Below are 454,440 nucleotides of genomic sequence, written 5' to 3'. Positions count from 1 at the left end.
TGGCCCTTCCAGTGGATGACGAGCCGACCCGTGTCGGTGACCTCGCCGAGCACGCTCGTCTCGACATCCCACTTCGCCGTCACGGCGAGGAACGCCTCGAGCTTGTCGGGCGCCACGATCGCCATCATGCGCTCCTGGCTCTCCGACATGAGGATCTCCTCGGCCGTGAGCGTGGGGTCGCGCAGCAGGACGGCGTCGAGGTCGATGACCATGCCGCCGTCGCCGTTCGCCGCGAGCTCGCTCGTCGCGCACGAGATGCCGGCGGCGCCCAGATCCTGGATGCCCTCCACGAGCTCGCCACGGTACAGCTCGAGGCAGCACTCGATGAGCACCTTCTCGGCGAACGGGTCGCCCACCTGCACGGCGGGCCGCTTCGTCGGCCCGCCCTCGCTGAAGCTGTCGCTCGCGAGGATGCTCGCGCCGCCGATGCCGTCGCCGCCCGTGCGCGCGCCGAAGAGCACGACCTTGTTGCCGACGCCGCGCGCATTCGCGAGGTGCAGGTCCTCGTGCCGGAGCGCCCCGACGGCGAGCGCGTTGACGAGGGGGTTCGCCTGGTACACGGCGTCGAAGTACGTCTCGCCTCCGATGTTGGGCAGCCCGAGGCTGTTGCCGTAGTGGCTGATGCCGCTCACGACACCGGGCACGACGCGAGCCGTGTCAGCGTGGTCGATGGCGCCGAAGCGCAGAGCATCCATGACCGCGACCGGGCGGGCGCCCATCGAGATGATGTCGCGCACGATGCCGCCGACGCCCGTCGCCGCACCCTGGTACGGCTCGATGTAGCTCGGGTGGTTGTGGCTCTCGATCTTGAAGGTGACCGCCCAGCCCTCGCCGATGTCGACGACTCCCGCGTTCTCGCCCATGCCGACCATGAGGTGCTCGCGCATCTCGTCCGAGACCTTCTGGCCGAACTGACGGAGGTGCACCTTCGACGACTTGTAGGAGCAGTGCTCGCTCCACATGACGGAGTACATCGCGAGCTCGCCGCTCGTGGGGCGGCGACCGAGGAGGGCCTTGATCGCCTCGTACTCGTCGGGCTTGAGGCCGAGAGCCTCGAAAGGCTGGTGCTTCTCGGGCGTCGCGGCGGCGTTGTCGACCGTGTCGGGAGCGGGGATCGTCGCGGGGCTCGTCACGCGCTCAAGCCTATCGGCGGCCTAGGCTGGGAGACGCCGTTACCCGAGCCCCCGAGACGCTGAGTCCGGGGCCCCGAGCACCAGGAGAAGCATGAGCGCCAAGACCGTGTGGATGTACGTCATGATCGCCGTGCTCGTGTTCGTCGGCGCGATGTTCCTGGGGGCCGCGCTCAACCAGTAGCGGCGCGCGCTCCGCTCAGGCCTTGGGCACGGGCGGGCCGAGGATCAGCAGCACCGTGAAGAGCACCACGACGGCGAGCAGGATGAGTGCCGCCAGCAGGTACGGGTGGCCCAGCATCCACCGCACCAGGCGATCGAACCAGCGCGCGTCGCGGGGGTCGTCGGTCGCCTCGCGACGCCAGTCGCCCTCGAGCTTGCCCGCGCGGTGCGCCCAGATGTCGAAGGGGATCGTCGCGTAGGGGATGACGGCCGTGACGACGGCGAGCAGGCCGAGGCGCACGCTCCAGCGCTGGTTGATGGCGGTGAGGATCGCGGTCGCCCCGTAGGCGAGGAACACGAAACCGTGGATGCTGCCGCCGATCGTCACCGCGATCGCGAGGTCGCTCGTGGCGCGGAGGATGAGCCCCGTGATGAGGAGGGTCCACGTGATCGCCTCGGCGATCGCGACGATGCGGTACAGCTTCTTCGGGGTGAGGGTCGCGCGGGGGGCTGCGACGACGGGGGCGTCGTCGTGGGGAGTGGTCGTCATGGTGACCAGCACACCAGAGTTCACCCAGAAGTCGGTGGGAGCGCGCGGTCGACGGCCGCGTGAAGTGCGGTGCGGTCGGGATGCTCGCCCCGCAGCGCGGCCAGCATGCCGGTGCCCTCGACCAGGGCGATGAGGTCGAGTGCGAGGTGGTGGGCGCTGATCTTCGCACCGGTGAGGGGCTCAAGGGCGGCGGCGAGCTCGGCAGCACTCGCCGCGTGCGCCGCGCCGATCGCCTCGCTGGCCCGAGGCGCGACGGAGGTGAGGAACGCGTAGTACGCGGTCGGGGAGGCGTAGGGGGCGACGGCGTCGATCGCGTCGACGTAGTCGTCGACCATGCGGTGGGCGAGTGCTCGCGGCTCGCTCGGGCGCGGGGTCGCCGAAGGGTTCACGAGGGAGGTGAAGAACCGGTCGATGACGGCGTCGAGCAGGGCTTCCTTGTTGGCGAAGTGGTGATAGACGGCACCCTTCGAGTAGGGAACGGTGTCGAGGATGCGCGCGAGGCTCGTCGCCTCGTAGCCACGCTCGAGGAACAGGCGGAACGCCGCCTCGACGATCTCGTCGCGCGCTCGCGTCGTCATGCGGTGCTCTCCTCTCTCACCGGGTGCGTCATGACGTGCACGGTGACGGGGGTCTGGGGCACGGTGCTGACGCGCACGCTCGCCACGAGGGTGAAGCCCCACCGGCGGTACCGGTCGACATTCTCGCCGTTCTCGGTCTCGAGGCGCACGCCCCAGGAGTCGACGTGCGCGCGCGCCCGGTCCACGGTCGCCTCGACGAGGGCGCGGCCGATGCCGCGGCCGCGCGCCGCCGCGGTGACACCGACGGCGGTGAGCACATGGTGGGGGTCGCGCGGTGCGTGGCGGCGGGAGGCCCGATCGGCGTCGTTGAGGAGGGTGAGGCCGCGCCCGCCCAGGAGCGGGAGCATCCTCAGAAATCTGCCGCCAGCGCGCACGCGACCGGCGAGGGCGCGCAGTCGGCCACGAGCGGGGTCGAGGATGATGGCCGCACCGAGCAGGCTGCCCTCGTCGACGGCGACGAGCACGGTGCCGCCCTGGTCGAGCGTGGTGCTCAGGCTCGTGCGGAAGATCGTGGCACGCGCGGTGTCGGGGTCGGATGCTCGGGCCGTGGCCGCCCGGATGAGCGGGTCGTGCGTGAAGGCGTCGGCGAGCAGACGCGCCGCGGCCTCGTGCTCGTAGGCGGCTGCTGGCCGGATCGTCACGGCGGTCGCCGTCATGCCGGGGCCCCCGCGTGCGTCGGAGGGTTTGTGTCGCGCGGGTCTGTGTCGCGCGGGTCTGTGTCGCGCGGGTCTGTGTCGCGCGGGTCTGTGTCGCGCCTGGCGGTGTCGCGCGCCTCAGCGCGGTGGTCGACGGCGAACGCGTAGGCGACCTTCGTGGCGAAGAGCGCGCTCACGACGAGAAGGGCCGGGCTCTGGTCGGGCAGCAGGGGCAGGCCGCACAGGATCACCGCGAGCTGGAGACCCGCCACGACGCGCTGCTCGGGGTGGCGCACTAGCAGGTTCACGACGGTCGCGGCGACGATCGTCGCCGCCCAGGCGACGAGGGCCGGCGTGAGGGTCAGGTCGAGCAGGAGCGCGACGAGGGGGAGGTGCACGTGCACGGCGATGAAGACCCAGCGCAGGCGCGGGCGCGCCGCGTAGAAGTCGGTCGTGCCGCGCGTGAGGTTCGCGATCGCGCCCGCACCGATGTCGGCGACCAGCAGGGCGGCGAGGACCGCGCGCCACACGGGCACGTCGGCGAGGGCGGGAGCCACGGCGAGCACGGGCACGGCGGCGGCCGCAGCGATGAGGACGAGGGCGAGGCGGGACTGCTGCTCGCCGAGCACCTCGTGGAGGGCCGAGGGGATGCGGACAGAACTCATGCTGCAGAACATACCGACTGGTCGGTACTGCTGCAAGAGCGCGTGAGGCGGCCCCGCGCGACGAACCGGTGCCGACTCGGGTCAGGCGGAGGCGAGAGTGGCGGTGAGCACGCTCGTGAAGAACGTGAGCCCGTCGATGCCGGAGCGCATGGCGGCGGGGGTGTCCGGCCCGAAGCCCGGCTCGACCGCGTGCTCGGGGTGCGGCATGAGGCCGACGACGTTGCCGCGCTCGTTGCGCAGGCCCGCGATGTCGCGCAGCGAGCCGTTCGGGTTCACGTCGAGGTAGCGGAAGGCGACGAGGCCCTCGCCCTCGAGGCGGTCGAGCGTCTCCTCGTCGGCGATGAAGCCGCCCTCGCCGTTCTTGAGCGGGATCGTGATCTCCTGGCCCTGCTCGAAACCGCTCGTCCACGCCGAGTCGGTGCTCTCGACGCGCAGTCGCTGGTCGCGGCGGATGAAGTCGCCATGATCGTTGCGCACGAGCCCGCCCGGCAGCAGGTGGGTCTCCACGAGGATCTGGAAGCCGTTGCAGATGCCGAGCACGGGCATCCCGCTGTTCGCCGCATCGATCACCTCCGCCATGATCGGAGAGTTCGCCGCGATCGCGCCGCACCGCAAGTAGTCGCCGTAGCTGAAGCCGCCCGGCAGCACGATCGCGTCCACACCCATGAGGTCGTGCGTGCCGTGCCACAGCGCGACAGGCTCGGCGCCCGCCAGGCGGATCGCGCGCATCGCATCGCGGTCGTCGAGGGAGCCGGGGAAGGTGATGACCCCGACGCGCATCAGTGCGTCTCTCCTGCAGGGCTCTCGTCGAGGATCTCCACCGACAGCACGGTCTCGATGACCGAGTTCGACAGCATGTCGGCGGCGACCTTCTCGATGCCCTTCAGCAGCTCGTCGTCGACCGTGTCGACCGTGAGCTCGAAGCGCTTGCCGATGCGCACATCCGTCACGTGGTCGTGGCCGAGACGGTGCAGGGCACCCGCGACGGCCTTGCCAGCCGGGTCGAGAAGCTCGGGCTTGGGCATGACCTCGACGACGATCGTGGGCACAGAAGGCTCCCTGCATGAGGCGGGTGGGGTTGAGAGCGAGTCTACCGGCGTGGTTACCCTGGAAGGCACGACCACCCCGCCCGCCCCGAGCCGCTCGCGCTAGAGAAGAAGGAGTCGCCATGCCCGACTGGAACCTCGACATCGACTGGCCCGTTCTCGCCGACGTGGGTATCGCGCTGCTCGTCGCGCTCGTCGCCGTCATCCTCGTCGTCGGCCTCATCTCCCTCATCGTGCGGCTCATCGCCCGACGGTGGGCCGGGGTCTACGCGACGTTCGGGCCGTCGCGGCGGCGGTTCCGCATCCTGCTCCTCACCCTCGCCGTGTGGATCGCGCTCGCCATCGCGCTGCCCGCCGACTACTGGCTCGATGTCTACACGCGGGTCTTCGTCATCCTGACGATCGCCGCCGGCGCCTGGTTCATCTCCGCCGTCGTGCGACTCTTCTTCGACCGCATCCTCCTGCGCTACGAAGCCACCGGAGTCACCGGCCCCGACAACCGGGTAGCCCGTCGCATGCAGACGCAGATCACCATCCTGCGGCGCCTCGCCGCCGCCCTCATCGTCATCCTCGCCGTCGCCGCCATCCTCCTCACCTTCCCGGGTGCGCAGGCCGCCGGTGCGAGCCTGCTCGCCTCCGCCGGGCTCGTGAGCGTCGTCGCCGGCCTCGCCGCGCAGTCGAGCCTCGCCAACCTCTTCGCCGGCATGCAGCTCGCCTTCAGCGACGCGCTGCGCATCGACGACGTCGTCATCGCCGACGGGGAGTACGGCCGTGTCGAGGAGATCACCCTCACCTACGTCGTCGTCAACACGTGGGACCAGCGCCGACTCGTGCTGCCCTCCACGTACTTCACGACGACGCCGTTCCAGAACTGGACGCGCGAGAGCTCAGAGCTGCTCGGCACCGTCTACCTCGACGTCGACTGGACGGTGAGCCCCGCCGCGGTGCGCCAGGAGCTCGACCGCATCCTCGCGGAGACCGACATGTGGGACGGCCGTTCCTCAGGCGTCATCGTCACCGACGCGACCGGCGGCTTCGTGCAGATTCGTGCCCTCGTGAGCGCAGCCGACGCCGGCACCCTGTGGGATCTGCGCTGCCTCGTGCGCGAGAAGCTCGTGCAGTGGGTGCACGACCAGCGACCCGAGATCCTGCCCCGCAGCCGCGTCACCTCCCGCAACCAGAGCATCGAGCGCGCCGAGTCGCGACGAGCGCTCGCCGACGGCACGGAGCACGCCGACGAGGACGACGCGGCGTCGGCGCTCGCCGCCGGCGACGGCATCGGCACAGCCGACTCGTAGGGCGGCGGCGCTATGGTCCGTCAGGGGCTGAGCAGGTAGTCCGCTCGCTCGAGCGTCGCCGCGATCGCGGCCGCGTTGCGCTCATCGGGGCCGAGAGCCCAGGCGCGTGCAGCATCCGGAGCCTTGCCGAAGGCGATGTGGCGCGCGATGAGCCGCTCGCGGCGAATGGCGTCGTCGACGACGATGCCGACGGTGGCATGTAGCAGCGGTGCGATCGCCTCCCAGCCGCCGTCATCGAGCAGCAGGTAGTTGCCCTCCACGATGACGGTCGACAACTCAGGACGCAGGGCCACGGCGTCAGCCACCGGCTCCTCGATCTCGCGGTCGAATCCGGGGGCGAGCACGGTTCGTCCTGAGTTGTCGACCTCGCGCAAGGTCGCCAGCAGGGTCGTGAAGCCGGCCACGTCGAACGTGTCGGGTGCGCCCATGCGGTCGCGGCGGCCGAGGTCTCGCAAGCGGGACTGCGGAAGGTGGAAGCCGTCCATCGGCAGCACCGCGGTGCCCGGCAGCGCGGCGGCGATCGTGGCGGCAACCGTCGACTTGCCCGCGCCGGGAGCGCCGGCCAGGCCGACGAGCAGGCGACCTGAGGCGGGCGGGTGATGGTCGCGTAGCCGCGCAACGACGGCCGCGAGAGCCGGGATACCGGCGAGACGTTCGGGCCGCGCGCGGTCGTCGGCGGTGCCGCCGCGCGCGCGGGTCATGAGGGCAGGACGCGGGCGATGCCGTGCGACCACGCGTCGTCGAGGGCGAACTCGGCCCACTCCCGGTACCCCTGCGCGCTCGGGTGGAAGTCGTCGGTGGCGAAGAACCCCTCGCTGTACGGCGGCAGCTCGGGTGACATATGCGCTCGCGGGAATCTCTCAAGAGCGCGACGAGCGGCCACGTCGAGCGCGCGGGCGTGCAGCGAGAGCGTGCTGCGCAGCGGCTCCGGCAGAATCTCGAAGCGATGGAAGGCGGGCAGCGCCCCGATGAGCACGATCGCACCAGGGTGCGCGGCGAAGATGTCGTGCAGGATGCGCTTCACGTCGCGCCGAAACGCCCGGTCGCTTCGCACCTGCATGGCGTCGTTCGCGCCGATGCTCAGCACGATGAGGTCGGCAGGCTCGCTCAGAGCCTCGGCCAGGTGGTCGTCCATGACGTCGCGCGCGGTCGCCCCATTGCGCCCCCGGGCGCGCCATCGCACTGGATGCTCGGTCCGCTCCGTGAGCCCCGCCGCGAGGTGCCCGGCGAGACCCTCGGAAGCATCGTCGGCGCCCACGCCGACCGCCATCGAGTCGCCCAGCACGAGCAGCTGCAGCGGATCGGTGCCGCCACCGCCCTCCCACGGGCGCGGCGCCTCTGGCAGCTTCGGCACCGTGCGGCGCACCTTCACCGTCTGCGGCACGAGCACGGGGGCGAGCGCGAGAGCGATGGCCCGGCTCAGACGGCGGCCGCGCAGCGGTCGGGAAGACTGCGGGCCGGACGTCTGCGGGCGGGAGGTCGGGGGCACGGTCGCGAGTCTACGGGCGCGTCACGGCGACGAGCCGGGTCAGTGGTCGTCGAGCAGTCGCAGAAACCCGATGCTGTCGGCGTCGTCGACCGCGAAGGTGGCCCAGTCCTGGTAGCCGATCGCGCTCGGGTGAAAGTCGTCGCTCGCGAAGAAGCCGTCCGTGTACGGCGGGGGTGGCGGCGACATGTGGGCGCGGGGGTGGGCGTCGACGAGCGCGCGTGCCTCGCGCTCGAGGGCTTGCGAGTGCCGGTACAGGCTGCGCCGCAGCGGCTCGGGGAGCAGTCGGAACCGGAAGAAGGCCGGCAGGGACGACATGAGCAGTGCCGACTGGGGATGCTCGGCGAACGTTCTCTCGAGAATGCGTCGAATGTCGCGGCGGAAGGCGCGGGCCGAGCGCAGGGCGAGGGCGTCGTTGGCCCCGACCGTGAGGAAGACGAGGTCGTAGGGCCGCTCGAGGGCCGCGGCGAGGTACTGCCGCACGAGGTCGCGCGCGGTCGCCCCGTTGCGGCCCGCCGCCCACCACTGCACGGGTCGCCCGGTGCGGGCGGAGAGCGCTTCCGCCAGGCGACCGCCGAGCCCCAGCTCGGCGTGGTCGACGCCCACGCCGGCCGCGGTCGAGTCGCCGATGACCAGCAGGCGCAGCACTCGCTCGCTACCGCCACCCTCCCCGCCGGGGCCGTCGACCCTGCCCTCCCAGGGCAGGGGAGCGTCGGGCAGCCGCGGCGTCTCGCGGCGCAACCTGCGGCCCTGCCCGAGCAGCACGGGCGCTTGCGCGGCGGCGATCGCGCGGCTCAGCCGCAGCCGCCGCGGATGCCGGAAGTCATTCACGAGTGGCGAGTCTAGGCGCACCCACCCACCCGCCTCTGTGCCAGATCTGGCGCATATGGGCGCTCGAGCCCGAGGGTGAACGCCCTTTCGCGCCAGATCTGGCACAGGGGGTGCGGGTTACGCAGAGGCGAGGCGGATGCGCGTGCCCCATGGGTCGTCGAGCTCGAGGGTGCGGCCGTCGTCGCGCACGGCCACTCCGTGGTGCTGCAGACGCTCGGCGGTGGCGCCGAGCTCATCCGCGTTCGGCAGGGAGATGTCGACCTGGCCGAGCCCGAGCGCGGGCATCCGGCGGCCGGCACCGGCGCTGCGCCACACGTTCATCGCCATGTGGTGGTGGTAGCCGCCCGCGCTCACGAAGATCGCCTGCCCGCCGAACGAGGTCGTCAGGTCGAAGCCGAGCCGGTCGACGTAGAAGTCGCGTGCGGTCGCCGTGTCGCCGACGCTCAAGTGCACGTGGCCGACGACGCTCGGCGCGGTGCCGTGCGCGGCGAGCGCCTCCTCGGTGAGGTGCTCGCGCAGAAACGCGTTCGGGTCGAGGAACAGCGTGCTCATCTCGACCTGCCCGTGCACCCACGACCACTGAGTGCGGTCGCGATCCCAGTAGAGCTCGACGCCGTTGCCTTCGGGGTCGTCGAAGTAGAAGGCCTGGCTCACGAGGTGGTCGCTCGATCCGGTGAACCGCTGCGGATGCGCCGTCGCGACCGTGTACACCGCCGCGGCGAGCGCGGCTTGCGTCTCGAACAGGATCGCCGTGTGGAAGAGCCCGGCCTCGCGCGGCCCCGCATGCTTCAGGGTCGGGCTGTGCCGAAGAACGACGACGGGCACGGATGCTGCGCTCGCGTCGCCCACGCGCCCGAGCACGACGACCGGCCCGTCGGAGGTCAGCACGCTCAACCCCACCGCATCCCGGTAGTACGCCGTCATGGAATCGAGGTCGGCGACGTCGAGGGTGACGGCGCCCATGGCGGTGTCGGCGGCGAGCCGTGCGGAGTCGGTCATGCGTGCGTCAACGCGCGAGCATCCCGCCCCATTCCTCGGGCGCCGCGCCGCGGTGCCGCGCCCCCTGTGCCAGATCTGGCACGAACGGGCAGCAGCTCTCCCCGCGCGCGCCCTTTCGCGCCAGATCTGGCACGGGGGGCGCGGGACTACGGGGTGAGGCGGGCGAGGAGCTCGCGGTAGCGGGCCGCCGTGCGCGACACGATCTCGGGGGGCAGCGCGGGCGGGGTGCCGGTGCGGTCCCAGTGAGACGCGAGCCAGTTGCGCACGATCTGCTTGTCGAAACTGTCGAGCCGCGAGGGCCCGCCCGCCGCATACAGCTCGGCATCCCAGTACCGCGAGCTGTCCGAGGTCAGCACCTCGTCGGCGAGGGTCAGCTCGCCCGTGCCAGGGTCGGTGCCGAACTCGAACTTGGTGTCGGCGAGGATCACCCCGCGCTCGGCGGCGAGAGCGCTCGCGCGCGCGAAGATCGCGAGCGACGCATCCCGCAGCGCTGCGGCGACCGGCGCACCCACGAGCTCGACCGAGCGCTCGAAGGTGATGTTCTCGTCGTGCTCACCCATCGGCGCTTTCCACGCGGGCGTGTAGATCGGCTCGGGCAGCTGGTCGCCGTCGCGCAGACCTGCCGGCAGGGGGATGCCGCACACGCTCTGCGTGGCCTGGTACTCGACCCAGCCGGATCCACTGAGGTAGCCGCGCACGACGCACTCGACGGGGTGCATGTCGAGCCGCCGCACGAGCATCGCGCGGTCGGCGACCTCGGCGGGAACCTCGGGCAGGTGGTCGCCCACCGCGAGGTGGTTGGGCATGTCGAGCTGGTCGAACCACCAGCGGCTCAGCTCGGTCAGCAGCGCGCCCTTGCCCGGGATGCCCGGCTCGAGCACGTGGTCGAACGCACTGACCCGATCACTCGCGATGACGAGCATGAGCGCCGGGTGTTCGGCGTGCTCGTAGAGGTCGCGCACCTTGCCCGAGTAGGCGTGCTGCCAGCCGAGCTGAGGGAGGGCATCCACGGGCATCAGGCCACGCGCGCCGCGATGTCGGTGCGGTACTGGCCGCCTTCGAGCTCCAGCAGCCCGATCGCCTCGTAGGCGCGCGCGCGGGCCTGCGCGAAGTCGGCGCCGGTGGCGACGACGCTCAGCACGCGACCGCCGGTGGCGACGTAGCCGTCGTCGGTGCGGGCGGTGGCGGCGTGGCACAGGTGCACGCCCTCGACGGCCTCGGCCGCGTCGATCCCGGTGAGGGGGCGGCCGGTCTGAGGGGACTCGGGGTAGCCCTCGCTCGCGAGCACGACGGTCACGCAGGCGTCGTCGCGGAACTCGGGCCGGGGCATCCCGCTCAATTGTCCGGTGGCGGCGGCGTACAGAAGCTCGCTCAGGGGGGTGGCGAGGCGCGGCAGCACGACCTGCGTCTCGGGGTCCCCGAAGCGCGCATTGAATTCGATGACGCGGATGCCCTGCTCGGTGACGATGAGGCCGCAGTAGAGCAGGCCGATGAAGGGGGTGCCCTCGGCGTCGAGCTGGCGGACGGTGGGCTCGGCGACCGTGCGGATCACCTCGTCGACGAAGCCCTCGGGAGCCCACGGCAGGGGAGAGTAGGCGCCCATGCCGCCCGTGTTGGGGCCGGCGTCGCCGTCGAGCGCGCGCTTGTAGTCCTGCGCGGGGCTCAGCGGCAGCACCGTGTGGCCGTCGCTCACGAAGAAGAGGGAGACCTCCTGGCCGGCGAGGAACTCTTCGACGAGCACCCCGCCCTGCTGCAGGTAGTTCTCGGCGTGGGCGAGAGCGGCGGCGCGGTCGTCGGTGACGATGACGCCTTTGCCGGCGGCGAGCCCGTCGGCCTTGACGACGTGCGGGGCGCCGAGCTCGTCGAGCGCGGCCTCCACCTCGGCGAGGGTGCCGGCGCGCACGGCACGACCGGTGGGTACGCCCGCGGTGTCCATGATGCGCTTGGCGAACGCCTTCGAGCCTTCGAGCTGCGCGGCGGCGGCGCCGGGCCCGAATACGGCGATGCCGCGCTGGCGCACGGCGTCGGCGACTCCCGCGACGAGCGGGGCCTCGGGCCCGATGATGAGCAGCTCGATGTCGTTGTCGACGCAGTAGTCGGCGACGACGGCGCCCTTGGTGGCGTCGAGCGCGACGGTCGGCACGACGGCGGCGATGCCGGCGTTGCCGGGCGCGGCCGTGATTTCGTGCGGTGCCGCGCTGCCTTCGCTGAGCAGTGCGGTGATGATGGCGTGCTCGCGCGCGCCCGAGCCGAGGACGAGGATTCTCACCCGCCCAGCCTACTGACGCTGCGCGCCGCTGCTCGGCGTACTCTCGGGGCATGGCCAGGCCCCGCATCGACGACGCCGAGGGACGCGCTGCCGTGCGGGCGGTCACCGAGGCGAGCTCTCCGGCCGCGGGGGGCGATACGGATGCTCCGCCCCCGCGCGAGACGCTCGCACTCGCCGTGCGCTACACGCTGCAGCTGCTCGCCGAGACGGCGCCGGGCCGCTCGGTGGAGGTGCGGGTTCCCCCGTTCGGCGCCGTGCAGCTCGTCGAGGGCGTGCGGCACACGCGCGGCACGCCGCCCAACGTCGTGGAGCTCGACGCGCAGACCTTCCTCGACATCGCGACCGGCGGCCTCTCGTGGTCGCAGGCCTCGCAGGCCGGTCGCGTGCGTGCGTCAGGCAGTCGCTCCGACCTGTCGGCGCTGTTCCCGCTCGAGCTGCCCTGAGCCGGAGCCCAGTCGCCGTGCGCGAGAATGGGGGCGTGAGCGACCAGCCGACCCCCGCATCCGAGCCCGCATCTGATCGCGACCGCGTCACGGTGCGCCGCGCGCCGCGCATCAGCGCCTTCCTCGTCGTCGGCGGCTTCCTCGGGTTCCTGGCGACGCTCATCGTCACGAGCCTGTTCGAGGCCGACCCCGGGGTGGGCTTCGCGGCCTCGCTCGCCTACTTCTCGCTCTACGGCGTCTCGGCCGGCGTGCTGGTCGGTGCCGTGCTCGCGGTGCTCGCCGATCGGCGCTCCCGCCGTCGCGCTCGCACGATCGAGATGGAGCGCGAAGAGGTGCCCGCTGAGCCGGAGACTGCTGAGCCTGACACTGCCGAGCCGGAGACTGCTGAGCCTGAGTCGCCCGGCGACGAGAACTAGCTGTTCTGGTTGGCCTCGACCCACGCGAGGTACTCGGGGCTCACGGTGCCGGTGATGTAGTCGCCCGTGAAGCAGCTCATCTCGAGCTCGGTGATGTCGCTGCCCTCGAGAATCGCCGCCTGCATGTCCTCCACCTCCTGGTAGATGAGGTGGTCTGCACCCATCTCCTGAGCGATCTCGGGAATGCGGCGGCCGTGCGCGACGAGCTCGCGCGAGGTGGGCATGTTGATGCCGTAGACGTGCGGGTAGCGCACGGGCGGGGCCGCCGAGGTGAAGGTGACTTCATTGGCGCCGGCGGCGCGCGCCATCTCGACGATCTCGCGCGAGGTGGTGCCGCGCACGATCGAGTCGTCGACGATGAGGATGTTCTTGCCGGCGAACTCGCTCGACATGGCGTTGAGCTTCTGCTTGACGCTCTTCTTGCGCTCCGACTGCCCCGGCATGATGAACGTGCGGCCCACGTAGCGGTTCTTGTAGAAGCCTTCGCGGTACTCGATGCCGAGCTTCTGGGCGACCTGCATCGCGGCGGGCCTCGAGGAGTCGGGGATCGGCATGACGACGTCGATATTGCCCGTGGGGGCGTAGCGCTCGATCGAGGTCGCGAGCCGGTTGCCGAGCCGCAGGCGCGCCTCGTAGACGGAGATGCCGTTCATGACCGAGTCGGGCCGCGCGAGGTACACGTACTCGAACGAGCACGGCGCGAGGCGCGGGTTCGCGGCGCACTGGCGGGAGACCATCTCGCCGTTGGAGGCGATGAACACGGCCTCGCCGGGGGCGAGGTCGCGCACGATCTCGTAGTCGCCGGCTTCGAGCACGAGCGACTCGCTCGCGACGATCCATTCGTCGCCGGTGAGGCCCGTCGTGCGGCGCCCGAGCACGAGGGGGCGGATGCCGAACGGGTCGCGGAAGGCGAGTAGACCGTGGCCGGCGATGAGGGCGATGGCGGCGTAGGAGCCTTCGACGCGCTCGTGCAGGCGGCTGATGGCGGCGAACACTTGGTCGGGGTCGAGATCCTCACCACTCACCTGCTGCTGCAGCTCGTGGGCGAGCACGTTGACGAGCAGCTCGGTGTCGCTATTGGTGTTGAGGTGCCGGCGGTCGACCTCGAACAGCTCGCGCGTGAGCTCGCGCGTGTTCGTGAGGTTGCCGTTGTGGACGAGGATGATGCCGTACGGCGCGTTCACGTAGAACGGCTGCGCCTCCTCCTCCTTGGAGGCGGAGCCGCGCGTCGCGTACCGCACGTGGCCGAGCCCCATCGTGCCGAGGAGCGAGCGCATGTCGCGCGTGCGGTAGGCCTCGCGCACCTGACCCTTCGCCTTGACGAAGTGCAGCACGCGCCCTTCGGCGGTCGCGATGCCGGTCGAATCCTGGCCCCGATGCTGCAGGAGGGCGAGTGCGTCGTAGACCTGCTGATTGACGGGGCTCGACGAGACGATCCCCACGATGCCGCACATGCGGTGCCTGCTCCAGACCGTAGAGTGGTGACTGCTTGCGACCAGTCTGGCAGACCGCGGATGGGATGAACGAATGACGAACTCCTACGCCGCGGCAGGCGTCGACACGGCCGCGGGGGATCGCGCCGTCGAGCTCATGAAGGCCTCCGTCGCGGCCACGCACGGCCCCGAGATCGTCGGCGGCGTGGGCGGTTTCGCCGGGCTCTTCGACGCGAGCGCCCTGCTCGGCTACCGCCGCCCGCTCCTCGCCTCGAGCACCGACGGCGTCGGCACGAAGGTCGCGATCGCGCAGGCCCTCGACATTCACGACACGATCGGGCAGGACCTCGTGGCGATGGTCGTCGACGACATCGTCGTGGTCGGCGCGAAGCCCCTCGTCATGACCGACTACATCGCGTGCGGCAAGCTGCACCCCGAGCGCATCGCCGACATCGTGCGCGGCATCGCCGAGGCCTGCTCCGCGACGGGCACCGCCCTCGTCGGCGGTGAGACCGCTGAGCACCCCGGGCTCTTGGGGCCGGACGACTACGACGTCGCGGGCGCCGCGGTCGGCGTCGTCGAGGCCGATGAGCTGCTCGGCCCCGACCGCGTGCGCGACGGCGACGTGGTCGTCGGGATGGCGTCGAGCGGGCTGCACAGCAACGGCTTCTCGCTCGTGCGGCACATCTTGGCCGAGCGCGGCATCGGGTACCACGATGAGCTGGCCGAGTTCGGGGGCGTCGTGGGCGAGACGCTCCTGACTCCCACCGCGCTCTACACGGCGCCGTTGCTCGAGCTGCTCGCCGAGCATCCGGGAGCCGTTCACGCGCTCAGCCACGTGACCGGCGGCGGCCTCGCCGCGAACCTGGCGCGCGTGCTGCCCTTCGGCAGCTGGGTCGAGCTCGACCGCACGAGCTGGAGCCCGCCGAGCGTCTTCCGCGTGCTCGCCGACCTCGCCGGCGACAGCCTCGAGTCGACCGAGGGAACGTGGAACCTCGGTATCGGGATGCTCGCCGTCGTCGCGCAGGACCGTGCGGCCGACGTCGTCGCGGCTCTCGAGTCGCGCTCAGTGCCCGCATGGGTGGCGGGCAGCGTGTCGACTGCGGCGCGCGAATTCGACGGGTTCGAGCAGGGCGCCAAGGGCGTCACGGGGGGAGCCGCGCGGCTCGTCGGTTCCTACCGGGCCTGAGCGGAGCATCCGCTCGATCAGTGCGGCGCGAGCACCGCGACACCGTTCGCGCGGCACGCGTCGGCGAGGCGGTGGTCGTACGTGACGACGGCCTCCAGATCGTCCCCGAGGCCCAGCGCTGAAGCCAGGTGCAGAGCATCGAGAGCACGCAGTGTTCGAGGTTCGAGCCTCCCGGCCGCTTCACACACTTCGGTCGTCACCGGTACGAGTGTGAGCGCCTCGAGCACTTCACGTGCCGATACCAGGCGGTCTGGAGCACCGCGACGAACCGTGCGAAGGAGCTCGGTTCGCGTGAGGTCGCTGCTGACGGGTTCGACCGTCGATACGCGCGCGGCGTCTCGCAAGGCGGTCGTCTCAGGTTCTGCGACGACGAGCTTCACGAGTGCGGATGTGTCGAAGTACAGCGCCACGGATCAGTAGCGCTCGTCGTCGCGGATCTCGGCCAGGACGGGAGTCAGAGGCGGGGCCTCGGTTGGCGCGGGAAGCGAGGCGAGGTCGCGACGCGCACGGCGCGCCGTGCCGTTGGCCAGCATGCGCTGCAGTGGCGATGCCGCGATCGAGGTCAGCTGCGCCACCGGGCGACCACGATCAGTGATCGTGACCGTCTCGCCGGCAGCCGCGTCGGCCACCACCGCGGACGCGTTCTGCTTGAGCGCTCGAATTCCGACTTCTGCCATGTTCTTCATTGTAGAACAATGGCCGAGATCACGGTGCAGGGATCAGTCAGTGGCTCCGCTGGGGAGTGTTGCCGCTGATGGATCGTTGGGATGGAGGGATGGGTGCACCCGCCAGCGTCACGCAGTCTGCGCGTCGTCTTCCGTCTCGTCGTCGTCCTCAACGAGGTGCGCCCACTTGTCTTCGTAGTCGGGCTCGCTCGAGGGCACGCCGAGCTCACGCTCGAGCGCGCTGAGGTTGGTGTTCGGGCTGGAGTACTTCAGCTCGCGTGCCACCTTGGTGTGCTTTGCCTTCTGTCGGCCGCGCCCCATGCGTGACCCCCTCACAAGTGTGTCGACGGATGGCCCGGTGAAGGACCGAGAGCGCCGAGTCGGGATGGTAGAAAAACTGTGGCGAAGTTTATCACGCGAGCCCTGCTCGACCAGCCTCCCTGCGGTGCTCGCGGTCGAGTGCGCCCGGTAGCCTATTCCGGGTGAGCGCGCCCGATCTGACCACCTCCTGCGTGGTCATCGGTGCGGGCCAAGCAGGTCTCTCGGTCGCCTTCTATCTGCGCCGCCTCGGCCTCGAGCCGGGCGAGGAGTTCGTGGTGCTCGATCGCGGGCCGCGCACGGGCGGCGCGTGGCAGCACCGTTGGGAGGCGCTGCGGCTCGGTTCGGCGCACCGCGTCAACGACCTGCCGGGCATGGACGAGCTCGGCCTGAGCTTCGAGACGGCCGACCACCACGCGCCCGCGCGCGACGTCGTCGCCGACTACTACGCGCAGTACGAGGAGCACTACGGCCTGCAGGTCGTGCGGCCCGCGTCGGTCACGCGCGTGGAGGATCTCGGCGGGCCGCTACTCGTGCGCTTCGACACGGAGAACGGGCCGTTGGAGCTCGCCGGGTCGACGATCGTCAATGCGACCGGAACGTGGGGCTCGCCGTTCGTGCCGCATTATCCGGGCATCCGCGAATTCGAGGGCCGTCACGTGCACACGGCCGAGTACACGGATGCGACCGATTTCACGGATCAGGATGTCGTCGTCGTCGGGGCCGGTACGAGCGCTATCGGCTTCATTCTCGAGCTCGAGCCACACGCGCGCAGCATCACGTGGGCGACGCGGCGGCCGCCCCAGTTCCTCGACGAGGCCGTGCTCAACCTCGAGGCCGCCGAGAAGGCCGTCGCTGCGCAGGACGACGCGGCGCGCGCCGGTCGGGCGCTGCCGAGCATCGTGAGCGGCACGGGCGTGCCCCGCACGCGGCGCATCCAGGCGGCGGTCGATCGGGGCGTGCTCGAGTATCGGCCGATGTTCGACCGCATCGAGCCGGACGGTGTTCGCTGGGACGAGTTCGACGTCTTCCAGCCGGCGCAGGCGATCGTGTGGGCGACGGGCTTCCGCCCCGAGCTGCGGCACCTCGCCCCCCTCAAGCTGCGCGAGAAGGAGGGCGGCGTGACCGTCGCGAGCCACCACTCGGAGCGCGATCCGCGCGTCTTCTTCGCCGGCTACGGGCCCGCTGCCTCGACCATCGGCGCGAACCGGGCCGGGCGCAACATCGCGCGGCAGGTCGTCGCGACGCTCAGCAAGATGGGACGGTAGGCATGGACCTGATCACGATCGTGCTCATCGTGACGCCCATCGTGCTCGGGGTGATCCTGCTCGTCATCGGGGTGATCTTCTTCACCGTGGTGATACCGCCGACGCGGCAGAAGCTGGCGGAGCGGCGCGCTGCTGACGCTGCCGAGCGCGAGGCGAGTGAGAGCTCAGACGAGTAGCAACGCGGCGGTGAGCCCGAGGAGCGTGGCAGGAACGGCGAGGGCGAGGTTGAGGGCGACGCTCGCGGTTGCAGCGCGGTGCTTGCCCTCCGACACGAGCTGGATCGTCTCGACGGCGAACGTGCTGAAGGTCGTGAGGCCCCCGCACACGCCGCTCACGATGATCAGCTGCACGGTGGGGTCGAGGGGTGCGCCGAGGGCGACTCCGGCCACGAATGACCCGACGACGTTGACTACGAGCACGCCCCACGGGATGCGACCGCGGCCCGCGAGGCTCACCGACGTGAGCTGACGGAAGACGGCGCCGAAGGCTCCGCCCACGGCGACGGCGAGCAGCACGAGGGGGGTCACTCGTCGACCTCCACCATGGTGGGCGACCCTCCGTGCGCGAGCCGGGAACCGAGGACGAGGCCGAGCCAGGCGGCGAGCATCCCGAACCCGATGCTGAGCACGATCGACAGCACCGCGCCCACGACGTCGCCCGCCTGCGCGAGGGCGACGATCGAGACGGCGAACGCTGAGAACGTCGTGAACGACCCCAGGATGCCCGGCCCCAGCCCCACGCGCACCCAGCCCGGCACGCGAGGCCAGAGCGCCGCGACGAGCAGGCCGAGCACGAAGGCTCCGACGACGTTGACGAGCAGGGTGCTGAGGGCGAACTCCTCCAGGTCGTGCACGATCGCTAGGTCGAGGAGCACGCGCAGGGTCGTGCCGATGAGGCCGCCGACGAACACGGCGAGCAGGTCGCGTGGGGACGCGCCCGCCCTGCTGCGTACCGGTGCCGTCACCTGCGCGAGCCTAGCCCCGCCGGGCCCGATGCGCGGGACCAACGGCCCTGCCGACGCCGAGGTGCGCTCATTACACTGGCCGGGTGACTGACGCCGCGCCCTCAGCCGATCGGCCGCGGCGTCGGCGGCTCTGGCCGTGGATCGTCGGCGGCTTGCTCGCGATCGTGCTCGTGCTCGTCGCCCTCGTCGTCGTGCCCATCCTGCTCGCGACGCCGCAGGGCTCCTCCGGGCAGGCGCGCGTCGACGGGTATCCGACGAGCGTCACCGCCACCGGGGACGACGAGCGCACGCGCACCCTCACCGTCGCCACACCCGACGGGGATGCGCCCCAGCTCGACTCCGTCAGCGCGGGCGACCGCCTCGTGGTCACGGGCGACGGGTTCGACGGGTCGCGCGGCCTCTACGTGGCCGTGTGCGCGATACCCGAGCAGCTCGACGGCAAGCCCGGCCCGTGCCTCGGAGGCGTCGGCTCGCAGGAGGTCGAAGAGTTCGAGGAAGGCGTCGTGCAGTACGCCGCCTCCAACTGGATCAACGAAGCCTTCGCCTGGCGGCTCTTCGGCGCGCGCTCCTTCGACGACGGCGAGGCCGGCACCTTCACCGCCTACATCGAGCTGCCGCCCGCCGCTGACGAGAACGTCGACTGCCGCGAGGTCGAGTGCGGGCTGTACACGCGCAACGACCACACGGCGTCGGCCGACCGCGTGCAAGACCTCTACGTGCCGCTGCGCTGGGCTGAGTAACCGCGCCTAACGCACGAGCCCCAGCACGTCGGCGCGCAGGCGCGACAACCGCGACTCGAGCTCGTCGACTGCGCCCTCGAGCTCGTCTCCGCGCGCCGCCGCCGAGCGCAGCTCCGTGCGCACGTCCTGACGAAACTCGGCGAGCAGCACCTCGGCGCGCTGCACCTGAGCCCGAGCATCCGACCGCGACTCGTGCAGCGTCGAATGCAGCGACGTCGTCGCATCCCGCACCGCCTCGTGAGCCTCCCGTGCGGCGTCACGCGCGGCGCTCGACGCCGTCGCCGACGATGCGGCACCCGCCTCGCGACCCGCAGCAAGCTCGGCCCGCAGCGTCGTCATCGCCTCCGACACCGACGCGCGCACCTCGTCGGCCAGGCGCCGCACCGAATCGCCGATGCCGTTCTCGATGCCCTCCAGCTCGTCGCGCCGGTCGTTGAGCTCGGCCCGCCCCGCATCGGTGAGCGCGTAGACCGTCTTGCGGCCGTCCGACTCCTTCGTGACGAGCCCCTCCGTCTCGAGCTTCGCCAGGCGCGGATAGATCGTGCCCGCCGACGGCACGTAGGTGCCCCCGAAGCGGTCGCTCAGCGCCTGGATGATCTCGTAGCCGTGCATCGGCCGCTCGTCGAGCACGAACAGCAGGTACAGGCGCAAGTGACCGTGGCCGAAGACCGCGGGGCTCATGAGGCGGCCTCCGAAGCGGCAGGCTCGCCATCCGCAGCGGCATCACCGGATGCTGCGCGCACCGTGTGCACGACCGACACGTCACCCGACACCGAGTGGGCGCGCACCTCCGTGAACGACCCCGCCAACTCGCCGTAGCGACCCGTGTACTGGCCCTTCACCCCGCTGATCTGCGCGTCGTCCAGCTGCAGCCGACCGCTCAGGGTGCTGATCGAGTACTGGGCCGGGCGGCCCGCGTCGAGCCGCACCGTCAGGTCGCCCGACACCGTGCTGTTGCGCACCCGATCAGGCCCGCCGTGCAGGTCGGCGACGACGTGCGCCGAGACGCCGTCGCACGTGAACCGGCGAATCTCACCAGACGCGGTCACGTCACCGCTCACCGTCTGCACCGTCAGATCGCCGTGCAGCCCGCGCACCGACACCTCGCCGTTCACCGCGTGCACCGACACGTCGCCGACGACCCCGTCGAGCACCACGTCGCCGTTCACCGTGTTGACGGTCACCTCGGAGTGCAGCCCGCTGATGAGGCCCTCCGCCGACACGGCGTTGAACGAGAGCGTCGCCGTACGCGGCACCAGGATGCTCACCTCTGCCCGCGCCTTCACCCCGAACAGGCGGAAGTTCTCGAAGAAGGTCTCCCACTTCAGCTGCGGGTGGTCGATCACGAGTGTGTCGCCCTCGAGCGCCACCTTGAGGTCGCGACCCGACACCGAGTGCACTTCCACGCGCGCGCCCGGCTCGTCGTGGCCGACGATGTCGATCTGCCCGCCGATCAAGCCCACCTTCAGCCGCCGCACGATCTCCAGATCGATGACGGTCGGGTCGGTGACGATCCAGGTCTCCTGGGCCATAGACGTGCTCCTCGTTCGAGCCCCGGCGGGGCATCCATAACGCGATATATCGCGTGTTCGGAACTCACGATATATCGCGAGCGCGACCTGCGCAAGAGGGAGCCCCGGACTGGTCCGACCCAGGGCGCCACGCCGCGCCTAATCACGCCGAAAGTGACAAACCACGCGAAACATTCCACGTGGTTTGTCACTTTCGGCCACGCGAGCAGCCGAGTCGCGCACGTCACCGGGAGCTCGCGTCGCGAATGTCTTGACCTTGACGCAGCGTCAACCTCTAGCGTGGGGCTCCCACCCGACCGCCGGGTGTTGTGAGAGTCGAAGGAGAGCGCGATGCAGTGGTCGATCCAGGAGATCGCCCGACTCGCGGGCGTCACGAGCCGCACCCTGCGGCACTACGACGACGTCGGACTGCTGCCCCCGACGAGCATCGGCACCAACGGGTACCGGTACTACGACGAGGCGGCGCTCACGCGCCTGCAGCGCATCCTCATGCTGCGCGAGCTCGGGCTCGGCCTGCCCGCGATCGCCGAGGTGATCGCCGGTCAGGCCGACGACGCCCGCGCGCTCGTCACCCACCTGCGCTGGCTCGAGAACGAGCGGGCGCGGGTCGAGCGGCAGATCGCGAGCGTGACCACGACCATTCGGAAGACGGAAGGAGGTGAACAACTGATGGCAGAAGAGATGTTGGACGGATTCGACCACACCGTCTACAAGGACGAGGTGGTCGAGCGCTGGGGCGCCGACGCCTCCGCGCGCAGCGACCGCTGGTGGCGCGAGCTGGGGGCCGACGGCCAGGCGCGATTCCAGGCTGAAGCAACCGAGATTCAGCGCGGCTACGCGGGCGCGGCCGAAGCGGGAGAGCCCGCCGACGCCCCGAGCGTGCAAGCGCTCACCGCGCGGCACTACGCGTGGGTGCGCGCGGGCTGGGGCGGCACGGCGCCGAGCGCCGAGGCGTACCTCGGGCTCGGCGACATGTACGTGGCCGACCCGCGCTTCGCGCAGCACTACGGCGGCGCCGACGGTGCCGCGTACGTGCGCGAGGCGATGCGCGTCTACGCGCGGAACGAACTCGCGTAGTAGCCGTGGTGCGAGCGGACGGGTAGGGGCCCATACCCGTCCCTCGCGATCACCTCGACCGTCGCGACGATCGCCCACACCGCGAGGCCGGCGAGGGCCGTGGTGAGCGCGATCACGAGCCCACCACCACGATCGGAGCCGTCGGGTTCGTCGGGTCGTCAGGGTTCGGGCGGGGCGCACCCGGCTCGTGCGGACCGGCGACGGGCGTAGCCGCCGGCCCGCGGTCTGAGGGTGCCGCATCGGTGGGCGCTGCGGGTGCCGAGGGCACCACGGGCGCTGCCACCACGGCATCCGACGGCAACGGCACGCGCAGCCGCGGCAGCGTCACGTGCACCATGGGCCCGATGAGCAGCGCGAACGCGACCGTGCCGAGCCCGACGTTGCCGCCGAGCAGCCAGCCGATCGTTAGCACCGTGAACTCGATCGTGCCGCGCACCGCCCAGATCGGAAACCCGAAGCGCGCGTGCGCGCCCGTCATGAGGCCGTCGCGCGGCCCCGGGCCGAACCCCGCGCCCACGTAGAGACCGGTCGCCACGGCCAGCAGGGCGAGGCCGCCGCCGAAGATGAGGATGCGCGCCCACAGCTCCTCGGGAACCTCGAACGCCCACAGCCCCACCTCGAGGGCCGGCCCCACGAGCAGCACGTTGAGCACCGTGCCGATACCGGGCTTCTGCCGCAGCGGAATCCACAGCAGCAGCACGAGGGCGCCAATCAGCACCGTGACCAGTCCAATTCCCCACCCCGTCTGCAGGTCGGCGCCCTGGGCGAAGACCGTCCACGGGTCGAGCCCGACGGCCGCCTCGATCATGAGAGCCAGGGCGATTCCATAGAGGAAGAGCCCGATGAAGAGCTGCGTCCAGCGGCGCACGAGGAGACGAGGAGCAGGGTGCTGGAGCGACGACATGACCACAGTCCACCGCGTGAGTGGACCGTTGCGCAAGATGCCAATCCGGGTACTGTGGACCCGTGCCCTCCCTCACCCCCCGCCGATTGGCAGCCCAACTGGGCGACTGGCGGCCCAGCAACGGAGACCCGCTGTACGCGGCGCTCGCCGACCGCATCCGCCTGCTCATCCTCGACGGGCGCATCACCCTCGGCGCACGACTGCCCGCCGAGCGGCAGCTCGCCCAGCACGAAGACCTCAGCCGCACGACCGTCGCCGGCGCGTACGCCCGCCTGCGCGAGCTCGGGTTCCTCCAGAGCGTGCGCGGGTCAGGCAGCGTCGCCCGCCTGCCCGACGGGCCGGGCATTCCCGAACCGACCGCGACGACCGCGGGCCTCCTCGAATTCTCCAAGGCGACCCTCACGGCGATCCCCCTCGTCGCCGACGCCGCCCGCGACGCCGCCGCGATGCTGCCGCAGCACCTCGGTCTCGCCGGCTTCGACCTCTACGGCCTCACCGAGCTGCGGCAGGAGATCGCCGACCGCTACACGCGGCGCGGCCTGCCCACGACCGTCGACGAGGTCATGGTCACCCTCGGCGCCCAGCACGCCATCGCCCTCGTCGCGCGCGCCCTCGTCGCGCGCGGCGACCGCGTGCTCGTCGAATCGCCCAGCTACCCGCACGCACTCGAAGCCTTCCAGCAGGTCGGCGCCCGACTCGTGACCGTGCCCGTCACGACAGAGAGCGGCTGGGACGACGAGGCCCTCGAGCAGGTCTTCCCCCGCACAGCCCCCGCGCTCGCGTACCTCATGCCCGACTTCCACAACCCCACGACGCGCACGATGCCCGCGGCCCAGCGCGCGCGGGTCGTCGCCCTCGCCGAGCGCCATGGCACGACGATCGTCGCCGACGAGACCATGAGCGACCTCGGCTTCGACACCGATGCGCCCCCGCCGCTCGGCGTGCACGGCACCGTCATCACGATCGGCTCCGTCGGCAAGAGCGTGTGGGGCGGCATCCGCCTCGGCTGGATCCGCGCCGAGCGCTCCACCATCACGCGTCTCGCCCTCGCCCGCACGTCGAACGACCTCGGCAACCCCACCCTTGAGCAGCTCATGCTCCTGCGGCTCCTGCAGCAGTACGACCGGGTGCTCGACTCCCGCCGCGAGCAGCTGCGCGCCGGCCACGCACTGCTCACCGGCCTGCTGCGCGAGCGGTTCCCGACCTGGCGCGTGCCCGAGGTGGCCGGCGGCCTCACCCTGTGGGTCAACATCGGCACCCCGCTCGCCTCGCAGCTCGCCCTCGCCGCACGCACGCACGGCGTGCTCATCGGGGCGGGCCCGCGCTTCGGCCTCGACGGCGCCTTCGAGCGATACCTGCGCCTGCCGTTCTGCTACCCCGAACCCGATACGCGCGCCGCCATCGACGGGCTCGAGCGGGCGTGGCACGACATCGCCGCGCACGAGCCTTCCCGACCCGTCGACGATCTGCTCGATACCGTCGTGTAGCGCGGGCCGAGCATCCCGCGCTCTGATACGGCTGGAGCATACCTGCCGCATGGGGAATGCCCAGTAATGTCTGGGATGCTCACCCTTGCCCGCGCGTCCCCGCACGTGCGCCACCCCTGCCCCCACGCCGCATGACGGCACACACTGCATCGGAGACCCACGTGCACCTGCTCTCGGTGTTCAGCCTGCGCAACCGCGCGCTCATCGCCCTCGTCACGATCGTCGTCGGTGTGTTCGGCGGCATCGCGCTCACGAGCCTCAAGCAAGAGCTCATCCCCTCGGTGAGCTTCCCGCAGGTCATCGTCATCACGCAGTACCCCGGGGCGGCGCCCGAAGTCGTCGAGGAAGACGTCTCGACGCCCATCGAGACCGCCATCCAAGGCGTGCCCGGGCTCGAGAGCTCCAACGCCTCCTCGAGCACCGGGTTCTCGCTCGTCAGCGCGAGCTTCGAGTTCGGCACCGACATCACGCGCGCCGAGCAGCGGGTTCAGCTCGCCGTCAACCGGATGCAGCTGCCCGCCGACGTCGACCCGCGCGTGCTCACCGGATCCATCGACGACCTGCCCGTCATCCAGATCGCCGTCACGAGCGATCTCGAGCCCGGCGAGCTCGCGGAAGCGCTCGAGACGCAGGCCGTGCCCGACCTCACCCAGCTCGAGGGGGTGCGCGAAGTCTCCGTGACCGGCGCCATCGGCGACCGCGTCACCATCACCGCCGACGACGCGGCACTCGCCGCCGCCGGGCTCCTCCGCAGCGACATCGTCGACGCTCTCGACGAGTACGGCGTGCTGCTGCCCGCCGGCACGATTACCGAGGACGGCCAGACCCTCGCCGTGCTTACCGGCGACCGCGTCGAATCGCTCGACGAGCTCGCCTCGCTGCCGCTCCTCGACGCGACGACCGACGACGTCACGACGATCGACGACGTCGCCGACCTCGCCGTCGTCGGCGACCCCATCCAGGGCTACTCGCGCGTCAACGGCGAGCCCTCCCTCACGCTCGCCGTCACGAAGACGCCCGACGGCAACACCGTCGAGGTCTCGCAGCTCGTGCAAGACGCTCTGCCTGCCCTCGCGACCGCGATCGGCTCAGGCACCGCCTTCACGGTCGTCTTCGACCAGGCGCCGTTCATCGAGAGCTCGATCGAAGCGCTCGCGATCGAGGGCTCGCTCGGCCTCGTCTTCGCCGTCGTCATCATCCTGCTCTTCCTGCTGTCGGTGCGCTCGACTCTCGTCATCGCGATCTCGATCCCCACGTCGATCCTGCTCACCTTCATCGGCATGCAGGCCTCCGGTTACAGCCTCAACATCCTCACCCTCGGCGCCATCACAATCTCCATCGGGCGCGTCGTCGACGACTCGATCGTCGTCGTCGAGAACATCAAGCGGCACCTCGCCCTCGGCGAGGAGAAGATGCAGGCGATCCTGCTCGGCGTCAAGGAGGTCGCGACGGCAGTCACGGCCGCGACCGTGACGACGATCGCCGTGTTCCTGCCGCTCGCGCTCGTCGGCGACATCACGGGCGAGCTGTTTAGGCCGTTCGCGCTCACGACCGCGATCGCCCTCGGCGCCTCGCTCTTCGTCTCGCTCACGATCGTGCCCGTGCTCTGCTACTGGTTCCTGCGCCCGCCGCAGGTCGGCTCGCACGCCGCGGCGATGTCGTTTGAGGAGGAGTCGGCGAGCCCGACGCGCCTGCAGAAGAGCTACCTACCGATCCTGCGCTGGACCCTGCGTCGCCCCGTCGCGACGATCCTGCTGTCGCTCCTCATCCTCGGCGGCACGGCGGGGCTCGCGACGAACCTCAAGACCAACTTCATCGGCGAGTCCGGCCAGAACACCCTCACGGTCACCCAGACGCTCGAGAACGGCACGAGCCTTGAGCAGCTCGACCAGGCCGCGATGGTCGTCGAGGACGAACTCATCGACGTCGAGGGCATCGAGACCGTGCAGGTCGCGATCGGCTCGGGCGACGGTTCGGTGCTCTCCCTCTTCGGCGGCGGCGGCGACATCACCTACTCGATCACGACGGACGAGGACGCCGATCAGACGGCGATCCAGGAGCGGGTGCGCGACGCGATCGCCGACCTCGACGGCGTCGGCGAGATCGCCCTCCAAGCGGCGGGCGCAGGCTTCGCCTCCTCGACGATCGACGTCGACATCAGCGCCGCGAGCGAGAGCGACCTGCAGGAGGCCGCGACCGCGATCCTCGACGCCGTCACCGAGCTCGACGTCACGGCAGAGGCGAGCAGCAACCTCGCCGCCACGCAGCCGTACCTCGCGATCGAGGTCGACCGGGAGCGCGCAGCCGAGCTCGGGCTCAGCGAGGTCGCCGTGGGCGGCATCGTCGCGCAGGCGATGTTCCCCGCCTCCGTCGGCTCCGTCATCATCGACGAGAAGACGCTCTCGATCTACCTCCCCAACGAGAACGCCCCGACCACGGTCGAGGAGCTGCGCGACTTCGAGCTGCCCACCGCGCTCGGGCCGCAGCCGCTCAGCGAGCTCGCCTCCGTCGAGGAGTCGTTCGGCCCTGCGACGATCACGACCATCCGCGGCATCCGCAGCGCGACCGTGAGCATCACGCCCGCGATCGACGACATCGGCTCCGCTTCGATCGCGATCCAGGAGGCCGTCGACGGCACGACACTGCCCGACAGTGCCCGCGCCACGCTCGGCGGCGTGACCGCGCAGCAGGCCGACGCCTTCAGCCAGCTCGGCCTCGCCCTCCTCGCCGCGATCCTCATCGTCTACGTCGTCATGGTCGCCACGTTCAAGAGCCTGCGCCAGCCGCTGCTGCTGCTCGTGTCGATCCCCTTCGCCGCGACCGGCGCGATCGCCCTCCAGCTCATCGCCGACATCCCGCTCGGTGTGCCTTCGCTCATCGGCGTGCTCATGCTCATCGGCATCGTCGTGACGAACGCGATCGTGCTCATCGACCTCGTGAACCAGTTCCGCGAGCGTGGCATGAAGGTCGGCGAGGCCGTCATCGAGGGCTCGTCGCGACGCCTGCGCCCGATTCTCATGACGGCGGCGGCGACGATCTTCGCGCTCGTGCCGCTCGGCCTCGGCCTCACCGGCAGCGGCGGGTTCATCTCGCAGCCGCTCGCGATCGTCGTCATCGGCGGTCTCGTCTCCTCGACGATCCTCACCCTCGTCGTGCTGCCGGCGCTGTACTACCTCGTCGAAGGAGCCAAGGAGCGCCGCGAGGCGCGCGCGGCCGAGCTCGAGGGCCGCACCGCCTAGCGTCGAGGCTTCTCGACGAGGCGCGCAGGGCGTTCGGCAGCTCGACTGCAGGGGTGCGACCGCCTCCACCGGGTAGCGTGCCGGTACCCGACCCCACTGCGAGCACCCGAGGCCACCGCATGAACGCGTCCCGACTCAACCCTGCACGGTTCCTGCGCGGGCAGCCCGTCGAGCTCGCCCCGTACCGCATCGGCTGGCTCGCCCGCCTCATGTACGGCACCATCTTCGAGATCCTCGTGATCACGGTCATCATCGCCAACGCCGTGGCGCTCGCGATTCTGACCTTCGATGGCGCTCCGGAAGGCGTGCGGGAGGTCGCGCGCAGCTTCGACGGCATCGCCGTCGTCTTCTACGCCGTGGAAGTGCTCCTGCGCATCATCTCCTACGGCTCGAAGCCGTGGATGTTCTTCCGCTCCGGCTGGAACGTCTTCGACTTCCTCATCGTCGTCTCCGTGCCGCTCGTCGACGGCAATGCCGTCATCTTCCGCCTCATCCGGCTGTTCCGCCTCATCCGGCTGTTCCGCTTCCTGCCCGAAGTGCGCATCCTGAGCGTCTCGATCCTCAAGAGCGTCGCACCGCTCGTGAGCATCTCCGTCCTCATCGGGTTCCTACTCTTCCTCTACGCGATGGCGGGTGTCTACCTCTTCGGCGATGACGACCCGCAGCAGTGGGGCGACCTCGGCGCCGCGATGGTGACGCTCGTGGTGCTGCTCACGCTCGAGAACTTCCCCGACGCGTTCATGGGCGGCATCGGGGTGACACCATTCGCGCTCGTGTACTTCCTCACGTACATGTTCTTCATCGTGTTCACGGTGCTCAACGTCCTCATCGGCATCGTGCTCAACGCCATGGATCAAGCCCGCGAAGAGGAGGTCGCGCACCAGCGCGACGAAGCGCGCGCGCACGCGCGAGACAATCCGGACCCCGAGCTCGACCCGTTGCAGACCGAACTGGAGGAGCTCGAGTCCGTGCACGAGGCGCGCGCCGAGCGCATCGCCCGGCTCCGGGCGGAGCTCAGCGCCCTCCGACGCGAGCAGTAGTGCTGGCGCGTCACCCCAGGTCGCGCGCCATGCACACGCTCGTCGCGCTGCCCACGTACGGCCCGAACGCGGGAATGCGCTCGTACCCGCGCCGGGCATAGAACCGCAGGGCGGCATCGCTTAGGGTGCCGGTCTCCAGACGCAGGGTGCGGATGCTGCACTCGCGCGCGGCCTGCTCGAGGGCATCCAGTAGCAGGTCGGCGACGCCCCGACCGCGTGCCGCATCGTCCACGAACAGGCGCTTGAGCTCGCCCATGCCGGCTTCCTGCTCGACGAGCGCGACCATGCCGAGCGCGGCCCCGGAGTCGTCACGGGCGACGAGCACGGTCGTGCCCGGTGCCGCGAGATGCTCGACCGGCAGCAGGAAGCACTCCTCGGCGCTGTAGAGACCGCGCGCGAACGCCTCACCAGCGCGCAGCATCGCCTCGACCTCCGGCTGGCGGGGGTCCTCCGGGCGCACGGTCGTGGCGAGGGGCGCCGTGGTCATGGCGGGTTCAGGATCATGGTGCGCTCAGAATACCGACGCGCCGGTCTGCGGGGGTGTTCAGGGTCGTCCGGTACTGTGAGGGGTCGGCTTGAGACGGGCGAAGACCTTCGCCACAGAACGTGTGCGTCTCCAGGGCCGGTACATCCCCGCCGATCGGCGGTGCGATGACACCTCGAGTTGTGACGGCCCCAGTCGAAGACTGCCTGGGATAGCGGCGCGTGAGCGCGCCGACGATGCTTCTTGCACTATCCGAAAGACGAACAGCCATGCCTCAGAACAAGAAGGCGCGCCCCGGGCGCGCCAGCACCTCCGCCCGCGGCGCCTCGGGAGCCGGACGTTCCGGCGGCCGCGCCGCCGCCGCGAGCGGTTCGCGCAGCCCCGGTCACCGCGGCTACCGCCCCGAGGAGGCCGACGCGCCCGCGAAGAAGGCGCGCTGGAGCCGTGAGGAGCGCGTCGACCGCGGCCACGCGCCGGAGCGCTCGCGCGGCGACCGCGAGGTGCGCGGCGAGCGTGCGGCGCGCGGCGGCCGCGACGACGCCGGTCGTCCTGCTCGCGACGATCGCGGGCGCCCGGCTCGCGCATCGCGCGACGACGCTGGTCGGCCCGCTCGCGACGACCGCGGCCACCCCGGCCGCCCCGCACGCGATGACCGCGTCGGACGCCCGTCCCGCGGCCAGGACGTGTCGGTGCAGCGCACGGGCACGGGCCGCACGGCGCACCGCCCCGAGTGGCGCCCGCAGAAGGATGCTGCCAACGAGCGGCCCGCGCGCCGGTTCGGTCGCGACACGCGTCCGCAGGACCGACAGTTGGACGACCGCGGCGGCGAGTCGCGCGGCACGCGCCGCGACGGCGGCCGAGGTGTCGGCGCAGCGGACACCCGTCGTCGGGATGACCGCCCCGCCCGCGCACCCCGCACCGAGAACCGCGCGCCCCGCTCCGAGAACCGCGATGCGGGCTTCTACCCGAGCAAGCCCGCCGCCGGACCGGTCGACGACGTCGTGCTCGAGCGTCTCGCGGCCGACGCCGTGCAGGCTCGCGACGTCGAGGGCGTGACCTTCACCGATCTCGGCCTCGGCGGCAACATCACGCGCACGCTCGAGGACCTCGGGGCCGTGACGCCGTTCCCCATCCAGGCGGCGACGATTCCCGACGTGCTCGCGGGCAAGGATGTGCTCGGCCGCGGTCGCACCGGCAGCGGCAAGACGATCGCCTTCGGGGCGCCCCTCGTCGAGCGGCTCATGGAGAACGGCGGCGGCAAGAACCGCAAGGAGGGCCGCGCCCCGCGCGCCCTCATCCTCGCGCCGACGCGCGAGCTCGCCCTGCAAATCGACCGCACCGTGCAGCCCATCGCCCGCAGCGTGGGCCTCTTCACGACGCAGATCTACGGCGGCGTGCCCCAGGCTCGCCAGGTCGGCGCGCTGCGCCGAGGTGTCGACATCATCATCGGCACGCCCGGCCGCATCGAAGACCTCGTCGAGCAGGGGCGGCTCGACCTGAGCCGCATCGAGATCGTCGTCCTCGACGAGGCCGACCACATGTGCGAGCTGGGCTTCCTCGAACCCGTGCAGCGCATCATCCGCCGCACGCGCACCGGCAACCAGAAGCTCCTGTTCTCGGCGACCCTCGACTCGGGCGTCGCGAGCCTCGTCACGGAGTTCCTGTCGAGCCCGAGCGTCTACGAGGTCGCGGGGGAGGACCAGGAGTCGTCGACGATCGACCACCGCGTGCTGCTCGTCGAGCAGCGCGAGAAGCGCGCCGTCATCGAGCAGCTCTCCGCCGGCCCGGGCAAGACGCTCGTCTTCGCGCGCACCCGAGCCTTCGCCGAGGAGCTCGCCGATCAGCTCGACGACGCGGGGATCCCCGCCGTGAGCCTGCACGGTGATCTCAACCAGGCGAGGCGCAGCCGCAACCTCGAGAAGCTCACGAGCGGCCGGGTGAGCGTGCTCGTGGCCACGGATGTCGCGGCCCGGGGCATCCACGTCGATGACATCTCGCTCGTCATCCAGGCCGACGCGCCCGACGAGTACAAGGCGTACCTGCACCGCTCGGGCCGCACGGGCCGCGCGGGCAAGGTCGGCACGGTCGTGACGCTCGTCACGCGCCAGCGCCGTCGTCGGCTCGACGAGCTGCTGGGACGCGCCGAGATCGACGCCGTCGTGCACGAGGTGCGCGCCGGCGACGCCCTGCTCGACGAGCTCGCCGCGCTGTAGCCGCGCTCACACCGCGCTCGGCACGGTGCCCGGGTCACGGTCGGTGGGGTGCAGCGTCAACGAGTGTGCTCGGTAATGGCAACTGTGCGCGTGCGCCCGAGCACAGTTGCCACTCAACGGCACAGTCGCGCTGGGGCGCGGGGGCACAGTTGCGGGGGCACAGCCGCGCGGGCGCGGGACGCGGTGCGGGATGCTCGGCTCAGGAGAGTGAGAGCATCGCGCTCGCCGCGAGCGCCAGCACGAGCCCGACCCACTGCAGCCGCGCGATGCGCTCACGCAGCACGACCGCGGCGAGCAGGATCGTACCGGCCGGGTAGAGCGCGGTGAGCACCGAGACGACGGTGAGATCGCCGAGCCGCAGCCCGATGAGCACGATCGCATTGGCGGCGGCGTCGAGCACTCCGCACCCGACGGCGAGCCAGAACCCGGCGCGCCACCCGCCGCGCAGGGCCGCCGCACTCGCGCGCAGCAGAGTGGTGGCGGGTGGCGTGGTGCCGGGCGACGGTGCCGGTCGAGCCTCAGCGGGCCCGGCACCGACCGGCTCGCCGAGGGCGTGCGGGGCGCCGTGGGTTCCTTCGAGGATCGCGAGCGGAGCATCCCGAGCGGAGACGTGGCGCCGCCCCGCGATGACGGCCAGCACAACGATGACCGTGATCATGAGGGTCGCGTTGACGACGCGGTTGGCGACGAGCGGCACGAGCCCCGAGTCGTCGGGGGTCTGGTCGATGAGGATGTAGAAGGCGCCGATGAGGGCCCCCGACCCGGTCGCCATGAGCAGGCCGCGCAGGCTCGGCCGCACCGCGCCCTTCTCCGGGACGAAGCCGACGAGCACGACGGCGATGAGGGCGAGGCCGAGTGCGGGATAGGCGATCGCGCCGAGCCGTTCGCCGGTGACGAGGCCCCACGTCATGGGCACGATCGCCGAGATCACGGCGGTGAGGGGCGAGAGAATGCTCATGGGCCCGATCGCGAGGCACGCGTACAGCAGGGCGATCGCCCCTGCACCGGTCACGCCCGAGAGTGCGCCCCAGAACAGAGCCTCGCGGCTCCACTCCCCACCGACGACGACCGCGGCGACGGCGAGCAGCACGACGCCGGAGAGCGCCGCGAGGGCGGTGACGCGCAGTGCCGAGATGCGCCGGGAGGCGAGACCGCCGAGGAAGTCGGCGGCGCCGTAGACGAGCGCCCCGGCGAGACCGAGTACCACTGTGAGCACGCGTGCACCTCCCGCAGTCGTCCGGCCCGTCGACGATTCTCGCACCCCGGGGGGAATGCCTCGGTGCACGCGCCTGTTGAGGCGTGAGGGGCGAACGTCATATTCGCGCGCGAGACGTGCGACTCTCGTAGCCTTGAGCTGCGCGGGTATGCGGCCTGTGCAGCGCGCAGCCTCCGCCCCCTACAGACTTCCACCGCCGACCCACCGAGGAGAGACCATCATGGCTCGCATCTACCAGGACATCACCGAGGCGTTCGGCAACACGCCCCTCGTCGCCCTCAACGCCGTCACCGACGGTGCGGAGGCGACCGTGCTCGCCAAGCTCGAGTTCTACAACCCCTCGGCGAGCGTCAAAGACCGCCTGGGCGTCGCGATCGTCGAGGCCGCCGAGAAGAGCGGAGAGCTCACGAAGGGCGGCACGATCGTCGAGGGCACGAGCGGCAACACGGGCATCGCCCTCGCGATGATCGGCGCGGCGCGCGGCTACCACGTCATCCTCACGATGCCCGAGACGATGAGCGAGGAGCGCAAGATGCTGCTCAAGGCGTACGGCGCCGAACTCGTCCTCACCCCCGGCTCGGAGGGCATGAAGGGTGCCGTATCGAAGGCGGCCGAGATCGTCGCCAACACCCCAGGGGCCGTGCTCGCGAAGCAGTTCGAGAACGAGGCGAACGCCGAGGTGCACCGCCGCACCACCGGCCCCGAGGTGTGGAACGACACCGACGGCGCGGTCGACATCTTCGTCTCCGGCATCGGCACGGGCGGCACGCTCACGGGCACCGGCCAGTTCCTCAAGGAGAACAAGCCCGCCGTGAAGATCGTCGGCGTCGAGCCGGAGGAGAGCCCCATCCTCAATGGCGGCGACCCCGGCCCGCACAAGATCGCCGGCATCGGCGCCAACTTCATCCCCGCGGTTCTCGACCGCGAGATCTACGACGAGATCATCGACGTCAACATCGGCCAGTCGGTGAGCATGGCGCGTCGCCTCGCCGCGGAGGAGGGCATTCTCGGCGGCATCTCGTCCGGTGCGACCGCGCACGCCGCGATCGAGCTCGCGAAGCGGCCCGAGAACGCCGGCAAGACGATCGTGGTGATTCTCGCGAGCTACGGCGAGCGGTACCTCTCGAGCGTCCTCTACGAGGACCTGCGCTCCTAGATGCCACTACGGGAAGACATCGCGACCGCACGCCTGCGCGATCCGGCCGCGCGGTCCGGGCTCGAGGTGTTCCTCACCTCGGCGGGACTGCACGCCATCTGGTGGCACCGCCTCGCCCACCGGCTGTGGCGCTGGCGTCTGCGGCTGCTCGCGCGCATGATCGCGCAGTCCGCGCGAGCCTGGACGGGCGTGGAGATCCACCCGGGCGCGCGGATCGGGCGCCGCTTCTTCATCGACCACGGCATGGGGGTCGTCATCGGGGAGACGGCCGAGATCGGCGACGACGTCATGCTGTACCACGGCGTGACGCTCGGCGGCCGGACGCTCGCGAAGGTCAAGCGGCACCCCACGGTCGAAGACGGCGTTCTCATCGGGGCGAACGCGACGGTGCTCGGCCCGGTGACGATCGGCGCGCGCTCGCAGGTCGGCGCACTCGCGCTCGTGACGAAGGACGTGCCGCCCGACTCGGTCGCGACGGGCATTCCCGCGACCTCGCGACCGCTCGACCGTGGCGCGGGCTCGGGCACGCAGTCCGACGGCTTCTACATCGACCCCGCCATCCACATCTAGGCGAGCGGGGCGCGGAGCCGTCGGCGGCCGCGACTACCCTGGGGCGGGTGAGCATCGCGACCCGAACCCCCCAGCAGGTGCTCGAGACGGTGTTCGGCTACCCGGCCTTCCGCGGCGACCAGCAGGCCATCATCGACCACGTCGTGGGCGGCGGCGATGCGCTCGTGCTCATGCCCACGGGCGGCGGCAAGAGCCTCTGCTACCAGATTCCGGCTCTCGTGCGCGAGGGCGTCGGCGTCGTCATCTCGCCGCTCATCGCGCTGATGAAGGACCAGGTGGATGCTCTCGCCGCCGTCGGCGCCCGCGCCGAGTTCCTCAACTCGACGCAATCCCCTGACGAGCGGCGCCGCGTCGAGCAGGCCCTGCTCGCGGGCGAGGTGGATCTGCTCTACCTCGCGCCCGAGCGCATCACCGTGCCGGCGACCGGGCAGCTGCTCGACCGCCTGAACGTCGCCCTCTTCGCGATCGACGAGGCGCACTGCGTGTCGCAGTGGGGGCACGACTTCCGGCCCGACTACCTTGCACTGTCGATGCTGCACGAACGCTGGCCGAGCATCCCGCGCATCGCCCTCACCGCGACAGCGACGCAAGCGACGGCCGACGAGATCGTCGCCCGGCTGGATCTCGGCGCGGCGCGACGGTTCACGGCGAGCTTCGACCGGCCGAACATCCAATACCGCATCGAGGGCAAGAACCAGCCCGTGCAGCAGCTGCTGCAGCTGATCCGCTCGGAGCACCCGGGCGACGCGGGCATCGTGTACTGCCTGTCGCGCGCGAGTGTGGAGAAGACGGCGACGGCGCTCGCTGAGCAGGGCATCCCGGCGCTGCCGTACCACGCGGGCCTCGACGCGCGCGTGCGGGCCGACCACCAGTCGCGGTTTCTGCGCGAGGAGGGCATCGTCATGGTCGCGACGATCGCCTTCGGCATGGGCATCGACAAGCCCGACGTGCGGTTCGTCGCCCACCTCGACCTGCCGAAGAGCGTCGAGGGGTACTACCAGGAGACGGGGCGTGCCGGGCGCGATGGTCTGCCGTCGACGGCGTGGCTCGCCTACGGCCTGCAGGATGTCGTGCAGCAGCGCCAGATGATCGACCGCAACGAGGGTGACGCCGCGCACAAGCGCCGCCAATCGCAACTGCTCGACGCGATGCTTGCGCTGTGCGAAACGGTGGAGTGCCGGCGGGTGCAGCTGCTCGCCTACTTCGGGCAGTCACTGGGGGGCTCGTCAGGTGCGGTGGAGCGCTGCGGCAATTGCGACACGTGCCTCGCGCCTCCGGAGAGCTGGGATGGCACCGTTCCGGCGCAGAAGCTGCTCTCGACGGTGGTGCGGCTCGATCGCGAGCGTCGGCAGCGCTACGGCGCGGGGCAGCTCATCGACATCCTCACCGGCAAGCGCACGCCGCGCGTCGAGCAGCTCGGGCACGACTCGCTCGCGACGTTCGGCATCGGCGACGACCTGAGCGACCAGGAGTGGCGCGGCGTCGTGCGGCAATTGCTGGCCCAGGGGTTGCTCGCGGTGCACGGCGACGGCTACGGCACGCTCGTCATCACCGAGGCGAGCGCCGCCGTACTGAAGGGCGAACGGGAGGTGCGGCTGCGCCGCGAGCCGAAGCGCGCGCCCCGCTCGTCGCGCCGTTCGGCGCCCGCCGATCTGCCGAGCGAAGCGACGCCGCTGTTCGAGCGACTGCGTGCGTGGCGCGCGGCGACGGCGCGCGAGTTGGGCGCGCCCGCGTACATCGTGTTCGGCGATGCGACCCTGCGCGGCATCGCGCTCACCGAGCCGAGCTCGCTCGGCGAGCTGGGCGAGATCAGCGGTGTCGGGTCGAAGAAGCTCGCGCAGTACGGCGAGGCGGTGCTCGCGATCGTCCGCGGCGAGGAGCCGCCACCCGCCGCCGCGGCTCCAGCCGGTGACGCCGCGGGCGCATCGCGCGGGCCCGTCAGTACGGCAGAGCCTGAGCCGGGCATCCCGTTCTTCGATGAGCCCCCGCCCGACGACGAGCCTCCGCCCCCGGAGTTCGACTAGAGGCGGGCCCTACGACTCCGCGGCGCCCTGCTGCGCCTGCTGCTCGGCGAGCTGCTTGCGCACGTCGTCCATGTCGAGGTCTTTCACCGCGGTGATGACCTGCTCGAGCGCCGGCGCGGGCAGCGCCCCGGGCTGCGCGAAGACGAGCACGCCGTCGCGGAAGGCCATGAGGGTCGGGATCGACCGGATGTTCGCGGCCGACGCGATCGCCTGCTCGGCCTCCGTGTCAACCTTGCCGAACGTCACATCGGGGTGCGTTTCGCTCGCCTTCTCATAGACGGGCGCGAACTGGCGGCAGGGCCCGCACCACTCGGCCCAGAAGTCGACGAGGGTGATGCCCTCGGCGGTGACGGTCTTCTCGAAGTCGGCAGTGGTCAGGTCTACGGTAGGCATCACCCCATTCTGCCAGAGGAGCGCCATACCCCCTAGGGTATTCGCGCAGAGCGAAGCGGCGCCGATTCGAGAGGTTCCGCACAGGGCGAACGCTCAGCAATGTGCGGAAGTCCACAACGAAGGGCGGGATGCTCCGGGCCGGGTTCGTCGCCTGCTCACCATGAACTGCCGCCCGCGCGTCGGCCGCTTTACCGTCGAATCATGGCCACTCGTGAATCTTCTGTTCGTGAACCGCGCACCGGCGACGCTCCCGTCGCCGAGCACACCGAACCCGCTCAGCCCGCCCCCGCCGCTCCCGTTGCCGAGCAACGAGTCGAGGCGCAGAAGGCGGAGGAGTCAGCACTGCAGCTCGACGTCGCTGCCCTCGGCGAGCAGCTCATGGGCCGGTGGGCGGAGAGCCGCCGCGCGTCGCGCGAGCTCATGCGCCGCGAGGAGTTCCACCGCATCCCGACCGACGACATGGACGCACAGCGTGAGCGCGTGCTCGGCCAGCTCGGCCTGCTCGTCGAGCACGGCTCGGTGCACCGCGCGTTCCCGAAGGAGTTCGGCGGCGAGGACGACCACGGCGGGTTCATCGCGAGCTTCGAAGAGCTGCTGCTCGGTGACCCGAGCATGCAGATCAAGTCGGGCGTGCAGTGGGGCCTCTACGCTTCCGCCATCCTGCACCTCGGCACCCATCCGCACCACGCGGCCTGGCTGCCCGACGCCCTCGACCTCACCACCCCCGGCGCGTTCGCCATGACGGAGACCGGGCACGGCAGCGACGTCTCGGCTGTCGGCACGACGGCGACCTACGACGAGGCGAGCGATGAGTGGGTCATCCACACCCCGTTCCGCGCTGCGTGGAAGGACTACCTCGGCAACGCGGCTCTGCACGGCCGCGCCGCCGTCGTCTTCGCGCAGCTCATCACGCGCGGCGTCAACCACGGCGTGCACGCTTTCTACGTGCCGCTGCGCGACGAGAACGGTGACTTCTTGGCCGGCATCGGCGGCGAGGACGACGGCCTCAAGGGCGGCCTCAACGGCATCGACAACGGGCGCCTGCACTTCACGCAGGTGCGCGTGCCCCGCACGAACTTGCTCAACCGCTATGGCTCCGTCGACGAGAACGGCGTGTACACCTCGCCGATCACGAGCCCGGGGCGCCGCTTCTTCACGATGCTCGGCACGCTCGTGCAGGGGCGCGTGTCGCTCGACGGCGCGTGCGTCGTTGCGAGCAAGCTCGCCACGACGATCGCGGTGCGCTACGGCTCGGAGCGTCGCCAGTTCGACGACGGCGATGACAACGAGGTCGTGCTGCTCGACTACCAGCGGCACCAGCGCCGCCTGCTGCCGCGCCTCGCGCAGACGTACGCGATGTCGTTCGCGCACGAGGTGTTCCTCGAGAAGTTCGACGGCGTGTTCTCGGGTCGCACCGACACCGACAGCGACCGGGAGGACCTCGAGACGCTCGCGGCGGCGCTCAAGCCGCTGAGCACGTGGGCGGCGCTCGACATCATCCAGGAGGCGCGTGAGGCCTGCGGCGGCCAGGGGTTTCTCGCCGCCAACCGCCTCACGCAGCTGCGCGCCGACCTCGACATCTACGCGACCTTCGAGGGCGACAACAATGTGCTGCTGCAGCTCGTGGCCAAGCGCCTGCTGACCGACTACTCGCGCACCTTCGCGAAGGCCGACGCCGGCGTCATGGCGCACTACGTCGCCGACCAGGTCAACGAGGCCGTCGTGCACCGCTCGGGGCTGCGTCGCCTCGTGCAGTCGGTGGCCGACTTCGGCTCGACGGCTCGATCGGTGGGCTACGTGCGCGACACGGCGTCGCAGCGGCAGCTGCTGACCGACCGGGTCGAGACGATGGTGGCTGAGCTCGCGGGCAAGCTGCGCAGTGCATCCAAGCTGCCGAAGAAGGACGCCGCGGCGCTCTTCAACCGCCACCAGAACGCGCTCATCGAGACGGCGAAGGCGCACGGTGAGCTGCTGCAGTGGGAGGCGTTCACGGAGGCGCTCGCCCGCGTCGAGCACGAGGGCAACCGCCAAGTGCTCACGTGGCTGCGCGACCTCTTCGGCCTGGGGCTCATCGAGAAGAACCTCGCCTGGTACGTCATCCACGGCCGGTTGAGCGACCACCGCGCGCAAGCGATCACCGACTACATCGACGACCGGCTGCTGCCGCGCCTGCGCCCGCACGCTCTCGAGCTGACGGATGCGTTCGAGCTGCGCGACGAGCACATTCGCGCCGACATCGCGACGGGCGAGGAGCGGGCGCGGCAGGAGGAGGCGCGCGAGTACTATGCCTCACTGCGGGCGCGCGGTCTCGCGCCGATCGACGAGAAAGATCTGCTCGCTGCGCAGAAGAAGCGCGCCGGCTAGTGTCGCGGCACTAGTGCCGTGCAGCCGTAGCGGCTCGCGACTCTAGCGCTTCGCGGCCTTCGAGACGGCGTCAGAGCTCTCCATGCGGTTGCTCGCGGCCTTCTTGTCGGCCTTGGTGACGCGCTTCTCCTTGAGCGTCTTCGATGCTGCGGTCTTGGCGGTGTTCTTGCGTGCGGACTTCTCGCCCATGTGCTCGCTCGTCTCGTGTCGGGAGCCTCGATGACTCCGTCGTGCTGAGCGTACGCCCTCGCGCGATGCACGAGTGGCGGAGTAGCCTGCGCGCATGACTCCCGCTGCGCGATCGACCGCCGCCTGGACACTCGTGGCGATCCAGTTCGCCCTGCTCGCGGTGCTCGTGGTCGTGCCGCCCGGGTCGCTGTGGGTGCGGGACGGCGTGACGTTCCTCGTGGGCGGGGCGCTCGTCGTCGTCGGCCTCGTGATCGCGGTCATCGCCGGCGTCGGCCTGGGCGGCGCGCTCACCCCGAGCCCGGTGCCGCGCGCCGAGGCCGAGCTCGTCACAACGGGCATCTTCGCGCTCACCCGGCACCCCATCTACTCGGGGCTGCTCGTGCTCGGCGCGGGTCTCGCCGTCATCGGGGCGTCACCGTGGCACCTCGGCGCGTGGGCCGCGCTGCTCGTCACGCTCATGGTGAAGTCGCGGTTCGAGGAGCGCCTGCTGCTCGAGCGCTACGAGGCGTACGCGCAGTACGCCGCGCGCGTGGGGCGTTTGGTGCCGGGCGTGGGGCGCATCCGGTAGAAGGGATGCGCGCCGCACGCCCGAGCGACGAGGCTGCGGCGGTCTAGAGGGCGCCCAGGGCGGCGAGCTTGTCGCGCACGGCGGCGTCGCTCGGCTCCACCTGGTGGCTGCCGTCGGGGAAGACCACGACCGGGATGTTCATGCGGCCGCTGATCGCCTGCGCTTGCGCGGCAGCCTCGGCGGAGGCTTCGACGTCGACCTTCGTCCACTCGACTCCGAGGTCGTTGAGCAGGGTCTCGGTGCGGCGGCAGTCGCGGCACCAGTCGGCGCCGTACATGGTCACGCGGTCGGGAGCAGTCGTGTCAGTCATGTGCGGGTCAACAGCGTCGCGCTCCGTTCTGTTCCCGCCACGCGTGCGCGCCTTCGCGCCAACCCCGGTCGCGCGGGCCCTGCCGGCTCTAGCCTGGCGGCATGAGCATGAGTGCAGACCTCGCCGCGGGCATCCCGGGTTCTTCCCTGCTGGGGCCGTACGCCGAGCCGTCGGCGACCGCCGCGCACTTCGCGGCGCGCCTCGCCTTCGAGACTGACCCGAGCGACGTCGCGGCGGCGATCGAGGCGGGTGAGCGGGTGCAGCTCGTGGATGTTCGGGGCCACGCCGCGTGGAACCAGGGTCATGCCGCGAGCGCCGTGCACATTCCCCGCGCCGAGCTGCTCGACAGGCTCGACGAGCTCGACCCGGCCCTGCCGACCGTCGTCATGTGCTGGGGGCCGGCCTGCAATGGCGGCGCGAAAGCCGCCCACGCACTCGCGAGTGCGGGCTGGCCGGTCAAGGAGCTGCTGGGCGGCTTCGAGTACTGGGCGCGCGAAGGACTGCCCGTCGAGTCGGCGGAGGGTCACGTGCACCGCGAGGTCGACCCGCTCACCGCGCCGACGCCGGCCACTGGGGCGGCGGTGGAGGGGATCCGCTGCGACTGCTGAACCGCCTCTGCTGAGCGCGTGGCCGCGCGGGCTACAGTGCCGTCATGAGCCTCACCGACGTCGCGATCCCGCAGCCGGGCGACCCGCGCGCGGGTGAGCTGCGCGGGGTGCTCGGTGTTCCCGACGGCGAGGGCCCGTTCGTGCCGCTCGTCGTGCTGCACGAGGCCTTCGGCGTCGACGACGCGATGCGCGACCACCTCGAGCGGCTCACGCGCCTCGGCTACATGGTGCTCATGCCCGACCTGTACAGCCGCGGCGGTGCCCGGCGGTGCCTGGTCGCCACGTTTCGAGCGCTGAGACGCGGCACGGGCGCAGCGTTCGACGACATCGAGTCGGCCCGGGCGATGCTGCGGGCGCGCGCCGACACGACCGAGCACGTGGGGGTGGTGGGGTTCTGCATGGGCGGAGGCTTCGCCCTGCTGCTCGCGGGTCGCGGGGGCTTCGGCGCAGCATCCGTGAATTATGGGATGCTCCCCGCCGACCTCGACGACGCGCTCGACGGTGCGTGCCCCATCGTCGGCAGCTACGGCGCGCGCGATCGCAGTCTGCGCGGCGCGGCCCCGAGACTGGATGCCGCCCTCGCCGCCCGCGGCATCGAGCACGACGTGGTCGAGTACCCGGATGCCGGGCACGCGTTCCTCAACGAGCGCCCGTCGGGCCCGGCGCTCCTGCGCGTCATGATGCGACCCGTTATGGGGCCCGGCCGCCGCCCGGTCGAGGCGGAGGACGCGTGGCAGCGCATCGACGCGTTCTTCCGGCGCACGCTCGCGTGATTGGCCATACCCACTACGCCCGGCTCAGACGGTGCAAGGGCGTTGAGCTATCGCCGCGCTCTACTCGCCCCAGGCTGCGCTGATCGCCTCAGTGAACGGCATGTCGTCGGTCTGGGTCGCGGCTGACGCGACGACCGCTGATTGACGGCGGGCTTCCGCAGCGAAGCTCTCCGAACGCACGTCGGGCACCCAGACCCGCAAGGGTCGAAGGCCGTGGGCGCGCGGACGACCGCTCTCGGCGGAGTCGCTTGCTCGAGACGTCATGCCGAGATGCTACGACGAACGCTCGCGACTGACGTGGGCTCTTCGCAGGTGGGTTCAGCCAATGGCGCGTTGCACGAGTTCGGTGATCGCCTTCTGCTCGGCCGGGCCGAGCGACGTGACCGCGAACGATGCCGGCCACATGGCGCCGTCGTCGAACTGGGCCGTGTCGTTGAAGCCGAGCGTCGTGTAGCGGGTGTCGAACTTGCTCGCCGGCTGCACGAACACGAGCACCTTGCCGTCGAGCGCGTAGGCGGGCATGCCGTACCAGGTCTTCGGGGCGAGCTGCGGGGCCGCCTCGGTGATGACGACGTGCAGGCGCTCGGCGAGGGCGCGGTCGGCGTCGTCGGGCAGCTTCGCGATCGCGTCGAGCACGTCCTGCAGCTCGGCGGCTGCCTTCGCGGCGCCCTTCGTGCGGCCCTTCTGCGCACGCAGCTCTTCGGCGCGCTCCTTCATGGCGGCGCGCTCCTCGACGGTGAAGCCGTCGGTCTCGCCTGCGCGGTTCTTCTTTTCGGTCATGCGCACAGCGTGCCAGTGAAGCTCTGCTTCTGTCGAGATGTGACGTCGCACGTAATCCTACGAAGGGAGTGATGCAGTGGTGGCTGCGACGGGCGTTGATCCCGTGACCTCACGATCTTCATTCGTGGCGCGCCGCCCGCAGGGCGCAGTCCGTTCCGGCCGCCCGATTCCCGACCTCCGCCGGACCGGTCCGGACGGCGCAACGCTGTTCCGCTGTTCCGCTGTTCCGCGGTCCACTGCCTCGCTTGCGTCGGCCAGGGCGGTCTGGCATGCTCTCGCGGCGGGCGGCGCCGAGCTAGCCGACAATCGCGGTCAAGGTCGCGCGACACGTCGACGCCGCTCGGATCTGTTTCCCTGCTGGCACTACGCTGGTGCGGAAAGGCCCAATCGGGTGCCTGCGTAGCTGAAGGAGCGCCCGATGGTCCTGCCCCGTATCGTGAGTCTCTTCTCGGGTGCCGGCGGACTTGATCTTGGTTTCCATCAAGAGGGCTACGAGATCGCCTTCGCGGTCGATCGGATGGCGGCTGCGATCCAGACGCACAAGCGCAACTTCCCGACGACGATGTCAGTCGCGGCGGACATCACGGCCCGGAGCGAGCAGTCCGGAAGGCTTGTCGTCCTGGATGAAATCGCGAAAGCCTTGAAAGACGGCGAGGCAATCGGCATCATCGGCGGCCCGCCCTGCCAGGGGTTCTCCCGCGCGAACCCCAACTCTCGCGCTGACGACCCTCGCAACCAGATGCCGACTTTCTACCTCGAAATTGTGGAGGCTTTGCAAGCGCGCTACGACGTGCAGTTCGTCCTCTTCGAGAACGTTATGGGCATCCGCGACGCGAAGCACTCGGTGACCTTCAGCGGTATTCTCGCGCGGTTCAAGGAGCTGAAACTCACGGCAGGTGTCGCCCACCACTCGGCTCTCGACTACGGCGTGCCCCAGACGCGGAACCGAGTGATCATCTCGGGGTTCAAGTGCGAGGCAGCGGCCAGAGCCTTCAAGCCGAAGACCATCCCTCGCGAGGAAGTCGACTTGACCGTGCGCGGCGCGATCGGTTTTCTCCCGCAGCCAGCTTTCTTCTCGCGGAATCTCTCAGTCGACGAGATCCGACCTCATCCGAACCACTGGACGATGACTCCCCGATCCAAGCGATTCAAGGGCGAGACCGATGGCCCCGCGCCCACCAGGAGCTTCCGACGCCTCTCGTGGGACAAGCCGAGCCCGACCGTGGCCTATGGCCACCGTGAGATTCACGTGCATCCAGACGGAACTCGCCGACTGAGCATTTACGAGGCGATGCTCCTTCAGGGCTTCCCGGAGACCTTCGTCCTCCTGGGCACTCTCTCGCAGCAGGTAGAGCAGGTCTCGAACGCGGTCCCGCCGCCAGTGGCGAGTTCCCTTGCTGCGGCTACTTGCGTTGCGCTGACCGCGGCGTCGACCATCGGCCAGGAGGCCGCCGCGTAGTTGGCGTGGTTGTCGTCGCCGCTGAATATCAGTCATCATCATTACAGTTGAGTGACGACGAGCGGGAGAAGGCGATGAGCGAGGCGGGGAATCGCCCTGGGCCGAATGTGCTCCTAAGCCTTGCTGTAAATCCTGAGTCCGCGCCGGTGCGGTCAGCCTGGATCGGTCCGATCCTCGCGCTTGGGACACGACTTGCACGCAAGTCGGACACCTTTGCTGACCGTCAGCTAATCGTCGCGGTGTCGGTTCCAAGCCGCGAGTACGCCGCGGTGCTGATCGGGGCCGGATGGACTCTCGGAAGGCCGCCCGCTCAGGTAGCGACTGATCCACTGTCGGTGCTTCGAGGAGCTCTGCCGCGAGGCAACTATCGTGCGTTGAACGCTACACACGTGATCTCGGGGCCCTTTCAGGGACTCGATGAGAGTCGCGCGTCGGCGCGGGTCGCTTTGGCGGGCCACTGGGCCGTTGATCGGCTGGAAGCCGTTGCGGCCGTGGCAGAGACTGACCCGGCCGCGAAAATGCCTCGTCCGCAAATCGGAAGTATCGGTCGCATGACCGGAGTCGATCGAGATTGGGCGCGGCGTCTCGTTGCACCCGCGGCCGATCTTGCAATCGTGGGTACGAAGAGCTGGATCAATGACGACCTCGAAGCCGTCCTGGCTCGGGGGGGCGATCCCGATGGAGACTCCCTGGCAACGTTGCTTCTCCCAAGGACCCAGAAGTCGGCGACCTGGTTCTCGCGCATCTACTCGTCTTCGGGGTTTGCTGACCAGCTCCCGCTTCCAGCCGACGTATCCCTCACGATTCTGGACGGCCAGGGCGCGATCAAGTACCTCAAGGATGTTCTGAGTCCGGTTGTCGTGTGTGTTTTCGATCGATCGGTTGCTGACGAGAGTGCAGCAGAACAAGCGATGCAGCTCAGGAACTCACGCGGGGAGCCAATTGCGCTTTCGTCTCAGCTGGGCTGGACTCCGCCTGCCGGAATCGAGGCACTCGCATTCACGGTGGCACTATGACGTCCCGGATCATCGGACTCGATCAGCGATACGCGGCCTCGGCTTCGTTGGCCCGACATGGAGTCGAGATCATCGCTGTTCGGGACAAACTCGGCGCGAGATTCGATTCGGCCACCCGCGGCCTGTTCCGACTGATCCAGCGGGATGGGCCCGGCGTCTGGGACGACGTCGCCGGTGCCGCGAAAGTACTGCGCTGGCGCCTCATCACCGACCCGATGCCGATAGAGTGCAATGCTCAGCTCACGGCCGCCGCGGACGAGGTGGGTCGTCAGGCTCGGCGGCTGGTCGGCGCCGTCGACGAAGATGCGCTGCTGCGAGAGATCGCTGACGCGGCGGCTGCCCTCTGCACCCGCGACCCACTCGTGGGCGCCGTGTTGGTTGAGTCGCTGACTGAGGTCGGAGCGGACTCGGCAGTTGTCGTGGCTGCGAGCAGTCGATCGCGAGAAGCCCTGGGCGAATGGCTCGGCTCACTTGGGGCACGAGTTCTCACGCTCGGCGAGCTTGAGCGCGTCGAAGTTTCCGAGGACATCGCCTACTTCGTGGGTCCGCCGCGATTCTTCAGGTCGGCGGCGGTCACCGCGCCCCGAACACTTGAGGTGACGTTCATACTCCCAGCGTGGTTCGGCGATCGAACCGTCCCAAGGTCGGTAATCGCGCAGTACGCCGAGGGCGGTATCCAAGTCGCCGCGCGCATCGTCGAGGTTGGCGATGCATCGCCTCCTTCGCCGGAGCCTGCTGTATCGGACACCGAGCCGATCCCGGAGGAAGATCTCCTTCCGCAGCCGGTCTGGGGGAACAGGGTGAGTGAGGACCGTGCGCCGAGCGCGGACGAGGTGGAGGCGCGCAAGGTTCTCCTTTCAGGGAATCGCGCGATCTGGCTTGACGACGATGGTGAGCGCATTCGTGCGCTTGATCCGACACAGCCGCCTGGCGAGCGCGTTGGCTATTCCGAGGTGTCCGCAGTCGCTCCGGGCACCTACTTGCTCCTGCGTGAAGGTGAGGCCGAGCGCGAGTCCCTCCGTGCGCGAGCATTTGCGCGAATCGGCCCTCGCGCGTCGGCAATCCAGGCGTCGCAGGCGTCCTGGAAGTCTGCATTGATTGAGCGACTCAGGGCGAGGGGTATCCGAGACTCTGAACGGGCCTTGCGTGCACACGGGGTTCGCGCGGCTGGCCAGGTCCGCGCATGGGCATCGCCTCATGTGATACGTCCGCAGAGTGATGGTGACTTCGAGAGGCTCCTTGAGTGGCTGGGGCTACCGGTACTTCCGCACTTCGGGCACGCCTCTTTGCTGAGACATGAGGTGCATCGAGTCACTCGGGAGCTGCGCGACAGGCTGGAAGCAGCGGCGGATGTCGCGGACCTTCACGAGCTCGAGCGTGCTGGACATATGACGCTCGACCTTGCCGAGTCGGGCTTTCGGGGCATGTTCGTTACCCGCGTCCTTGCGATCGCGCCATTTACGGAACTGGTAGCCCGCCACGACGCCCGCGTGCCCTTTGCTGACGAGGGGGCTCAATGGCTCGAATGATTCCAGCCTATTGCGCCGAGTCCGCGCCTCCGGGGGAGAAAGCCGTCTTCGCGGTGCTGCGAGATGTAGCTGGGACTGAGCACTGGACCGTGCTGCACTCACTGGGGATCGCGCAGCATGAGCGACAAGTCGAAGGCGAGGCGGACTTCGTCATCGTCGCGCCCAACGCTGGGCTGCTGGTGATCGAGGTGAAGTCGCATCTGTCCGTCGCGCGTAGCTCCGATGGCACCTGGCGCCTCGGTCAGGATCCTCCGACAGCGCGAGGACCCTTTCAGCAGGCAAAGGAGGCGATGCACAGCATCCGGGGCTATCTGCTGAGCAAACGGGTCGAGCTGCGGGATGTCCCGATCTTGCACGCCGTGTGGTTCACGGGAGTGCGTGCGCGAGCGACGCTGCCCGACTCACCGGAGTGGCACTCGTGGCAGGTGCTCGATTCGAGCGATCTTCCGAGCCCAGCTCAAGCGGTTGAACGAGTCATTAGAGAGGGAGCGCAGCACCTCGCCTCCACGATCAAGCACTTCGGTTTTGGGGGATTCGGCCCGGGTCAGGCCACCGCTGAACGGATCGTTGCCACGCTTCGACCGCGGTTCGAGGTTGTGATGACTGCCGGGGACCGCCGACAAGCGCGAGAGGGTCAGCTCGCACAGTTCATCGAGGAGCAATACCGCGCACTGGACTCAGCCGCCGACAACAGAGCCGTCTTGTTTACGGGTCCTGCCGGAACGGGCAAGACTTTCCTCGCCGCCGAGTCGGCTCAGCGGGAGGTCGCCCAGGGACGAACGGGGCGGCTTCTATGCTTCAACCGAATGCTTGGGCACGGTCTCCGTGAGAAACTCTCGGACGCCGCGGGGCTCCGCGTGGGCACATTGCACCAAGAGATGCTGCGACTCGCCGGGATGAGCGGCCCGCCGACAGACGCCGATAGCGACTTTTGGGAGCGCGTACTGCCTGAGCTGGCTCTTGAGGGTCTTGCGGAGTCCAGTGCGGACGAGGTCGGAGATTTCCTCATCGTCGATGAGATTCAGGACATCTCGACCGACACATACCTCGACTTCCTCGATCTGCTTGTCAAGGGCGGGCTACGCGACGGTCGTGTGCTCATGTTCGGTGACTTTGAACGACAGGCGATCTATGGCAGAGAGGGCGCACGCGAGGTGCTTCGTTCGCGAGCGCCGCATCTGGCGTCGTTCCGACTGTCAGAGAACTGCCGGAACCTCCCCCGCATCGGGTATCAGGTGAATCTCTTCGGTCATCTCGCTCCCGGGTTCAAGGACTTTCGCCGATCCGACGACGGCATCGATCCGACGATTATCAAGTACGCCCGAGGCGACGTCCAGGCCGCCTTGCTGCGGAAGGCAGTTAGCGACCTGCGCGACGACGGCTTCGATTTGACCGAGATCGTCGTGCTCAGCCCGCTCGGCAGCGACTCTGTCGCCGCGAGCACGTCCGAGCCTTGGCTTCGCCAAGTGTTGATTCCGGCTGACGGATCGAAACCGACCAAGGGGCGGCTGCGGTACTGCACCATTCACTCGTTCAAGGGAGTGGATGCGCCGGCCGTCATCGTTACCGACCTCGACGACTCAGGTGGGCCGAACTTTGATGCGCTCATCTACGTCGGGCTGACTCGTGGGACGGATCGTCTGATCGCCCTGGTAGAAACGAAGACACTGCGACGCATGATGGGAGGTGACGTGTGAGTGGTCTAGAGGCTCGTGACACGGTCGAGGCAGCGCTGCGGCGCGAACTCTTCGGCCCGGTAGATGGTGACCCGCTGCGTGGACAGCCGCTGACGATCAATTCAGGGGTCGTGCACTTCGAGACGACGGAAGCCTCTCGCGGCCAGTTCCACGATGCAGAAACCGGCGAAGAGATTCTTACGAGCGGCACCCCACTCAAGCGCTACGGCGTCGGAGTCTTGTTCGCGGGCGCCACTGTCGGTGGGTCGCCGGTCGAGCGCGCCGAAGACGGCAGCGCTGAAGACCTTGATGGGGTCACCGGTATTGCAGTATCCGAGGATGACTTGATCGGGCCGCCCGTCGAGATTCAGGGCTACGTCCGTCACGATGTCGCCGACTCGGACGACTTTGATCTCACCGATGCCAATACGTTCAAGCCGTCAGCGATGGCTGTCTCGCTTGAGGCCCGCATGGCGGAGACGGGTTCCCTCATAGTTGAGGTAGTCGGCGCGAGATACGAGAAGTTGACGGTGCACATCCCGGGTGTCGCTAAGCCGGTTGAGTGGTGGGCAAGGCGTCCCTTCCGGGCTGTCGGCAACGTTTCGGGTCGAACCGTTCTCCAGGAGACGAGTCGGCTCAAGATTATTGACGTCGTGCCTCCGACCGGCGAAGGTTCGATCCCGCTGGCGGTGCGAGTGTTTAGTCGACCGGTCCCTGGCACTGACGACCCCGCCCTCAGGATTATCACCGTTGCAGTCGTCAATGATGCTCCCGGCTCGGGCCCTTCAGCGGCCGTCTTCCAGGTCGGCTTCAAGGTGTCAACGGCAGCTGGAGCTGAGATCGTCCCGTACCCGGAGGTTGAGCTCCCCGACCGAGACGAGGAGGGGCAATCCCTCGACCTCCTCTATCGGAACCAGCGCACCTTTGCGATCGGACATGGCTGTGCGGCTGAGTGGGGAGCGGTCGGCGCCGATGGGGGCGTGCCATTCGTACAGGCCACAGCGCTGCCGGCATATGAAGTGGTCAGTCTGTCCCCGAACGTGTACCTGACTGATGACCGCGGGACTCCGATCGTCGATGCCGAGGGTCGGCGACAGCCGGTTGCCGTCAGCATGGATGCTTTGGCGCGCGGCGGCGACGACGGCGCCGCTCAGGTTGAGCTTGTCCTCAGTCAGTACGAGAAGTGGATCGATCGGCGCGAGGCCGAGATCCCCGAGTTGCTATTGCGGTACCAGGAAGCTGCGAGGGAGCATATGCGTCGGGCTCGATCGGCGCTGGCGAGAATGCGAACTGGCTGGAGCCTAGTCGCAACGAGCGACTTGGCTGCACGAGCATTTCGCTGGGCAAACGAGGCGATGCTGCTCCAGCAGGTTCGATCGAGTTTTGACCTGCGCGAGGTCAAGCAAAGCCGTGATGGACGTTGGCGAGTTGAGGGGGCGCACCCCACGTCCGATGTCCCGGCTGGCCGCGGATATTGGCGCCCATTCCAAATTGCTTTCCTACTTGCAGTCCTGCCAGAGCTGGTTGAACCAGCACGTCAGACTCGTGGCGACGTCGATCTAATCTTCTTCCCCACCGGCGGCGGCAAGACCGAGGCATATCTCGGTGCTGCTGCGGTCAGCCTGCTCGCCCGGCGGCTTCGTGACCCCGGCGACGCCGGGACAGACACGCTCATGCGATACACCCTGCGTCTCCTCACCGCGCAGCAGTTCCTCCGCGCGGCCTCGCTGGTCTGCGTCCTCGAAGACATCAGGGAACAGAACTCAGATGCCTTGGGTGCTGCTCCCTTTGGGATCGGGATTTGGCTCGGGGGCAGCTCGACGCCAAATACCTGGGACGCGGCGCTCAAGAACCTTCGGGCACTGCGCCGACGGCCGCACGAGCAGAACCTCTTCCTCCTGCTACGGTGCCCCTGGTGCGGTGCACAGATGGGCCCTCAGCCGAAGAAGGGCGGTGGACAGGAGCCGATCGGCTATGAGGAAGCAGCGGGTAAGGTCGTGCTCCGTTGCCTCGACGACCAGTGCAAGTACTCTCGTCGTGCCGGCCTGCCGGTCCATGTCGTCGACGACGACATCTACGAAGTGCGACCGTCGATCGTCATCGGGACCGTCGACAAGTTCGCGATGATGGCGTGGCGACCGCGGGCGCGGAATCTCTTTGGTCTGGATGCAAGCGGCGCGCGGGAAGTGTCTCCACCCAGCCTGATCATTCAGGACGAGCTGCACCTCATCTCCGGCCCGCTTGGCTCGATGGTCGGTCTCTACGAGCCAGTGATCGACGAACTCTGCACTGATCGTCGCGGCGCAAGCCCTGTGCTACCCAAGATCATCGCCTCCACCGCGACGGTCAGGCGTTACGAGGACCAGATCAAAGGACTGTTCGGCAGGGAGACCGTCGCGCTCTTCCCACCGCACGGCCTTGAGGAAGGCCGCTCCTTCTTTGCCGAGCCAGCGACTTCCGTTGATGGCACCCCGGAGCCAGGGCGCCGCTATATCGGGGTGATGAGCGCATCGCTTGGCTCCACCCAGACCGTTCAGGTCCGTGTCGCTGCCGCAACCCTCCAGGCCGCAGTCGACATCCCGGAGGAGGACCGGGACGGCTACTGGACGAACGTCAACTTCCTCAACTCGCTTCGAGAGCTCGGAAACACAGTCTCGCTCGTTCAGTCCGACATCCCGGACTATCTCACCGGACTCCGGCGGCGAGACGGGATTGAGCCCCGCTGGCCGCATCGGACGATGGAGCTCACATCGCGGCGTCGTTCAGACGAGATTCCAAAGGCGATCGAGCAGCTTCAGGTGAAGTACGCCGTTGGCAAGGAGCGCCAGGAGGCGTTCGACATCTGCCTGGCGTCGAACATCATCGAGGTAGGTGTGGACATCGATCGACTCGCCCTGATGACGATCGTCGGCCAGCCGAAGACCACGGCCCAGTACATCCAGGTGAGCGGTCGAGTCGGCCGGAAACCGGAAGTCAGCCCTGGACTGGTTGTCACCATCTACGGGGCTGCAAAGCCGCGCGATCGCAGCCACTACGAGCGTTTCCGCACCTACCATCAGCAGCTTTACGCGCAGGTGGAGCCGACTTCCGTCACCCCATTCGCCATGCCCGTTCTTCGCCGGGCTCTCCACGCGGCGGCGGTCGCCTATGTTCGGCAGACCTCGCCGGAGACGCTTCGACCTGACCCGTTCCCTTCGTCTGCCTTCGACGAGGCCATTCGGTTGCTGCGGGAGCGAGCAGAGATCGCGGAGCCGGACGAGGTTCCGGTCCTCGATCGCTTGGCGCGCGATCGCGCCCGGCAGTGGGGAGGGTGGGAGCGAACCGAGTGGGATGCGAACCCTGCTCCCTTCGGTGACCCGTTGCAAGGACTCATGCGGTTCGCAGGAACACTCCCTGATCTTGACCGCCGCGCGACGATCTGGGACGTGCCGACAAGTATGCGGAACGTCGATGCCGAATGCCGTCTTGAGATCAGTCAGGCGTACCTGTTCGAGGACACGGCAGCGGAGGAACCCGCATGAGTACCGGGGCGATGCGCCGAGCGCAACTGGTGACACCGTTCGGTGTTGGTGCCATGAGCGTGCTCGTAAACGGCACCTCCGTCATTACCGCGGGCCTTGACCACTGGTATGAAGTCGCCGATCAGAGCGCTTTAGCGATGGAGGAATACCAGGAGCACGATTGGCGGCTTGAGTCCCGGCTCAAGGTGTCCGAATTTCGGCTCCCCCCGGACTACAGGCCCTCGGCCCAGGGCAGTGACCTCCGGAACGTTCGGCTCACGGTTCCTGTGCTTCGCTTCCCGCGATGGTCGTTCTGTATCTACTGCAAGCGTCTGGACCTCAGCAAACTCACGATGAAGTCGCTCGTGGAGTGCCAGGACAAGGAGCATGCTGACAAGAAGTACAAGCCGAAGATGTCGCAGGTTCCGTTCGTGGCAATCTGCACCCGTGGGCACCTGGATGACTTTCCCTTCGACAAGTGGGTGCATCGGTCGGCCAACCCGTCATGCACAGGCACCCTGCGCCTCGTATCTCGCGGAGGCGGTGGACTCGAGGGACAGGTTGTCACCTGCGACATCTGCAAGAAGGAGCGCTCACTTCGTGGGGTCACGGAGGCGCGGCTAAAGAAGAACGGTGAAGAGCACACGAACTTGAGCGACCAACTCGTGTCGCCGGACGAGCCCTATTTGTGCGGTGGCGCTCGACCCTGGCTCGCGCAGCTCGATGGCGTGTGTGATCAGCCGATTCGTGGTGCCTTGCGCGCGGCAGGGAATGTCTACTTTCCTAAGGTGGAGTCCTCGATCTATCTCCCTCGGCGCGAAGGCGCTGTGAGTGAGGAGGTCCATCAGTTGCTTCGGCATCCTGCTGTGAGCACCACTTTCAACAACGTGTTCCAGTTGGGGCTTGATGAGGTGTCCGGCGGGCAGCTGCGGAGACTGCTGGAGCGGAACGTCCCACCCGAGCTCTTTGCTCCCATCTCTGACGAAGAGCTACTGGCGGCGTATCAGGATCAGTTCGGTATAGGCGAAAACAGCGGGGAGGAGCCAGCAGAGACTCCAGTCGACGCGGAGAGTCTTACGAGCGACGACATCTGGCGTCACCCCGAGTATGGGAAGATCCGCGAGACGCCGAAGGACGATTTCCTCGCGGCATCCGACCCGGGACTTCACGCCGATCTGGCAAGTTACCTCTCGCGGGTGAGGTCTGTGGACGTCCTTCGAGAGACGCGCGCGCTGCGCGGGTTCACTCGAGTGCGTGACGGAGAGCTGAAACTGACCGAGGGTAAGGCGATGCTAAGGCGAACCAGCCTGCCGCCTGCACAGGACTGGCTCCCGGCGTACGTCGTGAAGGGAGAAGGAATCTATATCGAGCTCGACGGCGCGAGGCTGGCGGCCTGGGAGGGGCGCGCGGAGGTTCAAGCCCGCGCCCAGCGAATCACCGACCACTACGGATCGGTCGCGAGCCAGCGCGGGCTACTGGGGCGCACAATCAGCCCGCGGTTCGTGCTGTTGCACACGGTGTCTCATCTGCTCATCAACGAGCTCATCTTTGCGTGTGGCTACAGCTCCGCATCGCTCCGAGAGCGCCTCTACGTATCCGAGTCGATCGACCGGCACATGTTCGGGGCGTTGATTTACACCGCTGCAGGTGACTCGGAAGGGACGATGGGCGGGCTCGTTCGTATGGCCCGCCCGGACAACCTGCGCCAAGTCTTTGCGTCTGCCCTGGCGGACGCCCACTGGTGCTCGACGGACCCGGTGTGCATGGACGCAGGAAAAAACGGTCAGGGGCCGGACTCGTGCAATCTCGCCGCGTGTCACGCCTGCGGCTTGCTCCCGGAGACGAGCTGCGAGGAGTTCAATCGGTTCTTGGACAGAGGGCTTGTGGTCGGCACACTCGACGACCCGAACCTCGGCTATTTCTCTGACGCGTTCACCGGCTGATACCGCTTCCGAAGGGTGCAACCGTGGCACCAGAATGGAACCGAACGCGGACGACGTGACCCTCCGAGAGACCCAGAAATACCGGCCAAAACGCATTTCGTGGGACCTGTGCGCGCGAGAGGCTGATCAAGTTCAAGTCCCTCCTCGTTGGCTACCCGGCCCGCCCGCGCCGTCCCGGTGGCAGTAGCCCGCGGTCGCGGACTTTGGTGACCCGCCTTGTGCCGTGGATAGCGCGACGCCGTTGATCTGCGCCATCGTCGCGCTCGGGTTGCGGTCGCCCTCCCTGGTGAGGCGGCCGTGCTGGAGGGCCACTAGCTCGAAGAAGTCGGGCGTCTTCTTCGGGTCGTCGAGCGGCTTGAGAAGGTCGCGCTCGCCGACTTTGTGGCCAGAGGGAAGGAAGATCTTGCCGCCGACGATTGTCTCTGTGCGCTTCATGGCGAACAGGCGCTAGTTGATCGCGGCCTCGATGCGGGCGGTCGGCAGCTCGCGCAGGAGCTGGCTCGTGATGGGGTTGCCGGGTCGCCACGGCAGGTAGATGACGCCGGTGATGCGCACCTCGTCGGGGATGGCGAACATCTGCCGCTGGAGCCGGATCATGACTCGGGTGTGCGTCTCGGTGTGCTCGATGTAGCGCCAGCGGCCGTCGACAGTCTCGTTCTCGTCGGACGCTGCCTGCGACTGGCGCTGCTCATCGGTGACGAGCGTGTCGTCGTAGCCGAGGAGCCCGCTCGTGGCAAGAAGCCGGACGATGTCCTCCTGTCGGGGCCGGACGGTGGGCGGCTCACCAATCACAACGCGCGCCGCGCCGCCTACTGGGATGTGCTGCGGCCCGCGATCGGCCGGCCCGACCTGCGAATGCACGACCTCCGGCGCACCTTCGCCACGATCCTGTTCGACGCTGGGGCAAGCGCCCCGGACGTGCGGGCGACCCTCGGGCACTCCAGCCTCCAGGCCATCGAGCGCTACTCCCGAGCTAGAGAAGGTGTCGCGCTTCGCCCAGGTGCCGTGCTCGACCAGGCCCCGGTGGCGTCGGCAAAGGCGTCGGGCCGGGGCGCAAGGGGGAGCCCGGCCGTGGAAATGGTCCAATAATGGCCCGACTTCAGCGGAACTGGCGGAGGGGCGAGGCTTCAGGCCGCAAAGGGCCTGATCCGTCAAGCCTTTAGGTGGTGGCTCCGACGGGCGCCGATCCCGTGACCTCACGAGTTTCAGGCGAGGGCGTAATGCCGCGTTTCGCGCATGGCGACGCCGGAGGACACCCCTACTCAAGCCGATTCCACGCCTTCGGGCTGCATCCGTCCGTACCTGACGAAGTCGGGTCTGACGGTGCGTTGTCAGTCTCGCGTGCGGAGTCAGTGCGCCTCGTGCGCGGAGCTGTATCGCGGTGACTGGGCCGCGATTGCTCGCTCCGGTGTCTTCGATGGCCCGGTGCAGAACTATCGGTTCTACCTGTTGACGCTCACGGCTCCCTCGTTCGGTCGGGTGCATCGTGTGACGAAGGCTGAGGGAGCCAAAGTGCCTCGCTGCGGGTGCGGAGCGCGCCACTCGGTCACGGATGCGGACCTTCGGGGCGTACCGCTCGATGAATCCTCCTACGACTACGCGGGCCTCGTCGCGTGGAACCGGGACTCGGGGCTGCTCTGGGATCGCACACGGCGGCGGCTGCGGGACTACTGGCCTTCGGTCGAGTTCTTCGTCGTGCGGGAGTGGCAGGATCGTGGCGCGCTGCACCTTCACACGCTCGTTCGGATCGCACGCAGTGAGGCGCCGCGTCCTGGCCTGCTGGGTGAGTCTGCTCGCACGGCTACGGCATTCTCGAAGGTCGATGGGGCTTTCGTGGCGTGGGGCGAGCAGGGCGACTGTCAGGCGTTTCGAGCTGACGGCGACGGGGCAAAGACGATCTGGTATCTCTCGAAGGCGCTGAACTATGTGCTGAAGGATGCCGTCCGTGCGTCCGGTGGCGGCTCCCGGTCGTGGGGCCACCTTGCGCGGCTGTCGACTGCGGCGCGCGTGATGCGGTGCTCGCGGAGCTGTGTGCCTCGCGACTGTCCGAGCCATACGCACACACGGTACGGAGCGCGAGGGCATGTTGTGAGTGCGTCACGGCGCACGAAGAATCGAACGGGGTCAAGTCCCTGGAAGTGGTGTAACGGCTGATCCTTCGCTTTATGCGCTGAGAGCGATGAAGGTGTCGGCGACCACCTCGTCTCCGTTGTTGGGCAGCACCCGCATGCGGGAGCGTGCCAGGACCTCCAGGCCCAAGTAGCGGCGCCCCTCTGCCCACTCATCGGTCTGCTCGGCCAGAACGCCGCCGACCAGGCGGATGACGCTGTCGCGGTTGGGGAAGATGCCCACGGAGTCGGTGCGGCGGCGGATCTCGCGGTTGAGGCGCTCGTTGGGATTGTTCGACCAGATCTGCGACCAGACATCTTTGGGGAACTCGGTGAAGGCGAGAATGTCGGCCCGAGCGGTATCGAGGTGCTCGGCGACCGCGGGGAGCTTCTCGGCGACGTAATCCAGGGTCCGATCGAACTGGGCGTGGACGTCGGAGGCGGTGGGCTGGTCATAGACGGAGTGCAGCATCGCCTTCACCGCCGGCCACATGCTCTTCGGGGTCACGCTCATCAGGTTCGCCGCGTAGTGGGTGCGGCAGCGTTGCCAGGTGGCGCCGGGCAGGTTCGCTGCGATCGCGTCCTTTAAGCCGGCGTGCGCGTCACTGGTGACGAGCTGCACGCCGGTGAGGCCGCGGGCGACGAGGTCGGCGAAGAACGCATTCCACGCCGACCCGGTCTCGCTCGTGGCCGTCTGCAGGCCGAGGACTTCCCGGCGGCCGTCGCCGTTGACCCCGGTGGCGATCAGCACGACCGTGTTCACCACCCGGCCGCCCTCGCGAACCTTCATCGTGAGAGCGTCGGCAGCCACGAACGTGAACGGGCCCGCCTCAGCCAACGACCGATGTCGGAACTGGTTCACGTGCTCGTCGAGCTCGGCCGCCATCCGCGAGACCTGCGACTTCGATAGAGCGTGAATGCCGAGAGTCTTCACCAGCTTGTCCATCCGCCGGGTGCTCACCCCGGCGAGGTAGCAGTCGGCAATCACGGTGATCAGAGCCGCCTCGGAGCGCTTGCGACGCTCCAGCAGCCACTCCGGAAAGTAGGTGCCCGATCGTAGTTTCGGGATCGCGACATCGATCGTGCCGATGCGAGTGTCGAGGTCACGGTGCCGGTAGCCGTTGCGGTGCGTCACCCGATCAGGGCTGGGCTTGCCCCATTCGGCGCCGACCACAGCGTCGGCGTCAGCGGACAGCAGGGCGTTGATCATGGTCTGCAGCAGATGCCTCATCAAATCCGGCGAAGCCTCCGAGAGGGCTTCACCCAGAACGGTCGCAGGGTCGACAATGTGTGGAGCGGTCATCGTGTTGATGCCTTTCGAGTGGAGGTAAGAGACTTCTCGAAGCATCACACGGTGACCGCGTCCACGTCAGCAACGACGTGCGCGACCACCGTGCGTTACACCACTATGCGGGACTCCACTTCGAACGGGCTGGTCGTTCACGGGAATGACGCGCAAGCGCCAACGAGAGCTGCGGTCAGAGTGGGTAGCGGCTAGAGCTGCGCGGTCGGAGTCGGCGCCTGCAGAGTGGGCGGTCGCCGTCCTCGAGGCCGGTGCTGTGAGAACTGTTCGAGAGCTACGTTCTCGGGTCGATGTGATCCCGTAGCGTGCTCGGCACCTGGACGGGGTGGCTTCGTCGGGCGTGCGTCTTGCGCTGGCTCATGGAGTGGCTCGCGGATGCCTCCGACCGGAGGAGCCCCGCCAGGGGCCCGACGGCGGAGGCGCCGCGAGCTGGCTGAACGGCGTGAGTGGGTCACGGCGGGGTTCAGCGGTTAGTGGCGGTGGCTCCTGGGGCGGGTGCATCCGGCACGGGTGCGCTCGCGGCGCTGGGAGAGCCGGAGGCTCGGCGCGCGAGCGCTATCGAAGGTGCTCGAGTTGATCGGCCAAAAGTTCTAGACGATTGAACGTTGTTGGCTGCTGACCCAGAGCAACTTCAAGCTGCGCCAGCTCTGTCCCAGTCTGTTTTTCCGCGACAACATAATCTGCGTACGCTGCAGCCGCCGAAAGAAACATGAGGTCTGTCAGGTCGTTCGGCTTCCACCTGGTTGTCGCGCTGATGTGTCTTTGCGCCATCAACCGCGAGAAGCGGTTGACCATTGGTGTGGAACCGAGGATCTCCCGAATGGCCCCAATCGAGATGCCCGCGAGTCGTTCCGGCGTTTCGTCAAGTGCTTGAAGCGCCTCATTGATCGGTTGCAGATTGTCGATCCAAGTGAATACGAGCGCGTTTTGCTTCTTGACCTGATTGTTCTTTGGGCTCTGTGCCAGCGCGCTGGACAGGTCGCGTTGCCTTGCGACCCAGCCTTCGGGCTCGATTCGGTCCATTGCTTTTGGCTCGAGTAGCAGTTCGAGAGTGGCACTTGGCGAGGTCATTGCGAGGAGGAATAATCTCGGATCGTCTATGTCCATCGCGTGCGCATTCGTGTTGTCATCCAGTAGGGCGTTTGGCTCAAGCGTGACAACAGGGAGACTTGTTTCGATTGGGGCCTGTATGCCCAAGTACTTGGCAATTGATTGAGCCAACTCGTTGCGCCATATCTCGAGAGGGTGCCGAAACTGCCAGCCGCCCGCCAGCGAAGCCATGGCGACGCCTAGTTCATAGCGACGTTCGCCAGACAATGCACCCGTTTCGCGAAGATGGGCTGCCGATAGAGGCGTGATGATCTTTCCATCGTGAGCGAGTCGAGCGATTAATCGGGCGGCGGCGCGGAGTGATTCTGAGCGGATTCGCTCTGGGGCGGCGAACGCAGTAGCAATCGTGCTCCAGTGGTTCTGGTCGAGGTAAACAATAGGTCGCCCTCGGATCGGGTCTTCGGTGATTGGACTGTAGGCCTCGGCCACCAGTACGTGGCCGCGAACGGTGGTGTTGATGATCCACCACCTATCCCAGTCGAATACCGACGTGGCGATCTGGCTCGAAAGTGCGGCAAACTCCTCGCCGAGCGGGAGCTCACTTGAACTTCCGTCTTGAAGAACGACCCTGACAATCCCCGAGCTGCGATCGACGATGAAGTATCGAATCCACTCGCTTGATAGTGAAGGCCTGGTCATCCCAACCTCACAATCCTGGGGCAGGTAATGCCCACGAGTAGTGGAGTCCCGCATAGTGGTGTAACGCACGGTGGTCGCGCACGTCGTTGCTGACGTGGACGCGGTCACCGTGTGATGCTTCGAGAAGTCTCTTACCTCCACTCGAAAGGCATCAACACGATGACCGCTCCACACATTGTCGACCCTGCGACCGTTCTGGGTGAAGCCCTCTCGGAGGCTTCGCCGGATTTGATGAGGCATCTGCTGCAGACCATGATCAACGCCCTGCTGTCCGCTGACGCCGACGCTGTGGTCGGCGCCGAATGGGGCAAGCCCAGCCCTGATCGGGTGACGCACCGCAACGGCTACCGGCACCGTGACCTCGACACTCGCATCGGCACGATCGATGTCGCGATCCCGAAACTACGATCGGGCACCTACTTTCCGGAGTGGCTGCTGGAGCGTCGCAAGCGCTCCGAGGCGGCTCTGATCACCGTGATTGCCGACTGCTACCTCGCCGGGGTGAGCACCCGGCGGATGGACAAGCTGGTGAAGACTCTCGGCATTCACGCTCTATCGAAGTCGCAGGTCTCGCGGATGGCGGCCGAGCTCGACGAGCACGTGAACCAGTTCCGACATCGGTCGTTGGCTGAGGCGGGCCCGTTCACGTTCGTGGCTGCCGACGCTCTCACGATGAAGGTTCGCGAGGGCGGCCGGGTGGTGAACACGGTCGTGCTGATCGCCACCGGGGTCAACGGCGACGGCCGCCGGGAAGTCCTCGGCCTGCAGACGGCCACGAGCGAGACCGGGTCGGCGTGGAATGCGTTCTTCGCCGACCTCGTCGCCCGCGGCCTCACCGGCGTGCAGCTCGTCACCAGTGACGCGCACGCCGGCTTAAAGGACGCGATCGCAGCGAACCTGCCCGGCGCCACCTGGCAACGCTGCCGCACCCACTACGCGGCGAACCTGATGAGCGTGACCCCGAAGAGCATGTGGCCGGCGGTGAAGGCGATGCTGCACTCCGTCTATGACCAGCCCACCGCCTCCGACGTCCACGCCCAGTTCGATCGGACCCTGGATTACGTCGCCGAGAAGCTCCCCGCGGTCGCCGAGCACCTCGATACCGCTCGGGCCGACATTCTCGCCTTCACCGAGTTCCCCAAAGATGTCTGGTCGCAGATCTGGTCGAACAATCCCAACGAGCGCCTCAACCGCGAGATCCGCCGCCGCACCGACTCCGTGGGCATCTTCCCCAACCGCGACAGCGTCATCCGCCTGGTCGGCGGCGTTCTGGCCGAGCAGACCGATGAGTGGGCAGAGGGGCGCCGCTACTTGGGCCTGGAGGTCCTGGCACGCTCCCGCATGCGGGTGCTGCCCAACAACGGAGACGAGGTGGTCGCCGACACCTTCATCGCTCTCAGCGCATAAAGCGAAGGATCAGCCGTTACACCACTTCCAGGGACTTGACCCCACGAGTTTAGGCGAGTCGTGAAGCAAGCTCGTACACTGACCCCGTGAAGCCTGACGGAGTAGACCGATTCGCCCGGAACGCGCGCTGGGGAGCCTGGACCGTCCTTGGACTCGCAATCCTCCTGCTGGGGTTGGTCGTGGCATTCTGGGTGCTCGAAGAGTCTCGTTTCCAACAAGCGCAGTCAGATGCGGAAACGCTGACTGAGCTAGCGACTGCGGCAGACGAGGATGTCGAATTCGCGCAGGGTGAAGTGGACGCGCGAACGAACGCGCTTGCGAGCGCACGCAGCACGAGTACGGAGCTTGACGCAGTCATTCGGCTACAGGAAAACCTCGCTGAAGCTGAGACCGAGCTAGCTCAAGCGGAGGCGGTTCTCGCCACACTTTCTGCTTCCAGGCTGAGCGCGGAAGCCGAGGCCAACGGAATCCGATCTTCCGCGCCATTTAGGCTAGTCGCCAGCGTCAGCGCACTGCTCGCAGCTGGAATCATCTCCTTGGGATTCTGGTTGGTTGCATGGTTCGCGACTGCGATGAGAGAGCTTCCACGGCGCAGCGAATAGCGCCGAGCTGCCGTCTTGATCTTGTGGGGGAAATTTCGGGAGCTAGTAGCCGATGAGCAAAACGCCCTCAAAAGGCAAGTGCAATCGGTCTGAGGCGTATATCGCGGTCAACAGATCACGAGTCCGTGCGTAGGCATCTGTCTGGGTCTGGGCGTAGCGATAGGTGATCGGCAGCATGAGCACCATGAACCGCGCGTCCAGTAGAAGCGATGTGCGCACTATGTCGCGGTATTCCGCGTTTCCCATCGCGCCTCGACCCGCTTCGACCTCCACCGCGATTCCCAAATCGTCGTGGAACGCGTCGATCTCGTAATTCACGGAGGCCACGCCGTTCTCGCCGAAGAGAACCGGACGCCGAATCTTCTGGTCGGCCTTCTTCCCGCCCTCGACCGTGTAGCCAATCGCTTCAAGTGGTTCCCGAATGTATGCGAGAACCGTGTCACTCGTAAGTCGCTCAGCGTCCTCTGCTCTGACGGGCGCGGTTTCAATGCTCGGGCGAGCTGATGCCACCACTTCGACGAACTGATTGGCCCACTCGGGAGGGCGAGTGTTCCTAGGGAAGTAGCTCCAGCTCGGGAAGTTCATTCGGCGTTCCTGTAGTCCTCGATTTTCAGCGGGTGCTGTGCCCATCGGTTGATGGTGCTGGCGGCAACGCCGAGCTCTTGAGCCGCTTCTCGTTGTGAGTAGCCCATGCGTGTGAGTGCGAACTCGGCGGTCAGACGCTCCCAGCGGTCGTACTCGCGACGGAAGGTTCGCAACGCTCGCAGCACACTTCGGAATTGGCTACGCGTCTGAGCGTTGCTGTCCGAGATCTCGGAGGGTGTCATTTCCTCGTGCTCGTTCTTCATGTATTCGCCGGAAGGGTCGAGCAGGAATCGGGTGCTGATCCGAGCACCAGCCGCGTTAAGCCGGTCGGAGAGTTCGATCAGGCTCTCGCCGATCGCACGCAGGTCAACTTCATCGATCTGATTGACGGGGAGTCCCGACACTTCTTCTTCGCTGCTGCTCGACATAGGGCGAGGGTACCGATTCGCAGTGACGTTCGCGAACGCGAACACGAGTGCTAGCGTTCGCGTTCGCTAACACTGTGGTATCGTGATGGCGGTAGCGAACGCTAACGACCTCACCTAGGGAGTCTTGTTGCCATCCGTCGGGACGCTGTGGGATCGCTACCGCGTCGTGGTCTTCTCGAAGATTGCGCCGGGCACTCAGCGCGCTTACGCATACGCCTGGCGAATCCGCGTTGCCCCCTGGTTCGCGGATCGTGCGATCGACTCGATAACGACGCTCGACGTCGAAGAGGCCTTTGCCTCCTGGTCGGGTTCTGAGTCCACCCGCGCGGACGCGCTCGGCGCGTTGTCGGCGCTCTGCCGGGTAGCAGTGAAGGGCGGGCTGATTGCATCGAACCCTTGCATCGGGATCGACCCACGTCGCGGTCAGGCTCCCGACGTTGCGGCGCGCGCGCTGACACTGTTCGAGTATGAACGGCTGCTCGATGTGCTCCCGGCCTCGGGCCCATATCGCCGGTTCGTGCTCGCGATGGTCTACACGGGCTGTCGGCTCGGCGAGGTCGCGGGCCTCCGGGTCGGTGACATCGATTGGTCTGAGCGCACGATCAAGGTCAGCCGCACGGCCTCGCCGGGGTTCCAGGGTGAACTCGTGGTCGGCCCGACAAAGGGGCGCCGTACTCGGAGCGTTCCAGTCGTGGATCAGCTCGTGCCGATTCTTCGCGAGGCGGCGGAGAACAAGACCGAGCACGACTACCTGTTCACGGGGCCGCGCGGCGGCTTCATCAGCTCGAAGAATCTGAGTCGCGCGCTCGGCTGGCAGGCGATCCGCGATGAGGTCAAGACGTTCGGGCCGGGTGAGCCTGCGCTGCATTGGCATGATCTGCGGCATACGGCGGCAGTGTTCTTCTTCGAGGCGGGGCTACCGGCTCCCGATGTGCAGGCGATCCTCGGACACTCGTCGCTGCTGGTGACGCAGCTGTACGCGGATACGCGGCGGCTCGCCGCGAGACGGGCGGTGCCGGCGCTCTCGCAGTTCCTCGGCTCCCAGTCGAGAGGTCAACTTGGGGGAGGTGAGTCAGCGGCGAAAAGCGCCTCTGACCTGGAGATTTAGTGGTGGCTCCGACGGGCGTCGATCCCGTGACCTCACGATTTTCAGTCGTGCGCTCTACCAACTGAGCTACAGAGCCGTGCGGGTACATGACCCTAGCGAAAAAGCCCCACCTCGTACCGAGTGACTCGGTACTTCAGCGAGGCTCTCACCGCGACCCTGACCGGACTTGAACCGGCGACCTCCGCCGTGACAGGGCGGCGCGCTAACCAACTGCGCTACAGGGCCTTGCGTATTCAATTGTGTTCGGCTGCCGAGTGACCCCAACGGGATTCGAACCCGTGCTGCCGCCGTGAAAGGGCGGTGTCCTAGGCCGCTAAACGATGGGGCCGTGACCGGAAGGAACTCTGCAGCAACCGAGGCACAAGCATACGGGTCGACGGGCGCAAATGCCAAACGCCGACGTGCCTCACGAAGAATGCCCGCGAGTGGGTTCCCGTGCCTCAGATAAGAATGCCCGCGAATGGCGGGCATTATCCGAGGTATGGGAAGCAGGTTGTCGATGGCTGCGCGAGCAGAGATCACGGTGAAGTACGCCCGGGCGTATGCGAAGGCGTCGAAGAAGGACAAGGGCCGGCTGCTGGACGAGGTGGTCGCGGTCACCGGCTGGTCGCGGGATAACGCCCGTCGCAGGCTCGCGAAAGCCGCTCGACCCCGCCCTCGCACGGTGAGCAAGGCGCGGAAGCCTCGGGCTCGGAAGTACTCCTATGACGCGACGAAGACGCTGCAAAGGGTGTGGGCGTTCGCGGGATTCGAGTGCGGGAAGTACCTGGCCGCGGCGATGCCGGTCCTGCTGGACGCGTTGGAACGCCACGGCGAGCTCAGAGCCGGCCAGGCCCGCTACTCGCCCGAGGTGCGGGCCGAGCTGGAGGCGATGAGCCCGGCGACGATCGACCGCTACCTCGCCCCCGCGAGAGCGAAAGACCCACTCCGGGGCATCTCGACGACGAAGCCGTCGCCGCTGCTGCGCTCCTCGATCCAGGTCCGCAAAGCCGGCGACGAGGTCGAACAGTCCCCGGGGTTCTTCGAGGGCGACACCGTCGCGCACTGCGGTCCGACGCTGAAGGGCGAGTTCTGCCGGACGGTGAACCTCACCGACATGCGCACCGGGTGGGTGACGACCCGTTCCACCCGCAACAACGCGCACCTGAACGTGCTGGCCGCCCTCCAGCACGCCACCTCACAGGTTCCGTTCGAAGTCACCGGGCTCGACTTCGACAACGGCGGCGAGTTCATCAACCACGACGTCATCGGCTGGGCCGCCGAGCGGAAGATCTTCTTCACCCGCTCCCGCCCGTACAACAAGAACGACCAGGCCACCATCGAGTCCAAGAACAACCACCTCGTGCGCCGTTACGCGTTCTACTGGCGCTACGACACCCCGGAAGAACTGACCCTCCTGAACCAGCTCTGGCCGCTCGTGAACGACCGGCTGAACTTCTTCACCCCGACCAAGAAACCCACCGACTGGTCGACCGACGCCGCCGGACGCCGCAAGCGTCTCTACGACGCCCCGAAGACCCCGTTCGACCGTCTCCTGGCCGCCGGAGTCCTCTCCCCAGACCAAGCAGCCCAACTGCGCGACCGGCGCGACCGGATCAACCCCGCCGAACTCGCCCGCCGCATCCAATCCCTCCAAGACCGACTCACCGGCCTTGCCCGCGACCGCACCCTCGCACTCCAAGCCGAAGCCGCCACGCCTCTGCCCGACACCACCCGCGGCATCAAACTACGCCCCGCGAGCTGACCCCCGGCTTCGCGGGCATACTTAACTGGGGCACGGGAACCATTTCGCGGGCATTCCTACATGAGGCACCTCGAACGCGCGCGCGAGGCGTATTCGCCGCCGATCCGACCGGCCTCCCCGCCGCGCGGGGCAGCCCCGGTTAGCGTCGCACCAGGAACGCAGGGCGCGCCGGCGACGGAGCGCTCACCGCGCACGCCATCGCACCTCTAGTCGTGCGCGCAAACCGTTGGTAGTGTTGTCAATGGTGTTCGTGTGAAAGTTGTGACATAACGCACGAAGGCCGGAATGGGTTCGGGAACATGCGCGGTACACCACGGCACGGGGATGGCCACGGGAGTGCACGAAGCGAAGCAGCACGGGGCTCGGGGGGAGCAGGCATGACGACGTCGCACAGCACGACGCTGCCCGGCGCCCCGCAACCCAGCGCCGTGCGGCCCGCGACACCGCGGGGCAGTGCAACGCTGCCCGCAGCGCGCCCGCGCCGAGCATCCCTGCGTCGTCGCGTTCTCTCCACCGTCGGCGGTCTCGCCACCATCGTCATGCTCACCAGCGGCGTCGTCGCCGCGACCGAGCGCCCCGCCTACGCCGTCGACTACCCCTCGTGGGACGACGTGCTCGACGCGCGCCGCAGCGTCGCCGCCGCGCAGACGCAGGTCAAGCAGATTCGTGCCGCGATCGCCGCCATCACCGCCGAGGTCGAGCGCACGCAGGTCATCGCCGAAGAGGCCGGCGCCGCTTACTTCGAGGCTCAGACCGCATTCGACGAGGCCGCCTACACCGCCGACCAGCTGCAGGCCCAGGCCGACGAGGCCCAGGCGAGCGCCGAGGAGTCGCGCCTGCGCGCCGGGCAGTTCGTCGCCGAGCTCTCGCGCAGCGGCGGCGGCGACCTCTCCGCCTCCCTCCTCACCAATCCGGGGCAGGCGGATGCTCTGCTCTCGCGTCTCGGATTCGCCAGCAAGATCACGCAGCAGGCCGAAGGCATCTACGCCGCAGCCCTGCAGGACAAGAACGCCGCCCAGGCCCTCACCGACCAGGCGAACGTCGCCAAGGAGATTCGCGACGAACTGCGCCTCGAAGCCCAGGCCGCCTTCGAGACCGCGCAGGCCGCCGCGCAGGAGGCGCAGGACGCTCTCTTCGCGCAGCAGGAGAACCAGGCGCGCCTGGAAGCGCAGCTCGCCGTGCTCATCGAGAACCGCGAAGCCACCGAGGAGGACTACCAGGCCGGCATCGAGGCGCAGTACGGCGCGGGCGGCAGCCTCGACGCCGGTCAGATCGTCAACGGCTGGGCCAACCCTGTCAACGGGTGGATCACCTCCCACTACGGCTACCGCGTCCACCCCATCTACGGATACGTGCGCCTCCACACCGGCACCGACATCGCCGCAGGCTGCGGCACCAACATGTACGCGGCCTCGAGCGGCACCGTCACTTACGCGGGCCCCAACGGAACGTTCGGCAACTTCGTGCGCATCGACCACGGAGGCGGCCTCACGACCGCCTACGCGCACATTCAGAACGGCGGCATCCTCGTGCAGATGGGGCAGACCATCGTCGTCGGCCAGAACATCGCCAAGGTCGGCTCGACCGGCGCATCCACGGGGTGCCACACCCACATCGAAGTGCGCCGTAATGGAGTAACGGAGAACCCCGTGACGTTCTTCAGCAACATCGGGATTCAGCTTGGGTAGCGGCTGACGATGCGACGCCCCGGGCGCCGCGGTATCGCAGCCGTCACCCTCGTGACGGCTCTCACCGTTGCCCTCGGGGTGACCGCAGCCACCGCGGCGCCCGCCCCGCCCAGCTGGGACGACGTCGAGCAGGCGCGCGGCGACGTCCAGGCCACCCAGCTCGCCATCGCGCGCATCGAAGACGCCGCCCGAGCCGCCGAGCAGACGTACCTCGAGGCGGCGCGCAGCGCCGTGCTACTCGGCGAGGAGTACCACCTCGCCGAGCTCGCCCTCGAGCAGGCCGAAGCCGCCGCCGGCCGGCTCGAGCAGCGGCGCGACGCCGCCCTCGACCGAGCCGCCGAGTCGGGAGCGCGCGCTGCTCAGCTCGCGGCTCAGCTCGCACGATCCGGCAGTGGCGACCTCACCACGGCGCTGCTCACGGGCGACGCCGACGACGCCGACGACCTGCTCTACCGGCTCGGCGCGATGAGCTCCGTCGGCGCGCGCAGCCAGGCCGTCATGGCGCGAGCGATGCAGGACAAGAACACCGCAGAAGCGCTCACCGCCCAGGCCGAGCTCGCCCTCGCCGAGCGGGAGCGCCTCGCTGCGGAGGCGGCCGACTCACTCGCCGAGGCGATCACCGCCGCCGACCGCGCCGAGCAACGCCTCACCGCGCAGCAGACCATGATGGGCGAGCTCGCCGCGCAGCTCGCGAGCCTCACCGGCCGCAGCGAGCAGCTCGAGCGGGACTACCTCGCCGGCCTCGGCGGCGACGAGCCCGCGCCGGGCATCCCAGCGCCGGGCAGCCCTGCGCCCGGCGGCCCCGCCCCGAGCCCGAGCGCTCCGCCGAGCGGCCCCGCGCCGAGCCCGAGCAGCCCGCCGCCCGCGCCGGGGCCGAGCCCGAGCATCCCGCCCCCGTCACCCAGCCCGTCGCCGAGCACGCCGCCCGCACCGAACCCGCCCTCGGTGCCTTCCCCGAACGCGGGCGCCGTCGCGACCGCGATCTCGTTCGCGCGCGCGCAGGTCGGCGAGCCCTACCAATTCGGCGGCCGCGGCCCGAACGTGTGGGACTGCTCGGGCCTCACCATGCAGGCTTACGCGGCCGCGGGCGTCGCCATCGGCGGGCACTCCGCGACCCGGCAGTACTCCACGGCGGCGCAGCGCGACCGGCTCGTGCCCTACGCGCAGGCGCAGCCCGGCGACCTGATCTTCTACTCCACCGGCGGAGCGACATCAGGCTCGAAGTACCACGTGACCCTCTACATCGGCGGCGGCCAGATGATCGAGGCGCCGTACCCGGGCAAGACGGTGCGCATCGTCGCCGTGCGCAGCTACGACCGCGTGCCGTACGTCGCGCGGCCGACCCCGTAGGGCCGGCGTGCGGGGCGCCCGAGTGCCAGGTGCGGGCACAGGGCCGTGAGTGTGCCCGCTAGTGGCAACTGTGCTCGCCCGAGCGCGCGCACTTGCGACTGAAGGGCACAGTTGCGGCGCCGGGCGCCAGCGCGCGGCCTAGTGGTCGGCGGGCGGGACGTACGCCGCGATGCCGGCCTGGATGACGGCCTCGGCGTCGGCGGCAGAGCCCCAGCCCTCCGTCTTGACCCACTTGCCGGGCTCGAGCGCCTTGTAGTTCTCGAAGAAGAACTCGATCTCCTTGCGCGTGTGCTCGGGAACATCCTCGAGGTCCTGGATGTGCGCCCAACGAGGGTCCTTCGCGGGCACGCACACGACCTTCGCGTCGCTGCCGCCGTCATCGGTCATGTTGAAGACGCCCACGGGGCGCACGTCGAGGCCCACCCCCGGGTAGAGCGGGAACTCGAGCAGAACGAGAGCGTCCACCGGGTCGCCGTCGAGCCCGAGCGTGTGCTCGAAGAAGCCGTAGTCGGTCGGGTACACGAAGGGCGTGAAGAGCACGCGGTCGAGAAAGACGCGGCCCGTCTCGTGGTCGATCTCGTACTTGTTCCGGCTGCCGCGGGGAACTTCGATGACGACGGGGTAGGCGCCCATGGGTGCTCCTTGAAAGATGCGAAGAGAGTCGAGAAATCTGCTGGCGGTCGTGCTCCAGGCCGGCCTTAACCTTAGTGGATGCCCACCACACCGCCCGGGGCGCCCGAGCGTCGACCGCGCCTCACCCCGGCGGTCGCCGACGCGCGCCGTGCGGTGCGCGAGAGCCTCGCCGACGTGCCCGAGGGCTCGCTCGTGCTCGTGGCCCTCAGCGGGGGCCCCGACTCGCTCGCGCTCGCCGCGGCCGCAGCCTTCGAGGCGCCCCGCGCGGGGCTGCGCGCGGGTGCCGCGATCATCGACCACGGCCTGCAGGGCGACTCGGCCGCCGTCGCCGAACGGGCCGCCGACGCGGCGCGCGCCCTCGGCCTCGAGCCCGTCGTCGTGCGGCGGGTCGACGTCGGCGCGGCGGGCGGCCCTGAAGCCGCGGCGCGCACGGCGCGCTACGCCGCGCTCGACGCGATCGCCGACGAGCTGCAGGCCGCTGCCGTGCTGCTCGGCCACTCGCGCGACGACCAGGCCGAGACCGTGCTGCTCGGGCTCGCGCGCGGCAGCGGCACGGCGAGCCTCGCCGGCATGGCGGCCGTCGTCGGCCGCTACCGCCGACCCCTGCTCGGGCTGCGCCGCGCGACGCTCGCCGCAGCCTGCACCGACCAGGGCCTCGAGCCGTGGCACGACCCCCACAACAGCGACGTGGCGTTCGCGCGCGTGCGGGTGCGGTCGAGCATCCTGCCCCTGATGGAATCGCAGCTCGATGCGGGCGTCGTCGACGCGCTCGCCCGCACCGCCGAGATTGCGCGCGAAGACTCCGACGCGCTCGAGCACATGGTCGGCGAGATCGCCGAAGAGCTCGTCGACCTCGCTGAGGGGGGATGCTCGTTGCCCGTCGCCGCGCTGCTCGCCAACCCGCCCGCGCTGCGCCACCGACTCATCCGGCTCGTCGCCGACGCTGAGTTCGGGCTCGCCCTCAGCCGCGCGCAGACCCTCGAGATCGCGCGCCTCGCGACCGACTGGCACGGGCAGGGCGCCGTGCACCTGAGCGGCATTAGGGTGGAGCGCGAAGGTGGTCGCATCGTGTTGCGCGCCGTGCCCGCCGACGGCGCAGACTCGCCCGCAGACTGACCAGCACTGGCCCACCAGGACCGAGGAGAACTCTTGGACGTCGAAGACATTCGCTCCGACCTCACCGAGGTGCTCATCACCGAGGAAGAGATTCACGCCAAGCTCGCCGAGCTCGCGCGCCGGGTCGAAGCCGACTACCCCGATGAGCCGCCGCTGCTCGTCGGCGTGCTCAAGGGCGCCGTCATGGTCATGGCCGACTTCGCGCGCGAACTGCGCATCCACGTCGAGATGGACTGGATGGCGGTGAGCTCGTACGGCGCCAGCACGCAGTCGAGCGGCGTCGTGCGCATTCTCAAAGACCTCGACACCGAGATCGCCGGGCGCGACGTGCTCATCGTCGAAGACATCATCGACTCGGGCCTCACGCTCTCGTGGCTGCGGGGCAACCTCGAATCGCGCGGGGCGAAAACCGTCAAGATTCTCACCCTGCTGCGCAAGCCGGAGGCCGCCAAGGTGGAGGTCGAGGTCGAGTACGTGGGCTTCGAGATTCCGCCCGCCTTCGTCGTCGGCTACGGCCTCGACTACGCCGAGAAGTACCGCAACCTGCGCGCCATCGGAGTGCTCGCGCCGCACGTCTACCAGGGCGAGTAACGACCCCGCCGCCTCCCGGCGGGCGGTGCGCCCGAGGCGAACATCGGGGGGCTGCAAAGGTGCCGCGGGGTAGCCTGTGGGAACGTCTCACCGGCAGAAAGGCGCGGGCGCACGCCCACACCATGAACGTTAAGAAACTCCTCCGCGGGCCCTTCCTCTACATCATCGCCGGAGCGATCGTGCTCTGGATCGGCTTCACCCTGCTCGCGGGCCTCGGCGGCTTCCGCCCCATCAGCACGCAGGAGGGTCTCGAACTGCTCGAGAGCGGCCCCGTCGTGTCGGCGAAGATCGTCGACGGCGAGCAGCGCGTCGACCTCGTGCTCGAGGCCGAGACCGAGCAGGCCGAGGAGTTCGGCACGCAGGTGCAGTTCTATTACGTGACGCCGCGCGGCGACGAGGTCATCGCGGCGCTCAACGCCGCCGACCTCGAGTCGTTCGACGACGAGGTGCCCCAGACGAACTTCTTCGTGAGCATCCTCGGGCTCATCATTCCGTTCCTCATCATCGGCGTCATCTTCTACTTCATCCTCACGCGCCTGCAGGGCGGCGGCGGCCGGGTCATGCAGTTCGGCAAGTCGAAGGCGAAGCTCGTCAACAAGGAGGCCCCGCAGGTCACCTTCGACGACGTCGCCGGCGCCGAGGAGGCCATCGAAGAACTGCACGAGATCAAAGACTTCCTGCAAGACCCGACGAAGTTCCAGGCGGTCGGCGCGCGCATTCCCAAGGGCGTGCTGCTGTACGGCCCTCCCGGCACCGGCAAGACCCTCCTCGCGCGCTCCGTCGCCGGCGAGGCGGGCGTGCCGTTCTACTCCATCTCGGGCTCTGACTTCGTGGAGATGTTCGTCGGCGTCGGCGCAAGCCGCGTGCGCGACCTCTTCACGCAGGCCAAGGAGAACTCGCCGGCCATCATCTTCGTCGACGAGATCGACGCCGTCGGCCGCCACCGCGGCGCCGGTATGGGCGGCGGCCACGACGAGCGCGAGCAGACGCTCAACCAGATGCTCGTCGAGATGGACGGCTTCGACCCCAACACGAACGTCATCATGATCGCGGCGACCAACCGCCCCGACATTCTCGACCCCGCGCTGCTGCGCCCCGGCCGCTTCGACCGCCAGATTCAGGTGGATGCGCCCGACATGAAGGGTCGCGCGAAGATTCTCGAGGTGCACGCCAAGGGCAAGCCCATGGCCGAGGGGGTCGACTTCGAGGTGCTCGCGCGCAAGACGCCGGGCTTCACGGGCGCGGACCTCGCCAATGTGCTCAACGAGGCCGCGCTGCTCACCGCGCGTCAGGGCGGTGAGGAGCTCACCGATGTGACACTCGACGAGGCCGTCGACCGGGTCATGGCGGGCCCACAACGCCGGTCACGGGTCATGCGCGACCACGAGAAGCTCATCACGGCCTACCACGAGGGCGGTCACGCGCTCGCGGCCGCGGCCATGCGCAACACCGACCCCGTGACGAAGGTCACGATCCTGCCGCGCGGGCGCGCCCTCGGCTACACGATGGTGCTGCCCCTCGACGATCGGTACTCCGTCACACGCAACGAGCTGCTCGACCAGCTCACCTACGCGATGGGCGGTCGCGTGGCCGAAGAGATCGTCTTCCACGACCCCACGACGGGTGCCTCCAACGACATCGAGAAGGCCACGAGCATCGCCCGCCGCATGGTGACCGAGTACGGCATGAGCGCAACCGTCGGTGCCATCAAGCTCGGCCAGTCGAGCGGCGAGGTCTTCCTCGGCCGTGACATGGGCCACCAGCGCGACTACTCCGAGCGGCTCGCCGAGAAGGTCGACCAGGAGGTGCGCGCGCTCATCGAGCAGGCCCACGACGAGGCCTGGCGCGTGCTCAACGACAACCGCGACATCCTCGACCGACTGGCGACCGAGCTGCTCGAGAAGGAGACCCTCGACCACGTAGCACTCGCCGAGATCTTCGCCGACGTGGAGAAGCTGCCCGAGCGCCCGCAGTGGCTCTCGAGCGAGGATCGCCCGCTGCCCGACCTGCCGCCCGTGCCGATGCCCGCCAAGCCCGCGATCGAAGACCTCGACACAGGAGCCGGCGAGCCCGTCGGCGCCGGCGCCGGGTCGGCCCGCTCGCAGGCTCACGAGACCACAGCGCACGCCACGACAGCGCACGACACCACAGCGCGGCGGGGCGAGGGCTCCGCGTCGAGCGACCCCGAGCAGTCCCCGCGGCGCGAGTAGGCTCCCGCCGTGCCGCCCATCGACTCCCGCCGCATCGAGGCCGCGGTCGCCGAACTGCTCGTCGCGATCGGGGAGGACCCCGCGCGGCCGGGCCTCGCGACCACCCCGCAGCGCGTCGCCGAGTCGTACAGCGAGTTCTTCGCGGGCGTCGGCGTCGACCCTGCACCGCACCTGCACGACGACGTCGAGCTGCAGTCAGACCCCGGTGAGCGCGGCGAGATCGTGCTGCTGCGCGACATCGCCCTGCGCTCCATGTGCGAGCACCACCTACTGCCCTTCACGGGAGTCGCGCACGTCGCCTACCTGCCCGCCGAGCGGCTGACCGGCCTCGGCAGCATCGCGCGCGTCGTCGAGACGGTGGCCTCGCGGCCGCAGTTGCAGGAGCGTCTCGGCGAGGACGTTGCCGAGACACTCGACAGCGCCCTCGCGCCGCACGGCGTGCTCGTCGTCGTCGACGCGCAGCACGGCTGCGTGACCGCTCGAGGCACACGGCAGAGCGGCAGCACGACCGTCACCGTCGCCTCCCGTGGCGCCCTCGCCGACCCCGCGCGACGGGCCGAGGTGATGGCGCTCATCGGGCGGGGCACGACATGAGCGCGGCGACGGCGCACGACACGAGCGGTGTGCAGTCGGCGCCCGCGGCACCGGCGGTGTGGGGCATCCTCAACGTCACCCCCGACTCCTTCAGCGACGGCGGCGCCTACCTCGACCCGCAGCGCGCCCTCGACCGCGCCCGCATTCTCGCCGCCGACGGCGCCCACGTGATCGACGTCGGGGGCGAATCCACGCGCCCCGGGTCGCAGCCCGTGACGCCCGCCGTCGAGCAGTCACGCGTGCTGCCCGTCATCGCCGCGCTCGCCGCCGAGGGGCTGCGCGTCTCGATCGACACCATTCACGCCTCCACGGCGGCCGCGAGCGTCGAGGCCGGCGCCGCGATCGTCAACGACGTGAGCGGAGGCCTGACCGACCCAGCCATGCTCGAGACCGTCGCGGGGCTCGACGTCGACTACGTGGCCATGCACTGGCGCGGCCCCGCCGCCGTCTGGGATGCCGTGAGCGACTACCGCGACGTCGTCACCGAGGTGCGCGATGAGCTGCGATCGCGACTCGAGGCCGCCCTCGCGGCAGGCATCCCGGCCGAGCGGCTCTGGGTGGATCCGGGCCTCGGCTTCGCCAAGCGGCACGATGACTCGTGGGCGCTCCTGCGCTCCCTGCCCGCACTCGCAGACCTCGGGTGCCGCGTGCTCGTGGGCGCCTCGCGCAAGAGGTTCCTCGGCGAGCTGCTGCCGCCCGACCACGATGTCGAGGATCGTGACCTGCCGACCGCCGTCGTGAGCGTGCTCGCCGCCGAGGGCGGCGCCGCGGCCGTGCGCGTGCACGACGCCCACTCGACTGTGCTCGCGCTCGCGACGCGCTCCGCGTGGCGGGGTACGGGCGCGGCGGCGACGTCGGAGCGGGCGCGTCGCGAGGTGCCCGCATGACCGGCGGCTCGCGCGACACCATCACGCTCACGGGCCTGCGCGCTCGCGGACACCACGGCGTGCTCGCCGAGGAGCGCCGTGACGGGCAGGAGTTCGTCGTCGACGTGACGCTCGCCCTCGACCTCGCACCGGCTGCCGCGAGCGACGACGTCGCCGACACCGTGCACTACGGCGAGCTCGCCGAGGCCATCGTCGCCACGATCGAGCGCGACCCCGTCGACCTCATCGAGACGCTCGCCGAGCGCATCGCGGCGCTCGTGCTCGAGCACGCGGCGGTGCACGAAGTCGTCGTGACCGTCCACAAGCCGCAGGCGCCCATCCCCGTGCCATTTGGGGGCGTGGCGGTCACGATCACGCGGGGCCGGTCGTGACGGGCGACGAGGCCGGGCAGGTCGAGGCCGTTGTCGCGCTCGGCGCGAACCTCGGCAACCGCGCGGGCACACTCGACGCCGCCGTCGCCGAGCTCGACCAGTTGCCCGACACCGCGCTCGTCGTCGCGTCGCGCTGGCACGACTCGGTGGCCCTCACGCCCGAGGGCCTCGACCCCGACAAGCCTCCCTACCTCAACGGCGTCGCCGTGCTGCGCACGCGCCTGCAGGCGCACGCCCTGCTGAACGAGCTGCGCCGCATCGAGCTCGCGCACGGCCGCGACCGCTCGGCAGCAGCGCCGCGCTGGGGTGACCGCACGCTCGACCTCGACCTCATCGTGCACGGCGACGCCCGCTTCGAGACCCCCGAGCTCACCCTGCCCCACCCGCGCGCGCACGAGCGCGACTTCGTGCTGCGCCCGTGGCTCGAGGTGCGCCCCGACGCCGTTGTGCCGGGCCAGGGAGCGGTCGCCGAGCTCCTCGCGCGCGTGACCGCTGACCGCGGAGCAACGGGAGAGCCCGCGGCGGCGCCCGAAGTCGGGGGTCGCTCGTGACCCGCACGCGGCCTCGGCCGCTGATCCTGCTCGCCGCCCTCGGGCTCGTGCTCGGCTTCCTCCTCAACACCGTGCTCGCTACGCAGGGCTATGCCGTCCTCGTGCCGCCGCTCTCGCTGGCGCTGGCACTCGTGCTGATCGCCGCGGTGCTCCTCCTGCTCGCGTGGCCCGTGCGGGCCGCCGCCCGAGGCGAGAAGCGCATCGACCCCTTCTACGCCACCCGCGTGGTCGTGCTCGCGAAGGCGAGTGCGCTCTCCGCAGCACTGCTTGCGGGAGCCGCCGCGGGCATCCTCGCCTACCTGCTCAGCCGCGCGGTCGTGCCGTTAGGCTCGACGCTGGCCGCGGGGGCTACGCTCGTGGCGGCGGGGATCCTCGTGGTCGTCGCACTCGTGGCCGAGCATCTCTGCTCGCTGCCGCCGCAAGACGATGAGCTCGACGACGCCGCCGCGTCTACCACCTGAGCGCACCGTGGATCGAGAGGAGGCACGCGTGAGTGCTGAAGACCAGATCGACCGCACCGAGCCCGAGGTTCGGCGCCTCGAGCGCGCTGAGACCGAGTGGCAGCGGGTCTCACCCAAGTACATCGTCGTCGACGTCGTCGGCTACGTCATCTTCGGCGCCCTCATGACCGCGGCCGCGTTCGTGCCCCTCTGGGTGGGCTGGGAGTACGGCTGGATTCTCGGAGTCGGCATGGCCGTGCTCTTCCTGCTCGTCATCGCCTTCACGCCGCGTCGCGTTCGCTCCATCGGGTACCTCCTGCGCGAGGACGACCTGCTCTTCCGCCGCGGCATCATGTTCCAGCGCTTCGTCGCCGTTCCGTACGGCCGCATGCAGCTCGTCGACATCACCCGCGGCCCCGTCGCCCGCGCCCTCGGCCTCGCCGAGCTCAAGTTCGTGACCGCCGCCGCGTCGAGCGGCGTGCTCATCCCCGGCCTGCCGCTCGAGACGGCTGAGCACCTGCGCGACCACCTCGTCGCGGTCGCCGAGACCCGCCGAGCGGGCCTGTGAGCGAGCAGCGCGACGAGCCTCAGGGCCACGAGCCTCAGGCGCAGGAGCCTCAGCGCCAAGAGCCCGAGGGGCCCGAGCCCGAGCCCGCCTCTGAGTCGACTTCTCAGCCGGCCACCCAGCTCGGCGTCTCGACGAGCACCGACCTCGCCGACGGCGAGTGGCACCGGTTGCACCCCGCGACGCCGCTGTTCCGCGGCGGCATCGCCTTCATCGTCGTGCTCGGCATCGTCATCTCCAACTTCCGTGACCGAGCGATCGACTTCTTCTTCGGCGGCGACGGCGACTTCGACGGCGAGGGCGACCCGATCGACTTCATCGTCGAGCAAGAGCTCGTGCTCGTCGCCCTGCTCGCGCTCATCGGGGTGCTGCTGCTGTTCATCGCGGGCTTCTGGCTGTCGTGGCGCCTGCACACCTTCCGCATCACCGACGAGGTCGTGGAGGTGCGGTCGGGCATCCTGTTCCGCACCAATCGCAAGGGCCGCCTCGATCGCATCCAGGGCGTCAACGTGGGGCGCCCTTTCATCCCGCGGCTGTTCGGCGCGGCGAAGCTCGAAGTGTCGGTCGCCGGCAACGACGCCAACGTGCAGCTGTCGTACCTGCACTCGCGCACGGCGGACGCGCTGCGCGCCGACATCCTGCGCCTGGCCTCCGGCGCGCGCCGCGAAGCATCGGGCGGTGCGGGTACCGCTGCCGGTGCGGGCGCGGCGGGCGCGCACGATCTGGGCGGGATGCTCGACGAGCGCGTCTCGGAATTCCTCGCCCCCGAGCTCGACCCGGCACTCGCCGAACCGGAGGCCGTGCTGCGCATGAACCCTGGTCGGCTCATCGGCTCGACGGTGCTGAGCGAGACCACGATCGTCTTCGTGCTGCTCATCATCGGCCTCACGGTCGGCATCATCGTCAGCGGCGAGCTGTTCCTGCTCGTCGGCTTCCTGCCAGCGCTCCTCGGTCTCGGCGGCTACCTCGTCTCCCGCATCACGCGCTCGCTGCGCTACTCGATCGCCTCGACGCCCGACGGCGTGCGCGTCGGATTCGGTCTGCTCTCGACGACGAACGAGACCCTGCCTCCCGGGCGCATCCACTCGGTGCGCGTCAGCCAGCCCCTGCTGTGGCGGCCCTCCGGCTGGTGGCAGATCGCCGTCAACCGCGCCTCCCGCTCCTCGCAGAGCGGCGCGGCCGGCCAGCAGCAGACCACGATCCTGCCCGTCGGCAACCTCGACGACGTGCGCACCGTGCTGCGCCTTCTGCTGCCCGACGTCGCGACCGACGACGTGATGCCCGTGCTCGAGCGCGGCCTCACCTCGAGCGGCCGCACCGAACCGGGTGCAGTGCCCGATGGATACGTGAACTCGCCGCCGCGCGCGCGCATCCTGCGCTGGTTCTCGCAGCCCCGCAACGGGTTCGCGGTGAGCGACGGCGCCGTCATGCTGCGTCGCGGCGCGATCTGGCGCGACCTCACCATCGTGCCCTTCCCGCGCATGCAGTCGGTCTCGGTGCGCCAGGGCCCGCTCCTGCGCTCGCTGCGCCTCGCCGCGATCCAGGTGCACACGGTCGCCGGGCCCATCACCCCGAGCCTCGGAGCGCTCGACGTCACGCAGGCCATGGAGCTCTTCGACACCGTCGCGGGCGGCGCGATCAGCAGCGCGCAGACCGACCGCACGCACCGCTGGCGCTCAGGCTCGGGCGAGGCCTCAGGTTCGGGCGGGGCCGGGGAGTGACGCAGAAGGACGGCCGCCTCGGCATCGGCGTCATCGGGGCGGGTCGCGTCGGCCCCGTCCTCGCCGCCGCCCTCGCCGGTGCCGGTCACGCGATCGTGGGCATCTCCGCACACTCCGAGGATGCCCGCGACCGGGTCGATTCGATGCTGCCGGGCGTGCCCGTGCTCGAGGTGCCGCAGGTCGTCGAACGTAGCGAGCTCGTCATCATCGCCGTGCCCGACGACCAGCTGCCCGACCTCGTGAGCGGCCTCGCGGCCGTCGACGCGTGGCTGCCCGGCCAGCTCGTGCTGCACACCTCGGCGCGCTACGGCGTGCGCGTGCTCGACCCCGCGCGGCCCGCTGGCATCATTCCGCTCGCCGTGCATCCCGCTCTCACCTTCACGGGCACCTCACTCGACCTCGCCCGCCTGCGGGAGGCGTGGTGCGCCGTCACCGCTCCCGGGCCTGTGCTACCCATCGCGCAAGCGCTCGTCGTCGAGATGGGCGCCGAGCCCGTCGTCGTCGCCGAAGAGCACCGCGAGGCGTACGCCGACGCGATCGGCGCCGCGAGCGAGTTCTCCACCGCGATCGTCGGGCAGTCGATCGAGGCCCTGCGCGACATCGGCATCGACGAGCCGGGGCGCGTGCTGAGTGCCGTCGTGCGCTCCGCCGTCGACAACGCGCTGCGCGGTGCGGGCGCCGATAGCATCGACCTCGCAGGGCTCGACGACACGACGTCGGCCCCGCGCAAGGAGAACGGTGACTGACACGACGACCGTGCCCGACCTCGTCACGAGCATCGCGGGGCTGCGTGCGCGACTCGACGCCGCGCGCGCCGACGGCCGGGGCGTCGCCCTCGTGCCGACCATGGGCTCGCTGCACGACGGGCACCTCGCGCTCGTCGACCGGGCGAGGGAGCTCGCCGACGTCGTCGTGGTGTCGATCTTCGTCAACCCGCTGCAGTTCGGGCCGAGTGAAGACTTCGAGCAGTACCCGCGCACACTCGACGACGACCGCGCGGCGCTCGCCGGGCACGGTGTCGACGTCGTGTTCGCCCCCGCCGTCGACGAGATGTACCCGAGCGGAGCATCCGCGACGACCGTCACGGCGGGCGCGGTCGGCGGGCTCTTCGAAGGACGGTCGCGGCCCGGGCACTTCGACGGCGTGCTCACCGTCGTCGCCAAGCTGCTCGGCATCGCCCAGCCCCACCACGTGCTCTTCGGGCAGAAGGACGCCCAGCAGGTCTTCCTCGTGCAGCGGATGGTGCGCGACCTCGACATCCGCACGCGCGTCGAGGTCGTCGAGACCGTGCGCGACGACGACGGGCTGGCACTCTCGAGCCGCAACGTCTTCCTCGACGAGCGCAATCGTGAGGCTGCGCGTGCCCTGCCTCGTGCGCTCGAAGCCGCCCAGTCGGCCGCCGACCTCGGCATCGACGCGGTCGTCGCCGCCGCGCAGAGCGTGCTCTCGGGAGCCACCGGCGTCGAGCTCGACTACTTCGCGGTCGTCGACCCGAGCACCTTCGAGCCCGTGCCCGACGAGCACCACGGGCCAGCCCGCGCGCTCATCGCCGCGCGCCTGGGCGACACCCGGCTCATCGACACCGAGCTGCTCACCCTCGGGTAGCGCGCGCCGAGCATCCCGCCCGTGGTCTGCACCAGCAGACGAGCACCACCTGCGTTCGCTCATTCGGACGCACCGCCGTTTCACACGGCGCGTCGACCGGCGACACGCCGTTCCAGGGTCATGCGCCCGAATGAGCGAACAGGGCTCGCGCGGGGCGTGCTCGGGCCGCCGTTAGGCTTGAGCGGCCACACACGAGGAGACCAGCAGATGAGCGAGACCCCCGCTTCCGACAGCGCCGAGAGCGCCGAGCCGACGATCGAGGAGATCGCCGAGCAGAAGCAGGTGCGCCTCGACAAGCGGGCGAGGATGCTCGCGGCCGGCCTGGACCCGTACGCGATCGGTCTCGAGATCACCGATTCGATCCCGGCGGTGCGCGCGCGCCATGGCGAGCTCGACCCCGACATCGCCACGGGCGAGCATGTGGCCCTCGCGGGCCGCGTCGTGCTCTCCCGCAACACGGGGAAGCTGTGCTTCGCCACCCTGCAGTCTGGTGACGGGGAGCGGCTGCAGGTCATGCTGAGCCTCGCCGTCGTCGGCGAGGAGAGCCTCGACCGGTGGAAGGAGTTCGTCGACCTCGGTGACCACGTGCACGTCACGGGCGAGGTCATCACGAGTCGCCGCGGTGAGCTGAGCATCATGGTGTCGAGTTGGGCGATCGCCGCGAAGGCGATCCTTCCCCTGCCGACCCTGCACAAGGACCTCAACGAGGAGACGCGCGTGCGCCAGCGCTACCTCGACCTCATCGTGCGCGAGCAGGCGCGGCGCACGGTGCGCGCCCGCGCCGCCGCCGTCGCGAGCCTACGGGCGACCTTCGCTGAGCACGGCTACCTCGAGGTCGAGACACCCATGCTGCAGACGATGCATGGCGGAGCATCCGCTCGCCCGTTCATCACCCACTCGAACGCCTTCGACATGGAGCTGTTCCTGCGCATCGCGCCCGAGCTGTTCCTCAAGCGCGCCGTCGTCGGCGGCATCGAGCGCGTGTTCGAGATCAATAGGAACTTTCGCAACGAGGGCGCCGACTCGACCCACAGCCCCGAGTTCGCGATGCTCGAGGCGTACCAGGCGTACGGCGACTACCACCAGATGGCCGACCTCACGCAGGAGATGATCCAGAACGCGGCCGTCGCCGTCTCGGGGTCGCACGTCGTGACGTGGGCCGACGGCACCGAGTACGACCTCGGCGGCACGTGGGACCGCCTGAGCATGTACGACTCGCTCAGCGCCGCTATCGGCGTCGAGATCACGCCGCAGACACCCATGGCCGAGCTGAAGAAGCTCGCCGACGCCGTCGACATCGAGATCACGCACCCCCTGCCCGGCAAGTACGTCGAGGAGCTGTGGGAGCACCACGTCAAGGGCGACCTCGTGCGGCCGACCTTCGTCATGGACTTCCCGGTCGACACGAGCCCGCTCGTGCGCGAGCACCGCAGCCGGCCCGGCATGGTCGAGAAGTGGGACCTGTACGTGCGCGGCTTCGAGTTGGCCACCGCGTACTCCGAGCTCGTGGACCCTGTTGTGCAGCGCGAGCGCTTCGTCGAGCAGGCGAAGCTCGCCGCGGGCGGCGACCTCGAGGCGATGCGGCTCGACGAGGCGTTCCTCACGGCGCTCGAGCACGGCATGCCGCCGTCGGGCGGCATGGGCATGGGCATTGACCGCCTGCTCATGGCGCTCACCGGCCTCGGCATTCGCGAGACGATCCTCTTCCCGCTCGTGAAGTAGTGGGCACAGCGTGATGGGGCGCTCAGCCGGCTCCCGTAGTCTGAGCGCATGAAGAAGGACGACGAGGACCTCTCGCTGCCGGGCGACAAGAAGCCCGCGTACACGATGAACCGCCTCGCGCTGTGGATCGTCGTGGGCGCGTTCGGCGCGTACCTGCTGCTCTCCGGCATCTTCGGGATGCTCGCCCGGGCCTGAGCCGCCCTTCCCGTCACCCGGCACCACGGAGGGGATAGACGCCCCTTTCTATCCCCCCACACTGGGGACTGACGTGCCCTCACTCTCAGGCGTACTGTCGACAACAGTTCGAGGAGTCTGCGACCGGCCCACCCTGCCGGAAACCCGCGCCGACTGCGAGAACCGCTCCCGAACACGCACGTCACCCGATACCCGTACGACGTCGATCGAGCCCCGGCCCGGTCGCGCTTCGCCCAACCCGAATGGCGAACCCCCATGCTCAGCACCCGCCTGCGCCGCCTCCTCCCGGCCGTGCCCGTCGTCGCCCTGACGATCGCGCTCGCCGCCGCGGCGCCGAGCTTCGCCGCCGACTCGATGCGCATCCTCTCGCCGCTGTCGGGCGAGGTCGTGAGCGGCGAGCTGCTCATCGAAGGCTCGATCACGACGAGCGCGCCCACCGACCTCACCGTCGGCCTGGCCGAGCAGCGCCTGGGCGAGTGCGGCCCGCTCGTGATCGAGCGCAGCACGACGGTCGCCGCGTCGACGGCGTTCTCGTTCACGGTGCCGACCCAGCGCTTCTCCGACGGCGTCTACTGCGTCATCGCGCTCGCCGCCGACGGCGCCCTCTCGCACGTCGTGGGCGACGTGACCCTCGTCAACGGCATCGACGACTTTGGCGATCTGCAGCTGCCGACCCTGGGGGGCGACTCCGAGGAGACCCCCGCCGAAGAGGACGTCGTCGAGGCAGGTGGGCCCTTCGAGGGCATCAGCACACTCGCTCCGGTCGTATTCGCCGCGACGGTGGCACTCGGGATGCTCGTGCTCGTGTTCCTCTACGTCGCACGCCGCCGGCTCATCGAGTAGCAACCGTCTCATCGAGCAGCTCGACGGAGCGCACGAGCGCTCGCGGCGGCCTCGAAGGGTGAGGCGACGTATCATGGAGCCATGCCGGAAGAATTCTGGAGCAACGCGCTCTTCTCGGTCACGCCGACGATCGTGCTCGGCCTGATCTTCTGGCTCGTCATGCGCGCGATCATCCGCGCCGATCGCGCCGAGCGCAGCGCCTACTCGAAGGTCGAGGCCGAGGAGCGCGCCAGGCTCGAGAAGCTCACCGCCGACCCGCACGAGTAGCGCGGGGACGAGCATCCCGCCCCCGTCTCGTGGGGTCGCGAGGGTGACCTACTCGCGGGGCTTGAGCCGCACGCCCGGCAGGTCGGGCGCGGGCAGCGGCGCCCCGTCGTAGCCCTCGACGCGGCCGAACCGGCCGGTGGCCGTGCCGCCGTCGATGACGTCGCCCTGCCACTGCGCGCGGAATGCCTCGATCTCGTCGTGGCTGCGGCCGATGAAGTTCCACCACATGACGATCGGCTCGCCGAGGGGCACGCCGCCGAGCAGCAGCGCGCGCACGGGGTGCTCACCCGCCTCGACGCGCAGGGTCGTGCGGCCGGGGCCGCGGTAGCCGAGGTGCGCGAAGGGCACGTCATGGCCGTCGAGCGTGGCGGGGCCGGCGTCGACGAGCAGGCCGTGCTCGAACTCGGGGTCGACCGGCAGCTCGACGACGCCGCCGGCGGGCAGGTCGAACTGCGCGCCGAGCAGGGGGCTGAACAGGCGCAGGGGGCTCGCGGCGTCTTTGCCGAGCGCTCCCATGAACACCCGAACGGTCGCGTCGCCGATCGTGCGCGGCACGGCGGGCGCGTGCTCGAAGAACGGCGTCGTGTGGCGGTCGCTGTCGGGCAGGGCGACCCACAGCTGCGCGCCGTGCAGGCGGCGGGTCGTGGCCGTCGAGACCTCCGAATGCTGGATTCCCGAGCCCGCGGTCATGAGGTTCACCTCGCCCGGCCGCACCAAGGCGTGGGCGCCGCTCGAATCGCGGTGCTCCACCTCGCCCTCGAACAGCCAGCTGACGGTCTGCAGGCCCGTGTGCGGGTGCGGCGGCACGACCATGCCCGCCTCGCGGTCGGTCACGTCGTCGGGGCCGTAGTGGTCGACGAAGCACCACGCGCCGATGAGGCTGCGGGCCCGCTGCGGCAGGGTGCGACGTACGGTCATCGCGCGCGGGCCGCCGAGCGGCACCTCGCGGGGCTCGAGCAGCTCGAAGACGCCCGCGTCGTCGTCCTCGCGCGGGTCGGAGGGTCGTTCGTCGCACACGAGCTCGTCGGGCTCGGTCTCGAGGTTGCTCACGGTGACACCCTACGACGGTCGGGTCAGTCGGCGGGCGGGGCGACGACGAGGAGGTCGCCGACCTCGCAGTCGAGCGCCTCGCAGACCGCGCGCAGGGTCGAGAACCTGATCGCCCGCGCCCGGTCGTTCTTGAGCACCGAGAGGTTGACGAGGCTCACGCCGACGATCTCGCTCAACCGGGTGAGGGTCATGCCCCGTTCGGCCAGCAGCTCGTCGAGCCTGCAGTGGATGCCCGACTCCTCCTCGTCGGAGGCCGCCGGCGGCATCAGACCAGCCCCGCGGTGTCGCGCTGCAGGCGCTCGCCGCCTCGGATGAGCCCTGCCACCACGACGAGCACGAGCCCCACACCGATCGGCCAAACCTCGAAGGTCCAGGTGGGGGGCACGTACACGGCGCCGTCGACCGCACCGGGCCGGAGTGCGAACAACTGCTCATGGGCGCGCGTAGCCGCCGCCATCGCTGCGACCTGCGCAGCGGTCATCCCGATCGCGAGGGTTGCGCCGCCCACGACGAGCACGCGACTGAGGCGCGGCGAGAACGGTTCCGGCGACATCGACTGCTGCGCCAGCCGCGCGATCATGAGGAGCACGGTGACGACCACCGCCGTCGTGATGACCTGCTCCACCGCGACGAGCACACGTGTCGTCGCGTCGAGACCCGTCGCTGTGAGCACGGTCTCGGCCTGCTGCGTCGCTCCGCCCACGACTCGAGCGGCACTGTCGCGCAGTGCGGCGGGCGTCAGCTCGACGTTCGTGATGACGGGGATCACGAGGGTCAAGCGCTCACCGGAAAAGGTCGCGACCAGGGCAACGATTCCGCCGACGATCGTGAGGAGCGATCCCACGATGGCCGAGCCCGCGACGATGCGCGGCAGGAGCGGGCGTCTCGGCCCGTTCGGGGCGTGCTGACTGCCGATGCCGGCGATGAGGAGCACGACGAAGCCGAGCATGACGAGCAGGACGAGGGTGAAGGGATCCATCAGACGAGCCCTTCCGTGTCGCGCTGCAGGCGCTGCCCGAGCTCGAACGCCCCGGCGACGACGATGAGGGCCATGCCCCACGCGAAGGGCGCGAGGTCGAGGTTGAGGCCGAAGCCCACGAAGCCCTCGTAGCTCGGGTCGTCGGCGGTTCCGCCTGCCGTGATGTCGCGGCTGCCGAGGAAGTCCACCACTTCAGCGCGCGCGATCGCCGCCGCGGCCTGCTCGAGCAGTCCGCTGGCGGTGACGAGGATCGCCGAGCTGCCGAGCGCGATCGTCGCCGACCGCGCGAACGGGCGACCCGCGGCGAGACGCGTCGCGACCCAGGCGACGACGAGGCCGAGGCCGACGGTCAGCAAGGCGGCGGAGAGGTGCTCGGTCACGAGCCACGCGCGGGCCTCGCCGCCGAGTCCCGTGACCTCGATGCCCACGCTCTCGTACCGCGCCTCGACGATCGCGTCGCTCTTCTCGGTGAACTCCGGCGTCTCGGCGTTGCCGATGAGCATACCGGGCACGGCGACGCGCTCGTCGGTCGCGAGCGACACGGTGCCGAAGACGGCCCCGACGAGGGCGAGCGCGGCGACGAGCAGCGCGCCGCCCGCGATGATGCGCAGCACGACGCGCTCGGTGCGGGTGGGAGGGGTGGGTGACGAGGGCACGAGCATCCTTATCGTTGATCGTTATTATCGAACATCGTTAACATACGGATGCGCGCCGCCGAGCGCAACCCCGGTTGCGGCAGCGGCCCGCTGCAGAACTCAGGTCACGCCTAGGGCGAACAGGGGCAGTTAACCCAGGTGCCGCTGGTTACCCTCGTTGTACTGGTAGCGATTCGACCCGCTGTCGTGAGGAGAGTGCGAGATGTTCGAACGGTTCACCGACCGTGCCCGTCGTGTGGTGGTGCTGGCCCAGGAAGAGGCCAAGATGCTCAACCACAACTACATCGGCACAGAGCACATCCTGCTCGGCCTCATCCACGAGGGCGAAGGGGTCGCCGCGAAGGCGCTCGAGTCGCTCAACATCTCGCTCGACGCCGTGCGCGAGCAGGTGCAGGACATCATCGGCCAGGGGCAGCAGCAGCCGACCGGGCACATCCCGTTCACGCCGCGCGCCAAGAAGGTGCTCGAGCTCTCGCTGCGCGAGGCGCTCCAGCTCGGCCACAACTACATCGGTACAGAGCACATCCTGCTCGGCCTCATCCGCGAGGGCGAAGGGGTCGCCGCGCAGGTGCTCGTCAAGCTCGGCGCCGACCTCAACCGCGTGCGCCAGCAGGTCATCCAGCTGCTGAGCGGCTACCAGGGCAAGGAGGCCGTCGCCGTCGGCGGCGACAGCCCCAACCCCGACAAGGGCTCGCAGGTGCTGGACCAGTTCGGCCGCAACCTCACCGCCGCCGCGCGCGAGGGCAAGCTCGACCCCGTCATCGGGCGCGAGAAGGAGGCGGAGCGGGTCATGCAGATTCTCTCCCGCCGCTCCAAGAACAACCCCGTCCTCATCGGCGAGCCCGGCGTCGGCAAGACCGCCGTCGTCGAGGGCCTCGCACAGGCGATCGTCAAGGGCGAGGTGCCCGAGACGCTCAAGGACAAGCAGCTGTACTCGCTCGACCTCGGCTCGCTCATCGCCGGCAGCCGCTACCGCGGCGACTTCGAAGAGCGCCTCAAGAAGGTCACGAAAGAGATTCGCACTCGCGGCGACATCATCGTCTTCATCGACGAGATCCACACGCTCGTGGGGGCGGGAGCTGCCGAGGGCGCCATAGATGCCGCGAGCATCCTCAAGCCGCTGCTCGCTCGCGGCGAGCTGCAGACGATCGGTGCCACGACGCTCGACGAGTACCGCAAGCACTTCGAGAAGGATGCCGCGCTCGAGCGCCGTTTCCAGCCCGTCATGGTCAACGAGCCCTCGCTGCCGCACTCCATCAACATCCTGAAGGGGCTGCGCGACAAGTACGAGGCCTTCCACAAGGTGTCGATCACCGACGGTGCGATCGTCTCGGCCGTCAATCTCGCCGACCGCTACGTGCAGGACCGCTTCCTGCCCGACAAGGCGATCGACCTGATCGACGAGGCCGGCGCCCGCCTGCGCCTCTCGATCCTCTCGGCACCGCCCGAGTTGCGCGAGTTCGACGAGAAGATCGCCTCCGTGCGCGCCGACAAGGAGCTCGCGATCGAGAACCAGGACTTCGAGAAGGCCGCCTCTCTTCGAGATGACGAGAAGAAGCTGCTCGGGGAGCGTCTGCGCCTCGAGAAGCAGTGGCGCGCCGGCGAGGTCGCCGCGGGCGGCACCGTCGACGAGGGCGTCATCGCCGAAGTGCTCGCGCAGGCGACCGGCATCCCCGTCTTCAAGCTCACAGAAGAAGAATCCAGCCGACTCATTTTCATGGAGAAGGCCTTGCACGAGCGCGTCATCGGCCAGGAGGAGGCCATCAGCGTCCTCGCGAAGACGATCCGCCGCACGCGCGCCGGCCTCAAGGACCCGAAGCGGCCCTCCGGCTCGTTCATCTTCGCCGGACCGACCGGTGTGGGAAAGACCGAGCTCGCCAAGGCGCTCGCCGAATTCCTCTTCGACGACGAGGGTGCGCTCATCTCCCTCGACATGTCGGAGTACGGCGAGAAGCACACGGTCTCGCGCCTGTTCGGAGCCCCTCCCGGCTTCGTCGGCTTCGAGGAGGGCGGCCAGCTCACCGAGAAGGTGCGCCGCAAGCCGTTCAGCGTCGTGCTGTTCGACGAGATCGAGAAGGCCCACCCCGACATCTTCAACTCGCTCCTGCAGGTGCTCGAAGAGGGTCGCCTGACCGATGGTCAGGGTCGCGTGGTCGACTTCAAGAACACGGTCATCATCATGACGACCAACCTCGGCACGAAGGACATCACGGGCGGCCCGGTCGGCTTCACGATCGAAGGCGACTCCGCCGCGTCCTACACGGCCATGCGCTCGAAGGTCGTGGAAGAGCTCAAGAAGCACTTCAAGCCCGAGTTCCTCAACCGCGTGGACGAGACCATCGTCTTCCCGCAGCTGAGCCAGGAAGAGCTCATGCAGGTCGTGGCGCTCTTCATCAAGCGCCTGCGCGAGCGCCTGATGGATCAGGACATGACGCTCGAGGTGAGCGAGGCCGCGAAGGCGCAGCTCATCAAGATCGGCTGGGACCCGACGCTCGGCGCCAGGCCGCTGCGTCGCGCCGTGCAGCACGAGATCGAGGATGCGCTGAGCGAGCGCATCCTGCACGGAGAGCTCAACGGCGGCGACCACGTCGCGGTCGACTTCGTCGATGGCGAGTTCACCTTCACGACCACGCAGAAGGAGCTCGCCGCGGTCGACGCGGGCCCGGCACCGTCGGCCGGTGAGCTGCCCGCCGGCGAGTAGCAGCGCTCGAGCATCCCGCTCACGGCCGGGTCTGCCCTTCGGGGCGGGCCCGGCCTTTGTGCGTCTGGGCACCCTCTGCTGTTCCCGCCGTCACGACAAACTATTGACACTAGTCAAAAACTAGATAGTCTAGTTTTATGACCGAGACCCAGTATCTCCAGCGCCCCGAGGGACGCATCGCCTACGACGTGCGCGGCAGCGGGCCGCTCGTGATCGCCGCCCCTGGATGGGCGACACTCGCACCGTGTACACCGCCTTCGCCGACGACCTCGCCGCCGCAGGATTCACGGTCGCGCTCACCGACCTGCGCGGGCACGGCGAGAGCGACGCGACCTTCGCCGAGTACGGCTCGACCGCGACCGCCGACGACCTCGCCGCCCTCGCCGAGCACCTCGGCGCGACCGCAGACGCCCCCGTCGTGCTCGTGGGCAACTCGATGAGCGCGGGCTCCGCAGTGCTCGTCGCCGCTGAACGCCCTGGACTCGTGTCGGCGCTCGTGCTCGTCGGGCCGTTCGTGCGCGATGGCGAGGTTCCCGTGCTGCAGCGCTGGGCGTTCCGCCTGCTCATGCTGCCCCCGTGGTCGAGCGCGGCGTGGCTCGCCTACGTGCCGACGCTGTACGCCGGAGAGCGCCCTCCTGGCCTGAGCAAGCACCTCGCCGAGGTGCGCGAGTCGCTGCGGCGCCCGGGAGCGGCACGCGCGTTCCGTGCGACGACGCGCACGACCCACTCGCGCGCCGAGGCCGCACTGCCATCGGTGACCTCTGCGGCACTCGTCGTCATGGGTGATAGCGACCCCGACTTCTCCGACCCCGCGCGCGAGGCCGCGTGGATCGCCGAGAACCTCGGCCGTGATGCCGTCGCGCGTCCCGCGACCGAGGTCGCGATGATCGAGAAGGCCGGTCACTACCCACAAGCGCAGCACCCGGCGGCCGTGGCGAGCTTCGTGAGCGCTTTCCTGGCGCGGACCGCGACCGATGCCTAGGGCCGGTCTGACCCCGGCGCGCGTGGTGGACGCGGCCGAGTCGCTCGTCGACACCGAAGGGCTCGACGCTCTGAGCCTCGCGCGCCTCGCCGCGCAGCTCGGCGTGCGCCAGCCGAGCCTCTACAACCACCTCGCGAGCCTCGAATCGTTGCGGCGCGACATCGCCGTGCGAGCCAAGCGCGAGCTCGCGGCAGTTCTGCTGGACGCCGATTCCAGCGACGCGGATGCCCGCACTCGAGTCGTCGCGATCGCGCGAGCCCTGCGGCGCTGGGCACGCGAGCACCCCGGCCGCTACCTGCTGACGGTGCGAGCCCCATCGCCCGAGGACGCCGACGACGTCGCTGCGAGTGCTGAGCTACTCGCGCTCTTCGAGTCAGTGCTCGCCCCCGCACTCGACGAGACCGAGCGCGTGCACCTCATCCGCGCCCTGCGCGCGCAGCTGCACGGCATGCTCGACCTCGAGCGCCGGGGCGGCTTCGGCTTGCCCGTCGACACCGAGGTCAGCGCAGACCGTGCCGTGGAGGCCCTGCTGCACACCTGGCTGCCGGCGCGCGCCGTCACCGACTGAGGCTGTGCGGCGGGTCGGCCGCGAGCGACCACGGCACGAGCATCCCGCATGGACGAAGCGGCTCTAGGCTGACGCTCGTGACGAAACCGGGTTTCAGCGTGCGGCAGGCGCGCACCGCCGACGTGCGCGGCATTCACGCACTCGTCGAGCCGCTCGTGCAGGAGCGCATCCTGCTCGGCAAGGAGCTCGTCGTGTTCTTCGAGTCGGTGCAGGAATTCTCCGTCGCCGTCGACGACGACAGCGGCGACGTCATCGGCTGCGGCGCTCTGCACGTGCTGTGGGAGGACCTCGGTGAAGTGCGCACCCTCGCCGTGCAGGAGCGGTGGCGCGGCACCGGTGTCGGCCACGCGATCTACGAGCGGCTCGAGCAGCAGGCGCGGAAGCTCGGCCTGCGGCGACTGTTCTGCCTCACCTTCGAGACCGACTTCTTCGGCCGCCACGGCTTCGTCTCCATCGGGGAGGAGCTGCTCGTCGACCCCGAGGTGTACAGCGAGCTCGTGCGCTCACCCGACGAGGGTGTCGCCGAGTTTCTCGACCTCTCGCGCGTCAAGCCGAACACGCTCGGCAACAGCCGGCTGCTCAAAGAGCTGTAGGCGGCGCGCAGCCCCTCGACCGGCGCGGCCGGGCTGGGAGTTCTGCGCACACGCCGGGTGGCGACGCGCCCGGTGCCCACGACGGCCCTACTCTGAGCGCATGTCGACGCTGCGTCACCCCGTGGGCCCGCAGCCGCCGCAGGTGTACTGGCGGCGGCGCCTCGTCGTGGGTCTCGGCCTGCTCGCCGTCATCGTCATCATCATCCTCATCGTCGTGCGACCCGGCACGGGCGACCCGGCGACCGACCCCGGTGCGAGCGCCGACCCCGAGGTGAGCGAGACCGACGAGGCTGAGACCGATCCCGAGGCTGAGGGCACCGGTGGGGCCCCCGCCCCGTGCACGCCCGACCAGGTCGTCGTCACGCCCGTCACCGACTCGAACAGCTACGGGCCCGAGCAGGAGCCGCTGCTCTCCCTCACGCTCCTCAACACGGGGGCGGCGCCGTGCACGATGGAGGCGGGCAGCGACGTGCAGGAGTACGTCATCGTCTCCGGGCCCGACCGCATCTGGGCGTCGACCGACTGCCAAGACCCGGGCGTCGCGGCCCCGACCGTGCTCGAGCCCGGCGAAGAGAAGTCGACGACGCCGTTCCCGTGGAGTCGCACCCGGTCGAGCCCCGGCGACTGCGACGCCGACCGTGAGCCGGTGACCGCCGGCGGCGCCACGTACCGCTTGAGCGTGACCGTCGGCGAGTTCGCGAGCGAGGGCGACGTGCCGTTCCTGCTCAACTAGAGCGGAGCATCCGGATCGCAGCGCCAGCATCGCCTGCGTAGGCTGGGAGCGATGTCGAAGAAGAAGCGCCCCGCTCAGCCCGCCCTGCCGCCCTCGAGCCTGCCGCCCGAGCAGCAGCTCGCCGCCGCCCTCGAGAAGCAGGATGCCGCGGCCGTGGCCTTCGCGCTGCGCAACGACCACGTCATCGTGCCGCTGCTGCCCGTCGACGGGCCGCCGCAGGTGCGCGTCTTTCGGCGCGGGGAGAGCGACAAGTACATGCTGCTGCTGTTCTCGAGCCCCGAGACCTACGTGGCGATGGTGCCGCAGGAGAGCGACCACCGGGTGCTGCCCTACGACGCGGCGACGCTGCGGGAGTTCCTGGAGCAGAACCTCGGCGTGCTCGAGGCCGTGTGGTTCGATGTTGCTGGCCCGCACGCGATGCAGGCCGAGCCGCAGGATGTGCTCGACGCGCTGCGCGTCTGAGTTTGTCGACTGCTGAAAGCGGACTGAGCCGCGCGACTCAGAACTCGGGGATGCCCGCGGGCTCGTCGGCCGCGCTCGCGAACGCGAGCCGCACGGCCTCACGCAGGTGCACGGCACCGGCGTCGACGATGCTCGTGTAGCCGAGCCGCGCGCCTTCGGCTGCGCGCTGCGGTGCCCCGGCGACGGCGCGGATCTCGCCCGCGAGGCTGATCTCGCCGATCGCGGCGAGGTGCGGGTCGAGCGCCTTCTCGCGGCGGGCGCTCGCGATCGCGAGGGCGATCGCGAGGTCGGCACCGGGCTCGGTGAGGCGGATGCCGCCGACCGTGGAGACGTACACGTCGAAGCCGCTGAGCGGCATGCCGCAGCGACGCTCGAGCACGGCGAGCAGCATGGCCACGCGCGACGAGTCGACGCCGTTGACGACGCGGCGCGGCTGCGGGGCATTCGACGCCACGATGAGCGCCTGCACTTCCACCGGCAGGGCGCGGCGACCCTCCATCGCGATGGCGACGCACGTGCCGCTCACGGGAGTCGTCGAGCCGGAGCGGAACAGAATCGACGGGTCGGCGACCTCCGCGATGCCGTCGCCGGTCATCTCGAAGCAGCCCACCTCGTCCGTGGGGCCGTAGCGGTTCTTGAGCGCGCGCACGAAACGCAGCGCCGTCTGACGGTCGCCCTCGAACTGGCACACGACGTCGACGAGGTGCTCGAGCAACCTCGGGCCCGCGATCGTGCCGTCCTTCGTCACGTGGCCGACGAGCACGACGGGCAGGTCGCGATCCTTCGCGACCCTGATGAGTGTTGCCGCGACCTCCCGCACCTGCGAGACGCCGCCGGCGAGACCGTCGACGAGGGAGGAGGCCACCGTCTGCACCGAGTCGACGATGAGCAGCTCGGGCCGTACCTCGTCGAGCTGGCCGAGGATCGTGGCCAGGTCGGTCTCCGCCGCCAGGAACAGTTCAGCGTTGAGGGCGCCCGTGCGGCCCGCCCGCAAGCGCACCTGGGCCACCGACTCTTCCGCGCTCACGTAGAGCACCCGCTGGCCGCGCTTCGCCGCGCGCGCGGCGACCTCGAGCAGCAGCGTCGACTTGCCGACGCCGGGCTCACCGGAGAGCAGGATGGCGGCGCCCGGCACGATGCCGCCGCCGAGCACCCGGTCGAATTCGACGATGCCGGTCGGCGTGTGGCTCTCATCTCGAGGAGCGATGTCGGTGATGGGGCGGGCAGCCCGGCCCTCGGCGACCCGGGCCGGCGCGGTGTGCCGCGTCGGCGCATCCTTCTCGATCACGGTGCCCCACTGCTGGCACTCGCCGCAGCGCCCCGCCCACTTGAGGGTCGTCCAGCCGCACTCCGTGCACACGAAGTTCGCGGTCGGTCGGGCCATGGCACCAGAGTACGGCCGAGCGCCGACGTCGGCAGCTCAGACGAGGCTGAGCACGGTGAGTGACAGTGCACCAAACGCGACGATGAGCACGATGTCGGGCACGCGCGCGAGCTTGTGCACGAGGGGCACGACGAGGGCGAGCGCCACGCTGCCGAGGATCGCCGCGATCGCGGGAACACCGGCGCCCTCGGCGATGCCCGCCGAGGCCTGCAGCAGTGAGAGCGCTGTGGCGGCCAGCAGCCCGCAGATCACCGGCAGAATGTAGGCCGAGGTGTTGCGCACGAAGAGCGAGTTGCGCGCGCGGTCGTAGCCGGCGAGCACGAGGAGGGCGATCGCCGAGCAGCTGCCGACCGTGATGAAGAAGGCCGCGATCGCGAACACGACGCCCGTGAGCACCGACCCGGTGGCGGCTCCCACCCCGTAGGCCACTCCCGCCGCGATCTTGACGAGGATCGGCCCCGGCAGGGCATTGGCGACGGGAACGATCTGACCGTAGAACAGTGTCGAATCGACGAGCCCGGTGGCGACGAAGAACCCGTCAGCGACCCCCACGTATGCTTCGCCACCGCCGAACGACGACACGGTCGAGACGAGGATGAGACCCAAGAAGGAGAGCGTCGACGGTGCGGGCACGACGACGAAGGCGGCCACGAATCCCACGGCGGTGAGGATGCTCATGGCCAGGGCCGCCCGCAGAGTGCGACGAGTGCCGACGGGCACCGGTTCGCCTTCTTGCACGTCGGCGACGACGGCTCGACCTCCCCGCAGCAGTTGCCAGACCGAGACGATCGCGATGCCGGCGAGGGAGACGAGAACGAGGCCGAGCGCCGAGAGTTCAGGCAGGCTCACGGGCTGCTCGCCGCCGGCCGCATCCGCGATGAGCGTGACGGCCCGCCCCGCGCCCGAGAGCAGGAAGGCGATGACGGCGATCACCACGCCCGTCCACTGCACGCGACCCGCGGGGGCGAGCACCTTGAGGGTGTAGTGCCCGAGGAGGTACAGGATGAACGCCGAGATGCCGAGGGAGGCGAACTCGACGACGCTGATCGCCCCAGGGCCGAGGGCCGAGAACAGTGCGAGAAGTGCCACGGTCGCCAGCGCGCCGGGCAGAGCGACCGCGATGGCGCCGCCCGTCGCCGCCGCTGTGCCGCTCAACTGTGTTCCCGAGACAGTCGCGATCTTCACGGGGAGAGCCCCAGGGGTGACGTTGGCGATCACCGTGCTTTGCGTGAATTCGCGGGTCGTCAGCTTCTTCGGGTGGACGAGCTCGCGCTCCATGACGGGAATCAGAGCGCTGCCCCCGCCGAACCCAATGACGCCAACCTTCGCCATCGACAGCATGTGCGCCAACGGTGTGCGGCGGCGGGGGTTGGGTTCGGGTTCGGGGGTATCGTCGCCGTTCATCAAGTTCATCCTCTCGCATCGCGAGAGGGGTCGATGGCGGGCAGGTGGGCGGCCCGGCGGGTGACAGGCCCCGCGAACGCCGACTCCCACACGCGGTAGCCCCGCGCACTCGGGTGGAACTGGTCCCACGAGAAGTCGGGAACGCTGCCCCACCCCCGCCGGAACTCGGTGACCCGGTGCAGCGGCGCGAGCGCCAGTCGGTGGGCGCGCACCCGGTCGGCGATCATGCGGGAGGCGATGACGGCATCCAGTTCTCGGGGCCCGAAGTGGAAGCACGGCAGATCGGCGACGATCGCGTGCGGCGGCAGTGCGCCCAGCAGCAGCTCGAGGTCGACGCTGAACTCGCCGCGATCGAAGCGGCGCATGTCGTTCGCCCCCGCGGTGACGGTCAGCAGGTCGGGGGAGAGGTCGGCGAGCTGAGGCAGCTGCTCGTCGATGACGTCTTCCACGCGCGCACCGTAGCGGCTCAGGTTGACGACCCGCACGCTACGCCCGGTCTGGCGCTGCAGCCGCGCCTCGAGCAGGCCCACGTAGCTCGCGTCGAGGTCGCTCGTGCCCACGCCCTGCGCGGCCGAATCGCCGAGCCCCACGTACAGCAGCTCGCCGGGCTGCTGCGCGCGGCGCCGCCAGTCGGCACGGCGCGCTTCCAGCCACGGCGTGCGCAGAGAGGCGGTCACGACACGAATCGTATCCATCACCGGATGCTCGCCCGCACCCCGCGCTCAGTTCGACCCGCGCAGGCCCCTGTACTACACTCTCCCGCGGTGACGTGTCCGAGCGGCCGAAGGTGCAACTCTCGAAAAGTTGTGTAGGGTAACCCCCTACCGTGGGTTCAAATCCCACCGTCACCGCTCTTGAGAGCCCCGAGATTCCGCGGAATTCCGGGGCTCTTTCCCCTTTCTAGACCTGTTTCCCCCACAAATCCCCCACAACTGTCCGAGCGCGCAGCTCGTCGAGGGCATCCGAAACGGCGTCGAGGTCAGCGTCGAACAGGTCGGCGTAGGTGTCGAGAGTCATCGCGGCGGAGGCGTGCCCGAGCATCCTCTGCACCGCCTTGACGTGCGCGCCAGCGCTCACTGCGAGGCTCGCGGCCGTGTGACGGAGATCGTGCAAAGTGACCTTCGGGAAGTCCGCGTCGATCGCCTGGGCGCGACGCACGGAGGCGACGAACCACCCGTCACGCGAGTTCGGCGGATGCAGGTGGATGCGCCCGTCACCGAACACGAGCTGATCGCGGCCCTTGCCCTCACATGCGCGCGCCAGGTGCTCGAGCAGAAACCCCGGCACCGGCACCGACCGGCTCGCGTGAGACTTCGGCGTGCCCACCACGAGATCCCGGCCGACGCGCACAGCATTCTCGGTGACCTGCACGCGACGGCGCAGCAGGTCGGTCGACTCGACGCGCAGCGCGATCGCTTCCCCCCATCGGAGGCCGGTGTAGGAGAGGAACAGCACGAGCGGGCCGTAGGTGCCGCTCTCCCGCGCCAGCAGCTCGACCTGAGCCGCGGAGAGGTACGCGCGACGCTTTGGGCTCTTGCGGGGGAGGTTCACCCCGCGGGCGGGATTCGTCGACAGACGTCGGTCGCGCACGGCGTCGTCGAGGATGCCCGCGAGTATGCCGTGGGCGCGGAGGACGCTCGTAGCGGACAGTCCCGACGCTGTGAGAGCGGCTACCCACGCCTCGACGTCGGTGTGCTGCACGCGGCCTATTGCGTGATTGCCCCACGTCGGCTCGACGTGCTTCCGCCATGCGATCTCGACCGGGCGGAGGGAGGACGGTTTCAGGTGATTCTGTCGACCGAGCCATGCGGCACCGAGCTCGCCCACGGTCGTGCGCGCGGCCTTCGGGTCGACGTACTCGCCGCGGAGGATCTGCACGGTAACGCTCGCGAGGTGTTCCTCGGCGTCGACCTTCCGTGTGAAGCCGGCGACCTCGCGAGACTTCCGAGCATCGTCGCGATAGCGCACCCGATACCGGCGACCCTTAGCGGTCTCGTACGCCTCGACGCTACCCATGATCCGACTCAGCTATATAAGCACGAAGCTCCTCGATGAGCACGCGGGTGACAGCTCCGCGCTGCTGAGGGGAACTACCTGAGCCGGCACGAGCTCTCGCTTCTTCATCGAGCGTCCGAGACCAAATGGACCGACACCACGCCGCCAGGGCAAATGCACTGACGTCCAATTTTTCGGCCGCGCGACGCTCAGCCAAGGTGGGCTCCAAGTATGCGGCGGCCTCAAAATCGAGGTCAGACGGCAGATCGTCGTGAGGGCTGGACATCGATTGAGCTGTTCGCGCAATCTGCTCGCGAACGAAGTCCTTGCCGCCAACAAAGTCACTCGGCCTCGTGTCAATCGGCGCTCCCGATAGCACTCTCGCGTACCACTCCTTCGAAACGGGTAGTCGCGTTCCTTCGATGGGGAACTGGGGTTCTTCAAGTGCATCGACTCGACCCAACATGTCCGACAAGGTGATTGAGGCTCCGGAGAGCTTGTTGAGGGCTAGCCCGAGGTAGATCAAGGTCGAAATGCTGAGCGCTGATCGCCCCTCCTGAATATTGCGCACACTCGCGGGCCCCCACTTCGCACCGAATCGGCGAGCTTCGCGCGCGATCGCATCAAGGGTCAAACCGTGCTCCCCTCTGAAGTCGGAGAGGAACTCGCCGACTGCTTCAGAGAGAGAAACGCTGTGCACTCGATCACGTTACCAAAATCGACCACTTCCTGTTACAGTCATATCAAGTAATCAGTTCCGACAACTTGTGATTGTCGGGGAGAGGAACGCATGGACCGCAACATGACACCGCAGCAGGTCTGCGATGAGCTGCTCCCCGGCTTGACGCCGGCCGGGCTCGCTCAGATGCGCTTCCGCGGCGATGGGCCTCCGTTCAGGAAGCCGACGCCGCGGAAGGTGCTCTACGTCGAATCCGAGGTGCGCGAGTGGCTCGACACAAAGAAGCGCACTTCAACCGCAGACAAGGCGCTCGCAAGTTGAGCGCATCAACCCCACCGAAAGAGAAAGCCCCCAGCGTTGCAGCGCTGAGGGCCAGTGATTCCCAACCGAAAGGAACCGAAATGAACAACACCAGTATCGCATACGCCGCACCCGAGACCGCGGAGAAATCCGTCATGGACGAACTACTCACCGCCTTCGACAACCTCGAGCCGGGCCACTTCCTCACACTCGAGGAGAATCACCCGCTGTACGTCGCCCCGGTCGATTCGATCTGGCGCCCCGCGTCCGAACTGCGCATCTCCGGCAACACTGACAGCGTGACCGGCAGGCCCGCCTCATTCATCGACCTGTACACGCTCGACGGTCACCTCGTGCCCGTCGACGAGCGACCCGAAGAGTGGTTCGAGAGCGAGAAGGCGAACGAGCTGACTCGCAGTGAGGCGTCGGTGATGAACGCAGTCCACCGGCTCGGCGACCGCTACATCGTCATCGGCCGTGGATTCTGGACGGGCGGCCGGTCGAAGATCGACGGTGAGTTGTACTTCGAGTTCATCTCGGACGCGGAGGCGATGCGTCGCGACCGGGCCGAGCTCGCCGCGCACATGCCCCTCGTGCTCAAGAACAAGCCCGAGTGGGCTGAGGAGCCCAAGATCATGCACCTCGACATCGACCGCGCCAACACCGAGAGCGGCGTCGTGGAAATCGAGGCTCACTACTGGTCGCCAAACTTCCTCCCCGAGTCGTGCGAGTGGGATGCCGACCTGCAGATCAGCAGCTACGTCGTGATGGACGTTGACGGGAACGTCCTCAGGAGCGAGCCGCCGAAGCCGTACATCTACATCGCCGAGCAGCGCGAGATCGACAGCCCTCCGATGACCGCGGCCGACATCTACCGGATCGCGGAAGGCATGGCCGACCTGGCGACCAAGTTCCGCGAGGTGCAGGAGCCCACGGTCGGAAGTGAAGTCAAGTGACCGCGAAGTTCGATCCCAGCACAGTCATCGAACCATTCCCCGAGTTCGCGGACGCTACACCGCCGGCATGGGCGACGACCGCGGACGAAGCGGGAACCTCGCGCGACGGTCACCCGATGCGCAACTGGTGTCGCGAACTCAGTGACGACGAGGGAGTGGCCGGCGACATCAGCCGCGCGGACACCGCCCGCGACGGCGAGATCGTCGAGGGAGAAACGAAGCTTCATGTCTGGATTCCCGATGCGGCGGACTCACTGAAGTTCACGTCGTCGGAGCAGCTGCGGCGCGCGGGTAGGAGATTCCTCGCGATCGCCGACGAGTTCGACGCCGCTGTCGGTGGTGATGCTCAGTGACCGCGCAGCTGATCGAGTTCTACACCGCCGGCGGCGAGTTGATCACTGACGAGGACACCCTCAGCGAGATCGACCTGCTCGAGGCTCGGGTGAGTTTCGAGGGCGGCGAGCCGGTACCGGCGCATCTCATGCGCATCAGTGAGCTGCGCACCGTGTCGGCCTACTTCGCGTTCCTCGGTGCGAACAACGAGCGCCGAGCCGAGGCCGCGAATGCGGTCTTGAAGGAGCTGAAGGGCTATCCGAAGGGCACCACGTTGAGCGACGTGACAAACGGAACCGCGACAAAACTCACTGCTGTCGGCGGTGACGACTAAGTGACCGTCACAGCACGGGGTCTTAGGGGGTCGCGCTACGGCGTGGCCCCCTGGGGCGTGCCACCGCCGATGCCTGGGGGTGAGGAATGGGCGCCCAGCTAGTGAAGAAGGCATTCGGCGCGATCGCGAGGGATCGCAAGCCCCTGACGCCGAATGCCCGTCTGGTGCTCCTGTGGATGGCGCTGACCGCGCTCGACAACGACGCCAAGCCGGTGTACTTCGCCGTGCGTGAGTCGACCGCGATCGCGCTCGGCAGGATGCTCCACGACCCGGTCGATATCGACGACCCCCGCCATGCCGAGATCTCGAGAGAGCGTGACTCGGTGTTCCGAATGGTGCAGCGTGCGCTCTCCGAGCTCGTCGATCGGGGGTACATCAAGAGGCGCAAGCGGGGTCAGAAGTGGCAGCACGCCGAGTACGAATTGACGCTCCCGAGCGTGGTCGTGGACGAACAATCTGTTCACCCTGAAAACGAACAAGCAGTTCACCCTGAGGCGAACGAATCGTTCGCCCGAGCCGTACTAACAGTTCACCCCAAGGAACCAAGAGGAACCACAGAGGAACCACGAGGAGGAGAAACCGCACCTAGCGAGGCATCTCACGTGTCCCCTGTGGAAAACGCGAAGCACACCGAGGAGGCCGCATGACTACCCGAACGATCGAAGCCCGCTGCGCCGATCACATCGGTGAGCCCTTCGTGCGCCGCTGCTCCGACTGTGACGAAGCGCAACGTGACCTCGAGGAACAGCAGCGGACGGAGCGCGGAGTGCGACGCGTTGCAGATGCAACACCTGACGTGACGCCTGACGAGATGCGAGCCATGCGTGCCAGCGACGTACTTCGCGCTCTCCGCAATGAGAGCCGCGATCGGTTCATGCCCGAGTTCACAGCGGCCGACTGGGAGGCCGCAGCCCGGCATCTGATGGCCGAGCTCAACCAGCGACCCCAGCATCCCGCGCGGGACGAGACGAGAGTCGTGTGAGCCGCCTCCTGCCGGCGGGTGGGCTCGTGCTGTCTCAGTCAGACGCGCGCGTGCTGTACCAGGTCGCGAGTATCGGCAAGTTGCGCACGCACTACCGAATGGGCGACACGAGCGTGTACGCGCTCCTGACCGAGATCACCAGGTGCGCCTACACGGCCGCCGATGCCGACGGCGGCAATCCCCCGCGGCAATCGGCGGCATCGGAGGAACGTGATTTGTGGACAGTTCGACAGCTCGCAACCGCGACAGGACGGTCCCCCCGCACGGTCCGCCTGGATTGCGAGCGGGGTGCACTCCCGGCAACAAAGAGCGGCCCGCAGTGGGTCATCCAACGGGAGGAGGCAGAGACCTACGTGACCGCATACCGCTGAGGAGCCCCGAATGTCATACGCAACCCTGACGAGCAAGATCGACCGCTTGCGTGAGCGAGCCGAGGCGGCGCGGGCACGCTACGCCGGCATCGTGAATCAGCTCAACGCCGACCAGAACCTCTCCCTGCAGGGCCGCCGCGAGCAGGCCGACCCCGCGATGCAACAGGCCAAGGAGGAGATGACCGCTCTGCAGCGTGAGGAGGATCAGCTCATCGCGGCGGAGATCAAGGCTCTCACGCAGCAGCTCGCCGGGTCCGCCCGGGGCGATTCGTCGGACGTGATCAACTTCCGCGACGCGCAAGATCGAGCCGCGCGACTGGAAACCGAGCGCGAGGCGACCGACGCGATGGAGCGAGCCCTCGCCCTCGACGACCTAGTGCTCGCCCGCGCGATCCTGGATCACAGCTTCCGCTCCACGTTCCGCGAGCCGGTGGTCAACCTGTACCTCGCGCAGTTTCCCGACAAGCAGCAGGTGATCGAGGATCTCGCGCGGGTGCATCAGCTCACGTCGAACCTCAGCCAAGGCTTCCACCGCCACATGGCCTACGTCGTCCCCGAGGCGCGCATCGTCGCCCCGGCCGAGGGTCAGTACGGCAACGGGGCCATGAACCGCAGCAACCGCTGGGGCCGGTAATGGCCAAGGCGAAGCTCACCGACAGTCCGGTGGGCCTGAACATCGCCCTCGACCTCCTCGAGCCCAAAGCAACCCTGGCCGACTTCCAACGCACCGAGCGCCTCGTCGACGGGCTCACCGTCGAGCAGCAGGTCGAAGCCCTCGCGGAGGCAGCTGGGATTCTCGCCGCCGTCATCGCAAACACAGCCGCATCGTCGTCATTCGCCGCCGAGGTGATCGAGACCGAACGGCGCAACCTGTACCAGCAGCGCCGCGACGCGGTCGCTGAGATCGAAAGCCTGATGAAGTGAGCGCCACAGAAATCGCCGACGCCTACGTTGCCCTGTACGTGCGCATGCCGGGCGTTCAGAAAGACATCGAGCGTTCCCTCGGCGGGTCCGAGGTCGGACGGGCGACAGAGAAGTCCGGGCGCGGCATCGGCGCGAAGCTCACGAGCGCGATCGGCGGGGTCGTCAAGGGTGGCCTGATCACAGTCGGCGCAGTCGCGGCGGCGGGCATGGGCGCCGCGCTCGTGAAGGGCCTCGGCAGGCTCGGCGCACTCGACGAAGCCACAGCCAAGCTCACAGGCCTCGGGCACAACGCCGTCGCGGTCGACCAGATTATGACCAACGCCCTCGCCGCGGTGAAGGGCACTGCGTTTGGGATGGGTGAAGCGGCAACAACGGCCGCGGGTGCGGTCGCGGCGGGCATCAAGCCCGGGCAGGAACTTGAGGGCGTCCTCACGTCGGTGGCGAACTCCGCCGCCGCGGCGGGTGTCGGCATGGATGAGATGGGGTCGATCTATAACAAGGTCGCATCGCTCGGGAAGGCCGGCAACGATGTTCTGCAGCAGGTCGCAGATCGTGGCATTCCGATCTACCAGACCCTCGCAGATCAGCTCGGCGTGACGACCGAGGAAGTGTTCAAGATGGCCTCGGCGGGCCAAATCGGGTTCGAAGAGTTCGAGGAGGCCATGTCTTCCGCATCAGGCACCGTGGCGGAAGAGATGGGCACGACTCTGCCCGGCGCATCGTCGAACTTCCTCGCCTCTCTCGGTCGTATCGGTGCAGGGTTCCTCGGCGGCATCTACCCCCTCATCGCCCCGCTCATCACAGCCATCACCGGAGCCCTCGGCCCGGTGGAAGCGATCGCGGCGAGTGTGGGTGAGAAGTTCGGGGACTTCCTCGCCCCGATCATCGAGTCGATCATCGACATGCTCGAGGGCGGCTTCGACCTGTCCGGGTTCCTCGAAATGGCGGCAGCCCTCTCACCCCTAGGGCTCGCGTTCAAAGCCCTACAGCCCGTCATCCCCGTCGTCATGGACGCGTTCGCACAACTCGCACCCGTACTCGGCGGCGCACTCATGGGCGTACTCGACGCCATACTCCCCCTCATCAGCAAGCTCTCCGTGATCCTGGGCGAAACCCTCGCAGCGGTCTTGCCCTCCCTGATGCCTCTGTTCACCACCCTCGGCACGGTCATCGAGGGCCTCGTGCCAGTGTTCACCGTCCTCGCGGAGTACTGGGGCGACCTCGCAGAGATGCTCATGCCCCTACTCGCTGAGGTGATCGCCGCCCTCGTGCCGATCATCCTCACCCTCCTCGAGGCACTCATACCCCTCATCGACCCGATCCTCGCGATGATGATGCCCCTCATCGACCTGGTGAAGCTCATCCTGCCGCCCCTGATTGACCTCTTCGTGTGGCTCATCGAGTACGCGCTCCTGCCCCTACAGCTCGCCCTCGACGCTGTAATCCCGATCATCGTCGGCGTCGTCGAAGCACTGTCCTCCTACCTCGTGCCCATCATCGAAACCGTCACCGCCGTCATGGGAGGCCTCATCACCTTCCTCACCGGAGTATTCAGCGGCAACTGGGAGCAGGCATGGCAGGGCATCCAAGACGTGTTCTCGGGCATCTGGCAAGGCATCCAAGACATCGCCAAGGGTGCGGTGAACTTCATCATCGACCTGATCAATGGCGTCATCGGCGCGATCAACGGACTCGCCGGCGGGCTCTCTGATGCGACGGGCGGGGCGATCAACCTCTCCATCCCCACCATCCCTTGCCTGGCGGAGGGCGGCATCCTGAACGCTCGCCCAGGCGGTCACGTCGTGCGCATGGCGGAGGCAGGTCACGCCGAGGCCGCGCTGCCGCTCGGCGGGCCGAAATACGTGCAGTTCACCGACGACATCGCCGCCAAGCTCAACAGTCGCACCCCGGCGCATGACGACGGGCCCATCGAGCTCGGCGACAAGACGATCGAGAAGATCGCCCATGCAGGCGTCAAGTACCAGCGCATGCACGGATGGAGCGGAGGGGACGCCTAATGGTCACCAAAGGAGCACCCAGCAGTGACCCTCTGACCACTGTCCCCAGAGGCCTCCACGAAGCCCCTGCCCATACCCACGTCCGAGGTGCACCCCATGGTCACATCACGCACGGGACTGGCCACCCACATCAACTGGCGCAAGAGAGTCCTACACCGAGACCGCACAGCCGGGGTAACCCACTGCCCCTGCACGGAGCCATGCCGGCACCATCCCCTAGAACCATGCGGGGTGAAGCTCGACTACGACGTAAGCCGCCAACCACACAGCGCAGAACCAGACCACATCAAGCCCTTCGCCTACGGAGGCGAGAACACCCTCGAGAACGGGCGAACAATCTGCCGACGTTGCAACGCGGCACGAGGCAAAGGAACAAAGCCACCAACACCACGACCACCGATCACAGCCTCACCCATCTGGTGACCCCGGGCACCCACCCCTCCTCCCACCCCAGCGCTCGCACCTCTCGCATAGCGAAATCCCTCCCCGGCGCGGAAAAAAATAGGCCCTTGTCAGGGTCGGAAAGGCTGAATCATGGCCCGTAGAGCCCCCTCAGGCCTGTCTGGGGCGGGCAGGAAACTGTGGGATTCGGTGCTGTCTGAGTTCGATCTTGCTGAGCATGAGGCGGCGCAGCTTGAGGAAGCGTGCCGCGTTCGCGACACCATCAATGTGCTGCGCGCTCAGGTCGAGTCGGATGGCACGATGATCGGCTCAAGTCAGGGCGCGCGTTTGCACCCCGCGATCGCTGAGATTCGGGCGCAACAGTTGGCGATGGCGCGTCTGTTGGCGACGTTGCAGGTTCCCGCGCTCGAGGAGGACTCTCTGCCGCCAGCTCGAGGCGTGCGCGGCGTGTACCCGATCAGGAGGCCAGCGTGAGACGTCGGAAAGCACAGCAGATCTCGTCGGCCCCTCTGCCTCTGCAGCGGTACAAGCCTGCGCAGTGGGATTCGCCCGCTCAGTGGCAGCGTGCCCGCAATGCTTGGTACGCGGAGCACCCCGAGGCGTGGCCTCATGGATTGGCCGTGTTCGCAGGGTTCGCGAACGTTATGGCTCGCATCGCTGGGCGTCCCCCGGTGTTGCCCGGGTACGACGAGGGGGGACGGTCGTGAGGCGGCGGGCGCCGGATGGTGCGGAGCTGACGGCGCGAGGGCTTTCTGTTGACGCGTTGCGAGCGAAGCCTGTCGACGACCTCAGCCGCACTGTTGCCGAACGCGTACGAGTGTTCGATGCGTGGATGGTGGAGCGTGCCGCGTGGGTGTCTGCACGGCGTGAGCATGCCGAACTACACGGGTGGCCCGGGGGTGACCACGCTCGACAGGTGGAGGAGGATGAGGCGCACCCGATCGGTGACGCCCCGTTCGACCCCGACAGCATCTAGGGCACACCAGTCAGTCAGAAACGCGGCCGCCCGGGGCACTGGTGCGCGCGTGTGAAAACGTCTGTGGCCACAGAAAATTGCTCCGTGTGTGAAAAGGCACAATGCTGGAGGTGTGCCGTAGATGGGGGGCCCGGGGAGGGGTAGCCGGGGCGTATCACTCGGCTTTGCGCCCCCGATCCCGCACAGCGAACCACCGGTACGCGAGATCCTTGTACGCCTTTACTTCGTCGTCAGGCATGCCCCGCTCTTCGGCGCGTTTCCAGATGCGGTACCAGCCACGGCCGTGCGCGTCTGCGAGTTCAGGCTTTGCGTCTCCATCAGCTGGAGGAATCCGTGGGTGGTCGCCTGGCGGCTTCGTTGCGACTCGACCCTTGACTGGTAGCCCGGCGGCTTTGCGGGCCATTCTGAACCAGCTCAGCAGTTCGTCGTCCGCCTTCTTGGCTGCTGCGTTCATCTCGGCTTGTGTCACGATGCGCTCGACCGGTTTGAGCCCGCGTATGTCTTTCGTCTGCTCGACGTTCACGACGACGACGGGGGCGAGCTCCCAGTCGCCACCGCGCACGAGTAGCCGGTAGCCGACGCTGGGTCGCTGCTTGAGTGTCCACAGGTAGCGGTAGGTGCCGCGTGTGCCGTCGGGCGTGGGCGCGGTGAGAGCTCGAAAGGCGACGTCGACGACGGTGTGCTTCTTTCCGAATAGGCCCATCGTCAGACGCTAGCAAAGCTCACGCTCTAGGGACAGGCTCAGCCGACGATCGCCGCGATAGCCTCAGCCCGTGGAAATCGCCTCGATCTCACTGTCGTTGCTCGCGCTGATAGTGGCGGGCGCATCGTTCTACGTTGCGTGGCGCTCAAGTAAGCGGCAGGCGGAGGCTCACGACGTGCAGTGGCGGGTGAGCTTGGTCGGGCCGAACATCGTTCGATTGACGAATCTCGGCCTGCACACGGCCCACCATGTAGAGGCGCGTGTGCAGGCGTTCGGGAGCAACTATCTGGTCAAGGGGCCGTCAGTGGCGGGCGGGTCAACTCGTGACCATGAGGACGACCGGCTCACGTTGCACATGTTCGCCACATTGCCGAAGGGCGGCATAAGGGTGGCTCAACTGCCTGATCTGCAGTGGACCGTCGTTTGGAAGTCGAGCACCGGCATGGGGCACAAGCTGACGGGTAGTAGCCCGATCTTGTGACTCATCGACGCGGCGCTTGGTTGGGGTAGCCGGCGAAATCGCCCGGCCCGTGCTGTGCGAGGTAGCGGCGGTGTGAGGCTGCGCATGCTGCGCGGAGTGTCTGCCAGTATCCGACGAGTTGCCGATCCTCTGACCGTTCCGCCCAGGTCACGACTCGGTAGCCGCGTTCCCCGCCGAGCTCGAGCGCGCGCACGACGGCGTAGGGTTTCGCGCTGGGGTCGACCATGATCCACTCACCGGGCGCGTATTCGTGCGCGGCGAGGATGGGGTGCCAGGTGCCCATGGTGCTCCAGAGATCGGAGCGCACCGGCCCGCGCTGTCTCGACCCTAGTCGGGGGTGCCGACCCCTGACAGGATGAAACCATGACAACACCTCAGCCCCCCGTCATGTACGTTCAGCGCGCCCCGAGCAACGGTCTGGCAGTGGCGGGCCTCGTGCTCGGCATCGTCGGCCTCATCACTGCGCTCATTCCCTTCATCGGGTGGTTCCTCGCGTTTCTCCCCGCCCTGCTGGCGGTGATCTTCGGTCACATTGGATTCGGGACGGCGAAACGGACAGGGCTACGCAAGGGTGAGTCTGTCGCGTCATTCGTGCTCGGCTATCTGGCACTCGTGGGCACGCCGATTTTCACGGGCATCCTGTTGTTGTTCGGCACTGCCGTTTCGTCCACTACCGAGCAGGTCGAGTCGCAGCCCGAGGCATCCGAGTCGGTCGAGGTCGCCCCGCCAACGTATGAGTGCCTCGAGGTCACGGAAGCGACCGTGGCGGGCGTGCAGTGGGGAGTCGACGACCGACAAGACGGTCTCACGGTCGAGCGGGCGATCGCGATCGTGAACCCTGCCGAGGGCACTGACTCTTGGTTCGTCGCTGGCCTCATCACCGGGCCCGGTTTCGGTGAGGGTCAGGTAGGCGTGTGGAACACCCTGCAAGACCCAACCACGGCAGAGGGCGACTCAATCGCGTTCGTGTCGGTCGACGGTTTGGCCGCTGAGTTCAGTTCGTACGCGCAGCCCAACGGTTTCTCTGCCGCGATTGACGGTGTCACGGAAGTGCGCGACTGCCTCGACCAGTAGGCGCGCTCAACCTCAGAGGATCACGGCGACCTTGCAGTGATTGCACCTCCATGCGACTCCGTGTGGCTGACATCTTGTGCCGCAGCTCGGGCAGTCGGGGTCAGTCTCGAGGTCGTCTAGGTCGCCCATGCGCCCATCGTGCCGAGAATCACGACGGTGCGCCCGCCCGGGAGTTCCTGCCGCTGTTGCGGCTGTTCATCGAGACGATGAAAGACCCCGTCGCCCACCGAGACGAAGAGCAGTGAGGGCTCACCCCACCTACGTAGTGCGATGGGTAACCAGGAAATTCCCCCGTCTAGTGTCCGCTCACAGAACCCGATCTGGGGGTAGACCGCTCAGAATTGGCGTGTAGTCTCAAGGCCATGAGTGCTTTGGATGAGTTCCAGGCCCTGACGCAGTCGATCGGCGAGTATGCCGCTGATCTGATTGGGCGAGAGTCCCTCGCTGGACTTCGGGTTACCTTCGATCGCCGCAATCGCAGCGGACAAATCTCGATCGCCCTGAACGCGCCTAGTGGGGACGAACAGCTTCGGGTGATCTCATGCATGTTCGAGGTCGAGCAGGTCTTCAAGGACGAGGCGATTCTGTCCTACTCGTTCGTCGACGGCATCGGCGACGAGGTCGAGGCTCGGGAGACGATCCGGCAGTACAGCCTGGCATGACGCACAGCGGCCTTCGGACTGCGCAGCTGTGCCTCGAGCGCGCTGTAGCGATGAGGGAATCAGCCGAGCGGATCGAAGGTCACGACGATGAACTTGCCGCGGTCGCCTACTTCTACTCGGCCTATCACATGGTCAAGGCTGCCTTCATAGAGGATCCGATCTTCGACGAGCTCTCGCGACTTCAGGGCCTCAACCCCCACCTGATCCCCGACGATCGTTTCGTCACACACCATCGTGGGCGACTCGGTGGGAACGGCCCGCGCAAGCTCGGGGTGAACGACATCGTGCAGATTCTCTATCCCGCCGTCGCTCCCCGGTACATTCGCCTCCACATGGCGAGCATCGCAGTGCGCTATGAGTCCGGGTTGACGGCCTACAGCTTCGTCGACGTCAAGAGCGACTACGCAGAGATGTCGAGGGCGTATGTCTCCGGCGAACTCAAGGCACACTGAGCACCTCGCGCCGAGCAGCCAGCACTAGCCCCCACAAAAACCCCACAAGTTTCCACAATCAGGCACGCGCTGGGTAATCGAAACCGGCCCCAGAACCCCGGAAATCCGGGGGAGCGGAGCGCGAAGACAGCACCTAGGAGGGCAGGTATGGGGTTCAAATCCCACCGTCACCGCTCTTGCCCTCAGGGCAGTGGAGACCTTCGAACCTCGTAGGTTCGGGGGTTTTCTGCGTTCTCGCCCCGAGCGAGTGGCGCCGCGCACCCTAGCGCGCCCTGAGTGCTCTCGCCAGACCCTGGCGTTATGGGTGCGCGCATGTCTGACTGGATGGTGTGGGGCGCGCGAGCCACGGCAAGACTGTGCGCGCGCAGTGGGCGTGCTCCGATGAACACCGACACGACCCCGACAGGAATCGGAGCCGAGACTCATGCACGAGCATCCCGACAGCCGCGATATCGCGCCCGAACCCGATGACGAGCGCAAGCCGTCCTCGCCAGCCGATTTGCGACCGCGTACCGCCGCCTACGTCGTGAAGCGGGCCGGGCGTGAGTTCATCGTCCACCAGAGCTTCGACATCGCCGCGACGCTGACCTTCTTCTCGGTGCTCGCGCTGTTCCCCGCGCTCATCGCGGTGTTCTCGATTCTCGGGCTCGTCGGGCAGGGCACCCGGTCGGCCGACGCCGTGCTCGACATCGCGGGGGCTGTGGCCCCCGAGCAGATCATCGAGGTGCTGCGCGGGCCCATCGAGCAGTTCGCCACCTCGCCCGGTGCGGGCCTCGCCCTCGCGGTCGGGCTGCTGCTCGCGCTCTGGTCGGCCTCCGGGTACGTCTCCGCGTTCAGTCGGGCCATGAACCGCATCTACGGCATCGAGGAGGGGCGACCGATCTGGAAGCTCAAGCCGCTGCAGCTGCTCATCACGCTTCTCGGTCTCGCGATCCTCGTCGTCATGGTGGTCGGCCTCCTCGTCTCCGGGCCGCTCGCGCAGGCGATCGGCGATGCGCTGGGCATCGGCGCGACCGCGCAGACGGCGTGGAGCATCGCGCGCTGGCCCGTGCTCGCCGTGCTGCTCGTGCTCATGGTCGCGGTGCTCTACTACGCGACCCCCAACGCGCGGCAGCCGAAGTTTCGCTGGCTGAGCCCCGGGGCGGCGATCGCGATCGTGGCGCTCGTCATCGTGTCGCTCGGGTTTGGGTTCTACGTCTCCACCTTCGCCAACTACTCCGCGACGTACGGCGCTCTGGGGGGCGTCGTCGTGTTCTTGCTCTGGCTGTGGCTCGCGAACATGGCGCTGCTGTTCGGCGCCGAGGTCGATGCTGAGCTCGAGCGGGCGCGCGAGCTTCAGGCGGGTCTGCCGGCCGAGGAGGTCATCCAGCTGCCCCCGCGCGACGACACCATGATCGAGAAGCGCGCCGACGCCGAGCGTGAGGCCATCGAGGAAGGGCGCCGCATCCGCCAGCGCGCAGAGCACCAGACGCAAGACTGACGCGCGCACACGACTCGGCGCACGCAGGGTCGCCAGGGGCGACTCTCAGCGCGCTCATACCCCCGGGGGTATTATGGGAACTCTCCGGGAAGGAGCTCACCATGAGGTTCGAACGCACTGCACGCCCTGTCCGCTTCGCCGTCGGGACGGGTGCCGTCGGGCTCGGCCTGGTGGTCGCCCTCACCGTCGCCGGCTGCGCACCCGCTCCCGAGGCTGTGCCTGCCCGCGATGCGACGCTCACGCCGGCAGACTCGAGCACGAGTGCCCCCGAAGTCGACCCGGGCATCGCTGTACCCACGGCGCCCGCCGCGACGGCCCTGCCCGCCGACGTCGACCCCGACAGTGATGCTGCCCTCGCGTGGGACGCCCTGATGTCGCCCGTCGGGGAGTACGCCGCCGCAGCGTCGTACCTCGCCGTGCTCGACCGGTTCGGCGAGGTCGAGCCGTACGCGACGATCCTCGAGGGCGAGCTGCGGCACATCGACGCGCTGACCCGCCAGCTGGACCGCGCCGGCATCGAGGTTCACGAGAACCCCTACATCGGGCAGGTCGTCGCACCGACCGACCTGCAGGTGGCGGCCGAAGCGTGGGCGGAGGGCGAGATCAGCAACGTCGCACTCTACGACGGGCTGCTCGCCCAGGCCGATGATGCGCGACTCGTGACGGTGCTGGGAAACCTGCGCCGGGCATCCCTCGAATCGCACCTGCCGCTGTTCGAGGCGGCGGCAGCCGCCGGGGGAACGCTCGACGAGATGCCGGCGCACACTCCGTAGCCGCAGAGCGGGTGCACCGTGTGCGCTCAGCAAACGCTCCTATCGTCGGGGCATGACCTCCCTCACGGATGCTCCGCTCACGATGCTCGACGGCCGCGAGACGACCTTCGCCGAGTTCGCCGACCACGTCGTGCTCGTCGTCAACGTGGCCTCACGCTGCGGGCTCGCGCCGCAGTACGAGCAGCTCGAAGACCTGCAGAAGCGTTACGCCGACCGCGGCTTCACGGTGCTCGGTGTGCCCTCGAACCAGTTTCTGCAGGAGCTCTCGAGCGAGGAGAAGATCGCCGAGTACTGCAGCACCACGTGGGGCGTCACCTTCCCCATGACCGAGAAGGCGAAGGTCAACGGCTCGAAGCGGCACCCGCTCTACACGCAGCTGGTCGAGACGCCCGATGGCGGCGGCAGGGCCGGGCCGATCATGTGGAACTTCGAGAAGTTCCTCGTGCTGCCGAGCGGCGAGGTGCACCGCTTCCGGCCGACCGTGAAGCCCGACGCGCCGGAGATCGTGCAGCTCATCGAGGCGAATCTGCCTCGCTGACAGGAGCGCTGCCGCGATCTGCGTCCGATCGCGGTCGGGAAATGCGGGATCTTTGGCGCTGCCCAGGGGGGGCGTACTGCGCCACGATCGTCGTGCGCAGCGCCGTCACCAAACTGGATGCTCTCGCCATCGTCGCCCTCGCCGTCGACGCGCCCGTGCGGCAGCAGCGCACCACGCGGCCCTCCGTCGAGCTCGCCCCCACGATCGACGGCCGCGGCGCGTGGGTCGAGATCGAGATTCCCAAGTTCGGCGAACCGCCGCCCCTCGCGATCGACGTCTACTCGACCGTGAGCGACGACCACGCGCGACTGCAGGCGCTCACGCTCATGGCGACGCTCGAGGGCTACACCGGGTGGAGCATCCGCCCCGACTTCGAGGTTTGAACGGCACCGAGGTCTGAACCGCGCCGAGGTCTGAACCGCGCCGAGAACTAAGCCGCCCTACGGCAGCAGGCGCGTCGGCCCGCGGAACAGGTACGTCGTCTCGCGGATCGACCCGAGGCCGAGCATGAGCATGAGCACGCGCGCGAGGCCCATGCCGAAGCCGCCGTGCGGGGGCACGCCGTAGCGGAAGAAGTCGAGGTAGAACTCGAGCTCCTCAGGCTCGATGCCCTTCTCCTTCGCCTGCTCGATGAGCACGTCCACGCGGTGCTCGCGCTGCGCTCCCGTGGAGATCTCGGTGCCGTTGTAGAGCAGGTCGTAGCTGTTCGTGATCGACCTGTCGCCCTCGCGGCGCATGTGGTAGAACGGCCGGATGCCGGTCGCGTAGTCGGTCACGAAGACGAAGTCGTGGCCGTGGTTCGCCTTCACCCACGCGCTCAGGCGGCGCTCGCCCTCGGGGTCGAGGTCGCCGTCCGTGCGGGGAATCTCGTAGCCGCCGTCGGCGACGATCTGCCGCGCCTCGGCGAGCGGGATGCGGGGGAACGGCAGCGAGGGAACGCTCAGCGACACCTCGAACGCGGCCTCGATCGCGGCACCGTGCTTCTCGACGACGGCAGTGAACGCCGACACCAAGGCCTGCTCATGCATCTGCATGACGTCCTCGTGCGAGTCGATCCAGCTGATCTCGGCGTCGATCGACGTGAACTCGGTCGCGTGGCGCGACGTGAAGGAGGGGTCGGCGCGGAACGCCGGCGCGATCTCGAAGACTGCACCGAAGCCGGCGGGCTGCGCCATCTGCTTGAAGAACTGCGGGCTCTGGGCGAGGTACGCCTTCGTCTCGAAGTACTCCATCTCGAACAGCTCCGCGCGCGACTCCGAGGCGCTCGCCATGAGCTTGGGCGTGTGCACCTCGATGTAGTCGCGCTCGACCCACCACGAGCGCAGCGCGTGCTCGAAGGTCGTCTGCACGCGGAAGAGCAGGTTCGCCTCGGGGCGGCGCAGGTCGAGGAACCGCCAGTCGAGGCGCTTGTCGAGGCTCGAATCCTCGGCGATGGGGGTCTCCGCGATCGCCTCGCTCACGACCTCGAGCGTGCCGACCTTGACCTCGAGCCCGCCGAGCTTGACGCGCTCGTCGTGCTTGAGCTCGCCCGTCACGCGCACCATCGTGCCGTGCGCGAGCGCGCCGATCGTCTCGGTGAGCGCGGCGGCAGCCTGCTGCTCGGCCGTCGCGCCATCCTCCAGGTCGCGAGTCGCAGGGTTCACCAGCTGCACCGCACCCGTCTCATCGCGCAGGATGACGAACTGCACCTTCTTCTGGTCGCGGACCGTCTCGACCCAGCCGGCCACCGTCACGGGGCCGTCGGGGAGCGGGCTGAGCTGGGATACCACGGTGCGAGTCACGAGGCACGAGTCTACCGGCGGGCCTGAAATACACTGGACGGATGCCTGCCGACGTCCTCCACCTCGTGCGGCACGGCGAGGTCCACAACCCCACCCGCGTGCTCTACGGGCGGCTGCCGGGGTTCCGGCTCAGCGAGCTCGGCCAGCGCATGGCCGAATCGGCCGTGGGGGCCCTGGCCGGGCATCCCGTCACCGCGCTGTACGCGTCGCCGTTGCAGCGCGTGCAGGAGTCGGCGGCGCCGTGGGCGGAGGCGTTCGGCCTCCAGGTGCACACCGAGGAGCGCCTCATCGAGCCGACCAACCGCTTCGAGGGCAAGCGCATGAACCGCCGCACGCTCGCCGACCCGCGGCACTGGCACCTGCTGCGCAACCCCCGCACGCCCAGTTGGGGCGAGCCCTTCTCCTCGATAGCGACGCGGATGCTCGCCGCCATGACCGATGCCCACGAGAGAACCGACTCGGGCGAGGCCGTCATGGTGAGCCACCAGCTACCGATCTGGATGGTGCATCGCGCCGCCGCCGGCGAGCCGCTCGCGCACGACCCGCGCAAGCGGCGCTGCGCGCTCTCGAGCATCACCTCCTTCGCCTGGCAGGGCGGCGCCTTCACTGAGATCGGCTATCAGGAACCGGGCGCAGAATTGCTGGAGAATGCCACCGATCTAGGAGCCGTGTGAGTACCCCAACACCCGCAGTTCGCCGCCCTGCGGCGCCGACCCGTCTCGCGCGCTGGCGCCGTGTCAGCGCGGCGATGCTTGCCGCCGTAGCGCTCGCCGTCACGGCATGCTCGGCCGCCGACCCGCTCGCGGAACAGTACCGCTCAGGAAGCGGGCAGGGATACATCTCGGGCGACGGCTCATACACCGTGATCGCGCCCGACGAGCGCGGTCAACCGATCACGTTCTCAGGCCTCACGGAGACGGGCGAAACTGTCTCGAGCAATGACTACCGTGGCGACGTTCTCGTCGTCAACTTCTGGTACGCGGCTTGTCCACCGTGCCGTGCTGAAGCGGCTGACCTCGAGGCGATCTGGCAGCAGTTCCAGCCTGACGGCGTCGACTTCCTCGGCGTCAACATTTACGACCAGGCCCCCACGGCGCTCGCCTTCGCCGATGAGTTCGGGGTCACTTACCCCTCGATCCTCGATGCCAACGATGGCTCGACACGCCTCGCCTTCGCCAGCCAGGTCGCGCCCAATGCCGTGCCGACGACGCTCGTGCTCGACCGCGAGGGCCGTGTGGCCGCGCGCATCACGGGCCTGCTGAGCGAACCCTCGACTCTGCGCGCGATGATCGCCGACACCCTCGCAGAGTCGGAGTGAGCGTATGAGCGTCGGCGAACTGGTGTTCAGCGGCTCGCTCTTGGTTGCCCTGCCCATCGCGCTACTCGCGGGTGTCATCGCATTCGTGTCGCCGTGCGTGTTGCCGCTCGTGCCCGGCTATCTTGCGTACGTGACCGGCTTCTCCCGGGCCGACCAACTGTCGAGCGACCGGGGTCGCGTGGTGCTCGGTGCTTCGTTCTTCGTGCTCGGGTTCACGGTCGTATTCGTGGGGTTCTCTCTGCTTTTCGCGACCGCTGGGCTCGTGCTGCAGACGCAACTCGACCTCATTACCCGGCTTGCGGGCGCGCTCGTGATCGTCATGGGCTTCGTCTTCATCGGCCAGGTGACTTTCCTACAGCGCACGGTGCGGCCGCGCTGGCAGATCGCGACAGGGCTGGGCGGGGCGCCGTTGCTCGGCATCGTCTTCGGGCTCGGCTGGGCGCCGTGCATGGGCCCGACGCTTGCGGCCGTCTATTCTCTCGCACTCACCGAGGGCGGGCTTGGCCGAGCGGCGCTCATCGGATTCGTGTACTGCTTGGGCCTCGGCATTCCGTTCTTGCTCGTCGCTATGGGCTTCGGCTGGATGACGCGTGCCACAGCGTGGCTCAAGCGTCACATTCGTGTCATCAACGTCATCGGCGGCGGAATTCTCATCGTCATCGGTCTCGCCATGGTGACGGGCCTGTGGCAGGTATTCGTCTCGAACCTGGGGGTGGTGATCAATGGAACCGTCACGCCCCTCTGACCATTACGACAGTAGACCACCGAGCACGAGTGTCGCGCAGCCCGCGCTCGGGGTGCGCGGCTGGATGCGCTTCGCCTGGCGACAACTCACGAGCATGCGAACTGCGCTCCTCCTCCTGCTCATGCTCTCCGTCGCTGCGATCCCCGGATCGCTCGTTCCGCAGCGCTCTGCAGACCCGAACGGTGTCGTGCAATTCGAGAGATCCAACCCGGAAGCATTCGCGATTCTGGACGCGTTGCAAGTCTTTGACACCTATACCTCGGTGTGGTTCTCGGCGATCTATCTGCTGCTGTTCATCTCGTTGATCGGCTGCATCATCCCGCGGGCACGCCACCATTGGCGTGCCTTGCGTTCTCGACCGCCAGGGACGCCAGGACGGTTGAGCCGTATGGTTGGCTTCACCGAACGGGTGGCCCCGCGGTCCACGGTCGAGACCGAGCTCGAGTCAGCGCACGCTCTCCTGCGACGTCAGCGCTACAGAGTCGAGCGGTACGGGGACTCTCTCTCCGCCGAGCGTGGCTACTGGCGCGAGACCGGCAATCTCGTCTTCCATGCGGCGCTCGTCGGCGTTCTGGCGACGGTGGGGTTCGCGGGCGGATTCGGCTACAACGGTCAGAGGGTCATCGTCGAAGGCCAGGCGTTCACCAATCAGCTGACGAGCTTTGACTCGTTCTCGCCCGGACGCTTTTTTGACGAATCGAGCTTGGACCCCTACTCAATCCGCCTAGAGGAGTTCGTGCCCGAGTATCAGCCTGATCCCACGACAGGGTTTCCTCAGGCGCTGGACTTCACTGCCTATGTGACGGTCGTCGAGGATGGGGAGACGGACTCCCGGCAGATCAAGGTGAACGAGCCGATCGATATCGATGGGGCGACTGCATACTTGTTGGGCAACGGGTTCGCGCCGTGGATCACCGTCTACGCCCCGGACGGTTCTCCCGTCTTCAGTCAGCCGGTGCCGTTTCTTCCCCAAGACTCGAATCTCACGAGCCTGGGAATTGTCAAGGTGCCGGACGGACTCGACCAGCAGCTCGGTATGCGCGGATTCTTCTACCCGTCGGCAGTCCAGCTCGAGAGCGGCGCCTTGAGTTCCGTGTACCCGGAACCGGATCGACCAGTTCTCACCTTCAACGCCTACGTCGGCGATCTTGGTTTGAACGAAGGCGTTCCTCGAAATGTCTACGCGCTCAACACCGACGGCCTCACGCAGATCACGGGTGGGGACACCGATGCGCCTCCCATCGTACTGGGTCTGGGGCAGACTGCCGAGTTGCCGGACGAGCTCGGCAGCGTCGAATTCACGAGCCTGCCGCGATTCGCCAGCATTGAAGTCCACCACGACCCCACCCAAGTCGGAGTGCTCGTCTCCACCATTCTCGTTGTCCTCGGTTTGCTCGTGAGCTTGTTCGTCCCCCGCCGACGCTTGTGGGTGGTCGCGACGGCTGACGGCGACGCAGTGCGTCTTCAGTATGCGGGCCTCGCTCGGGGGGAGGACCCGCAGCTGGAGCGCGCCGTCGCCGAGTTCGCTCATGCGCATGGGGGTGAATCGGGAGTCGCGCGACGCGACCGACGAGGCGGTGGTGCGGGCCGCTCCTGACCGCAACCGGTCTTGCACGGTAGACGGCAGACCCGTGGTGACGAGGTGCTTCAGGGCGTAGAATTTCGGTATGCCGAAAACCTGGACACTGGTTCATGACGCCTCCGGCATTGCTCCGATGTCGCGACACACGGGTGAGCCGTGAGGAGCGCACGACGTCGCGGCAACCGGCCCCACAACCCGGTGCGCAGGCGGCCCGCGCAGAGGTTGGTATTTCTGATGGGGCCGGCGTTCGTGGCCGGAGTCGCCTACCTCGATCCTGGGAATGTCGCGAGCAACATGACGGCTGGTGCGCAGTACGGCTACCTGCTCGTGTGGGTGGTCGTGCTCGGGAACCTCATGGCCTGGCTCATCCAGTACCTCTCTGCGAAGCTCGGGATCGTGACGGGTCGAAGCCTTCCCGATGTACTGGGAAGGCGCATTCGCAATCGGTGGTCGCGCCGGGCGTACTGGGTGCAGGCCGAACTCGTTGCGATGGCGACCGATATCGCCGAAGTGATCGGGGGCGCGGTCGCGCTCAATCTGCTCTTCGGAATTCCGCTCCTCTGGGGAGGTCTCATCACCGGTGCAGTCTCGATCGTGCTCCTCATCCTGCAGTCTCGATGCGGCCCGCGCCCGTTCGAGTTCGTGATCGTGGGCTTGCTGGTGATCATTGCTGTGGGGTTCACTGCAGGAGTCGTGGTGGCGCCTCCGGACATCACCTCGGCTATCTCCGGTCTCGAGCCGCGTTTCGCGGACTCCAACTCCGTTCTGCTCGCCACATCGATACTGGGTGCGACGATCATGCCGCATGCCATCTATGCCCACTCCTCGCTGAGCCGGGATCGTTTTGTCTCGCAGCGGCGGGACCAGGACGGTGGGTTCTCGACCTGGACCGCGCGTGGTGCCGCAGGCAGTCGGCGTGAGATCGACGACACGGAACCGCTACCGGGTACGTCGACCTCGATTCCGGCGAATGTGCTCCTCAGGGCCACGAGATGGGATGTCTCCGCAGCGATGGTCATCGCCGGGGCGGTCAACCTGTGCATCATGCTTCTCGCCGCGGCCACGCTGCCCGGTGTTGCGGGCACAGACAGCCTCGAGGGCGCGCATGCCGCGCTCGGTGTCGCGCTCGGGCCGATCATCGCGACGCTCTTCGCTGTGGGACTGCTCGCATCAGGGCTAGCGTCGACTGCAGTGGGCGCCTATGCCGGTGCGGAGATCATGAGTGGACTGCTACACATACGCGTACCGCTCGTTCTCAGAAGAATCGTCACGCTGGCGCCGGCCATCGCCATATTGTGGCTGGGCTTCGACCCCACTCAGTCGCTCGTCCTGAGCCAGGTGGTGCTCTCGTTCGGCATTCCCTTTGCGCTCATCCCGCTTGTCGCCCTCACCGCCAATTCCGCTCTTCTCGGCCCCTGGCGGAACCACTGGCTCACGACTGCTGCGGGCATCGTGGCATCCGTGCTCCTCATCGCTCTGAACGGTGTGCTGCTATGGCTCGTGTTCACCGGGGTATGAGGTCGCAGATGCACGCGTACTCAGGTAATTTTCGGTTGAGGCGACGACGGCGTCGCTGACTGGACATTTCCCTACATCGCTCGACGCTGTCGGTGGAAAAGGGCCGGAACCTTCGGCACACTTTGGTGCATGAACGACTTCCTGCTGGTTCTCGGTCTCGCGGCGCTTCCTGCCGTGGGGAACATTGTGGGGGGCCTTGCCGCAGAGGTCGTCGGAGTCTCCGGCCGACGCTTGAGTCTCGCCTTGCACTTCGCCACGGGGATCGTGCTCGCGGTGGTGGGCCTGGAACTCATGCGGGAAGCGTTACGCGCGTCGGCTCCGTGGATTCCGATTGCCGCCTTCGCCCTGGGCGGCCTCGGCTTCCTGGCAATCGAGAGGAGCCTCGCTTACGTCAAGCGGCGGTTTGGCTCAGGCGACGGGGACACGGGTCCTTCTGCGATCTTCGCAGGAGTCTCGATCGATCTCTTTAGCGACGGAGTCATGATCGGCACCGGCACGGTCATCAACCCCGCCCTCGGTCTGCTTCTCGCTCTGGGTCAGGTTCCCGCCGACATCCCGGAAGGGTTCGCGGCTGTCGCCACGCTGCGACGCGCCGGAGTCAGGCGCCGCACCCGACTGACTCTCTCCTTCAGCTTCGCCATCCCCGTGCTCATCGGCGCCGCTATCGGATACCTCGCGCTGAGGAGCGCCCCCGAGATCGTCACACTGTCGGTGCTCGCATTAACGGGCGGCGTGCTCACAAGCATGGCGGTGGAGGAGATGACCACGCAGGCCCACGAAGAGAGATCCAGTCGGCTCGAACCCCTCTTTCTCACGGCGGGTTTCGCCCTCTTCGCATTCATCTCAGCCTACGTTGGCTGAGGCGAGCTGGCTCTCGTGTTATTCGCTGATGCTCACGAAGTTGCGCAGGCGCATGCTGTTCGCGACGACGAGCACTGACGAGAGCGCCATGGCGGCTGCGGCGATGAGTGGATTGAGAAGTCCAGTAGCGGCGAGGGGAATCGCCGCCATGTTGTAGCCGAAAGCCCAGAAGAGATTTGTCCGAATAGTACCCAGAGTACGACGGGCAAGCCGAACAGCATCGGCGACCACTCGGAGGTCCTCTCGAATGAGGACAATGTCGGCAGAACGAATCGCGATGTCGCTGCCGTCGGCGACTGCCAGACCGAGATGGGCTGTCGCGAGTGCTGGTGCGTCATTAATCCCGTCGCCCACCATGGCGACGTGACGACCTGCCCTCTTCAGAGCGTTGATCACCTCTGCTTTCGACTCGGGCATCACTCCGGCTCGCACGTCGTCGATGCCGACCGCGGCCGCAACCCGTCGAACCGTCGTCTCGTGGTCGCCGCTCAGGAGGATGGTTCTCAGTCCGAGATCGCGCAGGCTTGCGATGGCGGCAACGGCGGAGTCCTTGAGTTCGTCGCCCAGCGCGAGGAATGCGACTATCCGGTCGGCACGGCCGAGGACAATTGCCGTGTCCCCGCGTTCGCGGATCACTGCGATCGTGCGCCGGTCGTCCTCCGTGAAGGCGACGCCGAACTCCTCGGCAAGACGGGGGCTGCCGATCACCGTGGTTGCACCTTCGATGTGCCCGGCCACGCCGAGGCCCGGCCGGATCTGCTCGTCGTCCACGCGGGGCAATTGCGAGACTCTCGAGAGGACAAATTCGCATATCGCGCGGGCAGCGGGGTGTTCGGAGCGGGACTCCAGGGCGCCGGCCCAGCGGAGCACATCTTCGCGATCCACCGCTCGCTTGGTCTGAAACTCAGTCACCTGCATGCGACCGGTGGTCACCGTGCCCGTCTTGTCGAGAACGACGGTATCCACACGACCGGACGCCTCGAGTGCGCTGATGCCTTTGATCAGGATGCCCATGTGGGCACCACGGCCCACACCCATGAGGAGCGCCGTCGGTGTGGCGAGTCCAAGCGCACAGGGGCAGGCGATGATGAGCACAGCAATGCCGATTCCGACTGCCTGCGTCACTGTGGCCCCCGCGACGATCCAGACCAAAGTGACGAGTACGGCAAGGCCGATCGTCGATGGCACGAACCAGGTGACGACTCGGTCGACCAGCGGTTGAATTCGAGCTTTGCTCTCTTGCGCTCGCTCCGCGAGTGCTGACATTTGCGCAAGTCGGGTGTGCTCGCCCACAGCCTTCGCCTCAATGAGAAGGTATCCGTCGGCACTGACGGCCCCGCCCATGACGGTGTCGCCCACGACCGCTTCCCGCGGTAGCGGCTCACCAGTCAGGACGCTCTCGTCGACGGCCGCGCGCCCTTCCCTAATGACGCCGTCCGCGGCGATCGACTCGCCTGGATGCACGGCGAATGTGTCACCAACGCGCAAATCGGCGGCGGAGACGAGCTCTTCGTCGGTTCCGCGGATCCGTCGCACTGTCATGGGAACCAGGGCACCGAGCGCATCGACGACTTCCCCGGCTTTGCGGCGCGAGCGTGTTTCGAAGTATCGACCGGCAAGCTGGAAGGTCGTGAGGCCCGCCGCGACATCGAGATAGATCGAGTCGGCTCCCGGCGGAGTTGGACCGAACCCCACCCAGTAGCCGCCGCCGTCCGGGCCGAACATGATGGTCGCAACCGCCCAGCCGAACGAGACCACTATCCCGAGGGTGACGAGGGTGTCCATGCTCGTCGATCCATGACGGAGATTCCGCACCGTAGCTCGGTGGAATGGCCACGCCGCCCACGTCACGATCGGAACGGCGAGCAGGATGCACACCAGTTCCCAGAAAGGGAACCGCAGGTTCGGGACGAGTGCAAGCGTAATGCTCAGGTCCATGAGCGGCACGGTGAGCAACGCCGATACCGCAAGGCGGCGGCGCAACGACGTGAGACGCGCCAGTGTGCTTCGCCTGGTCCAGTCGTCGTCGGCTTCTGTGCGAAGGTGGGCCCGATACCCTGCCTTCGCCACCGCCTCTGTTGCGTCGGCGATCCGTGCCCGCTCGATCCCCGTGACGGTTGCTCGCTCAGTCGCATAGTTCACCGTGGCGACGGCTCCGTCGAGTCGCGAGAGCGCCCTCTCCACCCGACCTGCGCAGGCAGCACATGTCATCCCCTCGATGTTGAGGTGCACGATCGAGGTCTCCTGGTTGATCGGCGTCGTCATGTGTCCTCCCGGGAGTCGGCGGATGCACGTCGGTTCGCGAGGCGCCGGAGCATTGCGTTGTACTCCTCAAAGTCGTCGTCGAGGCCGGAATCGAAGTGCCGGTCTTTACGCACGGCCTCGCGCTGATCTTGACGTGCCCACTGGATACCGAGGGCGATGATGACGATCAGGAGAGGCAGTTCGCCGCCGGCCCAGGCCACACCGCCGCCGACATATTGCGAGGCACTGAGGTCGGCCCAGGGTGCCCCGACCTGCCGGTAGAAGTCTTCGGCGATGAGTGTGGTGCTGGTCATGAGAATGACGCCGAAGAAGGCGTGGAACGGCATCGCAGCGAGAACGAATCCCAACCGGCCGAGGTGAGGCAAGGGGCGCGGAGGCCGGTCGACGCCGATGATGAGGGAGTAATAGAGATATCCGACGATGAGGAAGTGCAGATTCATCGCTTGGTGGCCCCAGTGGAACCGCATCGTTTCCTCGAACAGACCGGTGAAATACAGCCCGTAGTACGACCCGATGAACAGAACGAAGATGAGCAGAGGGTTGTAGAGCACTCGCAAGACCCGCCACTTGAGAACCGCGGCAAGCCACTCGTGCGGGCCTGCGGCTCCATGAGTCCCGGCTGGCGTGGTTGCACGCAGGAAGAGGGTGACGACGCCGCCCATGACCAGCAAGAGCGGCGCCAGCATGTTGAGGGCCATGTGCACCGTCATGTGCACGCCGAAGTCGATGCCCGAATACTTGCCCAGGCCCGAACTGGTGGCGACGACGACGACCACCCACCCCAGCACCCAGGAGACGGTGCGACCAAGCGGCCAGGCATGCCCGCGAGACCGAACTCGCTTCAAGGCCGCGAGGTACAAGATGACGGCCGAGACGGCGATGACTGCGAACAGGATGTTGGGCCGCCAGCTCGTCGCGAGCACGGACAAGGTTGGGGCCTCATCAATTGTGAAGCCGAAGAAAACCTCCGCGATCGTCGTGGGCACGAAGTACTGGGGCGGCGGGATACGTGTCATCACGACACCTACCAGTAGATAGGTCAGCGAGAGCGTCGTCCCGACGCACGAGAGGAGCGTCAGTTGGTGCCGCGATATGCGCCCGCGGCGCTCACCGATGACGGTGAACACGAAGAGGCACGCGAGACCCACGAGCAGACCCAAGCGTGTGAGGATCAAGGTCGCGGTAGCTGTTTGCCACGGGTCGGGGCCGACAAGTTTGAACGCCGCGAGCACGATTTCCGATCCAAGGACGAGTGGCCAGGCGAACCATGCCATGCGCACGAATCTGTCAAGGGTGCTCGGTCGGATCGCGCGCCCGGTGCACAGCCGCAGAGTAAGGACAGTGCTTGCCCCGAAGAGCGCCGCGCTGACGGGAACTCCGATGATCGCCGCATCCGACCCGAAGTCATGCGCGGGCCCGACCAGAACCTGGCCGACCACGACGGGTGCGAGCACAGCCAACATCGAGGCGAGCAGGGCTGGCAGCAAGGTCGTCCATCGTGAACCCAAGGCGAGGAGGAAGTAGCTGGCGGAGGCCAGAATGAAGGCGACGATCCACGCTCCAGGCAGGTACGAGCCTTGCACCAGGTACGGCAAAGCTCCGGGCAAGAGCAGCGTTTCGATCGTCTGTCCATTGGCATCCGCCGCATCGACCGGGATCAGCAGGAGCGCTGAACCGGCCCACACCAGAGCGGATGCTCGACCGACACGAACCTCGAAGTCATGGTCGAGGAGGCGACGCGACTGTCCTGGCACGGCACGCAGGAAGAGAGCGCAGACGAGGGCCCCGACCGTGAGCCACGAGGCTCCTTCGGTAACGACGCGCAGGATCGCCGATAGCAAGGACGTGAAGATTCCGGGGTAGCTTCGCGCGAGTGCGTCATATCCCGAGCTGCCCATGAGGACGACGGCCAGCGCGGGAACGCCGAGAGCCTGCACCGAGACTGCGGCGACGAAACCGGCGAGTACGCCGCGGTGCGGGCGTGCCGGGTTGAGCGAAGGGTGGTTCACGGTGCCCGCGTTCTTATCTGATTCGGCCTGGGTTTCGTGCCTATCCGGTTTCCTGTCCGGCGGTCGCCGGCAGGGGTGATTCTTGGTCAGCGTAGTAGGCCTGAATCCCCCCGGCGTGTTCGGAGAGCGTATTGCTGGTGTCAGCCCGCTTGTTCGAGGGGCTCGGTCAGAGCATATTCGAGCTGCTCCAGTTCGATCGGGGTGAGGTCATCGATCGAACTGTGGATGCGTTCGGTGTTAAACCACTGCACCCAGTCCGCGGTCGCGGCCTCGACCTGATCGACGTTTCGCCAGGGCCCTTCGTGATGGATCAACTCGGTCTTATAGAGTCCGATCTGGGACTCCGCGAGGGAGTTGTCGTAGGCGTCGCCGACGGATCCAACCGAGGGGTCGATGCCTTCCTCGATCAGGCGGTCGGTGAAGGCAATGGACGTATAGACGCTGCCGGCATCGGTGTGATGCGTCAGTCCGGCGAAGTCGGCGACGCCCTCGCGGCGCCTGGTCCAGAACGCCATCTCCAGGCAGTCGAGCACCAGCGGCGTCGTCATTCTCGTCGCCGCCCGCCAGCCCAGGATGCGGCGGGAGTGAACATCGAACACGAACGCGACGTAAACCCATCCGGACCACGACCACACGTAGGTGAAGTCAGCGACCCAGAGTTGGTTCGTGCGGAACCTGGCGAAATGCCGATCGACAAGGTCGGCAGGTCTGGTCTCGCGCGGGTCAGCATCGACCGGATTGGTGCGTTTCCCACGTCGCACGCCAGCGATGCCGAGCTCGCGCATGAGGCGCTCCACCGTGCAACGGGCAATGTCGTGGCCCTCGCGGCGCAGACGCAACCAGAGCTTCCGAGCGCCCAGCACGCGCCGTTGCCGCTGCCAGCAGCCCAGCACGATCGGCTTCCACCGCTCATCGGACACCTGCCGCGCTGAGGGTCGACGCTTGCGGGCGTCATAGTAGGTCGATGGGGCGATCTTCACCTCATGCTGGGTGAGCACGGCGCAGATCGACTCGACACCCCATCGCAGGCCACCATCATTGCGGTCCTTGTGGTCGGTGATGAACGCGACTATCGCTTCGCTGGCCGGTCGAGTTCGGCCGCGAAGAAAGCCGAAGCCGCCTTCAATATCTCGTTCGCCCGCCGCAACTCGGCGTTCTCTCGTTTGAGCTTCTTGATCTCCGCCTGCGCCTCGGTGGTCACCCCCGGCCGTTGGCCGACATCGACCTGCTGCCGCCGAATCCAGGTTCGGACCGTTTCGGGCGAGCCGATGCCGAGCATGCCGGCGACCGCGGTGATCGCGGCGTGCTCGCTGGGATAGTCAGGCCGCACCTCGGCGACCATGCGGACTGCGCGCTCACGAAGCTCGCGCGGATACTTGTTGGGTCGTGCCATGAGACTGATCCTTCCAAGGAATCGAGTCTCCGAACACGCCGGGGGGATTCAGATCACGAAAACGCTCTGTGCAAAGAGCCACGTGACAAATATCCACGCCCCGAGAACACCGGCTGTGAATACTTGCCAGTACCAGGCGCTGAAGCGCGCTCCCGCGAGCAGGCCCGCGGCGACGACGATTGGCGCAACGAAGCCCGCGACACCCAGAATCGGGTTCGGGAAGCCCAGCAGAGATGCCTGCCAGCGGTCGAAAAGAGCGCCGCACGTTACGAACGGACTGACGTCGCAACTGAGCGATACGGTCGGGTTCTGCAGGCTACGGATCCGCTCCACCAGCAGGGCAGCAGAGGCAAACCATCCGATCAGCCCCGAGGCAAGCAGGACGATCGCGAGCGTGACCGGCGACCGGCTGGCTGCAGTATCCGCTCGTTCATGGGTCATGCTCGCCTTTCATGACATGCGAGTCTGCGGCTCGCAATGGGGGGGGTCTGGAGCCACGCTACCTGAGCGGACGGCGTACTCATGATGGTCGCGAACGCGACCCGAATCAACCTACCCTGAGCGATCCACCGGCGTCGGAGGGGGTTGTTTTGCTCGAGCTGACCCGTGGTCACGGCCCGCAGTCCCTCCTGAGTTGTCCAGGAGCGACGACGGAGGGAGCCCTTCTGCAGTAGCAAGTGGCATGCCGCGATGGCCGCGACGTCTCGGTGGCACCGACTCGGACGATCGGCCTGGCCGCTCGCTCGCGCCCTTGAGTGCGTGGGGCCTTCCCGTGTCGACACGGCAAACACCCGTGACTGCGACGCAAGCTCCTGGTGACGTAGCGTCCGCAACCGACACCGCGCCACGCGACAAGGCCGAGACTGGCTCGCGGAACGGCCAGCGCCCAGCTACACCCTCGCGCCAGCGCTCGCCTGAACTGCGCTACGGTCGCCACCCATCCAGGCGTGCGGGCTTGTCTGTCACAAGAATGTCTGACATCATGTTCATATGATCAAAAAAACCGGTAGTTCGGCCGCCTAGTGGGGTCCGGGCACTCTCACGCACCTCTGACGGCCGGCGGTAGACACCGTCGACCTCTGATTATCGCTTTCTCGTTGACGGCGAGCTACATGGTGGTCGAGTTCGTGGTCGGAATCGCCGTGAATTCACTCGCATTGATCTCTGATGCTGCGCACATGGCGACGGATGTGATCGGGCTCGGGATGGCTCTCGCGGCCATCACCCTGGCGAATCGCCCGGCCACCCTCCAGCGCACGTTTGGGCTCTACCGGCTGGAGGTGCTCGCGGCGCTCGCCAACGGTGTTCTGCTCTTCGGCGTAGCTGGATACGTCATCGTCGAAGCGATCCAACGTTTCAGCGAGCCGCCTGACGTGCCTGGAGTGCCGCTCTTGGTCGTGTCGACCATCGGGCTGCTCATCAATATCGTGAGTTTCCGTCTCCTGATGGCTGGGTCTCGGGAAAGCCTCAACATCCGGGGAGCATACCTCGAGATCTTGGCGGATCTGCTCGGATCGGTCGGGGTCATCGCCGCGGCCGTCGTGTTGCTCACCACCGGATGGGCCTATGCGGATCCGATTATCGGTGTCTCTATCGGGCTCTTCATCCTGCCGCGCACATGGAGGCTGAGCAGGCAAGCGCTCAGGATCCTTCTGGAAGTGGCGCCGCCACATATCGACCTTCGCGACTTGCGCGCGGCGATACTCTCCATAGACGGGGTGGTCGATGTCCACGATCTCCATGTCTGGACAGTGACATCAGGATTGGAAGCTGCGAGCGGACACATCGTTGTGTCCCCGGAGCACGACTACCACGGCGTCCTCGACGAGGTGCTGATTGTCTTGCGGGACGAGTACAGCATCGACCACCCGACTATTCAGTGCGAACCGATGGCGTTCGAGGAGCCCCCTCGGGCCGTGTGAGCGAAGGAGTGCGGGGTATCATCAGAACCATGGAGGACATCGGTTCGAGGCGGCACCGCGAGGTGCCGCCCGGATCCGATCATTCCGATCACGCTGAGCAGGTGCGGGCAAAGATGCCACACACGCCGCATGTTTCCGACTTGGCCGACATATTCCGCCTTCTCGGTGATCCCGGGCGGGTACGCATACTGATCGCCCTGTTGCCGGGCCCCATGGCCGTGCACGATATCGCTCGCGTCGTAGACGCGAGCGAATCCTCGGTGTCGCATGCCCTCCGCCTGCTCCGCGCCCACCGCGTGGTCGGAGTCAAGCGAGAGGGTCGCCACGCGTACTACGCCCTGGCCGATTCGCACGTACGCGTGCTCCTCGAGTTGGGGCTGGAGCACGTGGGACACCTAGTGCTCCTGCACCCCGAGGATGAGCACGACGACCAGCTCGGTGCGCGATCCGACGGCGCGCGTCGGACGATCGAGAGTGGTGACCTCTAGCATGACGCAGGTCTCGTGGCGCCGAGATTGCGGAGTCGACGCTGCGCCTCGGCATCACGCCACAACCGCGAAAGTAGGAATGGCGATCGTCACACTCCTCCTCATCGCCGCGGCGATCCTTGTCGCCCATCACTCGCAAGCGACTCATGGCCCTGTCGAGCGATCCTTGTCATCCGACAGTGGTCAGGCGCTGCTCTTGACCGAGCTCGGGGCGCATGTCGACACGGCCGACGCGTCTGACGAAAACGAAGCCGCGTATCTCGTGGCAGGTGGCATGACCGTGATTGTCGGTTGCCTGGCGGGCCTGTTCATCCTGGGCGTTCGCGCGTGGTTCGGACGAGTCGAACTGTGCTTATCATCGACCGGTGACAGGGCCCTTGGGCCCACCGCATCGTCCGCGCCTCGGAGGATCATCGGCTGGCTCCGACCCGAACTCGCGGCTCTGTGCGTGAATCGCACGTAGGATCCGGCCCCGTCTGAGCTTCAGCGGTCGCTGAGCCCGCGCCATCGCACTCTCATCTCATTGCCGCGACGGCAAATGCCGTGTGCGCCCGCACACGTGCTCCACCATCTTTAGAGGAGAACAAATATGAACTCAAACGTCAGAGTCGCCATCATCTCGGGGGGCGTGATCGTGATCGCGGTGGTCGCGTTCATTCTCGTGGCCATAGCGCAGAACCAGCAGCCAGGCCCTGTTGCGGCGCCGACCCCCGCCCCTGCGCTGTCTGAGGACAGCCACATCTTGCAAGACGCGGGAGAAGACGCGGTGACGGTAGTCGAGTTCCTCGACTTCGAGTGCGAGGCCTGTGGTGCCTTCTACCCGGTCGTGGAGGGCCTCCGCGCCGCATATGCCGGAGAGGTGACCTTCGGGATTCGGTATTTTCCGCTTCCCAGCCACTACAACTCGAGGAACGCTGCAGTCGCCGTGGAAGCCGCCGCACAACAGGGGCAGCTGGAGGCGATGTACAGCCGTCTGTTCCAGACTCAGTCGGAGTGGGGTGAGGCGCAGGAGTCACGTGCCCCGCTCTTCCGACAGTTTGCCGAGGAGATAGGACTCGATATGGCCGACTATGACGCGGCGATCGCCGACCCTGCCACCCTTCAACGAGTCAAGTCAGACTACGACGAGGGAGTTTCGCTGGGAGTCTCCTCGACCCCTACCTTTTTCGTCAATGACCAGATGGTTCAAATGGACTCCTTTGACGACCTCCAGAATGCCATCGAAGCGGAACTCAACGGATGAGAGCGTCTCTGACGAAACGTCGACCGCGCTACTGGAAACCCGAGGAAAACAAGCCGCGACGCTAGCCGCCGAACGCACGAGGAACATCAGACGTGACTGAAAACTGGGTGAACTTGCCCGATGCTCCGCCGAGCCTCGAGCAATTTCTGGCGTTCGATCCGCAGCCGCTACCGATTCTGCCGCTCGTCGGGCTGTCGCTCGCCGCACTCTACGTCGTCGGTGCTGCACGACTGTGGGCGACGGGGCGCCACTGGTCGGTGGGCAGGACTGTCGTCTTCTTGCTGGGGTGCCTGTCGATCGTCCTCGTCACCGGATTGGGAGTCGAAGGCTACGGCTATGTGATGTTCTCCGTGTTCATGTTCCAGCAGCTGACCCTCATGATGCTGATCCCGCCCCTGCTGGTGCTCGGCTCCCCGGGGACGCTCTTGCTTCGGGCGACGCCGCATCGTGGCTGGGGGCGCGGCGTCCTGCGCCTCGCATTGAGCGGTCTCCGAAGCCGACTCGGCAGATGGCTCCTGCACCCCGTCGTGACTGTGCCCCTCTTCCTCTTCTCCTTCTATGGGCTTTACCTCGCGGATTTCGCCGACCCGATTCTCTCGACTCCCGGGGGGCACGTCAGTCTCGAGCTCGGCTTCCTCGCCGCAGGCGTACTGTTTACGATTCCAATCCTGAGCAGCGACCCACTTCCCATTCGAATGTCCTACCCGGCCAGAGCTCTCGATCTAGCGGCCGAGGTGGCCCTGCATGCGTTCTTCGGAGTGTTCATCATGATGAGCCCATCGCTCATCGTTGACTACTTCTCCACCCCGCCACCCGCACTCGGCATCGATCCCTTGGCGGACCAGGGCGTCGCGGGTGGCCTGGCGTGGTCATACGGCGAGGCGCCCACCGTTCTCATCCTGCTCTACATCCTGCACCGTTGGCATCGCTATGACACCTCGCGAGCCGCCGCCGCCGACCTCAAGGCAGACCGGTACGGTGCGCCTGAACTCGAGGCCTACAACGCGTACCTCGATCGATTGCGACAGCGCGACGACCAGGCCCCGACGGCGAGGCAACGATCATCGAACAATGAGGAGAGCCCCACATGACCAGGCCGCGCACGCGAACCGATCATCCCGGTCCACGGGAGTTCCGGCGTCCGGCTCTCGCTCCTGGGGTTCTCGCCGCCGCCGTCGCGCTGGCAGGCCTGCCGCTCGTCGGCACCGAGACGTTCATGCCCATTCGGTACGTGCTGGCGGTCTTGGCGCTCATCATCGCGTGGTTCGCCGTCGAGGTTCGACACTGGTGGTGGTTGCCGATCCCGCTGGTCATCGCCGTGCTGTGGAACCCCGTCTTCCCATTCGCTTTCGACGGTCTCTGGGGGTTCGCCGCTCAGTATCTCGCGGCCCTCGGCTTTCTCATCGTCGCTGTTCTGCTCAAAGTCACCCCTCGGGCGGCGTCAGGGGAGGGTACCCGCGGCGCACCATGATGGGTGTCCATGACCGCGGCGAAGCGATTCCCTTGTGGCTCGCTCTTCCGCTTGCTGCAGGAGCTGGGCTCCTTCTGGATGCGGGCTTCCCGGATCGTGGTGTGTGGCCCCTACCATTCTTCGGGGTCGGGCTGCTGCTTGTTGCCCTCACCGGACGGAGCGCGGCTAGCGCGCTGCTCGTGGGCTTCGTGGCGGGCGCGTCCTTCTACCTCGCGTTGATTCAATGGGCATCGCTCTTCCTCGGCCCATTACCGATGGGGGCTCTCGTCGCCCTGCAGGCGGCACTGTTCGCGCTCGGGTGTCTACTGATCTCTCTCGCGTATAGATGGCTTCCGGCGTCTGGTGCGAACCGTCATGCGCGGTACCTGGTGCCTCCCACAATCGCCGGTTTGTGGGTTCTTCGCGAAATGGTCGCCAGCACGTGGCCGTATGGCGGTTTTTCTTGGGGACGGCTAGCCATGTCGCAGTCGGAGAGCCCGTTCAGCGATTTGCTCTCGTGGGTCGGGCTGTCGGGAGTGAGCTTCCTCATGGTGGCGCTCGTGGCGCTCGTCGTCGAGATGTTGAGCCCGTTCTCGCCTGCCCGCTGGGGTGACGCCGTGGTACCAGCGCTCCTGACTGCGGTGCTCGTCGCCATACCGACATGGCCGATGTCGTCCACCGGCAGCATGCGCGTCGCGGCGATTCAGGGGAACGGACCGGCGGGATACTTTGACGACCGCAACGACGGCGCGCTCTTGGCCGCGCAGTACGAGGCGACGCTTCCCGTGCTGGATCGCGATCTGGACGTGATCGTCTGGCCGGAAGGCTCGACGGACCGCAGCCCGCTTGACGATGCGCGAACCGCCGCCGTTTTCGACCGGGTATCGCGGCAAGCGGGCGCACCGCTGATCGGTTGGGCCGTCACCGAGCGCGGGGGACTCACCTACAACACGCAGATTCTGTGGCAGCAAGGCTCGGGAGCAGTCGACTTCTACGACAAGCGCCACCCCGTTCCATTCGGTGAGTACGTGCCGGATCGTGAATTCTGGCGACCGTTGGCCCCCGATCTTATCGACCTGGTAGCGCGGGACTACACGCCGGGGTCGGCCGATGCCATCTTCACTGTCGATGGAGTGCCCACGGGCATCAATATCTGTTTCGACATCGCCGACGACACCGTGCTCCGAGACTCGGTGCTGGAGGGTGCGCAGGTCATCTTCTCGGCCTCCAACAATGCCGACTTCGGTCGCACCGACCAGAGTGCGCAACAGTTGGCCATTGCTCGGGCTCGCGCTATCGAGCTGGGTCGCACGGTGGTCAATGTTTCGACCGTCGGCCTCACGGCCATCATTGGCCCTGACGGGCGCACACTGGCTCAACTTCCCTGGCACGAACCAGGGAGCATCGTCGCGGAGGTCGAGCTCTTCGAGGGCCTGACGCCTGCTGCTGCCGCCGGCGGATGGTTCGAGCTCGCCGCGGCCGGTCTCGGCGTCGGCGTCCTCCTCCTGGCATGGTCGAGGAACGGTGTTGTGCAGCGACGAGCCCGGACCGATGGCGATGCGCGAAGCGGCGTGAGCGATGTGTCAGGCGCGTCGCGATGACGCTTTTCGACCCGTTGCGCTCTACTGGAGCGCGGATTCGACAGCAGCACGCAGGTCGTCAAAAGAGTTGAGCTGAACGAGTTCGCCGTCGAGGAAAAAGCTTGGGGTGCCTGTTGCCCCGAGCGCGAAGGCGTCTGCCTGGTCGAGTGCAATTCGCTCTCGCGTCGCGGGGTCGTCGGCGACGCGGTCGTACTCGTCCATGTCAAGGCCGAGCTGTTCGGCCAGGTCACGGAACGTGTCGGACTGATCGCCGCGAGCCGAACTCCACTCCTGATGCGTCGCAAACAACTCCTTGTACATTGCCGCGAATTCCCCTTGTGCGGCAGCGGCCTCGGCGGCAACCGCAGCTTCCACAGCGTGCGGGTGAATACTCGTGAGCGGTAGATTGCGCACGACGACGGCGAGGCGGTCGCCGTACTCGTCGGCCACCTGCTGAACGATGGGGCTCGCCGTAGCGCAGGCGGGGCATTGGAAGTCGACGAACTCGACGAGCACAGCATCCGCGTCCTGCGGCGCCACGTCCGAGAGCAGGTGCGGGTTCTCCCGCAACAGTTCGCCTGCGTCGCTCGGCGCAACTGTCGGCAATGCTTGCGGCTCCGCCCGGTTGAGACTCGAAACGACGATCGCGACGATGATCGCGATGAAGGCGAGCGCCACGCCGACCGCGATGAGTTGTGCGGCGCGCGGCGACACGGGCGACTTCTTGCGGCGGGCGGACTTCACGGGCCGAGTTTTTCGGGGCATGCCCTCAGCATAGAGAGGGCAGCTAGGAGATGTATGGGCCGGAGGCCCCTGATCGAGGAGCAGCGGCGAGGCGGCGCCTCACAGCTGCACATCGTACGATGAGGTTGTGATGGACAATCTCGTTGCCTACTCCCTCGTCGCCGTGTATTCGGCCATGGGCGTCTACACGGTCGCCTTCATCCTCTTCACGCTCGATCTGGCCAAGAGGTCTGCCCAGCGCGCCGAGCCGGTAGCCGCGCGGGCGCAGCAGGCGGCTGTGAACTCCTCGAGCATGACCAGCGTCCTCGAACGTCCGGTTGCTCCGCTCCAGTCGGGCGGAGCAACCAGGTACGAGCGAGCGGGCCTCGCCCTCTCGATCCTCGGGTTCGTGCTGCACGCTGCCGCCGTCCTCACGCGCGGCTTCGCTGCGGAGCGCGTGCCGTGGACGAACATGTTCGAGTTTGGTCTCACCGCCACCGTCGTCATGATGGGTACTTTCGTCGCCGTGCAACTGTGGAAAGACCTCCGCTATCTTGGCGCCTACATCACGGGGTTCGTCGTGCTCTCGCTGGGGATCGTCACCGTCAACTTTTACGTGGATGTTGTCCCCACTCCGCCCGCACTGCAGTCGGCGTGGCTCGTCATCCATGTTCTCGTCGCTGCCCTGGCTACCGCATTCTTCGCGATCGGTGCCGGGCTCTCCATCATGCAGCTGATGCAGGCGCGGCGTGAGGCCCGCGAGAGTGCGGGCCTGCGTTTCCTCGACACGTTGCCCGGCGCATCCGTTCTCGAATCGCTCGCCTACCGGGTGACGGTCGTCGGCTTCGTGTTCTGGACATTCACGCTCATCGCCGGCGCCATCTGGGCCGAGCGCGCCTGGGGTCGGTACTGGGGCTGGGACACCAAGGAGGTCTGGACCTTCATCATCTGGACGCTCTTCGCCGGCTACATCCATGCGCGCGCGACGCGGGGCTGGCGGGGCAACCGCTCGGCGTGGCTCGCGATCGTCGGCTTCGGCGCCGTGCTCTTCAACTACTCGATCGTCAACCTGTACTTCAACGGGCTGCACTCGTACTCGGGGCTGTAGGCGCGCTATCTAGGGGCGCGCGGTCGGGTGGTCCGCCGCGCCGGCTCCACCCCGGTAAAAGTAGTGTCGGCGCGGCGGAGTCTGTGCCCCGCGGTAGTCCGGGCCCGTGCGGCCTGTAGTCGCCCCTCAGACTCGCGGGGTCGGGCTCAGCTCGCGGGCGTCAGCTCGCCGGTGTGAGCGCGACGGGCGTGCGGCCCGAGCCGGTCTCGAACTGCAGCACGGGCGTGCCGCTCGAGCAGTCGAACCGCGCATCGTTGATCGGGTCGGAGAGCAGCAGGCCGCCCGCCAGGTCAGAGCCGTCGATGGTCTGGCCCATCACCGTCACGATGACGGAGAGGTCGTTGTCGACGAGCGTCGTCGTGATGACGCCGTCCTCCGCCGTGTAGGTGCCGCCGAGGCCGCCCGTCGCGACGCCTTCACCCTCGCCGGCGCCGTCGATCGTGAGATCGAGCACGAAGTCGGAGGTGTAGCGGTACTCGTCTGCCGTGAACGAGAGCCCGACGCTCCCGTCGATGGCGAAGGAGACGCCGTCGAGGTCGGCGGCGAGCGCGTCGTAGAACGACTGCATCTGGTCTTCGGCGATACGCCAGTCGCCCACGAGGCACGCGGGATCTGTCGGGTCCATCGACTCCTCCTCCGGGGTGGCCGGCTCCTCGACCGCGGCGTCGTCCGCAGGGTCTGGCCCGGCATCGCCGGAGGGGGCGCCGCAACCCGCGACCGCGATCACTCCGGCGACGGCGACGGCGACTGCTGCTCGACGCATGGCGAACCTCCAGGGGTGTGAACCGATGTCGTGACACGAGAGTAGCGAGTGTTCCGCGTTCTCGGGGCCGGAATACTCGCCCTACCGCGGCGCGGTAGCGAGCACGGCGTGGCACCGCGTGAGGCGCTCGCGCCACCAGGCGGTGCGGTCGGCGGGCGCGGCAAGGCGAGTCAGAGCATCCTCGTCGAGGGATGCCCGGCCCACGCCGATCGCGCCGTCCACGGGCACGATGCGGGGGTCGGCGACGTCGTCGGCGAGCAGCGCCCCGGTGCCGAGGCCGCAGTCGAAGTCGAGACTCGGCAGTCGCGCAGCCAGGGCCGCACCCATCGCGAGGCCGACGCTCGTGTCGAGCGCGCTCGAGACGACGGCGGGCAGCCCGGCCTCCGCGACGATGCGCAGCGCGCGGTCGACGCCGCCGAGCGGGGCCGCCTTGATCACGAGCAGGTCTGCGGCGTCGGCTCGCGCCACGGCGAGCGGGTCGGCGGCCTTGCGCACGCTCTCGTCGGCGGCCACGAGAACGTCGATGCGGTGGATGCGCCGCCGCAGCTCGGCCAACTCGGGCACGCTCGCGCACGGCTGCTCGACGTACTCGAGGTCGAACTGCTCGAGCTCGCGCACGGCGTGCTCGGCCTCGTCGAGGTTCCACGCGCCGTTCGCGTCGAGGCGGATGTGCCCGGCCGCGCCGATGAGCCGCCGCGTCTCGCGCACGCGGGCGACGTCGTCGGCGAGGCTCTCGCCCGGTTCGGCGACCTTGATCTTCACGGTGCGGCAGTCGCCGAAGCTGCTCAGGACGCCCGCGATCTGATCGAGCGGCACGGCGGGCAGCGTCGCATTGATCGGGATGCTCTGCCGCAGCGCCGGCACGATCGACTCTCGCCAGCCGAAGTCGAGGGCCGCGGCGAGCCACGTGCTGGCTTCGGCATCCGTGTACTCGAGGAAGGGGCTGAACTCGCTCCAGCCGGCCGGGCCGTTGAGCAGCACGGCCTCACGGTGCTGCACGCCGCGGAACCGCGTCGTGAGCGGCACGCTCACCACGTGGGCGCGGCCCAGCACTTCGTCGAGCTCGGGCAGAGCATCCATCGCCCCAGTCTGGCACCGTGCGCGCGGGTATGCTCGCGGCATGGCCGAGCCGCACGTCTCTGAACTGTTCGACGCCGCACGATGGGTGGTCGCGCCGGGGTTCGACGACCTCACCGACGTTACCTACCACCACGACACGTCGGGGCGCGTAGCGCGCGTCGCCCTCGACCGGCCGGAGGTGCGCAACGCGTTCCGCCCGCACACGGTCGACGAGCTGTACCGGGCCCTCGACGACGCGCGGCAGAACCCTCGTGTCGGCGTCGTGCTGCTGACCGGCAACGGGCCGAGCGCGAAAGACGGTGGCTGGGCGTTCTGCTCAGGCGGCGACCAGCGCATTCGCGGGCGAGGCGGGTATCAGTATGCCGAGGGCGAGACTGCCGACACGGTCGACGGCGCGCGGGCGTCGAGGCTGCACATCTTGGAGGTGCAGCGCCTCATCCGCTTCATGCCGAAGGTCGTCATCGCCGTCGTGCCCGGGTGGGCCGCGGGTGGCGGGCACTCCCTGCACGTCGTGTGCGACCTGACCCTCGCGAGTGCCGAGCACGCGCGCTTCAAGCAGACCGACGCCGACGTCGGCTCGTTCGACGCCGGCTACGGCAGCGCGTACCTCGCGAAGCAGGTCGGCCAGAAGGTCGCGCGCGAGATCTTCTTCCTCGCGCGCGAGTACGATGCGCAGCGCGCCTACGAGATGGGAACGGTCAACGCCGTCGTGCCGCACGCCTCCCTCGAGGCGGAGGCGCTCGACTGGGCCGAGACGATCCTCACGAAGAGCCCGACAGCGATCCGCATGCTCAAGTACGCCATGAACCTCACCGACGACGGAATGGTCGGCCAGCAGCTCTTCGCGGGCGAGGCCACGCGGCTCGCCTACGGCACCGACGAGGCCGTCGAGGGCCGCGACGCCTTCCTCGAGAAGCGCGCTCCCGACTGGAGCCCCTACCCCTGGCAGTACTAGCCGCTCCGCTCTCCTGTGCCAGATCTGGCGCAGATGGGCGCTTGGCCACGTGGCGAGCGCCCTTTCGCGCCAGATCTGGCACACGTCGCGCGCGTGGCACACGCGGCGCACGGGCCGCGAGCGCCGCGTGCGCGGGGTAGCGTGGGCGCGTGACTCGTCCGCTCGCCGTCGTCGATACGGCTGACCCGCTGCAGTGCCGGGCCGCCCTGCGCGAGGCGCTGAGCGGCGACGGGCCTGCGGTGCTGTTCCGCGGCGGGGGCGTGAACCCCGTGCACACGGCTCCGCTCGAGGTCGAGCAGCGCATCGCCGTCGTCGTGGAGACGAGCGGCACGACGGGCCGGCCGAAGCGCGTCGCGCTGAGTGCCGACGCCGTGCTCGCGAGTGCGGCGGCAAGCCAGAGCGCACTCGGTGGCCCCGGCCAGTGGCTGCTCGCCCTGCCCGTGCAGTACATCGCGGGCATCAACGTGCTCGCTCGTTCCCTCGCTGCCGACATCGAGCCTGTGCCGGTGCCGCCGGGGCGCATGAGCGGCGCGCGCGTGCTGGCCGCAATCGAGCAGATGTCGCAGCCGACGCGCTTCACCGCGCTCGTGCCGGCCCAGCTCGCGAGGCTCGTCGACGACGCCGAGATGGATGCGCCCCTCCGCGAGGCGCTCGCCGGTTTCTCGCGCATCCTCGTCGGAGGCCAGGCGACGCCCGCGCCGCTCGTCGAGCGGGCGACGGCGCTCGGCTGGCGCATCACGCGCACCTATGGCTCGAGCGAGACGAGCGGCGGCTGCGTGTACGACGGCCGGCCCATCGGCCAGACCCACATGCGCGTCGTCGACGGCCGCGTCGAGCTCGGGGGCCCCACGATCGCCGAGTACTACCTGGGCGACCCGGCGCGCACGGAGAGCTGCTTCATCGAGGACGACGGGGAGCGCTGGTACCGCACCGACGACGCCGGTGAGCTGGCCGACGACGGCACCTTGCGGGTGCTGGGCCGCCTCGACGACACGATCGTGTCGGGCGGTCTGAAGGTGCGCCTGAGCGAGGTGGAGCGCGTCGTGCGCGAGCAGTCGGGTCTCGCCGACGCGGTCGTCGTGCCCGGCCACGACCCGGAGTGGGGCGAGGTGCCGGTCGTCGTCACGACGCAGTCGGCCGATCTCGCGGCGGTGCGGCGCGCGGTCGGTGCCGCCCTGGGCCCCGAGGCGCGCCCCGACCGCATCCGGGTGCTGGATGCTCTGCCGACGCTCCCGAGCGCCAAGCCCGACCGGCTCACGATCGCGCGCCTCGTCGACTGAGCCGCGACCGCGGCGAGGCGCCGCTCGGCGCGCGCCCGCGGCTACACTCGCATCCGTGGCCTCCCCGACGAAGAAGACGAAGAAGAAGTCCGCGAAGCGCGCCCCCTCGAAGCGCACGAGCCCCGCGCGCACGAATCCTGCGAAGGCGAGTGCGGCGTCCGGCAACCCGGCGAAGGTGCGTCCCGCGACGGCGCGCGACTGGATCGCCGGCGCCCGGCTGCGCACCCTGAGCCTCGCCGTCGCGCCCGTCGCCCTCGGCACGGCCGTCGCCTACAACACTCTCGGCTACAACCTCGCGATCGCGCTGCTGTGCCTCGCCGTCGCGGTCTTCCTGCAGGTCGGGGTGAACTTCGCCAACGACTACTCAGACGGTGTGCGCGGCACCGACCGCTACCGGGTCGGCCCGAGCCGGCTGACCGGATCGGGGGCTGCGAAGCCCCGCACGGTGCTCACCGTCGCGCTCGTATTCTTCAGCCTCGGTGCGGCAGCGGGCCTCGCCATCGTCGTCCTGACCGGCATCTGGTGGCTGCTCGCGGTCGGGGCGGTCGCACTCGTCGCCGCCTGGTTCTACACGGGCGGCAAGCGTCCGTACGGCTACGCGGGGCTCGGCGAGCTCGTCGCCTTCGTGTTCTTCGGCATCGTTGCCACGGCCGGCACGACGTACGTTCAGATCGAGACGGTGCCGTTCGAGACGTGGCTCGCCGGCACCATCGCGGGGCTCTTCGCCGCGGCGATCCTGCTCGTCAACAACATCCGCGATCGCGAGCAGGATGCCCTGGTCGCCAAGCGCACGCTCGCCGTGCGGCTGGGCGACCTGCCGGCCCGCATCCTCTTCTCGGTGCTGCTCGCGAGCGCCTACGGCGTGCTCGTGCCGTTCGCGCTGCTCTTCGAGTGGGCTCCGGCCGTGTACGGCACGCTCCTCATCAGTGCCCCCGTCATCCTCATCGTGCTGCTCGCGCGCACGGCTGGGGAGCTCGTGCTCGCGCTCAAGCTCACCTCGCTCGCCGCGCTGCTCACGGGGCTCGGGCTGGCCGCGGCGATCGCCTTCTGAGGTCGGCGCGGTTCAGGCGGTTCAGCGCTGAGCGCGCTGGGCCGCGCGTGGCTCAGGGGTGCGGCAGCAGCAGCGTGAACTCGGCGCCGGCGGTGCCGTCAGCGCCGCCCGTGGCATCTCGTTCTGCAGGCGCGGCGCTCGCACTGCCGCCGTGCGCTTCGAGGATCGCGCGGGTGATGGCGAGGCCGAGTCCGGCTCCGCCGGCGAGGCCCAGGCGGGGGGAGGTGCGCGCCGCGTCGGCGCGCCATCCGGCGTCGAAGACGTGGGGGAGGTCGTCCTCGGCGATACCGGGGCCCCGGTCGCGCACGCGCATGCGCCCGGCTCCCTCGTGCTCGTCGACGGCGACCGTCACGACGCCGCCGACCGGGGAGTGCTCGATCGCGTTGACGACCACGTTGATGAGAGCGCGACTGAGGGCCTGCGCGTCCACGACGGCCGTGACCGCGTCGGTCGCCGCGAGCTCGAGTGTCACGTCGTGCTGAGCCGCGAGGGGAGCGAAGTCGGCGACGACGTCGGAGGCGAGGTCGGTGAGAGACACCGTCTCCGGAGAGAGCGCGAGCGTTCCAGCGTCGATGCGCGAGAGCTCGAAGAGATCGCCGATGAGGGCGTGCAGGCGCGTCACGTGCGACCCGAGCTGGTGAGCGTGCCGCTCCGGCTCGGTCGAGAGGCCGTCCTCAAGGGTCTCGGCGATCGCGCGGATGCTCGCGAGAGGCGCGAGCAGGTCGTGCGCGATGCGGGCGACGAGGTCGCGCCGGGCCGCCTCCGCCCGCTCGGACGCGGTACGCGCCGCCGCGAGCCGATCGCTCGACTCCGCGAGCTCACCCTGCACGGCGTCGAGCTCCGCCGTCACACGGCGTGCCGGCTCGACGGTGTCGCCCGCCCCGAGCCGGCGGGCATCGCGGCCGAGGCCCCGGGCATCCCGCGAGAGCGCCAGGGTGAGGAGGAGCGCCATCGCGAGGGAGACGACGCCGCTCGCCGCCGTCACCGAGAGGGCGACCATCGTGTCGGAGTCGTTGATGTACATGCCGCCCGCGGTAAGGGCGATGCCGCCGGCGACGGCGCCGACGGCGGCAGCGACGATGACGATGACGTGCACGACGAGGGGCGCCCGGCGCGCGAGCCGCAACACGACGGCCGCGAGAAGCCCCGCGACGAGGGCGCTGCCCGCCGCGAAGCCCACAACCTGCACGTAGTCGGCGATCGTCATGGCGACTCAGCCCCCTCGGCGTCGGTCGGGGCAGGGTCGTGGCCCGCGGACTCGAGGTTGGCAGGATCGAGGTCGGCAGGATCGGGGCCAGCCGGATCGAGGCCAGCCGGGTCGAGCAGGTAGCCGACCCCCCACACGGTCGTGATGATGCGCGGGTGCGAAGGGTCCTGCTCGACCTTCTCGCGCAATCGCCGCACGTGCACAGTGATCGTTGACACGTCGCCGATCGTCCAGCCCCAGACCTCTTCGAGCAGCTCGTCGCGACGCAGTGTGCGGCCGGGGCGGCGCACGAGGTGCGCGAGCAGGTCGTGCTCGCGGGCGGTGAGGGCCAGCGGAGCGCCGTCGAGACTGATCGTGCGAGCAGCGGCGTCGAGGTGCAGGCGCCCCAGGGTCACGTCGCCGTCCACCTCCCGGTTCGCGGTCGAGCGGCGCAGGAGCGCCTCGGCGCGCAGCACCAGTTCGCGCGGCGAGAACGGCTTCGCGAGATAGTCGTCGACCCCGGCCTCGAGGCCCTCGATGCGGTGCTCGGCCTCGCCGAGAGCCGTGAGCATGATGATCGGCACGGTCGAGCGCTCCCGCAGTCGTCGCGCCACTTCGAGCCCGTCAACCCCCGGGATCATGCGGTCGAGCACGACGAGGTCGGGTTCCGACTCCTCCGCAGAGCGCAACGCGCGCACCGAATCGGGCGCCGTCGCCACCGTCGCGCCCGCCGCGCTCAAGTAGGTCGCGGCGATCTCGAGCAACGTCGGGTCGTCGTCGACCACGAGCACGCGTCGACCATCGAGCGGGCGGCTGAGCGCCGATGAGGCGGGGTCGCGACCCGACGACGCGACCCCGCCTGCGGAGCCCCCCGGCTCCGCCATCCCCCCTGCCTCAGGCGCCACGGTCACTCACCCCGCAGCACCCCTTCGAACTCGGCGATGGGGTTGTACCAGCCGAGGTCGAGGATGAGGGTCTGCAGAGCCTTGTCGGCCCCGACGATGACGACGACACCCACGATGATGAACAGCACCCCCATCGTGCGGCGGAACCAGCCGCGTGGGTCCGCGAGCCACCCCAGCCGGCGTGCGGCCCCCCGGCCGGCGAGCGAGATAAGCAGCAGCGGAATCGCGAGCCCGACCGCGTACAGGCTGACGTAGAGCACCCCCTCGGCGAACGAGACGGGCAGCACGGTCGCGACGATGAGCGCGTAGGTGGGGCTGCAGCTCGAGAACACGGGGCCGAGTGCGGCGCCCGTGAGGATGTCGCCGCCGACGCTCTGCCGCTGCACCGAGCCGTCGAGTGCGCGGTTGCTGCGATCACCGAGACCGAGGCGCGTCGACAGTCGCTCCCACAGGCTCGGCGCGAGCAGGTTGATGCCGAGCAGGATGACGATGATGCCCGAGATGATCTGCCACACCTGGGTGGGAATGCCGAGCAGCGCCGTCGTCGCCTTGAGCAGCAGGGTGAAGGCGATGACGCTCACCGCGAGCGAGCCCGCGATGACGTAGGGGCGCACTCGTGCACGGGTCGAGCCCGCGTCGTCGGTGACGATCGAGCCGCCGATGATGATCGGCAGCAGCGGCAGCACGCACGGCGCCGCGACGGTGAGGACGCCAGCGGCGAGGCTGACGAGAGCGAGCCCTTCCACGCCGCGAGCCTAGGGCGCCGCCGCCACGAGGGCGTCGAGCGTCGTGTCGGAGTAGAGCACCTCGGAGGCGAGAGCGGCACCGTCGTCGTCGACGAACACGATCGTCGTCTGGATCGTCACGCCGTACTGCTGGCGCAGGCTCGTCGCGGTGTCGAAGTCGACCTTGATGATGGTCAGGTCGTCAGGAATCTCCCCAGAGAGGATGCTCTCCTCGAGCGCACGGCACTGCGGGCACCACGGCGCGTGGAAGAACAGCGCCTTCGTGCCAGCGGTCTCCGCGATGATGTCGTCGCGGTACTCGACGTACGCGCCCGCCTGCGCGGCGTCCCCGCTCGAGCCGGCCCCAGCATCCGTCGCGTCGTCGTCCATCTCGTCGTCCATCGACTCGCTCGAGCCGGGCGCGGTCGAGACTTCGGCCGAGGGCTCGACCGCGGGGTCGCCCACCGGGGTGCAACCGGCGACCACGAGGGCCAGGACGGTCGCGAGGGTAGCCAGTCGCAGCAGGGGCACGGGAGAGGTCATGAGGAGAATCTAGGCGGCGCCCGGCCGCGCCGACAGCGTGCGAGCTTACGAAACCCTTACCGCGTGAGGCGCTGACCCTGCCGCACCCGTACCGCGCGCCGCGGTCAGCGATTCCCGAGCGCCGCGTCCTCGGCGTCGGCGTCGGGGTCCTCCGGCGTCTCGCGCGTGCGACGGGCGGCGAGGTCGGCGGCGACCGCGTGGCGCAGGCCGGGGAAGAAGATGTACGAGACCGTGAACGCGATGATCGTGGCGAGGATCGCCGCCCACCACCACTCGAGTTGTGCGAGCAGAAGGAGCGCCAGGACGCCGCCGAACAGTCCGAACCGCAGGAGGCTGTAGGCGATCCAGGGGCTCATGCTCCCAGTCTACGAGCGCGACCAGGGTGCAGGCTGCGCACGGGCCGCTCTCGGGCGCCGCCCAGTGCGGATGATTACAGTAGGGGCATGCCCAGAGTCATCGTCGTGCTCGTGGTGGTCGCCGTCGCCTTCACGGTCTACACGCTCGTTGACGTCCTGCTCACCGACCGTGGGCGCGTCCGAGCGATGCCGAAGGCGGCGTGGGCCGTGCTCGTGGTCGTCCTCCCCGTGCTCGGCGGCATCCTGTGGCTCATCGTCGGCAAGGCGCGGCGTGGCCCCGGCCGCACGAGCCGCACGGTCGCTCCCGACGACGACCCGGCGTTCCTCGGTACCCTCGGCCGCGACGAGGTGGCACGCCGTGCCGAGCAGGACGAGCGCCTGCGCCGTCTCGAGCAGGAGCTCGCCGATCTCGACGATGACAACCCTCCCCCCGCTGAGCGCTGACTCGCCGGCCTCGGCGTCCGCGGCGGCCCTGCTCGAGGGCCTCGTGGCGCACGGGGTCGCCGATGTGGTGCTGAGCCCCGGCTCGCGGTCGCAGGCCCTCGCCCTCGCCGCCGCCGCGTTCGCGCGCGCAGGGCACCTGCGCGTCACAGTGCGCATCGACGAGCGCGTCGCCGGATTCACCGCCCTCGGCCTCGCCGTGCAGACCGGCCGGCCGGTCGCGATCGTGTGCACGTCGGGCACCGCGGTCGCCAACCTGCATCCTGCCGTCCTCGAAGCCCACCACTCGGGCGTTCCGCTCATCGTGCTGACCGCCGACCGTCCCGCCGAGCTACGCGGCATCGGCAGCAATCAGACGACCGTCCAGCCGGGTATCTTCGGCGATCTGGTGCGCGCCGACTGGGATGCTCCCGCCCCGACGGGCGCGCCCGGTGAGCGCGAGGATGCTCGCACCCTTGCCGCCCTCGCGGTCAGGGCGAGCGCCGAGGGCCCTGTGCACCTCAACCTCGCGTACCGCGAACCGTTGAGCGGGAGCATCCTCGTGCCCGACCGCATCGATGCCCCAGCCGCTGCGGAGGACGCGCCGCCGACCGAGCCGGGGCTGACGCTCGACCTCGTGCCCGACGACGCGACCGTCGTCATCGCAGGCCACGGCGCCGGACCCGCCGCCGAGCAGCTCGCCGTCGATCTGGGTGCTCCGCTCATCGCGGAAGTATCGAGCGGCGCACGCTTCGGCCGCCACCTCGTCGTCGCCTACCGCGACGTGCTGCGCGGGCCGCACGGCGAGGCCGTCGGCCGGGCGATCGTTCTCGGCCACCCGACCCTCAGTCGCGAGGTGCCCGCCCTGCTGGAACGCGGCGACGTCGAGACGATCGTCGTGCGCACCCCCGGCGTCGAGGCGTACAACCCCGGCCATCGCGCGCGCATCGTGGACGGGGTGCGCGTGCAGGGCGCCCCCGATCGCGCGGTCGTGCGGCGCTGGGTCGGTGGCTGGGTGAGCATGTCGCGCGCCGTGCTCGAGTCGCAGGAGCCCGGCGACCCGGCTCCCGACCTCTCGCTCGCCGTCTCGAGCGACCGAGGCGTGCGCGCCGCCTTCGCCTCCGCCGAGCTGGCGGTGCTGCGCGCACCCGTCGACCGTCGGATGCTCGTGCGCGCCGTGTGGGCGGCCACCTGGCCGCACGATCGACTCGTGCTGGCGGCATCCCGGCTCATCCGCGTCGCCGACGCGATCGTGCCCGGCAAGGCGATTCCGGTGCACGCCAACCGCGGGCTCGCGGGCATCGACGGCACGGTGTCGACGGCGACGGGCATGGCGCTCGGCGCCGCCGACGTCGAGACGACGGCGACGCCCGGCACGACGCGCGTGCTCCTCGGCGACCTCGCCCTCCTCCACGACGCTGGCGCACTGCTCGCCCCCCTGCCCGACGATCTGCGGCTGCACGTCATCGTCGGCAACGACGGCGGCGGCACGATCTTCGACGAGCTCGAAGTGGCCGCGACCGCGCCCGCCGACGACTTCGAGCGGGTCATGCGCACGCCCCACGCCGTCGACCTCGCGGCGCTCGCCGCGGCCGGCGGGTGGGCCTACCGGAAGGTGACGACGCGCGCCGAGCTCGACGACGCCCTCACTGCGCCCGAGCCCCGCCTCCTCGTCGACGTGCCGCTGAGCGACTGACCGCCGAATGACGGGCGGGTAGCCTCGGGCCATGGACGAACTGCTGCGGGCCCCCGCCGACGTGCGACTGCGCGACATCGACACGCGCTCCACTCCCGGCTTCGACGGTGACAAGGCCGACGGTGAGAAGGCGCTCGCCGATGGTGTCGACGAGCTGAGCACCCTGCAGGAGCGGCTCCATGCCGCGAGCACCGCCGGTGAGACGCGCCGCGTGCTGCTCGTCATCCAGGCCATGGACACGGCGGGCAAGGGCGGCATCGTGCGCCACGTCATCGGCTCCGTCGACCCGCAGGGTGTTCAGCTGGCAGCGTTCAAGCGCCCCACTGAGGAGGAGCTCAGCCACCACTTCCTGTGGCGCGTCGAGAAGCAGCTGCCCGCCGTCGGCAAGATCGGCGTCTTCGACCGCTCCCACTACGAGGACGTGCTCATCGGGCGCGTGCGCGAGCTCGCTCCCGCCGACGAGATCGAGCAGCGCTACGACGACATCACTGAGTTCGAGCGCCGCGTCGCCGACAGCGGCACGAGCATCGTCAAGGTCATGCTGCACATCTCGAAGGATGAGCAGCAGGAGCGCCTCGCCGAGCGGCTGGACCGCCCCGACAAGCACTGGAAGTACAACCCGGGCGACATCGATGAGCGGATGCTCTGGGCCGAGTACGAGCGCGCCTACGAGCTCGCCATCCAGCGCACGGATGCCGACCACGCGCCCTGGTTCATCGTGCCCGCCGACCGCAAGTGGTATGCCCGGCTCGCGGTGCAGACCCTGCTGCTGTCCGCTCTGCGCGACCTCGACCCGCAGTGGCCGACGGCCGACTTCGACGTCGAGCTCGAGAAGCAGCGTCTCGCCGACTCGTAAGCCCTACCGCAGACTGTCGGCAATCGGCCGGAACTTCATGCGCGTCTCGGCGAGCTCGGCCTCGGGGTCGGAGTCGGCGACGATGCCGGCACCGGCATGCGCGGTGAGCAGCCCTTCGGCGTCGACGGTGGCGCAGCGCAGTGCGATGACCCACTCGCCGTCGCCGTCCTGGTCGATCCAACCGACGGGTGCCGCGTAGCGACCGCGGTCGAAGGGTTCGAGCGCGGCGATGAGGGCGAGGGCGTCGGCGGTCGGTGATCCCGCGACGGCCGCGGTGGGGTGCAGCGCGGCGACGAGGTCGAGCGCGCTGGACTGCTCGCCGAGCTCGATCGCGACGTCGGTGGCGAGGTGCCAGAGGTTGGGCAGCTTGAGGGTGAAGGGCAGTTCGCTCGCCGTGACGGCGCGCGCATGGGGGCGCAGCGACTGCAGCACGCTCTGCACGGCGAAGGCGTGCTCGTCGAGGTCTTTCGTGCTCGTCGCGAGCGTCGCGGCGGCGGCGGCGTCGTCGGCGGCGTTGGCTCCTCGCGCGGTGCTGCCCGCGAGCACGCGCGCGCTCGCTTCGCGGGCGTGCACGTTGACGAGGGTCTCGGGGCTCGCGCCGAAGAGGCCGTCGACGGCGAAGGTGAGGCAGTCGGGGTAGGCCTGGGCGAGCTCGTCGACGAGCGCGCGACGGTCACTGTCGGCAGGAATGCGGGCGGTCGCATCCCGGGCGATGACGACCTTCTCGAGCTCTCCGCCGCGGATGCGCGTGAGGGCGTCGGAGACGACGCCCATGAAGGCGTCGCGGCTGAGGCTCGAGGCGGCGAGCGTGGCGCGCGGGCGCTCGCCGATCGGCTGCGCCTGGGGAGTGGAGACGGGTTCGAGGCCGTCCTGCTCGACGCTCAGGCGCGTGACCCAGGAGACTCCCTCATGGCGGCCGACGATGAGCTCGGGCACGATGAGCGCGCTCGTGGCGCCCGAGTCGTCGGCGAAGGCGAAGGTGCCGAACGCGACGAGTCCCGTGCCGGGACGGCGCACCGGGTCGTCGACGTGAGCGAGGCCGCTCACTGCGCGCCACTGGGCGGCGGCGTCGGCAATCCTGTCGGGGCCCCGGTAGTCGAGCCGCAGCGCTTCTCCCACGCCGACGATGCCGTCGCCGCGACGCAGAGCGAGCAGAGGGCTGCCCGGTTCCGCGTAGGGCAGGAGCGGCCCGGGGTCGGGCACGATCTCGGTGACGACTCGCAGCACGGTGGCGGCAGGATGCGCCGCGGGCGCAGCGGGGGAGGGCACGGATCGAGCGTACTCTGCGCTTCCTGCGCTGCTGTTGCGCACTCGACGCCTGCCCAGGCGGCTCACGGTCAACCCCGGGCGACCGCTCACTAGACTCGGTGTGTGACGAGGGCAGACCTGACGAAGACGCCGCGCGAGGTCGCGGCGATGTTCGACGGCGTGGCGCGCCGATACGACCGCACGAATGCCGTGCTGTCGGTCGGCAACGCGGGCCTGTGGCGCGCGGCGACGGGCCGGGCGGTCGCCCCCCAGCCGGGGGAGCGCATCCTCGACATCGCGGCGGGCACGGGCACGAGCGCTGCGGCTCTCTCCAAGTCGGGTGCGAAGGTCATCGCCCTCGACTTCTCGCAGGGCATGGTCGAGGAGGGCCGACGACGTCACCCGGGCCTCGAGTTCGTGCAGGGCGATGCCGAGAAGCTGCCGTTCGGTGATGACGAGTTCGATGCGGTGACGATCAGCTTCGGCCTGCGCAACGTGCAGCGCCCGCAGGTGGCGCTCGCCGAGATGTACCGCGTGCTCAAGCCGGGCGGGCGTCTCGTGATCTGCGAGTTCTCGCGGCCCCCCGTCGGGGTCGTGCGCGCCGGGTACTTCGCCTACCTGCGCTACGTCATGCCTCTCGTGGCGGGTGCGGCAAGCTCGAACCCCGAGGCGTACCGCTATCTTTTCGACTCGATCAAGGACTGGCCAGACCAGACCCGGTTGAGCCAGTGGTTGCGCGGTGCGGGATTCACGCGAGTCGCGTACCGTAACCTCACGACGGGCGTCGTCGCCCTGCATCGTGGCCGCAAGCCGGCCAATGCGGCGATCCGCGCGTCCGTCGCTCAGCGCCGAGCGCGCTCGACCGAGTCGAGCACCTCGACCGATGCGGCCGCGTCCTCGTCCTTCACGGCGCTGTAGCCTCCTTCCTCTCGACAGATCGGCAGATCCGGTGACCCACGGCACTCCCCTCGCCCGCCGCAGCAAGACGCTCAGCGCGTCGCTCGGCCTCGGCGAGAAGCTCTTCGCCTCAAGCGAGGAGCGGCGCTTCGCCGACGCGATCGAGGAGGGCCTCGCGGAGGTCGAGGCGGGCCTGCTGCGCGAGGTGAGCTTCGCCGATGACATGGCGGATGTCGCCTCCCGCTACCTGCTCGAGGCGGGCGGCAAGCGCATCCGCCCCGTGCTGACGCTCCTCACCGCCCAGCTGGGCGAGGGCAACAACGCTGCGGTCATCACGGCGGCGCAGGCGATCGAGATCACCCACCTGGCGTCGCTCTACCACGACGACGTCATGGACGAGGCGGAGATGCGCCGCGGGGTTCCGAGCGCGCAGAGCGTGTGGGGCAACTCGGTGGCGATCCTCACGGGCGACCTGCTGTTCGCACGTGCGAGCAAGCTCGTTGCGAGCCTCGGCGAGGGCGCGATCAAGCTGCAGGCCGACACCTTCGAGCGCCTGTGCCTCGGCCAGCTTCACGAGACGGTGGGCCCGCGTCTCGAGGACGACCCGATCGATCACTACCTGCAGGTGCTCGCCGACAAGACCGGGTCGCTCATCTCCGCGGCGGCGCAGATGGGCGTCATCTTCTCGGGAGCACCGGAGGAGTACGCCGAGCCCGTCGTGGTCTTCGGCGAGAAGATCGGTGTCGCCTTCCAGCTCATCGACGACGTCATCGACCTGGCCGAGCCGGAGTCGGAGACGGGCAAGGCGCAGGGCACTGACCTGCGCAGCGGCGTCGCGACCTTGCCTCTGCTCTACTTGCGCCGTGCTGCGCAGAGCGATGCGAGTGCCGCCGACCTGCTGGACCGCATCGAGCGGCACGTCGTCGCTGGTGGCACCGAGGAGGAGCTCGCCGCGGCGATCGCCGAGCTGCGCGCCCACCCCGTGACGGAGGAGACGCTCGACGAGGCGCGCCGCTGGGCGGATGACGCCGTCGCCGCGCTCGAGCCCTTGCCGCCGAGCCCGGTCACGAAGGCCCTCACCAAGTTCGCGGAAGCCGTCGTCGACCGCAGCAAGTAGTCTCGATCATCGTGGCTCCGCCGCCTCCGCCGATCCAGAAAGCGCTCTACTTCACATGACCAAGCTCAGGCTCGCCATCGTGGGCGCCGGCCCCGCCGGCATCTACGCCGCCGACATCCTCCTCAAGCACGAGCGGGCGTTCGAGGTCTCGATCGACCTGTTCGAGCAGCTGCCCGCACCGTACGGGCTCGTGCGCTACGGGGTCGCCCCTGATCACCCGCGCATCAAGGGCATCGTCAATGCGCTGCGCGAGGTGCTGGATTCGGGTGACATCCGCGTCTTCGGCAACGTGCGGTACGGCGCCGACATCACGCTGGACGATCTGAAGAGGCACTACAACGCGGTCATCTTCTCGACGGGCGCGGTGCGGGATGCTCCGCTCGAGCTGCCCGGCATCGACGCGCACGGCAGCTACGGTGCCGCTGACTTCGTCAGCTGGTACGACGGGCATCCTGATGTTCCGCGCGAGTGGCCCCTCGAGGCGCAGTCGGTGGCCGTCATCGGCAACGGCAATGTGGCGCTCGACGTGGCGCGCATGCTCGCGAAGCACCCGGAGGACCTGCTGCCGACGGAGGTGCCCGACAACGTGTACGCGGGCCTGCAGGCATCTCCCGTGACGGATGTGCACGTGTTCGGGCGCCGCGGTCCGATGCAGGTGAAGTTCACGCCCCTGGAGCTGCGCGAGCTCGGCGAGCTGCGCGACGTGGACATGATCGTGCACGACGAGGACTTCGACTACGACCCGGCGTCGCGCGACGCGATCACGTCGAACAAGCAGCTCACGGTCATCGACCGCATCTTCACGCAGTGGCGCAGCCGGGAGACGGGCAGCGCGTCTCGACGCCTGCACCTGCACTTCTACGCGCGCCCGGTCGAGGTGCTGACGACGGATGGTGCGGTGAGCGGCTTCCGGTACGAGCGCACGGAGCCGGACGGCCAGGGTGGCGTGCGAGGCACAGGAGAGTTCCGCGAGGTCGAGGTGCAGGCGCTGTATCGCGCGGTGGGCTACTTCGGGTCGCCGCTCGACGGCATCCCGTTCGACGAGCGTCACGGCGTGATCCCGAACCACGAGGGTCAGGTGCTCGGCGACGACAACAACCAGTTGCCGGGCGTGTACGCGACGGGCTGGATCAAGCGCGGTCCGGTCGGGCTCATCGGTCACACGAAGAGCGACGCGATGGAGACGATCCAGCACCTCGTGAAGGATCAGAGCTCGTGGTGGACTCCCGCCGAGCCTGCTGAGCAGGCGGTGACCGATCTTCTCGACGGTCGCGGTGTGCTGTACACGAACCTCGATGGTTGGCACCGTCTCGATGCCCACGAGGTGGCGCTCGGCGAGAAGCAGGGCCGCGAGCGCATCAAGGTCGTGCCGCGCGACGAGATGATCCGCATCTCCCGAGACTGAGCATCCGCATCAGACGGCGGAGTCGGCGGTCGTCGTCCAGCCCAGGGCGACCAGCTCGCGCAGCACGTCCAGGTCGATGGCCGACAGTCGGGTGACGTAGACGCACGCGACGGAGGCGGTGTGCGGCCCGAGACGGTCGAGCAGCGCGGGCGAGTCGGGGTGCTCGGTGAGCCCGTAGAGGGAGAGCTTGGCCTTGCGGGGAGAGAAGCCCGTGCGCAGCCAGACGCCATCGTGCCCGCTCGCATAGCGATAGGTGTACTCACCGAATCCCACGATCGACGGGCCCCACATGACGGGCTCCGCGCCCGTGGCGGCGCGGTACACCTCCACGAGCTCAGCGCCCTCCGCGCTGCGTCGAGCGTCCAGGGTCGCGAAGAACTCCTCGACGGGCACATCGGTCGGCAGGGTCTTCTGCGTCATGGGGGCACCCTACGCGCCGGTCGGGCGCGTCGCTACTGCACGGTCGCCGTCACACGCGCGAGGTCGTCGAAGATGCGCATGTGGCGAGGCCGGCGCATCCAGTCGTCCAGCGTGAGCTCGCGAGAGTTGTCGCGATAGGACTGCTCGATCGCCCGCAGCTCGCTGATGATGCTCGCCCCGCGCACCATGACCGACACCTCGAGGTTGAGGCTGAACGAGCGCATGTCCATGTTGCTCGAGCCGATGACGGCCACCTGGTCGTCGATCGTGAAGTGCTTCGCGTGCAGCACCGTCGGCGCACGGTAGAGCCAGATGCGCACCCCCGCCCGCAGCAGCTCCTCGTAGTAGGAGCGCTGGGCGTGGAACACGAGCGGCTGATCGCCGATCTCGGAGACGAAGAGCTGCACGTCGAGCCCGCTCTGCGCGGCGGTCGTGATCGCGTACAGCATCGACTCGTCCGGCACGAAGTACGGCGAGCAGATCTGAATCTGCTCCTGCGCCGCGTACAGCAGCGAGTTGAACAGCCGCAGGTTGTTCTCACCCTCGAACGCCGGTCCGCTCGGCACCACCTGAGCGTCCAGAATTCGGGTCGGGTCGGCCTCCACGACCGCCGGCGTCTCGCGCAGCAGCAGCTCATCCGTCTCGCTGTACCAGTCCGTCGCGAAGAGCGCGTCGACACCGGCGACGATCGGCCCCTCGAACCGCACCATGAGCTCCTTCCACTCCAGGCGGCCCGACCAGTGGGGGCCGCGGTGGTAGGTGCGCTCGATGAGGTTTTGCGACCCCGTGAAGGCCACGCGCCCGTCGACGATGAGGAACTTGCGGTGGTTGCGCAGGTCGGGTCGCTGGTACTGGCCCCGCCACGGGCGCACGGGGAGCATCCGGTGCCACAGGGCGCCGATCGCGTCGAGGCGACGCAGCATGCTGCGGTACCCGCGCACGCGCAACGAGGCCACATGGTCGAACAGCACGCGCACCGTGACGCCGCGATCGACAGCGCGCCCGAGGGCGGCGAAGAACGGCTCGGTCTCCTCATCGACCGACATGATGTAGAACTCCACGTGCACCGACCGGGTTGCCGCGTCGATCTCCTCCGTCATCGACCGCAGCGACTCCGTGTAGTCGGCGATGAGCTCGGCAGAGTTGCCGCCCACGAGAGGCATCGAACCCAGGTTGCGGTTGAGCTGCGCGATCGGCATGAGCCACGGCGGCCAGGGCTCGTTCGTCGACACCTGGTCCATACCGACCGTCGTGTCGAGAATGTACTGGTTGATCTCCACCTGCTTCTCTCGGCGGCGCTTGGGCAGCCGCCGAGACCCGAGCGTGAGGAAGAGCAGGAAGCCGACGATCGGCAGGATGTAGATGAGCAGCAGCCAGGCGAGCGCGCTCTGCGGTCGACGATTGCGGGGCACGATCACGAGCGAGACGAGCGCGATCGTCACGATCGTGAGCAGCAGCAGCCCGGCGACGATCGCGACGATCACGGCTCCGGCGCCGCTCCCCGTGCCCTCGTCCACCATGCGCGCAGTCTACTGAGCGGCATCGGTCGCGGCCGGGGACTCCCGTGCGGCGATCGCCGCCGCGAGAGTGGCCGAGCCCGCGAGCGCCACGACGAGCGCCACCACCGCGGGCCAGTCGCCGACCACGAACAGCACGCCGCCGAGCCAGCCGGCGGCGCTCGACCCGGCGTAATAGCTGAGCGTGTAGATGCTCGCGGCCTGGGCCCGCCCCACCCTCGCGCGCGCTCCGATCCACCCGGAGGCCACGGCGTGGCCGGCGAAGAACCCGGCGGTGAGGGCGACGAGACCCACGATGACGACCGCGAGCACGGGCGCCAGGGTGAGCAGTGCGCCCACGAGCACGAGCGCGCCGGAGGCGAGAAGCACGCCTCGTCGGCCGACCCGGTCCACGAGGGCGCCCGCCATGCGCGAGGAGAGCGTGCCGGCGAGGTAGGCGGTGAAGAGCAGTGACGCGACCGCGGGCGGCAGCCCGAACGGCGCCTCCTCGAGGTGGAAGCCCAGGTAGTTGTACATCGTGACGAGCGCTCCCATGAGGAGCGCGCCCTGCAGCCACAGCGCCACGACGACGCGATCTCGTGAGAGCGTGCGCACGACCGAGACAATGTGACGCGCGCCCCGCACCGTGCCCGGCTGAAAGCCGCGAGCCCGCGGGGCGAGAAGAAGGAACACGACCGCCGCGACCGCGGCGACGGCTGCCGCGGCGGCGAGCCCTCCGCGCCAGTCGCTCAGCTCGGCGACCGGCGCCGCCACGAGCCGCCCCGTGAGGCCGCCGACGCTCGTTCCCGCCACGTAGGTCGCGGCGGCGACCGCCGCATGCCGCCGGTCGACCTCCTCGCTCAGGTAGGTGAGCGCGACAGCGGGGAGACCGCCGAGGGCGACACCCTCGACCATGCGCACTCCGACGAGCAGCTCGATGCTCGGCGCGAGCGGGGCGAGCAGCCCGAGGGCGCTCGCGCTGACGAGCGCGATGCGCATCGCGGCGAGGCGACCGATGCGATCGGCGACCCACGACCACGGCAGCACGGCGAGGGCGAGCCCCGCCGTCGTGCCCGACACGGTGAGTGCGGCGGTCGCGGGGCCGACCTCGAGGTCGCGCGCGATCTGCGGCAGCACGCCCTGCGCCGACCACAGTTGCGTGAAGGTCGCGATGCCCGCGATGAAGAGCGCGGCGAGCAGTCGCCCGTACTCCCGGCTGCCACGCGGGTGACCGCCGAAGTCACTCGTCACGACATGTCAGCGCATGTTGACGAACTGCAGCGCCACGTCGAGGTCTTTGCCCTTGAGCAGCGCGATGACCGACTGCAGGTCATCGCGGCTCTTCGACTGCACGCGCAGCTCGTCGCCCTGAATCTGGCTCTTGACGCTCTTGGGCCCCTCGTCGCGGATGATCTTGGCGATCTTCTTCGCGTCCTCGCTCGAGATGCCGTTCTTGAGCCCCACCTCGATGCGGAACTCCTTGCCGCTCGCGTAGGGCTCACCCTCGTCGAGGCTGCGGATACCGATACCGCGCCTGATCATCTTCGCCTCGAGCACTTCGAGCACGGCCTTTACGCGCTCCTCGGCACTCGCCTTGAGCCGCAGCTTCTCGCCGCTCCACTCGATCGACGCGCCCACGCCCTTGAAGTCGTAGCGCTGCGCGATCTCCTTCTGCGCCTGGTTGACGGCGTTCTCCGCCTCCATCTTGTCGACCTTGCTCACGATGTCGAATGAGGAATCAGCCATGCGCCCATGCTAGCCGCCACCCCGCGCCGCCGGTCGGCCTCGCGTCAGGTGCGCATGGTGGAATGGCGCATGCCCTCGCGCCGCGCCCTCGCCACCCTGATCGGCGGGCTGCTCGCGGGCGGTGTCGTGCTCGCGCTTCTCATCGCCCTCGTGCTCGCTCCGCGTGACGGCGGCGGGGATGCGGCCCCACCCGCCCCCACCGAGGCCGCGCCCGCACCGCGCTGGGCAGCGCCGGCCGAGGTGCCGCCCGGGGCCTCCGAGCCCACGCGCCCCGGGGTCGCGGGCCTCCCCGACCCCGAGTGGCTCGCCGCCGTCGCCACCGAGACGGGCATCCCCCCGCGGGCGCTCGCCGCCTACGCCGGCGCCGCGATCGCGAAGCGCGGCGATCGACCCGACTGCGACCTCGGCTGGAACACGCTCGCCGGCATCGGCTGGGTCGAGTCGCGGCACGGCAGCTATGGCGGAGCATCCATCGCCGATGACGGCACCGTGAGCCCGCCCATCATCGGCATCGCGCTCGACGGGTCGACGACCGCGCTCATCCCCGACACCGACGACGGCGCCATCGACGGCGACGCGGAGTTCGACCGCGCCGTCGGCCCGATGCAGTTCATCCCGGGCAGCTGGGCCAACTGGTACGTCGACGCGAGCGGCGACGGCGTCGCCGACCCGCACAACATCGACGACGCGTCGCTCGCCGCCGCCAACTACCTGTGCCGCGCGACGCCGACCCTCGGCGACGAGGAGTCGTGGCGCGCGGGCATCGCCGCCTACAACTCGGCGAGCAGCTACCTCGACGCCGTCGCGACGCGCTCGGCCTTCTACGCGCAGGCCGCCGCGGATGCGGTGCCGTGAGACCGCACCGCGATGGTCACGCGAGGCTCGTACCTCTTGTATCCTTGACTCGCGCTTCCGCTCGGTGACCACATCGGTCGGGCGCGCACCCGGCGAGTTACCCTAGCGGCCAAAGGGATCTGACTGTAAATCAGACGGCTCAGCCTTCGGGGGTTCGAATCCCTCACTCGCCACCCATGACTGATACCTCGCTCCTCGCCATCGCCCGCGGCATCGCCGTGGAGGCTGCCGAGCGGGTCGCCGAGGCGCGCCGCGGCATCGTCGAGGTCGCCGACGTGAAGTCCTCCTCGGTGGATGTCGTGACGCAGGTCGACCGCGACACCGAGTCGTTCATCCGCAGCCGACTTCTCGAGCTGCGGCCCGACGACGCGTTCCTCGGCGAGGAGTCGGGGGGCGGAGGCGGCACGAGCGGCCTCACCTGGGTCGTCGACCCGATCGACGGCACCGTCAACTTCCTCTACGGCATCCCGCACTACGCGGTGAGCATCGCCGTCGTCGAGGGCGAGCCCGACCCGCAGACCTGGACGGCCCTCGCTGGTGCGGTCATCAACCCGGCGACGGGCGAGCTGTTCACCGGTTCCGCCGGTGGGGGAGCGTTCCTCGGCGAGCAGCCGCTGCGCGTCGCCCAGCCCGACTCCCTCGAGCGCACTCTGCTCGCGACGGGCTTCGCCTACGACGCAGCTGTTCGCGCCGAGCAGGGCGCGGTCGTCGCCCGCCTGCTCTCGCGCGTGCGCGATATCCGCCGCATGGGCACCGCCTCGCTCGACCTGTGCGCCGTCGCGGCGGGTCGCGTCGACGGCTACTTCGAGCGCACCCTCAACCCGTGGGATCACGCGGCGGGCGCGCTCATCGCCGAGGAGGCTGGCGCGCGCGTCAGTGGCCTCGGGGTGCCGCGTCCCAGCACGGCGTTCCTGCTCGCGGCCCACCCTGAGTTGGCGGCCCTGCTCGAGCCGCTTCTCGTGGAGGTCGCGGCGGGCGGAGGGGCGCCGTCGTGAGGCCCGCCCGCGGCGCCTGCGAAGTTGATTCACGGACTGGTCGAATCGGCGTCGACCGGTTAGTCTTTACCAATCCGTGATAATCGCGGAGGTTGACCCTGTCTCTTTCCCGAGAAGGTCCACTACCCACGTTCGAGTTCCAGAACCCGACTAGAGATGTGATCAAGGCCTACCGATACCCGTGACAGACGAGCTGCAGCCGCGGAACAGCGCCCCCGAGACGGACGCCACCGCCCTCCCCGGAACCCTGCAATCCCTCGGCTTCACATTTGGTGAGGAATCCCCGGCAACTCAGCCCGTCGAGGTTCCGCTCGAGGCCGTCTCCACGACGCCCGCGCCCCTCAGCCGTCGTGCCTTGCGCGAGGCGGAGAAGTCGAGTTCGCGCCGCCGCGGTCGTGCCGGTGGGCGCAAGGACCGTCGCGCGAAGGCCGATGCACGCGCGACTCCTGCGGTTGCCTCGCCCGCCGCGCCTCCCGCTCCGATCGACCCCGCCGATGTGGCGACCGCACCGCTCGACGCGGTCGACGACACGGCGGCCGAGGCTTCCGCGCTGCAGGCCAGCCCGGCCTCGAGCGCGGCGGCCTCGGTCGCGACGGCACCGACCGCGTCAGCACCGAGCGCACCCGAGCCGTCCGCCGTGGTCGGCCCCGTGCATCCCGCCTCATCGCGCGGTCGCCGCAGCGTGGCGACGCGCACCCCGGCCAGCCGCCCGCCCGCCACCGCGTCAGCGCCCGCCCGCACCCGCCTCGGCAAGCGGGTCGCCCAGAAGACCTTCCCGCCCGTCGTCATGGCGGCGGCCGCTGCGCTTCTCATCGGCACCTCCGTGCACCCCAGCGCCCTCTTCGATCCGGATGCTCAGCCGGCGTCGGCCGCCTACGCCGCCATCCCGACCAACGAGCTCGAGTCGACCGAGGCCGCCGCCGCCGAGCCGGCGCCGGAGATGGTCGAGGACCAGGTGCTCGAGATCGCCCCGACCGAGAGCGTTGCCGCCCCGGTCGCGAGTCGCGACGACTGGTCGGTGACCTCGTACGCCGAGATGCTGCGGCTCAAGTACGGTACTCGCAACTTCTCGTATTCGACCAACGGCACGGGTGCTGTGCGGTGGCCGTTCCCGAATCCGGTGCCCATCAGCTCGGGCTTCGGCGACCGCGTTGCCCCTTGCTTCGGCTGCTCGTCCTACCACCGCGGCCTCGACATGCTTGGCGGAGGGGGCAATCCCATCTACGCGATCGCCGACGGCGTCGTCACCGGCGTCGGCGAGTACACGTCGTACGGCTACCGAGTCGAGATCTCGCACACGATCAACGGGCAGAGGGTCACAAGCCTGTATGCCCACATGGAGTGGGACAGCTCGCCACTCAAGGTCGGGCAGGAGATCCCGGTGGGGACTCTCGTCGGCACGGTTGGCAATTCGGGGCTCTCCACGGGGCCGCACCTGCACCTCGAGATCGCCATCGACGGCATCGAGATCGACCCCTTCGCCTGGCTCACGACGAACGCGAGCTAGGACGAACGCCCGGTAGTCGGGCGTAGCCTCAGGCGGCCACCCACACGGTCGTGTCACTCGGTACGGCGCCGGCCTCGAGCGGGTCGCTCGCGAGGATGACCTCGCCGGCCGGCAGCTCGACGGGAGCATCGCCGAGGTTCGCGATGACCGTGACGCCGCCGTTGCGGAAGGCGAGCACGTCGTCGGCGTACCCCTCGAGCCAGGTCAGCGTGCCGAGGCCGAAGCCGTGCTCGGCGCGCAGCGCGAGCGCGAGACGGTAGAGCTCGAGCGTCGAGCCCTCGACGCCGGCCTGCGCGGCGTGCGCGAACCGCGCGAACGTCTCCGGCTGCGGCAGCCAGCTCTCGCCGGTCGTGTTGAAGCCGAAGGCGGGAGCGTCGGGCTCCCACGGGATCGGCACGCGGCAGCCGTCGCGCCCGTACACTTCCCCGCCGGTGCGGTGGAACGACGGGTCCTGACGGTACTCGTCGTCGAGCTCGATGACCTCCGGCAGGCCGAGCTCTTCGCCCTGGTAGAGGTAGGCGCTGCCCGGCAGTGCGAGCATGAGCGCCGTGGCTGCGCGGGCGCGGTGCAGCCCGAGAGCGGCATCCGGCTTGTCAGAGGATGCCGGGCCGATGCCGGCGCCGGGGCCCGCCGCATGCGGGGCCAGGCCGAGGCGGCTCGCGTGGCGCACGACGTCGTGGTTGGAGAGCACCCACGTGCTCGGCGCGCCCACGCCCGTGAAGGCCTCGAGCGACTCGGTGATGACGTCGCGCAGGCGCGGCGCGAGCCACGGGGTCGCGAGGTAGGAGAAGTTGAAGGCCTGGTGCATCTCGTCGGGGCGCACCCACAGGGCGGCCTTCGCGAGCGGCTCGACCCAGGCCTCGGCGCACAGCACGCGGTCGCCCTCGTACTCGGCGAGCACGGCGTGCCAGTCGCGGTAGACGGCGTGCACGGTGTCCTGCCCCCAGTAGGGAACCTCGAGGGAGCCCATAAGGCCCTCGGCGAGCTCGCTGTCTTCCTCGGCGGCCTCCTCGATGTCGGGCAGGCCTTCGGCCTTCATGAGACCGTGGGCGACGTCGACGCGGAAGCCGTCTGCGCCACGGTCGAGCCAGAAGCGCAGGATCTGCCGAAACTGCTCCCACACCCACGGGTTCGTCCAGTCGAAGTCTGGCTGCGTGCTGTCGAACAGGTGCAGGTACCAGTCGCCGGGGGTGCCGTCAGCGTTGGTCGTGCGCGTCCACGCGGGGCCGCCGAACATCGAGTGCCAGTTGTTGGGGGGCAGCTCGCCGTTCTCACCCGTGCCGGGGCGGAAGATGAAGCGATCGCGCTCGGGTGAGCCGGGGCCGGCCGCCATGGCCTCCTGGAACCACTCGTGCTCGCTCGAGCAGTGGTTGGGCACGAGGTCGACGATGACGCGCAGGCCCAGCTCGTGCGCGCGGTCGCGCAGTGCGTCGAAGTCGTCGAGGGTGCCGAAGATGGGGTCGACGTCGCAGTAGTCGGAGACGTCGTAGCCGGCGTCCTTCTGCGGCGAGCGGAAGAAGGGGGAGAGCCAGACGGCGTCGACGCCGAGGTTCGCGAGCGACTCGAGCCGCTGCGTGATGCCGGCGAGGTCGCCGATGCCGTCGCCCGACGCGTCGGCGAACGACCGCGGGTAGATCTGGTAGATGACGGCGGAGCGCCACCACTCGGAGCCCGGGGCAGAAGCCAGCTCGCGGGGGTGCCCGGAGGGCAGGGTGGCAGTCGCGGTGTTCTCGTGAGGCATGACGACCACGATACGGCCACCGCGCCCCATGTGGAAACGGTTCCATCCTCGCTTCTCGCGCCACACGCGTGCGATCGGGCCGGGAGCGTAGTGCTAATCTGTTGCGGTGCCGTTTCGCCCTCCGGGCTCTACGGTCGCGCCCCGATAGCTCAGTGGTAGAGCACTTCCATGGTAAGGAAGGGGTCGTCAGTTCAATCCTGACTCGGGGCCCTGGCCCTCTCGCACACAATGCGGGAGGCCTACCCGGCGGGGTAGCTCAGGTGGTTAGAGCACACGGCTCATAATCGTGGTGTCGCGGGTTCGAGTCCCGCCCTCGCTACCAATGCGAAGAGCCCCGCCTCGGCGGGGCTCTTCGCATTGGTATCCAGGGTGTCGCCGAGAACCTTCCTGGGCCCCCACCGCGCAGTCCGCGGCGCCGCGCAGCGGCGTCGAGGCGGCACGGTAGGGATCGAGTCCCGCCCTCGCTACTCAGTACCCTGCGCCTCGCAGTAACCTGCGCCCGTCAGTACCCCTCGGGCAGATCTTTGAGCTGCTGCAGGGCGAGCTGCTCGCGCAGGTCCTCCTTGACGGCGTCCATGCTCGCGCGCCGCTCCTCCTCGGTCTGCTCGGCGCCGACGGGGATGAGCCGCGCCTGGGTGAGCTCGGCGAGGGTCTCCTCGCGCGCGACCGCGAGCAGGGCGTGCGTCTGGGCGGGGTCCTCCTCGATCTCGCGCAGGCGGTCGACCACGCCGCGCAGGATGCGGGCGCGCGTGCGCTGATGCTCGGCGTCCTGCCGCGCATTGGCGGCGGCGCGGCGGGAGAGCCCGAAAGCGCGGCGCGGCGCGGCGCTGGCCGCTTCGAGCCGCTCTGCGGTCTGCGTCAGCTCGGCCATGAGCGTCTCGATCTCCCGCCGCGCGAGCTCGATCATGACCTCGTCCCGCCACGGCTCCTCGTCGCGCAGCGTCAGCATGATGATGCGGTTCTTGATGGCCAGGCGCAATGCCGAGCGGGCCACGAGCACGCCCTCCTCGACGGGGCTCGCCGGCAGGTGCGGTCGCCCCGCACCCCGAGGGGACGGGCGGGAGGCATCGGGCGACGGCATGGTGTCCTTGCGTGAGGAGAGCGGTGCTCTCAGAGTACGGCGCTGGGCTGTCTGCGGCGCTGTGCGCGCATCTTGTCGCGACACGCCGAGACCACAACATCTAGGGGAATGACAACCGTGTCATTCCCTGTATATAGTGAGAGCCCTAGCCGCCGGGGGCGGAGAATTCATACCAAGAGGAGGTCCGCAATGGACAACGACAACGACACCGTGGGCGGCTACGACGTTCCCGTCGACCCCATGGACATGCTGCAGTGCGACAGCTGCCAGTAGGCATCGCACCCACGAGCTGATACACGGTTCTGCCGAGGCCCCGGTCCACCACGAGGTGACCGGGGTTTCGTGCTATCAGGAGACCGCGCGTAGCGCACCGTCGAGTACAGGAGGCCGGTCGTGAGCATCACCGTCGATGCCCTGACGCCCGAACTGGGGCGCTCCTCGACGCGCCTCGCCTCCGACGCCGAAGTGCTCGATCGCGTGCATCGCACCCTCGGCCCCGTCGACGTCGTCGCCGAGCACGACGGCGCTCACAAGGTCTCGCGCGTTCTGCAGGTCGTCACGCGCGGCGAGGAGCGCGCGGTCGTCAAATGGCATCGGGATGCTCTGCCGCACCGCCGCGAAGACACCGCCCTGCACCACCACACTCCCGCGCTGAGCGGCGACGCGCCGCGCCTCGTGCTGAGCGACCCGGCCCTGCGCCTCGTGGTCGTCTCGCACGTGCTCGGCGAGCAGGCCGCAGGCACGGAGCTCGAGCACGACGAGGCCGTGCACGCTCGCGCCGGCGAGCTGCTGCGCCGCCTGCACGACTCCGCCCCACCCGTGCGCCACGACCGCTTCGGCCCGATCATCGCCGCCGACTTCGAACGCTGGAGCACCCTCGCCGACGACCTGTGGGGCGAGCGGGGCGCCGAGGAGCGTCACGCCGCCCGGCAGCACGTCGCCGCGGCCCTCGACCTGGGCGCGCTCGACCACGTGCCCGCGCACCGTCAGCTGCATCCCCGCCACTGGGTCGTCGACCCGGGCGGCCGCGTGCGCTTCGTCGACTTCGCCGCCTTCGAGTTCGAACCGTGGTCGGCCGACCTGCTGTGGCTCGAGTACGGAGCGTGGCGCGACGCGCCCGCCCTGCGCGCGGCCTTCCTGCACGGTTACGGGCGCGTGCCGAGCGAACGGGACGAGCTCGTGCTCGGCGCCGTCGCGGCCGTGCGCGGGCTCGAGCTGCTCGTGCGCGGTGAGCGGCGCGGCCACGCGGCCGAGAGGATGCTCGGGCGGAGCATCCTCGACCGGCTCCTCGGCACCGCCCTCTTCTGAACCCGCTCGCCGGTCTGAGCCCGCCGCCTAGACTGGGCGGGTGCCCGTGAACCCTGATCTGACCGAGCGCGAGTTCGCTGCGACGCCTCCCTACCTTGTGGGGCGCGAGAAGGTGCGCGAGTTCGCGCGCGCCACTCTCGCGACCTCGCCCCTGCATCACGACCCGGCCGCAGCGCAGGCCGCCGGCTACGCGGACGTCGTCGCCCCGCCGACCTTTCCCATCGTCATCGCCGAGGCGACCCTGCAGCAGCTGCTCGCCGAGCCGGATGCCGGCATCGACTTCAGCCGCGTCGTGCACGGCGACCAGCGCTTCACCTACTCGCGCCCCATCGTCGCCGGCGACGAGCTCACCGCGACCCTGCGCGTGACGAGCATCAAGACGCTCGGCGGCAACAGCATGGTCGCGAGCGAGAGCACCATGGTCGACGCCGAGGGCGCGCACGTCGTCACGAGCGTGTCGACGCTCGTCGTGAGAGGAGACGACTCGTGAGCCTCGCCGACACGCTGAACCTCGAGGTCGGCCAGGTCGTCGCCGAGCAGACCTTCGCCCTCAGCCGCGACACCCTCGTGCGCTACGCGGGGGCGAGCGGCGACTTCAACCCCATCCACTACCGCGACGACGTCGCCGCGCAGGTGGGCCTGCCGGGCGTGCTCGCGCACGGCATGCTCACGATGGGCGTCGCCGTGCAGCCCGTCGTCGACTGGCTCGACGGCCGCGGCTGGGTGAGCGACTACCAGGTGCGCTTCACGCGCCCCGTCGTCGTCGACCCGGCCACCGGCGCCGAGGTGACGATCACGGCGACCGTCAGCGTGATCGACGACGCCGGCGCGCGCATCGATCTCACCGCCGTCTACGAGGGGCAGACCGTGCTCGGCAAGGCGCAGGTGCGCATCAGCGCGCACTAGCTCCTCGACCCTCATGAAGCTCAGCGACCTGACGACCCTGCGCATCGGCGGCGAGGCCGAGCGCTTCGTCGACGCGACCGAGACCGACGAGCTCGTCGAGACAGTGGTCGAGGCCGATCGCGTGGGCGAGCCGTGGCTCGTGCTCGGCGGCGGCTCGAACGTGCTCATCGGCGATGACGGCGTCGAGGGCGTCGTCGTGCGGGTCGCGACGCGCGGCATCGAGCGAATGCCGGATGCGCCCGGCTCGGCGCGCCCCATCCGATTGCGCGTGCAGGCCGGGGAGCCGTGGGAGGCGCTCGTCGAGCACACCGTGCGCCAGGGCTGGTCAGGCGTGGAGGCCCTGTCGGGCATCCCAGGCTCCTGCGGAGCCGCCCCCATCCAGAACATCGGCGCCTACGGGCAGGAGCTCGCCGAGAGCCTCGTCGCCGTCGAGGTGCTCGACCTCGACTCGGGGGAGCGCACGACGTGGCCCGCGCCCCTGCTCGAGCTCGGCTACCGCACGAGCAGCATCAAGCGGGGGCGTCGCGCGGTCGTGCTGAGCATCGACCTCGCCCTCGGCGCCGACGAGGATGCTCGCAGCCGACCCGTGCGCTACGCCCAGCTCGCCGACGCCCTCGGCGTCGAGATCGGCGAGACCGCGCCGCTGGTCGGTGTGCGCGCCGCGGTGCTCGCGCTGCGGGCCGCGAAGGGCATGGTGCTCGACCCCGACGACCCCGACTCGGTGAGCGCCGGATCGTTCTTCACCAACCCCATCGTGAGCGAGGCTTTCGCGCGCACTCTGCCGGGAGAGGCACCGCGCTGGGCGCAGCAGCCGGAGGCGCCGACGCGCGCGGTGCCCCTCGGCGCCGAGCCCGCGCCGCCGCCGCCCGTCGTCGAGGGCACCGTCAAGCTCAGCGCCGCCTGGCTCATCGAGCACTCCGGCATCGGCCGCGGCTTCGCGCTGCCCGGCTCCGGCGCCGCGGTGTCGAAGAAGCACACGCTCGCGCTCACGAACGCGAGTGGCACGGCGACCGCGCGCGAGGTCGCTCAGCTCGCCGGGTACATCCAGACGCGCGTCATGAGCGAGTTCGGGGTCGTGTTGCACCCCGAGCCGGTCTTCCTCGGCGTCGAGCTCTAGTCCCGGCCTACCCCACCCACTCGAGGCTGTCACCTCCACAATTCAGGAGTGAGGGCCGCCGCATGGCCCGCACGGGGGCGCCGTCGGCGTGTCACCAGGCACCCGCTGCAGAAACTCCTGAATTGTGGAGACGCCGCGCGGCGATCACGCCGTGGCCGCTGCGCTTTCGGCTAGAGGAGCCCGCGCTCCATCGCGAGGGTGACCGCGCGCGTGCGGTCGTTCACCCCGAGCTTCTCGAAGGTGCGCAGCAGGTGCGTCTTCACGGTCGCCTCGCCGAGGAAGAGGCGCTCGCCGATCTGGCGGTTGCTGAGCCCCTCGGCGACGAGCCGCAGCACCTCGGTCTCGCGCGGCGTGAGCGCTGCGGGCGCCGGCTCGCGCATGCGCGTCACGAGTTGCGCGGCGATCGACGGCGAGAGCGCGACCTCGCCCGCGGCGACCGACCGCACGCCCGCGACGAGCTCTTCCGCGGGGGCGGCCTTGAGCAGGTATCCGCTCGCTCCGGCCTCGATCGCGGCGAGGATGCTCGCATCCGACTCGTAGGTCGTGAGCACGAGCACGCGTACCTCGGGGGCCTGCTCGCGGATGCGCGCCGTCGCCTGGTCGCCCGTGAGCCCGGGCATCCGTACGTCCATGACGACGAGATCGGGGCGCAGCGCGAGGGCGCGACCCACGGCGTCCTCACCGTCGACCGCCTCGCCGACCACCTCGATGCCGTCCTCGCCCTCGAGGAGCGAGACGATGCCGGCGCGAACGACGGCGTGGTCGTCGGCCACGAGCACGCGGATCACAGCGCGAGCTCCTGCACGCGCACCTCGGCGGTGAGCCGCGTGCCCTCACCGGGGGCGCTCGTGACGGTGAGCGAGCCGCCCACGATGGCGAGGCGATCGCGCATGCCGGGCAGCCCGAACCCGTCTGGTGCGTCGGCCGGGTCGAAGCCGATGCCGTCGTCGGTCACGGTGACGCGCACGGCGCCGTCACCGGCGACGAGGCCCACCTCGATGCGGGATGCTCGAGCATGCTTGCGCGCATTCGCGAGCGCCTCCTGCGCACAGCGCAGCACGACCACCTCGAGGTCGCGCGGCAGCACGAGCCTCTCCGGCCCCTGCACGGTGACGGTGATGCCCGTCTCGCGCTGGAATCGCTCGGCGATGCGGCGCAGCGCACTGAGCACGTCGACCCGGGTCTCGCCCGTTTCGACGCTCGCCCCGGCGGCGACCAGTGCGCGCGTCTCGGCGAGCACGCCCCGCGCGTTCTCCTCGATGAGCGCGAGCGTCTCCACCGCGCCCGCGCCCTCCCGCCGGGCGCGCTGGGCGAGCATGACGAGCCCCGTGAGGTCTTGCGCGATCGTGTCGTGCAGCTCGCGGGCGAGGTGCTCGCGCTCGGCTGCGGCTCCGGCGTCGCGGTGCAGGGCGGCGATCTGCTCCTGCGCGCCCTGCAGCTCGGCGAGCAGCCGGCCCCGCTCCTCGCCGAGGGTCATGATGCGGGCGATCCAGAAGCCCATGGCCATGCTGAACGCGAGGGATAGGACCACCGTGATCGCAATCTGCCGCAGATCGTCTGGCGCGGTGCCGAGACTGACGAGGTAGCCCAGGGCGACGGCGAGAGCAAGCAGAAGGTTCGCAACGACACCACGACGGAACGTCGGCATGAACATCCAGGCGATCGGGTAAGCGAGAACCTGCATGAAGGCGAGAGTGGGGGTCACGGCGACACCCAGGCCGACCGTGACAATGGTCACGGCGACGAGCGGAAGGGATCCGCGAGGGTCGTCGGCCCGCCGAAGACCGAACACGAACCACCCGGTGACGAGGAGCCCGACCACCGCGAGCGCCAGCGCGAATCGCCACGGCGGCAACTCGCCGAGCACGAGCAGTATCGCGAGGAGCACGGCCGTCGCGATGACGGCCGTGCTCCATCCCCGTGCTGCGGTCATCTAGCTATCCTTGCGGATCCAGCGGAACGACAGGCGGGCCAGTACGATGCCGACGACGAGCCAGAGCCCGAGGACGAGCGCGACACCGGGAAGATCCCACGACTTGTTCTGCTCGAGCACGACGAGCTCGTCGGGCAGGAAGACGCTCCGCATGCCCTGCGCCATCCACTTGAGCGGGAACACGCTCGCGACGTTCTGCAGCCACTCCGGCAGGTTGCTGAACGCGAGGTACACGCCCGAGATGAACTGCAGAACCAGCGCGATGGGGATCACGACCGCTGCGGCACTCTTGCCGCTGCGGGGCACGGCGCTCAAGGCGATGCCGAGAATGGCCGAGGTCATCACGCCGAGCACGAACACCCACGCGAAGATGCCCCACTTCTCGGGCTCGTCGGGCAGCGGCACGCCGAAGACCGTGAAGCCGAGCGCCAGGAGCACGCCCGCTTGCAGGAGGCCCGTCACGAAGGACTGCCCGAGCTTGCCGATGAAGTAGCTCACGACGGGCAGAGGAGAGCCGGCGAGGCGCTTGAGCGTGCCGTCGCTCTTCTCGATGGCGATGTCGATCGCGAGGTTCTGCACGCCGCTCAGCAGCAGACCGGCCGCGAGCATCGCGGGCAGGTAGAACCATGCTGACGTGACCTCGGTGCCGTCGGCGGTCTGCCCGAAGCTCGCCTCGCTGAACGAGACCGCGAAGATCGTGAGGAGAACGACGGGGAAGAGGAACGTGAAGAAGACCGAGTCTCCCTGGCGGAAGTAGGCGCGGGTCTCGTAGGCGATGCGTCGCCCACCCAAACGGATCGTGCGGATCATGAGGCCACCTCCTGGCGCTCGGCGGCCTCGTGGCCGATGAGGTCGAGATAGACGTCTTCGAGGCTCGGGCGGATCACCTCGAGCGCCTCGGGTTCCGGCCCGAGCCGGTCGAGCAGGGCGGCGACGAGTGCGCCCGGTGCGTCGGTGCGCTGCTCACGCTGCTCACCAGACTCGCGCCAGCGCACGATCGGAATGCGAGCATCCGCACCGCCCAGCTCGCCGATCGGGGCGAGGTCGACCATGCGACCACCCGCGATGACTCCTGCGCGGTCGCCCAGCTGGGCGGCCTCGTCGAGGTAGTGGGTCGTGAGGAGGATCGTCGTGCCCTCGCTCTGCAGGGTGCGGATGAGGCCCCAGAAGCTGCGGCGCGCCTCGGGGTCGAAACCCGTCGTCGGCTCGTCCAAGAACAGCAGCTCGGGGCGGCCGATGATGCCGACCGCCACGTCGACGCGGCGACGCTGGCCCCCCGAGAGCTTGCGGATGAGCGTGCTGCGCTTCTCCTCCAGCCCGACGGCGGCGATCACCTCGTCGACATCCCGCGGGTTCGGGTAGAACGAGGCGAAGTGCCGCAGCTGCTCGACGACCGTGACGTTGCCGCTCTCGCCGGAGGACTGCAGCACGATGCCGAGCCGCGCCTTCCAGTCGAGGCCGCCGCGACCGGGGTCGACGCCGAGCACGCGGGCCTCGCCCGAGGTGCGGGCGCGGTAGCCCTCGAGGATCTCGATCGTCGTCGACTTTCCTGCGCCGTTCGGGCCGAGCAGGGCGAATGTCTCGCCCCGGTGAATATCGAAGTCAATACCGTCGACGGCGGCGAAATGGCCGTAATTCTTGCGCAATTCGCGCACCTCGACGACGTTCTCGTGTGTGGTCATGCGACTACTCTGCGCCTCGCAGCCCGGTCGCGACAACGGCCGTCAGGCCTAATCTGCCGTCCACCGACTGGTGGACCTTGGAACGGAAATGCGCACGAGTGGGATAATCCGTACACTGCGGTGCGCATACTCAGCGCACCAGCGCCATTGTTTATCGAGGGGGAATTCCATGAAGCGCATTACCACCGAACTCGTCGACGATATCGACGGCACGGTGATCGAGCCCGGCACGGGCGGCACGGTCTCGTTCGCACTCGACGGCACGAACTACGAGATCGACCTCGGTGACGACAACCAGGCGGCGCTGCGGGATGCTCTCGCGCCGTTCATCGCGAACGCGCGCTCGACGGGCCGCCGCGGAGGTGCCGCCCCGCGCAAGCGTTCGAGCGGCTCGAGCGACACGGCCGCCGTGCGCGAGTGGGCGCAGCGCAACGGTTTCACGGTGGGCGACCGCGGGCGCATCCCCGCCGAGATCCGCGAGGCGTACGCCGCCGCGCAGCGCTGACGCCGCGCCTGTCGACTACGCCGCGAAGAAGCGCTGCAGGCGCTGGATGCCTTCGAGCAGGTCAGCGTCGCCGAGCGCGTAGCTGAACCGCAGGTACCCGCTCGGGCCGAATGCCTCGCCGGGCACCGCCGCGACCTCGGCCTTCTCGAGGATCAGCTCGGCGAGCTCGAGCGAGGTCGTCGGCGTCACCCCGTGCCACTCGCGGCCGAGCAGCCCCGTGACGTCGGGGTAGACGTAGAAGGCTCCCGTGGGGGTGGGGGTGAGCATCCCGTCGATCGCATTGAGCTCGGCGACGGCGAGGCGCCGGCGGCGGTCGAAGGCCTCGCGCATCGTGGCGACGGCGTCCTGCGGGCCGGTGAGGGCGGCGAGGGCCGCGCGCTGCGAGACGTTCGCGACGTTGCTCGACAGGTGCGACTGCAGGTTCGAGGCCGCCGCGATGACGTCCTTCGGGCCGATCATCCACCCCACGCGCCAGCCGGTCATCGCGTAGGTCTTGGCGACGCCGTTGACGAGGATGCACTGCTCGGCCAGCTCGGGAACAGCCTCGACGATCGACATCGCGCGCGCGCCGTCGTAGGTGAGGGACTGGTAGATCTCGTCGGTGATCACCCAGATGCCGTGCTGCAGGGCCCACTCGCCGATGGCCCGCGTCTGCTCGGGGCTGTAGACCGATCCGGTCGGGTTGGAGGGGCTCACGAAGAGCAGCACCTTCGTGCGCGGCGTGCGCGCTGCCTCAAGCTGCTCGACCGTGACGAGGTAGTCCTGGTCGCTGCCGGCGAAGACCTCCACGGGGGTGCCGCCGGCGAGGGCGACGACCTCCGGGTAGGTGGTCCAGTAGGGGGCGGGCAGCAGCACCTCGTCGCCGTCGTCGACGATCGTCTGGAAGGCCTGGTAGACGGCCTGCTTGCCGCCGTTGGTGACGATGACCTGGCTCGCCGGCACCTCGAGGCCCGAGTCGCGCAGCGTCTTGACGGCGATCGCCTCCCGCAGCTCGGGCAGCCCGGCCGCCGGCGTATATCGGTGGTTCTTCGGGTCGCGCGCCGCCTCGACGGCCGCCTCGACGATGTGGTCGGGCGTCGCGAAGTCGGGCTCGCCCGCGGCGAAGCTGATGACGGGGCGGCCAGCGGCCTTGAGGGCCTTGGCCTCCGCGTCCACCTTGAGGGTGGCCGATTCGCTGATGGCGGCGATGCGGTGGGCGATGCGTCGAGAGTCGCTGGTCACGCCCGCAGTCTACCGACGTCGCGCAGACCGGCTTCGGGATGCTCGGCTCGCGCGCAGCGCATCCCGTCAGGTTGGCGGCCTCGCCCGCGTCGCCTACACTGGGGCACGGTGGTTGATCTCTGCCATGCTTTGGCATGCCCGCGGGTCAGCGCCGCACCGCAGAGGGCGGTGGCTCAATTGGTAGAGCAGCGGTCTCCAAAACCGCAGGTTGCAGGTTCGAGTCCTGTCCGCCCTGCACAGTCGCCGAGCTCGGCGCATCCGTTCGCGACGTGGGACGAGATGCGCCGAGTGTGGCGGTGAGCACCACCCCCAGTTCAGTACCCGAGCGACGAAGGTAGAGCATCACGTGAGCAATGTGATCGACGAGCCCGGCGGCGAGGATGTCGTCGCCAAGGCGAAGCGGGAGCGCGCCGAGAAGCGCGGACCGTTCGGTCGTTTCGCGCTGTTCATCCGTCAGGTGCTCAACGAGCTCAGCAAGGTCGTCACGCCGACGCGCCGCGAGCTCATCACCTACACGCTCGTCGTGCTCGTCTTCGTGATCATCATGATGGCGATCGTGTCGGGCCTCGACATCGTGTTCGGGTCTCTCGTGAACTTCCTGTTCGGTACGGGAAACCTGGGCGCCGGCGGCTGAGTCCGCCTCCACGAGCACGTCCGACAGCCGTGCACGTTCGACAGCACAAGGAAAGAAGAAGCAGTGTCTGAGAAATTGCCGCGCGACATCGATCTCGCGACCGCCGCCGAGCAGTCCTCTGAGGAGGACGAGGCGCAGGAGGGCAACGTGCTCGACTCTCAGCAGCACTCCTCCGACCCGGCTGAGCACAACGCGATGCACGTCGTCGACGACGAGAACCGCGAGCCCGACCTCGACGGCCTGCTCGACGCCCTCGACATGGCGGCCGACCCGGAGGCGGACGCCGTCGTCGAGGACGCCCTCGACATCGACTCCGCCCAGGAGGCGGACGCCGCGGCCGAGGCGACCCACGACGAGTCCGACGAGGACGAGGACGCCGCTGCTGCCGCCGACGAGGCCGACGCCGAGGCTGAGGAGGCCGAGGTCGACCCCTACGAGGAGTTCAAGCTCGAGCTGCGCATGAAGCCGGGCAAGTGGTATGTCGTGCACTCGTACGCCGGCTTCGAGAAGCGGGTCAAGCAGAACATCGAGAACCGCAAGATCTCGATGAACATGGAGGAGAGCATCTACGAGGTGCAGGTCCCCATGGAGGACGTCGTCGAGATCAAGAACGGGCAGCGCAAGCTCGTCAACCGCGTGCGCATCCCCAGCTACGTGCTCGTGCGCATGGACCTCAACGAGGACAGCTGGTCGGTCGTGCGTCACACGCCCGGCGTGACCGGGTTCGTCGGCAACGCCCACAACCCCACCCCGTTGCGCTTCGACGAGGCGTTCCAGATGCTCAAGTCGACCGTGCAGGTCGTCGAGGCGCCCGCCAAGACCGGCGGCGCGAAGGGCGGCGGCGTCGCGGCACGCGTCATCCCCGCCGAGATCGACTTCGAGGTCGGCGAGACCATCACGATCAAGGAGGGCTCGTTCGCGGGCCTTCCCGGCACGATCAACGAGATCAAGCCCGAGAGCGGCAAGCTCACGGTGCTCGTCTCGCTCTTCGAGCGCGAGACCCCGGTCGAGCTGTCGTTCGACCAGGTCACCAAGCTCTGACCCTGTACCCCGAGTCGAGCGGCACGCTCTAGACTCATCAGTTGACCGCGGCGCGCACAGGGCGCGCAGGCGGGAGCGCGGCACTCTCACCGGGTGCCGCACGACACGAAGGAAGAAAATATGGCACCGAAGAAGAAGGTCTCGGGTCTGATCAAGCTGCAGATCCAGGCCGGCGCCGCCAACCCCGCCCCGCCCATCGGGCCGGCGCTGGGTCAGCACGGCGTCAACATCATGGAGTTCTGCAAGGCCTACAACGCGGCCACCGAGTCGCAGCGCGGCAACGTCATCCCGGTGGAGATCACCGTGTACGAGGACCGTTCGTTCACGTTCATCCTCAAGACCCCGCCGGCCGCAGAGCTCATCAAGAAGGCCGCCGGCGTGCAGAAGGGTTCAGGAACCCCGCACACGGTCAAGGTCGCCTCGATCACGCGCGAGCAGGTTCGCGCGATCGCCGAGCAGAAGCAGTCCGACCTCAACGCCAACGACCTCGACGCGGCGGAGAAGATCATCGCCGGCACCGCGCGCAGCATGGGCATCACGGTCGACAAGTAAGCGACCTCACACACCTTCATTCAGCGGGAGAGCCTGCCAGGCTCGTCAACCGCGTTCTTCCCCACTAGGAGACACAACATGGCACAGAAGTCCAAGGCCTACCGGGCCGCGGCCGAGAAGATCGAGCCGGGCAAGTTCTACACCCCTGACGAGGCCGTCGCGGTCGCCCGCGAGACGGGCTCCAAGAAGATGGACTCGACCGTCGAGGTCGCGCTCAAGCTCGGCGTCGACCCGCGCAAGGCCGACCAGATGGTGCGCGGCACCGTCAACCTGCCGCACGGCACGGGCAAGACCGCCCGCGTCATCGTGTTCGCGACCGGCCCCGCGGCCGAGGCCGCGATCGCGGCGGGAGCCGACGAGGTCGGCGGCGCTGAGCTCATCGAGAAGGTCGCCGGCGGCTACACCTCGTTCGACTCCGCGGTCTCGACCCCGGAGCTCATGGGCCAGGTCGGTCGACTCGGCAAGGTGCTGGGCCCGCGCGGCCTCATGCCCAACCCGAAGACCGGCACCGTGACGCCCGACCCCGCGAAGGCCGTGACCGACATCAAGGGCGGCAAGATCGAGTTCCGCGTCGACAAGCACGCGAACGTGCACTTCATCGTCGGCAAGACCGGCTTCACGCAGGAGCAGCTCTCGGAGAACATCCACGCCGCGCTCGACGAGGTCGTGCGGCTCAAGCCGTCGAGCTCGAAGGGCCGCTACGTGCAGAAGGCCACCGTCTCGACGACCTTCGGCCCGGGCATCCCGCTCGACGTCAACGTCTTCTAGGCGCGTCGTCTTCTCGGCGCACCGCGCACCGCATCACCACGATGGCCCCGCTTCGGCGGGGCCATCGTGGTCTGCGCACGGGGCCAGCACGGGATGCTCGTGGCCGGGCGGCAGAATAGGGGCATGACTGCGCGCATCCGGCCCGCGAGCGCGACGGAGGCCTCGGCTCTGCACGAGCTCGCCGCCCTCACGTTCCCGCTCGCCTGCCCGCCCTCGACGACCGAGGCCTCGAAGGCGGCGTTCATCGCCGAGCACTTGAGCGCGGCGGCGTTCGACCGCTACCTGGCCGATCCCGCACGCGAGGTGGTCGTCGCCGACGATGCCGGGCAGCTTGTCGGCTATGCGATGCTCGTGCACGGCGAACCGGCCGACCCTGATGTCGCGCAGGCGGTGCGCTCGCGGCCGACGGCCGAGCTCAGCAAGCTCTACGTGCACCCCCTGCACCACGGGGGTGGGGTCGCGTCGGCGCTCGTCGCCGCGGTCGTCGATGCCGCGTCGCGGCACCATGCCGCGAGCGTGTGGCTCGGGGTCAACCAGCACAACGCCCGCGCGAACCGCTTCTACGCCAAGAGCGGGTTCGAGACGGTGGGCAGCAAGAGGTTCCTCGTCGGCGACACCTATGAGGACGACTGGGTGCGCGAGCGGGCGCTCTGACCGGCGCCTCCCGCGCAGCGCTCACTGCGCAGTCGCCTACTGCGCAGCGCTCACTGATCAGCCGAGACTTCGAGCACGATCTTGCCGCGAGTGTGACCCTCCTCCAGCAGCCGGTGGGCCTCCGCGGCCTCGCTCAGCGGCAGCACGTGATCGAGGTTCACCCGAAGGTCGCCCGACTCGAACAGCCGTGAGAGCACCGCGAGGGTCGCCCCGCTCGGCGAGACCTTGTAGCCGGTCGCCCGCACGCCGGCCTCGAGCGCGTCCTCGCGCATGGTCGGCCAGCTGCCGCTGGGCGCGTTGACGAGGAGCCCGCCTGGTCGCAGGACGCTGAGCGAGCGCGTGCCCGTGTCGTCGTGCACATTGCCGATGAGGTCGATGACGACGTCCGCGTCGTGGACATGGTCCTCGAAGCGCGCCGAGGTGTAGTCGATCACTTGCGAGGCGCCGAGCTCGCGCAGCCAGCCCTGGTTGCGGGCAGAGCCCGTGGTGGTGACATGGGCCCCGAAGTACGCGGCGAGCTGCACGGCGAAGTGCCCGACGCCTCCGGCGCCGGCGTGGATGAGCATCCGCTGCCCCTCGTGAGCGCGCGCCACATCGACGACCATGCCCCATGCGGTGAGCGCTGCGAGCGGCACGCCGGCAGCCTCGGTGAAGCTCAGCGAGGCGGGCTTGGGGCACACGGAGGCCTCCGGCAGTACCGCGTACTCGGCGTAGGTGCCGTCGAAGCGCGGCACCATCGACATGCCGTAGACCTCGCGGCCCACGGCGAGCGGGTGCGCCTCGTACGGCGACTCGACGACGACGCCTGCGACGTCGTAGCCGAGGATCACGGGGAAGGATCGCACGGCGCCTGCGACCCCGCGGCCTGCGCGGGTCTTCGCGTCGATCGGGTTCACGCCCGCCGCCATGACCTTCACGAGCACCTCGGCGTTCGCCCGCACGGGCGTCGCCACCTCGGCGGGGGAGAGCACCTCGGGGCCGCCCCATTCCGTGGCCACCATGGCCGTCATCGTCGTCATCGTCGGTCCCCTCCCGCAACGAGCATCAGTCAACCGCGCTTTCGGGTCGCGGATGTTTCCAGAGTGTCACGCGAGGGCAAACTCTCCCGGAATCGCGGGCCAGGAGGGCGAACAGGGTACAGAAAGTGAGCACCGGAGTCCCCCTTTCTGGGGACCGAATCACCCCCGGAGGGGGGCCTGTGCTCGATGTTCGTTTAGCGCACACTCGTAGAGAAGGGGGACACCCCCGGTCCCCCACAGGGAGGACACGAGCACCCGAAGCTCACCTCCCTGCGACACCCACCCGACTCGACCCGAGAGGAACATCATGATCACCCTCCCCCTCCTCATGATCTCCGCACTCGTGGGCTTCTTCGCCCTCATGGCCGGCATCGCCGGTACGGGCCGCAAGTCCCGTGGCGCGCACCGCGCCTGACGCACCGGCTCCCCGAGAGCTCCGCGTCTCCGCGCAGTACGACGAGCCCCGGCAGTCCCTTCCCCCAAGGACGGCCGGGGTTCTCGTCGTTGTCGGCGACAGCCCGCGAGCAGCACTGCGGGAGGAGCGGAGCGGCACCGCGCCGCGCACGCTTCAGGGCTGGCTCAGAGGAGGCTCATAGGTTCATGGGCAGTACTGGGAGCATGTCCTACGACGATCAGACCGAGTCGCCTCGTCTCACGCATCCCGACGGCTCACCCGTCCGGGCGCTCGTCGTCGACGACGAGCCCTCCCTCGCCGACCTCGTCTCGATGGCGCTGCGGTACGAAGGGTGGGAGGTGCGCACCGCCCTCACCGGGCAGGAGGCGCTCGCGCACGGCCGCGAGTTCCGCCCCGACATCGTCGTGCTCGACATCATGCTGCCCGACCTCGACGGCCTCGAGGTGCTGCGCCGGCTGCGGGCGGACGGCAGCAACGTTCCGGTGCTCTTCCTCACCGCGAAGGACGCCGTCGATGACCGCGTCGTCGGCCTCACCGCGGGCGGCGACGACTACGTCACGAAGCCGTTCAGCCTCGAGGAGCTCGTCGCGCGACTGCGCGGGCTCATCCGTCGCAGCGCGCTCGTGGTGAGCGAGCGGGCGGACCCCGAGATTCGCGTCGGCGACCTCGTGCTCAACGAGGAGAGCTACGAGGTGCGCCGGGGCGATACCGAGATCGAGCTCACCGCCACAGAATTCGAGCTGCTGCGCTACCTCATGCGCAATCCCCGCCGCGTGCTCAGCAAGGCGCAGATCCTCGACCGGGTCTGGAGCTACGACTTCGGCGGTCGCTCGAGCATCGTCGAGATCTACATCTCCTACCTGCGCAAGAAGATCGACACTCTCGGCCCGGCGATGATCCACACCGTGCGCGGCGTGGGCTACCTCATCAAGCCGGTCGCGTGAGGGCCGGTCGTGTGAGGGCGGGGCTCTGAGGATGCGCGGCTGGTCCCTGCAGCAGCGGCTCGTCGCGGGCATCCTGGCTCTGCTCGCGGTCGCCACCCTCGGCATCGGCGTCGTGAGCACCTTCGCTCTGCGCACGTCCCTCATCGGCCAGCTCGACGACGAGCTGCGCACGACGACGCAGCGCGTCGCCGTCACCCTCGACGCGGGACCGGGGGATCCGAGTCGCAGCCTGCTCGGCCCCGGGCTTCCGCTCGGCTCGCTCATCGCCGTCGTGTCGCCGCAGGGCCGTGTGACGGCCGCCTACCTCGATCTCGACGCCGAGGTGCGCGAGCTCTCTGCACTCCAGCAGCGCGTCCTCGCGGGGGCCTCGATCGAGCAGCCGCGCACGATCCGGTTCCCCGGCGGGCTCGGCGAGTACCGCGTGCTCGGTGCTCCCGTCGGTCAGGGCTCGGCCGTCGTGGTCGGGCTGTCCACTCGTGAGGCGACCGTGACGACCGCGCGCCTCGGCGCGACGATCACGGCCATCCTCATCGGCACCCTCATCATCGCGGCGGCGCTCGGGCGCAGCGTCGCCCGCGTCGCGCTGCGTCCCCTCACCCGCATTCGCGAGACGGCGACGCGCGTGACCGAGCTGCCGCTCGACCGCGGCGCCGTCGCCCTCTCTGACCGGCTCGAGACGATCGACACCGATACGCGCACCGAGGTCGGGCAGCTGGGCGCCGCCTTCACGCGCATGCTCGACCACGTGCAGTCGGCGCTGCTCGCCCGGGAGGCGAGCGAGGGCAAGGTGCGGCAGTTCGTGGCCGATGCGAGCCACGAGCTGCGCACGCCGCTCGCCGCCATCCGCGGCTACAGCGAGCTCACGCGGCGGGGCGGGCACGAGGTTCCGCCCGACGTTCGCCACGCGCTCGACCGCATCGAGTCGGAGTCGGTGCGCATGACCGAGCTCGTCGACGACCTCCTGCTGCTCGCGCGACTGGACGAGGGCCGCGCGCTGCGTGCCGACCCCGTCGACCTCGGTCGCGTGATCGCGGATGCTCTCGCCGATGCCCGTGCCACGAGCGACGACCACCGCTGGAGCGTGGAGGTGCCCGACGAGCCCGTCATCGTCACCGGTGACCAGGGGCGGCTGCACCAGGTCGTCGCGAACCTTCTCGCCAACGCCCGCGTGCACACGCCCGAGGGCACGTCGGTCGCGGCGTCGGTCGCCGCCGTCGAGGGCGAGGCGATCGTGCGCGTGGCCGACGACGGGCCGGGGATACCGGAGGAGGTGCAGCCGGTTCTCTTCGAGCGCTTCGCACGCGCCGACACCTCGCGCTCGCGGGCGACCGGCAGCACGGGGCTCGGGCTCGCGATCGTCGCGGCTGTCGTGGGCGCGCACGAGGGCAGCGTGTCGGTCGAGTCGCGCCCAGGCCGCACGGTCTTCACCGTGCGGCTGCCGCTCGCGCGCGACGAGTAGCCTCGAGGAGGGTCGTGACCGTCGGCCCGCAGAGGAGGTCGACCGTGATCATCGCCGTGACAGGATCCAGTGGCAAGCTCGGCGTCGGGGTCGTCGAGCACCTGCGCGAGCGCGGGCACACCGTCATCGGCATGGATGCCGTGGGCGCCCGCGGCGCGGACTTCGTGCAGGTCGACCTCGCCGACCACGGCCAGGTGGCGGATGCTCTCGCCGGGGTCGAGGGGCGCCACGACGGCGTGGACGCGCTCGTGCACCTCGCGGCGACACCCGCGCCGGGCATCCGGCCCGATACGGCACTGCTGCAGCAGAACATCACGATGACGATCGGCGTCGTGCAGGCGGCGCGACGCGTCGGGATCCGGCACATCGTGCACGCCTCGAGCGAGACCCTGCTCGGCCTGCCGCTCGAGGAGCCGCCGCCCGCCGCCCCGATCGACGAGTCCCAGACGGTGCGGCCGAACTACATGTACGCGGTCGGCAAGCACCTCGAGGAGGAGTTCGGGCGCGCGATCTGCCGGCTGGAGCCTGAGCTCGCCATGACCGGCCTGCGCTTCAGCAACGTCATGGCGCCCGAGGACTACGCCGAGTTCGAGACCTGGCAGGACGACCCGGCCGTGCGGCGCTGGAACCTGTGGGGCTACATCGACCGTCGCGACGGCGGTCACGCGGTCGAGCGCGCACTCCTCGCGCAGCAGCCCGGCTACAGCGCCTACATCATCGCCGCAGCAGACACCGTCATGCGGCGGGACAGCGCAGAGCTCATGGCGGCCGAGTTCCCCGACGTACCGGTGCACTCCGCCGTGAGCGGGCGCCAGACGCTCCTGTCGATCGACGCCGCCCGGCGCGACCTCGGCTACGCGCCGCAGCACAGCTGGCTCGACGGGGCCTAGGCGCCCCGTTCGTGCGAGGGCCCGGTCTGCGCCGTTTTGCGCGCGGGCCGTTCCGTGCCGTAGTCTGAGCCCTTGCCAGAGACCGCCGGTTGTCGACGGGCCCGTTCGCGGGCGAGTCGGCCGAAGGCTCGCAGTTCTTCCTCGTGAAGAGCGGCGGGGGCCCGCGCAGGTGTGAGGAAACTTTTGCCGTGCATCTCGTACCGGGATCGCGAAGAAGCCCCGAGCGCCCGCGCTACGGGGCTTTCGTCATGTGTGCCGGGTGTTCTCTGGAGTCCGAACGTCAATGACTAGAGGAGCACCATGGCGAACAAGGAAGCAACGGTCGCCGAGCTGACGGAACTGTTCCGCAGCTCGAACGCCGTCCTGCTGACCGAGTACCGCGGTCTCACGGTGGCCCAGCTCAAGCAGCTGCGTGCCGCACTCCGTGAGGACGCGACCTATGCCGTGGTGAAGAACACGCTGACCAAGATTGCGGCCAACAACGCCGGCATCGACTCGTTCGATGACCTGCTCGAGGGTCCTTCTGCCATCGCCTTCGTCCACGGTGACACCGTGAACGTGGCGAAGGCCATGCGCGACTTCGCCAAGGCGAACCCCCTCCTCGTGGTGAAGGGCGGGTACTTCGACGGTAACCCGCTCAGCGCCGCCGAGGTGACCAAGCTCGCCGATCTCGAGAGCCGTGAGGTGGTGCTGGCCAAGCTGGCCGGCGCCGTCAAGGCCTCGCTGTTCGGTGCCGCGTACATGTTCAACGCTCCGCTGGCCCAGGCCGCGCGGGCAGTGGACGCGCTGCGGCAGAAGCAGGAGTCCGCGAGCTGAATCCAGCTTCGCGGTAGATCAGACCAGTAGCAGCACGTAAGAAGGAGAAATCATGGCAAAGATGTCGACTGACGACCTCATCGAGGCGTTCAAGGAGCTGTCGCTCATCGAGCTCAGCGAGTTCGTGAAGAAGTTCGAAGAGGTCTTCGAGGTCACCGCCGCGGCGCCCGTCGCCGTGGCCGCGGCCGGCCCCGCCGGTGGCGGAGCCGCTGCCGAGGAGGTCGAGGAGAAGGACTCGTTCGACGTCGTTCTCGAGGCCGCCGGTGACAAGAAGATCCAGGTCATCAAGGAGGTGCGCGCCCTCACGAGCCTCGGTCTCGGCGAGGCGAAGGCGCTCGTCGACGGTGCTCCCGGTGTCGTGCTCGAGGGCGCGAACAAGGAGGCCGCCGAGAAGGCCAAGGCCCAGCTCGAAGAGGCCGGCGCCACCGTCACCCTGAAGTAGTCGCACTACCCGCAGCCTCGTGCTGCTCGCGAAGGCCCCGCCCGTCCGTCGACGGCGCGGGGCCTTCGTGCGTGGGGAGAGACTGTCGCGCTGCGGTGCTCGTGCGCTACGCCGGGCGCGCGGGGCCCGTGCTCGACCGCACCGTGAGGCCAGTGGGCAGCAGCAGGTGCTCATCGGGCGCGGGGGCGTCGTGGTGGTCGATCTGCTCGAGCAGAAGCTCGACCGCGCGGCCGCCCTGCGCGCCGGGGCGCTGGGCAAGCGTCGTGATGCCGAGAGTCTCGGCGAGGGGGTGGTCGTCGATGCCGATGATCGAGAGGTCGTGCGGCACGCCGATGCCGAGCTGGCGGGCGGCCATCATGATGCCGACCGCGATCTCGTCGCACCCGGCGAAGATGGCGGTGGGTCGCGTGCGCGGATCGCCGAGCACGGCGAGCCCCGCGGCGTAGCCGCCGGAGATGGAGAACTCCGCTTCGCGGAAGTCGTCCTCGTCGCCCAGCCCGGCCTCCTCCATCGCGCGTCGGAAGCCCGAGTAGCGCTGACTGTGCACGCGGAAGTCCATCTGCTCGTCCTGGTCGCCGCCGACGTGGATGATGCGCTCGTGGCCCAGGCTGATGAGGTGCTCCGTCGCGAGGCGCGAGGTCTCCACGTCGTCGATCGACAGCGACGGGATGCCCGCCACGCGCCCTCCGATGGCGACGAGCGGCTTGCCGAGCGCCTGCAGCATCTCGACCTCGTGCGGGCTCAGCGCGATCGTGACGGCGATCACGGCGTCGACGCGCTTGCGCACGAGGAAGTAGTCGAACACGCGGCGCCGCAGATCGCGGTCGGTGCTCAGACGATAGAGGGTGAGGTCGTACCCGGCACGGATGAGCGCGGACTCGATGCCCTCGAGCACCTCCGCGAAATACCAGCGGTTGATGTACGGGATGACGACCCCGACGTTGCGCGTGCGGCCGGTCACGAGGCTCGCCGCCGTGCTCGAGACGACGTAGCCGAGCTCGGAGGCCGCTGCCTCGACCTTCCGGCGCGTGTCGATCGAGACGTATCCGCGACCGCTCAGAGCGCGCGACGCGGTGGACTTGGAGACGCCCGCGATGCGGGCAACATCGGCCAGGATGCTCATGCCTCGTCGTCCTCCGTTGGACCGGTGCGGTGGTGACCGCGAAGTAAGGGGCGGCCTGCTGGGGTAGCCCGCTGAGGGGCCAGTGTAGCCCGATTCCCGGACTCTATGGAACCGGTGCCAGGAATCACCGCATGTTCGCTCGCTCGCGGCCGGATCTCGCACCTGGGAGCGGGCCTACAGTCGCGCAACGGATCGGTAACGAGCCGGAATCTCGCGCTTGCAGTGCGCGCGAACCTGACGTACCGTAGCGTCTGGAACCGGTTCCCGACGGAGTGCCTTCCGCGCCCCGATGACGGGTATCGAGTTTCGCTCTTGCACCACCAACACCACACCCGGCGCCTCGGGTCTCGATGCGCCGACCGACCTCAATGAGGAGGAAACACATGAGTTCCACTCTCCGGCGCAGGGTTCTTGCGCCAGCCGCAGCAGTCGGCGCCCTCAGCCTCGTTCTCGCAGGCTGCGCCGCCGACACCGACGAGCCCGGAGCGGGCGGCGACGTCGACTGCTCCGCGTACGAGCAGTACGGCACCTTCGACGGCGAGAGCGTCGAGGTCTACGCGACGATCGTCGAGGTCGAAGCCGATGACCTGGTGACCAGCTGGTCCGACTTCGAGGACTGCACGGGCATCACCATCGACTACGTGGGCACGCAGGAGGCGGAGACGCAGATCAACGTGCGCGCCGCCGCCGGTGACGCTCCCGACCTCATGATCATCCCGCAGCCCGGTCTGCTCCAGCGCCTCATCGCCGACGGCTACGTCGTCGCCGCTCCCTCGAGCGTCGAGGACAACGTCGACGAGTTCTGGAGCGAGTCCTGGAAGGGCTACGGCACGATCGACGGCACCTTCTACGCCGCGCCGCTCATGGCGAGCGTCAAGGGCTACATCTGGTACTCGCCGGCCGACTTCGAGGAGAACGGCTACGAGATTCCCACCACGTGGGACGAGATGATGGCGCTCACCGACCAGATGACCGAGCGCAACGAGGGCCCCTACCGCCCCTGGTGCGTCGGCTTCGGCTCCGGTGACGCGACCGGCTGGCCCGGCACCGACTGGGTCGAGGACGCCGTGCTGCGCTCGGCTGGCCCCGAGGCGTACGACGCCTGGGTCGCGGGAGAGCTCGAGTTCAGCTCGCCCGAGATCACCGAGGCCATCGAGATGGTCGGCGACATCCTCCTCAACCCGGAGTACGTCAACGGCGGCTTCGGCGGCGTCGAGTCGATCGTCTCGACGACCTTCAACGACGGCGGCCTGCCCATCCTCGATGGCAACTGCTCGATGCACCACCAGGCTTCGTTCTACGAGGCGCAGTGGGGCGACGGCGTGACGGTGGCTCCGGATGGCGACATCTGGGCCTTCATCACCCCGCCGATGAGCGCCGATGACGGCCCCGCCGTCACCGGTGGTGGCGAGTTCGTCGCCGCGTTCAACGACCGCGAGGCGACGGGTGCTGTGCAGACCTACCTCGCGAGCGACACGTGGGCGAACAACCGCATCGCGCTCGGCGGTGTCATCTCGGCCAACCAGGGCCTCGACGCGAGCCTCGCCGGCTCGCAGCTCGGCGTCCAGTCGATCGAGATCCTGCAGAACCCGGACACGGTGTTCCGCTTCGACGCCTCTGACCTCATGCCCGCCGAAGTCGGTACCAGCTCCTTCTGGACCGGCATGGTGGACTGGGTGAGCGGCACGGTCTCGACCGACGAGCTGACGTCGTTCATCGACAGCACCTTCCCCTGAGCAGTTCTCTCTCATGACTGAACTGCACTGAATGACAGCGGGCCCGCCGAGCACTCCTGTTCGGCGGGCCCGACTGTCGGGTAGCGTGGGTCGAGTCAGATAAACCAATGGAGGTTTCATCGCATGGCGGATTTCCTGTCCGACTTCGCTGAGAAGTTCGGACTCATGTTCCTCGGCCTCGCCGCGTTCGCCGCGGTGGTCGGCATCCTTCTCTTCTTGGCAGATCGGGCCCCCAAGCGGGGTCGAGACGTTCTGCAGCTCCTCATCTTCCTTCTCCCCGCGGGCATCCTGCTCACCGTGGGCCTCATCTACCCCGCGGTCAACACGACAGTGCTGTCGTTCTTCAACCGCAACTCGCAGGAATTCGTCGGCTTCGACAACTTCGTCTGGATGTTCACCCAGCCGTCGATTCAGATCACCCTCATCAACACCCTCATCTGGGTGGCGCTGGTGCCGACGCTCTCGACGATCTTCGGCCTCGCCTACGCGGTCTTCATCGACAAGTCGAAGGGTGAGAAGGTCCTCAAGTCGCTCGTCTTCATGCCCATGGCGATCTCGTTCGTCGGCGCCGGCATCATCTGGCGCTTCATGTACGAGTACCGCGCGGAAGGGTTCAGCGAGCAGATCGGTGTGCTCAACCAGATCATCGTCTGGGTCGGCGGCGAACCGCAGCAGTTCCTGCAGAACTCGCCATGGAACACCTTCTTCCTCATCATCGTCATGGTGTGGATCCAGACCGGTTTCGCCATGGTGCTGCTCTCGGCGGCGATCAAGGGAGTCCCGGTCGAGATCATCGAGGCATCCCGGCTCGACGGCGCCAACCCGTGGCAGACGTTCTGGAACGTCACGGTTCCCGGCATCCGCAGCACGCTCGTCGTCGTCGTCACCACCATCTCCATCGCCACGCTGAAGGTCTTCGACATCGTGCGAGCGATGACGGGCGGCAACTTCGACACCTCCGTCGTCGCCAACGAGATGTACACGCAGGCCTTCAACCGTGGTGAGTTCGGGCAGGGTTCGGCTCTCGCCCTCGTGCTCTTCGTGATGGTTCTGCCCATCGTCGTCTACAACGTGCGCATCATGCGCAAGCAGAAGGAGATCCGATGAGCACGAGCAGCGGAACCAACGCGGGCACGAGCACGGACAAGGTGCAGAAGGCCGAGACCAAGCTCGACAAGCCGCTCGGCCAGAGGAACAAGGCGACGGGGGGCGGCAAGGCGAAGCGGGTGAAGCAGCGCCTCACCTCGCGCTGGGCGACCTTCGCGGCCATCGTCATCGCCGTCGTGTGGACGATCCCGACCTTCGGGCTCCTCGTCTCCTCGATCCGAACGCCGGAGGAGATCCGCTCGACCGGCTGGTGGAACATCTTCGTGAGCCCGAGCTTCACGCTCGAGAACTACGCGGAAGTGCTCACCGTCTCCGGCGCATCCTCGGCGAACCTCGGGCAGTACTTCGTGAACTCGCTCGTCATCGCGATTCCCGCGGCGCTCTTCCCCATCGCCCTCGCGACGATGGCCGCGTACGCCTTCGCGTGGATCAAGTTCAAGGGTTCCGGAGCGCTGTTCGTGCTCGTGTTCGCCCTCCAGATCGTGCCGTTGCAGATGGCCCTCGTGCCGCTGCTGCAGATCTTCAGCGGTGTGCTCGGCATCAGCGGCACCTTCCCCGCGGTGTGGATCGCGCACACGATCTTCGGGCTCCCGTTGTGCATCTTCCTGCTGCACAACTTCATCTCCGAGATTCCCGGGGAGGTCGTCGAGGCGGCCCGCGTCGACGGTGCGAACCACACGCAGATCTTCTTCCGCGTGATCATCCCGCTGTCGCTCCCGGCTCTCGCGTCGATCGGCATCTTCCAGTTCCTGTGGGTCTGGAACGATCTGCTCGTCGCCCTCGTGTTCTCGGGCGGCACAGCAGACGTCGCGCCCCTGACGCAACGGCTGGCCGAGCTCGTCGGAAACTTCGGGCGCAACACCGAGCGTCTGCCGGCGGCGGCGTTCATCTCGTTGATCATTCCGCTCATCGTGTTCTTCAGCCTGCAGCGCTACTTCGTGCGCGGCCTGCTGGCGGGCTCGACGAAGGGCTGATCGGCCCACGCAGGATCCGAGGCCCCCGGTGCGCACGCCCGGGGGCCTCGTGCCGTGCGCAGCCTGCGCCGGCGCGCGCTCATGGCGAACACGGGGGTCGCTGGTCGAGGCGCGAGCCTAGGCTCATGAGGTGAGCATGGGAATGAGCGGGCGAGGCGCCCGAGGGGCCGGGCGAGTGTCGAGCTCTGATGTCGAGGCGCAGAGATCCGAGAACGCTGCGGCCCCGCGCATCCCGAACCTGCTGCCGCGCATCGCGCAGCTGTTCCGCCCGCATCGCGCGCGCCTGACGCTCACGATCGCTCTCGTCCTCGTGTCGGCGGGCCTCAGCGTGCTGCCGCCCCTCCTCACGCAGCAGGCCTTCGACCGCGGGCTCTTCCCGCCCGAGGGCGGCCCGAACATCCCGGTGCTGATTCAGCTCGTGAGCCTCATGCTGCTTCTCTGGATGCTCAGCGCGGGCCTCGGCATCGCGCAGACCTTCCTCACCGCCACCGTCGGCAACGCCGTCATGGCGCAGTTGCGCGTGCGGCTCTTCGCGCACCTGCAGAGCATGGAGCTCGGTTTCTTCACCCGCACCAAGACCGGCGCGATCCAGTCGCGCCTGCAGAACGACGTCGGGGGCGTCGCGGGCGTGCTCAACAACACCGTCTCGAGCGTCATCGGCAACACCGTCACGGTCATCGCGGCCTTCATCGCCATGCTCATCCTCAGCTGGCAGCTCACGGTCGTCGCGGTGATCCTGCTGCCCCTCCTCGTGATCGCCCAGCGACGCGTCGGCCAGGTGCGCGCGCGCATCGCCGGCAAGACCCAGGAGTCGTTGAGCGACATGTCGGCGATCACGCAGGAGTCGCTGAGCGTCTCGGGCATCATGCTCGCGAAGAGCTTCTTCGGCCAGGCGGGGGAGATCGAGCGCTACCGCAGTGAGAACGAGGTGCAGCGCCGTCTGCAGGTGCAGCTGCAGATGAGCGGCCAGTGGTTCTTCGCGATCGTCAACGTCTTCCTCTCCGTCATCCCCGCCGTCATCTACCTCGTCGCGGCGTACCTCATCGAGGCGGACGTCGCCGTGACGGCGGGCACGATCGTCGCCTTCACGACCGTGCAGGCCCGTCTGACCTTCCCCCTGCTCGGCCTCATGCGCGTCGCCCTCGACCTGCAGACCTCGGCCGCGCTGTTCGCCCGCATCTTCGAGTACCTCGACTTGAGGCCTGCCATCACCGAGGCGCCCGAGGGGCGGGACGTCGACACAGCGCGCGTGGGCTCGGTCGCCTTCCGCGACGTCGTCTTCCGCTATCCGGATGCCGGCGACGAGACGTCGCCGACGCTCGACGGCGTCTCGTTCTCGGTCGCGCCCGGGCAGTTCGTGGCCTTCGTCGGGCCGTCCGGCGCCGGCAAGACGACGATCTCCTACCTCGTGCCCCGGCTGCACGAGGCCTCGAGCGGTGTCGTCGAGTTCGCGGGCACCGACGTGCGGGAGCTGCGGCAGGAGTCGCTCATCGGCTCGGTCGGCATCGTGAGCCAGGAGACGTACCTCTTTCACGCGACGATCGCGGAGAACCTGCGGTACGCGAAACCGGAGGCGACGGCGGAGGAGCTCGAGGCAGCCTGCCGCGCGGCCAGCATCCACGAGACCATCGAGTCGTTCCCCGACGGCTACGCGACCGTCGTCGGCGAGCGCGGGTACCGCCTCTCCGGCGGGGAGAAGCAGCGCATCGCGATCGCACGCGTGCTGCTCAAGGACCCCCCGGTGCTCATCCTCGACGAGGCGACGAGCGCCCTCGACTCGGTCTCGGAGCGCGTCGTGCAGCGGGCGCTCGATTCGGCGACCCGCGGGCGCACAACGATCGCGATCGCGCACCGGTTGTCGACGGTGAGCACCGCCGACACGATCCACGTGGTCGACCACGGACGCATCGTCGAGAGCGGCACGCACGGCGAGCTCGTCGCGCGCGGGGGCGTCTACGCGCGGCTCGTCGCCGAGCAGTCGACCGAGTTCGTCGCCGACCAGGAGTGACGAGCCGAGCGAGGCGCTACTGGCGGGCCTCGAGCAGCTCGCGCATGTAGTCGATCTCCTTGTCCTGGATGGCGACCATGCCGGAGGCGAGGTTCGTCACGATGGGCATCTCCGTGCGGGCGAGCACAGCCTCCGCCATCTCGACGCCCCCGAGGTGGTGCACCATCATGAGCTCGAGGAACAGACGCTCGGCCTCGACGCCCTCGGCGTCCGCGAGTGCGGCCATCTGCTCGCTCGACGCGAGCCCGGGCATCCGCTCGCCGGGAACGTGGTCGTCGCTGTGCTCATCGTGGCCGCCGTCGAGAGCGGGCCGTGCCATCCACGCCATCGGCTCCTCGGTCGAGGTCTGCGGCACCCCCCAGCTCACGAGCCACGCGTACATCTGGCCCATCTGCTGGCTCTGCGCGGTGAGGATGTCGAGCGCGAGCAGGCGCACCTCAGGGTCGTCGGTCGCCTCGCGTACGAGGATCGCCATGTCGACGGCTTGAGAGTGGTGGGCCTGCATGTCGCGGGCGAAGCCGGCCTCGGCGCTCGTCGCGTTCGGAGACGTCTGCCCTCCGCCCGGGGCGGTCGCTCGGCCGAGAAGCACACCGGCGACCAGCGCGACGAGCACGAGGAGTGCGCCGACGAGGGCGAGCCGAGCGCGCCCGCCGGAGGTCGACACCGCGATGGACACGGGCTAGGAGATCTTTCCGGGACCGTCGACGGCCTGCGAGCACAGAGCGCCCGGCTCCGGCACCTCCGGAGACTGGCGGTACTTGACGATGAAGTCGTTCAGCCGCGGGTCGTCCACACCGTCGAGAGCGACCTGGAAGCCCCACGAGCTCGCATAGACGGGAGCATCGAGGCCCTCGTACGGGGAGAGGATCATGTAGGTGCTCGGCATGGCATTCCGCAACTGACTGACCTCGTCGTCGCTCAGCTGCGCGGGATCGTACGTGACCCACACGGCCCCGTGCTCGAGCGAGTGCACGGCGTTCTCATTGGGGACGGGCTCCTCGTAGATACCGCAGTTGAGCCAGGCCGGATTGTGCGGGCCACCGGCGGGAGGGGTCTGGTCGTACTCGACGACGGTCTCCACGTGGATGGGCTCGAGCCCCTCGATCTCCTGCACGCCCTCAACCTCGATCGTCGAGGGATCGACGGGCGGCGTGGCCGAGGTGATGACCACGGCGATGATGAGGCTCAGCACGCCCGCACCGGCGGCGATCGAGCCGAGAACGGTGATGCGGTTGCGGAGCTTCTCGGTCTGCTGCTTCTTCTTGAGCGCCGCGACCTTCTCGGCACGGCGCTTCTCGCGCTGCTGCTTGATCGTGAGGTTGTCGTCCTCGGAGGTGCCATCAGCCACGTCGGGGCTCCTGTCGTTCAGGGTAGGGGGCTCGAGATTGGCTTCCCGCGCAGGGCAGGCCTGTCTCAGCATGGCAGAGAACCCCTGGTGGTGCCTGACAGTGGGCCCCGCGCACGTGCGTGATCACCTCTCGCATTCGGGCGGTTCGGCGGGCTATTCTTCGAGCACGCAGTTCGCGCGAACCACTCTCTCGGACCCTGTCGTCCCTGGCGCTCCCCGAGGTAGCCATGTCACCGAGCGATGCCGCAGCGGGCGCCGACGGCGCACCCCTGGTTCCCCGGCGTGCCTCTCGGCGGGTCGGGCTGAGCATCCAGTCGACCGTGCTCATCATGCTGCTCGTCGTGAGCCTCACCTCGAACGTTCTCGTCGGCCTCATCGGCTACAACAACGCCGCAGACTCGCTGCGCGATGCCGCCTTCGATCGGCTCGTGGAAGTACGCGACTCGCGGGAGCGCGAGATCGAGCGGCTCTTCTCGACGCTCGAGAGCACGATCGTCGTGCACGCGAGCGGCCAGAGCGTCGTGGAGGCGACCCAGGCGTTCACGTCGGCGTTCGCCGAGCTCGACGGCGTCGCCCTCACGCCGCAGCAGCTCGAGCAGCTTGAGGGCTACTACGACCGTGTCGTGGGGCCCCGGCTCGCGACCTCGGGTGCCGAGGTCGACGCCTCGACCCTCCTGCCGCCGAGTGCGGCGGGGCGGTACCTGCAGGTGCAGTACACGGTGCCCGCCGACAGCTTCGACGAGGCACTCGCGGTCGACGACGCCGAGGACGGCTCCGCATGGTCCGCAGCGCACGCCGCGTACCACGATCACTTCCGCACCATGGCGACGCGCCTCGAGTACGAGGACGTTCTGCTGCTCGACCGCGACGGCACGATCGTGTACTCGGCCTACAAGGGCATCGATCTGGGCAGCAACGTCGTGGACGGGCCGCTGCGGTTCACGAACCTGGCCGCCGCGTACGCCTCGGCGATGACCACGAGCCTTCGTGGCGAAGTGGCTCTCACCGACTTCGGGGATTACCCGCCCTCGCTCGACCGGCAGGCGGGGTGGGCCGTCACCCCGGTGAGCGCCGACGGAGCCATCATCGGCGCGCTCGCCGTGGAGCTGCCGATCGAGCGCGTCAGTCGCGTCATGACCGCGGACGGCGACTGGACGCAGGGCGGGCTCGGGCGCACGGGCGAGGTCTACCTCGTCGGCGCCGACTCTCTCATGCGCTCGCCCTCCCGCGTGCTGCTCGAGGACCCGGAGAGCTTCGCCGCGGCGGTCACCGCGACAGGCATGGCGGAGCCCCTGGCCTCGGCGATCGTGGAGAACCGCACCACCGTGGGGCTGCAGCCGATCCGCACCCCGGCGGCGAGTGACGCGCTCAGCGGTCGCTCCGGCACGATCATCGCGCCCAACTACCTCGGCCGCGAGACTCTCGCCGCCTACGGGCCGGTCGACGTCGGCGACCTGGGATGGGTCGTCGTCGCAGAACTCGACACGAGCGAAGCCTTCGCGCCCGTCACCGACTTCACGCGCAACCTCGTGATCTCGTCGGCCGTGCTCGCCCTCATCGTCTCGGTACTCTCCCTGCTGCTCGCGCGCATCTTCGTACGGCCGCTGCGCGCTCTCGCGCGGGGAGCCCAGCGCATCGCGGCGGGCGAGACCGGCGTCGTGGTCGACGCCGGCGGCAGCGACGAGATGATGAGCGTCGCCACCGCGTTCAACGACATGAGTCGCAGCCTGCAGGTGAAGGCAGAGCTGCTCGACGAGCAGAGCGCCGAGAGCGAGAGGCTTCTGCGTGCGCTCATGCCCGAGCCGGTCATCCGGCGCTATCGCGATGGTGACCAGACGATCGCCGAAGACCATCACGATGTCACCGTGCTGTACGCCGACATCGTCGGCTTCGACGACCACAGCAGAGCACTCGACTCTGCCGCCCGACTCGACCTGCTCAACGAGCTCGTCAAGCAGTTCGACGAGGCCGCGGCGACGCTCGGCGTGGAGCACGTGCGCACGACCACCAAGGGCTACCTCGCCAGTTGCGGCATGACGGTGCCGCGGGTCGACAACGCTCGCCGCATCGTCGACTTCGCGCTCGAGATGCAGAGAATTCTCGAACGGTTCGGCGGGCAGTGGGGAGCCGAGCTGCATCTGCGCGCGGGCATCGACCTCGGGGAGGCGAGCAGCGGGCTCGTCGGCCGTGCGCACGTCGTCTACGACCTGTGGGGCGAGGCCGTGAACCTCGCCTTCCGCATTCAGAGCGAGCACCCGGAGACCGGCATCTTCGTCACCGAGCGCGTGTCGGCGCGACTGCCCTCGACCGTGGCGTTGAGCGATGCCGGCGTCGTCGTCGATGGTCGCGACGAGGTGCGCATCTGGCGTGTGGACGCGGCGGGCAGCGGGGTGCGCGATGCTTGATCCGGTGCGACCTGTAGGCGGGGCCCCGCGATGACCGAGGTGTGGAGCCAGAGCTGGTTCTGGCCCGCCGTGAGCGTCATCATCGGCCTGCCGATCGTGCTGCTCGTGCTCAGCGAGCTCTACGAGCACCTGAGGCGGATCGACCACCCCGCGGCACGCATCGTGCGCCTCCTGCGCACCGTCGTCGCCCCCGTCGCCGCCCTGCTCATCCTGCTCAGCCAGACGAGCGACGTCGACGTCGACGCGAACTGGACCCGCATCGTCGCGACCATTCTCGGCTTCCTGCTCATCGTCGTGCTCATCAACGGTCTCAACGTCGCCCTGTTCGTCTCGGCCCGCAAGGGCAGCTGGCGCGACCGCCTTCCCTCGATCTTCCTCGACGTCACGAGGTTCCTCCTCATCGTCGTCTCCCTCGCGCTGCTGTTCTCGTGGGTGTGGGGCGCCGATGTCGGAGGACTGTTCACGGCGCTCGGCATCGGATCGATCGTCATCGGCCTCGCCCTGCAGAACGCCGTGGGCTCGGTGCTCTCCGGTCTGCTGCTGCTGTTCGAGCAGCCGTTCCAGCTCGGCGACTGGCTCGACCACGGCGGCGTGCGCGGGCAGGTGGAGGAGGTCAACTGGCGCTCGGTGCACATCCGCACCATCCGAGGTGTGCAGGTGGTACCGAACGCCGAGCTCGCCGGCTCGTCCTTCACCAACCTCTCGCGCAAAGGGCGGCCGTACTCGGCCTGCGAGACCGTGACCTTCGCGACGGAGGACCCGCCGCACCGTGTGATCGCGGTCATGGAGACCGTCGCCGCCGACCTCCCCCACCTCTCCCCTGGCGCTGCGCCGAGCGCGACCGCTCTCGGGGCCGCCCAGTACGAGATCACCCTGCCGCTGTCCTCTCCAGGGCTGCACTACGACGCGGCCGTCGAGTTCCACCGCGTGCTCTGGTACGCGGCCAGGCGCGCGGGTCTGCATCTCGACCGCGACTACTTCGACGACTACAACACCGCTGCGCGCCGGCGCGAGCACCTGCTGCGCGCGTGCTCGGTGCTGCACTGCTCGGTCGAGCAGGTCGACGCCCTCGTCGACCGCGTGAGCGCCGAGCGCTACACGCAGGGGGAGAAGCTGCAGCATGTCGGGGAGGTGCCGGAGGGCATCCGGATCATCATGGCGGGGCTCGCGCGCATGATCGTCGAGACCGGTGACGGCGCCCGCCTGCCGGTCACCGACCTGCAGCGCGACGAGCTCGTGGGCCTCACCTCCCTGACCCGCCAGGGCATCAACGCCTCGGTGCAGGCCGTCACCGAGGTGGAGGCCCTGCTCGTGCCCGTCGCGGTGCTCGACGAGCTCGTCGCCGCGCGCCCCGAGCTCGCTCGCGACATCGGGCGCGAGATCGACAACAGGCGGCGCCTCGTCGTCGACGCCTTCACGGCCGCCGGTCTCGTGCTGCCGCTCAGCTCGCGCGCCATCGCCTACTGAGCTGCCTGCGCGCGCACCGGCGCTGATAGCGTGATCGCACCATGAAGTACGCGCAGACCGTGACCGATCTCATCGGCGACACGCCCCTCGTCAAGCTCAATCGGGTGACGGAGGGCATCAGTGCGACCGTGCTCGCCAAGGTCGAGTACCTCAACCCCGGCGGCTCGTCGAAAGACCGCATCGCCACGCGCATCATCGATGCAGCCGAGCGCGAGGGCCACCTGAAGCTCGGCGGCACGATCGTCGAGCCGACGAGCGGCAACACGGGCGTCGGCCTGGCCCTCGTGGCGCAGCAGCGCGGCTATCGGTGCGTGTTCGTGCTGCCCGACAAGGTCGGCGAGGACAAGCGCAATGTGCTCACCGCCTACGGCGCCGAGATCGTCGTGACGCCGACGGCCGTCGCTCCCGACGACCCCGAGTCGTACTACTCGGTGAGCGATCGGCTCGCCGCCGAGATTCCGGGTGCTTTCAAGCCCAACCAGTACGCGAACCCCAACGGCCCGCTCTCGCACTACGAGACGACGGGCCCCGAGATCTGGCGCGACACCGAGGGGCGCGTGACCCACTTCGTGGCGGGCGTGGGTACGGGCGGCACGATCACGGGCGCGGGTCGCTACCTGCGCGAGATCAGCGACGAGACTCCCCGGGGCCGCGTGCAGATCGTCGGCGCCGACCCGGTCGGCAGCGTCTACTCGGGCGGCGACGGTCGCCCCTACCTCGTGGAAGGTGTGGGCGAAGACTTCTGGCCGGGCGCCTACGACCCGAGCGTCGTCGACCGTGTCGTGGCCGTGAGCGACCAGGAGTCCTTCGACATGACGCTGCGTCTTGCGCGCGAGGAGGGCCTGCTCGTCGGCGGCTCGTGCGGCATGGCCGTCGTCGCGGCCCTCGAGGTGGCCCGCGAGCTCGGCCCCGACGACGTCGTCGTCGTCCTCCTCCCCGATGGCGGCCGCGGCTACCTGGGCAAGATCTTCAACGAGGGCTGGATGCGCCGCCACGGCTTCGCTCCGGCCACGGGCTCGCCGACCGTCGCCGACCTGCTCGGCGAGCAGCGCCGCCCGCTCGCGCACGTGCGTCGCGAGCACACCGTGGGCGAGGCGATCGCCGCGCTGGATTCGTCGGCGGGCGGGCTGCCCGTCGTCGCGGCGGAGCCGCCGCTCGTGCTCGGCGAGGTGCTCGGTGCGGTCTCCGCCTCCGGTCTGCTGAAGGCGCTCGCCTCGGGCGAGGTCACGGCGTCCGACCCGGTGACGGCCGCGATGGGGCCCGGCCTGCCCTTCGTAGGCGCGCACGAGTCCCTCGAGGCGGCGGCCGAGCGCTTTGCCGCGCGCGGCGCAGGCGGCCGCGTGCCCGACACCCTTCTCGTGCTCGAGGGCGGCAACCCCGTGGGGCTGCTCTCGCGCCACGACCTGCTCGCCGCGCTCGCCGGCTGAGCCGCGAGCATCCTCGCCCCTCTTCGCGCCCCACCGTCTGGAGAACCATGACCGACCACACCGACCACGGCTTCGCCACGCGCGCCATCCACGCGGGGCAGGACTTCGACCCGACGACGGGCGCGATCATTCCGCCCGTGTACTTCACGTCGACGTTCGTGCAGGAGGGCATCGGCCGACTGCGCGGCGGCTACGAGTACGCGCGCGGTGGCAACCCCACGCGGGATGCCCTGCAGGAGCAGCTCGCCGCGCTCGAGGGCGCCGCCCACGCCGTGAGCTTCGCCTCGGGCCTCGCCGCCGAGGACGCCCTGCTGCGCGCCGTGCTGCGCCCCGGTGATCACGTGCTCATGGGCAACGACGTGTACGGCGGCACGCACCGCCTCGTGCGGCGCATCTTCGGCGACTGGGGCATCGGCCTCACGACGATGGCGCTGTCGGACCCCGACGCGGTGCGGGCGGCGCTAGCCGACCTGAGCCCGCGGGTGCTCTGGCTCGAGACGCCGAGCAACCCCATGATGACGGTGACCGACATCGCCCAGCTCGCTGAGATCGGCCATGCTGCTGGAGCCCTCGTGGTCGTCGACAACACGTTCGCGACGCCGTACCTGCAGCAGCCTCTCGCGCTCGGAGCCGATGTCGTCGTGCACTCGACGACGAAGTACCTGGGCGGCCACTCGGACGTGCTCGGCGGCGCGATCGTGACCTCCGACCCCGAGCTCGCGCAGAAGGTGCAGTTCCAGCAGTTCGCGGCGGGCGCCGTCTCCGGCCCCATGGACGCGTGGCTCACCTCGCGCGGCATCAAGACCCTCGCGGTACGCATGGAGCGCCACAGCGCGAACGCGCAGGCCATCGCCGAGGCGATCGAGGGTCAAGCGGCGGTCGCGCGCGTGCACTACCCGGGCCTGCCCTCGCACCCCGACCACGCTCTCGCCGCGCGGCAGATGCGCCTGTTCGGCGGGATGCTCTCGCTCGAGCTCGCCGGTGGAGGAGCGGCCGCGCGCGCCTTCGCCGAAGGCACCCGGCTGTTCCAGTTGGCGGAGTCGCTCGGCGGCGTCGAGTCGCTCATGAACTACCCGAGCGAGATGACGCATGCGTCGGTGCGCGGTACCGAGCTCGAGGTGCCCGACTCGATCGTGCGCCTCTCGGTGGGCATCGAGGAGGCCGACGACCTCGTGGCCGACGTGCTGCAGGCCCTCGCGCGGCTGTAGCGGAGCATCCGGCGCCTCGTCCTGTCGGGTGGGCACGCGACGACCGGCATAATGGGGCCGAACGCGTGTGACCGTACACATCCCCCGCTCGAACGGACGCTGATGACCACCGAGACTGATCGGCCCGCGGAGCCGGAGCGCGTGCGCGCTCCGAACATCCGCGATGTGGCGCGGGTGGCGGGCGTCTCGTACCAGACCGTCTCCCGGGTGCTCAACGACAGCCCGAGCATCCGGCCCGAGACCCTGCAGCGCGTGCGCGCCGCGATCGCCGAGCTCGGGTACCGGCCCAATCAGGCTGCGCGCGCTCTCGTGACGAGCCGCTCGCGCACGATCGGGGTGCTGGGAGCCCAGACGGTGCACTACGGTCCGGCCACGAGCCTCCACGCGATCGAGACGGCGGCGCGCGAAGCCGGGTACCGTCTGTCGATCACCAACATCTCGTCGAGCGACTCCACGTCGATCAAGTCGGCGCTCGACTACCTCATGAGCCAATCGGTCGAGGCGCTCATCGTCATCGCCCCGCAGGTGCGCGTGTTCGAGGCGATCAACGATCTGCATGTGGACGTGCCGTACGTCACCCTCGAGGCGACCGGGCTCGGCACCTCGCACTCGCTCTGGGTCGACCAGATCACGGGCGCGCGTCGCGCGACCCGGCACCTCATCGATCTCGGCCACACCGAGATCATGCACATCTCCGGGCCGCAGGACTGGATCGAGGCGGAGGCGCGCATGCAGGGATTCCTGCGCGAGCTCTCCGATGCCGATCTGCGCACGCGCGCTCCGATCCTGGGGGACTGGACGGCGTCGTTCGGCTACTACGCGGGGCTCGAGCTGCTGAGGTTCCGCGACTTCTCCGCGGTCTTCGCGGGCAACGACCAGATGGCGCTCGGCCTCATGCACGCGTGCCGCGAGCTGGGGCTCGACGTGCCCGGCGACATCTCGGTCGTCGGCTTCGACGACATTCCGGAGGCGGCGCACTTCTCGCCGCCGCTCACGACCGTGCGGCAGAACTTCGCCGAGATCGGGCGGCGGGTGATCGAGCTGCTGCTCGGAGAGCTGCGCGGCGAGACCGGCCTGAGTCACGAGCCCGTGCAGCCCGAGCTCGTCATCCGGGAGTCCACGGCGCCGCACCCCTGACGCCCCCGCGCGACACGACGTGGGCCAGATCTGGCGCGATGTGGCGCTCACCGATGCGGGAACACACGTTTCGCGCCAGATCTGGCACAAGTGCGGGGGGCGGGGCGCTCCGCGGGGCCGCGGGGCCGCGTGCTGCGCGGGCTGCCGTTATGAAGTTGTGACCGTTTCGTCTGGTTCGCGCTTGACAGATGTGACCGTTTCGTCGCTAGAGTGCAGAGGCATCATGTGAACGGTCACACGCTGTTCGTCACCGAGCAGGTTCTTCCCGCACCCTGTCACCCGTTCCACCCCGGCGTCGGGCATCCGTCGCCGCAGCGACGATGGAGTCCCATGAGTACCGACGCCCTGAGCCCCGAGGTGCAGGTCGCCATCGCGCGCGTGCGCGATGACGTCGCGGCGCTCCACGCCGAGCTCGTGCGGTACAACCTCGTCGTGTGGACGGGCGGCAACGTGAGCGGGCGCGTTCCCGGTGCCGATCTCTTCGTCATCAAGCCGAGCGGCGTCTCCTACGACGACCTCGACCCCGCGAACATGATCCTGTGCACCCTCGACGGCGAGGTCGTGCCCGACACCCCCGGCAGCGACCGCAGCCCCTCGAGCGACACCGCCGCTCACGCCTGCGTCTACCGCTCCATGCCCGAGGTCGGCGGCGTCGTGCACACCCACTCGACCTACGCGACCGCGTGGGCCGCGCGCGGGGAAGCCATCCCCTGCGTCATCACGGCCATGGCCGACGAGTTCGGCGGCGAGATTCCCGTCGGCCCGTTCGCGATCATCGGCGACGACTCGATCGGGCGAGGCATCGTGGAGACCCTGCAGGGGCACCGCTCGCGCGGCGTGCTCATGCGCAACCACGGGCCGTTCACGATCGGCAAGGACGCTCGCGACGCCGTCAAGGCGGCCGTGATGCTCGAGGATGTTGCGCGCACGGTGCACATTGCTCGCCAGCTCGGCGACCCCCTGCCGATCGAGCCCGCCGCGGTCGACGCGCTCTTCGATCGCTACCAGAACGTCTACGGGCAGACCGGTGAGCCGAGAGGCACGAGCCGATGACCGCCGCCTCCGCGATCGCCGAGGGGCGCGCCGTGCTCGGCATCGAGCTCGGCTCGACCCGCATCAAGGCCTGCCTCGTCGGCGACGACCCGAATGCCGTGATCGCGACCGGATCGCACGAGTGGGAGAACCAGCTCGTCGACGGCGTGTGGACCTACTCGCTCGAGTCCGTCGAGTCCGGCCTGCAGAGCGCCTACGCCGCGCTCGTCGCCGATGCGCAGTCGCGTCACGGGGTCGCCCCGACCGCGTTCGCCGCCCTCGGCGTCTCGGCGATGATGCACGGCTACCTCGCCTTCGACGAGGCCGGCGAGCTGCTCGTCCCCTTCCGCACGTGGCGCAACACGAGCACAGGCGCCGCCGCCGCCGAGCTCACCGAGCTCTTCGGGGTGGCCATTCCGCAGCGCTGGTCGATCGCGCACCTCCACCAGGCGGTGCTGGATGGCGAGGCGCACGTCGGGCGCGTCCACCACCTCACGACGCTGGCCGGCTACGTACACGAGCGCCTCACGGGCGAGCGCGTGCTCGGCGTCGGTGACGCCTCTGGCATGTTCCCTCTCGACGCCGAGGGAGCCGGCTACGACCCCGAGCTCGTCGCGCGCTACGACGCGGCCGTGGCAGGGTCCGCTCTCGCGGGTTCGATCAGCGGGATGCTCCCGGCCGTGCTGCCCGCTGGCCACGAGGCCGGCCGCCTCACCGCGCAGGGGGCAGCCCTGCTCGACCCGACCGGCGCCCTGCAGCCGGGCGTCGCGCTGTGCCCGCCCGAGGGAGATGCCGGTACCGGCATGGTCGCGACGAACGCGGTCGCACCGCGCACGGGCAACGTGAGCGCCGGCACGAGCATCTTCGCGATGGTCGTCCTCGACCGACCCCTCGCCCGTGTGCACCCTGAGCTCGACATCGTGGCGACGCCCGCCGGTGCGCCGGTCGCGATGGTGCACTGCAACAACGGCGCGAGCGAGCTCGCCGCGTGGGTCGGCACCTACCGCCGCTTCGCCGAGATCGCCGGGGCCCCGATCAGCGCCGACGAGGCCTACAGCCTCCTATTCGCGGAGGCGCTCGACGGCGAGACCGACGCCGGCGGCATCCTCGCCTACAACCAGGTCGCGGGCGAGCCGGTCGCGCACCTGAGCGAGGGCCGCCCGCTCATCGTGCGCACCCCCGACAGCCGTGTGACGCTCGCGAACGTCATGCGCGCGCACCTCTACGGCGTCTTCGCGACGCTGAGCCTCGGCATGCGCGTGCTGCGCGACGAGGGCGTCGAGATCGACCGCATGTACGCCCACGGCGGCATGTTCCGCACGGCCGGCGTTGCCCAGCGCTTCCTCGCCGCCGCGCTCGACGCACCCGTCGGCGTCGCCGAGAGCGCCTCCGAGGGCGGCGCTTGGGGCGTCGCCGTGCTCGCCGCCTTCACCGCGCGCGGCGGTGGCGACCTCGCCGCGTTCCTCGACGACGAGGTCTTCGCCGCAGCCGACTCCCAGCCCGTCGCCGCCGACCAGGACGACGTCGCGGGCTTCGCCGCCTACCTGACGCACTACGAGGCCGGCCTCGACGTTCACCGGCGCGCCATCGAGGTGCTCTGACCCATGACAAGGACAACCGTGACTCGCAGCATCGTTCCCGACCTCAGCACGTACGAGGTCTGGTTCCTCACCGGCAGCCAGAACCTGTACGGCGACGAGACCCTGCGCCAGGTCGCCGAGCAGTCCCAGGCGGTCGTCGCCGGTCTGCAGTCGGCCACGAGCATCCCGGTGACCGTCGTCTGGAAGCCGACCCTCGTGGACTCCGCGAGCATCAAGAGCGTCATGCTCGAGGCGAACGCGGCCGACAACGTCATCGGCGTCATCGCCTGGATGCACACCTTCAGCCCGGCCAAGATGTGGATCGCCGGGCTCGACGCCCTGCGCAAGCCCCTCCTGCACCTGCACACTCAGGCCGACGCCGCGCTGCCCTACGCGACGATCGACATGGACTTCATGAACCTGAACCAGGCGGCGCACGGCGACCGCGAGTTCGGCTACATCCAGTCGCGTCTCGGTGTCGCGCGCACGACCGTCGTCGGCCACGTGTCGAACCCGGCCGTCACCGACCGCATCGGTGTGTGGGCGCGCGCGGCGGCAGGCTGGCACGCCACGCACGAGCTCAAGCTCGCTCGCTTCGGCGACAACATGCGATTCGTCGCCGTGACGGAGGGCGACAAGACCGAAGCCGAGCTGCGCTTCGGCGTGCAGGTCAACACGTGGGGCGTGACCGAGCTCGCCGATGCAGTGCACGCCGCGAGCGACGCCGACATCGACGCGCTCGTCGCCGAGTACCTCGACCTCTACGACGTGGCGCCCGACCTGCGCCCCGGAGGCAACCGGCACGACTCGCTGCGCTACGGCGCGGCGATCGAGGTCGGTCTGCGCGGGTTCCTCGAAGACGGAGGCTTCAGCGCCTTCACCACCTCCTTCGAGGACCTCGCCGACCTGCGCCAGCTGCCCGGCCTCGCCGTGCAGCGACTCATGGCCGACGGCTACGGCTTCGGCGCCGAGGGCGACTGGAAGACCGCCGTGCTCGTGCGGGCCGCCGCCGTGATGGGGGCGGGCCTCCCCGGCGGTGCGAGCCTCATGGAGGACTACACCTACGACCTCACTCCCGGCAATGAGCTCATCCTCGGCGCCCACATGCTCGAGGTGAGCCCCTCGCTCACCACCGAGCGCGCGCGACTCGAGGTACACCCGCTCGGCATCGGAGGCAAGGAGGACCCGGTTCGCCTCGTCTTCACGGCCGACGCCGGGCCCGCGGTCGTCGTGGCGCTCAGCGACATGCGCGATCGGTTCCGGCTCGTCGCGAACGTCGTCGAGAACGTCGCACTCCCGCAGCCGATGCCCCACCTGCCCGTCGGGCATGCCGTCTGGAAGCCGGCGCCCGACTTCGCCACCTCGGCAGCCTCCTGGCTGACGGCGGGGGCTGCCCACCACACGGTCATGACCACCCAGGTCGGCGTCGAGGTCTTCCGGGACTTCGCGCAGATGGCCGGCGTCGAGCTGCTCGTCATCGACGAGAGCACCACGCTCGAGGGGTTCCAGCGCGACGTGCGCTGGAACGCCGCCTACTACCGACTCGCGCAGGGACTCTGAGCCCCGTGCCCGTCACCCCTGAACATCCCGGGATCCGTTCCGGGAGACGATCCGGCCCTCGTCGCTGAGGCGCAGGATCACAGCACCACCACATCCCCTTATGAAAGGACACACAGTGAAGAAGAAAGCTCTTCTCTCCTTCGTGGCTGCAGGCGCCATGGTCGTCGGCCTCGCGGCATGCTCGGCTGACGCCGGCGACAGCGGAAACGGCGGCGACGGCGAAGGCGGCCTCATCGGCGTCGCGATGCCCACGCGCTCCTCGGAGCGCTGGATCGCGGACGGCGCGGCCGTGCAGGCCGAGCTCGAGGCGGCCGGCTTCGAGGTCGACCTCCAGTTCGCGGAGGACGACATCCCCACCCAGGTCTCGCAGATCGAGAACATGATCACGCGTGGCGCCGAGGCGCTCATCATCGCGTCGATCGACGGCACCACGCTCACCTCGGTTCTGCAGTCGGCCGCTGACAATGACATCCCCGTCATCGCCTACGACCGCCTCATCCGCGACTCGGAGAACGTCAACTACTACGCGACCTTCGACAACTTCCTCGTCGGTCAGCAGCAGGCGTGGACGGTGCTCAACGGTCTCGGCCTCACCGACCTCGAGGGCAACGCTCTCGACGACGCACCCGAGGGTCCGTTCAACATCGAGCTGTTCGCGGGCTCGCTCGACGACAACAACGCGTTCTTCTTCTTCAACGGCGCCATGGATGTTCTCCAGCCGCTGATCGATGACGGCACGCTCGTCGTCAAGTCGGGTCAGACCGACATCGAGCAGGCCGCCACGCTGCGCTGGGACGGCGAAGTCGCCCAGAGCCGCATGGAGGACCTCCTGACGGCGAACTACTCCGACGGCACGAAGGTCGACGCTGTCCTGTCTCCCTACGACGGTCTGAGCCGTGGCATCATCTCGGCCCTCACCGATGCCGGCTACGCCGTGGGTGTCGACTTCCCGGTCATCTCGGGTCAGGACGCTGAGATCGACTCCGTGCGTGCGATCCTCTCCGGCGAGCAGTACGCGACGATCTTCAAGGACACGCGTGAGCTCGCCAAGGTTGCGGCCGGCATGGCGCAGGCGCTCCTCGAGGGCGGCGAGCCGCAGATCAACGACACGGAGACCTACGACAACGGCGTCTTCGTCGTGCCGTCGTTCCTCCTGGGCCCCGTGCCCGTCGTGGCGGACAACGTCGAGTCGGCTCTCGTCGACACCGGCTACTGGACCGCTGAGGAGATCGGCCTCTAAGTCAGGCTGACACTCCAGCGACACAGCATCACCTCTGGTCGGTGGTGGGGAGCTCAACTAGGCTCCCCACCACCGGCCTCATCCACCAACGACGCAAGGAGGGGCACCGACGTGACCCAGAACATCCTCGAGATGCGCTCCATCACGAAGACATTCCCGGGCGTGAAGGCGCTCTCCGACGTGACCCTCGAGGTCGCCCCGGGTGAGGTCCACGCCATCTGCGGCGAGAACGGCGCCGGCAAGTCGACGCTCATGAAAGTGCTCTCGGGCGTGTACCCGCACGGCAGCTACGACGGTGAGATCGTGTTCGAGGGCCGCACGATGAAGTTCGGCGACATTCGCGAGAGTGAAGCCGAGGGCATCGTCATCATCCACCAGGAGCTCGCGCTCAGCCGCTACCTGTCGATCGCCGAGAACATCTTCCTCAACAACGAGATCAAGGGTCGTTTCGGTCTCATCGACTGGGACAAGACCACCGACGAAGCGAAGAAGCTTCTCGCCAGAGTGGGGCTCAATGACGACCCCGCCCAGAAGATCATGAACATCGGGGTGGGCAAGCAGCAACTCGTCGAAATCGCCAAGGCCCTTTCCAAAAGGGTCAAGCTGCTCATCCTCGACGAGCCCACCGCGGCGCTCAACGACGCCGACAGCGATCACCTTCTCGACCTCATCCTGCACCTCAAGGGGCAGGGCATCACGTCGATCATCATCAGCCACAAGCTCAACGAGATCAAGAAGATCGCCGACTCGGTGACCGTGATTCGCGACGGCAAGACGATCGAGACGATCCGCCGCGACGAGGTTTCCGAAGACCGCATTATCAAGGGCATGGTCGGGCGCGATCTGGAGCACCGCTACCCGGATCACACTCCGCACATCGGCGAGGAGATCCTGAGGGTCGAGGACTGGACGGCGCACCATCCCCAGGATCCGAGTCGCGTCATCGTCGACAAGGTGAGCATTACCGCTCGCGCGGGCGAGATCGTGGGCATCGCAGGCCTTATGGGGGCGGGGCGAACCGAGTTCGCCATGAGCCTCTTCGGTCACAGCTACGGCAGCCGCATCAGCGGAAAGGTCTTCAAGCGCGGGGCGGAGATCAAGACCCGCACGGTCTCGGAGGCGATCAAGAACGGCATCGCTTATGCGACAGAGGATCGCAAGACCTTCGGCCTCAACCTCATCGAAGACATCAAGCGCAACATCTCCATGGCGTCTCTCGACAAGCTCGTGTCTCTCGGGCTCGTGAACGACAACGAGGAGTACAAGGTCGCGAACGAGTACAAGGACTCGATGAACATCAAGGCGCCGAGCGTGCTGAACGCGACGGGCCAGCTCTCGGGCGGCAACCAGCAGAAGGTCGTGCTGTCGAAGTGGATCTACTCTGACCCCGAGGTGCTCATTCTCGATGAACCGACGCGCGGCATCGACGTCGGCGCCAAGTACGAGATCTACACGATCATCAATCGCCTCGCTGCCGAAGGCAAAGCGATCGTGGTGATCTCTTCCGAGCTGCCCGAGCTGCTCGGCATTTGCGATCGCATCTATGCACTGTCCGAAGGTCGGATCACGGGTGAGATGCCCGTGGCCGACGCCACCCCCGAAGCTCTGCTCAAGCTCATGACCCTGGAGAAGCAGCGATAATGACTGACACCGCCACCCAGAAGCCCACGACCCCTGAGGGCAGGGGCTCCAGCCGCCTCAGCAGCAATGCCAAGCACATCATCGCCGACCTCGGTAAGAACGGAATCTTTCTCGCTCTTATTGCGGTGGTCGTGCTGTTCTCCATCACGACCGACGGCATTCTGCTGCGTCCGCAGAACATCTCCAACCTCATCGTGCAGAACGGGTACATCCTGATCCTCGCGATCGGCATGGTGCTCGTCATCGTCGCCGGCCACATCGACCTCTCGGTGGGCTCCATTGCTGCCTTCATCGGCGCGATCTCGGGGGTGTTTGTCAGCGCCGATTTCCTCGGTCTGCCGTGGTGGCTCGCGATCATCCTCTCCCTCATGGTGGGAGCGCTCGTCGGCGCGTGGCAGGGTTTCTGGATCGCCTTCGTCGGCATACCTGCGTTCATCGTGACTCTCGCGGGCATGCTCATCTTCCGGGGGCTCGCGCTCATCACGCTCGGCAACTCGAACATCGGATCCTTCCCGGAGGAATACCGCGCGCTCGGCAACGGGTTCATCAACTTCCCGGTCGAGATCCTTGGCGAGACCGTTGATCCGTTGACGCTGGCAATCGGCCTCATCGCCATCATCGCGCTCATCGTGCAGCAGTTCCGCACGCGCAGCGGCCGCATCAAGTACGGGCAGACTGTCGAGCCGCTGCCGTGGTTCATCGGCAAGATCGCTCTCTTCTCGATCGGCATCGGCGCTTTCGCCTACGCGCTGAGCGTGTTCAAGGGCATCCCGATCACGCTCATCGTGCTGGCCCTGCTCGTCCTCACGTACGGTGTCATCGCTAACCGCACGACCTTTGGCCGCCACATCTACGCGATCGGCGGCAACCGCCGTGCGGCCGAGCTCTCGGGCATCAAGACGCGCTCGGTCGACTTCTGGCTGTTCGTCAACATGGGCCTGCTCGCCGCACTCGCTGGCCTCGTCTTCACGGCGCGCCTCAACCTCGCCGGGCCGAAGGCCGGCGACGGCTTCGAGCTCGAGGCCATCTCGGCGGCGTTCATCGGCGGTGCGGCCGTGCAGGGCGGTATCGGCACGGTCGGCGGCGCGATCATCGGTGGCTTCATCATCGGCGTGCTCAACAACGGCATGTCGATCATGGGCATCGGCATCGAGTGGCAGCAGGCCGTCAAGGGCCTCGTGCTGCTGCTCGCGGTCGCCTTTGACGTCTACAACAAGCGCCGCGCGGGAACCGCCGCCTCTCGCTGATTCGCGGCAAGCACCGCGACACCGCCTCTCGATTCGCTGCTGGTCGAGGGGCGGTGTCGCGTATGGGCTCAGCAAGCGAGAGCGCTCTCGTGCGCCGGTAGGCTGGCACGATGATTGACGGCTCCCCCGACTACCGCGACTTCGGCCTCGAGTTCCCCTCCGACTTCGTCTTCGGCTCGGCGACGGCGAGCTATCAGATCGAGGGCGCGGCGCACGAGGACGGCCGGGGGCCGTCGATTTGGGACACGTTCAGCCACACGGCCGGCAAGATCGTCAACGGCGACACGGGCGACTCTGCCTGCGACCACTATCACCGCGTCGAGAGCGATCTCGACCTCATGGCAGAGCTCGGCCTCGAGTCGTACCGCTTCTCCATCGCGTGGCCGCGCATCCAGGCCGAGGGCACGGGTGCGCCGAATGAGAAGGGGCTCGCGTTCTACGGCCGTCTCGTCGACGGGCTGCTCGAGCGGGGCATCCGGCCGATCGCGACGCTCTACCACTGGGACCTGCCTCAGGCGCTCGAAGATCGGGGTGGCTGGACGAACCGCGACACGGCCTACCGCTTCGCCGACTACGCCCATCACGTGGGGGAGGCGCTCGGCGACCGCGTCTCGATGTGGACGACGCTCAATGAGCCCTGGTGCAGCGCCTACCTCGGCTACGGCTCGGGTGCGCACGCGCCCGGGCGCATGAACGGCGCCGACGCCCTGACGGCCGTGCACCATCTCAACCTCGCGCACGGCCTCGGTCTCGTCGCGCTGCGCGACGTCGCGCGTAACGACCCTCAGTACTCGGCGACCCTCAACCTCCATGTCGTCCGCGGCGAGGAGGAGCCTCGCTCGGAGGAGTCGCGTGCGGAGGCGATCCGGCGCATCGACGCGCTCGCGAACCGCGCCTTCACGGGCCCCATGCTGCGGGGGGAGTACCCCGCCGACCTCATCGAGGACACCGCGGGCGTGACCGACTGGGCCTTCGTCCAGCCGGGAGACACGGCGCTCATCCAGCAGCCCATCGACGTGCTCGGCGTCAACTACTACTCGACCGTCACGGTGCGCATGTGGGACGGCGTGTCGCCGCGCGTGAATGCGGACGGCCACAAGGACATGGGCGGGTCGCCGTGGCCCGGAAGCGAGCACGTCGAGTTCCTGCCGCAGGCCGGCCCGTACACCGACATGGGCTGGAACATCGCTCCCGACGGTCTCGAAGATCTCCTCGTCGACCTCCACGAGCAGTTCCCGGGGCTCCCGCTCATGGTGACCGAGAACGGTGCTGCGTTCCCCGACGAGGTCGTCGACGGCCGCGTGCGCGACGTCGAGCGCATCGACTACCTGCGCCGCCACTTCACGGCCGCTCATCGCGCGATGCAGCGCGGCGTCGACCTGCGCGGCTACCAGGTCTGGTCGTTGCTCGACAACTTCGAGTGGGGCTACGGCTACACCAAGCGGTTCGGAATCGTGCACGTCGACTACGAGACTCAGCAGCGCACCCTCAAGGACAGCGCGCACTGGTACCGCGAGCTCATCAGCTCGCGCCGTATCCCGCAGTGACGACGGTCGTCCACCCGGGCGACTCGCTCAGCGGGCGCCAGCGGGCCGTGTACGTCCTCATCCTCGGCGCTCTGACCGCGCTCGGGCCGTTCACGATCGACCTGTACCTGCCGGCCTTCCCGCAGATCGAGGGCGACCTCGACGTGTCGACGGCTGCTGTGCAGCTGACCCTCACCGCGACGACGCTCGGCTTCGCGCTCGGCCAGCTGCTCGTGGGCCCGTGGAGCGACAAAGTGGGGCGGCGACTGCCGCTCATCCTCGCGACCTCCGTGCACGTGCTCGCGAGCATCGGCGTCGCCTTCTCGCCCGACATCTCCTGGCTGCTCGCGTTCCGCGTGCTGCAGGGCTTCGGGGCTGCCGCCGGCGGCGTCGTCGCGATGGCCACCGTGCGCGACCTCTTCGGGGGCTACCCTCTCGTGCGGATGCTCTCGCGTCTTGCTCTCGTCACGGGCATCGCGCCGATCGCTGCACCGGTGATCGGCTCGCAGCTGCTGCTCGTCATGCCCTGGCGCGGCATGTTCGGGGTGCTCGCCGCCTACGGCGTCATCATCATGGTGCTCGCCGCGCTCTTCATCGTCGAGACCCTGCCGCCCGCCCGGCGCGTGGAGAAGGGCCACTCCACTCTCGGAGAGCGCTACCGCTCGCTCTTCACCGACCGCATCTTCGTGGGTGTCGCGATCATCGGCGGCATGACCTTCGCCGGCCTCTTCGCCTACCTCTCGGCGTCGTCCTTCCTCTTCCAGGATGTCTACGGGCTCGACCCGCAGGGCTACGGCCTGCTCTTCGCCGCCAACTCCATCGGCGTTGTCATCGGAGTGCAGGTGAGCTCGCGCCTCGCGAAGTGTTTCGGTCCCGCGTGGATTCTCGCCGGGTCGACCGCGGTGCTGCTGGGCAGCGCCATCGCGATCGTCGTGCTCGAGCTCGCGGGGGCGGGTCTGCTCGGCACGGTCATCCCCCTCTGGCTCTTCATCACCGCCTGCGGATTCGGTTTCCCGTGCGTGCAGGTGCTGGCGCTCACCAACCACGGAAAGGAGGCGGGCACGGCGGCCTCGGTGCTCGGCGCCATGAACTTCGGGCTCGCCGGCATCATCTCGCCCATCGTCGGGCTCTTCGGCATCGCCGACGCCGTGCCGATGGGCACCGTCATGGCGATCACGGCCGCCGTCGCCATGGCAAGCCTGTGGTTCATCGTGCGACCGCGCACCGTGCCGGCACTCAGCCGCTGACGAACCTCTGAGTCGCGGACCCTTCTCTGAGGCGAGGTCAGCGCGACTCGGTAGCCTGCCCCCTATGTCTCTCGAGAACCGGCGCACGATCGCCGGCCACTGGCCGCTCATCAGCGGCGGTGTCGCGGTCGGCATCGCCGGGCTTCTGGGCATTCTCGTCGCTCTGCGCGAGAGCCCGATCGAACTCGATGCCGAGTGGATGGAGGAGCTGCTCGAGGGTCGCAGGCCGTGGTGGGATGTTCCCGCGCTCTTCATGGACTGGCTCGGCGGCGGCTTCGTCGCCGTGATCGTCGTTCCTCTCCTCATCGCGGGGGCGCTCGTGCTTGCGCGCAGGCCGCTCGGCGCCGCGGTCTTCCTGCTCGCCTCCGTGCTCAGCGCGGGGCTCGTGCAGGTGCTCAAGGCGGCGTTCGGTCGGGCGAGGCCCGAGCTCATGCTCGTGGTGAGCGACGAGGGCTCTTTTCCGTCCGGCCATGTCGCGAACGCGGCGACGATCGCGATCGCGCTCGGTCTCATCCTCGCGCTCGATCGCGGTCGTCGATGGGTCTGGATGCTCGGGGCCCTGTACATCGTCGCGATGGCACTGAGCCGCACCTACCTGGGGGTGCACTGGCTCACCGACACGATTGGCGGCGCGCTGCTCGGCGCGGGGGTCGCCGTCGTCGTGTGGGTGCCGTTCGCTCGCGCTCTCGCGCGGGAGCCGCGACCGCGCCGCGTCCGCTCGGGATGAGCAGGGCATCCGTCTAGCGCTGAATTGTCCACATGGATAACATGAGGTCATGAGAATCCTGCTTGTCGGCGCCGGAGGCGTCGGAGACGCGATCGCGAAGATCGCAGCCCGCCGCTCGTTCTTCGAGACCATGATCGTGAGCGACTACGACGTGACGCGCGCCGAGCGCACGATCGCCTGGATCGAGGCGAAGCACGGCCCGCAGGGCGACCGATTCGTCGCCGCGCAGATCGACGCATCCGACCCGGCCGTCGTCGAGAAGGTCGCGCGCGAGCAGGGTGCGACCCACGTCATGAACGCCGTCGAGCCGAAGTTCGTCATGCCGATCTTCGAGGGCGCGAAGGCCGCGGGCGCGGACTACATGGACATGGCGATGAGCCTGTCGCAGCCCCACCCCGAGGAGCCCTACGCGAAGACGGGCGTCAAGCTCGGTGACGAGCAGTTCGCGGTCGCCGAGGAGTGGGAGAGCGCCGGCCGTCTCGCCCTCGTCGGCATGGGCGTCGAGCCCGGGCTGAGCGACGTGTTCGCGCGCTACGCCGTCGACCACCTCTTCAGCGAGGTCGACGAGCTCGGCACGCGCGACGGTGCCAACCTCGTCGTGCGCGACGACGAGGGCAACGAGATCTTCGCCCCGTCGTTCTCCATCTGGACGACGATCGAGGAGTGCCTCAACCCGCCCGTCGTGTGGGAGAAGGAGCGCGGCTGGTACACGACGCCGCCCTTCAGCGAGCCCGAGGTCTTCAACTTCCCCGAGGGCATCGGCCCCGTCGAGTGCGTCAACGTCGAGCACGAAGAGGTGCTGCTCATGCCGCGCTGGCTCGACGCCCAGCGCGTGACCTTCAAGTACGCGCTCGGTGACGAGTTCATCGGCATCCTGAAGACCCTCAACCAGCTGGGGCTCGACAGGACCGCGCCGGTTCGCGTGCGCAGTGCATCCGGCCCGGTCGAGGTGAGCCCGCGCGACGTCGTCGCCGCCGGCCTGCCCGACCCCGCGACTCTCGGGCCGCGCATGACCGGCAAGACCTGCGCCGGCATGTGGGTCACGGGCACCGGCAAGGACGGCCAGCCGCGCGAGGTGTACCTCTACCACGTGAGCGACAACGATTGGACGATGGCCGAGTACGAGGCGCAGTGCGTCGTCTGGCAGACGGCCCTCAACCCCGTCGTCGCGCTCGAGCTGCTCGCCAGCGGGGCGTGGAGCGGCGCGGGCGTGCTCGGCCCCGAGGCCTTCGACGCGCAGCCCTTCCTCGACCTCATGGCCGCGCCCGAGAGCGAGGGCGGATACGGCCAGCCCTGGGGCCTCGAGGAGCGTCAGCCCGCGTAGGGTCGAGGGGTGAGCGCCCCTTCTGCCGCCGGTCGCAACTGGGCCGGCAACGTGATCTTCCGCGCGCCGCGATTCGCCGCACCGACGACGCTTGACGCGCTCATCGAGCTGGTGGGTGCGGCTCGCGCCGTGCGTGCCGTCGGCTCGCGCCACACGTTCTCGGCGCTCGCCGACAGCGACGACCTCCTGGTCTCCGTCGAGGCGATTCCCGGGGCCGTGACCGTGCACGCGGAGCGAGGCACGGCATCTGTTCCCGCGGGCTTGCGGTACGCCGAAGCCGCGCGCCAGCTAGACGCGGCCGGCTGGGCTCTCGGGGCCATGGCGTCGCTGCCGCACATCACCGTGGCCGGCGCGATCGCGACGGGAACGCACGGCTCGGGTGACGCCGCGGGGTCGCTCTCCGACGCCGTCGTGGCTCTCGACATCCTGCGTGCCGACGGCGAGCTCGTCACCGTGCACTGCGGGGACGACGACCTCGCTGGCGCGGTCGTCGCTCTCGGTGCGCTCGGGGTCGTCACGCGGGTGGAGCTCTCCGTCGAGCCGAGCTACCGCACGACCCAGGTCGTCGACCGGGGACTGGCCTGGGATGCTGCGCTCGACGACCTCGAGGCGGTCATGGGCTCCGCCGACAGCGTGAGCCTGTTCACCCGGTGGGCCGACCCCGAGCGCATCGACCAGGTGTGGCGCAAGACGCGGGGGGAGACCGCCCCGGCCCCGTTGTCCGGAGCGCACCGGGCGGGCGAGGCCGGGCATCCCCTCCCCGATGGTCCCGCCGAGAACTGCACAGACCAGACCGGCGCGGCCGGCCCGTGGTTCGAGCGCCTGCCGCACTTCCGCGCCGAGTTCACGCCCTCGCACGGCGAGGAGCTGCAGTCGGAGTTCTTCGTGCCGCGCGACCGCGCGGTGGAGGCGATCCAGGCGGTGCGCGCGCTCGTGCGGGTGATCGAGGCCGCGCTCGCACCGTTCGACGCCCGACCGCACTGGGGCAAAGTGTTCACCGCCGACCCGGCGGCGCTCGCCGGGCTGTACCCGCGCTGGGCCGACGTCGCCGAGCTACGCGAGCGCTGGGACCCGCGCGGGGTGTTCCGCAACGCGCAGCTCGCTGCCTGGGGTCTGTAGTGCGCGTCGTCGTCGCCCCCGACTCTTTCAAGGGCTCTGCCTCCGCGGCGGCCGTGGCGGCGGCGCTCGCCGAGGGCTGGAGCAGTGTGCGGCCCACCGACGACCTGGTTCTCGCACCCATGGCCGACGGCGGTGAGGGGACGCTCGACGCGGTCTCCGAGGCGACCCCGCGCTCGACGCGCATGCCGGTCACCGTCACGGGCCCGCACGGCCGGCGGGTGCCGGCCGAGTGGCTGCTGCTCGAGGCGCCCGACGGCACGAGCACGGGCCTTGTCGAGCTCGCGCTCTGCTCGGGAATCGAGTTGCTCGACGAGCTCGCGCCCGACACCGCGCACACTCTCGGCTTCGGGCAGGCGATCCGCGCCGCGCTCGACCACGGCGTCGACCGTCTGCTGCTCGCGCTCGGCGGCAGCTCCTCGAGCGACGGCGGCGCGGGGGCGCTCACGGCGCTCGGTGCTCGCCTGCTCGATGAACACGGGGCCGCCGTACCGCTCGGGAATGCGGGGCTCGCGCGCATCGCGGCAGTGGACTGGGCTTCCGTCGCTCCTCTGCCCGCCGGAGGGGCCCTCCTGCTGAGCGATGTCGACAATCCGCTCCTCGGCGATCGCGGCGCCGTCGCCGTCTTCGGCGCGCAGAAGGGGGTGACGGCCGACCGGGCCCGTGCGGCGGAGTCCGCACTGGCGCGCTTCGCGGACGCGCTCGCGGAGAATCCCGGTGGCGCCCGTGCCGACGCCCCTGGTGCGGGCGCCGCTGGCGGAACCGGCTTCGGGATGCTCGCCTGGGGCGCCACGATGAGCTCCGGCTCGCGGGCGATCGCGGAGACGATCGGCCTGCCCGCGTCGATCGCGAGCGCCGACCTCGTCATCACGGGCGAGGGTCGCTTCGACGGCCAGTCGGCGGGAGGCAAGGCTCCCGTCGAGGTGCTGCGGCTCGCACGGTCGAGCGGGGTGCGCCGCGCGCTCGTCGCCGGTCTCATCGACGTGCCTCCGGTCGGCTTCGACACCGCCGTCTCGCTCTCCGAGCTCGCCGGGTCGTCGGCCGCCTCCCTCGCCGATCCCCTGCGCTGGGCCCGTGAGGCGGGCAGGCGGCTCGCACTGGGGTGACGACCGGCAGCCGGTTTAGGCTGACCCCATGACGGATGCGCACGAGGCGGTCGCGGCCGCGAAGAAGGCTCTCGCCGAGGCCGAAGCGGCGCTCGCCGCCGCCACAGCCCAGGCCGAAGAGGCCGCCGAGGCGCAGACTGAAGCGACACCGGCGACACCTCCGGCAGCCGGCCCGCTCGACGAGAGCGAGGTCGACGTGATTCGCGCTGGGTACGTCGCCGAGGGAGCGGTGCTCGAGATGGGCGCACTCGTCAACGGCGAGGCGCGCGCGGACGTGCCCGTGCGCATCCCGATCGCGATGACGAACCGGCACGGTCTCGTCGCCGGCGCGACGGGCACCGGCAAGACGAAGACGCTGCAGGTGCTCGCCGAGCAGCTGAGCGCTGCGGGGGTGCCGGTCTTCGCGGCCGACATCAAGGGTGACCTGAGCGGCATCGCCGCGGCCGGCGAGCCGAGCGAGAAGCTGCTCGCGCGCACCGAGGGCATCGGGCAGGACTGGCGGCCGACGGGCCACCCGACCGAGTTCTACTGCCTCGGCGGCATCGGTCGCGGCGTGCCGATTCGTGCGACAGTCTCGAGCTTCGGGCCGCTCATGCTCGCCAAGGTGCTGGGCCTCAACGAGACGCAGGAGTCGAGCCTCGCCCTCGTCTTCCACTACGCGGACCAGGAGGGTCTGCCCCTCGTCGACCTCGCCGACCTTCGCGCCGTCATCCAGCACCTCACGAGCGACGAGGGCAAGGCCGAGCTCGCCGAGCTGGGTGGGCTCAACAAGGCGACCGCTGGGGTGATCCTGCGCGAGCTCATCACCTTCGCCGCCGACGGCGCCGACGTGTTCTTCGGCGAGCCCGAGTTCGACACCGCGCACTTCCTGCGCACGACCGCCGCGGGGCAGGGCATCATCAGCCTGCTCGAGGTGCCGGGCGTGCACGACAAGCCCGCGCTGTTCTCGACGTTCCTCATGTGGCTGCTCGCCGACCTGTTCAACGACCTGCCCGAGGTGGGCGACCTCGACAAGCCGAAGCTCGTGTTCTTCTTCGACGAGGCGCACTTGCTCTTCAAGGACGCCTCGAAAGACTTCCTCGCGGCCATCACGCAGACCGTGCGGCTCATCCGCTCGAAGGGCGTCGGCATCTTCTTCGTCACGCAGACCCCCAAAGACGTGCCGAGCGATGTGCTCGCGCAGCTCGGCTCTCGCGTGCAGCACCAGTTGCGCGCCCACACGCCCGATGCCGCCAAGGCCCTCAAGGCCACGATCTCGACCTATCCGACCTCGGGATACGACCTCGGCGAGGTGCTCACGACCCTCGGCATCGGTGAGGCCATCGTGACGGTCATGAACGAGAAGGGCGCCCCCTCGCCCGTGGCGTGGACGCGACTGCGAGCGCCGCAGGGCTCCATGGATCCCGCGCCGGATGCCCTCATCGAGTCGACGATCGCCGCATCGCCCCTGCTCGCGCAGTACGGCACGGCGGTCGACACCGAGTCGGCGCGCGAGATGCTCGCCGCGCGCATGAACGCCGCCGCCGACGCGGAGGCGGCTCGCGAGGCGGAGCGGCAGCGGCTCGAGCAGCAGGCCGAGGCCGCGAAGGCCCAGGATCGCGCGCAGGAGGAGTACGAGCGCGCCCTGCGCGACCTGCAGAAGAAGGGCCGCACGACGACGCGCACGACCACGCGCCGCTCGAGCTCTCGGCGCAGCGGAGGGAGCGCGGGCGGCATCGGCGACATTCTCGGCTCCCGCGCGGGTCAGACGATCGTGCGCGAGGTCGTGCGCGGCATCTTCGGAACCCTCGGGCGCCGCTGAGTCGAGCGCGCCCGCGCCGGCACCCTCACGCCAGATCGCGCAGCCGCGCGAGCGGCGTACCCCCTCCGCTGCCGCGTCGCTCCGAGCCGACAGCGATGACGAGCAGCACGAGGCCCACGACGGCGAGGGTGATCCACCACGGCATCGCCTCGATGCCGCGCCCGATCTGCACCGAGAAGGCGAGCACGTTCTCGAGGGGCAGCACGAGCATGCCGAGCACGAACGGCGCCGCGAGCCGCCACCGCACCCCCACGAGGATCATGACGAGTGCGATCGCCATGACGAGCACCGCCCGCCAGGTCTGCGGGTCGGTCGCCGTCGCGAGAATCGACGCGAGCACGAGCACGACGAGGCCCGGTGCGAGCAGCGGCCAGGAGCCCGCGCGCCCCAACGGCCAGTGGTGCACGGGGGCGGGACCGGCCCCGGAGGCGCGCCGCAGCGCGATCGCCCCGGCGGCGAGCAGCATGAGGCCGAGCGGCACGGAGAACGCCTCAACGCGCAGGAGCTCTCGCGGGCTCCACGCGACGATCGAGGTCGCGAGAGCGAGCGCGAAGAGCACCCCGGCGTGCGGCAGCACCGTCGTGCCGCGGGTGCTGCGCTCGACGGCGACGACCATGACGAGGAGAAGCGCCACCATGAGCGACCACTGGACGGCGACCGTCAGGGCGAACCACGGCGCCGAGACGTCGTACTCGACCGCCGTGCCCAGGGCGGTGGTGACGACCGTGAGGGCTGGCACGAGCGACCAGCGCCGCACCGCGGCCGGGCGACGCTGGGTGAGCAGGACGCCCGCGACGCCCATCGTGAGTGCGCCGGCGAGGGCCACGATCGCGACGACCGCGATGAGCGGCAGGGCAGTATCCACACCGTCGACGCGCAGCCCGAGCCGTGCCGCCTGGACGCCGCCGGCCGAGCTGGCGACGATCGCAGCGAGGAGCGTGGGGGCGGAGAGCGCGCGCAGGCGGCCGATCCCGGGCGCGCCGGTGCGGATGCTCACCGCGAGCCCGGTCAGCACGACGGAGGCGGCGAGGAGCCCGACGGCCCGCGCGGGCTGCGCCTCCGGGGAGGCGCCGAGGGCGACGAGCAGGGGAACAATCGCGGCGAGCAGCGCGCCCGCCAGCAGGGCGGGCCTCGGCATGCCGCGGGCGGTGAGCACGACGGCGACCGTGGCCGCGACGAGGGCGGGGGGCAGTACGTGCGCCTCGAGCGACGTGACTCCGAGCGCGAGCCAGAGCGACCACAGCGATGCCGTGGCGGCCGCGCCGAACATCCACCAGTAGGCGGGGAGGCGACGCACCGAGGCCGCGCCTGCAGCGCCCACCGCGATGATGGCCAGGACGATCGCGCCCGTGGGTGCGCCGGCCGCCTCGCGGGCGAAGCACAGCAGCACCGCGATTGTCGCCGTGAGCAGTGTCGTCGCCTCGATGGCCAGGCCGACGGCGCGCCCGTGCGCGTCTGGCAGACCTCGGTGCCGCAGCACCGCTGTGATGCGGGGCATCAGCGGCAGCGTGACGGCGACGACGACGGCGATCGCCGGCAGGACGACCGGAGAGCCGCTCATGACCAGGAGCGCCGCACCTGCATTGACGAGCACGACCGCGATCGAGGGCACGATGAGGGCGGCGGCGAGAACCCTGATCACGATGCCGAGGCCGGGTCGGCGCGTGAGGAGCAGACTCACCGCGAGCACGAGCATGGTCGTCGTGGAGAGGGCGACCCATCCGTTGCGCTCGACGACCACGAGCCCCACCGCGATCGCGAAGGGAACGGAGGCGACGAGGAGCACCGTGATCCAGCGCGCGGCATCGACGCGGCGAAGGAACGTCGCGGCGATGGCGCCGAGCAGCCCGACCGTGGCGGTGAGACTGAGTCGAGCAGGCCCCTCGACCGTCGCAAGCGACAGGGCTGACGAGACGAGCACGAGCCCGTAGCCGTAGCCGATGGCGAGGTGCGCCGAGCGCGCGCCGATCGGCACCGTGCGCGCGAGGGTGGCAAGGCTGATGAGCACTGCGGCGCCGAGGCCGACGGCGAGGGCGGTCGACTGCCACGACAGCGATGCCGCCAGGAGCACCGCGAGGTGCGCGGCGATCACGATGGGCAGTCGCTGAGCGATGGGGGCGCGGCGCGACCGCTCGGGGCCCGTCAGCACGACGGCGCTGAGCGTGGCGAGCACGAGAGCCCAGGCCGCGCGAGCACCCGGGTCGACGATCGTGAGCCCGAGCGCGCCGAGGCCGCCGAGCGAGAGTGCCCACCAGGCGAGGGCGCGCAGCACCTCCATGGCCCGCGGTGCGCGGCGCGCCCGACGGCGCAGAATCTCGGCCTGGGTCGCGAGGCCTGCGCTCAGGATGACGAGCGCCACGACGGCCGCGACGCTCCCGTGGGCGGAGACGGCATCGTCGCTCATGCGATCCGCCGCGAGGAGGGCGGAGAGCGTCCCACTCGCCGCGAGCAGAGCTGCGGGGGCGATCGAGGCAGCGACGACGCTCGTCGCGCCCGTCAGAGCCGCGGGGCGGTGCGCGCGGCCCCGAGCCGAGAGGGTCAGGGTCAGGGCCAGCAGCCCGATCACGGCGGCGAGAGGGAGGAGCGCGAGGCGCGCCGGGTCGCCGCCGAACGCGGTCAGGTCGAGGGCGAAGGATGCGAGGGCGAGACCGACGGGCACACTCGCGCCCCCGGCGAAGCTCCACAGACGGCGGAGGGTGTACGGGGCACTGCGGCCCGCGACCGCGCCAGCACCGAGGACGGCCGCGGCGGCGGCGAGCCATGCCGGCGTCGGGTCGACGATCGCGACGAGCGCGGCCGCGGCGAGCGCCACGAAGCCGAGCGTCTGCACGCCCACGAGCGCGACGCGCTCGACCAGCAGCACGGTCGAGCGCCGACGCTCGAGAGCCGCTCCGGCCTCCAGGAGGGCGAGCGCCGCCGCACTCGTGCCGAGCGGCCCCCAGAGGGTGGCGAGCGTGCCGCCGATCGCCGCGCTCGCGAGCAGGGGAACGAGGGTGAGCGCCGTGCTGCCGGCGAGCATCCAGACCCTCATGCGCGTGCGGACGCCGAGGGCGAGGGCGAGGGAGCCGCCGGCGAGGGCAGCGGCCGTCAGCACCGCCCAGGTGTCTGCACGGGCGGCCACGACCGGCAGCAGGACGGAGGCCGCGAGGCCCGCGAAGACCAGGGCGAGAGCGGCCACGGACTCGGCCGAGACCCGGAGGGCGCGCCGCATGAGCAGCGGTGCGCCGCCCCAGAACAGCAGGCTCGCGACGAGGAGGATGATGCCCCGGGCCACAGAGTCGGTGAGGTCGGGATTCAGCAGAGTGAAGATCACCGCGGCGAGCCCCACGAGCGCGGCACCCGCGATCGCGAGCACCGATTGCACCGTCGTGCTCGCACGAGCCGGCTGCTGCGGAGCGAGGGAAGGGGCGGGGGATGCGCCCACCCTGTCGACGGCTGCGGCTCGTCGCGCGGGCGGGCTCGCCTCGGGCGTCGGGCGGCGCGGCACGCGCGCGACCGAGTCCTGGAGCGTCGTGAGGGCCTCGGCCGCGGCTGACGCGCGCTGCCAGACCTCGACGCCGTCGTCGCCGCGAAGGTCGGCACCGCACGACGTGCAGACCCCCGCGGCGAGTCGACGCGTGCACACGGGGCACAGGGCCGTGTCGCGCAGTCGAGAGACCGTGCTCGAGGTCCAGTGAACGGGGCGGGCCCGCTGCGCGGTCACGTCGCTCACGAGGGGTCCTCCTCGCCGTCCGGAGTCCAGACGAGGATGTCGCCCGGCTGGCACTCGAGCACGCGGCAGATGGCGTCGAGGGTCGAGAAGCGCACGGCCTTCGCTCGACCGTTCTTGAGCACGGCCACGTTCGCCGGGGTGATGTCGATCGCGGCGGCGAAGTCGCCGACCGACATCTTCTTCTTCGCGAGCTGCACGTCGAGGTTGATGATGATCGGCATCAGACCACCTCGGCCAGGTCGCTCTCGAGCTGCGATGCCTGGCGCAGAAGGCCGCGCAGCACGACCACGAGGAGGGCGAGCATGCTGCCGACGATGATGCCGAGCACGCAGAGCAGCGCGATCGAGGGCGAGCCGGCCTGCGCGTTCGTGATGGTGATGAGCGAGCCGAGCACGATGATCGTCGCGAGGATGATCGACCCGAGGATCACGTCGACGTAGCGGAACGCGCGCGGATTGAAGATGATGCCCTCGCGCACGAGCGAGAGCATGCGCCACACGTACACGAGCGTCACCTGCAGGCACAGGACGAAGACGGCGGCGGCGATGACGCCCGGCCATTGCAGGTAGGCGAGCGGGGGCAGCATCGCGGCCATGTTCGCGGCGATCGTCGGCACGACCACGGTCTGGCAGATGAGCAGGAGCGCGAGCAGCACCGCGATGAGCGACTTGAGGGAAACGATCGTGAGACGGTGCATCGTGGTCCTATCGATAGTCAGTGGATAGCTATCGAAAAACGATACATCATGCGTCCCCTGCGTCACACACGGGCAGTCCTGGCTACCCGGCCGGCGACTCGCGGGGAGCGCCGATCGACGATCCCGCGATGAGCGGCCGGGGCGGGCAACGCCTCACTGACGGTCGCGAGGGGAGACGCGAGATATGGCGGAGGATAGGGGATTCGAACCCCTGAGAGCTTGCACTCAACACGCTTTCCAAGCGTGCGCCATAGGCCACTAGGCGAATCCTCCAGGCGCATTCCGCCGAGACGGAACAACGACAGCGATCCTACCGGTAAACTCGACGACGGCTCCCCGCGTGGCGCCATCCAGGCCAACTCCCCCAGGGCGGAAACGCAGCAAGGGTAACCGGGCTCTGGCGGGTGCGCGGGGGGTCCTTCGCGTTAACGCGATCCCCGTCGGCACCCCACCCCGCGCCTCAGCGCCGCGCCAGCGGACGCGTCGCCGGGCCCTCGAGCACCTCGCCCTCCGCCGAGAAGCGCGAGCCGTGCGCCGGGCAGTCCCACGACCGCTCGTGGTCGTTCCACGTGAGCGCAGCGCCGAGGTGCGTGCAGATGCCCGAGACGCGGCACTCGGCACCGTCGATGCGCGACGCGGCGCTGACGCGCCATCCGTCCCGACCGATCTCGCCCTCGCCCGCCGTCGGAGCATCGTCGTCCAGGCGGTGCACGAGCGCCCGCGCGTAGCCCTTGGCGTACCACCAGCCGACGGCCGCGTTGGCGCCGAGCCCCGCCGCGAGGGCCTGCGGCGTCGTGATGCGGCGGCCGAGCGTGCGGGCCCACGACGGCACCTCGTCGCCGGTGAGCGTCGCGGCGATCGTGAGGGCGCACTGCACGGCGTTCGTCATGCCCCACTTGTCGTAGCCCGTCGCGAGATACACGCGCCCAGCTCCCCGCGGCATCCAGCCGGAGAAGGGCACCCGGTGCGGCGTCTCGTAGTCCTGCGCGCTCCACGCGTGCGTGCGCTCGGCGCCCGGCCAGTGCTGCAGCGTCCACGCCGTGAGGTCGTCCACGCACGAGGCGGGCGAGTCATGCCGCCCCACTCCGTGGCCGTTGCCGCCGACGAGCAGCAGCTCCTCCTCGCCCGACCCGGCGGTGCGCAGCGAGCGCGTCGGTGCGTCCACGCTGAGGTACATGCCCTTCGGCGCGGCGCCGGGCACGCGGAACGACAGCACGTACGAGCGCTGCGGCTTCAGCTTCGCCCAGTACAGCCCGCGGTCGAGCACGGGCGACCCCGTGGCGATGACGACGCGATCGGCGAGAACTTCGCCGCGCGTCGTCGCGACCCGCACGGGCGCCGGTCGAGCCGCGAGACCGAGCACGCGCGACCCCTCCACGACGACGCCGCCGAGCGAGCGCAGCTCCGCCGCGAGAGCCGCGAGCACGACGAGCGGGTCGAGCTGCGCCTGATCGGGCAGCATCACCGCGCCGTAGGAGGGGTAGGGCAGCTCCTCGGGCGACACGAGTCGAGCATCCAGGCCGGCCTCGATCGCGGCCTCGTGCTCGGCGCGCACCGTAAGAATGCCGTCTGCGGTTCCCGCGTAGCTGTAGGCATTGCGCCGCTCCACGGCGCCCTCGAGCGGCGAGGCGTAGTCGAGCAGCCAGTCGAAGCCCGCGCGGTTCGCCTCGACGTACGCCCTCATCACGCGGCGACCGCTCGTGCTCCGGATGCGCTGCAGCTGCTGCCCCTGCAGCACGCTGAGCTTCCCGGTCGTGCGGCCCGTCGCGACCGCCCCCACCTCGCGCGCTTCCAGCACGGCGACGCGCTTGCCGGCCCGCGCGAGCAGCATCGCCGTCGTGAGCCCCGTCAGCCCGGCGCCCGCGATGACGACGTCGTAGTGGGCGCGCGGTTCGAACTCGTCGGTCGGAATGCCGGGTGCGGTCTCCTGCCAAAGCGATGTCACAGTGCGGTTCCTCCTCGTGGCTCGCCTCTCGCGCTCACGAGCGGCACGGCCCACGGTAGGCGGGCCGCTCGGCTCGGGGCCAGGGCTTGCGCGCGGGCACACCGGCGCGTTATGGCACTGGCAAAGGGCCCAAAGACCCGGGTCCCGCGCGGCCGGCGCGCCTAGGCTGGGGGCAATGTCGCGCAGCATCTACGTCACCTCCGCCGAGGGCAACTCGGGCAAGTCCACCGTCGCCCTCGGCCTCGTCGACACGCTCAGCCACCAGGTGCAGCGCGTCGGCGTGTTCCGCCCCGTGGCCCGCTCGCAGGACGAGCGCGACTACGTGCTCGAAGTGCTGCTCGGCCACAGCGGCGTCGACCTCGACTACGAGGACTGCATCGGCGTCGGCTACGACGAGGTGCACGCCGACCAGGAGGCGGCGCTCGCCGTCATCGTCGAGCGGTTCAAGGCCATCGAGCGGCGCAGCGACGCCGTCGTCATCGTCGGCAGCGACTACACGGATGTCGCGAGCCCCACCGAGCTGTCGTTCAACGCGCGCGTCGCCGCGAACCTGGGTGCGCCCGTCGTGCTCGTCCTCGGCGGCCGGCTCTCCGGCGCGTCCGGCGGGCGGGGTCTCGCCGAGAGCGGCCCGCGGTCGGCCGACGACGTGCGTCGCCTCGCCGAGGTCGCTGTCGCCGAGCTCGAGCACGAGCACGCGCAGCTGCTCTCGGTCATCATCAATCGGGCGGATGCTGCGCTCGCCGACCCGATCACCGCGGCCGTCCAGGCGGTCGCCTCCGACGCGCTCGTGAGCGTGATCCCCGAAGATCCGTACCTCATCGCCCCGACGGTCGCGAGTGTCATCGCGGCCTGCGACGGCGAATTCCTCCGCGGTGACGAGGCGCTCCTCGGCCGGGAGGTGCTCGGCGTCGTCGTCGCCGGCATGTCGATGGAGAACGTGCTGCCGCGCCTCACCGAGGGGGCCGTCGTGCTCGTACCAGGCGACCGGTCGGAGGTGCTGCTCGCCGTGCTCATGGCGCACGAGAGCGAGACCTTCCCGAGCGTCGCGGCGGTCATCCTGTACGGCGGTTTCGAGACACCCGCCTCCGTGCAGTCGCTCGTCGACGGGCTCGACCCTGCCCTGCCGATCATCCGCAGCGGGGCGGGCACCTACGACCTCGTGCTGCGCGTCATGGAGGCCCGAGGCCGCCTCGCCGCCGACTCGCAGCGCAAGTACGACACGGCCCTCGCCCTGTGGGAGGCGCACGTCGACCACGACGCGCTGCTCGCGCGGCTCGACGTCACGCGCTCGGAGGTCGTCACGCCGCTCATGTTCGAATTCGACCTGCTCGAGCGGGCGCGGGGCGACCGCAAGCACATCGTGCTGCCGGAGGGCGACGACGACCGCGTGCTGCGGGCCGCGAGCACGCTCCTGCGCCGGAGTGTCGTCGATCTCACGATCCTCGGCGAGGAGGCCGAGGTGCGGGCCCGCGCCGCCGAGCTGGGGCTCGACCTCTCGAGTGCGACGGTCACGAGCACGCGCGACGAGCAGCTGCGGCACCGCTTCGCCGAGGAGTACGTGCGGCTGCGCGCCCACAAGGGCGTCAGCTACGAGACCGCGCGCGACGTCGTGACCGATGTGAGCTACTTCGGCACGATGATGGTGCACCTGGGGCTCGCCGACGGCATGGTGAGCGGCGCCGCCCACACGACGGCGCACACGATCCGCCCGAGCTTCGAGATCATCAAGACCGACCCAGGGGTGAGCGTCGTCTCGAGCGTCTTCCTCATGTGCCTCGCCGACCGCGTGCTCGTCTACGGCGACTGCGCGGTCATCCCCGATCCGACGAGCGAGCAGCTCGCCGACATCGCCATCTCCTCCGCCGCGACGGCGCAGCAGTTCGCGATCGAGCCCCGCATCGCGATGCTCTCGTACTCGACGGGGGAGTCGGGCTCGGGAGACGACGTGGAGAAGGTGCGCGCGGCGACGAAGCTCGTGCGCGAGCGCCGCCCCGACCTGCTCGTCGAGGGGCCGATCCAGTACGACGCGGCGGCCGAGCCGAGCGTCGCGGCGACGAAGATGCCCGACTCGGAGGTCGCCGGCCGGGCGACGGTCTTCGTCTTCCCCGACCTCAACACGGGCAACAACACCTACAAGGCCGTGCAGCGATCGGCGGGCGCCGTCGCGATCGGGCCCGTGCTGCAGGGCCTGCGCAAGCCGGTCAACGATCTCAGCCGCGGCGCTCTCGTGAGCGACATCGTCAACACCGTGGCGATCACCGCGATCCAGGCGCAGCGCACGCCCCCGCCGCCGACGACGCCGATCTCGACGCTCGGCGGTACGGGCGATGTCACCACCGCCGACCGGGACGGCGCCGCCTGATGCGCGTGTTCGTCGTCAACTCCGGCTCGAGCTCGATCAAGTACCAGCTCATCGACGTCGACTCGGCCGAGGTCGTGCTCTCGGGCCTGCTGCAGCGCCTCGGCGAGGAGGGCGGCGACGCGGCCGATCATGTCCACGGGATGCGCGTCGTCCTCGACCGCCTGGGCGACGAGGCGGCGTCGATCGGCGCGGTGGGCCACCGCGTCGTGCACGGCGGCAGCGCCTTCACCGAGTCCGCCCTCCTGACCGAGGAGGTCGTCGCGGGCATCGAGGCGGTGAGCGGGCTCGCTCCTCTCCACAATCCCGCGAACCTCGCGGGTATTCGTGCCGCGCTCGCCGTGCTGCACGCGGTGCCGCACGTCGCCGTCTTCGACACGGCCTTCCACCAGTCGATGCCGGCGGAGGCCTTCACCTACGCGATCGACCGCGCGGTGGCCGAGCGGCACGGCGTGCGCAAGTACGGCTTCCACGGCACGAGCCACGAGTTCGTCGCGCGCGGGGCCGCCGAGCTGCTCGGGCGCCCGATCGACGAGCTGAAGCTCGTCGTGCTGCACCTCGGCAACGGAGCCTCGGCCGCCGCGATCGACGGCGGCCGCTCGGTCGACACCTCGATGGGGCTCACTCCGCTGCAGGGCCTCGTCATGGGCACGCGCTCGGGCGACCTCGACCCGGCGGTGCTCGTGCACCTGCACCGCGTGGCCGGCTTCAGCGTCGACGAGCTCGACACGCTGCTCAACAAGCGCTCGGGCATCCTCGGCCTCACCGGTCACGGCGACATGCGCGACGTGACCGACGCAGCGGCTGGCGGGGACGCTCTCGCCGAGGCCGGTCTCGCCGTCTGGGCTCACCGCATCCGGCACTACATCGGCGCCTACCTCGCCCAGCTGGGCGGCCTCGACGCGGTCGTGTTCACGGCGGGCGTCGGAGAGAACAGCCCCGCCCTGCGCGCACGCGTGATCGAGCGGCTCGGGCACCTCGGCCTGCACGTCGACGGTTTCCTCAACGAGCGCGTCGCGAAGGGCCCGCGCATCATCTCGCCCGCGGGCGAGGGGCCGGCCGTCCTCGTCGTGCCCACGAACGAGGAGCTCGCGATCGCGCGGGCGACGGCCGCCCTCGTCGCCTGACCAGCGCTGCCCTGAACCCCCGCACCTCGGCCACGCCGAAAGTGACACCTCACGCGAAACGTTCTGCGTGACTTGTCACTTTCGGCGTGTGGGGGTGCCGCGGAACGCTACAGGGGCAGCTCGGCGATGGGCGTCGGCCCGGAGACGACCTCGAACTGCTGGTGCACTCCGCGACCGCTGATGAGCAGGTCGGCGACGAGGTGGGCGACATCCGCACGCGGGATACTCCCCTCCACGTTCTCGCCGATCTCGACCTGGCCGGTGCCAGCGTCGTCGGTGAGACCGCCGGGCCGCACGATCGTCCAGTCGAGGTCGTCGTGGGCGCGCACGGCGGCGTCGGCCTCGGCCTTCGCCTTGAGGTAGATCTGGAAGATGTCGTCGGAGTCCGGGTCGAAGGAGTCGGCGCGGCGCGACGAGATGACGACCATGCGCGTCACGCCCGCCTGGACGGCGGCATCGGCGAGCAGGATGGCGCCGTCGCGGTCGACGGTGAGCTTGCGCTCAGGCGTGCTGCCCGGGCCGGAGCCCGCGGCGAACACGACCGCGTCGCAGCCCGTGAGCACTTCGGCGAGGCCGGCATCGTCGGTCTTCTCGAGGTCGATCACGACGGGTGTCGCGCCGTCGGCCTCGATGTCGGCGGCCTGCTCGGGCTTCCGGATGAGGGCGTGCGGCTCGTGGCCGGCCTCCACCAGTCGGCGGGCGAGCAGTCGGGCGATCTGGCCGTGTCCTCCGGCAATAGCAACACGCATGAGCTCCACTCGATCAGGTCTGGCTCCGTGCGGCCTGAGTGCGAGCATCCGCGACGGGGGTCGCGACTACGCTGGGTGCGTGGTCACCGCCCTCTACCGTCGCTATCGCCCCGAGACGTTCGCCGAGCTCATCGGGCAGTCGCACGTGACGGATCCGCTGCGGTCGGCGCTGCGCCACGATCGCGTCAACCACGCCTACCTGTTCAGCGGCCCGCGCGGCTGCGGCAAGACGACGTCGGCGCGCATCCTCGCGCGCTGCCTCAACTGCGCCGAGGGCCCCACCGATACTCCGTGCGGCACGTGCCCGAGCTGCGTCGAGCTGTCGCGTGAGGGCGGCGGCTCGCTCGACGTCGTCGAGATCGACGCCGCGAGCCACAACGGCGTCGACGACGCCCGAGACCTGCGAGAGCGCGCCGTGTTCGCCCCCGCGCGCGACCGCTACAAAATCTTCATCCTCGACGAGGCGCACATGGTGACGCCGCAGGGCTTCAACGCGCTCCTCAAGATCGTGGAGGAGCCGCCCGAGCACGTGAAGTTCATCTTCGCGACGACGGAGCCCGATAAGGTCATCGGCACGATCCGCTCGCGCACGCACCACTACCCGTTCCGGCTCGTGCCGCCCGCCCAGCTGCTCGACTATGTGGATGAGCTCGCGCGCAGTGAGAAGGTCGAGATCGAGCCGGGCGTGCTGCCCCTCGTCGTGCGTGCGGGCGGCGGCTCGGTGCGCGACACGCTCTCCCTGCTCGACCAGCTCATCGCGGGCGCCGACGAGAGCACGGTCACCTACGAGCGCGCGGTCGCGCTCCTCGGCTACACGCACGGCGCGCTCCTCGACGAGGTCGTCGATGCTTTGGCGAGCAAGGATGCCGCCGCCGCCTTCGGCGCCGTCGACCGGGTCATCCAGACCGGCCAAGACCCTCGCCGCTTCGTCGACGACCTGCTCGAGCGGCTGCGCGACCTCATCGTCGTGCAGGCCACGCCCGACCACGGCGCGGCCGTTCTGCGCGGCATCCCTCAGGACGACCTCGAGCGCATGGGCGCTCAGGCCCGGCACTTCGGCCCCGCCGAGCTGTCCCGCGCTGCCGACGTCGTCAACCGTGCCCTCACCGAGATGACGGGCGCGACGTCGCCGCGCCTGCACCTCGAGCTCATGACGGCGCGCCTGCTCGTGCCCGCCGCCGACGAGTCGACGCGAGGCGCCCTCGCGCGGGTCGAGCAGCTCGAGCGGCAGATCGCCGGCGGGGTTGCCGGGCCCGCTGCGCGCTCCGCGACCGAACGGCCTGCGACGTCGGCGGCCGTAGCGCCAGCACCTGATGTCGCGCGCCCGACACCTGAGCCGGTCGCGCCCGAGCCTGCAGCGCCCGAGCCTGCGGCCGCTGCGCCCGTCGACGCCGGGCCGATCACGCTCGAGCGAGTCGTCGCCGCGTGGCCGGGCATCCTGGGCCAGGTCGAGAAGATTCGCCGCAGCTCCTGGACCGTCGTCTACACGGCCACGCCCGTCGCCCTCGAGGGCGACGTGCTGACGCTCGCGTTCACGGCGGAGAGCGATGTCGCGAGCTTCAAGGAGCGCACCTCCCCGGCAGACAGCGTGAACGAGCACCTGCGCTCCGCGATTCAGCGCGAGCTCGGCATGCGGGTGAAGTTCCTGGTGCGGATGGACGCGCCCGCCCGCGCCTCCCGGCCCGAGCCTGCCGCACCGACCGACGCCCCGGCAGAGCCCTCTGCCGACCCCGATCCAGCGCCCGAGCCCCAGCCCGAGCCGAAGCCCGAGCCAGCGCCGGCGCCACCAGCGAGCTCGGCGCCGGTGACCGGCTGGTCGGTCGCACCGATCCCCGGCGCGAGCGAGAAGCCTGCGACCCCTGAGCCGGCGATCGAGAGCGAACCCGAGCCTGCGCGCGTTGAAGAGCAGCCCATCGCGCCCACTCCGCGGCCCGCGCCGGTCTCCGAGATCGGCGGCAAGCAGCGCTACGGCGAGTCGGTCGTGCGTGAGGTGCTTGGCGCGACGTTCCTCTCCGAAGAGGCGCTCGAGCCGGCAGTGTCGCTCGTCGGTGCTCCCGAGACAGGTGGTGCTCCTGACGCAGGCGGCGCTTCCGACGCAGGCGGGGTATCCGACTCGGCCGCGCCCTCCGCAGCACCGGCCGCGCCGTACGACCCCGACGCGCCCTCCGATGAGGATGCACCGCCCGAGTACTATCCCGACGACCCGGGCCCCGACGAACCCTGAGACGAGCAACCGTGTACGACGGCATCATCCAAGACTTGATCGACGAGTTCGGGCGCCTGCCCGGCATCGGCCCGAAGTCGGCGCAGCGCATCGCGTTCCACATCCTGCAGACCGAGTCGTTCGACGTCGCGAAGCTCGCGCAGCTGCTCGTCGACGTGCGCGAGAAGGTGCGGTTCTGCGAGATCTGCGGCAACGTCGCGGAGGAGGCGCAGTGCTCCATCTGCCGCGACGTGCGGCGCAACCCCGCCTCGATCTGCGTCGTCGAGGAGGCCAAGGACGTCGTCGCGATCGAGCGCACCCGCGAGTTCCGCGGCCTCTACCACGTGCTCGGCGGCGCGATCAGCCCCATCGACGGCATCGGCCCCGACGACCTGCGCATCGGCTCGCTGCTCACCCGGTTGCAGGACGGCACGGTCACGGAGGTCATCATCGCGACCGACCCGAACCTCGAGGGCGAGGCGACCGCGACCTACCTCACGCGCCTCCTCGTGCAGCCCGGCCTGCGCGTCTCGCGCCTCGCGAGCGGCCTGCCGGTCGGCGGCGACCTCGAGTACGCCGACGAAGTGACCCTGGGCCGAGCCTTCGAGGGGCGTCGCACGGTCGAGCGCTGAATTCGCGCCGAGTTCGAGCAGCACTGAGCGACCCTCGCGCATTCCGTCGCGCGCATGGGGCGGCGCTAGACTCGACACCCGGGTTCGTGTTGCGCCGCACGCTCTCCGATGCGCCCGAGCCGCGCATCCTCTCGCCCGCCGCCACCGCCTTCCAGGAGTTCGATTCGTGAGTCTCATCGTGCAGAAGTTCGGCGGCTCCTCGGTCGCGGACGCCGAGAGCATCAAGCGGGTCGCGAAGCGCATCGTCGAGACGCGCAAGGCGGGCAACGAGGTCGTCGTCGCGGTGAGCGCGATGGGCGACACGACCGACGAGCTCATCGACCTCGCGCACGAGGTCGCGCCGATTCCCGACCCGCGTGAGATGGACATGCTGCTCACGACCGGCGAGCGCATCTCGATGGCACTCCTCGCGATGGCGATCAAGAGCATGGGCTACGAGGCGCGCTCGTACACGGGCAGCCAGGCGGGCATGATCACGGATGCTCAGCACGGGCAGGCTCGCATCGTCGACGTCACCCCGGTGCGCGTGCGCGAGGCGCTCGACGACGGGGCGATCGCGATCGTCGCCGGGTTCCAGGGCTTCAACCGCGACAGCCGCGACATCACGACGCTCGGCCGCGGCGGCAGCGACACGACCGCCGTCGCGCTCGCTGCAGCACTCGACGCCGACGTGTGCGAGATCTACACCGACGTGGACGGCGTGTTCACTGCCGACCCGCGCATCGTGGCGCTCGCCCGCAAGGTCGACCGCGTCACGAGCGAAGAGATGCTCGAGCTCGCGGCCGCCGGCGCGAAGGTGCTGCACATCCGCGCCGTCGAGTACGCGCGGCGCCACGGCGTCATGCTGCACGTGCGATCGTCGTTCACGCCCGCCGAGGGCACGTACGTCATCACCCCGAAAAAGGGAGAGAAAGTGGAAGAGCCCATCATCACGGGAGTGGCCGGAGACCTCACCGAGGCGAAGATCACGGTCGTCGGGGTTCCCGACACCCCGGGCATGGCCGCCGACATCTTCACGACCGTCGCGAAGACGGGCGCCAACATCGACATGATCGTGCAGAACGTCTCGGCCGCCGCGACCGGGCGCACCGACATCAGCTTCACCCTGCCGAAGACGGACGGTGAGAAGGTACTCACGGCGCTGCGTGCCGAGCAGGAGGACTACGGCTTCGAGTCGCTGCAGTACGACGACCAGATCGGCAAGCTCTCCGTCGTCGGCGGCGGCATGCGCACGAGCGCGGGCGTCTCGGCCCAGCTGTTCACGGCGCTCAAGGATGCGGGCATCAACATGGAGATGATCAGCACCTCCGAGATCCGCATCTCCGTCGTCACGCGCGCCGACATCCTGCACCACGCCGTGCGCATCGTGCACACCGCCTTCGGCCTCGACGGCGACGCCGAGGCGATCGTGTACGCGGGCACCGGGCGCTGAGCAACGCAGTACGGCCATCCGCCCGCGCGAAGCCGCCACGCGGCCGAGCGACCCCCGCGCCCCGGCTACGCTTAACGCCATGAGCCCCACCCCCGTGAACCTCGGCGTCGTCGGCGCCACCGGACAGGTCGGCGCCGTCGTGCGCCAGCTTCTCGTCGACCGTGCTTTCCCGCTCGCGAGCATCCGCTTCTTCGCGAGCGCCCGCAGCGCCGGCACGACCATCGACTTCGACGGCACCCCGATCACGGTCGAAGATGCCGCGACGGCCGACCCGAGCGGGCTCGACATCGCGATCTTCAGCGCGGGTGCGACGACGAGCAAGTCGCAGGCTCCGCGTTTCGCGGCGGCCGGCGTCACCGTCATCGACAACTCGTCCGGCTGGCGCATGGACCCCGAGGTGCCCCTCGTCGTGAGCGAGGTCAACCCGCACGCCATCGATCAGGCGGTCAAGGGCATCATCGCGAACCCGAACTGCACGACGATGGCCGCGATGCCCGTGCTCAAGGTTCTCGACGCCGAGGCCGGGCTGCAGCGCCTCATCGTCAGCACCTACCAGGCCGTGTCCGGAGCGGGGCTGGCCGGCGGCGAGGAGCTGCTCGAGCAGGCGACCGCCGCGGTGGCCCAGGACGCGATCGAGCTCGTGCACGACGGGCGCGCCGTCGACTTCCCGGCCGGTCAGAAGTTCCCCACGACGATCGCCTTCAACGTCATCCCGCAGGCCGGCAGCTTCGTCGACGACGGTCTGGATGAGACGGACGAGGAGAAGAAGCTGCGCAACGAGAGCCGCAAGATCCTCGAGCTGCCCGAGCTTCTGGTCAGCGGCATCTGCGTGCGCGTGCCCGTGTTCACCGGCCACTCGCTCGCGATCAATGCCGAGTTCGCCCGTTCGCTGAGCCCTGAGCGCGCCCGGGAGCTGCTCGCGGAGGCGCCCGGTGTCCAGCTCGCCGACGTGCCGACCCCGCTCGACGCGGCGGGAGTCGACCCGAGCCTCGTGGGGCGCATCCGCGCCGATGAGGGGGCGCCCGGGGGGAGGGGCCTGGCCCTCTTCGTGAGCGGCGACAACCTGCGCAAGGGCGCCGCGCTCAACGCCGTGCAGATCGCCGAACTGGTCGCGGCGAAGCGCTAGTCGCTGTGCCATCGAGCGCGCCGCGCCGCGCGGAGGAATCGCCCATCGCGAGCTACGCGGCTATCGGCGACAGCTTCACGGAGGGCATGGGCGACGAGCGCCCCGACGGCACGCCTCGTGGCTGGGCCGACCTCGTCGCGGCGGCACTCGCGCATACTGCGGGCGATCCGATCGGCTACGCCAACCTCGCGATCCGCGGGCGACTGCTCGCCCCCATCCTCCACGACCAGCTGCCCGGCGCGATGGCTCTGCGCCCGCAGCTGCTGAGCATCAACGGCGGCGGCAACGACATCCTGCGCCCGCGCGTCTCGATCGCGGGCGTCGCCGACCGCATCGTCGAGGCGGCGGTTCGCTCACGGGACGCGGGGATCCGCACCGTCGTCGTGAGTGGCGGCAATCCCACGCGGCATCTGCCGCTCGGGGCGACGTTCGAGAAGCGGGGGGATGCCCTCACCGAGGCGGTGCGGGATAGCCTCGAGGGGACCGGCATCGCGTTCGTCGACAACTGGTTCGACGCGCGCCTGCCCGAGCTTCAGTACTGGTCGATCGACCGGTTGCACCTGAACGCGCGCGGCCACGCGATCGCGGCGAGCAACGTGCTCGCCGCCCTCGAGGTGCCGATCGCCGGGGCGGAGGCCGCGGGCGACCCTCCCGACGCGGGCGACGACCTCGAGCGCCCCCGCACGGCCGAGTACTGGCGGCGCTACGTGCTGCCGTGGATCGGGCGGCGCCTGACCGGGCGATCCTCAGGCGACTCGCGCGAACCGAAGCGCCCGCGGCTCGACCCGGTGGCCGCTGCAGACCTGTGAGGGCGTCGGAGCAGGCGAGCCGTGTCGCTCGCCCCCCCGGCGAACCTCCAGCGCGACCGCGTCGAATAGTCACCATGACCCCTCGTTCTCGAGCGCGCCCCGCCCTGCTCACCGCCGTCGCCGCCCTCGCTGCGACGGGTCTCGTCGCCTGCGCATCCCCGTCGCCCGCCCCGCACGCGAGCGGCGACGGCCCGGTCGTCGCGTTCTACGGCGACTCCTACACTCTCGGCACGGGGGCGAGCGACCTCAGCCTGCGCTGGTCGACGCGCATCAGTGAGAGCCGCGGCTGGACGGAGGTGAACCCGAGCGTCAACGGCCTCGGCTTCATCAACAACCGCCAGGTCTTCGGCGACGGCGATCTGCCGAGCATGATCATCGACGCCGACCCCGACATCGTGTTCGTCACCATGGGCCTCAACGACAACTTCAGCTACCCGTTCGCGGCCGACGCGATCGAGTCGCAGATCGACGCCGACCTGCGCCGCCTGACCGAAGCGCTGCCGGACGCGCGCTTCATCGTCGTCGAGCCCTTCTGGTACACGAGCGAGCGCCCGCCGTCGGTGCAGATCATCATCGACTGGGTGCGGGATGCGGCCGAGCGCTACGGCGCCGACTACATCCCCGGCGCCTCCACCTGGATCCAGGGTCGGGAGGGCGAGATGGCCGCCGACGGGCTGCACCCCAACAACGAGGGCTACGCGAGGATGACGCGGCTCATGGACGAGGCGCTTCTCGAGCTCGGACTCTAGCCCGTCGGCGCGTCGCCGGCGTCGTCATCGGGCTCGGGTGACTCGCCTCGCTCGCGCCTACCCGCGCGGATCGCGCGCACCGCGAGCTGCGCCGCGACGAGCACGAGCAGCGTGCCGAAGAGGATGCCCGAGAGCGCGGGCGGCACGATGAAGGCCAGCGCGACCCCGCCTTGGGACGCGAGCACGGCGGCGATACCCACGATGAGGGCGTGCCGCACGTTGACGAGTCGCGCGCGCACGTTTGGGGTCGTGCCCGAGATCGCGGCGGGGATCATCGCCGCGAGCGACGTGCCCTTCGCCGCGAGGTCGCCCATGCCGAAGACCGCGATGAGCAGGGGCACGGCGATGACGCCGCCGCCGATGCCGAACATGCCGGCGGCGACGCCCATGACGATGCCGAGCAGCAGCAGGCCGAGCGAGATGAGCACGCTCAGGTCGATGTCGCTGCCGCGCTCGGGCTCGACGAGGATCAGCCGGGATGCGGCGATGAGCATCCCGACGATGAAGGCCCAGCGCAGCCACGCGAGCGGCAGCGCCCGCAGCAGGTAGGCGCCGAGCGGCGCGCCCGCGAAGGCGCCGGCGCCGACGAGGGCAGCGGCGACGAGGTCGATCTCGCCCGCGATGCCGTACGTCGTCGCTCCCGCGACGGCGGTCGGCACGATCGCGACGAGCGACGTCGCGGCGGCCTGGCGCTGATCCATGCGCGCCCACAGCATGAGCAGCGGCACCATGATGATGCCGCCGCCGACCCCGAACATGCCGGCAAGAACCCCGCCCATTGCTCCGGTCGCAAGAAGGGGCAGAATCACGCCAGCCAGCCTAGCGGCGCGGTGGAGGGCGGCCCGACGGGCGCGAGTAAACTGGCGAGTGTGACTGACCACATCGACGTTGCCCTGATCGGCGGCGGCATCATGAGCGCCACTCTCGGCACCATGCTGCAGCAGCTCGAGCCTGACTGGGACATCCGTATCTACGAGCGCCTCGGCGATGTCGCGCGCGAGAGCTCGAACCCGTGGAACAACGCGGGCACCGGCCACGCCGCACTGTGCGAACTCAACTACACGCCGCAGCTGCCCGACGGCTCGATCGACATCTCGAAGGCCGTCGCCGTCAACGAGCAGTTCCAGGTCTCCCGCCAGTTCTGGTCGTACCTCGTCGCCGAGGGCCGCTTGCCCGACCCGAGCGCGTTTCTCGCGTCGACGCCCCACATGAGCATGGTGTGGGGCCGCGACAACGTCGACTACTTGCGCAAGCGCTTCGAGGCGCTCAAGGACCACCCGCTCTTTGCGGGGCTCGAGTACAGCGAAGACCCCGCGGTCATCCGCCGCTGGGCGCCGCTCACGATCCCCGGCCGGTCGAAGACCCAGCCGATCGCGGCGACGTGGATCGCGGCCGGCACCGACGTGGACTTCGGCGCCTTGACGCGGATGCTCATCGACGGTCTCGTCGACGGCGGCGCGCAGCTCAACCTCGAGCACCGCGTCACGTCGATCTCGCGTGCCGGCGAGCGGGGCTGGCGCCTCGGCCTGCGGCACGAGGTCGGGGGCACCCCCGTCGAGGTGACGGCCAAGTTCGTCTTCGTCGGCGCAGGCGGCCACGCGCTGCCGCTCCTGCAGAAGAGCGGCATCAAGGAGATCCGCGGGTTCGGCGGGTTCCCCGTGAGCGGTCAGTGGTTGCGCACCGACAAACCCGAGATCGTGGCCCAGCACCGCGCGAAGGTCTACGGCAAGGCCTCGGTCGGCGCGCCCCCCATGTCGGTGCCGCACCTCGACACGCGTGTCGTCGACGGTGAGACGAGCCTCCTGTTCGGGCCCTACGCGGGCTTCACCCCGAAGTTCCTCAAGACGGGCTCGTGGTTCGACCTCTTCGGCTCGATCCGCTGGCACAACCTCGTGCCCATGCTGCAGGTCGCGCTGCGCAACCTCGACCTGCTCAAGTACCTCATCGGCGAACTGCTCGCGAGCCGCTCCGACAAGGAGAAGGCGCTGCGCGACTTCTACCCGAACGCGCGCGGCGAGGACTGGTACGAGCTCACGGCCGGCCAGCGCGTGCAGATCATCAAGCAGGATCCCGTCAAGGGCGGCGTGCTGCAGTTCGGCACGGAGGTCGTCGCCTCGGCTGACGGCACGATCGCGGGCCTGCTCGGAGCCTCGCCGGGAGCGTCGACGGCCGCGCCCATCATGCTCGACGTGCTCGAGCGCTGCTTCCCGGATCGCATCGACGAGTGGCGTCCGCAGCTGCAGCGCATGGTGCCGTCCTACGGCACGACCGTCTCCTCCGACCCGGAGCTCGCGAAGCGCCTGCTCACGGAGACCGCCGCGTCGCTCGCGATCGCCCGCTAGTTGCGGGTCGCGCCGTCGGAGGCCGTGACGAGGAACGTGTCGGGCTGCTCGTAGCCGTGCTCTCCGAACGCGTTGTCGACGGCGACCTGCACGCGCGAGAGATCGTCGAGGCGCACGAGCGCGATCGCCGAGCCGCCGAATCCGCCGCCCGTCATGCGGGCACCGAGAGCCCCCGCGCCAACCGCGGTCTCGACCGCGAGGTCGAGCTCCGGTACGGAGATCTCGAAGTCGTCGCGCATGCTGCGGTGCGAAGCATCCAACAGGTCGCCGATGCCCGCCGCGCCCGCATCGCGCAGCACCGCGACCGTGTCGAGCACTCGCTGATTCTCGGTCACGACGTGCCGCACGCGGCGGTAGGTGACGTCGTCGAGCAGCTGCTGCGCGCGCGGCAGGTCGTCGACGGTGACGTCCCGCAGAGAGGATGCGCCCAACGCCGTCGCCCCGCGCTCGCACGCGGACCGGCGCTCGCCGTACCCGCCCGTGGCGTGCGCGTGCTTCACGCCAGTATCGATGACGAGAATCGCGAGCCCCGCCTCGGCGAGCCCGAGCGGCACGAGTTCGCTCAGGAGGCTGCGGCAGTCGAGGAACACCGCGTGATCGGCGGCGCCGAGCAGCGACGCCGACTGGTCCATGATGCCCGTCGGCGCGCCGACGGCAACGTTCTCGGCGCGCTGCCCGACGCGCGCGAGCTGCGCCCGATCACGGCCCAGCCGCCACACGTCGTTGAGGGCCAGGGCGACCGCGCACTCGATCGCCGCCGACGACGAGAGCCCCGCGCCCACCGGCACGTCGGAGTCGATGAAGAGGTCGAGCCCGGGCACAGCCGAGAGGTCGGCGCCCGACTCGCCGAGCGCCCACGCGACACCGAGCGGGTAGGCCGACCAGCCGCCGAGAGCACCCGGCGCCGGTGCCGCGCCATCCGCGCCCGCGAGCAGCTCGTCGAGCGGGATCTCGACTGCCTCGTCGGCGAACGTGCTCGCGACGCGCAGCATGCGGTCCTCCCGCACTCCGAGGGCGACGAGGGTGCGGCGGTCGATCGCGAAGGGCAGCACGAACCCCTCGTTGTAGTCGGTGTGCTCGCCGATGAGGTTGACGCGGCCGGGCGCCGACCACAGACCGTCGGGGGCGCGGCCGAAGACGGCCTCGAAGCCCTCGCGGGCCTCGTCGCGGATGTCAGTCATGCACCTTCTCGATTCCGGAGCGGAGGAACTCGGCCTGAGCCTCGGGCGCGACGTCGCCGATGAAGGCGCCCATCGCCGCCTCAGAGCCGGCCAGGTACTTCAGTTTGTCAGCGGAGCGGCGGGGGCTCGTCACCTGCAGCATGAGCCGCACGGTGTCGCGCCCGACGTGAACGGGCGCCTGGTGCCACGCCGCGATGTACGGGGTCGGGGTCGGGTAGAGCTCGTCGAGGCCGCGCAGCAGCCGACGGTAGAACGGCGCGAGCTCGTCCTTCTCGTCGGTCGTGAGAGCGGCGAAGTCGGGCACGTGCCGGTGAGGGAGCACGTGGATCTCGATGGGCCAGCGCGCCGCGAAGGGCACGAATGCCGTGAAGTGCTCGCCCTGCAGCAGCACGCGCGGCCCGCGCTGCTCTCTCTTGAGCAGTCGCGCGAAGAGGTCGTCGCCCTGGGCGTCGATCGCACGCAGCAGTGCGCTCGTGCGCGGGGTCACGAAGGGGTAGGCGTAGATCTGGCCGTGCGGGTGGGGGAGAGTCACCCCGATCTCCTGCCCGCGGTTCTCGAAGGGGAAGACTTGCTGCACTCCGGGCATCCCGCTCAGAGCCTCGGTGCGCTGCGCCCACGCTTCGATGACCGTGCGGGCGCGACTGACGCTGAGCGACCCGAAGGATCCCTCGTGCTCGGGTGAGAAGCACACGACCTCGCAGCGGCCCACGCTCGTGCGCGAGCGTTCGAGACCGATCTCGGCGAGGTCGGCGAGGTCGCGCGGCGCATCGGCGTCCTCGAGTGCCGGCCCGAAGCTCGGCGAGCGGTTCTCGAACACCGCGACGTCGTAACGCGCCGGCACCTCGCTCGGGTTCGCGGCGGTCTGGGGCGCGAGTGGGTCCTGATCGGCGGGCGGCAGGAACACTCGGTTCTGGCGGTTGCTCGCGATCGAGATCCACTCGCCCGTGAGAGGGTCCTGCCGCATGCTCGCGGTCGCCGGGCGCGGGTCGAGCATGCGCGCGTCGACCGAGCGCTCGGGCCCGAGCGTCGTGTCGGCGTCGTCGACGTAGATGAGTTCGCGGCCGTCGGCGAGAAGAGTGGAGCGGAAGGTGATGGGCACCCGCCGATGCTACGGCGTATGGCTTACGATTGCGCAAGATGGGCGCCTTCGATATCGGAGACTTCCGAAGGCGCCCACCCAGCTCTGACTCCGCCGCTGATGCAAACCCGACGACCGAACGCTGACAAGAGGATGCCCGTGGCCGACTCCGCCCCCGCCCGACGCGAGCGCATCGCCGCCGAGGTGTCGCGCCGCGGCTTCGCCCGCGTGACCGATCTGGCGCGGCGGACGCGTGTGAGCGAGGTGACCGTGCGCACCGACCTCGCGGCGCTCGAGGCCGAGGGCCGCATCACGCGGGTGCACGGCGGCGCCATGCCGCGCGGCCTCGTGACCGCGCGCGAGTCGAGCCTCGAGCAGTCGAGCGCTCGCGCGAGCCGACGCAAGCGGGCAATCGCCGTCGAGGCGGCCTCGCGCATCACCTCGGGGGAGAGCGTGCTGCTCGACGTCGGGTCGACGACGCTCGCCGTGGCGCACGCGCTCGTCGATCGACGTGATCTCGCCGAGCTCGTCGTCATCACGAACGGGCTCGCGATCGCCCTCGCGCTCGAGCCGGCCATCCCTCGCTTCACGGTCGTCGTGACGGGAGGTACCCTGCGCTCCCTGCAGCACTCGCTCGTGAACCCTCTCGCGACGACGCTGCTCGACGATGTGCGGGCCGACACCGCGATCCTCGGCGCGACGGGCGTGCACGCCCAGCACGGCGTCACGAACGTGAATCTGCCCGAGGCGGAGGTCAAGCGGCGCATGGTCGCGGCCTCCGCGCGGCGCATCCTCGTCGCCGACTCCTCGAAGATCGGCCAGGTGCACGTCGGGCGCGTCGCCACCACGGACGAGCTCGACGAGCTCATCACCGACGACGCCCTCGAGCCCGCGCGCCTCGCGGAGTTGCGCGAGGCCGGGTTCGCCGTCACCCCGACGGCGACGTCGTGAGTGGCGATCGGCCGCGCGCTCGTCGCTAGTCTGAACGGGTGACCACCCACGTACCCGCGCCTCCCACCGGCGAGCAGTTCACCCTCCACCTCGATGGCGCCCACGGCCCGGTCGACGCCGCGATCGTGCAGGTCGCGGCGGGGCTGCGGCACCTCACGGTCGACGGCCAGGACCTCGTGCAGGGCTACGGCGCAGACACGGTGCCGCCGTTCGCGACCGGCATCGTGCTCGTCCCTTGGCCGAACCGCGTGCGCGACGGAGTGTGGAGCCTCCACGGCAAGCAGCTGCAGCTCGACATCACCGAGCCGGACAAGAACAACGCCATCCACGGGCTGCTGCGCAATACGCCCTACCGCGTGGTGGAGCGCAGCGCTGAGGCCGTGACGCTCGCCGCGAGCGTCTTGCCGCAGCACGGCTACCCCTTCCACCTCGAGACGACGGTCACCTACCGGCTGACGGATGACGGCATCCGCGTCGAGCACGGCGTCACGAACGTCGGGGCCGAGGCTGCGCCCTACGCCGTCGGCACCCACCCCTTCCTCCGCGTGGGTGCCCACCCCGTCGACGAGCTGACGATCACGGCGCGCACGGTCGAGCACGTGGCCGTGGATGCTCGGCTCAACCCGACCGGCCTCGAACCTGCCGCGGGCGGCCCCTTCGACCTCTCGACGGGCCGGCTCGTGGCCGACCTCGAGCTCGACGACGCCTGGCGCGTGGAGCCTGACACGGACGGTGTCACGCGCACGCGCCTGAGCGCCACCGACGGCGCAGCGACCGTGCTGTGGCAGGAGGGCGAGTGGGAGTGGTTGCAGGTCTTCATAACCCGGACCTACCCCACGAACGCCGGCCCCGTGACGGCGATCGCCGTGGAGCCTATGACGGCTCCCGCCGATGCCCTCGTCTCCGGGCAGGGCCTCCGGTGGCTGGCACCGGGCGAGTCCTGGAGCGGCGCATGGGGTATCGCGCGCTCTGCGTGATGAGCTAGCGACCAACCCGCTGTCACGTGTCGAGTTTGGTAGAGAGTGATTTATCTGGTTTCGGTGAGTTGTAGCTGGAGCTGGGTGTAATGAATCTGGTTCTCAGGCTGTCACCGGCGGGACCGGCGCATGGTGCAAGACCTCCTGGACGCACGCGAGGAACGCGTTAAGCGCGGGCGTCTGCTTGGTCGCCAGGTAGGCGAGCCACAGATTAAAGCGCACGTCTTCATCCAAAACCGGGACCATCCGCACGCCCCGACGGTCGATCGAGGTGTTCATGTCGGATTGCAGCGAGATCACCCCGCCCGCGGCGACGAGGGTCAGGTGCGCCTCGAGCGTGTCGCCATACGCCTGAATGTTCGGTTCGAATCCGTGGGCGCGGCACACCTTGAGCACCGAGTCGTGGAACGAAGTCATCCGCTGGCGCTGCCAGAACACGAAATGCTCGTCCTTCAATTCCTCGAGCCAGACACCCGGCCGGTCGGCAAGCGGGTGCCCCTCCGGCAGGAAGGCCACGAGCTTCTCCTCGGTGAGTGGGATGGTCGCGATGACGCTGTGGTCCAGGAGCCCTCGGACGACGACGGCGTCGAGCTCCCAGGCGACCAGCGATCGCTCCTGCGACCTGCTGTCGCTGCCGTGCACCTCGATGATGCTTGTGGGCATCCTGACGCGGTACCGCTCCAGGATCGGCGCAAGTATCCCGTTCATACCGGCACTGAGGGAACCCAGCCGCAGTCGACCCGCCCTGCCCGCCTTGATGTCGGCGACTGAGTCGTAGGCGCGATTGGCGGCCGCCAGCGCTCCGAGCGCCGGTTCGAGGAACTCCGTGCCCGCCTCGGTCAGCGCGACCTCGCGGCTGGTGCGGACGAGCAACTGCACCTCCAGGACGGCCTCGAGCTTCTGCAGCTGCTGACTCAGGGCAGACTGCGTCAGGCCGAGGCGGTGGGCGGCGCGCCCGAAGTGCAGTTCTTCCGCAAGGACTACAAACGAACGAAGATGCTTGAGGTCCATTAGCGAACCTTATCAAAGCATCGGAGCGCTGCCGTTGCAGTTGAAGCGGGCCTGGCGTTCGATTGACGCGTGTCATCTCACTGTCGAAACGTCGTGTTCATCCTCGCCGACGACATGGGCTTCGGTGATTTCGGCGTCTTCAACGGCGGACAATCCAGTACTCCACAGTTGGACGACCTGAGTGGCATCTCGCGGCTCTACTCGCAGCACACCTCGGCGTCGCCCGTATGTGCCCCGGCCAGAGCGGCGCTGCTGACCGGGCGGTACCCGCAGCGCACCGGAGTGATCGACACGCTCGAGGCGCGAGGTACGGATCGACTGGCCCTCGACGAATTCACGATCGCCGACGCCTTCTCCCGGGCCGGAGCGGTGACCGGCCTGGTCGGCAAGTGGCACTGCGGGGCGATCGGTGAGCCGTACCATCCCCTCAAGCGTGGGTTCGACGAATTCATCGGGTTCCGCGGCGGCTGGCAGGACTACTGGGACTGGACGCTCGAGCGTAACCGCACCCCCGTGCAGGCGGATGGGCGATACCTGACCGACGTGCTCGGTGATGAGGCAGTGGGCTTCATCCGTCGTCACAAGCACGAGCGATTCTTTCTTCATGTCAGCTTCAACGCTCCGCACTTTCCCTACCAGGCCCCAGAAGAACTGATTGGCCAACATCGTCGGACAGGAAGAACCGAGCGGGTGGCGGTCATCTACGCGATGATCGCAGTGATGGATCGGGCGATCGGCCGGATCAGGCAGGCGATTTCCGACGCCGGGCTCGACGACGATACGCTCATCGTGGTCACCAGCGACAACGGTCCGGAATTGGGCGGGGACGGCGAGGAGTCCGCCGACCGTTGGAATGTCGGCCTGCGCGGCGCGAAACAGCACGTGTTCGAGGGCGGCATCCGGCTTCCACTCGTCCTCAGCCAGCCTGGGGTTGTAGCGGCCGGGGAGGACGACACGTTCATCCATCTGACCGACTGGTACCCGTCCCTGCTGACACATGCCGGCGTCACGCCAGTGGGGAGCAAGGTGCTCGATGGCCGCGATATCAGCGGCAGCTTCACCGGCGGCACGGTCGACGATGTGCCGCGCTGCTGGCAGTGGAGTCGGTACCACCCGATGCCCACCTCGAATGCGGCGATTCGCGATGGGCGGTGGAAGCTCGTGCATCCCGCTGCGGCGGGCACGCTCGGTCTCACCGACCGGGACGAGTGGATCGACCACGACATCAAGCGGCATCCCGAAAACTACGCCCAACCGATCGACGAAGAGTCACCGGGCTGGCCCGCCGTCGGAACCGAGCCCATGCTCTTCGACCTCGCCGCCGATCCTGAAGAGGCGCACGACCTCGCCGCAGTGCACCCGGACGTGCGAGCCCGCCTCGCGACCGCACTGCACGCATGGTACGAGGACGTCGAGTTGGACCGGGCCCGGCTGGTGTCGACATGAGCACCGGGCGACCGAACGTCGTCGTCGTGCTGGCGGACGATCTCGGCTGGGGTGACCTCGGTTGTTACGGTGCCACGGTCATCCCGACGCCGCACATCGACGATCTCGCGGGGGAGGGCGTACGAATCATGGATGCCCACGCGGCATCCTCCGTCTGCACCCCCAGCCGGTACTCGCTATTGACGGGGCGGTACCCGTGGCGCAGTCCACTGAAGCAGGGTGTGCTGATGGGTCACGCACCGGGGATCATCGAGCCTGATCGTCCGACGCTCGCTTCGGTCTTCAAGGATGCCGGGTACGAGACGGCCGCGATTGGCAAGTGGCACCTGGGACTCGGCTGGAGGCACACCGACGGGACGGTCTGGAGCGCCCAGCGGCCCGGCGACCCGCTCGAGTACCAACTCGGGGACCCCCTCGCCCGGCACGATTCACGCGACCTGGATGCCGGCGAGGACATCGATTACACCAGCCCCTTCGAGGGTGGGCCGCTCGAGCTCGGATTCGACCGCTTCTTCGGGATAGCTGGGTCGCTCAACATGCCCCCCTACACCTTCCTCGAAGGCGAACGTACCGTGGGGACGCCGCGCGAGTGGAAGACCCGATTCCTGCCCGGCCAGCGCCCCGGGCGCGAGTCGCCCGGCTGGGACGAGCACGAGGTCGACCTCACCTTCGTCGACCGCGCGACCTCGTTCATCACAGAGCGGGAGCACGACCGACCTTTCCTGCTCTACTTCGCCCCCTCCGCTCCGCACCGTCCGCAGGTCTCGCCCAAGTTTGTGCGGGGTGCCAGCGGCGGCGGAAGCCGCGGCGATTCGGTGGTTTTCGTTGACTGGATGGTCGGCCAGCTCGTCGGCGCGCTCGAAGAGACTGGCCAACTGGAGGACACGATCGTCGTAATTACCAGCGACAACGGCTCGCCGACGATTTTCGCGGACGAACTCAGTCCTGATCATCGCCCCAACGGGCCCTGGCGTGGGCAGAAGGGCGATGTCTGGGAGGGCGGACACCGTGAGCCGCTGATCGTGCGATGGCCGCAGCGGATCCCTCCCCGTGGCGAGCTGGACGAGTCGCTCGACCTGATCGACCTGTTCCGCACTCTCGCGACTCTGGTCGGGGTGCAGGTTCCCCCGCACGCCGCGCCCGACAGCACCGACCGCTCGGAGGTGCTGCTCGGGGTGGGCAGGCCTGGGCGCGAGCCGGGCATCCGGGTGCTTTCTAGCATGGGTGGTGCGCTCTGCGCGCTGCACGGACCGTGGAAAGCGATCTTCGCGAAAGGGTCAGGTGGCGGCCTGACGACCTACGACGGGGGTGCGGAAGAAGGGTCGGGCCAGTTGTACAACCTCGACGAGGATCCGGGTGAGTCACTCAATCGTTGGAGCACCGAGCCCGGCATAGTTGCGGAAATTCGTGCCCTGCTTGCCGCGATCGTGGGTTCGGATCTTTCTCCGCGCACTTCGGAGACGGACTTGATTAGCAATTCTGATTGCACTATCAGTTCTGAACCATAGAGCGCTGGACGTCTGCAGGCTTAGATCGACTGAAGGAAGCGGCACCGCTCACCTCACACAGCCAGACCGGTCTCGACCGGCGATTCGGTCCGAAGGAGAATCGAATGAGAAAGTCCATGCGTTTCGCTGCGGGAGTCTCTGCAGTAGTCCTCACAATCGGCGTGGCCGGCTGTACAGCTGGCGAGCCCGAGGACGGCGACGCGTCGAGCGTCACCGAACTCAACCTTCCCGCGGTGGAGGCACCCTGGCTCGGGGGATACCAGGCAATGGTCGACCTGTACGAGGAGGAGACGGGAATCACCGTCAACCTCACCGCCTTTCCATTTGATGGCTTGCGGACGCAGGAAGCCAACGCAGCCCAGAGCGGCTCCAACGCTTTTGACCTGCTCCTGATCAACGAGCAGTGGGTCGGACAGTTCTACGACAACGGCTGGGTCCAGCCCGTCGCCGACGTCAAGCCCGACTTCGAGTGGGACGAAGGCCTGATCCAGTTCGACGGCATCGGTCGTTGGGATCCGGATGCCCGCGCTACGACTCCCGACGGCGAGGTCTACTCGCTGCCGATCAATGGCAACATCCACGAGTTCATGTACCGCACTGACCTCTATGACCAGCTCGGCCTCGACGTGCCCGCCGACTGGGAGGGCGTCATCGACAACGCCGAGGCTGCCCGTTCCGCCGGTGCGGCGAGCAACGGCTATGTTGTCCGCGGCAAGACCCCTTCGTATGACTTCAGCGCCGTGTTGTACTCCTACGACGGAGCCTGGTTCGCCGACGAGAGCGGCGGCGACTACACCCCCACCATCGACACCGACGAGTTCCGTGAGGCGCTCGAGATGTTCAAGGCGCTCGCCGACGTCGGCCCTGCGGCACCGCAGACCATCGCGCAAGCCGAGGCCATCTCCCTCATGCAGGGCGGCGACACCCTTCAGGCCACGCTGGTGACCGCGAGCTCCGTTCCCCTCGAGGACCCGGCGGCCTCTCTCATTGCCGGCAAGGTGGGATACGCCGCTCTCCCCGGTGGCACGCCGGTGAGTGGTGTGTGGACGATGGGCGTACCGGTCGGGCTTCCGGCCGACCGCGCAGCTGCCGCGATGGACTTCCTTCAGTGGCTCACCTCACAGGAGACCATGCAGGCGTGGGCAGATGCTGGCGGCGTGACTACTCGCACCGATGTTTCGAGCGACCGGCCCGAACTTCAGGTGCTGATCGAGTCCGCGGACGCCATCCGAGGCGGACTGCGCTATCCGTTCACTCCCGCGATGCTGGAGGTGACTGACCCGGCACTCGGTCTGTACCTCTCCGGCGACGTCGACCTTGAGGCGACCATCACCGCAATACAGTCCGGACTCGACCGGGTGGTTGAGGAAGCGGGTTTCTCCCAGTGACTTCGGTGAGAACCGATCGCGGCGGCCGGTCTCGTACCGGCCGCCGTCGGCCGGCACCTCTCTTCAAGTACCTTTCCATCGCGCCGCTCATCGTCATCACGCTTGCGCTCGTCGCGGTGCCGGTGGGTCAGTTGGTCTGGATGAGCTTCGGTGACGTCAGGTTGGTGGCGGGCGACTTCCAGTGGCGACCGGTCGGCTTCGAAAACTTCATCCGGATGTTCGGAGACGAGACGTTCGCGATTTCGCTGCGGAACTCCTCGGTATTCATCTTCTGGACCGTCGCACTTACGATGGTGCTCGGCACGGTGCTCGCGCTGGCAACGGATCGCCTGGTCCGCTCCCAGCAGACCGTGCAGAATGTCCTGATCTGGCCAGCGATCGTCGCGCCAGTGGTTGTGAGCGTCGTGTGGTTGCTCATCCTGAGCCCGCAGATCGGCCTGCTCAACCGCATCCTCATCACGTTCGGGATCGAACCCCAGGCGTGGCTGGGCGAGAGCTTCGGTGCAATGGCGAGCATAATCGTGCTCGACGTCTGGCACTGGACGCCGATCGTCTTCCTCTTCGTCTACACCGCTGTGCGCGGCCTCGACCAGTCCGTCTTGGAAGCGGCCCGGGTCGACGGGGCCACCTACCTTCGGCAGGTGCGGGACATCATTCTCCCGTTGATCGCCCCCGCACTGGTCGGCGCCGCCGCGATTCGATTGATCATGGGCGTGAAGGCCTTCGACGAGATGTACCTACTTACTTTCGGCGGACCGGGAACGGCGACCACCGTTATCACGATCTACCTGAGGGCCGTCTTCTTCGACTCCTTCGACTACGGGTACGGCAGCGCCCTGAGCGTGACCGTGGTCCTCCTGGTCGCGTTTGTCCTCGTGCTCGCACTCGTCTACCGCTCCGTGCGGAGGAGGTTCTCCAATGACTAGCCTGACTTCGCACAGAAGGCGTCGCCGTCACCCCACCGCGGTACTTCCCGGACTGATTGTAGTCGGCGCGATCGTGACTATCGTTGTTCCGCTCCTCTGGATGGTGCTCATCGCCTTCCAGCAGCCGCGGGCGATCATCGCCCCCGGGTGGCGGTTTGAGTTTTCGCTTCACAACTTCGCCGAGGTCTTCAATCCGAACACCGTCTTCGGTTCGCAGGTTCTCAACAGCCTGATCATCGTGGTCGCTGCCACGGGTCTCACTCTCGTGATCGCCACGTTTGCCAGCTACAGCCTCAGCCAGCTTCAGTGGTCGCGACGGGTCGTGCTCGGTGTACTCAGCGGCGCGGCGCTGCTGCAGGTCATTCCGCCCATGACCCTCGTGCCCGGCCTGTACGCCACGCTCACCAACATCGGGCTGGTCAACACCCTCGGTGGGCTCATTCTGGTGAACACCGTGTTCAACCTGCCCTTTGCTCTGATCATGACGAAGTTCTCGTTCGACGCGTTGCCGGTCGAGCTCAAGGAGTCGGCATCCGTCGACGGCACCAGCGAGTTCGGCGTCTTCCGCCGGATCATGCTGCCGCTCGCGATGCCCGGCATCTCGGCGGTGGGCATCTTCACGGCCATCCAGGTCTGGAACGAGTTCCTCTTCGGCCTCGTCTTCACCTCGGGTGGACGCACGGCACCGATTACCGTCGGCATCGCCGCCCTGATCCAACCCCAGGAGATCAGGTTCGGCGGCATGGCCGCCATTGGGGTCGTGACGGCGATCCCGATCATCATCCTGGCCATCGCCGCGAACCGCCAGATCGTCTCCGGACTCGTCGGAGGGGCGGTTAAGGGATGACGGACAAGCCGGACCTCTATCTCATCCACTGCCACGACCTGGGTGACTGGCTGACCACCTACGGCTACCCCCAGATACCGAGCCCGAACCTCGACGCTTTCGCAGCCACCTCAGTGGTCTTTGACCGTGCCTTCGCCACGGCCCCGCTGTGCACGCCAGCAAGGTCGTCGATCTTCACCGGTCGACTGCCCCACGAGAATGGGCTCATGGGCCTCACCCACACGGGCTGGACGTACAGGCCCGACGTTCCGACGCTGCCGGAGGTGGTTCGCTCCGCGGGCTATCACAGTGCGCTCATCGGGCTGCAGCACGAGGATCTGGACGCGAGGGTGCTGGGGTTTGACGAGGTGCACGGGCTTGGGTTCATCCCCAGGGCTCTCGAAGTCGCGACCCTGACCGAGCGGTGGCTGGCTGAAAATCCCGACGGCGCGCCGTTCCTTCTCTCCATCGGTATGTGGGAGGTTCATCGTCCGTGGCCCGAGGAGGACTATGAGCCGGTCGACCCCGCGAGCGTGAGGGTGCCTGACTACTTGCCCGACAACGAGCACACTCGCCGGGACATCAGCCAGTTCTACGGCGCGATCCGCCAAATGGACGAGGCCTTCGGACGGATCGTCGCCGCGATCGACGCGCACCCACGGGGGCGCGACGCGGTCATCGTGTTCACCACCGACCATGGTGTTGCCTTCCCACGCGCAAAAAGCACTCTGTATGACTCGGGCGTGAAGGTCGCGCTCATGATGCGAGCGCCCGGAACGTGGGGCGTCGTCGCTGGCCGCAGCGACGGCATGGTTAGCCACCTAGATCTGCTGCCGACCCTCGCAGATTTCGCCGGGGCGAAGGCCCCTGACGGACTTAGCGGGTTGGTCCTGCTCGATAAGTCCGGCGTTGTCGACCCGGGGGATCGGCGGCTGTTCCTGGAAAAGACCTATCACGACAGGTACGACCCAATCCGGGCCGTGCGGACGTCGACGGCGAAGTACATCCGCAACTTTGTAGATGCGCCCGCCTTGCCGCTGCCCACCGACTTGGAACTCAGCCAGACCAGAGTTGGCATGGATGACGCACATTTGCGCCCACGCCCGCCTGAGGAGCTCTACCTGCTCACCGACGACCCCTCCGAGCTGAACAACAGGGTCGATGATCCCTCGCTATCGGCGCTGCGCGAGGGCCTCTCGCGTGAGCTCGATCGTCACTTGCGCTCGACACAGGATCCGGTGCTCGCGGGTGCGGTCGCCCCTCCGCCTGCACCGGTTCGGGGTCGACGGCAGTGAGCAGCTCGCGACGTGCAATTGTGGTGATGTTTGACAGCCTCAATCGGCTGTATCTGCCACGCTACGGCCAGCTCGACGACCTCGAGGCTCCGAACTTCGCGCGGCTCGCCGATCGTGCGGTTCGGTTCGACCGCAGCTACGCCGGCAGCCTGCCGTGCATGCCCGCACGCCGTGAATTACACACTGGCCGCTACAATTTTCTCCATCGCAGCTGGGGGCCTCTGGAGCCTTTCGATGACTCCGTGCCCGCGATGCTTGGCGCCGCAGGAGTCGCCACGCACCTGGCGACCGACCACATGCACTACTGGGAGGACGGGGGCGCGACCTATCACACCCGTTACGGCTCGTCGTCGTTGATCCGCGGACAGCAGGGTGACCCGTGGAAGGGCCAGGTCGACGATCCCGACGTCGGCGACAGCCTGCGCATCCAGCGCAACAGCACCTGGCGCCAGGATCGCATCAACCGCCAGTTCGTGCAGCGGCTTGAGGACTACCCCCAGACGCTGACATTCGACGCGGGAATCGACTTCATCGAGCGCAACGCACACACCGGACCGTGGATGGTGCAGATCGAAACATTCGATCCGCACGAACCGTTCGACAGCGCCGAGCAATTCCGTCAGAAGCATGGTGTCGACGATGTCCCAGACAACGACTGGCCCGATTATCAGCCAGTTCTCGAGCCGGAGAAGATCGCCGACAGTGTTCGCGGGCATTACCGCGCGCTGGTCGACCAGTGCGACCAGTCGCTTGGCCGAGTGCTCGACCTCATGGACGAGCACGACCTCTGGTCAACCACGATGCTGATCGTGTGCACCGACCACGGGCTCTTACTCGGGGAACAGGGATGGTGGGGCAAGTCGGTTCCGCCCTGGTACGAGCCCACAGTGCACACACCGCTGTTCATCTGGGACCCTGAGCAGCCACAAGCCGCTGGGAGTGCATCCTCGACGCTCGTGCAGACCATCGACCTCGGTCCGACGCTGCTCGACTTCTTCGGCATCGCCACAACGCCGCAGATGCAGGGGACCAGCCTTCGGCAAACCATCAGAGACAAGTCGCCGGTGCGCGAGTACGCGCTGTTTGGTGCGTTCGGCGGGCACGTCGGAATCACCGACGGTGCTAGCGTTTATCTCCGCGCCAGTGCCACACCGGCCAACCGACCATTGCACGAGCACACTCTAATGCCCACGCACATGCGGGGCTTCTTCACCGCCGAGGAACTCGCCACGGCAGAGCTTGTTGAAGGCTTCAGCTTCACGCGGGGCTCGCGAGTGCTGCGGATGGATGGATCAGTATTTGGCAATCCGTATCAGGCCGGGACGATGTTGTTCGACCTCACCGCAGACCCCGATCAGTTGGAGCCCACCGTCGATGACGAACTCGAATTGCGGATGGCGACAGCCCTGCGCGACCTGATGATCGCCACCGACGCACCCGCCGGACAGTACGAGCGCCTCGGTCTGCCGAGAGAGGGAGCGGTTGCAAGGAAGCATCTGCTCGTGGAACAGCAGCGCGAATTCGCTCAGGCTACTCGGGTGCTCCCGCCCCCGCCCGACCGCTTCCCTGTCGCCGAGTTCGGCGTGCAGTCGACACTCAGCGAACTGCTCGCGGATCCTTGCGCCGCAGCGGTCCTCCGACGCTCCGCGCGGCGCGTGGAGATCGCAGCCTTTGGCCAAGTCTCGGGCGGAACGACCCTATACCGCGCGGCCTACGTACTGTTCGGACCCTCACCTTGGTCCACGATGGATGACGTCACCAAGGAGCTGGCTCGACTTCGTCCTGTTGATGACGAGCCGAGTTGAGGCCGAAATTCAGCCAGGAGTAGGCGCAGACCCGGGACCGCGCCCGTTCGAACCAGGAGAGTGTGGATGCCGGTACACGATGGGCCGGTGGATCTGAACGGCCGCGGACGCCGACATCGCCAGTTGCCGTCGATGCTCAAGGTGGGCTGCATCGGTTTCGGTGGCGGCAGCGCGTTAATTCCGATCATGGAGCGAGAACTGGTCTCCCCTGACGGTGGCCTCACCGAGAAGGCTTTCGTGCAGGATGTCGTTATCGCAAATGTTACGCCGGGTGCCCTGCCGGTGAAGCTCGCGGCGCTCTCGGGCATCCAACTCGGCGGCGCTGCGCTGTCTGCCTTCTCGGCGCTCTTCGTGGCGCTACCAGGCACCATTGCGACAGTGGGACTGCTCGCACTCTTCTCAGCGCTCGGCCCCGTCGCAATCCGCAACCTGGAGTACGTCTCACTCGGCATTACCGCCTTCATCCTGTTCCTACTGGCGCATTATGTCGCGACGGTGATTGTCGATGGGGGACGCCGGCGCCGGGTCTACATGCTCATCGCTGGTACAACGTTCCTGCTCACAGGCGCTGAGAAGTCTCGCGCGCTTATTGCCCATGTGGCCGGTCTCGAAAACAGCTGGGTTCTGCCAGAACTCTCCGCGTTGGGCGTCGTCCTGGTCGCCATCGGCAGCATCGGTGCCTTCTCGGTCTACCAATGGTTCCGGTACCGCCCGCAGTTTGGCACGGCGCGACGGCGCGCTCAGGGTCTGCTGCGCCCCGTGCTGGTCGCGATCATCACGTTCGCTGTGGTCACGCTAGGCGGCATCGGGACGGCTCTGCTCATCGATCCGGTCGGCGGCGGCGCCCTCCTCGGACTCGTGTCGCTCTCCTCCCTCTCCTCGTTCGGGGGCGGGGAGGCCTACGTCGGCGTGGCGGACGGTTTTTTCGTCGCGTCGGGGATGGTCGATTCCGCGAGCTTCTATGGTCAGATCGTGCCGATTGCCAATGCGCTGCCCGGACCGATCCTGGTGAAGATCGCGACGGGCATCGCCTACTCCATTGGATTCGGGGGTGGCGGATTCGTGTTAGGAATCATCTTCGCGACTCTCGCCTTTCTGGTCAGCATCGGGGCGTGCTGCGTCGTCGCTCTCGGCGTGCTTGCCGCATACGATAAGGCGCAGCACTCACTCTTCGTGCAGAACGTCGCTGGCTTCATCCTGCCGGTGATCTGCGGCCTGCTCGCATCCACGTCGGTGTCGATGCTGCACTCGAACGCGCGGATCAGTGAACAGGCAGGTCTATCCGGCTGGATCGCGGTGCTGGGCTCCATCGCCCTCGCTGGCGGCGTCGCGCTGGTTCATCGGACGGCGAAGGTGCCGGACATCGTGCTCGTCCTCCTCTGCGGCGGTGCATCCTTCGCGCTGCTCATCACCCTGTGAGAGAAATACCATGGAACCCATGAAGCCATCGAACGGTCTGACCCGACATGTTCCGCCGGACCCGGCGAGCTCAGAAGCGTCGTGTTGCGCCCCTTCGCCAGACCGCGAGAGCCCCTCCCATTCGTTGCCGAGCCTGGGCAGCGGCGCCGGCATCGGCGTAGGCGTCGGCGAGCACAGTATCGAGCAGCGCGAGGTGCCCCCCGGCAACTTCCGCATGGGCGATTCGTATGGCGACGGAAATCCTCAAGATGGGGAGCGTCCGGTGCATGAGGTGTCGCTGACGGCGTTCCGCATCGACGCAACCAGCGTCACGAACGCCGACTTTGCGAAATTCGTCGACGCGACCGGGTACGCGACTGAGGCGGAGACGTTCGGATACTCCGCCGTATTCCACCTGGCGCTGAGCGCCAATCCAGCAGACGTGATCGCGCCCGCGGCGGGGACACCCTGGTGGTTAGGCGTGAGGGGGGCTGACTGGCGGCACCCGGGCGGATCGCTATCCGGTATCGACGGGCTTGAAGATCATCCGGTCGTTCACGTTAGTTGGAACGACGCAGTGGCATATTGCGACTGGTCTGGCCGCCGCCTGCCGACCGAGGCTGAGTGGGAATACGCCTCACGGGGAGGCCTTGACGGTGCTCGGTACCCGTGGGGCGACGACCTTCTCGATGATGGAGCTTGGCGAGCGAACATCTGGCAGGGTGACTTCCCTCGCATTAACACAGTCGAGGACGGCTTCCTGACGACGGCGCCTGTCCGTACGTTTGAGCCCAACGGTTATGGCCTGTGGCAGACCGTCGGCAACATTTGGGAGTGGTGCGCCGACTGGTCAGACCCTTCGTACTACCTCACGTCTCCAGTATCAGGCCCAAAAGGCCCCCCGGAGGGCATGTACAAGGTCCTCCGCGGAGGCTCCTACCTCTGCCACGACTCCTACTGCAATAGATACCGATGCGCCGCACGATCCTCGAACACTCCAGACTCCTCTATGGGTAACGCCGGGTTCCGTACCGTCGAAATCGACGGCACAATTTAACGGTTCCGGATTTCCTAGCAGGCCGGCTGGCTTAGCCGCAGATGCTCCCATCAGTAACCACGTTCAGAATCGGCTGCCGGCGTCGCGACCGCCCGCAAGGTGGGTGAGGTGTGGGAGGTGTCGACGGCGATTATTACCCGCGAGGCGCGAGCCGCGTCCGGGGAGGTGCAACATGATCGGATGCCGGCGCTCCTCACGCCGGAGGTAGACGACGAATGGCTGCAGCAGGGCAAAGCTCGACCACCGCCAGCTGCGCCAGCTCAAGGCACCGACCCCGCATCTGAGGATCGAGGTATTCGCCAAGCACGGACGCCAAGCCGAGGCGGTCGCGCTCATCGAAGAGGCTCTCGAGGATCCGAAGATTCTGATGCCAGCGAGCAATCGTGAGATCTCGGAGTTTCGGTTTGTCAGCATCTAGCAGCCTCAGCACACATAGGCCGCCTATCGCGCGTCGTCCTCGCCACCCTCGGCAGGCGACGGCTTTCCCTCCGCCGGGATGACGGTGTGATCGTCGTTCTCTGCCGGGTCGTCGCCCTCGGCTTGCGACGGGTTGTTGTCGCCCGTGAAGTCGTCGAGCTCGCCGTGATCGTCCGCTCGTGCCATGGTCGTTCCTTCCGTGCGATCGATGGATCGCTCACGGTAGGCGCGATGTCTGAGTGGGTATGGAGGAAGGCGGAAATCGAGTCGTAGGGTGGGCCCCGCAGGCGCGAGCGCAGGTTATGCGGTTGCGAACGAAGGACCTGTCAGGTGGGCCCCGTGGTGTGTGGTTTCAGTACATCGTGGACGCCTGTCTCGCGTCATCGTGGACAGCAGTGCCGGTGAGGCCGTGATGTCTCACGTCATCGTGGACACCTTGGCCGCGGCAGTGTCAGCGGGTGAGCAAAGCCGAAGTGTTGATCCTCGCCGTCACCGTTCAGGGTCTCTCCGTGCGGGAAGCGGCCCGCATTCATGGGGTCTCGAAGTCGCTGGTCCATAAGCTTCACCAGCGGTGGCTCACCGAGGGCGAGGCGGCCTTCGCACCGCGCTCGAGAGCGCCAGGATCCAGTCCTCGTCGAACCCCGGACGCCGTTCGGGCCCGGGTGCTGCAGTTGCGCGCCCAGCTCACCGCCGATGGGCTCGATGCTGGCGCCGACACGATCGCCTCCGCCCTGACCGCCGAGGGCACGCCGTTGTCACGATCGACGATCTGGCGGATCCTGCGCGGCGCGGCGGTGATCACCCCGCAACCCCAGAAGAGGCCCCGCTCTTCCTGGCAGCGGTTCACCGCTGAGCGACCCAACGAGCTCTGGCAGTCCGACACCACCCACTGGCAGCTGACAGGCGGAGGTGAGGTGGAGATCATCGCCTGGCTCGATGACCACTCCCGATACCTGACCCACCTCAGCGCCCACACCCGCGCCAACGGCCGCACCGTCACCGACACCTTCCAGCAAGCCGCCTCAGAGCACGGCTATCCGGCGGCGACGTTGACGGACAACGGGAACATCTTCACCACCCGCTTCGCCGGCGGCACCTTCGCCCGCACCGGCGGCAACGCCTTCGAGACGCTGCTGGCCCTGCACGGCATCACCCAGAAGAACGGCCGCCCCTACAAGCCCACCACCCAAGGCAAGATCGAGAGGTTCTGGCAGACGCTCAAGAAGCGCCTCACCGTCCGCCCCGCAGCGACCCTGGATGAGCTGCAGCACGAGCTGGATGAGTTCCGCACCCACTACAACCAGCACCGGCCGCACCGCTCGTTGAATCGGCGCACCCCCGCTTTCGCCTACACCCTGATCCCCAAAGCGGCGCCGACCCAGCCTGACGACCCGAACATTTGGCGGGTCCGCTACGACACCATCGACGCCGGCGGGAAAGTGTCCCTACGGTTCGCGAACCGCATGATGCACCTGGGCTACGGCCGAGCCCACGCCCGCACCGCGGTGATCGTCCTCATCCACGGACTCCACGCCACCACCATCACCCCCGACGGCGAAGTCATCGCTGAGCACATCATCAACCCCAACAAGGGCTACCAAGCTAGGGAATGAAAAACGGGCGAACCCCGGAAATGGGGGTTCGCCCGTCCACGATGTCGTGAGACATCACAAGGTGGGCCCCGTGGGGCTCGAACCCACGACCCGCGGATTAAAAGTCCGCTGCTCTGCCAACTGAGCTAGAGGCCCGCTACCCCTCCAATCTATCGCGCAACACGGCCCAGCGGGGCCGGGTAGCGTGGCCGCCATGAGCGAGAACGCGAGCAACAGGCCTGCCCGGCCGCACCGGCCGGTGCGGGTTCCGGCGACCGCGTTCGAGGGCATCGAGGGCGGCCTCGACCCGGCGGTCGAGCTGCGCATCGCCCACGACAGCGCGCGCGCTCTCGTGCACCGCGTGCGCGAGAGCGACGACCCCGACCTCGTGGAGCGCATGGTCGCGTACACCGACGAGCACGGGCTCGACACGCTCGCCGAGCTGTGGGCGCGCGCGAGCGCCCGATCCCTGCCGGGGGCGCTGTGGCGGCTGTCGCTCCTGCGCGCGCTCATCTGCCAAGACCCTCAGGGCACCTCGCTGCTGTTCCAGCGCGGGAGCGAGGTGCTCGCCACGGCCGACGTCGTCGTCGCGGGCGCCGAGTCGCCCACGGGGCCCGAGGAGATCCGCGTGCTCGCCGACCAGGTGCTGCGCGGCGCGTACGTGGGCGACTTCGCGATCGCCCTCGAGCGGGCGGCGTCGTTCTGCCGCACCGCGTCGGCGGGCGCGGCCGACCTCGCGGACGACGCCGACGCCGCGGTGGATGACGCTCGGGCGGCAGAGCTCACGAGCCGAGCATCCCGTCTCGCGACGAGCGCGGAGGATTTCACGGCCTGCGCGCGCCTCGAGCGCCGCGGCGCCCTCGACTAGCGACGGGCGACGGGCGACGGGCGACTGACGACCGGCGGCACCTGAGTACGAGCGGAATGCGCCGCGCAGACCCCTCGTTACACTGGACAAGCCGGGCCGCAGTAACCCCGGGCTCCACTATTCGCCGCTTCGAGCGGCCACGCGCCGAGAGGCGTTCTGCGGCCCGGTTTTTGTCTGCCCGCACGCAGCCCGTACGCAGCCCGCGCTCGGCCCGCGCGGGGCCGTCACGCTGCGAGGTCACGCGCCGAACCTGACAGTGACCTGAGCACTTCCCGCCCCGGCAAACCCCGCGGCCCCGGGTGCCGAACACCAGGCATGTCAACCACAGCACTGGAATCCCGCTCTCGCCTCACCGGCTTCGCCGCGGCGCTGGCGCTCCCGACCCTGCTGATCGCTCTGACCGGATGCGCGGGCTCCATGCCCCCCGCCGGCGACGAGCCCAGCGAGCCGAGCGCGTCCGCACCGATGGAGGAGCCGATGGAGCAGGGCCCCGACGAGGTCATCACGATCGGCCTGGCCTTCATGCCGGAGACGATCACGGTGCCCGTGGGCACGACGGTGACCTGGCGCAACGGCGAAACCATCGGGCACACCGTGACTTCGGGTGCCTGGGGTGACGTGAACGAGAGCACCGGGTTGCGGGGATCCCAGACGGCTGACGGCCTGTTCGATCACGCACTAGCGCCGATGGGACAGGAGGGGGACACCTTCTCGTTCACCTTCGACGAGGCCGGCGAGTATCCGTACTTCTGCCAGCCGCACCTGACCATGAACGCCATGGTCATCGTCGAGGAATAGCCGACCCCTGCACCGCATCACACCTGCACGATCAACTCACTGAAGGAGACACATCATGCGCAAGACCACCGCATTCGCCGGGCTCGGCCTCGCCGCCGCCCTCGTCCTCACCGGATGCTCTGCCACGGCCGAGGAGCCGATGGACGAGCCCACGGCCGAAGAGCCCGCCGCCGTCGACACCGTCAACAGCGATGGCGCCGCTCTGCGCGCTCAGCTGACGGCGCTGCTCGCCGACCACGTGTACCTCGCCGGTGCCGCGATCGATCAGGCGCTCGCCGATGGAGGCGACCTCGAGACTGCCGACGTGCAGGCCGCTGTCGCGACCGTCGACGAGAACTCGGTCGAGATCGCCGCGCTCGTCGGCTCGGTCTACCCCGACGCCGAGCAGCCGTTCCTCGACTCATGGCGCTCGCACATCCCGTTCTTCGTGAACTACACGCTGGGCGAGGCGACGGGCGATGCTGAGATGTCGGCGCAGGCTGTCGAAGACCTCAACGGCTACGCCGTGTCCTTCGGCCAGCTGATCAACTCGGTCGTCCCCGAGCTGCCCGCCGAGGCCGTTCAGGGCGAGCTCGAGATGCACGCCGTCTCGCTGCTCGCGGCGATCGACGCCAACATCGCCGGTGACCCCGAGTACTTCAGCCTCCTCAAGGAGGCCGCGGGCCACATGCCGATGACCGCCACGGCTCTCGCCGGTGGCATCGCGGCGAACGCCGGCATCGAGTAGCAACCGGGTTCCTCCGGGCCGGGGGTGAGGGGCACTGCGCCTCTCGCCCCCGGCCTTTCTCGTTTCGTCTCCGTCGACGCACCCCCCACCGAAAGGAGCAGAGCCATGCGAGTTCTGCGCATCGCCCTCTACGCCCTCACGGGCGCCGGTCTCATCGTCAACGCCGTCATCCACCTGCAGCTCGCGGCGACCTTCGACGCGGTCGCGGGCCCTCTGCTGAGCCAGGGCGACCTGTTCCGCATTCAGGCCGCGGCGGGCATCCTCGTCACCGTCGCCCTCGTGATCGCGCGCCGCCCCTGGACGGCCGCCATCGCCGTCATCATCGCGGTCGGCGGGCTCGGGATGCTCGTGCTCAGCACCCTCGTGCCCCTCGACCTCACCGCCCTCGGTCTGCCCGTGATCTTCGAGCCTGTGTGGTACTCCGACAAGGTGATCGCGGCTCTCGCGCAGGGGCTCGCGGCACTCGCCGCTGCGGCGCTCATCGTCGTCGAGCGTCGCCGTCGCGCTGCCGTGCCGCGCACTCCCTAGCCGCGGGCCGCACGCGCCCTCGCCGAGTGTCCTGACGGGACATTCAGTGCGCGGGGTGAAATGCTGGGGGAGTGTCCCCCGAAACCGAAGTCTCCGTGAGTGCGCCCAGCGCGCTCGACGCGGCGAACGACCTCTTGCAGCGCGTCGCCCAGGGCGACCAGCGCGCGTTCAGCGAGCTCTACGACCTCATCACGCCGCGCATGCTCGGCCTCGTGCGGCACGTGCTCAAGGATCACGCCCAGTCGGAGGAGGTGGTGCAGGAGGTGCTTCTGGAGATCTGGCAAACCGCACCGCGCTTCGATCCGAATAAGGGGAAAGCGGTGACCTGGATGCTGACCATGGCCCACCGGCGGGCGATCGACCGCGTGCGCAGCGCGCAGTCCTCGCGAGACCGGGACACCAAGATCGGCATTCGTGACCTGGGACGGGAGTACGACTCCGTCTCGGAGAACGTGGAGATCCGCATCGAACACGAGCGAGTGGAGAAGGCGCTGACGAAGCTCACCGAGCTGCAGAGACAGGCTGTGGAGCTCGCCTACTACGGCGGGTACACCCACAGCGAGGTCTCGATCATGCTCAGTGTGCCGATCGGCACCGTCAAGACTCGATTGCGCGACGGCATGATCCGTCTGCGCGAAGAATTGGGGGTGGCGTCATGAACCGTGATGCCGATGACGTGATGACCGATGAAGAGTTCGCCGACACGCGAGCCGCCCTCGGTCTCGCTGTGCCGCCGGTGACCCCGTCGGCGACCATGAAGGATGCCGTGATGGCCCGCATCGCCGAAACGCCGCAGGCGTCTCCCGAGGTCACGGCGCCGCAGGCGTCCCCTCGGCCCACAGTCGTGCCCGGTGGCGAGTCTGCCGCCACGCCTGCGGTTGCGAGCCTCGCCGAGCGTCGCGCGCAGACGCGGTGGTTCCACCGCCCTGGCTCGGTCGTGCTGGCCGCCGCCGCGGCGGTCGCCCTCTTCTTCGGGGGAGTGCTCGCCGCCGACCTCGTGAACCCTGCGGCCGGTGACGCCAAACAGCTTGTCGCTCTCGTCGCCGCGCCCGACGTGCAGACTGTCGCGTCCCCCGTCGAGGGCGGGGCGAGTGCCACGCTGGTCTCCTCCGAGAGTCTCGGCCTCTCCGCGATGGTGTTCGAGGGGCTGCCTCAGCTCACCGACGAGCAGGCCTACGCCCTCTGGTACATCACCGACGGCGAGCCGACCCCCGCTGGCCTGTTCTCGGTCGGCGAGGACGGCGCGGTCGTGCAGGTGCTCGAGGGCACCTTCGAGGCCGGCACGGTCGTCGGGGTGTCGGTCGAGCCGAGCTCGGGTAGCCCCGCGCCGACGACGACGCCCATCGTCGCGATCGCGACCGCGTAGGTTCGCGGGCGCTCAGGCGCTCACGCGGTAGCCGACGCCGCGCACCGTCTGGATGACGGCGTCGCCGTCGGCGGCGGTGCGCGCGAGCTTCGCGCGAATGCTGCCGATCGTCACGCGAACGGCGCGTGCCGCGGCGTCGGGGTCGGCGGTGGAGGAGAACTGCCGAGCGATGTCGCCGGCCGGCACGAGCCGCGGCGAACGGGTGGCGAGGAAGTGCAGTATCGAGAACTCGCGGTGCGTGAGGCCGATCTCGAGCTCGTCGAGCAGGGCTCGATGCGCGACGGCGTCGACCCGTAGCCGGCCCACCTGCACGGCCTGGGCACTCGCGTGCGCGGCGAAGCCGAGGCCGACGAGGGCGCGGCGCAGCTCCTCGGCGGTGACGGGCAGCGTCACGAGGGAGTTCGCGCCCGCATCGAGCGCGCGCTCGGCGTCGCCTCGCCCCTCGTCTCCCGCATGGATCCCGACCAGTACCGGGATGCTCGCCCAGCGGTGCACGACATCGATGACCTCGGCGAGAGCGCCGGAAGAGGCTTCCGCGGGCACGAGCACCGCGTCGGGGGCATCCTCGTGCAGGGCCACGAGCATCTCCGCGCAACTGGCGCGAGAGACGAGGTCGATGCCGTTGCGCACGAGGTCGCGGTCGGGGCTCGCGCAGACGTCGGCGAGAGCGCCGCACACGACCACGCGACGGAAGACCGCCGGATGCTGCGCTGCGGTCTCCTCGTGCGTCGAGCTCGTCATGGCCATCCCTCGGGGCCGCGCGGGCGCAGCGGCTCTGACTGCATGACATACGCCGCAGGGAAACGGCACATGAACGGCTCAGTGCGCGGGGGCGATTTCTGTCAGAAGTGCTTCCACCCGCCGCTTGATGTCGTCGCGGATGCCTCGCACGGTCTCGATGTCCTGGCCGGCCGGATCCTCGAGAACCCAGTCCTCGTAGCGCTTGCCGGGGTAGATCGGGCACGCGTCGCCGCACCCCATCGTCACGACCACGTCCGAGTCGACCACTGACTGCGTGGTGAGGATCTTCGGCACGTTGTTCGCAATGTCGATCCCCTCCTCGGCCATGGCCTCCACGGCGATGGGGTTGACCTTGTTCTTCGGTTCCGACCCTGCAGAGAGTACGGTGACGCGGTCGCCCGCGAGGTGCTGCAGGTAGCCGGCGGCCATCTGGGAGCGCCCGGCGTTGTGCACGCACACGAAGAGCACGGTGGGAAGGCCGGCCGTGTCGGCCTCCTTCTTCTTCTTGGATAGCGAGAATCTCATGATTGAAGTATAGACAAAAATCTATACGACGGGGAAGTCCCGACGAGCGAGCGTCAGGCAGTGAGCACGTCGAGCTCGGTCAAGAGTCCCCGAACGCGCGCGTCGATGTCGTCTCGGATGGCGCGAACGGCGTCCATCGGTCGATCTGCAGGATCGTCGACGGGCCAATCCAGGTAGCGCCGACCCGGGAACACCGGGCATGCATCGCCGCAGCCCATGGTCACGACGACATCTGCGGCGCGCACGACATCGTCGGTGAGGGGCTTCGGGAACTCGGCGCCCAAGGGCACCCCCAACTCCTCCAAGGCTGCGATGACGGAGGGGCGGACGGCGCCGGCGGGGGCGGAACCGGCCGTGCGAACTCGCACTCGATCACCACCGAGATGGCGCGCGATAGCCGCGGCGAGTTGCGATCGCCCCGCGTTCTGAACACACACGAAGAGCAATTCGACAGGAGACGCATCGATTCGCTCTCGTTCGCTCTCATGCGACGCTTCCAGTGCGGCGAGACGCTCAGCGCTGAACTGCGCGACTGCCGATGGGTAGGCATGGCCGCCTGAGCGCGCGGCGAGCAGACGCTCACTCTCGGTGATCACGTGCCGCACCGTTTCCGCCGAGACCGTGCCCGCAAACCGGGTCTCGAGGTCAGCGACCATGCGATCGAGAAGCGTCGTATCGATGGACTCCCGCGCAGCCTGTGGACGCCACTCATCGAGGCGAGACGCCACGTCGGCGGGCACGGAGTACCAGACCTCGCGACCACGGGGCTCGCGTGCGACGACGCCCGCGCCCAGGAGCACTTTGAGGTGGTGCGAGACGGTCGGTTGACGCAGGGCCAGGTGCTCAGTGAGCCGGCCCACTGTCGCGCTGCCGCCAGGCGAGTCGAGCAGGTATCGCACGATGTCTCCCCGCGTCGGGTCGCCCAGCGCGGCGATTCCCGGGGCGAGTGGAGCACGAGCATCCATAGATTAGAGTCTATGTCGTCCGCCCCGACTGCTTCGCCGGCGCAACCCCTCAGGCTGGCGACAAGCATTAACGTCTGTGTCGCTCGCGAGACACCCGGTGGTGTCAGACTGTCGTGATGCACGACGAGGGCACGAGCACGAGCGACTATCAGGTCGACGGTGGTGTGGGCGGAGACTTCTCCGACGACTACGACGAGACCACGAGCGTCGACGACGGCACGCTGCCCACCGACCGCTATCTCGACCGCGAACTGAGCTGGCTGCACTTCAACCAGCGCGTTCTCGAGCTCGCCGAGGATCCGACCGTTCCCCTGCTCGAGCGGGTGAACTTCCTCGCGATCTTCGCCTCGAATCTCGACGAGTTCTTCATGGTGCGCGTCGCCGGTCTCAAGCGGCGCATCGTGACCGGCCTCGCCGTGCCGACCAACACGGGGCGCGTGCCCGCAGACGTGCTCGCGAGCATCAACAGCTTCGCGCTCGAGCTGCAGCATCGGCACGCGCGCGCCTTCCACGACCTCGTCAAGCCGGCCCTCGACGAGGCGAGCATCCACGTGGAGACGTGGGCAGATCTCGACGACGCCGATCGCGCGCGCGTCGACGAGATCTTCACCGAGCAGATCTTCCCCGTGCTCATGCCGCTGGCCGTCGACCCTGCTCACCCCTTCCCCTACATCTCGGGCCTCTCGCTCAACCTGTCGGTGCGGGTGCGCAACCCGAAGACGGCGAAGATCGAGTTCGCCCGCCTCAAGGTGCCCACGGTGCTGCCGCGCTTCGTGCAGCTGGCCGACAGCTCCTCGGGCAATCTGCGCTTCCTCACCCTCGAAGACCTCATCTCGAACCATCTGCACGAGCTCTTCCCGGGCATGGAGATCCTCGAGCACCACGAGTTCCGCGTGACGCGCAACGAGGATGTCGAGATCGAGGAGGACGAGACCGAGAACCTTATCCAGGCCCTCGAGCGCGAGCTGCTGCGGCGCCGCTTCGGGCCTCCCATCCGTCTCGAGATCACTGACGACATGGACCCGGTGACGCTCGGGCTGCTCGTGCGCGAGCTGGGCATCACCGAGCAGGAGGTCTACCGCCTGCCGGCGCCGCTCGACCTCGGCGGGCTCTTCGAGCTCGCGAAGATCGACCGCCCCTCTCTCAAGTACCCGAAGCACGTGCCGGTCACGCCCGTGCAGCTGCAGCCGGGCGAGCCCAACACGGCGCCCGATGTCTTCGCGTCCATTCGTGAGGGCGACATCCTCGTGCACCACCCTTACGAGTCCTTCGCGACGAGCGTGCAGGCCTTCCTCGAGCAGGCGGCGAAAGACCCGAACGTGCTCGCGATCAAGCAGACGCTGTATCGCACGAGCGGCGACAGCCCCATCGTCGAAGCACTCATCGACGCCGCCGAGGCGGGCAAGGCCGTGCTCGCGCTCGTCGAGATCAAGGCCCGCTTCGACGAGCAGAACAACATCGACTGGGCGCGCAAGCTCGAGAAGGCCGGCGTGCACGTGGTCTACGGCCTCGTGGGGCTCAAGACCCACTGCAAGCTCGCGCTCGTCGTGCGCCAGGAGCCCGACGGCTCGCTGCGCTCGTACAGCCACGTGGGCACGGGCAACTACAACCCCAAGACGAGTCGCATCTACGAAGACCTCGGCCTGTTCACGGCCGACGAGCAGGTCGGCCGCGACCTCACGCGACTGTTCAACGAGCTCTCGGGCTACGCGATCGAGAAGAAGTACAAGAGGCTCCTCGTTGCTCCCCGGTATCTGCGCAAGGGCCTGCTCAAGCTCATCGCCACCGAGACGAAGTTTGCACGCGACGGCAAGCCCTCCGGCATCCGCCTGAAGCTCAACTCGATCGTCGACGAGGCCATCATCGACGCGCTCTACCAGGCCAGCATGGCGGGTGTGCCCATCGATCTCGTGGTGCGCGGCATCTGCGCCCTCGTACCCGGGCGCGAGGGGCTCAGCGAGACCATTCGCGTGCGCAGCGTGCTCGGGCGCTACCTCGAGCACTCGCGCATCTTCGCCTTCCACAACGACGGCGACCCGCAGGTGTACATCGGCAGCGCCGACATGATGCACCGCAATCTGGATCGTCGCATCGAGGCACTCATCCGGCTCAGCGACCCGGCGCACATCGCCCAGGTCGACGAGCTCTTCGAGCGCCATCTGCACGACGAGGCTGCCTCGTGGCACCTGCACTCGGACGGCACGTGGCAGCGACACCACCTCGATGGCGCCTCGGGCGATCTCGATGACGTGCAGAATGGCCTCATGAAGTCGATCGCCGACCGACGCCGCAGCCCGAAGAAGCGATGACCCCCGCGAGCAGCACCGCGACCGCCTCTGCGACCGTGCTCGCCGCGGGCGCCGTCGTCTGGAAGCTCGTGGACGGCAAAGCGCGCATCCTGCTCGTGCACCGCACTCAGCACAAGGATGTCTCGCTGCCGAAGGGCAAGGTCGACCCCGGCGAGACCCTGCCGCACACCGCCGTGCGCGAGATCGCCGAGGAGACGGGGTTCGACGTGGTGCTCGGCGCCCCGCTCGGCACCGTCGAGTACACGCTGCCCAACGGCAAGGACAAGGTCGTGCACTACTGGGCCGCCGAGGTCGACCCCGGCGCCGCCGAGCGGCACAGCTACGAGGCCAACGGAGAGATTCGCGCTCTCGAGTGGGTCGTCGCCTCGAAGGCCGCCAAGCGCCTCAGCTACGAGCACGACGCCGAGGTCGTCGACCGGTTCGCCGCTCTCTTCGAGGCGGGGCTCGCCCGCACGTTCGCGCTCATCGTGCTGCGTCACGGCAAGGCGATGCCCCACGACCAGTGGGACGGCCCGGACGCGACGCGACCGCTGCTGCACCGCGGGCTCGAGCAATCGTCCTCCGTCGCGGGAGGCGTCGCCGCTTTCGGTCCGACGACCCTTGTCTCGAGCACCGCCGCGCGCTGCCTGTCGACGATCGATCCGACGGCGACCCTGCTCGAGCTACCCGTCAAGACGTCGAAGTCGCTCAGCCAAGACGCGTACGCCGGTGACGGCGAGAAAGTGGCGAAGGTCGTCGGCAAGCGCCTCGCGCGCCGGGAGTCGAGCGTGCTGTGCAGCCACGGCCCGGTCATCCCGCAGATCATCGCCGCCGCTGCGGCGACAGGGGGCGCCACGATCGACGGGGCACTGCGCCAGAGTGCCGCGCTCTCCACCGGCGAGTACTCCGTTCTGCACTTCTCCGCCGAGACGGAGACGCCCCGCCTCGTCGCGGTCGAGACTCATTCTCCGGCCGCGGGCTGAACCCCTTCCACCGGCGGCGAGTTCCGCCCTCGTTCACCTCCCGTTCACCGAGAGCGCCGACTCTCGTCAACAAGGCTCCTTAGCGTCTGTGACGTGCCGGGTGATCCGCTCGGCCCACCACCCTGTCACCAATCCCCGAAGGGAACACAGTGAACATCACGCGTGCGGGCAGCTTCGCTGCCATCATCGCCGCCGGTGCCCTCGTGCTCAGCGCTTGCGCGAGCGGCGAGACCACCGACAACGGCTCCGAGGGCGAGACCTCGGCCCTCTCCGGCACCCTTGTGGGCGCCGGCGCTTCGTCGCAGCAGTCGGCCCAGGAGGCTTGGGTCGTCGGCTTCCAGGAGGCCAACCCCGAGACCACCGTCGAGTACGACCCGATCGGCTCCGGCGGAGGCCGCGAGACCTTCATCGGCGGCGGCTCGCAGTTCGCCGGTTCTGACCGTGCGTTCAACGACGAGGAGATCGCGGCGGACAACTTCGCCTCGTGCGTCCCCGGCACGGGCATCATCGAGATCCCTGCCTACATCTCCCCGATCGCCGTCATCTTCAACCTCGAGGGCATCGACTCGCTCAACATGGATGCGGCGACCATCGCCGGCATCTTCGCGGGCGAGATCACGAACTGGAGCGACCCGGCGATCGCCGCCACGAACGAGGGCGTCGAGCTTCCCGACCTGCCGATCACGGCCGTGCACCGCGCTGACGACTCGGGCACGACGGCGAACTTCACCGACTACCTCGCGGTTAACGCCCCCGATGTCTGGACCGTGGGCCAGATCGAGACGTGGCCGACCGAGTACGGCGGAGAGGCTGCACCGCAGACCTCCGGCGTCGTCGACGCTGTCACGAACGGCACCGGCACCATCGGCTACGCCGACGCGTCGCGCGCCGGTGACCTCGGCACCGTCGCGGTCGCCGTGGGTGGCGACTTCGTGCCCTTCTCTCCGGAGGCTGCTGCAGCCATCGTCGACGCGTCCCCTCGCGTTGAGGGCCGCGGCCCGGGTGACCTCGCGATCAACCTCGACCGTGCTTCGGAAGAGGTCGGCGTCTACCCGATCGTGCTCGTCTCGTACCTCATCGCGTGCAACGAGTACACCGAGGGCGCCCCGGTCGACCTGGTCAAGGCGTACCTCAGCTACGTGATCAGCGAAGAGGGCCAGGCCCTCGCCGCTGAGGCGGCTGGTTCGGCCCCGATCTCGGCCGACCTGCGTGCCGAGGCCCAGGGCTTCATCGACGCCATCCAGTAGCACCGAGCAGTTCGCGGTCCCGACGATCGATTCCTCGATCGTCGGGACCGCGACTCTCATCCCCCGATAGCATCGCCAGAAGACACCGAGCCCGACACCCACGACGACCGCGAATCCGCGCCGGAGCCGAGGAGACAGCCCCCATGACATCGCCTGAGATCATTCGCCCCAAGGCGAAGCAGCGGCCTGGCGACCGGGTCTTCTCCGCGAGCGCCCTCATCTCGGGCAGTCTCATCCTCGCGATCCTCGCCGCCGTAGCAGGCTTCCTCATGCTGCAGGGCATCCCGGGCATGTTCGCCGACCCGGAGTCGGTATCGATCTATACAGAGGGCGAGAACTTCGTCGAGTTCGTCGTTCCCCTCATCTTCGGAACCCTGTGGGCGGCGGCGCTCGCGCTCGTCATGGCTCTGCCGCTTGCCATCGGCATCGCACTGTTCATCTCGCACTACGCGCCTCGCCGCCTGGCCCAGAGCCTCGGCTACATCATCGATCTTCTGGCCGCCGTCCCCTCTGTGGTCTTCGGTCTCTGGGGCGCGAACGTGCTGGCAGGCGCGATTCAGCCGAGCTTCGTCTGGCTGGAGGAGAACCTCGGGTGGATCCCGCTGTTCGCCGGTCCCGTATCGGGGACCGGTCGCACGATGCTCACCGCGGCCATCGTGCTCGCCGTCATGATCCTGCCGATCATCACCGCGATCTCGCGGGAGGTGTTCCTGCAGACCCCTCCGCTCTACGAGGAGGCGGCCCTCGCGCTCGGTGCGACCCGTTGGGAGATGATCCGCACCGTTGTTCTTCCCTTCGGACGGCCCGGTGTCATCGCCGGTGCGATGCTCGGCCTCGGGCGAGCGCTCGGTGAGACGATGGCGGTGGCGATGGTGCTCTCGGGCAGCGGGGTCATCGTGTTCGACCTCATCGGGTCCGTCAACCCCCTGACGATCGCCGCGAACGTCGCTCTCAGATTCCCGGAGGCGTACGGCATCAACGTCAATGTGCTCATCGCCACCGGGCTCATCCTCTTCGCGATCACCCTCGTGGTGAACTCCATCGCGCGCTACATCGTCAACCGCCGCAAAGACTTCTCGGGAGCCAACTGATCATGGTCAGCACAGTCAGCCCGCCTCAGGCTGCGGTCAACCCCCTGACCGCTGGTCGGTTGCCCGCCGCCGCTCCCTGGGGCATCCTCGCGGGGAGCCTTCTCGCCTCTACTGCCGTGTTCGCCCTGCTCCAGGTCGGCTCAGGCGAAGAAGACTTCAACATCGTGGGTGCGGTGTTCTTCGGGGTCGTCGGCTACGTGCTTCTCGTCTATATCGTGTCGCGACTCATCGAAGGCTCGCGTCGCGCCAAGGATCGGTTCGTCACGGCCCTCGTCGGTCTGGCCTTCGTCGTGGCGATGCTGCCTCTCATCTCCCTCGTGTTCACGGTGGTCGCTCAAGGCAGCGGGCGCATTGACCTCGACTTCTTCACGCTGTCGTTGCGCAACGTGCTCGGCGAGGGCGGAGGAGCCGCGCACGCGATCATCGGCACGCTGCTCATGACCGGCGTGGCGACCCTGATCTCGGTGCCGATCGGTCTGCTCACCTCGATCTATCTCGTGGAGTACGGGCGCGGCCGCCTCGCCCAGGCAATCACGTTCCTCGTTGACGTCATGACGGGAATCCCCTCCATCGTCGCCGGCCTGTTCGCCTTCGCGCTCTTCGAGCTCATCCTGGGCCCTGGCACGCGAGTCGGGCTATCAGGCGCTGCCGCCCTGACGGTCCTCATGCTTCCCGTCGTCGTGCGGTCCAGTGAGGACATCCTGCGGCTCGTCCCCAACGAATTGCGTGAGGCGTCCTATGCGCTCGGCGTGCCGAAATGGCTCACGATCCTGAAGGTCGTCATCCCGACGGCGATCGCGGGCATCGCCACCGGGGTCATGCTCTCGATTGCCCGGGTCATCGGCGAGACTGCGCCCTTGCTCATCGCGGCCGGCTTCTCCAACAACTTCAACTTTGATCTCACCGAAGGGCGCATGCAGAGCCTTCCGGTGTACGTCTACTACTCGTACATCAGCCAGGGCACCGACTTCCAGCCCTACATCGACCGCGCGTGGGCGGGCGCCCTCACGCTCATCGCGATCGTCATGATCCTCAACCTGGCAGCGCGACTCGTCGCCCGCATCTTCGCCCCCAAGCTCGGCCGATAATCGTAAGGAACGCACCCACCGTGTCAAAGCGCATTGAAGTCAATGATCTCGACGTCTACTACAGCAAGTTCAAGGCCGTCGAAGGTGTCAACCTCGTCATCGAGCCGCGCAGCGTCACGGCGCTCATCGGCCCGTCGGGCTGCGGCAAGTCGACGTTCATCCGCACACTGAATCGCATGCACGAGGTCATCCCCGGCGCGTGGGTGGACGGAGAAGTGCTCGTCGACGGCAACAATCTCTACGGCCCCGGGGTCGACCCCGTGCGTGTGCGCCGTCAGGTCGGCATGGTCTTCCAGCGCCCGAACCCGTTCCCGACCATGTCGATCCGAGACAACGTTCTCGCGGGCGTGAAGCTCAACAACCAGCGCATCTCGAAGTCCGACGCCGACGAGCTCGTCGAGAAGTCGCTCAAGGGGGCCAACCTCTGGAACGAGGTCAAGGACCGCCTGGAGCGGCCCGGCAACGGCCTCTCGGGTGGCCAGCAGCAGCGTCTGTGCATCGCGCGGGCGATCGCCGTGGAGCCCGAGGTCATCCTCATGGACGAGCCCTGTTCGGCGCTCGACCCGATTTCGACCCTGGCGATCGAGGACCTCATCGAAGAGCTCAAGCAGGACTACACGATCGTCATCGTGACGCACAACATGCAGCAGGCCAGCCGCGTGAGCGACCGCACGGCATTCTTCAACATCGCCGGTACCGGCAAGCCGGGCAAGCTCATCGAGGTCGACGACACCGCGACGATCTTCTCGAACCCCAGCATCAAGGACACCGAGGACTACGTCTCCGGCAAGTTCGGATAGTCGCACTCCGTGCAAGCGTGTGGGCACGCTTGCACGAACGTCACCACGGTGACGATCAGGTGGATACCGTCTGCTGCTCGGTGTCGTCCTCGTGAACGGTGAAGCGGTAGCCGACGTTGCGCACCGTGCCGATGAGCGACTCCATGTCGCCGAGCTTGGCGCGCAAGCGCCGCACGTGCACGTCGACCGTGCGCGTGCCGCCGAAGTAGTCGTAGCCCCACACCTCGCTCAGCAGCTGCTCGCGCGTGAAGACGCGGCTCGGGTGGGTGGCGAAGAAGCGCAGCAGCTCGAACTCCTTGAACGTGAGGTCGAGCGTGCGGCCGTGCACCTTCGCCGAGTAGCTCGCCTCGTCGATTACGACGCCCGAGGCGCGGATCATGGACGTCTCGGGGCCGATCGCCTGGCGGCCAATGACGAGCCGGAGCCGGGCATCCACCTCGGCGGGCCCCGCCGTGTCGAGGATGACGTCGTCGACGCCCCACTCCGCATTGATCGCCGTGAGGCCACCCTCGGTGAGGACGACGATGAGGGGGGAGCCGGCACCCGTCGTCGTGAGGATCTTGCACAGCGACTTCGCCGCCGCCAGATCGGTGCGCGCGTCGACGATGACGGCGTCGGCGGCGGGCGCTCCGACGAGAGCGGCCGGCTCAGCGGGGATCTGGCGAACCCGGTGGCTGAGCAGACCGAGCGCGGGGAGAACGTCGGCGTTCACCTGCGAGGTCAGGATGAGCAGCTGCGCCATGTGTCCTCCACGGTGTCCCCGTCAGTCTACAAGCGGCCTACCATGGGGTCATGACCCGCACTCTGGCGACGGCGATCCCGGTGTGGATCGCGGTCGTCGTGGCGGTCGTGCTCGCCGCGACCCTGCTGCCGGACGACCGCTGGGGGGATGCCCTGCCCGCGATCGCCGGCGGCGCGCTGCTGGTCACCTTCGCGGTGCAGGTGAGCCTGCAGCTCAAGGAGGGCTTCGTCACCCGGCTGCTCGTCACGACGAGCGGTATCGTGCTGATCCTCGCCGCCGCCACGGGGCTTCTGCTCATCATCGCGGGCGTAGACTAGGGCCATGCTGCTCGCCCTCGAAATCTTCTTCCTCGGCCTCCTCGGGCTGGCGACCCTCGCGATCGGGTTCGTCTCTGTCGTCGTGCTCGTCAACCTGTACCGCGGCCAGCGCTGAGCGGCGCTGCGCGCCCTCCTCGACTGCGCCCACTCGACTGCATTCTCGTGACACCGTGATCTCACTCGACTCCGACCTTCCCGCCGAGCTCGCTCCCCTCGCCTGGCTCCTGGGCCTGTGGGAGGGCACGGGCGTCGTGCACTACGTCGACGGCGACCAGGTGCGCGAGCACGAGTTCGGGCAGCGCGTGAGCTTCAGCCACGACGGCCTGGGCTACCTCAACTACTCCTCGCAGACCTGGCTGCTCGATGAGGCGAACACGCCCCTCAACGCCGAGGCCGGCTACTGGCGGTTGCACCGGCCCGCGCAACCGGGCGACCCGGGGCCTGGCATGCTGCCTGGTGACGGCGCGCGGCCCTTCGCCACCGCGGACGAGGTCGAGGGTTTGCGCACGCCGGACGGCTTCTTCGACGTCGAGGTCGCGATCATCCACCCGGGCGGCGTGAGCGAGCTGTACCTGGGGCGCGCGCAGCCTGCCCGCATCGACCTGCAGACCGACGCCGTCATGCGCTCGGCCAGCGCGAAGGACTACAGCGCGGCGACGCGCCTCTACGGCCTCGTCGAGGGCCGCCTGCTGTGGGCGTGGGATATCGCCGCGCTCGGCAATGACCTGCGCACGCACGCCTCCGGCACGCTCAACCGTCAGGAATGACATGTCTTCCCCCCTCCTCACCCTTCCCGGCGCCGTCGCCGACGCGTCAGGGAGCGTCGCGGCCCACTACGGCGAGCCCGTCGCTGAGCAGCGGATGCTCGCCGCGGGCCGCGCGATCGTCGACCTCTCCGACCGCGGTGTCGTGACCGTCACGGGGGAGGACCGGCTGCGCTGGCTCGACTCCCTCACCTCGCAGTCGATCGCGCACCTCGCACCGGGGTCGAGCGCCGAGACCCTGCTGCTCGACCCGCAGGGCCGGCTCGAGCACAGCATGCGTCTCGTCGACGACGGCACCACGACGTGGCTGCTCGTCGACGGCGAGCAGGCCGCGCCCCTCGCCGCGTGGCTCGACCGCATGCGCTTCATGATGCAGGTCGAGGTCGCCGACGTCTCCGCCGAGTGGGCGACTCTCGGGCAGCTGAGCGGCGCTGACGTCGACGGTGCGGGCGGTGCTCTGCTCGTGAGCGCCGCCGCCCCGCACGACGTGCCCCTCGTGTGGCGCGACCCGTGGACGGCCGTGCAGGAGGGCGGGTGGCAGTACGCGGCGTCGGTGGAGCATCCGGGAGGAGCGTTCCCCGCCGCGGAGATTCTCGTCGCGCGCGACGCGCTCTCGGCGCTCGCCGACCGGGCTCGCGCCGGCGAGCTCGCTGTCGCCGGCGCCCTCGCGCTCGAGGCCCTGCGCATCGCCGCGTGGCGGCCGCGCCAGGCGACCGAAGCCGACGAGCGCACGATCCCGCACGAGCTCGACTGGATGCGCTCGGCCGTGCACCTCGCCAAGGGCTGCTACCGCGGGCAGGAGACCGTCGCGAAGGTGCACAACCTCGGGCATCCGCCGCGGCGCCTCGTGCTCCTGCACCTCGACGGGTCGGCCGGCGTGCTGCCGGGCGCAGGCTCGGTCGTGCTGCACGACGACAAGGAGGTGGGCACCGTGACCTCGAGTGCACGGCACCACGAGCTCGGGCCGATCGGCCTCGCCGTCGTCAAGCGCACGCTCGACACGCAGGCGCCGCTCGCCGTGCGCGTCGACGAGGAGGGCGAGTCGCCCGCCGAGCTCATCGCCGCCGCGCAGGAGGTCATCGTGCCCGTCGAGGCCGGTGCGACAGCGGGCGTGCCGCGCCTGCCGCGCCTCGGCGCCGTGCAGCGCTAGCAGCGACGCCGCCGACGATGGCCCGCATGCCCGACCCGCTGCGCCGGCTCGAGCGGCGCATCCGCCGCAGGCTGGTTCTCCGCGCTGCGGGGCAACGGGTCGTGCGGTCCCTGCCGGGCATCGCGCAGATCGTCGTCGCCGCGACGACCGCATACCTCATCGCGCGTTTCGGTCTCGGGCACGACGTGCCCGTCGTCGCCGTGACCGTCACGATCATCGCGCTTGGCCTCGCGCGCGACGCCCGGCCGCGTCGCGTCGTCGAAACGGTCATCGGCATCAACATCGGCATCATCGTCGCCGCCCTCATCGTCGCGGGAATCGGTCGGGGCATCGGGCAGCTCGCGCTCATCCTCGCCGCCACGCTCATCGTCGCGCGGGCGGTCTCGCCCTCCGCCCCGTTCGCGATCGCCGCCGCCGTGCAGTCGATGCTCGTCGCCCTGCTGCCCGACCCCGAGACGGGAGTGTTCGCCCGCAGTCTCGACGGGATCATCGGCGGGGCCATGGCGCTCGCCGCGACGGCGCTCATTCCCCGGCTCGACGTCGTGCGAGTTCGCGACGAGGCGCGGGCGCTGTTCTCCGTGCTCGACCAGTCCCTCGAGGGGCTCGTCGTCGCCCTGCGACACGGCGACGAGCCCGCTGCCGACCTCGCCCTCGCGAGATCCCGCCGCACCCAGCGGCTCATCGACGAGTGGGAGCGCAGCCTCGAGAGCGCCCGCGCGGTCGCCGACGTGAGCCCGTGGTTGCGCCGACACCGCGCGCGACTGCGCGACGAGGCGCAGCTGCTCGAGACCGCCGACCTCGTCACGCGGCATGTGCGGGCCCTCGCCCGGCGCATCGACGTGCTCGTGCGCGACCACGGGGAGCGTCGTGCGCTCGCCGACGTCCTCGAGCGCGCGGCCGAGGTCGTGCGCCTGCTCGGGCGCAGTCACCACGAGCCAGCCGCGCGCTACGCCCTGCGCGCGGTCGCCGCCGAGCTGGCGGGGCACCTCGCCCCCGACCGCATCGACGGCGCGAGCGTGGCCGACCAGGTGGTCATCGTGCTCCTGCGGCCCCTCGCCTTCGATGTGCTCCTCGCCGCAGGAATGCCCGCCGAGGAGGCGCGCGCGACCCTGCCGCCCCTCTGACCAGCCGCCTCGCGGCCCTACGGCAGAGGGGCGACGGCGGCCCAGTCGACGGTGAGCTCACCGAGGCGCCACCGCACCTCGGTGTCGCGCACGGGCCAGCCCGCCGCGCGGAGGCCTCGCACCGTCGCCACCCAGCGCTGGCGCGCCGAGAAGGCTCCCAGGGCGGCGTGGTGCGCCCAGTGCGCGTCGAGATCCCGCAGCAGGGCGTGCACGCTCTCGCCGGGCACGTTGCGGTGGATGAGCGCCTTCGGCAGTCGCTGCGCCACGATCGAGGGGCGCTCGAGGCTCGGGAGGTGCAGCGAGATCGTGAAGGTGCGCGGCCCCTCCGGGTCGAGGCCCACCCAGCTGGCGACGCGGCCGACCTCGTTGCTCGTGCCCTCCAGCAGCAGCCCGCCGGGCTGCAGGCGCTCGCGCATGAGCCGCCAGGCCCCCTCGACCTCGTGCTCGTCGTACTGACGCAGCACATTCGCCGCGCGGATGACGGCGGGCCGCCGCGCGCCGTCGAGCGGCACGTCGAACCCGCCGACGGCGAAGTCGAGCCCCTCGCGCACGTGCGGCGCAGCCAGCCGCACGCGTACCGGATCGATCTCGAGACCCGTCACCCGAGCATCCGGTCGCACCTCGCGCAGCCGCGAGAACAGCTCTATCGTCGTCCAGGCGGAGGCGCCGAAGCCGAGGTCGACGACGAGCGGGTCGGTCGTGCGGCGCAGCGCCGGATGCGCGGCGATCCAGCGATCCATGCGACGAAGTCGATTCGTGCCCGTCGTCCCGCGCGTCACGCGCCCCTGCACCATGCCCCCATTCAACCCGGTCTCGGTAGGCTGGAGGCATGACTCACACGCTCATCCTGCTGCGCCACGGCCACTCCGTCTGGAACGAGAAGAACATCTTCACCGGCTGGGTCGACGTCGAACTGACCGAGCAGGGCAGGCAGGAGGCACGGCGGGCGGGAGAGCTCATCAGGGAGTCGGGGCTCGCGCCGCGCATCCTCTACACGTCCCTGCTCAAGCGCGCCATCCACACCGCCAACATCGCCCTCGAGACCGCCGACCTCGACTGGCTGCCCGTCAAGCGCAGCTGGCGCCTCAACGAGCGCCACTACGGTGCGCTGCAGGGCCTCAACAAGGCCGAGACCCTCGAGAAGCACGGCGAGGAGCTCTTCATGACCTGGCGCCGCAGCTTCGACACCCCGCCGCCCGTGCTCGACGACGACGCCGAGTACAGCCAGGTGCACGACCCGCGCTACGTCGGCATCGACGGCGAGGTGCCGCGCACGGAGAGCCTCAAGCTCGTGATCGACCGCATGCTTCCCTACTGGCAGAGCGACATCACGCAGGATCTCGCCGCCGGTCGCACGGTGCTCGTCACGGCGCACGGCAACTCGCTGCGCGCGCTCGTGAAGCACCTCGATGGCATCAGCGATGACGAGATCGCGGGCCTCAACATTCCGACCGGTATTCCGCTCGTGTACGAGCTCGGCGACGACTTCATGCCGGTCAAGCCCGCGGAGTACCTCGACCCCGAAGCCGCCGCGGCCGGCGCCGCCGCCGTCGCGAGCCAGGGCAAGAAGTAGGCGTCGGGGAGACCGCGCCCATGTTGCGCTTCGCGGTCGTCGCCTTCCTCGACGAGGTCGCGCTCGAGGCCGAGTTCGCTTCTGACGCCCTGCCCCTGCACGTGAGCCTCTTCGGGGCGGCGAGCAGCGAGGCCGACCCCGAGCAGATCGTCGCCGCCGTCGAAGCCGCCTACGCCAGCTACGGGCCTTTCGAGGTGACCGGGGGCGACGACGAGGTCATCGGCGCCGAGCAGAACGAGGTCACGCTGCTCGACGACGCCGACGAGCTCCTGGAGGCGCATCTCACGCTCGTGCTCCTGCTGCGCGAGCTCGGAGTGCGCGTCGACGACCCGTCGACGGTGGCCGGTGCATATCAGCCGCATGTGCCCGTCACTGACGAGGAGCGCATCGACCGGGGCGAGCGACTCGAGTTGCGCGCGATCGCGGTGATCGATCTCGCGCCCGACGGCGATGACAGCCGTGTGAGTGTGCTCGACCAGTTCCCACTCATCTGATCGAGCGGGAACGCTAGTCCTCGGTTGGGATCCAGTCGCCGGTCGCGAGGTACTGCACCTTCTTGGCGATCGAGACGGCGTGGTCGGCGAAACGCTCGTGGTACCGGCTCGCGAGGGTCGCATCGACCGTGTCGACGGCCTCGCCCTTCCACTTCTCGCCGAGCACCTTGTCGAAGACGCTCAGGTGCAGGGCGTCGACCTTGTCGTCTTCGTTGCGGATCGCCTCAGCGATCGTGACATCCTCGGTCTGGAGCAGCTCCACGAGCTTCCGCGCCATGACGACGTCGAGTGCGCCCATGTCCTTGAAGGTGCCGCGCAGGCTCTTGGGCACGACCTTGTCGGGGAACCGGTACCGGGCGAGCTGGGCGATGTGCTCGGACATGTCACCCATGCGCTCAAGCGAGGCACTGATGCGGAGCGCGCTCACGACGATGCGCAGGTCGCGGGCGACGGGCTGCTGCCGGGCGAGGATGTTGATGGCGAGCTCGTCGAGCTCGGCGCAGGCCGCATCGATCTTGGCGTCGTCGGCGATGACCGTCTCGGCAAGGGAGACGTCCGATTCGTTGAAGGCGCGCGTCGCGTTGTCGATCGACTCCGCGACCAGGCCGGAGATCTCGACGAGGCGCTCCTGCACCTCTCGCAACTCCTGCTGGAACACTTCGCGCATGGGGCACACATCCTTACTTCTTCGAGTCGTACGGCCCAAGGGGCGGACCGACCTACAGTGTCGCCGTCGGATGAACGACCGGTGACGTCGGTGTGAACACTGCGGCGCCTGGCCTCACCGGGCCGCCCGATCGTGATCTCTGTACGATGACTGTCACTAATCTAGTCCTCATGGACTCGGCACCGCTCGTGCCCCTCGCCCTCGCCATCGGTGCGATCGTCGGGGGCGGGGCTGTCGCGATCGTCGTGAGCGCTGCCCGGCGCGGTCGCGTCGCGGCGGAGGTCACGTCCTCGTCGGTTCCGGATGGCGTCGATCAGGTGATCGACGCACTCGAATCGGCCGCCGTCGTCCTCGACCCGAGCAACAACGTCGTCACGGCCTCACCGGGGGCGTACGCCCTCGGTCTCGTGTGGCACCGCAGCCTCGCACAGCCGACGCTCGTGACCATCGTCGACGACGTGCGCCGCACGGGCGAGCCGGTCACCCAGGAGCTCGAGATCAGCAGAGGCCCTCTCGGCGACGTCTCGCTGCACCTCGTCGTGCGCGTCGCCCGGCTCGGCTCGCGCTTCATCCTGCTCATCGCCGACGACCGCACCGAGTCGTATCGTCTCGACGCCGTACGCCGCGACTTCGTGGCGAACATCTCCCACGAGCTCAAGACGCCCATCGGCGCCGTGGGTCTTCTCGCCGAGGCGCTCGAGCAGGCCTCCGACGACCCCGATCAGGTGCGAGCCTTCGCACAGCGCCTGACCACCGAGGCCAACCGTCTCGCGTCGATGACGCAGGAGATCATCGAGCTCTCGCGGCTGCAGGCGATCGACGTGCTCGACACGGCCGAGGAAGTGAAGGTCGATGATGTGGTGCAGGCCGCGATCGACAAGAACCGCGTCGCCGCTGACAGCCTCGGCATCACCCTCGTCGGCGGCGGTGAGAAGCGCTTGCGCGTCTGGGGAGATGAGGCGATGCTCGTGACCGCCGTCCACAACCTCATCGCCAACGCCATCCAGTACTCCGTGCCACCCTCCCGGGTCGGCATCGGGGTCAGCGGCACGGACGACACGATTGAGATCGCTGTGACCGATCAGGGCATCGGCATACCCGATGACGAGCTCGATCGCGTCTTCGAACGCTTCTTCCGCGTCGACCAGGCGCGATCGCGCTCCACCGGCGGCACGGGCCTGGGCCTCAGCATCGTCAAGCACGTCGTGCAGAATCACGGCGGCGAGATTCGCGTCTGGTCCCAGCCGGGCCGCGGCTCGACCTTCACCATCAGGCTGCCTCGCGTTCTCGAGGCGGCATCAACTCGATCGAAAGCGCGCACATGACCCGCATCCTCATCGTTGAAGACGAGCCCTCGCTGAGCGAGCCGCTCGCCTACCTCCTCGGCCGGGAGGGCTACGAGCCGACGGTCGTCGAGGACGGCCTCGCGGCGATCACCGAGTTCGATCGCGCGGGTGCCGACCTCGTACTGCTCGATCTCATGCTGCCCGGGCTCTCGGGCACCGAGGTGTGCCGCGAGCTGCGTCAGCGCTCGAGCGTGCCCATCATCATGCTCACCGCGAAGGACAGCGAGGTCGACATCGTCGTGGGTCTCGAGCTCGGCGCAGACGACTACGTGACCAAGCCGTACTCGACTCGGGAACTGCTGGCGCGCATCCGGGCCGTCCTGCGCCGCCAAGTCGACGACGACGGCCTCGCCGACAGTGCGCTCGAGGCCAACGGCGTGCGCATGGATGTCGATCGGCACCAGGTGACCGTCGACGGCCGCGAGATCGCGATGCCGCTCAAGGAGTTCGAGCTGCTCGAGCTGCTGCTGCGCAACGCGGGCCGCGTGCTCACGCGCGGGCAGCTCATCGACCGCGTCTGGGGCGCCGACTACTTCGGCGACACCAAGACGCTCGACGTGCACGTCAAGCGGATCCGCTCGAAGATCGAGAAGGACCCGTCCAACCCGCGGCTTCTCGTGACGGTGCGCGGCCTCGGGTACCGCTTCGAGGGCTAGCCGCAGCGCCCCGGAGGTGGCTACTCCTCGTCGGGCACGACGACGAACTCGGGAGCGTACTCGTCGTACTCCTCGAGGTCACCACGAAGGGTCGGCACGAGCAGCTCGCTCACCGACCCCGTGTTCGTACTGAAGTACAGCGGTACGAGCCCGCCGATGACGGTGTCGAGACCGGTGACGATGAGGGCGGGCTGGTCGGGCCCCCCGACCGAGGTGAGGCCTGAAGCCTCGGCGAAGACCGACTCCGTCATGCGCTCGCCGTCGACGAACCACTGCACCTCGACCCGCCGCACGCTGTCGGTCGGGTTGAACACCGTCATGACGAGGTTGAGCGCCTCCGGATCCTCGCCGATGAGCATCGCGTTGTACACGGAGAGCTCGCCGAACTCGGTGCTCACGCCGTCACTCGGGTCGTAGTCCTTCTGCGTGGCGATCTCGGCCGAGAACGTGCACCCGGTCGTGCCGAGGATCAATGCGGCGGCGAGTGCGGTAGCTGCTGCCCAGCGGTTCTTCACGTGCGTAGCCTCCCGTGGCCGTCGTCTCGGCGGTCGCTGCGCGGGCGGGAGTCGCCCGCGAGAGCGCGACCGACTTCCAGTCTAGCGAGGCCGGGAGCACCGCGGTGCCGCACGCGGGGAGAGCGTGAGCACGGCCGACCGGCCCGGGAATCTGAGAAATGCCTGTGGTAGAATCGATGTTCTGCGGAAGGACCACCACCCATGATTTTTCAGGTCGGCGAGACGGTCGTGTACCCCCACCACGGGGCGGCGACGATCATCGAAGTAAAGAACCGAACCATCAGGGGTGAAGAGAAGCTCTACCTCAAGCTCAACGTCACACAGGGTGACCTGACCATCGAGGTGCCGGCGGAGAACGTCGATCTCGTGGGCGTGCGCGACGTCATCGGTCAAGACGGCCTCGACAAGGTCTTCGAGGTGCTGCGGGCTCCCTTCACCGAGGAGCCGACCAACTGGTCGCGCCGCTACAAGGCCAATCTCGAGAAGCTCGCCTCGGGCGACGTCATCAAGGTTTCGGAAGTCGTACGCGACCTGTGGCGTCGCGACCAGGATCGCGGGCTGAGCGCCGGCGAGAAGCGCATGCTCGCGAAGGCGCGGCAGATCCTCATCTCCGAGCTCGCGCTCGCCGAGAAGACCGACGAGGAGAAGGCCTCCAGCACCCTCGACGAGGTCCTCGCCTCCTGATCAGCCGTTGCCGACGGTCGCCCCTGACTCGGCGGCGTTAGCATCGGTGTCGGATACGCTCGGTCGCATGAGCGCGCCCACCCTCGCCATCGTCGTCGTCGCCGCCGGCAGCGGCACCCGGCTCGGGCACGCCGAACCGAAGGCGTTCGTGCCGCTCGCCGGCCGCAACCTCCTCGAGCATGCCCTCGAGCGCATCTTCACGCTCGCCGAGCCCGCGCACGTCGTCGTCGTCGTCCCCCGCAGCCACCGTGACGAGGCCGATCGCATCGCCCGGCGCGTCGCCGGGCACGCGTCGGAGCACGTCACAATCGTCGTCGGCGGTGCCACTCGTCAGGAGTCCGTGGCCGCCGGCGTCGCAGCCGTGCCCGACGGCGTCGATGTCGTCCTCATCCACGACGCGGCCCGCGCGCTCACGCCGACCGACGTCTTCGAGCGCGTCGTCGACCGCGTGCGCGCCGACGGCGTCGGTGTGATCCCGGCGCTGCCCGTCATCGACACGATCGCGCGCACCACCCCCGACGGTCGCGTGCGCGACCAGGTCGACCGCTCCGAGCTCGCCACCATCCAGACGCCGCAGGGCTTCCCCCTCGAGGCCTACCGCGCCGCGGCGGCGGTCGCGAGCCCCGGGCACACCGACGACGCCTCCGTGTTCGCCGCGGCCGGGCATCCCGTCGTCACCGTCGCGGGAGACGACGCCGCCTTCAAAGTGACCACGCCGTGGGACCTGCGTCGGGCCGAGCTGCTGCTCGCGCGGGCCCGCCCCGCCATCCGCACCGGCATCGGCATCGACGTGCACGCCTACGACGACGCGCAGCCGCTGTGGCTCGGCGGCCTCTACTGGCCAGACGAGGCCGGCCTCGCCGGGCACAGCGACGGCGACGCGATCGCGCACGCCGTGTGCGACGCGCTGCTGTCCGCGGCCGGACTGGGCGACATCGGGTCGCGCTTCGGCGTCGACGACCCCCGGTTCGCGGATGCTCGCGGCGAGGTCTTCCTGACCGCCACCCTCGACCTCGTGCGCGACGCCGGGTTCGACATCGTCAACGTCGCCGTGCAGGTCATCGCCGCACGGCCCCGGTTCGCCGCGCGACGGCACGAGGTCGAAGCACTCCTCTCCCGCCTGCTCGGCGCCCCCGTGAGTGTTGCCGCGACCACCTCGGACGGGCTCGGCTTCACCGGCCGCCGCGAGGGCCTCACCGCCGTCGCCACCGCGCTGCTGCATTCCTGATCGCGCCGCCGCTCCTGCGGCGCGATGGGCTCCGCCCGCCGAGCGTGGTCGCCGGGCTGCGCGCTGCTCCTGACGCGCCGCCGCTCCTGCGGCGCGATGGGCTCCGCCCGCCGAGCGTGGTCGCCGGGCTGCGCCCTGCCTCGCCTCTGCGCCGAGCCTTGTGACGCGCCGTTAGGCTGGTGCGCGTGAGTATCCGCCTGTACGACAGCCTTCAGCAGGCCGTCGTCGACTTCGTGCCCCGGGTGCCCGGGCACGTCGGCATCTACGTGTGCGGGCCGACCGTCCAGTCGTCGCCGCACATCGGCCATGTGCGCAGCGCTCTCGTCTACGACCTCTGGCGGCGCTGGTTCACCTATCGCGGACTGCGGGTCACGTTCATCAGGAACGTCACCGATATCGACGACAAGATCCTCGACGCCTCGGATGGCGAGGAGTGGTACGCACTGGCCTACCGCGTCGAGCTCGAGTTCACGGCGGCCTATCAGGCCCTGGGGCTCCTCGCGCCGACCTACGAGCCGCGAGCCACGGCGAGCATCTCGCACATGCACGCCCTCATCGAGCGACTCATCGCTGCCGGCCACGCCTACCCGGCCGAGGATGGAAGCGGCGACGTGTACTTCGACGTGCGCAGCTGGCCGCGCTACGGCGAGCTCACCCGGCAGAAGCCCGACGACATGGAGCACGCCGAGGATGCGCCCGCACGCGCCAAGCGCGACCCCCGCGACTTCGCACTGTGGAAGGGCGCCAAGACCCACGAGCCCGCGAGCGCCCACTGGGAGTCGCCGTGGGGCGCCGGGCGCCCCGGGTGGCACATCGAGTGCTCGGCGATGGCCGCTCGCTACCTGGGCGAGGCGTTCGACATTCACGGCGGCGGGCTCGACCTGCGATTCCCCCATCACGAGAACGAGCTCGCGCAGTCCTCGGCGGCGGGGCACGAGTTCGCGCGCCACTGGGTGCACAACGGGCTCGTGACCATCGGTGGGCAGAAGATGTCCAAGTCGCTCGGCAACTCGGTGTTCGCGCGCGACCTGCTCGACACAGCGCGCCCCGCGGTGGTGCGCTACTGGCTCGGCTCGGCCCACTACCGCTCGACCATCGACTACCACGACGGCGCGCTCGTCGAGGCGGAGGCGGCTCTCGACCGCATCGAGTCCTTCCTCGCGCGCGCGGAGCGCCGGGTGGCGGGAACCCGATTCGCGGATGCTCCGCTCACGGTGCCGCACGACTTCGCCGCGGCGCTCGACGACGACCTCGCCATGCCGCAGGCGCTCGCCGTGCTGCACGAGACCGTGCGCACCGGCAACGCCGCGCTCGACGCGGACGACGTCGCGGCGGTCGCGACGGCGGCGGGAGCCGCGCGGGCGATGGTCGCCGTGCTCGGGCTCGATGCCCCCGGCGACCGCGTCGCCGACGATGCGGACCCTGCGCGACGTGCCCTGAGCATCCTCGTCGATCGCCTCATCGTGGAGCGGCGCTCGGCGCGCGAATCGCGCGACTGGGCGACCGCCGACCGTATTCGAGACGACCTCGCCGCGGCGGGGATCGTGCTCGAGGATTCACCGACGGCAACAGACTGGAGTATCGATGGCTAAGCCGCAGCGCCCCGGCGCACGCAAAGGCAAGAAGGGCGCGACCGTCGGGTCGGGCGGCCAAGGCCGTCAGGCCCTCGAAGGCCGTGGCCCGACCCCGAAGGCGGAGGACCGCTCGTGGCACCCGGCTGGCAAGCGGAAGGCCGCGCAGGAGCGCCTGGCCGCCGCGAAGTCGCGCACGGGCGGCGGCGGAGACGGGGGAGGGCAGCGGCAGAAGCGGCGCCCCGCCAAGGGAAGCGATGCGGCCGAGGTCGTGAGCGGTCGCAACTCGGTGCTCGAGGCCCTGCGCGCGAAGGTGCCCGCGACGGCCCTGTACATCGCCGCACGCGTCGAGATGGATGACCGCGTGAAGGAGTCGCTCTCGCTCGCGACCAAGCGCGGCATCGCCGTGCTCGAGATCATGCGCCCCGAGCTCGACCGCATGACGGGCGACAACTCCGTGAACCAGGGCATCGCGATCTCGGTGCCGGCGTACGAGTACGCGCACCCGCTCGATCTCGTCTCGCGCGCGACCGACCGCGGCGAGGTGCCGCTCATCGTCGCGCTCGACGGCGTGACCGACCCGCGCAACCTCGGTGCGATCATCCGCTCGACGGCAGCGTTCGGCGGCCACGGCGTCGTCGTTCCTCAGCGTCGCTCCGCGGGCGTGACGGCGGCGGTGTGGAAGACGTCGGCCGGTGCCGCCGCGCGCACGCCCGTCGCGATGGCGCCGAACCTCACCCAGACCCTCAAGTCGCTCAAGGCCGAGGGGCTCTTCATCCTCGGCCTCGACGGCGGAGGCGACATGTCGTTGCCGCAGCTCGCGCTTGCCGATCAGCCGATCGTGATCGTCGTCGGCAGCGAGGGCAAGGGGCTCTCGCGCATCGTGAGCGAGACGTGCGACGCGATCGTGTCGATTCCGATCTCCGCGGCGACCGAGTCGCTCAACGCGGGCATCGCCGCGAGCGTCACGCTGTACGAGGTGGCGCGGAGGCGCTCCGCCGGGTGACCCGCGATTCTCGACGGGCGGCTGTCACTCCCGTACTCTCGACAGTGTTCTGCGTCAAAGAACGCCGAGGAAGTACGCGATGGAGCTGGCACACCTGAAGATCGCCGTCGTGGGCACCGGGGCGGTGGGCGGTTCTGTCGCCGCTGATCTGGTGCGCGCCGGGCTCGACGTCACTCTCATCGACCCATGGCCCGCCCACGTTGAGGCCATGAACGGCGAGGGTCTCACGGTGCACCTGCCCACCGAGACCCAGGTGACTCCTGTGCGAGCCCTGCACCTGTGTCATGTCGCGGAGCTGCGGCAGCCCTTTGACATCGTGCTCACCGGCGTCAAGACCTACGACACCCGCTGGGTGGCTGAGCTCATGAGGCCCTTGATGGGGTAGGACTCGGTCTTCGTCGGCCTGCAGAACGGCATGACGATCGATGACTGCACCGACATCGTGGGGCCGAGCGCACGATCGGGTGCGTTCTCGGCATCGCGGCGAACATGCGCCAGCAGGCTGTCATCACGCGCCAGGTCGCCCCGGCCGACACGTGGTTCTCTGTCGGAACGATCGACGGCCAGCGCACCGAGCGCCTCGACCAGGTCGCTGCCGTGCTCGCGCACGCGGCGGTCACGGAGGTGACCGACGACATCCGCTCGGCCAAGTGGATGAAGCTCATCACCAACATTCCGGAGATGCTGCCCTCGGGCCTGCTGGGCGTGCCCCTTCTCGAGGCGGCGCACATGCCCGGCATCCGGCCGGTCATGGATGCGATGTCGCGGGAGGCCTACGCTCTCGCGATCGACCTCGGCATCACGATGCTGCCGAGCCTCGGCATCGCCGCGGAGGATGTTCCCGACTCGGACCAGTACTCCCTCGACCTGCTCGACCGGGTGCTCTCGCACTTCTCGAAGCCCGATACGCGCGTGGCGGTGCTGCAGGACTGGGAGAAGGGTCGCCGGGCAGAGCTCGACGCCTTCAGCGGGTACGTCGTCGCGACGAGCGCGGCCCGCGGTAAGCGAGCGCCGGTCAACGAGGCTATCCTGCGGCTCGCCGAGCGGGTGGAGCAGGGCGAGCTCGTGCCGTCGCCGGAGAACGCCCCGCAGCTCGTCGCCGCACTGTACGCGTAGCTCGCAGGCGCCGATCGTCGCAGCCCGGGCGCGTGCGGTCATCGAGCGCGGCGACCGCGCGTGATCTCGGCGACCGCAGACCAGTCGAGAGCGGCAAGGTCAGGATCTGCCATCGTGGCTTCGAACACTTCCCGCAGCACTGAGCTCATGGGCAGTTTCACGCCCTGTTCGGCCGCGGTCTGCTCTGCCAGCGTCAAATCCTTGAGCCCCAGGGCCATCGAGAAGCCGACTGGCTGGTAGCGCGACTCTGCGATCATCGGGCCGTAGCCCCGGTGCGCCGAGCCGCTGAACGCCGTGTCGGTCAAGATCTCCACGAAGGAGCTGGCACCGACGCCCGCTGACTCGACGAGCGAGACGGACTCGGCGATGGACTGCAGAGTATGAACGATCGAGTAGTTAACTCCGATCTTGACTACGGCGGGGTGCCGGGGGTCGGAACCCAGACTCCACACCTGTCGGCCCAGGAGAGTCAGGGACGGCATGGCGCTGGCGAGCGCCTCGGGTTCACCCGAGGCGACGACGAGCAGGTCGCCGCGAGCGATCACAGTCGACCGTCCCAAGACAGGAGCGGTGACGTATCCCACTCCGTGTCGTTGATGATGCTCCGCCAGTTCCGTCGCAGTGTCGGCGCTGACTGTCGCGTGTTGGATATGGGTGCGACCCGCGGGCACCCCCGAGAGCATCTCTTCGTCGAAGACTTCGAGGACGACCGAATCGTCGCTCAGCATGGGGTGCACAACCTGCTCCGCCATGAAGGCGGCCGCCACGGTCGGCACCACCGGGACTCCGTCTCGTTGTCCCAGTCGCGCAGCGGGACCGTGGCTTCGGTTCCATGCGGTGACGGTGAGGCCCCCATCGAGAAGTCGTCCCGCCATGGCACTGCCCATTTCGCCGAGACCCAGGAACCCCACTGATGGTTGCTTCACGTCGACCATGGCCGTCTCCCTCCTCTGCATCTTCTGCGCCGTTGAAAGCAACGTCACCGTCCACCAGGAGAGAACGTTCCTTACCTCGATCTTACGATCCGGGGCGTAGCTGATCGGGGCCAGCGCGCAGCGGATGTTCTCCTAAGGCGCACAGGGGCGCTCATCCGAATACACTGGGTATGCACATGCAGTGAGAGGACGGCATGAGTCAGGGCGACAACGACACCGAGTGGGCTGTCGTCGGCGAGCGCATCCGACTGGCTCGCGAAGGCAGCGGGATGAGCGTTCGCGAGCTTTCCCGCCGCGTGCAGGTGTCGGCGAGCCACGTCTCGCAGGTCGAGCGCGGCCTCGCCTCGTTCAGCGTGCGCGCCCTCTACAACGTCGTGAGCGAGCTCGGCATCTCGATGGACAGCCTCTTCGAGGAGACCCCGGCTCCCGGCGAGGATCCGCCTGAGCTGCCCGCGGACGACGTCGTCGCCACCTCGCCCGACACCTCACTCGAGGAGGCCGGAATCGTTCTGCGATCCTCCGACCGCCCCACCATCAGCATGAGCTCGGGCCCCCGCTGGGAACGCCTCACGGCGAAGCCCGAGACCAAGGCCGAGTTCATCGAGGTCATCTACGCCCCGGCGCCCGGCGCGGAGCCGCCCGCCGACTTCATCCGCCACGACGGACGCGAGTACGGCATCATCGTGCGCGGTCGACTCAACGTTCAGGTCGGCTTCGGGCGCTCGGTGCTCGAAGTGGGAGATTCGATCGCGTTCGACTCGAGCATCCCGCATCGATTCTGGAACAGCGAGGCGGCGGAGGTGCAGGGGGTCTGGTTCGTGCTCGACCGGCTCGACGACGGCACGCAGGAGGACTTCCCCTCCGCCGCCGGCACCGCGACGCACCTGCACGGCTTCTAGCCCCGGCAGGCGCACCGCGCGCCGTCCCTCCGTCAGGCCTTCCAGACCGTTTTGAGGTTGCAGAACTCGCGAATACCCGCCGCCGCGAGCTCGCGCCCGAAGCCCGAGTCCTTGATACCCCCGAAGGGCAGCTCGGGGTACGAGACGGTCATGCCATTGAGGAACACCGCGCCGGCGTCGAGCTCGGTCTGGAAGAACTCCTGCTCGTCCGGGTCGTTAGTCCACGCAGCCGAGCTGAGGCCGAACGTCGTCTGGTTGGCAATGGCCACCGCCTCCTTGGCGCTGGCCGCGCGGTACAGCGTCGCGACCGGGCCGAACGCCTCCTCCATGACGAGGCGCGCGTCAGACGGCAGATCGGCGAGCACCGTCGGCGGGTAGAACCAGCCCTCGCCCTCCGGCGCTGCGCCACCCGTGAGCACGGTGGCTCCGTGCGCGATCGCGTCCGCCACGAGCTCGGCGATCTCGTCGCGGCCCGAGCGCGTGGCGAGCGGGCCGACCTGCACCGACTCGTCCATCGGGTCGCCGACCGTGAGAGCCGCCATCGCCGCGGAGAAGCGCTCGGCGAAGGCGTCGTAGACGTCGGTGTGGATGATGAAGCGCTTGCCGGCGATGCAGGACTGCCCGTTGTTGTTGATGCGGGCCGTGACGGCCGTCGAGACGGCCTTGTCGAGATCGGCCGAGGGCATGACGATGAAGGGGTCGGAGCCGCCCAGCTCGAGCACGGCCTTCTTGACCTGGCCGCCGGCGCGGGCACCCACCGACCGGCCCGCGGGCTCGGAGCCCGTGAGCGTCACGGCGGTGATGCGGGGGTCGTCGATGACGGCATCCACGGCGGACGCCCCGATGAGGAGAGTCGTGAACGACCCTACGGGGAATCCGCCGCGCGTGAAGAGAGTGTCGAGGTACAGCGCCGACTCTGGCACGTTCGAGGCGTGCTTGAGCACACCGGAGTTGCCAGCCATGAGGGCGGGAGCAGCAAAGCGGATGACCTGCCAGAGCGGGTAGTTCCACGGCATCACGGCGAGCACGGCGCCGAGCGGCTCGTATCGAGCCCAGGCAGCGCTCGCCCCGACGCTCGACGGGTCGTCGAGAGGCTCGTCGGCGAGGAAGGCTTGAGCATTGTCGGCGTAGAAGCGCATGCTCTTCACGCACTTGTGCGCCTCGGCGCGTGACTGGGCGATGGGTTTGCCCATCTCGCGCGTGATCATGACCGCGACGTCCTCAGCCTCTGACTCGAGCACGTCGGCTGCAGCTCGCATCCACGCGGCGCGCTGCGCATAGGTCTCGCCGCGCAGGGCCTGTGCGGCGGCGTGGGCGGCTGCGACGCGCCGCTCGATCTCGTCGGCGTCGTGCGGCTCGAGGGTGCGCTCCGTCGCGCCGGTGGTCGGGTTGATCACTGCGATGGCCATGATGGCCCCTTCTGTCGAGGTGTGGTCGGTCGGTGTGTCGTGGTGTCGGCGAAGAGCTGCGGGTGCGCGGCGAGGCGACGGCGCGTGCGTCGGATGTGCCCCTCGAGGATCCTCTCGGCGCTGTCGATGTCAGCCTCACGCAGCGCAGTGACGAGCATGTGGTGCTCGTCGTGCACGATGCGCTGGCTGTGGGCGTCGATCATGAGCGTGTACGCGCGCCGGTACGGCTGGGTCGAGTTCCACAGCCGCTCGACGAGGTCGCTCAGCACGAGGGTGCGCGCGCCAGCGTACATCGTCAGGTGGAAGGCGCGGTCGAGCCGCAGGAACTCCTCGACGTCGTCGGTCGCCACCATCGCCTCGGCGAGCGAGTCCAGCTCGTCGAGCGTCTCGTCGGTGATGCTGGCGGCAGCGAGACGGAGGAGGAGCGGCTCGACGCGCTCGCGGGTCTGGTAGACCTCCTCGCACTCGGCGAGGGTGAGCTGCGAGACCCACGCACCGGCGTTGGCGACGAGCGTGATGAGGCCGTCCGCCTCGAGCACCTTGAGGGCCTCGCGCACGGGAACGCGGCTCGCCCCGAACCGCTCGGCGATCTCCTCCTGCCGCAGGCGGGAGCCGGGCGGGTATTCTCCGGCGACGATCGCCTCGCGCAGCCCGCGGGCGACGCGCAGGCTGGCGTTGCCATCGCGGGTCTGCGGGGCCGGGATGCTCGTGGCCGGCACGAAGGGCGCGACGGTGGATTCGCTCACGCTGCCGGGTCCTTCGGGTTCCACAGCAGCACGGGCGCATCCCGCTCGTACGCCTTGCCGTTCGGGTAGCTCACGAGCTCGAGCTGCATGCCCCACCGGCTGAGGAAGTACACCCAGCGCTGCCCTTCGCTCGCGTTGCTGCTGTCGGTCGGTTCGCCGAGGATGCGCACGCCGTGGTCGCGCAGATGCTGCAAACCCGCCTCGAAGTCGTCGACGTAGAAGGCGAGGTGGTGGCCACCGATGTCGCTGTTGCGGGGCTGGGGCGCCTGGCCGTCGGCGGCGTCGTACTGGAAGATCTCGAAGTTGGAGCCGTGGCCGCAGCGGTAGAAGCGCAGCTCCGGGATGGTCGTGCGGGGGTGGACGTTCAGGTTCGTCGCCATCCAGTCGTCGTCGCGCACGTAGGGGCCGAGCGAGTAGACGCGCTCGCACCCGATGACGTTGACGAAGAAGTCGTCGGCCTCCTCGAGGTCGGGAACGGTGAAGCCGATGTGCTCCATGCCCCGCAGTCCCGGTAGTCCCCGCATCGTCGTCCCTTCCTCGCGCACGCTCGTCGTGGATGCAATATACCCGCACAAGTGGCTTCCTGACCAGGATAGAGCCGGAGGAATCTTGTGATTGGATGCAATCCCGTCTACAGTGACGGCACCGACCGCCGTAGTTCGGCGGGTTCACGCTTCGACGAAGGAACGGCCATGGCGAGACAACGACGTTTGGAATCGACCGCACCGTGGGTCGAGCTGTCGACGACAGCGGCCGACTGGAAGAACGCCGACCCCGCCCTGCTCGCGACCATGCTCGGGCAGCTGCACCTCATCCGCGCCTTCGAGGAGCGCGTGCTCGAGCTCGCCGGCGAGGGCCTCGTGCACGGCCCCGCCCACTCGAGCATCGGGCAGGAGGGCGGCGCCGTCGGCTCGATCGTGGGTCTGCGCACGACCGACGCGGTCAACGGCTCGCACCGCGGCCACCACCAGTTCCTCGCCAAGGCGATCACGCACGTGAGCCAGGGGAAGCTCGATCTCACGAGCCTCGTCGACGACACCCTCCAGGGCGTCCTGCAGCGCACGCTCGCCGAGATCCTCGGCCTTGCGCAGGGATTCTGCGCGGGTCGCGGCGGCTCGATGCACCTGCAGTGGTTCGAGGCCAGCGCACTCGGCACCAACGCGATCGTCGGCGTCGGCGCCCCCATGGCGACCGGCAACGCCTACGCCCAGAAGCACTCGGGCACGACCGACCTCACGATCAACTACTTCGGTGACGGCGCCGCGCAGATCGGCTCGGTGCTCGAATCGATGAACCTCGCTGCGGCGTGGAAGCTGCCGGTGTGCTTCTTCGTCGAGAACAACTTCTACGCCGTCGCCACCCGCATCGAGGAGAGCACGGCCGACACGCGGCTGTCGGTGCGCGGCATGGGCTTCGGCATCCCCTCCTGGCGCGTCGACGGCATGGACCCTCTCGCCGTCCACCTCGCCATGGAGCAGGCCGCCGAGGTCATGCGCAGCGGTGGAGGACCGGCGGTCGTCGAGGCCGAGGTCTACCGCTTCTTCCACCACAACGGCCCGTACCCCGGCAGCGCCTTCGGCTACCGCACGAAGGAGGAGGAGGCCGAGTGGAAGAAGCGCGACCCGCTCGAGCGCGTCGCCCGCGAGATGATCAAGCTCGGCCACATCGATGAGGCAGGCGTGCAGGCCGTGCGCGATCAGGCCCTCGCAGCGATGGATGCGGCCACCGAGCCCCTGCTCGAGGCCGACCCCGAGAAGCAGGGCAAGCGGCGCATCCGCCCCGAGCTCTGGCCCGACCCGGACTTCGTCGACGTGGGTGTGCGCGGGGACGCGAGCGAGCTCGCGGAGCTCCGCGCGGTCGAGCCGCTCACCGACACTCGCGAGCGCGAGCAGGTGAAGTTCGTCGACGCCGTGGCGAGCGTCATGGAGCACCGCATGGGCTAGGACGAGCGCATCCTCGTTCTCGGCGAGGACGTGCATCGCCTCAAGGGCGGCACGAACGGCGCCACGAAGGGCCTCGCCACCGCCTTCCCCGAGCGCACCCTCGGCACGCCGATCAGCGAGAACGCTTTCGCGGGTCTCGGTGGCGGGCTCGCCCTCGACGGCCGCTTCGTGCCCGTCATCGAGTTCATGTACCCGGACTTCCTGTGGGTCGCCGCCGACCAGGTCTTCAATCAGATCGGCAAGGCCCGGCACATGTTCGGCGGTCAAGACCCCGTTCCTCTCGTGCTGCGCACGAAGGTCGCGATGGGCTCGGGCTACGGCTCGCAGCACCTCATGGACCCGGCTGGCATCTTCGCGACGAGTGCCGGCTGGCGCATCGTCGCCCCCTCGACGGCCGCCGACTACGTCGGCCTCATGAACGCGGCCCTCGCGCTCGGCGACCCGGTGCTCGTGATCGAGCACGTCGACCTCTACGGCGAGAAGGACGAGATCATCGCGGGCGACCTCGACTACATCATCCCTCCCGGGAACGCCGCGGTGCGCCGGGAGGGCAAGGACGTCACGGTCATCAGCTACCTTTCCATGGTCAAGCACAGCCTCGAGGCGATCGAGCAGACCGGCGTGGACGCCGAGCTCATCGACCTGCGCTGGCTCGACCGGGCCTCTCTCGACTGGGAGACGATCGAGGAGAGCGTCAAGAAGACCAACGCCGTGCTCATCGTCGAACAGGGAGCGGTCGGCACGTCCTACGGCGGCTGGCTCGCCGACGAGATTCAGAGGCGCCTGTTCGACTGGCTCGACCAGCCCGTGCAGCGCGTGACGGGTGCTGAGTCGTCTCCGTCGATCTCGCGAGTGCTCGAGCGTGCGGCGATCGCGCGCACGGAAGAGGTCGTCGCCGGTCTCGAGACCGTGCGCCGCCACGCGGGAGGGGCAGCCTGATGTCGACGACCATCCGCATGCCGGAGGTGCTCGCGAACGTCACCGAGGCGGCAGTGCAGAAGTGGCTCGTCGCCGCGGGTGACGAGATCGCCGTCGGTCAGCCCTTCGCCGAGATCGAGACCGAGAAGGCCGTCGTCGAGTACACCGCCGAGACGGCGGGCACGGTGCTCGAGCTGCTCGTCGCCGAGGGCGACTCGATCGATGTCGGTGCGCCGATCGCCGTCGTCGGGCAGGCCGGCGAGTCGGCAGAGAGCGCGCCAGCGGCACCCGCCGCGGAGCCTCAGCCCCAGACCGTCGCCGCATCGCCCTCCGCTACCGACCCCGAGTCGGCGGCGCCGGTCGCCGAGGCCGAGGTGGAGTCAGCGTCGGCTCCGACGCGGGCATCAGCCTCGATCACGGCGGATGCGCCCAGCGCCAGCAGCGCCCCTGCTCCGCGCGCGACCGACGAGTCCCCCTCGGGCCGACGGTTCATCAGCCCACTCGTGCGCCGTCTCGCGCGCGAGCACGGCCTCTCCCTCGACGACGTGCGGGGTTCCGGCCCCGACGGTCGCATCGTGCGCCGCGACATCGAGGCGCTGCTCGCCGAGTCCGGCAAGGCCTCGGCTCCTGCCTCGCCGGCCAGCGCACCGACCTCTAGCGCACCAGCGCAGACGGCGCCCGCTGCCGCGACGGCGGCGGGTGCCGAGCCGGAGCTCGTGCCGCACAGCCGCATGCGCAAGACCATTGCGCGTCGACTCACCGAGAGCAAGAACCAGGTGCCGCACTTCTATCTCACGGCCGACTGCCGCGTGGACGCGCTGCTCGCGATGCGCGCCGAGATCAACGCAGCGGGCACCGTGAAGGTGAGTGTCAACGACCTCGTCGTCAAGGCGGTCGCTGGAGCTTTCCGCGATGTGCCGGAGGCGAACCGCACCTGGAGCGATGACGGCATGCTCCAGCACGGCTCCGTCGACATCGGCATCGCGGTCTCGCTCGATGACGGGCTCGTCGTGCCCATTGTCCGCGGCGTCGAGGGGCTCAGCGTCTCGGCTCTCGGCGCGCAGATCGCCGACCTCGCCGAGCGCGGTCGCGGCGGCAAGCTGCGCCCCGATGAGATGGAGGGCGGAAGCTTCGCCGTCTCGAACCTCGGGATGTTCGGCACGCAGTCGTTCAGCGCGATCATCAACCCGCCGCAGGCGGGCATCCTCGCGGTCGGCGCGGCTCGGCAGATGCCGGTGGTCGTCGACGGCTCCCTCGAGGTCGGCTCGGTCATGTCGGTCACGCTGTCGGCCGATCACCGGGCGTGGGATGGCGCGCGCGCCGCGCGCTGGCTCGCCGCCTTCGTCGCGCGCATCGAGCACCCGCTCACGATCCTGGCGTGATCGCTGTCCGCCGCCGAGGGGGGCTGCGAGGCAGGCTTCCCTCGGCTGCGGCTCACACCTTGTCGCGCCAGGATCCGTCGACCACGTCGTCGTCGCTGAGCGGTATCGCAGCGGTGTCGAGCGCGGGCATCGAGATCGTCTCCGTCACGGGCGCGATCACCGTCGCTTCGTCGCGACGGTGGCGCAGCACCGTGTCGATGTATGAGCTGAGCGCCTCGGCGAGCGGAATGGCGCGCGAATCGTTCTGCGAGAGGTACCAGCGGTGCTCGAGCAGCTGGTGGAAGACTTCGGGCGCTTCGAGCTTGCCGCGGAGGTCTCTCGGAATAGCGCGCACGACGGGCTCGAAGACGCGCGCGAGCCACTCGTGCGCGACGACCTCGTCGTCCACCTTCCTGCCCGGATAGGTGGAGGCGGTGTACGCGTCGAGGTCGTTGAGAAGTCGCCTCGCCTGGTTCTCTCCCGCGTCGATACCGGTCAGCCGCAGCAGGCGCCTCGTGTGGTGACCAGCATCCACGACCTTGGGCTGGATGCGCACCTGCGTGCTCGCGCCGTCCGTCGTGATCGCGAGCTCCTCGATGTCGAAGCCGAGGTCGTTGAGCCGTTCGACCCGCTGGTTGATGCGCCAGCGCTCGGTCTTGTCGAACGACTCCCAGCCGGTCAACTCTTTCCACAGCGTGCGATACGACTCGATGATGCCGTTGCTGGTCTCGATCGCGTCGATGCTCTCGTCGAGTCGCCCACCGGCCTCCAGGTCGAGCAGCTCGCCGGCGATATTGACGCGAGCGATCTCGAGATCGTTCTCGCGCTGGCCGTTGGAGAGGCCTCCCGAGTAGAGCTGACCCGTCTCGGCGTCGACCAGGTAGGCGGCGAAGGAGCCGGCGTCGCGCCGGAAGAGCGTGTTGGAGAGGGAGACGTCTCCCCAGAAGAATCCGGCGATGTGGAGGCGCACGAGAAGCACGGCGAGAGCATCCACGAGGCGCGTCGCGGTATCGGTGCGCAGCGTCTGCGAGTACAGGGCGCGATAGGGGAGGGAGAACCGCAGGTGCCGGGTGACGAGCACGGGCATGAGCGGCTCACCCTTCTCGTCCAGGCGCCCCGTGATGACGGCCACGGGCTCGACGCAGGGGATGTCCATGCGCTGCAGCGTGCGCAGCACGTCGTACTCGCGCCGTGCCATCTCCTCCGTCGTCTCCTTGATCGCGACCACGTAGTCGCTCAAGTGCACGAAGCGCACGAGGTGGCGGGAGATGCCCTTGGGCAGAGTCGCGATCGCATCGTCGGGCCACACGTCCAGCGGCTCGTGCCACGGCAAGTCGAGCAGGCCAGGGTCGGTGACCGCGGAGGTGATGGTGAGGGATGCGCTCACAGGGGTCTCTCTCGTGGTGTCGTCGACGGGTCTGGGCGACGGGGGTGAAGGGCTGGGCGGAGCGAGAAAAGAGCGGAGGGCGGGGGTGTCGTGAGACACCGCCCGCCCTCGGACTCTGCGCGAGCCGTGCCGCCTAGTTGGCGCTGATCGGCTCCTTGTTCAGGCGCTTGCCCGACGCGGTGTCGAATACGTGCACGTGCTTCGGCTCCGGCGTGAGGTACACGGTCTCGCCGCTGTGCGGGTGCGAGCGGCCGTCGACGCGGGCGACGATGTCGACGCGCTGTCCTTCGACGTCGATGTGGCCGTAGAGGTAGCCGTCAGCGCCGAGCTCCTCGACGAGGTCGATCTCGACCGAGAGGCCCTCGCCCTTGGTGTTGATGATGAGGTCCTCGGGGCGGACGCCCACGGTGACCGTCTTCTCGCTCGTGGAGGAGAGCACATCGCGCGAGACGGGGGCGATTGCCGAGCCGAACTGAACACCGCCGTCGGCGACGGCAGCCGGGAAGAGGTTCATCGCGGGGGAGCCGATGAAGCCGGCGACGAAGACGTTGGTCGGCGTCTCGTAGAGGTCGCTGGGGCTTCCCACCTGCTGCAGCACGCCGTCCTTGAGCACGCAGATGCGGTCGCCCATCGTGAGCGCCTCGGTCTGGTCGTGCGTGACGTAGACGGTCGTGACGCCGAGGCGGCGCTGCAGTGACGCGATCTGGGTGCGGGTCTGCACGCGCAGCTTCGCGTCGAGGTTCGACAGCGGCTCGTCCATGAGGAACACCTGGGGCTGGCGCACGATGGCGCGACCCATGGCGACGCGCTGACGCTGACCGCCCGAGAGAGCCTTCGGCTTGCGGTCGAGGTAGGGCTCGAGGTCGAGCAGCTTCGCTGCCTCCAGCACACGGTTGGCGCGCTCATCCTTGTTGATGCCCGCGATCTTGAGGGCGAAGCCCATGTTCTCGGCCACCGTCATGTGCGGGTAGAGAGCGTAGTTCTGGAAGACCATCGCGATGTCTCGATCCTTCGGCGGGAGGTCGGTGACGTTGCGCTCCCCGATGAAGATGTTGCCGTCGTTGACCTCTTCGAGGCCGGCGAGCATGCGCAGCGATGTGGACTTTCCGCAGCCGGAAGGGCCGACGAGAACGAGGAACTCGCCGTCGGCGATGTCGAGGTCGAGCGAGTCGACTGCGGGAGTCTCCGAGCCCGGGTAGAGCCGTGTTGCCTTGTCATAGGTGACGGTTGCCATTGTGAACTTTCTCCTTCACCGGCAGGTACGTGCCGGACGATCCGTAGTGAATGGATGATGCCCGCGAGCGGTGGAACGCCCTCGGTCACCAAGGATCAGTATGGCACGACCCTCGCGTGGGGGGTGGGGGCCATCGGCGACGGGTACCATCGTGGGGGCGCCCGACGGCGCCGCCCAACGACGGACGGCGAAGCACGTCCCATCCCTGTGAGTGAGGTTGCATGAACGAGGCCCTCCCTCCCGCGCACACCCCGACCCGGGGCGAGCGGCGCGCCGAGGCCCGTGAGAAGGCGCGAGCGCTGCGCGAATCGCAGCGCAAGAAGGAGAGGCGCACTCTCTGGATCGTGCAGGGCAGCATCGCCGTGGTCGTGGTCGCGATCATCGCGGTCGTTGCGCTCGTGCTCACCAACTCGGTGCGGCCGGAGGGCGACGGGCCCCTCAACATGGCGAGCGACGGCATCAAGATCGGGCAGGGCTTCGAGGCCGTCGCGACGCCCGCCCGGCCCGCCGGGGCACGGCCGATCCCCTCCGAGCCGAATCCGGCCGGTGTCGTCGAGATTCAGATCTTCATCGACTACCTCTGCCCTCGCTGTGCGGAGTTCGACGACGAGAACGGCGAGCTCATCCGCACCCTCATCGAGTCGGGCGCGGCGACCGTCGAGTACCACCCCCTCTCGACCCTCACCAACCTCTCGGCGGGCACCCGCTACTCCCTGCGCTCAGCCAATGCCGCCGCCTGCGTGGCCAACTACGCCCCGAACCGGTTCCTCGACTTCCACGAGGCGCTCTTCGCCAACCAGCCGGAGGAGGGCACACCAGGGCTCACCGACGATGAACTCGTGGAGCTGGCGGCCAGGGCCGGTGTGGACGCGAGCACCGTGACCCTCAATGCTGTCGAGAAGTGCGTGCGGGATCTTCGCTTCCGTGACTGGGTGCAAGCGGCCACCGACCGTGCTCTCGAGGGGCCGCTGCCCATCGCCGACACGACTGAGGAGAGCATCGCGGGTACCCCCGCGGTGTTCGTCAACGGTGACCTCTTCGAGTTCCGGTACCCCTTCGAGCAATCCGAGTTCTCGCAGTTCGTTCTCGAAGCGGCCGGGGCCGAGTTCGCCACCAACCCCACGCCGACACCGACGCCGACACCCAGCCCGTAGCAGTACGGCGGTAGTCTTCACACGGCGTCGCTCCCCGTGAGCGCGCTCGCCGGCTTGGCGCAACTGGTAGCGCACCCGACTTGTAATCGGAAGGTTGCGGGTTCAAGTCCCGCAGCCGGCACCACTGTTTTCTGCCCTCGCGCTCGGCGCCGCGCAGGAGTCGCTCTCAGCGTGGAGCGGTGCTCCACGCCCGCAGCCGGCACCACTGTTTTCTGCCCTCGCGCTCGGCGCCGCGCAGGAGTCGCTCTCAGCGTGGAGCGGTGCTCCACGCCCGCAGCCGGCACCACGGACTTCCCCCCGCGTCAGCCGTCACCCTGTGCCTCATTCGGGGGGCGCCGGGGGTCTCTGACGCCCCCACTTCGCGGGTGATCTGTTCGTTTTTCGACCAGACGCACTTGTCGAGGAGCGACAGCGCACCATACCGTGGCACCAGCGGCCGGGGGGCCGTCTGTCCACAGGTTCGAGCCATCCGGCTCGGGGGGAGCCTCACATGTTTCGATCCGTGATCGCGGGAAGCGCTCTCACGACGGTCCTTCTCGTCATCGTGCCGATTTTCGGGGGTACGAGCGGCGAGGCAGCGAGCGTCGCGGGAGGCAGCGCCGGAGCCGCGAGCAGCTCGCCCGTGATCTCCGGGATCGGGGCCCGCGGGTCGCAGGACGAGTCGAGCATCCGGATCATCGAGATGGTCGAACGCTCCGGGAACGAGGCCGCCGACGACGATTCTCGCGACAGCGACACCGAGCACTCCGCGCAGAAGCCCGTCGCCGTCGGCACCTCCTCCGGATCGAACCGGTCGGGCAGCGATTCCTCCGGCAGCTCCGCAGGGGGCAGCGCATCCGGCGAGGGCTCGTCGTCGAGCGGCTCGTCGAGCGGCGGCTCAACGTCCGGTGGGTCATCAGGCGGTTCGGGCTCGAGCGAGCCCGCCCCCGCCCCGAAGCCTCCGCCCGCGCCGGAGCCCCCGGCCTGCCCGGCGGCGATCGGCGGCTCCACCGGCGGCGCGCCCGGCACGACATCTGCCGGCGGCGTCGCGGGCACGACCTCCTCCGATCTGGCGTCGTTCGCGACGCGGTACAACCAGATCCGGATGGCGAACTGTCTGCCGCCGGTGCCGTTCGGCAACATTCGGTACGACTCGTGCATGGAGCAGCGTCTGTTCTGGATGGCGGAGGATCCCAGTACGGATCCGATGAGTGCGTGGGGTCACATCGGGTCGCAGCGCAGTGATGGTGTGCCCAGTGTGGGGTGCGATGGGAACCTTGCTGGCGGGTCGGGCAACACGGGTGCGACGGTGGCGGATAAGTGGTGGGCTTCCAGTGGTCACCGGGCGTCGCTGTACAAGCCGGGCAACACCGGCAGCATGGCGGGTACGTGCATTCTGTTCGCGATGACGCACGGTGGTGTGCCGAACGAGCCGTACAGCTTCACGCGGGCCGCTGCGCGCTGGGTGAGCTGCTAACCGCACCTCAGTAGGCTTGCTACTCGCGGCCGGTGCCGATGCCGACCGCGAGAGAAGAGGTCTGCTTTGGCTCCGGGGCTGCGCTGGGGAATCCTTGCGACGGGTGGCATCGCCCGCGCCTTCACATCTGATCTGACGGCGAGCGGCTTCACGGTCACCGCCGCTGGCTCACGGTCGCAGTCATCGGCCGACGACTTCGCGGCGCGATTCGGCATTCCGCACGCGCACGGCAGCTATGAGGCGCTCGTCGCCGACGACACCGTCGACGCGGTGTACGTCGCGACGCCGCACCCGATGCACCACGAGTGCGCGCTGCTCGCCATCGAGGCGGGAAAGCACGTGCTCGTCGAGAAGTCTTTCACGGTCAACGCCGGGCAGGCCCGCGAGATCGCTGACCGCGCCGCAGAGCGCGGTGTCGTCGTCATGGAGGCGATGTGGACCCGCTTCCTGCCGCACATGGTGCGCATCCACGAGATTCTGGCCGCGGGAGCTCTCGGCGACGTGCGCACCGTGCTCGCCGATCACTCGCAGTCGATCTCGACCGATCCGAAGCACCGTCTGCAGAACCCTGATCTGGGGGGCGGCGCCCTGCTCGACCTCGGCATCTACCCGGTGTCGCTCGCGATCGACATCCTGGGCTTGCCGACGTCGATCACGGCCGCTGCGACGATGACGCCGACGGGTGTCGATCGTCAGACCGCGATGCAGTTCGTGCACGAGGACGGCCGGCAGGCGGTGCTGCACTCGGTGCTCGACACCAAGGGCCCCAACCGAGCGTCGATCCTCGGAACGCAGGGGTGGATCGACATCGATCCGGTCTGGTACACGGCGACCTCCTTCACTCACTACGGTGCCGACGGCTCTGTCGTGGAGCGCTTCGAGCACCCCCTGAGCACGCGCGGCATGGAGTTCCAGGCCTGGGAGCTCGAGCGGCGCGCGGCCGGGGAGGCTCCCGCCTCGCTGCCCCTCGAGGAGACCGTCGCCATCATGGGAGTGCTCGATGAGATCCGCGCGCAGATCGGGCTGCGGTATCCGGGAGAGTGACGTGACGCCTCGGGCGCCGCGGCCCGAGGGGTACCATGACCGCATGACGGAGCCGGATGCGACACCGGGCCGCCGACGCCCCCGCGCTCTCCTGACAACTGCCCTCACGGTCGCCTTCGTGCTCCTCGCCACGGGCTCTCTGTTCACGGGCGTCGCGGTGGGCTCGGACGAGCCGGTGGCTGCACCGACGCCGACTCCGACTCCGACGGCCACACCCGAGCCCGACCCTCGATCGGTGCCCGACGCGATCGTGGCGGCGCAGGGCATTCGCACGTGCTCGATCGACGCCCTCGCTCGGGATGGTCGCCTGCGTGACTTCTCCGGGTCGGTCATCAACGCGGATACGGGCGAGATCCTCTTCGAGCGCGCCGCTGACCGTCCCGTGCGCACCGCGAGCGTGCTCAAGGTGCTCACGGCCGCCGCTGCACTCGCGGTCCTCGGCCCCGACCACCGCCTGTCCACCCGAGTCGTCGACGGCGCGGAGCCGGGCACGGTCGTGCTCGTCGGCGGCGGCGATGCGACGCTCAGCAGGCTCCCCCCGGGGCAGGAGAGCTTCTACCGGGGGGCCCCGAAGCTCGCCGACCTCGCGGCGCAGACGGTCGCCGCCTACGCCGCCGCCCACCCCGACGCCCCCGCGATTCGCGAGGTCGTGCTCGACGCCACCTACTGGGACCCCGCCGACAAGTGGGACCCCTCGTGGGCGCGCAGCGAGCAGACGATCGGATACCAGTCCGAGGTGACCGCGCTCCAGGTCGACGCGGATCGTGCGAACCCCGTCGCGGGCACGAGCCCCCGCTCGACGGATCCGGTCGCCCGCGCTGGGCAGGCCTTCGCGCAAGCACTGGCCGCCGCGGGCAACCCCGGCGGCACGCCGATCACGAGCCTCGGCTCGGCGCCCGACACCGAGACGCTCGGGGTGGTGCGCTCGCAGCCGGTGAGCACGCTCATCCCTCAGATGCTCCTCACGAGCGACAACGCCCTCGGCGAGATGCTCGCGCGCGTCGTCTCGAAGAATCTGGGACTCGACGGCTCGGCGGCATCCCTCACCTCGGCCTTCCGCATCGCGCTCGACGAGTACGGAGTGCCCGTTACGGGCCTCACGATCCGCGACGGCTCCGGCCTCAGCCACCTCAACGCCGTGCCCCCCTCGTACGTGACCCGGCTCATGGTGCGCATCGCGAACGGCGAGGGCTCTCTGAACCACATCGCGCAAGGGTTGCCGGTCGCCGGCCAGTTCGGGTCTCTCTCGAGCCGTTTCACGGGTGCGAATGCGATCGCGCGCGGCGCCGTCGCCGCGAAGACCGGGTGGATCGACACGTCGTACTCCCTCGCGGGTATCGTGACCGCTCAGGACGGCACGCGCCTGACCTTCGGGTTCTTCGCGGTAGGCGAGGGCATTCAGGGCAACGCCCGGGCCGCCCTCGACACGTTGACCACGGGCGTGTACACCTGCGGCAACGCCCTCTCCACCACCTGACCGACCGATTCGACTTGGAGGCGACATGGCTCGCGCCCTGTTCATCATCGACGTGCAGAACGACTTCACCGAGGGTGGTGCTCTCGGCGTCGACGGCGGGGCGGCCGTCGCGGCGGCGATCACCGAGCACGTGCGGCGGCACCCCGACCTCTACGACGTCGTCATCGCCTCGCGTGACTGGCATGACGGCGATAACGACAACGGCGGGCACTTCGCGACGGATGCTGAACCCGACTTCGTGCTCACCTGGCCGGTGCACTGCGTGGCCGGCACCGACGGCGCCGAGTACCACGAGAGCATCGATACGGGCCTCATCGACATCCACGTGCGCAAGGGCCAGGGGGTTCCCGCCTACTCGATCTTCGAGGGGACGACCGACGACGGGCGCTCCGTTCCGCAGGCACTCGATGAGCTCGACGTGACCGAGATCGACGTCGTGGGGCTCGCGACCGACTACTGCGTGCGCGCCTCGGCCCTCGACGCCCTGCAGCACGGGCGAACCGTGCGGGTCCTGCGCAACCTGGTCGCCGGGGTCGCCGCCGAGTCGAGCGAGGAGGCGCTCTCCGAGATCGCCAAGGCCGGTGGCCATGTGGAGGTCAGCACCTCCTGAGCCACGGTGCGTGCCGGTCTACGTGAGCAGCTGGTGCTGCGCGAGCTCGCGATAGAGCGGCACGTCGCGCACGAGGTCCGCGTGCACGCCGGTGCCGATCACGCGCCCGTGCTCGAGCACGACGATCTGATCGCTGTCGACGACCGTCGAGAGCCGGTGCGCGATGACGATGAGCGTGCGATCGGCGGAGACGGCGTCGATCGCCTCGCGCATGAGCCGCTCGTTGACTCCGTCGAGCGACGACGTCGACTCGTCGAGCAGCAGGATCGGGGGAGCGGCGAGGAGTGCCCGAGCGATGGCGAGTCGCTGGCGCTCGCCGCCGGAGAGCATGACTCCGCTCTCGCCCACCTGCGCGTCGAGCCCCTCGTCGCTGCGCTGCAGCACCTCGAGCAGGTTGACGCGCTCGAGCACCGCGACGCAATCGTCGTCGCTCGCCGTCGGTGAGCCGAGCAGGAGGTTGTCGCGCAGGGTGCCGGCGAGGACCGGGGCGTCCTGCTCCACGTAGCCGATGCGGTTGCGCAGCTCGAGGCGATCGAGTGCGCGGATGTCGACCCCCTCCATGCGGATGACACCGCCGGTCGGGTCGTAGAAGCGCTCGATGAGCGACAGGATCGTCGACTTGCCCGCTCCGCTCGGCCCGACGAGCGCCGTGCGCGAGCCCTGGGGCACCGCGAACGTCACCCCGCGCAGAACAGTGGTGTCATTCCGGGTCTCCTCGCCGACCACTTCCGCGATGACCTTCTCCTGCTCGGTCTTGCGCGCGGCCTCCGGGTACCGGAAGTGCACGTCGTCGAACGCGATCGCGGCACGGTCGCCGGTCGCCGCGGCGGGCGCCACGTCAGCGTCGCCTTCCGCCTCGCTCGGCAGGGCGATGATCTCTTGGATGCGCCCGAGGGCTCCGAGCGCGCTGTTGACGCTCGTGATCGCCCCGAAGGCCTGCCCGAGCGGGCCGATGAGGAGGAAGAGGAACAGGATGAAGGCGACGAGCTCGGCGATCTCGATATCGCCGGCCGCGACGCGGTAGCCGCCCACGCCGAGCACCACGAGGAACGAGATCTGCAGCGCGATCGACGAGATCGGCACGACGAGCGCGGAGATCTTGGCGACCTTGATCCCTTGGAGCCACGCGCCTCGAGCATCCTCGTGGATGGTCGCGATCTCGCGCTCCGTCGCGTTCGCGGCGCGCACCGTGCGTACGGAGGAGATCGCCCGCTCGACCGCTGCGGCGAGGTCTCCCACCTTCTCCTGCGCCTTGCGGCTGGCGACGCGGATGCGCGCCGAGAGCAGCACGACGGTGACGACCGACACGGCGATCACGAGCACCGTGAGCAGCAGCAGCACGGGGTCGATGATGATCATCGCGACGAGGGCGCCGAGGAAGGTGAGGCTGCCACCGATCGCCTCGACGAGTCCCTGCGTGAGCACGGCGCGCAACAGGGTCGTGTCACTGCCCACGCGGCTCACGAGGTCGCCCGTGCGGCGCTGATCGAACTCGCTGATCGGCAGGTGCAGGAGTCGGCGCACGAGCGTGCGGCGGCTCGAGAGCACGACCCCCTCGCCCGTGCGCTGCAGCAGGTAGTGGCCGAAGCCGCTCAGGAGGCCCGCGAGCACGACGAGCCCGACGAGCAGCGCCACGAGAGCGCCGAGCTCGCCGCCCTCCTCGACCGTCGAGATCACCTGGGCGACGAGGAGAGGCTGCGCGAGGGAGGCGCCCGCGCCGAGCACGCTGATGACGATGACCCAGGAGAGCACCCCGCGGTGCTCGAGCAGGTAGGGCATGAGCTGGCTGAAGCTCGCGCGCGGGCCGTCGTCGACCGGCCTGCCGAGGAGGCTGCGTCGGGGGGTGGCGGGGGCCGGGTGTGCGCGCGAGCTCATGCCATGATCCTGCCCGACTCCGGCCATGAGCGAGCCGTGCGGCACTGTCAGCCGCCCGGGTCTAGGCTCTGATCTCGTGCCAGAGTCCGTCATCTCCGCGACCGCCCTCACCAAGACCTATGGTGGTGTCGCCGCCGTCGACAGCATCGATTTCGAGGTCGCGCCGGGGGAGGCGTTCGGGCTGCTCGGGCCGAACGGCGCCGGCAAGTCGACGACGATGCGCATGGTGGGTGCGGTGTCGACGCGTACGAGCGGCGACCTAACGATCCTGGGACTCGACCCCGAGCATCACGGGCCCGACATCCGCTCGCAGCTCGGCGTCGTGCCGCAGCAGGACAACCTCGACATGGATCTGCGCGTGCGCGACAACCTGCTCGTCTACGGTCGGTACTTCGGGCTGCCGCGGGCACTCGTCGCCGAGCGCGCCGACGCTCTGCTCGAGTTCGCCCAGCTCGCCGACCGGGCCAAGGCGAAGGTCGACGACCTCTCGGGCGGCATGAAGCGCCGCCTCACGATCGCGCGCGCGCTCATCAACGAGCCGCGCATCCTGCTGCTCGACGAGCCCACGACGGGCCTCGACCCGCAGGCACGGCACATCCTGTGGGACCGCCTCTTCCGTCTCAAGGAGCAGGGCACGACGCTCGTGCTCACGACGCACTACATGGACGAGGCCGAGCAGCTGTGCGACCGGCTCGTGGTCGTCGACAAGGGCCGCATCATGGCCGAGGGTTCGCCCGCTCAGCTGATTCGCGACCACTCGAGCCGCGAGGTGCTCGAGGTGCGCTTCGGCAGCGACCGCAACGCGCAGGTCGCCGAGCAGATCGTCGGCCTCGGGGAGCGCATCGAGGTGCTGCCCGACCGCCTGCTCATCTACAGCGCGAACGGCGAGGCTGACCTCGTCGCGCTCACCGAGCGGGGCCTGCATCCCATCACCTCGCTCGTGCGCCGCTCGAGCCTCGAAGACGTCTTCCTGCGCCTCACCGGCCGGAGTCTCATCGAATGACCACTGCAGACACGGCGAGCGTCGCCGATCGAGCGGATGCCCGGCGCGCGCTCGCCGCGGGCGTCGCGCCGCGCCGCTGGGGCAGCTGGTACGTCGCCGAGCACCGGCTTCTCGCCATGAAGGGCTACGTCGGCGAGGCGGTCTTCCAGAGCTTCGGCAACCCGCTCATCTACCTGTTCGCCCTCGGGGTGGGGCTCGCGAGCCTCGTGCCGCAGGGCGTCGCGGGGGTGAGCTACCTCGAGTTCGTCGCCCCCGCGCTCATGGCGACGGCGGCCATGACGATCGCGGCCAACGAGACGACGTACCCCGTGCTCATGGGGTTCAAGTGGAACCCCACCTTCTTCGGCATGAACGCTGCCCCGATCACTGGTGGGCAGATCGTCAACGGCATCATGCTCGCGATCCTGGCGCGCATGATCGTGACCGTCACGATCTACTTCGGCGTCATCCTCGCCTTCGGCGCCGTACCGTCCGCCTGGGGTGTGCTCGCGATCGGCTCTGCCGTGCTCACGGGCATGGCGATCGGGCTGGTGCTCTCGAGCTACACCTCGACCATCAAGGATGATCGCGGGCAGATGGCGATGATCCAGCGGTTCGGCATCATGCCGCTCTTCCTCTTCTCCGGCACGTTCTTCCCGCTCGAGCAGCTGCCGGTCTACCTGCAGCCGATCGGGTGGATCTCGCCGCTGTGGCACGGTGCCGAGCTCGGTCGGGTCGCCACCTATGGGCTCGAGGAGCCGCTGTGGCTCACCGTGACGCACGTGGGCTACCTGAGCGGCATCATCGTCGTGGGCCTGTGGGCGACGCGGCGGCATTTCGAGCGGCGGTTGAACCGATGACGGCCGTGCGCGCGCAGCGCGGCGCGCTGTACGCGGGCAACACGCGGGCGGTCATCCATCGTGGTCTTCTCGCGACCCGCAGCACCAACTACCTCGTCGTCTTCAGCGGGTTCTTCGAGCCGGTCTTCTACCTGCTCTCGCTCGGCATCGGCTTCGGCGCGCTCGTCGGCACCGTGCAGACGTCGGCGGGTGCTGAGGTGTCGTACGCCGCCTACATCGCTCCAGCCCTGCTCGCCGTGTCGGCGATGAACGGCGCCGTCTACGACTCGACGTGGAACGTCTTCTTCAAGCTCAACTACGCGAAGCTCTACCAGGGCATGCTCACCACCTCGCTGGGGCCGCTCGACGTCGCGCTCGGCGAGATCCTGCTCGCCCTGCTGCGGGGGGCCATGTACGCGGTCGGCTTCATGGTCGTCATGCAGATGCTGGGCCTGAACCTCGCGTGGACGGCGCTTCTGGCTCTGCCTGCCGTGCTCGTCATCGCCTTCGGCTTCGCGAGCGTCGGCATGGCCATCACGAGCTACTTCACGACCTTCCAGCAGGTCGAGTGGGTCACCTTCATCATGCTGCCGATGTTCCTCTTCTCGGCGACGTTCTACCCGATCTCGGTGTACCCGGAGGCGATCCAGTGGGTGATCCAGGCGCTGCCGCTGTGGCACGGCGTGGAGCTCATCCGCGGTGTCACGACGGGCGCACTCTCGCCCATGCTGTGGGTGCATCTCGGCTACTTCGGCGTCATGATCGCGGTCGGCATCGTCGTGGCGACGCGGCGGCTGCGCGCTCTCTTCCTGCGCTGACGCTCGCGGTCTCGCGGTCGCCCTCGGTGAGGCAATCCGACCCGACGGGCTCTCCGAACAGTCAGTACCCCCGACCGGGGGTCGCCAGTCCTCGGCCGTTACCCCAGTTCGCGGGTGATCCGGTCGTTTTTCGACTGCCCGCACTTGGTGCGCGGGCGGCCGCGGGCATAGCGTGGCATCAGCAGCCGGGGGGCTGCCGGCAGGACCAAGCTTCGGGGGGAGCACAGCGTGTTGCGTTCACTATTTTCGGGGGCCGCCATCGCGGCGGTCATCATCGTCGCGATTCCCGCGATCCCGGCGGCTGTCACGGCCGTGCCGTCGATGGAGCCCGGTGGCGCGCCAAGCGCGAGCCTCATCGAGGCCGTGGAACCCGCCTCCGTGCCGACCCCCACTCCGTCGCCGACCGTGATGGATGCTGATGCCACGGATGAGCCGGCTGCTGCACCGTCGACGGAGGATGTCGCGAAGGACGAGCCTCACGAGGACGCGACCGATGGCGCGGGCGCTGCGCCTGCGCCCGAGCCGGAGCGCACGTCCTCCGGCGGGGCGACGTCCGCCGCGAGCGCGCCGGCCCCGGCGAACCGCACGGTCACCGAGGAATCCGATGTGGTCTACCGCGCGCTTCCCGCGCCCCTGCCGACCGAGCTCGCCACCCCCGCGTGCCCCGCTCCGATCTCCGGCAGCACCGCGGGTGCGCCGAGTGCGACCTCGGAGCGGGGTGTCGCCGGCACCACGAGCGAGGATCTGGCGTCGTTCGCGACGCGGTACAACCAGATCCGGGTGGCGAACTGTCTGCCGCCGGTGCCGTTCGGCAACATTCGGTACGACTCGTGCATGGAGCAGCGTCTGTTCTGGATGGCGGAGGATCCCAGTACGGATCCGATGAGTGCGTGGGGTCACATCGGGTCGCAGCGCAGTGATGGTGTGCCCAGTGTGGGCTGCGATGGGAACCTTGCTGGTGGGTCGGGCAACACGGGTGCGACGGTCGCGGATAAGTGGTGGGCTTCCAGTGGTCACCGGGCGTCGCTGTACAAGCCGGGCAACACCGGCAGCATGGCGGGTACGTGCATTCTGTTCGCGATGACGCACGGTGGTGTGCCGAACGAGCCGTACAGCTTCACGCGGGCCGCTGCGCGCTGGGTGAGCTGCTAACCGCCCGAGCCCTCGCCTTTCAGCGCTAGGCGCCGAGGCGACGCGCGGCGCGCAGCGCGTGCACGGCCGCGATGGCGGCGTCGGCGGCTTCGGCGCCCTTGTCCTCCTTCGAGCCGGGCAGACCGGCGCGGTCGAGGCCCTGCTGCTCGTCGTCGAGGGTGAGCACGCCGAAGCCGACGGGCTTGCCGGTGTCGAGCGCGACGTGGGTCAGGCCGTCGGTCGCGGCGGCGCTCACGTACTCGAAGTGCGGCGTGCCGCCGCGGATGATGACGCCGAGGGCGACCACCGCATCCGCACCCGCCTCGAGCACGGCCTTGCTCACCACGGGAAGCTCGAACGAGCCGGGGACGGCGTACTCGACGACGGTGGCGCCCGCGGCCTCGAGGGCACGGCGGGCTCCAGCGCGCAGGCCGTCGGAGATCTCGGCGTGCCATTGCCCGGCGATGATCGCGATCGTGAGGCCGGTGCCGTCGGTGGTGAGGGTGGGGGCTCCTGCGCCGCTCATGGGGTGGTTCCTTCCAGGGTGGAGAGCATGGGTGCGCTCGTGATGGTCTCAGGCAGTCGGTGCCCCATGCGGTCGCGCTTCGCGCCGAGGTAGCCCTCGTTGTCGACCCCCACACCGACGAGGAGCGGCACGAGCTCGCTCACCTCGATGCCGTACTGCACGAGTTGGCGCTGCTTCTCGGGGTTGTTGGAGAGCAGGCGCACGCGGTGCACGCCGAGGTCGTGGAGGATGTCGCCGGCGGCTTCGTAGTCGCGGGAGTCGGCGGGCAGGCCGAGGGCGAGGTTGGCGTCGAGGGTGTCGTAGCCCTCCTCCTGGAGGCGGTAGGCGCGGAGCTTGTTGATGAGGCCGATGCCGCGGCCCTCGTGGCCGCGCAGGTAGAGCACCGCGCCGCCCTCGCGCTGAATGGTGTCGAGGGCGGCGTCGAGCTGGGGGCCGCACTCGCACTTGAGAGAGCCGAAGGCCTCCCCGGTGAGGCACTCGGAGTGGACGCGCACGATCATGTCGTCGCGGGGCATCCCGCTGATGATGGCGACGTGGTCTGCACCGGTCTTGCGGTCCCGGTAGGCGCGCATGGAGAACGGCCCGTGGCTGGTGGGAACGGTCGTCTCGACCTCGAAGGAGACGCTGCTGGGGCGCGTGCTGCGCGGCTCGGCCGAGGCCGGCACATAGGTCTCGCCGGAGTTCAGGAACGCGATGAGGTCGACGATCGTGATGACCACGAGCCCCTCCTCCTCGCCGAAGCGGATCAGCTCGGGCAGGCGCATCATGTCGCCGGTGTCGGCGATGACCTCCCCGATCGCGGCGACCGGGCGCAGGCCGGCGAGCACCATGAGGTCCACGGCGGCCTCGGTGTGCCCGGCGCGCTCGCGCACCCCGCCGGGTCGGGCCCGCAGGGGCACGATGTGGCCGGGGCGGTGCAGGCTCGCGGGGGTGGAGGCGGCGTCGGCGAGCACGCGCAGGGTGCGGGCGCGGTCGTTGGCGCTGATGCCCGTGGTGAGGCCCTCGGCGGCGTCGACGGTGACGGTGTAGGCGGTGTGGCGCGGGTCCTCGCTCTCCCTGTCCGGCACCATGAGGGGCAGGGCGAGGGAGTCGGCGATCTCGGCCGTCATCGGCGCGCACAGGAATCCGCTCGTGTGGCGGATGGACCACGCCACCCACTCGGCGGTCGCGAGCTCGGCGGAGATGATGACGTCGCCCTCGTTCTCGCGGTTCTCGTCATCCGCGACGAGCACGGGCCGGCCCTGCCGCAGTGCGTCCAGCGCCTCAGGAATGGTGCCGATGCTCATGAGATGCCTTCTCTGTCGTGCGCGCCGGCCCAGAAGTGGGCGAGGCGAGCGATGTGCCGGGCGAGGATGTCCGTCTCGAGGTTCGCCGCGTCGCCGACCACGAGGCTGCCAAGGGTGGTGGCGCTCAGCGTCTCCGGGATGAGCGATACCTCGAACCAGTCGTCGCCGACGGCGCTGACCGTGAGGCTCACGCCGTCGACGGCGATCGAGCCCTTGTCGACGACGAGCGGCGCGTGCGCGGCGTCGAGGGAGAAGCGCACGACGCGCCACTGGCCTGCCTCGCGCACCTCGAGCACGGTCGTCGTACCGTCGATGTGCCCTTGCACGATGTGACCGCCGAGGCGGTCGCCGACAGCGGCGGCGCGCTCGAGGTTCACGGCGGCCCCCGCCGTCCAGGAGCCGATCGTCGACATCGCGAGGGTCTGGCCCATGACGTCGGCCGTGAACCAGTCGGCGCCCTGCTCGACGACGGTGAGGCACACTCCCATCACGCTGATGGAGTCGCCATGGGTCGCGTCGCTCGTCGCGAGGGGTCCGCGCACGGTCAGGCGTGCGGCGTCGCCGTGGGGCGCGAGGGCGACGATCTCGCCGAGTTCTTCGATCAGTCCGGTGAACATGGTGCTACCTCTCCTCGAGGGTCGAGCGGTCGGCGGCGTGAGAGCCGGGCGCAGACTGGGGGCGGGCGGTCACGAGCAGGTCGGTGCCCAGGGACTCGACGGAGCGGATGTTCAGCCGCAGTCCCTCCGCGATGGTGCCGATGCCCAGGTCGTCGAGGGCGAGCCGCGGCCCGCCGAGCAGCAGGGGCGCCAGGTACACGAGCACCTCGTCGACGAGTCCAGCGCGCAGGAACGCGCTCGCGAGGGTCGGCCCACCCTCCACGTAGAGCCGGCGCACGCCGCGCTCGGTGAGAGCGCTCAGCGCAGACTCCAGGTCACGATGGCCCACCTCGATGAGGCCCGCCGGGTGTTCGCGCAGTCGCGCGGTGGCGGGTACGGGTGTCTCTCCGAAGACGACGGGGAGGGGCTGGTGAGGCAGCAGCTCGCCGCCGTCACCGCGAGCCGTGAGGGAGGGGTCGTCGGAGAGGACGGTGCCTGTGCCGACGGCGATCGCGTCGTGGGCGGCGCGCTGATCATGCACGCGCTGGCGCGACGCGGTGCCGGTGATCCACTGGCTCGAGCCGTCGGCCGCGGCAGTGCGACCGTCGAGGGTCGACGCCCACTTGACGGTGACCCACGGGCGGCCCAGCCGCACGCTCGTGAGCCACGGGGTGAGCAGGTCGGTCGCCTCCTCCGCGAGCACGCCGCCGATGACCGGGATGCCCGCTGCACGGAGGCGCTCTGCGCCGCCGCCCGCTCGCGCGTCGGGGTCGTCGATCGCGTACACGACCCGCGCAATGCCCGCGTCGATGAGGGCCTGGGCGCACGGGCCCGTGCGGCCGGTGTGGTTGCAGGGCTCGAGCGTCACGACGGCGGTGAGGCCCGCGGCGCGAGGGTCGGACGAGGCCAGCCCCTGGGCGGTCAGATCGCGAGCGTCGTCGAGCTGGGCGAGAGCATCCACTTCGGCGTGGGCGGTACCGGCGCCGCGATGCCAACCCTCCGCGACGATCTCGCCGTGCGCATCCAGTAGCACGCAGCCGACTTGGGGGTTCCCGCCCGTGATCGGGCCGTGCTGTGCGAGATTCAGCGCGTGACGCATGGCGGCCTCGACGCGCGCGTCGAATGCCGCGTCGTCGTGCGGTGCGTCTGTGCTGGTCATCCGCTGGTCTTCCCGGTTCCTCTGTGTCTGCGGAGTTTCCGCGTTCAGGAGTTTCCGGGGTCGCGTCGGCAGGCTGCCGCTCGCGTGTTCCTCCCCTCCGGACTCTCACCGTCGGTACCGGAATTCCACCGGTTCAACCGTTCGCGACTGCTCGTCGCTCGCGGGTCGCGGACTCTCACCGCCGGCTCGGACTTTCACCGACCCCGGAACACGTTCTTGTCTTCAGGGTAGTCAACATCGCTCGTGCTGGAGTATTCCCGCACGTGGGCTGGGAAGCGCCGGCACGGCGATGGCCCCCGCGCAGTGCTGCGCGGGGGCCATCGGGTGTGCTGGCGCTAGTAGGTGATGACCAGCGTGTTCGACACCGAGATGAGCACCACGACCGTGGCGTTCAAGAACCCGGCGATGTACGGGTTGGAGGTCGCGCGGTACAGCTTGCGCGACACGATCGCCGTCACCGCGAGGATCAGGATCACCGGGAACAGCCAGATGCTGAAGATGCCCCCGAAGCCCGGGATCAGGTTGCCCGTGATCGCGAACGTCGTGTACTGCGCGACGACGAGGATGATCGGGCCGAGCGAGTTCGCCAGGGCGAGGATCGCCGTGTTGACCCACTCACGTCCCGCGATCGTCACGCGGTTGAACGCGTTGATCGCGATCGAGTTCGCCACGAAGTAGATCAGGAACAGCGGCAGGACCACCAGGGCGTAGCCGAGCTTGTCGGGGGTGAACCACTTCACGCCGATCACCCAGAGTCGGAAGTCGGTCTTGAAGAGGTAGTCGACCAGGAACACGACCGCGTACATGAGGAACACGGTGGTGAGGGCCAGACCGATGCCGTGGAAGAAGTTCTTCCAGCCGGGCAGCACTCCCGAGCCGCGCAGGCTCATGCCCGACTTCCGCCCGAAGGCGAAGTAGGCGCCGATCATGATGATCGCGGCCGCGAGCCCGTTGATCGCCGCCCATGCCCCGATGAAGAACACGGAGCCCGTGGGGATGAACGACGGCACGGCGTTGAAGGTGATGCCGAGAATCTCGGGCGTCTGGCTCACGAGGACGTAGCTCCATGCGGAGATCACGACCGAGACGACGAGTCCCGCCCAGAACCAGATCTTCGGGATGCGCCCGGCGAGCGGCGCGATCTCGGTCGGCGCGACGGCGAGTCGACGGAAGGCCGACGTCGTCAGCAGCGCACGCGGGATCGCGACGAGCATGATGCCGAAGCCGACGAGCCCGAGTGCCGTGAAGAACTCCTTGAGCTGCCAGAGCTGGTTGCCCGCGTCGAGGGGCGCCGGCGCCGGGAGGGTCTCCTCGAAGTACTCGACGAGGTGCCCGACGGCGGTGCTCGAGGTGGTGCTCCACGGGTGGGTCTGCGCCAGGGAGTAGATCACGCGCACCGCTTCGGTGCCGTCGATGTTCTCGGTGTAGAACGTGCTGCCTTCGCGCTCCTCGGTGAGGTCGGCGGGGTCTGCGCCGAAGTTGAGGAACGACTGCGCGTTGGGCGTGCCGAGGTAGTCCCGCGGCGCGGTCAGCTGGTTGCCGTCGGCGTCGTAGCTGCGGAAGAAGAACTCGTCGTACTGCGCCTGGATCAGGCCGACGTCGCGCGAGCCGTAGACATTCGTGTAGAGGCCGTCGCCGTCCACGTACAGCGGGTCGTTGTCGACCAGCAGGATCGAGGAGATCAGCGGGTCGCCTGAGGCGTCGTCGATCGGCACCGAGAAGTTCGCGGCGCGGGCGCCGTTGGAGTGACCACTCACGCCGATGGCGTCACGGTCGACGTAGGGCAGGTCGGCCATGAGCAGCACCGCGTCGTACATGCCGGTGCCGCCGACGGCGAGCTCGTCCGCGGGGAGCGGGTCGGAGTTGCCGTGGCCGTACATGTCGATCGACATGACGACGTAGCCGCGGCGCGCGAGCTCGACGTAGTTGGGCGTCTGCATCTCGCGGTTGTTCCACCACCCGTGGCTGACGACGATGCCGGGCGCCGGGTTCTCAGCGGTGGCGTTCGCCGGCGTGAACAGAAGGGCGTTGAGGGTGCGGCCGGAGGCGGTCTCCCACTTCAGGTCGTCGACCTTGACGTTGCCGCCCGAGGTCTGGACGAGTGAGGCGCCGATGCCGGAGATCAGGGCGAAGATGAGCGCGAGGACGAGCCAGAAGCCGTTGCGCTTGAAGAGTGCTTGTCTCATGTCGAGTTCAAACTCCTTTGTTGTGAACTGTCACGCGCCTTACGGGGCAATGCGCTGCGGGAGCGCCGTGACCGGGGTGGACAGACGCTGAGGAAGCACGTCTGCACAGGAACACTAAGTCGGCGCCGCCGCGTGAGACGCACTGTGGAACGAATCTGCACAAACGTGCGATGGGCTGGGACGGGCGATGGCCCCTGACGTAGAGTGACCACCTGCATGTTCGACCATCGCACGTGCACGTTCGTTCAGGAGGTTCGGTCGCGATGCCCCACACTGGTCCGGAGGCGCTCAAGGCGGCGACTGCGCTCAAGGCGGCGAAGATGTACTACTTGCAGGACCTCACCATGGGGGCCATCGCCACGGAGCTGCGCACCTCGCGCTCGTCGGTGTCGAGACTGCTGAGCTTCGCGCGGGAGACCGGGCTCGTCGACATTCGCATCACCTCGCCGTTCGATCGAGGCTCTGCCTTGGAGGAGGCGATCCATGAGCGGTTCGGTGTGACCGCCCACGTCGTCCCCATGCCCGAGTCGATCAGCGACGTTGATCGTCTGGAGCGCGTCGCCATGACGGCGGGCAGGATTCTGGGGGGATTCGTCGACTCGAACATGGTCATCGGCGTCGCGTGGGGGTCGACGGTCGGGGCGATCAGCAGGCATCTCGTCGCCAAGCCGGTGCACAACACTGTCGTGGTGCAGCTCAACGGTGCCGGCAACACCCAGACGACGGGTATCGACTACGCGAGCGAGATCCTGCAACGCTTCAGCTTCGCGTACTCCGCGCAGATTCAGCAGTTCCCCGTCCCCGCATTCTTCGATGATCCGCGCACGAAGGAGGGGCTGTGGCGCGAGCGCAGCACCAAGCGCCTCCTCGACATCCAGGCTCGACTCGATCTCGCGCTGTTCGGCCTCGGCTCTCCGTTCGCCGAGATTCCGAGCCAGGTCTACATCGGCGGCTATCTCGATGCCGAGGACTACCGCAGTCTCAGCGAGGATGGTGCTGTGGGTGACGTGGCCACGGTCTTCTACCGCCCCGACGGCACGTCGAGCGACATCGCTCTGAACAGTCGTGCATCGGGCCCCAGTCTTGATCGCTTGCGCAAGGTCGCCCGTCGTGTCTGTGTCGTCTCTGGCGTGCAGAAGCTCGCGAGCCTGCGCGGTGCGCTCGCGGCGGGGCTCATCACCGATCTCGTGCTCGACGAGAGTCTGGCGAGTCGAGTGGTCGAGCGGGAGGGGCGTGCGTCGGAGTCGGTTCGGCGGGAGCTCACGGTCGACTGACTTTCTGCACGTCTGTGCAGTCGCTTTGGGTAGATGTGTCGAACTGACCAAGATGGGTTCGACCCCCGACCTCCTCGACCGATGGGCCTGCCGATCCGATGACCGCATCACCCGCGACACCCGCGCGTTCCGAACTGCTCGCCGACATCCGCGAGAAGGCCTCCGCGGTCGACGTCCTCGTAATCGGTGCTGGCATCAACGGCATCGCGACCTTCCGCGATCTCGCGCTCAACGGCGTGAGCGTGCTCCTGGTCGACCGCGGCGACTTCTGCTCGGGAGCATCCGCGGCCTCGTCGCACATGATCCACGGCGGTATCCGGTACCTCGAGAACGGTGAGTTCCGGCTGGTCAAGGAGTCCGTGCACGAGCGCAACGCGCTCCTGCGCCTCGCGCCCCACTACGTGCGCCCGCTGCCCACCACCATCCCGATCTTCTCGACGTTCTCGTCGATCATCCAGGCGCCCCTCAAGTTCCTCGGGCTGCGCCCGAAGAAGCGCCGGGAACGTGGCGCGCTCATCATCAAGGCCGGGCTCACGATCTACGACCTGTTCTCGCGCGACGGCGGCCGGGTGCCCCGCCACCAGTTCCGCGGCGCGCGAGCGTCGAAGCGGCTCCTGCCCGAGCTGCGCGATGACGTGCGGTGGACCGCGACCTACTACGACGCCTCCATGCACGACCCCGAGCGGCTCGCACTCGACGTGCTCACCGATGGGCTCGACGCGGGTGGGCACGCGCGAGCGCTCAACTACGTCGAGGCCGTCGGGATGGACGTCGACGGCATCGTGAGCCTGCACGACGTCATCGGCGGGGAGACCTGGGAGGTGCATCCCTCGGTCGTCGTCAACGCCTCGGGGCCGTGGACGGACCTCACCAACGCGGCCCTCGGCGACGCCTCTGACTACATGGGTGGCACGAAGGGCTCGCACATCGTGCTGGACCACCCCGAACTGCTCGCCGCGTGCGCGGGTCGGGAGATCTTCTTCGAGTTCACCGACGGCCGCATAGTGCTCATCTACCCCCTCAAGGGGCGCGTGCTCGTCGGCACCACCGACCTCCCGCACGACATGGCCGACCCCGTCGTGTGCACCGAGGAGGAGGTCGACTACTTCTTCGGGCTCATCCGCCACGTCTTCCCCGCGATCGAGGTCGATCGTCGGCAGATCGTGTTCCGCTTCTCGGGCGTGCGCCCGCTGCCCCGGCAGGACGCCGACTCGACCGGGCAGATCTCGCGCGACTACCGCGTCGAAACGCGCCGCGTCGCCACGACCACCGTGCTGAGCCTCATCGGCGGCAAATGGACGACCTTCCGCGCGCTCGGCGAGCAGCTGAGCGACCGCGTCCTCGCGCTGCTCGGCCGCGATCGTGCCGTGAGCACGGACGGCCGGCTCATCGGCGGGGCCGTCGGCTACCCCACGACGACGGATGCTCGGCTCGCGTGGAGCGAGCGGGTCGCCCCGGGCATCCCCCGAGACCGCGTCGAGACCCTCCTGGACCGCTACGGCACGAGTGCTGAGCAGATTCTGCGGCGCATCCAGACCGACGGTGATGCTCCCCTCGCCACCGCGCCCGGCTACTCCCGCACCGAGATCCTCCACCTGATCGAGTCGGAGCGAGTCGTGCGGTTGAGCGACATCGTGCTGCGGCGCACCTCGATGGCGTTCATCGGCGAGGTCGGGCACCCCGAGCTCGCCGAGCTCGCCGAGCTCGCCGCCGCGCCTCTCGGATGGGATGCTGGACGCATCGCGGAGGAGATCGCCGAGACAGCAGAGCTGCTGCGTGATAAGCACGGCGTCACCGGGATCGAGGCACCGTCGCCCGCCCCAGGAAGGAACCGAACGTGAGCCAGCACATCGTCGCCATCGACCAGGGCACCACGAGCACCCGCGCGATCATCATCGACCACGATGGAGCGATCGTCTCCGTCGGCCAGCTCGAGCACGAGCAGATCTTCCCGCACGCGGGCTGGGTCGAGCACGACGCGACCGAGATCTGGAACAACACGCGCGAGGCGATCGGCCAGGCCCTCTCCAAGGCCAACCTGACACGCCACGACGTCGCCGCGATCGGCATCACCAACCAGCGCGAGACCGCCGTCGTGTGGGACCGCGCGACCGGCACGCCCATCTACAACGCCATCGTGTGGCAGGACACGCGCACGCAGCACCTGGTCGACCGCATCGCCGATGGGGACGTGCGGCGCTTCGCCGAGACGACGGGCCTGCCGCTCGCCACCTACTTCAGCGCGAGCAAGATCGCGTGGATCCTCGAGAACGTCGAGGGGGCCCGCGAGCGCGCCGAGGCCGGCGAGCTGCTGTTCGGCACGACCGACACATGGGTGCTCTGGAACCTCACGGGCGGCACCGAGGGCGGCGTGCACGCGACCGACGTGACCAACGCGAGCCGCACACTGCTCATGGATCTGCGCACGCTCGACTGGGACGACACGCTGCTCGAGGCGTTCGGCGTGCCGCGCTCGATGCTGCCCGAGATCCGCTCATCGGCCGAGGTGTACGGCCATGCCTCGACGCACTCCCTACTGCGCGAGGTGCCCGTGGCGGGCATCCTCGGCGATCAGCAGGCGGCCACTTTCGGTCAGGTGGCCTTCGACGCGGGTGAGTCGAAGAACACCTACGGCACGGGCAACTTCCTCATCGTGAACACGGGGGAGGAGATCGTGCGCAGCGAGCACGGGCTCATCACAACCGTCGCGTACCGTCTCGGCGACGAGGCTCCGCGCTACGCGCTCGAAGGCTCGATCGCCGTGACCGGCTCGCTCGTGCAGTGGCTGCGTGACAACCTCGGGCTCATCTCCTCGGCGCCCGAGGTGGAGAGGCTCGCGCTCTCGGTCGACGACAACGGGGGCGCGTACATCGTGCCCGCGTTCTCCGGGCTCTTCGCGCCCTACTGGCGGCCCGATGCCCGCGGCGCGATCGTGGGCCTCACCCGCTACGTCACGAAGGCGCACCTCGCCCGGGCCGCACTCGAGTCGACGGCCTTCCAGTCGCGCGAGGTACTCGACGCAGCCGACGCCGGCACGGATGTTCCGATCGCCGAGCTCAAGGTCGATGGTGGGATGACTGCCAACGAGCTGCTCATGCAGTTCCAGGCCGACATCCTCGGCATCCCCGTCGTTCGGCCCGCTGTGGCCGAGACGACCGCACTGGGCGCCGCCTACGCTGCCGGGCTCGCCGTGGGCTTCTGGGAGTCGCGCGACGAGCTACGAGCGCTCTGGCGCGAGGACGCGCGCTGGGAGCCGCGCATGAGCGAGGAGGAGCGCGAGCGCCGCCTGCGCCTGTGGAAGAAGGCGGTCACCCGCACCTTCGACTGGGTCGACGACGACAGCGAGGCGTAGCCGGCACGTCGGCAGGCGAGCGCCGCGCTCGCCGCGCTCCGCTCCGCTCTGGCGCCGCGCGTGCTCGCAACTCAGGCCAGAGCAGCTTGGCCCCCGCTGAATGGGTGAGCCGCGCATCCCTGGCCTGATTTACGAACCGGATGCCCCGCCCCAGTTCGACCTGACCTTGCGTTCTCCACAGTTGTCGTGCGGCCGCGTAATGTGCGGCCGGCTGCCGCTTCACTGCAACGATGGATGCGCTCACCCCGTTCTCGAGACACGCGACAATCTGCCTCACGAGGCGCCAGCTCCTTGCGCACGGGCTCACGCCTCGACATCTCGCGGCGGCCGTTGCCCGGGGCACTCTCGTGCGCCCGCGCAGGGGACTGTACGTACCCGCGCACACCGCGCGCGGAGTCGTGGCGGCTCTGCATGTTGGTGGTCCGGCCGCGTGCGTTACGGCAGTGGAGACGTACGGCATCTGGACTCCCGACCGGCGGCTCGTGCACGTGTGGTTGAAGCCCAACGCCGCCCGCCTGAGGGCGCTCCGGTTGAGCGGGCGCACAGCCGTCGGTGAGGCGCATCACGAGTTGCGACGCCATTGGCGCCCGCTCCTCGAGTCAGACCAATGTGAGAGCTGGCGCGTGGGTGTGCTGGATGCCCTGATCCAGGTCGTTCGCTGCCAACCGAGGGCTATCGCGATCGCTGTGCTCGACAGCGCACTGCACCAGGGAGTGATCGAGCGGCAGAACCTCGAGCAGCTTGCTGTTCAGGTGACATCGCGACAGCGACGAGTCTTCGACCGTATCGATGCTCGTGCCGAGTCCGGGACGGAGTCGCTCGTGCATCTCGCCCTCGTCGACGCTGGACTGAGAGTTGTTCCGCAGGTGTTGTTCCCGGGGGTGGGGCGCGTCGATCTCCTCGTCGAGGGTCGCATTGTCGTCGAGGTCGATAGTGCGGCGTGGCACTCGACCGTCGACGCGGTAACTCGGGACTACGGCCGTGACCTGCAGCTCGTGCGCCGCCGTCGCTGGGTTGTCCGTGTGTCGTACGAGCAGGCGATGCACTCTCGGCGACAGGTGGTCGAGGCGGTGCGCGCGGCGCTGCGCGCGTCCCGCGCGACGTGACAGATGGAGCCACGCGTATGCGCTTCGGAGAGCGCGTGTTCGCAATTCAGGCCAGGGCTGCCTGCCTCGACCGCCTGCCGGGGGCTGAGCTGCTCTGGACTGAATTGCGAACACGCGGCGCAGGCGGTGCGCGGGGAGTTGGGACGGTGGGGTGGCAGATGAGGCGCGGTCAGGGGGCGAGCAGGGCGGGCAGCTCGCGCAGGCTCCGGATGCGCGGCACGCCCGCCGGCCGGTCGACGTGCGACTCAGAGGTTGTCTCGTTGCGATCGCGGCCGCGGTCGAGCCAGATGCCGAGCATCCCGGCCTCGTGCGCCCCGATCGCATCGGTGCGCACTCGATCGCCCAGGTAGGCGCACGCCGCGGCCGGTGCGTCGAAGGCGGCGGCCGCGGCCGCGAAGATGGCAGGGTCGGGCTTGGTGACGCCGAGGGCTCCGCTGGCGATCAGTTGGCCGTGGCCGGAGTGCAGCCCGAGCCGCTGCCACAGCGCGATGCGCTCCAGCTTGTCGGTCTGGAAGGCGAGGTCGCCGTTGGTGATGATGCCGAACCGCACCCCGTCGATGGCCGTCTCGAGCGCGTCGAGTGCTGGCAGCACGTCGTCGAAGAGAGTCCAGTTGTCGCGATAGCCGTGCAGGTACTCAGCGAACCACTGCAGCGCGGCCTCGTCGTCGAGGTGGATGCCGTACGGGGCATGCAGATCGCGCGCGCGGTGCACGCGCTGCCCCAGATAGTCGAGCTCGCCACTCAGGTAGCGCGCGTAGTGGTGCTCTTCGAGCTCGCGCCAGCGTGCCTGCACGACCGCGGGATCATCGGCACCGAAGTTGCCGCCGGCCACTAGCTGCGCCCGCGCGATCGCGAGGTCGACAGCGCGCGTGTGCGCCATGAGCGTGTCATCCAGGTCGAACAGCACGACCCGGGTGCCCGTAGTCGTGCTCACGTGAGCACCGGCCAGTCGGCCGCCGGCTGCACCGAGCCGAGATGCTCGTGCCGCAGAGTGGCATGCCATCCCCACGGGTGCTGCCCTTCCCAGTCGGTGACGACGCAGGGTCGCTCACCCGACCAGCGAAACCCGGCCCGCTGCGCCACGATGGCCGACCGGACGTTGCCCGCGTGGGCCTCCCACCGCACGATGTCGACCCCGTCCTGGCTCAGGATCCACTCACTGAGACTGCGTAGCGCCTCCGTCATGATCCCGGTGCCCCGATGACGAGAGTCGAGCCAGTAACCGACGAAGCCCCGTTCGCGTTGCCACGAGATGACCCCAATGAGCGGGGATGTGTCATCTGGCCGGATGCCGAACACGTACTCGGTGCCGTCGCGCCAGGCCTGGGGCGCGTACTTGGTCGCGAACTTTCGCGCCTCGTCGACCGTGTACGGCAGCGGAACCGTCGTGTACTGCTGCAGCTCGGGGTCCTGGCACGCGGCGTGGATCGCGTCGACGTCGGAGTCACGTGGGGCACTCAGCACGAACCGCGAGGTCTGCAGTGTGAGCGTGGTCGGCACCATCACGCGCGCGGTAGGAAGCCGACCGCGTCGTACACGCGGCGCAGGGTCGCGTCGGCGACGCTCTCGGCGCGCGCGGCATTGACGGCGAGCAGGCGGTCAAGCTCGGCAGGGTCGTCGAGCAGCTCGAGCGTGCGTTCGCGGATCGGTGCGAACGCGGCGACCACGGCGTCGGCGACGGCACCCTTCAGCGCGCCGTACTGCAGCCCGTCGAAGTCACCCTCGACGGACGCGACCGAACGCCCCGAGACGATCGCGAGGATCGATAGCAGGTTTGACACCCCCGGTTTGGACGCCGGGTCGAACCGCACGATCCCTTCCGAGTCGGTGACGGCCGACTTGATCTTCTTGGTGAGGGCTTTGTCGTCGTCGAGAAGCCACAGGATTCCGGCCGGGCTCTCACCCGACTTCGACATCTTTGCCCCCGGGTTCTGCAGGTCGTAGATCTTCGCGGTCTCCTTCAGAATGCGCACCTGGGGCACCCGCAGCGTCTCGCCGAACCGTGCATTGAAGCGCCCAGCCAGATCGCGCGTGAGCTCGATGTGCTGCCGCTGGTCTTCGCCCACAGGCACGACGTCGGTGTCGTAGAGCAGCACGTCGGCCGCCTGCAAAATCGGATAGGTGAACAGGCCGACCGACGAGGCATCGGCGCCGCCCTTCGCCGACTTGTCTTTGAATTGCGTCATGCGCGAGGCCTCGCCGTACCCCGTGATGGTGTTGAGCACCCAGGCCAGCTCGGCGTGTGCGCGCACGTGCGACTGCACGAACAGGGTCGAGTGCTCGGGGTCGATGCCCGCGGCAATGTACTGGGCGGCCGTGCGGCGCGTGCGCTCGCGCAGCTCGGCGGGGTCTTGCGGCACGGTGATGGCGTGCAGGTCGACGACGCAGAAGATCGCATCGTGGGTCGCCTGCAGGTCGCGCCACTGCAGCAGGGCTCCCGCGTAGTTGCCGAGGTGCAGGCTAGCGGCGGAGGGCTGCATGCCCGAGAACAGGCGGGGGAGGCTCATGCCCTCATTCTTCCAGGGATGCTCGAGCAGTACTTCACGGAAGCGCGTAGTCCACCACCACGGGCGCGTGGTCGCTCCACCGCGTGTCCCACGAGGCGGCACGGTCGACGGCGTACGACTGCACGGTCTCCGCGAGCGCCGGTGTCGCGACGTGGTAGTCGATCCGCCACCCGGTGTCGTTGTCGAAGGCCTGGCCGCGCTGCGACCACCAGGTGTACGGCCCGTCGACCTCGCCCGCCCAGCGGCGGCCGACGTCGACCCAGCCGAGCCCGGGGCCGGTCGAGCCGTCGACGCCTTCCACGGTCGAGCCTTCCGGCCCGAAGAAGCGGTCGAAGTAGGCGCGCTCGCGCGGCAGGAAGCCCGCATTCTTGCGGTTGCCGCGCCAGTTCCTGATGTCGAACTCGCGGTGGCCGACGTTGAGGTCGCCGACGACGAGTGCGTACCGGCTGTGCGCGGCGAGCTCGGGCAGTCGAGCCTCCATGGCGTCGAGGAAGCGGTACTTCTCGATCTGCTTGGGGGTGTCGACCTCGCCCGAGTGCACGTAGGTCGACACGACCGTGAGGGTCGTGCCGCCCACGTCGAGGTCGGCCTCGAGCCAGCGCCCGGCACTGTCGAAGTCGTCGTCGCCGAGCGCTACGCGGTGGGCGCCGAACTCGCGGCGGGCGGCGAGCGCGACGCCCGCGCGGCCCTTCGCCGTGGCGGCGTCGTGCAGCACGAACCAGTCGTCGCCCAGGAGGCCGGTGACGTCGTCGGTCGAGGCACGAACCTCTTGGAGAGCGAGGATGTCGACGCCCCGGGCATCCAGCCAGTCGCCCATGCCCTTGCGGTACGCGGCGCGCACTCCGTTGACGTTGACGCTCGCGATGCGCACCGGTGAAGTCATGCCTCCAGTCTACGAAGCACACCAGACGTGCGAGACCGGCCGACGGGCCCTCACGAGCGCGAGAAGCGGCCCTTCACGCGCTGCCAGAAGCCCGGCGGGTCCTCCGGCTGCGGGTCGTAGTACTCGAGCAGCTCGCGCGCCTGGTTCAGGCGGGTCTGCAGGTAGTCCTCGTCGAGCACGATGCGGTCGTCCTTGATGCCGACCGCGACCCACGCGGCCGCCGCGAGCACGACCTGGCACACCAGGTTGAACCAGATGAGAAGACCGATGAAGACCGCGAAGCTCGCGATGAGCGGGTTGTTGCTCGCGCCGCCCAGCAGGCTGTTACCCAGCACCTTGAGGCCGCCCAGGGCGACGGCGCCGATCAGGGCACCCTGCCGCAGCCTGCGCAGCGGGATACGCACGCCCGCGAGCACCCGGTACAGCGCGGCGAGCACGACCGCGTCGAGCAGGAACATGACGCCGAGGGTGATGATGCGGCCGACGACGGTGCTCGTCGTCGAGTCGCGGATGCCGATCCACTCGAGCACCGCATCGAGAGCCAGCGTGCTCACGACGGAGAGCACCGCCGAGAGCACCAGCAGGGCGCCGAAGGCGACCGCGAGACCCAGGTCCTTCACCTTGAGCAGCAGCACATTCTGGTCCAGGAGCGGCAGATCGAAGATCGAGCGCACGGCCTCTCGCGCCGAGGCGAGCCAGTTGAGTGCCGCGAGGAGCAGGACCACGGCCGCGATCGCGCCCTGCCAGCTGAAGGCGTCCACGCTCGCTGCGAGCAGATCCGCGGGGTCGACGATGCCGTCCTCGCCGTCGGTCGTGATGAGTCCCGGCACCGTCTGGGCGAGCACATCGATGAGCGAGTCGCGCAGGCCGATGTTCGTCGCGATCACGAGACCCGCGACGGCGAAGCCGATCCACAGTGCCGCGAAGACGGCGAAGATCGCCTGGAAGGCGAGCCCGGAGCCGAGGATGGGGCCGCGCTTCGCGGTGTAGTGCTGAACGACGCGCACCGGCCGGGACTGCAGGACGGTCGTCACGAGACCCATCGCGCGATCCTTCACCGACGGGGGATCCTCGTTCTCACGTTCGGGAGGTGTGGGGTTCCGCGGCATCGGCGAACTCTACGGGGTGCCCTTGAGGATCGCCTGCTTGACCTCGGCGATGGCCTTCGTGACCTCGATGCCGCGCGGGCAGGCCTCGGTGCAGTTGAAGGTCGTGCGGCAGCGCCAGACGCCCTCCTTGTCGTTGAGGATGTCGAGGCGCACCTGCGCGGCCTCGTCGCGGCTGTCGAAGATGAAGCGGTGGGCGTTCACGATCGCGGCGGGCCCGAAGTACTGCCCGTCGGTCCAGAACACCGGGCACGACGAGGTGCACGCCGCGCACAGGATGCACTTGGTCGTGTCGTCGAAGCGCGCGCGCTCCTCGATCGACTGCAGGCGCTCCTTCTCGGGCTTGGAGCCCGCGACGAGGAACGGCTGCACCTGGCGGTACGACTCGAAGAAAGGCTCCATGTCGACGATGAGGTCCTTCTCGAGCGGAAGGCCCTTGATCGCCTCGACGTAGATCGGCTTCGTGATGTCGAGATCTTTGATGAGGGTCTTGCACGCGAGACGGTTGCGGCCGTTGATGCGCATGGCGTCGGAGCCGCAGATGCCGTGGGCGCACGAGCGCCGGAAGGCGAGCGTGCCGTCCTGATCCCACTTGATCTTGTGGAGGGCGTCGAGCACGCGGTCGGTCGAATACATCTCGACGTCGAAGTCCTGCCAGTACGGCTCGGTGTCCTGCTCCGGGTTGAACCGGCGCACGATGAGCGTGACGGTGAAGGCCTGCACGGCGGCAGAGTCCGCTGCGGGAGCTTCGGGGGCGGCGGTCGCCATCAGTACTTCCTCTCCATGGGCTGGTAGTGCGTGATCGTGACGGGCTTCCAATCCAGTCTGATGTGGTCCTCAGCGACGCCCGAGCGGGGATCGCCCGTGAGGTACGCCATGGTGTGCTTCATGTACTCGACATCGTCCCGGTCGGGGAAGTCCTCGCGCATGTGGCCGCCGCGGCTCTCTTTGCGGTTGCGCGCCGAGTAGACCACGACCTCGGCGAGGTCGAGCAGGAACCCGAGTTCGATCGCCTCGAGCAAGTCGGTGTTGAACCGCTTGCCCCGGTCGTGGATGCCGATGTTCTGGTACTTGTCGCGCAGCTGCGCGATCGTCCGGGTTACCTCGCTCAGCGATTCGTCGGTGCGGAACACCTGGGCGTTGCGGTCCATTTCCTCTTGCAGCTCGCGGCGCAACGTTGCGATGCGCTCCGGGCCGTCGGCGTTGCGGATGCGCTCCACGAGCTCGCGCACCTCCTTCGCTGGGTCCTCGGGGAGGGGCGCGAAGTCGGCCTGGCCCGCGTACTCGACCGCGTTGGTGCCGGCGCGCTTGCCGAACACGTTGATGTCGAGCAGCGAGTTCGTACCGAGGCGGTTGGAGCCATGCACCGACACGCACGCGCACTCACCGGCGGCGTAGAGGCCGGGGACGACGGTGTTGTTGTCGGCGAGCACCTCAGCCCTGATGTTCGTCGGGATCCCGCCCATCGCGTAGTGCGCGGTCGGCATGACCGGCACGGGCTCGTGCACGGGGTCGACGCCGAGGTACGTGCGGGCGAACTCGGTGATATCGGGCAACTTCGTCTCGAGCACGTCGGCGCCGAGGTGCGTGCAGTCGAGCAGCACGTAGTCGTTGTTGGGCCCCGCGCCTCGACCCTCGGCGACCTCCTGCACCATGCACCGCGCGATGATGTCGCGCGGTGCGAGGTCTTTGATGGTGGGGGCGTAGCGCTCCATGAACCGCTCGCCGGAAGCGTTGCGCAGGATCGCGCCCTCGCCGCGGGCGCCCTCGGTGAGGAGGATGCCCAGGCCGGCGAGCCCGGTCGGATGGAACTGGAAGAACTCCATGTCCTCGAGCGGGATGCCCTTGCGCCAGATGATGCCCACGCCGTCGCCCGTGAGCGTGTGCGCGTTGGAGGTCGTCTTGTAGATCTTGCCGAAGCCGCCGGTGGCGAACACGACGCTCTTGGCATGGAAGACGTGCAGATCACCGGTCGCGAGCTCATAGGCGACCACGCCTGCCGCCCGGCCCTCGCTCATGATGAGGTCGAGCACGTAGAATTCGTTGTAGAACTCGATGCCGAGCTTGACGCAGTTCTGGAACAGCGTCTGCAGGATCATGTGGCCAGTACGGTCGGCCGCGTAGCACGCGCGGCGCACGGGCGCTTTGCCGTGATCGCGCGTGTGCCCGCCGAAGCGACGCTGGTCGATCTTGCCCTCCGGCGTGCGGTTGAACGGCAGACCCATGTTCTCGAGCTCGAAGACCGCGTCGATGGCCTCTTTCGCGAGGATCTCCGCCGCGTCCTGGTCGACGAGGTAGTCGCCGCCCTTGACCGTGTCGAAGGTGTGCCACTCCCAGCTGTCCTCCTCGACGTTCGCGAGAGCCGCGGCCATGCCGCCCTGCGCGGCCCCGGTGTGGGACCGCGTCGGGTACAGCTTTGAGATCACCGCGGTCTTGGCGTTCGGTCCGGCCTCGATGGCGGCGCGCATGCCCGCGCCTCCGGCGCCGACGATGACAACATCGAACTGGTGCTGGTGGACGGTGGTCGAGGCGGCGGGGGCGACGAACTCAGGGCTCACGAAAGGTCTCCACAGAAGGATGCGACGAGGGCGGGATCGGCACCTGCTGGGCAGGGGTCGAAGGTGTAGATGACGAGCGTGCCGAGGATGAGCAGCACGGCCGTGGAGGCTCCCAGTGCCCCGATGAGGATGCCGCGCACGCGCGGTGTCGAGACGTAATCGTTGATGATCGTGCGTATGCCGTTGGCGCCGTGCAGCAGCGCGAGCCACAGCAGGAGCGTGTCCCAGACGATCCAGAACGGGTCGCTGAGCTTGCCGGCGACGAAAGCGAAGTCGATCTGACTGACGCCTGTTCCGAGAACGAGGTTCACGAAGAGGTGGCCGAAGATGAGCACGACAAGCATGACGCCCGAGACGCGCATGTAGATCCAGCCCCACTTCTCAAGGTTGATGCCGCGCTTCGTCCGCGCGTAGGGGCTGCGGGGGGCGTCGATGGTGCTCGCGCCAGTGTTCGCCAGGTCAGGGGTCGTCATGATCAGCCTCCGAACACGTTGATGAGCTGGCGGGGGGTGAACGCGATCATGACCACGAGCCACAGGCCGAGGACGATGTAGAACATCGCCTTCTGGTGCCGCGTGCCGACCCCCCAGAAGTCGACCAGGATGATGCGCAGCCCGTTGAAGGCGTGGAACACGATCGCACCGACCAGCGCGAGCTCGCCGACGCCCATGATCGGCGTCTTGTAGGCGCCGATGACGGCGTTGTAGGCTTCGGGGCTCACGCGCACGAGCGCGGTGTCGAGGATGTGGACGAGCAGGAAGAAGTAGATGGCGACACCCGTGATGCGGTGCAGCACCCACGACCACATGCCCTCGTTGCCGCGGTAGAGCGTACCGCCGGGGATCACCGACGGTCGCGGTGCGGGAACGGTCATGGTCGCCGATGAGCTGCCTGCTGCGCCAGCCCCTTCTGTTGCGGGCATTGCCTTCGCTGGCACGAGAAACCCTCCTTGGGGAACGATGACGACGAGCGCGCTCCGCGTCAGAACGTGCTCGCGGGGTCCTTCGGACTCCGTTTTCTCGACTGGTGGCCGCCGATAAGGGTCAGTCTACGTCGACTTTTCTGAGTGCCCGTGTCAGCACCGGGCGTCGCGCGCCGACGCTCTCGTAGTGCGACAGCAGCTGGTCGCCGAGCGACTCCCACGTGCGCCCGAGCACCGATCGGCGCCCCGCCTCGCCGAGACGCGCGCGGCGGCCGGGGTCGGCGGTCAGGGCGGTCACCGCGCGGGCGAGGGTCCGGGGGTCGTCCGGGTCGGTGAGCAGGCCGCTCACGCCGTGCTCGATGAGGTCGATAGGCCCTCCGGAGCGAGGCGCGATCACGGGGGTGCCGCTCGCCTGCGCCTCTTGAATGGTCTGGCCGAACGTCTCCTCGGTGCCTGTGTGCGCGAAGACGTCGAAGGCGGCGTAGGCGCGCGCGAGCTCACTACCATGCAGCGGCCCGGTGAAGGTGACGGGCATGCGGGAGAGCGCCCGGCGCACGCTCGACTCCGAGGGGCCGCCGCCGACGATGACGATCCGGATGCCCGGCACCCCGCGCAGTGCCGAGAACGCTTCGACCTGCTTCTCGGGTGCGAGTCGCCCGACGTAGCCGACGATGGTCTCGCCGCCGGGCGCCCACGAGCGCCGCAGCTGCGCGACCTCGGGCTCGAGCCGCGTGCGCGGGTGATAGCCGTCGAGGTCGACGCCGCGACCCCACCGCGCGAGGCGCTGCACGCCGGCTGCCGCGAGGTCGCTCATGGCCGCGCTCGAGGGGGCGAGGGTGAGGTCGGCCTTGTCGTGCACGAGGTTGACGACGCGCCAGGCGAAGCCCTCGGCGGCGCCGAGCCGGTTGCGGCGCGCGTAGCCGGCGACGTCGGTCTGGAAGACGGCGACGCTCGGGATGCCCAGGCGCGAGGCCTCCCCGATGGCGTGGGCGCCGAGGAGGAAGGGGGAGGCGGCGTGCACGACGTCGGGGGCGAAGTCGGCGAGGGTGCGGTGCACGAGCGGGGTGGGGATGCCGACGGGGAAGCGGCGGTACAGCACGGCGGGCACCTCGTGCACGGGTGCGCCGGCGTACTCGCTGGGGGACCCGGCGGCGGGGGCGATGACGAGGGCCTCGTGGCCACGGCGCTGCAGGTGCTCGAGCACGCGGGCGACGGAGGTCGTGACCCCGTTCACGGTCGGCAGGAAGCTCTCGCTCACTACGGCTACACGCATGTCGGGCATCCCTTCACCGGCCTTCGCTGAGGCCATGCTCCGCGCGTCAGGTGGCCCTCTCGTGAACGGGGGTTGCCGATAGGGTGACGGGCATGCGAGCGACTACCACTGCGCTTCCGGACTTCCACGCCGTGATACCGGCCGGCGGCGTCGGCTCCCGTCTGTGGCCGCTCTCCCGCGCGGAGGCCCCCAAGTTTCTGCACGACCTGACAGGCAGCGGCCACACACTGCTGCGCGATACCTGGAATCGCGTGCTGCCGCTCACCGGCAGCGACGGCATCATGGTCGTCACGGGTCGGGCGCACCGCGCGGCCGTGGAGGCGCAGCTGCCGGAGCTGACGGACGCGAACATCGTGCTCGAGAGCGAGCCGAAGGACTCCTCGGCTGCGATCGGCCTCGCCGCGGCGATCCTCGTGCGGCGCAACCCCGAGGTCGTGATCGGCTCCTTCGCGGCCGATCACGTGATCGGCGATGCCGTCGCCTTCCGTCACGCGGTGAGCGAGGCGGTGGCCGTCGCGCGGGAGGGGTACGTCACGACGATCGGGATGACCCCCACGGAGCCCTCCGTCGGCTTCGGCTACATCTGCTGCGGCGAACCGCTCGCCATCGAGGGGGCCCCGCACGCGCAGCTCGTGACGCGCTTCGTCGAGAAGCCCGACCTCGCGACGGCGACCGAGTACGTCGCCTCGGGGGAGTACCTGTGGAACGGCGGCATGTTCATCGCGCGCGCCGACCGGCTGCTCGAGGAGCTCGCGCAGTCGCAGCCCGAGCTGCACACGGGCCTCGTGCGCATCGCGGCGGCGTGGGACACCCCCGAGCGCTCGCAGGTCGTCGACGCGGTCTGGCCGGGTCTGCTGAAGATCGCGATCGACTACTCCGTGGCCGAGCCCGCGGCGGCGGGAGGTCGGCTCGCGGTCGTGCGCGGCACCTTCCCGTGGGACGACGTCGGCGACTTTTCCTCGCTCGCCAAGCTGCTCTCGAACGGCCGCGTGGGCGATCTGGCGATCCTCGGTGAGGGCGCGCGCGTCCTCGCCGACTCCTCGAGCGGCGTCGTCGTCTCGCGCACCTCCCGCCTCATCTCGCTCATCGGCGTGCAGGACATCGTCGTGGTCGATACGTCGGATGCCCTGCTCGTGACCACGCGCGAGAACGCTCAGCGCGTCAAGTCGGTCGTCGACGCGATCAAGCAGTCCGGTCGCGACGACCTGCTCTAGCACGCGCTCCTCTAGCACGCGCGGTGCTGTCGCGGTCGGCGGGCGAGGCGTCGACGACCGTCGCGGCCTTGCTCATTCGAGCACGCGCGCACGCACGAGCGCACCGGGACCCCTGGAATCCCGCGGATTTCCGGCACATGACGGTCTCGTCGCGGATTCGTAACGCTTCGGTCACCTGGGCCCTTCGGCCCTGCTGAGCGGGCCTCCCGTTCGCTAACGTGGCCCCATGAGTCCCGCCATCGGTAGCGGGGCGGCAATTTTGGAGGACACAGTGATCAACACCACCCGTAAGCGCGCGTTCAGCGGGCTCGCCCTGCTCGGTGCGAGCGCGCTCGTGCTCGCCGGCTGCGCGGCAGCTCCGGAGGAGGAGGCTCCCGAGGAGACCGAGGCGCTCGACTTCTATCCCTGCATGGTGTCGGACGCCGGAGGCTTCGACGACCGCTCGTTCAACGAGGCGGCATTCAACGGTCTCGAGGAGGCCGCCGCCGAGCTCGGCGTGGAGTTCAACGCCGTCGAGTCGGCTGACGAGAACGCCTACGAGCCCAACGTCGAGGGCCTCGTCGCCGAGGGCTGCGACATCATCATCACGGTCGGCTTCCTGCTCGCCGAGGCCACGGCCAACGCGTCGGCCGCGAACCCCGACATCAACTTCGCCATCATCGACGAGTTCGTCGAGGGCGACAACGTCAAGCCCATCCAGTTCGACACCGTCCAGGCGGCGTTCCTCGCCGGCTACGCGGCGGCCAGCTACTCGGAGACCGGCGTCGTCGGCACCTTCGGCGGCATCCAGATCCCGCCGGTGACGATCTTCATGGACGGCTTCGTCCAGGGCGTCGAGTACCACAACGAGGTCAACGGCACCGACGTCCAGGCGCTCGGCTGGGACTTCGAGGCTCAGACCGGTGCCTTCACCGGTGGCTTCGCCCCCGGCACCGAGGCGCTCACGACGGCTCAGGGTCTCATCGACCAGAACGTCGACGTGCTCCTGCCCGTCGGTGGCCCGATCTACCAGAGCGCCGCTGAGGCGATCCGCGACTCCGGCCGCGACATCGCCCTGATCGGTGTCGACTCCGACGTCTACGTCTCCGACCCCTCGGTCGCCGACCTGCTGCTCACCTCGGTGCTCAAGAACATCGCTGTGGGTGTCTACGACGTCGTGATCGCTGCGGCGAACGGCGACTTCGAGAACAGCCCGTACGTGGGGACGCTCGAGAACGAGGGCGTCGGTCTCGCGTCGTTCCACGACTTCGAGTCGCTCGTCGACGCCGAGCTCTCGGGTCAGATCGATGAGGTCATCGCCGGCATCATCGACGGCTCGATCGAGGTCACCTCGCCCGCCACGCCGGGCCAGTAGTCGGCGAGGGGCTACGGCCCCTCAGTCGCGTCACATCGAGGGAGGTCAGCGCTGCTGGCCTCCCTCGATGCGTTGCCGGGCATCCCGGGATCACCGGAGCGCGAAGCGCTCACATGAGCACTGAATCGCTCAGATTCGTGTCGCCCTGCTCCCTTACAGTGGAATCTGACAGGCACACCGACGTCGCCCTGCGCGACGCCCGCGAGCCTCACCGGTTGCACAGCAGCGCCGCATCTCGACGGCGCAGGAAGGCCGAGAGATGAAACTCGAGCTGCGAGGCATCACCAAGCGCTTCGGCGCGCTCGTCGCCAACGACCACATCGACCTCACCGTCGAGCCCGGCGAGATCCACGCCCTGCTCGGGGAGAACGGCGCGGGCAAGTCGACCCTCATGAACGTGCTCTACGGCCTCTACCAGGCCGAGGAGGGGCAGATCCTCCTCGACGACGAGGTGCAGCACTTCTCGGGGCCGGGAGACGCCATGGCGGCCGGCATCGGCATGGTGCACCAGCACTTCATGCTCATCCCCGTCTTCACCGTCGCCGAGAACGTCATGCTCGGTCACGAGTCCACGCAGTTCGGCGGTCGGCTCGACCTCGAGGCGGCCCGCGCGACCGTGCGCGAGGTCTCGCAGCGCTTCGGCTTCGACATCGATCCGGATGCCCGCATCGAAGACCTCCCCGTGGGCGTGCAGCAGCGCGTCGAGATCATCAAGGCCCTCTCCCGCAACGCGAACGTGCTCGTCTTCGACGAGCCCACGGCCGTGCTCACGCCGCAGGAGACGGACGAGCTCATGGAGATCATGCGCCAGCTCAAGGACGAGGGCACCTCGATCGTCTTCATCACCCACAAGCTGCGCGAGGTGCGCGAGGTCGCCGACCGCATCACCGTCATCCGGCTGGGGAAGGTCGTCGGCGAGGCCGAGCCGACCGCGACCAACGCCGAGCTCGCCTCCCTCATGGTGGGCCGCGCCGTCGATCTCACCGTCGACAAGGCACCCGCGAAAGCCGGCGACGACGCTCTCATCGTGTCGGGCCTCACGGTCACCGACTCGATCGGCCAGATCCTCGTCAACGACGTCTCGTTCAAGATCCGGAAGGGCGAGATCCTCGCCATCGCCGGCGTGCAGGGCAATGGGCAGACCGAGCTCACCGAGGCGATCATGGGTCTGCAGTCGCACGTAAGCGGCTCGGTGACGCTCGATGGCACCGAGCTGCTGGAGCGCGGCACGCGGGGCGTGCTCGACGCCGGTGTCGGGTTCGTGCCGGAGGATCGCACCGAGGACGGCCTCGTGGGCACGTTCACGATCGCCGAGAACCTCATGCTCGATCGCTCGACCGGGGCGCCCTTCGTGAAGCGCGGCACGCTACAGCTCGCGCACCTCGCCCAGTTCGCGACCGAGCGCGTGGAAGAGTTCGACGTGCGCACGCAGGGCATCACCTCGCCCGCCGGCAGCCTCTCGGGCGGCAATCAGCAGAAGGTGGTGCTGGCGCGCGAGCTCAGCCGCGAGCTCAGCCTGCTCATCGCGGCCCAGCCCACGCGCGGGCTCGACGTCGGCTCGATCGAGTTCGTGCACAAGCGCATCGTCGCGACGCGCGATGAGGGCGTGCCCGTCATCGTCGTGTCGACCGAGCTCGACGAAGTGACGGCCCTCGCCGATCGCATCGCGGTCATGTACCGCGGTCGCATCATCGGCATCGTTCCCGGCGACACCCCGCGCGACGTGCTCGGGCTCATGATGGCCGGAGAGACCCCCGCGGAGGTGGCGGCGTGAGCAACACCAACGACCCGAAGGACGCGGCGCTCGGCGGCGCGGCGGCCTCCCCCTCGGCGAAGGGGCACCCGGCCGACACGGCCGGTGCCGAGCCCCTCACGCCGGAAACGACGGATGCCGCCGGCGCGCAGCACGGTGCGAGCGACGTGCCGCCGCCTCCGCGCAGCACGCAGATCCTCAAGGAGATCTTCGGCGGCAGCGCCGCGATCTCCGTCCTCGCCGTCCTGCTCGCGCTCATCTTTGGCGGCCTCCTCATCGTCATGACCGACGAGGGTGTGCAGGAGGCTGCCGGCTACTTCTTCTCCCGCCCCGCCGACACGTTGCGCGCCATCGCCGACGCGGTCGGTGGAGCCTACGCAGCGCTCTTCCGCGGCTCGATCTTCAACTACCTGCGCCCCGACGACCTCGTCGCGGCCTTCCGCCCCATCACCGAGACGCTCGCCAACGCCACGCCGCTCATCGCGGCCGGCCTCGGCGTCGCCCTCGCCTTCCGGGTCGGCCTGTTCAACATCGGTGGCCGTGGCCAGATGCTCATCGCGGCGGCTGCGGCGGGCTACGTCGGCGCGTACATCCCGATGCCGCCCGTGATCCACCTCATCGTGGCGCTCGTGGTCGGCATCATCGGCGGCGCTCTGTGGGGCGGGCTCGTCGGTCTGCTCAAGGCGCGCACGGGAGCGCATGAGGTGATCGTCACGATCATGCTCAACTACGTGGCGTTCTATCTCGTCTCCTACCTTCTGCGTACCGAGGGGGCGCTCCAGGCTCCCGGCCAGAACAACCCCAAGAGCGGCCCCATGCTCGAGACCGCGGTGTTCCCCGACCTCCTCGGGCCGCAGTACAACCTCAACCTGGGCTTCATCCTCGTCGTGCTCGCCACGATCTACGTCTGGTACCTGCTCAACCGCTCGGCGATGGGCTTCCAGTTTCGCGCCGTCGGCGAGAACCCCCACGCGGCGCGCGTCGCCGGCATCAACGTGGGCAGCGTCTACGTCAAGGTCATGCTCATCGCGGGAGCCCTCGTCGGCCTCGCGGGCGTCTACCAGGTGCTCGGCAACTTCACCGGCGGCTTCGCCGCCGGCCTCGACGCAGGCATCGGGTTCGACGCCATCACCGTCGCCCTGCTGGGCCGCTCGAAGCCCTGGGGAGTGTTCTTCGCGGGCATCCTCTTCGGTGCTCTGAAGGCCGGCAGCTACACGATGCAGGCGGCCGAGGGCATTCCCGTCGACATCGTCCTCGTCGTGCAGTCGTTCATCGTGCTCTTCATCGCCGCACCGCCCCTCGTGCGTGCGATCTTCCGATTGCCGACCCCGGATTCCTCGTTCCGCTGGCGAGTCCCGTCGATCTCCCGCACGAAGGAGGCGGCCCGATGAGCGCCGTGACCACGACCCCCGCCCCGTCGACCGCTGAGAGCACGTCCGTGACCGTGCGCAGCTGGAAGGCGCCCATCGCGTTCGCGATCTTCACCGTCATCGGGGCGGCGCTCTTCCTCGGCCTCGGCCGCGGCGGCGACACCACCTACCGCCTCAGCGATGGCCGCGACGCCATCCAGTTGCCCGCGCTCATCCTGCCCTCCTATGCGACCGGCATCGTCGCGGTGATCCTCATGGCGGCTGCGGCCGTCGGCGCGTTCCTGCTCGTGCGCGCGGCCCGCAAGGTACCGCTGTGGCTCACGACCGTGTTCGCGCTCGTCTTCCTGCTCGGGTTCCTCACGTGGGCCGCAGCAGGGGCGACCGTCCCCCTCGTCGGGCTCCTCGCTGGTGCGCTCACCGTGAGCACGCCGCTCATCTTCGGAGCGCTCGGCGGCGTGATCTCCGAGCGCGTCGGCGTCGTCAATATCGCGATCGAGGCGCAGCTGCTCGCGGGCGCGTTCGTCGCCGCGATGATCGGCACGCTCACGGGGCAGCCCATGCTCGGTCTGCTGGGAGCGATGATCGCCGGGGCGCTCGTGTCGGTCATCCTCGCCTCGTTCGCCATCAAGTACCTCGTCGACCAGGTGATCGTCGGCGTCGTGCTCAACGTTCTCGTCATCGGTCTGACGAGCTTCTTCTACTCGACGTACATGGTCGACAACCCGGAGCTCTTCAACTCACCAGACAAGTTCGAGAGGGTCGCGATCCCGCTGCTGAGCGACATCCCGGTGCTCGGGCCGATCCTGTTCAACCAGACGCTCATCGTCTACATCATGTTCGTGCTCGTGCCCACCGTGTGGTTCGCGCTGTTCAAGACCCGCTGGGGTCTGCGCCTGCGCTCCGTGGGCGAGCACCCGAAGGCCGCCGACACCGTCGGCATCAACGTCAAGGCCACGCGGTTCTGGAACGTCCTCCTCGCGGGTGCCATCGCCGGTGGTGGAGGTGCGTTCTTCACCCTCGCGGCCGTCGGCTCCTTCGCCAAGGAGATGACCAACGGTGCGGGCTTCATCGCCCTCGCGGCGGTCATCTTCGGTCGATGGGATCCGATTCGGGCGACGCTCGCGGCGCTGCTGTTCGGCTTCGCGACGAACCTGCAGTCGACGCTCTCGATCGTCGGGTCGCCGGTGCCGAGCGAGTTCATGCTCATGCTGCCGTACATCGTCACGATCTTCGCGGTCGCCGGGCTCGTGGGCATGTCCCGCCCGCCAGCGGCCTCCGGCAAGCCGTACATCAAATAGGGGGAGGCCACCATGGCTGACATCGACTGGGATGGCCTTCGCGAGGTCGCCCTCGACGCGATGACGAAGGCCTATGTGCCGTACTCGGAGTTCCCCGTCGGCGTGGCCGCGATCGTCGACGACGGCCGCGTGATCGCAGGGTGCAACGTCGAGAACGCCTCGTACGGCCTCACGCTGTGCGCCGAGTGCGCTCTCGTCTCCACCCTGCACATGACCGGCGGCGGTCGTCTCGTCGCCTTCACGTGCGTCGACGGTGACGGCGGTGCGCTCATGCCCTGCGGGCGCTGCCGCCAGCTGCTGTACGAGCACTCCGCCGAAGGCATGCTGCTGGAGACCGTCTCCGGCATCAAGACCATCGACGAGGTGCTGCCCGACGCCTTCGGCCCCCGCACCCTCGAGACCTATCGCTCAACCCACGACTAACAGGAGCACCACCCATGGCCCTTGAGCCGTTCGACGTCGTCGACCTCATCCGCACCAAGCGCGACCGCGGCACCCTGACGACGGCCCAGATCGACTGGATGGTCGACGCCTATACCCGTGGCTACATCGCCGACGAGCAGATGTCGGCCATGACGATGGCGATCTTCCTCAACGGCATGGAGCGCGAGGAGGTCAGCGCGCTCACCCTGGCGATGGTCGCCTCCGGCACGCGCCTCGACTTCTCGGGCCTCGACAAGAAGACCACAGACAAGCACTCGACCGGCGGGGTCGGCGACAAGATCACGCTGCCCCTCGCGCCGCTGGTCGCCTCGTTCGGCGTCGCCGTGCCGCAGCTCTCCGGCCGCGGGCTGGGCCACACCGGGGGCACGCTCGACAAGCTCGAGAGCATCCCGGGCTGGCGTGCCAGCATCACGGTCAATGAGATGATGCGGCAGCTCGACGATGTGGGCGCCGTCGTGTGCGCGGCCGGTTCGGGCCTCGCTCCCGCCGACGGCAAGCTCTACTCGTTGCGCGACATCACCGGCACTGTCGAGTGCATTCCGCTCATCGCCTCGTCGATCATGTCGAAGAAGATCGCCGAGGGCACCGCCGCGCTCGTGCTCGACGTGAAGTTCGGGTCTGGCGCGTTCCTGAAAGACATCGAGAAGTCGCGCGAGCTCGCCCAGGTCATGGTGCGGCTCGGCGAGGACGCCGGGGTGGCGACGCGCGCCGTGCTCACCAACATGAACGTGCCGCTCGGTCTCGCGATCGGCAACGCCAACGAGGTGCGTGAATCGGTCGAGGTGCTCGCGGGCGGCGGGCCTGCCGACGTGGTCGAGCTCACGGTCGAGCTCGCGCGGCACATGCTCGAGCTCGCGGGCGTCACCGATGCCGACGTCGAAGCGGCGTTGCAGGACGGCCGCGCGATGGATGCCTGGCGCGGCATGATCGCGGCGCAGGGCGGCGACCCGGATGCTCCGCTCCCCGTCGCCCCGGAGTCCCACACCGTGCACGCCGAGACCTCAGGGGTGCTCGTCGAGCAGGAGGCCCTGCCCTTCGGCATCGCCGCGTGGCGCCTCGGCGCCGGGCGTGCGCGCAAGGAGGACCCGGTCGACCACAGCGCAGGCATCGACCTGCACGCCAAGCCGGGCGACACGGTCGAGGCGGGGCAGCCGCTCTTCACGATGCTCACGAGCGACGAGGGCCGGTTCGCCCGCGCGCTCGAGGCGCTCGAGGGCGCCTACCGCATCGGCTCGGCCGACGACGAGGTGCGCACGGGCGGCCCGCTCATCGCGGGCGTCGTCGAGTAGCCCGAGCGGGGCATCCCGCCTCGCCTCGAAGAGAGCGGCGACTGTGCTGGCTAGTCGCAACTGTGCTCGTACGGCCGGCCACACCTGCCACCGGCGGGCACAATTGCCCGCCCTGGTGGGGGTGGAGTTAGAGAGCCGGGTCGCCGATGCGCTCGAGGGCGTCGATGACGAGGTTCCAGAAGCGGTCGGCGTCGAGGTCCATCGCGACCTGGGTGGGGCAGCTCTCCGGCGCCGGTGCCCGCAGGTCGGCCACCGTCATGCCGAGGGTGAGCGTGCCGGTGAGCTCGACGTCGAGCGGGGCCCGCACCGTGCGCACGATGCTCGGGTCGATGACGTAGGCCACGGCGCAGGGGTCGTGCACGGGAGGGTGGTCGAAGCCCTGGGCGTCCTGGTACGAGTGCGCGAAGAACTCCAGCAGCTCGCCCGTGAAGCGGGCCGGGCCGGTGCCGATCGCGGCGATGCGGGCCGCGACCTCGTCGGTCGCGAGTGCCTGGTGCGTGACGTCGAGCCCGACCATCGTCAGCGGCCAGCCCGCCGTGAACACGATGTGCGCGGCCTCCGGGTCGATGACGATGTTGAACTCGCTCGTGGCGCTCCAGTTGCCGATGTGCACGCCGCCGCCCATGAGCACGACCTGCTTGACCCGCTCGACGATGCGCGGCTCGCGCCGCACGGCGAGCGCGATGTTGGTGAGGGCGCCGGTCGGCACGAGCGTGACGGTGCCGGGCTCGTGCGCCATGACGGTGTCGATGATCAGGTCGACGGCGTGGCGGCCGTCGAGCTCGATGGCCGGTTCGGGCAGCACGGGCCCGTCGAGCCCCGACTCCCCGTGGATGTCGGGAGCCGTCTCGACCTCGCGCACGAGCGGACGCTCCGACCCGCGGGCGAACGGCACCGAGTCGAGGCCGATGACGCGGGCGACGGCGAGCGCGTTGCGCGTCACCTTCTCGATCGTCTGGTTGCCCATGACGGTCGTGACGGCGAGCAGCTCGATGTCGGGCGAGCCGTGGGCGAGCATGAGGGCGACCGCGTCGTCGTGGCCGGGGTCGCAGTCCAGGATGATCTTCTCAGGCATGGGCCCAGCCTAGCGACATTCTGCATATATGAAAGCGTCTTGCACCTGTGTAGAGTGCGCTCATGAGCACGGACAGCAGCACGAGCAGACCCGCCCGCATCAACCACGGCGCAGCGGAGGCGCCGGACTCGGCGGCGCTCGCCGCCCGCGGCGCTGCCCGCATCGACTGGATCCGCTCGCGCATGCCCCTGCTCGCCGAGGCGCGCGACGCCCTCGCGGCGAGCCGACCCTTCGACGGCCACCTCATCGGCATGAGCCTGCACCTCGAGCCCAAGACGGCGGTGCTGCTCGAGACCCTCCAGACCGGCGGCGCCGAGATCGTCGCGACCGGCAACCACGGCTCGACGCAGGACGACGTGGTCGCCTACCTGCGCACCCTCGGCATGACCGTGCACGGGCGGCGCGCCGACACCCTCGACGACCACCACGCGAACGTCGCCGCCGTCGATGCGGCGCGGCCGAGCATCCTGCTCGACAACGGGGCAGACCTCGCCGCGCTCGCCGCCGCTCGCGTCGACCCCGCGGCCGTCTCCGGGGGAGACCCGACGGGCGGCACCGGCATCATCGGCGGAACGGAGGAGACGACGAGCGGAGGGCTGCGGCTGCGCGCCGAGCTTGCGCAGAGCATCCCGTTCCCCATGCTCGTCATCAACGACTCGCGCCTCAAGGCGATCGGCGAGAACAAGCACTCCGTCGGCCAGTCCGTCGTCGAGAGCCTCATGCGCATCACCAACCTGCGCCTCGCCGGCCGACGCTTCCTCGTCGCCGGCTACGGCTGGTGCGGTCGCGGCATCGCGCAGTACCTGCGGGCGATGGGCGGCAAGGTCGCCGTCGCCGAGATCGACGAGCTCGTCGCCTTCGAGGCCGCGTGGGACGGCTACCGGGTCGGCCCGATCGAGGAGCTCGCCGAGTGGGCGGAGGTCGTCGTCACCGCGACCGGGCATCCCGACGTCGTCACACCCGCCGTGCTCGACCGGCTCGCCGACGGCACCGTGCTCGCCAACGCCGGTCACGTGCCCTGGGAGATCGACGTGGCCGCCCTGTACGCGCGGTCCACCGCGCGCACGGTGCTCGACGAGGCGATCGAGCGCGTGGACCTGCCAGGTGGGCGCCACGTGATCCTGCTCGCCGAGGGTCGCATGGTCAACCTCGCCGGGCGCGAGCCCAAGGGCAACTCGCTCGAGGCGATGGACCTCGGCTTCCTGCTGCAGGCGCTCTCCCTGGAGCGTGTCGCGACGAGCGCGGCATCGCTCGCTCCCGGCGCCCAGCCGGTGCCCGACGACATCGATCGCGATATCGCCAGACGGATGCTCGCCGTCATGGGCGCGGACCGGTGACGCAGCCCGGCTACGCGGTACCGGCGCTCGACAAGGCGCTCGACATTCTCGAGCTGCTCGCCGACGAGCCAGCGGGGCTCGCGCAGTCGGAGATCGCCGAGGCCACGGGGCGCAGTGTCGGTCAGATATTCCGCGTGCTCGTCTCCCTCGAGAGGCGCGGCTACCTCGTGCGCGAGCGTGGCGGTCGGTACCTGCTCGGCACGCGGCTGTTCGACCTCGCTCACCGGCATGCGCCCCTGCGGGGCCTGGAGGCCGTGGCGCTGCCGATCATGCGCGAGCTCGCCGACAGCGTGCGGCAGTCGTGCAACCTCGCCGTGCTCGAAGGCGACCGCGTACGGGTCGTCGCGCAGGTGGAGTCGCCCGCTGACTTCGGCTACCGGGTGCGGGTCGGCGCGCTGTTCGACGTCGCGGGCACCGCGACGGGGGAGGTGCTCGCGGGCGACCGCGACGAGCTCGTGCGGGCCGACGCTCTGCAGCCCGGCATCACCGACGTCGTGGCCGCCGTGCGCGGTGCTACCGGCGCGACGATCGCCGCGCTCACCGTGCCGTACGTGAGCACGAGCTTCAGCACCGTCGCGCACACCCAGGTCGTGCAACAGGCTCGCAGTGCCGCCCGAGACATCTCGCAGGCACTCGGGTGGATACCGGGGGTCACAGGGAGGTAACGACCGGTAGGTTGGGAGCATGACAACGGCGACGCAGAACCTCCTTCCCGGCACCGACCTCGCCCTGGAGGCGCTGCCGAAGGTGTCGCTGCACGACCACCTCGACGGCGGCCTGCGCCCCGCGACGATCGTCGAGCTCGCGGCCGAGATCGGCTACGAGCTTCCCGCGGGCGCCACCGACGCCGAGTCGCTCGGCGAGTGGTTCGCCACGCAGGCCAACTCGGGGTCGCTCGTGCAGTACCTCACGACGTTCGACGTCACGATCGCCGTCATGCAGACCCGCGACGCCCTCGTGCGCGTCGCCCGCGAGTTCGTCGAAGACCTGGCGGCGGATGGCGTCGTGTGGGGCGAGATCCGCTGGGCCCCCGAGCAGCACCTGCAGCAGGGCCTGAGCCTCGACGAGGCAGTCGAGGCCGTGCAGCAGGGCCTGGACGAGGGCGTCGAGGCGGCGCGCGGCGCCGGCACGAGCATCCGCGTCGGCCAGCTGGTCAGCGCCATGCGCCACGCCGATCGCGGCCTCGAGATCGCCCAGCTCGCGCTGCGTCACCGCGACACGGGCACGGTCGGCTTCGACATCGCGGGCGCCGAAGCAGGGTTCCCGCCCTCTCGTATGCGCGACGCGTTCGAGCTGCTCGCCGACGAGTTCTTCCCCGTCACGATCCACGCCGGCGAGGCGGACGGCATCGAGAGCATCCGCGGGGCGCTGCGCGACGGCCACGCCCTGCGCCTCGGCCACGGCGTGCGCCTGCTCGAAGACATCACGCTCGTCGACGAGGGCGAGATGACGCGCGCGAGCCTCGGCCGCATCGCCGAGTGGGTGAAAGACCGCGGCATCGCGCTCGAGACGAGCCCCAGCTCGAACCTGCAGACCGGCGCGATCGCCGCGTGGGGCGACGCGATGGAGGACCACCCGCTCGACCTGTTCACCCAGCTCGGGTTCCGCGTCACCGTCAACACCGACAACCGCCTCATGAGCGCCACGACCCTCAGCCGCGAGCTGCGCCTCGTCGCCGAGACCTTCGACTACGACCTCGACGACATCCTCGCCCTGCAGCTGAACGCCGCCCAGGCGGCCTTCCTCCCCGTCGAGGACCGCGAGGCGCTCATGGACACGATCATCGCCGGCTTCGAGGAGCACGCATGAGTCTGCCCTCCCTCGCCGACCGCGCCATCGTGCTGCAGGCGCACGCCGCCGACTGGCGCGCCGCCGTGCGCCTGGCCGGCGACGCACTCGTCGACAGCGGCTGCACGACCGCCGAGTACACGGAGGCGATGCTGCGCCTCGTGGAGACCCACGGCCCGTACATCGTCATCGCGCCCGGCCTCGCTCTGGCGCACGCGCGCCCCGGCCCCGAGGTGCGCCAGGACGGACTTTCGGTCGTCACGCTCGCCGAGCCGGTCGAGTTCGGTCACGCGCACAACGACCCGGTCTCCGTCGTCATCGGCCTCGCCGGGGTCGCCGCCGACGCCCACCTGAGCGCCGTCGCCGACCTCGCGAACGCTTTCAACGACTCGGCGGCCATCCAGGCCCTCGCCCGTGCGACGAATCGTGAGGATGCTCGCGCCATCCTCGAGGGGCGCCGGGTGTCATGACGCCGCGGGCGAGGGAGGTTCCGGCGTGAAGATCGTCGCGATCTGCGGTGCCGGTATCGGCTCGAGCGGCATCCTCAAGGTCAACACCGAGCGCGTGCTGCAGCGTCTCGGCGTCTCGGCGACCGTCGTCGCCGCCGACATCGACTCGGTCGCGCGCGTCGCCGCCGATGCTCAGGTGATCCTCACGAGCGAGGAGTTCGTCGAGGCGATCGGGCGCACGCACGCCGACGTCGTCGTCGTGCACAACTATTTCGACACCGATGAGCTCACGCAGAAGCTGACCGACGCGGTCGGGTAGCGGCCCCGCCCGGTTCGCACCGTCGCGCCCCTTCCACAACGTCGGAGTGGGGCGAACCCGGCTCATGTCACTCCGAAGTTGGGGAAGTCTGCCCGTCCTCGTCCTTCTTGCCGCGCTGCTCCCAGGGGTCCGGCGGCAGCGGCGGCTTGCGCAGTGACAGGGCGACCGCGAGGCCGAGAGCCGTCAAGGGCGCGACGTAGGGGGCGAACGCGAAGAGCGTGATGGCCACGAGGAGCCCGGCGCCCACGCCGATGACGAGGGAGCGCAGCGGGCTGCCCACCGGCTCGCCTTGAGCGTCGAGACTCGGTTGCAGGGCCACCGCGGCGAGCCCCGCGGCGACGCCCGTCGTGCCGAGCAGGGCGTAGAAGAACGCGAGGCCGCCGAAGACCGCGATCGGAGCGTTGACGATCTCGATCACGAGCACGACCGGTCGGATGAGCAGCACGAGGTAGGCGGCCAGGAGCAGCCAGCCGGGCCGTCCGGTCCGCGTCGTCGCGGCGTGCGCCGCGTGCAGGAGCGGCAGGAAGCCGAGCAGCGCGATCGCGTTGAGACCCAGGAAGATCTGCACGGCGGCGACCGGGTCGGTGCTCTCGTCGAGGAGCACGAGCTCGAGCGCGGGCACCAGGAGGAGCGCGACGGCCACGACGGCGGCGACGATGCCGGCCCGGCGGCCGGGCGCGCGCGAGAGCCGCTCGAGCAAGGTCGAGGGCTCGGGGGTCGCGGAGGAGGTGGTCATGGTCGTGCCTTTCTGCGCAGGGAGACGAGCACCGTCACGACGGCGACGAACGCCAGCAGGATTCCGCCCGTGCTCGCGATCCCGATCCACCACGCGATCGCCGCGGTCGTCGCGACCATCGCCGCCCCGGCCGGGCCGGAACCGCGCACGGCGTGGTGCAGCCACCCCACGGCGAGGGCGACCGCGACGGACTGCAGCGCGAGCGCGGAGAAGTACACGGCGTCGGCGGGGGAGACGAGGATGGCGATCGAAGCGACGCCGAGCATCCCGAGGGAGGCCCCCGTGACGAGGCGCGCCTGAGGCCAGCGGCGCAGCAGCAGCACCGACTGCGCGAGCAGGGCCGCGGCGCCCAGCGAGGCGACGGCGAAGCCCTGACCCTGGCGCAGCACCCCCTCCTCGGCGAGCAGGATGCCGACCGTCCACGCCACGACGACGAGGGTGAGCGCCGTGATGCCGAGGGTGATCGTCGCCCGGCGCTCGCGGCGCGACCACGGCCGCGTGTCGGCTGGGGCGGTCACGAACAGCGGCAGGCCGGGCAGGCCCGAGACGCCGATGTTGCGCCCCTGCGCCTGCCCGCGCTCGATCATCTCTCGCTCGATCTGCGCGCGGATCGCCAGCTCGCGGGCGACGCGCGCGTAGTGCGCGCGGTCGGCGATGCCGAGCCCCACCGCCGCCGCCATGACGAACGCGGGCGAGACCCCCGCGACCATGAGCGGCACACCCAGTCCCACCCCGCCGATGCCCGCCCAGATGTGCGCGGCGAACGCGTCGACGTAGGGGCGGATGAGCACCGAGGTGGATGCGGCGGCCGCGGCCGCCGTCACGGTCACCGTCGCCGCCGAGACCACGTCGAGTGCGCCGATGGGTCGATCGGGGCCGACGACGATGAGGGCGAGGAGCCCCATCGTGGCGAGCGCGCTCGCCGTCGAGATCACGATCGTCGCGAGCGCCGCCGTGCGATCCAGCCGGTCGGCGCCGCGGCGGTTGTAGAGGGTCGCGAGCCCGACCGCGCCGAGCGCTACCGCGACCGAGGTGAGGCTCGAGCCGCCGGGCAGCGAGAGTGCCGAGACTCCGAGGCCCGCCGACCACAGCAGCAGAGCCGCGAACCAGATTCCGGCAACGGCGGGCGGCAGCAGCGGGGCGCGGGTCACCCCTCCACCCTAGGCGGCGCGGGCCTCGCTCGCGCAGACTGACAACGGTGCCGGCTTGTGGCAGGTGTGCCCGCTCGTGTCGGCACACGTGCCGCTCGCGAGCACACTCGTGGGCTCGAGACCCTCACGCGACGAGGGCGCGCATGCCGGCTTCGAGCGCGGCGACCTCGGCCTGCGCGGCCGCCCGGCGCTCGCTCACCGAGCCCTGCTCGCTCGACGCGTCGATGTAGACCTTCACCTTGGGCTCGGTGCCGCTCGGCCGCACGATGACGCGGGCGCCGCCGTGCATCCAGAACCGCAGGATGTCGCCGGGCGGGTAGTCGCCGAAGCCGCCGATGAAGTCGTCGACGTCCCTCACTCGCACGCCGCCGATCTCGGCGGGCGCCTGCTCGCGCAGAGCCGACATGATCTCGCCGATGCGGCTCAGGTCGGTCACCCGCAGCGACACCTGGGCGCTCGCGAAGGCCCCGAACAGGGCGTCGAAGTCGTTCTGGCGGTCGGCGAGGGTGCGGCCGGCAGCGGCGAGCTCGCCCACCATGGTGAGGAACTCGACCGACGCCGAGATGCCGTCCTTGTCGCGCACCGTGCCCGGGTTCACAAGATAGCCGAGGGCCTCCTCGTAGCCGAAGCGCAGGCGGGGAGTGCGCGAGATCCACTTGAAGCCCGTGAGCGTGTCGCGGTAGTCGAGGCCGTAGTGGCGGGCGATCACTCCCAGTGCGGGGGAGGAGACGAGGGATGCTGCGAGCGCGCCGTCCTGCCCCTCGCGCTGCAGGCGCTCCGCGGCCCGCCACCCCAGCAGGGCGCCGACCTCGTTGCCGCTGAGACGACGCCATCCGGCGCTGTCCGCCGTCGCCGACTCGGGGCGCGGCACGGCGACCGCGAGACGGTCGGCGTCCGGGTCGTGCGCGATGATGAGCTCCGCGCCCGCGCGGTTCGCCGTCGCGATCGCGAGGTCGAGCGCGCCCGGCTCCTCCGGGTTGGGGAAGGACACGGTCGGGAAGCCGCCGTCGGGCTCCACCTGCTCGGCGACGACGGTCGGCTCGCCCAGGCCTGCAGCGGCGAAGACGCGCTGAGAGACCTCCCACCCGACGCCGTGCATCGGGGTGTACACGAAGGGCACGGCCGCGAAGGGAACAGGTGCTGTGCCGCCGCTGCCACCGCCCGCGATGGCCGCCGTGCGCTCGACGTATGCGTCGATCACGTCCTCGCCCGCCACCTCGAACGCGCTCGACCGCGGCAGGTCGCCCACGGCGACGCTGCGGGCCACCTCGAGGATCGCCTCGTGGATGAGCCCGTCGTTCGGCGGCACGATCTGGGCTCCGTCGTCGTCGTCGCCGAGATACACCTTGTAGCCGTTGTCACGAGGCGGGTTGTGGCTCGCCGTGACCATGACTCCGGCGCTCACATCGAGGTGGCGCACGGCGAAAGCCAGCACCGGGGTCGGCAGCATGCGCGGCAGCAGGGTGACTCGCACGCCCGCGCCCGCCATGATCTCGGCGCTGTCGCGCGCGAAAACGTCGCTGTTGGTGCGGCCGTCGAAGCCGATGACCACGCTCGGTGCACTGCCCTCGGGGCGCTCCGCCCGGTCGAGCAGGAACCGCGCGAGCCCCGCCGCCGCCTGCGCGACGAGCACGCGGTTCATGCGGTTCGGCCCAGCGCCGAGCTCGCCCCGCAGCCCGGCCGTGCCGAACGCGAGCCGTGAGCCGAAGCGGTCGCGCAGCGCCGCGATGGCGGTCGCCTCGCCGAGCTCGGCGCCGTCGATCAGGGCAGCGAGCTCCTCGCGCGTGACCGGGTCGGGGTCTTGCGCCAGCCAGTTCTTCGCGTCGTCGAGGTGCGTCATGTCGCCAGGCCCTACAGCTCGGCCACGATGCGCGCGAGGAGGGCGCTGATCACCGGTTCAGCATCCCGACCGGCCTCGATGACCTCCTCGTGACTGAGGGGGTTCGGCGAGATGCCCGCCGCGAGGTTGGTGATGAGCGAGAGACCCAGCACCTCCATGCCGGCCTGCCGCGCGGCGATCGCCTCGAGCGCCGTCGACATGCCCACGATGTGGCCGCCGAGCGTCTTCGCCATCTGCACCTCGGCGGGAGTCTCGTAGTGCGGCCCGCGGTTCTGCACGTACACTCCCTCGTCGAGGTCGGGGTCGACCGTGCGCGCGACCGCCCGCAGCCGCTGGGAGTACAGGTCGGTCAGGTCGATGAAGGTGGCGCCCTCGAGCGGCGAGTCGCCCGTGAGGTTGAGGTGGTCGCTGATGAGCACGGGCGTGCCGGGGGTCCAGTGCGGCTTGATGCCGCCCGCTCCGTTGGTGAGGATCATCGTGGATGCTCCCGCCGCGGCCGCGGTGCGCACCGAGTGCACCACGCGCCGCACGCCGTGGCCCTCGTAGTAGTGGGTGCGGGCGCCGATGACGAGGGCGCGCTTGCCGCTCGGCAGCAGGATCGAGCGCAGGGTGCCGACATGGCCCTCGAGGGCGGGCTTCGAGAAGCCCGCGATGTCGGGGGCGGCGATCGTGTGCGTCGTCTCGCCGATGAGATCGGCGGCCTTCGCCCAGCCGGAGCCGAGGGTGAGGGCGATGTCGTGACGCTCGACGCCGGTCGCGTCGGCGAGCTGCGCAGCAGCCTGGGCGGCGACCTCGAACGGGTCGGCGGCGGGGTCGTCGAGAGGGTTGCGGGGTGCGTGGTGGGACATGCCCTCATGGTAGTGATGCGCGGGTGAGCGGGGTTGTGCTCAGTCGCGCGCGTTCGCGCAGGCGGTGCCGAATGAGGGGCGCCGGATGCTCGGTGCAACAATGGAGCAATGGCTACTTCCTTCGACCGCACGCAGCGCATCGTCGTCCTGGGCGGAGGTCCCGGCGGCTATGAGGCGGCCCTCACGGGCGCGCAGCTCGGCGCCGACGTCACCCTCATCGAGCGCGTCGGCGTCGGAGGCGCCGCCGTGCTCACCGACGTCGTGCCCTCCAAGACCCTCATCGCCACGGCCGATGCCGCGACCGCGATCTCCGACGCGACCGACCTCGGTGTGCAGTTCTTCGCCCGCGGCGAGTCGGGTCGGGTGACCAAGCCCGAGGTGGCCGTCAACCTCACGCAGGTCAACCAGCGACTGCTGCGCCTCGCGCGCGACCAGTCCGACGACATGCGCGAGCAGCTGGAGGCCGCCGGGGTGCGCATCATCATCGGCGACGGCCGCCTCGAGGGCCCGCAGCGCGTCGTCGTCTCGGCCGGGAGTGGTACCAAGCGCAAAGACTTCGACCAGTGCGACGCCGACACGGTCGTCGTGGCCGTCGGGGCGTCGCCCCGCGAGCTGCCGACCGCGCAGCCGGATGGCGAGCGCATCCTCACCTGGACTCAGCTCTACGGGCTGCCCGACGTGCCCGAGCACCTCATCGTCGTCGGTTCGGGCGTGACGGGCGCCGAGTTCGCCTCGGCGTACACGGCGCTCGGCGCGAAGGTCACGCTCGTCTCGAGCCGCGACCAAGTCCTGCCGGGGGAGGACGCCGATGCGGCCGCCCTCATCGAGGCGGTGTTCCGCCGCAACGGCATGACGCTGCTCGCCAACTCGCGCGCCCAGTCGGTCGTCAACACGGGCGAGGGCGTCACCGTGACGCTCACCGACGGCGAGACGCTCGAGGCCTCGCACGTGCTCATGGCCGTCGGCTCGGTGCCCAACACGGCTGGCATCGGCCTGAAGGAGGCGGGCGTGCAACTCACCGACTCGGGGCACGTGAAGGTCAACCGGGTGGCGCGCACCTCCATGCCGAGCGTGTACGCGGTCGGCGACTGCTCCGACTCGCTGCCGCTCGCCTCGGTCGCGTCGATGCAGGGCCGCACGGCGGTGTACCACGCGATGGGTGACGCGGTCACGCCGATCAAGCTGCGGAACGTGACATCCAACATCTTCACGTCGCCCGAGATCGCGACCGTGGGGTTCTCGCAGAAGCAGATCGAGGACGGCGAGACGCGCGGCATCGTGCACAAGCTCATGCTCGAGACGAACCCGCGCGCGAAGATGCAGGGCGTCACCGACGGCTTCATCAAGCTGATCGCCGCGAAGACCTCGGGCACCGTCATCGGCGGGGTCGTGGTGGGCCCGCGGGCCTCCGAGCTCATCCTGCCGATCGCCCTCGCGGTCGAGCACCGGCTCACGGTGGACCAGCTCGCGCGCGCCTACAGCGTGTACCCCTCCCTCTCGGGCGGCATCACGGATGCTGCGCGCGCGATGCACGTCGCCCGCGAGTAGCGCGCCCCACGTCGGGCGCTGCCGCACCGCGCCGCGCCGCGCCCTCCCGCGCCGCGCCGTAGCCGCGCACGCCCACGACTGTGCTCGCTAGTGGCAACAGTGCTGGCGCGGAGGGTCACACACGCCACTGAGGGGCACAGTTTGTCGCGCATGGGGCTCTCGAACCATCGTGGAACTGTCGCGCAGCGCGAGCCCGGCACGTGCACACTCCTCCCCGGTGCCCGACTGCAGGCCGCGCGTACCCCGTTCGCGGAGTCGATGACGCTGGTTCCGCAGAGCACGCGATCATGCCGGGATGCTCGACCCACCTTCTCGGGAACACCTCGCGGCCGCGGCGCAATCGCTCGTCGTCGTCGCCGATCTCGCCGACGTCGGGGAGCGGAGCCGCGTGTTCCGCAGTCGGGCGCGCAACGAGCTGCAGACCCTGCGCCGGGGTCTTCACCTACCGTCCGATGTGTGGGCCGAGCTGTCTCGAGAGGACCGGCACCGGCTGCTGTGCCTCACCTCGGCAGAGGTGCTCGCGCAGGGGGAGGCGATCTCCCACCGTTCGGCCGCGCTGCTGCGTGGTCTGCCGCTTGTCGGTGGATGGCCGACCCGCGTCGAGACGACGGTGCGCGCAGCCAGCGGGCTGACGTCGACCACCGCGTTGCGGCGGCACCGACGAGCGGGGCATCCGATAGTCGAGCAGCTCCTCGGTCTCCCGGTCACGAGCGAGGCGCAGACCGTGGTCGATGTCGCAGCAACGTGCCCCTTCGCGAGTGCGGTCGTCGTGGCAGATGCCGCACTCTGGCGGGCAGAGCGCACGGGCGGTGAGGATGGGGTGGGCCTGCTGCGGGCCGACATCGCGGCGCTCACTCAGCACCTGGGTGCGGCTCGTGGGTCTGCTCGAGCCCGCAGGGTCATCGAGGTTGCCGACCACCGCGCCGATCGGCCGGGCGAGTCCCTCAGTCGCGTCGCGATGATCGAGCTCGGCGCCGAGCTGCCCGAGCTGCAGGTCGAGGTCGTCGGGCTCAGCGGTCGCCACTACTGGGTCGACTTCGGCTGGCCGGAGCTGGGCGTCGTAGCCGAGTTCGACGGCAAGGCGAAGTACACCGACCCTGAGTTCCTCCGCGGGCGCACAGCACAGCAGGCCGTCTATGACGAGAAGCTCCGGGAGGACGACATTCGCCCCATGGTGAACGGCTTCGGCCGGTGGGACTGGGAGACCGCGCGCTCTCTCGACCTCATGGCCGGTCGGCTGCACGCACTCGGGGTGCCGATGCGCTCTCGACGCGCGACTGTGCTCCGAAGTGGCATCTGAGCCGCACTGGGCGGGCACACTTGCCACCTTCGGGCACAGTTGCACCTCCGGGCGAGAGCGGGAGCGCGGGCTCGGGCGGGGGCCGGAGCGCGAGCCCGCGGCACGCGTGGCGTGGCGTGGGGTGGCTCGGCGCGGCGGCCTACGCGTCGGCGATGGTGAGCAGCACGTGCCCGCCCGCGACGGTCTCGCCGACCGAGACGCCGATCGAGCTGACCGTGCCGTCCTTGTGCGCGGTCATCGGCTGCTCCATCTTCATAGCCTCGAGCACGACCACGAGGTCGCCCGCCACCACGTGGTCCCCTTCCGTCACGGCGAGCTTCACGACGGTCGCCTGCATGGGGCTCGCGACGGCGTCGCCGCCGGCGGCCGCCGCCACGCCGACGCCCGTGCGGCGCTTGGGCGGTGCCGCGAGGGCGGTCGCGGTGCGGGATGCTCCGCTCGGCATGAGCGTCTCCGGCAGTGACACTTCCAGCCGCTTGCCGCCGACCTCGACGACCACGGTGTGCCGCGGTGCGGGCTCGGCGGTCGGCTCGGCGAGCGAGCCGCTCCAGGGCTCGAGCTGGTTGTCGAACTCCGTCTCGATCCAGCGCGTGAAGACGGTGAACGGGGCGCCGTCGGCGGGCGCGAAGGCCGGGTCGTCGACGATCGCGCGGTGGAAGGGCAGCACGGTGGGCAGGCCGGCCACCTCGAACTCGGCGAGGGCCCTGCGGGAGCGCTCGAGGGCATCCTCACGCGTCTTGCCGGTGACGATGAGCTTGGCGAGCAGCGAGTCGAACGCGCCCGAGATGACGTCGCCGGTCGTGACACCCGAGTCGACGCGCACTCCGGGGCCGCCGGGGAAGCGCAGGGCGTGCACGGGGCCCGGCATGGGCATGAAGTTCAGCCCGGGGTCCTCCCCGTTGATGCGGAACTCGATTGAGTGCCCGCGGGCGACGGGGTCGTCGTAGCCGATCTCCTCACCTTCGGCGAGGCGGAACTGCTCGCGCACGAGGTCGATGCCCGTGACCTCCTCCGAGACGGGGTGCTCCACCTGGAGGCGCGTGTTGACCTCGAGGAACGAGACGGTACCGTCGGAGCCGATGAGGAACTCGCACGTGCCGGCACCGAGGTAGCCGACCTCGCGCAGGATCGCCTTCGACGACGAGTACAGCAACGACGTCTGCTCCTCGGTGAGGAACGGCGCGGGCGCCTCCTCGACGAGCTTCTGGTGGCGGCGCTGCAGGGAGCAGTCGCGCGTGGAGATGACGACGACGTTCCCGTGCGCGTCGGCGAGGCACTGGGTCTCGACGTGGCGCGGCTTGTCGAGGTACTTCTCGACGAAGCACTCCCCGCGGCCGAAGGCTGCGACGGCCTCGCGGGTGGCCGAGTCGAACTGCTCGGCGACCTCCTCGCGCGTGCGGGCGACCTTGAGGCCGCGGCCGCCGCCTCCGAACGCGGCCTTGATGGCGACGGGCAGGCCGTGCTCGTCGACGAACGCGAGCACCTCATCGGCGCCGCTCACGGGGTTGAGCGTGCCGGGCGCCAGGGGCGCACCGACTTTCTCGGCGATGTGCCGCGCGCTCACCTTGTCGCCGAGCTTCTCGATCGCCTCGGGGCTGGGCCCGATCCAGATGAGCCCGGCGTCGATGACGGCGCGCGCGAAGTCGGCGTTCTCGGCGAGGAAGCCGTAGCCGGGGTGCACGGCGTCGGCGCCCGAGCGGCGGGCGACGCTGAGGATCTTGTCGACGACGAGGTACGTCTCGGCGCTCGTCGACCCGCCGAGGGCGTACGCCTCGTCGGCGAGGCGCACGTGCCGGGCATCCCGATCCTGGTCGGCGTAGACGGCGACCGTGCCGAGACCGGCGTCGCGGGCGGCGCGGATGACGCGGACGGCGATTTCGCCACGATTGGCGATGAGAACCTTGCTGATGCGGGCCATGATCCCTCAGCCTATTGCCGGGCGGGGCGCCGCGGTTTGGGCATGGTCCACAAAAGGATGCGCGAGCACTTGGCGACAACGCTGCGCGAGTCGACGGCTCAGCGGTTCCAGAGCTCCGTCCAGCGCCCGCCGAGCTCGTGCACGAGTCGGCGCAGCAGGGGGATCGACAGCCCGACCACCGTGTGCGGGTCGCCCTCGATGCGGTCGATGAATCCGGCCCCGCGCGCGTCGATCGTGAACGCTCCGGCGACTTTCAGCGGCTCGCCGGTAGCGATGTAGGCGTCGATCTCGTACGTCTCGATGTCGTCGGCGAAGTGCACGACGGCACGGGATGCTCGGCCCACCGCCGCACGCACCGCACCGCCGCGGTGGTCGATGAGCCAGTGGCCCGAGTGCAGCACCCCGCTGCGCCCGCGCTGCTGCAGCCACCGCTCGCGGGCGATGTGCGGCTCGTGGGGCTTGCCGTAGATGGTGCCGTCGAGCTCGAATGCCGAGTCGCCGCCGAAGAGGAAGCCGTCGAGGTCCGCCGGTTCGAGGCCGGCGGCCGCGAGCACCTCGGGGTCGAGGACGGCCTCGCACTTGAGCCGGGCGAGCAGCTGCACGAGCTCGGCGGGCTCGAGGGCGCGGCCCATGCGCGCCTCCGCCTCGGCCACGGCGGCCTCCTCGTCGACGCCCGGTGCGATCGCGACGGGCTCGATACCCGCACCGCGGAGGGTCGCGAGGCGGGCCGGGGAGGTGGAGGCGAGGTACAGGCGCACCCTGCCGATGCTACGCACCTGGGCGAACCCTCACACTCGAACGCCCCCGAGTTGCGCTGGCCTCGTAGGCTGGTGGGATTGGCTGAACAGCGTGGATCGAGAAGCGCAGCGTGGGTGAGGAGCACTGTGGGTGAGAATGCAGGCCGTGACGTCGAGCTGACGCTCGAGCGCATGGCGCACGGCGGTGTCGCCGTCGGGCGCCTCGATGGCCGCGTCGTGTTCGTGAGCGACGCGATCCCGGGCGAGACGGTTCGAGCGCGCATCAGCGACGACCGCAAGAAGAGCTTCTGGCGCGCCGACACGGTGGAGGTGCTCGAGCCGAGCGAGCATCGTCGACCCCACGTGTGGAGCGCGGCCGGCATCGAGAACCCGCCGGGTCGCCGTGCGGGCGGCGCCGAGTTCGGCCACATCGCACTCGCTCATCAGCGCGAGCTCAAGCGCGGCATCCTCGTCGAGGCCCTGCAGCGCATGGCCGGCCTCGAGGTCGATGTCGAGGTGGAGGCTCTGCCCGGGGACGACGATCGTGGCGGTCTCGGCTGGCGCACGCGCATCCGCCTGCACGTGGACGAGGAGGGCCGGTTGGGGCCCATGGCGGCGCGCTCGCACACGGTGATCCCGGTGACGGATGCTCCGCTCGCGACCGACGCGGTGCAGGCCGCGACGCCGTTCGAGGAGCGCTTCTCGGGGTTCGACACCGTCGATGTGCTCGTGCCGAACGGCTCGGACGCGCGGCTCGTCATCGGCGAGCAGAAGCCGACGGTCATCCACGAGCGCGTCGGTGACCGTTCCTTCGCGCTCGACGACACCGGGTTCTGGCAGGTGCACCGCGAGGCTCCGGCGACGCTCACGCGCGCCGTGCAGGACGCCGTGGACGTCGAGCTGTTCGACCCTCGGGCGGGGAACCTCGACCTGTACGGCGGGGTGGGTCTGCTCGCTGCGGCGGTCGCCGACCGTTTCGGCCCCTCGACGCGCATCACGAGCGTCGAGGCCGACCCGCGCGCGACCGATCACGCCTCGGAGAACCTCGCCGAGTGGCTGGGTGCCGGCGCCGAGTCGGGCCGCGTCGACCGCTGGCTGCGGGCGCTGCAGGAGCGCACCGCGGGAGACCGTTCGCCGCTCGACGGCGCGACCGTCGTGCTCGACCCGCCGCGGTCGGGTGCGGGTGTCGACGTCATGGCCGCTCTCGGTCGGCTGGCTCCCGCGCAACTCGTGTACGTGGCGTGCGATCCGGTGGCGCTCGCACGGGATGTCGCTCTCGCCGAGGCGCACGGCTACCGGCTGGCGCGCATCCGGGCCTTCGATCTGTTCCCGCACACGCACCACGTCGAGGCTGTCGCGACGCTCATTCGAGACTGATTCGGTTTCATCATTCTTGCGCGGTGTTCGCCCTTCGGGCGCGCCGTGCCCCGAGGGAGGCGGCCCCCTGCCGCTACGATGAAGGCAGCAGAGCACCCGATCGTCCCCCACCGGAGTGCGCTGAGCACTGATCCCGACAGAAGATGGGCAGATACGTGGTTGCCGAGACCGAGAGCGCAGTGCGCGTCGCCGTCGTCGACGACCACGAATCGGTGCGCCTCGGGCTGCAGGCGGCGTTCACGAATGCAGGCTTCGACTTCGTGCTCTCGGCGGCGACCGTTCCCGAGTTCGTCGAGAACCTCGACGGTCGCGAGGTCGACGTGGTCGTCCTCGACCTCTCCCTCGGCGACGGCTCGAGCGTGACCGACAATGTCAAGTCGGTGCAGGCCACCGGCTCGGCCGTGCTCGTGCACTCCATCGCCGATCGCGTCGCGAGCGTGCGCGAGGCGCTCGCCGCGGGTGCGGCCGGCGTGATCCCCAAGTCGTCGGCGACTCGCGCGGTCATCGCCGCTGCGGAGACGGTCGCGCGCGGCGAAGTGCTCAACAACCTCGAGTGGGCGAGCGCGATCGATGCCGACCGCGACTTCGCGAAGGCGCAGCTCGGGCGGCGCGAGCGCGAGATTCTGCACCTCTACGCCTCCGGGCTGCCGCTCAAGCTCGCCGCCCAGCAGCTCGGTATCGGCTACTCGACGGCTCGCGAGTACCTCGACCGCATCCGGGCGAAGTACGTCGAGGTCGGCCGTCCGGCGCCGACGAAGGTCGACCTGCTGCGCCGCGCGGTGGAGGACGGCATTCTGCCGGGCCTCGACCCGGACGGTGATGAGTCGGCCTGAGGTCGCTGCCCCGACCGCGCTGAGCGTGTCGAAGCAGCCGCGCAACCCGATCAGTCGCAAGCGCGTCGACACCGTCATCTCGCGATCGGTGGCCTGGTTCGGCATCGTGTTCGGCCTGCAGGCCGTGCCGACCCTGCTCGGCCAGTACTCGCTGGGCCAGCCCCTCTGGTCGGCGATCACGGTCTCCTTGCTGTTCGGCTCCCTCGTCTTCTCGCTCCTGTGCACGACCCTGAAGCGGTTCGTGGTCGGAGCGAACCGCATCGTCGCGGGCGTGTACGTCGTCGCCCTGCTCACCTGGCCCTTCTTCCTCGCCGACCCGGACGTCGCGCAGCGCGGCGATCACTGGCTGTATCAGTTGACAACGGTGGCAACCGCGGCGGCGGCGATCGGGTTCACGGTCCGCGGCGCCACGATCTACCTGTTCATCGTGCCGACGATCTACGGTGTGATCCGCGCGCTGCCGGAGGGCGGCGGCGGGCCGTGGCAGCTCGGGCTCTTCAACGCGGTCTACGCGATCATCCTCGGTGGGGCCGTGCTCGTGATCGTGACGATGCTGCGCGCGGCGGCGAGCTCGGTCGACGACGCGCAGGGCATGGCCCTCGACCGCTACTCGCGGGCCGTGCGCCAGAACGCGACGGAGGTGGAGCGCGTGCAGGTCGACTCGATCGTCCACGACAGCGTGCTCACGACCCTGCTCTCGGCGGCTCGGGCCGAGGGGCCGCAGGAGAAGAGGCTCGCGAGCGCCATGGCCTCCAACGCGATGCGCCACCTGCGCGAGGCCGCGCTCGTGACGCCCGACGACGGCAGCACGGTGCGATTCCGGTCGCTGTGCGATCGCATCGTCGAGGCTGCGCGCGGCATGCAGTCTCCGTTCTCGATCCGGATGCGCTCCATCGACACGCGCATCATCCCCGCTGCGCAGGCGGAGGCCCTGTACTCGGCTGCCGTGCAGGCGATGGTCAACAGCGTGCAGCACGCCGGCGGGCCGGAGGTGAAGCGCTGGGTGCGCATCAGCGGCGCAGAGGGCGGCATGATCGAGATCGAGATCGGCGACTCGGGTGCCGGGTTCGACCCCTCGGCGGTCGCGGAGGGTCGTCTGGGCGTGCAGCGCTCGATCCTGGCCCGCACGATCAACGCCGGCGGTCACGCGCAGTTGGAGTCCGCACCGGGCAAGGGCACCACGATCCTGCTGACCTGGCCGGTGCTCGTGCCGACCGAGGACGCGACGGCAGATCTCGAGGGCGATCTGCGCGAGGAGGTCGATCGATGAGAATCGGCGTGCCCCGGGCCCTCGTCGTCACGATGGCAGCGCTCTTCTCGGGCTACATCATCGTGCTGGGCCTCTACGCGATCGACATCCCCGCGAATCCGCTGCCGGTCATGATCGCGATGATCCTGTACGCGCTCATGTCGACGGTGAGCCTCCTGCCCTCGGGTCCCTCGCGCATGCCGCACTGGATGGCCGCGAGCAACGTCCTCGTCTGCATCCTCATGACGCTGCTCGTCACGCCGCAGCTCGACCCGGCTCGCGAGGGCGGGCTCGGCTACTCGACCTGGTACGTGGCGGCGATCGGCACGCTCATGACGATCACGTCGACGCGCCGCCGTCACAGCTACGCCTGGGCGGGCATCGTGGCGCTCGTCGTGCAGACGGTGATCTGGGGCGGCGGAATGGGGGGCGTCGTGCTCCTGCTCGGCACGGGCGCCATCGGCAGCGTGTCGTGGGTCGCCGTGTCGCACATCCTCTCGGTCGCGATGCTCAAGGCGTCGCGCGATGCTGCTCGGTTCGCACAGGCCGAGCGCGAGGCGACCGATTGGCAGGCGGCGCAGGAGGCCCACCTGTACGAGCGGCAGTTCCGGCTGGGCCAGACGGGCACGATGGCCGCGCCCATGCTGCGCATCATCGAGTCGACGGGTGGCGAGCTGACCGACGAGCAGCGACAGGAGTGCCTCAACCTCGAGGGCGCCATCCGTGACGAGATCCGCGGTCGCAGCCTGCTCAACGATGCGATGCGCCACGAGGTCATGGCGGCGCGGCGGCGCGGTGTGGCGGTCACGCTCTTCGATGAGGGCGGACTCGACGACCTCGACGAGCGGGCTCGGGATGCTGTGCTCAACACTCTCGCCGAAGCACTGCGCACGACCAGCGCTCAGCGGGTCATCGCGCGCACCGCTCCTGCCGAGTCCGACATCGCGGTGACGGTCGTCGGGTTGAGCCCGGTGCCCGAGCTCGCGGCGTCGGCCACGGCAGCGGCCGAGCGCCACGGCAGTCACGGCTACGACGACGCGGGCTCGGGGTACGACGACGATGAGGACGACGAGGAGGTCGCGCTGTGGCTCGAGATCCCGCGGGCGACCGTCTCGGCGCCGGCCTCAGCGCAGTAGCGCCCTGTCGCAGCTCGCGGGCCGGTTAACGATCGAAGGGCCGGAGTACCCAACTCCGGCCCTTCGCTACGTATCGAGTTAGACCGACAACCCGAATGTCAACCTAACTCGCCCCCCAATCTCCAGCCGCTTACCCGAGCGGCCTGTGATGGGCGGTGTGCTCAATGAGCGACACCTAGCAATAAGTACTCTGCCACTCCTGCTGTCGGAGGACAGTCGTCACTTTGGGGGACACCCAGGGGGACATTTTCACGAGAACGGGGGACAAGAACCGCGGAAAATGGGGGTAGTACGAGGGGTATGGTGAGGAGAACGGGGGACAAACCCCTCGTTCGGGGGGTCAGAGTCCGGGCGGTGGAGAAGACCGTCAGAGCGGTGGAGAAGGCGGTCAGAGGGGGTGCGAGGGCGCCCGTCAGCCGCGCATGCCGCGCGAGGCCGCCCACGCGCCGGGCCCGGGGGCGAGGGGCTGGCGCATCTGGCGCGCGCGCGAGGACCAGTGGTCGACGAGCGGGTCGACCCGCTCCACGCCGCGCTCGTGCTGCTCGGCGAGCACCGCGGCGATGACGGCGTGCGCGGCGGCGAGCTCGACCTCGGTCGGGCTGCCCGCGACCACGGTCACGCGGGGCGCCGTCTCGCTCTCGGCCGAGGCCGCTGTCGCGTCGCCGGTCACAGCGGGATGTTCCCGTGCTTCTTCGCTGGCAGGCTCGCGCGCTTCGTCTTGAGGGCGCGCAGCGCCTTGATGATCGACACGCGCGTGGCGGCGGGCTCGATGATGCCGTCCAACTCGCCGCGTTCGGCGGCGAGGAACGGGCTCGCCACGTCGTACGTGTACTCGTTCGCGAGCCGTGCGCGCACGGCCGCGACATCCTCACCCGCCGCTTCGGCCGCCTTGATCTCGTTGCGGTACAGGATGTTCACCGCACCCTGCCCGCCCATGACGGCGATCTCCGCGGTCGGCCAGGCGAGGTTCATGTCGGCACCGAGCTGCTTGGAGCCCATGACGATGTACGCGCCCCCGTAGGCCTTGCGCGTGATGACGGTGATGAGGGGCACGGTCGCCTCGGCGTAGGCGTAGAGGAGCTTCGCGCCGCGACGGATGACGCCCTGCCACTCCTGGTCGGTGCCGGGCAGGTAGCCGGGCACGTCGACGAGGGTCAGCACGGGAATCGAGAAGGCGTCGCAGAAGCGCACGAACCGGCTGGCCTTCTCACCAGCGTCGATGTTGAGGGTGCCGGCCATCGCGTTCGGCTGGTTGGCGATGACGCCGACGCTGCGGCCCTCCACGCGGGCGAAGCCGACGACGATGTTGGGGGCGAAGAGCGGCTGCACCTCGAGGAAGGAACCGTCGTCGACCACGTGGTCGATGATGTCGACGACGTCGTACGGCTGGTTGGGGCTGTCGGGCACCATCGTGTTGAGCCGACGGTCGGCGTCGGTGATCTCGAGCTCGGCCGAGGATTCGTACTGCGGCAGCTCGGCGAGGTTGTTGTCGGGCAGGTAGCTCAGCAGGGCCCGCGCGTAGTCGAAGGCATCGTGCTCGTCGCTCGCGAGGTAGTGCGAGACGCCGGAAGTGCGGTTGTGGGTGAGCGCGCCGCCGAGCTCCTCCATGCCGACGTCCTCACCCGTGACGGTCTTGATGACGTCGGGGCCGGTGACGAACATCTGGCTCGTCTTGTCGACCATGATGACGAAGTCGGTGAGGGCGGGGGAGTACACGGCACCGCCCGCAGCGGGACCGCAGATGATGGAGATCTGCGGGATCACGCCGCTCGCGGCCGTGTTGCGGCGGAAGATCTCGCCGTACTTGCCGAGCGCGACGACGCCCTCCTGAATGCGCGCGCCGCCCGAGTCGAGAATGCCGATGATGGGCACGCCCGTCTTGAGGGCGAGCTCCATGACCTTGATGATCTTCTCGCCGGCCACCTCGCCGAGCGAGCCGCCGAAGATCGTGAAGTCCTGGCTGTAGACGGCCACCTGGCGGCCGTGGATCGTGCCGGTGCCCGTGACGACCGCATCGCCGTACGGCCGCTTGGCGTCCATGCCGAAGGCGTGCGTGCGGTGCCGCACGAACTCGTCGAGCTCGACGAAGCTGCCGTGGTCGAGGAGCGTGTCGATGCGTTCGCGCGCCGTCATCTTGCCTTTGGCGTGCTGCTTCTCGATCGCGGCCTCGCCGCTCGCGGTCACGGCCTCGTGGTAGCGCACCTTCAGGTCGGCGATCTTGCCGGCCGTCGTCGACAGGTCGGGGGCGGGGGAGCTCGAAGTGTCGGTCACGTAGTCAGCCTATCGACCACGGACTGCGGGCAGGCGTTGGCGATTCTCCACAATTTCGGGCGGCGGGCTGTGTGCGCCGCTAGGCGGATGCCGCGATCGTCGAGACGCCGAGGAACACCATGACGACGCCGGCGATCTGGATGCGCAGCAGACGCTCCCCGAGCAGCCGCCAGCCGAGCAGCACCGTGACGACGGGGTACAGCGACGCGAGCACCGCGACGACGCTCAGCGCTCCGTCGAGGCTCGCGAGTGCGAAGGAGAGCTGGGCCGCGTAGCCGAGCACGCCGATCGCCGCCATGCCGACCCAGTCGCGCGCGCGGATCGGCACCGGCAGCAGGGCGGGGCTCGCCGTCTTCCCGGCGTGCAGGCGGGCCGCCGCACCGCGCAGGCGGATGTGCACCCAGATGGAGAACCCGACGAGGTAGAGGCCGAGCACGACGAGCATGTTGACGACGAGCGTCGTGCTGACACCCTGCACGCTGCCGTAGGCGACCGACACGTTGGCGAGGCCGAAGCCGAACGCCGAGAGCACGGCGAACACGACCGAGAGCAGGCGGTTGCGGCGGCCCTCCAGTGCTCCGGCCCGTATTTCCGGCCCCGAGGCGAGCACCGTGCCGACGACGGCGACGGCGAGGCCGATGCCGAGCAGCCACGACACCGGGTCCCCGCCGGCGAGACCCACGATGACCGGAACGGCCACGCTGAGCGACGTGATGGGCGCGACCACGCCCATCGTGCCGATCGCGAGGCCGCGGAACAGGCACGAGACGCCGACGGCGGTCGCGGCGCCGCCGATGACGCCCCACAGAATCGCGTCGGAGGCGCTCGGATCGAACGGCTCGACGATCAGGCGCGTGCTCAGTGCGATCGCGGCGACGACCTGCGAGACGAGCAGAACGACCATGAGCGGGATGCGCCGCGACAGCACGCCGCCGAGAAAGTCGCTCACGCCGAGGAAGCCGCTCGCGAGCAGGGCGAGCAAGGTGAGCCCGCTCATGCGCCCGACCCGGAGCCGCGCTGCTGAGCCAGCTGGTCGACGAAGGCGCGAGCATCCCGCGGCGTCCCGCTCCAGCCGAGCGCCCGCGCCACCCGCAGCAGCTGCGGGGGTTCGACGGCCGCGGCCTCGAGAGCCGCGACGTCGGCGAAGACCTCCTCGGCCGGGCCGTCGGCCCGCACCTCGCCCTGCGCCATGACGACGACGCGGTCGAAGTTCTCGATGCAGAAGTCCATGTCGTGCGTGATCGCGACGACCGTGCGGCCCTGCGCGATGAGGGAGTCGACGATGCCCGCGATGAGCTGCACGCCCGCGTCGTCCTGGCCGGTGGTCGGCTCGTCGAGCACGACGATGGGGGTCTGCATGGCGAGCACCGCGGCGATCGCGATGCGCTTGCGCTCGCTCAGCGACAGGTGGTGGGGGTGCACGTCGGCCTCGTGCGCGAGGCCCACGGCCTCGAGCGCGTCGGAGACAGCCTGCTGCGCGCGCACCTCGTCGAACCCGAGGTTCTTGGGCCCGAAGCCCACGTCGGTGGCGACCGTGCGGGCGAAGATCTGCTCGTCGGGGTTCTGGAAGACGTAGCCGACGCGGTGCGCGAGCTCGGCGATGGACTTCTCCGTCGTCGACCAGTCGCCGATGCGCACCTCGCCCTCCGTCGGCCGCACCATGCCGTTGAGGTGGCGTACGAGGGTCGTCTTGCCTGCGCCGTTCTGGCCGACGATCGCGACGCGCTCGCCGGGGGCGACATCGAGGTCGACTCCGTGCAGCGCCGTGACGCCGGAGGGGTACGTGTGCACGAGCCCGCGCACGCTGATCGCCGACTCGCTCACGACGCTGCTCCCTTCTGCGTCGAGAACGCTTCGACGGCATCGTGCACCCCGATCGGGAGGGCGCGCTCGACGGGCAGCAGCCCGCGCTCGCGCGCGAGTCGCGCCGCCGCGGTGACACGCGTCTCGCCCACTCCCCAGCTCGTGAGCCGGTCGTCGGCGAGCACCGCGCCGGGAGTGCTGTGGTGCACGATGAGCCCGCCGGCAAGCACGGCGATCGAGTCGCAGTGCTCGTGCAGCAGCTCGGTCTTGTGCTCGATGATGACGACGGTCGTGCCGCCGTCGCTGAGGGTGCTCAGCACGTCGTAGACGAGGCGCGTGCCGGCCGGGTCGAGCTGCGAGGTCGGCTCGTCCATGACGAGCACGGGCGGCTGCATGATGACCATCGAGGCGATCGCGACGAGCTGCATCTGCCCGCCGGAGAGAGCGTAGGGGGAGCGGTCGAGCAGCGGCGCCAGACGCAGGCGCGCAGCCACCTCGTCGACGCGGCGCTCCATCTCGTCGCGCGGCACCGAGCGGTTCTCGAGTCCGAACGCGAGCTCCTCGCGCACGGTGAAGCGCGCGCCCGAGATCTGGTTGAACGGGTTCTGCGTCACGAGCCCGACGGCCGCCGCCGCCTCGGAGAGCGTGCCGTCGGCGAGCACCCGGCCAGCGACGCTCGCGGTGCCGCGGTACGTGCCGCCCTCGTTGAGGGGGATGAACCCGGCGACCGTCTTCGCCAGTGTCGTCTTTCCCGCCCCCGAGGCGCCGACGATGCCCGTCACGGTTCCGGCATCGATGCGCAGGTCGAGGTTCGCGAGCGTGAAGCGCTCGGCATCCTCGTAGGCGAAGCCGACGCCCTCCAACGCGATCATGGGCGCGTTCGCGTTCGCCATCGTCGTCTCCTTCACGCGGTCGCGCTCGATCTCACGGTCGCTCTCCATCTCACGGTCGGGCTCGGTCACGCGATCACCCCCACGACGACGAGCACGACCACCGCGATCGCGCTGAGGAACATCAGCCAGCGCGCCACGCGCTCGCCGACCGGGTCAGGAACAACGATGAGGCTCGTCGGCTTGGGCGTCGCGCCGAACGCGCGCGCCTCCATCGCCGTCGACCGCTCGTCGACGTCGGTGATCATTCCGAGGATGAGGGGGCCCAGCAGGGGCAGCAGGGCGCGGGCGCGCTTGAGGGGGCTGCCGACGATCGCCAGGCCCCTGGCCTGCTGGGCGAGCAGGATGCTCTGCGCACGCGCCTGGAACGCCGGAATGATCTGCAGGCTCGCGCTGATGACGTAGGCGATCTTGGGGCTCATGCCCACCTGCGTCAGCGCGCTCATGAGTCGGGCCGGGTCGGTCGTGAGCACGAAGACGAGCGAGCCGAGCACGAGGGCGGTCAGGCGCGAGCCGATCGTGAGCGCGAACAGCAGCCCCTCGGTGGTGAGCTGGGCGAGGCCCCACTCCCACAGCACGGTCGAGCCGTCGGGGTAGAACAGGCCCTGGATGATGAACAGCACCACCAGGAGCGGCAGGAGAAGGATGAGGAACAGGCGCAGCAGCCTGCCGCCGACTCGACCGAGTACGGCGGCAGGCACGATGACGACGGCGACGATCCCCAGCGGGATCCACCAGTGCGGTACCGCGAAGACCGCGAGGATGATCGAGAGCAGTGCCACGAGCTTCGTCACAGGGTTCAGGCGGTGCAGCGCCGAGGTGCGCTCCAGGTAGAGGGTCGTCGTCGTCATCGTTTCGTGCTGTCCTGTCTGGGTTGCCCGAGTGGGGTCGAGTCCGCCGGTCGGCGGCTCAGGCCTTCGGTGCGGCCGGCTCGGCGGGGGCGACCGGAGTCACCTTGCCGAACACGTTGTACTGCCGCACGAACGGGAACCTGCTGCGGAGCCTGCCCGGCAGGGCGAACAGGATCAGCACGACGACCGTGAAGGTGATCGTCTTGTCGAGCGGGTCGCTCAGCAGGCCCTGCAGCGTCGTCGAGGCGAGCAGCGAGTTGCCGAACGCCTGGAACGCCGCCACGAGAGCGCCCGTGCCGCCGCTCGTCGCACCGCCGAAGATGAACGCCGCGATGGGGGCGGAGACGAGCGCCGCGACGATGCCCGTCACGAAGCCCGCGACCGGCGCGAGGTAGAACCGGCGGAACATGCCCAGCCGGGCTGCGTAGCCCGCGAGCACACCGATGACGACCGCGGTCACCGCGAAGGGCAGCGCGATCGGTCCGATCGTGAGACCCCAGATGACGTTCGTCAGCGCACCCGTGACCGCACCGGCGGCGGGGCCGGCGAGCACGCCCACGAGCACCGTGCCGATCGAGTCGAGGTACACCGGCAGGCCGAGCGTCGCCGCGAGCTGGCCGACCGCGATGTTGATGACGATCGCGATGGGGATCAGGCTCAGGGTCGCCGTCGGCAGCCGGTGGATCGCACCGACCGCGATGAGTGCGGCTCCGATGAGGTACCCGGCCAGCGCGATGAGCGCTGAGGTGCCGAGACCGCCCTCGGCCAGCTCGGTCGGCTGGGCGAGGATGAGGTAGAGGTACGTCGCCACGATGACGGCCGTACCCAACCCGACGAAAATACGGTTGCGCGTGCGGTTGGGGTCAACCGTCGCTGGGGTGGTGCTGCTCATGAATGCCTCCTTGCACTCGATGACGTGCGGCGATGTGCCGCTGGGGTGGAAAGGGTGGCGGGCGTCGGCCTCACGGCTGCCGCTCACCACCCTCCTCCGCCTCGCCGACGCGCGTCGCCAGGGCGGAGACGCGCTCGATGAGGTGGTCGAAGAACGCCGCGGGGTCGGTGTCGACCACGATCGCGGCATTGGGGTCGCGGCCCCACAGGCCCGCGAAGTCGGCGATGGTCTGGCCCCGCGCGAGCGTTCCGCCGAGCTCGACGTCGACGGTCGCTGCGCGCAGGGTCGCGAGCTCGGGGTGCAGCGCGACGGCCGCGGCGAACGGGTCGTGCATGTGGGCGAGCCAGCCCTGGTCATGGGTCACGTGGAATTCGAAGTAGAACCGCACCGCGTCGGTGAGGTGCCGCAGCACGGGGTTGAGGGCGCGAGATCGGGAACCGAAGGCGCTGTCGGGCGTGAGCGCGGCATCCTCATCACCGATCTGGTCGGCGATGCGACGCAGGTGCTCCGGCTTCATCTCGATGCGCTCGGTCACGTCGAGCGCGCACACGATGGGGCGGCGGTCGGCGGGCAGGCCGCTGAACGCGTCGAACACCATCTTGGCGCTCTCCGGGTCCACCGCGATGTTCCACTCGCTCACGGGCGTCGTGTTGCCGGAGTGGTGGAAGGCGCCGCCCATGATCACGAGGCGCTTGAGCAGGCGCGGCAGCTCCGGTTCGAGGCGCAGGGCGAGCGCGAGGTTCGTGAGCGGGCCGGTCACGAGGCCGACCACCTCACCGGGATGCGCCCTCGCCGACTCGATCCACACCTCGGTGGCGTGGCGCTCGCTGATCGTGCGCGTCGGCGCTGGAAGCTCGGCGTAGCCGATGCCCTGCGGGCCGTGGGTTTCCTCCGTCGTCATGAGCGGGGCGAGCACGGGCACTTCGCTGCCGAGAGCCACCTCGATGTCGTCGGCGCCGCACAGATCGAGCCACGCGAGGTTGTTGATCGCCACCTGCCGGGCGGGCACGTTGCCGGCGGTGCAGGTGATGCCGAGAATGTCGGCTTCGGGGCTCGCGAGCAGGTAGAGCAGGGCGAGCGAGTCGTCGATGCCCGTGTCGACGTCGACGAGCAGCGGCACGGTAGCGCTGGTCGGGAGGGAGGTGCTGGTCGGCACAGCGGGGGTGGTGCTCGGCACGGTGCGGGGAGGCACGGTGTGCGGTCCTTTCATCGTCGGTGACCGTCCCTGAGGGTCGCCGACGATGCTCGACGCGACCTGACGGTTCACCGTGCTGGCAAGCGGGCCGTGCCGGAGCCGTGAGGCTCGGGTGATGCGCCCGCTGAGGCGGTGAGGGGAGGGTCTCGGCGGCGCGCACCGGTGGTGTGTGTCGCGCGGCGTTGACCTATCCAGTCAAGGAAGCGGCTCCTGTTCGTCGATGAACTCGCGAGGCTCGCATGCGGTCGTCGGTGACGCGCGGGGCCCTCGTGCCGGTAACCATAGCGCCGCCCCGGGGTCGTGTCCAGCGTTCGCTCAGGGTGCGGCGCGCCTAGGCTCGCAGCATGCATCTTCCGATCAGTGCACGCGTGTGCGATGAGATCGGGGCCACGCTCATCTGGCGGGGGGCGAGCGCGTCCACGAACAGCGAGCTGGTCTCGCAGGCCGCGCACGCCGACCTCACCGTCATCGCGACAGACACCCAGACCGCGGGCCGTGGTCGTCTCGACCGCGCGTGGTCGACCCCGCCGGGCACGGCGCTCGCCGTGTCGGTCTTCCTCGCCCACGAGCCGGGCGGCGGTGACTCGGCCCCTAGGCCCGACCCGCGCCGTCTCGGCTGGGTGCCCCTGCTGGCGGGGGTCGCGATGGTGCGCGCGGTGCGCAGCCTGGGTGTGACCGGGGCCGGGCTGAAGTGGCCCAACGACGTGCTCGTCGACGGGCGCAAGCTGTGCGGCATCCTCACCGAGCTCACCCCGACCGGCGTCGTCGTCGGGGCGGGACTCAACGTGTCGATGACGGCGCAGCAGGTGCCGGTACCCTCGGCGACGTCTCTGGTCATCGAGGGTGTGCCCGAGCACGGCGAGCCGGTGGATGGCGAGGGTGCGTCCCTGCTCGACCGTGCCCTCGCGGCCTACCTGCGCGAGCTCATGCAGCTCGTGGCGCGCTGGCGCGAGGCTGAGCATCCCGCTGATCTGCGCCCGCTCGTCGAGCAGCACCTGCAGACCCTCGGGCTGGCCGTGCGCGTCGACCTGCCCGGTCAGCCGCCGCTGCGCGGAATGGCGGTCGGGCTCGACGAGGACGGGCGTCTGACGGTGAGCGGTGTCCCCGACCGGAGCGCGACCTCGGGCGTCGTCGCCGTGGCGGCCGGCGACGTGACGCACCTGCGATATGAATAGAGCATGACCGACCCGGGGCGTGAGCAGGGGCGCGAGCCCGAGCGCGTCGTGGCACGGTTTCGCCCGCACGCGCGGGTGCTCGTCCTGCCGTCGATCGTGCTCATCGGCTCGGTCGGTGCGGCCACCTACGGCGCTCTCGCGCTCGACGAGCTCTGGCAGCGGCTCGCGATCGCGGGGGCGGGTCTGCTCGCGATCGTGCTGCTGTGGATGCTGCCGCTCGTGCGCTGGCTGGGCACCCACTACGTCGTCACGACGCGCCGCATCGCCCTGCGCGGCGGGCTCGCGGTGCGCCTGCGGCAGGAGCTGCTGCACTCGCGGGGCTATGACGTCTCGGTGCGGCAGTCGGGACTGCAGCGCATGTTCCGCTCGGGGGATGTGCTCATCAACACGGGCCTCGAGCGCCCGGTGATCATGCGGGACGTCCCGCGCGCAGACCTGGTGCAGGATGCTCTGAGCGAGCTCATGGAGGCGAGCACTTCCTCGATCGCGACGGTGCGGCGCACGACGACGGCGCAGCCGGTGCTGCGGCGCTCCCGCGAGGGCCGCTGACGCGCCACGGCCTCCGGCTCCGCCACGGCCTCCGCCTCCGCCCCGCTTTCCCCTTCCGTCCGCCCCGCCCTTCCCTTCCCCTCCGCCGCCGCACGGTCGCCCGCGTGTCGCCCGGTGTTCGCCCGCGCGTCGGCAGCGACAGTAGAGTCGTCTGGTGCGAATTTCAGTCATCGGATGCGGATACTTGGGTGCGGTTCACGCCGCCTGCATGGCCGAGCTCGGTCACGACGTCGTCGGTATCGACGTCGATGCGAGCAAGATCGAGAACCTGTCGGCGGGGCGTGCGCCGTTCTTCGAGCCGGGGCTCGGCGACCTGCTGTCGCCCGACAACGCTCGCCTGCGGTTCACGACCGACATCGCGGCCGCTGAGCACGCGCGCGTGCACTTCATCGCCGTCGGCACGCCCCAGGTGGCCGGCGGCGTCGCAGCAGACCTGACCTACGTGAACGCGGCCGTCGAGGCACTGCTGCCGCACATCGGCCCCGGCCACCTCGTCGTCGGCAAGTCGACCGTGCCGGTCGGCACCGCTGCTCGGCTCGCGGAGCTCGTCGCGCCGACGGGGGCGAGCCTCGCCTGGAACCCCGAGTTCCTGCGGGAGGGCTTCGCGGTCTCCGACACGCTCTCGCCCGATCGTCTCGTCTACGGTGTCGACCACCGTGACGACCGCGCGGCCGAAGTGCTGGATGAGATCTACAAGCGCCCGCTCGAGGCGGGCACGCCGCGCATCGTCACCGACTACGCGACCGCCGAGCTCGTGAAGGTCTCAGCGAACGCGTTCCTCGCCACGAAGATCTCGTTCATCAACGCGATGGCGGAGATCGCCGAGGTCACGGGTGCGGATGTCACGACGCTCGCCGACGCGATCGGCTACGACGCCCGCATCGGTCGCCGCTTCCTCAACGCCGGCGTCGGTTTCGGCGGCGGGTGTCTGCCGAAGGACATCCGTGCGTTCCAGGCGCGCGCCGAGGAGCTCGGCGTCGGCCACTCGCTCGCCTTCCTCGCCGACGTCGATGACGTGAACCTGCGCCGCCGTCAGCGAGTCGTCGACCTCGTCACCGAGAACCTGGGCGGAGACCTCACGGGCAAGGCCGTCACCGTGCTGGGCTTGGCGTTCAAGCCCGAGTCGGACGACGTGCGCGACTCTCCCGCACTGGATGTCGCGCAGCGCCTGGCGGACGCGGGCGCGGTCGTGCGGGCCACGGATCCGGAGGCGATTGAGACGTCGCGCCGCATTCGCCCAGATCTCGATTATGTCGCGAGCATCCAGGAGGCGATCTCGGGCGCGGACGCGATCGTGGTCGTGACCGAGTGGTACCAGTTCCGTGAGCTCGACCCGGTCGAGGTGGCGAGCTGGGCTCGCGGGCGTGTCGTCGTGGACGGTCGCAACTGCCTCGACGCGTCCAAGTGGCGCTCGGCAGGCTGGACCTACGCCGGTCTCGGTCGCCCTTAGCCCGGTCGCCCTCAGCCCGGTCGCGCTTGGTCCGGCAGCCCCTAGCCCGGCCGCACCTGGCTCGGCACCGCGCGCCGCGGGTCGAACACCCACGTGCGGTAGAGCACGAAGCGGAAGGCGCTGCCGAGCGCGAGCCCGATGACGTTCGAGGCGATGTTATCGGCCAGCAGGCTCGTGTAGCCGAGCACGTAGCGCGAGACGACGAGACAGCCGACGGCGATGAGCAGCCCTCCGACGCTCACGAGGGCGAACTCGAGGCTCTCGCGCATCGCGGGTCGGCGCCGCTCGAGACGGAAGCTCCAGTACCGGCTGCCGATCCAGTTGACGGCGATCGCCACAGAGGTGGAGATGACTTTCGCGATGACGGGGCCTTCGGCGATGGCCTCGGGGCTGAGCACGGTGACGCGCAGCAGGTTGAACAGGGCGATGTCGACGATGAGCCCGACGATGCCGACCGCCCCGAATCGGGCGAGCTGGCCCACCAGTATCGGCATCCGGTCTCGTTTCGTCGTCGCCCTCGCTCGCGATCGGACAGAATGGGGGCGAGCGAATTCGCAGTCTAGAGGAGTCCCATGCCGGTCGTCGGTGTCATCGGTGGTGGTCAGCTCGCGCGCATGATGATCCCGCCCGCGGTCGCGCTCGGCGTCGAGGTGCGCGTGCTGGCGGAGGCGGCCGACTCGTCGGCCACGCTTGCCGCGACGGTCGTCGGTGATTACCGCGACCCCGAGACGGTGCTCGACTTCGCTCGAGGGTGCGACGCGATTACGTTCGACCATGAGCATGTTCCGCAGGAGGTGCTGCGCGCCCTCGTCGATGCTGGCGCGGCGGTGCGCCCGGGCCCGGATGCTCTGCTCTACGCGCAGGACAAGCTCGCCATGCGCGCTCGCCTCGCCGAGTTGGGCGTGCCGATGCCCGACTGGGCGCGGGTGTCGTCGGCGGCGGAGCTGGGGGCGTTTCTCGACGATCACGGCGGCCGCGCGGTCGTGAAGACGCCCCGCGGCGGCTACGACGGCAAGGGAGTGCGGGTCGTCGACGAGCCGGGTGCGGCGGACGACTGGCTCGCGTCGGGGCCGGTGCTCGTGGAGGAGCTCGTGCCGTTCCGACGCGAGCTCGCTCAGCTGGTCGCGCGTCGCCCGAGCGGCGAGGTGCGCCCCTGGCCGGTGGTGGAGACGGTGCAGCAGAACGGTGTGTGCGCGGAGGTCTTCGCTCCAGCGCCGCACACGACGGAGGCGGTCGAGCGCGCGGCGGCCGAGATCGCGACGACGGTCGCCCATGGGCTCGACGTGACGGGTGTGCTCGCGGTCGAGCTGTTCGAGACGACGAACGGGCGCGTGCTCGTCAACGAGCTGGCGATGCGCCCCCACAACAGCGGGCACTTCTCCATCGAAGGGTCGGTGACGAGTCAGTTCGAGCAGCATGTTCGCGCGGTGCTCGACTGGCCGCTCGGTGAGACCGAGATGCGCGCTCCGGCGACGGTCATGATCAACGTGTTCGGGGCCCTGCCCGAGCACCAGATCGTGGCCTCGCTCGCGCACCAGCCGAGCGTGAAGGTGCACGCCTACGGCAAGGGGCCGCGGGCAGGTCGCAAGGCGGGCCATGTGACGGCGCTCGGGGACGACCTCGACGAGACGGTGTACCGGGCGAGGGCGGCGGCCGCTCACTTCGAGTTCCGAGAGGCCTAGCCGCGAGTTCTCAGCCCGAGGCCCGAGCCCTCAGCCCTGAGCCCGTAGCTCTGAGCCCTGAGCCCTGAGCCCTGAGCCCGTAGCTCTGAGCCCTGAGCCCTGAGCTCTGAGCCCTGAGCCCTGAGCCCTGAGCCCTGAGCCCTGAGCCCTGAGCCCTGAGCCCTGAGCCCTGAGCTCTCAGCTCTCAGCCGTGAGCCCTCATCCCTCAGTTCCAGCCCCGAGTGCGCTGCACCACCGTCACCTGCGCGCCCCTTCCAGCGTGCTTGCGTCACGCGGCGCGTGCGGGCTTCGGGTGGAGTGCTCGGCGAAGCGGCTCGCTGCGGCTGGGCATGTCGAGCGGGGTCTGCTGAACTCCGTGGGAGGGCGGTGGTATCGCTTCGTACTGGTCGCCCGGTGGTTCATCGGGCCGCGCGGCACGACGTCGAATGCGCCACCCATTGTTGTGCACGAGCAGGTGATGGTGGCGACAGAGCAGGATTCCGTCGGCGACGTCGGTGCGACCGCCGTGCGTCGCCCACGGGTCGATGTGGTGCGCCTCCGTCCACGACGGCGGCCGCTCGCAGCCGACCCATCGACAGCCGCCGTCTCGCGCGGCGAGGGCCTTGCGCTGTCGGATCGTGAAGTGGCGTCGAGTGCGGCCGACGTCGAGCGGCTGGCCGGTGCCGGAGATCAGGATTGGAGTGTGCGTGCCCGTGCAGAGCATGCGCTCCACGGTGGGGAGCGAGAGCGGTGCCGTCTGCCCCTCGACGGTCGCGGTGCCCGAACCGTTGCGGAGGTCGTTGGCGGTGACGAGCACGCGCACGGACGGGGCGCCCGTGCCGAGCAGCTGCGAGGAGTCGGCGTCGGCGCCGGCGACGAGGAGGGCGAGGACCGCGTCGGAGGCGTACTGCTCGGGCGTGCGCTCGTCGTCGAGCATGCGTTGGGCGACGGCGGCGTCGCGCTCGCCCACGAAGGTGGGGCCGCCCCGGCGGGGCGAGGTGGCGCGGTCGAAGAGGTCTGCGACGACGGCTGCCGACTCCGGGTCGAGCAACCACGTGGCGCGGCTCATGCCATCGGGCAGCCGGTGCAGACGCAGCGAGCGCGCCGAGCGCCGTTCGGCCTCGCGCTCGGCGACGCCCTCGGCGTCGAGCTCGTCACGCAAGCCGCGCGCACGACGGTAGAGACGATCGGTGTCGAGGTCGGGAGCTTCGGCCAAGAGCGCTTCCACTGCGCCGCGCAGCACCTGGGTCGTGACGGTCGCGGTCGGCTCGCCGAGGCCTGACCGGATCGCCTGGAGAGCCCCGATCGACAGTGCGCCGCGCCGCACAGGCTCGACGAGCCTCTGCGCCCACTCGGGGACGGCGGGTAGCCCGGCGGGTAGCTCGAGCGCACCCGGGCTTTCCGCCGCCGACGCGCCACCTGCACCCGCCTCCGCGGCTTCCGCCCCGACGAGCATGACCCCGGCTTGCACGACGTCGCGTGCTTCGCGTCGACTACTGCCGGTCGCGACCCGCACGAGCTCGTCGGCGGTGCGGTGCCCGCGCCGCTGCGCGAGCCCGGAGTGTGCAAGCGACGGCGCCGAGCGCCTCGCGGCCTCGCCTGCGAGGAGGGAGAGTCGGGCATCCAGCAGGCGGCGCACGCCGGACGCCTCCGAGAGTGTCGTGAGGAGTTCCTCATCGGAGAGCGAGGTGAGTGGCGCGACCGAATCCGGCGTCGACTCCAGCGACGCACGGGCCGCGGCGAACGCGGCGGCGAGGGATGCGGTCATGGGGCTACTCTCCCACATTCGAACGTGTATTCGACAGGGGGTCGCGTCGATCTTGGGACAACTTCTCGGCCGCTGCGCCTGGGGAGGAGCGGTGCGATCGATCGCGCCTCGGCATGAGGCCCAACCCACGGCACAGCCCGTTACCCGACCGGCCGCGCCCGACCAGACCCGCCTCGCCGCGCACGCCACGCCGCCGCGCGCCACGCCTACCCGTGCCCGCCCCGCACCTACGATTGACCCGTGACCACGCCAGACCCCGCCACGCCCACCGCACGAGAGACCCCGCGCGTCGCCGTCGTCATGGGCTCCGACTCCGACTGGCCGGTCATGGAGCCCGCGGTGGAGGCCCTCGAGCAGTTCGGCATCGGCTTCGAGGTGCACGTGCTGAGCGCGCACCGCACCCCCGACGCGATGATCGCGTACGGGCGCGCGGCCGCCGGGAAGGGCATCCGGGTCATCATCGCGGGCGCGGGCGGCGCCGCCCACCTGCCGGGCATGATCGCGAGCGTGACGACGCTGCCGGTGATCGGCGTGCCCGTTCCTCTGAAGACCCTCGATGGCCTCGACAGCCTGCTGAGCATCGTGCAGATGCCGGCGGGCATCCCGGTGGCGACGGTGTCGATCGGCGGCGGCCGCAATGCGGGCATTCTGGCGGCCCGCATCATCGGATCCCACGACCCGCGCGTGGCGGAGGCGATCGCCGCGTTCGCCCGCGACCTCGAGAGCACGGTCGGCGCGAAGAACGAGGCGCTGAAGAGCACGGTAGCCAACCGCGCGCCCAGCACCCCCGCACCCAGCACCCTGGCCCCCTAGGCGCGCCCGCCCCGTGACGCTCACCTCCCCGCTCCGGCATCCAGACACCCGGGATGCTGCGCTCATGACCCGCCGCGCCTGGTGGCTGCTCGGCCTGAACCTGCTGATCCCGGGCACGGCCCAGCTGCTCGCGGGCAGCCGCCGCTGGGGTCGATTCGCGGTGGGGTCGACGTTCACGCTGTGGGCGGTGGCGCTCGCCGCGGGCATCCTGTTCGTCGCCGCCCGGCCGGTGGCGCTCACGATCGCGACGAACGTGATCGTGCTCTGGCTCGCGCAGGCGGCGCTCGTCTTCTACGCGCTGCTGTGGCTGGTGACGACTCTGAACGCGTTCACGCTGCTGCGTCTGGTACGCACGGCTCCGGCGGCGCGCGGCTGGCTGGCGGCGCTGACGGCGGTGACGATCGTGGTGGCGACGGGCGGGGCGGCCTACGCCGCGTATCTGACGGGCGTGGGTCGGGATGCTCTGGGCGCCGTCTTCGCGGGCGGCGGCATCGTCGAGCCGATCGACGGGCGGTACACGGTGCTGCTGCTCGGCGGCGATGCGGGCCCGGACCGTCTGGGCCTGCGGCCCGACAGCATCACGCTGGCGAGCATCGACGCGTCGAGCGGCGCTGTGTCGCTCATCGGTATTCCGCGCAACCTGTACAACGCGCCGGTTCCCCCGGAGTCGCCGCTGTACGAGGCGTGGCCGAACGGCTTCGACTGCGGCGACGACTGCTTGATCAGCTACCTGTACCCGTGGGCGGAGGAGCGCCCCGAGCTCTATCCGACGGCGGCGGCGACCGGGTCGAGCCCGGGTATCGAGGCGATGCGCGACGCCGTGGAGGGCGTCACGGGGCTGACCGTGCAGTTCACGGTGCTCATCGACATGGCGGGGTTCGAGGATCTCATCGATGCGCTCGGCGGCGTCGTCATCGACGTGGAGGAGCCGATCACGCTCGGCATCAACGGCGGCCCCGTGGTGGGGGAGATCGCGGCGGGCGAGCAGCGTATGGATGGCGAGACGGCGCTCTGGTACGCGCGCAGCCGTTACAACCTCACCGACTTCGACCGCATGGAGCATCAGCGCGACGTGCAGGAGGCGATGCTGCGCCAGCTGGACCCGGCGACGGTGCTCACGCGGTTCGAGTCGATCGCCGGTGCGAGCAGCGACCTGGTGCGCACCGATGTTCCGCAGTCGATGATCGGCGTGTTCACCGACCTCGCGGTGCGGGGGCGCGAGCTGCCGCTGCGTCGGCTCGAGCTCGTGCCGCCGACGATCGACAACGTGCAGCCCGACTACGCGCTCGCGCGCACCCTCGTGGCCGAGGCCGTGGCACCGCTGCCGACGCCGACCCCGACCCCGGATTCATGACTCTCGGGGACGCCCGCTGATTGGGGACCTCATCGAGACGGTACCGGCTCCGGTACGGCGAAGAGCGCGTCTGCCAGAATTCCGGTTCCCTCGACGAGGTGGTATTGGAGCATGCGGTACTCCTCGAGCACGGCCTGGGCCGCTATCGAGAGCTGTGAGGACTCAAGAACTCTGCCGTCGGGGTCCAGCAGGAATTCGGGGCTCGCAGCAGGGATGTGCTGTCGAAGTTCCAGAAGCATCGCGTCCATGGCGGTGAGCGGTGCACGCAGGGTCTCGCGCACTTGCGTCATGAGATGGTTCGGGCCCAGGACGGTCTTGTCGCCGACATCGATGCGGTCAACGTTTGACCACACCAGGTAGGGCGTCAAGTATCGGGCATACTCGACACCGCCGATGGTGAGATCGGGGGGAAGGATGCTCGGCAGGTGGTCCCCGAAGAGCAGCAGGACGGTCGGCTCGCCGGTGCTCTCGATGTCGGTGACAAGGTCCTCGAGGGCCTCATCACTGTAGGCGAGACCGCGCAGGTACTGCTCGACCTGCTCGACGCCCTCGAACCGCTCCCGGATGTCGATGGGGTCGGAGTACCTGTCCCAGTAGGGGGCATGGTTCTGCATGGTGAGGACTCCCACCACGACGGGTTCGTCGGTGCTCCGAAGCTCCCTGATCGCCCACTCGAACGCCTCGGTATCGGAGACGTACGAGTTGTTGTCGACGTACGTAGCACGGTCGGCGTCGATGAAGTCGTCGATGAAGAACGACTCGTCGAATCCCAGGATCGGGTAGACCCGAGACCGCTGATAGAACGCGGACTCATAGGGGTGGACCCCGATCATCGTGGCGTCCGGCCCCTCGTCGGCGTGACCTTCGGCGAAGGACGCGATGAGGGACGGGAACGTCGCACGGTGCGGCAGCACCGATTGGTAGGGCGTCCTCGCCTGGGATTCGAACTCGCGCACGCTCAGCCCAGTGAAGACCTCGAACTCGACGTTTGCCGTCCCGCCCCCGTACCCCGAGCTCAGCATGGTGCCCGATGTGTGCTCGTTCATGAGCTCACGCGTGAAGGGAATCGGATCCTCCGCCGGCGTGACGCCCTCCCACAGCGTAGGGTCAGCGAAGCTCTCGCTCAGGACGACGACGATGTTGGTGCCCGCGAGAGCTGCACCGTCGCGATCGAGGTTTGCGTCGGCGGCGAGAGCTTCGTAGCGAGCGACCACCTCTGCTACGCGCTGTTCGGAGTATCCCGGCGGCGGGGACATCGCCGGCCCCGGAAGATTGTTGAGCCAGCCGGCGACGAAGCCGTTCCGCTCGTAGTTGGTGTTCTGACTCCAAGAAACCCAGTGCGAACCCGCTGATTCGTAGGCGAGACGGATCGTCGGGTCCCCCGCCGAGTTGAACTGGGCGACCACCGTCAGATAGCCGACGCCGATGATCGCGCACGCGAGGCGCGACCTCCAGCCCGACGTCGACCAGAAGGAGCTGTTCCACCCGACGCTCGTCGGCAGGGCGCGCCTCATCAGCCGCCAAGCGACGGCCGCTCCCGCGAGCGCGAGCATGGCTGCGAGAACGAACACGGTGGACGACGGCCCGATGGATTCGATCAGGAAGTCCACCGACAGGAGGTACGACGTGTCGGCGGGGTAGAGCGGCTCGCCTCGCAATCGCATCTTCTCGGAGTTGGAGAAGGCGGCGAGGGATGCGATCGTGCCGACTCCGATGGAGGCGGCCACGAAGCTGTTGAAGAGGGCGTACAGCACGAGAGCGATGCACAGGAACAGCAGGACGTTGAGTGCGAGCACCCCGATGGGAAGCTCGGAGACGAATCCGCGCGCGCTTGGGAGCCCGGCCGAGCGCGCGTATACGAGCTCCACACCGAAGCTCGCGATCGAGGAGAAAAGCAGTAGCAGCACGAAACCGAGTGCGTGCGGCAACTTCCGTCTTGCAGCGCTGTCATCATGCGACGCAGTGCCACGCCGTGATGGGTCAGCATCTTCGCGCGCCCTCTCGCGGCGGTCGTTCAGTCGAGCATGATTCATCTATGTACACTACAGGTCCGCGTGCAGCTGCCAGGTCTTCTCGGCGGAGTCGCGCCAGTTGTAGGCACGGGCCCGGTCGCGCCCACGCACGCTGAGCTGGGTGGCGAGGGCGTCGTCGTCGAGCACGCTCTGGATGGCGTCGGCAAGCCGACGCGGGTACCCGGCGGCGTCGAGCCGCGGCACGATGAGCCCGGCGTCTGCGCACACTTCGAGCAGTGCGGGAGCGTCGGAGTGCACGACGGGCGCCCCGAGCCCCATGGCTTCGAGGGCGGGAAGCCCGAAGCCTTCTGAGATGCTCGGCACGACGACGACGGAGGCCCGCGCGTAGGCGACGGCGAGGTCGGCGTCGGGGAGCGTGCCGAGGGCGATGACGCGGCCGGCGTCGAGGTGCGCCTGGTGCTCGAGCTGCTCGATGTCGACGTCGCCGACCCCGACGAGCACGAGGGGCACGTCGGGCGCGTGCACGTCGCCCATCGCCCATAGCAGGTCGGGGATGCCTTTGCGCTTCTCGAGCGGCCCGACGGCGAGGACGTAGCGCTCCGGCAGTCCGAGAGCCTGAGCTCGAGCATCCACGTCGTGGGGAACCGTCAGTTCGCTGCTGACGGCTCCGGCGATGACCCGGATGCGCTCGCCGAAGTCGACCGCCTCCGCGAGCTCCTCGGCGACGGCGTGGGTGGGCACGACGACCGCGTCGGCGTAGCGCTGAGCGCGGCGAGCCATGGCCTTGTGCCAGGCGACGGCGCGCGGCGCGAGAGTCTCGGGATGGGTCCACGGTGTGGCTTCGTGCACGGTGACGACGAACTGCTCGCCGGGGTTGTTGAGCCGGTCGTGGTTGTAGAGGGGGGCGAGCAGGCTGGGGGCGTGCACCATGCCGTTGCCGGGCAGGCGCGTGAAGCCGTGCTGCCAGGCGGCGGCGAGCTGGCGGCGGTCGAGCGAGCTCTTGTGCAGGGAGGCGAGGCCGGGCAGCTCCTGCGCGATGCGCCGGTACTCCTCATCGGGGGAGGAGGCGACGATGCCGCTCACGCCGACGCCGCGCGGAGCGGTCTCGATGAGGGCGCGCGTGAGTTCGAGCGCGTAGCGGCCGATGCCGGAGGGCTGGGCTGACCCGACCTGGTCGAGCACGACCCGAAGCGTCGACATGCGGCGGGGCCCTCTCTTCTGCTGGCGGAACGGCGGTGATGTCACACCGGTGGCGGAACAACCGCGCCAGTCTACTGGTGCCCGCAGGTCAGGCGGCCGAGGTATCTCGTAGGGAGTCGCTCGCCATGGCCTCGTCAAGAGCGGAGCGCCACGGCCGCATCGGGGTAAGTCCGAACGGCCTCCACCCCTCATGCCTGAGCACCGAGTTGGCGGGCCGCGGGGCAGGGCGGGGGTACTCCGCGCTCGACACGGGCGCCACGTGGGCGGGGTCGCCGCCGAGGTTCTCGACGATGGCCTGAGCGAAGCCGTGCCACGTGGTCGCTCCGCTGCTCGTGCCGTGGAGCGTGGCGCTGCGCACTCCTGCGTCGAGCATGCGCACGGTCTGCTCGGCGAGATCCCGCGTCCAGGTCGGCTGCCCGTGCTGGTCGTCGACGACGGTGAGACGCCCGTGCTCGCGGTAGAGGCGCATCATGGTGCGCACGAAGCTGGGCCCGTGCTCGCCGTACAGCCAGGCCGTGCGCAGGATGATCGTGCCGTCGGGGTGCGCGGCCCGGGCGAGGCGCTCGCCGTCGGCCTTGGTGCGGCCGTAGGCGCTCACGGGTGCGAGCGGGGCATCCTCGGCATACGGCTCCGCCTGTGCGCCGTCGAAGACGTAGTCCGTGGAGTACTGCACGAGCACGGCGCCGGCATCTCGGGATGCTGCGGCCAGGTTCTCGGCGCCGATCGCGTTGACGAGGTGGGCAGCCTGCTCGTCCGTCTCCGCGGCATCGACGGCGGTGTACGCGGCGGCGTTGAGCACGACATCGTGCCCCTCGACGGCCGCCGTGCACGCAGCCGAGTCGGTGATGTCGAGCTCGGTGCGACCGAGGGCGGTGACGTCGCGCTCGCCGGGCGCGGCCGCGAGGGCGGCCTGCAGGTCGCGCCCGAGCATGCCGTGCGCCCCGGTGATGAGGTAGCGGGTCACGCGCTACTGCCCTTTGGCGCGGTACTGGGCCTCGGTCGCGTCCTTCTGCGGAGCCCACCAGGCTTCGTTTTCGCGATACCACTCGATCGTCGCGCGGAGGCCCCGTAGAAGTCGGAGCACGCGGGCTCTTGGCTGAGTTCGTCACGGAACTTGCTCAAGACAATCTCATACCGCGGGCGTTGAGCGGAGGCACTAGTGAGCTGTTCAAGTACGTCACAAGGAGTCTCCTGGCGAACAGGCATCCAGCAAATACTCGTCATGTGACCTGACCTTCTGCTTCACTTACTTGCACAAATCAGAGCCTAACGTTCAGCTGTATTGCGGAAACCAATGCTGTGCACTGGCTTGTAGCCGACAATTCGCTGTCGACAGCGCCGCTGTGACGGCCAGTTTGAGGGCGGGCTCAGCCCGTGGACAAACGGCGCGAGTGATGCGCCTCTACGCGTTCCGAAAAGCAGGTCCTCGTGACGCGGCCCCTGCTGAGGTCCATTGAAAGGCGACGGCCTAAAGTGGGGGTCGTGCGACTGACTCGTTTCAGAAACCGACCGACAACGCTGCGATCGCCGATGGGTGCACGAGAGAGGACCACGGAGAATGACTGTCTTGGTGACCGGCGGTTCAGGAATGCTGGCGCGCAATCTGCGAGACGTCTTGAATGCCCGCGGTCCTACAGAAGAGTACTTTTTCGCCAATCGCGATGACGCTGACTTGACCGACGCTCAGCAAACAAGATCTCTGATTAGCTATGTCAGGCCGAGACTCATTATTCACGCAGCTGCGCGTGTTGCAGGTTTCGCGGAGCGGCAAGCTCGGCCACTCGACTTTCTGCTGGACAACGTCGCGCTCGATGGAGCCGTGGTCCGAGCGGCCCTTGAGGGTGGAGTCGAGCAGTTTCTCTATGTCGGGAGCGCGCTCGCGTACCCGCCGACTTCAGCGGGCATCAGATCGACAGAGCGGGACTTTCTGCGCTCCGGTTTCAAATCTCTGTCGTCCAACTACGGCCTCGCCAAGGCCGTGGGTATGAGGCTTGTGGAGTCGGCGGCGGCGCAGCATCACGTGGCCTATCGGGTCGTCATCCCCAGCAATCTGTACGGGCCCCACGATCATTTTTCAGCGGATGGTGGGCACGTTGTTCCCGCCGCTCTAGTGAAAGCGCACCTGGCGTGCGGATCTGGTTCATCCGTTCGTATGTTGGGGGACGGGCGCGATGAAAGGCAGTTCACTTTCGCCCCGGATCTTGCCCAGTGGATGATTGAGGTGGCCAATGACGTTTCCCGATTGCCGGCCCTGCTCAATGTGGGCGGGGACGCGATCACGCCCATTGGCGAGGTCTACCGCGAGGCCGTCAAGCTTGCAGGATGCGGATCACCTATCGAACAGGACCTAAGCTTCTCTTCAGTAGCGACTTCGCAACTCATCGAATCCACTCTTGCGCACGACTACGGGTGGGCTCAAGCTACTTCGCTGTCGGCCGGGATGGCCCAGACCCACGGATGGTATCTCTCTAATGTCGCCTGAAAGCAACTCTCGAGTCGAACTCCCTCTTGCCACGTCTACGTGGGACGAAGCGGAGTACGCAGCTATCCAGGCAGTCATTGCAGGTGACCGTTTCACGATGGGTCCTGAAGTCGCGGCATATGAGCGAGAGTTCGCTCAGCACTTCGGTGCGAGGTTCGGTGTGATGGTCAACTCGGGGAGCAGTGCCAACCTGCTTGCCGTGGCGGCCTTGGTTGTTGATCCACGGTTTGCCCTGCAACGCGGAGACGAGGTGATTGTGCCAGCAGTCTCTTGGGCGACAACCTACTTCCCGCTCGCGCAGTACGGGCTCAAGCTTGTTTTCGTCGACGTCGATATCTCGACCCTCAATATCGATGTCGCGCAAGTGCGCGAGGCGATTACACCGCGTACAAGGGCCATCTTCGCGGTCAACTTGTTGGGTAACCCAGCGGAACTCACGGTACTCCGTTCGATCGCTGTGGAGCACGATCTCGTACTTCTTGAGGACAACTGCGAGTCCCTAGGAGCGATGCTTGACGGTAAGGCGGCGGGGACGTTCGGGCTCATGGGAACCTTTAGCTCGTTCTTCTCGCATCATATTTCCACTATGGAAGGGGGAATGATCCTGACAGACGATGAACAACTATCCCAGGAGCTCACATCCCTTCGAGCCCACGGTTGGACCCGCGAGCTACCCGACGACAACTTGGTGCACTCGAAGTCCGGGGATCCACTCGAGGATCTGTTCCGGTTCGTGCTCCCCGGGTACAACGTGCGGCCCCTCGAGATGTCTGGCGCCATAGGTCGGGAGCAAGTGCGCAAGGTTCCAAGCATCGTGCGAGGCCGTCGCCAGAATGCAGAGAGCTTCAAGGACGCCTTCGCGGACTGCGAGCACGTGCTGATTCAGGAGGAGAGAGGCGAGAGCAGCTGGTTCGGGTTCTCCATGGTCCTAAATGGGGCACTTGCAGGACGGCGCGCGGAGGTCGCAAACGCATTCCGTGAGGCGGGTGTCGATGTTCGCCCAATCGTCGGGGGCAACTTCACCAAGAATCCCGTCATGTCGTACCTCGATGCGATCGTTCCTAATGATCTTCCTGTCGCCGACCGGGTACATGAAGATGGCCTATTCATCGGAAACCACCACTTCCCCATCAACGAGCAGATTCGTGCTGTCCGGAAGATCGTTGATCGCGTGGCTGATGGCAACTGAAGATGGAGCGCGTGCCGCACAAGCAGACGTGCTCTACGCTGGAAAGAGGAATAGACAGCCATCAATCCTCCCCCAAATCGTCCGTGAGGAACAATGAAGCGAGCACTGGTCACCGGCGCAACTGGGCAAGACGGCATCTATTTGACACGGTTGTTGCTCGACAAGGGCTATGAGGTCTACGGTTTCGTGCGCGGACAGAGCAATCCGCGCATTCCAGCACTTCTCGACAATGCCCCGGGCGTCAAGATTCTCAAAGGGGACCTGACCGACCAGCCCAGCATCATTCGCGCCATCGAAGCATCACAGCCAGATGAGGTTTACAACCTTGGCGCAATCTCATATGTGGCGTACTCGTGGGAGACAGCACACCTCACGTCGGACGTGACGGGCAAAGGCGTGCTGAACGTGCTCGAGGCGATTCGCCTCGCCGAGGGCAAGGACTCGGGGCGGATCCGTTTCTACCAGGCTTCCAGTTCTGAAATGTTCGGCAAGGTTCAGCAGATTCCACAGACAGAGTCGACGCTGCTTTGGCCACGATCGCCCTACGGCGTCGCCAAAGCGTTCGGGCACCACATGACGATCAACTACCGCGAGTCGTATGGCATGCATGCTTCGTCCGGGATCCTGTTCAATCATGAGTCCCCTTTTCGGGGCCAAGAGTTCGTGACTCGCAAGATCACAAGCGCAGTCGCACGTATATCACTCGGTCTTCAGCACGAACTCCGTCTGGGCAACTTTGATGCGCAACGTGATTGGGGTTTCGCTGGCGACTACGTCCAGGCGATGTGGCTCATGCTCCAGCAGGATGAGCCGGACGACTACGTTGTGGCAACTGGTGAGATGCACTCTGTTCGGGATCTTCTCGACATCTCGTTTGCACGTGTGGGGATCGATAACTGGGACCGCTACGTCGTTCAGGACTCCTCCTTCCTGCGTCCGGCGGAAGTGGACCAACTCTTGGGCGACGCCTCCAAAGCCCAGTCGGTGCTCGGTTGGAAGCGCGAGACTGGGTTTCAGGAGCTTGTAGAGATGATGGTCGACTCCGACCTTCAGTTCTACTCTGTAAAGGGCTAGCCAGTGCCACGCGGGAAAGTCCGCCTTCTGGTCGGTTGGTCGTTCGGTATCGCAGTTGTGGCATTCGGATCGGCTTTCGTGGCCTCTCGCTGGGCCGAGCTGTCAGTGATTCTGCGTGGTATCGACTTCCCGCTGGTTATTGTCTCGGTGGCGCTCGCGATTCTCGCGAATGCTTGCGCTGTGTTTGCCTGGGGCCAGATTTGGCCAGGTTTCGGAATCCACTTCTCGCTCCGCGCGTCCATAAAGTACTTCTTTGTGAGCCAGGCAGGAAAGTACCTGCCAGGCTCCGTGTGGAGCATCGCGGCGCAGGCCCAATTGACGACGAGGTGGCGGATTCCCGTTCTCACCTCCGTGATAGTCGGGCTGTTAGCGCTCGCGGTATCCATGATGGTGGCATTGGTGATTGGTTCCGCAAGCGTTCTCTTTCTCGGCGATGCGATTCTGGGCGCTTATTGGTGGGTATCTTCGCTCGCATTGGCGGCGATTGTGGCTCTCTCGCCCCCGGTCATGACCAGGTTGATTCGGCTCGTCCTTCGTGTCTTGCGAAGGCCGGCATCCCTCGACGGACTCTCGTGGGCCAGAACAGCCCGCGTGACAGCCCTCAACGTGGGGTTTTGGGTCATTGTCGGGACACACTTCTGGGTCATTCTGGTGGCACTCGGCGCCGACCCGCTCGAATCACTCTTGCCGGCAATCGCAGGATTTGCCATCGCATTCGCGCTCGGGGTGCTCTTCGTTCCAGCTCCTGCTGGTGCGGGCGTGCGCGAAGCTGCACTCGTGTTTTTCCTTGCGGAGTCCGTCGGGCCGACTGATGCACTCGCGGCTGCGCTCGTGAGCCGCGTTGTCCTTGCCGCGGTTGACATAGGGCTAGCGGGTATTGGAGCCAGCCTCTCGGTCGAGGAAGGCGCAGTACAAGTGAACCTTCGCGCCCCGGATAAAGGGGAAGGTCCTCAGTTCCGATGAGTCGCAGGGATGAGCTCTTCGAGCGTATCTAGGTATGTGGACCAGTCGTCGTCGCTCGTGCCGAACGGCACAGCGGCGCGAATCGCTCGATAGTGATCTGGAGCGTCCAAACGTCGGAGTGCATCCGCGAAGGCCTCAGGGTCTTCCCGGGGTACAACGTAGCCGTCAACACCGGAGCGTATGTCGCGCGCGAATGTGCCTACATCTGTGGCTACGACGGGGATGCCAAACCGGTGAGCGAGCGCGACGTTGAAGGATGCGGACCCTCCGCGATACGGCAACGCAAGTACATCTGCGGATCCGAATAAGTCTGCCAAGTCATTGATAGACACGTAGCCATTTCGGATCGATACCCGTTCTTCGATGCCCAAGCGCCTAATTGTCTCGACGGTCTCCTCTTGTGACTCCCAGAACTCTCCCGCAATAATCAGCGTGACTCTTTCTACTCGGGCGACGGCGTCGAGCAGAACGTCGAGGCCCTTGTACTTGCGGACCATCCCAAAAAATAGAACGCGAAGCGGTCCGCCCCGACGCTCGCGCAATCGCATTGGGTCCGTTGGGCTGGTGGGTGCCCCTTCCAAATCCGGGAGTGGAAGAACGACGGACGCTACTTGAGCCGATGGGCGCGCTGACTTCTTGGCGATGGCCTGCTGCTGGGAACTGTGCGTGATCACTCCTCCAAGTCGACGGAAGAAGAGAGTATTCAAATATCGGTGCAGTCGGGTTCCGCCATCTTGGGGAAGAACGTTGTGTGCCACCACGGCTTGCGCGACGTTCTTACTCGCCCCCCACGACATCACGACAAAGGGAACCGCATGCAAGGGAGAGATTGACGAGTAAATGATAAGTGTGTGCTGGCGGAGCGCGCGTCCGGTAAAGAACCAGCCGAACGGGTTGTACCACGTCAATGGATAGCTCACCTTGCGCGCCGGTTCTACCTCTGGTGTGGACTCGTCCACCCGGATGTCTCCGTCGCGCAAGAACCTGGGATATTGTGCCTTCCACGACACGATCTCTGCATCGTGACCGCGCGACACGAGGCGGTTCACCATTGTCGTCGTGTGATGTGAGACTCCACCACTGAAGGGGTGCGTCGGTCCGACGATCGCTATGCGTGCGCTCTTCATGTGCCGGGTGTTTCTGAGCGGATGCCGTTTCCAAAGTGGTCGGCCTGCTCCCCGCACCGCGCCGTGTCCGTGAAGTCCAGCCAGGTGCGCCCGAGGGCGGCGACTATTCGGGTGCCGGGTGCGGCGGCCTTCGCGGCACGCACGTCGCGCCCACACATGCCGTTCGCACCGACGACAGAATATCGAATCATGGCGCTACTGTCCCTTGGTGCGGTACTGGGCTTCGGTGGCGTCCTTCTGCGGAGCCCACCAAGCCTCGTTCTCTCGGTACCACTCGATCGTCGCGGCGAGGCCGGCCTCGAAGTCCCCGAACTGCGGCTGCCAGCCGAGCTCAGTACGCAGCTTGCTCGAGTCGATCGCGTAGCGCAGGTCGTGCCCGGCCCGGTCGGTCACATGGTCGTAGGCCTCGGCAGGCTGGCCGAGGAGCGTCAGGATCAGCTCGACGACCTCCTTGTTGTTCTTCTCGCCATCGGCACCGATCAGGTACGTCTCGCCGATGCGGCCCTTCTCGAGGATGCTGAGCACGGCGGCGGAGTGGTCGTCGGCGTGGATCCAGTCGCGCACATTGAGACCCGCGCCGTACAGCTTGGGCCGCTCGCCTCGCAGCACATTGGTGATCTGCCGCGGTATGAACTTCTCGACGTGCTGGTAGGGCCCGTAGTTGTTCGAGCAGTTCGAGATCGTCGCCTGCACGCCGAAGGAGCGCACCCAGGCCCGCACGAGCAGGTCGCTGCCGGCCTTCGTCGACGAGTACGGGCTCGACGGGTTGTACGGGGTGGCCTCAGTGAAGCGCACGGGGTCATCGAGTTCGAGGTCTCCGTAGACCTCGTCGGTGGAGATGTGGTGGAATCTTGTGCCGTGGTGGCGGGCCGCTTCGAGCAACGTGTAGGTGCCTATGAGGTTGGTGTCGACGAAGGGCCGCGGGTCGTCGAGCGAGTTGTCGTTGTGGCTCTCGGCCGCGTAGTGCACGACCGCTTCTGCCTCGGAGGTGAGCCGGTCGACCAGAGCAGCATCGGTGATGTCGCCGTGTTCGAAGGAGAGGCGGCCGGGGGGCAGGCCCTCGAGGGAGGCGCGGTTGCCTGCGTAGGTGAGCTTGTCGAGCACGGTGACGTGGTGCTGGGTGTGCTCGATGACGTGGTGCACGAAATTGGAGCCGATGAATCCGGCGCCGCCGGTAACGAGAAGTCTCACGACGGTCGAGTCTACCGGCGCTCGCCTACAGGCGGAGAGCCGCGTCGTCGCGCGTGACTCCTCGCGTGTCGAAGAAGAGAGTGCTCGCTTCAGTCAGGGCGGCGATGTCGTATTCGTCGTGTGCCTGAAGCAGAACGCAAATGTCAGCCTCGCGCGCAGCGGAGATGGCCTCGGGCGCAGATTCCAGGGGCTCGCCCATGGTGTGATTCCAGACCCGCACGTAGGGGTCGTGGTAGGTCACGATTGCGCCCTTTGCTCGAAGGAGCGCGGCGATGCGAGTCGCAGGCGACTCGCGCTGGTCAGAGATATTCGCCTTGTAGGTCACCCCCAGGAGGAGCACCTGCGAGCCGCGCAGGGCTCGCTCGTTGTCGTTGAGAGCGTCCTGCACGCGCGTCACGACGTACGCGGGCATCGAGTTGTTGATCTCCTCGGCGAGCTCGACAAAGCGGAACGGGTGCCCGAGCTTGCGCTGCACCTCGTAGCTCAGGTAGTTGGGGTCGATCGGGATGCAGTGACCGCCCACACCGGGTCCCGGATAGAACGCCTGGAACCCGAACGGCTTAGTCGAGGCAGCCCGGATGACGTCCCAGATGTCAATGTCGAGCTCGTGGCAGAACCGGGCCATCTCGTTGACGAGGGCGATGTTGATATGACGGTAGGTGTTCTCGAGCAACTTCGCCGTCTCGGCCTCGCGCGTGCCCTTGGCGGTGACCACTGTGTCGACGAATCGCGAGTAGAAGGCTCGGGCGGCCTCCGTCGAGGCGGCATCGATGCCGCCAACGACCTTCGGCGTGTTGCGGATCCCGTAGACCGTGTTGCCGGGGTCGATGCGTTCGGGCGAGAACGCGAGGTGGAAGTCCGCGCTCGCGACCATGCCCCGCGACTCGAGGATGGGCAGCACGACGTCGTCGGTCGTTCCGGGGTACGTGGTCGACTCGAGGACGACGAGTGTGCCCGCTCGCATGTGCTCGCCGATCGCTTCGCTAGCCCCCCGCACCGCCCGCAGGTCGGGCTCTCCGGATTCGCCCAAAGGTGTCGGGACGCAAATGATCACGACGTCGGCCTCGGCGATCACCGCGGGGTCGCTCGAAGCTCGGTAGCCGCCGGCGATCATCGTCGCAACGTCTTCGGCGGCGATGTCGTCGATGTGGGAGTCGCCCGCGTTCAGGCGGCGCACGATCTCCTCGTTCATGTCGAGACCAATGACCGAGAGGCCTGCGTCGACCGCCGCTTGAGCGAGTGGCAGGCCGACATAGCCCTGGCCCACAATGACGGCGGTGACGGAGGGACTCATCATGCGCGTATACCTCCTGCGAGAGACTGTGAGATGCGGACGGTGTTGGGCCGCGCCGCACTGTAACTCTAGAGGGCTTGGACGACGTGGCGTTCGCGGTCGTCGAGACCGCCTCCCCCGATCGTCCGCCGTCCGACGCCGGTGGCGTCGGCTCATCATCTAACCTCTAAAGGGGTCAGTGAGAGTACAAATCCGAGCGCCCCTCACCGAGAGCGAGCATCATGAAGGTCTTCGTACAGATTCCGTGCCTCAACGAGGAGGAGACGCTTCATCTCGTCCTGTCGACCATTCCCCGGGAGATCGACGGCGTTGACGAGCTGCACATCCTCGTCGTGGATGACGGATCAACCGACCGCACGGTTGAGGTCGCGAAGGCCCATGGCGTCACGCACTTCGTCCACCACATCGGCAACCGCGGTCTCGCTCGCTCGTTCGCCGACGGCGCGAGCTACGCGTTGGCGCACGGCGCCGACATCCTCGTCAACACCGATGGCGATAATCAGTATCCGCAGGAGCGCATCCCCGACCTGATCGGACCGGTGTTGCGCGGCGAGGCGGACATCGTCGTGGGAGATCGTCAGACTGCGACGATCGAGCACTTTTCACCGCTCAAGAAGATGCTGCAACATGTGGGCAGCAGGGTCGTCAACATCGCTGCGGGGACGAATATCCCAGACGCCGCCAGCGGGTTCCGTGCGTACTCCCGCAACGCGTTGCTCAAGCTCAACATCGTCACCGATTTCAGCTACTGCATGGAGACGATCATCCAGGCTGGTCACAAGCGCCTGGCGATCACGAGCATCCCGATCACTACGAACCGCAAGACGAGGGAGTCGCGCCTATTCAGCTCGATGTGGCAGCACATCACCGAGTCGGGCCGCGCGATCGTCCGCAGCTATCTGATGTTCCGCCCGCTCGCCTTCTTCCTGCCACTCGGGGCCCTCCTCACACTTTTTTCGCTTGTCCCCTTCGTGCGCTACCTCGTGCTGTGGCTCGGCAACACGGCGGGCGACCACATCCAATCGCTCATCCTCGGCGCCGCGCTTCTCGTCGGCGGTCTGCTCAGCTTTGCTCTCGGGTTGCTCGCGGATCTCCTGCGCATCAACCGAGTCTTGTTGGAGGACTCGCTCGAACGAAGCAAGCGGCTGCAGTACGACCGCGAGGGCGCTTCTGCGGCCTGAGTCGGTCTCAGAATGGGTGCGATTTGTGCTTGCGATCGGCGATGTCGTCGGGCGAGGAGAGCGACAGCTTCATGGCTGACGTCGAGTATGTCGCCAATGATGGCGCTTCACACTGCGATGGCCGCCTCTGCGAGCAGCGCGAGCAGGGCAAGCACCTGCAGACGACAATTCGGCGACCCCGAAAGCTGGGCCATCGAGCCCTAAGAGGTCCAGCATCACTAGGTTCCTGAGGCCCCCACCCATCACAAGCCGTAGGCGCGGCCATCGAGTGGCTAGAAATCTTCGCGTGCAAGCGGCGAGTGACGGATCGCCTGGTCAGGCACGTGAAAAGCGATGCTTCTGGAGGGAGAGCGCTTCGTCAACGAACATAGGGCCCACGAGGTCCGGGAACGCAAATACGAACTCTCGCCACAGAGGTCGGTCACTGTCGTGCGTCTTCTCCGTGCTAACTCTTGTGCTGTGAGGTGGGAGTACTGGGCGATGTTTGGGGCTGCTAGCCAGCACACATTGACGTCGTTTTCGCCGCCGAGGCTCTCGGCTGCGGTTCCTTTCGGCGTATGCGGCTCGCGAAGCCGCCTGCGATGATGGATCGAGTGGTATCAAGCGTCAAGCCATGTAGAGCTTTCGTCGTAGTGATCGTCAATGGCACGGTTTGGGTACAGAGCAACGCCGATTTCACCGCCTCTCGATTCGGTCAAGCGTTTGGCGAGTGTCGCATTAGAATTCGTCTGTGAGACGACCGGACGGCCCAGACCCAAGAAATCTCTCCACGAGAAGGCCTTCGCGGCAGCGGCTCGTCCTCGTTGCGGCGGTGTTGCTCGTCCTCGCGGCGATCAACTCGGTGCAGTTCCTCCCGATCGAAAGCAGCAGGGATCCGGAGATGGACGCACTCAACCTCATGCCGGATCCGGACGGGGAACTGATCGACGTCGCCCTCGACCAGAGTTCCAACGTGCGACGGTGGTTCTCTTCGCACACGACGATCGGTGATAGAGCGCCTGGGGCGCAGATCGACTTGCCCGCGGGCGCACCGTTCTCGATCGCGAGAATAACGTCGAGCATGTACGCCTACGGCGAGGCGCGCGAGGTCCGGATCGTCGATCCTAAGCCCGTCATTTCGGACATCGAAGGGTTTCTCACTGCCGAGGGTGTCCGCATTCTCCGGTATCGTCCTGCCGGGCTCTACGCAACCGGCGCGGGCAGGACCGGATTCGAGGAGTGGGTCTTCATTAGCGCCGACACCGTCGCTGGGCCGGAGAAGCTCGTCGCCTACGAGTGGCTCGTTGATGGCGTCGTGACCATGCTGCTCGTGGACGAGCGACTGCTCAGTGAGCGCGAGCGGAGTCGAAGTGATTGAGTATGTGCTCGCGCTGGTCCTGCTCCTTCCAGGGTTCGCCGTGGCGCGCGCCGTCGGGGTCCGAGGTGTGCTTCTGGCCATTCTCTCCGTACCCGTCGGCGTGGGGGTCTTCGTGGCGCTCTCGCTCGTGCAGGTCGCTCTTCCCTTCGTGCCCGACTGGCCTCTACTCACGGTGGGTGCTGCAGCCGCGAGCGGTGCGATCGTGCTCATCGTCGACGCGCGTCGCAGCCCCGTCCTGCGCGACGGTCGATGGTTGCTGCTCGCCCTCGTCGCGATGCTCGTGGTTGCCATCGCCTATCGGCTTGTGCCGCTCACCAACTGGTCTACCGACAGTCTCTACTACCTGGAATTCGCCAGGCTGCTGAGCGACGATCAGCTCGGCGACGGCTTTCTCGGCGAATTAGAGAAGCGGCAGTTGGCCGTGCCCGCTGTGCACGCGCTCGCGATCCAGGCAGGGCAAGGAGATGTTTTCCGCATACTCGGGCCCCTGCTCGCGGTCAGCCTGGTCGCCCTGGTCTGGTGGTTCGTGAGCGTCCGACTGAGGGATGCGCTGGGAGTCCGCGCGCACGTCGTCGGTCTCGCGGCGGGGTTCGCGGTCATCACCTTCAACCGTGTCGTCTTTCACATCTTCTACGTCAACAGCCACCTCATGTTCGCGACTCTGCTTCTCGCGGTCGTCTGCTTGCTATGGGCGCGGACTGCAGGGTTCGATGCGGGCGCGAGTCCTCGTGCCACAATCGCGGTACCCGCGATCCTGGCGCCGACTCTGATCGTCGCGCGGCCAGAAGGGGCGCTCGTCGCCCTCATCGTGGCGGTGGCGCTGGTCTCCGTCGATCGGAGGCGGTGCTCCTCGTTCTTCCCGCTCGCCGTGGCGGTCTCGATCATTGTCTGGAACTCCCGGCTCGCTTGGGGTGCGCTGGACGACGGCATCACCCCGTCGTCTTCATCCGTGCTCATGCTCGCGCTCGGTGTCACTGTAGGAGCGATCGTCGGCTTCCTGCACCTGCTACCTCGGAGACTCGTCGCCATGGCTCCCTGGCTCTTGGAGGCGATCCTGTGGGTAGCGCTCTTGGTGCTCGCGGTGCGCGAGCCGGAAGTGCTGCTGCGGAGCGTTGCGGCGACCGGGGCAAACCTCGTCGCAGGAGAAGGCGGCTGGGGGTTATCCGGGCCATTCATGCTCGCCATTGTCGCGGGCGCTCTGCTAGTTTTCCGTCGCTCCGACGATCTCGTGTTGCGCATCACAATTACCTCGTTCGTGCCGCTGTCACTACTCCTCGCATACTTCCGCGATTCCGCCTACCGCGTGGGCGATGGGGATTCGCTGAACCGAATGTGGATGCACGTATTGGCGCTCTGCATCGTGCTCGTCGTAGAACGGGTTGCCCTCGGTGAGCTGCGTTGGACGGCCCGTCGATCAGAGAGCGCGTCTACGTCGGCTGCGAACGGAGCGCGCTAGCGTCGAACTCTGGCGATCATTCCGCCCAGTGCGCGCATCGGTCGGGTGATTCGCCAGCTCGTGCTAGCGAGCAGTGCGTCGCGCTCTTCCGTGAGGCTTGCGATCGCCCGGGCATCAGTCTGGGCCCGAGCTTCAATGCGGTCCAGTGCGCGACGCACCTTGGCATTTGCCTCCGCTCGGGCGCCGATCCGCCCGCCGACAGTCGAGTACCAGTCGCGAATCTCTGCGGGGTTCTGCGCGGCAGCTCGAAAGAAGCCCTCGAGCTCGGGACGCTGATGGTGGCCGACGGGCACGACCCCGAGTCCGAACCCGTGCTCGAAGCCGAACGCGGACGGGTACTCGCGGAGGATCTCCTCCCAGTACTGCCACACGCCGAACCCCGGTCGCCGGGCGGCGATGTCGTGCATGATGATCACGCCGCTGTCGCTGAGCTTCGGCAACCAGGTCGAGAAGTCGTGTCGCACGTCTTCGAACCCGTGACGTCCGTCGATGTGGAGCAGGTCGATTGAACCGTCCTCGAACTCATCGAGCGCGTCATCGAAGGTGCATCGAAGGAGCGAGCCGACGGTCGAGTAGTCCGTCTTGTTGATTTTCGCGACGGCGTTGTAGACCTCATCGCTGTAGAAGCCCGCATGGTCATCCCCCTGCCACGTGTCGATGCCGAAGACGCGTGTGTCGAGACCCAGTCGGCGTGCCGCCTCCGAGAACACGAAGTACGAGAACCCGTAGTGCGTGCCGAGCTCGGCGACGACCGCGGGACGGAGGGCGTTCATCAGCCAATACGCGAAGGGCGTGTGCTCGATCCACGCGGACGGGACGATGTGCGGTGGCTCCCAATACGAGGTGCAGTCGCGCCAATCGTTCGTCGTCGCGTCGTGCTGCATCGCACTCTCCCCTGTCGCCGCCGGTGATCGTGGAGCGCATATTGAAGGGCATCGCGCGCTCGCCACCGCCAGAGTAGACCAGGCGAGTGGCTCGGCGTTACGGTCGACCGCGACGGCGAGGGGTAGACCGGGCGGTAACATCAATCAGGTCGGGCCTCTGCGAAACGCGCCTACCCCGCACTCTGCACGTCCATGAAGACCGAACGGATTCTCACTCGATGCGACCTACACCGGACGGTGAGGGCGGCACGACCGCCGGCACCTCGCCCGAGCTGACGCGTGATGAGCTCGTCGAACTCGTCGAGCAGTACCGCAGTGCCGCCGAGTACCGTTCGCAGAGGCTCAGCGACCTCGAGCGCGCGGAGCGCCACGCGCGGCTGCGCGGCTGGGCGAGGGCAGTCCGCAGGCGAGGGCGCAACGTGCGGAAGAGAGTTCTGTCTCGCGTACGAGGGCTTCCCAGTGGTGCACGGAGGCGATTCACCGCGATGCGGGCGAGACTGGACCCGTCGGGTCGATCGATCGTCGTGAGGCTCGCGGCTCGCGTGATTCGCGCTCGACCGGGGCCCCCCGAGTCTGCACCGGTCCATGCCCGCTCGGGTAAGTTGCGCAGGCCTAAGGCGCTCAATCGAGATCACGCGTGGGCGCCGGTGAAGTCGACGCGGCAACGGCCTCGATTCGACGACGCGCCGGACTACGCGGGCATGCTGCACCTCCTGAAGGATCGCCGCAGTACCACAGTCGTCGTCCCGGTCTACAATGGCGGCTCGGTCGTGGCGGACTGCATTGATGCCCTCCTGCGGCACACTCCCCACGATGCTCGGCTGCTCGTACTCGACGACGCATCGACCGATGCGGAGACGATCGCCATGCTCGCCGGGCTCGATGAGCGTGTCGAGGTGATCAGAAACGAGTCGAATCTCGGCTACACCCGCAACGTCAACATGGGCATCCGCGAGGCCGGTGCCGACGATGTCGTGCTCCTCAACAGCGATACGGTCGTCGGGCCCCTGTGGCTGCAGCGCCTGCGCTGGGTCGCGTACTCGCGGTCGATGGTGGGCGCAGTCTCGGCGGTCTCAGACAACGCCGGGGCCTTCGCAATACCGACTGCCGGCGCTGCCAACAACTGGGAGAGCGTGTACGGCTGGTCCAACGTCGCGCGAACCTTGGGCAACGTCGTACGCAACTTCTCCATCACCGCCGCGACGGCGCACGGCTTCTGTGTGTTCCTCCGTCGCGAGGCACTCGACGACGTCGGTGTCTTTGACGAGGAGTCCTTCCCCCGCGGCTACGGGGAGGAGAACGATTGGTCGATGCGGGCCCGAGCTCGTCAGTGGACGTGCGTAGTCGCGCCGCACGTGATGGTCAAGCATCACAAAGGGGCAAGCTTTGGTGAGGAGCGCGTGGCCCTTATGGCGGACGCGGGCGCCGTCGTCGACGAGCTGCATCCGACCTATCGCAGCGACGTCAGGGCCTGGATGGCTGGCCGACCCATGCTGCAGCTGCGGGCGGACTCCGAGCGGTGGAGGGAAGTCGCCCGCGGCGTTCTCGCGCTGCCGCGGCGGCTGTATGTGCTGCACACGGCGGGAGGGGGCACCCCCGCGACCAATCGTGAGCTCATGGAAGCCTTAAAGGACGTGCAGTCCGCCCTCCTGATCTCTGTGAGCCCTACCAAGGTCGAGCTTTTCGAGCACTCCGCAAGCGGCCTCCACCTGGTCGAATACTGGGAGCCGAGCCCGCGCTTCCACCTCGCGGACGACTGGCGCGTGGACTTCGCGAGCTACGTCGCGCGCATCATTATCGAGTCCTCGATCGAGACGGTGCACGTGCGGCACCTCATCAACCAGCCGCTGGGAACGCTCACCGAGGTTGCCGTCCGCCTCGGCGTGCCACTCGTGCTCTCCACTCACGACTTCTACTACGTATGCCCTACCGTGAACCTCCTCGACGGCGAGAATCGCTACTGCGCGGGAGTCTGCACGCCGTCGACCACCCGTTGCGCGCTGCCGTCGACGTTCGTCGCGGAGGCGGTCAACCTCAAGCACGATGGCGTGCACCGGTGGCGCGAGAGAGCCGCGGAGTCGCTCTCGAAGGCCTCCGCGATTATCGCCACATCCGAGTCGGCGCGCGAGGTATATGCCGCCCACTTCCCGCAGCTCGTCGACCGGCTGGTCGTCATCGAGCACGGGCGGACCGACGCCGCGCAGGCGCAGCCCGTCGCGCGCCGCGACCAGCCGCGTCGACCCGGACCGCTGCGAATCTTCGCTCCCGCAAACTGGTCGGTCCAGAAGGGTGAAGGCCTCGTGCGCGACCTCATCGAGAGGACGAGCCCCCTGGTCGAGTGGCATCTCGCCGGAAGGAACTCGGAGAGGATCCATGATCGCGCGGTCTCGCACGGGGTCTACGCGCGGGATCGGCTCGAGAGCCTCATCGGCGAGATTGACCCCGACCTCGTCGGACTGTTCTCGATCGCACCCGAGACGTACTCGCACACCCTCTCGGAGGCGTGGTCCCTCGGCCTCCCCGTGCTCGCGACCGACCTGGGCGCCATCGGCGAGCGCGTACGGCGGCACGGTGGCGGACTCCTGCTCGACGTCGACGACCTCGACGACATCTCGACCGTACTCATGGCGAAGGGCCGCGCCGCGATCGAAGGGCGCGAGCTCGACCTCCCGCCGGTCTCACCCGATTCGGTGCGTCCGCTCGCCGCGATGGCGCAGGACTACCGCAAGCTCTATGACGAGGTGACGTCGGGGTCGCAGTCGATCGGGGCCATCGGCTACGTGCCCTCCAGAGGAGCCGGAAGCTCCTACATCCGCACGCGCAGCAGAGTCGATCGCCTGCAGGGTGACTCGCCCGGAGTGTTCAGCCCTGTGGACCTCGCCGCGTACGTCTCGGGCGACGATGGACGTCGCTTTGACGCGCTCCTGCTGCAGCGCGATGCTTTGGCGGGCGCGGACGCCGACGCTGTCGTGCAGCGGGCGCGACAGTCAGGTACGAGGATCGTCGCGGAGTTCGACGACGACCTCATCTCGCAGGACGCGGAGGGGCGGGTACCGCCCGCCATGATCGAGGCGTCTCGAGCGCTCATCGCGAACGCTGACGCTGTCGTCGTGAGCACTGAGCGCTTGCGCACGGTCCTCTCCGCGCACTCCGCGGCACCGATCCTCGTCTCGCCCAACCTCGTGGACGAAGCTGTGTGGGGGGATGTCGGCGACGACGCAAGCGACGGTCACGTCGACGGCGCGGAACCCGTCCGCTGGGTGTACTGGGGCACGAACACGCACACCTCGGATCTGCAGCTCGTGCGAGAAGCGTTCCCCGGTCGCACGCGCGACGGCCGCCGCATCGAGCTGGACGTCGTAGGGGTCACCGACCTGACGGAGCCGTGGTTTACGCGGCTTGACGTACCTAGGAATCACCAGGAGTACCGCGCCTTCGCCTCGTGGTTGACGTCGACCGCCCAGGCTCGACAGTGGGTCGGAGGGATCGCGCCTCTCGCCGATGAGCCCTTCAACGAGTCCAAGAGCGATCTCAAGGCCCTCGAGTACTCCGCCCTCGGCCTGCGTACGCTCGCGAGCGACGCGACCGCCTATCGCGGTCTCGCGCCGTTCGGGCTGGAACTCGTGAGTCACGAGCCCGGGGCGTGGGCCGCGGCGGTCAGCGCTGCGAGCAGCGAGCCCGCGACGAGTCCCAAGGGCAGGCTTCACGATCATGTGAGGGCCACGCGCACGCTTGCCAATCGCAGCGCGCTCACGGAGTGGGTGCAGTTCATCGTCCGGCCGCACTAGCGCCACCGATACACTCGAGGGGTGCAGGTAAGCGAACTAGGGATACCCGGATCATTCGTCGTCACACCCCGAACTTTCGAGGATGACCGCGGCGCGTTCTGGGAGTGGTACCGGTTCGATGAACTCGCGGAAGCCGTCGGTCATCCGCTCGAGTTGCGTCAGGCGAACGCGAGCGTGTCGCGGCGCGGAGTCGTGCGGGGCATCCACTACGCGGATGTCCCACCCGGCCAGGCCAAGTACGTCACCGTCATGACCGGAGCGGTCCTGGACTTCGTAGTCGACATCCGCGTCGGCTCCCCGACCTTCGGCACGTGGGACGCGGTCGAGCTGAACGCCGATTCCCGCAAGGCTGTCTACGTAGGCGAGGGCGTCGGCCATGCCTTCGTAGCGCTCGAGGACGACACGACCGTGTGCTACCTCGTGAGCGAGACCTTCGCGCCGCAGCGAGAGCGCGCCGTCTCCCCGCTGGACCCCGCTCTCGGCCTCGAGTTCGGCCTGCGTGATGATGAGCTCGTGCTCTCGGACAAGGACCGCGCAGCGCACAGTCTGGCCGAGGCGATGAGCGCCGGCCTGCTGCCCACCCTCGCGACGACCGACGACCACGTCGGCGCGCTCAACGCAGCCTGGAGCCCGCGATGAAGGGGATCATACTCGCGGGCGGTAGCGGCACCCGGCTATGGCCGATCACGAGGGGCGTCTCGAAGCAGCTCATGCCGATCTACGACAAGCCGATGATCTACTACCCGTTGTCGACGCTCATGATGGCGAATGTTCGGGACATTTTGATCATCACGACGCCCGAGTACCAAGCGCAGTTCGAGTCGCTCCTGGGGGACGGTACCTCGCTCGGCATCAGCATCACCTACGCCGTGCAGCCCGCTCCCGAGGGTCTCGCGCAGGCATTCCTCATCGGCGAGGATTTCATCGGGGACGACTCGGTCGCGCTCGTGCTGGGCGACAACATCTTCCACGGCTCGGGTCTCGGTTCCGCCCTGCGGGAGTTCCATGACCTCGAGGGAAGCGTGATCTTCGCATACCAGGTCGCCAATCCCGAGGCTTACGGCGTCGTCGAGTTCGACGACGACATGGTCGCGGTCTCGATCGAAGAGAAACCGACGACTCCGCGCAGCTCCTTCGCCGTGCCGGGCCTGTACTTCTACGACAACTCGGTGATCGAGGTCGCAAAAGGCATTACCCCGAGCGCGCGAGGCGAGCTAGAGATCTCGAGCGTCAACGAGCACTACCTCGATCGAGGGTCGCTGCAGGTCCGAGTGCTCGACAGAGGGACCGCGTGGCTGGATACGGGCACGTTCGAGTCGATGATGCAGGCCTCCGAGTACGTGCGCGTCATCGAGGATCGCCAAGGATTCAAGATCGGCTGTATCGAGGAGGTGGCCTGGCGCGCGGGCTGGATCTCCGATGACCAGCTCGCCCGACTCGCTGAGCCCCTGCGCAAGAGCGGCTACGGTACGTATCTGCTGCGCATACTCGCTTCCCGCTAGCGGGCCCGGTCAGTTGCGGCGGAGGGCGCGCTCGATCCGACGCCAGGCCCTGCGCGGATCTCGGATTGCCCTGACGCCGAGCGTCAACGCGCGGGTTGCACGTGAGCGCAGAGCCCACATGGCCGTGCGCCTTCGTGGGACGACGGGGGAGGCGAGCGCGCTCTCGATCCACGACTGCCAGTGCAGCGGCACGGATTGAGGATCGGCACCGACGGCCTCCTCCAAGAGTCGGATGGCGTGCGCGAGACCGAACTCCTCCGACGACAGGTAGGCGGCTCTTTCTCGAGCGGCGGCTTCCTGTCGCGACGCGCGCGCCGGATCCTCCACGTAACGCCGAATGGCGTTGACGAGCTCGTCGATGCGCGCGGCGCCGAACAGTTCGCCTGTCACGCCCGGTACGACGAGCTCCGCACCGGCTCCCTCCCGCGTCGTGATGACGGGCTTGCCGAGGGCGAGCGACTCGAGTGTGACGCGGCCGAACGCCTCGATGTCGGTGGGTACGATGCTGACATCCGCTGCGCGCAGGTAGGGGAACGGATTCGCCTGCTCGCCGGTGAAGACGACGGAGCCCCGCACCCCCAGCGAGCGTGCGCGCCGCAGGAGAGTCGTGTCGGCGCGCGGTTCAACGATCGTGCCCACGAAGCAGACATTGACGTCGACCTCACTCGATGCGAGCTCGCCGAGAGCCTCGATCACGCGCCATTGCCCCTTGCTCCGGGTTATGCGACCGACGACGGCGATCGACAGGCGTCCCGGTGTGAACCCCGTGCTCACGGCGGGCGCCGCGAAGCTCAGATTCTCGACCATGTCGATGTCGACGGGCGGGTAGACGACGGAAAGCTTGTCCTCATCGACAAAGCGCGCGAGCTCCTGCCGCAGCACGAATGAATTGGCGATGACGCGATGGGAGAGTCGGCCGGCGTCGGCAAAGGCCGCCTCTCGCCCTTTGGGAAACAATAGGCCCTGCTCGGCGAACGCGAACTCCCGCACGAACCACACGTGAGCTGTGCCCGTCACGGCGGCGGCGAGAGCCGCCCACGGGGCCACGATCGTGTTTGTCACGACGAGCTCCACCCGCTCGCGCCGGATGATGTCGATGAGCGCCTGCGTGGCGTTGGCGGCGGCGAGATCGCGAAGGTGTCGCTCGGGCGCTCCGCCGTCGATGCTCGCGACCGCCCAGCCCTCAAAAGGGATCAGCATGGTCGACCAGCCGCGCTCGCGGCATGCGGCGCTCATCGCGCCCTCCGGTTCGGGCGAGACGACGATCGGCTCGAGCGAGGAACGCCGCTGCGACCACTCCTCGATGATGCGGAGCATCGAGAGCTCCGCGCCCCCCAGGTGGTCGGTCGACTGGTGGCTGAGGAACAGTGCCTTCACGCTCCGCCTTCCCCGTGGCCGGTGCCCGCTTTGACGTTGGATTGCGGCAACCGCAAGTAGACTTGAAAGGTTAGTCCAACGAGAAAGGCTCCCCTTGACGTACGCGAAGGAGTTGCTGGCGACGAGGGAGTTGCTCAGCAACCTGGTAATGCGGGAGGTCAAGGGGCAGTATCGACGGACGGTTCTGGGCCAACTGTGGTCCCTGGTCAATCCGATCGCAACAATGCTCGTCTACACGGTCGTGTTTTCGTTCATCTTCCGCGCTCAACCTGACCAAGGAGACCCGAGCGGGCTCGACATCTATCCCTTATGGCTCATGTGCGGCCTGCTGCCGTGGATGTACTTCTCTCGCGTCGTCAATGGCGGGCTCAACTCGATGGTGAGCAACGCGAATCTCATCAAGAAGGTGTACTTCCCGCGTATGCATTTGCCGTTCTCTGTGATGTCATCGGTCGGCATCACCTGGGGCATCGAGATGAGCGTTCTCACCCTCGCGATCTGGATCTTTGGTGGCTTTCCAATCCCTTGGCTTCCGCTCGTGGTGCTCACCATGGGCTTGCTGGCGTTGTTCGCCGTCGGCGTCGCGATGATGCTCGCGATCCTCAATGTCCACTTTCGCGACACTCAGCACTTCACGACGATCGTGCTGCAGATGTGGATGTACTTGACGCCAATCATCTACCCCATCAGTCTCGTCGAGGAGGGCGCGCGCGAGATCGGCGACTGGGTATTGTTCGTCTACCGTCTGAACCCCATGGAGCACTTCGTCAACGTCTTCCGCAACCTTCTGTACGACAACCGATTGCCCGCGCTCGACGACACGCTGTGGATGTTCGGCTCTGCTGGGATCGTCTTCGCGCTGGGCTACCTGATCTTCTCGCGCAATGAGAAGCGATTGGCTGAGCTGCTGTGAGCCCATCCACCGCGAACACGCCCGCCGTCATCGTCGACAACGTGTCGAAGAAGTTCCGTCTCTACAAGGAGCGCAACCAGACCTTGAAGTCCGCGGTCATGCGCGGGCGCAAGACTGTCGCCGAGGACTTCTGGGCGGTGCGCGATGTCTCCTTCGAAGTGCCGCAGGGCCACACCTTCGGGCTCATCGGGCGCAACGGCTCCGGCAAGTCGACGCTGCTCAAGACGCTCGCGCGCATCTACTACCCCGACCAGGGCACCATTAAGCTCAACGGCACCGCCGCGTCGATGCTCGAAGTCGGCAGCGGGTTCCACCCCGAGCTGACGGGGCGCGAGAACATCTACCTCAACGGTTCGATCCTCGGCCTCAGCCGCAAGCAGGTGCGGGCGAAGTTCGACGAGATCGTCGAGTTCTCGGGCGTCGAGAAGTTCCTCGAGCAGCCCGTCAAGAACTACTCATCGGGAATGTACGTGCGTCTCGGCTTCTCGGTCGCGGTGCACACTGAGCCCGACATCCTGGTCGTCGACGAGGTGCTCGCCGTGGGCGACGGCGCATTCCGCGAGAAGTCGCGCCAGAAGTTCCTCGAGTTCACCGGCCAGGGCCGCACCGTCATCTTCGTCTCCCACGCGCTCAGCCAGGTCAAGGAGATGTGCGATCAGGTGGCATGGCTCGAGAAGGGCCGACTGCGCGAGGTGGGAGACGCCACAGAGGTCACCGAACGCTATGAGCAGGCGCTCAAGGACGAGAAGGAATAGCAGCTCAGCGCGTGCGGCGCACCACCCACGCCGCGCGCACCCGCAGTGCCGTGCTGAGCCCCGCCCGCACCGGCCACAGCCACCATCCGCGGTACTTGCTCAGCAGGAACCGCCGTGCGCTCTCGTGGTGCACGCGCACCATGCGCGCCGACTCGGTCGTCGTCGCGTGCGCTCCCGTGTGGATGACCGCCGCGCTCGGCGCGAACACGTTGCGGTACCCGGCGAGACCCGCGCGGTAGCCCAGATCGACGTCTTCGAAGTACATGAAGTAGCCGTCGTCGAACCCGCCGAGCTCGTCGAAGACGCTCCTCCGCACGAGAACGCACGCCCCCGAGAGCCAGCCGGCATCCCGCTGCTCGCCGCTCGGGGCGCGCTCGTCGCGGTACCGCGTCGTCCACGGGTTCGACTGCCACACCGTCATGAAGAGCGCGTGGCCGATGCCCGTGCGCAGCGACGGCACCGAGCGGGCGGAGGGGTAGAGAGTCTCGTCGGCGTTGCGGATTGCCGGGCCGACGATCGCGATGCGCTCATCGGCCGTCGCGACCGCGAGGAGCGCGTCGACGCTGCCCGGCAGGAGCACGACGTCGGGGTTGCACAGCAGCACCCACTCGACCGAGGTCGGCAGCGCGGCGACGCCCGCGTTCATACCGCCGCCGTAGCCGGGATTGTCGGGCAGGGGCACGTAGCGGCCGCCGTGCTGCTGCGCCAGTTCGCCCGCGAGCGAGCCCTCGCCCGGCAGGTTGTCGACGACGACGAGCTCGAGAGGCTGCTCGCTCGCCCGCTCGAGCGAGTCGAGCAGATCGGGCAGCACCGCGTTGGAGCGAAAGGCCACCGTGACGACACCCACCCGGGCGGTCTCGGAATCGTCGCGGCGGGTCATGGTGGTTCGAATCCTACCGGCGGGCCTCGGCGTGGTCGGCGGTCGTAGGCTGACGGGATGACCTCGCCCGCGCAGCCCGACCGGCTCACCGTCTCGGTCGCCCTGTGCACGCGCAACGGAGCGCAGTTCGTGGGCGAGCAGGTGCGCAGCATTCTCGCCCAGCGCCCCGCACCGCTCGAGCTCGTCGTCGGCGACGACGACTCGAGCGACGACACCGTCGCGATCGTCGAGGCCACCCTCGCCGAGGCGCGCGCCGCCGACCCTGCCGTGCAGACCGAGCTCGTCGTGCGACGCCACCGCCCGCCGCTCGGCGTCGTGGGCAACTTCGCCGATGCGATGGCGCAATGCCGGGGCGACCTCATCGCCCTGAGCGACCAGGACGACGTGTGGCGCCCTGACAAGCTCGACAGCCTCGTGCCCCTCTTCAGCGCGGATGCCCGGCTGCAGCTCGCGCACTCCGACGCGCGCCTCGTCGACGGCGAGGGCGAGCCCCTCGGCCTCACGCTTCTCGACGCGCTCGAGGCCACCGCCGCCGAGCGCAGCGGCCTCTCCGAGGGCGACGCCTTCGCGGTGCTCCTGCGCCGCAACCTCGTCACCGGCGCGACCGTCGTGCTGCGCCGCACCCTGCTCGAGCGCGCCGCTCCGCTGCCCGCCGAGTGGGTGCACGACGAGTGGCTCGCCGCGGTCGCGGCGGCGCACGGCCCGCACGCCCTGCGCCTCGTGCCAGAGCCGCTCATCGACTACCGGCAGCACGGCGCCAACGAGATCGGCGCGCGCAAGCCCACCATGGCCGATCGCTGGGCGAAGCTGCGCGAGCCCCGCGACGGCCGCGCGCCGCTGCTCGCCGAGCGCACGCGCCTGCTCGCCGAGCACCTCGCCACGCTCGGCGTCGCGCCCGACCGCGTCGCGCAGGCGCGCGCGAAGCACGCGCACGAAGCCCGCCGGCGCGACCTGCCGCGCTGGCAGCCCGCGCGCATCCCGGCCATCGTCGCCGGTGCCGTGAGCGGACGCTACGGCCGCTACAGCCGCGGCGCGATCGACGTGCTGCGCGACCTCGTGCAGCCCGCCGGCGGGCGCTCATAGGATGGAGCGGCCGCACAACCGGGAGGGACGACCATGACGCGCGTCGTGATCCTCACCGGCGACCCTGTCGGGGCCGCGATGGCGGGCCCCGCGATTCGCGCGTGGAACATGGCGCTCGAGCTGCAGCGCCACGGCCACGACGTGCGCATCGTCTCGACGAGCGACTCCACGGAGCCGTCCGCGCGCGACGGCGTCACCGTGGAGCGCGTGCGCGCGGGCGACGACCGCGCCTTCCGCGCTCACGAGCGCTGGGCCGAGGTCATCGTCTTCCAGGGCTACGGCCTCGGGCAGTTCGACAGCCTGCGCCGCACCGACCGGTTCCTCGTCGCCGACGTCTACGCCCCCATGCACCTGGAGGCGCTCGAGCAGGGGCGCGACTTGCCCGCCGCGACGTGGAGCCTGCGCGTCGCGACGGCACGCGACAGCCTCACCGACCAGCTGCGCCGCGCCGACCTCATGCTGTGCGCGAGCGAGCGGCAGCGCCAGCTCTACCTCGGCCACCTCGCGGCGATCGGTCGGGTGACTCCCGCGACGTACGCGGGCGACCCCGAGCTGCGCGGCCTGCTGGCCCTCGCGCCGTTCGGCCTGCCCACCGAGCCGCCCGCGCCCGGTCGTGCCCTGCGCGGCGTGCACCCCGCGATCGACGCCGACTCGCGCGTGCTGCTGTGGGGCGGCGGCGTCTACGACTGGTTCGACCCGCTCACCCTGATTCGGGCCGTCGCGCGGGTGAAGGAGTCGGTGCCGGGCATCCGTCTCGTGTTCCTCGGCACCCGCCACCCGAAGGTCGACGAGATGGGCATCGTGCGCCGCGCCGTCGACCTCGCCACCGAGCTGGGCGTGGAGGGCCGCGAGGTCGTCTTCAACGACACCTGGGTGCCGTATGCCGAGCGGGGCGCGTACCTGCTCGAGGCTGACGCGGGCGTGAGCACGCACCACGTGCACGTGGAGACCACGTTCGCCTTCCGCACGCGCATTCTCGACTACCTGTGGGCGGGCCTGCCGATGGTCGTCACCGAGGGCGACGGCTTCGCCGACCTCGTGCGCGAGGAAGGGCTCGGCGTGGTGGTGCCGGCGAACGATGAGGATGCCCTCGCCGACGCCCTGACCGCCGTGCTCACCGACACCGCCGCGGCCCAGCAGTACCGGGCGCACGTGGCCCGCGTGCGCGAGCAGTACACCTGGCCGGTCGTGCTCGAGCCGCTCGTGCGCTTCGTCGGCGCACCCCGCCACGCCGCCGACTACGTGCCGGGTCGGGCCGGCATGGGCGCAGGCTCCGGCCGTGCACGCCGCACCGCGGGCGTCGGCCACACCGCGCGCATGGCCTGGCACCACCTGCGGCACTCCGGGGTTCGCGGGCTCGCCGCGCGGGTGCGCTCACGGCTGGGAGGCCGCTCGTGAACGAGCGCGGCGCCGTGCAGGCGGCGTCGCAGTTCGTCGACCGGCGTCGGCCGCTGCTTCTGCTCGTGCTCGCCGCCCTCACCCTCATGGCGTGGGCCTTCGCCTCGCCGATCGGTTCGTCACCCGATGACGACTACCACCTGACGAGCTCGTGGTGCGCGGGGCCCGCCGCCGGCGAGCTGTGCGCGCCGGGGGAGGCCGCCGACGAGCGCGTCGTGCCGGAGGCGCTCGCCGGCATCGCCTGCTACGCCTACGACCCGCAAGAGAGCGCCGCCTGCCAGGGGGAGGAGTTCGACTGGGCGACGAGCGAGACCGTCGAGACCGGTCGGGGGAACTTCAGCGGCGAGTACCCGCCCGTCTACTACGCCGTCACCGGTCTCCTCGCCGGGGGAGACATCCAGGTGTCTGCACTGCTCATGCGCCTGCTGAGCGTGGCGCTCTTCCTCGGCCTCAGCGCCGCACTGTGGAGCCTGCTGCCCGAGCGCCGCACGACCCTCGTGTGGGCGTGGCTCGCGACGATGGTGCCCCTCGGCACGTTCCTTCTCGCCTCGAACAACCCCAGCGCGTGGGCGATCATCGGCGTCGGCAGCAGTTGGGTCGCCCTGCTCGGCTACGTCGAGTCGACGGGGCGTCGGCGCATCGGCCTGGGCGCGGTCTTCGTCGTCGCGACCCTCGCCGCGGCCGGCTCGCGCGGCGACGCCGCGCTCTACGCGGGGCTCGCGATCGCCGTCGTGTTCGTGCTCACCGTCACCCCGACGTGGCGCTATGCGAAGCTCGCCGTGCTGCCCGCGGTCATGGCCGTCGTCGCCCTCGCGCTCTTCCTCACCTCGCGCCAGGTCGGCAGCGGCCTGCAGGGGTTCGGGGCGGGCGGCTCGGGCTCCGGCACCGGTGGTGCAGACGACGGCGGTCTCGAGGCCGTCATCACGGGCCCCGCGCTGCTCGCCTACAACGTGCTCAACCTGCCGTCGCTGTGGGCGGGCCTGCTCACCGAGGGCGGCCTCGGCTGGCTCGACGTGCAGATGCCCTCCCTCGTGTCCTTCGCCGTCGTCGGCGTCTTCGTCGTGCTCGCCTTCGTCGGCTTCGCCCGCGTCGAGCGGCGCCGGGCGATCGCCCTGCTGCTCGTCGGCGCCGTGCTCGTGGCCCTGCCGCTCTACGTGCTGCAGGCCGGCGGTGACCGCGTGGGCCAGCAGGTGCAGCCGCGCTACCTCCTGCCGCTCATCGTGCTCTTCGCGGGCCTCCTGCTGCTGAGCCGCACGGGCGCACCGCTGCGCATCTCGCGACTGCAGGGCTGGCTCATCGGCGCAGCTCTTGCGGGGGCGCATTTCGTGGCCCTGCACCTCACGATGCGGCGCTACATCACGGGCATCGACGGCGCCGGGTTCGACCTCGGCGCGGGTGCCGAGTGGTGGTGGGCCGGGCCGGTCGGGCCCAACGCCGTGTGGCTGCTCGGCGCGCTCGCGTTCGCGCTGCTCGTCAGTCTCGCGGTGCCGCTGCTGACGCGGCCTGCGGCGACCGCTCTACGCGGTCAAGTGCCCGAGGGCGATGACGGCGACGCCGTCACGGCGACGCAGGCTCGTCGTACCAGCAGTGATCACCGCTAGACCCGCGAGCCTCTTGGCTCGTTCGACGCTGACCTGCGACGCCAGGCGCTGAAGGTTCGTCGCAGCCCGTTCGATTGCCGTGTCTCCGCCAAGCTTGATCTCGATCGCTGCCCATCGACCGTTCGGCAGTTCGATGATCGCGTCTACCTCGAGCCCGCGCTCGTCGCGATATCGACCCACTGTGCCGCCCATCGTCTCGGCGTAGACGCGAAGATCACGAATCGCCAGCGACTCGAACAAGAACCCGAGGGTTCTGGGGTCATCGAGCAGAGTGGTCGCCGATGCGTCGAGACCCACCGCGGCGAGCGACGGGTCGACGAAGTGCCAGGTCGGCCTCACCCGCAATCGAACTGCCGATCGCAAGTGCGGGCGCCAAGCGGGAAGCTCTTCCAGAACCCCGACTCGATCGAGCGCGTCCAGATACTTGCGCACGCTCTGGGCCGAGACCGAGCCGCCGTCGATCTCCGCCTCGGCGGCGAGCCTCGCGGCTGGAGCCTCGGTGGCGACGTTGCGAGCGATCGCACGCAAGAGCGCGCGCATCCGCAGCGGATCGACTCCCTCGCCGGAGAGCGGAATGTCCACCCGGGTGATGTCATCGAGGTAGGCGTCGAGATACTCGGTCGCAGATCGTTCGGTCTGCTCGACCAGGGCGGGCCACCCGCCACGAACGATCAACTGGGCGTAGTCGTCGACACTCGGGCCGCCGATTCCGGAAATCTCGCCATCGTCGAAGAGGGACCCGAGCGCGACGCACGCGAGAGACTCCCCGCTCTCGCTCAAGGTCATAGGGCGCAGCCGCAACCGGCGAAACCGTCCAGCACCACTGTGGCGTGTGACATCGTCAGCGGGTGTCTGGGAGCCGGTCAGGATGAACTGCCCAGACCGACCCCGAGCGTCGACGGCATGGCGAACGGCGTTCCACACTGCGGGCGCGAGCTGCCACTCGTCGATGAGTCGGGGGGTGTCGCCTCGGAGCACCGTCTCTGGGGCCGCTTCAGCCAGTTCGAGGAGATCCGGCGAAGAGTCGAGCCTCACAGAGCTGGCCGAGTGTCGCAGGGCGGTCGTCGTCTTGCCTACCGCGCGTGCGCCCTCGAGAATCACGGCGCCGAATGTGTGTAGTGCTCGCTCGACAGCAGCATCGATGATGCGAGTGCGATAGTCCACCATCAGCACAAGATATCACTTTTGCGTAGATTGAGATATCACTTTTGCGCGGATTGAGATATCACTTTTGCGTGTACTCAGACATCACTTTTGCGTTTTCGCCCGCATCACCCTCGAGACGCCGGTGCGGTCGATGTGCCGTCGGGATTCGGTCGCGTAGCGGCCCGACGCAGACGCAGACGCAGCGGCAGCAGAGCCGACGCCGCCGCGAGCCTCAGGGGAGCATCCCGACGCAGGGCGTCGCCCAGGCGACGCGTCAGGAGAGTCGACGGCCGCGTGAAGTGGCGGCGCTGCGCGAGCAGGTCGCGCACCCGCGGCAGGTCTGGCTGCGCGGCGAGCACCTGCTCGACCAGGCGCTCGTCGGTGCGCGAGAGGGAGCGCTCGAGACCGGGCGCGGCGTCGCGCGCGAGGTGCAGGAACGCGGCCGCGTGCGCGCACTCGTGCGCGGCCTTATCGTCCGTCACGTCGAGCGTGCGCAGAGCGAGGCCCGGCAGCAGGTGGATGCGCACCATCTTCGTCGCCACGAGCTGCCGATCGCGCAGCGCGAGAGAGCGGAACCACGGGCCGCGCAGCAGCTGCGCCGAGGCGGCGACTTCGGCGTCGAGCGGCTGCGGTGTGCGGGTCACCCGGCTCGGGGCGTCGTCGCCGAGCACGTAGGCGGGAGCACGGCTCGCGAAGCGCAGCGGGCGGCCCGAGAACCACAGGCCCAGGCTCACCGGCTGGTCGGAGCCGTTGGTGACACCTGTGCTGAAGCGCAGCCCCTCGTCGAGTATCGCCGCGCGCTCGAGCAGACCGCGCAGGGCGGTGCGGTACGGCAGGCGGTCGCGCCGGGGGTGCAGGGCGCCGGCGTGCAGCGGTCGCACGGGCGGATTGAGCACGGCTCGGCCCGAGGCGTGGCGCTCCGGCGCGATCACGGCGGCGAGGCCGTGGCGCTCGGCGAGCCGCAGCCAGTGGGCGAGAGCGCCCGGCTCGAACCAGTCATCCGAGTCGAGGAACGACACGTAGCGCGCGCGCGACCGCTCGAGCGCGAGAGTGCGCGGGCCCGCCGGGCTCGGCAGGCCGTCGTCGCACGGGAGCACCGTCACGACGGCCTCGGCGGGCAGATCCTCGAGCATGCCGTCCACGGCATCGACCGGCAGATTGTGGGCGACGACAGTCACGATGACCTGCTCCCCCCAGCTCAGACCAGACTCGGCGACCGACGCGACGGCGCGGGCGAGGGGCCGCGCGCGGTCGTGCACGGGCACGATCACCTCCACGGCGGGCCCACTATGGGGCACGGCTGCGGGCGCGTCCCTCACGCGACGACCTCCCGGTAGTGGGCGTCGAGCTGCGCGGCACTCGCCGCGAGGCTGCGCTCCGCGACGACCCACTCGCGGGCGCGCACGCCCATCGCGCGGTGCTCTGTCGACGGCAGGGTCAGCAGGGAGTGCAGGGCGTCGCCGAGCGCAGCCGTGTCCCGCTCGGGCACGACGAGCCCCGTCTCGCCCTCGCGCACCATCTCGGGCGCCCCGCCGCTCGCGTAGGTGATCGCGGGCACGCCGCAAGCCTGCGCTTCGAGCAGCACGAGCCCCGCGGCCTCCCGCCACCCGCGGTCGAGCTGGGTGGGCAGCACGAGCGCCCGCGCACCGCGCAGCGCTTGCCGCACCCCGGCGCGCGGCAGCGAGCCGAGCACCTCGATGTGGGGGTGCGCGGCGGCTGCGGAACGCACCGCACTCTCGAGCGGTCCGGCGCCCACGACGCGCAGCCGGTGCGGCGTGCGCCCCTGCAGTGCCACCGAAGCGTCGAGCAGCTCGTGCAGACCCTTGGCGCGCGACCAGCGGCCGACGAAGACGAGGGCGGGAGCATCCCGATCGTCGGTCGGCCCCTCACCGGGCGTGAACCAGTCGGTGTCGATGCCCTGGTAGTGCACCTGCACGCGCTCGCTCGGGAACCCTGCTGCGATCGCCCGGTCGGCCAGGTAGCGGCTCACCGGCAGCACGCGGTCGCTGCGCTCGATCGTGCGGCGGATGCTGCGTCGGTGGAACGCCGCGAGGGGCGTGCGCGCGCGGCTCTCCGCCGCGACGACGTCGTAGCCGTGCAGCGTCGTCACGAGCGGCGCGGCAGCGCTCACCGCGCCGTGCGACCAGGTCGCGAAATGCTGGTGCACGAGGTCGGGCCCCCACGACCGGATGCGCCTCGCGTGCTCCCGCCCCGCGAGAACCGCGAGCCGCATGCGCCACGGCCACGAGCCGGCACTCTCGGGAACGACCGAGTCGATCGCGATCCCCACGTCGGGGTCGCCCACGCGCGCCGCCCGCGCGAACACCGCGAAGTCGTGCACGGCCGCGAGCTCGAGCGCGTGCTGCACGACGAAGTACGTCGGCGGCACGGGCAGCAGCCCGGTCGTGACGGCGATCCTCATGCGGCGCCTACTCGGTGGCGCTGCGGCTGGCGTCGCGTCGACCGGAGTCGAGCCGCGCTTCGAGCTCGCTGATGCGGTCGTTCAGACGCGCTTCGGTGAGGGTGATCTCGCGCGCGAGGCGCGTGTTGAGGCGCGCGAGCCGCACCGACCGCTTGTACTCGTTGACCGTGTACAGCAGGCCGATGATGATCGCGACGTAGAAGAGAAGGTCGGCGCCGCGGCCGATGCCGACGAGCTGCGCGAGCACGGTGAGCAGGTCGGGCCAGATGATGACGACGATGCCGGCGAGGATGCCGACGAGCATGACGAGGCGGCGGATCGCCAGGTGGCGGGGGCTCGGCGTGGAGCGCAGCAGGTAGACGGCGATGCCGAGCAGGGCGAGAACGAGGATGATCTGGAACCACATGATGGCGGGCCCCTCTCAGTTGATGACGAGGTCGACGAGGATGTTGACCGAGTTGAGCAGCGACTGACCCTTCGCCTTCGAGTAGTCGGTGTAGACGACATGAACGGGATGCTCCGCCCACGGCAGGCGCGTGCGACCCAGTTGCACGACGATCTCGGTGGCGTGCGCCATGCGGTCCTGGTTCAGCTCGATGCCCTCCGCCGCGTCGCGGCGCAGCACGCGCAGGCCGTTGTGCGCGTCGGTGAGGGTGAGCCCCGTGCTCACGTTGGTGACGGCGACGGCCGTCTTGAGCACGATCGTCTTGAGGAACCCGGGGCGCGTGCGGTCGTCGAGGAAGCGCGAGCCGAACACGATCGCCAGATCCTCCTCGCGGGCGCGCTGCAGCATCGCGAGCGCGTCGACGAGGCGGTGCTGGCCGTCGGCGTCGAACGTCACGATGTACTCGGCGCTCGGGTGGGTGAGCGCGTAGCTGATGCCCGTCTGCAGGGCCGCGCCCTGACCGAGGTTGTGCGGGTGGCGGATGACGCGTGCCCCCGCCGCCTCGGCGACGGCCACCGAGTCGTCGCTCGAGCCGTCGTCGACGCACACGACGTGCGCGAATCGGGTGCGCAGCTCGTCGACCACGCCGCCGATCATCGTCGCCTCGTTGTAGAGCGGGATGACGACCCAGCAGGTCGAGTCGACGGCGTCGGGCATGAGTGTCATTGTGTCAGAGGCCGATAGCCTGAACGGGCCATGCGCATCCTCATCGCGTCACGCCTGTTCTTGCCGGAGCCCGCCGTGGCGGCGACCCGGCTGGGGGCGCTCGCGCGCGAACTGGCGGCGCGGGGCCACGAGGTCGAGGTGCTCACGAGCCGCCCGCCGCGCGGCTCGATCGTCGAGGACGAGCCGGGCGTGCGCGTGCGGCGCTGGCCCGCGCTGCGCAACCGTCAGGGCGCCGTGCGCGGCTACGTGCAGTACCTGAGCTTCGACGTGCCCCTCCTGGCGCGTCTGCTGCTGGCCCGCCGGGCCGACGTCGTCATCGTCGAGCCGCCGCCGACGACCGGCACGGTCGTGCGGTGGGCGAGCCGGCTGCGCCGCACCCCTTACGTGTACTACGCCGCCGACATCCTCTCTGACGCCGCCGCGCATGCCGGCACGTCGCGCACGGTCGTCGGCGTCGTGCGGCGGCTCGAGCGGGCGGCCGTTCGCGGTGCCGCGCGCGTGCTCTCCGTCTCGACCGACTTCACCGAGCGGCTGCTCGCGCTCGGCGCGCAGACCGACACCATCGCGGAGGTGGGCAACGGCGCCGACACGCGCATCTACACGCCGGACGGGCCCGCTGTGGACGCGGCCCCGTACGCGCTCTACGCGGGCACGGCCAGCGAGGTGCACGGCGCCGCCGTCTTCGTCGACGCCCTCGAGCACGTCGACGGGCTGCGGCTCGTCTACCTCGGCTCCGGCACAGATCATGCGGCACTGCAGGAGGCCGGCGAGCGTCGGGCGCCCGGCCGCGTCGACGTGCTGCCGACGGTCGCCCCCGCCGAGGCGGCCCGGTGGCTGCGCGGGGCGACGGTGGCGCTCGCGAGCGCGCGCCCAGCATCCGGTGATGCCGCCGCGTACCGCTTCTTCCCTGCCAAGCTGCACGCCGCTGCCGCGTGCGGCACGCCGGTTCTGTACGCGGGCGACGGCTCCGGCGCGGTCTTCGCCGAGGATGCCCCGCTCGGCACCGCCGTGCCCTACGACCCGCGCGCGGTCGGTGCCGCCCTGCAGCGCGCGCTCGACCACCCCGCCACGGGCGAGCAGCGTGCCGCCTTCGCCGCGTGGGCGCACGAGCGCGTGTCGCTCGCCGCCGTCGCGCGCCGCGCCGCCGACGCCGTTGAGGCGCTTCCCGCCGCGCTACCCTGGGGTCGTGCGCATCCACGAGTCCGCTGACGTCGACGCCTCGGCGTCGATCGCAGACGGGGCCACCATCTGGCATCTCGCGCAGGTGCGCGACGGCGCGACCATCGGAGCCGAGTGCGTGGTCGGGCGCGGCGCGTACATCGGCTCGGGCGTCAGCATCGGAGCGCGCTCCAAGGTGCAGAACTACGCGCTCGTCTACGAGCCGGCGGTCGTCGAGGAAGGCGTGTTCATCGGCCCCGGCGCGGTGCTCACGAACGACACGTACCCCCGCGCGATCTCGCCGCAGGGCGAGCTTCTCGGCGCGGACGACTGGCACGCGGTCGGCGTAGTCCTCCGCCGCGGCGCCTCCATCGGAGCCCGCGCTGTCTGCGTGGCGCCGGTCGAGGTCGGGGAGTGGGCCCTCGTGGCCGCCGGCAGCGTCGTCACGACCGACGTTCCGGCGCACGCTCTCGTCGCGGGATCGCCCGCCCGCATCGTCGGCTGGGTGGGCAAGGACGCCCGTCGACTGCACGAGGAGGGCGACGAGCTGGTGAGCGCCACGACGGGGGAGCGCTATCGTCTGCGCGGCGGAGCGCTCACGCCAGTGGACGGCGAGCAGTGAGCACCCGGCGACCGATCCCCATGGCCCAGCCGCTCATCCGGCGGGCTGAGCGCCGCGCGGTCGATCGCGTCCTGCGCTCCGGCATGCTCGCCCAGGGCCCCGAGGTGGCCGCTTTCGAGGAGGAGTTCTCGAGCGCGCTCGGACTTCCCGCGCAGAGCGTGGCGGTCAACAGCGGAACCTCCGCCCTTCATCTGGGCCTGCTCGCCGTGGGAATCGGCCCCGGCGACGAAGTGATCGTGCCGTCCTTCACCTTCGCGGCGACCGCCAACGCCGTCGCTCTCGCCGGTGCGGTGCCGGTCTTCGCCGACATCGATCTGCAGACCTACACGCTCGACCCCGCCTCGGTCGCGGAGGCGATCGGCCCGCGCACGCGCGCGATCATGCCCGTGCACCTGTACGGGCACCCGGCGCGGATGCCCGAGCTCGAGTCGCTCGCGGCCGAGCACGATCTGCTCCTCTTCGAGGATGCGGCGCAGGCTCACGGGGCGACGGTCGGCGGCCGACCGGTGGGAGCGTGGGGCGCGGGCGCGGCGTTCAGCTTCTACCCCACGAAGAACATGACGGCAGGGGAGGGGGGCATGATCACCCTCACCGACGACGCGACGGTCCGCGTCGCTCGACTTTTGCGCAACCAGGGCATGCTGCAGCAGTACCGCAACGAGATCGTCGGCTTCAACAACCGCATGACCGACATCCACGCGGCGATCGGCCGCGTGCAGCTGCGCTCGCTGGAACGCTGGACAGCGCGCCGCCGACAGATCGCAGCCGTGTACGACCGAGAGCTGCACGGGGTGGTCGTGCCGCAGGTGCGCGACGACGCAACGCACGTCTACCACCAGTACACGATCCGACTCGAGGGTGATCGTGACCGCGCGGTGACGGCGCTGCTCGACGAGCACGGTGTGCGCGCAGGCGTCTACTACCCCGTGCCCGTGCACCGGCTGCAGCCCTTCAGCTCTGCCGAGCCCCGCACGGCACTCGACAGCACGGAGGCCGCAGCGAGCAGCGTCGTCTCGATCCCCGTGCACCCGGCGCTCTCGTCGCGGCAGGTCGCGCGCGTCGTCGACGCGGTCAACGCGGTCGCCAGGGCGGGAGCCTCGTGAGCGGGCTGCGGGCGGGCCTGCTGGGCCTGGGGGCGATGGGGCGACACCACGCGCGGGTTCTGCGCGAGCTCGACGGCGTCGACCTCGTCGCCGTGGCGGACCCGGGGGGCGACCCGCACGGCGTCGCCCGCGAGCTGCCGGTTCTGCGCGGGGTCGACGAGCTGGTTCGCGCCGGCGTCGACCTCGCGGTGGTCGCGATTCCGATCAGCCTGCACGTGGAGACCGCCGAGATTCTCGCGCGAGCGGGCATCCACGTGCTCGTCGAGAAGCCTGTGAGCGCCGATTCCGCGTCGGCTCGTCGTCTCGCGGAGGTCGTCGATGCGTCGGGTGTGGTGGGTGCCGTCGGCCACATCGAGCGGTTCAACCCGGCGGTTCAGCAGCTGCGGCTGAAGCTCACCGAGGGAGCGCTCGGCGAGGTGCACCAGATCGCGACGCGACGGCAGGGGCCGTTCCCTGCCCGCATCGCCGACGTGGGTGTGGTCGCCGATCTCGCCTCTCACGACATCGACATCGTCTCGTGGATCACGGGGTCGAGCTACGAGCAGGTCGCGGCTCTCACCGCGCACCGCAGCGGCCGCGAGCACGAGGATCTCGTTGCGGTGACGGCTCGACTGCGGTCGAGCGTCGTCGTCAACCACCTCGTCAACTGGCTCAGCCCCATGAAGGAGCGCCTGGTGACCGTCACGGGGGAGAAGGGGGCGCTCGTCGCCGACACCCTGACCGGCGACCTGACGCTGTACAGCAACGGCAGCATCCCCCTCGAGTGGGATGCCGTCAGTGCATTCCGGGGGGTGAGCGAGGGCGACGTCACGCGCTTCGCCTTCCCCAAGCGCGAGCCCTTGCGCTCCGAGCTCGAGGCCTTCCGCGACGCTGTGCTGGGCAAGCCCTCGAGCGTCGTGACCGTGCGCGAGGGCGCGCAGATCGTCTCCGTCGTGGAGGCGATTCTCGAGTCGGCCGCGCGCGACGAGACCGTCAGGCTGTGAGGGGCGGGAGCGTTCGCCGCGCCGCGCCTCGCGCGAGCACGGGCGCCTGATCGTGGCGGTGCTGAAGCGCGTCCTCGGCTTCGTCCTCGCGCTCCTTCCGGATGCCGTCGTCGGCAGGGTGCTGCCCGGGACGTACCGCTTCCGGCCCCAGGAGGTCCCGGCGCCGCCCGCGCTTCCCCCTGAGGGCGGCGCCCTCGTGATCGCGCCGACGAACTACGCGGGCCAGGGCTTCCTCTGGGCGCGGGCCCTGCGCGAGCGCACGGGGGCTTCCGCCGTGTCGATCGCCGTCGCCATGCCGGGAGACTTCGCGCATGAGGTGGATAGTCGGGTGCCGCAGGGCGTCTACGCGGCGTCGACGGCGTGGAGCCGATCGTTGCGCGCGGCGCTCGCGGCCCGTGCGAGCCATGTGCTCGTCGAGGCGGGGCGTCGACCGTTCGGCTCGGTGCTCACCGAATCGCTCGACGACCAGGTGCGCTGGATGCTTGAGCGCGGGCTGACGGTCGGGTACCTCGCGCACGGGAGCGACCTGCGTCTGCCCAGCCGGCACGCTGCGCGCTTCGCCGATTCGCCGTTCCTGCACGGTCTCGCGGCGGAGCGCGAGCGATGGGAGCGCATCGTCAGCGACAATCTGGCCCTCATCGAGCGGCACGCGCTGCCCACGCTCGTGTCCACGCCCGATCTGCTCCTGGATGCGCCTGACGCTGCATGGCTCCCTGTCGTGGTCGACCCCGGAGCGTGGTCGACGGAGGAGCGGGTGCTCGAGCGTCGGGTGCCGGTCGTCGTGCACGCGCCGTCGCGCGGTGTGGTGAAGGGCTCCGAGCTCGTCGACGAGGCACTCGCGCCCATCATCGAGGAGGGGCTCATCGACTACCGGCGCATCAGCGGGGTGCCGCATCGGCAGATGCCGTCTCTGTACCGCGAGGCCGACATCGTGCTCGACCAGTTCCGCATCGGCGACTACGGGGTGGCAGCCTGCGAGGCTCTCGCGGGAGGGCGCCTCGTCATCAGTTCCGTCTCGCGCGAGTCGCGCGCGGCCGTCCGGGCGGCAACGGGCTCCGATCTGCCGATCGTGGAAGCACCGGCGGGCGAGCTCGAGAGGGTTCTGCGCGAGGTTCTGGCCGAGCGCGAGCGCTTCCGCTCGGTGGCGCAGGCCGGGCCGGCGTTCGTCGAGGCCCTGCACGACGGTCGTCGTTCCGTCGCCGTGCTGGAGCGGTTCCTGCAGACCTGAGAGTCGAACCCGGCGCGACCTCTGCCCTCGATCAGGAGAGCGTGCCTTTGTCGAGTCCGGCGAGGCGCACCTGCTCACCGAACTCGGGAACGCTCGCCGCGAGCTCGTCGAAGGTTCCGCTGCCGACGATGGCGCCACCGCTGAGGAAGAAGATCTGGTCGGCGTTCTGCACGGTCGACAGGCGGTGCGCGACCGACACGACGGTGGTCGATCCGCGCAGTTCGGCGATGGCCGCGGCGACTGCCGCCTCCGTCGTCGTGTCCAGGGCGCTCGTCGCCTCGTCGAGCACGAGCACGAGCGGCTCGGCGTAGAGCGCGCGGGCGATGCCGAGGCGCTGCCGCTGGCCCCCCGAGAGAGCCAGCCCCCGCTCGCCGATCGACGCGTCGAGACCGCCGGCGCGCTCGATGATCACGTCGAGCAGCTGGGCGCGCTCGAGAGCATCCCGCACGCGCTCGTGGTCGATCTCGTCCGTGTTCCACGTCAGTGCCACGTTCTGCGCGACCGTCGAGTCGAAGAGCGAGACCTCCTGCGGTACGTACGCCACGCGACTGCGCCACCAGCGCGTGACCTCGCTGAGGGCGATGCCATCCACTCGCACCTCGCCCTCGGTGGGCTCGAGGAGGCCGAGCATGAGGTCGACGAGGGTCGACTTGCCGGCACCGGATGCGCCCACGAGAGCCGCGACGGAGCCGAACGGCAGCGAGAGGGAGGCGTCGTGCAGTGCCGGCTCGGCGTCGGCGGAGTAGCGGAAGCTCACGCGCTCGAAGTCGAGCGAGCGAGGCGGATCCGGCGGGGTCGCCGTATCGACGGCGGTGATCGCGCGAGCGGCGGAGCGCTCGCTGCGGGCGATCTCCTCGATGACCCGCTCGGCGTGCGGCACGGCCATCTGCACCTGGTTGACGACGCCCTGGAACCTCACGATCGAGGGCGCGATGCGGAATCCTGCGATGCCGAACAGGGCGACCGCCGTGATGGCCCCGGTGATGCCGTCGGTGAGGAAGCCGGTCGCGCCGACGAGCAGGAACCCGCCGATGATGCTCGCTTCGAGGACGAAGCGGGGAACCTCCTTGAGGAACACGGCGTTGCCGCGCGCGCGGGCGATGTGGCGCCGGTTGTCGCGCACGACATCCCCGATCGCACCGAGGCGGTCTCGAAGGGTGATCTCCTTCAGGGCGCCCACCATCTCGGTGATCAGGCGCGACGTGCGCAGGGAGTACCGCAGCGCGACGGCGCCTGCCTCGCGAGAACGTCGAGTCACCCAGAGGTAGAGCAGCGCGCCGACGGCGCCCAGGTAGATCGTAGAGATGAGCGCCACGAGCGGTTGGGCGATCGCGAGAACTCCGAGCACGGCGATGAAGCTCAGAGCCTCGCCGAGCAGCGTGGCTCCCGGGAGGAGCATGCCGGCGATGATGATCGTCACACTGCCGTCGGTGAGCCGCACGAGGTCGGCGGAGTTGCGCTTGAGCCGCTCCGTCCACGAGGAGGCGACGTACGTCTCGAAGAGCCGCCCCCCGAGGGCGAGCTCGTAGCGCGCGAACCGGCGTGTGGCGAACCACAGCAGCACGACGGCGATGACCGACTTGGTGATGATGAGTCCGCACACGACCCCGAGGAGCAGCACGAGGCCCTCCTCCTCGACCACCCCGATCACGGGCAGATCGACGGGCCCTCCCGACAGGATCGGGCCGATGACGACGGCGAGGAGGGCGACGGCGGCTGCGTCGAGGACGGCCAGCAGTCCCAGCGTGATGGAGTAGATGAGCAGGAACGGCTTCGCGCCGCCCGGCAGGAGGTCGAGGATGCGCAGGGCCGTGCGCCACGCCGCGATCATGCTCGCGCCGCCTGCGTGTCGACGGCGTGCACGAAGCTGCGCTTCTCGATCTCCGAGTGCAGCTGGGGCGCTGCGGCGTGCGCCGCGGCCTTGAGCCTCTCGATCTCCTCGACGGTGAGCGAGTTCAGCAGCTCGGCGGTGGCCTGCGCCCCCCACGGCTCGACCACGACGCCGAATCCGTAGGGCGCGTGCTCGGCGATCATGACCTCGTTGCGGCCGGTGACGACCCCGAGGCGACCCTGCACGGCTTCGAAGAGCTTGTTGGGCAGCATGTAGCGCACGTTGGGCGAGACGGGGCGGTAGACCATCATCGCGAGGTCGTACTCGTTGAGCGCTGTGGAGACCTGCTTGAGCGGCACCGGCGGGCGCAGCACGATGCGGTCGCCGTGCGGGGCGGCGATGCGCCGCACCTCGTCGATCATGGCGTCGTCGCCGGTGAGCATGAGCGTGAGCTCGAAGCGGTCGTCGACGAGCGCCATCGTGTCGATGAGGTCGCGCAGACCCCGCTCCCAGTGGGCGAGGCCGTGGTAGATGAGGCGGATGCGCTGCGGGTCGACGGGGCGGGGCTCCTGCTCGACGTACTCGGGAATATTGCGCACGACTGCGGGCCGGGGCATCCCGCGATCATGCTCGTAGTAGTCGGCGAGGCGCTGCGAGACGGTCGAGCGCGTCGTGAACTGCGGGTCTGCGAGTCGGCGCGTGAGCCACCGCTGCCAGCTCCACGCGAGCAGCCCGAAGGGCGTGCGCTCGCGCATGCGCTGCGTGAAGTACTCGTGCATGTCGAGGTGGATGTGGGTGGCGGTGAGCCCGCCGAAGACGTCGCGGTCGCGGCTCCACGGTGCCAGCTCGCGATCGTTGAAGACGATGAGGTCGTAGGTGCCGGCGCGCACGGCATCGGCGGCCTCGCTCGGGATGCGCTGCTGGATGATGCGGCGAAACTTGGCGCTGTTCGTCATGAGGCCGTGCAGCACGAGCTGCCGCCACGGGCTCGACTCCCACACGGTCGGTGGCAGCAGCTCGAAGTGGGTGCGCACTAGAGGGCTGGGGTGCGGCCCGAAGCCGAGGGTGTCGACCACCCAGCCGGCATCGGTGAGCCAGTCGATCTCGCGGCGCACGCGCGGGTCGTTGAGAATCTCGCTGGGAACAGCCAGCAGGGCGACGCGCTCGGTCGGCATGGGCGGTGAGGTCTCCTGCGGTTCTCGGGTGCCCGAGCCGGTACGGCGGGCGCGTGCCAGCCTACCGTTCGCACCCCGAGCACTCGCGGGTGGGGTGGTGCCCGCTGGTAGCGTGAGCGGGTGCCGCGCCCCCCTCGACGCCCCGTGGAGCGGGGCAAGGATGCTCTGCGCAGCGTGCTGCGGGCGGCGCTCGCCGTGACACCCGGCGCGCTGGTGTCGCGCATGGTCGACCCGGCGCAGCGCTTCGACCCCGGGCATCCCTCACCGGCCATCGATCTGCCGCGCGATGCGCCCGTGCGTCTGCTGGTCGCGCCGACCAACTCGGCGGGTCAGGGCTGGGCGTGGGCCCGCGCCGCCGAGAGGCTCGACGGCGTCGTCGCCCGCGCCATGCAGATCGACATGAACAGGTTCGCGAGGTTCCCGGCCGACCAGAGCGTCACGCGCGGGGAGTACCGCTGGTCGCGGCGCTGGCAGCGGGCGCAGCGTCGCGCCGTGCTCGCGGGGGCGACGCACGTGCTGCTCGAATCGGCCTCGCCGCTCTTCGGCGACCCGCATCGGCGCGACGTGCGCGGCGAGCTGCGGCGGCTGCGGCGCGCGGGCGTCGAGGTGGCGCTGCTGTTCCACGGCAGCGATATCCGCTCGCCCTCGCGCCATCGGGCGCGCGCCGAGTGGTCGCCGTTCGGGCCGGAGGGCTGGGATCAGACCGCGGCGCTCGAGCGCGTCACCGCCGAGAACGCCGCCCTGGTGGAGGAGGTGGATCTGCCGGTGTTCGTCTCCACCCCCGACCTGCTCGTCGACCTGCCTGAAGCGCAATGGCTGCCCGTTGTCGTGGACCCCGACCGCTGGGCGACGACCCGCGCGCCGTTCGTCGACCGCGAGCGCCCCCTCATCGTGCACATTCCGAGCCGCACGATCGTGAAGGGCACCGACCTCATCGACCCCGTTCTGCACGGCCTCGCCGCAGAGGGCCTTATCGACTACCGCTCGATCACGGGCCTCAGCAATGACGAGATGGTGGCCGCCTACGGCGAGGCCGACATCGTCGTCGATCAGCTGCGCCTCGGCATCTACGGGGTCGCGGCGTGCGAGGCGATGGCGGCGGGCCGGGTCGTCGTCAGTCACGTCGACGAGCAGGTGCGGGGCGTCGTCGAGCGCGAGTGCGGGGAGGCGCTGCCGGTCATCGAGGCCACCGCGACGACGCTGGAGTCGGTCGTGCGCGACATCGTCGCCGACCCCGCTCGCGCTACCGAGCGGGCCTCCGCCGGGCCGGAGTTCGTGCGCGCCCACCACGACGGCGCTCGAAGCGCGGATGCCCTGCGATCGTTCCTCGGGTTCGTCTAACGAACGCCCCCGAGTGAGGGCCTCCCATTTCTGCCGGTATCGAGTTACTGTTGTGACTGCTGTGACTCGCGGCAGGGGGCTGCGAGTGGGGGGTTTCATCATGTCGCGGTCTAATACTGCTCTCGAGGCCAGCGCGCCGCAGGCGCGAAGGCGCTCGTTGCCTGCTGTCGCGGCGATCGGCGCTGCGGCCCTGCTCGGCAGCCTCGTCGTCGTCTCGACACCCGCCTACGCTCAGCCGATCGAGGAGCCCGTCGTCGTCGACGAGACGCCTGTTGACCGCGCAGTCGTGTCGAGCGGTACCTTCGAGTCGGCCGCGAGTCGTTCCGACTTCGACCCTGGCTACATCATCAGCGACGTGCAGTTCTACGACCGCGATGCGATGACCCAGTCGCAGATCCAGTCGTTCCTCGATCGCATGATCGGCAGCTGCCAGAACTCCAACTGCCTCAACGTCTACTCCCAGAGCACGACCTCGCGTGCGGCGACCGAGCGTTGCCGCTCGTACAGCGGTGCGAGCAACGAGTCCGCCGCGCGAATCATCTACAAGGTGCAGCAGGCGTGCGGCATCAGCGCCAAGGTGATCCTTGTCACCCTGCAGAAGGAGCAGAGCCTCGTCACGCGCACCGCTCCATCGTCTTCGACGCTGGAGCGCGCCATGGGCTACTACTGCCCGGACGACCCGTCGCGCCCCGGCTGGTGCCACCCCGACTTCGCGGGCTTCTACAACCAGGTGTACAACGCGTCCGCGCAATTCCAGCGCTACCGACTCAACCCCACCGGCTACAACTACCGCATCGGGTCGAACAGCATCCTCCACCACCCGAACACTTCCTGCGGCCGCAAGTCGGTCACGATCCGCAACGCGGCCACCGCAGGCCTCTACATCTACACCCCGTACACGCCCAACTCGGCCGCGATGAGCAACCTCTACGGCCTGGGCGACAGCTGCTCGAGCTACGGCAACCGCAACTTTTGGCGCCTCTACACCGACTGGTTCGGCAACCCCACCGGGCAGCTGTCGAGCACGGTCGCGAAGTCGCGTCTGGCAGGAGCCGACCGCTACTCCACTTCGGTGGCTCTCGCGGCGTCGGCCTACCCCGACCCCAGCTCGGTCTCGACCGTATACATCGCCGTCGGCACGGGCTTCGCCGATGGTCTTGCGGCAGCGCCGGCGGCCGCGGTGGCCGGTGGGCCGCTGCTGCTCACCGACCGCTCGACGTTGCCGGCCTCGGTTCGAGCCGAGATCGTGCGGCTCAGCCCCGAGAACATCGTCGTCGTCGGCGGCTCGAGCGTCATCCGAGGGTCCGTGGTCGATGCGCTGAAGTCGCTGGCTCCGACCGTCACCCGGGTTTCCGGCGACGACCGCTACGCGACGGCGCGCGCACTCGCGCTGCTGGCGTTCCCTGAGGGTGCCGACGAAGTGTTCGTCGCGAGCGGCGGAAACTTCCCCGACGCTCTTGCGGCGAGCGCTGCCGCGGGCTCTCGCGGGGTTCCCGTTCTGCTCGTGCCGCCGGGGTCGAACTCGGCTGACTCTGCTACGCGGAGCGTCATCGCCCAGCTGGGGGCAACCACGGTCGTCGCGGCCGGTGGCACGGCGGTCATCTCGTCGAACTACCTGAACTCGCTGAAGTCTGGCACCGACGTGACGTCCCTCGTGCGTCGTGGTGGCGCCGACCGCTACAAGACGGCGGCGAGCATCAACGACTACGCCTTCCCGGCGGCGATCATGGGGTACCTCGCGAGCGGGGTCAACTTCCCTGACGCGCTGGCGGCGGCTGCCGTCGCGGGTGCGCAGAATGCGCCGCTGCACCTCTCACCCGGTAGCTGCCTGCCCGCAGCGGCCGTCGGCCACTTGACGCTCTCGGGCGTCGAGAGCCTCACGTTCGTCGGGGGTACCTCGGTGCTCACCTCGAACGCGTACAACTACCGGCCGTGCTCCTAGCAGAAGGCAGATCGTCGATGCGTAGCCCCCGCACCGCCACCACCGGCGCGCTCCTCGCGCTCCTCGCGTTGCTGGCGTCCCCGGTCACGGCAGCGTCCGCAGCAGAGCCGGCGGCGGTGCCGGTTCGAGCGTTCGAGCGGCCGGTCACCCCGATCGGTGACGAGCCGGCGCGCATGGTCGACGTCGAACCGGGCGACTTCGCCGCGGAGGGCGCAGCACTGCCCGCCGATCTGCAGCAGGCGCTCGCGCGCGACGTGGGCCTCAGCGGGGCCGAGTGGCTCGCGCAGAGCGAGGCCGGCAACGCGGCGGCCGATGTGGTGGCCGACCTCACCAAGGTCATCGACGTGGTCGACGCTCGCCTGGAGGGCTACGACCTCGTCGTCACCGTCGAGAATGCGGCGGATGCCCGGCTCGCCCAGAGCGTCGGCGCCCGCGTCGAGTTCGGCTCAACGGCGGGCGTGCGCGGCACCGAGGTCATCGAGGGTCTCGAGCCGGCCGAGGATCTGCTCGGCGGTCTGCCCTACATATTCAACAATGCTGCCCGATGCTCGGTCGGCTTCGCCGGCATCAACACCACGTCAAACCAGTTGCAGATGCTTTCGGCCGGCCATTGCGAAGACGTGGTGGGGGACCAGAGGCGTTTGGCATCGATTGACCGGCCGACGATCTCGGGCGGTTCTCTCAGCACGCCTCTCACGACGATCGGCAACGGCGGTCTCCACGTGACCGATGAATACCCGAATCCTGGCTACGGCAACGACACCTTCTACGACCTGGGTCTGACCCCCGTCACAGGCAGCGGGTGGGTCGGGAAGCCGGAGGTCGTCACCTGGGAAAACTCAACGAGCGGTGCCCCACTGGCGTCGCCCCCTCTGGTGCTCCGTGATGCCGGGCCCGCAATGGCAGGCACCACGTTGTGCAAGTCGGGAGCGACGACGGGGTGGACGTGCGGGTTGATCACGGACGTCGACGAGCTTGTCTATGTCGGCAACGGGACCCCATCGTGTCCTGCCATCACCGCTGGCGACTACTGCGTTGGAGCTATCGAAGCCGCAATCTGCGTTCGTGGTGGAGACAGCGGTGGCCCTGCTGTCGTCGGGTCGCGAGCGGTCGGCATCTCTTCGGCCGCGACGAACTCGACTGCAGACTCCTGTGCGATCGCGGGAAACATTGGAGTGTTCGCCACTCTGTTCTCCGCATTTCCCGAGTTCGAGCAGGTCACCAAGGTGTATCCGAACTGGGAGCCGCTCATCGACGTGAGCACGCCTGCCGTGACGCGCACCGGGACAGACTTCTCGGGCACCCTCGCGGACGGCACTGTTCGTCACTCGGTCGACATCGAGTTCAGCAACGGTCGCACCGTGAGCGCTCCCGTCGGCAGTGACGGCACGTGGTCGATCGACGCGTCGAACGCCTACATCGCCACCGCCGACTACGAGGTCACCGCGCGGTGGGGCGAAGGCTCTCGCTCTGACGCCGTCGTCGGATCGATCAGTATTCCCACCGGCGCAGTCGGCGGTCGAGTGACGACGAACGATAGTTCGGGGGCGGCGATCTCGGGCGCAAACGTTCGATTCCACGACACCGAGGGCGTCTTCATCAGCCAGACGACGACCGACGCGAACGGTGACTTCCTGGCTCCCAGCCTGGCGGCGGGAGACTACCTGGTTCGCGTGGTCGATCCGAGCGGTAACTACACCTCCCGGTGGTTCCCGAACGCGACGTCGTCGGCGAGCGCGACTCCCGTGACCGTCACGTCGGAACAGACAACGAGCGGTATCGACGTCAGATTGACCGACGTGCCCGTATGGCCGCCCGCGGTGAGCCGCATTGCGGGATCGGACCGTTATGCCACGGCCGCCAAGATTGCGCAGCAGTACGTTCCCTTCGCCCCGGGCGAGGGCGTGGTGTACGTCGCGACGGGAACCGGGTTCGCCGACGCGCTCAGTGCCGCGGCTGCCGCGGCCTACCTGGATGCTCCCCTCCTCCTGACCGCGCCGACGAGCCTGCCCTCGGCGATTCGGACAGAGATCGTGAGGCTCAAACCCCACAAGATCGTCATCGTCGGCGGCACGAGCGTCGTGTCCGCGAGCGTCGAGCGCACGTTGCGCGGTCTCGCACCGACCGTCGTGCGGCAAGCAGGTTCAGATCGGTACTCCACCTCACGAGTTGTGACGAGCGGAGCTTTCGGGGCGGGCGGCGCCAGCACCGCCTTCGTTGCCACAGGGAGCGGCTTCGCTGATGCCCTCGCAGCCGCAGCCGCGGCGGGCAAGGTGGGAGCACCCGTGATCCTCGTCGACGGGTCTCGTTCCGGCGTGCCGTCGGCGACCCGCACGCTTCTCGCCAACCTGGGGGTCACCGACGTCTACGTCGTCGGGGGCACGGCTGTCGTCTCGAACGGCATCCTCTCCACGATCCGCGGCTACGGCTTCATCGACTCCGCCACGCGTCTCGCCGGCTCCGACCGCTACACCACGTCGATGGCGATCACGCAGAAGATCTTCCCGGGCTCGAACCCGGGCGGCTACTTCGCGGTGGGAACGGGGTACGCCGATGCGCTGGCAGGCGCCGCCCTGGCCGGAGGCAAGGGCGAGCCGCTCTACATCGTGCCGCCGAACTGCGTCCCGCGCACCGTGCTCACCCACATGGAGGCGACCGGTGTCGAACAGGTGCGTCTGCTGGGCGGCACGGCCGTGCTGAACTCGAGGGTCTTCGCCCTGAGCCACTGCTGACGCGCCCCGCCTAGACTGACCTGGTGCGCGTACTCGTCACCGGGGGCTCCGGCTACATCGGCTCGCACATCTGCCGTGTGCTAGCCGAACGCGGCGACACCCCCGTCATCGTCGACGACTTCGCGCACGGCCTGCGCCACCGCATCGACGGGATGCCCGCCCACGAGCTCGACCTCGCCGCGCCCGGCGCGGCCGACGTGCTCGCGCGGCTCGTCGCCGACGAGGGAGTCGAGGCGGTCATCCATCTGGCGGCCCGCAAGCAGGTCGGCGAATCGGTCACCAGACCGCTCTGGTACCACCGGCAGAACGTCGGCGCCCTCACCGCCGTGCTGCAGGCCATGGTCGCCACGGGCGTGCGCGACCTCGTCTTCTCCAGCTCCGCCGCCGTCTACGGCGACGCCGACGGGGTCGTGACCGAAGACGCGCCGACCGTGCCCGTCAACCCCTACGGCGAGACGAAGCTCGCGGGGGAGTGGCTCGCCGCCGCCGTCGCCCGCGCCGAAAGCCTGCGCGTCACGAGCCTGCGCTACTTCAACGTGGCCGGCGCCGGCTGGCCCGACCTGGCCGACACGGCCGTGCTCAACCTCGTGCCCATGGTGCTCGAGGCGATCGACGCCGGGCGCTCGCCGCAGATCTTCGGCGACGACTACCCGACCGCCGACGGCACGTGCGTGCGCGACTTCGTGCACGTGCGCGACCTCGCCGACGCGCACCTCGCCGTACTGGACGCCCTGCCCGGGCAGCCCGAGCCGCACCGCGCCTACAACGTGGGAACGGGAGTCGGGTCGAGCGTGCGCGACGTCGTGGAGGGCATCCGGCACCGCATCCCGGATGCTCCCGCCACCGTCACCCGCGACCGCCGGCCCGGCGACCCCGCCGCCGTCGTCGCCGACGTCAGCCGCATCGCCGACGCGCTCGGCTGGCGTGCACGGCACGACCTTGACGACATTCTCGACTCGGTGCTCGCCGCGCGCACTGCGTAGGCCCCTACGGAAGCGTCGGCGCTGAACCGGATCAGCTTCCGAATCCCCCGACGCGGTGCCGGACCTTCTCGACGATCGTCGCGAGCTCGGTCGGCACGGACGTCGCTTCGATGGAATCGAGCACACGCTGCGCCACGCCCTCGACGACGGTGTCGGCCTCCGCAGGCTTCATGCCCCATGAGACGGCCTCGTCGATGAGATGCTGCCGGGTGATGTAGCGCAGGTCGACCTGCCCCGCGACGGCGTGACCAGCGTGGGTGAACCGCCCCAAGAACATCACCGGTGCCGTGTCGTACAGCGGCGCCATGTCGACCAGCGCTGCAGAGTCGATGGTGAGCGAGTAGTTCTTCGAGTGGGCGTCTCCGTTGCCGATCATCGTGTTGAAGGCCACCGCCTCCAGCAGCCCGGCAGCGAACCGACTCGGGTAGTGGGACTGCGGTGCTGCCAGCTGCGCGATCGACTTCAGTCTCGCCGTACCTGACAACGTCGACTCGTACTTCGAGACAGAGGGCACGGAGAGCGCCTGCGTGAAATCCTCCTGGTGGGTCCGCTCCCCGCCCGCACGGTCGTAGCGCTCGACGACGATCGCCTGTCGACCATCGAAATCGACGAGCTCGGTGCGTGCTACGGGCAGGTCCGCGGCTGCGGCGACCCGCATCGCCCAGTCCTCCGCGGTGATCAGAAGAGGGGGGCTGGTCAGGTCGTTCGGTTGCGGCTTGATGATGTGGGTCGACATCGCTCCATCTGTCGGCCAGGCCCAGCCGCTCGCGGTGCGGGCCAGAAGCAGCTTCGCCTGGACGCCGCCCAGGGATGCACCGAGCGGCAGGTCGTCCGGGGGAGTAAGGGTCGGCAGATCCCTGACCAGAGACGCGGTCTCGTCCTCGCTGAGCGGGCGCAGACGTCCGGCGCCGGGCACCGTGTCATCGACAGTGAACTGCACCGCTCCAGCGCACTCCCGGCCGATGTGGCGCAGCAGGTCGACGGGGGTGCGTGCACCGTACCGACGATCGAGCTGCGCGCGCAGTGCGCCCTCGGGCAGGAGCCCGTCCAGGAACGTATCCAACCTGGAGCCCTCGACGCGCTGGGAAGTGAGCGGAAGCGACAAGCTCAGGGGTCGGCTGCCCCCTCCCCAACGGCGGAGGGCGTCGCCGGAGAACCGCAGTCGCGCACGACCGGAGCGCAGCTGCTCGACCTCGCCGAGATGCTCGCCGCGCAGCCAGAGCTGCAGTCTCGTCATCGCGTGCTCACGCTCACGTGCGCACCTCGGGGAACGATGATCGCTTCCAAGCCCAGTTCGGCCAGGGCCGACAACAGGGCATCGACGGAGACGTCGTCACCGCGCTCCAGTCGCTGCACGGTTGACCGCGATACTCCGGCGCGCTCAGCGAAATCGACCTGGTTCCTGCCGTCGAGCTTGCGAGCCTCGCGCACCGCAGAGCCGATGTCGTGACGGCTGCGTGCCCGGTACCACGGTGCCTGGTTCCTGTCCATGGAGCGCTCCGCTTCTGATCTGATGCATCTCGCTCTCGACGCGATATGCGTCAGATAAGAAGCATAACACGGTGACCAGGAGAATGCTTCACATATGAAGCGTCGCACGGCTGGGGGCGGGTGACGTTCTTCCTAGTCGAGCCGCCCGCGCCAGGAGCGGTTGCGCGCGGCCGCGAACGCCGATGTCACGAACAGCAGCAGCCCGCCCTCGTAGAGCAGGTAGCTCTCGGTCATGCTTGTCGTGGCGAGCAGCACGAGCGTGAGGGCGGGCCACACGTAGACGGTGCTGCGGCGCTCGGAGGCCACGAGCCAGGCCCGCACGAACGCGAGGCTCAGCGCCACGATGAGCATGAGCAGCCCGGCGAGGCCCAGCTGCAGCCACACGTCCATGTAGGCGTTGAGCGCGGAAGGCGGCTGCCGGCCGGTGCTATCGGCGACGACCGCGAAGGGGAAGACGTCGCTCGGCCACTTGCCCGCCCAGCCCCAGCCCTGCACGGGGTACTGGTCGATGAAGCCCGTGACCCGCGCCCACACGCTCGTGCGCACCTCCACATCGGTCGCGGCGTCGACGGCGTCGACGAGCGCGGTGCGGAAGAGCCACGCGAGCATGCCGAATACGGCGAGTGAGACGAGCAGCACGCTCTGTGTCGCGCGCCGCGCCACCGTCTTCTGGCGCCGCACGAGCACGAGGGCGAGCCCGGCGACGAGCACGGCTGCGAGCACGAGCAGCGACACTGGCGACCGGGCGAAGATGATCGTCGCCGCGGCGAGAGCCAGGGAGTAGACGCTCACGGCACGCGACACGGAACGCGTGCGCACCTCGATCCAGAAGCTCAGGATCGCGAGGGCGCCGAGGAAGGCGAAGGCATTGCGGGTACCGGCGAGCCCCTCGATGGGGCCGCCCTCGGCGAGCGAGCCCGAGATGCCGAGGAAGGTTAGGGGGGTGTCGATGAGGAGCCCGCTGAGGATCTCGAGCACGAACGACGTGGTGAGGATCACCCGCAGGGCGTTGCCGACCGCGCGCACGAGCTGGATGAGGTCGCGCACGAGCGCGATGTACAGGCCGAGCAGACCGAATCCGAGCGCGTAAGCGATGCCGCCGACCGTCACCCAGGTGTACTGGCTCCACACGACGCTCACCGTGAGCAGCCCGAAGAGCGCCAATATCGAGATCGGCAGAACGCCGCGCCACTCGATGCGATCCGGCTGCGCCCACAGGGAGGCCACCGCGAGCACGACGAGCCCGGCGAGCACGCCGAGAGCGCCGGGCCAACCCATGATCGCGCGCACGGCTCCCGTGATGAGGGCGAAGCCCACGATCGCCTCGGTGAGCGCCTGGCTGAAGCGCGCCGAGCCCACGAAGGCGCGGATTGCGGGCGTCATGGTGTCGCCTCCGCTCGCCGCCACCGCACCTCGTGCTGGCGCGAGGCGACGGCGATCCACACGAGCAGCAGCAGACCGGCTTCGATGAGCAGGCGCGACTCGGCGAGGCTGTGCACGAGCAGCATGGCCAGGAGCAGCACGGGCGCGAGGCGCAGGGCAGCGGGGTTGAGGGAATCGCCGCGCGGAGCATCCACGGCCCAAGCGAGCGTGCGTGCGACCGTCGACAGCACGAGGACGGAGAAGAGGACGAGACCCAGGATGCCCAGCTGCAGCCACACGTCGAGCCACGCGTTGTGCGCCTGCAGGTAGGTGACGCCGCGAATCACGACCAGATCGTCGAAGGGCTCCACCCACGGCGCCCAGTAGCTGACCCAGCCCCAGCCGAACCACGGCCGCTCCTGCGCGAGGCCGATGACCGCCGACCAGATGTCGAGCCTGCCGGTGAGGTCATCGCTCCGGCCCAGCAGATCCAGCAGTGTGTCGCGCAGCAGCACCGCCACGGTCGCGACAGCCGCCATGATGGCGACCGCGGCCCCGTAGATCGCGAGGCGGGCTCGACCAGTTCGGCGGCGGGCGAGCAGCACCACGCCGAGCACGACGACGACGCCGACGCCGGCGATGAGCACCGTGGCGGAGCGCGTGAGCACGAGGACGCCGACCGCGATCGCGATCCAGCCGAGCGCCGCCGGTCGGCGCAGGGACGCCTCGTGGTCGGGGTCGGTCTGCCGCAGCCTCCACTGCACGGCGAGCACGATCACGGCCACGAGGGCCACGAAGGCGAGCAGGTTGGCATTGCCGGTGATGCCCTGGATGCGCCCGCCCTCCAGCAGCGCATTGCGGGACCAGGTGAACGCTGCCGGGTACGGCTCCTCGTAGGAGGTCCAGAACGGCAGCACCGGTTGACGCACGAGCGTGGCCACGACGAGCTCGAAGAGCAGTGAGAGGCCGAGAATCCACCGCGTTGCCGCGCTCAGGGCGCGCACCAGGTCGCCGAGGGTCAGCACCTGCGTCATGACGACCGCGACGGCGCCCGTGATGAGGGTCACGAGCACGCCGATGGCGGAAGCGCCGGGATACGCCGACCAGGCGATCGAGAGGGTCAGATAGGCGGCAACCGCAGCGAGCGCCACGGGGACGCGGCGCAGGTCGACGCGCGCGCGCACCGCGACGACGAGCCACGCGATACCCAGCAGAGCCGTAAGCGCGCCCCAGCCGTACCAGCTGATGCTGTACCGCCAGGCGTCGCCCGCGAGGAGCGTGAAGAGGGTCAGGCCGGCAAGAGCCACTCGGCGCTCGCGGAGCCACGACATAGCCCTCAGCCTAGTGCGGCCGCGTCGGGCAGGGCATCAGACGAAGGCGCCCATGCCGGTAATCGCCCGACCGACGATGAGGCTGTTCATCTCGCGCGTGCCCTCGTAGCTGTAGAGCGCTTCGGCGTCGGCGTGGAAGCGCGCGACGTCGTAGTCGAGCACGATGCCGTTGCCACCGAGCGCCTCGCGGCACAGGCCGACCGTCTCGCGCATGGCCGTCGTCGCGAACGCCTTCGCGAGGGAGGCGTGCTCGTCGCGCTGCACGCCGTCGTCGAGCATCTGCGAGACCCGCGTGCACAGCGCGATGCTCGCGGTGATGTTCGCGAGGCTGCGGCTCAGCAGGTCTTGCACGAGCTGGTGGCGGGCGATGGGCTTGCCGAACTGCTCGCGCGTCGTCGCGTACTCGACCGCCGCCTCGTACGCACCGATCGCGGTGCCGACCGCCGCCCACGCGACCTCGGCGCGGGTCAGGCGCAGAACCGAGGCGGTGTCGCGGAACGAGTTCGCGTTCTGCAGGCGGTGCGACTCGGGTACGCGCACATCCGTCAGCTCGATGTCGGCGTTCTGCACGATGCGCAGCGACTGCTTGCGCTCGATCTTCGTCGCCGAGTAGCCGGGCGTGCTCGTGGGTACGATGAAGCCCTTCACCTGGCCGTCTTCCGTGCTCTTCGCCCAGATGATCGTGATGTCGCTCCACGTGGCGTTGCCGATCCACCGCTTCGAGCCGTTGAGCACCCACTCGTCTCCGTTCCGGGTGGCCGTCGTGCGGAGGCCTTGGGCCGAGTCGCTGCCGGAGAGCGGCTCGGTGAGCCCGAACGCGCCGACGACCTCGCCGGTCTTGAGCTTCGGCAGCCACTCGGTGCGCTGCTCGGGTGAGCCGGCGACGCCGATCGAGCCCATCGCAAGACCGTTCTGCACGCCGACGTAGGTGGCGACGCTCGCGTCGACGCGCGCCATCTCGAGCGCCGTCCAGCCGCCGTACACGGCGCTGTAGTCGCCCGCTTTGGTCTCCTCCCACAGGTTGCCGAACACTTGCTGCTCGTGGAGGCCGGGAAGGATCTGCCGGGGGAACTCGGCGCGCTCCCAGTAGTCGTTGACGACGGGCTTCACCTCCGCCTCGAGAAAGGTGCGCAGACGCACGAGGGCGTCGCGCTCGTGGTCGGCGAGCAGAGCTTCGAAGCCGTAGAAGTCGCTGGCGAGGGTGGGGAACGTCATGGGCCGAGGCTACGCCCTGCATCCTGGCCGGTGCCCGGCCGTTGTCGAGGCGCCCTACGGCCGGCGCGCGCCCGCCCGTGCCGCTTGTCGAGAGTGCACGAACCGGCGTGCACGAGTGGATGCCGCTGGCTTCGCTAGCGTGGAGTCGACGACCGGGAGGACCCACCGTGCTGCTGCGCATCGAGAACACTCCGCGCCCCTACGCGTGGGGGGCGACCACCGCGATCGCCGACCTGCTCGGCACCACCCCGAGCGGCGGGCCGGAAGCCGAGCTGTGGCTGGGCGACCACCCCGGCTCGCCCGCGCGCATCGTGGAGGGCGCGCCGGAGCCCGACCTCGCAGCCCACCTACGGGCCCGCGGCCAGAAGCTCTCCTTCCTGCTCAAGGTGCTCGCCGCCGCCGAACCCCTCTCGCTGCAGGCCCACCCGACGATCGAGCAGGCGCGCGATGGCTTCGCGCGCGAGAACGCGGCGGGCATCGCCCTCGACGACCCGAAGCGCAACTACAAGGACGAGCTGCACAAGCCCGAGCTCATCTACGCGCTCAGCGACCCCTTCATCGCGCTCGCCGGCTTCCGACCCGTCGACGACTCGGTTGCCGATCTGCGGTCGGCCGCGTCTGCCCAGCTGGAGCCGCTCGTCGCGAGACTCACGGGTGACGCGGCGCTCGCCGACGTCGTGCCGTGGCTGATCGCCGGCGGCGCTGAGATCGCGGTGATCGTGGATGCCCTCATCGACGCCGCGCGTCGACTCGAGCACGGCGCGCTCGACAGCGACAGTTGGGCGAGTGTGCGACGTCTGGCGAGCCACTATCCGGGTGATCCCGGTGTCGCGCTCTCGATGCTCATGCACACCGTCGTGCTGCGGCCCGGCGAGGCGCTCTACCTGCCCACCGGCAACATCCACTCCTACCAGCAGGGCCTCGCGATCGAGGTCATGGCGGCGAGCGACAACGTGCTGCGGGGCGGCCTCACCCCCAAGCACGTCGACGTGCCCGAGCTCATGGCCGTGCTCGACGCTCGGCCCGTGCCCGAACCCCGCATCGACCCTGTCGAGGTCGCCCCCGGCGTGCGGCGCTTCACCCCCGACGTCGTCGATTTCGCCCTCACCGTTGTCGAGGCGGGTGCCGCCGCCGACGGCGTGACACTGGATGCCCGGGGCCCGGCCATCGCGCTGTGCCTGGAAGGCAGCGCCACCCTGCAGGGGTCGCTCGTGCTCGAGCGCGGGCAGGCTGCGTACTGCGACGACGATGCGCTGAGCATCCGGGGCACGGGTCGCGTCGTCGTCGCGACCGGTCGCCATCCTGAGCACTGAGCCGCGCGGCACGCCGCATCAGCGCGCGTCAGTTACCCTGAAGGCGACGCACCGGGGGGTGAGCGGTCATGGGGGCTGTGAGAATTGCGGGAGTAGCGCTGCTTGTCGGTGTGCTCACCAGCGGTGCGCTCACGGGCGGATCGCTCGGCACGGCAGCGGTCGCGGTGACCGAACCCGAACCGACGCCGGTCGTGACGCAGGAGCCCGCGCCCACGTCGCCGCCGACCCCGGAACCTCCCTCGACACCTGAACCTCCGTCGACGCCCGCGCCCACGGCAGAGCCGGCGCCCGCACCGCTCGACGACGACGCCGTGCCCGATGGTTCCCCTCCGCTCGAGTCGACGGCGGCCAGCAGCGCCGACCGACTCGCCGGGGCTGACCGCTACGCCACCGCCGTCGCCGTCTCGAAGGTGACCTTCGAGCCCGGAGTGCCGATCGTGTTCCTCGCGAGCGGCGTCGACTATCCGGACGCTCTCTCGGCAGCGCCCCTCGCCGTCGCGCTCGGCGGGCCGCTGCTGCTCACCGGCTCGCGCTCGCTGCCGAACGTCGTCGCCGCAGAGCTGAGGCGCCTCGCGCCCGCCGAAGTCGTCATCGTCGGAGGCACGGCCGTCGTGACCTCTTCCGTCGTGACGCAGGTGAAGCGCCTCGGGCTCGACGTGCGCCGAGTGTCGGGTGCCGACCGGTACGCGACCTCCCGCGCTCTCGTCTCGACGTTCGCGCCACCCAGCGACACCGTGTACCTCGCGACCGGCCGCAACTATCCGGACGCGCTCGCTGCCGCCTCCGCCGCGGGAGCCGTCGGCGCGCCCGTGCTGCTCGTCAACGGCGCGTCATCCACGCTCGACTCGGCCACGAGGCAGCTCATCGCCTCGCGCAACGTGCAGAACGCCTACATCGCGGGAGGCGCGTCGGTCGTCTCGAGCGGCATCGAGCTCAGCCTTGCCGTCGACACGGTGCAGCGTCTCGCGGGGCCCGACCGCTACGCCACCGCGGTCGCGATCAACGGGCACGCCTTCACGACCGCCGAGCGCGCGTTCGTCGCCACCGGCGCTGGCTATGCCGACGCGCTCTCGGGCGCGGTGCTCGCCGGCATCGAGAACGCCCCGCTCTACCTCTCCGGGCCCACCTGCCTGCCCCGCGCGGCGCGCGAGGCGATGCTCACACGGCTCGATGTCGGCCGCGTCACGCTCTTCGGTGGCACCGCCGTGCTGTCATCGCGCGTGGCCTCGCTCGTGGCGTGCACCACCGTGTCCGATGATCGGGCGACGAGCAACGCCGAGTTGAAGGCTGCCCTCGAGCAGCGGCTGCGCACCCTGCCGGGCTCCTACTCGGTGAGCGTGCGCGAGATCGGCGGGCTCGAGACCGCGGTGAGCATCCGCGGTTCTCTCAGGCAAGAGCCTGTGAGCGTCATCAAGCTCTTCGTCGCCTACGCCGTACTCGACCGCGTGGACAACGGGCTGCTCTCTCTGAGCACCCCCACGCGGTCGGGCGTGAGCGTGCAGAATTGCCTGCGCGTGATGATCCACGTCTCCGACAACTACTGCCACTGGGATCTCGTCGACCTCGTCGGCAAGCAGAGCCTCAACAACCAGTTCTGGGCAGACGGCTACCGCCGCACCGTCTACGACGGCTACAGCGGCAGCGGCGTCTACTACCCCGCGAAGGTCTCCACGGCAGACGACCTCGCTCTTCTGCTGAGCCGCCTCGACCGGGGGGAGCTGCTGAGCCCCGAGAGCACCGACTTGTTCGTCGAGCTGCTCGAGACCCAGCTGTGGCGCTCGAAGCTGCCCGCGGGCGTCCAGGCGGGCACCCCCGTGGCCAACAAGACCGGCTCGGCGTGGTCGTCTGCCGGCTGGTTCCAGTCTGACGCGGGCATCGTCACCTCCCCGACGGGCTCCTATGCGATCGCCGTGCTCGGCAGCCAGGGCGCCACCGTCGAGGGGGTGCGCGAACTCGGCCGCATCACCTACGAGCACTTCACCGGCCCGATCAGCACCCGAGCCTCCTACGGCGACCTCAACGCGGTCACGACGGGCTCCACTCCCTACTACCGCTACGCGAGCACGAGCGACCAGCTCGGCACCCTCCCCTCCGGCCGGCGCATCGAGGTGGACGCGAGCGCCCGCACCTGGTACCAGGTGGTGCACAACGGCAGCTACGTGTGGGTGCGCTCCTCGTCGCTGCGCAACTACTACGACTACCCCCGGCGGTAGTCGAGACCTCCGCGACCGCTAGCGTGGACGCCATGACCTGGCTTGTCACCGGCGGCGCCGGCTACATCGGTGCGCACGTCGTGCGCGCCCTCCGCGACGCGGGTCTCGCGCCCGTCGTGCTCGACGATCTCTCCAGCGGGCACGCCGCCTTCGTGCCCGAGGGGGTGCCCTTCGTGCGCGCATCCCTTCTCGATGCTGCGGCGGTGGATGCTGCGCTCACCGACCACGACGTCACGGGCGTCATCCACGTGGCCGGGTTCAAGTACGCCGGCGTGAGCGTGCAACGGCCCTTGCACACCTACGAGCAGAACGTGACCGGCATGATCACGCTGCTCGAGGCGATGCAGCGCGCCGGGGTGCAGCAGTGCGTGTTCTCCTCCTCGGCAGCCGTCTACGGGGCCGTCGACGTCGACCTCGTGACCGAAGGCACCCCGAAGAACCCGACGTCGCCCTATGGCGAGTCGAAGCTCATCGGCGAGTGGCTGCTGCGCGACCAGGAGGTCGCCGCAGGGCTGCGGCACACGAGCCTGCGCTACTTCAACGTCGTCGGCTCGGGCGACCCGGCCGTGCGCGACACCAGCCCGCACAACCTCTTCCCCCTCGTGTTCGACGCGCTCGCCGAGGGGCGCCAGCCGCGCATCAACGGCACCGACTACCCGACGCCGGACGGCACGTGCGTGCGCGACTACATCCACGTCGCCGACCTCGCGCTCGCCCACGTCGCCGCGGCGCGCCGCCTCGAGGCGGGCGAGCCGCTCGAGCCCGCGTACAACCTCGGCTCCGGCGACGGCGTCTCGGTGCGCCAGATCATGGATGCCGTCGCGAGGGTCACCGGCATCGCCGTCGACCCCGAGCTCGCCGAGCGGCGCCCCGGCGACCCGCCGCGCATCGTGGCGAGCGGCGAGCTCGCCGCGCGCGACCTCGGCTGGGCGATGCGCCACACGCTCGCCGAGATGGTGGCGTCGGCGTGGGAGGCGCGGCGGGCATCCGCCTAGGGCGCTCCTGGCGCGGCGACCCCTGCAGGCGGTGGTGATCGCAGCTCGGGTGTCCCCAGAACGTGGGACACCCGAGCAAGACTCACGGCCACTAGAGTCGGAGAAATGCTCGAGAGCGCGCGTCGCTCCTCACTCCGAATGGACCGCCGTGCCCTCGTCACTCCTCGCCCGCGTGCTCGCTCCCGTCGCCGTGGCGGCCCTCCTCGTGCCCCTCGGCGCCCTGCCCGCCCAGGCGCGCGCAATCGAGCCGGCCCCGCCCGCCGGGTTCACCCCTGCGGCCGACCCGGGGGCGGGTAGCCGCGTGCCCTCGCCGACGCCGGGCCTCACCGCCGCCGCTGCCGGCGAGGTGACCGGGCGCATCCTCATCAGCGCGGCGGGCGGTGGGTCGACGCAGCCCGCGACGACCGGCAACACGCTCGTGCGGTTCTGGCGCGAAGACTCGGGTCAGTACTTCCTCGAAGACACCGTGAGCAGCTTCGACGGCGACGGGGACTTCAGCGTGCTCGGCCTGCCTGCGGGTGGATACCGGCTCGAAGTGCTCACGCTCGACACCGACGGGCCGGGCAAGGAGTACTGGAACGATCAGGAGTTCTGGTTCGAGGCGGACACGTTCGTACTGAACGAAGATGTCGCCAGCGAAGTCCCGACCATCACGGTCGCCCCCATCGAGCTGGCCGGCGGCCGCATCTCCGGCGACGACCGGTACGCGACCTCGGTCGCGATCTCCCAGGCCCTCACCGGCACCGGCGGCGCCGAGGTCGTCTACCTCGTGAACGGCCTCGGCTACGCCGATGCGCTCTCCGCTGGTCCGGCAGCGGCCGCGAACGGCGGCGTGCTGCTGCTGACGCGTCCCGATACCGTGCCGAGCATCGTGCGCTCCGAGCTGCGCCGCCTCGACCCGGGCCGCGTCGTCATCGTCGGCGGCACCGCCGCCATCCGCTCCAGCGTCGTGAGCACGGTGCGCGGCCTGCTGCCCGATGCCGAGGTCGACCGCATCGCCGGCGTCGACCGCTACGACACGTCTCGAGCGATCGTCGCCGACGCCTGGCCGGGCACGATCGAGAGCGTCGCCGTCGCGACGGGGCGCAACTTCCCCGACGCACTCTCGGCGGGTGCGGCGATCAGCTCCGTCGGCGGCGCGGTCGTGCTCGTCGATGGTCAGCGCTCCTCGCTCGACGTCGCGACCCGCACCTTCCTCGGCGGCATCGCGCCGCAGTACGTGGCCATCGCGGGCGGCACGAGCAGCGTCTCCAGCGGCATCGCATCGTCGCTGAACGCTCTGCCCAGCACGCCGGACGTCGACCGCTTCGGCGGCGCCGACCGCTACGAGACGGCGCTCATCATGAATCAGGCGTTCTTCCGCGAGAGCGCGCCAGACTACGCCTTCCTCGCCACGGGCGCTGGCTTCGCCGACGCCCTCGCCGGCGGCCCCCTCGCCGCCGCGCTCGGCGCGCCGATCTACCTCAGCACGCAGCGCTGCCTGAGCCTCGACAACTACATCGAGATCTCCGGCATGTACGTGCGAGAGATCTACGCGCTCGGTGGCACGGCCGTGCTGAGCGACCGCGTGCTCTACGGCAACCTCTGCTGAGCATCCCTCGCCGCTGTTGCACTTTTCCCGGCGCGTCGCAACCCTGAATACTCGGTCGAACCTTTTACTATCCCGCGACTTGACGCGAGCGAATGACACGAGTGTAATTAGGGCACACGCGGCACAGTCCGCCACGTGACGGGGGAGGGCAGCATCACATGAGCGAATACCGCAATACGGTACCCGGCGACTGGTTCGTCGACCCGGTTCGACTGGGAGTGCCCGGGGTGCGGCGCCAGCGCGACACCGACGACGACGACAGCGCCCTCGCCTGGCAGGCCGACGCCCTGTGCGCGCAGACCGACCCGGAGGCGTTCTTCCCCGAGAAGGGCGGCTCGACGCGCGACGCGAAGAAGATCTGCACGACGTGCGAGGTGCGCTCCGAGTGCCTTGAGTACGCCCTGCAGAACGACGAGCGGTTCGGCATCTGGGGCGGGCTCTCCGAGCGGGAGCGCCGCAAGCTTCGACGCCGCGCCTAAGGAATGCACCCGCGCGTCACCGCCGTTCTCATCGCCCGCCGAGGCGGCGAACCGCTGCAGCAGACACTGGATGCTCTCACCGAGCAGTCCCGCCACCCCGACCACCTCGTGGTCGTCGACGCCGCCGGCGACGACGACGTCACCGCCGCCCTCGCGTCGATCGCCCCGACCCAGTTCGTCACCGCGGGTGCGGCACTCGGATTCGGCGAGCTCGTCGACCGCGCCGTCGCCGCCCTCCCCGCCCCCGAGCAGACCTCCTCGCCGTACGGCGGCGTCGAGGAGTGGCTGTGGTTGCTGCGCCACGACACGACGCCAGACAGCCGCACGCTCGAGCGCCTGCTCGCCGCCGTCGAGATCGCCCCATCCGTCGCCGCCGCCGGCCCCAAGCAGATGGACGCCGCCCACCCGACGATGATCGCCGAGTTCGGCGAGACGATGACCGCGTACGGTGCGGGCATCGCGCTCGCCGAGCGCGAGCTCGACCAGGCGCAGCACGACCGCACGAGCGACGTGCTCGCGGTCGGCGAGGCCGGCATGCTCGTGCGGCGCTCCACGTGGCACGACGTGGAAGGCTTCGACCCGGCCCTGCCGCACGTCGATGCCTCGCTCGACCTCGGCGTGCGCATCCGTCTCGCCGGCCACCGCATCGTCGTCGTGCCGCACGCGCGCATCTTCGTGCACGAGAGCACGCCGCTGTTCGCCCGCAACGGCACCCCGCCCACTCTGCCGCCGCGCGTCGAGGCGCGCTGGCGCCGCCGTGCGCAGCTGCACCGCCGCCTCGTCTACGCGCCTCTGCCCGCGGTGCCGCTGCATTGGCTGAGCCTCCTGCCGCTGGCCCTGCTGCGCTCGATCCTGCACCTGCTGCGCAAACGGCCGACCCTCGTTCTCGGCGAGTTCGTCGCGGCCGTCGCCGTCGCGTTCTCGGGCACCGCGGTGTCGAGCGCGCGCTCGCGACTGGCGAGGAGCAGGAAGGTCGGCTGGGCGGCGATCGAGCCGCTGCGCATGCCGCGCGACGAGGTGCGCCGCCGCCGTGCCATCGCCCAGGACGCCCTGCTGAGCGCGCGGGAGGACGACCGGCCGCCGCGCCCCGACTTCCTGCCCGGTGGCGGCCTCATCGTGGCCGTGCTCGCCCTCATCGGCGCGATCGCGGCGTCGCCCCTGTTCGGTGCGCCCGCCCTCCTGGGCGGTGCGCTCGCACCCCTGGCGCCGGATCTCGCGACCCTGTGGGGCGGCCTCACCGCCACCGAGGATGCCGCTGCCGACCCCTTCGCGTTCGTGCTCGCCCTGCTCGGCACCCTCACCCCGTGGCAGCCCTCCCTCTCGCTCGTCGTGCTGTGGATCGCCGCCGTGCCCCTCGCCGGGCTCTCCGCGTGGTGGGCGGCCGCGAGCCTCGTGCGCCGCGCCGGCCCCGCCGCGGTCGCCGCATGGCTGTGGGCGCTCTCGCCGACGCTGCTCGTGAGCCTCGCCGAGGGTCGCGTCGCCGCCGTCGTGGCCCATCTCGCTCTGCCGTGGCTCGTCGCGAGCGCCGCCCGCGCCCCGCGCTCGTGGAGCGCCGCCGCCGTCGCGGGCCTCACCGCGGCGATCGTGACGGCCGCCGCGCCCACCCTCGTGCCCGCGCTGCTGCTCGCGTGGGTCGCGTGGATGGTGCTGCACCCGCGTCGCATCGGCCGCCTGCTGACGCTCATCGTGCCGGCTGCCGCGCTCTGGGCTCCCCTCCTCCTCGACCAGGTGCTGCGCGGCACCCCGCTCGGTCTCCTCGCCGACCCCGGCCTGCCGTCGACGACGGGCGAGCAGAGCCGCGTCGGGCTGCTGCTCGGCTGGCCCGACCTGCGTGTCGTGCTCGAGCCGGTCACGGCGCTCCTGCCCGTGGGCACGCCGCCGATCATCGCGCTCCTCATCGTCGCCGCGCTCGTGGCCGTGCTGCCCGTGCTCGCGCTGCTCGCCCTCGCCCTGCCCCGCGGACGGCGCGCACTCCTTCCCCTCGGCCTCGCCGCCGCGGGCCTGCTGACCGCGCTCACGGTGAGCGGCATGGCTCTCGTGACCGAGGGCGGCACCGCCGTCGGGCTCGACGTGGCCCCCGCGCTCGGCCTCTACTGGCTGGGGCTCACCCTCGCCGCGGTCGTCGGTCTCGATCGGCTGCGCCGCGGCGCCGCCTACCCGGGTCTCCTCGCCGTGCTCGGCGGCACCGCCGTCGTGCTGCCCGTGCTCGGGGCGCTGCTGCTCGGCACGGCCGCCGTCGCCCCGAGTCCCGACCGCACGCTGCCCGCGCTCGTCGCCGCCGAAGCCGCCGGCGATCCCGCGCAGGGCACCCTCGTGCTCACGCCCGTGAGCGGGACCGGTGACGCGGGGCAGACGGGCCTCGCCGCGCGCATCGACCGCGGCACCGGCGTCACTCTCATCGAGCAGCGCACGATGCTCACCACGAGGTCGCTGCTCGGCTCGGGCCTGCCCGGAACGAGCGGCGAGGGAGACCTCGGGGTCGTCGCCGGCTCGGGCGGCGCCGCGGAGGCGACGCTCGCGGCGATCGCCGAGCGCGAGCAGCTCGCCGAGCTCGTCGCCAACCTCGCCGCGCCCAGCGGGCGCGACGTGAGCGAGACCCTCGAAGCCCTCGCCGTGCGCTTCGTGCTGCTCGCGCCGCCCTCCGCGGCCTCCGATGACGCCGCCGGAGATCTCGCCGCCTCCTCGAGCGCCGCCCTCGACGCGACCGCGCAGCTCGAACCCGTCGGTGACACCTCGGTCGGGCGGCTGTGGCGGGTCGCCGCCGACGGCAGTGCTGCCGACGACAGTGCCGTCGATGACTCCCGTGGCGTGATCGCACCGGAGCGCCCGGGGGCCGGGGCGATCCTCAGCACCCAGCTCGGCATCCTCACCCTCACCCTGCTGCTGGCGATCCCGACGAGTCTGCGCCCGCGACGCCCGCGCTCCGACTCCGCCCTCGACGAGCCCGCCCCCACGTTCGACGCCGACGACGAGTTCGAGGGCGAGTTCGGCGCCGACTCCTCGAGCGCTCCGACGGGAGGGCGGTCATGACCGCGACCCAGCGCATCCTCGCCGCGACCGGGCGCGCGGGCCTCGCGCTCGCCGGCGCGGCGGCCGCGGTCGCCCTCGGCGCGGTGGTGCTGCTCGCTCCCGTGCCGGAGCTTGCTCCCGACACCTCGGGCCGTGAGGTCACCCCCGACCGGTCGGCGCAGACCGTCGTCTGCACGGGGGGAGTGCTCGGCCTCACGCGAGGCGACGACCCGCAGCTCACCGTCGTCCAGCAGCCGCAGCGCCGCAGCGTCGGCACCGGCCTCGTCGAGGCGACCGTGCCGGGCAGCGACGCGCTCGAGGGCGCGCCCGTCACCGTCACCCTGCCGGTCGACGCCCCCGACACGTCCGTCGCCGCCGCCGAGGCGACACGCGTCGCCACCGCCGACCTGCGCGGCCTCGCCGCCGCCGAGTGCGGGCGAGCCGACCGCACCGCGTGGCTCGTCGGCGGGTCGACCCAGGTCGGCCGCACCACGTGGATCGTGCTCACCAACCCCGGCGAGGTCGACGCGACCGTCGACCTGCGGGTGTGGGGCGAGCGCGGCCTGCTCGAGGCGCCCGGCACGAGCGGCATCATCGTCGCCGCGGGAACCCAGCGCATCCTGCCCCTCGCGGGTATCGCCGTCGACGAGGCCTCGCCCGTCATCGCCGTGGAGAGCAGCGGCGGGTCCATCGCCGCCCACCTGCAGCAGTCCGTCGTGCGCGGGCTCGACCCCTCCGGCATCGCCATCGTCGCCCCCCTCGAACGGCCTGCGACGCGCCACGTCATCCCCGCGCTGCCCGTCGTCGGCAGTCAGCTCGCGCTCGAGCAGGCCACGGGCGACGGCATCGGCGACGCCCTCACGACCCTCCGGATGCTCGTCCCCGGCGACACGGACTCCGACGTCACCGTCACCCTCCGCCCGGCCGACGGCGGCACAGGGCAGGTCATCACGACGACCGTCGGCGCGGGCGCCGTGCTCGACCTGCCCCTCACCGACCTGCCCGACGGCGACTGGGCCGTCGTCGTCGACGCCAGCGAGCCGCTCGTCGTGGCCGGCCGCACGACCATCGGCGGCGCGAGCGGACTCGACATCGCCTGGTGGGCTCCCACCGGCGCCCTCCAGGCGGGCCAGGAGGTGCTCACGAGCATCGCCCCCGTCCCGAGCGGTGTGCGCGCGCGCCTGCACCTCTCCGCACCGGAGGGGGACGTCACGGCAACCGTCGACGGGCGCGAGGTGCTCGTGCCCGCCGGGCAGAGCGTCGTGCTCGACACCGCCGCCAACGTGGGCGTGCGGCTCGCGGCCGACGGCGTTCTGCACGCGAGCGTGAGCTACCGCGGCGACGCGCTCATCGCGGGCACGCGCATCCTGCCCCCGCCGCTCGCGGCGCAGACGGTAACCGTCTACCCGTAGCCGGCCGCTCAGCCGACTGCGGGCCCCGGCCCGCCGCTACCAGTGCCGGAAGCGGTCGGGTGCGAGCTCCCACGGGTCCTTGCCGATGAGCTCGCCCACCGCGCGGAAGACGCAGCTCTCGACCATGAGGCGCCGGTGCCAGTCGTCGTCGCGGTGCAGGCGGCTCATGCGCTCGATGGGAATGCGGTAGAGCACCACGAGAGAGCGAGACGGCACCACCCGCCAGCGGGCCACGCCCTCCACCTGCGCGGGCTGATCGGGCATCGGCAGCACCTCGATCGTGAGCGTCGCGAGCTCGTGCGGCCACAGGTCGACCAGGTAGTCGGCGCTCGCGCGCACCGTCGACTCGAACAGGTCGCGGCGCGTGTTCACGAGCGGCAGATGCGGGCCCGTGAGGGCCGAACGGCCGGCGCGCCCGTGCCGAGTCCGAGCGCGCGCACTCGGGTACTGCCTGCTCGCTCGTGCCACGCGGTCAGCCTACCGCCGCGACGTCGCAGGCCCGGCCTATGCTGGCCTCATCATGAACGGTCGCCCGTGCAGCAAGGTCGCGTGCAGCGAGCCCGCCACGGGCACCCTCACGTACGTCTACGCCGACTCGATGGCCGTCCTCGGCCCGCTCAGCGCGCGAGCCGAGCCGCACAGCTACGACCTGTGCGAACGGCACTCGCAGCGCCTCTCGGCCCCCAACGGCTGGCAGATCGTTCGATACAGCGTCCTCGGCGAGACGGGTTAGGAAGACAGCACGCGCGAGGCGGCTCTCGACGGATACTCTGGTCGCGTGACCACCACCCCCGACCTCAGCGCGTTCATCAAGGCCTACGACGTGCGCGGGCTCGTCGGCACCCAGCTGACCGACGAGGTCGTCGAAGCGCTCGGCGCCGGCTTCGTCGACGAACTCGGCGTCGCCGGCCAGGAGGTCGTCGTCGGCCACGACATGCGCGACTCCTCCCCGGGCTTCGTCGCCGCCTTCGCCCGCGGGGCGACCGCCCGCGGAGCCTCCGTCGTGCACCTCGGGCTGTGCTCGACCGACGAGAGCTACTTCGCCTCCGGCCGCTACGGCGCAGCGGGGGCCATGTTCACGGCGAGCCACAACCCCGCCACCTACAACGGCATCAAGTTCTGCCGTGCCGGCGCGCAGGGCGTGAGCTTCGCCACCGGCCTGCGCGGCATCCGCGATCGCGCCCAGGCCTACCTCGAGGCGGGCGCCGTGCCCCCGGTCGAGTCGCCCGGCACCGAGTCGCACCGCGACGTGCTGCCCGACTACGCCGCCTACCTGCGCGAGCTCGTTGACCTCAGCGGCGTGCGCCCCCTGCGTGTCGTCGTCGATGCAGGCAACGGCATGGGCGGCATGACGGTGCCCGCCGTGCTCGGAACCGCCGCCGGCCTCCCGGCCCTTCCCCTCGAGATCATCCCGTTGTACTTCGAGCTCGACGGTACCTTCCCGAACCACGAGGCGAACCCGCTCGAGCCCGAGAACCTGCGCGACCTGCAGGCCGCCGTGCTCGAGCACGGCGCCGACCTCGGCCTCGCCTTCGACGGCGACGCCGACCGGTGCTTCGTCATCGACGAGCTCGGGCAGCCGGTGACGCCGAGCGCCGTCGCTGCGATCGTCGCGCTGCGCGAGATCCGGCGCGAGCAGGCGCGGCTCGAGGCGGCGGGGCAGTCGGGTGCGAGCATCCACGTCATCCACAACCTCATCACCTCGCGATCGGTGCCCGAGACGATCACCGCCGCCGGCGCGACCCCCGTGCGCACGCAGGTCGGGCACTCGCTCATCAAGGACCGCATGGCCGAGACGGGAGCGATCTTCGGCGGGGAGCACTCGGCGCACTACTACTTCCGCGACTTCTGGGGTGCCGACAACGGCATGCTCGCCGCGATGCACCTCATCGCGCAATACGGGCAGTACGACGGGCCCCTCTCGCAGCTCGCCGCCGAGTTCACGCCGTACACGGCGAGCGGCGAGATCAACTCCGTCGTCGACGACGTGCCGGCCGCGTACACGCGCATCGTCGACGCCTTCCACGCTCGTGCCGAAGTCGACGAGCTCGACGGCCTGACCTTCAGCGGGCACACCGAGGCCGGCTGGTACTGGTTCACCGTGCGTCCCTCCAACACCGAGCCGCTGCTGCGCCTCAACGCCGAAGCCGAGACGCCCGAGCTCATGGCCGCGATCCGCGACGAGGTTCTCGCCCTCATCCGCGCCTAGCCAGGCCGCGACGCGTCCCCACCCCGCCGCAACTGTGCTCGCCCGCGGCAACTGAGCCCGCTCCGCCGCGCACACATGCCACATGCGGGCACACTTGCGGGTTCGTGAGGCGATATTCGTACCGGATGCTCGGCTTCAGCCTGACAGAATGGCAGGTATGAGCATCCAGACCCCCGCGCGCCCCGAACTGACCGTCGAGAGCCGCGGGGGTGTTCCGCACCGCGTGCGCGACCTCGCGCTCGCCGAGTCGGGCCGCCACCAGATCCGCCTCGCCGAGCACGAGATGCCGGGCCTCATGAGCCTGCGCGACGAGTTCGGGCCGCACCAGCCCCTCGCCGGCGCCCGCATCGCCGGCAGCCTCCACATGACCGTGCAGACCGCCGTGCTCATCGAGACCCTCGTCGCGCTCGGCGCCGACGTGCGCTGGGCGAGCTGCAACATCTTCTCCACGCAGGATGAGGCCGCCGCCGCGACGGTGGTCGGCCCGACCGGCACACCCGAGCGCCCCGAGGGCACGCCGGTCTTCGCCTGGAAGGGCGAGACGCTCGAGGAGTACTGGTGGGCCACCCAGCAGATCTTCGACTTCGGCACCGATGACGCCGGCCAGCCGATCGGCCCGACCCTCATCCTCGACGACGGCGGCGATGCGACCCTCCTCGTCCACAAGGGCGTGCAGTTCGAGGCGGCCGGCGCCGTGCCCGACACCTCGCCGGGTGACAGCCACGAGTACGGCGTGATCCTCAGCGTGCTGCGCGACTCGATGCAGGCCGACCCGCAGCGCTGGACGCGCATCGCGACGGGCATCCAGGGCGTCACCGAGGAGACCACGACGGGCGTGCACCGCCTCTACGAGCTGCACCGCGAGGGCCAGCTGCTGTTCCCGGCGATCAACGTCAACGACTCGGTCACGAAGAGCAAGTTCGACAACAAGTACGGCATCCGCCACTCGCTGCCCGACGGCCTCAACCGCGCCACCGACGTGCTCATGGGCGGCAAGACCGTCTTCGTGTGCGGGTACGGCGACGTCGGCAAGGGCAGCGCGGATGCTCTGCGCGGGCAGGGCGCCCGCGTCATCGTGAGCGAGATCGACCCGATCAACGCCCTGCAGGCGGCCATGGACGGCTACCAGGTCGCGCGGCTCGACGACCACCTCGGCGACATCGACATCCTCGTCACCGCGACCGGCAACGAGAACGTCGTCACCGTCGAGCAGCTGCAGCGCCTCAAGCACCTCGCCATCGTCGCCAACGTGGGGCACTTCGACAACGAGATCGACATGGCCGGGCTCGAGAGCCTGCCGGGCGCCGAGCGCATCGAGATCAAGCCGCAAGTGCACGAGTGGCGCCTGCCGACCGGCACGAGCATCCTCGTCCTCAGCGAGGGCCGCCTCATGAACCTCGGCAACGCGACCGGCCACCCCAGCTTCGTCATGAGCGCCTCGTTCACCAACCAGGTGCTCGCCCAGCTCGAGCTGCACACGCGCCTCGACCAGTACCCGACGGGCGTGTACGTGCTGCCCAAGCTGCTCGACGAGAAGGTCGCGCGTCTGCACCTCGACGCTCTCGGGGCGCGCCTCACGACGCTCACACCGCGACAGGCCCAGTACATCGGAGTGCCATCCGAGGGTCCGTACAAGGTCGATCACTACCGCTACTGACGTCGACGACGCCAGCCGGATACCGAGGGAACGATGGTCATCGACATGCAGCGTGAGACGCGCGGGGCCTCGTCCCGGCTCAGGTTCGGCCACGACGTCATGCTCGCGGCGAGCCGCATCAAGTGGGCCGAGCCCGAGCTGCGCGGGCTCGCCGCGCTCGTCAAGGAGGGCGACCGCGTCATCGACGTGGGTGCTGCGCACGGCATGTACACGATCCCGCTCGCGCACATCGTGGGTTCGGCGGGCCGCGTCGACTCCTTCGACCCGCATCCGCGGCAGCAGAGCACCCTGCGTCGCTGGCGGCGCATCCTCGGCGCACCGCACGTGAGCGTGAACCCCTCGGCCGTCGGGCGCGAGGAGGGCCAGCTCACCATGCGGCTGCCGCTGTTCTTCGGCCTGCCGATCTACGGACGCGCGCACCTCACCGAGGGGGCGGCGCCGCTCGGCGCTCGCGAGATGGTGCGCCACTGGCTCACGCCGATCGCGGCGCTCGACGACTGGGTGGAGGCTCAGCGCATCGGGCCGATCTCGTTCATCAAGGTCGATGTGGAGGGCTTCGAGCCGCAGGTCATCGAGGGTGCGGCGAAGATGATCAGCCGCGACCTGCCGAGCCTGCTGCTCGAGATCGAGGATCGCCACCTCGCGCGGTACGGCCGCGACGCCGCCGGCTTCGTCGGCTCGATTCACGAGCGCTGGCCCGAGTACGGGCTCTACACGTGGCGCCGCGGTCGCTGGGAGGCGATCGAGGCCGTCGAGCTCGGTACGCGCAACTACCTCTTCGCGACGGACGAGGCACTCGCCCGCGCCTGACCCGGCGCGCGGGCGCAGTGCACGGGCGCCGCTTTCCGGACCGGATGCGGGATGCTCTAGCCGCGGTCGGGGAAACCGTGCGGCAGCGCGGCCAGCGTGGGCTGCAGCTCGGCGAGGCGCGCCTGCTCGAGACGCAGTCCTGTCGCCTCGCGCTCGCGACGCAGCGCTGCGACGGCCGCGAGGAACAGCTCGGGGCTGAGCTGCTCCGGGCTGGAATGCGTGACGTCGACGTTCGGCATCGGCGAGACGTACAGCGCGGCCTCGGCCGCGAGGCTCGACGCCAGTCGCTCGCGGGTCGGCCCGGTGTGCCCGGACGCCTGCCGCAGGAACTGGGCGATGCGGCGGGACAGTGCGTCGGGCATCCTGGCCACGTCCGCTGTTGCCGCCCAGTCGGTGAGCTGCACGGGCACGCCGTACACGACCGTGCTCTCGGCGGCGACGCGCTCGTACTGGCTGTAGGTGCCGGCGAGCAGATCGCCGAGCCGCTTCGCGCGCGGGTTGAGCAGCGCCACGACGACGGCCGCCCCGCCGAAGGTCAGCACGATCTCGAAGAACCCGACGAAGGCGCGGATGAAGGCGTGCCGGAACGCGATCGCCCCGCCGTCGTCGCGCACGATGCGGTCGCCGAGCGCGAGGCGGCCGAGCGACTTGCCCTGCGTCGCCGCCTCGACGACGGCGGGTGCCAGCACGACGCCGAGGAACACGCACGCGATGCTCACGGTGGCGAACAGCGCCTCCGGCAGTCCGATCGCCCCCGCGGCGGAGAGCATGAGCCACAGCAGCAGGCCCGTCGCGATGATGTAGGTGAGGTAGTCGATGATGCCGCCGGCCATGCGGGCGATGACGCTCGCCGGGCGCAGCTCGAGGGCGACGGCCTCGCCGGTGAGAAGCTCGCTCTCCGAGTCGTACGCCCCCCGGGTGGCCTGCGCGCTCGCGAGGTGCTGCGCACTCGCGGTGCTCTGTGCAGACGGCATGGCATCATCTAAACAGATGGATCTCGACGCCTACTCCGCCGCGCACGACGCCGAATGGCGCCGCCTGCGCGAGCTGTCGCGCCAGCGGCGCTTCGCCGGGCGGGATGCTGACGAGCTCATCGAGCACTACCAGGCGGGCACGACGCAGCTCTCCGCCATCACGACGAGCGCCGGGCAGGTCTCGCAGGCCGCGCGGCTGAGCGTTCAGCTGTCGCGGGCGCGCCTGCGCTTCACAGGCGCTGGGGCCGAGCCGTGGTCGCAGCTGGCCCGCGTCGCGACGCGCGAGGTGCCGGCGGCGCTGTACCGCATCCGGTACCTGACGATCGCGATCGCGGTCGCCTTCACGGCTGTCGCCTCCTTGTACGCCGTGTGGGTCGCGACGAACCCCGACGTGGTCGCGGCGCTCGGGCCGTACGAAGAGCTGCGGCGCTACGCCGAGGAGGACTTCGTCGGCTACTACTCGGAGTCGAGCGAGGCCGTCTTCGGCCTGCAGGTGTTCAGCAACAACGCGTGGATCGCCGCGCAGTGCGTCGCCTTCGGCATCGTCGGGTTCTGGGTGCCGGTCGTGCTGTTCCAGAATGCGCAGGGCATCGGCTCGAGCGCGGGCATCATGGCCGAGTTCGACCGCCTCGACGTCTTCTTCCTCAGCATCGCCCCGCACGGTCAGCTCGAGATCTACGCCATCTTCGTCGCGGGTGCCGCGGGCCTCATGATCTTCTGGTCGTGGGTGGCGCCCGGCTCGCGCACGCGCACGCAGGCGCTCGCCGAAGACGGTCGGGCGTTCTTCGCCGCGATCGGCGGGCTGGTGGCGGCCCTGCTCGTGAGCGGCATCATCGAGGGCTACGTGACGCGGCAGGAGTGGCCGGAGGTCGTGCGCATCGGCATCGGCACGGTCGCGCTCGCGGCCTTCCTCGCCTACCAGTGGATGCTCGGCCGACGCGCCTTCCGCGACGGCGAGACGGGCGACCTCGACCCGTTGAGCCGCGGCGCGCGCGTCGTCGTCGCCGACTGAGCCGCGCCTGGCCGACGTGCTCCCTGCATCTGTGTCCGTTGGTGGCACCTGTGCCCGCTCGTGTCGGCACGGTTGCCACTGACGAGCACAGTCGTGCTCGCGTGGCGCGCCCCCCGCGCCATTTGTCTTGAGTCGTTCACGATAAGGGGCTAGGGTGGGGGCGATGCCCCACGACTCGAGCGACCTGCTGCGCAGCGCAGGACTCCGCGTCACCGGTGGGCGCCTCGCAGTGCTGGACGCCCTCGAGCGCATGCCGCACTCCGACGCCGAGACCGTGCGCCAGGCACTCACCGACTCGCCGGCGCGGCTCAGCCTGCAGGCCGTCCACAACGTCCTCGGCGATCTCGCGGAGGCCGGGGTTCTGCGGCGCATCCAGCCGGCCCGCTCGGCCGCACGCTACGAGCTGCGCGTCGGCGACAACCACCATCACGCCGTGTGCTCGAGCTGCGGCGCCGTGACCGACGTCGACTGCGTCGTCGGCCACGCTCCGTGCCTGACCCCCTCGGCGACCGGCGGGTTCGCGATCGCGGCCGCCGAGGTCACCTTCTGGGGTGTGTGCGCAGACTGCACCGCGGGATCCGACTCGTCGACCTCAGCGCGGGCAGCCGACACCCCCACGACCGACCTGACCGACCAGGCGGGGCCCTTCGGGCCCGCCGCATCCACCCCCACTGAAGGAGCACCACGATGACCGAGCCCACGAAACCCACCACGACGACGAGCGGAGCCCCCGTCGCGAGCGACCAGCACTCGCAGAGCGTCGGCAACGACGGCTCGATCGTGCTCACCGACCACTACCTGGTCGAGAAGCTCGCGCAGTTCAACCGGGAGCGCGTGCCGGAGCGCGTCGTGCACGCCAAGGGCGGCGGGGCGTTCGGCGTGTTCGAGGCGACCGAGGATGTCAGCCAGTACACGCGCGCTGCCGTGTTCCAGAAGGGCACGACGACCGAGACGCTGCTGCGCTTCAGCTCCGTCGCGGGCGAGCAGGGCAGCCCCGACACGTGGCGCGACCCTCGTGGCTTCGCGCTCAAGTTCTACACGTCGGAGGGCAACTACGACCTCGTCGGCAACAACACGCCCGTGTTCTTCATCAAGGACGGCATCAAGTTCCCCGACTTCATCCGCTCGCAGAAGCGCCTGCCCGGCTCGGGCCTGCGCGACCACAACATGCAGTGGGATTTCTGGACCCTCCAGCCCGAGAGCGCCCACCAGGTGACGTGGCTCATGGGCGACCGCGGCGTGCCCTCCTCGTGGCGCCACATGGACGGCTTCGGCTCGCACACCTACCAGTGGATCAACGCCGCGGGCGAGCGCTTCTGGGTCAAGTACCACTTCCGCACCAACCAGGGCCACGAGACGCTCACGCAGGCGCAGGCCGACCAGATCGCCGGTGAGGACGCCGACTTCCACCGCCGCGACCTGTTCGACGCGATCGAGAAGGGCGACCACCCCAGCTGGGACCTCTCGGTGCAGATCATGCCCTACGACGACGCGAAGGACTACCGCTTCAACCCCTTCGACCTCACGAAGGTGTGGCCGAAGGGCGACTACCCGCTCATCCCCGTCGGGCGTCTGACGCTCAACCGCAACCCGGAGAACTTCTTCGCGCAGATCGAGCAGGCCGCCTTCGCGCCCTCGAACTTCGTGCCCGGCATCGCGGCGAGCCCGGACAAGATGCTGCAGGCGCGCATCTTCAGCTACGCGGACGCCCACCGCTACCGCGTCGGCACCAACCACAACCAGCTGCCGGTCAACGCGCCCAAGAGCGAGGCGCACCACTACTCGAAGGAGGGCGCGATGACCTACAGCTTCCCGCCCGCCTCGCAGCCGGTGTACGCGCCCAACTCGTTCGGCGGCCCGCACGCCGACCCGGCGGCGCACGGCGACGACCGCGGCTGGGAGAGCGACGGCGAGCTCGTGCGCGCCGCCGCGACCCTGCACGCGGACGACGACGACTTCGTGCAGCCCCGCACGCTCGTCAACGAGGTCATGGATGACGCGGCGCGCGAGCGGCTCGTGAGCAACATCGTCGGCCACGTGTCGGCGGTCACGATCCCCGAGCTGCGCGAGCGGGTCATCCAGTACTGGACGAACGTCGACGCGACGCTCGGCCAGCGCGTCGCCGACGGCCTCGAGCCCATCGAGTCGCCGACCGACACGCTCGTGCCGGAGCCGACCGCGGCCAAGTAGCACGAGTCGCACGTGAGGGGTCGGGCCTGCGGGCCCGGCCCCTTCTGCGTGCGCGGACAACCCCGGGCCGCCTCCACAACTCAGGAGATTCTGCGTCGCCTGCTGGGCGACACGCCGTCGAGAGGCCCTTCCGCGGCCGAGAGGCTCCCCGACTCCTGAATTGTGGAGACGGCGCGCCGGAGACGGGCGGCCGGGGTCGGCGGGGCGGATGCGGCTACAGGCGGCCGGCGGCCTTGTACGCGAGGTAGCGGTCGGCGAGGGCCGGCGGCAGGTCGAGCGGCGCGGCCGCGACGACGTCGCCGCCGAGTCGGCGCACGGCGGCTCCCACGCGCTCCGCGTCGAGCAGCGCCCGCTCGGCCGCCGCGGCGCGGTACACGGATGCTCGATCCGAACGATCCGCGGCCGCCTCGAGCAGCGCGGGGTCGGTGACGGAGGCCACGACGACGAGGTGCTTCGCGGTCAGCTGGGGCAGCATCGCGAGCAGCGAGCGGGTAGCCCCGGGCGACTCGAGGGGCGTGGCGAGCACGACGAGAGCGCGCTGCGAGGTCATCGAGCGCACGAGCGAGGGCACCGCCGACCAGTCGGTCTCGAGCAGCTCGGGGTCGATGGGCGCCATGGTCTCGACGAGCCGCGTGAGCAGCTCGGCTCCACGGGCGCCCTGCACGCGCCCGCGCACGCGCCGGTCGAAGACGGCGACGTCGACGCGGTCGCCCGCCCGGTCGGCGAGGGCCGAGAGCAGCAGGGTTGATTCGAAGGCCGTGTCGATGCGCGTCTCGTCGGCGATGCGCGCGGCGGAGGTGCGGCCGCTGTCGACGATGACGACGACGTGTCGGTCGCGCTCGGGTCGCCAGGTGCGCACCATGAGGGTCTGCGCGGGCCCGCCGCTGGGCCCCGGCCCGCCGGAGCGCCGTGCGGTGGCGCGCCAGTCGATCGAGCGCACGTCGTCGCCGCGCACGTACTCGCGCAGCGAGTCGAACTCGGTGCCCTGGCCGCGCACCATGACGGCGGTGCGCCCGTCGAGCTCGCGCAGCTTCGCGAGCCGCGAGGGCAGGTGCTTGCGCGAGGCGAATTCGGGCAGCACCGTGATCGCGCCGGGCACGCGGATGCTCGCCTGGCGCCCGGCGAGGCGCATCGGCCCGAGCGCACGGATCGTCGCGATCGCGGCACGGCGCTCCCCGCGGCGCCAGGGCGTGAGGGTCGTGACGACAGCACGTCGCTCGCGCGGGGGCACGTGCAGCCGCTGCCGTCGGGGGCTCGCACCGGCAGAGGGCTCCCACGCGTCACGGATGATGCCGCGCAGCGTGCGGCGACCGGGGTTGGTCACGAGCAGGGTCGCGCGGGCGCTCTCGGTGAGGCGCACGCTGCCGGGGGTGTCGCGCTCGAGCCGCACGGCCCGAGGCGAGGCGGCGAGCGCGAGGTCGAGCGCGGCGAGCAGCACGCACACGAGCAGCCACAGCGCGACCGCGCCGACGGCTCCGAGGGGGGTGTCGACGAGCAGCACGACGGGCACGACGCCGAGGGCGACGAGCAGGACGAACCACCCGGTGACGGCCACGGCTACGGGCGGCCCGCCGGCGGCAGGGTGACGGCGGCGAGCATCACAGGGGCACCTGCACCTGCTGCACGATGGAGCGCAGGATCGTGTCGGCCGAGACTCCTTCGAGCTCCGCTTCGGGGCGCAGGGCGATACGGTGCCGCCAGACGGGCAGCAGCATCGACTGCACGTGGTCGGGCGTGATCGCTTCGGCCTCCTGCAGCCAGGCCCAGGCCTTGGCGGCGGCGAGGAGCGCGGTCGTGCCGCGCGGGCTCACACCGAGTTTGACGGAGGGGCTCTGCCGGGTGGCGCGGGCGAGGTCGACGATGTAGCCCAGCAGCTCGGGCGAGGCGCGCACCTCGGCGACGGCGGCGCGCGCGGCCGTGATCGCATCGCCGTCGACGACGCTGGTCACCCCGGCGGCGGCGAGGTCGCGCGGGTTGAAGCCGTCGGCGTGCCGCTGCATGACCTCGACCTCGGCGTCTCGGGCGGGCAGGTCGAGCACGAGCTTGAGCAGGAAGCGGTCGAGCTGCGCTTCGGGCAGCGTGTAGGTGCCCTCGTACTCGACGGGGTTCTGCGTCGCGGCGACGAGGAAGGGGTGGGGCAGCTGGTGCGTCTCGCCGTCGACCGTGACCTGCCGCTCTTCCATAGCCTCGAGGAGGGCGGACTGCGTCTTGGGCGGCGTGCGGTTGATCTCGTCGGCGAGCAGGATGTTCGTGAATACCGGCCCGGGGCGGAACTCGAAGTCTCCGGCCTTCGCGTCGTACACGACCGACCCGGTGACGTCGCCGGGCATGAGGTCGGGCGTGAACTGCACGCGCGTCGTGCGCAGGTCGAGGGCGGCGCTGAGCGACCGCACGAGCAGGGTCTTGGCGACGCCGGGAACGCCTTCGAGAAGCACGTGGCCTCCGGTGAGGAGGGCGACGATGAGGCCGCTCACGGCGCCGTCCTGCCCGACGACGGCCTTGCCGACTTCGGTGCGCACCTGGGCGAACTGGCTGCGAAGGTCTGCGGTCATGGGTCCATTCTTCCGGTCGGCGGCTGTGGTCGGGGCGGATCGCTGGGCGCGGCGGCCGCGCCGGCCGCGTTTGCCGTGTCGTCGAGGGCGACGCGCCGCAGCACTTCCCGCTCGAGCTCGAGCAGCCGGTCGCTGAGGGCGACGAGCTCGCGGTCGGTGGCGGGCTCGCGGTCGACGAGGAGGCGGCGCAGGGCATCCGTCGACCGGCCGGTGATGGCCGCGACGGCGCGCACGATGTCGTCGACGCCGGAAGCGCGCCCGAGGGCGAGCCCGTCGGCGAGGCGGCGCAGGGTGCCGACGCGGAGGGCGTCGAGGGCGCGCAGCCGCGCCCCGTCGCGGGCGTAGAGCCGGGCGCGGCCCTCCATCGTCTCGGTGGTCTTGACGGTGACGGGCAGCTGCTCGACGACGACGGGCCCGAGGCGGCGGCCGCGCCAGACCGCGGCAGCGAGCCCGGTGGCCAGCAGCAGCCACGCGACCGGGTTGACCCAGCCGGGCGTGAGCTCGTCGAGGGTGGGGGCGGTGAGGTCGGCGGGCGTGGGCAGGTACCAGACGAGTCGCGGATGCTCGCCCAGCAGCCCGAGCGCGAGCGCGGCGTTGCCGGCCTGCGTGATCTGGTCGTTCTGCACGGCGCCGCCCGCCCCGAGCACGCTCACGGCGTCCGCGCCGGTGTCGTAGCGCACGAGGGCGGCGCCGGCGTCACCCGTGAAGCACTCCAGCCCGTCGTCGCTCGTGTAGGCGACCCCGTCGGCGTCGACGGCGCCGGTGCGGTCCGCGAGCGGCAGGTCGCAGTCCGCGTCGAGTCGCTCCTCCAGCGGGTCGCCGGGTATCGCGTCGAGGCCGAGCGCGTCGAGGCCGTAGAGCGGGGGTTCGAGCAGCACGAGGTGGGCGGCGAGCCCGTCGAGCTCGCCCCAGCGCTCGGCGTCGAGCAGCAGGCGCGGGTCGCCGACGGCGAGCGTCGCGGGGCTGTCGCCGGCGAGCGCGCCGCGGGCATCCTCGAGCGTGCCGACGGCGATGACGTCGATGCCTTCGGCGCGCAGCACCTCCAGCACGGCGCGGGAGCCGACGGGCGCGGCTTCGTCGGCGCCCCAGCGGGCGAGCTCACGACCGGAGCCGTTGAGGAGCACCATGAGCACGCCGAAGCCGAGCAGTCCGGCGACGGCGACGCCCCAGTAGAGGGAGCGTCGCACGACGCGTCGCACGGTCGGCGTGGTGACGACGGTGGCGAGCGACTCGGCGGCCGGTGGTGCCGGGGCCGGCGCGACCTGGCTCATCGGGGCACCGCCGCGGTGTCGACCGTGCTGCCGCCCTCGTTGCCGGCTCCGGTGAGCCCGTGCGGTGCGGGGCTGCGCTCGAGTCGTTCGTCGAGGTCGCGCACGTGCGCGTAGCCCGCGGCGTCGCCTTCCTGCCCGAGGTAGCGCACGTCGTCGAAGCGGTCGGCGGCGGTCTCGAGCAGGGTGCGCAGCTCGGGGTAGCGGGCGGCGGCGGCGCGGGCGAAGCCGTGCCCGGTGGTGCCGGGCAGCACGCTCACGATGGTGCGCTCGTCGAGGCCGCGCGCGGTGGCGCGGTAGCGTTCGGCGATCGCGGTGGCCCAGTCTCCCGCGCTCGCGGCTTTCTCGGCGTCGCGCCGAAGCTCGCGGGCGCTGCGCCGGTCGGCCTCGCCGAAGAGCTCGTCGGTGACGGTGCTGCGTCGGCGCCAGCGGGGCAGGCCGTAGAGGAGGATTGCGATGAGGATGCCCGCCGCGAGCAGCACGGCGATGACGACGAGGGCGACCGCGGGCGGGCCGTCACCGCCGAGCAGCTGCCACGAGCCGAACCAGTCGAGCACGGCCTGCGAGAGCAGGTCGAACCACGTGGGCTGCGTCTCGGCGTACACGGGATCGCTGAGCTCGTCGAGCAGCAGGTCTCGAGCATCCGGAGCGTCGGGTTCGAGGGGCGCGCGCGCCCACGGCGCGAGCGCGTGCACGGCGCTGCCGAGAGCCGAGCCGGGCACCGGTGTCACGCGCCGCCCGAGGTGCCGTACGGGGCGTCGGGGCGGGCCGCGGCCTCGTAGGGGTCCTGCGGGTCGAGCCCCGCGGCACGCTCCTCGACGACGCGCTGCAGGTCGAGGTCGAGGCCCTCCTTGCGCATGCGGATGTCGATGTAGAGCAGCGCGGTGGCGCTCGACAGCAGCACGGCGCCGATCGCGCCGATGACGACGGTGATGGCGATGAGCAGCACGTTGGAGCCGATGATGAGCGCGATGCTCCCGGTCGGGTCGCCGGCGGGGTTGACGAGCACGCCGCCGAAGCCAACGGCGAGCTGGAAGGGGAAGGAGATGACGCCGGAGGCGATCTGCACCATGACGGTGACGAGCAGCAGAATGCCGAAGGTGCGCCAGAAGTGCCCGATGACGAGGGTCCAGCCGCGGCGGATCGCTGCCCCGAGGGGGAGCCGCTCGAGCATGATCGCGGTGGGCACGAGCGCGAGCTTGATCCACAGCCACGCGGCGACCACGGCGAAGCCGAGCCCTCCGAGGATTCCCAGGCCCACCGCGAGGAAGGGCCCGGCGGGGCCGGCGGCGACGGCCATGCCCGCGATGAGCAGCACGAGCACGGTGAGGGCGACGATGAGGACGAGCGACAGCAGGGCCGTCCAGCCGATGAGGGCCCACCAGCGCCCGCGACCGCGGGCGAGCAGCGCGCGCAGGGTGAGCTTCTCGCCGAGCGTCGCGCGCGAGACTTCGAGCACGATGACGCCCTGCAGCACGGCCTGGGCGACGAGGGAGACTGCGACGGCGATGATGCCGCTGAGGATGATGAGCCCGACCGTGCCGGCGCTGATCGCGTCGAGGTCGTCGGCGGAGGCGCGCAGCTCGCGGTCGACCGCCCAGAAGCTCACCGCGAAGGTGAGGCCGAACGTGACGATGACGACGAGCGCGTTGATGAGCAGTGCGGCGCCGAAGGTGGGTCGCGGATTGCGACGCAGAACCTGGAAGGTGCCACCGAGGATGGTGCCGAAGTCGAGGGGCCGCAGGGGGATGAGCCCTGGCTTGGGCGGCGGCGTCCAGCCGGCGGCGGGCTGGCCGGGAGTGGGCGCGTAGCCCCCGGGAGAGGCACCGGGTGCAGTGCCGGGAGTGCCGCCCTCGCTATCGCCCGAGGGCTGCCAGCCGGGGGACTGCCAGGGGGAGTCGTTGGTCACCGTGTCGTCCTTCTCGCCGCGCTCGGTCTGCGTATCGAACGTATGCTGTCACACTCGTCTAGGCTGGAGCGACTAAAGGTCGAATCTTGCCGGTGACGGTGCCGACAGAGCGGAGGCTTGATGACCGCGCGCATCCTCGTCGTCGACGATGACACGGCCCTGGCCGAGATGATCGGCATCGTTCTGGGGGCTGAGGGCTTCGAGACGCACTTCTCCTATGACGGGGAGGCGGCTCTCGACGCCTTCGCCGAGCTCAAGCCCGATCTGGTGCTGCTCGACCTCATGTTGCCGGGTCTCGACGGCATCGCCGTGTGCGCGCGCATCCGCGAGACGAGCGGCACGCCCATCATCATGCTGACGGCGAAGAGCGACGCCTCCGACGTCGTCGACGGGCTCGAGAGCGGTGCTGACGACTACGTCGTCAAGCCGTTCAACCCGAAGGAGCTCGTGGCCCGCATCCGCACGCGCCTGCGGCCGACGCCGGACAGCTCGGTGGAGACGCTGCGCATCGGCGACCTGCTCATCAACGTCACGGGGCACGAGGTCACGCGCGGCGGCCAGCAGATCTCGCTCACGCCTCTCGAGTTCGACTTGCTGCTCGCTCTCGCCCTCAAGCCGAACCAGGTGTTCACGCGCGAGATGCTGCTCGAGCAGGTGTGGGGCTACCACTACAAGGCCGATACGCGCCTCGTGAACGTGCACGTGCAGCGGCTGCGCGCGAAGGTCGAGCTCGACCCCGACAATCCGGCGATCGTCATGACCGTGCGCGGCGTGGGCTACCGAGCCGGGGCGTCGACCTCGCCGTGACCCGAGTGATGCCCGCGCCGGTGCCGTACGGCTGGCGCAGCATGGTCGGCAGACTCCGGCACGTGTGGCGCACGTCGCTGCAGCTGCGCACCGTCGCGATCACCGTGTTCTTCACGACCGTCGGGGTCACGCTCATCAGCGGGTACATGTCGATCAGCATCGCGACGAACCTGTACGACGCGCGCAAGCAGCAGGTGCTCGCGGAGGCGCGGCAGGCGACCGCGAGCGCGCAGCAGCTCTTCGACAGCTCGGTCACGCAGACGGGCACGATCGACGTGGAGGCGGCCAACCAGGCGGCGCAGCTCGCGATCAGCAACGTCACGGCGAGCCCGGGAGGCAGTCAGCTTGCGATACTCCGCACGCCCGGCCAGGTGACGCCGCAGACGATGACCCCGCGCCGCAGCACGGGTCTTGACCTGAGTGTCATCTCGCAGGAGCTGCGCGATCAGGTGGCCGACGACAACGGAATGCTGTACTCGCAGGCCGTGTCGATCCCGGAGGACGAGCGTGTGGACCCGGGCATCGTGGTCGGTAGCGCGCTCGAGGTGCCCACCGCGGGCCAGTACGAGCTCTACCTCGTCTACAACGTGCGCGACGTGCAGGAGACCCTCGACTTCGTGCAGCAGACCCTCGTGATCGGCTCGCTGCTGCTCATCGGCACGATCGGGCTCGTGACCTACTTCGTGGTGCGGCTCGCGATCGGCCCGGTCAGGCTCGCGGCCGAGACCGCCGAGCGTCTCGCCGACGGGCAGCTCGATCAGCGCATCCCCGAGCGGGGGGAGGACGTCATCGCGACCCTCGCGCGCTCCTTCAACCGCATGGCCGACAGCCTGCAGCGGCAGATCACGCAGCTCGCCGACCTCTCGCGCGTGCAGCAGCGCTTCGTGAGCGACGTGAGCCACGAGCTGCGCACGCCGCTCACCACGATCCGCCTCGCGGGCGACGTGCTCTACGACCAGCGCGACCAGTTCTCGCCGACGACGGCGCGCACGGCCGAGCTGCTGCACACGCAGGTGGAGCGCTTCGAGATCATGCTCGCCGACCTGCTCGAGATGAGCCGCTACGACGCGGGCGCGGTGGAGCTCGACGTCGAGCCGACCAATCTCGTGCGCCTCGTCGAGGAGTCGCTCGAGGGCATCCGCCCGCTCGCCGACGAACGCAGCAGCGAGCTGCGGCTCGTCGCCCCCGGCGGCTACTTCGAAGCCGATGTGGATGCCCGGCGCGTGCGCCGCGTGCTGCAGAACCTGCTCGGCAATGCCGTGGACCACGGCGAGGGGCGGCCCATCGTCGTGCATGTGGACTCGGACGCCGACGCGATCGCGATCGCCGTGCGCGACTACGGCCTGGGCATGGACGAGGCGCAGCTCGAGCGCGTCTTCGACCGCTTCTGGCGCGCCGACCCCTCGCGGCAGCGCACGACGGGCGGCACGGGCCTCGGGCTCGCGATCGCGACGGAGGATGCCCACGTGCACGGGGGGCAGCTCGACGTGTGGTCGCAGCTGGGCGAGGGCACGTGCTTTCGGCTCACCCTGCCCCGGCGCCGCGGCGAGGCCATCGGGCGCTCGCCGATCGACCTGCCGCCGGCCGAGCCGCTCGACGAGGCCCTGCGGCCGGACGACGCGCAGGGCGACCGCGCGGCGCGAGAGGGGGAGCGATGAGCCCGACGCGCACACCGTGGCGGAGCATCCGCGGCCGCTGCCTCGCCCTGCTCGCCCTGCCGGCCCTCCTTCTCGCTGGCTGCGTCTCCGTGCCGTTCCAGAGCGGTGTCGAGGCGGGTGGGCCGATCGACACGGGCGTCGACACCAACTTCGACTTCCTGCCGTCGGGCCCCAGCGACGGTGCGACGCAGGAGGAGATCCTCTCCGGGTTCCTCACGGCGACGACGGCCTCGCAAGACAACTACCGCATCGCGCGCTCCTACCTCGCGGAGGACACCGCGGAGACCTGGAACCCCTACGCCGGCACCCTCGTGCGGGCCCGGGAGGGGCTGGTCGATCGCGTCGACGACACGACCCTCACCTACACGGTGCCCGTGACCGCGTCGGTCGACTCGGTCGGGCGCTACACCTCGAGCGAGTCGGCGACCGCGCAGACGCTGCCGCCGTTCGACTTCGTGCAGGTGGAGGGGGAGTGGCGCATCGCCGCGCTCGGTGACGGCATCCTCATCTCGCAACAGGCTTTCCCCAACGCGTTCAGCCAGCACACCCTGTACTACTACGATCTGGCCTTCCGCAATCTCGTGCCAGACCTGCGCTGGTTCCCCGCGCGGGCCGAGGTGCCGACCCGGATCGTGCGGGCGCTGCTCGAGCCTCCGACCGGCTGGCTGCAGGACGCGACCGTGTCGGCGGTGCCCGAGGGCACGCGGCTCGCGGCGACGCCGGTCGAGGTCGCCGACGGGGTCGCGCGTGTCGACCTCACGAGTGAGGTGCTCAGCCTGAGCGACGAGGCCCGCCAGCTGCTGCGGCTGCAGCTCGCGGCGAGCCTCCGCGCGGTGAGCGGCGTCGCCGGCGTGCAGGTGACCGTCGACCAGAACGTGCTCGCGATACCCGACTTCACGGCGGGCGCCCCCGAGATCGTGCCGCAGGTGGACGCCCGAACGCTGGCGCTCACGGAGGACGGCTTCGGCTTTGTGACGGGGGCGGGTGAGATCGAGGCGCTGGGCGCGCTCGCCGCCTCGGTCGACGCTCGGGGGGCCACGCGCCTCGTCCTGGGCCCCTCGCGCACGATCGCGGCGCTGCTCGGGCCGGAGGGTGTGTGGCTCGCGCGCACGAGCAGCGCCCCCGACCTCCTGCTGGATGCGCGCCCGGGGCTCATCGCGCCGAGCGTCGACGGCTATCAGTTCGTGTGGTCGGTGCCGGCGGATGGCGACGGAGGCATCATCGCCTTCGAGCTCGACGGCACGCCGCGCGAGGTCGAGGCGGCGCTGCCCGACGATCAGCGCATCGTGGCCATGCAGGTCTCGCGGGACGACACGCGCGTGCTGCTGCTGCTCGACGGCGCGACCGGGCCGCGGCTCGTCGTCGCCTCGGTCGTGCGCGATGAGGCGACGGGGGTTCCCGTGCGGCTGGGCGAGCTGCGGGAGCTGCCGATCTCGGGGGAGAGCGCCGTCGATGCGACCTGGGTCGACGAGGTGCGCGTGGCGAGCGTGGCGACGACGGAGGACGGCACGCTCGTGGAGCTGCATGAGATCGGTGGTCGCACGCGCTCGCTCGGCCTGCCCCCGGGGGCCGCGCAGATCGTGGGCGGCAACAGCGGTGTGGAGGGCATCCGCGTGCTCGGGGAGAGCGGGTCGATCTTCGAGCCGCGCGGCAGCGGCTGGCAGAGCACGGGCGTGCGCGCCTCCTTCCTCGCGACGCAGCAGTAGCGTCTCTCCACCGTTCTCGCGGGGTCCCGGTGGCTCCGGGGCGCGGTGGGCACGATCGTCGCATGGTGGCGGACTCGAGGGCGGTCATGGCGGCGGCGGGCTCTCTGGTCGGCGCGGCGTGGGCGCTCATCGCCCCGGTCGAGTGTGCGGGATGCTCGGCCCCCGACGTCGCGCTGTGCCGGGCGTGCGCTGCCGAGCTGAGACCGCGCCTGCGGCTCGCGGTGCTCGATGCGGCGGTGCCGGATGCGGCGGTGCCCGATGCGGCGGCCGCTCCCGGGGTCGGCCCCGGCTCCGCTGCCAGCGCTGCGGCCGCCGTGCCGCTCGTCGCGCCGCTCCCCTACGAGGGCGTGGCTCGGCGGGTGGTCCTCGCCCTCAAGGAGCGCGATCGCACCGAGCTCGCACGCGTGCTGCGCCCGGCGGTGCTCGCCGCTGTCGAGGGTGCCTACGTGCGTGCGGGTCCCGGCTCGACGCCGCTGCTCGTGCCCGTGCCGGGTGGTTCGTCGGGGGCGGCCCGGCGCGGGTATCACCCGGCCGAGCTTCTCGCGCGTCGCGCCGGGCTGCGGGTGACGCGCGCCCTGCGGCCCGCACGTGGTCGAGCGCGGGCGCAGAAGCGGCTCACGCTGGCGCAGCGGCACGAGGTCGACGCGGCGCGCTGGCGGGTGAGCCCGCGGGTGCAGGGTGCGCGGGTCGTCCTGCTCGACGACGTCGTCACGAGCGGCTCCACGCTGCGCGCCGCGGCGCGCGCCCTGCGAGCCGCGGGAGCGGAGGTCGTGGCGTGCGCCGCGGTCGCCGCGACGCCGCGTCGGGTCGGTGAGTCGAGCATCCTCTGGCGATTCTCTGATGACCCTCTCGGCCGAATCGATGACAAGCACGTCAGGGGAGGACTAACGTGAGGTCATGGAAGGCGCGACAACCGCCTGACCTCGGGCGGCGCGCACCGACTCGAGGGAGGTCGACGTGGATATCACCATTACCGGACGCAATATGGGAATCACGGACCGGTTCCGCGACTACGCCACCGAGAAGGCCGAGAAGGTCGAGCACCTCGCCGATCGTGCGCAGATTCTCGAGATCAAGGTCTCGCGGCATCACGAGAAGCTCGGTCGCACCGGTCACTCCGGTGATGACCGCGTGGAGATGACGGTCATCGGCCCGGGCCCCGTGGTGCGTGCGGAGGCGTCGGGCAGCGACAAGTACGTCGCGTTCGACATCGTCATCGACAAGCTGCTCGAGCGTCTGCGTCGGGCCAAGGACAAGAAGAAGGTGCACCGCGGCAAGCACCGCCCGGTGTCGTTGCGCGAGGCGACGGCCGACGGCTTCAGCGTCGTCGACATCACGCCGGCCGACCCGGAGACGATCGAGAAGGTCGCGACCGGCGCGATCTCGACCGTGAGCGACGAGCCGGCCGAGGGGGACGAGGAGTACAGCCCCGTCGTCATCCGCACGAAGGTCTTCCCGTCGACGATGATGACGGTCGACGAGGCAGTGGACCACATGGAGCTCGTCGGGCACGACTTCTTCCTCTTCATCGACGCCGAGACCGACCGGCCGAGCGTCGTGTACCGCCGCACGGGCTGGAACTACGGCGTCATCGGCCTGGAGACGGAGCCTGCCGCAGAGACGCCCGCGAGGGCGCGCCGGCGAGGCTGAGCGGGATGCGCCCGGTGCGGTGCGCGCACTCGCACCGGGCGGCGACCAACGCTTGCTAGCATGGGCGCGCCGCGCTCGCGCGGGCCTGCGGCGTGTTCGCGGTGCCCCCACCCAGGCGCATGCGCGGCCCGACGACGGGGAGTGACCAAGTGGCGAATGTTCTCGAGCGTGTTCTGAGGGTCGGCGAAGGCCGTCTCCTGCGCCGACTGAAGTCGTACGCCGACGCGATCAACCAGCTCGAGGACGACTTCAGCGACCTCACCGACGACGAGCTCATGAACGAGACCGCCGAGCTGCGCGAGCGCTACAGCAACGGCGAGTCGCTCGACGACCTGCTGCCCGAGGCCTTCGCGGCGGTGCGCGAGGCGTCGAAGCGCACGCTGGGCCTGCGGCACTTCGACGTGCAGCTCATGGGCGGCGCGGCGCTGCACCTCGGCAACATCGCCGAAATGAAGACGGGAGAGGGCAAGACCCTCGTGGCGACGCTCGCGGCGTACCTCAATGCGATCGCGTCGCGCGGCGTGCACGTCATCACCGTCAACGACTACCTCGCGAGCTACCAGAGCGAGCTCATGGGCCGCATCTTCCGCGCCCTCGGCATGACGACCGGCTGCATCCTCTCGGGCCAGACCCCGCCGGTGCGCCGCGAGCAGTACGCGTGCGACATTACGTACGGCACGAACAACGAGTTCGGCTTCGACTACCTGCGCGACAACATGGCCGGCCAGGTGGCCGACATGGTGCAGCGCGGCCACTACTTCGCGATCGTCGACGAGGTCGACTCGATCCTCATCGACGAGGCGCGCACGCCGCTCATCATCTCGGGGCCCGCGAGCGGGGAGGCGAACCGCTGGTACGCGGAGTTCGCGCGCATCTCGCAGCGCCTCATCGCGGGCACCGACTTCGAGGTGGACGAGAAGAAGCGCACGGTCGGCGTGCTCGAGCCGGGCATCGAGAAGGTCGAGGACTACCTCGGCATCGACAACCTGTACGAGTCGGCGAACACGCCCCTCATCTCGTTCCTCAACAACGCCATCAAGGCGCAGGCGCTGTTCAAGCGCGACAAGGACTACGTGGTCATGAACGGCGAGGTGCTCATCGTCGACGAGCACACGGGCCGCATCCTCGCCGGTCGCCGCTACAACGAGGGCATCCACCAGGCGATCGAGGCGAAGGAGGGGGTCACGATCAAGGCGGAGAACCAGACGCTCGCGACGGTGACCCTGCAGAACTACTTCCGCCTCTACTCGAAGCTCTCGGGCATGACGGGTACGGCCGAGACGGAGGCCGCCGAGTTCATGAGCACTTACAAGCTCGGCGTCGTCGCCATCCCGACGAACAAGCCCATGAAGCGCATCGACCAGCCCGACCTGGTCTACAAGAACGAGCAGTCGAAGTTCGAGCAGGTCGCGGCCGACATTCAGGATCGCCACGAGAAGGGTCAGCCCGTGCTCGTGGGCACGACGAGCGTGGAGAAGAGCGAGCTGCTGTCGCGCCTGCTCGCCAAGCGCGGCGTCAAGCACGAGGTGCTCAACGCGAAGAACCACTCGCGCGAGGCGGCGATCATCGCGCAGGCGGGCCGCGTGGGCGCGGTCACGGTCGCGACGAACATGGCCGGCCGCGGCACCGACATCATGCTCGGCGGCAACGCCGAGTTCCTCGCGGTGAGCGAGATGAACAACCGCGGCCTCTCGCCGGTCGACACCCCCGAGGAGTACGAGGCGGAGTGGGACGCGGTGTTCGAGCGCGTGCAGGAGCAGGTGCAGGAGGAGGCCGACAGGGTCGTCGCCGTCGGCGGGCTCTACGTGCTCGGCACGGAGCGCCACGAGTCGCGCCGCATCGACAACCAGCTGCGCGGTCGCTCGGGCCGTCAGGGCGACCCCGGCGAGAGCCGCTTCTACCTGTCGCTGCAGGACGACCTCATGCGCCTGTTCAACGCGGGTGCCGCCGAGGCGCTCATGGGCCGCTCGAACGTGCCAGACGATCTGGCGATCGAGTCGAAGGTCGTGAGCCGGGCGATCCGCTCGGCGCAGTCGCAGGTCGAGTCGCGCAACGCCGAGATTCGCAAGAACGTGCTCAAGTACGACGACGTGCTCAACCGTCAACGCGAGGCGATCTACACCGACCGCCGCCACATCCTCGAGGGCGACGACCTGCAGGATCGCGTGCAGGTGTTCCTCGAGCAAACGATCACCGAGATCGTCGAGACCCACACCTCTGTCGGCCACTCCGACGACTGGGATTTCGACCAGCTGTGGACGGAGCTCAAGACGCTCTACCCGATCAGCATCACGATCGACGAGGTCATCAGCGAGGCGGGCGC

432 protein-coding genes, 11 tRNA genes, 1 other RNA gene, 2 pseudogenes and 1 riboswitch (2 of these 447 running past the window's edge) are annotated in these 454,440 nt (G+C 69.3%); of the genes and pseudogenes, 280 read left to right on the top strand and 166 right to left on the bottom strand.

Annotated elements, in window-relative coordinates; translation table 11 throughout:
• From purL to purS, 7 genes are all read right to left on the bottom strand, one after another.
• Window positions 1–1,133, bottom strand: partial view of a phosphoribosylformylglycinamidine synthase subunit PurL gene (gene purL / locus IE160_RS11890; protein ID WP_191151229.1) — the 5' portion only. It extends 1,180 nt beyond the left edge of the window; the window shows 1,133 of its 2,313 coding nt (coding positions 1–1,133); the start codon lies at window positions 1,131–1,133; the stop codon falls past the left edge of the window.
• 196 nt (window positions 1,134–1,329) lie between these two features.
• The gene (locus tag IE160_RS11885) at window positions 1,330–1,842 is read right to left on the bottom strand and encodes a DUF3817 domain-containing protein (RefSeq protein ID WP_191151228.1); all 513 of its coding nucleotides are present in this window, start codon (window positions 1,840–1,842) and stop codon (window positions 1,330–1,332) included.
• Between the two features lie 20 nt (window positions 1,843–1,862).
• Complete coding sequence (locus IE160_RS11880; protein ID WP_191151227.1) at window positions 1,863–2,420, bottom strand: TetR/AcrR family transcriptional regulator; 558 nt, start codon at window positions 2,418–2,420, stop codon at window positions 1,863–1,865.
• Window positions 2,417–3,076, bottom strand: coding sequence for a GNAT family N-acetyltransferase (locus IE160_RS11875; RefSeq protein WP_191151226.1), 660 nt, complete (start codon window positions 3,074–3,076; stop codon window positions 2,417–2,419). Before IE160_RS11875 ends, IE160_RS11880 begins: the two co-directional genes overlap by 4 nt.
• Window positions 3,073–3,720 carry a hypothetical protein gene (locus IE160_RS11870; RefSeq protein WP_191151225.1) on the bottom strand — a complete coding sequence of 216 codons (648 nt, stop codon included), beginning with the start codon at window positions 3,718–3,720 and terminating at the stop codon, window positions 3,073–3,075. The genes IE160_RS11875 and IE160_RS11870 overlap by 4 nt, the downstream gene beginning before the upstream one ends.
• An 81-nt stretch (window positions 3,721–3,801) precedes the next feature.
• On the bottom strand, window positions 3,802–4,500 hold the full coding sequence (gene purQ, locus IE160_RS11865) for a phosphoribosylformylglycinamidine synthase subunit PurQ (protein WP_191151224.1): 699 nt from the start codon (window positions 4,498–4,500) through the stop codon (window positions 3,802–3,804).
• Window positions 4,500–4,769 carry a phosphoribosylformylglycinamidine synthase subunit PurS gene (purS, locus tag IE160_RS11860; protein WP_179872731.1) on the bottom strand — a complete coding sequence of 90 codons (270 nt, stop codon included), beginning with the start codon at window positions 4,767–4,769 and terminating at the stop codon, window positions 4,500–4,502. Before purS ends, purQ begins: the two co-directional genes overlap by 1 nt.
• A gap of 119 nt (window positions 4,770–4,888) precedes the next feature.
• On the opposite strand from purS, the gene IE160_RS11855 reads away from it, so the two are divergent.
• Window positions 4,889–6,064, top strand: coding sequence for a mechanosensitive ion channel family protein (locus IE160_RS11855; RefSeq protein WP_179872730.1), 1,176 nt, complete (start codon window positions 4,889–4,891; stop codon window positions 6,062–6,064).
• Window positions 6,065–6,084: 20 nt separating this feature from the next.
• Here the strand turns inward: IE160_RS11855 and IE160_RS11850 are convergent, their stop codons facing one another.
• From IE160_RS11850 to purD, 6 genes are all read right to left on the bottom strand, one after another.
• Window positions 6,085–6,765: a nucleoside/nucleotide kinase family protein gene (locus IE160_RS11850; protein ID WP_191151223.1), complete on the bottom strand. Its 681-nt coding sequence runs from the start codon at window positions 6,763–6,765 to the stop codon at window positions 6,085–6,087.
• Complete coding sequence (locus IE160_RS11845; RefSeq protein ID WP_191151222.1) at window positions 6,762–7,553, bottom strand: SGNH/GDSL hydrolase family protein; 792 nt, start codon at window positions 7,551–7,553, stop codon at window positions 6,762–6,764. Before IE160_RS11845 ends, IE160_RS11850 begins: the two co-directional genes overlap by 4 nt.
• A 39-nt stretch (window positions 7,554–7,592) precedes the next feature.
• Window positions 7,593–8,381, bottom strand: coding sequence for an SGNH/GDSL hydrolase family protein (locus IE160_RS11840; protein ID WP_179872727.1), 789 nt, complete (start codon window positions 8,379–8,381; stop codon window positions 7,593–7,595).
• A 117-nt stretch (window positions 8,382–8,498) separates the two neighbouring features.
• Window positions 8,499–9,380, bottom strand: a complete 882-nt coding sequence (locus IE160_RS11835; RefSeq protein WP_179872726.1) for a VOC family protein — start codon at window positions 9,378–9,380, stop codon at window positions 8,499–8,501.
• Between the two features lie 146 nt (window positions 9,381–9,526).
• Entirely contained in the window at window positions 9,527–10,396 is an 870-nt protein-coding gene (locus tag IE160_RS11830; protein WP_179872725.1) for a phosphoribosylaminoimidazolesuccinocarboxamide synthase, read from the bottom strand.
• The gene (gene purD, locus IE160_RS11825) at window positions 10,396–11,649 is read right to left on the bottom strand and encodes a phosphoribosylamine--glycine ligase (RefSeq protein ID WP_191151221.1); all 1,254 of its coding nucleotides are present in this window, start codon (window positions 11,647–11,649) and stop codon (window positions 10,396–10,398) included. The genes IE160_RS11830 and purD overlap by 1 nt, the downstream gene beginning before the upstream one ends.
• 50 nt (window positions 11,650–11,699) lie before the next feature.
• Here purD and IE160_RS11820 point away from each other — a divergent pair, with 50 nt between their 5' ends.
• Together IE160_RS11820 and IE160_RS11815 are read left to right on the top strand one after the other, a co-directional pair.
• Window positions 11,700–12,092 (top strand): sterol carrier family protein, encoded by a 393-nt coding sequence (locus IE160_RS11820; protein WP_191151220.1) that lies wholly within the window; start codon window positions 11,700–11,702, stop codon window positions 12,090–12,092.
• A gap of 35 nt (window positions 12,093–12,127) precedes the next feature.
• Window positions 12,128–12,508, top strand: coding sequence for a hypothetical protein (locus IE160_RS11815; protein ID WP_179872722.1), 381 nt, complete (start codon window positions 12,128–12,130; stop codon window positions 12,506–12,508).
• Here IE160_RS11815 and purF read toward each other — a convergent pair.
• Window positions 12,505–13,962: an amidophosphoribosyltransferase gene (purF, locus tag IE160_RS11810; protein WP_191151219.1), complete on the bottom strand. Its 1,458-nt coding sequence runs from the start codon at window positions 13,960–13,962 to the stop codon at window positions 12,505–12,507. The genes IE160_RS11815 and purF overlap by 4 nt on opposite strands.
• A 73-nt stretch (window positions 13,963–14,035) precedes the next feature.
• On the opposite strand from purF, the gene purM reads away from it, so the two are divergent.
• Window positions 14,036–15,130 (top strand): phosphoribosylformylglycinamidine cyclo-ligase, encoded by a 1,095-nt coding sequence (purM, locus tag IE160_RS11805; protein ID WP_191151218.1) that lies wholly within the window; start codon window positions 14,036–14,038, stop codon window positions 15,128–15,130.
• A 17-nt stretch (window positions 15,131–15,147) separates the two neighbouring features.
• Here purM and IE160_RS11800 read toward each other — a convergent pair whose 3' ends face one another.
• On the bottom strand, window positions 15,148–15,474 hold the full coding sequence (locus tag IE160_RS11800; RefSeq protein ID WP_224744630.1) for a type II toxin-antitoxin system VapC family toxin: 327 nt from the start codon (window positions 15,472–15,474) through the stop codon (window positions 15,148–15,150).
• On the opposite strand from IE160_RS11800, the gene IE160_RS12660 reads away from it, so the two are divergent.
• Window positions 15,422–15,550, top strand: a complete 129-nt coding sequence (locus IE160_RS12660; RefSeq protein WP_255508267.1) for a hypothetical protein — start codon at window positions 15,422–15,424, stop codon at window positions 15,548–15,550. The genes IE160_RS11800 and IE160_RS12660 overlap by 53 nt on opposite strands.
• On the opposite strand, the gene IE160_RS11795 is transcribed toward IE160_RS12660, so the two are convergent.
• Complete coding sequence (locus IE160_RS11795; RefSeq protein WP_179872718.1) at window positions 15,544–15,807, bottom strand: type II toxin-antitoxin system Phd/YefM family antitoxin; 264 nt, start codon at window positions 15,805–15,807, stop codon at window positions 15,544–15,546. The two genes, IE160_RS12660 and IE160_RS11795, sit on opposite strands and share 7 nt — an antisense overlap.
• A gap of 117 nt (window positions 15,808–15,924) precedes the next feature.
• Entirely contained in the window at window positions 15,925–16,116 is a 192-nt protein-coding gene (locus IE160_RS11790) for a DUF3073 domain-containing protein (protein WP_152583838.1), read from the bottom strand.
• Window positions 16,117–16,277: 161 nt separating this feature from the next.
• On the opposite strand from IE160_RS11790, the gene IE160_RS11785 reads away from it, so the two are divergent.
• Both IE160_RS11785 and IE160_RS11780 read left to right on the top strand, forming a co-directional pair.
• Window positions 16,278–17,381, top strand: coding sequence for an NAD(P)-binding domain-containing protein (locus IE160_RS11785; protein WP_179872717.1), 1,104 nt, complete (start codon window positions 16,278–16,280; stop codon window positions 17,379–17,381).
• 2 nt (window positions 17,382–17,383) lie between these two features.
• The gene (locus IE160_RS11780; RefSeq protein ID WP_179872716.1) at window positions 17,384–17,557 is read left to right on the top strand and encodes a hypothetical protein; all 174 of its coding nucleotides are present in this window, start codon (window positions 17,384–17,386) and stop codon (window positions 17,555–17,557) included.
• Here IE160_RS11780 and crcB read toward each other — a convergent pair.
• Both crcB and IE160_RS11770 read right to left on the bottom strand, forming a co-directional pair.
• The gene (crcB, locus tag IE160_RS11775; RefSeq protein WP_191151217.1) at window positions 17,546–17,908 is read right to left on the bottom strand and encodes a fluoride efflux transporter CrcB; all 363 of its coding nucleotides are present in this window, start codon (window positions 17,906–17,908) and stop codon (window positions 17,546–17,548) included. The two genes, IE160_RS11780 and crcB, sit on opposite strands and share 12 nt — an antisense overlap.
• Entirely contained in the window at window positions 17,905–18,345 is a 441-nt protein-coding gene (locus IE160_RS11770; protein WP_191151216.1) for a fluoride efflux transporter FluC, read from the bottom strand. The genes crcB and IE160_RS11770 overlap by 4 nt, the downstream gene beginning before the upstream one ends.
• A gap of 83 nt (window positions 18,346–18,428) precedes the next feature.
• On the opposite strand from IE160_RS11770, the gene IE160_RS11765 reads away from it, so the two are divergent.
• The gene (locus IE160_RS11765) at window positions 18,429–19,085 is read left to right on the top strand and encodes a hypothetical protein (RefSeq protein ID WP_179872714.1); all 657 of its coding nucleotides are present in this window, start codon (window positions 18,429–18,431) and stop codon (window positions 19,083–19,085) included.
• Between the two features lie 6 nt (window positions 19,086–19,091).
• On the opposite strand, the gene IE160_RS11760 is transcribed toward IE160_RS11765, so the two are convergent.
• Both IE160_RS11760 and IE160_RS11755 read right to left on the bottom strand, forming a co-directional pair.
• Entirely contained in the window at window positions 19,092–19,766 is a 675-nt protein-coding gene (locus IE160_RS11760; protein WP_191151215.1) for a PadR family transcriptional regulator, read from the bottom strand.
• Window positions 19,763–20,617 carry a DUF4097 family beta strand repeat-containing protein gene (locus IE160_RS11755; protein ID WP_191151214.1) on the bottom strand — a complete coding sequence of 285 codons (855 nt, stop codon included), beginning with the start codon at window positions 20,615–20,617 and terminating at the stop codon, window positions 19,763–19,765. Before IE160_RS11755 ends, IE160_RS11760 begins: the two co-directional genes overlap by 4 nt.
• 330 nt (window positions 20,618–20,947) lie before the next feature.
• Here IE160_RS11755 and IE160_RS11750 point away from each other — a divergent pair, with 330 nt between their 5' ends.
• Window positions 20,948–21,694 (top strand): MerR family transcriptional regulator, encoded by a 747-nt coding sequence (locus tag IE160_RS11750; protein ID WP_179872711.1) that lies wholly within the window; start codon window positions 20,948–20,950, stop codon window positions 21,692–21,694.
• Here IE160_RS11750 and IE160_RS11745 read toward each other — a convergent pair.
• Window positions 21,670–21,810: a hypothetical protein gene (locus IE160_RS11745; protein ID WP_191151213.1), complete on the bottom strand. Its 141-nt coding sequence runs from the start codon at window positions 21,808–21,810 to the stop codon at window positions 21,670–21,672. The two genes, IE160_RS11750 and IE160_RS11745, sit on opposite strands and share 25 nt — an antisense overlap.
• On the bottom strand, window positions 21,807–22,598 hold the full coding sequence (gene yczE, locus IE160_RS11740; RefSeq protein WP_224744487.1) for a membrane protein YczE: 792 nt from the start codon (window positions 22,596–22,598) through the stop codon (window positions 21,807–21,809). Before yczE ends, IE160_RS11745 begins: the two co-directional genes overlap by 4 nt.
• 62 nt (window positions 22,599–22,660) lie before the next feature.
• Here yczE and yczR point away from each other — a divergent pair, with 62 nt between their 5' ends.
• The 3 genes from yczR (at window position 22,661) to IE160_RS11725 (ending at window position 28,364) form a co-directional block, all read left to right on the top strand.
• Window positions 22,661–24,085 carry a MocR-like transcription factor YczR gene (gene yczR / locus IE160_RS11735; RefSeq protein WP_191151212.1) on the top strand — a complete coding sequence of 475 codons (1,425 nt, stop codon included), beginning with the start codon at window positions 22,661–22,663 and terminating at the stop codon, window positions 24,083–24,085.
• Window positions 24,086–24,216: 131 nt separating this feature from the next.
• A complete protein-coding gene (locus IE160_RS11730; RefSeq protein WP_224744486.1) occupies window positions 24,217–27,324 on the top strand; it encodes an efflux RND transporter permease subunit in 3,108 nt (1,035 codons plus the stop codon).
• 119 nt (window positions 27,325–27,443) lie between these two features.
• Window positions 27,444–28,364 carry an ion transporter gene (locus tag IE160_RS11725; protein ID WP_191151211.1) on the top strand — a complete coding sequence of 307 codons (921 nt, stop codon included), beginning with the start codon at window positions 27,444–27,446 and terminating at the stop codon, window positions 28,362–28,364.
• Between the two features lie 10 nt (window positions 28,365–28,374).
• On the opposite strand, the gene IE160_RS11720 is transcribed toward IE160_RS11725, so the two are convergent.
• The gene (locus IE160_RS11720) at window positions 28,375–28,851 is read right to left on the bottom strand and encodes a GNAT family N-acetyltransferase (protein WP_179872707.1); all 477 of its coding nucleotides are present in this window, start codon (window positions 28,849–28,851) and stop codon (window positions 28,375–28,377) included.
• A gap of 266 nt (window positions 28,852–29,117) precedes the next feature.
• Between IE160_RS11720 and IE160_RS11715 the strand changes: the two genes are divergently transcribed.
• On the top strand, window positions 29,118–31,061 hold the full coding sequence (locus IE160_RS11715; RefSeq protein WP_191151210.1) for a DEAD/DEAH box helicase: 1,944 nt from the start codon (window positions 29,118–29,120) through the stop codon (window positions 31,059–31,061).
• 199 nt (window positions 31,062–31,260) lie between these two features.
• On the opposite strand, the gene IE160_RS11710 is transcribed toward IE160_RS11715, so the two are convergent.
• Complete coding sequence (locus tag IE160_RS11710) at window positions 31,261–32,277, bottom strand: EamA family transporter (protein ID WP_224744485.1); 1,017 nt, start codon at window positions 32,275–32,277, stop codon at window positions 31,261–31,263.
• 220 nt (window positions 32,278–32,497) lie between these two features.
• On the opposite strand from IE160_RS11710, the gene cysK reads away from it, so the two are divergent.
• Genes cysK through recQ form a run of 3 tightly spaced genes read left to right on the top strand, consistent with a single transcriptional unit; the run spans window position 32,498 to window position 36,027 of the window.
• Window positions 32,498–33,433 carry a cysteine synthase A gene (gene cysK, locus IE160_RS11705; protein WP_191151209.1) on the top strand — a complete coding sequence of 312 codons (936 nt, stop codon included), beginning with the start codon at window positions 32,498–32,500 and terminating at the stop codon, window positions 33,431–33,433.
• Window positions 33,434–34,003 carry a serine O-acetyltransferase EpsC gene (gene epsC / locus IE160_RS11700; protein WP_191151208.1) on the top strand — a complete coding sequence of 190 codons (570 nt, stop codon included), beginning with the start codon at window positions 33,434–33,436 and terminating at the stop codon, window positions 34,001–34,003.
• Between the two features lie 47 nt (window positions 34,004–34,050).
• A complete protein-coding gene (recQ, locus tag IE160_RS11695; RefSeq protein WP_191151207.1) occupies window positions 34,051–36,027 on the top strand; it encodes a DNA helicase RecQ in 1,977 nt (658 codons plus the stop codon).
• Window positions 36,028–36,036: 9 nt separating this feature from the next.
• On the opposite strand, the gene trxA is transcribed toward recQ, so the two are convergent.
• Complete coding sequence (gene trxA, locus IE160_RS11690; protein WP_191151206.1) at window positions 36,037–36,420, bottom strand: thioredoxin; 384 nt, start codon at window positions 36,418–36,420, stop codon at window positions 36,037–36,039.
• Between the two features lie 201 nt (window positions 36,421–36,621).
• Between trxA and IE160_RS11685 the strand changes: the two genes are divergently transcribed.
• Window positions 36,622–38,784, top strand: coding sequence for an acyl-CoA dehydrogenase family protein (locus IE160_RS11685; protein WP_191151205.1), 2,163 nt, complete (start codon window positions 36,622–36,624; stop codon window positions 38,782–38,784).
• 42 nt (window positions 38,785–38,826) lie between these two features.
• On the opposite strand, the gene IE160_RS11680 is transcribed toward IE160_RS11685, so the two are convergent.
• Window positions 38,827–38,973, bottom strand: coding sequence for a hypothetical protein (locus tag IE160_RS11680; protein WP_191151204.1), 147 nt, complete (start codon window positions 38,971–38,973; stop codon window positions 38,827–38,829).
• A gap of 94 nt (window positions 38,974–39,067) precedes the next feature.
• Here IE160_RS11680 and IE160_RS11675 point away from each other — a divergent pair, with 94 nt between their 5' ends.
• Window positions 39,068–39,541 carry a methyltransferase family protein gene (locus IE160_RS11675; RefSeq protein ID WP_191151203.1) on the top strand — a complete coding sequence of 158 codons (474 nt, stop codon included), beginning with the start codon at window positions 39,068–39,070 and terminating at the stop codon, window positions 39,539–39,541.
• Window positions 39,542–39,584: 43 nt separating this feature from the next.
• On the opposite strand, the gene IE160_RS11670 is transcribed toward IE160_RS11675, so the two are convergent.
• Window positions 39,585–39,851, bottom strand: a complete 267-nt coding sequence (locus IE160_RS11670) for a glutaredoxin family protein (RefSeq protein WP_191151202.1) — start codon at window positions 39,849–39,851, stop codon at window positions 39,585–39,587.
• A 101-nt stretch (window positions 39,852–39,952) separates the two neighbouring features.
• Between IE160_RS11670 and IE160_RS11665 the strand changes: the two genes are divergently transcribed.
• Together IE160_RS11665 and IE160_RS11660 are read left to right on the top strand one after the other, a co-directional pair.
• Entirely contained in the window at window positions 39,953–40,459 is a 507-nt protein-coding gene (locus tag IE160_RS11665; protein ID WP_191151201.1) for a rhodanese-like domain-containing protein, read from the top strand.
• 44 nt (window positions 40,460–40,503) lie between these two features.
• Entirely contained in the window at window positions 40,504–41,232 is a 729-nt protein-coding gene (locus tag IE160_RS11660) for a dienelactone hydrolase family protein (protein WP_191151200.1), read from the top strand.
• Between the two features lie 60 nt (window positions 41,233–41,292).
• On the opposite strand, the gene IE160_RS11655 is transcribed toward IE160_RS11660, so the two are convergent.
• On the bottom strand, window positions 41,293–41,496 hold the full coding sequence (locus IE160_RS11655; protein WP_191151199.1) for an antitoxin MazE family protein: 204 nt from the start codon (window positions 41,494–41,496) through the stop codon (window positions 41,293–41,295).
• Window positions 41,497–41,550: 54 nt separating this feature from the next.
• Window positions 41,551–42,012, bottom strand: coding sequence for an iron chaperone (locus IE160_RS11650; RefSeq protein WP_191151198.1), 462 nt, complete (start codon window positions 42,010–42,012; stop codon window positions 41,551–41,553).
• 418 nt (window positions 42,013–42,430) lie between these two features.
• On the opposite strand from IE160_RS11650, the gene IE160_RS11645 reads away from it, so the two are divergent.
• The 6 genes from IE160_RS11645 (at window position 42,431) to drmB (ending at window position 53,135) form a co-directional block, all read left to right on the top strand.
• Window positions 42,431–43,471: a DNA cytosine methyltransferase gene (locus IE160_RS11645; protein WP_191151197.1), complete on the top strand. Its 1,041-nt coding sequence runs from the start codon at window positions 42,431–42,433 to the stop codon at window positions 43,469–43,471.
• A 551-nt stretch (window positions 43,472–44,022) separates the two neighbouring features.
• Window positions 44,023–44,487, top strand: coding sequence for a hypothetical protein (locus IE160_RS11640; protein ID WP_191151196.1), 465 nt, complete (start codon window positions 44,023–44,025; stop codon window positions 44,485–44,487).
• Window positions 44,484–46,016 carry a DISARM anti-phage system protein DrmE domain-containing protein gene (locus IE160_RS11635; RefSeq protein ID WP_191151195.1) on the top strand — a complete coding sequence of 511 codons (1,533 nt, stop codon included), beginning with the start codon at window positions 44,484–44,486 and terminating at the stop codon, window positions 46,014–46,016. Before IE160_RS11640 ends, IE160_RS11635 begins: the two co-directional genes overlap by 4 nt.
• An 89-nt stretch (window positions 46,017–46,105) precedes the next feature.
• Window positions 46,106–47,713: a nuclease-related domain-containing DEAD/DEAH box helicase gene (locus IE160_RS11630; RefSeq protein WP_255508227.1), complete on the top strand. Its 1,608-nt coding sequence runs from the start codon at window positions 46,106–46,108 to the stop codon at window positions 47,711–47,713.
• Complete coding sequence (locus IE160_RS11625; protein ID WP_191151193.1) at window positions 47,710–51,213, top strand: helicase-related protein; 3,504 nt, start codon at window positions 47,710–47,712, stop codon at window positions 51,211–51,213. Before IE160_RS11630 ends, IE160_RS11625 begins: the two co-directional genes overlap by 4 nt.
• Complete coding sequence (gene drmB / locus IE160_RS11620; protein ID WP_191151192.1) at window positions 51,210–53,135, top strand: MrfA Zn-binding domain-containing protein; 1,926 nt, start codon at window positions 51,210–51,212, stop codon at window positions 53,133–53,135. The genes IE160_RS11625 and drmB overlap by 4 nt, the downstream gene beginning before the upstream one ends.
• Before the next feature lie 132 nt (window positions 53,136–53,267).
• On the opposite strand, the gene IE160_RS11615 is transcribed toward drmB, so the two are convergent.
• Both IE160_RS11615 and IE160_RS12620 read right to left on the bottom strand, forming a co-directional pair.
• Complete coding sequence (locus IE160_RS11615) at window positions 53,268–53,570, bottom strand: hypothetical protein (RefSeq protein ID WP_191151191.1); 303 nt, start codon at window positions 53,568–53,570, stop codon at window positions 53,268–53,270.
• Between the two features lie 12 nt (window positions 53,571–53,582).
• Entirely contained in the window at window positions 53,583–53,996 is a 414-nt protein-coding gene (locus IE160_RS12620; protein WP_224744644.1) for a hypothetical protein, read from the bottom strand.
• Between IE160_RS12620 and IE160_RS12780 the strand changes: the two genes are divergently transcribed.
• Both IE160_RS12780 and IE160_RS12775 read left to right on the top strand, forming a co-directional pair.
• Window positions 53,892–54,224, top strand: coding sequence for a tyrosine-type recombinase/integrase (locus tag IE160_RS12780; RefSeq protein WP_349815727.1), 333 nt, complete (start codon window positions 53,892–53,894; stop codon window positions 54,222–54,224). The two genes, IE160_RS12620 and IE160_RS12780, sit on opposite strands and share 105 nt — an antisense overlap.
• Window positions 54,225–54,371: 147 nt before the next feature.
• The gene (locus tag IE160_RS12775) at window positions 54,372–55,289 is read left to right on the top strand and encodes a replication initiator (protein WP_349815718.1); all 918 of its coding nucleotides are present in this window, start codon (window positions 54,372–54,374) and stop codon (window positions 55,287–55,289) included.
• A 9-nt stretch (window positions 55,290–55,298) separates the two neighbouring features.
• On the opposite strand, the gene IE160_RS11600 is transcribed toward IE160_RS12775, so the two are convergent.
• Window positions 55,299–56,546 carry an IS256 family transposase gene (locus tag IE160_RS11600; RefSeq protein WP_191151187.1) on the bottom strand — a complete coding sequence of 416 codons (1,248 nt, stop codon included), beginning with the start codon at window positions 56,544–56,546 and terminating at the stop codon, window positions 55,299–55,301.
• A gap of 555 nt (window positions 56,547–57,101) precedes the next feature.
• Complete coding sequence (locus IE160_RS11595) at window positions 57,102–58,403, bottom strand: hypothetical protein (RefSeq protein WP_191151188.1); 1,302 nt, start codon at window positions 58,401–58,403, stop codon at window positions 57,102–57,104.
• Between the two features lie 51 nt (window positions 58,404–58,454).
• On the opposite strand from IE160_RS11595, the gene IE160_RS11590 reads away from it, so the two are divergent.
• Window positions 58,455–59,702: an IS256 family transposase gene (locus tag IE160_RS11590; protein WP_191151187.1), complete on the top strand. Its 1,248-nt coding sequence runs from the start codon at window positions 58,455–58,457 to the stop codon at window positions 59,700–59,702.
• Window positions 59,703–59,788: 86 nt separating this feature from the next.
• Window positions 59,789–60,304, top strand: a complete 516-nt coding sequence (locus IE160_RS11585; protein WP_191151186.1) for a hypothetical protein — start codon at window positions 59,789–59,791, stop codon at window positions 60,302–60,304.
• A gap of 42 nt (window positions 60,305–60,346) precedes the next feature.
• Here the strand turns inward: IE160_RS11585 and IE160_RS11580 are convergent, their stop codons facing one another.
• Both IE160_RS11580 and IE160_RS11575 read right to left on the bottom strand, forming a co-directional pair.
• Entirely contained in the window at window positions 60,347–60,889 is a 543-nt protein-coding gene (locus IE160_RS11580; protein ID WP_191151185.1) for a hypothetical protein, read from the bottom strand.
• Window positions 60,886–61,317 (bottom strand): helix-turn-helix domain-containing protein, encoded by a 432-nt coding sequence (locus IE160_RS11575; RefSeq protein ID WP_191151184.1) that lies wholly within the window; start codon window positions 61,315–61,317, stop codon window positions 60,886–60,888. The genes IE160_RS11580 and IE160_RS11575 overlap by 4 nt, the downstream gene beginning before the upstream one ends.
• Window positions 61,318–61,483: 166 nt before the next feature.
• Here IE160_RS11575 and IE160_RS11570 point away from each other — a divergent pair, with 166 nt between their 5' ends.
• Window positions 61,484–62,425, top strand: coding sequence for a tyrosine-type recombinase/integrase (locus IE160_RS11570; RefSeq protein ID WP_191151183.1), 942 nt, complete (start codon window positions 61,484–61,486; stop codon window positions 62,423–62,425).
• On the opposite strand, the gene IE160_RS11565 is transcribed toward IE160_RS11570, so the two are convergent.
• The 3 genes from IE160_RS11565 to IE160_RS11555 form a co-directional block, all read right to left on the bottom strand.
• Window positions 62,426–62,501: transfer RNA gene (locus IE160_RS11565), tRNA-Phe, on the bottom strand.
• A 75-nt stretch (window positions 62,502–62,576) separates the two neighbouring features.
• Window positions 62,577–62,650, bottom strand: a tRNA-Asp gene (locus IE160_RS11560).
• A 30-nt stretch (window positions 62,651–62,680) separates the two neighbouring features.
• Window positions 62,681–62,753 (bottom strand) — tRNA-Glu (locus IE160_RS11555).
• Between the two features lie 171 nt (window positions 62,754–62,924).
• On the opposite strand from IE160_RS11555, the gene IE160_RS11550 reads away from it, so the two are divergent.
• The 3 genes from IE160_RS11550 to IE160_RS11540 all read left to right on the top strand — a co-directional run bounded on the left by IE160_RS11550 (window position 62,925) and on the right by IE160_RS11540 (window position 67,207).
• Window positions 62,925–64,169, top strand: a complete 1,245-nt coding sequence (locus IE160_RS11550; RefSeq protein ID WP_191150778.1) for an integrase catalytic domain-containing protein — start codon at window positions 62,925–62,927, stop codon at window positions 64,167–64,169.
• A gap of 377 nt (window positions 64,170–64,546) precedes the next feature.
• Window positions 64,547–65,857, top strand: a complete 1,311-nt coding sequence (locus tag IE160_RS11545; RefSeq protein ID WP_191151182.1) for a M23 family metallopeptidase — start codon at window positions 64,547–64,549, stop codon at window positions 65,855–65,857.
• 9 nt (window positions 65,858–65,866) lie between these two features.
• A complete protein-coding gene (locus IE160_RS11540) occupies window positions 65,867–67,207 on the top strand; it encodes a C40 family peptidase (protein WP_191151181.1) in 1,341 nt (446 codons plus the stop codon).
• A gap of 138 nt (window positions 67,208–67,345) precedes the next feature.
• Here IE160_RS11540 and IE160_RS11535 read toward each other — a convergent pair whose 3' ends face one another.
• The gene (locus tag IE160_RS11535; RefSeq protein ID WP_179872687.1) at window positions 67,346–67,840 is read right to left on the bottom strand and encodes an inorganic diphosphatase; all 495 of its coding nucleotides are present in this window, start codon (window positions 67,838–67,840) and stop codon (window positions 67,346–67,348) included.
• 78 nt (window positions 67,841–67,918) lie between these two features.
• Between IE160_RS11535 and tilS the strand changes: the two genes are divergently transcribed.
• The 16 genes from tilS to IE160_RS11455 all read left to right on the top strand — a co-directional run bounded on the left by tilS (window position 67,919) and on the right by IE160_RS11455 (window position 81,518).
• Window positions 67,919–68,956, top strand: coding sequence for a tRNA lysidine(34) synthetase TilS (gene tilS, locus IE160_RS11530; RefSeq protein ID WP_191151180.1), 1,038 nt, complete (start codon window positions 67,919–67,921; stop codon window positions 68,954–68,956).
• Window positions 68,957–68,989: 33 nt separating this feature from the next.
• Window positions 68,990–69,547, top strand: coding sequence for a hypoxanthine phosphoribosyltransferase (gene hpt / locus IE160_RS11525; RefSeq protein WP_191151179.1), 558 nt, complete (start codon window positions 68,990–68,992; stop codon window positions 69,545–69,547).
• Between the two features lie 122 nt (window positions 69,548–69,669).
• A complete protein-coding gene (ftsH, locus tag IE160_RS11520; RefSeq protein WP_191151178.1) occupies window positions 69,670–71,757 on the top strand; it encodes an ATP-dependent zinc metalloprotease FtsH in 2,088 nt (695 codons plus the stop codon).
• Window positions 71,758–71,766: 9 nt separating this feature from the next.
• A complete protein-coding gene (gene folE / locus IE160_RS11515) occupies window positions 71,767–72,351 on the top strand; it encodes a GTP cyclohydrolase I FolE (protein ID WP_191151177.1) in 585 nt (194 codons plus the stop codon).
• Complete coding sequence (gene folP, locus IE160_RS11510) at window positions 72,348–73,238, top strand: dihydropteroate synthase (protein WP_191151176.1); 891 nt, start codon at window positions 72,348–72,350, stop codon at window positions 73,236–73,238. Before folE ends, folP begins: the two co-directional genes overlap by 4 nt.
• The gene (gene folB, locus IE160_RS11505) at window positions 73,235–73,609 is read left to right on the top strand and encodes a dihydroneopterin aldolase (RefSeq protein WP_191151175.1); all 375 of its coding nucleotides are present in this window, start codon (window positions 73,235–73,237) and stop codon (window positions 73,607–73,609) included. The genes folP and folB overlap by 4 nt, the downstream gene beginning before the upstream one ends.
• A complete protein-coding gene (gene folK, locus IE160_RS11500; protein ID WP_191151174.1) occupies window positions 73,606–74,160 on the top strand; it encodes a 2-amino-4-hydroxy-6-hydroxymethyldihydropteridine diphosphokinase in 555 nt (184 codons plus the stop codon). Before folB ends, folK begins: the two co-directional genes overlap by 4 nt.
• Window positions 74,157–74,621, top strand: coding sequence for a DUF3180 family protein (locus tag IE160_RS11495; RefSeq protein WP_191151173.1), 465 nt, complete (start codon window positions 74,157–74,159; stop codon window positions 74,619–74,621). The genes folK and IE160_RS11495 overlap by 4 nt, the downstream gene beginning before the upstream one ends.
• 28 nt (window positions 74,622–74,649) lie before the next feature.
• The gene (locus tag IE160_RS11490; protein WP_224744484.1) at window positions 74,650–75,168 is read left to right on the top strand and encodes a PH domain-containing protein; all 519 of its coding nucleotides are present in this window, start codon (window positions 74,650–74,652) and stop codon (window positions 75,166–75,168) included.
• The gene (locus IE160_RS11485; RefSeq protein WP_191151171.1) at window positions 75,165–76,886 is read left to right on the top strand and encodes a PH domain-containing protein; all 1,722 of its coding nucleotides are present in this window, start codon (window positions 75,165–75,167) and stop codon (window positions 76,884–76,886) included. Before IE160_RS11490 ends, IE160_RS11485 begins: the two co-directional genes overlap by 4 nt.
• Entirely contained in the window at window positions 76,883–77,632 is a 750-nt protein-coding gene (locus tag IE160_RS11480; protein WP_191151170.1) for a Rossmann-like and DUF2520 domain-containing protein, read from the top strand. The genes IE160_RS11485 and IE160_RS11480 overlap by 4 nt, the downstream gene beginning before the upstream one ends.
• Window positions 77,625–78,491 (top strand): pantoate--beta-alanine ligase, encoded by an 867-nt coding sequence (gene panC, locus IE160_RS11475; protein WP_179872676.1) that lies wholly within the window; start codon window positions 77,625–77,627, stop codon window positions 78,489–78,491. Before IE160_RS11480 ends, panC begins: the two co-directional genes overlap by 8 nt.
• A gap of 207 nt (window positions 78,492–78,698) precedes the next feature.
• Entirely contained in the window at window positions 78,699–80,213 is a 1,515-nt protein-coding gene (gene lysS, locus IE160_RS11470) for a lysine--tRNA ligase (protein ID WP_191151169.1), read from the top strand.
• Between the two features lie 48 nt (window positions 80,214–80,261).
• Entirely contained in the window at window positions 80,262–80,408 is a 147-nt protein-coding gene (locus IE160_RS11465; RefSeq protein ID WP_191151168.1) for a hypothetical protein, read from the top strand.
• A gap of 255 nt (window positions 80,409–80,663) precedes the next feature.
• A complete protein-coding gene (locus tag IE160_RS11460; RefSeq protein WP_191151167.1) occupies window positions 80,664–81,251 on the top strand; it encodes a hypothetical protein in 588 nt (195 codons plus the stop codon).
• An 81-nt stretch (window positions 81,252–81,332) separates the two neighbouring features.
• Window positions 81,333–81,518, top strand: a complete 186-nt coding sequence (locus IE160_RS11455; protein WP_191151166.1) for a hypothetical protein — start codon at window positions 81,333–81,335, stop codon at window positions 81,516–81,518.
• A gap of 48 nt (window positions 81,519–81,566) precedes the next feature.
• Here IE160_RS11455 and IE160_RS11450 read toward each other — a convergent pair whose 3' ends face one another.
• From IE160_RS11450 to IE160_RS11435, 4 genes are read right to left on the bottom strand one after another with little or no spacing between them, the layout of a single operon-like run.
• On the bottom strand, window positions 81,567–82,568 hold the full coding sequence (locus tag IE160_RS11450) for a pirin family protein (protein WP_191151165.1): 1,002 nt from the start codon (window positions 82,566–82,568) through the stop codon (window positions 81,567–81,569).
• 23 nt (window positions 82,569–82,591) lie between these two features.
• Window positions 82,592–82,834, bottom strand: a complete 243-nt coding sequence (locus IE160_RS11445; RefSeq protein ID WP_191151164.1) for a helix-turn-helix domain-containing protein — start codon at window positions 82,832–82,834, stop codon at window positions 82,592–82,594.
• A complete protein-coding gene (locus IE160_RS11440; RefSeq protein ID WP_191151163.1) occupies window positions 82,834–83,547 on the bottom strand; it encodes a hypothetical protein in 714 nt (237 codons plus the stop codon). The genes IE160_RS11445 and IE160_RS11440 overlap by 1 nt, the downstream gene beginning before the upstream one ends.
• Entirely contained in the window at window positions 83,547–84,203 is a 657-nt protein-coding gene (locus IE160_RS11435; protein ID WP_191151162.1) for a hypothetical protein, read from the bottom strand. Before IE160_RS11435 ends, IE160_RS11440 begins: the two co-directional genes overlap by 1 nt.
• A gap of 202 nt (window positions 84,204–84,405) precedes the next feature.
• Between IE160_RS11435 and IE160_RS11430 the strand changes: the two genes are divergently transcribed.
• From IE160_RS11430 to IE160_RS11405, 6 genes are all read left to right on the top strand, one after another.
• The gene (locus IE160_RS11430) at window positions 84,406–86,904 is read left to right on the top strand and encodes an ATP-dependent Clp protease ATP-binding subunit (protein WP_191151161.1); all 2,499 of its coding nucleotides are present in this window, start codon (window positions 84,406–84,408) and stop codon (window positions 86,902–86,904) included.
• A gap of 226 nt (window positions 86,905–87,130) precedes the next feature.
• Window positions 87,131–87,886 (top strand): alpha/beta fold hydrolase, encoded by a 756-nt coding sequence (locus IE160_RS11425; protein ID WP_224744483.1) that lies wholly within the window; start codon window positions 87,131–87,133, stop codon window positions 87,884–87,886.
• On the top strand, window positions 87,879–88,454 hold the full coding sequence (locus tag IE160_RS11420) for a TetR/AcrR family transcriptional regulator (protein WP_191151160.1): 576 nt from the start codon (window positions 87,879–87,881) through the stop codon (window positions 88,452–88,454). Before IE160_RS11425 ends, IE160_RS11420 begins: the two co-directional genes overlap by 8 nt.
• A 77-nt stretch (window positions 88,455–88,531) precedes the next feature.
• Window positions 88,532–89,047, top strand: a complete 516-nt coding sequence (locus IE160_RS11415; RefSeq protein ID WP_191151159.1) for an amino-acid N-acetyltransferase — start codon at window positions 88,532–88,534, stop codon at window positions 89,045–89,047.
• 100 nt (window positions 89,048–89,147) lie between these two features.
• Complete coding sequence (locus IE160_RS11410; RefSeq protein WP_191151158.1) at window positions 89,148–89,780, top strand: hypothetical protein; 633 nt, start codon at window positions 89,148–89,150, stop codon at window positions 89,778–89,780.
• Between the two features lie 51 nt (window positions 89,781–89,831).
• Window positions 89,832–90,242: an SseB family protein gene (locus IE160_RS11405; protein WP_224744482.1), complete on the top strand. Its 411-nt coding sequence runs from the start codon at window positions 89,832–89,834 to the stop codon at window positions 90,240–90,242.
• 37 nt (window positions 90,243–90,279) lie between these two features.
• Here IE160_RS11405 and radA read toward each other — a convergent pair whose 3' ends face one another.
• From radA to IE160_RS11390, 3 genes are read right to left on the bottom strand one after another with little or no spacing between them, the layout of a single operon-like run.
• Window positions 90,280–91,626: a DNA repair protein RadA gene (gene radA / locus IE160_RS11400; protein WP_191151157.1), complete on the bottom strand. Its 1,347-nt coding sequence runs from the start codon at window positions 91,624–91,626 to the stop codon at window positions 90,280–90,282.
• Between the two features lie 36 nt (window positions 91,627–91,662).
• Window positions 91,663–93,030 (bottom strand): chromate transporter, encoded by a 1,368-nt coding sequence (locus IE160_RS11395; RefSeq protein ID WP_191151156.1) that lies wholly within the window; start codon window positions 93,028–93,030, stop codon window positions 91,663–91,665.
• Window positions 93,031–93,035: 5 nt separating this feature from the next.
• Window positions 93,036–93,725 carry an SGNH/GDSL hydrolase family protein gene (locus IE160_RS11390; protein WP_191151155.1) on the bottom strand — a complete coding sequence of 230 codons (690 nt, stop codon included), beginning with the start codon at window positions 93,723–93,725 and terminating at the stop codon, window positions 93,036–93,038.
• A gap of 68 nt (window positions 93,726–93,793) precedes the next feature.
• On the opposite strand from IE160_RS11390, the gene IE160_RS11385 reads away from it, so the two are divergent.
• A tRNA-Ser gene (locus tag IE160_RS11385) sits at window positions 93,794–93,881 on the top strand.
• 49 nt (window positions 93,882–93,930) lie between these two features.
• On the opposite strand, the gene IE160_RS11380 is transcribed toward IE160_RS11385, so the two are convergent.
• Window positions 93,931–95,046 carry a tyrosine-type recombinase/integrase gene (locus IE160_RS11380; RefSeq protein ID WP_191151154.1) on the bottom strand — a complete coding sequence of 372 codons (1,116 nt, stop codon included), beginning with the start codon at window positions 95,044–95,046 and terminating at the stop codon, window positions 93,931–93,933.
• A 769-nt stretch (window positions 95,047–95,815) separates the two neighbouring features.
• Between IE160_RS11380 and IE160_RS11375 the strand changes: the two genes are divergently transcribed.
• The 12 genes from IE160_RS11375 to IE160_RS11320 all read left to right on the top strand — a co-directional run bounded on the left by IE160_RS11375 (window position 95,816) and on the right by IE160_RS11320 (window position 102,798).
• Complete coding sequence (locus tag IE160_RS11375; RefSeq protein ID WP_191151153.1) at window positions 95,816–96,025, top strand: helix-turn-helix transcriptional regulator; 210 nt, start codon at window positions 95,816–95,818, stop codon at window positions 96,023–96,025.
• A 134-nt stretch (window positions 96,026–96,159) separates the two neighbouring features.
• The gene (locus IE160_RS11370; RefSeq protein ID WP_191151152.1) at window positions 96,160–96,960 is read left to right on the top strand and encodes a hypothetical protein; all 801 of its coding nucleotides are present in this window, start codon (window positions 96,160–96,162) and stop codon (window positions 96,958–96,960) included.
• A complete protein-coding gene (locus IE160_RS11365) occupies window positions 96,957–97,313 on the top strand; it encodes a hypothetical protein (protein WP_191151151.1) in 357 nt (118 codons plus the stop codon). Before IE160_RS11370 ends, IE160_RS11365 begins: the two co-directional genes overlap by 4 nt.
• Window positions 97,310–97,627 (top strand): hypothetical protein, encoded by a 318-nt coding sequence (locus tag IE160_RS11360; protein ID WP_191151150.1) that lies wholly within the window; start codon window positions 97,310–97,312, stop codon window positions 97,625–97,627. The genes IE160_RS11365 and IE160_RS11360 overlap by 4 nt, the downstream gene beginning before the upstream one ends.
• 101 nt (window positions 97,628–97,728) lie before the next feature.
• Entirely contained in the window at window positions 97,729–98,274 is a 546-nt protein-coding gene (locus IE160_RS11355) for a hypothetical protein (protein ID WP_191151149.1), read from the top strand.
• Window positions 98,271–98,609 (top strand): hypothetical protein, encoded by a 339-nt coding sequence (locus tag IE160_RS11350; protein ID WP_191151148.1) that lies wholly within the window; start codon window positions 98,271–98,273, stop codon window positions 98,607–98,609. The genes IE160_RS11355 and IE160_RS11350 overlap by 4 nt, the downstream gene beginning before the upstream one ends.
• On the top strand, window positions 98,606–98,980 hold the full coding sequence (locus IE160_RS11345) for a helix-turn-helix domain-containing protein (RefSeq protein WP_191151147.1): 375 nt from the start codon (window positions 98,606–98,608) through the stop codon (window positions 98,978–98,980). The genes IE160_RS11350 and IE160_RS11345 overlap by 4 nt, the downstream gene beginning before the upstream one ends.
• 10 nt (window positions 98,981–98,990) lie before the next feature.
• A complete protein-coding gene (locus IE160_RS11340; protein WP_191151146.1) occupies window positions 98,991–99,614 on the top strand; it encodes a hypothetical protein in 624 nt (207 codons plus the stop codon).
• On the top strand, window positions 99,614–99,904 hold the full coding sequence (locus tag IE160_RS11335) for a hypothetical protein (RefSeq protein WP_191151145.1): 291 nt from the start codon (window positions 99,614–99,616) through the stop codon (window positions 99,902–99,904). The genes IE160_RS11340 and IE160_RS11335 overlap by 1 nt, the downstream gene beginning before the upstream one ends.
• Window positions 99,901–101,922 carry a phage tail protein gene (locus tag IE160_RS11330; RefSeq protein ID WP_191151144.1) on the top strand — a complete coding sequence of 674 codons (2,022 nt, stop codon included), beginning with the start codon at window positions 99,901–99,903 and terminating at the stop codon, window positions 101,920–101,922. The genes IE160_RS11335 and IE160_RS11330 overlap by 4 nt, the downstream gene beginning before the upstream one ends.
• 96 nt (window positions 101,923–102,018) lie before the next feature.
• Window positions 102,019–102,345 carry an HNH endonuclease gene (locus IE160_RS12770; protein WP_224744481.1) on the top strand — a complete coding sequence of 109 codons (327 nt, stop codon included), beginning with the start codon at window positions 102,019–102,021 and terminating at the stop codon, window positions 102,343–102,345.
• 168 nt (window positions 102,346–102,513) lie between these two features.
• On the top strand, window positions 102,514–102,798 hold the full coding sequence (locus IE160_RS11320; protein ID WP_224744480.1) for a terminase: 285 nt from the start codon (window positions 102,514–102,516) through the stop codon (window positions 102,796–102,798).
• Window positions 102,799–103,454: 656 nt separating this feature from the next.
• On the opposite strand, the gene IE160_RS11315 is transcribed toward IE160_RS11320, so the two are convergent.
• Window positions 103,455–104,003, bottom strand: a complete 549-nt coding sequence (locus IE160_RS11315; RefSeq protein ID WP_191151141.1) for a hypothetical protein — start codon at window positions 104,001–104,003, stop codon at window positions 103,455–103,457.
• A gap of 70 nt (window positions 104,004–104,073) precedes the next feature.
• Here IE160_RS11315 and IE160_RS11310 point away from each other — a divergent pair, with 70 nt between their 5' ends.
• Entirely contained in the window at window positions 104,074–104,484 is a 411-nt protein-coding gene (locus IE160_RS11310; protein WP_191151140.1) for a hypothetical protein, read from the top strand.
• Window position 104,485: 1 nt separating this feature from the next.
• On the opposite strand, the gene IE160_RS11305 is transcribed toward IE160_RS11310, so the two are convergent.
• Window positions 104,486–104,767, bottom strand: a complete 282-nt coding sequence (locus tag IE160_RS11305; RefSeq protein WP_191151139.1) for a hypothetical protein — start codon at window positions 104,765–104,767, stop codon at window positions 104,486–104,488.
• Between the two features lie 80 nt (window positions 104,768–104,847).
• Here IE160_RS11305 and IE160_RS11300 point away from each other — a divergent pair, with 80 nt between their 5' ends.
• From IE160_RS11300 to IE160_RS11270, 7 genes are all read left to right on the top strand, one after another.
• Window positions 104,848–105,558: a DUF4190 domain-containing protein gene (locus IE160_RS11300; RefSeq protein ID WP_191151138.1), complete on the top strand. Its 711-nt coding sequence runs from the start codon at window positions 104,848–104,850 to the stop codon at window positions 105,556–105,558.
• Window positions 105,559–105,920: 362 nt separating this feature from the next.
• Window positions 105,921–106,220 (top strand): hypothetical protein, encoded by a 300-nt coding sequence (locus tag IE160_RS11295; protein WP_191151137.1) that lies wholly within the window; start codon window positions 105,921–105,923, stop codon window positions 106,218–106,220.
• The gene (locus IE160_RS11290; protein WP_191151136.1) at window positions 106,217–106,672 is read left to right on the top strand and encodes a hypothetical protein; all 456 of its coding nucleotides are present in this window, start codon (window positions 106,217–106,219) and stop codon (window positions 106,670–106,672) included. Before IE160_RS11295 ends, IE160_RS11290 begins: the two co-directional genes overlap by 4 nt.
• Window positions 106,673–107,096: 424 nt before the next feature.
• Window positions 107,097–108,152 (top strand): YihY/virulence factor BrkB family protein, encoded by a 1,056-nt coding sequence (locus IE160_RS11285; protein ID WP_191151135.1) that lies wholly within the window; start codon window positions 107,097–107,099, stop codon window positions 108,150–108,152.
• A gap of 101 nt (window positions 108,153–108,253) precedes the next feature.
• Entirely contained in the window at window positions 108,254–108,925 is a 672-nt protein-coding gene (locus IE160_RS12605; RefSeq protein ID WP_224744479.1) for a ferritin family protein, read from the top strand.
• A gap of 52 nt (window positions 108,926–108,977) precedes the next feature.
• Entirely contained in the window at window positions 108,978–109,463 is a 486-nt protein-coding gene (locus IE160_RS11275; RefSeq protein ID WP_191151134.1) for a glutathione peroxidase, read from the top strand.
• Window positions 109,464–109,555: 92 nt separating this feature from the next.
• Window positions 109,556–109,846 carry a hypothetical protein gene (locus IE160_RS11270; protein ID WP_191151133.1) on the top strand — a complete coding sequence of 97 codons (291 nt, stop codon included), beginning with the start codon at window positions 109,556–109,558 and terminating at the stop codon, window positions 109,844–109,846.
• Window positions 109,847–109,903: 57 nt separating this feature from the next.
• Here IE160_RS11270 and aspS read toward each other — a convergent pair whose 3' ends face one another.
• The gene (gene aspS / locus IE160_RS11265) at window positions 109,904–111,232 is read right to left on the bottom strand and encodes an aspartate--tRNA(Asn) ligase (RefSeq protein WP_191152052.1); all 1,329 of its coding nucleotides are present in this window, start codon (window positions 111,230–111,232) and stop codon (window positions 109,904–109,906) included.
• Window positions 111,233–111,285: 53 nt separating this feature from the next.
• Between aspS and IE160_RS11260 the strand changes: the two genes are divergently transcribed.
• The 6 genes from IE160_RS11260 to IE160_RS11235 all read left to right on the top strand — a co-directional run bounded on the left by IE160_RS11260 (window position 111,286) and on the right by IE160_RS11235 (window position 117,268).
• The gene (locus tag IE160_RS11260) at window positions 111,286–111,918 is read left to right on the top strand and encodes a histidine phosphatase family protein (protein WP_191151132.1); all 633 of its coding nucleotides are present in this window, start codon (window positions 111,286–111,288) and stop codon (window positions 111,916–111,918) included.
• Complete coding sequence (locus tag IE160_RS11255) at window positions 111,915–112,562, top strand: TlpA disulfide reductase family protein (protein ID WP_224744478.1); 648 nt, start codon at window positions 111,915–111,917, stop codon at window positions 112,560–112,562. Before IE160_RS11260 ends, IE160_RS11255 begins: the two co-directional genes overlap by 4 nt.
• Before the next feature lie 4 nt (window positions 112,563–112,566).
• Complete coding sequence (locus tag IE160_RS11250) at window positions 112,567–113,307, top strand: cytochrome c biogenesis CcdA family protein (protein WP_191151131.1); 741 nt, start codon at window positions 112,567–112,569, stop codon at window positions 113,305–113,307.
• Window positions 113,308–113,428: 121 nt separating this feature from the next.
• Window positions 113,429–114,904: a cytochrome c biogenesis protein ResB gene (resB, locus tag IE160_RS11245; RefSeq protein WP_235923845.1), complete on the top strand. Its 1,476-nt coding sequence runs from the start codon at window positions 113,429–113,431 to the stop codon at window positions 114,902–114,904.
• A gap of 219 nt (window positions 114,905–115,123) precedes the next feature.
• Window positions 115,124–116,407, top strand: coding sequence for an Nramp family divalent metal transporter (locus tag IE160_RS11240; protein ID WP_191151130.1), 1,284 nt, complete (start codon window positions 115,124–115,126; stop codon window positions 116,405–116,407).
• Between the two features lie 129 nt (window positions 116,408–116,536).
• Window positions 116,537–117,268, top strand: coding sequence for a ZIP family metal transporter (locus IE160_RS11235; protein ID WP_191151129.1), 732 nt, complete (start codon window positions 116,537–116,539; stop codon window positions 117,266–117,268).
• A gap of 18 nt (window positions 117,269–117,286) precedes the next feature.
• Here IE160_RS11235 and IE160_RS11230 read toward each other — a convergent pair whose 3' ends face one another.
• The 4 genes from IE160_RS11230 to IE160_RS11215 all read right to left on the bottom strand — a co-directional run bounded on the left by IE160_RS11230 (window position 117,287) and on the right by IE160_RS11215 (window position 123,376).
• Window positions 117,287–119,533, bottom strand: coding sequence for a heavy metal translocating P-type ATPase (locus IE160_RS11230; RefSeq protein WP_191151128.1), 2,247 nt, complete (start codon window positions 119,531–119,533; stop codon window positions 117,287–117,289).
• Window positions 119,530–121,542, bottom strand: coding sequence for a cytochrome c oxidase assembly protein (locus IE160_RS11225; protein WP_191151127.1), 2,013 nt, complete (start codon window positions 121,540–121,542; stop codon window positions 119,530–119,532). The genes IE160_RS11230 and IE160_RS11225 overlap by 4 nt, the downstream gene beginning before the upstream one ends.
• A gap of 140 nt (window positions 121,543–121,682) precedes the next feature.
• A protein-coding gene (locus IE160_RS11220) for an IS3 family transposase (RefSeq protein ID WP_179872076.1) occupies window positions 121,683–122,935 on the bottom strand; the annotation gives its coding sequence in 2 pieces (ribosomal slippage) (window positions 121,683–122,653 and window positions 122,653–122,935; 1,254 coding nt in all).
• A gap of 48 nt (window positions 122,936–122,983) precedes the next feature.
• The gene (locus IE160_RS11215) at window positions 122,984–123,376 is read right to left on the bottom strand and encodes a vitamin K epoxide reductase family protein (RefSeq protein WP_191151126.1); all 393 of its coding nucleotides are present in this window, start codon (window positions 123,374–123,376) and stop codon (window positions 122,984–122,986) included.
• A gap of 671 nt (window positions 123,377–124,047) precedes the next feature.
• On the opposite strand from IE160_RS11215, the gene IE160_RS11210 reads away from it, so the two are divergent.
• From IE160_RS11210 to lnt, 7 genes are all read left to right on the top strand, one after another.
• Complete coding sequence (locus IE160_RS11210) at window positions 124,048–124,857, top strand: cation diffusion facilitator family transporter (RefSeq protein ID WP_218925613.1); 810 nt, start codon at window positions 124,048–124,050, stop codon at window positions 124,855–124,857.
• A gap of 29 nt (window positions 124,858–124,886) precedes the next feature.
• Window positions 124,887–125,345, top strand: a complete 459-nt coding sequence (locus IE160_RS11205) for an ArsR/SmtB family transcription factor (RefSeq protein WP_179872638.1) — start codon at window positions 124,887–124,889, stop codon at window positions 125,343–125,345.
• A gap of 79 nt (window positions 125,346–125,424) precedes the next feature.
• Complete coding sequence (locus IE160_RS11200) at window positions 125,425–125,808, top strand: hypothetical protein (RefSeq protein WP_191151125.1); 384 nt, start codon at window positions 125,425–125,427, stop codon at window positions 125,806–125,808.
• 126 nt (window positions 125,809–125,934) lie between these two features.
• Window positions 125,935–126,588 carry a DsbA family protein gene (locus IE160_RS11195; RefSeq protein WP_191151124.1) on the top strand — a complete coding sequence of 218 codons (654 nt, stop codon included), beginning with the start codon at window positions 125,935–125,937 and terminating at the stop codon, window positions 126,586–126,588.
• 92 nt (window positions 126,589–126,680) lie between these two features.
• Window positions 126,681–127,679, top strand: coding sequence for a cytochrome c oxidase assembly protein (locus IE160_RS11190; protein ID WP_224744477.1), 999 nt, complete (start codon window positions 126,681–126,683; stop codon window positions 127,677–127,679).
• Complete coding sequence (locus IE160_RS11185) at window positions 127,676–128,059, top strand: DUF6804 family protein (protein ID WP_179872635.1); 384 nt, start codon at window positions 127,676–127,678, stop codon at window positions 128,057–128,059. Before IE160_RS11190 ends, IE160_RS11185 begins: the two co-directional genes overlap by 4 nt.
• Window positions 128,056–129,639, top strand: a complete 1,584-nt coding sequence (gene lnt, locus IE160_RS11180; RefSeq protein ID WP_349815717.1) for an apolipoprotein N-acyltransferase — start codon at window positions 128,056–128,058, stop codon at window positions 129,637–129,639. Before IE160_RS11185 ends, lnt begins: the two co-directional genes overlap by 4 nt.
• 21 nt (window positions 129,640–129,660) lie before the next feature.
• On the opposite strand, the gene IE160_RS11175 is transcribed toward lnt, so the two are convergent.
• Entirely contained in the window at window positions 129,661–130,362 is a 702-nt protein-coding gene (locus tag IE160_RS11175) for a DsbA family protein (protein ID WP_191151123.1), read from the bottom strand.
• 127 nt (window positions 130,363–130,489) lie between these two features.
• Here IE160_RS11175 and ccsB point away from each other — a divergent pair, with 127 nt between their 5' ends.
• Window positions 130,490–131,449 carry a c-type cytochrome biogenesis protein CcsB gene (gene ccsB, locus IE160_RS11170; protein WP_407941897.1) on the top strand — a complete coding sequence of 320 codons (960 nt, stop codon included), beginning with the start codon at window positions 130,490–130,492 and terminating at the stop codon, window positions 131,447–131,449.
• Window positions 131,450–131,609: 160 nt separating this feature from the next.
• On the opposite strand, the gene IE160_RS11165 is transcribed toward ccsB, so the two are convergent.
• Both IE160_RS11165 and IE160_RS11160 read right to left on the bottom strand, forming a co-directional pair.
• Window positions 131,610–132,212, bottom strand: coding sequence for a hypothetical protein (locus tag IE160_RS11165; protein WP_191151122.1), 603 nt, complete (start codon window positions 132,210–132,212; stop codon window positions 131,610–131,612).
• Between the two features lie 81 nt (window positions 132,213–132,293).
• Window positions 132,294–133,292, bottom strand: a complete 999-nt coding sequence (locus IE160_RS11160; RefSeq protein ID WP_191151121.1) for an o-succinylbenzoate synthase — start codon at window positions 133,290–133,292, stop codon at window positions 132,294–132,296.
• Window positions 133,293–133,332: 40 nt separating this feature from the next.
• On the opposite strand from IE160_RS11160, the gene IE160_RS11155 reads away from it, so the two are divergent.
• The 3 genes from IE160_RS11155 to IE160_RS11145 all read left to right on the top strand — a co-directional run bounded on the left by IE160_RS11155 (window position 133,333) and on the right by IE160_RS11145 (window position 136,578).
• On the top strand, window positions 133,333–134,247 hold the full coding sequence (locus tag IE160_RS11155) for a 1,4-dihydroxy-2-naphthoyl-CoA synthase (protein ID WP_191151120.1): 915 nt from the start codon (window positions 133,333–133,335) through the stop codon (window positions 134,245–134,247).
• Between the two features lie 149 nt (window positions 134,248–134,396).
• Window positions 134,397–135,527, top strand: coding sequence for an AMP-binding protein (locus tag IE160_RS11150; RefSeq protein ID WP_191151119.1), 1,131 nt, complete (start codon window positions 134,397–134,399; stop codon window positions 135,525–135,527).
• Between the two features lie 55 nt (window positions 135,528–135,582).
• On the top strand, window positions 135,583–136,578 hold the full coding sequence (locus tag IE160_RS11145; protein WP_349815716.1) for a 1,4-dihydroxy-2-naphthoate polyprenyltransferase: 996 nt from the start codon (window positions 135,583–135,585) through the stop codon (window positions 136,576–136,578).
• A 52-nt stretch (window positions 136,579–136,630) separates the two neighbouring features.
• Here IE160_RS11145 and IE160_RS11140 read toward each other — a convergent pair whose 3' ends face one another.
• From IE160_RS11140 to IE160_RS11120, 5 genes are all read right to left on the bottom strand, one after another.
• Window positions 136,631–137,785: a sensor histidine kinase gene (locus tag IE160_RS11140; RefSeq protein WP_191151117.1), complete on the bottom strand. Its 1,155-nt coding sequence runs from the start codon at window positions 137,783–137,785 to the stop codon at window positions 136,631–136,633.
• Window positions 137,782–138,648 carry a response regulator transcription factor gene (locus IE160_RS11135; protein ID WP_179872628.1) on the bottom strand — a complete coding sequence of 289 codons (867 nt, stop codon included), beginning with the start codon at window positions 138,646–138,648 and terminating at the stop codon, window positions 137,782–137,784. Before IE160_RS11135 ends, IE160_RS11140 begins: the two co-directional genes overlap by 4 nt.
• A gap of 23 nt (window positions 138,649–138,671) precedes the next feature.
• Entirely contained in the window at window positions 138,672–139,415 is a 744-nt protein-coding gene (locus IE160_RS11130) for a cytochrome c biogenesis CcdA family protein (RefSeq protein WP_191151116.1), read from the bottom strand.
• 9 nt (window positions 139,416–139,424) lie between these two features.
• Entirely contained in the window at window positions 139,425–139,937 is a 513-nt protein-coding gene (locus IE160_RS11125; RefSeq protein WP_191151115.1) for a thioredoxin family protein, read from the bottom strand.
• A 104-nt stretch (window positions 139,938–140,041) separates the two neighbouring features.
• Window positions 140,042–140,293 (bottom strand): DUF4229 domain-containing protein, encoded by a 252-nt coding sequence (locus tag IE160_RS11120; protein WP_179872625.1) that lies wholly within the window; start codon window positions 140,291–140,293, stop codon window positions 140,042–140,044.
• Window positions 140,294–140,380: 87 nt separating this feature from the next.
• Between IE160_RS11120 and IE160_RS11115 the strand changes: the two genes are divergently transcribed.
• Genes IE160_RS11115 through IE160_RS11105 form a run of 3 tightly spaced genes read left to right on the top strand, consistent with a single transcriptional unit; the run spans window position 140,381 to window position 143,265 of the window.
• Window positions 140,381–140,737: a PLDc N-terminal domain-containing protein gene (locus IE160_RS11115; protein ID WP_179872624.1), complete on the top strand. Its 357-nt coding sequence runs from the start codon at window positions 140,381–140,383 to the stop codon at window positions 140,735–140,737.
• Entirely contained in the window at window positions 140,709–142,409 is a 1,701-nt protein-coding gene (gene menD / locus IE160_RS11110; protein ID WP_179872623.1) for a 2-succinyl-5-enolpyruvyl-6-hydroxy-3-cyclohexene-1-carboxylic-acid synthase, read from the top strand. Before IE160_RS11115 ends, menD begins: the two co-directional genes overlap by 29 nt.
• Window positions 142,410–142,440: 31 nt before the next feature.
• Entirely contained in the window at window positions 142,441–143,265 is an 825-nt protein-coding gene (locus IE160_RS11105; RefSeq protein WP_179872622.1) for a PPK2 family polyphosphate kinase, read from the top strand.
• 3 nt (window positions 143,266–143,268) lie between these two features.
• On the opposite strand, the gene IE160_RS11100 is transcribed toward IE160_RS11105, so the two are convergent.
• Window positions 143,269–144,534 carry an isochorismate synthase gene (locus IE160_RS11100; protein WP_224744475.1) on the bottom strand — a complete coding sequence of 422 codons (1,266 nt, stop codon included), beginning with the start codon at window positions 144,532–144,534 and terminating at the stop codon, window positions 143,269–143,271.
• 102 nt (window positions 144,535–144,636) lie between these two features.
• On the opposite strand from IE160_RS11100, the gene IE160_RS11095 reads away from it, so the two are divergent.
• The 3 genes from IE160_RS11095 to IE160_RS11085 are packed head-to-tail and all read left to right on the top strand — an operon-like array spanning window position 144,637 to window position 147,932.
• A complete protein-coding gene (locus IE160_RS11095) occupies window positions 144,637–145,431 on the top strand; it encodes a class I SAM-dependent methyltransferase (RefSeq protein ID WP_224744474.1) in 795 nt (264 codons plus the stop codon).
• A gap of 31 nt (window positions 145,432–145,462) precedes the next feature.
• On the top strand, window positions 145,463–146,527 hold the full coding sequence (locus tag IE160_RS11090; RefSeq protein ID WP_224744473.1) for a polyprenyl synthetase family protein: 1,065 nt from the start codon (window positions 145,463–145,465) through the stop codon (window positions 146,525–146,527).
• Window positions 146,528–146,582: 55 nt separating this feature from the next.
• Window positions 146,583–147,932, top strand: a complete 1,350-nt coding sequence (locus IE160_RS11085; protein WP_191151113.1) for an FAD-dependent oxidoreductase — start codon at window positions 146,583–146,585, stop codon at window positions 147,930–147,932.
• Between the two features lie 9 nt (window positions 147,933–147,941).
• On the opposite strand, the gene IE160_RS11080 is transcribed toward IE160_RS11085, so the two are convergent.
• Genes IE160_RS11080 through IE160_RS11065 form a run of 4 tightly spaced genes read right to left on the bottom strand, consistent with a single transcriptional unit; the run spans window position 147,942 to window position 151,594 of the window.
• Window positions 147,942–148,352 carry a DUF1801 domain-containing protein gene (locus IE160_RS11080; RefSeq protein ID WP_191151112.1) on the bottom strand — a complete coding sequence of 137 codons (411 nt, stop codon included), beginning with the start codon at window positions 148,350–148,352 and terminating at the stop codon, window positions 147,942–147,944.
• Between the two features lie 32 nt (window positions 148,353–148,384).
• Complete coding sequence (gene cls, locus IE160_RS11075; protein ID WP_191151111.1) at window positions 148,385–149,872, bottom strand: cardiolipin synthase; 1,488 nt, start codon at window positions 149,870–149,872, stop codon at window positions 148,385–148,387.
• A 9-nt stretch (window positions 149,873–149,881) separates the two neighbouring features.
• Window positions 149,882–151,099: an MFS transporter gene (locus IE160_RS11070; protein ID WP_191151110.1), complete on the bottom strand. Its 1,218-nt coding sequence runs from the start codon at window positions 151,097–151,099 to the stop codon at window positions 149,882–149,884.
• Between the two features lie 6 nt (window positions 151,100–151,105).
• Window positions 151,106–151,594, bottom strand: a complete 489-nt coding sequence (locus IE160_RS11065; RefSeq protein ID WP_191151109.1) for a YajQ family cyclic di-GMP-binding protein — start codon at window positions 151,592–151,594, stop codon at window positions 151,106–151,108.
• Between the two features lie 6 nt (window positions 151,595–151,600).
• On the opposite strand from IE160_RS11065, the gene IE160_RS11060 reads away from it, so the two are divergent.
• The 4 genes from IE160_RS11060 to IE160_RS11045 all read left to right on the top strand — a co-directional run bounded on the left by IE160_RS11060 (window position 151,601) and on the right by IE160_RS11045 (window position 154,951).
• Window positions 151,601–152,449 (top strand): lytic transglycosylase domain-containing protein, encoded by an 849-nt coding sequence (locus IE160_RS11060; RefSeq protein WP_224744472.1) that lies wholly within the window; start codon window positions 151,601–151,603, stop codon window positions 152,447–152,449.
• 91 nt (window positions 152,450–152,540) lie between these two features.
• Window positions 152,541–152,622, top strand: a tRNA-Tyr gene (locus tag IE160_RS11055).
• A gap of 3 nt (window positions 152,623–152,625) precedes the next feature.
• Window positions 152,626–153,444, top strand: coding sequence for an inositol monophosphatase family protein (locus IE160_RS11050; RefSeq protein WP_191151108.1), 819 nt, complete (start codon window positions 152,626–152,628; stop codon window positions 153,442–153,444).
• A gap of 181 nt (window positions 153,445–153,625) precedes the next feature.
• Window positions 153,626–154,951 carry a M23 family metallopeptidase gene (locus IE160_RS11045; protein ID WP_152583623.1) on the top strand — a complete coding sequence of 442 codons (1,326 nt, stop codon included), beginning with the start codon at window positions 153,626–153,628 and terminating at the stop codon, window positions 154,949–154,951.
• A 28-nt stretch (window positions 154,952–154,979) separates the two neighbouring features.
• Here IE160_RS11045 and IE160_RS11040 read toward each other — a convergent pair whose 3' ends face one another.
• Complete coding sequence (locus IE160_RS11040; protein ID WP_179872615.1) at window positions 154,980–156,692, bottom strand: glycoside hydrolase family 13 protein; 1,713 nt, start codon at window positions 156,690–156,692, stop codon at window positions 154,980–154,982.
• Between the two features lie 138 nt (window positions 156,693–156,830).
• On the opposite strand from IE160_RS11040, the gene IE160_RS11035 reads away from it, so the two are divergent.
• Together IE160_RS11035 and IE160_RS11030 are read left to right on the top strand one after the other, a co-directional pair.
• A tRNA-Thr gene (locus IE160_RS11035) sits at window positions 156,831–156,902 on the top strand.
• 35 nt (window positions 156,903–156,937) lie between these two features.
• Window positions 156,938–157,014: transfer RNA gene (locus tag IE160_RS11030), tRNA-Met, on the top strand.
• Window positions 157,015–157,194: 180 nt separating this feature from the next.
• Here IE160_RS11030 and IE160_RS11025 read toward each other — a convergent pair.
• Window positions 157,195–157,773, bottom strand: coding sequence for a hypothetical protein (locus IE160_RS11025; protein WP_179872614.1), 579 nt, complete (start codon window positions 157,771–157,773; stop codon window positions 157,195–157,197).
• A gap of 393 nt (window positions 157,774–158,166) precedes the next feature.
• Between IE160_RS11025 and IE160_RS11020 the strand changes: the two genes are divergently transcribed.
• From IE160_RS11020 to IE160_RS11005, 4 genes are read left to right on the top strand one after another with little or no spacing between them, the layout of a single operon-like run.
• The gene (locus IE160_RS11020; RefSeq protein ID WP_152583620.1) at window positions 158,167–159,081 is read left to right on the top strand and encodes an aminoglycoside phosphotransferase family protein; all 915 of its coding nucleotides are present in this window, start codon (window positions 158,167–158,169) and stop codon (window positions 159,079–159,081) included.
• Between the two features lie 40 nt (window positions 159,082–159,121).
• Entirely contained in the window at window positions 159,122–159,571 is a 450-nt protein-coding gene (locus IE160_RS11015) for an FAS1-like dehydratase domain-containing protein (RefSeq protein WP_191151107.1), read from the top strand.
• Window positions 159,568–159,987 carry a MaoC/PaaZ C-terminal domain-containing protein gene (locus IE160_RS11010; RefSeq protein WP_224744471.1) on the top strand — a complete coding sequence of 140 codons (420 nt, stop codon included), beginning with the start codon at window positions 159,568–159,570 and terminating at the stop codon, window positions 159,985–159,987. The genes IE160_RS11015 and IE160_RS11010 overlap by 4 nt, the downstream gene beginning before the upstream one ends.
• A 13-nt stretch (window positions 159,988–160,000) precedes the next feature.
• Complete coding sequence (locus tag IE160_RS11005; protein ID WP_191151106.1) at window positions 160,001–161,104, top strand: UDP-N-acetylmuramate dehydrogenase; 1,104 nt, start codon at window positions 160,001–160,003, stop codon at window positions 161,102–161,104.
• A 170-nt stretch (window positions 161,105–161,274) separates the two neighbouring features.
• On the opposite strand, the gene IE160_RS11000 is transcribed toward IE160_RS11005, so the two are convergent.
• Genes IE160_RS11000 through IE160_RS10985 form a run of 4 tightly spaced genes read right to left on the bottom strand, consistent with a single transcriptional unit; the run spans window position 161,275 to window position 164,719 of the window.
• Window positions 161,275–161,892: a response regulator gene (locus tag IE160_RS11000; RefSeq protein ID WP_191151105.1), complete on the bottom strand. Its 618-nt coding sequence runs from the start codon at window positions 161,890–161,892 to the stop codon at window positions 161,275–161,277.
• Window positions 161,889–163,037: a sensor histidine kinase gene (locus IE160_RS10995; protein ID WP_191151104.1), complete on the bottom strand. Its 1,149-nt coding sequence runs from the start codon at window positions 163,035–163,037 to the stop codon at window positions 161,889–161,891. Before IE160_RS10995 ends, IE160_RS11000 begins: the two co-directional genes overlap by 4 nt.
• Window positions 163,038–163,847, bottom strand: coding sequence for an ABC transporter permease (locus IE160_RS10990; protein ID WP_191151103.1), 810 nt, complete (start codon window positions 163,845–163,847; stop codon window positions 163,038–163,040). It lies immediately after the preceding gene.
• Entirely contained in the window at window positions 163,844–164,719 is an 876-nt protein-coding gene (locus tag IE160_RS10985; protein WP_191151102.1) for an ABC transporter ATP-binding protein, read from the bottom strand. Before IE160_RS10985 ends, IE160_RS10990 begins: the two co-directional genes overlap by 4 nt.
• Before the next feature lie 169 nt (window positions 164,720–164,888).
• Here IE160_RS10985 and IE160_RS10980 point away from each other — a divergent pair, with 169 nt between their 5' ends.
• The gene (locus IE160_RS10980; RefSeq protein WP_191151101.1) at window positions 164,889–165,224 is read left to right on the top strand and encodes a histone-like nucleoid-structuring protein Lsr2; all 336 of its coding nucleotides are present in this window, start codon (window positions 164,889–164,891) and stop codon (window positions 165,222–165,224) included.
• A gap of 15 nt (window positions 165,225–165,239) precedes the next feature.
• Here the strand turns inward: IE160_RS10980 and IE160_RS10975 are convergent, their stop codons facing one another.
• Window positions 165,240–166,445, bottom strand: a complete 1,206-nt coding sequence (locus tag IE160_RS10975) for a pyridoxal phosphate-dependent aminotransferase (protein ID WP_191151100.1) — start codon at window positions 166,443–166,445, stop codon at window positions 165,240–165,242.
• A 162-nt stretch (window positions 166,446–166,607) separates the two neighbouring features.
• Between IE160_RS10975 and IE160_RS10970 the strand changes: the two genes are divergently transcribed.
• The 6 genes from IE160_RS10970 (at window position 166,608) to IE160_RS10945 (ending at window position 170,094) form a co-directional block, all read left to right on the top strand.
• Window positions 166,608–166,680, top strand: a tRNA-Trp gene (locus tag IE160_RS10970).
• 111 nt (window positions 166,681–166,791) lie between these two features.
• Window positions 166,792–167,079, top strand: a complete 288-nt coding sequence (secE, locus tag IE160_RS10965; protein WP_152583611.1) for a preprotein translocase subunit SecE — start codon at window positions 166,792–166,794, stop codon at window positions 167,077–167,079.
• A gap of 63 nt (window positions 167,080–167,142) precedes the next feature.
• Window positions 167,143–168,120 (top strand): transcription termination/antitermination protein NusG, encoded by a 978-nt coding sequence (gene nusG / locus IE160_RS10960; RefSeq protein WP_191151099.1) that lies wholly within the window; start codon window positions 167,143–167,145, stop codon window positions 168,118–168,120.
• Between the two features lie 120 nt (window positions 168,121–168,240).
• A complete protein-coding gene (rplK, locus tag IE160_RS10955; RefSeq protein ID WP_152583609.1) occupies window positions 168,241–168,672 on the top strand; it encodes a 50S ribosomal protein L11 in 432 nt (143 codons plus the stop codon).
• 78 nt (window positions 168,673–168,750) lie between these two features.
• Window positions 168,751–169,440, top strand: coding sequence for a 50S ribosomal protein L1 (gene rplA / locus IE160_RS10950; RefSeq protein ID WP_179872604.1), 690 nt, complete (start codon window positions 168,751–168,753; stop codon window positions 169,438–169,440).
• A 123-nt stretch (window positions 169,441–169,563) separates the two neighbouring features.
• Window positions 169,564–170,094: a GNAT family N-acetyltransferase gene (locus IE160_RS10945; protein ID WP_179872603.1), complete on the top strand. Its 531-nt coding sequence runs from the start codon at window positions 169,564–169,566 to the stop codon at window positions 170,092–170,094.
• 50 nt (window positions 170,095–170,144) lie between these two features.
• Here IE160_RS10945 and IE160_RS10940 read toward each other — a convergent pair whose 3' ends face one another.
• On the bottom strand, window positions 170,145–171,113 hold the full coding sequence (locus tag IE160_RS10940; RefSeq protein ID WP_502708740.1) for an NADP-dependent oxidoreductase: 969 nt from the start codon (window positions 171,111–171,113) through the stop codon (window positions 170,145–170,147).
• Between the two features lie 618 nt (window positions 171,114–171,731).
• On the opposite strand from IE160_RS10940, the gene IE160_RS10935 reads away from it, so the two are divergent.
• The 5 genes from IE160_RS10935 to rplL all read left to right on the top strand — a co-directional run bounded on the left by IE160_RS10935 (window position 171,732) and on the right by rplL (window position 176,079).
• Window positions 171,732–172,472, top strand: coding sequence for a response regulator transcription factor (locus IE160_RS10935; RefSeq protein WP_191151098.1), 741 nt, complete (start codon window positions 171,732–171,734; stop codon window positions 172,470–172,472).
• 31 nt (window positions 172,473–172,503) lie between these two features.
• A complete protein-coding gene (locus IE160_RS10930; RefSeq protein WP_191151097.1) occupies window positions 172,504–173,931 on the top strand; it encodes a sensor histidine kinase in 1,428 nt (475 codons plus the stop codon).
• A 14-nt stretch (window positions 173,932–173,945) separates the two neighbouring features.
• On the top strand, window positions 173,946–174,821 hold the full coding sequence (locus IE160_RS10925) for an NAD-dependent epimerase/dehydratase family protein (protein WP_502708739.1): 876 nt from the start codon (window positions 173,946–173,948) through the stop codon (window positions 174,819–174,821).
• Window positions 174,822–175,121: 300 nt separating this feature from the next.
• The gene (gene rplJ, locus IE160_RS10920; RefSeq protein WP_179872600.1) at window positions 175,122–175,637 is read left to right on the top strand and encodes a 50S ribosomal protein L10; all 516 of its coding nucleotides are present in this window, start codon (window positions 175,122–175,124) and stop codon (window positions 175,635–175,637) included.
• A 52-nt stretch (window positions 175,638–175,689) separates the two neighbouring features.
• The gene (gene rplL, locus IE160_RS10915) at window positions 175,690–176,079 is read left to right on the top strand and encodes a 50S ribosomal protein L7/L12 (RefSeq protein ID WP_191151096.1); all 390 of its coding nucleotides are present in this window, start codon (window positions 175,690–175,692) and stop codon (window positions 176,077–176,079) included.
• Between the two features lie 106 nt (window positions 176,080–176,185).
• On the opposite strand, the gene IE160_RS10910 is transcribed toward rplL, so the two are convergent.
• Entirely contained in the window at window positions 176,186–177,202 is a 1,017-nt protein-coding gene (locus tag IE160_RS10910; RefSeq protein WP_191151095.1) for a LacI family DNA-binding transcriptional regulator, read from the bottom strand.
• A 383-nt stretch (window positions 177,203–177,585) separates the two neighbouring features.
• Between IE160_RS10910 and IE160_RS10905 the strand changes: the two genes are divergently transcribed.
• The 4 genes from IE160_RS10905 (at window position 177,586) to IE160_RS10890 (ending at window position 183,027) form a co-directional block, all read left to right on the top strand.
• Window positions 177,586–178,938, top strand: coding sequence for an ABC transporter substrate-binding protein (locus tag IE160_RS10905; RefSeq protein WP_191151094.1), 1,353 nt, complete (start codon window positions 177,586–177,588; stop codon window positions 178,936–178,938).
• A 123-nt stretch (window positions 178,939–179,061) separates the two neighbouring features.
• Window positions 179,062–180,045 (top strand): carbohydrate ABC transporter permease, encoded by a 984-nt coding sequence (locus IE160_RS10900; RefSeq protein WP_191151093.1) that lies wholly within the window; start codon window positions 179,062–179,064, stop codon window positions 180,043–180,045.
• Window positions 180,042–181,019 (top strand): carbohydrate ABC transporter permease, encoded by a 978-nt coding sequence (locus IE160_RS10895; protein ID WP_191151092.1) that lies wholly within the window; start codon window positions 180,042–180,044, stop codon window positions 181,017–181,019. The genes IE160_RS10900 and IE160_RS10895 overlap by 4 nt, the downstream gene beginning before the upstream one ends.
• 136 nt (window positions 181,020–181,155) lie before the next feature.
• Complete coding sequence (locus IE160_RS10890) at window positions 181,156–183,027, top strand: ABC transporter ATP-binding protein (RefSeq protein ID WP_191152045.1); 1,872 nt, start codon at window positions 181,156–181,158, stop codon at window positions 183,025–183,027.
• A 16-nt stretch (window positions 183,028–183,043) separates the two neighbouring features.
• Here the strand turns inward: IE160_RS10890 and IE160_RS10885 are convergent, their stop codons facing one another.
• Together IE160_RS10885 and IE160_RS10880 are read right to left on the bottom strand one after the other, a co-directional pair.
• Window positions 183,044–183,703: a DUF305 domain-containing protein gene (locus tag IE160_RS10885; RefSeq protein ID WP_191151091.1), complete on the bottom strand. Its 660-nt coding sequence runs from the start codon at window positions 183,701–183,703 to the stop codon at window positions 183,044–183,046.
• Between the two features lie 3 nt (window positions 183,704–183,706).
• Window positions 183,707–184,375: a thioredoxin-like domain-containing protein gene (locus IE160_RS10880; RefSeq protein ID WP_224744470.1), complete on the bottom strand. Its 669-nt coding sequence runs from the start codon at window positions 184,373–184,375 to the stop codon at window positions 183,707–183,709.
• 227 nt (window positions 184,376–184,602) lie between these two features.
• Between IE160_RS10880 and IE160_RS10875 the strand changes: the two genes are divergently transcribed.
• The 18 genes from IE160_RS10875 (at window position 184,603) to IE160_RS10790 (ending at window position 209,166) form a co-directional block, all read left to right on the top strand.
• A complete protein-coding gene (locus tag IE160_RS10875; RefSeq protein ID WP_191151089.1) occupies window positions 184,603–186,780 on the top strand; it encodes an adenylate/guanylate cyclase domain-containing protein in 2,178 nt (725 codons plus the stop codon).
• A gap of 30 nt (window positions 186,781–186,810) precedes the next feature.
• The gene (locus tag IE160_RS10870) at window positions 186,811–188,247 is read left to right on the top strand and encodes a mechanosensitive ion channel family protein (RefSeq protein WP_191151088.1); all 1,437 of its coding nucleotides are present in this window, start codon (window positions 186,811–186,813) and stop codon (window positions 188,245–188,247) included.
• A 41-nt stretch (window positions 188,248–188,288) separates the two neighbouring features.
• Window positions 188,289–189,674, top strand: coding sequence for a cystathionine beta-synthase (locus tag IE160_RS10865; RefSeq protein WP_191151087.1), 1,386 nt, complete (start codon window positions 188,289–188,291; stop codon window positions 189,672–189,674).
• A gap of 47 nt (window positions 189,675–189,721) precedes the next feature.
• Window positions 189,722–190,882 (top strand): cystathionine gamma-synthase, encoded by a 1,161-nt coding sequence (locus IE160_RS10860; RefSeq protein WP_191151086.1) that lies wholly within the window; start codon window positions 189,722–189,724, stop codon window positions 190,880–190,882.
• A 102-nt stretch (window positions 190,883–190,984) separates the two neighbouring features.
• Window positions 190,985–192,019, top strand: a complete 1,035-nt coding sequence (locus IE160_RS10855) for a LacI family DNA-binding transcriptional regulator (RefSeq protein ID WP_191151085.1) — start codon at window positions 190,985–190,987, stop codon at window positions 192,017–192,019.
• 330 nt (window positions 192,020–192,349) lie between these two features.
• Window positions 192,350–193,072, top strand: a complete 723-nt coding sequence (locus tag IE160_RS10850; protein ID WP_191151084.1) for an L-ribulose-5-phosphate 4-epimerase — start codon at window positions 192,350–192,352, stop codon at window positions 193,070–193,072.
• Entirely contained in the window at window positions 193,069–194,652 is a 1,584-nt protein-coding gene (locus IE160_RS10845; RefSeq protein ID WP_191151083.1) for a xylulokinase, read from the top strand. Before IE160_RS10850 ends, IE160_RS10845 begins: the two co-directional genes overlap by 4 nt.
• 18 nt (window positions 194,653–194,670) lie before the next feature.
• Entirely contained in the window at window positions 194,671–196,191 is a 1,521-nt protein-coding gene (araA, locus tag IE160_RS10840; RefSeq protein WP_502708738.1) for an L-arabinose isomerase, read from the top strand.
• Window positions 196,192–196,291: 100 nt separating this feature from the next.
• Complete coding sequence (chvE, locus tag IE160_RS10835) at window positions 196,292–197,431, top strand: multiple monosaccharide ABC transporter substrate-binding protein (protein WP_502708737.1); 1,140 nt, start codon at window positions 196,292–196,294, stop codon at window positions 197,429–197,431.
• Window positions 197,432–197,542: 111 nt separating this feature from the next.
• Window positions 197,543–199,072, top strand: coding sequence for a multiple monosaccharide ABC transporter ATP-binding protein (gene mmsA / locus IE160_RS10830; protein WP_191151081.1), 1,530 nt, complete (start codon window positions 197,543–197,545; stop codon window positions 199,070–199,072).
• Window positions 199,072–200,319 (top strand): multiple monosaccharide ABC transporter permease, encoded by a 1,248-nt coding sequence (gene mmsB, locus IE160_RS10825; RefSeq protein WP_191151080.1) that lies wholly within the window; start codon window positions 199,072–199,074, stop codon window positions 200,317–200,319. Before mmsA ends, mmsB begins: the two co-directional genes overlap by 1 nt.
• Before the next feature lie 110 nt (window positions 200,320–200,429).
• On the top strand, window positions 200,430–201,866 hold the full coding sequence (locus tag IE160_RS10820; protein ID WP_191151079.1) for a GH1 family beta-glucosidase: 1,437 nt from the start codon (window positions 200,430–200,432) through the stop codon (window positions 201,864–201,866).
• A complete protein-coding gene (locus IE160_RS10815) occupies window positions 201,863–203,092 on the top strand; it encodes a multidrug effflux MFS transporter (protein ID WP_191151078.1) in 1,230 nt (409 codons plus the stop codon). Before IE160_RS10820 ends, IE160_RS10815 begins: the two co-directional genes overlap by 4 nt.
• A 64-nt stretch (window positions 203,093–203,156) precedes the next feature.
• Window positions 203,157–203,819 (top strand): phosphatase PAP2 family protein, encoded by a 663-nt coding sequence (locus IE160_RS10810; RefSeq protein WP_179872588.1) that lies wholly within the window; start codon window positions 203,157–203,159, stop codon window positions 203,817–203,819.
• A gap of 49 nt (window positions 203,820–203,868) precedes the next feature.
• Window positions 203,869–205,143: a saccharopine dehydrogenase family protein gene (locus IE160_RS10805; protein ID WP_191151077.1), complete on the top strand. Its 1,275-nt coding sequence runs from the start codon at window positions 203,869–203,871 to the stop codon at window positions 205,141–205,143.
• Between the two features lie 9 nt (window positions 205,144–205,152).
• The gene (locus tag IE160_RS10800) at window positions 205,153–206,262 is read left to right on the top strand and encodes an FAD-binding protein (protein WP_191151076.1); all 1,110 of its coding nucleotides are present in this window, start codon (window positions 205,153–205,155) and stop codon (window positions 206,260–206,262) included.
• Window positions 206,262–207,365, top strand: coding sequence for a glycerate kinase (locus IE160_RS10795; protein ID WP_179872585.1), 1,104 nt, complete (start codon window positions 206,262–206,264; stop codon window positions 207,363–207,365). Before IE160_RS10800 ends, IE160_RS10795 begins: the two co-directional genes overlap by 1 nt.
• Before the next feature lie 28 nt (window positions 207,366–207,393).
• A complete protein-coding gene (locus IE160_RS10790) occupies window positions 207,394–209,166 on the top strand; it encodes a helicase HerA-like domain-containing protein (protein WP_179872584.1) in 1,773 nt (590 codons plus the stop codon).
• Window positions 209,167–209,191: 25 nt separating this feature from the next.
• Here IE160_RS10790 and IE160_RS10785 read toward each other — a convergent pair whose 3' ends face one another.
• From IE160_RS10785 to IE160_RS10770, 4 genes are all read right to left on the bottom strand, one after another.
• Complete coding sequence (locus tag IE160_RS10785) at window positions 209,192–212,878, bottom strand: SCO7613 C-terminal domain-containing membrane protein (RefSeq protein ID WP_191151075.1); 3,687 nt, start codon at window positions 212,876–212,878, stop codon at window positions 209,192–209,194.
• The gene (locus tag IE160_RS10780) at window positions 212,875–213,099 is read right to left on the bottom strand and encodes a helix-turn-helix domain-containing protein (RefSeq protein ID WP_152584020.1); all 225 of its coding nucleotides are present in this window, start codon (window positions 213,097–213,099) and stop codon (window positions 212,875–212,877) included. The genes IE160_RS10785 and IE160_RS10780 overlap by 4 nt, the downstream gene beginning before the upstream one ends.
• Complete coding sequence (locus IE160_RS10775) at window positions 213,099–213,575, bottom strand: DUF2975 domain-containing protein (protein WP_191151074.1); 477 nt, start codon at window positions 213,573–213,575, stop codon at window positions 213,099–213,101. Before IE160_RS10775 ends, IE160_RS10780 begins: the two co-directional genes overlap by 1 nt.
• A gap of 185 nt (window positions 213,576–213,760) precedes the next feature.
• Window positions 213,761–213,848: transfer RNA gene (locus tag IE160_RS10770), tRNA-Ser, on the bottom strand.
• A gap of 54 nt (window positions 213,849–213,902) precedes the next feature.
• Between IE160_RS10770 and ffs the strand changes: the two genes are divergently transcribed.
• Window positions 213,903–213,999, top strand: an RNA gene (gene ffs, locus IE160_RS10765) — signal recognition particle sRNA small type.
• A gap of 36 nt (window positions 214,000–214,035) precedes the next feature.
• Here the strand turns inward: ffs and IE160_RS10760 are convergent.
• Window positions 214,036–215,520, bottom strand: coding sequence for an FAD-dependent oxidoreductase (locus IE160_RS10760; RefSeq protein ID WP_224744468.1), 1,485 nt, complete (start codon window positions 215,518–215,520; stop codon window positions 214,036–214,038).
• A gap of 175 nt (window positions 215,521–215,695) precedes the next feature.
• Between IE160_RS10760 and pta the strand changes: the two genes are divergently transcribed.
• Both pta and IE160_RS10750 read left to right on the top strand, forming a co-directional pair.
• Window positions 215,696–217,882 (top strand): phosphate acetyltransferase, encoded by a 2,187-nt coding sequence (pta, locus tag IE160_RS10755; RefSeq protein ID WP_191151072.1) that lies wholly within the window; start codon window positions 215,696–215,698, stop codon window positions 217,880–217,882.
• On the top strand, window positions 217,879–219,006 hold the full coding sequence (locus IE160_RS10750) for an acetate kinase (protein ID WP_191152043.1): 1,128 nt from the start codon (window positions 217,879–217,881) through the stop codon (window positions 219,004–219,006). The genes pta and IE160_RS10750 overlap by 4 nt, the downstream gene beginning before the upstream one ends.
• A gap of 107 nt (window positions 219,007–219,113) precedes the next feature.
• Here IE160_RS10750 and IE160_RS10745 read toward each other — a convergent pair whose 3' ends face one another.
• Complete coding sequence (locus IE160_RS10745) at window positions 219,114–219,755, bottom strand: SDR family oxidoreductase (RefSeq protein WP_191151071.1); 642 nt, start codon at window positions 219,753–219,755, stop codon at window positions 219,114–219,116.
• 79 nt (window positions 219,756–219,834) lie between these two features.
• Between IE160_RS10745 and IE160_RS10740 the strand changes: the two genes are divergently transcribed.
• From IE160_RS10740 to IE160_RS10715, 6 genes are all read left to right on the top strand, one after another.
• Complete coding sequence (locus tag IE160_RS10740) at window positions 219,835–221,979, top strand: DNA polymerase III subunit gamma and tau (protein ID WP_191151070.1); 2,145 nt, start codon at window positions 219,835–219,837, stop codon at window positions 221,977–221,979.
• Window positions 221,980–221,990: 11 nt separating this feature from the next.
• Window positions 221,991–222,590 carry a recombination mediator RecR gene (recR, locus tag IE160_RS10735; protein WP_179872578.1) on the top strand — a complete coding sequence of 200 codons (600 nt, stop codon included), beginning with the start codon at window positions 221,991–221,993 and terminating at the stop codon, window positions 222,588–222,590.
• A gap of 166 nt (window positions 222,591–222,756) precedes the next feature.
• Window positions 222,757–224,022 carry an aspartate kinase gene (locus IE160_RS10730; RefSeq protein ID WP_191151069.1) on the top strand — a complete coding sequence of 422 codons (1,266 nt, stop codon included), beginning with the start codon at window positions 222,757–222,759 and terminating at the stop codon, window positions 224,020–224,022.
• A 79-nt stretch (window positions 224,023–224,101) separates the two neighbouring features.
• Window positions 224,102–225,148 carry an aspartate-semialdehyde dehydrogenase gene (locus IE160_RS10725; protein WP_191151068.1) on the top strand — a complete coding sequence of 349 codons (1,047 nt, stop codon included), beginning with the start codon at window positions 224,102–224,104 and terminating at the stop codon, window positions 225,146–225,148.
• A gap of 5 nt (window positions 225,149–225,153) precedes the next feature.
• Window positions 225,154–225,957, top strand: a complete 804-nt coding sequence (locus IE160_RS10720) for an SGNH/GDSL hydrolase family protein (protein ID WP_224744467.1) — start codon at window positions 225,154–225,156, stop codon at window positions 225,955–225,957.
• 74 nt (window positions 225,958–226,031) lie between these two features.
• A complete protein-coding gene (locus tag IE160_RS10715; RefSeq protein ID WP_191151067.1) occupies window positions 226,032–226,706 on the top strand; it encodes an SGNH/GDSL hydrolase family protein in 675 nt (224 codons plus the stop codon).
• On the opposite strand, the gene IE160_RS10710 is transcribed toward IE160_RS10715, so the two are convergent.
• A complete protein-coding gene (locus IE160_RS10710) occupies window positions 226,703–227,515 on the bottom strand; it encodes a sulfite exporter TauE/SafE family protein (RefSeq protein ID WP_191151066.1) in 813 nt (270 codons plus the stop codon). The genes IE160_RS10715 and IE160_RS10710 overlap by 4 nt on opposite strands.
• A gap of 102 nt (window positions 227,516–227,617) precedes the next feature.
• Between IE160_RS10710 and IE160_RS10705 the strand changes: the two genes are divergently transcribed.
• The gene (locus IE160_RS10705; protein ID WP_246299367.1) at window positions 227,618–229,048 is read left to right on the top strand and encodes a malate:quinone oxidoreductase; all 1,431 of its coding nucleotides are present in this window, start codon (window positions 227,618–227,620) and stop codon (window positions 229,046–229,048) included.
• Here IE160_RS10705 and galK read toward each other — a convergent pair.
• Both galK and galT read right to left on the bottom strand, forming a co-directional pair.
• Window positions 229,045–230,229 (bottom strand): galactokinase, encoded by a 1,185-nt coding sequence (gene galK, locus IE160_RS10700; RefSeq protein ID WP_179872567.1) that lies wholly within the window; start codon window positions 230,227–230,229, stop codon window positions 229,045–229,047. The genes IE160_RS10705 and galK overlap by 4 nt on opposite strands.
• A complete protein-coding gene (gene galT / locus IE160_RS10695) occupies window positions 230,222–231,328 on the bottom strand; it encodes a galactose-1-phosphate uridylyltransferase (RefSeq protein ID WP_431356466.1) in 1,107 nt (368 codons plus the stop codon). Before galT ends, galK begins: the two co-directional genes overlap by 8 nt.
• Window positions 231,329–231,460: 132 nt before the next feature.
• Here galT and IE160_RS10690 point away from each other — a divergent pair, with 132 nt between their 5' ends.
• Together IE160_RS10690 and IE160_RS10685 are read left to right on the top strand one after the other, a co-directional pair.
• Window positions 231,461–232,258, top strand: a complete 798-nt coding sequence (locus IE160_RS10690; protein WP_179873978.1) for a DeoR/GlpR family DNA-binding transcription regulator — start codon at window positions 231,461–231,463, stop codon at window positions 232,256–232,258.
• A gap of 38 nt (window positions 232,259–232,296) precedes the next feature.
• Window positions 232,297–233,235: an aldose 1-epimerase family protein gene (locus tag IE160_RS10685; protein ID WP_179872566.1), complete on the top strand. Its 939-nt coding sequence runs from the start codon at window positions 232,297–232,299 to the stop codon at window positions 233,233–233,235.
• A gap of 102 nt (window positions 233,236–233,337) precedes the next feature.
• Here IE160_RS10685 and IE160_RS10680 read toward each other — a convergent pair whose 3' ends face one another.
• Complete coding sequence (locus IE160_RS10680; protein WP_191151065.1) at window positions 233,338–234,246, bottom strand: LysR family transcriptional regulator; 909 nt, start codon at window positions 234,244–234,246, stop codon at window positions 233,338–233,340.
• Between the two features lie 93 nt (window positions 234,247–234,339).
• On the opposite strand from IE160_RS10680, the gene IE160_RS10675 reads away from it, so the two are divergent.
• The 10 genes from IE160_RS10675 to IE160_RS12765 all read left to right on the top strand — a co-directional run bounded on the left by IE160_RS10675 (window position 234,340) and on the right by IE160_RS12765 (window position 246,282).
• Window positions 234,340–235,692 (top strand): sulfatase-like hydrolase/transferase, encoded by a 1,353-nt coding sequence (locus tag IE160_RS10675; RefSeq protein WP_179872564.1) that lies wholly within the window; start codon window positions 234,340–234,342, stop codon window positions 235,690–235,692.
• Window positions 235,689–237,200: a sulfatase family protein gene (locus IE160_RS10670; protein ID WP_179872563.1), complete on the top strand. Its 1,512-nt coding sequence runs from the start codon at window positions 235,689–235,691 to the stop codon at window positions 237,198–237,200. Before IE160_RS10675 ends, IE160_RS10670 begins: the two co-directional genes overlap by 4 nt.
• Window positions 237,201–237,304: 104 nt before the next feature.
• On the top strand, window positions 237,305–238,588 hold the full coding sequence (locus tag IE160_RS10665) for an ABC transporter substrate-binding protein (protein WP_191151064.1): 1,284 nt from the start codon (window positions 237,305–237,307) through the stop codon (window positions 238,586–238,588).
• 116 nt (window positions 238,589–238,704) lie between these two features.
• A complete protein-coding gene (locus IE160_RS10660; RefSeq protein WP_179872561.1) occupies window positions 238,705–239,514 on the top strand; it encodes a carbohydrate ABC transporter permease in 810 nt (269 codons plus the stop codon).
• A 73-nt stretch (window positions 239,515–239,587) separates the two neighbouring features.
• Window positions 239,588–240,361, top strand: coding sequence for a carbohydrate ABC transporter permease (locus tag IE160_RS10655; protein WP_224744464.1), 774 nt, complete (start codon window positions 239,588–239,590; stop codon window positions 240,359–240,361).
• A complete protein-coding gene (locus IE160_RS10650; RefSeq protein WP_191151063.1) occupies window positions 240,358–241,635 on the top strand; it encodes a sulfatase family protein in 1,278 nt (425 codons plus the stop codon). The genes IE160_RS10655 and IE160_RS10650 overlap by 4 nt, the downstream gene beginning before the upstream one ends.
• A 26-nt stretch (window positions 241,636–241,661) precedes the next feature.
• Entirely contained in the window at window positions 241,662–243,440 is a 1,779-nt protein-coding gene (locus IE160_RS10645) for a sulfatase (RefSeq protein WP_179872558.1), read from the top strand.
• Between the two features lie 87 nt (window positions 243,441–243,527).
• Complete coding sequence (locus tag IE160_RS10640) at window positions 243,528–244,859, top strand: chromate transporter (protein WP_179872557.1); 1,332 nt, start codon at window positions 243,528–243,530, stop codon at window positions 244,857–244,859.
• Between the two features lie 19 nt (window positions 244,860–244,878).
• Window positions 244,879–245,895, top strand: coding sequence for a formylglycine-generating enzyme family protein (locus IE160_RS10635; RefSeq protein ID WP_179872556.1), 1,017 nt, complete (start codon window positions 244,879–244,881; stop codon window positions 245,893–245,895).
• Window positions 245,896–245,994: 99 nt separating this feature from the next.
• Window positions 245,995–246,282: an SOS response-associated peptidase family protein gene (locus tag IE160_RS12765; protein WP_179872555.1), complete on the top strand. Its 288-nt coding sequence runs from the start codon at window positions 245,995–245,997 to the stop codon at window positions 246,280–246,282.
• 54 nt (window positions 246,283–246,336) lie between these two features.
• Here IE160_RS12765 and IE160_RS10625 read toward each other — a convergent pair whose 3' ends face one another.
• Window positions 246,337–246,498 carry a hypothetical protein gene (locus IE160_RS10625; protein ID WP_179872554.1) on the bottom strand — a complete coding sequence of 54 codons (162 nt, stop codon included), beginning with the start codon at window positions 246,496–246,498 and terminating at the stop codon, window positions 246,337–246,339.
• A gap of 272 nt (window positions 246,499–246,770) precedes the next feature.
• Here IE160_RS10625 and IE160_RS10620 point away from each other — a divergent pair, with 272 nt between their 5' ends.
• Window positions 246,771–247,925 carry an IS481 family transposase gene (locus tag IE160_RS10620; protein WP_191151062.1) on the top strand — a complete coding sequence of 385 codons (1,155 nt, stop codon included), beginning with the start codon at window positions 246,771–246,773 and terminating at the stop codon, window positions 247,923–247,925.
• Window positions 247,926–247,987: 62 nt separating this feature from the next.
• Here the strand turns inward: IE160_RS10620 and IE160_RS10615 are convergent.
• Window positions 247,988–248,060, bottom strand: a tRNA-Lys gene (locus IE160_RS10615).
• 58 nt (window positions 248,061–248,118) lie between these two features.
• On the opposite strand from IE160_RS10615, the gene IE160_RS10610 reads away from it, so the two are divergent.
• The 6 genes from IE160_RS10610 (at window position 248,119) to IE160_RS10585 (ending at window position 252,191) form a co-directional block, all read left to right on the top strand.
• On the top strand, window positions 248,119–248,772 hold the full coding sequence (locus IE160_RS10610; protein ID WP_224744463.1) for a DNA-directed RNA polymerase subunit beta: 654 nt from the start codon (window positions 248,119–248,121) through the stop codon (window positions 248,770–248,772).
• A 315-nt stretch (window positions 248,773–249,087) separates the two neighbouring features.
• Entirely contained in the window at window positions 249,088–249,570 is a 483-nt protein-coding gene (locus IE160_RS10605) for a cupredoxin domain-containing protein (protein ID WP_179872553.1), read from the top strand.
• A gap of 55 nt (window positions 249,571–249,625) precedes the next feature.
• Window positions 249,626–250,297, top strand: coding sequence for a hypothetical protein (locus tag IE160_RS10600; RefSeq protein ID WP_179872552.1), 672 nt, complete (start codon window positions 249,626–249,628; stop codon window positions 250,295–250,297).
• 105 nt (window positions 250,298–250,402) lie between these two features.
• Window positions 250,403–250,825 carry a hypothetical protein gene (locus IE160_RS10595; RefSeq protein WP_179872551.1) on the top strand — a complete coding sequence of 141 codons (423 nt, stop codon included), beginning with the start codon at window positions 250,403–250,405 and terminating at the stop codon, window positions 250,823–250,825.
• A 95-nt stretch (window positions 250,826–250,920) separates the two neighbouring features.
• Complete coding sequence (locus tag IE160_RS10590) at window positions 250,921–251,484, top strand: sigma-70 family RNA polymerase sigma factor (protein WP_224744462.1); 564 nt, start codon at window positions 250,921–250,923, stop codon at window positions 251,482–251,484.
• The gene (locus tag IE160_RS10585) at window positions 251,481–252,191 is read left to right on the top strand and encodes an anti-sigma factor (protein ID WP_179872549.1); all 711 of its coding nucleotides are present in this window, start codon (window positions 251,481–251,483) and stop codon (window positions 252,189–252,191) included. The genes IE160_RS10590 and IE160_RS10585 overlap by 4 nt, the downstream gene beginning before the upstream one ends.
• A gap of 12 nt (window positions 252,192–252,203) precedes the next feature.
• Here the strand turns inward: IE160_RS10585 and IE160_RS10580 are convergent, their stop codons facing one another.
• The 3 genes from IE160_RS10580 to IE160_RS10570 all read right to left on the bottom strand — a co-directional run bounded on the left by IE160_RS10580 (window position 252,204) and on the right by IE160_RS10570 (window position 254,422).
• Window positions 252,204–252,932, bottom strand: a complete 729-nt coding sequence (locus IE160_RS10580; RefSeq protein WP_191151061.1) for a winged helix-turn-helix transcriptional regulator — start codon at window positions 252,930–252,932, stop codon at window positions 252,204–252,206.
• 78 nt (window positions 252,933–253,010) lie between these two features.
• Entirely contained in the window at window positions 253,011–253,457 is a 447-nt protein-coding gene (locus IE160_RS10575; protein WP_179872547.1) for an arsenate reductase ArsC, read from the bottom strand.
• Between the two features lie 53 nt (window positions 253,458–253,510).
• Window positions 253,511–254,422 carry a metalloregulator ArsR/SmtB family transcription factor gene (locus tag IE160_RS10570; RefSeq protein WP_179872546.1) on the bottom strand — a complete coding sequence of 304 codons (912 nt, stop codon included), beginning with the start codon at window positions 254,420–254,422 and terminating at the stop codon, window positions 253,511–253,513.
• Between the two features lie 116 nt (window positions 254,423–254,538).
• On the opposite strand from IE160_RS10570, the gene IE160_RS10565 reads away from it, so the two are divergent.
• The 6 genes from IE160_RS10565 (at window position 254,539) to pstB (ending at window position 261,919) form a co-directional block, all read left to right on the top strand.
• Window positions 254,539–256,731 (top strand): RNA degradosome polyphosphate kinase, encoded by a 2,193-nt coding sequence (locus IE160_RS10565; protein ID WP_179872545.1) that lies wholly within the window; start codon window positions 254,539–254,541, stop codon window positions 256,729–256,731.
• Window positions 256,728–257,693 carry an NUDIX hydrolase gene (locus tag IE160_RS10560; RefSeq protein ID WP_179872544.1) on the top strand — a complete coding sequence of 322 codons (966 nt, stop codon included), beginning with the start codon at window positions 256,728–256,730 and terminating at the stop codon, window positions 257,691–257,693. Before IE160_RS10565 ends, IE160_RS10560 begins: the two co-directional genes overlap by 4 nt.
• A 149-nt stretch (window positions 257,694–257,842) precedes the next feature.
• The gene (locus IE160_RS10555) at window positions 257,843–258,940 is read left to right on the top strand and encodes a phosphate ABC transporter substrate-binding protein PstS (protein ID WP_179872543.1); all 1,098 of its coding nucleotides are present in this window, start codon (window positions 257,843–257,845) and stop codon (window positions 258,938–258,940) included.
• Between the two features lie 143 nt (window positions 258,941–259,083).
• The gene (pstC, locus tag IE160_RS10550; protein ID WP_179872542.1) at window positions 259,084–260,031 is read left to right on the top strand and encodes a phosphate ABC transporter permease subunit PstC; all 948 of its coding nucleotides are present in this window, start codon (window positions 259,084–259,086) and stop codon (window positions 260,029–260,031) included.
• A gap of 2 nt (window positions 260,032–260,033) precedes the next feature.
• On the top strand, window positions 260,034–261,119 hold the full coding sequence (gene pstA, locus IE160_RS10545; protein ID WP_152582246.1) for a phosphate ABC transporter permease PstA: 1,086 nt from the start codon (window positions 260,034–260,036) through the stop codon (window positions 261,117–261,119).
• A 20-nt stretch (window positions 261,120–261,139) separates the two neighbouring features.
• Window positions 261,140–261,919, top strand: a complete 780-nt coding sequence (gene pstB / locus IE160_RS10540; protein WP_191151060.1) for a phosphate ABC transporter ATP-binding protein PstB — start codon at window positions 261,140–261,142, stop codon at window positions 261,917–261,919.
• A 55-nt stretch (window positions 261,920–261,974) separates the two neighbouring features.
• Here pstB and IE160_RS10535 read toward each other — a convergent pair whose 3' ends face one another.
• Entirely contained in the window at window positions 261,975–262,661 is a 687-nt protein-coding gene (locus IE160_RS10535) for a response regulator transcription factor (RefSeq protein WP_152582248.1), read from the bottom strand.
• Window positions 262,662–262,711: 50 nt separating this feature from the next.
• On the opposite strand from IE160_RS10535, the gene IE160_RS10530 reads away from it, so the two are divergent.
• The 4 genes from IE160_RS10530 (at window position 262,712) to IE160_RS10515 (ending at window position 266,016) form a co-directional block, all read left to right on the top strand.
• Window positions 262,712–262,978, top strand: a complete 267-nt coding sequence (locus IE160_RS10530; protein WP_152582249.1) for a hypothetical protein — start codon at window positions 262,712–262,714, stop codon at window positions 262,976–262,978.
• 170 nt (window positions 262,979–263,148) lie between these two features.
• Window positions 263,149–263,745, top strand: a complete 597-nt coding sequence (locus tag IE160_RS10525; RefSeq protein ID WP_191151059.1) for a heme-binding beta-barrel domain-containing protein — start codon at window positions 263,149–263,151, stop codon at window positions 263,743–263,745.
• 1 nt (window position 263,746) lies between these two features.
• On the top strand, window positions 263,747–264,892 hold the full coding sequence (ygfZ, locus tag IE160_RS10520; RefSeq protein WP_191151058.1) for a CAF17-like 4Fe-4S cluster assembly/insertion protein YgfZ: 1,146 nt from the start codon (window positions 263,747–263,749) through the stop codon (window positions 264,890–264,892).
• A gap of 26 nt (window positions 264,893–264,918) precedes the next feature.
• Window positions 264,919–266,016: an FUSC family protein gene (locus tag IE160_RS10515; protein WP_191151057.1), complete on the top strand. Its 1,098-nt coding sequence runs from the start codon at window positions 264,919–264,921 to the stop codon at window positions 266,014–266,016.
• A 17-nt stretch (window positions 266,017–266,033) separates the two neighbouring features.
• On the opposite strand, the gene IE160_RS10510 is transcribed toward IE160_RS10515, so the two are convergent.
• Window positions 266,034–266,756 carry a class I SAM-dependent methyltransferase gene (locus IE160_RS10510; RefSeq protein ID WP_502708736.1) on the bottom strand — a complete coding sequence of 241 codons (723 nt, stop codon included), beginning with the start codon at window positions 266,754–266,756 and terminating at the stop codon, window positions 266,034–266,036.
• Window positions 266,757–266,845: 89 nt separating this feature from the next.
• Between IE160_RS10510 and IE160_RS10505 the strand changes: the two genes are divergently transcribed.
• Both IE160_RS10505 and IE160_RS10500 read left to right on the top strand, forming a co-directional pair.
• On the top strand, window positions 266,846–267,589 hold the full coding sequence (locus tag IE160_RS10505; RefSeq protein WP_191151055.1) for a phosphoglyceromutase: 744 nt from the start codon (window positions 266,846–266,848) through the stop codon (window positions 267,587–267,589).
• 20 nt (window positions 267,590–267,609) lie between these two features.
• Window positions 267,610–268,083, top strand: a complete 474-nt coding sequence (locus IE160_RS10500; RefSeq protein WP_191151054.1) for a hypothetical protein — start codon at window positions 267,610–267,612, stop codon at window positions 268,081–268,083.
• Window positions 268,084–268,096: 13 nt separating this feature from the next.
• Here the strand turns inward: IE160_RS10500 and phoU are convergent, their stop codons facing one another.
• Window positions 268,097–268,750 (bottom strand): phosphate signaling complex protein PhoU, encoded by a 654-nt coding sequence (gene phoU / locus IE160_RS10495; RefSeq protein WP_191151053.1) that lies wholly within the window; start codon window positions 268,748–268,750, stop codon window positions 268,097–268,099.
• Between the two features lie 170 nt (window positions 268,751–268,920).
• On the opposite strand from phoU, the gene IE160_RS10490 reads away from it, so the two are divergent.
• Together IE160_RS10490 and IE160_RS10485 are read left to right on the top strand one after the other, a co-directional pair.
• Window positions 268,921–270,075, top strand: a complete 1,155-nt coding sequence (locus IE160_RS10490; RefSeq protein ID WP_191151052.1) for a sensor histidine kinase — start codon at window positions 268,921–268,923, stop codon at window positions 270,073–270,075.
• Window positions 270,072–270,752, top strand: coding sequence for a winged helix-turn-helix domain-containing protein (locus IE160_RS10485; protein ID WP_179872531.1), 681 nt, complete (start codon window positions 270,072–270,074; stop codon window positions 270,750–270,752). Before IE160_RS10490 ends, IE160_RS10485 begins: the two co-directional genes overlap by 4 nt.
• A gap of 20 nt (window positions 270,753–270,772) precedes the next feature.
• On the opposite strand, the gene IE160_RS10480 is transcribed toward IE160_RS10485, so the two are convergent.
• Entirely contained in the window at window positions 270,773–271,267 is a 495-nt protein-coding gene (locus IE160_RS10480) for a hypothetical protein (RefSeq protein ID WP_191151051.1), read from the bottom strand.
• Between the two features lie 201 nt (window positions 271,268–271,468).
• Between IE160_RS10480 and IE160_RS10475 the strand changes: the two genes are divergently transcribed.
• The 6 genes from IE160_RS10475 to IE160_RS10450 all read left to right on the top strand — a co-directional run bounded on the left by IE160_RS10475 (window position 271,469) and on the right by IE160_RS10450 (window position 276,872).
• On the top strand, window positions 271,469–271,951 hold the full coding sequence (locus IE160_RS10475) for a CarD family transcriptional regulator (protein WP_152582259.1): 483 nt from the start codon (window positions 271,469–271,471) through the stop codon (window positions 271,949–271,951).
• Between the two features lie 67 nt (window positions 271,952–272,018).
• Window positions 272,019–273,179 carry a 2-C-methyl-D-erythritol 4-phosphate cytidylyltransferase gene (ispD, locus tag IE160_RS10470; protein ID WP_191151050.1) on the top strand — a complete coding sequence of 387 codons (1,161 nt, stop codon included), beginning with the start codon at window positions 272,019–272,021 and terminating at the stop codon, window positions 273,177–273,179.
• Between the two features lie 185 nt (window positions 273,180–273,364).
• Window positions 273,365–274,771 (top strand): cysteine--tRNA ligase, encoded by a 1,407-nt coding sequence (gene cysS / locus IE160_RS10465; protein ID WP_179872528.1) that lies wholly within the window; start codon window positions 273,365–273,367, stop codon window positions 274,769–274,771.
• The gene (gene rlmB / locus IE160_RS10460; RefSeq protein ID WP_179872527.1) at window positions 274,764–275,756 is read left to right on the top strand and encodes a 23S rRNA (guanosine(2251)-2'-O)-methyltransferase RlmB; all 993 of its coding nucleotides are present in this window, start codon (window positions 274,764–274,766) and stop codon (window positions 275,754–275,756) included. Before cysS ends, rlmB begins: the two co-directional genes overlap by 8 nt.
• Before the next feature lie 79 nt (window positions 275,757–275,835).
• Complete coding sequence (locus tag IE160_RS10455) at window positions 275,836–276,141, top strand: ketopantoate reductase family protein (protein ID WP_179872526.1); 306 nt, start codon at window positions 275,836–275,838, stop codon at window positions 276,139–276,141.
• 104 nt (window positions 276,142–276,245) lie between these two features.
• Window positions 276,246–276,872: a ketopantoate reductase family protein gene (locus IE160_RS10450; RefSeq protein WP_191151049.1), complete on the top strand. Its 627-nt coding sequence runs from the start codon at window positions 276,246–276,248 to the stop codon at window positions 276,870–276,872.
• 38 nt (window positions 276,873–276,910) lie between these two features.
• On the opposite strand, the gene IE160_RS10445 is transcribed toward IE160_RS10450, so the two are convergent.
• On the bottom strand, window positions 276,911–277,807 hold the full coding sequence (locus IE160_RS10445) for an NAD(P)-dependent oxidoreductase (RefSeq protein WP_191151048.1): 897 nt from the start codon (window positions 277,805–277,807) through the stop codon (window positions 276,911–276,913).
• A gap of 194 nt (window positions 277,808–278,001) precedes the next feature.
• Here IE160_RS10445 and IE160_RS10440 point away from each other — a divergent pair, with 194 nt between their 5' ends.
• The gene (locus IE160_RS10440) at window positions 278,002–278,706 is read left to right on the top strand and encodes a helix-turn-helix domain-containing protein (RefSeq protein ID WP_191151047.1); all 705 of its coding nucleotides are present in this window, start codon (window positions 278,002–278,004) and stop codon (window positions 278,704–278,706) included.
• Window positions 278,707–278,738: 32 nt separating this feature from the next.
• On the opposite strand, the gene IE160_RS10435 is transcribed toward IE160_RS10440, so the two are convergent.
• Genes IE160_RS10435 through IE160_RS10425 form a run of 3 tightly spaced genes read right to left on the bottom strand, consistent with a single transcriptional unit; the run spans window position 278,739 to window position 281,385 of the window.
• Complete coding sequence (locus IE160_RS10435; protein ID WP_191151046.1) at window positions 278,739–280,115, bottom strand: NADP-dependent succinic semialdehyde dehydrogenase; 1,377 nt, start codon at window positions 280,113–280,115, stop codon at window positions 278,739–278,741.
• On the bottom strand, window positions 280,100–280,861 hold the full coding sequence (locus IE160_RS10430; protein ID WP_224744461.1) for a GntR family transcriptional regulator: 762 nt from the start codon (window positions 280,859–280,861) through the stop codon (window positions 280,100–280,102). Before IE160_RS10430 ends, IE160_RS10435 begins: the two co-directional genes overlap by 16 nt.
• Window positions 280,858–281,385 carry a VOC family protein gene (locus tag IE160_RS10425; RefSeq protein ID WP_191151045.1) on the bottom strand — a complete coding sequence of 176 codons (528 nt, stop codon included), beginning with the start codon at window positions 281,383–281,385 and terminating at the stop codon, window positions 280,858–280,860. Before IE160_RS10425 ends, IE160_RS10430 begins: the two co-directional genes overlap by 4 nt.
• A 168-nt stretch (window positions 281,386–281,553) precedes the next feature.
• On the opposite strand from IE160_RS10425, the gene IE160_RS12600 reads away from it, so the two are divergent.
• From IE160_RS12600 to IE160_RS10415, 3 genes are read left to right on the top strand one after another with little or no spacing between them, the layout of a single operon-like run.
• Complete coding sequence (locus tag IE160_RS12600; protein ID WP_224744460.1) at window positions 281,554–282,804, top strand: thiamine pyrophosphate-dependent dehydrogenase E1 component subunit alpha; 1,251 nt, start codon at window positions 281,554–281,556, stop codon at window positions 282,802–282,804.
• Between the two features lie 30 nt (window positions 282,805–282,834).
• Complete coding sequence (locus tag IE160_RS12595) at window positions 282,835–283,743, top strand: alpha-ketoacid dehydrogenase subunit beta (RefSeq protein WP_255508226.1); 909 nt, start codon at window positions 282,835–282,837, stop codon at window positions 283,741–283,743.
• Window positions 283,743–285,104, top strand: coding sequence for a dihydrolipoamide acetyltransferase family protein (locus tag IE160_RS10415; protein ID WP_191151044.1), 1,362 nt, complete (start codon window positions 283,743–283,745; stop codon window positions 285,102–285,104). Before IE160_RS12595 ends, IE160_RS10415 begins: the two co-directional genes overlap by 1 nt.
• Window positions 285,105–285,156: 52 nt before the next feature.
• On the opposite strand, the gene IE160_RS10410 is transcribed toward IE160_RS10415, so the two are convergent.
• Together IE160_RS10410 and IE160_RS10405 are read right to left on the bottom strand one after the other, a co-directional pair.
• The gene (locus tag IE160_RS10410) at window positions 285,157–286,470 is read right to left on the bottom strand and encodes a DUF4032 domain-containing protein (RefSeq protein ID WP_191151043.1); all 1,314 of its coding nucleotides are present in this window, start codon (window positions 286,468–286,470) and stop codon (window positions 285,157–285,159) included.
• A gap of 133 nt (window positions 286,471–286,603) precedes the next feature.
• A complete protein-coding gene (locus IE160_RS10405; protein WP_191151042.1) occupies window positions 286,604–287,704 on the bottom strand; it encodes an ABC transporter ATP-binding protein in 1,101 nt (366 codons plus the stop codon).
• Window positions 287,705–287,925: 221 nt separating this feature from the next.
• Between IE160_RS10405 and IE160_RS10400 the strand changes: the two genes are divergently transcribed.
• From IE160_RS10400 to IE160_RS10375, 6 genes are all read left to right on the top strand, one after another.
• Window positions 287,926–288,858: a DsbA family protein gene (locus IE160_RS10400; RefSeq protein WP_191151041.1), complete on the top strand. Its 933-nt coding sequence runs from the start codon at window positions 287,926–287,928 to the stop codon at window positions 288,856–288,858.
• 48 nt (window positions 288,859–288,906) lie between these two features.
• A tRNA-Thr gene (locus tag IE160_RS10395) sits at window positions 288,907–288,982 on the top strand.
• A 366-nt stretch (window positions 288,983–289,348) separates the two neighbouring features.
• Window positions 289,349–290,314: a hypothetical protein gene (locus IE160_RS10390; RefSeq protein WP_191151040.1), complete on the top strand. Its 966-nt coding sequence runs from the start codon at window positions 289,349–289,351 to the stop codon at window positions 290,312–290,314.
• 66 nt (window positions 290,315–290,380) lie between these two features.
• Window positions 290,381–291,358, top strand: a complete 978-nt coding sequence (locus IE160_RS10385; RefSeq protein WP_179872515.1) for a Gfo/Idh/MocA family protein — start codon at window positions 290,381–290,383, stop codon at window positions 291,356–291,358.
• 43 nt (window positions 291,359–291,401) lie between these two features.
• The gene (gene dacB, locus IE160_RS10380) at window positions 291,402–292,835 is read left to right on the top strand and encodes a D-alanyl-D-alanine carboxypeptidase/D-alanyl-D-alanine endopeptidase (protein ID WP_179872514.1); all 1,434 of its coding nucleotides are present in this window, start codon (window positions 291,402–291,404) and stop codon (window positions 292,833–292,835) included.
• 25 nt (window positions 292,836–292,860) lie between these two features.
• A complete protein-coding gene (locus IE160_RS10375) occupies window positions 292,861–293,445 on the top strand; it encodes an isochorismatase family protein (protein WP_179872513.1) in 585 nt (194 codons plus the stop codon).
• A gap of 18 nt (window positions 293,446–293,463) precedes the next feature.
• Here IE160_RS10375 and IE160_RS10370 read toward each other — a convergent pair whose 3' ends face one another.
• Window positions 293,464–295,320, bottom strand: a complete 1,857-nt coding sequence (locus tag IE160_RS10370) for an ABC transporter ATP-binding protein (protein WP_179872512.1) — start codon at window positions 295,318–295,320, stop codon at window positions 293,464–293,466.
• A 76-nt stretch (window positions 295,321–295,396) separates the two neighbouring features.
• On the opposite strand from IE160_RS10370, the gene IE160_RS10365 reads away from it, so the two are divergent.
• The 4 genes from IE160_RS10365 to IE160_RS10350 all read left to right on the top strand — a co-directional run bounded on the left by IE160_RS10365 (window position 295,397) and on the right by IE160_RS10350 (window position 299,111).
• Window positions 295,397–296,323, top strand: a complete 927-nt coding sequence (locus IE160_RS10365; protein WP_224744459.1) for an ABC transporter ATP-binding protein — start codon at window positions 295,397–295,399, stop codon at window positions 296,321–296,323.
• Entirely contained in the window at window positions 296,320–297,162 is an 843-nt protein-coding gene (locus tag IE160_RS10360; protein ID WP_179872510.1) for an ABC transporter permease, read from the top strand. The genes IE160_RS10365 and IE160_RS10360 overlap by 4 nt, the downstream gene beginning before the upstream one ends.
• On the top strand, window positions 297,159–297,959 hold the full coding sequence (locus IE160_RS10355) for an ABC transporter permease (RefSeq protein WP_179872509.1): 801 nt from the start codon (window positions 297,159–297,161) through the stop codon (window positions 297,957–297,959). Before IE160_RS10360 ends, IE160_RS10355 begins: the two co-directional genes overlap by 4 nt.
• 228 nt (window positions 297,960–298,187) lie before the next feature.
• Window positions 298,188–299,111, top strand: coding sequence for a hypothetical protein (locus IE160_RS10350; protein ID WP_191151039.1), 924 nt, complete (start codon window positions 298,188–298,190; stop codon window positions 299,109–299,111).
• A 25-nt stretch (window positions 299,112–299,136) separates the two neighbouring features.
• Here the strand turns inward: IE160_RS10350 and ribH are convergent, their stop codons facing one another.
• The 5 genes from ribH to IE160_RS10325 all read right to left on the bottom strand — a co-directional run bounded on the left by ribH (window position 299,137) and on the right by IE160_RS10325 (window position 304,843).
• Window positions 299,137–299,616: a 6,7-dimethyl-8-ribityllumazine synthase gene (ribH, locus tag IE160_RS10345; protein ID WP_191151038.1), complete on the bottom strand. Its 480-nt coding sequence runs from the start codon at window positions 299,614–299,616 to the stop codon at window positions 299,137–299,139.
• Window positions 299,613–300,902, bottom strand: a complete 1,290-nt coding sequence (ribB, locus tag IE160_RS10340) for a 3,4-dihydroxy-2-butanone-4-phosphate synthase (protein ID WP_179872506.1) — start codon at window positions 300,900–300,902, stop codon at window positions 299,613–299,615. The genes ribH and ribB overlap by 4 nt, the downstream gene beginning before the upstream one ends.
• Window positions 300,899–301,519, bottom strand: a complete 621-nt coding sequence (locus tag IE160_RS10335; protein WP_191151037.1) for a riboflavin synthase — start codon at window positions 301,517–301,519, stop codon at window positions 300,899–300,901. Before IE160_RS10335 ends, ribB begins: the two co-directional genes overlap by 4 nt.
• A 4-nt stretch (window positions 301,520–301,523) precedes the next feature.
• Window positions 301,524–302,657, bottom strand: a complete 1,134-nt coding sequence (ribD, locus tag IE160_RS10330) for a bifunctional diaminohydroxyphosphoribosylaminopyrimidine deaminase/5-amino-6-(5-phosphoribosylamino)uracil reductase RibD (protein ID WP_191151036.1) — start codon at window positions 302,655–302,657, stop codon at window positions 301,524–301,526.
• A gap of 81 nt (window positions 302,658–302,738) precedes the next feature.
• Window positions 302,739–302,872, bottom strand: a riboswitch (FMN riboswitch).
• Window positions 302,873–302,992: 120 nt separating this feature from the next.
• Complete coding sequence (locus tag IE160_RS10325; protein ID WP_224744458.1) at window positions 302,993–304,843, bottom strand: dienelactone hydrolase family protein; 1,851 nt, start codon at window positions 304,841–304,843, stop codon at window positions 302,993–302,995.
• 263 nt (window positions 304,844–305,106) lie between these two features.
• On the opposite strand from IE160_RS10325, the gene IE160_RS10320 reads away from it, so the two are divergent.
• From IE160_RS10320 to IE160_RS12585, 5 genes and pseudogenes are all read left to right on the top strand, one after another.
• Window positions 305,107–306,117 carry a sugar-binding transcriptional regulator gene (locus IE160_RS10320; RefSeq protein WP_179872503.1) on the top strand — a complete coding sequence of 337 codons (1,011 nt, stop codon included), beginning with the start codon at window positions 305,107–305,109 and terminating at the stop codon, window positions 306,115–306,117.
• A gap of 98 nt (window positions 306,118–306,215) precedes the next feature.
• On the top strand, window positions 306,216–307,958 hold the full coding sequence (locus IE160_RS10315) for a glycerol-3-phosphate dehydrogenase/oxidase (protein ID WP_191151035.1): 1,743 nt from the start codon (window positions 306,216–306,218) through the stop codon (window positions 307,956–307,958).
• The gene (gene glpK / locus IE160_RS10310) at window positions 307,955–309,469 is read left to right on the top strand and encodes a glycerol kinase GlpK (RefSeq protein WP_179872501.1); all 1,515 of its coding nucleotides are present in this window, start codon (window positions 307,955–307,957) and stop codon (window positions 309,467–309,469) included. Before IE160_RS10315 ends, glpK begins: the two co-directional genes overlap by 4 nt.
• 230 nt (window positions 309,470–309,699) lie before the next feature.
• A pseudogene (locus IE160_RS12760) lies at window positions 309,700–309,795 on the top strand (hypothetical protein); the annotation flags it as partial.
• Window positions 309,796–310,155: 360 nt separating this feature from the next.
• Window positions 310,156–310,575, top strand: coding sequence for a putative endonuclease domain-containing protein (locus tag IE160_RS12585; protein WP_224744643.1), 420 nt, complete (start codon window positions 310,156–310,158; stop codon window positions 310,573–310,575).
• A gap of 169 nt (window positions 310,576–310,744) precedes the next feature.
• Here the strand turns inward: IE160_RS12585 and IE160_RS10300 are convergent, their stop codons facing one another.
• The 10 genes from IE160_RS10300 to IE160_RS10255 all read right to left on the bottom strand — a co-directional run bounded on the left by IE160_RS10300 (window position 310,745) and on the right by IE160_RS10255 (window position 319,824).
• Window positions 310,745–311,509 (bottom strand): HAD family hydrolase, encoded by a 765-nt coding sequence (locus tag IE160_RS10300; protein WP_224744457.1) that lies wholly within the window; start codon window positions 311,507–311,509, stop codon window positions 310,745–310,747.
• Window positions 311,506–312,078, bottom strand: a complete 573-nt coding sequence (locus IE160_RS10295; RefSeq protein WP_179872498.1) for a GNAT family N-acetyltransferase — start codon at window positions 312,076–312,078, stop codon at window positions 311,506–311,508. The genes IE160_RS10300 and IE160_RS10295 overlap by 4 nt, the downstream gene beginning before the upstream one ends.
• Window positions 312,078–313,082, bottom strand: coding sequence for a tryptophan--tRNA ligase (trpS, locus tag IE160_RS10290; RefSeq protein ID WP_179872497.1), 1,005 nt, complete (start codon window positions 313,080–313,082; stop codon window positions 312,078–312,080). The genes IE160_RS10295 and trpS overlap by 1 nt, the downstream gene beginning before the upstream one ends.
• A 34-nt stretch (window positions 313,083–313,116) precedes the next feature.
• Window positions 313,117–313,965, bottom strand: coding sequence for an exodeoxyribonuclease III (locus IE160_RS10285; RefSeq protein ID WP_179872496.1), 849 nt, complete (start codon window positions 313,963–313,965; stop codon window positions 313,117–313,119).
• A 50-nt stretch (window positions 313,966–314,015) separates the two neighbouring features.
• On the bottom strand, window positions 314,016–315,008 hold the full coding sequence (locus tag IE160_RS10280; RefSeq protein ID WP_179872495.1) for a YihY/virulence factor BrkB family protein: 993 nt from the start codon (window positions 315,006–315,008) through the stop codon (window positions 314,016–314,018).
• Between the two features lie 75 nt (window positions 315,009–315,083).
• Entirely contained in the window at window positions 315,084–315,839 is a 756-nt protein-coding gene (locus tag IE160_RS10275; RefSeq protein ID WP_179872494.1) for a succinate dehydrogenase iron-sulfur subunit, read from the bottom strand.
• Entirely contained in the window at window positions 315,839–317,629 is a 1,791-nt protein-coding gene (sdhA, locus tag IE160_RS10270; RefSeq protein WP_179872493.1) for a succinate dehydrogenase flavoprotein subunit, read from the bottom strand. The genes IE160_RS10275 and sdhA overlap by 1 nt, the downstream gene beginning before the upstream one ends.
• Entirely contained in the window at window positions 317,626–318,102 is a 477-nt protein-coding gene (locus IE160_RS10265) for a succinate dehydrogenase hydrophobic membrane anchor subunit (RefSeq protein ID WP_179872492.1), read from the bottom strand. The genes sdhA and IE160_RS10265 overlap by 4 nt, the downstream gene beginning before the upstream one ends.
• Window positions 318,103–318,104: 2 nt before the next feature.
• A complete protein-coding gene (sdhC, locus tag IE160_RS10260) occupies window positions 318,105–318,503 on the bottom strand; it encodes a succinate dehydrogenase, cytochrome b556 subunit (RefSeq protein ID WP_179872491.1) in 399 nt (132 codons plus the stop codon).
• 169 nt (window positions 318,504–318,672) lie between these two features.
• Window positions 318,673–319,824 (bottom strand): glycosyltransferase family 4 protein, encoded by a 1,152-nt coding sequence (locus tag IE160_RS10255; protein WP_224744456.1) that lies wholly within the window; start codon window positions 319,822–319,824, stop codon window positions 318,673–318,675.
• A 92-nt stretch (window positions 319,825–319,916) separates the two neighbouring features.
• Between IE160_RS10255 and IE160_RS10250 the strand changes: the two genes are divergently transcribed.
• The 7 genes from IE160_RS10250 to IE160_RS10220 all read left to right on the top strand — a co-directional run bounded on the left by IE160_RS10250 (window position 319,917) and on the right by IE160_RS10220 (window position 328,546).
• Window positions 319,917–321,038, top strand: a complete 1,122-nt coding sequence (locus IE160_RS10250) for a mannose-1-phosphate guanylyltransferase (RefSeq protein ID WP_179872490.1) — start codon at window positions 319,917–319,919, stop codon at window positions 321,036–321,038.
• 271 nt (window positions 321,039–321,309) lie between these two features.
• Complete coding sequence (locus IE160_RS10245; RefSeq protein ID WP_224744455.1) at window positions 321,310–322,392, top strand: BMP family lipoprotein; 1,083 nt, start codon at window positions 321,310–321,312, stop codon at window positions 322,390–322,392.
• 259 nt (window positions 322,393–322,651) lie between these two features.
• Window positions 322,652–324,166, top strand: a complete 1,515-nt coding sequence (locus IE160_RS10240) for an ABC transporter ATP-binding protein (protein WP_191151033.1) — start codon at window positions 322,652–322,654, stop codon at window positions 324,164–324,166.
• On the top strand, window positions 324,163–325,536 hold the full coding sequence (locus IE160_RS10235; protein ID WP_224744454.1) for an ABC transporter permease: 1,374 nt from the start codon (window positions 324,163–324,165) through the stop codon (window positions 325,534–325,536). Before IE160_RS10240 ends, IE160_RS10235 begins: the two co-directional genes overlap by 4 nt.
• A complete protein-coding gene (locus tag IE160_RS10230) occupies window positions 325,533–326,813 on the top strand; it encodes an ABC transporter permease (RefSeq protein ID WP_152582307.1) in 1,281 nt (426 codons plus the stop codon). Before IE160_RS10235 ends, IE160_RS10230 begins: the two co-directional genes overlap by 4 nt.
• Before the next feature lie 12 nt (window positions 326,814–326,825).
• Window positions 326,826–327,236, top strand: coding sequence for a cytidine deaminase (locus tag IE160_RS10225; protein ID WP_152582308.1), 411 nt, complete (start codon window positions 326,826–326,828; stop codon window positions 327,234–327,236).
• Window positions 327,237–327,250: 14 nt separating this feature from the next.
• Window positions 327,251–328,546, top strand: coding sequence for a thymidine phosphorylase (locus IE160_RS10220; protein ID WP_191151032.1), 1,296 nt, complete (start codon window positions 327,251–327,253; stop codon window positions 328,544–328,546).
• 127 nt (window positions 328,547–328,673) lie between these two features.
• Here IE160_RS10220 and uriH read toward each other — a convergent pair whose 3' ends face one another.
• On the bottom strand, window positions 328,674–329,621 hold the full coding sequence (gene uriH / locus IE160_RS10215) for a uridine-preferring nucleoside hydrolase UriH (RefSeq protein WP_179872488.1): 948 nt from the start codon (window positions 329,619–329,621) through the stop codon (window positions 328,674–328,676).
• Window positions 329,622–329,683: 62 nt separating this feature from the next.
• Here uriH and IE160_RS10210 point away from each other — a divergent pair, with 62 nt between their 5' ends.
• Genes IE160_RS10210 through IE160_RS10190 form a run of 5 tightly spaced genes read left to right on the top strand, consistent with a single transcriptional unit; the run spans window position 329,684 to window position 333,514 of the window.
• Entirely contained in the window at window positions 329,684–330,958 is a 1,275-nt protein-coding gene (locus IE160_RS10210) for an adenosylhomocysteinase (RefSeq protein WP_152582313.1), read from the top strand.
• Window positions 330,955–331,623, top strand: a complete 669-nt coding sequence (locus IE160_RS10205; RefSeq protein WP_152582314.1) for an IclR family transcriptional regulator — start codon at window positions 330,955–330,957, stop codon at window positions 331,621–331,623. The genes IE160_RS10210 and IE160_RS10205 overlap by 4 nt, the downstream gene beginning before the upstream one ends.
• 19 nt (window positions 331,624–331,642) lie before the next feature.
• A complete protein-coding gene (locus tag IE160_RS10200; protein WP_179872487.1) occupies window positions 331,643–332,767 on the top strand; it encodes an adenosine deaminase in 1,125 nt (374 codons plus the stop codon).
• Window positions 332,764–333,216 carry a PTS sugar transporter subunit IIA gene (locus IE160_RS10195; protein WP_152582316.1) on the top strand — a complete coding sequence of 151 codons (453 nt, stop codon included), beginning with the start codon at window positions 332,764–332,766 and terminating at the stop codon, window positions 333,214–333,216. The genes IE160_RS10200 and IE160_RS10195 overlap by 4 nt, the downstream gene beginning before the upstream one ends.
• Before the next feature lie 25 nt (window positions 333,217–333,241).
• Window positions 333,242–333,514: a PTS sugar transporter subunit IIB gene (locus IE160_RS10190; protein ID WP_191151031.1), complete on the top strand. Its 273-nt coding sequence runs from the start codon at window positions 333,242–333,244 to the stop codon at window positions 333,512–333,514.
• Window positions 333,515–333,581: 67 nt separating this feature from the next.
• Here IE160_RS10190 and IE160_RS10185 read toward each other — a convergent pair whose 3' ends face one another.
• The 4 genes from IE160_RS10185 to IE160_RS10170 all read right to left on the bottom strand — a co-directional run bounded on the left by IE160_RS10185 (window position 333,582) and on the right by IE160_RS10170 (window position 338,089).
• Window positions 333,582–334,250, bottom strand: a complete 669-nt coding sequence (locus IE160_RS10185; protein ID WP_191151030.1) for a hypothetical protein — start codon at window positions 334,248–334,250, stop codon at window positions 333,582–333,584.
• Window positions 334,247–335,401, bottom strand: coding sequence for a hypothetical protein (locus IE160_RS10180; RefSeq protein WP_191151029.1), 1,155 nt, complete (start codon window positions 335,399–335,401; stop codon window positions 334,247–334,249). The genes IE160_RS10185 and IE160_RS10180 overlap by 4 nt, the downstream gene beginning before the upstream one ends.
• A gap of 124 nt (window positions 335,402–335,525) precedes the next feature.
• Complete coding sequence (locus IE160_RS10175; protein WP_191151028.1) at window positions 335,526–337,241, bottom strand: phospho-sugar mutase; 1,716 nt, start codon at window positions 337,239–337,241, stop codon at window positions 335,526–335,528.
• A gap of 11 nt (window positions 337,242–337,252) precedes the next feature.
• The gene (locus IE160_RS10170) at window positions 337,253–338,089 is read right to left on the bottom strand and encodes a purine-nucleoside phosphorylase (protein ID WP_179872482.1); all 837 of its coding nucleotides are present in this window, start codon (window positions 338,087–338,089) and stop codon (window positions 337,253–337,255) included.
• 108 nt (window positions 338,090–338,197) lie between these two features.
• Between IE160_RS10170 and IE160_RS10165 the strand changes: the two genes are divergently transcribed.
• Both IE160_RS10165 and IE160_RS10160 read left to right on the top strand, forming a co-directional pair.
• Complete coding sequence (locus IE160_RS10165; RefSeq protein WP_191151027.1) at window positions 338,198–339,637, top strand: NAD(P)H-quinone dehydrogenase; 1,440 nt, start codon at window positions 338,198–338,200, stop codon at window positions 339,635–339,637.
• A 295-nt stretch (window positions 339,638–339,932) separates the two neighbouring features.
• On the top strand, window positions 339,933–340,937 hold the full coding sequence (locus tag IE160_RS10160) for a hypothetical protein (RefSeq protein WP_191151026.1): 1,005 nt from the start codon (window positions 339,933–339,935) through the stop codon (window positions 340,935–340,937).
• Between the two features lie 139 nt (window positions 340,938–341,076).
• On the opposite strand, the gene IE160_RS10155 is transcribed toward IE160_RS10160, so the two are convergent.
• Both IE160_RS10155 and IE160_RS10150 read right to left on the bottom strand, forming a co-directional pair.
• Window positions 341,077–342,855 (bottom strand): acetyl/propionyl/methylcrotonyl-CoA carboxylase subunit alpha, encoded by a 1,779-nt coding sequence (locus IE160_RS10155; RefSeq protein WP_152582323.1) that lies wholly within the window; start codon window positions 342,853–342,855, stop codon window positions 341,077–341,079.
• A gap of 98 nt (window positions 342,856–342,953) precedes the next feature.
• Window positions 342,954–343,613 carry a Maf family protein gene (locus IE160_RS10150; protein ID WP_191151025.1) on the bottom strand — a complete coding sequence of 220 codons (660 nt, stop codon included), beginning with the start codon at window positions 343,611–343,613 and terminating at the stop codon, window positions 342,954–342,956.
• Window positions 343,614–343,739: 126 nt separating this feature from the next.
• Here IE160_RS10150 and IE160_RS10145 point away from each other — a divergent pair, with 126 nt between their 5' ends.
• From IE160_RS10145 to IE160_RS10130, 4 genes are all read left to right on the top strand, one after another.
• Window positions 343,740–344,969, top strand: a complete 1,230-nt coding sequence (locus tag IE160_RS10145) for a class I SAM-dependent RNA methyltransferase (protein ID WP_152582325.1) — start codon at window positions 343,740–343,742, stop codon at window positions 344,967–344,969.
• A 155-nt stretch (window positions 344,970–345,124) separates the two neighbouring features.
• Window positions 345,125–345,802, top strand: a complete 678-nt coding sequence (locus IE160_RS10140) for a response regulator transcription factor (protein WP_224744453.1) — start codon at window positions 345,125–345,127, stop codon at window positions 345,800–345,802.
• Window positions 345,789–347,072 carry a sensor histidine kinase gene (locus tag IE160_RS10135; RefSeq protein ID WP_191151024.1) on the top strand — a complete coding sequence of 428 codons (1,284 nt, stop codon included), beginning with the start codon at window positions 345,789–345,791 and terminating at the stop codon, window positions 347,070–347,072. The genes IE160_RS10140 and IE160_RS10135 overlap by 14 nt, the downstream gene beginning before the upstream one ends.
• Window positions 347,069–348,187 carry a DUF8320 family protein gene (locus IE160_RS10130; RefSeq protein WP_191151023.1) on the top strand — a complete coding sequence of 373 codons (1,119 nt, stop codon included), beginning with the start codon at window positions 347,069–347,071 and terminating at the stop codon, window positions 348,185–348,187. Before IE160_RS10135 ends, IE160_RS10130 begins: the two co-directional genes overlap by 4 nt.
• A 412-nt stretch (window positions 348,188–348,599) precedes the next feature.
• Here IE160_RS10130 and IE160_RS10125 read toward each other — a convergent pair whose 3' ends face one another.
• From IE160_RS10125 to IE160_RS10090, 8 genes are all read right to left on the bottom strand, one after another.
• On the bottom strand, window positions 348,600–348,857 hold the full coding sequence (locus tag IE160_RS10125; RefSeq protein ID WP_191151022.1) for an acyl-CoA carboxylase epsilon subunit: 258 nt from the start codon (window positions 348,855–348,857) through the stop codon (window positions 348,600–348,602).
• Window positions 348,854–350,458, bottom strand: coding sequence for an acyl-CoA carboxylase subunit beta (locus IE160_RS10120; protein WP_191151021.1), 1,605 nt, complete (start codon window positions 350,456–350,458; stop codon window positions 348,854–348,856). The genes IE160_RS10125 and IE160_RS10120 overlap by 4 nt, the downstream gene beginning before the upstream one ends.
• 79 nt (window positions 350,459–350,537) lie before the next feature.
• Window positions 350,538–351,455 (bottom strand): DMT family transporter, encoded by a 918-nt coding sequence (locus IE160_RS10115; protein ID WP_179872473.1) that lies wholly within the window; start codon window positions 351,453–351,455, stop codon window positions 350,538–350,540.
• Window positions 351,452–352,282, bottom strand: coding sequence for an energy-coupling factor ABC transporter ATP-binding protein (locus IE160_RS10110; protein WP_224744452.1), 831 nt, complete (start codon window positions 352,280–352,282; stop codon window positions 351,452–351,454). The genes IE160_RS10115 and IE160_RS10110 overlap by 4 nt, the downstream gene beginning before the upstream one ends.
• Entirely contained in the window at window positions 352,279–353,223 is a 945-nt protein-coding gene (locus IE160_RS10105; protein ID WP_224744451.1) for an energy-coupling factor ABC transporter ATP-binding protein, read from the bottom strand. The genes IE160_RS10110 and IE160_RS10105 overlap by 4 nt, the downstream gene beginning before the upstream one ends.
• The gene (locus tag IE160_RS10100; protein WP_179872472.1) at window positions 353,220–354,002 is read right to left on the bottom strand and encodes an energy-coupling factor transporter transmembrane component T family protein; all 783 of its coding nucleotides are present in this window, start codon (window positions 354,000–354,002) and stop codon (window positions 353,220–353,222) included. Before IE160_RS10100 ends, IE160_RS10105 begins: the two co-directional genes overlap by 4 nt.
• Window positions 354,003–354,060: 58 nt before the next feature.
• Complete coding sequence (locus tag IE160_RS10095) at window positions 354,061–354,894, bottom strand: histidine kinase (protein ID WP_191151020.1); 834 nt, start codon at window positions 354,892–354,894, stop codon at window positions 354,061–354,063.
• Window positions 354,895–354,964: 70 nt separating this feature from the next.
• Entirely contained in the window at window positions 354,965–356,104 is a 1,140-nt protein-coding gene (locus IE160_RS10090) for a nucleoside hydrolase (RefSeq protein ID WP_191151019.1), read from the bottom strand.
• A gap of 329 nt (window positions 356,105–356,433) precedes the next feature.
• On the opposite strand from IE160_RS10090, the gene IE160_RS10085 reads away from it, so the two are divergent.
• From IE160_RS10085 to IE160_RS10075, 3 genes are all read left to right on the top strand, one after another.
• Window positions 356,434–357,264 (top strand): biotin--[acetyl-CoA-carboxylase] ligase, encoded by an 831-nt coding sequence (locus IE160_RS10085; protein ID WP_191151018.1) that lies wholly within the window; start codon window positions 356,434–356,436, stop codon window positions 357,262–357,264.
• A 3-nt stretch (window positions 357,265–357,267) separates the two neighbouring features.
• Window positions 357,268–357,813, top strand: coding sequence for a PH domain-containing protein (locus IE160_RS10080; protein ID WP_224744450.1), 546 nt, complete (start codon window positions 357,268–357,270; stop codon window positions 357,811–357,813).
• Between the two features lie 154 nt (window positions 357,814–357,967).
• Entirely contained in the window at window positions 357,968–359,263 is a 1,296-nt protein-coding gene (locus IE160_RS10075) for a UDP-glucose dehydrogenase family protein (RefSeq protein WP_191151017.1), read from the top strand.
• A 41-nt stretch (window positions 359,264–359,304) separates the two neighbouring features.
• Here the strand turns inward: IE160_RS10075 and IE160_RS10070 are convergent, their stop codons facing one another.
• Window positions 359,305–359,757, bottom strand: a complete 453-nt coding sequence (locus IE160_RS10070) for a GtrA family protein (protein ID WP_191151016.1) — start codon at window positions 359,755–359,757, stop codon at window positions 359,305–359,307.
• Window positions 359,758–359,835: 78 nt separating this feature from the next.
• On the opposite strand from IE160_RS10070, the gene IE160_RS10065 reads away from it, so the two are divergent.
• Window positions 359,836–360,945: a 5-(carboxyamino)imidazole ribonucleotide synthase gene (locus tag IE160_RS10065; protein ID WP_191151015.1), complete on the top strand. Its 1,110-nt coding sequence runs from the start codon at window positions 359,836–359,838 to the stop codon at window positions 360,943–360,945.
• Window positions 360,946–361,213: 268 nt separating this feature from the next.
• On the opposite strand, the gene IE160_RS10060 is transcribed toward IE160_RS10065, so the two are convergent.
• On the bottom strand, window positions 361,214–362,692 hold the full coding sequence (locus IE160_RS10060; RefSeq protein ID WP_191151014.1) for an HNH endonuclease signature motif containing protein: 1,479 nt from the start codon (window positions 362,690–362,692) through the stop codon (window positions 361,214–361,216).
• 300 nt (window positions 362,693–362,992) lie between these two features.
• On the opposite strand from IE160_RS10060, the gene purE reads away from it, so the two are divergent.
• Together purE and IE160_RS10050 are read left to right on the top strand one after the other, a co-directional pair.
• Complete coding sequence (gene purE, locus IE160_RS10055) at window positions 362,993–363,505, top strand: 5-(carboxyamino)imidazole ribonucleotide mutase (RefSeq protein WP_191152036.1); 513 nt, start codon at window positions 362,993–362,995, stop codon at window positions 363,503–363,505.
• 13 nt (window positions 363,506–363,518) lie between these two features.
• A complete protein-coding gene (locus IE160_RS10050) occupies window positions 363,519–364,859 on the top strand; it encodes an LCP family protein (RefSeq protein ID WP_191151013.1) in 1,341 nt (446 codons plus the stop codon).
• Between the two features lie 29 nt (window positions 364,860–364,888).
• Here IE160_RS10050 and IE160_RS10045 read toward each other — a convergent pair whose 3' ends face one another.
• The 3 genes from IE160_RS10045 to rfbD all read right to left on the bottom strand — a co-directional run bounded on the left by IE160_RS10045 (window position 364,889) and on the right by rfbD (window position 368,996).
• Window positions 364,889–366,766, bottom strand: a complete 1,878-nt coding sequence (locus tag IE160_RS10045; RefSeq protein WP_191151012.1) for an LTA synthase family protein — start codon at window positions 366,764–366,766, stop codon at window positions 364,889–364,891.
• Between the two features lie 135 nt (window positions 366,767–366,901).
• Complete coding sequence (locus IE160_RS10040) at window positions 366,902–368,032, bottom strand: glycosyltransferase family 4 protein (RefSeq protein WP_191151011.1); 1,131 nt, start codon at window positions 368,030–368,032, stop codon at window positions 366,902–366,904.
• Between the two features lie 88 nt (window positions 368,033–368,120).
• Window positions 368,121–368,996, bottom strand: coding sequence for a dTDP-4-dehydrorhamnose reductase (gene rfbD, locus IE160_RS10035; RefSeq protein WP_191151010.1), 876 nt, complete (start codon window positions 368,994–368,996; stop codon window positions 368,121–368,123).
• A 606-nt stretch (window positions 368,997–369,602) separates the two neighbouring features.
• On the opposite strand from rfbD, the gene IE160_RS10030 reads away from it, so the two are divergent.
• The 4 genes from IE160_RS10030 (at window position 369,603) to IE160_RS10015 (ending at window position 373,740) form a co-directional block, all read left to right on the top strand.
• A complete protein-coding gene (locus tag IE160_RS10030) occupies window positions 369,603–370,514 on the top strand; it encodes an NAD-dependent epimerase/dehydratase family protein (protein ID WP_255508259.1) in 912 nt (303 codons plus the stop codon).
• Between the two features lie 97 nt (window positions 370,515–370,611).
• Window positions 370,612–371,703 (top strand): DegT/DnrJ/EryC1/StrS family aminotransferase, encoded by a 1,092-nt coding sequence (locus IE160_RS10025; RefSeq protein WP_255508225.1) that lies wholly within the window; start codon window positions 370,612–370,614, stop codon window positions 371,701–371,703.
• A gap of 93 nt (window positions 371,704–371,796) precedes the next feature.
• On the top strand, window positions 371,797–372,777 hold the full coding sequence (locus tag IE160_RS10020) for a GDP-mannose 4,6-dehydratase (protein WP_191151007.1): 981 nt from the start codon (window positions 371,797–371,799) through the stop codon (window positions 372,775–372,777).
• A gap of 78 nt (window positions 372,778–372,855) precedes the next feature.
• Window positions 372,856–373,740: a lysylphosphatidylglycerol synthase domain-containing protein gene (locus IE160_RS10015; protein ID WP_191151006.1), complete on the top strand. Its 885-nt coding sequence runs from the start codon at window positions 372,856–372,858 to the stop codon at window positions 373,738–373,740.
• Here the strand turns inward: IE160_RS10015 and IE160_RS12805 are convergent.
• The 3 genes from IE160_RS12805 to IE160_RS10000 all read right to left on the bottom strand — a co-directional run bounded on the left by IE160_RS12805 (window position 373,728) and on the right by IE160_RS10000 (window position 377,355).
• Window positions 373,728–374,288, bottom strand: a complete 561-nt coding sequence (locus IE160_RS12805) for a glycosyltransferase family 4 protein (protein WP_224744621.1) — start codon at window positions 374,286–374,288, stop codon at window positions 373,728–373,730. The two genes, IE160_RS10015 and IE160_RS12805, sit on opposite strands and share 13 nt — an antisense overlap.
• A gap of 774 nt (window positions 374,289–375,062) precedes the next feature.
• On the bottom strand, window positions 375,063–376,058 hold the full coding sequence (gene rfbB, locus IE160_RS10005; protein ID WP_191151004.1) for a dTDP-glucose 4,6-dehydratase: 996 nt from the start codon (window positions 376,056–376,058) through the stop codon (window positions 375,063–375,065).
• 25 nt (window positions 376,059–376,083) lie between these two features.
• A complete protein-coding gene (locus IE160_RS10000; RefSeq protein ID WP_224744447.1) occupies window positions 376,084–377,355 on the bottom strand; it encodes a nucleotide sugar dehydrogenase in 1,272 nt (423 codons plus the stop codon).
• A gap of 218 nt (window positions 377,356–377,573) precedes the next feature.
• Here IE160_RS10000 and IE160_RS09995 point away from each other — a divergent pair, with 218 nt between their 5' ends.
• From IE160_RS09995 to IE160_RS09985, 3 genes are all read left to right on the top strand, one after another.
• Window positions 377,574–378,533: a glycosyltransferase family 2 protein gene (locus tag IE160_RS09995; RefSeq protein ID WP_191151003.1), complete on the top strand. Its 960-nt coding sequence runs from the start codon at window positions 377,574–377,576 to the stop codon at window positions 378,531–378,533.
• A 730-nt stretch (window positions 378,534–379,263) separates the two neighbouring features.
• Window positions 379,264–379,890 carry a hypothetical protein gene (locus IE160_RS09990; protein WP_191151002.1) on the top strand — a complete coding sequence of 209 codons (627 nt, stop codon included), beginning with the start codon at window positions 379,264–379,266 and terminating at the stop codon, window positions 379,888–379,890.
• A 202-nt stretch (window positions 379,891–380,092) separates the two neighbouring features.
• Complete coding sequence (locus tag IE160_RS09985) at window positions 380,093–381,346, top strand: hypothetical protein (RefSeq protein WP_191151001.1); 1,254 nt, start codon at window positions 380,093–380,095, stop codon at window positions 381,344–381,346.
• Here IE160_RS09985 and IE160_RS09980 read toward each other — a convergent pair.
• Window positions 381,343–382,230 carry a class I SAM-dependent methyltransferase gene (locus IE160_RS09980; RefSeq protein WP_191151000.1) on the bottom strand — a complete coding sequence of 296 codons (888 nt, stop codon included), beginning with the start codon at window positions 382,228–382,230 and terminating at the stop codon, window positions 381,343–381,345. The two genes, IE160_RS09985 and IE160_RS09980, sit on opposite strands and share 4 nt — an antisense overlap.
• A gap of 770 nt (window positions 382,231–383,000) precedes the next feature.
• Between IE160_RS09980 and IE160_RS09975 the strand changes: the two genes are divergently transcribed.
• Genes IE160_RS09975 through rfbA form a run of 3 tightly spaced genes read left to right on the top strand, consistent with a single transcriptional unit; the run spans window position 383,001 to window position 387,520 of the window.
• Window positions 383,001–386,018: a glycosyltransferase gene (locus tag IE160_RS09975; RefSeq protein WP_191150999.1), complete on the top strand. Its 3,018-nt coding sequence runs from the start codon at window positions 383,001–383,003 to the stop codon at window positions 386,016–386,018.
• Window positions 386,019–386,039: 21 nt separating this feature from the next.
• Entirely contained in the window at window positions 386,040–386,657 is a 618-nt protein-coding gene (locus IE160_RS09970) for a dTDP-4-dehydrorhamnose 3,5-epimerase family protein (protein ID WP_191150998.1), read from the top strand.
• Complete coding sequence (gene rfbA, locus IE160_RS09965; RefSeq protein ID WP_191150997.1) at window positions 386,654–387,520, top strand: glucose-1-phosphate thymidylyltransferase RfbA; 867 nt, start codon at window positions 386,654–386,656, stop codon at window positions 387,518–387,520. Before IE160_RS09970 ends, rfbA begins: the two co-directional genes overlap by 4 nt.
• Before the next feature lie 9 nt (window positions 387,521–387,529).
• On the opposite strand, the gene IE160_RS09960 is transcribed toward rfbA, so the two are convergent.
• Window positions 387,530–388,897 carry a glycosyltransferase gene (locus IE160_RS09960; RefSeq protein ID WP_191150996.1) on the bottom strand — a complete coding sequence of 456 codons (1,368 nt, stop codon included), beginning with the start codon at window positions 388,895–388,897 and terminating at the stop codon, window positions 387,530–387,532.
• Window positions 388,898–388,991: 94 nt separating this feature from the next.
• Here IE160_RS09960 and IE160_RS09955 point away from each other — a divergent pair, with 94 nt between their 5' ends.
• Window positions 388,992–389,810, top strand: coding sequence for an ABC transporter permease (locus IE160_RS09955; RefSeq protein WP_191150995.1), 819 nt, complete (start codon window positions 388,992–388,994; stop codon window positions 389,808–389,810).
• Window positions 389,807–390,565: an ABC transporter ATP-binding protein gene (locus tag IE160_RS09950; protein WP_224744445.1), complete on the top strand. Its 759-nt coding sequence runs from the start codon at window positions 389,807–389,809 to the stop codon at window positions 390,563–390,565. Before IE160_RS09955 ends, IE160_RS09950 begins: the two co-directional genes overlap by 4 nt.
• 4 nt (window positions 390,566–390,569) lie before the next feature.
• Here IE160_RS09950 and IE160_RS09945 read toward each other — a convergent pair whose 3' ends face one another.
• Window positions 390,570–391,445, bottom strand: coding sequence for a glycosyltransferase family 2 protein (locus tag IE160_RS09945; protein ID WP_191150994.1), 876 nt, complete (start codon window positions 391,443–391,445; stop codon window positions 390,570–390,572).
• A 57-nt stretch (window positions 391,446–391,502) separates the two neighbouring features.
• On the opposite strand from IE160_RS09945, the gene IE160_RS09940 reads away from it, so the two are divergent.
• From IE160_RS09940 to IE160_RS09930, 3 genes are read left to right on the top strand one after another with little or no spacing between them, the layout of a single operon-like run.
• A complete protein-coding gene (locus IE160_RS09940; protein WP_191150993.1) occupies window positions 391,503–392,528 on the top strand; it encodes a glycosyltransferase in 1,026 nt (341 codons plus the stop codon).
• Between the two features lie 33 nt (window positions 392,529–392,561).
• Window positions 392,562–393,926 (top strand): glycosyltransferase family 4 protein, encoded by a 1,365-nt coding sequence (locus IE160_RS09935; RefSeq protein WP_191150992.1) that lies wholly within the window; start codon window positions 392,562–392,564, stop codon window positions 393,924–393,926.
• A complete protein-coding gene (locus tag IE160_RS09930) occupies window positions 393,923–395,527 on the top strand; it encodes a DUF2142 domain-containing protein (protein WP_191150991.1) in 1,605 nt (534 codons plus the stop codon). The genes IE160_RS09935 and IE160_RS09930 overlap by 4 nt, the downstream gene beginning before the upstream one ends.
• On the opposite strand, the gene IE160_RS09925 is transcribed toward IE160_RS09930, so the two are convergent.
• From IE160_RS09925 to IE160_RS09905, 6 genes and pseudogenes are all read right to left on the bottom strand, one after another.
• On the bottom strand, window positions 395,444–396,313 hold the full coding sequence (locus IE160_RS09925; RefSeq protein ID WP_235923938.1) for an ATP-binding protein: 870 nt from the start codon (window positions 396,311–396,313) through the stop codon (window positions 395,444–395,446). The two genes, IE160_RS09930 and IE160_RS09925, sit on opposite strands and share 84 nt — an antisense overlap.
• A 45-nt stretch (window positions 396,314–396,358) precedes the next feature.
• Window positions 396,359–396,694: pseudogene (locus IE160_RS12750) on the bottom strand (AAA family ATPase); the annotation flags it as partial.
• 104 nt (window positions 396,695–396,798) lie between these two features.
• On the bottom strand, window positions 396,799–397,950 hold the full coding sequence (locus IE160_RS09920; RefSeq protein WP_191150990.1) for a glycosyltransferase family A protein: 1,152 nt from the start codon (window positions 397,948–397,950) through the stop codon (window positions 396,799–396,801).
• 38 nt (window positions 397,951–397,988) lie between these two features.
• Entirely contained in the window at window positions 397,989–399,095 is a 1,107-nt protein-coding gene (locus IE160_RS09915) for a glycosyltransferase (RefSeq protein WP_191150989.1), read from the bottom strand.
• A 7-nt stretch (window positions 399,096–399,102) separates the two neighbouring features.
• Entirely contained in the window at window positions 399,103–399,501 is a 399-nt protein-coding gene (locus IE160_RS09910; RefSeq protein WP_191150988.1) for a DUF2304 domain-containing protein, read from the bottom strand.
• 15 nt (window positions 399,502–399,516) lie between these two features.
• Window positions 399,517–400,206, bottom strand: a complete 690-nt coding sequence (locus tag IE160_RS09905) for a glycosyltransferase family 2 protein (RefSeq protein ID WP_191150987.1) — start codon at window positions 400,204–400,206, stop codon at window positions 399,517–399,519.
• A 30-nt stretch (window positions 400,207–400,236) separates the two neighbouring features.
• On the opposite strand from IE160_RS09905, the gene IE160_RS09900 reads away from it, so the two are divergent.
• The 5 genes from IE160_RS09900 to IE160_RS09880 are packed head-to-tail and all read left to right on the top strand — an operon-like array spanning window position 400,237 to window position 405,300.
• Window positions 400,237–401,415, top strand: coding sequence for a glycosyltransferase family 4 protein (locus IE160_RS09900; protein ID WP_191150986.1), 1,179 nt, complete (start codon window positions 400,237–400,239; stop codon window positions 401,413–401,415).
• Complete coding sequence (locus IE160_RS09895) at window positions 401,393–401,986, top strand: acyltransferase (RefSeq protein ID WP_191150985.1); 594 nt, start codon at window positions 401,393–401,395, stop codon at window positions 401,984–401,986. Before IE160_RS09900 ends, IE160_RS09895 begins: the two co-directional genes overlap by 23 nt.
• 20 nt (window positions 401,987–402,006) lie before the next feature.
• On the top strand, window positions 402,007–403,089 hold the full coding sequence (locus tag IE160_RS09890) for a DegT/DnrJ/EryC1/StrS family aminotransferase (protein WP_191150984.1): 1,083 nt from the start codon (window positions 402,007–402,009) through the stop codon (window positions 403,087–403,089).
• Window positions 403,086–404,072 (top strand): Gfo/Idh/MocA family protein, encoded by a 987-nt coding sequence (locus IE160_RS09885; protein ID WP_191150983.1) that lies wholly within the window; start codon window positions 403,086–403,088, stop codon window positions 404,070–404,072. The genes IE160_RS09890 and IE160_RS09885 overlap by 4 nt, the downstream gene beginning before the upstream one ends.
• A gap of 52 nt (window positions 404,073–404,124) precedes the next feature.
• Window positions 404,125–405,300, top strand: a complete 1,176-nt coding sequence (locus IE160_RS09880) for a glycosyltransferase (protein ID WP_191150982.1) — start codon at window positions 404,125–404,127, stop codon at window positions 405,298–405,300.
• Window positions 405,301–405,331: 31 nt separating this feature from the next.
• Here the strand turns inward: IE160_RS09880 and IE160_RS09875 are convergent, their stop codons facing one another.
• Together IE160_RS09875 and IE160_RS09870 are read right to left on the bottom strand one after the other, a co-directional pair.
• Complete coding sequence (locus IE160_RS09875; RefSeq protein ID WP_191150981.1) at window positions 405,332–407,131, bottom strand: ABC transporter ATP-binding protein; 1,800 nt, start codon at window positions 407,129–407,131, stop codon at window positions 405,332–405,334.
• Window positions 407,128–408,306 (bottom strand): glycosyltransferase, encoded by a 1,179-nt coding sequence (locus IE160_RS09870; protein ID WP_191150980.1) that lies wholly within the window; start codon window positions 408,304–408,306, stop codon window positions 407,128–407,130. Before IE160_RS09870 ends, IE160_RS09875 begins: the two co-directional genes overlap by 4 nt.
• A gap of 120 nt (window positions 408,307–408,426) precedes the next feature.
• Here IE160_RS09870 and IE160_RS09865 point away from each other — a divergent pair, with 120 nt between their 5' ends.
• From IE160_RS09865 to galE (IE160_RS09850), 4 genes are all read left to right on the top strand, one after another.
• On the top strand, window positions 408,427–409,647 hold the full coding sequence (locus IE160_RS09865; RefSeq protein WP_191150979.1) for a glycosyltransferase family protein: 1,221 nt from the start codon (window positions 408,427–408,429) through the stop codon (window positions 409,645–409,647).
• Between the two features lie 157 nt (window positions 409,648–409,804).
• On the top strand, window positions 409,805–411,589 hold the full coding sequence (locus IE160_RS09860; protein WP_191150978.1) for a cell wall-binding repeat-containing protein: 1,785 nt from the start codon (window positions 409,805–409,807) through the stop codon (window positions 411,587–411,589).
• A 17-nt stretch (window positions 411,590–411,606) separates the two neighbouring features.
• Window positions 411,607–414,321 (top strand): cell wall-binding repeat-containing protein, encoded by a 2,715-nt coding sequence (locus IE160_RS09855; protein WP_191150977.1) that lies wholly within the window; start codon window positions 411,607–411,609, stop codon window positions 414,319–414,321.
• 23 nt (window positions 414,322–414,344) lie between these two features.
• Entirely contained in the window at window positions 414,345–415,304 is a 960-nt protein-coding gene (gene galE / locus IE160_RS09850) for a UDP-glucose 4-epimerase GalE (protein WP_191150976.1), read from the top strand.
• A 31-nt stretch (window positions 415,305–415,335) separates the two neighbouring features.
• On the opposite strand, the gene IE160_RS09845 is transcribed toward galE (IE160_RS09850), so the two are convergent.
• The 5 genes from IE160_RS09845 to IE160_RS09825 all read right to left on the bottom strand — a co-directional run bounded on the left by IE160_RS09845 (window position 415,336) and on the right by IE160_RS09825 (window position 420,703).
• A complete protein-coding gene (locus tag IE160_RS09845) occupies window positions 415,336–416,541 on the bottom strand; it encodes a HipA domain-containing protein (RefSeq protein WP_179872430.1) in 1,206 nt (401 codons plus the stop codon).
• Entirely contained in the window at window positions 416,538–416,795 is a 258-nt protein-coding gene (locus IE160_RS09840) for a helix-turn-helix transcriptional regulator (RefSeq protein ID WP_179872429.1), read from the bottom strand. The genes IE160_RS09845 and IE160_RS09840 overlap by 4 nt, the downstream gene beginning before the upstream one ends.
• 132 nt (window positions 416,796–416,927) lie before the next feature.
• Window positions 416,928–418,178 carry an O-antigen ligase family protein gene (locus tag IE160_RS09835; RefSeq protein ID WP_191150975.1) on the bottom strand — a complete coding sequence of 417 codons (1,251 nt, stop codon included), beginning with the start codon at window positions 418,176–418,178 and terminating at the stop codon, window positions 416,928–416,930.
• Entirely contained in the window at window positions 418,175–419,488 is a 1,314-nt protein-coding gene (locus IE160_RS09830; RefSeq protein ID WP_191150974.1) for an O-antigen ligase family protein, read from the bottom strand. Before IE160_RS09830 ends, IE160_RS09835 begins: the two co-directional genes overlap by 4 nt.
• A gap of 36 nt (window positions 419,489–419,524) precedes the next feature.
• Entirely contained in the window at window positions 419,525–420,703 is a 1,179-nt protein-coding gene (locus IE160_RS09825) for an acyl-CoA dehydrogenase family protein (protein ID WP_191150973.1), read from the bottom strand.
• Between the two features lie 167 nt (window positions 420,704–420,870).
• Between IE160_RS09825 and manA the strand changes: the two genes are divergently transcribed.
• The 7 genes from manA (at window position 420,871) to IE160_RS09790 (ending at window position 431,715) form a co-directional block, all read left to right on the top strand.
• Complete coding sequence (gene manA / locus IE160_RS09820; protein ID WP_224744444.1) at window positions 420,871–422,016, top strand: mannose-6-phosphate isomerase, class I; 1,146 nt, start codon at window positions 420,871–420,873, stop codon at window positions 422,014–422,016.
• Between the two features lie 110 nt (window positions 422,017–422,126).
• On the top strand, window positions 422,127–424,229 hold the full coding sequence (locus tag IE160_RS09815) for a cell wall-binding repeat-containing protein (RefSeq protein ID WP_191150972.1): 2,103 nt from the start codon (window positions 422,127–422,129) through the stop codon (window positions 424,227–424,229).
• Window positions 424,230–424,261: 32 nt separating this feature from the next.
• Window positions 424,262–425,224, top strand: coding sequence for a UDP-glucose 4-epimerase GalE (gene galE, locus IE160_RS09810; RefSeq protein WP_191150971.1), 963 nt, complete (start codon window positions 424,262–424,264; stop codon window positions 425,222–425,224).
• Between the two features lie 148 nt (window positions 425,225–425,372).
• Window positions 425,373–426,815 (top strand): cell wall-binding repeat-containing protein, encoded by a 1,443-nt coding sequence (locus tag IE160_RS09805; protein ID WP_191150970.1) that lies wholly within the window; start codon window positions 425,373–425,375, stop codon window positions 426,813–426,815.
• A gap of 158 nt (window positions 426,816–426,973) precedes the next feature.
• Window positions 426,974–427,294, top strand: coding sequence for a WhiB family transcriptional regulator (locus IE160_RS09800; protein WP_191150969.1), 321 nt, complete (start codon window positions 426,974–426,976; stop codon window positions 427,292–427,294).
• A 3-nt stretch (window positions 427,295–427,297) separates the two neighbouring features.
• Window positions 427,298–430,324 carry a glycosyltransferase gene (locus tag IE160_RS09795; RefSeq protein WP_191150968.1) on the top strand — a complete coding sequence of 1,009 codons (3,027 nt, stop codon included), beginning with the start codon at window positions 427,298–427,300 and terminating at the stop codon, window positions 430,322–430,324.
• Window positions 430,321–431,715, top strand: a complete 1,395-nt coding sequence (locus IE160_RS09790; protein ID WP_191150967.1) for a DUF5719 family protein — start codon at window positions 430,321–430,323, stop codon at window positions 431,713–431,715. Before IE160_RS09795 ends, IE160_RS09790 begins: the two co-directional genes overlap by 4 nt.
• A gap of 36 nt (window positions 431,716–431,751) precedes the next feature.
• Here the strand turns inward: IE160_RS09790 and IE160_RS09785 are convergent, their stop codons facing one another.
• A complete protein-coding gene (locus tag IE160_RS09785) occupies window positions 431,752–432,183 on the bottom strand; it encodes a metallopeptidase family protein (RefSeq protein WP_191150966.1) in 432 nt (143 codons plus the stop codon).
• Between the two features lie 52 nt (window positions 432,184–432,235).
• Between IE160_RS09785 and IE160_RS09780 the strand changes: the two genes are divergently transcribed.
• The 4 genes from IE160_RS09780 to IE160_RS09765 all read left to right on the top strand — a co-directional run bounded on the left by IE160_RS09780 (window position 432,236) and on the right by IE160_RS09765 (window position 436,391).
• On the top strand, window positions 432,236–432,448 hold the full coding sequence (locus IE160_RS09780) for a DUF3499 family protein (RefSeq protein WP_152582427.1): 213 nt from the start codon (window positions 432,236–432,238) through the stop codon (window positions 432,446–432,448).
• Between the two features lie 45 nt (window positions 432,449–432,493).
• On the top strand, window positions 432,494–433,924 hold the full coding sequence (locus IE160_RS09775) for a phosphomannomutase/phosphoglucomutase (protein WP_191150965.1): 1,431 nt from the start codon (window positions 432,494–432,496) through the stop codon (window positions 433,922–433,924).
• A gap of 157 nt (window positions 433,925–434,081) precedes the next feature.
• Complete coding sequence (gene ahcY / locus IE160_RS09770) at window positions 434,082–435,581, top strand: adenosylhomocysteinase (protein WP_191150964.1); 1,500 nt, start codon at window positions 434,082–434,084, stop codon at window positions 435,579–435,581.
• Between the two features lie 33 nt (window positions 435,582–435,614).
• Window positions 435,615–436,391 (top strand): FkbM family methyltransferase, encoded by a 777-nt coding sequence (locus tag IE160_RS09765; protein WP_191150963.1) that lies wholly within the window; start codon window positions 435,615–435,617, stop codon window positions 436,389–436,391.
• 56 nt (window positions 436,392–436,447) lie between these two features.
• Here the strand turns inward: IE160_RS09765 and IE160_RS09760 are convergent, their stop codons facing one another.
• Entirely contained in the window at window positions 436,448–437,365 is a 918-nt protein-coding gene (locus tag IE160_RS09760; RefSeq protein ID WP_191150962.1) for an RDD family protein, read from the bottom strand.
• Window positions 437,366–437,381: 16 nt separating this feature from the next.
• On the opposite strand from IE160_RS09760, the gene IE160_RS09755 reads away from it, so the two are divergent.
• The 3 genes from IE160_RS09755 (at window position 437,382) to IE160_RS09745 (ending at window position 440,567) form a co-directional block, all read left to right on the top strand.
• Window positions 437,382–438,377 carry a stage II sporulation protein M gene (locus IE160_RS09755; RefSeq protein ID WP_191150961.1) on the top strand — a complete coding sequence of 332 codons (996 nt, stop codon included), beginning with the start codon at window positions 437,382–437,384 and terminating at the stop codon, window positions 438,375–438,377.
• Between the two features lie 163 nt (window positions 438,378–438,540).
• Window positions 438,541–439,068 carry a Fur family transcriptional regulator gene (locus IE160_RS09750; protein WP_191150960.1) on the top strand — a complete coding sequence of 176 codons (528 nt, stop codon included), beginning with the start codon at window positions 438,541–438,543 and terminating at the stop codon, window positions 439,066–439,068.
• Window positions 439,065–440,567 carry a catalase gene (locus IE160_RS09745; protein WP_191150959.1) on the top strand — a complete coding sequence of 501 codons (1,503 nt, stop codon included), beginning with the start codon at window positions 439,065–439,067 and terminating at the stop codon, window positions 440,565–440,567. The genes IE160_RS09750 and IE160_RS09745 overlap by 4 nt, the downstream gene beginning before the upstream one ends.
• 214 nt (window positions 440,568–440,781) lie before the next feature.
• On the opposite strand, the gene IE160_RS09740 is transcribed toward IE160_RS09745, so the two are convergent.
• From IE160_RS09740 to IE160_RS09720, 5 genes are read right to left on the bottom strand one after another with little or no spacing between them, the layout of a single operon-like run.
• Entirely contained in the window at window positions 440,782–442,122 is a 1,341-nt protein-coding gene (locus IE160_RS09740; RefSeq protein ID WP_191150958.1) for a DUF58 domain-containing protein, read from the bottom strand.
• 43 nt (window positions 442,123–442,165) lie between these two features.
• Complete coding sequence (locus tag IE160_RS09735; RefSeq protein WP_191150957.1) at window positions 442,166–443,119, bottom strand: AAA family ATPase; 954 nt, start codon at window positions 443,117–443,119, stop codon at window positions 442,166–442,168.
• Window positions 443,116–444,390, bottom strand: a complete 1,275-nt coding sequence (locus IE160_RS09730; protein WP_191150956.1) for a DUF4350 domain-containing protein — start codon at window positions 444,388–444,390, stop codon at window positions 443,116–443,118. The genes IE160_RS09735 and IE160_RS09730 overlap by 4 nt, the downstream gene beginning before the upstream one ends.
• Complete coding sequence (locus IE160_RS09725; RefSeq protein WP_191150955.1) at window positions 444,387–445,118, bottom strand: DUF4129 domain-containing protein; 732 nt, start codon at window positions 445,116–445,118, stop codon at window positions 444,387–444,389. The genes IE160_RS09730 and IE160_RS09725 overlap by 4 nt, the downstream gene beginning before the upstream one ends.
• Complete coding sequence (locus IE160_RS09720; protein WP_191150954.1) at window positions 445,115–446,296, bottom strand: hypothetical protein; 1,182 nt, start codon at window positions 446,294–446,296, stop codon at window positions 445,115–445,117. Before IE160_RS09720 ends, IE160_RS09725 begins: the two co-directional genes overlap by 4 nt.
• A 120-nt stretch (window positions 446,297–446,416) precedes the next feature.
• Between IE160_RS09720 and mtrA the strand changes: the two genes are divergently transcribed.
• The 6 genes from mtrA to secA all read left to right on the top strand — a co-directional run.
• On the top strand, window positions 446,417–447,103 hold the full coding sequence (gene mtrA / locus IE160_RS09715) for an MtrAB system response regulator MtrA (RefSeq protein WP_191150953.1): 687 nt from the start codon (window positions 446,417–446,419) through the stop codon (window positions 447,101–447,103).
• 62 nt (window positions 447,104–447,165) lie between these two features.
• Entirely contained in the window at window positions 447,166–448,761 is a 1,596-nt protein-coding gene (gene mtrB, locus IE160_RS09710; RefSeq protein WP_224744443.1) for an MtrAB system histidine kinase MtrB, read from the top strand.
• Window positions 448,758–450,467 carry an LpqB family beta-propeller domain-containing protein gene (locus IE160_RS09705; protein ID WP_191150952.1) on the top strand — a complete coding sequence of 570 codons (1,710 nt, stop codon included), beginning with the start codon at window positions 448,758–448,760 and terminating at the stop codon, window positions 450,465–450,467. The genes mtrB and IE160_RS09705 overlap by 4 nt, the downstream gene beginning before the upstream one ends.
• 62 nt (window positions 450,468–450,529) lie before the next feature.
• Window positions 450,530–451,360, top strand: coding sequence for a ComF family protein (locus IE160_RS09700; protein WP_191150951.1), 831 nt, complete (start codon window positions 450,530–450,532; stop codon window positions 451,358–451,360).
• A 64-nt stretch (window positions 451,361–451,424) separates the two neighbouring features.
• The gene (gene hpf / locus IE160_RS09695; protein ID WP_191150950.1) at window positions 451,425–452,117 is read left to right on the top strand and encodes a ribosome hibernation-promoting factor, HPF/YfiA family; all 693 of its coding nucleotides are present in this window, start codon (window positions 451,425–451,427) and stop codon (window positions 452,115–452,117) included.
• A gap of 149 nt (window positions 452,118–452,266) precedes the next feature.
• Window positions 452,267–454,440, top strand: partial view of a preprotein translocase subunit SecA gene (gene secA / locus IE160_RS09690; protein WP_191150949.1) — the 5' portion only. 727 nt of this gene lie beyond the right edge of the window; only the first 2,174 of its 2,901 coding nucleotides appear in the window; it begins with the start codon at window positions 452,267–452,269; the stop codon falls past the right edge of the window.

Source organism: Chryseoglobus sp. 28M-23, from assembly GCF_014789785.1.
GTDB classification, from domain to species: Bacteria; Actinomycetota; Actinomycetes; order Actinomycetales; family Microbacteriaceae; genus Microcella; species Microcella indica.
Note: the sequence above shows the minus strand (reverse complement) of the source record. Positions and strands in the feature narration are given on the sequence as shown.

What these genes read in the sequence shown, in the direction of transcription:
- IE160_RS11885 (WP_191151228.1), bottom strand. Translation starts at nt 1,842, where the DNA reads ATGACGACCACTCCCCACGACGACGCCCCCGTCGTCGCAGCCCCCCGC.
- IE160_RS11880 (WP_191151227.1), bottom strand. Translation starts at nt 2,420, where the DNA reads ATGACGACGCGAGCGCGCGACGAGATCGTCGAGGCGGCGTTCCGCCTG.
- IE160_RS11875 (WP_191151226.1), bottom strand. Translation starts at nt 3,076, where the DNA reads ATGACGGCGACCGCCGTGACGATCCGGCCAGCAGCCGCCTACGAGCAC.
- IE160_RS11870 (WP_191151225.1), bottom strand. Translation starts at nt 3,720, where the DNA reads ATGAGTTCTGTCCGCATCCCCTCGGCCCTCCACGAGGTGCTCGGCGAG.
- purQ (WP_191151224.1), bottom strand. Translation starts at nt 4,500, where the DNA reads ATGCGCGTCGGGGTCATCACCTTCCCCGGCTCCCTCGACGACCGCGAT.
- IE160_RS11855 (WP_179872730.1), top strand. Translation starts at nt 4,889, where the DNA reads ATGCCCGACTGGAACCTCGACATCGACTGGCCCGTTCTCGCCGACGTG.
- IE160_RS11850 (WP_191151223.1), bottom strand. Translation starts at nt 6,765, where the DNA reads ATGACCCGCGCGCGCGGCGGCACCGCCGACGACCGCGCGCGGCCCGAA.
- IE160_RS11835 (WP_179872726.1), bottom strand. Translation starts at nt 9,380, where the DNA reads ATGACCGACTCCGCACGGCTCGCCGCCGACACCGCCATGGGCGCCGTC.
- IE160_RS11830 (WP_179872725.1), bottom strand. Translation starts at nt 10,396, where the DNA reads ATGCCCGTGGATGCCCTCCCTCAGCTCGGCTGGCAGCACGCCTACTCG.
- IE160_RS11820 (WP_191151220.1), top strand. Translation starts at nt 11,700, where the DNA reads ATGGCCAGGCCCCGCATCGACGACGCCGAGGGACGCGCTGCCGTGCGG.
- purF (WP_191151219.1), bottom strand. Translation starts at nt 13,962, where the DNA reads ATGTGCGGCATCGTGGGGATCGTCTCGTCGAGCCCCGTCAATCAGCAG.
- purM (WP_191151218.1), top strand. Translation starts at nt 14,036, where the DNA reads ATGACGAACTCCTACGCCGCGGCAGGCGTCGACACGGCCGCGGGGGAT.
- IE160_RS11795 (WP_179872718.1), bottom strand. Translation starts at nt 15,807, where the DNA reads ATGGCAGAAGTCGGAATTCGAGCGCTCAAGCAGAACGCGTCCGCGGTG.
- IE160_RS11790 (WP_152583838.1), bottom strand. Translation starts at nt 16,116, where the DNA reads ATGGGGCGCGGCCGACAGAAGGCAAAGCACACCAAGGTGGCACGCGAG.
- IE160_RS11780 (WP_179872716.1), top strand. Translation starts at nt 17,384, where the DNA reads ATGGACCTGATCACGATCGTGCTCATCGTGACGCCCATCGTGCTCGGG.
- IE160_RS11760 (WP_191151215.1), bottom strand. Translation starts at nt 19,766, where the DNA reads ATGAGCCCCGCGGTCTTCGGCCACGGTCACTTGCGCCTGTACCTGCTG.
- IE160_RS11755 (WP_191151214.1), bottom strand. Translation starts at nt 20,617, where the DNA reads ATGGCCCAGGAGACCTGGATCGTCACCGACCCGACCGTCATCGATCTG.
- IE160_RS11750 (WP_179872711.1), top strand. Translation starts at nt 20,948, where the DNA reads ATGCAGTGGTCGATCCAGGAGATCGCCCGACTCGCGGGCGTCACGAGC.
- yczE (WP_224744487.1), bottom strand. Translation starts at nt 22,598, where the DNA reads ATGTCGTCGCTCCAGCACCCTGCTCCTCGTCTCCTCGTGCGCCGCTGG.
- IE160_RS11730 (WP_224744486.1), top strand. Translation starts at nt 24,217, where the DNA reads ATGACGGCACACACTGCATCGGAGACCCACGTGCACCTGCTCTCGGTG.
- IE160_RS11725 (WP_191151211.1), top strand. Translation starts at nt 27,444, where the DNA reads ATGAACGCGTCCCGACTCAACCCTGCACGGTTCCTGCGCGGGCAGCCC.
- IE160_RS11720 (WP_179872707.1), bottom strand. Translation starts at nt 28,851, where the DNA reads ATGACCACGGCGCCCCTCGCCACGACCGTGCGCCCGGAGGACCCCCGC.
- IE160_RS11715 (WP_191151210.1), top strand. Translation starts at nt 29,118, where the DNA reads ATGCCTCAGAACAAGAAGGCGCGCCCCGGGCGCGCCAGCACCTCCGCC.
- cysK (WP_191151209.1), top strand. Translation starts at nt 32,498, where the DNA reads ATGGCTCGCATCTACCAGGACATCACCGAGGCGTTCGGCAACACGCCC.
- epsC (WP_191151208.1), top strand. Translation starts at nt 33,434, where the DNA reads ATGCCACTACGGGAAGACATCGCGACCGCACGCCTGCGCGATCCGGCC.
- trxA (WP_191151206.1), bottom strand. Translation starts at nt 36,420, where the DNA reads ATGCCTACCGTAGACCTGACCACTGCCGACTTCGAGAAGACCGTCACC.
- IE160_RS11685 (WP_191151205.1), top strand. Translation starts at nt 36,622, where the DNA reads ATGGCCACTCGTGAATCTTCTGTTCGTGAACCGCGCACCGGCGACGCT.
- IE160_RS11680 (WP_191151204.1), bottom strand. Translation starts at nt 38,973, where the DNA reads ATGGGCGAGAAGTCCGCACGCAAGAACACCGCCAAGACCGCAGCATCG.
- IE160_RS11675 (WP_191151203.1), top strand. Translation starts at nt 39,068, where the DNA reads ATGACTCCCGCTGCGCGATCGACCGCCGCCTGGACACTCGTGGCGATC.
- IE160_RS11670 (WP_191151202.1), bottom strand. Translation starts at nt 39,851, where the DNA reads ATGACTGACACGACTGCTCCCGACCGCGTGACCATGTACGGCGCCGAC.
- IE160_RS11665 (WP_191151201.1), top strand. Translation starts at nt 39,953, where the DNA reads ATGAGCATGAGTGCAGACCTCGCCGCGGGCATCCCGGGTTCTTCCCTG.
- IE160_RS11660 (WP_191151200.1), top strand. Translation starts at nt 40,504, where the DNA reads ATGAGCCTCACCGACGTCGCGATCCCGCAGCCGGGCGACCCGCGCGCG.
- IE160_RS11655 (WP_191151199.1), bottom strand. Translation starts at nt 41,496, where the DNA reads ATGACGTCTCGAGCAAGCGACTCCGCCGAGAGCGGTCGTCCGCGCGCC.
- IE160_RS11650 (WP_191151198.1), bottom strand. Translation starts at nt 42,012, where the DNA reads ATGACCGAAAAGAAGAACCGCGCAGGCGAGACCGACGGCTTCACCGTC.
- IE160_RS11645 (WP_191151197.1), top strand. Translation starts at nt 42,431, where the DNA reads ATGGTCCTGCCCCGTATCGTGAGTCTCTTCTCGGGTGCCGGCGGACTT.
- IE160_RS11640 (WP_191151196.1), top strand. Translation starts at nt 44,023, where the DNA reads ATGACCGGAGTCGATCGAGATTGGGCGCGGCGTCTCGTTGCACCCGCG.
- IE160_RS11635 (WP_191151195.1), top strand. Translation starts at nt 44,484, where the DNA reads ATGACGTCCCGGATCATCGGACTCGATCAGCGATACGCGGCCTCGGCT.
- drmB (WP_191151192.1), top strand. Translation starts at nt 51,210, where the DNA reads ATGAGTACCGGGGCGATGCGCCGAGCGCAACTGGTGACACCGTTCGGT.
- IE160_RS11615 (WP_191151191.1), bottom strand. Translation starts at nt 53,570, where the DNA reads ATGAAGCGCACAGAGACAATCGTCGGCGGCAAGATCTTCCTTCCCTCT.
- IE160_RS12775 (WP_349815718.1), top strand. Translation starts at nt 54,372, where the DNA reads ATGGCGACGCCGGAGGACACCCCTACTCAAGCCGATTCCACGCCTTCG.
- IE160_RS11600 (WP_191151187.1), bottom strand. Translation starts at nt 56,546, where the DNA reads ATGACCGCTCCACACATTGTCGACCCTGCGACCGTTCTGGGTGAAGCC.
- IE160_RS11590 (WP_191151187.1), top strand. Translation starts at nt 58,455, where the DNA reads ATGACCGCTCCACACATTGTCGACCCTGCGACCGTTCTGGGTGAAGCC.
- IE160_RS11580 (WP_191151185.1), bottom strand. Translation starts at nt 60,889, where the DNA reads ATGAACTTCCCGAGCTGGAGCTACTTCCCTAGGAACACTCGCCCTCCC.
- IE160_RS11575 (WP_191151184.1), bottom strand. Translation starts at nt 61,317, where the DNA reads ATGTCGAGCAGCAGCGAAGAAGAAGTGTCGGGACTCCCCGTCAATCAG.
- IE160_RS11550 (WP_191150778.1), top strand. Translation starts at nt 62,925, where the DNA reads ATGGCTGCGCGAGCAGAGATCACGGTGAAGTACGCCCGGGCGTATGCG.
- IE160_RS11545 (WP_191151182.1), top strand. Translation starts at nt 64,547, where the DNA reads ATGACGACGTCGCACAGCACGACGCTGCCCGGCGCCCCGCAACCCAGC.
- IE160_RS11540 (WP_191151181.1), top strand. Translation starts at nt 65,867, where the DNA reads ATGCGACGCCCCGGGCGCCGCGGTATCGCAGCCGTCACCCTCGTGACG.
- IE160_RS11535 (WP_179872687.1), bottom strand. Translation starts at nt 67,840, where the DNA reads ATGGGCGCCTACCCCGTCGTCATCGAAGTTCCCCGCGGCAGCCGGAAC.
- tilS (WP_191151180.1), top strand. Translation starts at nt 67,919, where the DNA reads ATGCCCACCACACCGCCCGGGGCGCCCGAGCGTCGACCGCGCCTCACC.
- ftsH (WP_191151178.1), top strand. Translation starts at nt 69,670, where the DNA reads ATGAACGTTAAGAAACTCCTCCGCGGGCCCTTCCTCTACATCATCGCC.
- folP (WP_191151176.1), top strand. Translation starts at nt 72,348, where the DNA reads ATGAGCGCGGCGACGGCGCACGACACGAGCGGTGTGCAGTCGGCGCCC.
- folB (WP_191151175.1), top strand. Translation starts at nt 73,235, where the DNA reads ATGACCGGCGGCTCGCGCGACACCATCACGCTCACGGGCCTGCGCGCT.
- lysS (WP_191151169.1), top strand. Translation starts at nt 78,699, where the DNA reads ATGAGCGAGACCCCCGCTTCCGACAGCGCCGAGAGCGCCGAGCCGACG.
- IE160_RS11465 (WP_191151168.1), top strand. Translation starts at nt 80,262, where the DNA reads ATGAAGAAGGACGACGAGGACCTCTCGCTGCCGGGCGACAAGAAGCCC.
- IE160_RS11460 (WP_191151167.1), top strand. Translation starts at nt 80,664, where the DNA reads ATGCTCAGCACCCGCCTGCGCCGCCTCCTCCCGGCCGTGCCCGTCGTC.
- IE160_RS11455 (WP_191151166.1), top strand. Translation starts at nt 81,333, where the DNA reads ATGCCGGAAGAATTCTGGAGCAACGCGCTCTTCTCGGTCACGCCGACG.
- IE160_RS11445 (WP_191151164.1), bottom strand. Translation starts at nt 82,834, where the DNA reads ATGCCGCCGGCGGCCTCCGACGAGGAGGAGTCGGGCATCCACTGCAGG.
- IE160_RS11440 (WP_191151163.1), bottom strand. Translation starts at nt 83,547, where the DNA reads ATGGATCCCTTCACCCTCGTCCTGCTCGTCATGCTCGGCTTCGTCGTG.
- IE160_RS11430 (WP_191151161.1), top strand. Translation starts at nt 84,406, where the DNA reads ATGTTCGAACGGTTCACCGACCGTGCCCGTCGTGTGGTGGTGCTGGCC.
- IE160_RS11425 (WP_224744483.1), top strand. Translation starts at nt 87,131, where the DNA reads ATGGGCGACACTCGCACCGTGTACACCGCCTTCGCCGACGACCTCGCC.
- IE160_RS11420 (WP_191151160.1), top strand. Translation starts at nt 87,879, where the DNA reads ATGCCTAGGGCCGGTCTGACCCCGGCGCGCGTGGTGGACGCGGCCGAG.
- IE160_RS11410 (WP_191151158.1), top strand. Translation starts at nt 89,148, where the DNA reads ATGTCGACGCTGCGTCACCCCGTGGGCCCGCAGCCGCCGCAGGTGTAC.
- IE160_RS11405 (WP_224744482.1), top strand. Translation starts at nt 89,832, where the DNA reads ATGTCGAAGAAGAAGCGCCCCGCTCAGCCCGCCCTGCCGCCCTCGAGC.
- radA (WP_191151157.1), bottom strand. Translation starts at nt 91,626, where the DNA reads ATGGCCCGACCGACCGCGAACTTCGTGTGCACGGAGTGCGGCTGGACG.
- IE160_RS11395 (WP_191151156.1), bottom strand. Translation starts at nt 93,030, where the DNA reads ATGAACGGCGACGATACCCCCGAACCCGAACCCAACCCCCGCCGCCGC.
- IE160_RS11390 (WP_191151155.1), bottom strand. Translation starts at nt 93,725, where the DNA reads ATGGATACGATTCGTGTCGTGACCGCCTCTCTGCGCACGCCGTGGCTG.
- IE160_RS11380 (WP_191151154.1), bottom strand. Translation starts at nt 95,046, where the DNA reads ATGGGTAGCGTCGAGGCGTACGAGACCGCTAAGGGTCGCCGGTATCGG.
- IE160_RS11375 (WP_191151153.1), top strand. Translation starts at nt 95,816, where the DNA reads ATGGACCGCAACATGACACCGCAGCAGGTCTGCGATGAGCTGCTCCCC.
- IE160_RS11370 (WP_191151152.1), top strand. Translation starts at nt 96,160, where the DNA reads ATGGACGAACTACTCACCGCCTTCGACAACCTCGAGCCGGGCCACTTC.
- IE160_RS11350 (WP_191151148.1), top strand. Translation starts at nt 98,271, where the DNA reads ATGACTACCCGAACGATCGAAGCCCGCTGCGCCGATCACATCGGTGAG.
- IE160_RS11340 (WP_191151146.1), top strand. Translation starts at nt 98,991, where the DNA reads ATGTCATACGCAACCCTGACGAGCAAGATCGACCGCTTGCGTGAGCGA.
- IE160_RS11335 (WP_191151145.1), top strand. Translation starts at nt 99,614, where the DNA reads ATGGCCAAGGCGAAGCTCACCGACAGTCCGGTGGGCCTGAACATCGCC.
- IE160_RS12770 (WP_224744481.1), top strand. Translation starts at nt 102,019, where the DNA reads ATGGTCACATCACGCACGGGACTGGCCACCCACATCAACTGGCGCAAG.
- IE160_RS11315 (WP_191151141.1), bottom strand. Translation starts at nt 104,003, where the DNA reads ATGGGCCTATTCGGAAAGAAGCACACCGTCGTCGACGTCGCCTTTCGA.
- IE160_RS11305 (WP_191151139.1), bottom strand. Translation starts at nt 104,767, where the DNA reads ATGGGCACCTGGCACCCCATCCTCGCCGCGCACGAATACGCGCCCGGT.
- IE160_RS11300 (WP_191151138.1), top strand. Translation starts at nt 104,848, where the DNA reads ATGACAACACCTCAGCCCCCCGTCATGTACGTTCAGCGCGCCCCGAGC.
- IE160_RS11295 (WP_191151137.1), top strand. Translation starts at nt 105,921, where the DNA reads ATGAGTGCTTTGGATGAGTTCCAGGCCCTGACGCAGTCGATCGGCGAG.
- IE160_RS11290 (WP_191151136.1), top strand. Translation starts at nt 106,217, where the DNA reads ATGACGCACAGCGGCCTTCGGACTGCGCAGCTGTGCCTCGAGCGCGCT.
- IE160_RS11285 (WP_191151135.1), top strand. Translation starts at nt 107,097, where the DNA reads ATGCACGAGCATCCCGACAGCCGCGATATCGCGCCCGAACCCGATGAC.
- IE160_RS12605 (WP_224744479.1), top strand. Translation starts at nt 108,254, where the DNA reads ATGAGGTTCGAACGCACTGCACGCCCTGTCCGCTTCGCCGTCGGGACG.
- IE160_RS11275 (WP_191151134.1), top strand. Translation starts at nt 108,978, where the DNA reads ATGACCTCCCTCACGGATGCTCCGCTCACGATGCTCGACGGCCGCGAG.
- IE160_RS11260 (WP_191151132.1), top strand. Translation starts at nt 111,286, where the DNA reads ATGCCTGCCGACGTCCTCCACCTCGTGCGGCACGGCGAGGTCCACAAC.
- IE160_RS11250 (WP_191151131.1), top strand. Translation starts at nt 112,567, where the DNA reads ATGAGCGTCGGCGAACTGGTGTTCAGCGGCTCGCTCTTGGTTGCCCTG.
- resB (WP_235923845.1), top strand. Translation starts at nt 113,429, where the DNA reads ATGCTCTCCGTCGCTGCGATCCCCGGATCGCTCGTTCCGCAGCGCTCT.
- IE160_RS11240 (WP_191151130.1), top strand. Translation starts at nt 115,124, where the DNA reads ATGGGGCCGGCGTTCGTGGCCGGAGTCGCCTACCTCGATCCTGGGAAT.
- IE160_RS11235 (WP_191151129.1), top strand. Translation starts at nt 116,537, where the DNA reads ATGAACGACTTCCTGCTGGTTCTCGGTCTCGCGGCGCTTCCTGCCGTG.
- IE160_RS11230 (WP_191151128.1), bottom strand. Translation starts at nt 119,533, where the DNA reads ATGACGACGCCGATCAACCAGGAGACCTCGATCGTGCACCTCAACATC.
- IE160_RS11215 (WP_191151126.1), bottom strand. Translation starts at nt 123,376, where the DNA reads ATGACCCATGAACGAGCGGATACTGCAGCCAGCCGGTCGCCGGTCACG.
- IE160_RS11210 (WP_218925613.1), top strand. Translation starts at nt 124,048, where the DNA reads ATGGTGGTCGAGTTCGTGGTCGGAATCGCCGTGAATTCACTCGCATTG.
- IE160_RS11205 (WP_179872638.1), top strand. Translation starts at nt 124,887, where the DNA reads ATGGAGGACATCGGTTCGAGGCGGCACCGCGAGGTGCCGCCCGGATCC.
- IE160_RS11200 (WP_191151125.1), top strand. Translation starts at nt 125,425, where the DNA reads ATGGCGATCGTCACACTCCTCCTCATCGCCGCGGCGATCCTTGTCGCC.
- IE160_RS11195 (WP_191151124.1), top strand. Translation starts at nt 125,935, where the DNA reads ATGAACTCAAACGTCAGAGTCGCCATCATCTCGGGGGGCGTGATCGTG.
- IE160_RS11185 (WP_179872635.1), top strand. Translation starts at nt 127,676, where the DNA reads ATGACCAGGCCGCGCACGCGAACCGATCATCCCGGTCCACGGGAGTTC.
- lnt (WP_349815717.1), top strand. Translation starts at nt 128,056, where the DNA reads ATGATGGGTGTCCATGACCGCGGCGAAGCGATTCCCTTGTGGCTCGCT.
- IE160_RS11165 (WP_191151122.1), bottom strand. Translation starts at nt 132,212, where the DNA reads ATGCGTCGAGCAGCAGTCGCCGTCGCCGTCGCCGGAGTGATCGCGGTC.
- IE160_RS11160 (WP_191151121.1), bottom strand. Translation starts at nt 133,292, where the DNA reads ATGGATGCTCTGCCCGAGCTCGACGAAGTGCTGGGCCGCGCCCACGTG.
- IE160_RS11155 (WP_191151120.1), top strand. Translation starts at nt 133,333, where the DNA reads ATGGCCGAGCCGCACGTCTCTGAACTGTTCGACGCCGCACGATGGGTG.
- IE160_RS11140 (WP_191151117.1), bottom strand. Translation starts at nt 137,785, where the DNA reads ATGACGATCGCCGACTACGTGCAGGTTGTGGGCTTCGCGGCGGGCAGC.
- IE160_RS11135 (WP_179872628.1), bottom strand. Translation starts at nt 138,648, where the DNA reads ATGGCGGAGCCGGGGGGCTCCGCAGGCGGGGTCGCGTCGTCGGGTCGC.
- IE160_RS11125 (WP_191151115.1), bottom strand. Translation starts at nt 139,937, where the DNA reads ATGACCTCTCCCGTGCCCCTGCTGCGACTGGCTACCCTCGCGACCGTC.
- IE160_RS11120 (WP_179872625.1), bottom strand. Translation starts at nt 140,293, where the DNA reads ATGAGCCCCTGGATCGCCTACAGCCTCCTGCGGTTCGGACTGTTCGGC.
- IE160_RS11115 (WP_179872624.1), top strand. Translation starts at nt 140,381, where the DNA reads ATGCCCAGAGTCATCGTCGTGCTCGTGGTGGTCGCCGTCGCCTTCACG.
- menD (WP_179872623.1), top strand. Translation starts at nt 140,709, where the DNA reads ATGACAACCCTCCCCCCGCTGAGCGCTGACTCGCCGGCCTCGGCGTCC.
- IE160_RS11105 (WP_179872622.1), top strand. Translation starts at nt 142,441, where the DNA reads ATGGACGAACTGCTGCGGGCCCCCGCCGACGTGCGACTGCGCGACATC.
- IE160_RS11085 (WP_191151113.1), top strand. Translation starts at nt 146,583, where the DNA reads ATGACCAAGCTCAGGCTCGCCATCGTGGGCGCCGGCCCCGCCGGCATC.
- IE160_RS11080 (WP_191151112.1), bottom strand. Translation starts at nt 148,352, where the DNA reads ATGACGCAGAAGACCCTGCCGACCGATGTGCCCGTCGAGGAGTTCTTC.
- cls (WP_191151111.1), bottom strand. Translation starts at nt 149,872, where the DNA reads ATGGTGGACGAGGGCACGGGGAGCGGCGCCGGAGCCGTGATCGTCGCG.
- IE160_RS11065 (WP_191151109.1), bottom strand. Translation starts at nt 151,594, where the DNA reads ATGGCTGATTCCTCATTCGACATCGTGAGCAAGGTCGACAAGATGGAG.
- IE160_RS11060 (WP_224744472.1), top strand. Translation starts at nt 151,601, where the DNA reads ATGCTAGCCGCCACCCCGCGCCGCCGGTCGGCCTCGCGTCAGGTGCGC.
- IE160_RS11050 (WP_191151108.1), top strand. Translation starts at nt 152,626, where the DNA reads ATGACTGATACCTCGCTCCTCGCCATCGCCCGCGGCATCGCCGTGGAG.
- IE160_RS11040 (WP_179872615.1), bottom strand. Translation starts at nt 156,692, where the DNA reads ATGCCTCACGAGAACACCGCGACTGCCACCCTGCCCTCCGGGCACCCC.
- IE160_RS11025 (WP_179872614.1), bottom strand. Translation starts at nt 157,773, where the DNA reads ATGCCGTCGCCCGATGCCTCCCGCCCGTCCCCTCGGGGTGCGGGGCGA.
- IE160_RS11005 (WP_191151106.1), top strand. Translation starts at nt 160,001, where the DNA reads ATGAAGCTCAGCGACCTGACGACCCTGCGCATCGGCGGCGAGGCCGAG.
- IE160_RS10995 (WP_191151104.1), bottom strand. Translation starts at nt 163,037, where the DNA reads ATGACCGCAGCACGGGGATGGAGCACGGCCGTCATCGCGACGGCCGTG.
- IE160_RS10990 (WP_191151103.1), bottom strand. Translation starts at nt 163,847, where the DNA reads ATGATCCGCACGATCCGTTTGGGTGGGCGACGCATCGCCTACGAGACC.
- IE160_RS10985 (WP_191151102.1), bottom strand. Translation starts at nt 164,719, where the DNA reads ATGACCACACACGAGAACGTCGTCGAGGTGCGCGAATTGCGCAAGAAT.
- IE160_RS10980 (WP_191151101.1), top strand. Translation starts at nt 164,889, where the DNA reads ATGAAGCGCATTACCACCGAACTCGTCGACGATATCGACGGCACGGTG.
- rplK (WP_152583609.1), top strand. Translation starts at nt 168,241, where the DNA reads ATGGCACCGAAGAAGAAGGTCTCGGGTCTGATCAAGCTGCAGATCCAG.
- rplA (WP_179872604.1), top strand. Translation starts at nt 168,751, where the DNA reads ATGGCACAGAAGTCCAAGGCCTACCGGGCCGCGGCCGAGAAGATCGAG.
- IE160_RS10945 (WP_179872603.1), top strand. Translation starts at nt 169,564, where the DNA reads ATGACTGCGCGCATCCGGCCCGCGAGCGCGACGGAGGCCTCGGCTCTG.
- IE160_RS10940 (WP_502708740.1), bottom strand. Translation starts at nt 171,113, where the DNA reads ATGACGACGATGACGGCCATGGTGGCCACGGAATGGGGCGGCCCCGAG.
- IE160_RS10935 (WP_191151098.1), top strand. Translation starts at nt 171,732, where the DNA reads ATGTCCTACGACGATCAGACCGAGTCGCCTCGTCTCACGCATCCCGAC.
- IE160_RS10930 (WP_191151097.1), top strand. Translation starts at nt 172,504, where the DNA reads ATGCGCGGCTGGTCCCTGCAGCAGCGGCTCGTCGCGGGCATCCTGGCT.
- rplJ (WP_179872600.1), top strand. Translation starts at nt 175,122, where the DNA reads ATGGCGAACAAGGAAGCAACGGTCGCCGAGCTGACGGAACTGTTCCGC.
- rplL (WP_191151096.1), top strand. Translation starts at nt 175,690, where the DNA reads ATGGCAAAGATGTCGACTGACGACCTCATCGAGGCGTTCAAGGAGCTG.
- IE160_RS10910 (WP_191151095.1), bottom strand. Translation starts at nt 177,202, where the DNA reads ATGAGCATCCTGGCCGATGTTGCCCGCATCGCGGGCGTCTCCAAGTCC.
- IE160_RS10905 (WP_191151094.1), top strand. Translation starts at nt 177,586, where the DNA reads ATGAGTTCCACTCTCCGGCGCAGGGTTCTTGCGCCAGCCGCAGCAGTC.
- IE160_RS10900 (WP_191151093.1), top strand. Translation starts at nt 179,062, where the DNA reads ATGGCGGATTTCCTGTCCGACTTCGCTGAGAAGTTCGGACTCATGTTC.
- IE160_RS10895 (WP_191151092.1), top strand. Translation starts at nt 180,042, where the DNA reads ATGAGCACGAGCAGCGGAACCAACGCGGGCACGAGCACGGACAAGGTG.
- IE160_RS10890 (WP_191152045.1), top strand. Translation starts at nt 181,156, where the DNA reads ATGGGAATGAGCGGGCGAGGCGCCCGAGGGGCCGGGCGAGTGTCGAGC.
- IE160_RS10875 (WP_191151089.1), top strand. Translation starts at nt 184,603, where the DNA reads ATGTCACCGAGCGATGCCGCAGCGGGCGCCGACGGCGCACCCCTGGTT.
- IE160_RS10870 (WP_191151088.1), top strand. Translation starts at nt 186,811, where the DNA reads ATGACCGAGGTGTGGAGCCAGAGCTGGTTCTGGCCCGCCGTGAGCGTC.
- IE160_RS10865 (WP_191151087.1), top strand. Translation starts at nt 188,289, where the DNA reads ATGAAGTACGCGCAGACCGTGACCGATCTCATCGGCGACACGCCCCTC.
- IE160_RS10860 (WP_191151086.1), top strand. Translation starts at nt 189,722, where the DNA reads ATGACCGACCACACCGACCACGGCTTCGCCACGCGCGCCATCCACGCG.
- IE160_RS10855 (WP_191151085.1), top strand. Translation starts at nt 190,985, where the DNA reads ATGACCACCGAGACTGATCGGCCCGCGGAGCCGGAGCGCGTGCGCGCT.
- IE160_RS10850 (WP_191151084.1), top strand. Translation starts at nt 192,350, where the DNA reads ATGAGTACCGACGCCCTGAGCCCCGAGGTGCAGGTCGCCATCGCGCGC.
- IE160_RS10845 (WP_191151083.1), top strand. Translation starts at nt 193,069, where the DNA reads ATGACCGCCGCCTCCGCGATCGCCGAGGGGCGCGCCGTGCTCGGCATC.
- chvE (WP_502708737.1), top strand. Translation starts at nt 196,292, where the DNA reads ATGAAAGGACACACAGTGAAGAAGAAAGCTCTTCTCTCCTTCGTGGCT.
- mmsB (WP_191151080.1), top strand. Translation starts at nt 199,072, where the DNA reads ATGACTGACACCGCCACCCAGAAGCCCACGACCCCTGAGGGCAGGGGC.
- IE160_RS10820 (WP_191151079.1), top strand. Translation starts at nt 200,430, where the DNA reads ATGATTGACGGCTCCCCCGACTACCGCGACTTCGGCCTCGAGTTCCCC.
- IE160_RS10810 (WP_179872588.1), top strand. Translation starts at nt 203,157, where the DNA reads ATGTCTCTCGAGAACCGGCGCACGATCGCCGGCCACTGGCCGCTCATC.
- IE160_RS10805 (WP_191151077.1), top strand. Translation starts at nt 203,869, where the DNA reads ATGAGAATCCTGCTTGTCGGCGCCGGAGGCGTCGGAGACGCGATCGCG.
- IE160_RS10790 (WP_179872584.1), top strand. Translation starts at nt 207,394, where the DNA reads ATGACGGATGCGCACGAGGCGGTCGCGGCCGCGAAGAAGGCTCTCGCC.
- IE160_RS10780 (WP_152584020.1), bottom strand. Translation starts at nt 213,099, where the DNA reads ATGCCGATCATCATCAACCTCGACGTGCAGCTCGCGAAGAAGAAGATG.
- IE160_RS10775 (WP_191151074.1), bottom strand. Translation starts at nt 213,575, where the DNA reads ATGCACCGTCTCACGATCGTTTCCCTCAAGTCGCTCATCGCGGTGCTG.
- pta (WP_191151072.1), top strand. Translation starts at nt 215,696, where the DNA reads ATGTCGCGCAGCATCTACGTCACCTCCGCCGAGGGCAACTCGGGCAAG.
- IE160_RS10745 (WP_191151071.1), bottom strand. Translation starts at nt 219,755, where the DNA reads ATGCGTGTTGCTATTGCCGGAGGACACGGCCAGATCGCCCGACTGCTC.
- IE160_RS10725 (WP_191151068.1), top strand. Translation starts at nt 224,102, where the DNA reads ATGAGCCCCACCCCCGTGAACCTCGGCGTCGTCGGCGCCACCGGACAG.
- IE160_RS10715 (WP_191151067.1), top strand. Translation starts at nt 226,032, where the DNA reads ATGACCCCTCGTTCTCGAGCGCGCCCCGCCCTGCTCACCGCCGTCGCC.
- IE160_RS10705 (WP_246299367.1), top strand. Translation starts at nt 227,618, where the DNA reads ATGAGCGCCACTCTCGGCACCATGCTGCAGCAGCTCGAGCCTGACTGG.
- galK (WP_179872567.1), bottom strand. Translation starts at nt 230,229, where the DNA reads ATGACTGACATCCGCGACGAGGCCCGCGAGGGCTTCGAGGCCGTCTTC.
- IE160_RS10690 (WP_179873978.1), top strand. Translation starts at nt 231,461, where the DNA reads ATGCCCGTGGCCGACTCCGCCCCCGCCCGACGCGAGCGCATCGCCGCC.
- IE160_RS10680 (WP_191151065.1), bottom strand. Translation starts at nt 234,246, where the DNA reads ATGGACCTCAAGCATCTTCGTTCGTTTGTAGTCCTTGCGGAAGAACTG.
- IE160_RS10670 (WP_179872563.1), top strand. Translation starts at nt 235,689, where the DNA reads ATGAGCACCGGGCGACCGAACGTCGTCGTCGTGCTGGCGGACGATCTC.
- IE160_RS10665 (WP_191151064.1), top strand. Translation starts at nt 237,305, where the DNA reads ATGAGAAAGTCCATGCGTTTCGCTGCGGGAGTCTCTGCAGTAGTCCTC.
- IE160_RS10650 (WP_191151063.1), top strand. Translation starts at nt 240,358, where the DNA reads ATGACGGACAAGCCGGACCTCTATCTCATCCACTGCCACGACCTGGGT.
- IE160_RS10645 (WP_179872558.1), top strand. Translation starts at nt 241,662, where the DNA reads ATGTTTGACAGCCTCAATCGGCTGTATCTGCCACGCTACGGCCAGCTC.
- IE160_RS10635 (WP_179872556.1), top strand. Translation starts at nt 244,879, where the DNA reads ATGAAGCCATCGAACGGTCTGACCCGACATGTTCCGCCGGACCCGGCG.
- IE160_RS10625 (WP_179872554.1), bottom strand. Translation starts at nt 246,498, where the DNA reads ATGGCACGAGCGGACGATCACGGCGAGCTCGACGACTTCACGGGCGAC.
- IE160_RS10610 (WP_224744463.1), top strand. Translation starts at nt 248,119, where the DNA reads ATGAGCGAGAACGCGAGCAACAGGCCTGCCCGGCCGCACCGGCCGGTG.
- IE160_RS10605 (WP_179872553.1), top strand. Translation starts at nt 249,088, where the DNA reads ATGTCAACCACAGCACTGGAATCCCGCTCTCGCCTCACCGGCTTCGCC.
- IE160_RS10600 (WP_179872552.1), top strand. Translation starts at nt 249,626, where the DNA reads ATGCGCAAGACCACCGCATTCGCCGGGCTCGGCCTCGCCGCCGCCCTC.
- IE160_RS10595 (WP_179872551.1), top strand. Translation starts at nt 250,403, where the DNA reads ATGCGAGTTCTGCGCATCGCCCTCTACGCCCTCACGGGCGCCGGTCTC.
- IE160_RS10585 (WP_179872549.1), top strand. Translation starts at nt 251,481, where the DNA reads ATGAACCGTGATGCCGATGACGTGATGACCGATGAAGAGTTCGCCGAC.
- IE160_RS10580 (WP_191151061.1), bottom strand. Translation starts at nt 252,932, where the DNA reads ATGACGAGCTCGACGCACGAGGAGACCGCAGCGCAGCATCCGGCGGTC.
- IE160_RS10575 (WP_179872547.1), bottom strand. Translation starts at nt 253,457, where the DNA reads ATGAGATTCTCGCTATCCAAGAAGAAGAAGGAGGCCGACACGGCCGGC.
- IE160_RS10570 (WP_179872546.1), bottom strand. Translation starts at nt 254,422, where the DNA reads ATGGATGCTCGTGCTCCACTCGCCCCGGGAATCGCCGCGCTGGGCGAC.
- IE160_RS10565 (WP_179872545.1), top strand. Translation starts at nt 254,539, where the DNA reads ATGCACGACGAGGGCACGAGCACGAGCGACTATCAGGTCGACGGTGGT.
- IE160_RS10560 (WP_179872544.1), top strand. Translation starts at nt 256,728, where the DNA reads ATGACCCCCGCGAGCAGCACCGCGACCGCCTCTGCGACCGTGCTCGCC.
- pstC (WP_179872542.1), top strand. Translation starts at nt 259,084, where the DNA reads ATGACATCGCCTGAGATCATTCGCCCCAAGGCGAAGCAGCGGCCTGGC.
- pstA (WP_152582246.1), top strand. Translation starts at nt 260,034, where the DNA reads ATGGTCAGCACAGTCAGCCCGCCTCAGGCTGCGGTCAACCCCCTGACC.
- IE160_RS10535 (WP_152582248.1), bottom strand. Translation starts at nt 262,661, where the DNA reads ATGGCGCAGCTGCTCATCCTGACCTCGCAGGTGAACGCCGACGTTCTC.
- IE160_RS10530 (WP_152582249.1), top strand. Translation starts at nt 262,712, where the DNA reads ATGACCCGCACTCTGGCGACGGCGATCCCGGTGTGGATCGCGGTCGTC.
- ygfZ (WP_191151058.1), top strand. Translation starts at nt 263,747, where the DNA reads ATGTCTTCCCCCCTCCTCACCCTTCCCGGCGCCGTCGCCGACGCGTCA.
- IE160_RS10515 (WP_191151057.1), top strand. Translation starts at nt 264,919, where the DNA reads ATGCCCGACCCGCTGCGCCGGCTCGAGCGGCGCATCCGCCGCAGGCTG.
- IE160_RS10510 (WP_502708736.1), bottom strand. Translation starts at nt 266,756, where the DNA reads ATGGATCGCTGGATCGCCGCGCATCCGGCGCTGCGCCGCACGACCGAC.
- IE160_RS10505 (WP_191151055.1), top strand. Translation starts at nt 266,846, where the DNA reads ATGACTCACACGCTCATCCTGCTGCGCCACGGCCACTCCGTCTGGAAC.
- IE160_RS10500 (WP_191151054.1), top strand. Translation starts at nt 267,610, where the DNA reads ATGTTGCGCTTCGCGGTCGTCGCCTTCCTCGACGAGGTCGCGCTCGAG.
- phoU (WP_191151053.1), bottom strand. Translation starts at nt 268,750, where the DNA reads ATGCGCGAAGTGTTCCAGCAGGAGTTGCGAGAGGTGCAGGAGCGCCTC.
- IE160_RS10490 (WP_191151052.1), top strand. Translation starts at nt 268,921, where the DNA reads ATGGACTCGGCACCGCTCGTGCCCCTCGCCCTCGCCATCGGTGCGATC.
- IE160_RS10485 (WP_179872531.1), top strand. Translation starts at nt 270,072, where the DNA reads ATGACCCGCATCCTCATCGTTGAAGACGAGCCCTCGCTGAGCGAGCCG.
- IE160_RS10475 (WP_152582259.1), top strand. Translation starts at nt 271,469, where the DNA reads ATGATTTTTCAGGTCGGCGAGACGGTCGTGTACCCCCACCACGGGGCG.
- ispD (WP_191151050.1), top strand. Translation starts at nt 272,019, where the DNA reads ATGAGCGCGCCCACCCTCGCCATCGTCGTCGTCGCCGCCGGCAGCGGC.
- rlmB (WP_179872527.1), top strand. Translation starts at nt 274,764, where the DNA reads ATGGCTAAGCCGCAGCGCCCCGGCGCACGCAAAGGCAAGAAGGGCGCG.
- IE160_RS10455 (WP_179872526.1), top strand. Translation starts at nt 275,836, where the DNA reads ATGGAGCTGGCACACCTGAAGATCGCCGTCGTGGGCACCGGGGCGGTG.
- IE160_RS10450 (WP_191151049.1), top strand. Translation starts at nt 276,246, where the DNA reads ATGCGCCAGCAGGCTGTCATCACGCGCCAGGTCGCCCCGGCCGACACG.
- IE160_RS10445 (WP_191151048.1), bottom strand. Translation starts at nt 277,807, where the DNA reads ATGGTCGACGTGAAGCAACCATCAGTGGGGTTCCTGGGTCTCGGCGAA.
- IE160_RS10440 (WP_191151047.1), top strand. Translation starts at nt 278,002, where the DNA reads ATGAGTCAGGGCGACAACGACACCGAGTGGGCTGTCGTCGGCGAGCGC.
- IE160_RS10435 (WP_191151046.1), bottom strand. Translation starts at nt 280,115, where the DNA reads ATGGCCATCGCAGTGATCAACCCGACCACCGGCGCGACGGAGCGCACC.
- IE160_RS10425 (WP_191151045.1), bottom strand. Translation starts at nt 281,385, where the DNA reads ATGCGGGGACTACCGGGACTGCGGGGCATGGAGCACATCGGCTTCACC.
- IE160_RS12600 (WP_224744460.1), top strand. Translation starts at nt 281,554, where the DNA reads ATGGCGAGACAACGACGTTTGGAATCGACCGCACCGTGGGTCGAGCTG.
- IE160_RS10415 (WP_191151044.1), top strand. Translation starts at nt 283,743, where the DNA reads ATGTCGACGACCATCCGCATGCCGGAGGTGCTCGCGAACGTCACCGAG.
- IE160_RS10405 (WP_191151042.1), bottom strand. Translation starts at nt 287,704, where the DNA reads ATGGCAACCGTCACCTATGACAAGGCAACACGGCTCTACCCGGGCTCG.
- IE160_RS10400 (WP_191151041.1), top strand. Translation starts at nt 287,926, where the DNA reads ATGAACGAGGCCCTCCCTCCCGCGCACACCCCGACCCGGGGCGAGCGG.
- IE160_RS10390 (WP_191151040.1), top strand. Translation starts at nt 289,349, where the DNA reads ATGTTTCGATCCGTGATCGCGGGAAGCGCTCTCACGACGGTCCTTCTC.
- dacB (WP_179872514.1), top strand. Translation starts at nt 291,402, where the DNA reads ATGACGGAGCCGGATGCGACACCGGGCCGCCGACGCCCCCGCGCTCTC.
- IE160_RS10375 (WP_179872513.1), top strand. Translation starts at nt 292,861, where the DNA reads ATGGCTCGCGCCCTGTTCATCATCGACGTGCAGAACGACTTCACCGAG.
- IE160_RS10370 (WP_179872512.1), bottom strand. Translation starts at nt 295,320, where the DNA reads ATGAGCTCGCGCGCACACCCGGCCCCCGCCACCCCCCGACGCAGCCTC.
- IE160_RS10360 (WP_179872510.1), top strand. Translation starts at nt 296,320, where the DNA reads ATGACCACTGCAGACACGGCGAGCGTCGCCGATCGAGCGGATGCCCGG.
- IE160_RS10355 (WP_179872509.1), top strand. Translation starts at nt 297,159, where the DNA reads ATGACGGCCGTGCGCGCGCAGCGCGGCGCGCTGTACGCGGGCAACACG.
- ribH (WP_191151038.1), bottom strand. Translation starts at nt 299,616, where the DNA reads ATGAGCGGCGCAGGAGCCCCCACCCTCACCACCGACGGCACCGGCCTC.
- ribB (WP_179872506.1), bottom strand. Translation starts at nt 300,902, where the DNA reads ATGAGCATCGGCACCATTCCTGAGGCGCTGGACGCACTGCGGCAGGGC.
- IE160_RS10335 (WP_191151037.1), bottom strand. Translation starts at nt 301,519, where the DNA reads ATGTTCACCGGACTGATCGAAGAACTCGGCGAGATCGTCGCCCTCGCG.
- ribD (WP_191151036.1), bottom strand. Translation starts at nt 302,657, where the DNA reads ATGACCAGCACAGACGCACCGCACGACGACGCGGCATTCGACGCGCGC.
- IE160_RS10325 (WP_224744458.1), bottom strand. Translation starts at nt 304,843, where the DNA reads ATGAGACAAGCACTCTTCAAGCGCAACGGCTTCTGGCTCGTCCTCGCG.
- IE160_RS10320 (WP_179872503.1), top strand. Translation starts at nt 305,107, where the DNA reads ATGCCCCACACTGGTCCGGAGGCGCTCAAGGCGGCGACTGCGCTCAAG.
- IE160_RS10315 (WP_191151035.1), top strand. Translation starts at nt 306,216, where the DNA reads ATGACCGCATCACCCGCGACACCCGCGCGTTCCGAACTGCTCGCCGAC.
- IE160_RS10295 (WP_179872498.1), bottom strand. Translation starts at nt 312,078, where the DNA reads ATGGTGCCGACCACGCTCACACTGCAGACCTCGCGGTTCGTGCTGAGT.
- trpS (WP_179872497.1), bottom strand. Translation starts at nt 313,082, where the DNA reads ATGAGCCTCCCCCGCCTGTTCTCGGGCATGCAGCCCTCCGCCGCTAGC.
- IE160_RS10285 (WP_179872496.1), bottom strand. Translation starts at nt 313,965, where the DNA reads ATGACTTCACCGGTGCGCATCGCGAGCGTCAACGTCAACGGAGTGCGC.
- IE160_RS10280 (WP_179872495.1), bottom strand. Translation starts at nt 315,008, where the DNA reads ATGGGTCTCGTGACGACCGTCCTGCAGTCCCGGCCGGTGCGCGTCGTT.
- IE160_RS10275 (WP_179872494.1), bottom strand. Translation starts at nt 315,839, where the DNA reads ATGGCGACCGCCGCCCCCGAAGCTCCCGCAGCGGACTCTGCCGCCGTG.
- IE160_RS10265 (WP_179872492.1), bottom strand. Translation starts at nt 318,102, where the DNA reads ATGACGACCCCTGACCTGGCGAACACTGGCGCGAGCACCATCGACGCC.
- sdhC (WP_179872491.1), bottom strand. Translation starts at nt 318,503, where the DNA reads ATGACCGTTCCCGCACCGCGACCGTCGGTGATCCCCGGCGGTACGCTC.
- IE160_RS10255 (WP_224744456.1), bottom strand. Translation starts at nt 319,824, where the DNA reads ATGCGTGTAGCCGTAGTGAGCGAGAGCTTCCTGCCGACCGTGAACGGG.
- IE160_RS10250 (WP_179872490.1), top strand. Translation starts at nt 319,917, where the DNA reads ATGCGAGCGACTACCACTGCGCTTCCGGACTTCCACGCCGTGATACCG.
- IE160_RS10240 (WP_191151033.1), top strand. Translation starts at nt 322,652, where the DNA reads ATGAAACTCGAGCTGCGAGGCATCACCAAGCGCTTCGGCGCGCTCGTC.
- IE160_RS10230 (WP_152582307.1), top strand. Translation starts at nt 325,533, where the DNA reads ATGAGCGCCGTGACCACGACCCCCGCCCCGTCGACCGCTGAGAGCACG.
- IE160_RS10225 (WP_152582308.1), top strand. Translation starts at nt 326,826, where the DNA reads ATGGCTGACATCGACTGGGATGGCCTTCGCGAGGTCGCCCTCGACGCG.
- IE160_RS10220 (WP_191151032.1), top strand. Translation starts at nt 327,251, where the DNA reads ATGGCCCTTGAGCCGTTCGACGTCGTCGACCTCATCCGCACCAAGCGC.
- uriH (WP_179872488.1), bottom strand. Translation starts at nt 329,621, where the DNA reads ATGCCTGAGAAGATCATCCTGGACTGCGACCCCGGCCACGACGACGCG.
- IE160_RS10210 (WP_152582313.1), top strand. Translation starts at nt 329,684, where the DNA reads ATGAGCACGGACAGCAGCACGAGCAGACCCGCCCGCATCAACCACGGC.
- IE160_RS10200 (WP_179872487.1), top strand. Translation starts at nt 331,643, where the DNA reads ATGACAACGGCGACGCAGAACCTCCTTCCCGGCACCGACCTCGCCCTG.
- IE160_RS10195 (WP_152582316.1), top strand. Translation starts at nt 332,764, where the DNA reads ATGAGTCTGCCCTCCCTCGCCGACCGCGCCATCGTGCTGCAGGCGCAC.
- IE160_RS10185 (WP_191151030.1), bottom strand. Translation starts at nt 334,250, where the DNA reads ATGACCACCTCCTCCGCGACCCCCGAGCCCTCGACCTTGCTCGAGCGG.
- IE160_RS10175 (WP_191151028.1), bottom strand. Translation starts at nt 337,241, where the DNA reads ATGACGCACCTCGACGACGCGAAGAACTGGCTGGCGCAAGACCCCGAC.
- IE160_RS10170 (WP_179872482.1), bottom strand. Translation starts at nt 338,089, where the DNA reads ATGTCCCACCACGCACCCCGCAACCCTCTCGACGACCCCGCCGCCGAC.
- IE160_RS10165 (WP_191151027.1), top strand. Translation starts at nt 338,198, where the DNA reads ATGGCTACTTCCTTCGACCGCACGCAGCGCATCGTCGTCCTGGGCGGA.
- IE160_RS10160 (WP_191151026.1), top strand. Translation starts at nt 339,933, where the DNA reads ATGCTCGACCCACCTTCTCGGGAACACCTCGCGGCCGCGGCGCAATCG.
- IE160_RS10155 (WP_152582323.1), bottom strand. Translation starts at nt 342,855, where the DNA reads ATGGCCCGCATCAGCAAGGTTCTCATCGCCAATCGTGGCGAAATCGCC.
- IE160_RS10135 (WP_191151024.1), top strand. Translation starts at nt 345,789, where the DNA reads ATGAGTCGGCCTGAGGTCGCTGCCCCGACCGCGCTGAGCGTGTCGAAG.
- IE160_RS10130 (WP_191151023.1), top strand. Translation starts at nt 347,069, where the DNA reads ATGAGAATCGGCGTGCCCCGGGCCCTCGTCGTCACGATGGCAGCGCTC.
- IE160_RS10115 (WP_179872473.1), bottom strand. Translation starts at nt 351,455, where the DNA reads ATGAGCGGGCTCACCTTGCTCGCCCTGCTCGCGAGCGGCTTCCTCGGC.
- IE160_RS10100 (WP_179872472.1), bottom strand. Translation starts at nt 354,002, where the DNA reads ATGACGACGACGACCCTCTACCTGGAGCGCACCTCGGCGCTGCACCGC.
- IE160_RS10095 (WP_191151020.1), bottom strand. Translation starts at nt 354,894, where the DNA reads ATGAGCAGCACCACCCCAGCGACGGTTGACCCCAACCGCACGCGCAAC.
- IE160_RS10090 (WP_191151019.1), bottom strand. Translation starts at nt 356,104, where the DNA reads ATGAAAGGACCGCACACCGTGCCTCCCCGCACCGTGCCGAGCACCACC.
- IE160_RS10085 (WP_191151018.1), top strand. Translation starts at nt 356,434, where the DNA reads ATGCATCTTCCGATCAGTGCACGCGTGTGCGATGAGATCGGGGCCACG.
- IE160_RS10080 (WP_224744450.1), top strand. Translation starts at nt 357,268, where the DNA reads ATGACCGACCCGGGGCGTGAGCAGGGGCGCGAGCCCGAGCGCGTCGTG.
- IE160_RS10070 (WP_191151016.1), bottom strand. Translation starts at nt 359,757, where the DNA reads ATGCCGATACTGGTGGGCCAGCTCGCCCGATTCGGGGCGGTCGGCATC.
- IE160_RS10065 (WP_191151015.1), top strand. Translation starts at nt 359,836, where the DNA reads ATGCCGGTCGTCGGTGTCATCGGTGGTGGTCAGCTCGCGCGCATGATG.
- IE160_RS10060 (WP_191151014.1), bottom strand. Translation starts at nt 362,692, where the DNA reads ATGACCGCATCCCTCGCCGCCGCGTTCGCCGCGGCCCGTGCGTCGCTG.
- purE (WP_191152036.1), top strand. Translation starts at nt 362,993, where the DNA reads ATGGGCTCCGACTCCGACTGGCCGGTCATGGAGCCCGCGGTGGAGGCC.
- IE160_RS10040 (WP_191151011.1), bottom strand. Translation starts at nt 368,032, where the DNA reads ATGTCGACGCTTCGGGTCGTGCTCGACCAGGTCGGGTCAGCCCAGCCC.
- IE160_RS10025 (WP_255508225.1), top strand. Translation starts at nt 370,612, where the DNA reads ATGGGTCCTGAAGTCGCGGCATATGAGCGAGAGTTCGCTCAGCACTTC.
- IE160_RS10020 (WP_191151007.1), top strand. Translation starts at nt 371,797, where the DNA reads ATGAAGCGAGCACTGGTCACCGGCGCAACTGGGCAAGACGGCATCTAT.
- IE160_RS12805 (WP_224744621.1), bottom strand. Translation starts at nt 374,288, where the DNA reads ATGCGATTGCGCGAGCGTCGGGGCGGACCGCTTCGCGTTCTATTTTTT.
- IE160_RS10000 (WP_224744447.1), bottom strand. Translation starts at nt 377,355, where the DNA reads ATGATGAGTCCCTCCGTCACCGCCGTCATTGTGGGCCAGGGCTATGTC.
- IE160_RS09995 (WP_191151003.1), top strand. Translation starts at nt 377,574, where the DNA reads ATGAAGGTCTTCGTACAGATTCCGTGCCTCAACGAGGAGGAGACGCTT.
- IE160_RS09980 (WP_191151000.1), bottom strand. Translation starts at nt 382,230, where the DNA reads ATGCAGCACGACGCGACGACGAACGATTGGCGCGACTGCACCTCGTAT.
- rfbA (WP_191150997.1), top strand. Translation starts at nt 386,654, where the DNA reads ATGAAGGGGATCATACTCGCGGGCGGTAGCGGCACCCGGCTATGGCCG.
- IE160_RS09945 (WP_191150994.1), bottom strand. Translation starts at nt 391,445, where the DNA reads ATGACCCGCCGCGACGATTCCGAGACCGCCCGGGTGGGTGTCGTCACG.
- IE160_RS09940 (WP_191150993.1), top strand. Translation starts at nt 391,503, where the DNA reads ATGACCTCGCCCGCGCAGCCCGACCGGCTCACCGTCTCGGTCGCCCTG.
- IE160_RS09935 (WP_191150992.1), top strand. Translation starts at nt 392,562, where the DNA reads ATGACGCGCGTCGTGATCCTCACCGGCGACCCTGTCGGGGCCGCGATG.
- IE160_RS09925 (WP_235923938.1), bottom strand. Translation starts at nt 396,313, where the DNA reads ATGACCTTGAGCGAGAGCGGGGAGTCTCTCGCGTGCGTCGCGCTCGGG.
- IE160_RS09915 (WP_191150989.1), bottom strand. Translation starts at nt 399,095, where the DNA reads ATGAGGATCGCCGTCACGACCGGGCTGCTGCCCGTGCCGCCGACGTAC.
- IE160_RS09910 (WP_191150988.1), bottom strand. Translation starts at nt 399,501, where the DNA reads ATGTGGTTCCAGATCATCCTCGTTCTCGCCCTGCTCGGCATCGCCGTC.
- IE160_RS09905 (WP_191150987.1), bottom strand. Translation starts at nt 400,206, where the DNA reads ATGACACTCATGCCCGACGCCGTCGACTCGACCTGCTGGGTCGTCATC.
- IE160_RS09900 (WP_191150986.1), top strand. Translation starts at nt 400,237, where the DNA reads ATGCGCATCCTCATCGCGTCACGCCTGTTCTTGCCGGAGCCCGCCGTG.
- IE160_RS09890 (WP_191150984.1), top strand. Translation starts at nt 402,007, where the DNA reads ATGGCCCAGCCGCTCATCCGGCGGGCTGAGCGCCGCGCGGTCGATCGC.
- IE160_RS09875 (WP_191150981.1), bottom strand. Translation starts at nt 407,131, where the DNA reads ATGATCGCGGCGTGGCGCACGGCCCTGCGCATCCTCGACCTCCTGCCG.
- IE160_RS09870 (WP_191150980.1), bottom strand. Translation starts at nt 408,306, where the DNA reads ATGCCGACCGAGCGCGTCGCCCTGCTGGCTGTTCCCAGCGAGATTCTC.
- IE160_RS09855 (WP_191150977.1), top strand. Translation starts at nt 411,607, where the DNA reads ATGCGTAGCCCCCGCACCGCCACCACCGGCGCGCTCCTCGCGCTCCTC.
- IE160_RS09845 (WP_179872430.1), bottom strand. Translation starts at nt 416,541, where the DNA reads ATGACGAGACTGCAGCTCTGGCTGCGCGGCGAGCATCTCGGCGAGGTC.
- IE160_RS09840 (WP_179872429.1), bottom strand. Translation starts at nt 416,795, where the DNA reads ATGGACAGGAACCAGGCACCGTGGTACCGGGCACGCAGCCGTCACGAC.
- IE160_RS09835 (WP_191150975.1), bottom strand. Translation starts at nt 418,178, where the DNA reads ATGACGCCCGCAATCCGCGCCTTCGTGGGCTCGGCGCGCTTCAGCCAG.
- IE160_RS09830 (WP_191150974.1), bottom strand. Translation starts at nt 419,488, where the DNA reads ATGTCGTGGCTCCGCGAGCGCCGAGTGGCTCTTGCCGGCCTGACCCTC.
- IE160_RS09825 (WP_191150973.1), bottom strand. Translation starts at nt 420,703, where the DNA reads ATGACGTTCCCCACCCTCGCCAGCGACTTCTACGGCTTCGAAGCTCTG.
- galE (WP_191150971.1), top strand. Translation starts at nt 424,262, where the DNA reads ATGACCTGGCTTGTCACCGGCGGCGCCGGCTACATCGGTGCGCACGTC.
- IE160_RS09800 (WP_191150969.1), top strand. Translation starts at nt 426,974, where the DNA reads ATGAGCGAATACCGCAATACGGTACCCGGCGACTGGTTCGTCGACCCG.
- IE160_RS09795 (WP_191150968.1), top strand. Translation starts at nt 427,298, where the DNA reads ATGCACCCGCGCGTCACCGCCGTTCTCATCGCCCGCCGAGGCGGCGAA.
- IE160_RS09790 (WP_191150967.1), top strand. Translation starts at nt 430,321, where the DNA reads ATGACCGCGACCCAGCGCATCCTCGCCGCGACCGGGCGCGCGGGCCTC.
- IE160_RS09780 (WP_152582427.1), top strand. Translation starts at nt 432,236, where the DNA reads ATGAACGGTCGCCCGTGCAGCAAGGTCGCGTGCAGCGAGCCCGCCACG.
- ahcY (WP_191150964.1), top strand. Translation starts at nt 434,082, where the DNA reads ATGAGCATCCAGACCCCCGCGCGCCCCGAACTGACCGTCGAGAGCCGC.
- IE160_RS09765 (WP_191150963.1), top strand. Translation starts at nt 435,615, where the DNA reads ATGGTCATCGACATGCAGCGTGAGACGCGCGGGGCCTCGTCCCGGCTC.
- IE160_RS09760 (WP_191150962.1), bottom strand. Translation starts at nt 437,365, where the DNA reads ATGCCGTCTGCACAGAGCACCGCGAGTGCGCAGCACCTCGCGAGCGCG.
- IE160_RS09755 (WP_191150961.1), top strand. Translation starts at nt 437,382, where the DNA reads ATGGATCTCGACGCCTACTCCGCCGCGCACGACGCCGAATGGCGCCGC.
- IE160_RS09750 (WP_191150960.1), top strand. Translation starts at nt 438,541, where the DNA reads ATGCCCCACGACTCGAGCGACCTGCTGCGCAGCGCAGGACTCCGCGTC.
- IE160_RS09745 (WP_191150959.1), top strand. Translation starts at nt 439,065, where the DNA reads ATGACCGAGCCCACGAAACCCACCACGACGACGAGCGGAGCCCCCGTC.
- IE160_RS09735 (WP_191150957.1), bottom strand. Translation starts at nt 443,119, where the DNA reads ATGACCGCAGACCTTCGCAGCCAGTTCGCCCAGGTGCGCACCGAAGTC.
- IE160_RS09730 (WP_191150956.1), bottom strand. Translation starts at nt 444,390, where the DNA reads ATGAGCCAGGTCGCGCCGGCCCCGGCACCACCGGCCGCCGAGTCGCTC.
- mtrA (WP_191150953.1), top strand. Translation starts at nt 446,417, where the DNA reads ATGACCGCGCGCATCCTCGTCGTCGACGATGACACGGCCCTGGCCGAG.
- IE160_RS09705 (WP_191150952.1), top strand. Translation starts at nt 448,758, where the DNA reads ATGAGCCCGACGCGCACACCGTGGCGGAGCATCCGCGGCCGCTGCCTC.
- IE160_RS09700 (WP_191150951.1), top strand. Translation starts at nt 450,530, where the DNA reads ATGGTGGCGGACTCGAGGGCGGTCATGGCGGCGGCGGGCTCTCTGGTC.